Origin of the sequence: Neolewinella antarctica (assembly GCF_011927835.1) — a bacterium.
GTDB lineage: Bacteria > Bacteroidota > Bacteroidia > Chitinophagales > Saprospiraceae > Neolewinella > Neolewinella antarctica.
Genome location: NZ_JAATJH010000001.1, coordinates 963,816 through 1,328,666, shown reverse-complemented (window position 1 = coordinate 1,328,666; position 364,851 = coordinate 963,816). Strand labels below are relative to the sequence as shown.

292 protein-coding genes, 9 tRNA genes, 1 other RNA gene and 1 pseudogene (1 of these 303 cut by a window edge) are annotated in these 364,851 nt (G+C 54.8%); 178 read left to right on the top strand and 125 right to left on the bottom strand.

What is annotated here, in order from left to right; all coding sequences use genetic code 11:
• Positions 1 to 162 precede the first annotated feature (162 nt).
• Positions 163 to 1,029, bottom strand: a complete 867-nt coding sequence (locus GGR27_RS05410; protein WP_168036351.1) for a universal stress protein — start codon at positions 1,027 to 1,029, stop codon at positions 163 to 165.
• A 301-nt stretch (positions 1,030 to 1,330) separates the two neighbouring features.
• Here GGR27_RS05410 and GGR27_RS05405 point away from each other — a divergent pair, with 301 nt between their 5' ends.
• From GGR27_RS05405 to GGR27_RS05395, 3 genes are all read left to right on the top strand, one after another.
• Positions 1,331 to 2,194, top strand: a complete 864-nt coding sequence (locus GGR27_RS05405) for a universal stress protein (protein ID WP_168036350.1) — start codon at positions 1,331 to 1,333, stop codon at positions 2,192 to 2,194.
• 187 nt (positions 2,195 to 2,381) lie between these two features.
• Positions 2,382 to 3,170 carry an ROK family protein gene (locus GGR27_RS05400; RefSeq protein WP_168036349.1) on the top strand — a complete coding sequence of 263 codons (789 nt, stop codon included), beginning with the start codon at positions 2,382 to 2,384 and terminating at the stop codon, positions 3,168 to 3,170.
• A 63-nt stretch (positions 3,171 to 3,233) separates the two neighbouring features.
• Positions 3,234 to 3,440 carry a YgaP family membrane protein gene (locus tag GGR27_RS05395; RefSeq protein WP_168036348.1) on the top strand — a complete coding sequence of 69 codons (207 nt, stop codon included), beginning with the start codon at positions 3,234 to 3,236 and terminating at the stop codon, positions 3,438 to 3,440.
• 405 nt (positions 3,441 to 3,845) lie between these two features.
• Here the strand turns inward: GGR27_RS05395 and GGR27_RS05390 are convergent, their stop codons facing one another.
• The 6 genes from GGR27_RS05390 to GGR27_RS05365 form a co-directional block, all read right to left on the bottom strand.
• Positions 3,846 to 4,526, bottom strand: coding sequence for an ABC transporter ATP-binding protein (locus GGR27_RS05390; protein WP_168036347.1), 681 nt, complete (start codon positions 4,524 to 4,526; stop codon positions 3,846 to 3,848).
• 159 nt (positions 4,527 to 4,685) lie between these two features.
• Positions 4,686 to 5,945 carry an ABC transporter permease gene (locus GGR27_RS05385; protein ID WP_168036346.1) on the bottom strand — a complete coding sequence of 420 codons (1,260 nt, stop codon included), beginning with the start codon at positions 5,943 to 5,945 and terminating at the stop codon, positions 4,686 to 4,688.
• 1 nt (position 5,946) lies between these two features.
• Positions 5,947 to 7,026 carry an efflux RND transporter periplasmic adaptor subunit gene (locus GGR27_RS05380; protein ID WP_168036345.1) on the bottom strand — a complete coding sequence of 360 codons (1,080 nt, stop codon included), beginning with the start codon at positions 7,024 to 7,026 and terminating at the stop codon, positions 5,947 to 5,949.
• A 13-nt stretch (positions 7,027 to 7,039) separates the two neighbouring features.
• Complete coding sequence (locus tag GGR27_RS05375; protein ID WP_168036344.1) at positions 7,040 to 7,798, bottom strand: SDR family NAD(P)-dependent oxidoreductase; 759 nt, start codon at positions 7,796 to 7,798, stop codon at positions 7,040 to 7,042.
• A gap of 355 nt (positions 7,799 to 8,153) precedes the next feature.
• Entirely contained in the window at positions 8,154 to 9,188 is a 1,035-nt protein-coding gene (locus tag GGR27_RS05370) for a hypothetical protein (RefSeq protein WP_168036343.1), read from the bottom strand.
• Positions 9,169 to 9,687 (bottom strand): AAA family ATPase, encoded by a 519-nt coding sequence (locus tag GGR27_RS05365; protein WP_168036342.1) that lies wholly within the window; start codon positions 9,685 to 9,687, stop codon positions 9,169 to 9,171. The genes GGR27_RS05370 and GGR27_RS05365 overlap by 20 nt, the downstream gene beginning before the upstream one ends.
• A 397-nt stretch (positions 9,688 to 10,084) precedes the next feature.
• Between GGR27_RS05365 and GGR27_RS05360 the strand changes: the two genes are divergently transcribed.
• Both GGR27_RS05360 and GGR27_RS05355 read left to right on the top strand, forming a co-directional pair.
• Positions 10,085 to 10,348 (top strand): chaperone modulator CbpM, encoded by a 264-nt coding sequence (locus GGR27_RS05360; protein WP_168036341.1) that lies wholly within the window; start codon positions 10,085 to 10,087, stop codon positions 10,346 to 10,348.
• 272 nt (positions 10,349 to 10,620) lie between these two features.
• Complete coding sequence (locus tag GGR27_RS05355) at positions 10,621 to 11,256, top strand: DsbA family protein (protein WP_168036340.1); 636 nt, start codon at positions 10,621 to 10,623, stop codon at positions 11,254 to 11,256.
• Positions 11,257 to 11,429: 173 nt separating this feature from the next.
• On the opposite strand, the gene GGR27_RS05350 is transcribed toward GGR27_RS05355, so the two are convergent.
• From GGR27_RS05350 to GGR27_RS05330, 5 genes are all read right to left on the bottom strand, one after another.
• On the bottom strand, positions 11,430 to 12,314 hold the full coding sequence (locus GGR27_RS05350) for an NmrA family NAD(P)-binding protein (RefSeq protein ID WP_168036339.1): 885 nt from the start codon (positions 12,312 to 12,314) through the stop codon (positions 11,430 to 11,432).
• A 60-nt stretch (positions 12,315 to 12,374) separates the two neighbouring features.
• Positions 12,375 to 13,280 carry a universal stress protein gene (locus tag GGR27_RS05345; protein ID WP_168036338.1) on the bottom strand — a complete coding sequence of 302 codons (906 nt, stop codon included), beginning with the start codon at positions 13,278 to 13,280 and terminating at the stop codon, positions 12,375 to 12,377.
• A gap of 193 nt (positions 13,281 to 13,473) precedes the next feature.
• Entirely contained in the window at positions 13,474 to 14,322 is an 849-nt protein-coding gene (locus GGR27_RS05340; protein WP_168036337.1) for a universal stress protein, read from the bottom strand.
• 365 nt (positions 14,323 to 14,687) lie between these two features.
• Positions 14,688 to 15,599 carry a universal stress protein gene (locus GGR27_RS05335; RefSeq protein WP_168036336.1) on the bottom strand — a complete coding sequence of 304 codons (912 nt, stop codon included), beginning with the start codon at positions 15,597 to 15,599 and terminating at the stop codon, positions 14,688 to 14,690.
• A gap of 418 nt (positions 15,600 to 16,017) precedes the next feature.
• Positions 16,018 to 16,884 (bottom strand): universal stress protein, encoded by an 867-nt coding sequence (locus GGR27_RS05330; RefSeq protein WP_168036335.1) that lies wholly within the window; start codon positions 16,882 to 16,884, stop codon positions 16,018 to 16,020.
• Positions 16,885 to 17,470: 586 nt separating this feature from the next.
• On the opposite strand from GGR27_RS05330, the gene GGR27_RS05325 reads away from it, so the two are divergent.
• The 3 genes from GGR27_RS05325 to GGR27_RS05315 all read left to right on the top strand — a co-directional run bounded on the left by GGR27_RS05325 (position 17,471) and on the right by GGR27_RS05315 (position 19,975).
• Entirely contained in the window at positions 17,471 to 18,331 is an 861-nt protein-coding gene (locus GGR27_RS05325; protein WP_168036334.1) for a universal stress protein, read from the top strand.
• A 69-nt stretch (positions 18,332 to 18,400) separates the two neighbouring features.
• Positions 18,401 to 19,153, top strand: coding sequence for a hypothetical protein (locus GGR27_RS05320; protein ID WP_168036333.1), 753 nt, complete (start codon positions 18,401 to 18,403; stop codon positions 19,151 to 19,153).
• A gap of 39 nt (positions 19,154 to 19,192) precedes the next feature.
• Complete coding sequence (locus GGR27_RS05315; RefSeq protein ID WP_168036332.1) at positions 19,193 to 19,975, top strand: iron-containing alcohol dehydrogenase family protein; 783 nt, start codon at positions 19,193 to 19,195, stop codon at positions 19,973 to 19,975.
• Here GGR27_RS05315 and GGR27_RS05310 read toward each other — a convergent pair.
• The 11 genes from GGR27_RS05310 to GGR27_RS05260 form a co-directional block, all read right to left on the bottom strand.
• Positions 19,972 to 21,018, bottom strand: a complete 1,047-nt coding sequence (locus GGR27_RS05310; RefSeq protein WP_168036331.1) for a response regulator — start codon at positions 21,016 to 21,018, stop codon at positions 19,972 to 19,974. The genes GGR27_RS05315 and GGR27_RS05310 overlap by 4 nt on opposite strands.
• 78 nt (positions 21,019 to 21,096) lie before the next feature.
• Positions 21,097 to 22,341 (bottom strand): PAS domain-containing sensor histidine kinase, encoded by a 1,245-nt coding sequence (locus GGR27_RS05305; RefSeq protein WP_168036330.1) that lies wholly within the window; start codon positions 22,339 to 22,341, stop codon positions 21,097 to 21,099.
• A gap of 461 nt (positions 22,342 to 22,802) precedes the next feature.
• The gene (locus tag GGR27_RS05300) at positions 22,803 to 23,207 is read right to left on the bottom strand and encodes a CBS domain-containing protein (protein WP_245184397.1); all 405 of its coding nucleotides are present in this window, start codon (positions 23,205 to 23,207) and stop codon (positions 22,803 to 22,805) included.
• Positions 23,208 to 23,304: 97 nt separating this feature from the next.
• Positions 23,305 to 23,997, bottom strand: a complete 693-nt coding sequence (locus GGR27_RS05295; RefSeq protein ID WP_168036329.1) for a sulfite exporter TauE/SafE family protein — start codon at positions 23,995 to 23,997, stop codon at positions 23,305 to 23,307.
• Positions 23,997 to 24,434: a FixH family protein gene (locus GGR27_RS05290; RefSeq protein WP_168036328.1), complete on the bottom strand. Its 438-nt coding sequence runs from the start codon at positions 24,432 to 24,434 to the stop codon at positions 23,997 to 23,999. Before GGR27_RS05290 ends, GGR27_RS05295 begins: the two co-directional genes overlap by 1 nt.
• Positions 24,435 to 24,436: 2 nt before the next feature.
• Positions 24,437 to 26,035 carry a 4Fe-4S dicluster domain-containing protein gene (locus tag GGR27_RS05285; RefSeq protein ID WP_168036327.1) on the bottom strand — a complete coding sequence of 533 codons (1,599 nt, stop codon included), beginning with the start codon at positions 26,033 to 26,035 and terminating at the stop codon, positions 24,437 to 24,439.
• Position 26,036: 1 nt separating this feature from the next.
• Positions 26,037 to 26,927, bottom strand: coding sequence for a cbb3-type cytochrome c oxidase N-terminal domain-containing protein (locus GGR27_RS05280; protein WP_168036326.1), 891 nt, complete (start codon positions 26,925 to 26,927; stop codon positions 26,037 to 26,039).
• Entirely contained in the window at positions 26,924 to 27,112 is a 189-nt protein-coding gene (locus GGR27_RS05275; protein WP_168036325.1) for a hypothetical protein, read from the bottom strand. The genes GGR27_RS05280 and GGR27_RS05275 overlap by 4 nt, the downstream gene beginning before the upstream one ends.
• A gap of 7 nt (positions 27,113 to 27,119) precedes the next feature.
• Positions 27,120 to 29,288 (bottom strand): cytochrome-c oxidase, cbb3-type subunit I, encoded by a 2,169-nt coding sequence (gene ccoN, locus GGR27_RS05270; protein WP_168036324.1) that lies wholly within the window; start codon positions 29,286 to 29,288, stop codon positions 27,120 to 27,122.
• Entirely contained in the window at positions 29,281 to 29,439 is a 159-nt protein-coding gene (gene ccoS / locus GGR27_RS05265) for a cbb3-type cytochrome oxidase assembly protein CcoS (RefSeq protein WP_168036323.1), read from the bottom strand. The genes ccoN and ccoS overlap by 8 nt, the downstream gene beginning before the upstream one ends.
• Before the next feature lie 340 nt (positions 29,440 to 29,779).
• The gene (locus GGR27_RS05260; protein WP_168036322.1) at positions 29,780 to 32,194 is read right to left on the bottom strand and encodes a heavy metal translocating P-type ATPase; all 2,415 of its coding nucleotides are present in this window, start codon (positions 32,192 to 32,194) and stop codon (positions 29,780 to 29,782) included.
• A gap of 302 nt (positions 32,195 to 32,496) precedes the next feature.
• Here GGR27_RS05260 and GGR27_RS05255 point away from each other — a divergent pair, with 302 nt between their 5' ends.
• From GGR27_RS05255 to GGR27_RS05240, 4 genes are all read left to right on the top strand, one after another.
• A complete protein-coding gene (locus GGR27_RS05255; RefSeq protein WP_168036321.1) occupies positions 32,497 to 32,922 on the top strand; it encodes a hypothetical protein in 426 nt (141 codons plus the stop codon).
• Between the two features lie 83 nt (positions 32,923 to 33,005).
• The gene (locus GGR27_RS05250) at positions 33,006 to 34,667 is read left to right on the top strand and encodes a CotH kinase family protein (protein ID WP_168036320.1); all 1,662 of its coding nucleotides are present in this window, start codon (positions 33,006 to 33,008) and stop codon (positions 34,665 to 34,667) included.
• 560 nt (positions 34,668 to 35,227) lie between these two features.
• Positions 35,228 to 42,043 carry a T9SS type B sorting domain-containing protein gene (locus tag GGR27_RS05245; protein WP_168036319.1) on the top strand — a complete coding sequence of 2,272 codons (6,816 nt, stop codon included), beginning with the start codon at positions 35,228 to 35,230 and terminating at the stop codon, positions 42,041 to 42,043.
• A 159-nt stretch (positions 42,044 to 42,202) separates the two neighbouring features.
• Positions 42,203 to 42,835, top strand: coding sequence for a DUF4294 domain-containing protein (locus GGR27_RS05240; protein WP_168036318.1), 633 nt, complete (start codon positions 42,203 to 42,205; stop codon positions 42,833 to 42,835).
• A 179-nt stretch (positions 42,836 to 43,014) separates the two neighbouring features.
• Here GGR27_RS05240 and GGR27_RS05235 read toward each other — a convergent pair whose 3' ends face one another.
• Complete coding sequence (locus tag GGR27_RS05235) at positions 43,015 to 44,034, bottom strand: hypothetical protein (protein WP_168036317.1); 1,020 nt, start codon at positions 44,032 to 44,034, stop codon at positions 43,015 to 43,017.
• Between the two features lie 10 nt (positions 44,035 to 44,044).
• Positions 44,045 to 45,340, bottom strand: coding sequence for a metal-dependent hydrolase family protein (locus GGR27_RS05230; RefSeq protein ID WP_168036316.1), 1,296 nt, complete (start codon positions 45,338 to 45,340; stop codon positions 44,045 to 44,047).
• Between the two features lie 180 nt (positions 45,341 to 45,520).
• On the opposite strand from GGR27_RS05230, the gene GGR27_RS05225 reads away from it, so the two are divergent.
• The 3 genes from GGR27_RS05225 to GGR27_RS05215 all read left to right on the top strand — a co-directional run bounded on the left by GGR27_RS05225 (position 45,521) and on the right by GGR27_RS05215 (position 47,434).
• On the top strand, positions 45,521 to 45,883 hold the full coding sequence (locus GGR27_RS05225) for a hypothetical protein (protein WP_168036315.1): 363 nt from the start codon (positions 45,521 to 45,523) through the stop codon (positions 45,881 to 45,883).
• Positions 45,884 to 45,886: 3 nt separating this feature from the next.
• Positions 45,887 to 46,243 (top strand): MmcQ/YjbR family DNA-binding protein, encoded by a 357-nt coding sequence (locus GGR27_RS05220; RefSeq protein ID WP_168036314.1) that lies wholly within the window; start codon positions 45,887 to 45,889, stop codon positions 46,241 to 46,243.
• A gap of 135 nt (positions 46,244 to 46,378) precedes the next feature.
• Positions 46,379 to 47,434 carry an MBL fold metallo-hydrolase gene (locus tag GGR27_RS05215; RefSeq protein WP_168036313.1) on the top strand — a complete coding sequence of 352 codons (1,056 nt, stop codon included), beginning with the start codon at positions 46,379 to 46,381 and terminating at the stop codon, positions 47,432 to 47,434.
• 48 nt (positions 47,435 to 47,482) lie between these two features.
• Here the strand turns inward: GGR27_RS05215 and GGR27_RS05210 are convergent, their stop codons facing one another.
• The 6 genes from GGR27_RS05210 to GGR27_RS05185 form a co-directional block, all read right to left on the bottom strand.
• Positions 47,483 to 48,805, bottom strand: a complete 1,323-nt coding sequence (locus tag GGR27_RS05210) for a ChaN family lipoprotein (RefSeq protein ID WP_168036312.1) — start codon at positions 48,803 to 48,805, stop codon at positions 47,483 to 47,485.
• Positions 48,806 to 48,870: 65 nt separating this feature from the next.
• Positions 48,871 to 49,734: a flavin reductase family protein gene (locus GGR27_RS05205; RefSeq protein WP_168036311.1), complete on the bottom strand. Its 864-nt coding sequence runs from the start codon at positions 49,732 to 49,734 to the stop codon at positions 48,871 to 48,873.
• Between the two features lie 318 nt (positions 49,735 to 50,052).
• Positions 50,053 to 54,189: a DEAD/DEAH box helicase gene (locus GGR27_RS05200; RefSeq protein ID WP_168036310.1), complete on the bottom strand. Its 4,137-nt coding sequence runs from the start codon at positions 54,187 to 54,189 to the stop codon at positions 50,053 to 50,055.
• Positions 54,190 to 54,369: 180 nt separating this feature from the next.
• Positions 54,370 to 54,630 carry a KTSC domain-containing protein gene (locus tag GGR27_RS05195; RefSeq protein WP_168036309.1) on the bottom strand — a complete coding sequence of 87 codons (261 nt, stop codon included), beginning with the start codon at positions 54,628 to 54,630 and terminating at the stop codon, positions 54,370 to 54,372.
• A 183-nt stretch (positions 54,631 to 54,813) separates the two neighbouring features.
• Complete coding sequence (locus GGR27_RS05190; protein ID WP_168036308.1) at positions 54,814 to 55,992, bottom strand: DegT/DnrJ/EryC1/StrS family aminotransferase; 1,179 nt, start codon at positions 55,990 to 55,992, stop codon at positions 54,814 to 54,816.
• 374 nt (positions 55,993 to 56,366) lie between these two features.
• Complete coding sequence (locus GGR27_RS05185; protein WP_168036307.1) at positions 56,367 to 56,582, bottom strand: hypothetical protein; 216 nt, start codon at positions 56,580 to 56,582, stop codon at positions 56,367 to 56,369.
• 232 nt (positions 56,583 to 56,814) lie between these two features.
• On the opposite strand from GGR27_RS05185, the gene GGR27_RS05180 reads away from it, so the two are divergent.
• Positions 56,815 to 57,144: a hypothetical protein gene (locus tag GGR27_RS05180; protein WP_168036306.1), complete on the top strand. Its 330-nt coding sequence runs from the start codon at positions 56,815 to 56,817 to the stop codon at positions 57,142 to 57,144.
• 12 nt (positions 57,145 to 57,156) lie between these two features.
• A complete protein-coding gene (locus tag GGR27_RS05175; protein WP_168036305.1) occupies positions 57,157 to 58,044 on the top strand; it encodes a hypothetical protein in 888 nt (295 codons plus the stop codon).
• Between the two features lie 229 nt (positions 58,045 to 58,273).
• On the opposite strand, the gene GGR27_RS05170 is transcribed toward GGR27_RS05175, so the two are convergent.
• Both GGR27_RS05170 and GGR27_RS05165 read right to left on the bottom strand, forming a co-directional pair.
• Positions 58,274 to 58,873, bottom strand: a complete 600-nt coding sequence (locus GGR27_RS05170) for a hypothetical protein (protein ID WP_168036304.1) — start codon at positions 58,871 to 58,873, stop codon at positions 58,274 to 58,276.
• A 156-nt stretch (positions 58,874 to 59,029) separates the two neighbouring features.
• On the bottom strand, positions 59,030 to 59,503 hold the full coding sequence (locus GGR27_RS05165; protein ID WP_168036303.1) for a DUF1573 domain-containing protein: 474 nt from the start codon (positions 59,501 to 59,503) through the stop codon (positions 59,030 to 59,032).
• 263 nt (positions 59,504 to 59,766) lie between these two features.
• On the opposite strand from GGR27_RS05165, the gene GGR27_RS05160 reads away from it, so the two are divergent.
• The 3 genes from GGR27_RS05160 to GGR27_RS05150 all read left to right on the top strand — a co-directional run bounded on the left by GGR27_RS05160 (position 59,767) and on the right by GGR27_RS05150 (position 64,111).
• A tRNA-Ala gene (locus GGR27_RS05160) sits at positions 59,767 to 59,840 on the top strand.
• A 157-nt stretch (positions 59,841 to 59,997) separates the two neighbouring features.
• Positions 59,998 to 61,302, top strand: a complete 1,305-nt coding sequence (rocD, locus tag GGR27_RS05155) for an ornithine--oxo-acid transaminase (RefSeq protein ID WP_168036302.1) — start codon at positions 59,998 to 60,000, stop codon at positions 61,300 to 61,302.
• A 241-nt stretch (positions 61,303 to 61,543) separates the two neighbouring features.
• Complete coding sequence (locus tag GGR27_RS05150; protein WP_168036301.1) at positions 61,544 to 64,111, top strand: transglycosylase domain-containing protein; 2,568 nt, start codon at positions 61,544 to 61,546, stop codon at positions 64,109 to 64,111.
• A 132-nt stretch (positions 64,112 to 64,243) separates the two neighbouring features.
• Here GGR27_RS05150 and GGR27_RS05145 read toward each other — a convergent pair whose 3' ends face one another.
• Positions 64,244 to 65,101 (bottom strand): DUF6089 family protein, encoded by an 858-nt coding sequence (locus GGR27_RS05145; RefSeq protein ID WP_168036300.1) that lies wholly within the window; start codon positions 65,099 to 65,101, stop codon positions 64,244 to 64,246.
• 260 nt (positions 65,102 to 65,361) lie between these two features.
• Here GGR27_RS05145 and GGR27_RS05140 point away from each other — a divergent pair, with 260 nt between their 5' ends.
• The gene (locus GGR27_RS05140) at positions 65,362 to 67,194 is read left to right on the top strand and encodes an ABC transporter ATP-binding protein (protein ID WP_168036299.1); all 1,833 of its coding nucleotides are present in this window, start codon (positions 65,362 to 65,364) and stop codon (positions 67,192 to 67,194) included.
• The gene (gene murB / locus GGR27_RS05135) at positions 67,191 to 68,228 is read left to right on the top strand and encodes a UDP-N-acetylmuramate dehydrogenase (protein ID WP_168036298.1); all 1,038 of its coding nucleotides are present in this window, start codon (positions 67,191 to 67,193) and stop codon (positions 68,226 to 68,228) included. Before GGR27_RS05140 ends, murB begins: the two co-directional genes overlap by 4 nt.
• A 79-nt stretch (positions 68,229 to 68,307) precedes the next feature.
• On the opposite strand, the gene GGR27_RS05130 is transcribed toward murB, so the two are convergent.
• A complete protein-coding gene (locus tag GGR27_RS05130) occupies positions 68,308 to 68,931 on the bottom strand; it encodes a LysE family transporter (protein WP_168036297.1) in 624 nt (207 codons plus the stop codon).
• A 225-nt stretch (positions 68,932 to 69,156) separates the two neighbouring features.
• Between GGR27_RS05130 and GGR27_RS05125 the strand changes: the two genes are divergently transcribed.
• The 3 genes from GGR27_RS05125 to GGR27_RS05115 all read left to right on the top strand — a co-directional run bounded on the left by GGR27_RS05125 (position 69,157) and on the right by GGR27_RS05115 (position 72,215).
• Positions 69,157 to 70,566, top strand: coding sequence for a phosphohexomutase domain-containing protein (locus GGR27_RS05125; protein ID WP_168036296.1), 1,410 nt, complete (start codon positions 69,157 to 69,159; stop codon positions 70,564 to 70,566).
• Between the two features lie 132 nt (positions 70,567 to 70,698).
• Positions 70,699 to 71,556: a hypothetical protein gene (locus GGR27_RS05120; RefSeq protein WP_168036295.1), complete on the top strand. Its 858-nt coding sequence runs from the start codon at positions 70,699 to 70,701 to the stop codon at positions 71,554 to 71,556.
• Between the two features lie 2 nt (positions 71,557 to 71,558).
• Positions 71,559 to 72,215 carry a hypothetical protein gene (locus GGR27_RS05115; protein WP_168036294.1) on the top strand — a complete coding sequence of 219 codons (657 nt, stop codon included), beginning with the start codon at positions 71,559 to 71,561 and terminating at the stop codon, positions 72,213 to 72,215.
• Between the two features lie 13 nt (positions 72,216 to 72,228).
• Here the strand turns inward: GGR27_RS05115 and GGR27_RS05110 are convergent, their stop codons facing one another.
• Both GGR27_RS05110 and GGR27_RS05105 read right to left on the bottom strand, forming a co-directional pair.
• Complete coding sequence (locus GGR27_RS05110) at positions 72,229 to 72,882, bottom strand: 4'-phosphopantetheinyl transferase family protein (protein ID WP_168036293.1); 654 nt, start codon at positions 72,880 to 72,882, stop codon at positions 72,229 to 72,231.
• A gap of 105 nt (positions 72,883 to 72,987) precedes the next feature.
• On the bottom strand, positions 72,988 to 73,155 hold the full coding sequence (locus GGR27_RS05105) for a hypothetical protein (RefSeq protein ID WP_168036292.1): 168 nt from the start codon (positions 73,153 to 73,155) through the stop codon (positions 72,988 to 72,990).
• 187 nt (positions 73,156 to 73,342) lie between these two features.
• Between GGR27_RS05105 and GGR27_RS05100 the strand changes: the two genes are divergently transcribed.
• Complete coding sequence (locus GGR27_RS05100) at positions 73,343 to 74,209, top strand: WD40 repeat domain-containing protein (protein WP_168036291.1); 867 nt, start codon at positions 73,343 to 73,345, stop codon at positions 74,207 to 74,209.
• 252 nt (positions 74,210 to 74,461) lie between these two features.
• Here GGR27_RS05100 and GGR27_RS05095 read toward each other — a convergent pair whose 3' ends face one another.
• Together GGR27_RS05095 and GGR27_RS05090 are read right to left on the bottom strand one after the other, a co-directional pair.
• Complete coding sequence (locus GGR27_RS05095; protein ID WP_168036290.1) at positions 74,462 to 74,953, bottom strand: PepSY domain-containing protein; 492 nt, start codon at positions 74,951 to 74,953, stop codon at positions 74,462 to 74,464.
• Between the two features lie 147 nt (positions 74,954 to 75,100).
• The gene (locus GGR27_RS05090; protein WP_168036289.1) at positions 75,101 to 75,697 is read right to left on the bottom strand and encodes a M48 family metalloprotease; all 597 of its coding nucleotides are present in this window, start codon (positions 75,695 to 75,697) and stop codon (positions 75,101 to 75,103) included.
• Positions 75,698 to 76,286: 589 nt separating this feature from the next.
• On the opposite strand from GGR27_RS05090, the gene GGR27_RS05085 reads away from it, so the two are divergent.
• The 3 genes from GGR27_RS05085 (at position 76,287) to GGR27_RS05075 (ending at position 78,423) form a co-directional block, all read left to right on the top strand.
• Positions 76,287 to 76,526 carry a hypothetical protein gene (locus GGR27_RS05085; protein ID WP_168036288.1) on the top strand — a complete coding sequence of 80 codons (240 nt, stop codon included), beginning with the start codon at positions 76,287 to 76,289 and terminating at the stop codon, positions 76,524 to 76,526.
• A gap of 281 nt (positions 76,527 to 76,807) precedes the next feature.
• Complete coding sequence (locus tag GGR27_RS05080; protein WP_168036287.1) at positions 76,808 to 77,977, top strand: baeRF7 domain-containing protein; 1,170 nt, start codon at positions 76,808 to 76,810, stop codon at positions 77,975 to 77,977.
• Between the two features lie 104 nt (positions 77,978 to 78,081).
• On the top strand, positions 78,082 to 78,423 hold the full coding sequence (locus GGR27_RS05075) for a hypothetical protein (protein ID WP_168036286.1): 342 nt from the start codon (positions 78,082 to 78,084) through the stop codon (positions 78,421 to 78,423).
• Between the two features lie 120 nt (positions 78,424 to 78,543).
• On the opposite strand, the gene GGR27_RS05070 is transcribed toward GGR27_RS05075, so the two are convergent.
• Positions 78,544 to 78,616, bottom strand: a tRNA-Thr gene (locus tag GGR27_RS05070).
• 234 nt (positions 78,617 to 78,850) lie between these two features.
• On the opposite strand from GGR27_RS05070, the gene GGR27_RS05065 reads away from it, so the two are divergent.
• From GGR27_RS05065 to GGR27_RS05050, 4 genes are all read left to right on the top strand, one after another.
• A complete protein-coding gene (locus GGR27_RS05065) occupies positions 78,851 to 80,437 on the top strand; it encodes a peptide chain release factor 3 (RefSeq protein ID WP_168036285.1) in 1,587 nt (528 codons plus the stop codon).
• A gap of 206 nt (positions 80,438 to 80,643) precedes the next feature.
• Positions 80,644 to 81,903, top strand: coding sequence for an arginine deiminase family protein (locus GGR27_RS05060; protein ID WP_168036284.1), 1,260 nt, complete (start codon positions 80,644 to 80,646; stop codon positions 81,901 to 81,903).
• A gap of 325 nt (positions 81,904 to 82,228) precedes the next feature.
• Positions 82,229 to 83,431, top strand: coding sequence for a type IX secretion system outer membrane channel protein PorV (gene porV, locus GGR27_RS05055; RefSeq protein WP_168036283.1), 1,203 nt, complete (start codon positions 82,229 to 82,231; stop codon positions 83,429 to 83,431).
• Positions 83,432 to 83,676: 245 nt separating this feature from the next.
• A complete protein-coding gene (locus GGR27_RS05050) occupies positions 83,677 to 85,551 on the top strand; it encodes a gliding motility-associated C-terminal domain-containing protein (RefSeq protein WP_168036282.1) in 1,875 nt (624 codons plus the stop codon).
• Positions 85,552 to 85,588: 37 nt separating this feature from the next.
• Here the strand turns inward: GGR27_RS05050 and GGR27_RS05045 are convergent, their stop codons facing one another.
• The 3 genes from GGR27_RS05045 to GGR27_RS05035 form a co-directional block, all read right to left on the bottom strand.
• Positions 85,589 to 87,079, bottom strand: a complete 1,491-nt coding sequence (locus GGR27_RS05045; protein ID WP_168036281.1) for a glycosyltransferase family protein — start codon at positions 87,077 to 87,079, stop codon at positions 85,589 to 85,591.
• A gap of 138 nt (positions 87,080 to 87,217) precedes the next feature.
• A complete protein-coding gene (locus tag GGR27_RS05040; RefSeq protein WP_168036280.1) occupies positions 87,218 to 87,997 on the bottom strand; it encodes a ParA family protein in 780 nt (259 codons plus the stop codon).
• Between the two features lie 55 nt (positions 87,998 to 88,052).
• Positions 88,053 to 88,703 carry an IMPACT family protein gene (locus GGR27_RS05035; RefSeq protein ID WP_168036279.1) on the bottom strand — a complete coding sequence of 217 codons (651 nt, stop codon included), beginning with the start codon at positions 88,701 to 88,703 and terminating at the stop codon, positions 88,053 to 88,055.
• Positions 88,704 to 88,870: 167 nt separating this feature from the next.
• Here GGR27_RS05035 and GGR27_RS05030 point away from each other — a divergent pair, with 167 nt between their 5' ends.
• Together GGR27_RS05030 and GGR27_RS05025 are read left to right on the top strand one after the other, a co-directional pair.
• Positions 88,871 to 89,947 carry a trans-sulfuration enzyme family protein gene (locus GGR27_RS05030; RefSeq protein ID WP_168036278.1) on the top strand — a complete coding sequence of 359 codons (1,077 nt, stop codon included), beginning with the start codon at positions 88,871 to 88,873 and terminating at the stop codon, positions 89,945 to 89,947.
• Between the two features lie 77 nt (positions 89,948 to 90,024).
• Positions 90,025 to 90,831, top strand: coding sequence for a hypothetical protein (locus GGR27_RS05025; RefSeq protein ID WP_168036277.1), 807 nt, complete (start codon positions 90,025 to 90,027; stop codon positions 90,829 to 90,831).
• A 350-nt stretch (positions 90,832 to 91,181) separates the two neighbouring features.
• On the opposite strand, the gene GGR27_RS05020 is transcribed toward GGR27_RS05025, so the two are convergent.
• On the bottom strand, positions 91,182 to 93,461 hold the full coding sequence (locus tag GGR27_RS05020; protein ID WP_168036276.1) for a CHRD domain-containing protein: 2,280 nt from the start codon (positions 93,459 to 93,461) through the stop codon (positions 91,182 to 91,184).
• 240 nt (positions 93,462 to 93,701) lie between these two features.
• Here GGR27_RS05020 and GGR27_RS05015 point away from each other — a divergent pair, with 240 nt between their 5' ends.
• Complete coding sequence (locus GGR27_RS05015) at positions 93,702 to 93,965, top strand: YkoF family thiamine/hydroxymethylpyrimidine-binding protein (RefSeq protein ID WP_168036275.1); 264 nt, start codon at positions 93,702 to 93,704, stop codon at positions 93,963 to 93,965.
• Between the two features lie 106 nt (positions 93,966 to 94,071).
• Here GGR27_RS05015 and GGR27_RS05010 read toward each other — a convergent pair whose 3' ends face one another.
• Positions 94,072 to 95,412, bottom strand: coding sequence for an ABC transporter permease (locus GGR27_RS05010; RefSeq protein ID WP_168036274.1), 1,341 nt, complete (start codon positions 95,410 to 95,412; stop codon positions 94,072 to 94,074).
• Between the two features lie 33 nt (positions 95,413 to 95,445).
• Positions 95,446 to 96,360 (bottom strand): ABC transporter ATP-binding protein, encoded by a 915-nt coding sequence (locus tag GGR27_RS05005; protein ID WP_168036273.1) that lies wholly within the window; start codon positions 96,358 to 96,360, stop codon positions 95,446 to 95,448.
• A gap of 90 nt (positions 96,361 to 96,450) precedes the next feature.
• On the opposite strand from GGR27_RS05005, the gene GGR27_RS05000 reads away from it, so the two are divergent.
• Positions 96,451 to 97,431, top strand: a complete 981-nt coding sequence (locus tag GGR27_RS05000) for a diacylglycerol/lipid kinase family protein (RefSeq protein WP_168036272.1) — start codon at positions 96,451 to 96,453, stop codon at positions 97,429 to 97,431.
• Between the two features lie 44 nt (positions 97,432 to 97,475).
• On the opposite strand, the gene GGR27_RS04995 is transcribed toward GGR27_RS05000, so the two are convergent.
• The 4 genes from GGR27_RS04995 to GGR27_RS04980 all read right to left on the bottom strand — a co-directional run bounded on the left by GGR27_RS04995 (position 97,476) and on the right by GGR27_RS04980 (position 104,761).
• Positions 97,476 to 99,164, bottom strand: coding sequence for a DUF6909 family protein (locus GGR27_RS04995; RefSeq protein ID WP_168036271.1), 1,689 nt, complete (start codon positions 99,162 to 99,164; stop codon positions 97,476 to 97,478).
• A 396-nt stretch (positions 99,165 to 99,560) separates the two neighbouring features.
• Positions 99,561 to 101,630, bottom strand: a complete 2,070-nt coding sequence (locus tag GGR27_RS04990) for a M16 family metallopeptidase (protein ID WP_168036270.1) — start codon at positions 101,628 to 101,630, stop codon at positions 99,561 to 99,563.
• A gap of 124 nt (positions 101,631 to 101,754) precedes the next feature.
• On the bottom strand, positions 101,755 to 103,086 hold the full coding sequence (locus GGR27_RS04985; protein WP_168036269.1) for a M16 family metallopeptidase: 1,332 nt from the start codon (positions 103,084 to 103,086) through the stop codon (positions 101,755 to 101,757).
• A 931-nt stretch (positions 103,087 to 104,017) separates the two neighbouring features.
• A complete protein-coding gene (locus GGR27_RS04980; RefSeq protein WP_168036268.1) occupies positions 104,018 to 104,761 on the bottom strand; it encodes a PAS domain-containing protein in 744 nt (247 codons plus the stop codon).
• Between the two features lie 229 nt (positions 104,762 to 104,990).
• On the opposite strand from GGR27_RS04980, the gene GGR27_RS04975 reads away from it, so the two are divergent.
• Complete coding sequence (locus tag GGR27_RS04975) at positions 104,991 to 107,234, top strand: hypothetical protein (RefSeq protein ID WP_168036267.1); 2,244 nt, start codon at positions 104,991 to 104,993, stop codon at positions 107,232 to 107,234.
• Positions 107,235 to 107,450: 216 nt separating this feature from the next.
• Here the strand turns inward: GGR27_RS04975 and GGR27_RS04970 are convergent, their stop codons facing one another.
• Positions 107,451 to 112,334: a translocation/assembly module TamB domain-containing protein gene (locus tag GGR27_RS04970; protein WP_168036266.1), complete on the bottom strand. Its 4,884-nt coding sequence runs from the start codon at positions 112,332 to 112,334 to the stop codon at positions 107,451 to 107,453.
• Positions 112,335 to 112,823: 489 nt separating this feature from the next.
• Between GGR27_RS04970 and GGR27_RS04965 the strand changes: the two genes are divergently transcribed.
• From GGR27_RS04965 to GGR27_RS04940, 6 genes are all read left to right on the top strand, one after another.
• Positions 112,824 to 112,994 (top strand): DUF6435 family protein, encoded by a 171-nt coding sequence (locus GGR27_RS04965; protein WP_168036265.1) that lies wholly within the window; start codon positions 112,824 to 112,826, stop codon positions 112,992 to 112,994.
• Positions 112,995 to 113,001: 7 nt separating this feature from the next.
• Positions 113,002 to 113,154, top strand: coding sequence for a DUF2256 domain-containing protein (locus GGR27_RS04960; protein WP_168036264.1), 153 nt, complete (start codon positions 113,002 to 113,004; stop codon positions 113,152 to 113,154).
• 46 nt (positions 113,155 to 113,200) lie between these two features.
• Positions 113,201 to 113,854, top strand: coding sequence for a cytochrome c oxidase subunit 3 (locus GGR27_RS04955; protein WP_168036263.1), 654 nt, complete (start codon positions 113,201 to 113,203; stop codon positions 113,852 to 113,854).
• A gap of 131 nt (positions 113,855 to 113,985) precedes the next feature.
• Entirely contained in the window at positions 113,986 to 115,149 is a 1,164-nt protein-coding gene (locus tag GGR27_RS04950) for an MFS transporter (protein ID WP_168036262.1), read from the top strand.
• Positions 115,150 to 115,272: 123 nt separating this feature from the next.
• Entirely contained in the window at positions 115,273 to 115,758 is a 486-nt protein-coding gene (locus GGR27_RS04945) for a hypothetical protein (protein WP_168036261.1), read from the top strand.
• Between the two features lie 93 nt (positions 115,759 to 115,851).
• Positions 115,852 to 116,292: a hypothetical protein gene (locus GGR27_RS04940; RefSeq protein ID WP_168036260.1), complete on the top strand. Its 441-nt coding sequence runs from the start codon at positions 115,852 to 115,854 to the stop codon at positions 116,290 to 116,292.
• Between the two features lie 109 nt (positions 116,293 to 116,401).
• On the opposite strand, the gene GGR27_RS04935 is transcribed toward GGR27_RS04940, so the two are convergent.
• Positions 116,402 to 116,839 (bottom strand): VOC family protein, encoded by a 438-nt coding sequence (locus tag GGR27_RS04935; RefSeq protein ID WP_168036259.1) that lies wholly within the window; start codon positions 116,837 to 116,839, stop codon positions 116,402 to 116,404.
• A 196-nt stretch (positions 116,840 to 117,035) separates the two neighbouring features.
• On the opposite strand from GGR27_RS04935, the gene GGR27_RS04930 reads away from it, so the two are divergent.
• Complete coding sequence (locus GGR27_RS04930; RefSeq protein WP_168036258.1) at positions 117,036 to 117,779, top strand: protein phosphatase 2C domain-containing protein; 744 nt, start codon at positions 117,036 to 117,038, stop codon at positions 117,777 to 117,779.
• Positions 117,780 to 117,964: 185 nt separating this feature from the next.
• Here GGR27_RS04930 and GGR27_RS04925 read toward each other — a convergent pair whose 3' ends face one another.
• Together GGR27_RS04925 and GGR27_RS04920 are read right to left on the bottom strand one after the other, a co-directional pair.
• A complete protein-coding gene (locus GGR27_RS04925; RefSeq protein ID WP_168036257.1) occupies positions 117,965 to 118,492 on the bottom strand; it encodes an RNA methyltransferase in 528 nt (175 codons plus the stop codon).
• Positions 118,493 to 118,596: 104 nt separating this feature from the next.
• The gene (locus tag GGR27_RS04920; RefSeq protein WP_168036256.1) at positions 118,597 to 119,466 is read right to left on the bottom strand and encodes a sigma-70 family RNA polymerase sigma factor; all 870 of its coding nucleotides are present in this window, start codon (positions 119,464 to 119,466) and stop codon (positions 118,597 to 118,599) included.
• A 225-nt stretch (positions 119,467 to 119,691) separates the two neighbouring features.
• Between GGR27_RS04920 and GGR27_RS04915 the strand changes: the two genes are divergently transcribed.
• A complete protein-coding gene (locus GGR27_RS04915) occupies positions 119,692 to 120,072 on the top strand; it encodes an START-like domain-containing protein (protein WP_168036255.1) in 381 nt (126 codons plus the stop codon).
• Positions 120,073 to 120,314: 242 nt separating this feature from the next.
• On the top strand, positions 120,315 to 123,146 hold the full coding sequence (locus GGR27_RS04910; protein WP_168036254.1) for a PD-(D/E)XK nuclease family protein: 2,832 nt from the start codon (positions 120,315 to 120,317) through the stop codon (positions 123,144 to 123,146).
• Between the two features lie 211 nt (positions 123,147 to 123,357).
• Here the strand turns inward: GGR27_RS04910 and GGR27_RS04905 are convergent, their stop codons facing one another.
• From GGR27_RS04905 to GGR27_RS04890, 4 genes are all read right to left on the bottom strand, one after another.
• A complete protein-coding gene (locus tag GGR27_RS04905) occupies positions 123,358 to 124,527 on the bottom strand; it encodes a hypothetical protein (protein ID WP_168036253.1) in 1,170 nt (389 codons plus the stop codon).
• A gap of 252 nt (positions 124,528 to 124,779) precedes the next feature.
• Positions 124,780 to 125,766, bottom strand: coding sequence for a 6-phosphofructokinase (gene pfkA, locus GGR27_RS04900; protein ID WP_168036252.1), 987 nt, complete (start codon positions 125,764 to 125,766; stop codon positions 124,780 to 124,782).
• 61 nt (positions 125,767 to 125,827) lie between these two features.
• Positions 125,828 to 126,676, bottom strand: a complete 849-nt coding sequence (locus GGR27_RS04895) for a hypothetical protein (RefSeq protein ID WP_168036251.1) — start codon at positions 126,674 to 126,676, stop codon at positions 125,828 to 125,830.
• Between the two features lie 308 nt (positions 126,677 to 126,984).
• Positions 126,985 to 127,323 (bottom strand): DUF3140 domain-containing protein, encoded by a 339-nt coding sequence (locus tag GGR27_RS04890; RefSeq protein ID WP_168036250.1) that lies wholly within the window; start codon positions 127,321 to 127,323, stop codon positions 126,985 to 126,987.
• 250 nt (positions 127,324 to 127,573) lie between these two features.
• On the opposite strand from GGR27_RS04890, the gene GGR27_RS04885 reads away from it, so the two are divergent.
• Positions 127,574 to 128,479 (top strand): glycoside hydrolase family 73 protein, encoded by a 906-nt coding sequence (locus GGR27_RS04885; RefSeq protein ID WP_168036249.1) that lies wholly within the window; start codon positions 127,574 to 127,576, stop codon positions 128,477 to 128,479.
• 62 nt (positions 128,480 to 128,541) lie between these two features.
• On the opposite strand, the gene GGR27_RS04880 is transcribed toward GGR27_RS04885, so the two are convergent.
• Complete coding sequence (locus GGR27_RS04880) at positions 128,542 to 129,333, bottom strand: alpha/beta fold hydrolase (RefSeq protein WP_168036248.1); 792 nt, start codon at positions 129,331 to 129,333, stop codon at positions 128,542 to 128,544.
• Positions 129,334 to 129,578: 245 nt separating this feature from the next.
• On the opposite strand from GGR27_RS04880, the gene GGR27_RS04875 reads away from it, so the two are divergent.
• Positions 129,579 to 130,190, top strand: a complete 612-nt coding sequence (locus GGR27_RS04875; RefSeq protein ID WP_168036247.1) for an HAD family hydrolase — start codon at positions 129,579 to 129,581, stop codon at positions 130,188 to 130,190.
• 185 nt (positions 130,191 to 130,375) lie between these two features.
• A complete protein-coding gene (ftsY, locus tag GGR27_RS04870; protein ID WP_168036246.1) occupies positions 130,376 to 131,350 on the top strand; it encodes a signal recognition particle-docking protein FtsY in 975 nt (324 codons plus the stop codon).
• Between the two features lie 144 nt (positions 131,351 to 131,494).
• Here ftsY and GGR27_RS04865 read toward each other — a convergent pair whose 3' ends face one another.
• Positions 131,495 to 131,980 (bottom strand): hypothetical protein, encoded by a 486-nt coding sequence (locus GGR27_RS04865; protein ID WP_168036245.1) that lies wholly within the window; start codon positions 131,978 to 131,980, stop codon positions 131,495 to 131,497.
• Between the two features lie 255 nt (positions 131,981 to 132,235).
• Between GGR27_RS04865 and rpsL the strand changes: the two genes are divergently transcribed.
• The 25 genes from rpsL to secY all read left to right on the top strand — a co-directional run bounded on the left by rpsL (position 132,236) and on the right by secY (position 147,839).
• Positions 132,236 to 132,610 carry a 30S ribosomal protein S12 gene (rpsL, locus tag GGR27_RS04860; protein ID WP_168036244.1) on the top strand — a complete coding sequence of 125 codons (375 nt, stop codon included), beginning with the start codon at positions 132,236 to 132,238 and terminating at the stop codon, positions 132,608 to 132,610.
• Positions 132,611 to 132,703: 93 nt separating this feature from the next.
• Positions 132,704 to 133,180 carry a 30S ribosomal protein S7 gene (gene rpsG, locus GGR27_RS04855; RefSeq protein WP_168036243.1) on the top strand — a complete coding sequence of 159 codons (477 nt, stop codon included), beginning with the start codon at positions 132,704 to 132,706 and terminating at the stop codon, positions 133,178 to 133,180.
• A gap of 102 nt (positions 133,181 to 133,282) precedes the next feature.
• Positions 133,283 to 135,418 carry an elongation factor G gene (gene fusA / locus GGR27_RS04850; RefSeq protein WP_168036242.1) on the top strand — a complete coding sequence of 712 codons (2,136 nt, stop codon included), beginning with the start codon at positions 133,283 to 133,285 and terminating at the stop codon, positions 135,416 to 135,418.
• Positions 135,419 to 135,536: 118 nt separating this feature from the next.
• On the top strand, positions 135,537 to 135,845 hold the full coding sequence (gene rpsJ, locus GGR27_RS04845; RefSeq protein ID WP_020570893.1) for a 30S ribosomal protein S10: 309 nt from the start codon (positions 135,537 to 135,539) through the stop codon (positions 135,843 to 135,845).
• A gap of 261 nt (positions 135,846 to 136,106) precedes the next feature.
• The gene (gene rplC / locus GGR27_RS04840; RefSeq protein WP_168036241.1) at positions 136,107 to 136,727 is read left to right on the top strand and encodes a 50S ribosomal protein L3; all 621 of its coding nucleotides are present in this window, start codon (positions 136,107 to 136,109) and stop codon (positions 136,725 to 136,727) included.
• A gap of 57 nt (positions 136,728 to 136,784) precedes the next feature.
• Entirely contained in the window at positions 136,785 to 137,414 is a 630-nt protein-coding gene (gene rplD, locus GGR27_RS04835; protein ID WP_168036240.1) for a 50S ribosomal protein L4, read from the top strand.
• Positions 137,415 to 137,488: 74 nt separating this feature from the next.
• On the top strand, positions 137,489 to 137,785 hold the full coding sequence (gene rplW / locus GGR27_RS04830; RefSeq protein ID WP_168036239.1) for a 50S ribosomal protein L23: 297 nt from the start codon (positions 137,489 to 137,491) through the stop codon (positions 137,783 to 137,785).
• 139 nt (positions 137,786 to 137,924) lie between these two features.
• Positions 137,925 to 138,761 (top strand): 50S ribosomal protein L2, encoded by an 837-nt coding sequence (rplB, locus tag GGR27_RS04825; RefSeq protein WP_168036238.1) that lies wholly within the window; start codon positions 137,925 to 137,927, stop codon positions 138,759 to 138,761.
• Positions 138,762 to 138,764: 3 nt separating this feature from the next.
• Positions 138,765 to 139,034: a 30S ribosomal protein S19 gene (gene rpsS, locus GGR27_RS04820; protein ID WP_168036237.1), complete on the top strand. Its 270-nt coding sequence runs from the start codon at positions 138,765 to 138,767 to the stop codon at positions 139,032 to 139,034.
• Between the two features lie 197 nt (positions 139,035 to 139,231).
• Positions 139,232 to 139,618, top strand: a complete 387-nt coding sequence (rplV, locus tag GGR27_RS04815) for a 50S ribosomal protein L22 (protein ID WP_168036236.1) — start codon at positions 139,232 to 139,234, stop codon at positions 139,616 to 139,618.
• Between the two features lie 2 nt (positions 139,619 to 139,620).
• A complete protein-coding gene (rpsC, locus tag GGR27_RS04810; RefSeq protein ID WP_168036235.1) occupies positions 139,621 to 140,394 on the top strand; it encodes a 30S ribosomal protein S3 in 774 nt (257 codons plus the stop codon).
• 384 nt (positions 140,395 to 140,778) lie between these two features.
• Entirely contained in the window at positions 140,779 to 141,198 is a 420-nt protein-coding gene (gene rplP / locus GGR27_RS04805) for a 50S ribosomal protein L16 (protein WP_168036234.1), read from the top strand.
• A gap of 61 nt (positions 141,199 to 141,259) precedes the next feature.
• Complete coding sequence (rpmC, locus tag GGR27_RS04800; RefSeq protein WP_168036233.1) at positions 141,260 to 141,520, top strand: 50S ribosomal protein L29; 261 nt, start codon at positions 141,260 to 141,262, stop codon at positions 141,518 to 141,520.
• 144 nt (positions 141,521 to 141,664) lie between these two features.
• The gene (gene rpsQ / locus GGR27_RS19970; protein WP_320060339.1) at positions 141,665 to 141,967 is read left to right on the top strand and encodes a 30S ribosomal protein S17; all 303 of its coding nucleotides are present in this window, start codon (positions 141,665 to 141,667) and stop codon (positions 141,965 to 141,967) included.
• Between the two features lie 25 nt (positions 141,968 to 141,992).
• Positions 141,993 to 142,361 carry a 50S ribosomal protein L14 gene (gene rplN / locus GGR27_RS04790; RefSeq protein WP_168036231.1) on the top strand — a complete coding sequence of 123 codons (369 nt, stop codon included), beginning with the start codon at positions 141,993 to 141,995 and terminating at the stop codon, positions 142,359 to 142,361.
• A gap of 54 nt (positions 142,362 to 142,415) precedes the next feature.
• Positions 142,416 to 142,775, top strand: a complete 360-nt coding sequence (rplX, locus tag GGR27_RS04785; protein WP_168036230.1) for a 50S ribosomal protein L24 — start codon at positions 142,416 to 142,418, stop codon at positions 142,773 to 142,775.
• On the top strand, positions 142,775 to 143,338 hold the full coding sequence (gene rplE / locus GGR27_RS04780; protein ID WP_168036229.1) for a 50S ribosomal protein L5: 564 nt from the start codon (positions 142,775 to 142,777) through the stop codon (positions 143,336 to 143,338). The genes rplX and rplE overlap by 1 nt, the downstream gene beginning before the upstream one ends.
• Before the next feature lie 2 nt (positions 143,339 to 143,340).
• Positions 143,341 to 143,610, top strand: coding sequence for a 30S ribosomal protein S14 (rpsN, locus tag GGR27_RS04775; protein ID WP_168036228.1), 270 nt, complete (start codon positions 143,341 to 143,343; stop codon positions 143,608 to 143,610).
• Between the two features lie 83 nt (positions 143,611 to 143,693).
• A complete protein-coding gene (gene rpsH, locus GGR27_RS04770; protein WP_168036227.1) occupies positions 143,694 to 144,104 on the top strand; it encodes a 30S ribosomal protein S8 in 411 nt (136 codons plus the stop codon).
• A 64-nt stretch (positions 144,105 to 144,168) separates the two neighbouring features.
• A complete protein-coding gene (gene rplF / locus GGR27_RS04765) occupies positions 144,169 to 144,726 on the top strand; it encodes a 50S ribosomal protein L6 (RefSeq protein ID WP_168036226.1) in 558 nt (185 codons plus the stop codon).
• 37 nt (positions 144,727 to 144,763) lie between these two features.
• Positions 144,764 to 145,117 (top strand): 50S ribosomal protein L18, encoded by a 354-nt coding sequence (rplR, locus tag GGR27_RS04760; protein ID WP_168036225.1) that lies wholly within the window; start codon positions 144,764 to 144,766, stop codon positions 145,115 to 145,117.
• Positions 145,118 to 145,228: 111 nt separating this feature from the next.
• Positions 145,229 to 145,702 carry a 30S ribosomal protein S5 gene (rpsE, locus tag GGR27_RS04755; RefSeq protein ID WP_245184448.1) on the top strand — a complete coding sequence of 158 codons (474 nt, stop codon included), beginning with the start codon at positions 145,229 to 145,231 and terminating at the stop codon, positions 145,700 to 145,702.
• Positions 145,703 to 145,735: 33 nt separating this feature from the next.
• Complete coding sequence (gene rpmD, locus GGR27_RS04750) at positions 145,736 to 145,915, top strand: 50S ribosomal protein L30 (protein ID WP_168036223.1); 180 nt, start codon at positions 145,736 to 145,738, stop codon at positions 145,913 to 145,915.
• 92 nt (positions 145,916 to 146,007) lie between these two features.
• Positions 146,008 to 146,454 (top strand): 50S ribosomal protein L15, encoded by a 447-nt coding sequence (rplO, locus tag GGR27_RS04745; protein ID WP_168036222.1) that lies wholly within the window; start codon positions 146,008 to 146,010, stop codon positions 146,452 to 146,454.
• Positions 146,455 to 146,465: 11 nt separating this feature from the next.
• Entirely contained in the window at positions 146,466 to 147,839 is a 1,374-nt protein-coding gene (secY, locus tag GGR27_RS04740) for a preprotein translocase subunit SecY (protein ID WP_168036221.1), read from the top strand.
• A gap of 633 nt (positions 147,840 to 148,472) precedes the next feature.
• Here secY and GGR27_RS04735 read toward each other — a convergent pair.
• Both GGR27_RS04735 and GGR27_RS04730 read right to left on the bottom strand, forming a co-directional pair.
• Positions 148,473 to 149,753 (bottom strand): ArnT family glycosyltransferase, encoded by a 1,281-nt coding sequence (locus GGR27_RS04735; protein ID WP_320060338.1) that lies wholly within the window; start codon positions 149,751 to 149,753, stop codon positions 148,473 to 148,475.
• Positions 149,754 to 149,965: 212 nt separating this feature from the next.
• The gene (locus tag GGR27_RS04730; RefSeq protein WP_168036219.1) at positions 149,966 to 153,139 is read right to left on the bottom strand and encodes a histidine kinase; all 3,174 of its coding nucleotides are present in this window, start codon (positions 153,137 to 153,139) and stop codon (positions 149,966 to 149,968) included.
• Between the two features lie 75 nt (positions 153,140 to 153,214).
• On the opposite strand from GGR27_RS04730, the gene GGR27_RS04725 reads away from it, so the two are divergent.
• Together GGR27_RS04725 and GGR27_RS04720 are read left to right on the top strand one after the other, a co-directional pair.
• Positions 153,215 to 153,958 carry a LytR/AlgR family response regulator transcription factor gene (locus GGR27_RS04725; protein ID WP_168036218.1) on the top strand — a complete coding sequence of 248 codons (744 nt, stop codon included), beginning with the start codon at positions 153,215 to 153,217 and terminating at the stop codon, positions 153,956 to 153,958.
• Between the two features lie 593 nt (positions 153,959 to 154,551).
• The gene (locus GGR27_RS04720; protein ID WP_209037872.1) at positions 154,552 to 156,150 is read left to right on the top strand and encodes a M28 family peptidase; all 1,599 of its coding nucleotides are present in this window, start codon (positions 154,552 to 154,554) and stop codon (positions 156,148 to 156,150) included.
• Between the two features lie 119 nt (positions 156,151 to 156,269).
• On the opposite strand, the gene GGR27_RS04715 is transcribed toward GGR27_RS04720, so the two are convergent.
• The gene (locus GGR27_RS04715) at positions 156,270 to 157,577 is read right to left on the bottom strand and encodes a Pycsar system effector family protein (protein ID WP_168036217.1); all 1,308 of its coding nucleotides are present in this window, start codon (positions 157,575 to 157,577) and stop codon (positions 156,270 to 156,272) included.
• A 111-nt stretch (positions 157,578 to 157,688) separates the two neighbouring features.
• The gene (locus GGR27_RS04710; protein WP_168036216.1) at positions 157,689 to 158,072 is read right to left on the bottom strand and encodes a YkvA family protein; all 384 of its coding nucleotides are present in this window, start codon (positions 158,070 to 158,072) and stop codon (positions 157,689 to 157,691) included.
• A gap of 76 nt (positions 158,073 to 158,148) precedes the next feature.
• Between GGR27_RS04710 and GGR27_RS04705 the strand changes: the two genes are divergently transcribed.
• Positions 158,149 to 160,221, top strand: coding sequence for a peptidylprolyl isomerase (locus GGR27_RS04705; protein ID WP_168036215.1), 2,073 nt, complete (start codon positions 158,149 to 158,151; stop codon positions 160,219 to 160,221).
• 15 nt (positions 160,222 to 160,236) lie between these two features.
• Complete coding sequence (locus GGR27_RS04700; protein WP_168036214.1) at positions 160,237 to 161,427, top strand: M20 metallopeptidase family protein; 1,191 nt, start codon at positions 160,237 to 160,239, stop codon at positions 161,425 to 161,427.
• Positions 161,428 to 161,436: 9 nt separating this feature from the next.
• Here GGR27_RS04700 and GGR27_RS04695 read toward each other — a convergent pair whose 3' ends face one another.
• On the bottom strand, positions 161,437 to 162,387 hold the full coding sequence (locus tag GGR27_RS04695; RefSeq protein ID WP_168036213.1) for an SMP-30/gluconolactonase/LRE family protein: 951 nt from the start codon (positions 162,385 to 162,387) through the stop codon (positions 161,437 to 161,439).
• Between the two features lie 81 nt (positions 162,388 to 162,468).
• On the opposite strand from GGR27_RS04695, the gene rsmA reads away from it, so the two are divergent.
• Positions 162,469 to 163,230 (top strand): 16S rRNA (adenine(1518)-N(6)/adenine(1519)-N(6))-dimethyltransferase RsmA, encoded by a 762-nt coding sequence (gene rsmA / locus GGR27_RS04690; RefSeq protein ID WP_168036212.1) that lies wholly within the window; start codon positions 162,469 to 162,471, stop codon positions 163,228 to 163,230.
• Between the two features lie 113 nt (positions 163,231 to 163,343).
• On the opposite strand, the gene GGR27_RS04685 is transcribed toward rsmA, so the two are convergent.
• Positions 163,344 to 163,955 (bottom strand): FKBP-type peptidyl-prolyl cis-trans isomerase, encoded by a 612-nt coding sequence (locus GGR27_RS04685; RefSeq protein WP_168036211.1) that lies wholly within the window; start codon positions 163,953 to 163,955, stop codon positions 163,344 to 163,346.
• Positions 163,956 to 164,004: 49 nt separating this feature from the next.
• On the opposite strand from GGR27_RS04685, the gene GGR27_RS04680 reads away from it, so the two are divergent.
• Together GGR27_RS04680 and GGR27_RS04675 are read left to right on the top strand one after the other, a co-directional pair.
• Positions 164,005 to 164,643, top strand: a complete 639-nt coding sequence (locus GGR27_RS04680) for a toxin-antitoxin system YwqK family antitoxin (protein WP_168036210.1) — start codon at positions 164,005 to 164,007, stop codon at positions 164,641 to 164,643.
• 68 nt (positions 164,644 to 164,711) lie between these two features.
• A complete protein-coding gene (locus tag GGR27_RS04675; protein WP_168036209.1) occupies positions 164,712 to 166,010 on the top strand; it encodes an aminotransferase class I/II-fold pyridoxal phosphate-dependent enzyme in 1,299 nt (432 codons plus the stop codon).
• Positions 166,011 to 166,204: 194 nt separating this feature from the next.
• On the opposite strand, the gene GGR27_RS04670 is transcribed toward GGR27_RS04675, so the two are convergent.
• Both GGR27_RS04670 and metH read right to left on the bottom strand, forming a co-directional pair.
• Positions 166,205 to 167,350, bottom strand: coding sequence for a T9SS type A sorting domain-containing protein (locus tag GGR27_RS04670; RefSeq protein ID WP_168036208.1), 1,146 nt, complete (start codon positions 167,348 to 167,350; stop codon positions 166,205 to 166,207).
• A 73-nt stretch (positions 167,351 to 167,423) separates the two neighbouring features.
• Entirely contained in the window at positions 167,424 to 171,143 is a 3,720-nt protein-coding gene (metH, locus tag GGR27_RS04665; RefSeq protein ID WP_168036207.1) for a methionine synthase, read from the bottom strand.
• A 732-nt stretch (positions 171,144 to 171,875) separates the two neighbouring features.
• Here metH and GGR27_RS04660 point away from each other — a divergent pair.
• On the top strand, positions 171,876 to 174,701 hold the full coding sequence (locus GGR27_RS04660) for a sigma 54-interacting transcriptional regulator (RefSeq protein ID WP_168036206.1): 2,826 nt from the start codon (positions 171,876 to 171,878) through the stop codon (positions 174,699 to 174,701).
• 210 nt (positions 174,702 to 174,911) lie between these two features.
• Complete coding sequence (locus GGR27_RS04655) at positions 174,912 to 175,247, top strand: thioredoxin family protein (RefSeq protein WP_168036205.1); 336 nt, start codon at positions 174,912 to 174,914, stop codon at positions 175,245 to 175,247.
• 69 nt (positions 175,248 to 175,316) lie between these two features.
• Here the strand turns inward: GGR27_RS04655 and GGR27_RS04650 are convergent, their stop codons facing one another.
• Positions 175,317 to 176,330, bottom strand: a complete 1,014-nt coding sequence (locus tag GGR27_RS04650) for a helix-turn-helix transcriptional regulator (RefSeq protein ID WP_168036204.1) — start codon at positions 176,328 to 176,330, stop codon at positions 175,317 to 175,319.
• 264 nt (positions 176,331 to 176,594) lie between these two features.
• Here GGR27_RS04650 and GGR27_RS04645 point away from each other — a divergent pair, with 264 nt between their 5' ends.
• From GGR27_RS04645 to GGR27_RS20240, 5 genes are all read left to right on the top strand, one after another.
• On the top strand, positions 176,595 to 177,482 hold the full coding sequence (locus tag GGR27_RS04645) for an energy transducer TonB (protein WP_168036203.1): 888 nt from the start codon (positions 176,595 to 176,597) through the stop codon (positions 177,480 to 177,482).
• Between the two features lie 310 nt (positions 177,483 to 177,792).
• Positions 177,793 to 177,866, top strand: a tRNA-Asp gene (locus tag GGR27_RS04640).
• Positions 177,867 to 177,910: 44 nt separating this feature from the next.
• Entirely contained in the window at positions 177,911 to 178,174 is a 264-nt protein-coding gene (locus GGR27_RS04635; protein WP_168036202.1) for a GIY-YIG nuclease family protein, read from the top strand.
• Positions 178,175 to 178,275: 101 nt separating this feature from the next.
• The gene (locus GGR27_RS04630) at positions 178,276 to 178,539 is read left to right on the top strand and encodes a GIY-YIG nuclease family protein (RefSeq protein ID WP_168036201.1); all 264 of its coding nucleotides are present in this window, start codon (positions 178,276 to 178,278) and stop codon (positions 178,537 to 178,539) included.
• 110 nt (positions 178,540 to 178,649) lie between these two features.
• The gene (locus GGR27_RS20240) at positions 178,650 to 178,760 is read left to right on the top strand and encodes a GIY-YIG nuclease family protein (protein ID WP_168036200.1); all 111 of its coding nucleotides are present in this window, start codon (positions 178,650 to 178,652) and stop codon (positions 178,758 to 178,760) included.
• 202 nt (positions 178,761 to 178,962) lie between these two features.
• On the opposite strand, the gene GGR27_RS19800 is transcribed toward GGR27_RS20240, so the two are convergent.
• The 5 genes from GGR27_RS19800 to ftcD all read right to left on the bottom strand — a co-directional run bounded on the left by GGR27_RS19800 (position 178,963) and on the right by ftcD (position 182,656).
• Positions 178,963 to 179,475 (bottom strand): DUF937 domain-containing protein, encoded by a 513-nt coding sequence (locus tag GGR27_RS19800; RefSeq protein WP_209037871.1) that lies wholly within the window; start codon positions 179,473 to 179,475, stop codon positions 178,963 to 178,965.
• Positions 179,476 to 179,596: 121 nt separating this feature from the next.
• Positions 179,597 to 180,106 (bottom strand): NADPH-dependent FMN reductase, encoded by a 510-nt coding sequence (locus GGR27_RS04615; RefSeq protein WP_168036199.1) that lies wholly within the window; start codon positions 180,104 to 180,106, stop codon positions 179,597 to 179,599.
• Between the two features lie 2 nt (positions 180,107 to 180,108).
• Positions 180,109 to 180,483, bottom strand: coding sequence for a hypothetical protein (locus tag GGR27_RS04610; protein ID WP_168036198.1), 375 nt, complete (start codon positions 180,481 to 180,483; stop codon positions 180,109 to 180,111).
• 180 nt (positions 180,484 to 180,663) lie between these two features.
• Entirely contained in the window at positions 180,664 to 181,323 is a 660-nt protein-coding gene (fsa, locus tag GGR27_RS04605; protein ID WP_168036197.1) for a fructose-6-phosphate aldolase, read from the bottom strand.
• Between the two features lie 334 nt (positions 181,324 to 181,657).
• Complete coding sequence (gene ftcD / locus GGR27_RS04600) at positions 181,658 to 182,656, bottom strand: glutamate formimidoyltransferase (RefSeq protein WP_168036196.1); 999 nt, start codon at positions 182,654 to 182,656, stop codon at positions 181,658 to 181,660.
• A gap of 54 nt (positions 182,657 to 182,710) precedes the next feature.
• Here ftcD and GGR27_RS04595 point away from each other — a divergent pair, with 54 nt between their 5' ends.
• From GGR27_RS04595 to GGR27_RS04490, 22 genes and pseudogenes are all read left to right on the top strand, one after another.
• Entirely contained in the window at positions 182,711 to 183,712 is a 1,002-nt protein-coding gene (locus GGR27_RS04595; RefSeq protein ID WP_168036195.1) for a tetratricopeptide repeat protein, read from the top strand.
• 91 nt (positions 183,713 to 183,803) lie between these two features.
• Entirely contained in the window at positions 183,804 to 184,730 is a 927-nt protein-coding gene (locus tag GGR27_RS04590) for a tyrosine-type recombinase/integrase (RefSeq protein ID WP_168036194.1), read from the top strand.
• A 104-nt stretch (positions 184,731 to 184,834) separates the two neighbouring features.
• Positions 184,835 to 184,908 (top strand) — tRNA-Thr (locus GGR27_RS04585).
• Positions 184,909 to 184,959: 51 nt separating this feature from the next.
• Positions 184,960 to 185,041, top strand: a tRNA-Tyr gene (locus tag GGR27_RS04580).
• 265 nt (positions 185,042 to 185,306) lie between these two features.
• A tRNA-Gly gene (locus GGR27_RS04575) sits at positions 185,307 to 185,379 on the top strand.
• A 168-nt stretch (positions 185,380 to 185,547) separates the two neighbouring features.
• Positions 185,548 to 185,619, top strand: a tRNA-Thr gene (locus GGR27_RS04570).
• Positions 185,620 to 185,845: 226 nt separating this feature from the next.
• Entirely contained in the window at positions 185,846 to 187,039 is a 1,194-nt protein-coding gene (tuf, locus tag GGR27_RS04565) for an elongation factor Tu (protein ID WP_168036193.1), read from the top strand.
• Positions 187,040 to 187,480: 441 nt separating this feature from the next.
• Positions 187,481 to 187,553, top strand: a tRNA-Trp gene (locus GGR27_RS04560).
• A gap of 214 nt (positions 187,554 to 187,767) precedes the next feature.
• Positions 187,768 to 187,965, top strand: coding sequence for a preprotein translocase subunit SecE (gene secE, locus GGR27_RS04555; RefSeq protein ID WP_168036192.1), 198 nt, complete (start codon positions 187,768 to 187,770; stop codon positions 187,963 to 187,965).
• 15 nt (positions 187,966 to 187,980) lie between these two features.
• A complete protein-coding gene (gene nusG / locus GGR27_RS04550) occupies positions 187,981 to 188,526 on the top strand; it encodes a transcription termination/antitermination protein NusG (RefSeq protein ID WP_168036191.1) in 546 nt (181 codons plus the stop codon).
• A gap of 142 nt (positions 188,527 to 188,668) precedes the next feature.
• A complete protein-coding gene (rplK, locus tag GGR27_RS04545) occupies positions 188,669 to 189,112 on the top strand; it encodes a 50S ribosomal protein L11 (protein WP_168036190.1) in 444 nt (147 codons plus the stop codon).
• 145 nt (positions 189,113 to 189,257) lie between these two features.
• Positions 189,258 to 189,950 carry a 50S ribosomal protein L1 gene (gene rplA / locus GGR27_RS04540; RefSeq protein ID WP_168036189.1) on the top strand — a complete coding sequence of 231 codons (693 nt, stop codon included), beginning with the start codon at positions 189,258 to 189,260 and terminating at the stop codon, positions 189,948 to 189,950.
• Between the two features lie 26 nt (positions 189,951 to 189,976).
• Positions 189,977 to 190,507, top strand: coding sequence for a 50S ribosomal protein L10 (gene rplJ, locus GGR27_RS04535; protein ID WP_168036188.1), 531 nt, complete (start codon positions 189,977 to 189,979; stop codon positions 190,505 to 190,507).
• A gap of 152 nt (positions 190,508 to 190,659) precedes the next feature.
• A complete protein-coding gene (gene rplL / locus GGR27_RS04530; protein WP_168036187.1) occupies positions 190,660 to 191,040 on the top strand; it encodes a 50S ribosomal protein L7/L12 in 381 nt (126 codons plus the stop codon).
• A 396-nt stretch (positions 191,041 to 191,436) separates the two neighbouring features.
• Positions 191,437 to 195,261 carry a DNA-directed RNA polymerase subunit beta gene (gene rpoB, locus GGR27_RS04525; protein WP_168036186.1) on the top strand — a complete coding sequence of 1,275 codons (3,825 nt, stop codon included), beginning with the start codon at positions 191,437 to 191,439 and terminating at the stop codon, positions 195,259 to 195,261.
• A gap of 187 nt (positions 195,262 to 195,448) precedes the next feature.
• Positions 195,449 to 199,747: pseudogene (gene rpoC / locus GGR27_RS04520) on the top strand (DNA-directed RNA polymerase subunit beta'); the annotation flags it as partial.
• 848 nt (positions 199,748 to 200,595) lie between these two features.
• The gene (locus GGR27_RS04515) at positions 200,596 to 201,702 is read left to right on the top strand and encodes a DUF2891 domain-containing protein (RefSeq protein WP_168036185.1); all 1,107 of its coding nucleotides are present in this window, start codon (positions 200,596 to 200,598) and stop codon (positions 201,700 to 201,702) included.
• Between the two features lie 310 nt (positions 201,703 to 202,012).
• Complete coding sequence (locus tag GGR27_RS04510; RefSeq protein WP_168036184.1) at positions 202,013 to 203,653, top strand: peptidase domain-containing ABC transporter; 1,641 nt, start codon at positions 202,013 to 202,015, stop codon at positions 203,651 to 203,653.
• Between the two features lie 2 nt (positions 203,654 to 203,655).
• The gene (locus GGR27_RS04505; protein ID WP_168036183.1) at positions 203,656 to 205,035 is read left to right on the top strand and encodes an HlyD family secretion protein; all 1,380 of its coding nucleotides are present in this window, start codon (positions 203,656 to 203,658) and stop codon (positions 205,033 to 205,035) included.
• Positions 205,036 to 205,042: 7 nt separating this feature from the next.
• Positions 205,043 to 206,503, top strand: a complete 1,461-nt coding sequence (locus GGR27_RS04500; RefSeq protein WP_168036182.1) for a TolC family protein — start codon at positions 205,043 to 205,045, stop codon at positions 206,501 to 206,503.
• Between the two features lie 29 nt (positions 206,504 to 206,532).
• Complete coding sequence (locus tag GGR27_RS04495) at positions 206,533 to 206,988, top strand: acyl-CoA thioesterase (protein WP_168036181.1); 456 nt, start codon at positions 206,533 to 206,535, stop codon at positions 206,986 to 206,988.
• 65 nt (positions 206,989 to 207,053) lie between these two features.
• Entirely contained in the window at positions 207,054 to 207,908 is an 855-nt protein-coding gene (locus GGR27_RS04490; protein WP_168036180.1) for a bifunctional transcriptional activator/DNA repair enzyme AdaA, read from the top strand.
• Between the two features lie 111 nt (positions 207,909 to 208,019).
• Here GGR27_RS04490 and GGR27_RS04485 read toward each other — a convergent pair whose 3' ends face one another.
• The 4 genes from GGR27_RS04485 to GGR27_RS04470 form a co-directional block, all read right to left on the bottom strand.
• Complete coding sequence (locus tag GGR27_RS04485) at positions 208,020 to 211,283, bottom strand: S41 family peptidase (protein WP_168036179.1); 3,264 nt, start codon at positions 211,281 to 211,283, stop codon at positions 208,020 to 208,022.
• A gap of 162 nt (positions 211,284 to 211,445) precedes the next feature.
• Positions 211,446 to 212,270: a polysaccharide deacetylase family protein gene (locus tag GGR27_RS04480; RefSeq protein ID WP_168036178.1), complete on the bottom strand. Its 825-nt coding sequence runs from the start codon at positions 212,268 to 212,270 to the stop codon at positions 211,446 to 211,448.
• Positions 212,271 to 212,309: 39 nt separating this feature from the next.
• Complete coding sequence (locus tag GGR27_RS04475) at positions 212,310 to 213,518, bottom strand: BaiN/RdsA family NAD(P)/FAD-dependent oxidoreductase (protein ID WP_168036177.1); 1,209 nt, start codon at positions 213,516 to 213,518, stop codon at positions 212,310 to 212,312.
• A gap of 177 nt (positions 213,519 to 213,695) precedes the next feature.
• Positions 213,696 to 215,243, bottom strand: coding sequence for a sodium:solute symporter family protein (locus GGR27_RS04470; protein WP_168036176.1), 1,548 nt, complete (start codon positions 215,241 to 215,243; stop codon positions 213,696 to 213,698).
• Between the two features lie 316 nt (positions 215,244 to 215,559).
• Here GGR27_RS04470 and GGR27_RS04465 point away from each other — a divergent pair, with 316 nt between their 5' ends.
• On the top strand, positions 215,560 to 216,258 hold the full coding sequence (locus GGR27_RS04465; RefSeq protein WP_168036175.1) for a CDP-alcohol phosphatidyltransferase family protein: 699 nt from the start codon (positions 215,560 to 215,562) through the stop codon (positions 216,256 to 216,258).
• A gap of 57 nt (positions 216,259 to 216,315) precedes the next feature.
• Here the strand turns inward: GGR27_RS04465 and GGR27_RS04460 are convergent, their stop codons facing one another.
• Positions 216,316 to 217,542 carry a T9SS type A sorting domain-containing protein gene (locus GGR27_RS04460; RefSeq protein ID WP_168036174.1) on the bottom strand — a complete coding sequence of 409 codons (1,227 nt, stop codon included), beginning with the start codon at positions 217,540 to 217,542 and terminating at the stop codon, positions 216,316 to 216,318.
• 240 nt (positions 217,543 to 217,782) lie between these two features.
• Complete coding sequence (locus tag GGR27_RS04455) at positions 217,783 to 219,084, bottom strand: DEAD/DEAH box helicase (protein ID WP_168036173.1); 1,302 nt, start codon at positions 219,082 to 219,084, stop codon at positions 217,783 to 217,785.
• Between the two features lie 257 nt (positions 219,085 to 219,341).
• On the opposite strand from GGR27_RS04455, the gene lipA reads away from it, so the two are divergent.
• Positions 219,342 to 220,253, top strand: coding sequence for a lipoyl synthase (gene lipA / locus GGR27_RS04450; protein WP_168036172.1), 912 nt, complete (start codon positions 219,342 to 219,344; stop codon positions 220,251 to 220,253).
• Positions 220,254 to 220,340: 87 nt separating this feature from the next.
• Here lipA and GGR27_RS04445 read toward each other — a convergent pair whose 3' ends face one another.
• Positions 220,341 to 220,850, bottom strand: a complete 510-nt coding sequence (locus GGR27_RS04445; RefSeq protein WP_168036171.1) for a hypothetical protein — start codon at positions 220,848 to 220,850, stop codon at positions 220,341 to 220,343.
• 68 nt (positions 220,851 to 220,918) lie between these two features.
• Here GGR27_RS04445 and GGR27_RS04440 point away from each other — a divergent pair, with 68 nt between their 5' ends.
• The 3 genes from GGR27_RS04440 to GGR27_RS04430 all read left to right on the top strand — a co-directional run bounded on the left by GGR27_RS04440 (position 220,919) and on the right by GGR27_RS04430 (position 224,630).
• Positions 220,919 to 222,325: an HTTM domain-containing protein gene (locus GGR27_RS04440; protein WP_168036170.1), complete on the top strand. Its 1,407-nt coding sequence runs from the start codon at positions 220,919 to 220,921 to the stop codon at positions 222,323 to 222,325.
• 168 nt (positions 222,326 to 222,493) lie between these two features.
• On the top strand, positions 222,494 to 224,152 hold the full coding sequence (locus tag GGR27_RS04435; RefSeq protein ID WP_168036169.1) for an Ig-like domain-containing protein: 1,659 nt from the start codon (positions 222,494 to 222,496) through the stop codon (positions 224,150 to 224,152).
• 76 nt (positions 224,153 to 224,228) lie between these two features.
• On the top strand, positions 224,229 to 224,630 hold the full coding sequence (locus GGR27_RS04430; RefSeq protein ID WP_168036168.1) for a LysM peptidoglycan-binding domain-containing protein: 402 nt from the start codon (positions 224,229 to 224,231) through the stop codon (positions 224,628 to 224,630).
• An 83-nt stretch (positions 224,631 to 224,713) separates the two neighbouring features.
• Here GGR27_RS04430 and GGR27_RS04425 read toward each other — a convergent pair whose 3' ends face one another.
• The 3 genes from GGR27_RS04425 to GGR27_RS04415 all read right to left on the bottom strand — a co-directional run bounded on the left by GGR27_RS04425 (position 224,714) and on the right by GGR27_RS04415 (position 228,155).
• On the bottom strand, positions 224,714 to 225,796 hold the full coding sequence (locus tag GGR27_RS04425) for an AAA family ATPase (protein WP_168036167.1): 1,083 nt from the start codon (positions 225,794 to 225,796) through the stop codon (positions 224,714 to 224,716).
• A gap of 133 nt (positions 225,797 to 225,929) precedes the next feature.
• On the bottom strand, positions 225,930 to 226,808 hold the full coding sequence (gene cysM, locus GGR27_RS04420) for a cysteine synthase CysM (RefSeq protein ID WP_168036166.1): 879 nt from the start codon (positions 226,806 to 226,808) through the stop codon (positions 225,930 to 225,932).
• A 6-nt stretch (positions 226,809 to 226,814) separates the two neighbouring features.
• A complete protein-coding gene (locus tag GGR27_RS04415; RefSeq protein ID WP_168036165.1) occupies positions 226,815 to 228,155 on the bottom strand; it encodes a helix-hairpin-helix domain-containing protein in 1,341 nt (446 codons plus the stop codon).
• Between the two features lie 290 nt (positions 228,156 to 228,445).
• Here GGR27_RS04415 and GGR27_RS04410 point away from each other — a divergent pair, with 290 nt between their 5' ends.
• The 4 genes from GGR27_RS04410 (at position 228,446) to GGR27_RS04395 (ending at position 232,541) form a co-directional block, all read left to right on the top strand.
• Positions 228,446 to 229,303 (top strand): prephenate dehydratase, encoded by an 858-nt coding sequence (locus GGR27_RS04410; protein WP_168036164.1) that lies wholly within the window; start codon positions 228,446 to 228,448, stop codon positions 229,301 to 229,303.
• Positions 229,304 to 229,306: 3 nt separating this feature from the next.
• The gene (locus GGR27_RS04405; RefSeq protein WP_168036163.1) at positions 229,307 to 230,482 is read left to right on the top strand and encodes a pyridoxal phosphate-dependent aminotransferase; all 1,176 of its coding nucleotides are present in this window, start codon (positions 229,307 to 229,309) and stop codon (positions 230,480 to 230,482) included.
• Positions 230,482 to 231,324, top strand: coding sequence for a prephenate dehydrogenase (locus GGR27_RS04400; RefSeq protein WP_168036162.1), 843 nt, complete (start codon positions 230,482 to 230,484; stop codon positions 231,322 to 231,324). Before GGR27_RS04405 ends, GGR27_RS04400 begins: the two co-directional genes overlap by 1 nt.
• 149 nt (positions 231,325 to 231,473) lie before the next feature.
• Positions 231,474 to 232,541, top strand: a complete 1,068-nt coding sequence (locus GGR27_RS04395; RefSeq protein WP_168036161.1) for a chorismate mutase — start codon at positions 231,474 to 231,476, stop codon at positions 232,539 to 232,541.
• A gap of 155 nt (positions 232,542 to 232,696) precedes the next feature.
• On the opposite strand, the gene GGR27_RS04390 is transcribed toward GGR27_RS04395, so the two are convergent.
• The 3 genes from GGR27_RS04390 to GGR27_RS04380 all read right to left on the bottom strand — a co-directional run bounded on the left by GGR27_RS04390 (position 232,697) and on the right by GGR27_RS04380 (position 234,941).
• Entirely contained in the window at positions 232,697 to 232,897 is a 201-nt protein-coding gene (locus GGR27_RS04390; RefSeq protein ID WP_168036160.1) for a hypothetical protein, read from the bottom strand.
• Positions 232,898 to 233,230: 333 nt separating this feature from the next.
• Positions 233,231 to 233,977 (bottom strand): phosphatase PAP2 family protein, encoded by a 747-nt coding sequence (locus GGR27_RS04385; RefSeq protein ID WP_168036159.1) that lies wholly within the window; start codon positions 233,975 to 233,977, stop codon positions 233,231 to 233,233.
• A 58-nt stretch (positions 233,978 to 234,035) separates the two neighbouring features.
• Positions 234,036 to 234,941: a hypothetical protein gene (locus GGR27_RS04380; RefSeq protein ID WP_168036158.1), complete on the bottom strand. Its 906-nt coding sequence runs from the start codon at positions 234,939 to 234,941 to the stop codon at positions 234,036 to 234,038.
• 477 nt (positions 234,942 to 235,418) lie between these two features.
• Here GGR27_RS04380 and GGR27_RS04375 point away from each other — a divergent pair, with 477 nt between their 5' ends.
• From GGR27_RS04375 to GGR27_RS04330, 10 genes are all read left to right on the top strand, one after another.
• Positions 235,419 to 237,443, top strand: coding sequence for an OmpA family protein (locus tag GGR27_RS04375; RefSeq protein ID WP_168036157.1), 2,025 nt, complete (start codon positions 235,419 to 235,421; stop codon positions 237,441 to 237,443).
• 117 nt (positions 237,444 to 237,560) lie between these two features.
• The gene (locus tag GGR27_RS04370; protein ID WP_168036156.1) at positions 237,561 to 237,953 is read left to right on the top strand and encodes a hypothetical protein; all 393 of its coding nucleotides are present in this window, start codon (positions 237,561 to 237,563) and stop codon (positions 237,951 to 237,953) included.
• 63 nt (positions 237,954 to 238,016) lie between these two features.
• Entirely contained in the window at positions 238,017 to 238,538 is a 522-nt protein-coding gene (locus GGR27_RS04365) for a DUF4920 domain-containing protein (protein ID WP_168036155.1), read from the top strand.
• 338 nt (positions 238,539 to 238,876) lie between these two features.
• A complete protein-coding gene (locus GGR27_RS04360; RefSeq protein WP_168036154.1) occupies positions 238,877 to 239,386 on the top strand; it encodes an RNA polymerase sigma factor in 510 nt (169 codons plus the stop codon).
• Positions 239,387 to 239,662: 276 nt separating this feature from the next.
• A complete protein-coding gene (locus tag GGR27_RS04355; RefSeq protein WP_168036153.1) occupies positions 239,663 to 240,172 on the top strand; it encodes an RNA polymerase sigma factor in 510 nt (169 codons plus the stop codon).
• A gap of 336 nt (positions 240,173 to 240,508) precedes the next feature.
• Complete coding sequence (gene epsC / locus GGR27_RS04350) at positions 240,509 to 241,321, top strand: serine O-acetyltransferase EpsC (RefSeq protein ID WP_168036152.1); 813 nt, start codon at positions 240,509 to 240,511, stop codon at positions 241,319 to 241,321.
• A 98-nt stretch (positions 241,322 to 241,419) separates the two neighbouring features.
• Entirely contained in the window at positions 241,420 to 242,148 is a 729-nt protein-coding gene (locus tag GGR27_RS04345; RefSeq protein WP_168036151.1) for a pyridoxine 5'-phosphate synthase, read from the top strand.
• Positions 242,149 to 242,220: 72 nt separating this feature from the next.
• An RNA gene (gene ffs, locus GGR27_RS04340) (signal recognition particle sRNA small type) lies at positions 242,221 to 242,317 on the top strand.
• Positions 242,318 to 242,389: 72 nt separating this feature from the next.
• Positions 242,390 to 242,788 (top strand): DoxX family protein, encoded by a 399-nt coding sequence (locus tag GGR27_RS04335; RefSeq protein WP_168036150.1) that lies wholly within the window; start codon positions 242,390 to 242,392, stop codon positions 242,786 to 242,788.
• A 185-nt stretch (positions 242,789 to 242,973) separates the two neighbouring features.
• Positions 242,974 to 243,915 carry a glycosyltransferase family 2 protein gene (locus GGR27_RS04330; protein WP_168036149.1) on the top strand — a complete coding sequence of 314 codons (942 nt, stop codon included), beginning with the start codon at positions 242,974 to 242,976 and terminating at the stop codon, positions 243,913 to 243,915.
• Between the two features lie 16 nt (positions 243,916 to 243,931).
• Here the strand turns inward: GGR27_RS04330 and GGR27_RS04325 are convergent, their stop codons facing one another.
• Positions 243,932 to 244,858: a glycosyltransferase family 2 protein gene (locus GGR27_RS04325; RefSeq protein WP_168036148.1), complete on the bottom strand. Its 927-nt coding sequence runs from the start codon at positions 244,856 to 244,858 to the stop codon at positions 243,932 to 243,934.
• A 295-nt stretch (positions 244,859 to 245,153) separates the two neighbouring features.
• Between GGR27_RS04325 and GGR27_RS04320 the strand changes: the two genes are divergently transcribed.
• Positions 245,154 to 245,912 carry a hypothetical protein gene (locus GGR27_RS04320; protein ID WP_168036147.1) on the top strand — a complete coding sequence of 253 codons (759 nt, stop codon included), beginning with the start codon at positions 245,154 to 245,156 and terminating at the stop codon, positions 245,910 to 245,912.
• Here the strand turns inward: GGR27_RS04320 and porU2 are convergent.
• The 3 genes from porU2 to GGR27_RS04305 form a co-directional block, all read right to left on the bottom strand.
• On the bottom strand, positions 245,867 to 250,858 hold the full coding sequence (porU2, locus tag GGR27_RS04315; protein WP_168036146.1) for a putative type IX secretion system sortase PorU2: 4,992 nt from the start codon (positions 250,856 to 250,858) through the stop codon (positions 245,867 to 245,869). The two genes, GGR27_RS04320 and porU2, sit on opposite strands and share 46 nt — an antisense overlap.
• Positions 250,859 to 251,014: 156 nt before the next feature.
• A complete protein-coding gene (locus tag GGR27_RS04310) occupies positions 251,015 to 251,680 on the bottom strand; it encodes a cyclase family protein (protein ID WP_168036145.1) in 666 nt (221 codons plus the stop codon).
• Positions 251,681 to 251,812: 132 nt separating this feature from the next.
• Positions 251,813 to 252,919, bottom strand: a complete 1,107-nt coding sequence (locus tag GGR27_RS04305; RefSeq protein ID WP_168036144.1) for a TRAP transporter substrate-binding protein — start codon at positions 252,917 to 252,919, stop codon at positions 251,813 to 251,815.
• Positions 252,920 to 253,174: 255 nt separating this feature from the next.
• Between GGR27_RS04305 and map the strand changes: the two genes are divergently transcribed.
• From map to GGR27_RS04260, 9 genes are all read left to right on the top strand, one after another.
• Entirely contained in the window at positions 253,175 to 254,053 is an 879-nt protein-coding gene (gene map, locus GGR27_RS04300; protein ID WP_168036143.1) for a type I methionyl aminopeptidase, read from the top strand.
• Between the two features lie 350 nt (positions 254,054 to 254,403).
• A complete protein-coding gene (gene infA, locus GGR27_RS04295; protein ID WP_168036142.1) occupies positions 254,404 to 254,622 on the top strand; it encodes a translation initiation factor IF-1 in 219 nt (72 codons plus the stop codon).
• Positions 254,623 to 254,672: 50 nt separating this feature from the next.
• Entirely contained in the window at positions 254,673 to 254,789 is a 117-nt protein-coding gene (gene rpmJ / locus GGR27_RS04290; protein ID WP_168036141.1) for a 50S ribosomal protein L36, read from the top strand.
• An 18-nt stretch (positions 254,790 to 254,807) separates the two neighbouring features.
• The gene (rpsM, locus tag GGR27_RS04285) at positions 254,808 to 255,185 is read left to right on the top strand and encodes a 30S ribosomal protein S13 (protein ID WP_168036140.1); all 378 of its coding nucleotides are present in this window, start codon (positions 254,808 to 254,810) and stop codon (positions 255,183 to 255,185) included.
• Entirely contained in the window at positions 255,185 to 255,604 is a 420-nt protein-coding gene (gene rpsK / locus GGR27_RS04280; RefSeq protein ID WP_168036139.1) for a 30S ribosomal protein S11, read from the top strand. The genes rpsM and rpsK overlap by 1 nt, the downstream gene beginning before the upstream one ends.
• A gap of 79 nt (positions 255,605 to 255,683) precedes the next feature.
• Positions 255,684 to 256,298, top strand: coding sequence for a 30S ribosomal protein S4 (rpsD, locus tag GGR27_RS04275; RefSeq protein WP_168036138.1), 615 nt, complete (start codon positions 255,684 to 255,686; stop codon positions 256,296 to 256,298).
• Between the two features lie 344 nt (positions 256,299 to 256,642).
• Positions 256,643 to 257,647, top strand: coding sequence for a DNA-directed RNA polymerase subunit alpha (locus GGR27_RS04270; protein ID WP_168036137.1), 1,005 nt, complete (start codon positions 256,643 to 256,645; stop codon positions 257,645 to 257,647).
• A gap of 188 nt (positions 257,648 to 257,835) precedes the next feature.
• Positions 257,836 to 258,381 (top strand): 50S ribosomal protein L17, encoded by a 546-nt coding sequence (rplQ, locus tag GGR27_RS20520; RefSeq protein ID WP_168036136.1) that lies wholly within the window; start codon positions 257,836 to 257,838, stop codon positions 258,379 to 258,381.
• A gap of 179 nt (positions 258,382 to 258,560) precedes the next feature.
• The gene (locus GGR27_RS04260; protein WP_245184392.1) at positions 258,561 to 259,427 is read left to right on the top strand and encodes a DMT family transporter; all 867 of its coding nucleotides are present in this window, start codon (positions 258,561 to 258,563) and stop codon (positions 259,425 to 259,427) included.
• A gap of 311 nt (positions 259,428 to 259,738) precedes the next feature.
• On the opposite strand, the gene secDF is transcribed toward GGR27_RS04260, so the two are convergent.
• The 5 genes from secDF to GGR27_RS04235 form a co-directional block, all read right to left on the bottom strand.
• Positions 259,739 to 262,804, bottom strand: a complete 3,066-nt coding sequence (gene secDF / locus GGR27_RS04255; protein ID WP_168036135.1) for a protein translocase subunit SecDF — start codon at positions 262,802 to 262,804, stop codon at positions 259,739 to 259,741.
• Between the two features lie 474 nt (positions 262,805 to 263,278).
• Positions 263,279 to 263,800, bottom strand: coding sequence for an ExbD/TolR family protein (locus GGR27_RS04250; RefSeq protein WP_168036134.1), 522 nt, complete (start codon positions 263,798 to 263,800; stop codon positions 263,279 to 263,281).
• A 132-nt stretch (positions 263,801 to 263,932) separates the two neighbouring features.
• Complete coding sequence (gene dnaX / locus GGR27_RS04245; RefSeq protein ID WP_168036133.1) at positions 263,933 to 265,672, bottom strand: DNA polymerase III subunit gamma/tau; 1,740 nt, start codon at positions 265,670 to 265,672, stop codon at positions 263,933 to 263,935.
• Between the two features lie 124 nt (positions 265,673 to 265,796).
• Positions 265,797 to 266,120, bottom strand: coding sequence for a DUF4296 domain-containing protein (locus GGR27_RS04240; RefSeq protein WP_168036132.1), 324 nt, complete (start codon positions 266,118 to 266,120; stop codon positions 265,797 to 265,799).
• Positions 266,121 to 266,171: 51 nt separating this feature from the next.
• Entirely contained in the window at positions 266,172 to 266,669 is a 498-nt protein-coding gene (locus GGR27_RS04235) for a SixA phosphatase family protein (RefSeq protein WP_168036131.1), read from the bottom strand.
• A gap of 294 nt (positions 266,670 to 266,963) precedes the next feature.
• Here GGR27_RS04235 and GGR27_RS04230 point away from each other — a divergent pair, with 294 nt between their 5' ends.
• From GGR27_RS04230 to GGR27_RS04210, 5 genes are all read left to right on the top strand, one after another.
• The gene (locus GGR27_RS04230) at positions 266,964 to 267,647 is read left to right on the top strand and encodes a response regulator transcription factor (RefSeq protein WP_168036130.1); all 684 of its coding nucleotides are present in this window, start codon (positions 266,964 to 266,966) and stop codon (positions 267,645 to 267,647) included.
• Between the two features lie 3 nt (positions 267,648 to 267,650).
• A complete protein-coding gene (locus GGR27_RS04225) occupies positions 267,651 to 268,706 on the top strand; it encodes a sensor histidine kinase (protein ID WP_168036129.1) in 1,056 nt (351 codons plus the stop codon).
• A gap of 157 nt (positions 268,707 to 268,863) precedes the next feature.
• Complete coding sequence (gene rpsU, locus GGR27_RS04220; protein ID WP_168036128.1) at positions 268,864 to 269,052, top strand: 30S ribosomal protein S21; 189 nt, start codon at positions 268,864 to 268,866, stop codon at positions 269,050 to 269,052.
• A gap of 259 nt (positions 269,053 to 269,311) precedes the next feature.
• Positions 269,312 to 270,889 (top strand): AAA family ATPase, encoded by a 1,578-nt coding sequence (locus GGR27_RS04215; protein WP_168036127.1) that lies wholly within the window; start codon positions 269,312 to 269,314, stop codon positions 270,887 to 270,889.
• Positions 270,890 to 270,981: 92 nt separating this feature from the next.
• Positions 270,982 to 271,290 (top strand): DUF1801 domain-containing protein, encoded by a 309-nt coding sequence (locus GGR27_RS04210; RefSeq protein ID WP_168036126.1) that lies wholly within the window; start codon positions 270,982 to 270,984, stop codon positions 271,288 to 271,290.
• A gap of 8 nt (positions 271,291 to 271,298) precedes the next feature.
• Here the strand turns inward: GGR27_RS04210 and GGR27_RS04205 are convergent, their stop codons facing one another.
• The 3 genes from GGR27_RS04205 to GGR27_RS04195 all read right to left on the bottom strand — a co-directional run bounded on the left by GGR27_RS04205 (position 271,299) and on the right by GGR27_RS04195 (position 272,942).
• Complete coding sequence (locus GGR27_RS04205) at positions 271,299 to 271,613, bottom strand: hypothetical protein (RefSeq protein ID WP_168036125.1); 315 nt, start codon at positions 271,611 to 271,613, stop codon at positions 271,299 to 271,301.
• A gap of 5 nt (positions 271,614 to 271,618) precedes the next feature.
• Complete coding sequence (locus tag GGR27_RS04200) at positions 271,619 to 272,140, bottom strand: hypothetical protein (protein ID WP_168036124.1); 522 nt, start codon at positions 272,138 to 272,140, stop codon at positions 271,619 to 271,621.
• A 121-nt stretch (positions 272,141 to 272,261) separates the two neighbouring features.
• Positions 272,262 to 272,942, bottom strand: a complete 681-nt coding sequence (locus GGR27_RS04195; protein WP_168036123.1) for a hypothetical protein — start codon at positions 272,940 to 272,942, stop codon at positions 272,262 to 272,264.
• Positions 272,943 to 273,001: 59 nt separating this feature from the next.
• Here GGR27_RS04195 and alr point away from each other — a divergent pair, with 59 nt between their 5' ends.
• Both alr and GGR27_RS04185 read left to right on the top strand, forming a co-directional pair.
• Positions 273,002 to 275,425, top strand: a complete 2,424-nt coding sequence (gene alr / locus GGR27_RS04190; protein ID WP_168036122.1) for an alanine racemase — start codon at positions 273,002 to 273,004, stop codon at positions 275,423 to 275,425.
• 64 nt (positions 275,426 to 275,489) lie between these two features.
• Positions 275,490 to 276,182, top strand: coding sequence for a hypothetical protein (locus tag GGR27_RS04185; protein ID WP_168036121.1), 693 nt, complete (start codon positions 275,490 to 275,492; stop codon positions 276,180 to 276,182).
• Here the strand turns inward: GGR27_RS04185 and GGR27_RS04180 are convergent.
• A complete protein-coding gene (locus tag GGR27_RS04180) occupies positions 276,171 to 276,836 on the bottom strand; it encodes a uroporphyrinogen-III synthase (protein ID WP_168036120.1) in 666 nt (221 codons plus the stop codon). The two genes, GGR27_RS04185 and GGR27_RS04180, sit on opposite strands and share 12 nt — an antisense overlap.
• A gap of 142 nt (positions 276,837 to 276,978) precedes the next feature.
• On the opposite strand from GGR27_RS04180, the gene GGR27_RS04175 reads away from it, so the two are divergent.
• The 4 genes from GGR27_RS04175 (at position 276,979) to ffh (ending at position 282,161) form a co-directional block, all read left to right on the top strand.
• Positions 276,979 to 278,076 carry a vWA domain-containing protein gene (locus GGR27_RS04175; protein WP_168036119.1) on the top strand — a complete coding sequence of 366 codons (1,098 nt, stop codon included), beginning with the start codon at positions 276,979 to 276,981 and terminating at the stop codon, positions 278,074 to 278,076.
• Positions 278,076 to 278,501 (top strand): hypothetical protein, encoded by a 426-nt coding sequence (locus GGR27_RS04170; RefSeq protein WP_168036118.1) that lies wholly within the window; start codon positions 278,076 to 278,078, stop codon positions 278,499 to 278,501. Before GGR27_RS04175 ends, GGR27_RS04170 begins: the two co-directional genes overlap by 1 nt.
• Before the next feature lie 359 nt (positions 278,502 to 278,860).
• Positions 278,861 to 280,651 carry an OmpA family protein gene (locus tag GGR27_RS04165; RefSeq protein ID WP_168036117.1) on the top strand — a complete coding sequence of 597 codons (1,791 nt, stop codon included), beginning with the start codon at positions 278,861 to 278,863 and terminating at the stop codon, positions 280,649 to 280,651.
• 160 nt (positions 280,652 to 280,811) lie between these two features.
• A complete protein-coding gene (gene ffh / locus GGR27_RS04160; protein WP_168036116.1) occupies positions 280,812 to 282,161 on the top strand; it encodes a signal recognition particle protein in 1,350 nt (449 codons plus the stop codon).
• Positions 282,162 to 282,775: 614 nt separating this feature from the next.
• Here the strand turns inward: ffh and GGR27_RS04155 are convergent.
• From GGR27_RS04155 to GGR27_RS04130, 6 genes are all read right to left on the bottom strand, one after another.
• Positions 282,776 to 289,903 carry an Ig-like domain-containing protein gene (locus GGR27_RS04155; RefSeq protein WP_168036115.1) on the bottom strand — a complete coding sequence of 2,376 codons (7,128 nt, stop codon included), beginning with the start codon at positions 289,901 to 289,903 and terminating at the stop codon, positions 282,776 to 282,778.
• A 298-nt stretch (positions 289,904 to 290,201) separates the two neighbouring features.
• A complete protein-coding gene (locus GGR27_RS04150) occupies positions 290,202 to 290,927 on the bottom strand; it encodes an RluA family pseudouridine synthase (RefSeq protein WP_168036114.1) in 726 nt (241 codons plus the stop codon).
• Positions 290,928 to 291,104: 177 nt separating this feature from the next.
• A complete protein-coding gene (locus tag GGR27_RS04145; RefSeq protein WP_168036113.1) occupies positions 291,105 to 292,889 on the bottom strand; it encodes a hypothetical protein in 1,785 nt (594 codons plus the stop codon).
• A 336-nt stretch (positions 292,890 to 293,225) separates the two neighbouring features.
• A complete protein-coding gene (locus GGR27_RS04140; RefSeq protein ID WP_168036112.1) occupies positions 293,226 to 294,242 on the bottom strand; it encodes an aspartate-semialdehyde dehydrogenase in 1,017 nt (338 codons plus the stop codon).
• Positions 294,243 to 294,381: 139 nt separating this feature from the next.
• Entirely contained in the window at positions 294,382 to 295,140 is a 759-nt protein-coding gene (locus GGR27_RS04135) for an SAM-dependent methyltransferase (RefSeq protein WP_168036111.1), read from the bottom strand.
• 433 nt (positions 295,141 to 295,573) lie between these two features.
• A complete protein-coding gene (locus GGR27_RS04130) occupies positions 295,574 to 296,854 on the bottom strand; it encodes an aspartyl protease family protein (RefSeq protein ID WP_168036110.1) in 1,281 nt (426 codons plus the stop codon).
• 383 nt (positions 296,855 to 297,237) lie between these two features.
• Between GGR27_RS04130 and GGR27_RS04125 the strand changes: the two genes are divergently transcribed.
• The 6 genes from GGR27_RS04125 (at position 297,238) to lptE (ending at position 310,433) form a co-directional block, all read left to right on the top strand.
• Positions 297,238 to 300,225 (top strand): SusC/RagA family TonB-linked outer membrane protein, encoded by a 2,988-nt coding sequence (locus GGR27_RS04125; protein WP_209037870.1) that lies wholly within the window; start codon positions 297,238 to 297,240, stop codon positions 300,223 to 300,225.
• Positions 300,226 to 300,349: 124 nt separating this feature from the next.
• On the top strand, positions 300,350 to 301,855 hold the full coding sequence (locus GGR27_RS04120) for a RagB/SusD family nutrient uptake outer membrane protein (RefSeq protein ID WP_168036109.1): 1,506 nt from the start codon (positions 300,350 to 300,352) through the stop codon (positions 301,853 to 301,855).
• A 117-nt stretch (positions 301,856 to 301,972) separates the two neighbouring features.
• Positions 301,973 to 305,368 carry a VCBS repeat-containing protein gene (locus tag GGR27_RS04115; RefSeq protein WP_168036108.1) on the top strand — a complete coding sequence of 1,132 codons (3,396 nt, stop codon included), beginning with the start codon at positions 301,973 to 301,975 and terminating at the stop codon, positions 305,366 to 305,368.
• A gap of 37 nt (positions 305,369 to 305,405) precedes the next feature.
• Positions 305,406 to 308,798, top strand: coding sequence for a VCBS repeat-containing protein (locus tag GGR27_RS04110; RefSeq protein ID WP_168036107.1), 3,393 nt, complete (start codon positions 305,406 to 305,408; stop codon positions 308,796 to 308,798).
• A 214-nt stretch (positions 308,799 to 309,012) separates the two neighbouring features.
• Positions 309,013 to 309,705: a Crp/Fnr family transcriptional regulator gene (locus GGR27_RS04105; RefSeq protein WP_168036106.1), complete on the top strand. Its 693-nt coding sequence runs from the start codon at positions 309,013 to 309,015 to the stop codon at positions 309,703 to 309,705.
• 212 nt (positions 309,706 to 309,917) lie between these two features.
• The gene (gene lptE / locus GGR27_RS04100; protein ID WP_168036105.1) at positions 309,918 to 310,433 is read left to right on the top strand and encodes an LPS assembly lipoprotein LptE; all 516 of its coding nucleotides are present in this window, start codon (positions 309,918 to 309,920) and stop codon (positions 310,431 to 310,433) included.
• Positions 310,434 to 310,534: 101 nt separating this feature from the next.
• Here lptE and infC read toward each other — a convergent pair whose 3' ends face one another.
• On the bottom strand, positions 310,535 to 311,308 hold the full coding sequence (gene infC / locus GGR27_RS04095; RefSeq protein WP_209037869.1) for a translation initiation factor IF-3: 774 nt from the start codon (positions 311,306 to 311,308) through the stop codon (positions 310,535 to 310,537).
• 271 nt (positions 311,309 to 311,579) lie between these two features.
• Positions 311,580 to 314,153 (bottom strand): ATP-dependent Clp protease ATP-binding subunit, encoded by a 2,574-nt coding sequence (locus tag GGR27_RS04090; protein ID WP_168036104.1) that lies wholly within the window; start codon positions 314,151 to 314,153, stop codon positions 311,580 to 311,582.
• Positions 314,154 to 314,563: 410 nt separating this feature from the next.
• On the opposite strand from GGR27_RS04090, the gene GGR27_RS04085 reads away from it, so the two are divergent.
• The 5 genes from GGR27_RS04085 to GGR27_RS04065 all read left to right on the top strand — a co-directional run bounded on the left by GGR27_RS04085 (position 314,564) and on the right by GGR27_RS04065 (position 324,265).
• The gene (locus tag GGR27_RS04085) at positions 314,564 to 314,956 is read left to right on the top strand and encodes an STAS domain-containing protein (protein ID WP_168036103.1); all 393 of its coding nucleotides are present in this window, start codon (positions 314,564 to 314,566) and stop codon (positions 314,954 to 314,956) included.
• Between the two features lie 70 nt (positions 314,957 to 315,026).
• On the top strand, positions 315,027 to 315,959 hold the full coding sequence (locus GGR27_RS04080; RefSeq protein WP_168036102.1) for a ribonuclease Z: 933 nt from the start codon (positions 315,027 to 315,029) through the stop codon (positions 315,957 to 315,959).
• 888 nt (positions 315,960 to 316,847) lie between these two features.
• Positions 316,848 to 319,853, top strand: a complete 3,006-nt coding sequence (locus GGR27_RS04075) for a SusC/RagA family TonB-linked outer membrane protein (RefSeq protein ID WP_168036101.1) — start codon at positions 316,848 to 316,850, stop codon at positions 319,851 to 319,853.
• Between the two features lie 32 nt (positions 319,854 to 319,885).
• Positions 319,886 to 321,298 (top strand): RagB/SusD family nutrient uptake outer membrane protein, encoded by a 1,413-nt coding sequence (locus tag GGR27_RS04070; RefSeq protein WP_168036100.1) that lies wholly within the window; start codon positions 319,886 to 319,888, stop codon positions 321,296 to 321,298.
• Positions 321,299 to 321,565: 267 nt separating this feature from the next.
• Positions 321,566 to 324,265: a valine--tRNA ligase gene (locus tag GGR27_RS04065; RefSeq protein WP_168036099.1), complete on the top strand. Its 2,700-nt coding sequence runs from the start codon at positions 321,566 to 321,568 to the stop codon at positions 324,263 to 324,265.
• Between the two features lie 15 nt (positions 324,266 to 324,280).
• On the opposite strand, the gene GGR27_RS04060 is transcribed toward GGR27_RS04065, so the two are convergent.
• Positions 324,281 to 325,909, bottom strand: coding sequence for a S41 family peptidase (locus GGR27_RS04060; RefSeq protein ID WP_168036098.1), 1,629 nt, complete (start codon positions 325,907 to 325,909; stop codon positions 324,281 to 324,283).
• A gap of 89 nt (positions 325,910 to 325,998) precedes the next feature.
• On the opposite strand from GGR27_RS04060, the gene GGR27_RS20235 reads away from it, so the two are divergent.
• Positions 325,999 to 326,106 carry a hypothetical protein gene (locus GGR27_RS20235; RefSeq protein WP_168036097.1) on the top strand — a complete coding sequence of 36 codons (108 nt, stop codon included), beginning with the start codon at positions 325,999 to 326,001 and terminating at the stop codon, positions 326,104 to 326,106.
• A gap of 185 nt (positions 326,107 to 326,291) precedes the next feature.
• On the opposite strand, the gene GGR27_RS04050 is transcribed toward GGR27_RS20235, so the two are convergent.
• On the bottom strand, positions 326,292 to 327,164 hold the full coding sequence (locus GGR27_RS04050; protein WP_168036096.1) for a WD40/YVTN/BNR-like repeat-containing protein: 873 nt from the start codon (positions 327,162 to 327,164) through the stop codon (positions 326,292 to 326,294).
• A gap of 155 nt (positions 327,165 to 327,319) precedes the next feature.
• On the bottom strand, positions 327,320 to 327,703 hold the full coding sequence (locus GGR27_RS04045; RefSeq protein WP_168036095.1) for a heavy-metal-associated domain-containing protein: 384 nt from the start codon (positions 327,701 to 327,703) through the stop codon (positions 327,320 to 327,322).
• Positions 327,704 to 328,101: 398 nt separating this feature from the next.
• Here GGR27_RS04045 and GGR27_RS04040 point away from each other — a divergent pair, with 398 nt between their 5' ends.
• The gene (locus GGR27_RS04040) at positions 328,102 to 329,376 is read left to right on the top strand and encodes a M24 family metallopeptidase (RefSeq protein ID WP_209037868.1); all 1,275 of its coding nucleotides are present in this window, start codon (positions 328,102 to 328,104) and stop codon (positions 329,374 to 329,376) included.
• Between the two features lie 107 nt (positions 329,377 to 329,483).
• Here GGR27_RS04040 and GGR27_RS04035 read toward each other — a convergent pair whose 3' ends face one another.
• From GGR27_RS04035 to GGR27_RS04010, 6 genes are all read right to left on the bottom strand, one after another.
• Complete coding sequence (locus GGR27_RS04035) at positions 329,484 to 331,772, bottom strand: TonB-dependent receptor (protein WP_168036093.1); 2,289 nt, start codon at positions 331,770 to 331,772, stop codon at positions 329,484 to 329,486.
• A gap of 89 nt (positions 331,773 to 331,861) precedes the next feature.
• Complete coding sequence (locus GGR27_RS04030; RefSeq protein WP_168036092.1) at positions 331,862 to 332,329, bottom strand: hypothetical protein; 468 nt, start codon at positions 332,327 to 332,329, stop codon at positions 331,862 to 331,864.
• A 105-nt stretch (positions 332,330 to 332,434) separates the two neighbouring features.
• The gene (gene gldF, locus GGR27_RS04025) at positions 332,435 to 333,166 is read right to left on the bottom strand and encodes a gliding motility-associated ABC transporter permease subunit GldF (RefSeq protein ID WP_168036091.1); all 732 of its coding nucleotides are present in this window, start codon (positions 333,164 to 333,166) and stop codon (positions 332,435 to 332,437) included.
• A gap of 62 nt (positions 333,167 to 333,228) precedes the next feature.
• Entirely contained in the window at positions 333,229 to 333,879 is a 651-nt protein-coding gene (locus tag GGR27_RS04020) for a hypothetical protein (RefSeq protein ID WP_168036090.1), read from the bottom strand.
• Positions 333,880 to 334,421: 542 nt separating this feature from the next.
• Positions 334,422 to 335,330 carry a gliding motility-associated ABC transporter ATP-binding subunit GldA gene (gene gldA, locus GGR27_RS04015; protein ID WP_168036089.1) on the bottom strand — a complete coding sequence of 303 codons (909 nt, stop codon included), beginning with the start codon at positions 335,328 to 335,330 and terminating at the stop codon, positions 334,422 to 334,424.
• Between the two features lie 292 nt (positions 335,331 to 335,622).
• On the bottom strand, positions 335,623 to 336,897 hold the full coding sequence (locus GGR27_RS04010; protein WP_168036088.1) for a fasciclin domain-containing protein: 1,275 nt from the start codon (positions 336,895 to 336,897) through the stop codon (positions 335,623 to 335,625).
• A gap of 438 nt (positions 336,898 to 337,335) precedes the next feature.
• Here GGR27_RS04010 and pgi point away from each other — a divergent pair, with 438 nt between their 5' ends.
• The gene (gene pgi / locus GGR27_RS04005; RefSeq protein ID WP_168036087.1) at positions 337,336 to 338,985 is read left to right on the top strand and encodes a glucose-6-phosphate isomerase; all 1,650 of its coding nucleotides are present in this window, start codon (positions 337,336 to 337,338) and stop codon (positions 338,983 to 338,985) included.
• Positions 338,986 to 339,180: 195 nt separating this feature from the next.
• Entirely contained in the window at positions 339,181 to 339,972 is a 792-nt protein-coding gene (locus tag GGR27_RS04000) for a hypothetical protein (RefSeq protein ID WP_168036086.1), read from the top strand.
• Between the two features lie 39 nt (positions 339,973 to 340,011).
• Here GGR27_RS04000 and GGR27_RS03995 read toward each other — a convergent pair whose 3' ends face one another.
• The 3 genes from GGR27_RS03995 to GGR27_RS03985 all read right to left on the bottom strand — a co-directional run bounded on the left by GGR27_RS03995 (position 340,012) and on the right by GGR27_RS03985 (position 344,451).
• Positions 340,012 to 342,993, bottom strand: coding sequence for an aminotransferase class III-fold pyridoxal phosphate-dependent enzyme (locus GGR27_RS03995; RefSeq protein WP_168036085.1), 2,982 nt, complete (start codon positions 342,991 to 342,993; stop codon positions 340,012 to 340,014).
• A 63-nt stretch (positions 342,994 to 343,056) separates the two neighbouring features.
• The gene (locus tag GGR27_RS03990; RefSeq protein ID WP_168036084.1) at positions 343,057 to 343,854 is read right to left on the bottom strand and encodes a DUF481 domain-containing protein; all 798 of its coding nucleotides are present in this window, start codon (positions 343,852 to 343,854) and stop codon (positions 343,057 to 343,059) included.
• 9 nt (positions 343,855 to 343,863) lie between these two features.
• Positions 343,864 to 344,451: a DUF6580 family putative transport protein gene (locus GGR27_RS03985; RefSeq protein WP_168036083.1), complete on the bottom strand. Its 588-nt coding sequence runs from the start codon at positions 344,449 to 344,451 to the stop codon at positions 343,864 to 343,866.
• Between the two features lie 316 nt (positions 344,452 to 344,767).
• Between GGR27_RS03985 and GGR27_RS03980 the strand changes: the two genes are divergently transcribed.
• The 4 genes from GGR27_RS03980 (at position 344,768) to GGR27_RS03965 (ending at position 350,291) form a co-directional block, all read left to right on the top strand.
• A complete protein-coding gene (locus GGR27_RS03980) occupies positions 344,768 to 346,618 on the top strand; it encodes a M1 family metallopeptidase (RefSeq protein ID WP_168036082.1) in 1,851 nt (616 codons plus the stop codon).
• A gap of 192 nt (positions 346,619 to 346,810) precedes the next feature.
• On the top strand, positions 346,811 to 348,040 hold the full coding sequence (locus GGR27_RS03975) for a glycosyltransferase family 4 protein (protein ID WP_168036081.1): 1,230 nt from the start codon (positions 346,811 to 346,813) through the stop codon (positions 348,038 to 348,040).
• 147 nt (positions 348,041 to 348,187) lie between these two features.
• Positions 348,188 to 349,279, top strand: coding sequence for an endonuclease/exonuclease/phosphatase family protein (locus GGR27_RS03970; protein WP_168036080.1), 1,092 nt, complete (start codon positions 348,188 to 348,190; stop codon positions 349,277 to 349,279).
• A 184-nt stretch (positions 349,280 to 349,463) separates the two neighbouring features.
• Positions 349,464 to 350,291 (top strand): hypothetical protein, encoded by an 828-nt coding sequence (locus GGR27_RS03965; RefSeq protein ID WP_168036079.1) that lies wholly within the window; start codon positions 349,464 to 349,466, stop codon positions 350,289 to 350,291.
• Between the two features lie 64 nt (positions 350,292 to 350,355).
• On the opposite strand, the gene GGR27_RS03960 is transcribed toward GGR27_RS03965, so the two are convergent.
• On the bottom strand, positions 350,356 to 353,028 hold the full coding sequence (locus tag GGR27_RS03960; RefSeq protein WP_168036078.1) for an AAA family ATPase: 2,673 nt from the start codon (positions 353,026 to 353,028) through the stop codon (positions 350,356 to 350,358).
• Between the two features lie 814 nt (positions 353,029 to 353,842).
• Here GGR27_RS03960 and GGR27_RS03955 point away from each other — a divergent pair.
• From GGR27_RS03955 to GGR27_RS03945, 3 genes are all read left to right on the top strand, one after another.
• Positions 353,843 to 354,313, top strand: coding sequence for a ribonuclease H-like YkuK family protein (locus tag GGR27_RS03955; protein ID WP_168036398.1), 471 nt, complete (start codon positions 353,843 to 353,845; stop codon positions 354,311 to 354,313).
• Positions 354,314 to 354,562: 249 nt separating this feature from the next.
• The gene (locus tag GGR27_RS03950; protein ID WP_168036077.1) at positions 354,563 to 355,234 is read left to right on the top strand and encodes a hypothetical protein; all 672 of its coding nucleotides are present in this window, start codon (positions 354,563 to 354,565) and stop codon (positions 355,232 to 355,234) included.
• A 51-nt stretch (positions 355,235 to 355,285) separates the two neighbouring features.
• Positions 355,286 to 356,368 carry a T9SS type A sorting domain-containing protein gene (locus tag GGR27_RS03945; RefSeq protein ID WP_168036076.1) on the top strand — a complete coding sequence of 361 codons (1,083 nt, stop codon included), beginning with the start codon at positions 355,286 to 355,288 and terminating at the stop codon, positions 356,366 to 356,368.
• A 286-nt stretch (positions 356,369 to 356,654) separates the two neighbouring features.
• On the opposite strand, the gene GGR27_RS20370 is transcribed toward GGR27_RS03945, so the two are convergent.
• Together GGR27_RS20370 and proC are read right to left on the bottom strand one after the other, a co-directional pair.
• Complete coding sequence (locus GGR27_RS20370) at positions 356,655 to 358,019, bottom strand: MATE family efflux transporter (protein ID WP_168036075.1); 1,365 nt, start codon at positions 358,017 to 358,019, stop codon at positions 356,655 to 356,657.
• Between the two features lie 128 nt (positions 358,020 to 358,147).
• Positions 358,148 to 358,957 carry a pyrroline-5-carboxylate reductase gene (gene proC, locus GGR27_RS03935; RefSeq protein ID WP_168036074.1) on the bottom strand — a complete coding sequence of 270 codons (810 nt, stop codon included), beginning with the start codon at positions 358,955 to 358,957 and terminating at the stop codon, positions 358,148 to 358,150.
• A gap of 229 nt (positions 358,958 to 359,186) precedes the next feature.
• Here proC and GGR27_RS03930 point away from each other — a divergent pair, with 229 nt between their 5' ends.
• Positions 359,187 to 359,648, top strand: a complete 462-nt coding sequence (locus GGR27_RS03930) for a MarR family winged helix-turn-helix transcriptional regulator (RefSeq protein ID WP_168036073.1) — start codon at positions 359,187 to 359,189, stop codon at positions 359,646 to 359,648.
• 36 nt (positions 359,649 to 359,684) lie between these two features.
• Here GGR27_RS03930 and GGR27_RS03925 read toward each other — a convergent pair whose 3' ends face one another.
• The gene (locus GGR27_RS03925; protein WP_209037867.1) at positions 359,685 to 360,407 is read right to left on the bottom strand and encodes an SDR family oxidoreductase; all 723 of its coding nucleotides are present in this window, start codon (positions 360,405 to 360,407) and stop codon (positions 359,685 to 359,687) included.
• Positions 360,408 to 360,813: 406 nt separating this feature from the next.
• Here GGR27_RS03925 and msrB point away from each other — a divergent pair, with 406 nt between their 5' ends.
• Together msrB and GGR27_RS03915 are read left to right on the top strand one after the other, a co-directional pair.
• Complete coding sequence (gene msrB / locus GGR27_RS03920) at positions 360,814 to 361,311, top strand: peptide-methionine (R)-S-oxide reductase MsrB (protein ID WP_406603636.1); 498 nt, start codon at positions 360,814 to 360,816, stop codon at positions 361,309 to 361,311.
• 108 nt (positions 361,312 to 361,419) lie between these two features.
• Positions 361,420 to 361,491, top strand: a tRNA-Arg gene (locus GGR27_RS03915).
• A 119-nt stretch (positions 361,492 to 361,610) separates the two neighbouring features.
• Here GGR27_RS03915 and GGR27_RS03910 read toward each other — a convergent pair.
• The gene (locus GGR27_RS03910) at positions 361,611 to 362,351 is read right to left on the bottom strand and encodes a membrane or secreted protein (protein WP_168036071.1); all 741 of its coding nucleotides are present in this window, start codon (positions 362,349 to 362,351) and stop codon (positions 361,611 to 361,613) included.
• Positions 362,352 to 362,588: 237 nt separating this feature from the next.
• On the opposite strand from GGR27_RS03910, the gene GGR27_RS03905 reads away from it, so the two are divergent.
• Both GGR27_RS03905 and purL read left to right on the top strand, forming a co-directional pair.
• Positions 362,589 to 362,975, top strand: coding sequence for a hypothetical protein (locus tag GGR27_RS03905; RefSeq protein WP_168036070.1), 387 nt, complete (start codon positions 362,589 to 362,591; stop codon positions 362,973 to 362,975).
• Between the two features lie 125 nt (positions 362,976 to 363,100).
• Positions 363,101 to 364,851, top strand: partial view of a phosphoribosylformylglycinamidine synthase subunit PurL gene (gene purL / locus GGR27_RS03900; RefSeq protein WP_168036069.1) — the 5' portion only. It continues 490 nt past the right edge of the window; only the first 1,751 of its 2,241 coding nucleotides appear in the window; its start codon is at positions 363,101 to 363,103; its stop codon lies off the right edge, out of view.

The following is a 364,851-nucleotide window of genomic DNA, read 5'->3' as shown; positions in this document are numbered from 1 at the left end:
ACTCAAGGGTTACTGGTTCATACATTTGGTAAAATAACAGCCGCAATCCTTGGCAGAATGGATGAATTAGAGCTTATTTAGCCCATGATTCGCATTAATTTTTTATGTGCTTTTAATTTTTCTTTTGTGGATTTTGTGTTTCTCTCTGTTATTATCCTGCAGTCAAGCATGTGAAATAGGAATAACCAGCATCGGCGTTCCACCATTCTTCAGCACGGTACCAATCTCCGAGCGGAGGAAAAGCCGTTCGAAAAGGCTACGGTTCCGTCGGCCCATTACCAGCAGGTCGATCTTTTTATCGTGGGCGTAGGCTAGTAAGCGCGGGGCGGTGACGCCGGGTTCGGGTAAGTCGAGCTGTACGGGGTATCCCGGGAATTCGGTATTCAGGATTTTCTCCAGCAGCGCCGTCTCCTCACGGATTTTGGTTACGTGCATAAAATCCCGTACGTGGACCAGGTGCATGGCGGGGCCCAACGCAACGCGGAGAAAGTCGAAGCCAATGCTGGTCTCCCGTAGCGCGCCAATCCAATTAAAGGCAATAGCGGCGCGCTTCATTACCGGCGTGCCGTAACCTTCCGGCACCAATAACACCGGGCAGGCGGCCCGCTCGGCGATCCTGCGGGTTATGCTGCCGAACAAAGGCGTCGCGGCATCTGCCACCCCCGATCCCACGCCGCCCATCACGATCATGCAGGTGTCCGCCCGCCGGCTGGCAATCAACAGGGCTTTGGTCGGGCTACCGATGATCCCCCGGCTGCTGACGTTCACTTCGGGCTCCGTGAAACCACCGGTGGCGACCGCCGGTACGATCTTAAGGTTGAAGCGGATGAACCGATCGAGTTTCCGCTGCGCATTCACCCGCGCCTCCAGGCCGCCTTTTTTGGCGCGGCGAAATGCACTGTAGCCATAACCATCGTGAACGTGTAATACTTCCACGCCGAGCCCGGTGGCTTCCGCTAAGAAATAGGCGTAGCGCAACGCGGCACCGGCGGTAGGCGAGAAGTCAGTGGGGACGAGGATTTTTTCCATGGCATATTCATTTAACCATAAGCTGTCGATTATTCAACAATAGTTTGGTGATAAAAATCAGTGCTGGTAATGATCTTGTCTGCTGGTATCTCCTGTTTGTGCGCGGTCGCGGGTGCAGGGAAAATTTTGTTAAGCGCAAAGCTAGCCGAGCGTCCATTGCTCCTTCACCCACTTCCTTCGCACCTGCGGCCGCGCCCACCTAAGCTTCCGCAATCATGACGTTTATCAGCCCCTGCACTGATGCCCGTCAGCGAAATGTAATCGTTACCGGCCCAACTTTACTAACAATAAAATCAAAGTTATGTCCGTAATTAAATCCATTCTGGTGCCGGTTGATTTTAGCGAGATATCCGCCAATAGCTACCGCTATGCCCTGCGGCTGGCCGATAAGGTTTCTGCCTCCGTCCATCTGCTGCACTGCCTACCGTCGATCCCGACAATCGCGGGCTACGGATATAGTGCTTACGATGCGTTGCCGCAAGAGCACCAGCGGGCGGAGCAACAGATTAGCACCTTCGTCGCAGCCGGCAAACTAGCCGTGAGTAGCGAGGTGAACCGGATGCCGGAGGTCGATACGTCCATCACCGCATTCGGGTTGGGGAAGGGGATCGCTGATTACGTGGGCGCGGAAGAAATAGACCTGATCGTGATGGGCACGAAGGGTGCACGGGACGGCTGGGATCGCTTCTTTGGTACCAATTCCGCGTTCATGGTCGGCCAGGTACGACAACCGCTCCTCGTCCTTCCCGCCAGGGCGGAATTCCGGCCGATTAAGTCAGTGTGTTTCGCCACGAACCTTCGGGAGAGCGACATCGCCGGGGCGGAACGCCTGGGGGGTATGCTCTCCGCCTTCAAGCCACGGATCGACTTTCTCCACGTACACCTGCCGGACAGTAAGCAGACCGACGAATCGATCACCACCTTCCGAAAGGCTTTCGAACGGCCCCGCAACGGGGTTGGGGGAACCTTTAAAATAGTAGAACAACCAGCCGCCACCACCGGCATCTTCGCTTACCTGGAAAATCTTCCCCACGACCTGCTGGTGATGGTGAAGTCGGACCGAGAGTGGTGGGAGCGCCTACTCTACCACAGCGATACGAAGAAGTCCGCCATGATGACCAGCCTTCCCTTATTGATTTTTCGGGAGGAAACCGAGGAATTCTGAACATAACACCAGTGGTTATTACCCGCTTATCACAGACCGCTCTTCAGCCTATTACGTTGAAGCTTACCGATAATCCGTCACGGCTCCGCGTGGTACTTGCGTAGGTTAGTTCGTAACCGTATATTGTAAGTACACATAGTTATTCAGTCTGTTTAACCAAGGTAGTTTCTCATTAAACACTATTCGTATGTTCAATATACCCAACAAAAAAATTCTCTGCGTAGACATTGGCGGCTCCTTCGTCAAGGCTATTCTTCTCAAGCCTAACGGAACCCCCGCGTCCGCTTACCAGACCATAGCTACTCCAGTACCACCGTCTCCCCAAAAGATAGTGGCGACCGTACAGCAATTGGCGGATCAGCTAGAAGACTTCGCCTTGATGTCCGTGGGTTTCCCCGGTTACGTGCGTAATGGCACCATCCTTACCGCCCCGAATCTTGGGACGGAGTGTTGGGCTGGCGTGAATTTTCAACGAATCCTAGCCGATCATTTTAGCAAACCCGTCCGCGTCGTCAACGATGCGGATTTGCAGGGCCTCGGTATCGCGAGTGGTAAAGGATTGGAGTTGGTCGCAACCCTCGGCACCGGCTTTGGTACGGCGCTGCTCCTGGAAGGGAAACTGCTGCCCCACTTCGAAATTGCCCACCATCCGGTACACGGCAAGCTCGATTACGATCAGTACGTTGGCGAAGCAGCCCTGGAATCGCTGGGCGTGGCCGCCTGGAATGACCGGATATCGTGCTTGATCGATATCCTCCATCGCGTCTTTAATTACGATAGGCTCTATTTAAGTGGTGGTAATGCCCGACTCGTGGATATTCTACTGCCCGGCAACGTCCGGCTCAGTAACAATGAAACGGGCATTAGGGGCGGCGCTCGCCTCTGGAACCGCCGGGAGCAGCCGGCCCCCCGCCCGGCACCTACGCCCGCGCGCGTTGACTGTCGACGAATGATGGATATTAACGCAATGAACTAATTAATCGCTGTTTAAATAAGGTTGGTATTTGTTTTTAACCACTATTAAATAAAATCATTCGTCATGCTAATCAATATGAGTAAAATCGATCGGGGGCTCCGGATCATTGTTGCCTTTGCCATCCTCATTCTTTATTACACCGGGAGTATTTCCGGCGTTTCGGGCACGGTCGGCCTGGTGCTCTCCGCCGTTCTCCTGGGCACCGTCATGTTTGGCTACTGCCCGCTGTACACGATGCTGGGTATTAGTACTTGCCCGACGAAATCGTGATGATTGTTGAGCGGAACAGTTCTTTGGGGGCATTTTAAGAAGTTTTGGCGCGGCCGCAGGTGCCAGGGAAGTTTATTAGAAACAGGATGTATGAGATGGGGAGGACTAAGTAGATTGTCGTAGACCATGGTGGGGATTTATTCTAGTGAATCAAAGAAAACTGAATAAAGCTCCAATAAAAAAATGGTTGTTAACCTGTTTTGTAGGTAATCAACTCAAACATGCAGAGGCGATTTACCTCACTGACCAACAACCAGTAGGAAGTTGTAAAGTATCTTTTGATAAGGTTTCCTATTCAGCCGAGTGATGCTGGGTAATTGCTAATTACATACTTACACCCTCTCAACTTCTCTTTCCCTGCACCCGCGGCCGCGCCCAAAATTCCTGGGTAATAACCCCAACCCCCTAAACCAAAACCCGTCCATCCTCCATAGTGATAATCCGATCCGTCCGATCAGCAAAATCCTGATCGTGGGTAACGATAAGCAGCGTCAAATCACGAGCGGTCACTAGATCACGGAAAATAGCCAGTACGTTATCCGCATTCTTGCTATCCAAATTACCCGTCGGCTCATCACCCATAATGATGGTCGGCGAATTGATCAGGGCACGGGCGATGGCCACCCGCTGCCGTTCGCCGCCGGAGATACGGGAGGCCCGCTTATCCGCCAGCTTACTGATGTCGAGTAGTTTTAATAACTCCGTGGCAGCTGCACGAATCTCTTCCCTGGATTTCCGCGCGAGCTTCCAGGCCGGAAGACTAACGTTGTCAAGGACGGTGAACTCCTCCAGGAGGTAATGAAACTGAAAGACAAAACCGATGTGCTCGTTGCGGACGGCCGAGAGCTCCGCCGCGGGCAAGCCGGTGATTTTGCGGTCGTCCAGGAATAGTTCACCTTCGTAAACCGTGTCCATCGTGGACAGAATATAAAGCAGGGTAGACTTGCCACTACCGGATTTACCCATGATGGAAACGAACTCTCCGGCGTGCACGTCAAAGGATACATCCCGCAGCACGTGATAGTCCGTCGGCGTATAAAAATGCTTATTAATGCCGGTGGCGCGGATGACTGATTTCTTATTCATGAATAATCAAATAAATTTATTGTGATATTTCTCATACTCCAACGTTTTGCTACGTTTCCCCCCCTTCCGCTTCTGGACTTTCGTAGGCAGCAGCGCAGCTAACGGGGAAGAGGTTTTCTTAGTACGACTGGCTAATACCAATCAAACACTCAATCTAACTCATTGCCCCCGAAGCACATCCACCGGGTCCATTTTCCTCGCCTTGTTCGCCGGCAGATAACCCGCGAAGTAAGACGCAACGACCGCGAACGCAAAACCAATCACGAAGTAGATGGGGGCGATGTTGACCGGATACGTAGTGATGGTCGGTAGCGCCTCCATTTCGAAAGGCGTATGGTCGATCAGTACGGAAAGCCCCCACCCGAGTAACAACCCCATCACGCCGCCAAAAAGCCCGATCGCCAGCGCCTGAATCATAAAAATCATTTTGACTTCCCTCCCCGAAAACCCGATCGCCTTGAGAATAGCAATGTCGTTCATCTTCTCCCGGATAAACATATTGAGGATATTATAAATTCCGAACCCCGCCACCACGAGCAATGTGATGGAAACGACGTAAGTGATCAGGTTACGGATACTGGTGCCGGTTTCAAATTGCGCATTGGCCGTCCCGATATCCACCGCCTTGATGTTGTAAAGTGAGGCAAAGTGCTCGGCGAGCGGTAAGGCGTTTTCGATGTCGTACAACTTGACGTTAATGTCAGTCACGTAACCGGTGCGCTCACCGAGGAGCCTACGGGCGGTGCCAATGTTGACGTAACTCTGGGTGTCGTCTACGTCCGCCAGGCCGCTCTGGTACAGACCGACTACCTTCAGTGGAAGGCGGTTACCCTCGGTGCTGAGTAGTTGCACCCTGCCGTCAATATCCGTGCTCAATTTTCTAGCTACCCCATGGCCGAGAATGATGGCATTCTCATCCCTTTTCAGCGCGTCCGTGCTACCGGCCACGATGTAATCTTCCAACGGGAAAAGCCGTACCTCTTCCGCAACGTCGATACCCGAAACGACTCCGTTCAGGTCGACGGCCCCGGCGCTGTAGAATACCTGCGACCGAACGTGCGGGCTTACCCCCCTGACCTCGGGGTAAGACCGAATACTTTTGATCATGGAAGTGGCGGAGGCAATCCTGCTTTGCCGCCGCTTTGGTTTTATGGAATGAATGAGTAAGAGATCGTCCGCGTACGCTGCGCTGAACGCCAGTGGTTGTCGTTCCGATGGCCCGATCTCTTTGTAGAGGTGAATGTGCGGGGTGCGGTCCAGCGATAGTCCGTCGAGCAGCCCGTTCAGGCCCGTCATAAAAGTGCTGAGGGTGATGAACATACCGATGCCGATGGTGACGCCCAGCGCGGCGACCAGTGATTGCTTTAACCGACTGAACAAGTGCTTTCCCGCGATGTAAAACAGTAGTTGCAGGTCCATCTTATTCCGGTTGATAGACGAGTGCGTTGGTATCCAAACCACTGATGATCTCCGTATACCGGAGGTCGGAAATGCCGGTAACGACGCTTTGCGCGCCGTCCGCGGTGAACACTTGATTGTCGGGCCCGATGAACTCCGTTGGCAAGATTAGGGTGTTTTCCCGCCGGGAGATGATGACGTTGGCTTCACCGCTAAGCCCATCATATAATTGTTTCGGAGACTTCGTAAAACTTGCTTCCACGGTGAAAGTCTGCGAGCGATCGTCCTTGTGGGGAAGAATTCGGGTGATTACGGCTTTGTAGGGCTCATCGCGGTAAGCATCTAGGATAACTACTACGTTTTGCCCGATTAATACTTTCGGAATATCCACCTCGTCGATCAGTAATTCAAGAATGAAATCATCCGTACTACCGATGCGCGCAACCGGCGTCTGGGTGGTGACGGATTCTCCTTCCCGCACCAACACTTCGTACACGGTGCCACCCATTTTCGCGTGGGTGACGTATTCAGCGTATTGTTGCCCGCTGATTTCTAGGTCGGTTCCAGCCAGGTCAAATTGGTCCGCGAGTTCCCGCTGAGTTCGTGCGTAGGCTCGGTGGAGTTCGTCAATCTGGCTACGGGTAGTTTTGTACTTCAGCTCGGTCATTTCAAATGCCTGCTTCGAACCAATATTTTGCCGCCACAAACGTCCCTGGCGCCGGTAATTCAGGGAATCTTGTGTCAGGCTCATGGCCGCGGATTGCAGCCGATCTTCCATTTCCTTCAGTATTGCCGCGTCGCCCCGGTAGCTTTCGCGGGCGCGCGCGAGGTTTTGCGTGGCTTTCTTACGAGCGAGCTGCGCCCGGTCGGTGCTAATTCGGAAAAGCTCATCGTTCTCTTCGATCAGAGCTCCTTCCACAAGATGACTTCGCTCAATAATTCCATTTACGGAAGAAAATACCGTGTACGCTTCATTAGGTACTACCGTCGCCGTTCCGTACACCGCCTCGGTAATGGTCGTAAGGCCGGGGTGGATGCCCGGAGTTTCTTTGGCACAACCGTTGAGTAACAGGAATAATAGAAATAATTCAACGGTTTTCATGTTGCTATATTTATTACACGTGCATACCTCCGTCGATCACGTGGGTGTTGCCGGTGATGTATTTGCTTTCGTCGCAACTCAGGAAAAGCACCAAGTCGGCAATTTCTTCCGCAAGCGCGTACCGGCCAAAGGGTATTTGCGACTCGAATCCATCCTTAGCCTTATCCGGCGCATCCCCGCCGAGTTTCCCCTCGATGTGGCGCATCATCTGCGTTTCCACGGGGCCGGGGTGAATGCTGTTCACCCGGATCTTCCGGTCCGCGTTCTCCACGGCGGCCACCCGCATGATCCCCACTTCAGCGTGTTTGCTCACCGCATAAGCCCCCAGGTTGGCAAATCCCCTGAGGCCGGCGACCGATGACGTAATGATCACGCTCCCGCCCGGGCGCATTTTCGGAATAACGCACTGGCAACCTAACCAAACACCCTTGACGTTAACGGCCATCACCCGGTCGAATTCATCTTCGGGGTAAGTCGCTATCGGGCTTACCGCGCCTTCGATGCCCGCATTGTTAAAGAATACATCGATATTCCCAAAAGCGGACAGCGTAGCGTCGACGTATTTCTCTACGTCCGCCTTCTGCGACACATCCGCCCGGCAGTGTTGGAGGTGGGGCGAGGCTAATTCTTCCGTCGCCTTCTTCAACGCCGTTGTATTATTGTCTACGATCATTACTTTGGCACCTTCGCGGAGAAAGCGCTTGGCCGTAGCCAGGCCGATGCCGTTGGCCCCTCCGGTGATGATGGCTACTTTATCTTTTAATCTATTCATGGGTTTTAATTTAAATAGCTTGTGTCTGAAAATATTAACTCGATGCTCAAAAATTGAGCATAAAGCATGCTATGCGCCAGCATTGAGATCATCAACCCTATTTACGTAATTAGCTGACCTGACGCAAGGGGATTTTTCTAATCGTAAAAAAGTGGAACACAAAAGGCACAAAACAGGACATAAGCACAAAATGGTGTGAGCACGCTGATTTCGCTAGCTTTTGCTTTGTGTTTTTTCTTCCTTTTGTGCTTTCGGTGTCAAAAACCAATCTTTCGTGCTCAGTAATTATACTAGGTGCGTAAGATTAGATATCTAATGATCAATAGGGCGCGGTCGCAGGTGCAAGGGTGGTTCGTTAGACGTGCGCTAAAGGTTCGTGCGCGTACGTTTGTAGTTTACTAACGTACCTATGGTAAATTTCCCGATACCGGCGCAGTTGACACAAGAGTTTACCCGCGTGGGCCTCACCAGGCAGATGATCTAATTTAATCGCGGTGACCTTTAGGCGAACACTAGCCCGGTAGCATTTATAATAATTGAACATTTGCTCATCTTCTTCCGTCAGCAGGCTACGGTTAGCGGATTGATAGCTCGTCGCAAAACGTTCCGAAAGATCAGCTCTTCCGGCGGCTTCGAGATCGACGCACAGAAAGGCAACCTCATCCAGCACGTCTATTTTTCGGAACGCATCGTTGAACTCAATACAGTCAAAAAGGATCGGTTGGCCGTGCTCCAGGAATACGTTGCTGGCGTGTAAGTCTCCGTGGCCTTCTACCGTAAAGCCCAGGATTCGGCGACAGTGAAATCTTTGGCGGTGTTTGTGCAGGAAAGTTCTGGCGATCCTTATACTACTCATGATCCGATCCGTTTTCGCAGGACCGATTTGCGCGTTGAATAATTCAACATAGTTACCAATGTCGCTGAACGCGTCGAGCGCTTTGATGGGGTTGAAAAGCGATTTATCCATCGTAGCGTGCTGGTGGAAGGCAGCGAGCTGGTCGGCGAGTCGGTCGATGTGTGCCGTCGTTACTTCTCCCCGTTCGAGCATCCCGGCCATTTCCCACCGCTTGTCTACCCGTCGCATCCTAATGGCGTAGTCGATGGAATTATCCTGATAAGCACCAAACTCTAGACCACCACCGATTGGATTTACCGCTACAACGGCTTCGTACATATCGGGAGCGGTCCGCCGATTAAGTTTCAGCTCGCGTTCGCAATAAAATTTGCGTTTATCCAGGGTTGAAAAGTCTAAAAAAGAAAACTGTACATCTTTCTTCATTTTGTACACCTTGTGCGGCGTCAAAAGTAGCCAGGAAATATGCGTTTCTATTAGTTCCGCATTTTTCAGGTCGGGGTTTTTTCGTAAAAGGTTAAGTTGTTGTCTGTTCATAATTCATGTATTTTTTGGCTACCGTTACCATCGATTCGAGTGGGGCAAATTCGGGCCCTAAGCGAAGATGAGGTGCCGTTAAAGATTCGTAACGCGCTCTAATTTTTTGGTACACCGCCAGGTCGGCTTCACTAAAGGTTCGCTGTTTCTCTACGCGTCTTTCGATCGTTTCTTCGTTGGCGTTCAGCTCAATCCAACTGATCGGGCACGCTAGCCGGCGGGCTAATTTCTGGTAGGGGCGTCGTAGATCTTTCCGGTAGAGGGTTGCATCCACGATTACCGACGTGCCGGCGCTTAATAGGGTTTCGGTACGTTCTATCAATGCCTGGTAAACTCGTGCTTTGTCCGTCGGGGTGTATTGTCCACGCAACCCCAGTTCCGCCCGGATCACATCACTATTCAGGTGTTCCGCTCCAATCTCCACGGCCAGTTTGCGGGAAAGGGTTGATTTGCCCGTCCCGGGTAGACCGACTACCATGATCAATTTTGCACTGTTCATGTTCGGGTTTGAGGCCTAGTGAAAATCCTTCACTAGGCTGCGAGTCATCAGGAGTGGCCGTCCTGACGGAGTAGGGACGGGTACCTCATAAAGGTGCCACCTAACGGGCGGTGCTTTACTGATAAAACTCATTGTCCTTGATGATGAACATCAGGGCGCTTGCCGTTTAGTTGCCGCAAATTGTATCTCTATTGCGTTGGTGCATCCTTATCTTTAGTAATTGATGTTACGCAGATTTTTTCGCTACATAGCACGAAGTACCGCGAAGCAAAACACAAAAGCACGGAAAACTCTTTTCGGCTACGCCGAATCACGCTTTTCCAACGCTTTCGTGGTTCTGTGTTTTTGTGGCAAAATCTGGTTTCGTCAAGGCAGTTAGCAGTACAACCAGTCCATTATGTCACTATCCCACCTCACCGTCGCTCAATTCTGTGATTTTCACGGCTGTAGTACCGTCATAATCGAAGAATTCGCGGAGCAAGGTATTTTTGAAACCCATTACGAAAATGGCCTAGTGCTGATTCCCTATTCAGAAATTTCCCGGCTGGAGCGTGCGCTACGTATTCACCTTGACCTGGGGGTCAACGCCGTAGGGATCGATATCATCCTAAACTTGCTAGAACAACTGGATGCACGCCGTTTCGACCGTATTGAAGTATGAATTGATTAGTAACTGACCTTACGCAACCGGATTATGCCACATAAACACAAAAAACACACAAGAGTAAGTAAACGGTGCTACGGCGTAGCCGTACACCGATTTTTGTGCTTTCGTGTTTATGTGGCGAAATAATCTACGTAACATCAGTTAGTAACACAACAGCAAGCTATTTATCTTCCCCAACATCTTTTCACGCTTTCACGCTCCCTTTTAGCCCGGTATTCACGGTAGCCTTCGAAGAACTATTCTTCCCCGCATCACCTTCTGCTCTCATGACAAAGCTATACTACTGCTACGACGCGCTCTGCGGCTGGTGCTACGGATTCAGCTCCGTGATGACGACATTTTACGCAAAACACCGCACGGAAATCGGCCTCGAAGTCATCTCCGGAGGAATGATCACCGGCGACCGTATCGGCCCGATCGGCGAAGTGGCGGGCTACATCAAAACGGCGTACAAAGACGTTGAAAACCGCTGCCAGGTTACGTTCGGAGAATCTTTTCTCGATGGTACCCTGGCGGAAGGCTCGGCAATATTCACGAGTGTTCCTCCGGCGGTCGCGTTGAGCATCGTCAAGGATAAGTACCCGGAAAATGCGCTTGACTACGCGGCCGTACTGCAAAAGGCAATCTATTACGACGGCATTCAACCTACGGATATCGATGCATACGGTTTGCGCGCGGAAAAGTACGGTTTTGATCGGGACGAGTTTGTAAGAGACATGCAATCCGAACGTTATCAACTGCTTGCGCAAGATGATTTTAGTAAGTCAAATTCCTTTGGCGTGACGGGGTTCCCAACGCTCATCGCTGAAGCTGGCGACGGGAAACGCTATGCCATCGCGCGGGGGTACACCGATTTGGCGCAGTTGGAGAAGACTTGGGAGGCGATTCTTGGATTAAATTAGTATTAATTCAATGAGGAAATTATCGACACGGATCGGGATTTCGCATGATGGCGGTCAGCGGCGGTCGTGATATACATTAGGTGCTGTCGAATTGAACCGTCATCGCCTCTGCTCCTACATTTGATTAGCGAATGAATTTGAAATTACTACGCCGCAGCACGGCCAAAATATCGCTACTCACGCTGACTGACGAGAAATTTACGCTTCTCTCGCTGGAGAAATTCTTGGAGCGTAGTCGGATCGTTGCCCGTCAGTTCCTTGACCGCCAGTGAGATGTTGGGTTCTTCCTGAAACCGAGACACGAAATGGACCACCGTCAATACCATCGCCCGCCCGAAGCTCATTCCCCCACTTGCCTTTCCTATCATAAACGATATTGGATTCTTGTTCTTGAAAGTTATTCTCGTGCCAAGAATCGTACTCATCAACTTAGCGACTTCACGGAAGCTTCTGTTCTCACTTCCCGTTATCTCAATTACTTGATTAGCATAGACGTCAAAATCATTGATTAGCGTCGCGCAGCACTCACCGATGTTTCTGACATCAACCCAGTTAAATGTGGCCCCGCCGGCGGGTAACGTTATCGTTCGGCTCCTCTCGATCTCGGGTAGTAGCGTTGTCGTAAGATTTTGCATGAAGTAGCTTGGGCGCACGAATATGTACTCGAAGCCAAGTAACTCGATCGCCTTTTCTATTTTTTTGTGGGGAATGACGCCGCTTTTTTCAGCTCCTTGCACCGAGAGGAATACGATTTTATGAATACCAGTGTCCCGGACCGAGCGTAGAAACGGACGGATGATTTTATCAATAGCGGATATCTGGGGCGGGCGAAGTAGGAAGACGATGTCTATTTCAGCCAGCGCGCCCGGGAAGGTAAAGGGCTTCGTGAAGTCAAACTTCCTGAACGTTAAACCAGCAAACTCACGTAAATCGTCTTTTCCTCCATTAAGGTCCCTGACTGCCGCCACAACGTCGATGTCACTATCCAGCGCGCTCAGATAACGGATCACTTCCGTACCAATATTCCCGGTAGCTCCCGTAACCAGCACCTTTATCATAAGTTAGTATTTAATCGTGCGTTAGGTTCAAACACGCGCTAAATTATGAACTATCGGCGATTAAGTCGACGCTGCAGCCTCCTGAGAAGCCAGGTTGGCTACGGACCGTAAATCAGATGGTCTAATGATCAATAGCGGAAGCGTAGCCCTGAAGGCTGCTTGCTTAGTATTACTGCCATCAAACAGACGCGTTAAAAAGTCCTTTTTCGGGCGGTTCATCACGACCAGATCGTAATTATGCTCGTCGGCATACTCAAATAAAGCGTCCACTACGTCCTTGCCTTCAACACTTTCAAAGGTATGTAAGCCCGCCGCTTCCGGGCTTTCGAAGATATCGATCAACGAATCCAGGTCGAACACCGCGATTCCCTTTATCCCCGGCCGTTTTACGTGTAAGAAGTGCATCACGGGATTGAACGCCCGCAGTATCCTTTGGAGGTGGCCTGCCTGAAAAATAATGGGATCCGTTAAGTTGGTCGCGTAGCAGAGGTGTTGGATGGGGGTGTACGAAACACCGTTCGGAACGATCAAAACCGGGCAGGGTAATTTAGCGACCAGAGAACTGGTGTTCGTACCAAGCAAATCGTCCCAGGCATCCTGGCGACCGTTCGTCCCCATAATCACAAGCTGAACGTCTTTGTGCTTCACGTGGTGGTGAATCGCACTCTGTAAATAGGATACCGCAATTAAGGTATCTACGACCGGTGTGTTGCGCAGGTCGGGAGCCGCCGCCGCCAGGCCATCGAGATAGAAGTCGGTCATATCCTTTTTGGCATCATCTTCGATTCTGATCCGTAGCGAATTGACGAAGGAGCCATATCCCGGGCTCGCGGTGCTCGGCGGAATGGCGAATAGTAGATAGATACGGGCGTCGATGCGGTCGGCAAACCTGAGCGCATACTGAAAGGTGTTGGCGGAGATCGCTGAAAAGTCGACCGGTACCAAAATAGATTTAATTTTATTCATCGGGAGGTGATTTATTACTACATAAAATAGTGAACACAGGTCGATAAAAAGATGATTTAAATCATTAGATAGTATGATCTACGTGGCAAGCCAGATCGTTCTGACTTACTTTGCACCCGCGTCCACGCCAAACTTTTATCCTGAAAACAATGGGTAGTCGCAACCGCAATAAGTAGCCTAGAAATATCTCCGCCTACTCATCCGTTTCATCCGGTAAAATAAGCAGCGGCCTGGTGGTCTCCAACGCGGCATCGTGCGTCGTGCTTTTAAAGAATAAGCGACTCAGCCAGCCGTGGTGGGGGCGGTGCATGACGACCAGGTCCGAATTATTCGCTTCCGCATAAGCAAAGATTTCTTCCGCAACGTCGCTATTTTTTAATACGTGAAATCCGGTCCCGGCCGCCGAGCCCGGTCGGTCAAATAGCTGGCGTAGTAATGCGATGTCGAATTCCGCCTTGGTGTCCTTACCCTGCTTTACGTGGACAAAATCCAGCCGGGGCTCGAATACTCGCAAGGTTTTCACTAGGAAACCGGCCTTAAAAGTATTGATGTGCGTTAAATCGGTAGCGTAGCAAATGGAATGGAGTGGACGAAAGGCGAAACCCTTTGGTACGATCAGCACCGGGCAAACGGCTTTATTAACGAGGTGGGATGTATTCGTTCCGAACAGGGAACGGGCGAAGTCATCGGCTCCGTCGGTACCCATCACGATCAGGCCGGTGCCCCGGTTTTTGGCGTGGCGGAGGATGGTAGCGCGGACGTTGCCGACAACGGCGTAGGACTGAACGGCGGGGATGTGTTGCAACTGGCCGGACGTGGCGGTCACCGCCTGCGTAAAGAAATCCATCATTTTCTCCTTACTGTTTTCGACGTGTTGCGCCGTCAGGCTTACGGAAAGTAAGCTGCCGTTGTCGTCGGGGACGACGTGAAGCAAGTCGATGCCGGCGTCCAGTTGGTCGGCGAGGCGGAGCGCGTAGCGAAGTGCGTTGGCGGATACCTTTGATAGGTCGAGCGGGACAAGTATGGAATCGATCGATTGCATGAAGTGGATAATTTTGAACTAATAATTGATATTTCGCAGATTAATCAGCCACATAAACACAAAAGCACGGAAAAACTCTTTTCGGCTACGCCGAAGCATCTTTCGCCTACGCTTTTGTGGTTCTGTGTTTATGTGGCAAAATCTGGTTGCGTGTCAGCTAATAAATTAAAGTGGTGAGGTAAGTGCTTGGACAATATTAAACATACATCTTACAACCCTCTCCCCCGGCCCCTTTAGCTTCGCTGCTTCCTACGGAGGTCCAAAGGTAGAGGGGAGATGAGGCAGCTCGCTGCGCTCGTCAAAATGTTACGATAATATTGTCCTATTACTTAAAATAATCGGTTTCGTCGGGCGCTGGCCTTGGGTTAATTATATTCGACTAATTTATGGTCACGCACCAATTCGTCTTTTCCCTTAGGCTTCATGAAAGGTACGATCAGCAAAGGCACTTTTGCTTCTTTAACGATACCCATGATATTTTTAGAATCAAATAAATTACGCCAGAATCCCCGTCGCTTGCCTCCGATGACGAGTAAATCGATGCGGTGGATTAGCGAATAATCCAGCAAATCTCCCACCATGATGCCTTCCTCGATGGCATCGAAATGGAAGGTATAACTTGGAAAATCCGGCCCCCAGGCCAGGGAAAGGAACTCGTTTTCGTTATCAAACTCCCACTTCCAATCATGCTCCTTGACGTGGACGAATCGAACGTCTGGCTTCAGCGCCCGAATAACGGAACGAGCGAAACTACTGATTTTCAGTACTTCGGAAGCCTCGTCAAACGCAATGGCTAAGCGTTCAACCGTCACCGGACCATAATCGCGCGGAATTAAGATCACCGGACACTTACCGTCCAGCGCCACGGTATTCGCTACGCTTCCGTAATACCCCGGCGGGTGCGCGCCCGCCCCCGCACCGACGCCACCCAGTACGACGAGCGCTGTATTAGGCTCCTTCGTGCGTTTCAGTAAGCCACGTGCGGCGTCGCCGGTAATGGTCGATATGTTGAAGGCGGTCATCTGCCTGGCGTAGCCGGTCGCTTTTTCTACGGCTGGTTTGCAGTGTTTTCGGGCAAAGGCTTCTAGTTCGGGTTCTAATTCATTTCGTCGTAATTCGTAATCATTGGAAGTGAATAGCTTATCGCCACTCCGTAACGGATCGATGTAGTGGACAATCTCTAAAGTAAGGTTAAGGGTTTCCGCCAGGTAGCAACCAAAGGTTACGGCGGAAGCGGAGGTTTTGGAAAAGTCAACGGCTACAATTAAAGTACTCATGGTTTGGCTAGTTTTGTCAGAGTTATTGATTAAATCGATATAACTTGGCTCTTGCCAAATAAGATAGAGACAATACCGACCGAATAAGGTGATATATGACAGGGCGCGTGATGATTCTTAATGAATAACTGACCTTACGCAACCGGATTATGCCACATAAACGTAAAAACACACAAAAGTAAGTAAAAGGTGCTTCGGCATAGCCGTACACCAATTTTTGTGCTTTTGTGTTTATGTGGCGAAATAACCTACTTAACATCAGTGAATAGGGAGGGCATGCGCGGTCACAGGTGCCCTGTTTATTGGTTGAGCCAGGGGAATACGCCACAATCCACCGCTCCGGCGTATTTTCTTTGCACCCGCGGCCGCGCAAAGGAGTGATGATAATGATTTAAATAAACTTTCGAATAGCCGTGAATTATTCATCAAGGGGAACGATGAGCATGGGCAGGCCGCCCTCCCCGGCTAAAACGGATGACGCGGAGCTCACGAAGAACCGCAGAAAAGCATTGGATTTGCGCCGGCCGAGAATTAATAGGTCAACGTCTCGCTCCAGGGTATAATCGAGCAGGCGATCGCTGGGGTCACCGGCCGGGAGAATGTCTACTTCGACGTCATATTCGGGAAAGTGCCCCGCCACCATATTTGTTAATAGCTTCTTTTCGGTGGTCCGTTCCTTCGAATCGTCCCGGTGCTCAACGTGGACGAAGTGCATCCGCAGAGCAAGTGCGTTACGCAGTAGTTTAGTTTTGCTACTGAGTGCTTCCAGCCTGGTGACGGTATCGAAGGCGATGGCGGCCACGTTAATTTTTGGGGTGCCGGCATTCGCGGGAATCAATAAAACCGGGCACTTCGCCCGCTGGGTGACCGCTCTGGCCACGCTCCCGAATACCGGGGTAACCCTACTATCCCGCCCGGAGCCAACGCCGCCCATCACGATGAACGCTACGTCCTCCCGTTCACTCTGATCCAGTAGTACCCGTACGGCACTGCCGATAATGTCCCGAACTACGATGGAAGGCGATTCGTCGGTGACATCGGGAATGCCGGAGAGGGTAACGACGGACGAATTATCGGCTACGAAATCAGCAACGCGTTGGTGGATACGCTGGTGGACGTGCGCGCTCCCGCGCACGACTATGAAATCAGTGCCCTGCTCGTCGTAGCCATCGTAGGCGTGCACGGCCTCGAGGTCGTAGCAAGTGACGTCCGCGAGGTAACAAGCGTAGCGTAGGGCGTTCGCGGAGGTGTCGGAAAAATCGATGGGGACAATGATCTTTTTCATTTTGTACGATATTTTACGCCATTAATTAATACTGTCTGCCCGGTGTTTTCCAGCACGCGTTGAGCTGAGTTTTGAACACAAAAAACACGGACGATATAAGCGCACTTTTTATGTGCTTGTGCACACTACTGGACATTTTCAAATTGGACGCTTGGAGGACTCGAAACCCTTCGCTACGCTTTAGTTTCGAGACGCTCCAAGGTTCTAAAATTCTACTTGAGGACCTTGGAGCGTCCTCTGCCGTGAAGCCGAAGGCGAAATTGTTGAGGTCCTCCAAGCGTCCGGGGAAAATGTCCAGTAGTATGGTGCTTGTGTTATTTATTTTGTGTCTTTTGTGTTCCCTTATTTTGGCCACATTTGTACTAAGATAAATTCCTCTACGTCACCTTATATGCTTCGCCCACAACAAATTTGGCGCTTAGGCACGGTGAACCGAATGACCCCCGTCAATCCATAAACTGATAATAATCACCGTAGGGGTCAAGCGCTCTCCGGTCTGCACTATATCAGCGCCCCCGGTGACGACGGTCATGCATTATCGCCACGTAGCTACGGACATTTGGGGCACACCAAACACAGAAAGTCCATGAATACAATAATTGTCCCAACTGACTTTTCAACTACTTCCGCCGCCGCGCTGCGATACGCCCAGGGGATTGCGGAAGCTACTGGTATCGATATTGAGGTAGTTCACATTCACGATGGTACTAGTCACTCTCTGAATAACTCTATTCGTAAGGGCAGCGCCGAGGTGTCGTTACAAATCCACCGCCGAATTAATGAACTGATCGCTTCGGCCATTCAGCAGCCTTGCGTGGTCGACGGACCGGAAATGACGCCGGAGGACCTGACCGTGAGCAGCCGGGAAATCGTCGGGTCACCAGCCAGGGAGCTCATTGCGTTGAGTAAGCGAAAGGGGACGCAACTAATCATCATGGGTGGGGTAGGGACGGGTAATGTATCCGCCGTCACCCCGCTGTTTGGCAGTATCGCCCGGGAGGTGGCGGAACGCGCGGCTTGCCCGGTGCTCCTTATTCCCGAAGATTACGCAGGCGCGGCGCCCCGGAAGGTTGCGCTGGCTTTTGATAACGCGGATACCCTGCAGCAACTCTCGATTGGTTTTAATCATCTCCGCCTTGCCCTGAAGCCCGAAATACACTTAGCGCACGTGCAGGACGTAAGTGATGAGACGGCGTTCTGCCGGGAGGTTAAACTTATGATGGAATTTCTCGAATCTGGTTTTCCAGGGTATCCGGTGGAAGTAAATATTCTGAAGCAAAGCACTACGGCGGTGTCTTTGCTCGAGTACGTCCACAAAAATGATATTGACTTACTGGTACTCGGCAACCACCGGCGTAGTTTCCTTGGTCGCCTCTTTGGAACTTCGCGCAAGACGGTGGTCATCGATACCGCGCTCAGCCCTTTACTCATTATGCCACTGAAATAGGGCTTGGGTTGTTCGCAAAAGCTAATTAATACGTTCATTGCCGCCCGGTGCGGATAAATATCTTAGTCCATGTCCGTACGCGTGCTCTTCTCGGTACTCTTTCTTGGCTTCTACGCCAGCGCCTGCACCAACGACCAGGTGCAAGAAATGGAAACTTTTGAACGTGACCTGCTGCTCACCTGGGTTGCCTTAGAACGTGACGATCCCAAACTTGCCGAATATTACGGACAACGCACCGGTGAGGATTGGAGGTTGCTGGGAGGTCATTACGGTGCGGTACCCATGCACCTGGAGATCAAGGAATCGGTAGCTTTCGCCGGGTTTTGGGTGAATAGCCTGCAAACGTCGATCTCCAAGAAGGATCGGCCCGGGGCAACGATTGCCGTCCAGCTAATCCAGAACCAGCTGCGTACGTTGCGCCCCCGCTTTGGCTACGACCAACCTACCGACCACCTGTATGAATTCTATTATTACTGGCACAACGTCACCGAGGCCAGTAATGACGATATGCTTTGCCTGTTGGAATGGAGTGAATACGAATGGTTCATCGACATGGCCGAGCAGTCCTGGGAGGAATACTTGCGCAGCCGCCCCCGGTACGCCGAGACGCTTTTCCCCGGCTACGGAACCCAGGCGGCGCTGACCGAAGCGGAGAGTCTTGAATTAACCCGGAGTTTAGCAGACTTCAAGAAAGACCTGGATGCTTCCGATCACCTCCTGGCAGGGCCCGCCAGCCGAGTGATCAACGACCTTTTTTTTGATTACCTGGCCACGATTACGGACTATCCGCAAGCAGGTGATCTCGCCGAGAACCCACTGTAACAGTTTGCGCTCGCTGGGTTCACCTCAATCAAAACTATTATGCGACGTCAACGGCTTGTCCGATTCACCGCGGTCTTACTTACCCTGCTACCCGTCCTCGTTTCCTGCACCACGGAAGAATTGGGGCACGGCCTGACCATCGAAGCAGCTTACGTAGAACTGGCCTACGCGCTCCACCGGGGAGAAGCCACCGCCGCGGCGACAGCTATGCAACAGCTCGACCGCGAAATCAACGCCCTCCCCACCGGCAAGTTGCGCGCTTATTTCGCGACGCGGGACGACGATAATGACAACAGCGTTTATTTCTTTGAGCAATCCCGCCTCGCCCTGCGCGACGCACGCGTATCCATATTGGAGGATAACCTCGGCCAGTCATCCGTCCAGGTGGACCGCTCCGTCTACTACTTGCTCGCCGCTGAACCCATTCTCGCGGAACGGTATTACATCGCGGGCATTTATGACTTCTTAGCCGCCTGGAACGAGATCGAGGTGATTGCCCGTGAGTTTGACTTTTGTGGTATGGAGTGGCGGGACTACGAAAGCTACGCCGAGGACGTCAGCCGCGCCTGGCGGCAAATTAGCTGGCGACGACCGGATGCTCAACTTTACGGGTTCACGCCGGAACGCCTGCGGAAATTTGAAAACGCGCACGCAGCCGTAGAACACCAATTAAATATATTCCGGAACGCCGTGCGCCAGGATGATCAGTGTGAAGCGGAAAGGATCGCGTTGGAAGTGGACGGTGCCGTTCAACGGTTGATTCAGGTCTTTAGTCGTACGGATAGAATTTCACCGCAGCTAGGTCATTCGGTGAAGCCCTAGACGAGCAAACCACGTAAATTTTCTACGTCTACTACGGCTACTTCCTTGCCCCTTAATTCAATCAACTCCTCCCGCTTAAAATCGGAGAGGGCCCTGATCACGCTCTCTTTGGTTGTTCCCACCATTTGGGCCAGTTCGTCCCGGGAGAGCGCTATTCCCTCGCCGTCATATTTATCGTGGAGATCACAGAGCACCAGGGCCGTCCGCCGCCGCACGCTGTCGTAGGCTTGGTGGACGAGGCGGTCCCCGTGGCTGACGACCCGCCCCGCCATCAGGTGCATGAGGGCTTCCGTGACGGTGCGATCCGTATTCAGGAGCCGTAGCAAGTGATTGGTGGGCAGGGCCTGGAGGGTCGACCCACCGGAAGCGGCGCGGGCGGTGTAGTGGTACGGTGCGCGTTCCAGAATAGACGGTACGCCGAATACTTCTCCCGCACCTAATTCCGCGATGATGTAATTCCGGCCGTGCTCGTGGGAGCGGCTGAGGTGGACCCGGCCTTCCGTCACGCGAAAGATGAAATGTGGGAATTCTCCTTCGCGAATGATGGTCGCGCAGGCTTCGTATTTCTTTTGTTTTCCCAGTTTGTCGAAAGCGGCCTCCAGCCGGGCGTGGCCGCCCCGGGGGTCGCTCAGGTGGACCGTTTTGGTGCTGATTTCAGCGGTGGTCCGGGTGGCTGCTTTCTTCAGCCTTGTTTCAATGACGTTCAGTAGTTCGTCTTTGTAGAATGGTTTAGTGATGTAGTCGTCCGCCCCCAGGTTCATACCGCGGCGGATGTCTTCCATTTCCGTTTTGGCGGTGATGAAGACGAAGGGGATGGCTTCGGTACGGGCGTTTTCACTGAGGAGGTTGAGTACGCCGAAGCCGTCGAGTTCCGGCATCATTACGTCACACAGAATCAAATCCGGTGGCAGATCGATGGCTGATTTTGCGCCCAGTAACCCGTTGGGTTCGCTCCGCACTTCATAGCCGTGCAGTTCGAGTATTTCCGCTAGGTTTTCCCGCACGTCTTCGCTGTCTTCGATGATGAGTATGGTCGCTTTCATGCTGACAAATAGTTATGGTTGACGTGTGAACCTTGTGGTAATTCTAAAGTGCTTATGGGAGGCATCGGTATCCGATCTTTAGCTAGTGGGTGCGTGATCTAACCGGAATGGTAAGTAGATCGTGAACGTCGACCCGTGCCCTAATTTACTGGTAAACTGTACTTCACCGCCCATCAGCTGCACGTAGTGTTGAACGATGTTTAAGCCTAATCCGGTCCCTTTTACGTTCTCTACGTTGCCCGCCCGGAAAAAGCGATCGTAAATATGCGCCTGGTCGGAGGCGGGGATGCCAATGCCTTCATCCGCTACGCTTACGTACGCTCTACCGTCCAGAATCCCGCTGGAGACGATGATGGACATGCCCGGCTCGGAATATTTAGCTGCGTTACTGATCAGGTTGGCCAGGACGTGCCGGAGTAGTTTCGGGTCGGCGACCAGCCGCTCGGGCTCGTCGGCGAGGTCGATCACCACTTGCTGGCCCTGGCGTAACTGGCCCTCGCTTTCCTCCACGCTAATGGTAACAATGGCGTTAAGGTCGAGTAACCACGGGCGCACTTCTACTTCCCCTTGTTCGACCTTACTCAATGAAAGGAAGTCATTTAGTACTTCTGTCAACTGCTGGACGGAATCTTTGATCTTACCGATGTGCCTTTCCCGTTTGATGCGTTGCTCCGCTTCGCCGTACAGCTCAATTAGTTCTACGGAACTTAATACGGTGCTTAGAGGTGTTTTGAATTCGTGGCTGGCCATGCTGAGGAACCTGCTTTTTAGTTCGTTCAACTCCCTTTCTTTTCCCAGGGCCAGTTGTAGCTCCTTTTCACGTTGCCGCAGTGCCGCGGTCCGCTCGGCTACCTTGTCCTCTAGCTGATCATTCAATTCCTCGACGCGCCGTTGCGCCGCTTTGAACTCGCTCAGGTCGTGTAGCATCCCGGTGTAGATCGTTTTGTCCTCCAACTTAAGTTCACTTACCGCCAACCGTAAAGGGAACTCCGAACCATCTTTCCGCCGCCCGATTACCTCACGCCCGATCCCGATAATGTGAGGTTTGCGTGTTTCGTGGTACCGCTCCAAGTAAACATCGTGGTGGGTGCGGTCATAGCCATTCATAAGGATATTGACCTTCTGCCCGCGCATCTCGTCCGCCCGGTAACCGAATAATTTGGCCGCGGCGGAATTGACGCTTTCAATAGTGCCGGAGGTGTTCATGGTGATGACGCCATCCGTAACCATCTCAAACAGGGCGTTCAGGCGGAGGCTGTCGTCCATTTCCAGTTCTTCCTTCGGGTGCTTCACGGATTGCTTGGTTTTATCGGCGTTATTCATTCCTAAATATAAACAGCGCCCCTGGCTTGTCGCTAAGGGCGCTTGAGGTAATCCAGTTGCTGCCTGGCAATCAGTTATCGAATCAGGTTCTTGTGTCACCTTAGCCCATTGAAGTAATCTCGCTGGAGTTGGCGTCACTTAACTTATTCTCAAGACTGCTAGCCGTCAGGACTGGGAGTTTAACCCGCAAAAAAGCTATTAGAAAAATGAAGTAGGATTACGGTTGTAATTAACAGTGTGTAGTCCACAGACCTGCAATTGATGGCAGGGGAAAAGATAAAACAAAAGTCTGTCAACCATGGTCGCGATAAAATTCATAAACTCTCCTATTTAGTGATGTTGTGAATATCGCGCTCCTGCCCGCACGCAGATAATGATATCCATCATGTAGCCGAATGATCTGTGTCAGCGGCAACTTAGGTAAGGTGGGTTACGTGAGGTGAGCTTCTCTCGGGGGGGGGCTAAACATAATCCGTTAGCTTAATTTCCTCGCGGTCGATGAGCTTGACTAGATCGAACGTCGTCAGGATGCCTACTAAGTCTCCGTCGTCTTCTACCGGGAGTGCGTGGAAGCGATTCAGTAGGAACAGGTTTGCGGCCGTCCGTACGGTATCTGTTCGCTCTAGTTTTACTAAGGGTTTTGTCATGATCGCCGACACTTCAAGTCCTTCCGTGTGGCGTTCATAAACCTTTGCGAAATCCAGATAACTTACCATTCCGACTAATTTTTTAAAGTCGTTAACCACCAATAGGTGATGAATACCGTGCCCGTCAAGCTTCATCTTGGCTTGCTTAACGGAAGCCTTTTGGTTGATGGTGATCAAATTTTTAGTCATTAACGTATCTACCCTGGCAAGTAAATTCATAAAGCATTGTGTTTAGGTAATACCTTATTAATAGTTAATTAATAAGGGTGGATTTTCCAAAAATGAAAAAACCGGTTAGTAAAATTAAATAATTAATTTAGTGGCACATCGGTGGAAACGCCATATCCTGAAAATTAGAAAACTCGTCGGGCACGTGCGCCACGTAACCTCGGTACAGCAGTATCAGCCCGGTCAGGGCCATCAAAACCGGTAGCACCCGCCGGTAAGGTATTTTACTTAGTACCGCAAAACGCCGTCCGGCAACCAGCGTCAGTATCAGTAAGGGCAACGTACCCAGCCCGAATGACAGCATAAACCCGGCACCCGCCACCGGGCCACCCGCCCCCGCCGCGCCAAGGATCGCCACGTAGACGAGGCCGCAGGGCAGCAAACCGTTACAGCAGCCCAGCGCAAAACGCGCGCGCCAACCCGTTCTGGCGAATAGCGATTGGACTTTACTACGCAGCCGCACCTGAAAGCGGGTAAACGCCGGCTGTCGTGCCAGCACGTTACCGGGGTCCAACCCCACTACGGCACAGGCGATCAGCAAACTTCCCGCCACCAGCGAAAGCACGCTCTGTGCGTTCCACATGGCCATGCCCAGACCCAAACTACCGAGCAAAAAACCCATACTCGCGTAGACTGAAATCCGCCCGGTCTGGTAAGCTACGGCGGATTTCCACGCCCGCCCGGCCCCAGCGGCCAGCATCAACGGCCCGCACATGCCGACGCAGTGTAAGCTTCCCAACAGGCCCAGGGAAAACGCCGCGATGATTTCAGGTGAGCCCATTATTGGACCGTTAAATCTAATTCGTCGTAATAATCAACGCCGCCCTGCGCCCATTCCACAATGGCCTGGTAACGACCTGATTTTAAGCCCTTTGTGTTAAGCCTCATTTCGCCCCCAACCGTGTTAATGGTTATTCGGCGATCGTCGCGGCGGCTACTCGGCCGGTACAGCAAAATGGTCCCTTTCACGTTCGTGGCAAGCGCTGCTGGAAATATTAAGTAAAGTCCTTTTTCCGTTGGCGCGACGTATGGTCGCTCGGCTAATAAATAGCTATTCCTCCGCCGGTCATACTCCTGTTGGTAATTAATGTCGCGCTCGTAATAAGCTTCCGTTACCAAGCTATTGTCAAAGCCCCTGCTACCGATGACGACCACCACCAGGCAGGCAACGAAAACAATGTAAAATACTAAGATGCCGTGGCCCCAGTGAAATTTCATGGTTATTGCTTTTTCGGGTGAATGAAAGTGGTTGTTAGCTCCTCGACTTTGCGGTCGTCGGTCCAGACTTCCAGTACCAGCGTTCCGTTGAAGGAAGCCGGCACCTCCTGCGGAAGATCTACGAAAAGGGCGCCCTGAGTCACTTGATCCGGCAAAGCATTTGGTTGCCCACCGACGTAGCGAACCGCGCTTCCGGGCAGGTCCTTTACGACGAATCGTAGCGGCGTTTCTTGCCCGCCTTTGTGCATGATCTGATAATTATACAAATTATTTATGGTGCCGTCCACGCCCGTCTGATAAAGCATCCCCGGCGTCCGTAGTAGGATAATATCCATTTCGCTCCTGTTTGTCAAAAGGCCGATATTTAGGATAATTAGCGCCACCAATACGCCGGAATACGCCATTACCCGTGTTGTCCATACTTTGCGTTTGCCCCGTTTGACGCCGTTTTCGCTGTCGTAACGGATCAGCCCGCGCGGCCTGTCCACCTTGTCCATCACCTCGTCGCAGGCGTCGATGCAGGCCGTGCAGTTCACGCATTCCATTTGAATGCCGTTGCGGATGTCGATGCCGGTGGGGCAGACTTTTACGCAGAGCCCGCAGTCGATGCAGTCGCCGAGCACGTCTTCGGGAGCCCCCATGATTAGGGTTGCAGCGTCCATTTCTACTGCCTTGGGCGTGGTCGCGGGTGCCGGGGAAATAAGAGAAGAAGCAAGGTTTTTTGGACCGTTCGCTAGCGATGTTTCGATTTGCTTAGATGTTGGGTCGCCGCAATCCGCTTTTCCGTCCTGACACGTGGTGCAGTCCGTGCAACTACTCTTTTTCTTGTGTTTAGCCCTACGAATCTTCCCGCGCGGTTCCCCCCGCTCGTAATCGTAAATAACATTGATACTATTGTTGTCGAGTAATACACCTTGCAACCTGCCGTAGGGGCAAATAGCAATACAAACCTGCTCGCGTAGATTCGCAAAGACGAAGTAAAATACCCCGATAAAAACCACGATGGTCAGAAAACCGACCGGCGCGTCCAGGGGGGATTGCGAGATGGTGGCGAGCACGGCGTCCGTCCCGATGATGTAGGCGAGGAAAGTGTGGGCGATGACGGCCGAGATCAACAGAAACAAACCCTGCTTCAGCATCTTTTTTAATATCTTTTCCTGCGTCCACGGTGCCGCCGCCAGCCTGCGCTGCGCATTGTCATTCCCCTCTACCCAGTATTCGATCTTGCGGAAGACCATTTCCATAAAGATCGTCTGCGGACAGACCCACCCGCAAAAAAGCCGTCCGAATACCGCCGTAAATAATATGATAAACACCACCCCGGTAATCATCAAAATGGCGAACAAGTGAAAATCCTGCGGCGTGAACGTCAGCCCGAAAAGGATGAAGTGGCGTTCCACCACGTTCAGCAGTACGAGCGGCTCCCCGCCGACCTTAATCCAGGGTAATCCGAACAATACGAGTAACAAAACAACACTCAGGTACGTCCGCCACCGGTAGTAGCGCCCGTCCGGCTGCTTGGCGAATATCCAGTTCCGTTTACCGTCGGCGGTAACCGTCCCGATGCTGTCCCGAAAGCTTTCTTCATCGTGGTCCGTCATGTTATTTGCTTTTCTCGCCTTCGGTGTAGAGTTCCCCCTGCGCCTCCTTGGCGTTGGGTGGGTCGGTGCCCACCAGAGTGATGATGTAGCTCGATACCTCCTGCATCGCGCTGGCCGACATTTCTTTCTGCCAGGCGATCATTCCTTTTTCTGGCACGCCGTACTTGATCGTCTTAAAAACATCGGTAATACTGCCCCCGTGGATCCAGAACTCATCCGTCAGGTTAGGACCGATGCCGCCTTCCCCCAGCGTGCCGTGGCAGGGCGAGCACTTCCCCTCGAAGATTAAGCGGCCTTTTTCTAGCGCGTTGTTCTCCGCCAGCAGCGTTACGTTCGACTCATCGACGGCATTGGCCTGCGTAGAAACAAAGGCTTTCACGGCCTCCTCGGATACTTGCATCTCCGTGGCGTACTCTTCGCCCTGGGTCTGGTCGAAACCGGAAAAGTGGACGAACCAGATGTAGACGGGCGCGATGGCGATGGTGATGTAGAACAGGCCCGTCCACCAGGGCGGTAGATTGTTGTCCAGCTCACGAACGCCATCGTAGGAGTGGTCCAGCAGAATGATGGCTTCTTCCGCGATGGGCACGTCGTCGGTCAGGCGTTTGTAGAGACTTTGGTACCAGGGCTCCAGTACCTCTTCCGGGATGGGAACACCCAGTGTTTGTAATACCTCCGGATGGTATTTTTCCAGCAGTTGAATTCGCCGCAAAACCATGAAGGAATCCCCCAAATGTATGAGGTAGACCGCCGCCGCAAGGAAGACGAATAAACCCGTTGCGAGCACCACCAGCTCCGGGGGGCTGAAGCCGGGGAGGAAGGAGCCGGTCGCTACGGGTGCCGTAACGGTCGTACTCTGCAACAACAAGCCGGGTAGATCGAAATAATTCATACTAGTTCGTCTTTTTCCTCAGTCGGGTAGGAGTCGATTAAAGGTTGTTGTTCCACATCCGCATAGCTCCCGCGTCCGCGCCAGAAAACCATGATGATGACGATGCTGAAGATGATAAAAAACGTGAGTAAAGCCATGATGGCCAGCCAGTTGATGCCGGACTCGGCGAGGAGGTATTTAGCCATGATTGAATTATTTTTTAGTATTAGATTCTTTCTCGACGTTGATGTCCGTGCCGAGGCGCTGGAGGTAGGCGATCAGCGCGACGATCTGACGCTCGGCCAGCTCATCGTCTTCCACGCCCTGCTCCCGTAAAGTGGCGGCGATGCCTTCGGCCTGCCGGCGCAGATCGTCGATGGCTACTTCCGCGTAGCCTTCCGGATAAGGTGTACCGAGCGACTGCAGTACCCTGATTTTGGCCGGTAAATTATCCGTGTCGTACTTGCGGTCCAGCATCCAGGTGTAAGGCGGCATAATGCTGCCCGGGCTGGTGGAGTGGGGGTCTTCCATGTGGCGATAATGCCAGATGTCGAGGTACTTGCCACCGACGCGGTGGACGTCCGGGCCCGTCCGTTTGCTGCCCCACAAATGCGGCCGGTCGTAGATGAATTCTCCCGACATCGAGTACTGCCCGTAACGCTCCGTCTCCGACCGAAACGGACGGATCATTTGACTGTGGCAATTATTACAGCCGTTGGCGATGTAAATATCGCGGCCTTCTAATTCTAACGGCGAATAAGGTTTGACGGAGGCAATCGTGGGAACATTGTCCTCGACCATCACCATCGGAAAGATTTCCGCCATCCCACCAATCAGCACAACCACCGTGGAACCGACCAGTAGTTGGACGGGCCGGCGCTCGATCCACCGATGCCAGTATTCGCCCTTGTGGCCCCCGGGGCTCGCGGATAAGGGCGGCGCGGCGGCGGCTTCATCGGCCAGGAAATCTCCCTGGCGGACCGTCCGGATCAGGTTGTAGATCATGATGAAAACGCCCGCGACGTAGATCGTCCCACCAAATGCACGCAGCATGTATAGCGGCAGAATGGCGTCGACCGTTTCCAGAAAGTTACCGTACTGGAGCATGCCCGATGGCGTAAACTGCTTCCACATCGCGCTCTGCGTCCACCCGGCCCAGTAGAGCGGGACGGCGTAAAAGAGCGTTCCTAAAGTAGCGAGCCAGAAGTGGACGTTAGCCAGTTTGGTGCTGAACAACTTCGTGCGGAAGATGCGTGGCATGATGTAATACAGCACCCCGAAGGTGAGCATACCGTTCCAGCCGAGCGTGCCGATGTGTACGTGGCCGACCGTCCAGTCCGTGTAGTGGCTGATGGCGTTGACGGATTTGAGGGAGAGTAGGGGACCTTCCAGCGTAGCCATTCCGTATGCCGTCAGGGCAACGACGAACATCTTCAGTACCGGGTCCGTCCGGACTTTATCCCAGGCCCCCCGCAACGTAAATAAGCCGTTGAGCATACCGCCCCAACTCGGCGCGATCAGCATCAGGCTAAATACCGTCCCGAGGCTCTGCGCCCATTCCGGCAGGCTCGTATAAAGCAAGTGGTGCGGGCCGGCCCAGATATAGATGAAAATTAACGCCCAGAAGTGAATGATCGATAAACGGTAGCTGAAAACCGGCCGGTTGGCGGCTTTCGGTAGGAAATAATACATTAAACCCAGATAGGGCGTCGTCAGGAAAAAGGCGACGGCGTTGTGTCCGTACCACCATTGGATTAGCGCATCCTGAACGCCCGCAAAAACCGGGTAACTCTGCATCAACGATACCGGAACCGCCAGACTATTCCCGACGTGGAGAACCGTTACCGTCACCCACGTAGCGATGTAGAACCAGATGGCGACGTAGAGGTGGCGCTCGCGCCGCTTCATGATCGTCATGAACATATTCACGCCGAAAACAATCCAAACGACCGCGATGGCGATGTCGATCGGCCATTCCAGTTCCGCGTATTCCTTACTCGTAGTGAAGCCCAGCGGTAAGCTGATCGCCGCCGCCAGGATGATGGCTTGCCAGCCGTAGTAATGGATGTTACTCAGCACGTCCGAGTACATTCTCGTCTTCAGCAGGCGTTGCAGGGAGTAATAAACGCCCATGAAAATGCCGTTGCCCACGAAGGCAAAGATGACCGCGTTCGTGTGCAGCGGGCGGATGCGTCCGAAAGTAAGTTCGGCGGTAAAATTAAGCGCCGGCCAGACCATTTGCAGCGCGGCCAGTAAACCGACCAGCATCCCGATCAGTCCCCAAAAAGCCGTGGCGTAGGCGAATCGTTTGACGCTCGTGTTGTCGTACGAAAAGCGTTCCAGCGCCGTGGCGGCGACGTCAATAGTAGTTTCTTTACTCATCTTCGGGCGGTTTGGTGTCTTCGAACAGGATGCGCATGGCGGGCGTCACTTCATCATCGTACTGGCCCGTCCCGACCGCCCAAAAAAAGGCGATGAGGAAGCCGATGGCAATCAGTAGGCTTAAGAGAATGATGAGTAGAATGACCTGCATGGGGCGCTTGGCTCGGTTGGTTGCAAGGTCCGGCGGGGGGTAAAATCAATGAATGACGGGCGTCAGTGGATCAGGTGATTTTGGTCATTTTGGAGCTTAGCGAGAGGGGCGTACCTACACGATTCTCCCCTACGATGATGTCGCGTACTGGATTAAATTGAAAAATATGGGCGCGGTCGCGGGTACGGGGGCAACGGGAAAAGAGCAAGGAAAATACGACCCAAACCAGACCTATAACTGCGTCCCCCGCTGCACGATCAATACTACCTTCAAGGGATATCCCAACTCTCCAAGAAGCACCAAGCCTACCGCCTACCGCCTACCGCCTACCGCCTACCCGCTACCGCCTAACAACCCCCCAAGCCCCCAAACAAGCCACCACCACAATAGAAACCGAACTCAAAGGCATCAAAATAGCCGCAACAACCGGACTCAAAGTCCCCCCCACGGCATAGCTCAGGCCAATAATATTATATAAGAAGGCCAGCCCGTAAGTGAAAAATAAAACCCAACGCACCCGCCTCGCGATCTGAAGCACCGAAGGCAACTCCGCTAAACGATCCGCCCGCACGATCACGTCGCAGGCGGGATTAAAGTGCGCTTCCGATTCATTGACGGCCATACCGACCGCAGCGGCGCGAAGAGCACCCGCGTCATTTAATCCGTCGCCGATCATCAATACTTTTTTACCGGTATCCCGCAAGTGCTCGATCCGGCGAAGTTTGGCGAAAGGATTCTGGTCGAACCACTGCCGGTCGGGGTGAAAGTGAGCGGACCAGAAGTTTGAGTTTGGTTCATGATCTCCGGAGAGGAGCCAGGTTTCGCCCTGATTTGCGCAGGCATTCAGGGTGGTGGCAATTCCCTCGCGCAGTCGAACTTCTTCGTTGGTGAGTTTCAGGTAAGCCTCACCGGCGACGGATGCGTAGGTACCCGGTTCGGTATTGTTTAATCCGCAAAACGCCGCCGTTCCAATCCGGTAATTCGATCCTTGATGATCTAGCTGAATCCCACGGCCGGTTCGCTCGGTAATGGAACCCACCGGGGGGGAGGGTTTTGTAAAATTTTGCGTATTCAAAGCATCCGAGATAGCTTGGCTTTTGGGGTGGCGAGATTGTCCGGCCATTCTTTTTAATACATACTCGATTTTATTACACATCGGTCCAAAATACTGCAACCCTTCCCCGACATTTCCCTCCGTCAGCGTACCCGTTTTATCGAATACGAAAGTATCCACCTCACCCAGGTCACGGACCGCCCCCGGCCCCCGGAAGTAGTAGCCTTTTACAGCCAGTAACCTTTGCAAAGTTCCGTAAGCAAAGGGTGCGGCCAGGGCCAGGGCGCAGGGGCAAGCGATGATCAGCACCGCCGTCGCCGCTCGAAAAGCAGTAGAAACGTCAAGTTGGTACCAATACAAAAACGTCGCGCCCGCAATCAACAGGATAACCGCCGTGAACACCTGAACCAAGCGTTTCGGCGGCGCGACCTCCGTTCTGTTCTCAACCCCGTCATCCCGCAACCACAGTTGTAATAAATAACTGTGATTGGCAGGTTTGGTGACGCGGATGTGCAGCGCGGAGTCCGTGGCCCGGCCGCCGGCGAATACTTCGGCGCCGGCATTAATCCGGACGGGGTCGGCTTCGCCGGTGACGAAGCTGTAGTCGATGGCCGGGGAATTGTCGTTCAGTAGGATACCGTCGGCTGCGATCAAGCTGCCCGATCGGACTAGGATTACGTCATCTGCCGATAAATCTTCGCTAGCGACCGGGGTCGGTTCGCTTCGGTCGTTAATCCGGTAGGCGGATACGGGAAAATAATCGCGATGATCCCGCGAGAAGTTGAGCCGACTGAAAGTAAAGGACTGAAACCAGCGACCGATGAGCAGGAAAAAGATCAGGCCCGCCAGGCTATCGACGTAACCCGCACCCGTGCCCGAAAGAATCTCGTAGGCTGACCGCCCGAATAAGGCCAGCATCCCGATAGCGATTGGTACGTCGATGGTAACCTCCCCGGCGGTGATCGCGTAGTACCCGGCTTTCAGGTAGGATCGCCCGGAATAGAACAGGACCGGGAGACTCATCGCTAGTATTAGGTAACTAACTGCTTCCCCCATCGACCACGCATCCGTCCCGATCCCGATCCCGATAGCTATCGGGATCGGGATCGGGACGCCCCAGCCAAAATACTCGGGGAAACTCAGCAACATGATGTTACCGAAAAAGAAGCCGGCTACTCCGATTCGGTAGATCAGACTACGATCCACGATAGCTGTTTCCTCCGTGGTATTTCTGAAAATCGGTGGGTAGCCAATGCGGGATAGGGTAGTGGCTACCTCCCGCAGGCCGGTCTGGTCGGGATTGTAAACGATGCTCGCTTTACGGTGTGGAAAGTCGACCCGGCAGCCAATTACACCCGGTGTAAGTTTTGGTAGGCGCTCCAGCAACCACACGCAGGAAGCGCAGTGGATGGCGGGTAATTCCAGCTCGACGTGGCGGCGGCCCTCGGCGCGGAAGTTGATTAGCCGGTCGGTAAGTTTCGGGACGTCCAGCCAGGCATAATCCGCCGTGTCTACCGCTAATACGTGCCGGTCGGTTTGTTCCAGGGCGTAGAAGTCCAGCAAGCCGCCGTCGGCGAGGATGTTATAAACCACCTGACAGCCGCCGCAGCAAAACGACGCGCCCGGCTGGAGGATCGTTTCGTCGGTACAGGTTTCCCCGCAGTGGGTGCATTCAACGATGGTAGCGGCTTGGATTTGCACGGGCTGAGATTAGAAGGCCAGGTGCAAAGGTTTGGTGATTAGGCGTTTTTAGCGATGATCATAACCTCTCCGTGAGATGATAATTATCAGGCTATCCCAAATTTTACCATCAAACACTTACTGAATTATTATAGTATAAGGTCATCGTAAAAGACCCATGATCTCGAGCCCGCCGCTTTCATTGGTAAACCTTGCACTGCGGCGCGTTAGTTAGTCCCGTATTTAATCGGGACGTCCGCGCCCCAACAAAATGGCGCGTACGTGGGTACTACCTTCACTTTAGGACTAATCCCCGCCCACCGATGCGCTACCGCCACTCCTTCTTTATACTTCTCTTATTGCAGGCCGTGGTGGCTGCTCAGGGCACCCCGATCCAGAACTACACCGTCGGCCCAGAGGGTTGCGTCCAGATTACCGTCAGTGCCGCGGAGGATCGCTATTATCAGTTACAGGTCCGCGGTACGGTCACCGAAACATTTACCCGAACCGCTAGCCTCACCCCCGGCCGGGCGGGCCAACTGACGCTGACCGAACCGCTGGGTGCTTCCCCCGAATCCCACTACCGGGTAATGAGCTACCCCAACGCCAGCCCGTCGGACGCCGACGTGGCCAATGATCTATCCGAGTTATTCGACCCATCCACCCGCGCACCACTCAACGCCGTCCCGGTCGACGGCATCGTCGCGCTCGGTGATTGCGCTACCTTTCAGATCAGAGGCATCCCGTAGCCACGAATGGATGCAGCTAAAATAAGGGCGTTCAAATTTCTGCTTTCGAGCGTTACCGGAAGGCCATTAAAAGCCTGTCTTACATGAATTATTTCATCTTCAGTGCGCTACTATTTGTGGTGCCATTGACCACCGGGTCGCTCCACTGCCAGGAACTTAAGCCCCGCCCCGGGCAGTACGGGGTGGATGACGTGCTGAAAATGATCTTAGTACGGGCTGACTTAGATACCGTTGGGGAGTTCTCCTCAGTGCGGGTGGACGGGCGCGTTTTTTTGACGAGTGTAACGTTGACCGAGCCGCGCTACGATGAGCGTTACGTAGTAGCTGCGTCGGATATCCCTTACGAGCTTCACTTCACGCGGCTTCCCCTTTTGTGCGTAGTGAGCCAGGGTAGGATAGTTAACGAGCCCAAAGTGCCGGTGCGGGTTACCTACAGCGAAGACGGGCGGAACCTCAACCTGCGGGGTGGAGTAGAATACCGGGGGGCATTTTCCCAGGGCTTCCGCAAAAAGAACCTGGACTTTGAGTTTGACGAGGACGTTCGCTTTGGGCAACTTCGACGGGACGACGACTGGGTGCTGGACGCCCTATTTAACGAACCACTGCGTGTGAACTCTTTAGTGAGTAGACAACTCTGGCTCGACCAGGCTACGCCCTACTACGGTGACCGGGAACCAGCGGCGCGCGTGGGTGCCGACGTCGTGCACGTCGAGGCGTTCCTCAATGGCCGTTACCAGGGTGTACACATGCTCGGTGAGCAAGTAGATCGGAAGTTGCTTAAGCTAAAAAAACTAAAGGGTGGCGAAATCAGAGGCGAACTGTTTAAGGGTGTACTCTCCGCCCCGGGGACTCTTTTTTCCGGAGCCGCCCCGACGCCCAGTAGTACGAGCCGCTCGTGGTCAGGGTACGAACAGAAATACCCCGAGCCCCGGGATACCATTAGCTGGGACGGGCTAGCGGCGTTTCGGAGCTTCGTATCGGAATCCGAAGAAGACGCGTTCCGGACGGGAATTTCCCAACGGATAAACCGGGAGAATGCACTTGACTACCTGATTTTTATCAACGTGATCGGTGGTTGGGACAACACCGCCCGCAATGTCTACACCGCTCGCTACGCTGCTGACGAACCCTACTTCTTCGTTCCCTGGGACCTCGACTGGACTTTTGGTAACCAACCGAGATTTTTGGACAGCATCCCAACCACCAACCTCCACACCAACGGTCTTTTCTGGCGATTACTGCAACAGGACCCGGATGGCTTTTCCGACGAACTTTGCCTGCGGTACGAGACCCTACGCGCCGGACTTTACTCAGCGGACAACATCAAGGCCCGTTTCGTTAGCGCGTTAGATAACTTACGGAGCAACAACGCACTGACCCGTGAAGCGCTCCGGTGGCCGGGCACGGTGGACGATTCCGATAGTCGCATCGACTATACCTACCGGTGGATCGACGACCGGTTGGCTTACCTGGATGGGGCACTGTGCGATTTTGCTACGTCAATCGAAATGCCTGCCGAGTCCGCCGCCACGGACTTCCGCTTTTTTCCTAACCCGGCTACGGAGATGCTGACGGTGATTCCCGCGGTTGTGTACCGAGGTGACTACGAGCTGTATTCCACGTGGGGCCAGCGGTTATCTAGCGGACCGGTTCGTGGTCGCACCGAGATCGACGTGAGTAATCTGGCAAGTGGGATATATTTTTTGAAGATCGGGCGCCGGGTGAGAAGTTTCGTAGTGAGGTAGCCCGGGGCACGGCGGGGTGATAGCTGTCAATGACCTGCCAACTAACCTTAAGCAACTAGCTCTTTCCACATAGTACGGAGTACCGCGAAGCAAAACACAGCACCACAAAAGCGTGGGTGAAAGGTGCTTCAGCGTAGCTGAAAAGAGCTTTTCTGTGCTTTCGTGTCTAAAAATCTACGTAACATCAGTTACTTGGTTAGTGCTTACCGGTACCGAGTGAGTTCAGGGTGGCACCCGTCTTTTGCCGCCTCAAGATCAGGCGCACTGGGTGGCCTCATAGAAAGAGACGCGTGACCCAGTCAGGGCACGTTCGCGGGTAAACGCAGCGGCCGACCGCCAAGCATATCGGCCAGGAGACATAGACTACGTACATATTAAACTATCTTTACGCATATTGCTAGAAGCCCTCGGGGTTTTTTTTAGCCATGTTTTTTTTAGCGTTCTCTCATTTGAAATTTATTCTCTCATCCATTTACTAGGCAACGCGTAGCCACGAGTTAGCTTAATCCGCTTACCCCGGATTGGCCTCCTTTTTACGTCCGCGCCTTTCTGTCTGCTTTATGAAGTATTGGATCCTCTCGTTACTGTTCGTTTCTCTCTCCTCTCTCTCCGCTAACCCTTACGACTGGGGAGGCGACCCCGGGCAGTGGGGTGCCGCCGCTGATCACTGGGTAAATATGCGTGGTGGAAACACCGGTAATCGCGCCGGAAAATCAACCGCTACGACACGGTTACGGCGTAGCATTGGCTTGGGTGACCTGGGCGGTACCGGCGGCGTCACTCCAATTTTGGGCGCGGACGCGGGTGCAGACATTGAGGATGGGCGGTGTGGACCGGGCAATTACACCGCTGGTGACGGAGGTACCTACTACATCACTCAGGACACGGTGATCGAAGAGACGTACGTCACCGCCGCCGGCCTGGACAGTACGCAAATTTACCGGGTTCAGGTACTACCCAACGTAGCGGATTCACTCGTCATCCGTAACTACCGGGAAAGTACTTTTACTACCGAACAGGGAACGTATTTCATCTTTGGCAATACGAGGATCAAAGAATTCTACGTGGCCGCGAACGGCTGTGATAGCACCGTGGTGTACCAAATTTTTGAGCCTTCCATCGTCGTTAAAGCAACCGAAGAAACCGTGTGCGGGCCGAGCCCGTTCGACACTGGTCAGGATATTTACTACATCACCCAGGACACGACCGTGCGCGAAACCTTCTTCTCCGCTGACGGGGGAGATAGCGTGCGCGTGTTTCTCATCGTGTTGCTGGACGTGCCGAGCGAGGAAAGTTTTTATGACGTGTGTCAATTCCAAACGTTTATTACCGAAAGCGAAACCTACGTAATTACCCAGGACACCATCATTAAGCAACGTTTCCTGGCCGCAAATAACTGTGATAGCTTTCACACCTACAACGTTACGGCCCTGCTGCCCCGGCAAGATTCGTTCGGGGAGAATCTGTGCGAACCCGGGGAATTCATGACGGACCGCGATACCTTCTACATTACCCAGGATACCATCATTTCGCAGACCTACGTGGCGGACGACGGCTGTGTTGAATCCGTAAGCACCTACACGGTAACCGTTGGTGGTTTTCGATCGGTAAAAACGTTGGATAACCTCTGTGAACCGGACGTATTCACGACGGACCAGGATGCGTATTTTATCACCCAGGATACGATTTTTAGTGAAACCTATGCGTTGCCCAACGGCTGCGATAGTATCCATAATTATACCGTTACCGTGGGGGGCTTCGATACGGAGCAGCCACTCGAGAATCTTTGTGAGCCAGGCGATTTTATCACGGCGCAGGACGTTTACTTCATCACGCAGGACACCAGCTTTTCGGAGACCTACGTAGCGGCTAACGGTTGCGATAGTGTGCTGGCTTACGTGGTCACCGTTGGTGGTGAGGTGGGCCAAAGCCTAAACAATCTTTGTGACCCGAGAAATTTTATGCCGGCTGCGCAGAATTACTTCATCACGCAGGACACGAGCTTTACGGAAACTTACGTGGCGGCCAACGGCTGCGACAGCGTACACACCTACGTAGTAACCGTTGGTGGGGTAAAGAAGGAGCAGACTTCCGCTAAACTCTGCGAAGCGGAAGTTTACTCGACGAATCAGCGCGATTACTTCATTACGCAGGACACAAGCTTCACCGAGGCTTACCTGACGACCAGAGGTTGTGACAGTATTCAAACCTACAACGTAACCATCAACGCGCCCATCATAGTACCGTTATCCGACAAACTCTGCGAGCCCGAATCGTACACTACCGATCAGGCCACCTACTTCATCACGCAGGATACGAGCTTCTCAGAGACTTACGAAGCGGCCAACGGCTGTGATAGTGTGCGAACCTACGTCGTTGCCGTTGGCGGACTACAAATAGTGCAGTCAACACCCGAACTGTGCCAGCCGGAATTTTTTCTGACGGACCAAGATCTCTATTTCATTACGCAGGATACCAGCTTCACGGAGACTTACCTACTTGCCAGCGGCTGTGATAGCATTCATACTTATCTCGTTACCGTCGGTGGCTTCAAGTCGGAGCAGTCATCCGATCATCTTTGCGAGCCGGGGGAGTATACGTCGGACCAACTTACCTACTTCATTACCAAGGATACGATCTTTTCCGAGACTTACGTAGCGGCAAATGGTTGTGACAGCTTGCAAACCTACGTAGTGACCGTCGGGGCGGAGGAAGGACAAACTTTCCAAAATCTTTGCGAGCCCGCTGATTTTATGCCGAACGGGCTCACCTACTTTATTACGCAGGATACGGTCTTTGACGAGACTTTAGTAGCCGCTAACGGTTGCGATAGCGTACAGACTTATAACATTACGGTTGGTGGCCTTAAACTAACGGATTCAAAGGAAAACCTCTGCCAGCCAGAATTGTACGTGACGGACCAGGGCCCCTACTTCATCACGCAGGATACGAGTTTCAAGGAAGTATATCCGATCGAGGGCGGTTGTGACAGTATCCACACCTACAATATTACCGTCGGTGGCTTCAGGTCGGTACAATCCGAAACGCTATTGTGTGAGGCGAGTAGTTTCGTTACCGACCAGGGCCGCTACTACGTTACGCAGGATACCAGCTTCGTAGAGACTTACGTATTAGCCAGCACCTGCGACAGCGTCCATACCTACGTGATTACCATCGGTTACGTCGAAGAGGTACAACCCGCCAAAAATCTTTGCGAACCGCAGACGTACACACCGAACGAGCGCAGCTACTACATTACGCAGGATACCAGTTTCACGGAGACGTACCAAGCGGCTAATGGCTGCGATAGTGTGTTGATTCATAACGTAACCGTCGGTGGGCGCGTCGTCAAGCAGACTACGGATAACCTCTGCGAACCGGGGCAGTACGCGGTTGATGCGCGCGATTACTACGTTACGCAGGATACCAGCATCACGGAAGTTTACCTCCTACCCAACGGTTGTGATAGCATCCATACCTACTTCGTAACCGTCGGTGGCCTCCGGATTCAACAGTCAACGGACAACCTTTGCCAACCGGAAGTATTCGTTACGGACCAGGGGTCCTACTACATTACGCAGGATACGAGCTTCACGGAGGTATATCCATTGCCCAGTGGCTGCGATAGCATACACACGCACAACGTCACTGTCGGGGGATTCAGAGCGATAGCATCCGAAGAGCTACTGTGCGAAGCAAGTGATTTCATTACCGACCAGGGTACTTACTTTATTACGCAGGACACGAGCTTTACGGAGACTTATACCCTGGCTAACTCCTGCGATAGTGTGCATACCTACCTGGTCACCATTGGCCGCGTTGAAGTGACCTTACCACCCATAAATCTCTGCGAGCCCGGGCCATTCGAACCGAACGAGCTGAGTTACTTCATTACGCAGGACACTAGCTTTACCGAAACTTACGTGGCGGCCAACGGCTGTGATAGCGTGCAGTTTCATACCGTAACCGTGAGCGGACGGGTCGTCAGGCAGTCCACGGATAATCTCTGTGAGCCGGGACCGTTCACGATTGACGCGCGTGATTACTACATTACGCAGGACACCAGCGTAACGGAAGTGTACATCTTAGCCGATGGCTGTGACAGTATTCATACTTACTTCGTGACCGTCGGTGGCCTCCGGGTGAAAGAGTCGACGGAAAACCTTTGCCAACCGGAATTATTCGTTACGGGCCAGGAATCCTACTACATCACCCAGGATACGAGCTTTACGGAGGTGTACTCGTTGCCCAGTGGCTGTGACAGCATTCATACGCACAACATCACCGTTGGGGGGTACAGAGAGATAACTTCCGAAAATCTACTGTGTGAAGCAAGTGATTTCGTTACGGACCAGGGTACTTACTTCATCACGCAGGACACGAGCTTCGTTGAGACTTATACCCTGGCTAACTCCTGCGATAGTGTACACACTTACGTAGTCACCATCGGCCGCGTTGAAGTAGCACTTCCCCCCGAGAATCTCTGTGAGCCGGGAACCTTCGAACCGAACGAGCGGAGCTACTACATTACGCAGGATACTAGCTTCACGGAGACTTACCAAGCGGCGAACGGTTGTGATAGTGTGCTGACCTACCGCGTGACCGTCAGCGGCCCGGTAGCGGACGAGACTTCCGAAAACCTCTGCCAACCGGGCGTCTATACGGTCGACCAGCGCGATTACTTCATTACGCAGGATACGAGCTTTGCGATAATCTATTCGTTGGCGAACGGGTGCGACAGTACCCACACCTACGTAGTTACCGTGGGCGGACTCAAGCTGGAAGAGTCCGGACAAAACCTCTGCCAACCAGAGTCATTCGTAACGGACCAAGCAACCTACTACATCACGCAGGATACGAGTTTCACGGAGGTCTATTCCCTGGTCAATAGTTGCGATAGCATCCATACGTACAACATCACCGTTGGCGGGTTTAGAATGATCACTTCCGAGCAGTTGCTTTGCGAAGCCAGCAGTTTTGTCACGGACCAGGATGCTTACTACATTACGCAGGATACCAGCTTTACGGAGACGTACACCCTGGCTAATTCCTGTGATAGCGTGCATACTTACGTCGTCACCATTGGTAGTATCGCCGTGGCGCTTCCCCCCGAGAATCTTTGTGAGCCGGGATTATTTGAGCCGAACGAGCGGAGTTACTACATTACGCAGGATACCATTTTTACCGAGACTTACCAAGCGGCGAATGGTTGTGACAGTGTCCTCACCTACCGGGTAACCGTCAGTGGGCCAGTGGCGGACCAGTCTTCCGAAAATCTTTGCCAACCGGGCGTGTACGCGGTTAACCAGCAGGATTATTACATTACGCAGGATACGAGCCTGACGGTGATCTATCCGCTAGCGAATGGTTGTGATAGTACCCATACTTACGTCGTCACCGTCGGTGGACTTAAGCAAGAAAAGACCAGGCAAAACCTCTGTCAGCCAGAACTATACGTCACGGATCAAGACAGTTACTTCATCACGCAGGACACCAGCTTCAAGGAGACTTACTTGTTGCCGAGTGGTTGTGATAGCATCCAAACTTACAACATCACCGTCGGTGGTTTCCGAATGGTGCAGTCTTCCCCATTACTGTGCGAAGCAAGTAATTTCAGTACGGACCAGGACGATTATTACATCACGCAGGATACGAGCTTTACGGAGACTTACACCCTGGCTAATTCTTGCGATAGCGTCCACACTTACTTCGTTACCATTGGCCGCATAGAAATAGCCCTGCCTCCCCAGAATCTTTGCGAGCCGGGAGCCTACCAACCGAATTCGCTTAGTTACTACATTACCCAGGATACCAGCTTTACGGAGACTTACCAAGCGGCAAACGGTTGCGACAGCGTATTAACCTACCGCGTTACCGTAACCGCTCCCATCACGGGGCAGTCTTCGGCTAATCTCTGTGAACCGGGTTCGTACCGGCCGAACGACCGCAGTTATTTCATTACGCAGGACACGGTCTTCTCCGAGACCCTGGTCTCCGCCGTCGGCTGCGACAGCGTCCAGACGTATACCGTAACGGTAACTCCCGTAGTCCAGGTGGCGGTGAACCTCTGCGCACCGGGGCCTTTCCTGACCGATCAGCAATACTATCAGATTAACCGGGATACCCAATTCACCGAGCGGTACGTCCGGCCGGGCCAGTGTGACAGTTTAGTCGATTACACGGCTAGTCTGGCGGATAACCCAAGGGCAATTGCCGCCATCGTACTCGACTCGGTAGATTGTGGCGTACCGAACTCCGGCGGTATTCAAGTAACGGGGGTAGCCCGGACGTCTGGCGCCATCCTGACGCTTGACGGGCGACGTATCGGGTTTGGTGAAAATGTCACGGGCCTCGACGTGGGGACTTTCGAGCTCCAAATTACTTACCCTAGCGGTTGCGTGGAAACCCGTTTGGTAAACTTGACCCAGAGCGAGGCGCTAATTCGTACGATTATTCCAGTCAATAATTACGGACCGCTGGCGATTACCCTCGACGGGCGTGATTTGATAGTTGAAAGGGATACGACCATCAACGAAGAGTTCGTGAATGACGCCGGCTGCCCCGCCGTGCGGGTTTACCAAATCAACATCATTGCGATTCCCGATCTCACCTTACTACTTGACTATACCGACTTGAGTTGCTTCGGTATGAGCGACGGAACCCTAAATATTACGCAGGATGGCACGTTCACCAAGGCCACTTGTAACGGACTTCCCTTCACGACGGATAGCTTGCTCACGGACCTCCCGGCGGGAGACTACGAAGTGCGGCTCTACTACGGTGAAGCTCCGAATGAAATACTCGGTGCGCAGAGCACGGTTAAAATCAGTGAACCAGATGTACTCGCCCCTAACCTGACCCAAAGGTTGTTCGCAACCCCCATCGGAGAATGGACGACCATACCCACGAAAGGCACCGGCGGCACCGGCGAGTACAAGTACTTGTTCTGGACGGCCGATACGCTAGCCGTGGTAAACTGTCTGGACTGCCCCATCATGGAGCTACGCCCGGAAGTAAATAACATGGCTGGAGTCGTGATGACGGACGAAAATGGCTGCACGGCCAGCGATTCGACGATGGTCAATGTATTCATTGAGCGTAAATCCTTCCTACCCAATGCGTTTAGCCCGAACGGCGACGGCATCAATGACGTGCTGACCGTTTACAATGGTACCCGGAGGGGAGCCCTGGAATCGCTCCAAATCTACGACCGGTGGGGTGGCTTGGTGTTCGAGGCGGAGCCGGGCGAGGAGGTTCAGACCATCGGTTGGGACGGAGGAGATTACCCCGTCGGTGACTACGTCGTGCGGTTCTCCATTCGTTGGCAGGACGATGAAGTAACGACGGATGCCGGGCGGGTCTACTTGATCCGTTAAGCAAGTGGCGTAGTTTGACGTACGGTCAATTGGTGGACAGAAGGGTACTTTAACAGTCTTTTGTCCACCAAAAACTCACCGGAACCATTTAAAGAAGTACCTAGCTCTTTGGTTGGGCGTTTACCTTTGGTTCGTGTCTATCCTCTAAGTACCCAAAATATGCGTACCCTCTTCGCTTTGCTCCTGCTGTCATTTTTCTGCACCTGCGTCCGCGCCCAAACGGCTGGCTATACCAGGGTGGACGGAAAATACTACCCTTACGTCATTGATGATTGTGGGGACACGCTGATCGTGGCGCAACTGGCGGACATGTCCGTTACCTCCCCGGATGCGTTCGAATCGAAGGAAGATTACAAGCAGTACCGGCGCTACCGCATCTACGCCCGCCGCGCTTACCCATACGCGGTCGACGCGATCCGGATCTTTCGGGAGACGGAGTACATGACCCAGAACATGAACAGGCGCGAACGGAAGCGCTACAATAAAAAATTGCAGAAAGAGCTGGAGGAGAAGTTTGAAGGACCGCTGAAAAAGATGTCTAAGACCCAGGGCAAAGTCCTCATCGCCATGATCGAAAACGAGATCGACGTGCCGATCTACGACCTGATTAAAGGGCTGCGCGGCGGCATGACGGCTCGCTACTGGGCCACCCTCGGTGGGCTCTACGGCCATCACCTGAAGCAGAAATACACCATCGGCGAAGACCCGATCCTGGACATGGTGCTCGACGACTTCGACGTCAGCCACGTCGTCCCCGGAACGGTAGCGGACAGCACGCGGGTAACGCGATAAAAAAATCGACGCCGGTAAGTCCGGCGTCGATTAAGTCAAAGGGTTTCAGAATAAAAGAAAAAAATACGTTCGTGTTGTTTTACTAATTGTTGTTGTAGCAAGTAATTGGTGCGCCACAAAGATAGCACGCGTCGTATGTGATTTGGTTGCAATATTTGACGTGACGGCTAGAAGGAGAATTAAAATTTAATTCTGGACTGACTACTCAGTCGCTCCCGCGTATTGGCAACTTGTTGCCGCAGCCGGTTGAAGTACCAGTGTCGCTGGCGGCCCGCCGAGGCACCGAGGGGCGTTGACAGCTCGTCGATGTTGTTGAACCAATCCCTCGCCATGTCGCAAATGACCGAGTCGCTGGACTGCAAAAAGTTGGGCATGATGTACGTAGCGAAAAAAGTGGATGTGTGCTGAGAATCGATGAGGATCACGTTATCGTTATTGGCCAACTCATTCTGGGCTGGCAAGAAACGAGCACCGGTGCTGGAATCTTCCCCCGGCAAGAACTTGCGACCGGTTTTGGCCATGGCCTCCAGGTGGTTGACCAGATCGTCCACGTCGTCGAGTAGTAAAAAGGCCTGCTGATCGTCGGCCAGGCGGCCCGACATCAACATGAACTCGATCTGGTCGAGCGTAGCGTTAAGGATTCCCATCGTCCACAGCTCCCGCCCCGGCACGGTGTACGAAAACCGGCCCACTTCATAAACCTTGTCCAGTACCTGGTGGTCGATTATTTCCGGCCGGAAACGTAAATCCCGCCACCCGGGGATGTCCCAGCACGTGCTGCCGTAAATGAACAGTTTAAAGGCAAAAAGCCGGGGAAAAATCATCTCGTGAAAGAATGGTATTCCTGGGCTCGCGATGAGTAACCGCAAGCCAGCTAACTCCCTGACTTGCCGCAGCCGTCCTTCCAGCTGCTCGATGTAGTCGTCCGGCGACTTGATCTGCCGCTCGCCAAAACTGAACTGGAACGTACCGGCGCGCGCAGCGTTGCTCCCCAGCGTGTGGTCACCTGGTGTATCATTAAACCGGTAGTGCTGTTGGAGGCGGAACATCTCGTCCGCCGTCAGGGAAGTCGCCCCCCGTAAGCGGCGGTACACCGCGTCCTTACTCAGGTTGAGAACTTGGGTAATCTGTTGCACCATCTCCAGTTTGGAGGTGTGCTGGTCAAGTAATTTTTCGAAGTAGCGTCGCTGAAATTCCATGCACCTTAATTCATTTGACGCGGACGCCTTCTTTCATCACAAAATTGACGGACTCCAACAGGCGCACGTTCTCCAGAGGGTTGCCCGCCACGGCAACCAGGTCGGCAACGTAGCCAGTCTTGATCTGGCCAAGGTCCTCCCCGCGGCCCAGTACGCCGGCGGCCACCGAAGTAGCGGCCATAATCGCTTCCATTGGTTTCATGCCCGCTTGCACCATCAACGCGAATTCTTTGGCATTTTCCCCGTGGGCGCTCACGCCGCTGTCCGTCCCGAAGGCAATCTTGACGCCGTGCCGGTAAGCTTCGCCGAAAGTAGAGATGAGTGCCGGGCCGATGGCGCGGGCTTTCGGAACGATGACCGCAGGAAAATAACCCGGGATTTCCGCTTTCTCGGCCACGAACGCACCGGCCAGTAGGGTAGGGACGTAGATGGTACCGTGCTCGATCATAAGGTCCATCGTCTCGGCGTCCATGTACGTGCCGTGCTCAATGGTCGTGATGCCGCCCCGGATGGCGCGTTCCATCCCCTCCTTGCCGTGGGCGTGGGCGGCGGTATGCATCCCGTAGTCCTTGGCGGCGGCGACGATGGCGGCGATCTCCTCCGTGCGGAATTGTGGCCCCTGCCCATCCTTGGCCACGCTAAGTACGCCGCCGGTTGCGGTGATTTTGATGCAATCCGCGCCGTTTTTGTAGCGGGTACGGACGGCTTTCCAGGCCTCGTCGGCGTTGTTGATGACGCCGGCGTTGGGCCCTGCGTCGAATTCGAGTTCGCGGCTACGGCCGTTGCTGGGGTCGGCGTGGCCACCGGTGCTGGCGATGGATTTTTCGGCGGTGTAGATTCTGGGCCCGGTAATGGTACCGTTGTTGATGGCGTTGCGCAGGGAGACGTTTACGCCCGTGCCGCCGAGGTCGCGGACGGTCGTAAAGCCGGCTTCGAGGGTTCGTCGGCAGTAAAGGGTTGCGCGTAGGGCCACGTCGGCGGGGTCCATCGTGTAGCGTTCGAGGTAGCTGCCGGGGCTGGACTGGCCTTCGACGTGCACGTGCAGGTCGATGAGGCCGGGCAGGACGGTGCTTTGCTTTAAGTCCACTACCTCCGCACCTGCGTCCGCGCCCAGATACCCCTTCTCAATACGCAGTATTTTATCATTATCCACGACGATCGTCATTTCTCTCATCGTAGCACCGGCCCCATCGAGGATAGTTCCGCAGTGTAGAAAAGTAAGCCCTTCTTGCGCCCCGATAGCTACCGGGGCGGTAGCCAGGCAAAGGGAGAAGAGCAGGGTAAGGAGGGTGGTGCCGATTTTCATACCGTGAATATACTGTTTCGGGGTGACGGCAGAGAGAATTTTGCTAGAAGTAATTGCGAGTGCAACTATTATTTAATTGTTTTGTCTACAGAAATTAGATCGTACGGGTGGGTTTAAACGGCGTAGATTTATCCATCCGTTATTTATGGGTGCGTTTGTCGCGGTGAAAAATACAGGTTTATGAGCAAGCAAAAAATCGGGTTAATCCTCTTGGGCCTGGTCGGGCTCGCCCTAATAGGGTCGGGAATATTCAAAATCATCGGTGCCGCCGAGATGGGCGAATCGTTCGGTAACGCCAACGTCCCTTACATCCTGGCCGCCACTGAATTTGCCATTGTGATCGCGCTGGCCATCCCGAAGACACGGATGTTGGGTGTCATCCTGGGCGCGAGCTATTTTGGGGGCGCAATTTGTGCCGCCTGGTTGATCGAAGGCGAGTTTCCCCTGCCGGCAATGGTGCTCAACACTATACTCTACGTAGGTGCCTATCTCTACCGTCCGAGCCTCGCGGATGGGCACCCGACGGTTATCGCAATCACCTAATTGATGACGATCGACACCCTACGGGATTACCTACTCGCCAAACCAGCCGCCACCGAAAGTTTACCCTTCGGACCCACCAGCTTGGTTTTTAAGGTAGCCGGCAAAATGTTTGCGGTCACCGGCCTCGAGGATCCCGACCTCCGCGTCAACCTTAAGTGTGACCCCGACCGCGCATCGCAACTCCGCGAACATCACACTGCGATCCGGCCGGGCTGGCACATGAATAAGCGGCACTGGAATACGCTGTACATCGACGAGGGCGACCTGCGCGAATCGTTGGTTTTCGAGCTAGTCGACCACAGCTACGACCTGGTGGTGGGAAGCTTGACGCGAAAGGCCAGGGAAGAATTTGGCTTGTAGGTTGTCTCCGGGCTCATGACGGAAGGGGGAAGGTAGGTGCGTCGACCTCACGTAAAATATTGGTAGTACGTTGACATCAAATTCTTATTCCGCGAGATAATAACGAAACGCCACGTTGGGCGTTGGGGCTTTGTGATGCAGTACCTCAAGAACCCCAGCCTCCCGTTCATCGCCGCCAAAGCGGATCGTAAAGGCAATCTTTTTGCGGACCAAGAATTCAAATACGAACGGGACCCCTTCCGCCCCGAGTGGTCGAACCTGCTGAGAATGCTCGTTAGCCCCAACCCGCAGCGCCAGGAGAAAAAAGCGGATGATTTTCGGCCGCCCGTTAGTCCGGACGCAGCCTACTTAACGGACAAATCCCAAGACTGGATCGTCTGGCTCGGCCACGCCTGCTTCCTGATTCAGTTAAATGGCGTACGGATCCTGATCGACCCGCAGTTGCGCGACATGCCGTTCGTGCCCCGCCGCGTATCGCCTCCCTTCGGCCCGGAAGACATTACCGACGTCGATTTCCTGCTCCTCAGCCACGATCACCGCGACCACGTGGACGAGAAGTCCATCAAACGCTTCCTGTCCAGCACCACCGTCACGAAAATTCTTTGCCCGCTCGGACTAACGAACGTGATTCAGGGGTGGGTAGATACAGCGGATAAGCAGCGGGGAGGCCCCGCAACCGTCATCGAAGAAGCCGCCTGGTACCAGATATTCGGAACGGAACGTACGGGAGTACGGATTACCTATTTACCCAGCCGCCACTGGTGCCGCCGGGGTTTGCTGGATTTTAACCAAGTCCTCTGGGGCAGCTTCATGATCGAGCGGATCGGTGAACCGGCCGGGAATGGGTTAAACACCATCTATTTTGGTGGTGATTCCGCAAAAACCGCTTACTGGAAGGAAATCGGCACGCTTTACCCCAACATCGACGTGGCCATGCTCGGCATCGGTGCCTACGCGCCGGACTACATGATGGAAGAAAACCACGCCAACCCGGCGGAAGCTTTTCAAGGATTTAAAGACCTCGGCGCGCGGCTCTGGTGGCCGATGCATTACGGGACCTACGACCTGAGTAACGAGCCGGCGGGGGAGCCGATCCGCTGGGCGCGGCGGTTGGTGGAAGAAAACGGAATGGGGGAGCGGTTGATCGGAGAAACGATTAACCTGCCTTTCCGGGGCGAGCGGCCGGGTTGATCATCGCAAAATTGACTGACCCACCGGGAACGAGCACATTATTGCTACTCAAATTTCTACTGCAAAACTTTCGCCCGGCGCGCCGCTACTCCGTAAGGTCACTTGGTAGCGACCCGTGCAGACGTCAGCGGCGGGGAAATCGAAATTAGCGTCTCTCAGCTCCACCGCATAAACCGGTGTTGCCATTTCGTGCTCGTAGTATCTGCGTAATTCTACCATCATCGGGTAGGTGACCTGCCGCTGCGCGATGATCTCTTTCAGGTTTACCGACCCGTACGTGCAGGAGCCGCAGGCCCAGTTTTGCCAAGCACCGTAGCCGTCGCGCGTATCGAGTGGAGCCTGCACGGTAATAATGTCGAAGGGCATATCGTCGTTGGGGCCTCTGTAGAAAGCGCCCTCGTCGTCGACTAACACCATCGGCAGGTCAGCCAGTTCACGAGTCTTGACTAATTGGTCGTAGTAAGGGCTGGACGTCTGTTGTTCCGCTACTTTCTCATTCAGCGCATCCTGGTACACCGTAAGCGGATCGTCGCCGGTGAGGGTTTTGTAGTGATAAGCCATCCAGCGTGCGTCGCTATCCGGGCCTTTAGGCTGATCGGTTTCAACGGCGTGGTACCAGCCGCCGTGGAGGATGATCTTTTCTCCGGGATGTGCTTTTTGGTAGTTGATCACGTGCTCCGCCATTTGTACGTCGCGTTCGCTGTCGGAACTATCGTTGCTGTCGTAACCGAAGAGTTGGAAACCGAGATCGGTGGCTTCGCGAATCAGGTTAGCGAACTCGGGTTCCAGTGGAAAGATGTTAGATATTCGGTAGGTGATGGGATAACCGCGTTGCTGGAGCGCAGTATCCATCAGGCCGCCCGTTGGGTTTTTCCATCCGGCTATCACCCCCTCCAGACCCAGATGGCGGTACCCTCTATTGTACAGTTCTTCCAGTAGGCAGGCGGTAAAAACGCGGTGCTGGGGCCGGTTGTGGTTTTCGGCGAAAATGATGACTTGATGATCGGCCGCTCGTTCCAAAATTGCTTCGGTGGCGTCGACTAGTTTATAGTTCTCCAGATCGTTTACTGCTTTGACATCCAGGCTGTCCAGTCCCCACTCCAGTTCGAGGTCACTGGTTCCCCAGACAGTTTTGAACTGCCCGATTCTCGTCCGCTCGTTATTTGCCCAGCTGGAGCGTAATTCTCCCCGCCCCTCGCGTGCGTTAATGCTGTCTAACGGAAGTAGGGGCTGTACTGGCCCGCTCATTTTCAATGCTTCGGTACCGATTGTGTCGAGTGCGCTGGGCTGGCGAAAAGATCGTTCTTCTTCCGGTGGATTGTCCGCGCAAAAGGTGAGTAACAGACATAAGGGAAGAAGTAAATATTTCATGTAGTGTTTGTCTTAGTGCGCGGTCGCGGGTGCAAAGGAAATACGAATATAAGATTTCTACCGAGCTAAGCTAGCAGGACCCGAAAAGCGGCTTCCGCCTCACCGTCACTTAGGAGCTTTTGGGCTAACTCCACTACGGCTTCCTCCCCGTCCATCAGTGCGTACTGCATTCGCGGGTCTTCCCGCATGGTCGTAATCTCTTCCTTGGTTGGTAACTGTTTCACGCCGCCCAGTCGGCCGAGGTCATTACCGCTTAGGTGAGGATTATTTCGCACCGTATCCGGCAGGCCGTCCACCCCAATACCCACTGGGCCGCCGGGCTTTGCCACCAAAAACTTAGCTTCCTCCGTCGCGCGCACGTAGTGGTTACCGCCCATCCGCCCGACGAGGTCGAGTAATTCGCTGTCTACTTTCCCGTCAGCGCCCAGTACGCGATCGGCCAGATGAGTAGCGGTTACGCGCGCCAGCACGAGATTACCCGCAATCGGCCCGTCCCCCAGCGCAATCACTTGGTCCACGGCACATTCAAAACTGATCGCGGCTTCCCCCACGCGCGGCGGCTTCACCCCATCACTCGGCACCTGCGTCAGCGCCACCTTCTCAAACTCATTTACGCCCGGCGCGTACTGCGTGCTGGCCAGCGACATCTGCTCGACGTAACTATGCTCGACAATGTTGATCACCACCTCCGGCACCTCCAAAACATTATTCAACGTATCCTTTGAAGAATTATCCGAGCCCCGCCGCGTCACGGAAAAACCGAGAATTGGTGGATTTATGCTAACGACATTAAAGAAGCTATACGGACTGAGATTAACCTGCCCCGCCGCACTGATCGTGCTTGCGAAACAAATGGGCCGGGGCGCTACCGCCGTGGATAAGATTCGGTATAATTCTCCGGCGGTTGCTTCGCTGGTTTTAATGGTCATAATTAATAATTATGTATTTAATTAAATACTGTAAGTAATCGGACAATATTATTGTAACATTTTGACGGGCGCAGCGAGCTGCCTGATCTCCCCTCTGCCTTTGGACGCGTCGACCCCGTCGTAAGCCCGGGGGGAGAGGGTTACAAGATGTCTGTTCGATATTGTCCAAGTACTTAATTTGCTTTTGTGAGTCACAAAAAAACGGAATCACAAAGTAGTGTGACTTGGTTGATTGTTCTAGTTAGACTGCTCTGGGTACTTCTTGTGTGCTTTTGTGTTTCTGTGGCAAAAAATCTCCTGCGTATCTATTCCGGTGATTTATCCCAAAGGATCATTAATCAAAGTAAGAATCTCCGCCACCCCGAGTTTCCCGGCCTTGCCCGTTCCACTCAAAATCTGATCCGCCAAGTCCCGCTTGTCCGCGTGCAATGCAATGATCTGCTCTTCGATCGTGCCCTGGCTAACGAATCGGTAAACCGTCACCGGTCGTTGCTGGCCGATCCGGTGCGCCCGGTCGCTCGCCTGGTCTTCCGCCGCCGGGTTCCACCAGGGGTCGAGGTGCAGGACGTAATCGGCTTCCGTCAGGTTCAGCCCCGTGCCGCCGGCTTTGAGGCTGATCAGGAATACCTGTCCTTCGCCCGCCTGAAAAGCATTCACGGCCTCCTCGCGTTTTTTGCCCGGCGTGGAGCCATCGAGGTATTGGTAAGAAATGCCCTGGCCCTTCACCCAGTTTTCGACGATCTTGAGGTGCTTGACGAACTGGGAAAAAATGAGTGCCTTGTGGCCACTTTCGAGGATTTCGAGCAGCGTTTCACCGACCAGCGCGAGCTTAGCCGAACCGATCTTGCTGGTGGGCCGCACCAGGCGTGGGTGGCAGGCGGCCTGCCGAAGTTTAGTCAGTTGCGCGAGCACTTTAAATCGTTTCTCCTGCTCGCCCGCCTCCGCGATCTCTTTGAGTGCCTGCCGCCGCATGGCTTCGTACAGTGCCTTTTCTTCCTCACTCAAATCAACGGCCAGCGTGATCTCCGTTTTGGGTGGTAACTCGGTCAGTACCTGATCCTTGCGCCGCCGCAGAATGAAGGGCTTGACGAGGTTTTTGAGTGCCTCGCGCCGGTCCTCGTCCCCGTTCACCGCGATGGGCCGGTTGTACTTCCCGTTGAACGCCTGCTTGCTGCCGAGCAGGCCGGGGTTGAGAAATCGGAACAGACTCCAGAGTTCTCCGAGGTGGTTCTCGATCGGTGTCCCCGTTGTCGCTAGCTTAAAATCGGCGCGTAGGTTTTGGACGATCTTCGCCCGCTTCGTCGCCGAATTCTTGATCGCCTGCGCTTCGTCGATCACGATGGTCGCCCATTCAATTTCTTCGAGTTCTTCGCCGATAAAGGGGAGTAGGCCGTAGCTGATCAGGGCGAGGTCGCCGGTGCCGAGTTCTGACAAAAGCTGGGTGTCCTGGCTCGAAGCGATGAGGATCGGAATCAATCCCGGAGCGAATTTCTCCGTTTCTCGTAGCCAATTCCGCGTTACGGAGGCCGGGGCGATAACCAGGGCGGGTCCCCGATCCGCTCGGGCCGTCAGCATGGCGAGCGCCTGTACGGTCTTGCCCAGCCCCATATCGTCCGCTAAACAACCTCCGACGCCCCATTCCGCCAGGCGCATCATCCACCGGTATCCTTCCGTTTGGTAGTCGCGAAGCTCCGCGTTGAAGTGTTTCGGCACGCGCGGTCGGATCTTCTCCGCCCGTTCGATCCGGTCCAGCGCCGAGCGCCATTCGTCGTCGAACTCTACGTCGGCCAGGTCTTCGGCGATGGCGTCGAAGGCACCGGCAGCGAGCGTCGGGAGTTGGAGCCCCTTGGCCTTGCTGTGCAGTAAGCCTTCCATTTCCAGGACTTTGTCCCGTAGGTCATCCGTGATGGCCAGGAACTCACCGTCGGCAAGTTCGATGAAGGGGTTGTCGCGTTGGGCTTTGAGGTGCTCCAATAAAGACTGGAGGCTGGCTACCTTTTCTTCGTTCACCGTAAGCTGACCGTCCACTTCGAACCAGTCGCGGCTCTTACCAACTTTGATGGCCAGCTCATTCTGGCCTGCCTCCCCGACGATGCGGAGTTTTTCTCCCTTTGGGTGTTCGATGCTGGCTAAATCCGCAAGGACCAGTTTTCGGAGCTCCAATAAAATTCGCAAGGCCGTTTGGGTGTCCTTGATGGCCCATTCGTAGTTCTCCTGCGGCGTGCGGGCCAGGGTGGGGCAGGAGAGGATCGCCTCCGCGGCCTCGGCGGTCTCTTCGGCTAAGTTTCGTTCCAGGATGCGCCGGCCTTCTTCCAGGACAACGATGCTGCGGGGCAGCCCGTCGCCGGGTTTGAAGTAGAAACTTTGGTCGGTAACGGGCTTGACGTAGAGCTCGACCTTATAGCCCTCCCCAAAGGGAAGGAGGTGGAAGCAGGGCTTAGTGCTACCGACGGTCGTCTCCAGGTCTTCGTCGATCAGGTCGAGCGTTGACTGCACCTGGACGCGCGGGCGAATACTTTCCACGACGGCCTCCACGGCGGCGCGCTCGGTGTTGGGGATCTCGACGCCGTCGCCAACCGAAAAGGCAATCTGGGCCTGCTCTTCACTGAGGTGGTAGACTTTGTACCGCGTGGGGGTTTCTTTGCGCCAGACGAAGCCGGCCGTCTCGACGGGCGGGTCGAACCGGAGTTGGAGGCCGGTGGCGGTTTCGCTAATCTGCAGCTCGGCTTCGGCGCGTTGCAGGTCGAGCGGAATACGTTTCTTGTCGCCGAGGTAGATGCGGGGATGGTCGGCGATCTCGTACAGCATCCGGCCGAAGCTAACGAAAAGCATGTCCTCCGAGTAGTACCCACCGGCGCGGACGGCCCGGCCGTCGTTGAGGGAGATCGCCTGGACCGCGCGACCGTCGGCTTCCTCCAGTACGGCAGCGTTTTTGGGAGTGATCAACTCCGACCACTTTACCTTGCGACCCTTGCTCCAGCCGGTCTTACCCATCTTCTGCTCCTTACAGATGACCTCCGCCGCGTCAAAGTCCAGGATCCAGATCGTACGGAATTGAGGTGCTTCCTCAGCTACTTTCCCCTCACCGGTGGCGTACTGGAGCTGGCGTAAGGTGTAGGCCCAGGTTGGTTTTTGGGGGAGGACGTCCCGCAGCGCGGAAGAACCCGGCACCTGCGTCAGCGCCCCTATTTTTAGGGCGTGCTGCTCGGCGGTTTGTGGTGCCACGGAACGCAGGGCGTACAGAATTTCTCCGTGTAGCCAGGGCAGACCGTCGAAGGCGCCTTCTTCCAGTGACGCTACCAAGCTGTTTAGCTGAGAGGTCCGCAGCTTGTAGCCCATCCAGCCGGCGCACCAGAGTACCACGAGCCAGTCCAGCGGGTGTTTGAGCGCCGGGGTAAACTGGGCGGCGTAAAGTTTTTCCCCACCTTCCGCGTCGCCCGTTTCCACCATGACGAAGGCCAGGAAACAGTTGATGGACAGCGGATAATTACTCATCGTAAAGGTGCCGACGGTTCGCTTAAGCCAGTCCGCATTCCGGTCGCCCCGGCCGTACGCGTAGGCCGTTTGAATGATTTCCACAAAACCGACCGGCTCACTCTCCGCCGCTTGTATGCTTGCCCCGTCAGTCGAGTTGCCAGGTGCCGGCGTACGCCCGGAAGTTAAGTCGGCCACCAGCCGTAATCCCGCGTCTCCGGGGTAGAGGTCCGGTTGCTCCCGGTAGTAATGAAAACCGAGGAGGAGGGCGGCCCGGGCGGTTTCCGGCAGCCGCTGCGCGGTGTCGAAGAGGCTAATCAGCGCCGGCTCCAGGCGCTGCGGCGTTTCTTCGTCCCACTTCGTATACTTGCTCTGAAAGGTGAGCCAGGCGAGGTCCTTGAAAACGTCCTTGCGGGCTTCCCAGAACGGCCAGTCGATTGTCCCCAGGATATCCTGCACGGAGGCCAGTGCCGTGGACCGTTCGTAGTGGAGGTAGTGCGTAGTTTCCGTTAGTTCCCCGTAGAGTGAGCGAAACTGCCGGGCTTCGTTCTGCAGTAATTTATGCACCGCGCGAATGCTCACGTCCGCGTAGCGCCGCCCGTAGCGCGAGTGAGCGGAGTCTCCGCTGGGGTAAGATTTGAGGGTGTTGATCGTCGAGACGAGCGTACGGAGGTGGCCCGGTTGGAGTTGGTCGGACGCAAAAACCGTCGGGAGCCGGTAATCATTGGAAAGGCCGACCGTGCGCCAGGTGGAAAAAGTCATCTCCGCCTGCGCTAATTTAGCTACGATCCGCTCCGTCGTGGCCGTGCTGCGGCTGTGGGTGATGGCCTTGGTCGTCTGGTAGAGGTCGTACACCGAAACCTCGTAGCCGAAAAGCATGATCGTCACGAGGTGCAGAAATTCGTCGTACTCGAGGGAGAGGACGTCTTTCTTACGGCGTTGGTGGCTGGATAAGGGAAGCGGTGGTCGGGCTGTGAGCATTTTGGTTTTGCGGGGCGGGCTGGAGAGTTGGCGCAAGTTACGGGTTCGGCGAGCTTTCCGCACGACCGTCTGGCTACTCGATCATTCATTGACGATCAAACTCGATATCACTCCACCGACTGAAGCGGAACTCTATCGAGAAAACGCATTTGCGCCAAACACATAATATAGGTTTTTTGGTTAGGCCGCCTCACGCGTTTCCGGCTTGTCTCCTTCGCTAATTCGGGCGGCAGGGTACTGCTTAAAGATATTCTTTTGGACGTACCGCCCGACGCTGTTGACCGCCCGCATCCGCTGCCAGTGCACCGCGGGGACTTTGAAGTAAGCGTACAGCGCACCGTTGCTGCGGAAACGAACGAAGAGCGTTTCGGCGGAACGCAGGTAACCCATTTCGGACAGCATCGTAGACTTGACCTTCTGAAGAACGACTGGGAGTGCCATAACGTAGTAGTTTTCTGGAGCGTATTGCTACGGAGAAAACATCGTTTACAACAATTTGTTGAAAGTAATCAAACTTTATGTTTGCCGGATTTACCTATTCACCGCCCAAATAACCTGGCCTCACGAACTCCCGTGGCACCCGCGACCGCGCAAAATTCACCTTGCCAAAAAAAATGTTTGAAATTACCGGTCAAAGAACGTGCGCACCGAGTCAGTGATGTACGCCAGGGTATGCTCGTCCAGCTCACTGTGCATCGGCAAGGAAATCACCTCTTTAGTGAGTAAGTCCGTATTGGGGAGAAAATCGATTTTGTTGGCGGCCGTTCCCCGAAAGGCTTCCTGATCGTAGAGCGCGACGGGGTAGTAAATCATGCTGGGAATGCCGGCTTCCTTCAGGTGCTCCTGTAGGGCTTCGCGCCGCCCGCCATCAATACGTAGGGTGTACTGGTGGAAAACGTGGGTGCTGTTTTCCTGCCGTTGCGGCGTGAGTAGCCCGGTTAAACCCTGGAGGTGCGCGTCGTAAAAATCCGCCGCCCGGTTGCGCCGCTCGTTATAACCGGCCAGCCGCGGAAGCTTGCAGTTGAGCACCGCCGCCTGGATGGAATCGAGGCGTGAGTTGCACCCAACTAAGTCGTGGTAATACCGCCGCCCCTGGCCGTGGTTGGCGACTTTACGCAGCTTTTTGGACAGCTCGAGTGAATCCGTGTTAATCGCCCCGCCGTCTCCGTACGCCCCCAGGTTCTTACTGGGGTAAAAGCTCGTGCAGCCGATGTCGCCGAGCGTTCCGGTACGCTGCACCCGGCCGTCGCTGAACGTGTACTCGGCGCCGATACCCTGCGCGTTGTCCTCCACGATGTACAGGTGGTGCTTTTGTGCCAGCGCAATGATGGGCTCCATGTCACAACTCTGGCCGTAGAGGTGCACGGGAATGATGGCCCGGGTTTTGTCCGTGATGGCCCCTTCGATGTCCTCCGCCCGAACGTTAAAAGTACGTGGGTCTACGTCTACCATTACTGGGCTTAGACGCAGTAGAGCGATTACCTCCGCGGATGCTACGTAAGTGAAGGCCGGCACGATGACCTCGTCACCCGGACTTAAACCGAGCGCCATGAGGGCGATCTGGAGTGCATCCGTGCCATTGGCACAGGGAACCACGTGGTCCGTGCCCAAAAATCTTTCCAACGCGGCTTGGAAATTTTTGACCGCCGGCCCGTTAATAAATGCGCCGCTGCGCACGACCTCCATGATGGCCCCATCGACCTCCTGCTGCATGGCTTCGTACTGCGCTTTTAGGTCAACCATCTGAATGTTAGCGACGGGTGGAAGCTGGGCGCGGCCGTCGGGTGCGGTGGGGGTTGCCATGGGGAGGGAGGGGTTAGTTTGCTGGAAAGAATCTGATGTTGGGCGAAGATAGGGGTTAGGAGGACTAGGCGGTAGGTAGTAGGCTGGTAGGAAGATTAGGCGGTAGGCGGTAGGTTGGTGATTTTGACAATTAATTTAAATGAATGCCTACTTGATATTCGATGCACTAAAGATTTTTCACGAGTAGCGAAGCGCTGACCGCCCTACCGCCTACCAGCCTACCGCCTACCAGCCTACCAGCCTACCAGCCTACCGCCTAATCTGCCTACCGCCCACCAGCCTACCGCCTAATTCTCCTAATCTTCCTAAAAAAACCACCTCCCGGCAAAGCCAGAAAGTGGTCCATTTAATTTGAAGCATTCTTGAGATCAGTCTTACGTCCGGTCCGGGCTAAAGCCACTACCGCCGCCGTATCCGCCTTTGCTTTTGTCGACGTTCTGGAGATCGTCATCGGTAGCGTCGGGCGCGTCGGTGTTGTTTTTGTCCGGGTCTTGCGTCTTCTTGGTCTTGTCATCGTCCGTGCTTTCTGCGAATACTGACGAAGCGCCGTTGGGCGTGAAATAACGTTGGCTGGTTCTACGGTTGTTCATGTTTGGCGGATTTAGTACATTGATTAGCAATCGGTTGACTGCCGCGTCGATTGCAAGTATAAAGGTGATTCCCGGCGCGCGTGTTCACGCACGGGCGTGATTTACGCGCACGCCTTGTTGCTGTGCGTGCGGCGCGGCGGTTCGGTCGACTATTCCCAGACTTTAGTAGAAACGGTGTGCACCCTTTCGCCCGCTGAGCCGTTATTTGTAGCATAACTATAATACATCCCCCATGGCACGCACTAAAATGACCGGTTTCAGTCGGTTGGTTCTTTTCCTCCTGTTTTTTCTACCGCTGGCTTATTTCGGGGCGAGCTATTACAACGGTGAAGACCCGCTGGCCAAGATCCAGGGTTGGTTCGGTTCCGACGGTACCAGCGAGCAGGACTATAATAATCACCGCCCCGCCGGAGAGGCGTACGATCCGAACCGGACGACTTCCGGGCAACCGGCCACCGCCGCAAGCGTCAACAACATGCGCAGCGAGATCACCGACTTGAGAAGGCGGTTAACGGTCGCCGAGAGTGACCTCGCCCGCTGCCGGGCAACAACCGCACAGTAAACCCCCAGTTCGATGTCAACCCAGCGGTTTCTGAAAGGCGTTCACGAATTTTTCTACACGCTCCTGGCGTTTTCCCGGGCGTGGCGATTTATGTGGCGCCACAAATTGTGGGAGGGGCTGCGGCAGTACGGTTGGGTGTCCCGCGCGTTGCTTTACATCGCCATTATCGTCGGGGTTTACATGATTGGCGAGATGGTCAACATCGTGAGCGAGCATTACGACGAGGGGGTGATGCAAGCCCTGTTCATCTCTTCCGACAACGTCTTCGTCAGGTTCACGCAGGCTGCTTACGAGTCTCTTTCCGACGGGGCGCTGAAGTGGGTAATTTTGGTGCTTTTGGAAGTCGTCATCTACCACTTTATGCGCCGCAGCCTGGTCGTTATTCTTGGTAAGCAGGTAGAAAACGCGCACCTGTTTAAACCCTTTCTCAGGGCGCAGAAGCGAATGCTAATCGTGTCTTTCTGGGCGCTGGTGATTGAAAGCGCGTCCGTTGGAATAATAACGGGCAGCTTACCTTCCGTCATTGGCGTACCGCTCAGTGTACTCATTAGTTCCGCGCTGTTGGGTTTCGTCATCGCGGACAATTATAACGAGCAGTTTCACCTGAGTATCCTGCAAAGTAGCCGCAATCTGTGGCGCAGTTACGTCGGTATCTGCGTGGGTCTGGGCTTACCCTTGTTCTTCATGCTCAAAATTCCCCTCCTGGGGGCAATCGTCGGTCCGCTGGTTACTTCGGTCACCGCCGCCATCGTATTGCGCGAACTGAGTGACTTACACCTGGTCGGTTACCAAATGTCGGAGAAGGAGCAATTGAAATTCGACAGACGGGCCGCGAAGCGGAGCCGTAAGGAAGCTAGGAAAGTAGCCCGAAGAAATCGACGCGCGGGGGTTAAATCCTAGCAACGTGGATCTTTTGCGCGGTCACCCCAATTGAGAGCGGGACTAGCTCATGCGCCGCGGGTGCCAGGGTTTTAACGAGATGATTGGTCTTAGGCCCGGAGGGGCGTCTATCGTTTCGTGGTGACCACGAAGTAGCCGCGCAGCGAATTTACCCCCACGCTTATGATCTATCCGATGATCTTTTCTATTCACCCAGCTAGATAAATTTACCATACTGCACCGCCCCATCTCACTCTCCCAGTAACCCAAACACCTCCCGCCCCCGCCGGTAGAACCGCTCGATTTCCGCGCTGGGAATCAACCACCCCTTTCGGTAAAAGAGTAAATAGAAACCCAGCCCTTCTACCGACCATTCTTTATTAACGGTAAAGTAATTGAGCACCTCGTCCGTAAAGTGGTGCCGGATGTATTCCTCATCGCCCCCCGTAAGGCGGTACTGGCCGGAAAACTTCGGAAAACGTACGAAGTCGATGTCCTTGAACCCAAGCAACTCCCCGAGTTTGTGCAGTAGCGTTTCCGGTTGTAAGTACATTTCCGGGAGGCCTAATTGCTGGCTCTGGACGAAAAATACCGTCTGGTAAATCTGTTTGTCCTTATTCGACTTCGAACCCGACCACCGCGTGTAGCTGTAATCAAATATAGCGATGTCAAAATCCATCAGCCCGTGCTGGTGGCGTAGCACTCGCTTGATGCTGCGGTTGCGCCCCTCGGAAAATAACTGAAAGTCACGCAACTGCGGTAGCAAACCATAATCATCTTCCTCGCTGAACGAAAAGTTAAGTTGCTGCGCTAGCTCGGCTAGGTTGCGGGATCGGTAAGGGTGCACCATACCGGTAAAACTAGCACCCAAATCATAAACGCCCCGTTCCGGTAAGGGAACGAGGCGTTTGGGTAATACTTCGGGCTACAATCTGGCACGATGCAAGAGAAATCTTGATGGCTTCCAGGTAAGTGAAGAATACACCGGAACGGGCCAGCCTACCGCCTACTTCCGTCCACCAGCATTGAACATACCCTCCTCACTGGCGGGAACGGCAGCGGGCTCGGCTGGCTTCTCGTCGACTTTGCCCTTAATCGTAAGCACGATCGGCTCGCCGGGTACGTTGGTCGTTAGCGTCACGCGCTTGCGGAATTGGCCGATGCGATGGGTGTCGTAACGAACCTTGATTTCGCCCGTCTCACCGGGGGCGAGGGGAGCTTTGGAGTAGCTGGGAATGGTGCAACCGCAGGAGCCACGGGCGTTCATAATGAGGGCGGGCTCGGTACCGGTGTTGGTAAACTTGAACACGCGGAACGGCTCGCTGTCCTGCATGATTTCACCGTAGTCGAGTTCGGTCGTCTCAAAAGTCATTTGGGGGCCGCTGGTGACTTCGGTGGTTTCAGCTGGGGCCATCACTTGAGCCTGAACGCTGAAAGTTGTAACGCAAGAGAGTAGGAGAAGAAGAAAGAAACGTGTCATGTTGATTATTTTACTGTTGGCAAAGATAAGAACTCGCCGGATCGCCACCGGTTAACGCCTTGTTAAGCTAAGCGGTGTGAAGAGTGACCGTCGGTTCATCGATCAAAGGAACTTCGTTAAGACGCATTAGCCACGGTTGGGGTTACCGGCGGGACGTTAATACTTTGCAAAAAAAATGCTAACCCGCCCCGGCCGAAATAATGAAGAAACTTATTCGGAGTGCTTGGTTGTTAAAATTCGACCACATATCTTTGCGGCCGCCCGGGGGATTAGCTCAGTTGGCTAGAGCGCTTGCATGGCATGCAAGAGGTCACCAGTTCGACTCTGGTATTCTCCACTTCCGAAACCCTGACTCGTTTATTCGAGTTGGGGTTTTTTGATTTCGGGCCGGTAAGCGGCCAGGTAAGTTGCTTATCCAGCACATCTTCCTTGCGTGTCCCTACGTTACCTTGCACCCGCGTCCGCGCCCCTTTACCCCGCCTCAACCAACCGTTATGAACCAGACCATCGACGCTACCGCCACCACCGCCGCCGAATTTATCGACCTCGAAGACCGCCACGGCGCGCACAACTACCACCCGCTACCCGTCGTCCTCGCGAAAGGGGAAGGTTGCCACGTTTGGGACGTCGATGGCAAACATTACTACGATTTTCTGAGTGCCTACTCCGCCGTGAACCAGGGGCACTGCCACCCGCGGATCGTCGACAAAATGGTGGAGCAGAGCCGAAAACTGACGCTTACCAGCCGGGCTTTTCACAACGACCAACTGGGCGTCTACGAAAAATACGTCACGGAATATTTCGCTTTCGATAAGGTGCTCCCCATGAATACCGGCGCGGAAGGCGTCGAGACGGCCATCAAGATCTGCCGGAAATGGGGCTACGAGAAGAAGGGAATCCCCGACAACCAGGCCCGCATTATTGTCTGCGGACAGAACTTTCACGGACGGACGGTGACCATCATCTCCTTCTCCTCCGACCAGGGCGCGCGCGATAATTTCGGTCCCTACACACCCGGCTTCGAAAGTGTCCCCTACGGAGACATTGCCGCCATGGAAGCCGCCGTGGGGAACGATCCGGCCACGATCGCCGGCGTACTCGTCGAGCCGATCCAGGGGGAAGCCGGCGTCTTCGTGCCGCAGGATGGCTACATCGAGGCCGTCGCCGCCGCGTGTAAAAAACACAACGTGCTCTTCATTGCCGACGAAATTCAGACGGGCGTCGCGCGAACCGGTGCGCTGCTACGGATCTGTGGCGACTGTGCTTGCGCCGGCCACTGCGAGCGCCAGCCGGCGACCTACGTGCGGCCCGACATCCTCATTTTGGGTAAGGCCCTGAGCGGTGGCGTGTATCCTGTGTCCGCCGTTTTCGCCGACGACGAGGTCATGAACGTCATCCAGCCGGGGCAGCACGGCTCCACTTTCGGTGGCAACCCCGTTGCCTGCGCCGTCGCTATGGAAGCCCTCGAAGTAGTGCGCGACGAGCATTTAATTCAGAATGCGCGGACGCTGGGTGCCAGGTTCAGAGCCGAGATGCAAAGTTTGGTGGATCAGTACCCGGGCCTGCTAAAACTAGTCCGGGGCAAAGGCCTACTCAATGCCCTGGTCATCAACGACAGCCCGGACAGCGACACCGCCTGGAACTTTTGCCTCGCCCTCGCTGAAGGCGGTTTGCTCGCAAAGCCCACCCACGGTAACATTATTCGTTTCGCTCCGCCACTGGTTATTACGGAAGCGCAGTTGCTGGAAGCTTGCGGTATCATTGGTGGTGTCGTTAAGAAGATGGCTAAAACAAGATAATGCTGGTCTAAAGTAAGTTGGTAATTCTCATCAAGTCCCGGAGGGGCGTCTCTCGTAGCGTGGGATGCAGCCCCACGTTTTCGTTTAAAACGTATTGATAAACGAATAATAGACCAAACCCCGCGAATTCTAATTGGAGCCACGGAGCTAACCGGATTATACCGAACTTTGCGGTCAATACGTTTCCCCGGCGAGCACACCGGGCCCGGGGCAGTAGCGCCCGTTGTCTAAACCAACTTACATGTCTAAGATTACAGATTTTCTCTACGGCGACGTCAACCGTAATAGTCACCGCGCTACGTTGAAGTGGCTCTGGCTGCTGGTGATCGCGATCCCCGTCTTCGCAATTTTGTTCTTCGTCGGCCTGAGTTTTACCGACCTGCCCTCGGTCGTCGAACTGGAGAACCCGAAGAACAACGAAGCCACCCGTATCCTGGCCGCCGATGAATCCGTCCTGGGTCGCTACTACCTCGAAAACCGGGTGATGGTCGACTTCGACGAACTGAGCCCCAACCTGGAACGCGCACTGGTCGCCACGGAGGACGAACGCTACTACGAACACAGTGGCATCGACTACAAATCACTGGCCCGCGCCGTCATCATGACCGGTATTTTACAGCGCGAAAGTAGCGGCGGTGGCTCCACGATCAGCCAGCAGTTAGCCAAGCTCCTGTTCACCGGCCCGGCGGCCGCCAACATCTTCGAGCGGGGTTTTGAGAAGTTCAAGGAATGGATCATCGCCGTTCGCCTGGAACGCAAGTACACCAAACAGGAAATCATCGCTATGTACCTCAACCGGTACGATTTCATCAACGGTGCCCAGGGCATTCGCGCCGCGGCGGAAAACTATTTTGGTAAGTCTCCCGCCGAGCTCGAGACCCAGGAAGCCGCCGTCCTGATCGGGATGCTAAAAAATTCCTCCTACTTCGACCCGCTCCGCCGCCCCGAATTGGTGCTCGACCGCCGTAATACGGTAATGGCCCAGATGGTGCGTAATGAGTTCCTGGACCAGTCGGAATACGAACGGCTCAAAGAACTTCCCCTCGGGATCGTCTTCACCAACCAGCGGCACGACGACGGTATCGCACCGTTCTTCCGACAAGTACTCAAGCAAGAAGCCAAGAAGATCCTCGCGAAACCTCAGTACCACAAAGCCGGTGGCCAGGCCTACAACATCGACCGCGATGGGCTCACGTTCTACACTACCATCAATCCCCACATGCAACGTCACGCTGAGGAGCAAATGGCGATTCACATGGCCGGGCTGCAAAAAGAGTTTTTTAAGCACTGGGAAAAAGAAGACCCCTGGGATTACGCAAGCCCAAGTAGTGAGACGGAGATCCCCGTTGAGATTCGCAAGCAAAGCCTGGAACGAGCGTTGCGCATGTCCGACCGGTACCAACGCCACCGCAGCGCGATCCTGCTGCCGGCACTCCGCAAGATCAATGACAATAGCAACATCATCTTTCACGAAGACGACCGCGAAGTCAGCCGCATGATGCGGGAGTTGGAGGACAACACCACCATCAGCGACCTGGTCCGCCGCAACCTGCTCGGTAAGAAACTAGCCGCCGAGTACCGCCGCGTCATGAAAATGGACGCGTTTGCCGAAGTAAAGACGGCCTGGAAAAAGCTGCAAACGACCGTCAAGAAAGATTTCGGTACGGAAACCAAGATGCGTGTCTTTGCCTACGGCCAACCCAATATGGAGACCGACACGCTGATGACGCCCCTGGATAGCGTACGCTACCACAAAATGATCCTCCAGATCGGTAGCCTTTCCGTGGAGCCGACCACTGGGTTCGTGCGTACCTGGGTCGGCGGGGTGAATTTCAAGTGGTTCCAGTTCGACCACGTCACGGCAAAGCGACAGGTCGGCTCGACGTTCAAGCCCTTCGTTTACGCGGCCTCCGTCGACCTGCGCGGCATCAGCCCCTGCTTCGAAGTGCTCGACCAGCCCATTACGATTTCTCCGGGCGACGGTAGCTTTTACCTGACAAAGCCCTGGACACCAAGAAACGCTAACAACCGGTACTCTGGCGAATTCATGAACCTGTACAGTGGGCTGAAGAACTCGGTAAATTCCGTTTCCGCCTACCTGATGCAAGAACTCGGCTCACCCGACCCCGTGCGCAACATGGTCGCTAACATGGGTCTGCCCAAAGACGAAGTCCCTTCCGTTCCCTCCATCGCCCTGGGTTCCGTCGACCTGACCGTGCAGCAGATGACCGGCGCTTACACCACCTTCGGCAACAACGGCGTTTTTAACCGACCGATCTTTCTCACCAAGATCGTTGACCGGACGGGCCGCGTCGTCTACGAATACATTCCCGATGACCGCCGCGCCCTGAGCCCGGCGGCCAACTTCACCATGGTCAGAATGTTGCAGCAAGCTTCCGTCGGTAACCTCGGCGGCGTGAAGGGCCCGGTGGGTGGAAAAACCGGGACGACGAACGACCAGACGGACGGCTGGTACATGGGCATCACGCCGGAATTGGTGGTCGGTACCTGGGTTGGTGGTGACGACCGGTGGATTCGCTTCCGTTCCCTGCGCTACGGTGGCGGCTCGCACATGGCCAAACCTTTTTTCCGCCAGTTCGTCAAAGCGGTTCAGAACGACGAAAAAGTGCAGTGGGACACGCAGCGCGCCTTTTTCCGGCCGCGGGGTGACCTCGGCATCGAGCTTGACTGCGATGCTTACGCCGGTTCGAACGATGATGTTTTCGAAGAGGATGAACCGCGGGGGGAAGGAACGCTGCAAACCGATCCGTTCGGGGGCGGAAGAATTAACAACAACCCAGACTTCTAGCGAAGGCTATTTAGTTAGCGTCGTGAATTTTTAAGGTGTGATCGCACTACGGTAACCTACGTAAAACAAAGCCGCTGCTCTGGTACAGAGCAGCGGCTTTGTTTTACACTAACGGGGTAGCTGGCGGTATTCTTAGAAACTGTAACAACCACCCTTATTGCCACCCTCACCAATGGTGATGCCAAAAGTAAGGCTACCGATGAGGTAATAATCGTTGGCCGCGCTACCGCGTCGGTACTCGAAGTCATTCGTTTCGCCCGGGTTAACGACGGTAGGGTTTGAGAAGAAAGCGGCGGTGGTGCCTTCCGGCCCCCGCAGTACGTCCTGATAATTGATAACGCGGTCGCTGGTATCGTCTAGGTAATCCGTCCCGGGTACGCGCCCGCCGATCTCCAGGCCGACGACAAACCGGTCGGCAAACCGGACGCGCACGCCGCCACCGATGATCCCAACGATCTGGGTGAGCTCGTAGGGGGCCGCGTCGTAACGGCTGTTATCTTGACCCTGCGCTTCGGTACGTAGTGGTTGTAAATCGACGAGGTTACCTTCCCGGTCGGGTGACTGGGGGTTGAAGCTCATAAACCCAAAGCCCGCGTAGACGTAAGGAGCGACGAAGTTAGCGTCCGGGTCGCCCAGGTAGAAAAGATCGAGCTCGCCGACCAGATTGAATTCGGAAAGAGAGGTGCGAAAACTACGTTCGAAGCGTACGCGCTCGCCGGTTTCGTTGGGGAGAATCACGTCTCGCTCAGCGGAAAGGCGGCCAAAATTTCCGTTGATCCGGATACCGAAACGTTGCGTCGGGCGGTAACGGAGGTAAGCGCCTCCGGCAAAATTGAGATCATCCGCGAAGATACCGTACGTACTGGGCGAATAATCGCCGCTGTAAACGCTAAAGCCACCCTTTACGCCAATCTCGAGTTGGGCGGATAGCCCGGTGGAAAACAGGGCCAGTACGCCCAGAAGAAGTAGTTGATTCAGTTGAAGTCGCATATTTTCAGTGGGTAGCTTAAGAGTTCAGGGGGGTAAATTCGGGGGTGCCGTTCGCCCGGCATTGAAAATTCTAGCCTATAACAGTATTTTGGCGCTAAGAATTTCAAAGGTAGCGGATTATTCGCCCCGGCGGCATCACTTTCTTCCGCCACTGCCCCCGTACTCAACGGGTGGCGCGTGAAATTACAGTCATTTTAGCGCGCGAAACGGCCGGCGACTGACCCAGCCTCGGTTTAATACCGTTCCTTTGCGACCAGACTATGCAAGCAAGCACCGACAAGACCGAAGTGCCGGATTCCGGCCGCACGAAGAAGGAGAAGTTCCAGCGTTCCTACCGCATTTTTCACTACGTAGAACGATTTAAGTGGAAGTTTCTGCTGAGTTTCATCATTCTGGTACTGAGCTCCCTGGTTTTTCTCGTGCTCTTGCAATTACCCGGTGAGGCGATCAACGTCCTGCAGGACAAGGGTAGGTTCGATTTGTCAGTACAGGAGATATTCATGTTGCTCTTTGGTCTGCTCATCGTGCAGGCACCCCTTAGCTTTTTACGTGTCCGCCTTCAGGCAGAAGTCAGCGAGAAAGCAATGGGCGCGCTCCGTAAAGACCTCTACGGCCAAATTTTGCGCCTGGAGGTTCCCTTCTTTGAAAGTAACCGCGTTGGGGAATTGAGTAGCCGCATTACCAACGACATCACGCAGATCCAAAGTGTCTTCGCGTTGACGTTGGCTGAATTTCTGCGCCAGTCAATTATTTTGTTGGGTGCGATCGTCTACATCTTTTTCACGATGAGTAAGCTGGCGCTCATTAGCCTGGCCATTTTCCCCGTGGTGGTCATTGCGGCAATGTTTTTTGGTCGCTACATCCGGAAAATGACCAAGGCGCGCCAGGAGCAACTGGCGGCCTCCAACGTGATCGTGGAGGAAAGTTTGCAGTCCATCACCACCGTCAAGGCATACACGAACGAGGAATTCGAGTTGGACCGCTACGCCCGGAGTATCGACGAGACAGTACGGATCTCCCTGAAAACGGCTTCCGCCCGGGGGCTGTTCTCGGCTTTTATCGTGACGGTCATGTTCGGCGCGCTCTTCTACATCGTTTACCGGGCCACGCTGCTGGTGCAGTCGGGTGATCTGCCGGTCGGCGACCTGTTCAGCTTCGTTATTTTCGTTGCGCTGATCGGTGGGTCGATCGCGAGCCTGGGTAGTTTTTATACGGAAATCGTCTCGGCCCTCGGTGCTTCCGACCGCGTGGTGGACATCCTGGAAAGTGAAGAGGTCGAAGCCATTCCCAACCCCGCGCTTCCCAATTCCACGGCACCCGCGACCACGCATAAAAAATCTAAATTTCACGGTGACATCGTTTATCGCAACGTCCGCTTCAACTACCCCACGCGGCCGGACGTCGAGGTGCTGAAGTCGATCTCCCTGGAGGTCCGCCAGGGTCAAAAAGTAGCGCTCGTCGGCGCTAGCGGCAGCGGTAAATCGACCATCGTCAAGCTGCTCTTGCGCTTCTACCCACTGACTTCCGGCCAAATTAGCGTCGACGGCCGCGACGTAAATGAGTTCGACCTGCACGATTTCCGGGAGCAACTCGCGTTGGTTCCGCAGGAGGTCATGTTGTTCGGCGGCACCATCCGGGAAAACATTGCGTACGGTAGCCTGAACGCAAGCGAAGAATTGATCCGGGAGGCCGCCCACAAGGCCAACGCGCTGGATTTTATCGACAAGTTTCCGGAAGGCTTCGACACCGTCGTTGGTGACCGTGGTATCCAGCTTTCCGGCGGGCAGCGGCAGCGCGTGGCCATCGCGCGGGCCATCCTCAAGGACCCGGCTATTTTACTGCTCGACGAAGCCACGTCGAGCCTCGACGCCGAAAGCGAACGCGTCGTGCAGGAAGCCCTGAACCGCCTGATGGAAGGCCGCACGAGCATCATCATTGCTCACCGACTAGCGACAATTCGCGAGGTGGACTGCATCTACGTGATCGAAAACGGCCGCATCGTCGAGTCCGGCACGCACGACGAGTTGAGCGCCATCCCCGGCGGTGGCTATTCGGCGCTGGCGCGTCTTCAATTCGAGCCCATCGCCGAATGATTCGTCACGACGTCCAACTGCAGAAATTAAATACGTTCGGACTGCCTTCCGTGGCGGAATCCTACTTGCCGTTAACGGACGTGAGCCAGTTGCGTGGTGACGCTTTTAAAAGCACGCCCGCCCTGGTTTTGGGTAGTGGGAGCAATCTTTTACTGCGAGATTCAGTGCCGGGGCTCACGGTTCACGTGCTGCTCGGTGGCGTGGAAGAGTTGGGTCCTGGAGGCGCGGACGCGGGTGCCAAGAAAGTTGGTAAGGGAGACGTACTACTCCGTGTGGGTGGTGGGGTGGACTGGAACCAACTCGTTCGCTACACATTGGACCGCGGGCTCAGCGGGATGGAAAACCTGGTGCTGATCCCCGGAACGGTAGGTGCTTCTCCGGTACAAAACATTGGTGCTTACGGGGCGGAAGTGGCAAACGTGATCGCCGCCGTGCACGTATGGGAATACGGCCACGGCGCGCGGACTTTGAGCCCGGAAGCGTGTGATTTTGGGTACCGGGATAGCCGCTTCAAGCGGGAGCCGGGGCGATTTTTGATTACCGGTGTGGATTTCCGCCTGCGTAAGGAAGCGGACTCCGTAAACACCACGTACGGCGCGATCAATACCGAATTAGCCCGTCTCCAAGTCGAAAAACCGACCCCCGCCGACGTAGCGCTGGCCGTGACGAACATTCGCCGCTCCAAACTTCCCGACTGGTTCTTCCTCGGCAACAGTGGTAGCTTTTTCAAGAACCCGGTTGTGGAGCTAAGCGTGCTGGAAAAGATCAGGGAAACCCATCCGGGCGCTCCCTCCTACGCCATCGACCCCGCACACGTCAAACTCCCCGCCGGCTGGCTAATCGATCGGTCGGGACTGAAGGGCGCGCGCGAGGGGCCGGTGGGGACTTACGCCAAACAAGCGCTGGTGATGGTGAACCACGGCGGTGCTACGGGGGCGGATATTCTGGCTTTCAGCGAGCGGGTGCAGCGGGCGGTACGGGAAAAATTCGGCGTGGGGTTGGAGCGGGAAGTGCGTTTGGTGCCGGAAGAGTGACCCAGTGGCGGCTTTCTTTAGTGGTAGTTCGCTTCGTACCTGCATTAGTGCACGGTTAAACACGTCCGTAGCGTAGGCCTCAGTAAATCCGAACCGCCTCCACCACTGCCCCCACCGCCAGTAGCCCCCCCACGAAAAAATAGATATTGCGGGTGAAGAAGGCTGCGTTCCGCCGAATCCAGTCCGCCAACCGCGCGTAAGAGCAAAAAATCGCCAACGCACCACACGCTACGCCGGGGACGTATAGAATGCGCGCAGTATGTGTTGCCGGGAGGTAGTTGTTGGCCACCAGGAAGCCCGCGATGGCGAAGATGAAGGGGATATTCAACACGTTCATCGCGCTCATCATCACGCCACGCAGAAACGGATCGCCGGTGTAATGTTTTTCCACGTGCGCCTTGCGCGCCGCCCGCGCGGTAAAACCCTTCACCACGAAACCCGCCGCCAGCACGACAAGGATTTGAACCGCGTACTGTTTAATCAGGGGCACGACCTGTAAATCGCCGGTCAGTAAGTCCGCAAACAGTACCGCGAGGGCCGCCTGCAGACCGATCACCGCCGCCATCCCGAGCGAGAAAACGTACCCCTTCTGCCGTCCGATGCGAATAGACGTGGATACTACCTGCATGTTCAGCATCCCCGGAAGCAGGCAGATGAAAACGCCGGTCCCGAGACCGGAAGCAAAGCCGAGCAAGGATTCCACGCCGGCAAATGTACAAAGCGGAGGCAGGCCGGAGAACGGCGGGGATTAGTTGGGTGGAAAAACGAACCTCGGCGAGGGTCTTGAAATTGATACCTTTAGCGGTGTTTTAGTCCGTTAGTCATATAGTTCGGTAATCTGGTAGTTCTTTACCTCGGTAGACCAGCGAACCACCAGACTAAAAGAACAAACCCCCACAAAAAATAATAAATAAGCAAACCACGCACTATGAAACCAGTAAAGATCAAATTCGGCACCGACGGGTGGCGCGCCATCATCGCCCAGGAATACACCGTTGACAACGTGAAGCGCGTGGCGGAAGGCACCGCCCTCTGGCTTAAGCAGAACGGCGGCACGCGCGTCGTCATCGGCTACGATTGCCGCTTTGGTGGGGAATTGTTTACCGAGACGACCGCACGGGTGTTCGGCAAGCACGGTATCACTTCCCTCGTGGCCCCCGGTTACATCTCAACGCCGATGGTAAGCCTTGGCGTCGTGAAAACCGGTGCTGACCTCGGTGTCGTCATCACCGCCAGCCATAACCCCGCTAGCTACAACGGCTACAAACTGAAGTCGAAGCTGGGTGGCCCATCCGTCCCCGCCGACGTAACGGCCGTGGAAAACCTCATTCCCGACGCCGTCCCGGAAGACCTACCGACCTACGCGGAGTTGAAGGAGAAAGGACTGGTCGAAGAGCACGACTTCGAAAAAATCTACATCGACCACGTTCACCAGGGGTTTGACGTCGACCTGATCCGTAATTCCGGCATCGGCATTGCCTACGACGCCATGTACGGTGCCGGCCAGAGCGCGATGATGAAGTTACTCCCCGAAGCCACCCACCTCCACTGCGAGGTGAACCCCAGCTTTAACGGACAAGCCCCCGAACCCATCGGCCGTAACCTGACCGAACTCTCCGAGGTAATCAAGAACAACCCGAAACTCGACCTCGGCATCGCCAACGACGGCGACGCCGACCGGATCGGCCTGTTCGACGCCGACGGTGATTTCGTGGACAGCCACCACATCCTGTTGCTGCTGCTCATGTACCAGTACGAATACAAAGGCATCAAGAAAGGTGAGGTGATCCTGACCTTCTCCGTCACCGATAAGCTCAAACAGCTCGCCGAGCAGTACGGACTAGAATACGAAGTAACCAAGATCGGCTTTAAGTACATCGCTGAGATAATGGCCGAGCGCGACGTGATCGTCGGTGGTGAAGAATCCGGCGGCCTCGCCGTCTCCGGCCACATCCCCGAGCGGGACGGTATCTGGATCGGTCTGATGATTGCCGAATACATGGCCAAGACGGGTAAATCCCTCAAGGACCTGATCAAAGAGATTTACGCCAAGGTCGGTTCTTTCAACTGCAACCGCGATGACGTCCACGTGGACAACGACCGGAAGTGGGAGATCGTCAAGCAGGCTAAGGAAAACCCGTTCAAGACGGTCGGCCCTTACCAAGTGACCGACGTGAAACACATCGACGGCACCAAGTTCTACCTGGACGGTGACGACAAGTGGTTGATGGTACGTCCTTCCGGTACGGAGCCGGTGCTGCGGGTGTACGCGCAGGGCGCCGACGAAGCGGAGGTACGTAAGATCCTCGATGCGGGGCGGGCGGAGATGGGTATCTAAATCACCGCAAGCGTTCGTTTTTAGCCACAAAAGCACAGAAACACGGAAGGGTGCGACAGCACGTCTCTTTTTGTGCTTACGTGTTTTTGTGGCTTTTTTTTATTTAAGATATTTACCTAACGTCATTTATTTATGCGGTCCTTTACAGTTTGCTTGTGCCTCGTTCTGTTCGCCTCTTGCCAATCTTCCGATGCACCCGCCCCGGTAGCTCTCGGGGCGCCCGAAGGTGCTGTGCCCGCGGGGCCGATCACGCTGGCCGGGGGGAAGGTGAGCGTGACCATCGACCCGGCGTACGGCGCGCGCATTACCTCCTACACGTACGACGGACGGGAAATTCTGAACCAGAGCAGGGAACAAAATGGCCGCATGTTCGGGAGCACGGTGTGGACGAGCCCGCAGGAGGACTGGGACTGGCCACCGCCGCCGGCGTTCGATACTCAACCTTACGAGGTGCGCAAACTGCGCGAAAATGTGTACGTATTCACGAGTGAACGGGACTCGGCCTCGCAACTACGTTTGGAAAAAAGAATCCAACTGACGCAGGCGGGTGAGCTTGGCCTGGGGTACGAAGTGAAGAACGAATCCTACCTGCCACTCGCCGTAGCGGCCTGGGAGAACACACGGTTGCCTTACGCCGGGCGGCTGGAATTTTACGTTGGCGACACGGCCTGGACGAACGAAGGCCCACTACCGCTCGAAATGCGGGAGGAACTGGCGGTCATCCCCTTCGACGATCAGGTTGCTGAGCCACAAAAATTTTACGCGACGCTGCGGGATACGATGGTTCGTTACTACAACGACGGCCTCGTCTTCACCAAGCAGACGATGATCACCGGCCGTAACCAGGTGGCACCGGGTCAGGCACCCCTGGAGGTTTACCTCAACCCGGTGCTGGGGTTTGCCGAGTTTGAGTTGCAGGGCGGTTATTACCGGTTGGAGCCCGGGCAAAGCGCTTCGATGCGTACTAAATGGCTGGTGCAGCCCGAATAAACATGCAGACATCCTTCTCCGTGATCGTGCTAGTTTTACTGGGTGGCGTGCTGAGCGCGCAACCAACGCTCCGGGCAACCCTCGCACGTGAAATCTGTGATTGCATGGTGGACGAGCGCGGTCGAACGATGCGCAGACGAGCCAATCTCTGCTTGATTCGCATCAGCGGTAAGTACGAGGACCGGATCAGTAGTCAGTACGCACTCTCCGTCCGTGGTCGGCGCGGGCGGGAAAGTCTGGTCGATACGATTGCCGCCCCGCTTTCCGCCCAATGCCCCGAACTCGTTGCCTACTTTTACGGCACCCAGTTACAGCGCCACTGGTCGGACATGGGTGCCGGAGACCCATCATTAATCTACGTCGCGGAGGTTTTGGGCGCGGACGCCGGTGCAGAGTTGAAGGGGGAAGGGGCGATGAACGTTACTTCAGCCGTAACGGAAGGCCCGGCCGAGATGATTTATTCCGGTCTGCTGACTAAACTTGATCCGGACGGCAAAATGATCTTAAGTAGCCAGGAGGGGCAGCGGGTGATGTACCTGCCGGCCAAGTTGCGGCAAAAGCATGCGTGGGCAATTGGGATGTCGTACAACTTGCTTTGCCGCCGTACCGTCAGTAGGGGAGGGGAAAAGTTGATTTGGCGGGTGTCTGAGGTGCGGTAGCTGATCGCTTGCCCTAAACACCACTCAGGCTCTCTACGCAGGCCACGACCACGAAATCATCAAAAATGCGGTAGTCCAGGTCGAAAACCATCGTGACGTCGGGCGTTCGCAGCACCGCCGCTGCGGTAGTGTTCGAGAGTGAGAAGTTACCGAGGTCGACGTAGAGGTGCTCCTTAAAATCAATTTGCCGCCTTCCGAACGCTTTGTACATCGCTTCTTTGGCCGACCAGATCAGGTGCATCTGAACGAGGTTGTTGGTTTCCTTCAATTGCACGGTTTCGGCCGTTGACATGAACCGAGGGGCGATCCTCGCGATCTTCCCAACGATCCGCTGCACGTCGACGCCACAGGGGTTGGGGTGGGCCACCGCGGCGGCGTAGTTGACGGTATGGCTAATGGAGACGTGGAAGTGAGAATCCGCGAGGTGGGGTTTGCCGGCCGTGTCCTTACGTAATTCGCCCCGAACACTGCGGCCGCTCATTTGGTGGAGTAGTATCCGCGCGGCCAGAAACTCTTTTCGGTGGCCCTTTCCCCTTACGAGGCTTAATTGTCGGGCCTCATCGGTATACAGGTGGGCCTGGTTAAGAAGAACATCCTCCGTTTCGGTGATGTGAAATAGGCCCCACTCACCGGGGGAACGTAGGGGCTCGTGAAATTGAACGGGCATAAAGGGAGGCGACGCTTTGGCGGGGGAGGTAGGGTGGGGGAGCGCACCGAGCCCATAAGGATGGGAGCACGGGGCAACTGATCAAATGATTGCAAGTGACGGTACTTACCCTCCGTAGGGCGTGTCGTCGAGCCGGTCATCGTACAGGGTGAAAATGATTCCGACGGTAAACACCGCAAACAATACACCCAGGATCATCGTCAGGGTGGGGGATAGCACGGGAAACAAGAACCCTACGGCGAAGTAGACTAAGGCGATGAAAACATACTTCATGGGTTGCTTTTTTAGAAAAGGTGTGTTGGATGAAACCGGTAGCGTAGGGTAGCGGATCGGCGATTAGAAGGTGGACTAGTTACCTTTGGTCACCCATTTATCTAAGTGTGTACATTGTTAACCCGAGGAGAAATTGCCTTGTTCGTAGGAGCGTATGTTAAAAAGGATTAGCGAAAGAAATGGTCACATGGCCGCCATCTACGCCCTGCGCCCGGCCCCGGACGGGCTTTACTCCGCCGGCGCGGACGGCTTCATCGTGCACTGGCACCGGGAAGACGTCGACTTCGGCAGGGTGGTCGCTAAGGTGGAAAGGGGCAAATTCTTTTGCCTCGAAACCTTGCCCGACGGTGGTTTGGTGGCCGGGGCGCTGGATGGCGGCGTACACTGGCTCTACCCCGAGGAACCCACCAGGAATAAGCACGTGGCGCACCACGTCCGCCCGGTCTACGCCACGCTGCGGGTCGGTAACGAACTCTTCACGGCTGGCGGGGATGGCGCACTGACCAAATGGGACATTACGACGCAGCGCACGGTAGAAAGCGTACAGCTCAGCCCTAATTCGTTGCGCTGTATCGCACTTGCCGACCAAGGGGGCGACACCCTCCTGGTGGGGGCTAGCGACGGTAAGGTGTACCGCGTCGACGGAAGCACGATGGAAATAATGAGTTCCGCGGAGGCTAATCAGCCGTCTACCTTTACCGTCGCCACGCTCCCCGGGCGATCAGTTTACGTGAGTGGGGGCCGTGATGCGCAGCTAAGGTTTGGGGGGGCGGGGGTAACTGATTACCCTGGGTTAGTAACCATCGACGCGCATAATTCTACCGTAAACGCCCTAGCCTTCAGCCCCGATGGGAAGTACCTCACTACCGCGAGCCGCGACAAAACCGTAAAGCTGTGGCGGGCGGATGACCGTTCGTTCGATCTGCTCAAAGTTGCCGAAGTCGTGCGGGATCGGGGGCACGTGAATTCAGTCAACACCCTCCTGTGGTTAGACGACCACACGCTGATAACGGCCGGGGACGACCGTAGAATACTGGAATGGCGAGTTGGTTAGCGGTTCCGTAGATCTTAACTGATGTTACGCAGATTATTTCGCCACATAGCACGAAGTACTGCGAAGCAAAACACAAAAGCACAAAAATCGGTGTACGGCTACGCCGAAGCACCGTTTACTTATTCTTGCGTGTTTATGTAGCATAATCCGGTTGCGTAAAGTCAGATCTTAAGTACCGGTGTAAGGGCTGCAAGTACGCCAAACCAATATCGGCCGCAACGCGAACTACCCTGCACCCGCGCCAGCGCCAAATCAAACGAACAACAAGACGAGCGTTAGCACGATTCCACCAATCGTCCAGTAGATTCCCTTGCGAAACACCTCCGTTTCCGGCCGAAACATCCAGAAACTGGAAACGACGAAGAAGAACAGTGAGGCCCCGAAAAATAAATTTAGCCAGTAGAGCGGGTCGTTCGTCGTCGCCTTGTGGAGCTTAGTCATCTTACCCAGCACGTAGGGGAGCTGTTTCTTAATCGTGACGGCCTCGCCGGTCGCCACGTTGTACTCACCACCCTTGAAGTAGATAGTTTCACCCGCCCGGCGGTCGATCTCCACCTCCTTGATTTTGAGCTCCTTTCCTACCTCCTCCGCCGTCAAACTAGCCGCTAACTGTACTTCGGTACGCTTTTCCTGCTTGAGGAAATCAGTCTTCCGGTAAACAAGCACCATCCCGCTCAGGGAATAAACGGCCATGATTCCGGCCAGAAAAAAACCGAGGTAACGGTGTAAAATGCGCATCGTCATAGGGGGAGGATATTTGCGGGGGCAAATATAGGCGGTAGGCTTTTAGGTGGTAGTCTTATAGGCGGTAGGCGGTAGTACAGGCCTACCGCCTACTAGCCTACCGCCTACTAGCCTACCGCCTAATCTTCCTACCGCCTAATCCCCTCCCTACTCCACTTCCACGATCTCCGGCATCTCCCGGTCCTCGTTCCAGGCCAGGATTAATCCTTCGATCTCATCCGCCGAGAGGTAGTATTTTTCCAGGCGTTTTTTATAGTGCTCCGGGAGCGTGCTGTGGGACATGAGGTAGTTCTTCGTGGCGATAATTTCGCTGCCGAAACCGTGGTTGACGGCGATCTGGTCGGCCCGTCGTTCGGCGGCGCGCATGTAGCGGGACCACAGCGCGTAGCCGAGGCCGAAACTGATCATCCCCAACGAAGGGCGGTGGAGGTAATCGACGACGTGGCCCAGTTCGTGTGCGAACCAACCAACCACCACTTCCTTGGGCAGCTGCTGGATTTTGACGTGCTCCGTCACGTCGAGGTGGCTACTAAAATCAATGCGGTAGTCCCGCGTCGCCCGCCGGAAGAAACGTCCGTTCGCCACGGGCTGCGCGCGCATGGTCGATCTTTTCATGTTGATCTTGCGCAAAAATATTCTGCGGTCCGTCAGTTCCGGGTAGGTTTCGAGGACTTCGAGGAACCAATCCCTCAATTGCTGACTCTGCACGTTCTGGTAAAGACAAGTGTGTTTCGTTGCTGCCATGTTGCTGGCAACGTAAGTCGTCCGTGGAGGTTGGGCGGCGTACCGTATTTATTGGGAACCCCGTGCTCACACGTTTGCGCCTGTACGCAATGATCAACTTTAGTAACTGATGTTACGCAGATTATTTCGCCACATAAACACATAAACACAAAAGCACAAAAATCGGTGTACGGCTACGCCGAAGCACCGTTTACTTACTCTTGTGTGTTTTTGTGTTTGTGTGGCATAGTCCGATTGCGTAAGGTCAGTTAGTAAAGCTCAACTAATCATGCCGTAAGCTGCTGGCGTAAAGGATTTGTAATCAGTAAATTAAAATTACTCCTCACCTTTCGCCATCATCTTTCTGCTGGCGGCCCTTATCGCTGGCGTCCCCGACTTTTCCGTATTTCCCGCAGTTATGACCGGGAGGGGGGAGATTATTTTCGACCTCCATGCTTGAATTTTCTCGCCGTTTGTCTGCTGCCCAGCCTGTTCAGTAGGGCCTAATTAAGAACACCACGACATGACTACTTGTTAAATAGCACGGCGGCCGCGCACATTGTATCGGGGCGGCCCTGCTATTCATAATAAACAACCAAAATTAAACACCATGGTCGCGGCCAAAAGAACGTTTTATTTATTACTCAGCACCCTGATCCTCGGCACGGCCGAATTATTCGCTCAGGCGGATCAGGAAAGCCCGTTCCAAGTCAACGAGACGGTCACTAAGGGTGAACAGGGAATCGGATCGACCATCTGGGTCGTCCTCGGCATAATTATGCTGTTGGCTATTTTCTTTTTAATTAAGAAAGGTGGCTCCGGCGAGACGCGGGCGGGAAATCCTAAGTAGCAATTTTTGCCCCGGCTCCGTTTTTTCTTTATTGTAAAGAGGGCGAGGCCGCGGGTGCAAAGAAACTGGGTGGACGGCCGTGCGTAATCACCGTGTTAGCTACCGTAAGCTAAAGCTAAAGCGAACCTAATGGCGTTTTTCGCGGTAGTAACGTTAGATATTTCGTTTTAAACCTCCCACGATTATCTCGTGCGGAGGTTTACTTTTTTAGTCCGGTGCGGAAGATATTTCGACCCGCACCGGGTCACCTTTTGAGTGAATTCATTAGCAAATACTATTCTATGTTAACCCAACAGCAATTCGATACCCTAGCAACAACCAACGGCGATTCGCTTATCTCCATATACGTGCCGACTTCTCCCGTAGGCAGTGAAGAGAAAGATCGCATCCGGCTTAAAAACGCCATCCAGAAAGCAACGAATGACCTGGAGAGCCGGGGCATGACGAATCTGGAAGCCACGGAGTACCTCACCAAAGGAACTAATTTGGTGGAGGATTTTGACTTTTCCGAAGATTCCAGTAACGGACTCGCGGTATTTATCGGTAAGGACGTTTTTGAGACCATCACCCTGAGGAGTGAAGTAGCCGAAAGTGTGAAAATCGGGACGGCGTTCATGCTCGCTCCCCTAGTAAAGGAACTCAACGGGGCGGGAGATGAATTCTTTCTGCTCACCCTCAGTCGGGGCGGTTGTAAATTATTTCTTGCCCGGGACGGCCAACTGGACGCCATCGAGACAACTGGCATCATTCCCGTAGACATGGAGGCAGCTCTGTTACTGGATGACCCCAACCGACAGTTGCAGCGGTCAGGCCGTAGCGACCGGCCGGGAACTGTTTCCGGTCACGGTGCGGGTAAAGACACCGAAAATGCCTACGTAAAAGAATACTTCGACATTGTCGACGGCGGCGTCGCTACTTTGCTCAAAAACGAAACCCGCCCCCTTTTACTCGCTGGCGTAACCGAGCTCATTCCCATCTACCGGGAAGCGAACCAGTACACCCACCTCATCGAAGACCGCTACGTAAGTGGCAACGTGGATCAGGAAGCGACTACCGATCTACATAAGAAAGCAGCTGATGCCCTGGGTGGATTTTTCACCCAGCAGAAAGAGCGGGATCACGAACTATACGGCCTGAACCTAGCCAAGGGGGAAGCCGGTTCTAACCTGATGAACATTGTACCCGCCGCGATCAACGGCCGGATTGCCGTATTGTGGGTAGTGGAAGGTTCCGTGCAGTACGGTCACTACGAAGCAGCGACCAATGGGGTAGAATTGACGGACGACCGGGCACCCGGCGCTACGGAACTGTACAATCTCGCCATCGTCAGTGCCCGCAAGAGTGGTGCCAGGGTTTACATCACCGACGCCGAATCTTTACCCAAGGACGGTGGGCAGGTCTGCGCAATCTACCGGTACGGTATCCCTGCCGTCATTACTAATTTGGGGTGATGGAGGTAGCAAGGTCATACGTACCACTCTGCTCCACCAAAATTAACTTTGCATCCCCGCGACCGCGCCCTGATTGATGACGTGAACGCATAAATTGAAAACAGATGAAATACACTTTTTTTGCCCTGCTGCTGAGCTTCGGAACTTTTGTATCCTGCGATGCATCCACCGATAATGACAGCACCGAGACCACGACCGTGACCGAGAAGAGCACCGACGGCGTGAACGCCAAGAGTGGTGGCGAGACTTCAACCTACGAAGACCAGTCCACCAAGAGTTCGCTAACCACCGGCACGGCCGATTACGACGGCAAGAACAAAGTGCCCGACCAAATCGCCACCGATAATAGCGAGAAACTCGACACCATTAGGTACTTGCAGACGCCCGAAATCTTCTCCACCAGCCCCGTCAAAAAAGGCAACCCGAACGCAACGGAGAACAACTGATATTTTGTCATCAATCGATTCGTGCCCTTTGCGAAGTATTTCACGGGCTCGCCGCGAAAATCAAAAAGCCCTTCTCCGTTTGACGGTGGAAGGGCTTTTACGTGCTGTAAATTAGCGAAGAGCCACCCATCGGACTTGAACCGATGACCTATTCATTACGAATGAATTGCTCTACCAGCTGAGCTAGGGCGGCGTTTGGGAGCGCGAAGATAGGGATAGGAGGGGGTTGTGAAATAGTTTTTAGTAACTTTTTTTGTTTTCTCGCTTCGGAAAAATGAGGCGGTAGGCTGATAGGCTGGTAGGTGGTAGTTCCTCACGATTTAAATAGACGAAGTGGTGCCCAAAATAGCGAAGCGAAATTATTAAGCCTAATTCCCTACCGCCTACTGCCTACCGCCTCCAACCCTTCCTTACCTTCGCCCCCCGAATGACCAACCAAACCAAAGAGATCGCCCGCCGCCGCACCTTCGGCATTGTCGCCCACCCGGACGCCGGCAAGACGACCCTGACCGAGAAGCTGCTCCTTTTTGGCGGTGCCATCCAGGTTGCCGGGGCCGTGAAGAGCAACAAGATCAAGAAATCTACGACCTCGGATTTTATGGAGATCGAACGGCAGCGGGGTATTTCCGTAGCGACGTCCGTCATGGCTTTTGACTATGCGGAAAAGAAGATCAATATCCTCGACACGCCGGGGCACAAGGATTTTGCCGAGGATACTTACCGAACGTTAACGGCGGTAGACTCCGTGATTGTGGTGATCGACGTGGCGAAGGGCGTTGAGGAGCAGACGGAGAAGCTCGTCGAGGTGTGCCGGATGCGGAAGACGCCGGTAATCGTGTTCATCAATAAAATGGACCGGCCGGGTAAGGAATCTTTCGACCTGCTGGATGAAGTCGAGCAAAAACTACTCTTGCGCTGTACGCCACTGAGTTGGCCGATCGGTATGGGTGACCGCTTTCAGGGCGTCTACAATGTCTTCGAGAAACGATTAGTCCTTTTCCGCCCGGACAACAAGCAGGGCCGGCCGGAAGAAACCATCGAGTTCAATGATTTGGAGGACCCCGAGCTGGAGCAACTCGTTGGTACGGCTGCCGCCGAAGAACTGCGCGAAGAGGTCGAGATGATCAACGAAGTTTACCCGGTGTTTGACCGTGAGGAATACCTGAAGCAGGAAGTCAGCCCCGTCTTTTTCGGTTCCGCCGTAAATAACTTCGGCGTCAAGGAGTTACTGGACTGTTTCGTGCAAATCGCCCCGGAGCCGCGTCCGCGCCCGGCGGAGGAGCGCCAGGTGTTACCGAACGAGGAAACTTTTTCCGGCTTCGTCTTCAAGATCCACGCCAACATGGACCCCCGGCACCGCGACCGGATTGCCTTCTTGCGCATCTGCTCCGGTACCTTCGAGCGGAACACGAATTACCTGCACGTCCGCCAGCAACGGAAGATGAAATTCGCTAACCCAACCAGCTTCATGGCCGAGCGGAAAGAAGTGATTGACGAAGCCTTCGCCGGTGACGTGGTGGGTCTTTACGACTCCGGCAACTTCAAGATCGGCGACACGCTGACGGAAGGGGAGGAGCTGCACTTCAAGGGCATCCCGAGTTTCAGCCCCGAGCAGTTCCGCCGGGTGTACAACGGGGACCCGCTCAAGTCGAAGCAACTGGCCAAGGGCATCGACCAATTGATGGACGAGGGCGTTGCCCAGCTATTCACCCGTGGCGTCGATAACGCCCAGATTATCGGCTGCGTCGGCGCGCTCCAGTTCGACGTCATCCAGTACCGACTGGAACACGAGTACGGCGCGACGGTGCTGTACGAACCCATGAACCTACACAAAGCCCTTTGGGTGACTTGCGACGACGATGCGGCGCTCGACGAGTTTAAAGAGAGACGGCGGCAACACCTCGCTTTGGATAAAGAAGAGCGATTGGTTTATCTTGCTGACTCCGCCTGGACCTTGCAGATGGCTAAGGATAATCATCCGAAGATCCAGTTTCATGCTACCTCCGAGTTGTAACGAATCCTCAAACTTCCTCCGGCCCCGAATGAGTCGGGGGAGGAAGTTGAAGAGAAGAAGATGAAAGAAGGACACACTTTTCTAGAAGTCTTCTTTTTAAAAGTAGTGTCCAGTGCTCTCTACTATACTTCTTTTTTCTTCCCATCCTTTCCTAGTTCATCCTCCCCCGACTCAGTCGGGGCCGGAGGTAAACCCTACAGAAACTAATGTCAGTAAACGTAACCGCCGAAATAGCCAACCTGAAACGCGTAATCGTCCACCGACCCGACGCCGGCACCGCCACCATCACCCCCCGCCGCGCCGAAGAACTTCTTTTCGACGACATCGTGTACCTGCCCCAAATGCAGCGGGAGCACGACATCTTTACGCGGGTGCTCCGCAACTTCATCGGTGAGGAGGGCGTGCTCGAAATTGCCGACCTCATCGCGGAAGCCGCCGCCGCTAACCCCACCGCGACGCGCAAGGCGCTGGAATTGATCGTCAACTTTGAGGAACTCCCCGCGCGCTACGTGGATCACCTCATGAGCCTTTCTCCCCGCGAGCTTACCGACGTGCTGATCACCGGCTACGACGAGGCGGAGGGGCGGCGGCTCTTCGATCCCATCCCTAATTTCATCTTTACCCGCGATATCGCCGTAACGATCAACGATCACTTACTGATCACGAAAGCCGCGAAGGCGGCGCGTAGCCGGGAAAACTTCCTGACCCGTTTGGTGATTCTCGCCCACCCGGACTTCGAGGGGCTCTGGCGAGAAAACCGGGTGATTAACCTCAACGACGTAGAAGCTTTCCCCCCCGGAAAGGACGGCCAGAAGGTCGCGATCGAGGGCGGTGACGTAATGATTCTCAACGCCGATACGCTGCTGATCGGAGAGAGTGAACGGTCGAGCAAATACTCGCTGGAGGTGCTAGCGGCGGAACTGTTCAGACGGGGCGTGGTGAAGAACGTCGTCCGCGTTAGCGTCCCGGCCGAAAGAAGCTTTATGCATTTGGATACGATCTTCACCCAGATCGACGTCCACGACTACGTCTGTTACGAGCCCATCATTTGCAACGGTGGCCGCCTGGCGGGCGTGGAAGTCTGGCGGGCGGACGGATCGAAGAGTTCCTACACGAGCCTCAAAGATTGTATCCTCGCGGAAATAGACCCCGTAGCCCGCTTTATTCCCGCCGGTGGGGGGGAGAGCCCGTTTCAGGAAAGGGAACAGTGGACGGACGGCTGCAATCTGGTCGCCATCCGGCCGGGTATCGCCCTGACCTACGACCGCAACCCCATCACAGCGCAGACGCTCCAGTCCGCCGGCTACACCATCACCGGCGCGCTGCGCCTGATCGAACGCATTGAAAACGAAGGCTTGAACCCGGAGACGATCAGCCGGACGATCATCACCTTACCGAGCGGTGAATTAAGCCGGGGGCGGGGGGGGAGCCACTGTATGACTTGCCCGGTGGAGCGGGGAGAGTAGGCTGGTAGAAAAGTTAGGCGGTAGGAAGATTAGGCGGTAGGTCAGTTAATTCAGTGCCTGCGGGAAAGCCTTAAAGGTCTCCGTACCAAGACCAATCCCAGATTCTACCGCCTACCGCCTACCCGCCCATCGCCTAAAAACCTCCTTCCCCCCAAACGCCGTACTTTTGCCCCGCATTCGCTAAAGCCCCTGAAATAAGGTTCGCAGGGTAACCGTTAAAAAGTTCTTAACGTAAACTTCCGGCTACCGGTCTTACGCTTTCTAGCAAACTTATCAGCACTCACTCAACGCCTGGCCTTCCGGCTGGCTGTAGTATTTAACCCCAATGCAAAGAATCTTACTCGGCTCTCTGAGCACCCTGGCGCTATGCCTTTTTTCTCTTACGACGCTTTCCGCGCAGTTTTGTACCGACGATGGCAGCGGAAAGCCCGTGTCAACGAATGGTGGCCCCTGTGTTAATACCGTTGTGACGGCCGTCCCCTTCCTGCGGATCAACCCCGACGCGCGGGGTGGCGCCATGGGTGACGCCGGCGTGGCGCTTTCCGCCGACGCTAACTCCATGCACTATAATGCATCCCGTCTGGCTTTTGCGGCGGAAGACGTTGCCCTCAGCGCGACCTACACTCCCTGGCTGCAGGCGCTTGGTCTTAACGACGTTTACCTGGCTTACCTGGGCGGCTACAAAAAGCTCGATGAATTCCAGGCGATCGGCGCTTCCTTACGCTACTTCAGCCTGGGTGACATCGAATTCACCGACGCCAACTCCATGCCTCTCGGTACGGGTAAGCCCAACGAATTTGAGCTCGCCGTGGCGTACACGCGCAAGCTTTCCGAACGGTTCTCCGCCAGCCTGACCGCCAAGTACGTGAACTCCAACCTCGCCGCCGGTCAGCAAGTCGACGGCGTTACTCTGGAGGCCGGACAGGCTTTCGCTGCCGACCTGGGCTTTACCTACCGTAACGACCGGACCAGCAACGGCAACGCGCTGCAGATCGGTGCCGCCATCACGAACGTTGGCAACAAAATATCTTACTCAAACGATACCATCCGCGATTTTCTCCCCGCCAACCTCGCCGTGGGTGCTTCCTATACTTTCCGCCTGGACGAGTACAACGAAATCACCATCACGGGCGAAACGAACAAACTTCTCGTGCCGACGCCCTGTAGCATTGCCGGGGAGGAGTGCGACGTCGAGAACCGCGAACTGAACGATCAGTCGCCCGTTTCTTCGCTCTTCTCGTCACTCGCCGACGCACCCGAGGGTTTTGGCGAAGAGTTCCGTGAGTTCACCTACAGTGTGGGGGCTGAGTACTGGTACGACCAGCAGTTCGCGCTGCGCGCCGGCTACTTCAGCGAACACAACACGAAGGGCGGCCGCAAGTACCTAACCGCCGGAGTGGGCCTGAAGTACAACATCTTTGGCCTCAACTTTAGCTACCTCGTGCCGACCAGCAACCAGCGTAATCCACTGGATAATACGCTGCGGTTTAGCCTGATTTTCGACTTCGGAGCGCAGGCGAGTCGGTAGTCCCCCAAACGTTAAAGTCCGTCACCCAATTGGATAGTCTTGTCGGGTGCCTTAATATTACAGAAGAAAGCGACCTTGCACGGTGCGCGATCAAGAATTTTTTATAACTGGGGTTTAGTTCAGGAAAGGTACGTCACTCGTGATGTGCCTTTCTTTTTGTGTCCGAGCCGTCCATTTTTGCTTTAACTACCTCTCTTCCCCAGGTTCGTCTTAATTTAATCTTTTCCTAGCCCCGGTAACCACGCATGCAACACTTTATCACCGTCATCTACTTAATGCTATTTTCGGGTTCTGGCTTGGTCGGGACGGGGGCCGAGCTTAGGGGGCAGTGCGCGGGGAACCTCGGTGAGAACATTTTTCTGGACGGAGACTTTGGCTCGGGAGTGGATAACGTCCTGGCGATAAATCCGGACATTGCGCCCGGGTACACCTACGTGACCAACCCACCACCCAATGATGGTTTTTACACGATCACCAACAACACCGGCGGAGTAGCCTGGAACAGTCGGTTTAGAACCTGGGAGGCTTTCGGGGACAACAGCTCCGATCCAAACGGCTACATGATGATCGTTAACGCCAACTTTGAAAAGGGGAAGTTCTACGAGCAAAGTATAGCTGGCCTGTGCGATAATACCACGTACGAGTTCGCCGCCGACGTGCGCAACGTCGTGGGGCCGGGGAGCGCACACTTATTACCGAACGTGGCGTTCGCAATCGACGGAGTGGACCGGTTTAGCACCGGCCCCATCGCCGAGGATAGCCGGTGGAATACTTACGGATTCAGTTTTACGACCGCGCCGGGCCAGACGGACGTTCTGCTTACCCTGACAAATAGCGCACCCGGGGGAATTGGTAACGACCTGGCCCTCGACAACATTACCTTTCGCGCCTGTGGCCCGGAGGCACGCATTTTGGGTTTGGCCCAATTACTGGAAGCCTGCGAAGGAGGGGCATCTCCCGTACTGGAAGCGGAGATCATCGGCAACCAGTACCCCGACCCCGCCCTGCAGTGGCAAATCAGCCCGGATGGGGTAGACGATTGGCGGGCGATCCCCGGGGCGGTTGATCCGGTTTACGTGACGTCTACCGTAACCAGTGGTTTTTACTACTACCGATACCTACTGGCCGCTACGCCGGCAAATTTGCTCAACAGCAAGTGTCAAGTATTTTCTAACACGAAAACGGTATCCATCCAACCGAACAGCATTAATGTGCTGGATACAATCTGCGCCGGGCTCACCTACGTGACGGGGGCTAATAGCTACAACTTAAGTGGTATCTACGAGGATTCACTAATCTCATCACTCGGCTGCGACAGTATCGTTACGCTCGGGCTAACGGTCGTTCCCGACCCTGGGTTGGTGCCGGAGTTTGAGCTCACCGACCCCTCGTGTTTCGACGTCAAGGATGGTGCCGTTGTGCTCCTGACCGTAGCCGGTGCCGCCGATCCCGTGCGTTTTGATCTCGACACCCTTTCGGGCCAACGCGCCTTTATCGACCTAGCCGGCGGGGTGTACGATTACGTGGTCAGCGATCGCTACGGGTGCGCGGCCGCGGGTGCCGTGGAATTGGCAACTCCCGTTCCGTTCCAAGTAGATATTGGTCCGAATCAAACCATTAACCTTGGCCAGGAAGTCCGGGTAAGCGTGCAATCGAATTATGACATCGCTACCTATACTTACGACCCCGCCGCGGTGGACTGCGAACCGAGCTGCGCCTCACTTACCCTGCGCCCCACCGAAACCCTGCTTCTACGCCTTGGCGCCCTCTCCCCACAAAATTGCGTGGCCCGGGACAGTACCTTAATCACTGTTTTGAAGATCCGGGACGTCTATATTCCGACTTCCTTTAGCCCCAACGGCGATGGCTTCAACGACGTGTTTACGGTGCTCTCCGACGAAACGAGGGTTAGTTCCGTCGCTTCTCTTCGCGTGTTCGACCGGTGGGGTAGCCAAGTTTTTGACGGAATTAACTTAACCGTCAATGACCTCGGCAACGGCTGGGACGGATCGGTTGGCGGGCAAGCCGCGCCGGTGGGCGTGTATTCCTACGTTGCCGAAGTCCTGTACCCTGACGGCGTCATCAAACGGTTTACCGGGTCGCTAAACTTACTCCCCTGACGGCTTTCCGCCGATCGTAATAACGTTAGACCTAGCGTCAGCGACCCAGGCCGAAAACCTTGCGGCGCAAAATGACCCGGCCCTCAATTTCCAGGTCGGCCTGCCGTGTGGAGTCGCCCGCTTCCCAACTGCGCAAGTGGAAATCCGCCGCCGTACTGTCGGTTACCAGTGGAATCCCCGCCCGGCGAAAGGCTGGTCGTGCCACCGACGTGGCTTCCGTGTCGGGCACGTAGGTTGGCAGCTTGACTTCCATCTTGTTGGCCAGCCGGTCCGCCCAGTTTCGTTCCGCCTCGAAGTAAGGGTAAACCTGCACCCAGAAGAAAAGCACGCCCAGCAAACCCGAAAGCAAGGTTCCCCCGATGGCAAAATCACGTTTTTCACCGTACAGGCCGATCACGCCGAAGAGCGAAAAGATCCAGTACGCCGCGCCCATACCGAGCGCGGCCCGGAAGCCCTCCCCCGGAAAAGAAATGCCGGAGAAGAGCAGCACGACGAACGCCCCCAGAAAGGCCAGCACCACGTGAACGACGGCCCCGCCCCGCACCCAGTCGCGCCAGGGATACTGCTTAACCTCGAAATACAGTTGCATCTGTTTTCCGGCCAGCAGGGCGATGATGAGTGGGAAAACGAGTGACTGCGTCACGAAGGCGATCACCAGAGATGCCGCAAAAAGTTGCCCCGCTTGTTCGCCGCGTCTTGCTTTGTACAACACGTCTCGCAACCCAGCTAGCATCCAACCCGCAACCGGTAAAAAGCCGACCAAGCTGTAACCAAGAAATTTTAGATAAGCCAGGGGTTGGCTGCCCCAGAACCAGTAAGAGCGCTCCCCCTGGTTGCCCTGTAGCAAGAGCACCGCCAGGGGTAGGGCCAGGAGGTAGACCAGATTGAGCCACTGTTTGCCACCGCCCAGAATGGTCCGCGCCGCGAAAATAGTCGCCAAACCAAAAACGATAGTGGAGATTGGAGCGGCAAGCCCCGCCAGGAAGAGAAAGATGCCGGCGGAAAGCAGGTAGTTCCGTTCGCGGTCCGCACCGGCTAAAAATGTCGTGAACAGAAACCCAGATTGCCCCAACAGTCCCAGTGCGTCGGACGTAGCGACCTTTCCGAAGAACGGTAAAAAGATGGATGCGCCGGCGCAAAGTAATCCGAGTGCCATCCCGGACTTACCGAACAGGCGGCTACCGTACCGGTAGGCAAAAAAGCCCGTGAGCAACGTGCAAACGGCACTGATGATGCGGGGAAACAACCAAATTGCCTGGGTGCTCTCGTCGATGCTTTGTCCCCAGCCGAAAAGTTGGTAGTATAGGAATGAGAGCGGACTATCCCCCCGTAGGTTGCTCAGTGCGTGGTCGAGGGCGAGGCTCTCCGCACCCGGCCAGGGGGTAATCACGTCGAGCCGGATGAACAGGGCCGCAAAGAAAAAGAAGGAACAGATCCACAGGAAGAACTGGAAACGGGAAGAATTACCCGCGACTGCCGTGGGTTCGGGAGTGGGGGCGGGTTTGCGGGGTTTCTTTTTCTTCGGCACGTACGGAATGATTAGTTGAGGTACCGGTTAAGCGAATTAGCGCGGTCAAGGTTGTTGCGGAAGCGTCACGGGATCATTAATTTGCCCCGGCCTCCTATTAGATGATGGAGCCGTGTTGCAGCTTCGGTAGCGACTGGCTTACTGGCTAAGCTGTTCGTTATTGGCGAGGAACTCCCGGGCCAAGTTCAAAAAGTTAGTCGCCCCCCGGCTGCCGGCGTTGATCATTACGACCGGTCGGTGCATGTTGGGCGCCTCACTGATGCGGGCGTTGCGGTGGATGATCGTCTCGAAAACCTGATCGCCGTACATCTCCCGAACTTTCCCAACCACCATGTTGGCTAGTCGCAGCCGCTGATCGTACATACTCAGGAGGATACCTTCGATCTCAAGTTTTGGGTTCAGTTGCTTTTTTACTAGCATGATGGTGCTCTCCAGTTTCGTCAGTCCTTCGAGCGCGAAGTACTCGCACTGGACGGGCACGAGCACCGTGTCGGCGGCCGTCAGTGCGTTGACCGTGATGAGGCCGAGTGAGGGGAGGCAGTCGATGAAAACGTAGTCGTAATCGTCCCGCACCTTGTCGATGATGCTGTTCTTCATCACGTCTTCCCGCCGGAAACGGTTGATCAGTTCAACTTCCGCGCCGACCAGATTGATGCCCGCCGGAATGAGGTGCAGATTAGGCGTTTCCGTCTCGTAAATAACCTCCTCTACGTCCAGGTCATTAACCAGCACGTCGTAGATCGTCTCTTCAAGATCATCGCTCGGGATGCCGACGCCGCTACTGGAGTTTCCCTGCGGATCGGCGTCGATGAGCAGCACCTTCCGTTCCAGAATGGCGAGGCTGGCGGCGAGGTTGATGGCGGTCGTGGTTTTCCCAACGCCGCCTTTCTGGTTAGCAATGGCGATTACTTTTCCCATGGTCGGCGAAGGTAGGGATTAGTCCGTTAGTCTCTTAGTGCGTTAGCGCAACAGACTAACAGACTACTAACCCTTCCACCAAGAAATCATCATCTACCTCTCCCAGATACACGCCGGCGATTCTTGCCTTTAATTCCCTTACCGTTGTCGCCGCTTCGCTGCGTGGCAAGTCGAGTTGTATTTCGGCCTGCGTTCCGAAGTTTTGCGCCGTCATTTCCAGATTGAGTTGGCTCAACGCGGACATAACCGGCGTCATCAGTTCGTAGCCGAAACGGAGGTGGACCGTCTCGGTCAGCGCCTGCCAGTCGGTCCCCACGGAAGTGACGGCCAGCGCGGCAGCTTCCCGGTAGGCGTTGATGAGGCCCGAGGCACCAAGTTTCGTTCCGCCAAAATAGCGGGACACCACGATGACCACGTCGCTCAGGCCCGCTTTGTCAATTTGGCCGAGGATGGGCCTGCCCGCGGTACCGCTCGGTTCGCCGTCGTCATTAGCGCGCCAGCGGTCCTCACCTTCGCCGATGCGGTAGGCGTAGCAGTGGTGATTGCACTTGTGGTGGTGGATGGCTTCCTCTTCCACGATGGCCAGCGCGGCTACTTCGTCGCGGACGTGCGCCAGGCGGGCCACGAATTTGCTGCCCCGGTCTTTAAATTCTCCGCCGCCCGGTCCGGCGGGGATGAGGTAGCGGTCTGGGTTGTGGTCGGGCATGTGACGAAGGTAGGGAGGGCAACCACTATTTCCAGTCGGCTTTGTCCGCTTTGACGTAGTACACCAAAATAATTCCTTAGTCAGGGGCGCGGCCGCGGGTGCCAGCTAGCAAACCTGAAGAGCAGAGTAAACCGAACGGCCTACCTTGTGCGATCAATCCACGCTCCATGCCGAAACCCGTAGCCCAGCCCGTTTACCTATCCACCACCTACCACCGCGAGCCGGACGGTAGCTACGCCGATGGCTACGTCTACTCCCGGGCGGATAACCCCAATCGACGGCAACTGGAGGGTGAACTGGCCGCCCTGGAGGGTGGGGAAGCAGCCCTCGCTTTCGCTTCCGGAATGGCCGCCATCCACGCGCTGTTTCTCTCGCTGAAGACGGGCGATCACCTCTTGCTCCCCGATGACGTTTATTACAACGTCCGCTTATTGCTCGACGAAGTGATGCACGACTGGGGACTGACCTACACGGCCGTTGACATGACTGACCAGGAAGCGGTGCGGGCGGCCATCCGGCCCAGTACCCGCCTCATTTGGCTGGAGACGCCGTCTAATCCGCAGTTGAAGGTTACCGACATCCGCGCGGTCGTTGAGCTAGCCATGTCAGTTGGCGCGAAAGTCGCCGTCGACAATACCTGGCCTACGCCCATCCACCAACGTCCCTTTGATCTTGGAGCCGATTACGTGGTTCACTCCACGACTAAATACTTCGGCGGCCACAGTGACGTACTCGGTGGGTGTTTGATCGTAAAGTCCGTCGACGATTCCTGGGCAAAAATTAAGCGTATTCAACACGTGGGGGGTGCCGTCCCCAGTCCGCTCGATTGCTACCTGGTTTCGCGTGGGTTACGGACGCTTCGCTTGCGGGTGTTGACCCAGTCCGCCAGTGCCCTGGCCCTCGCGCGGTACTTGGAAGCGCACGAACAAATCGAGCGCGTTATCTACCCCGGTTTGGCTTCCCACCCGCAACGAGCAGTGGCCGCTAGCCAGATGGAAAATGGATACGGAGCCATGCTGTCCGTGCTGGTTGCGGGCGACGCCGCGCGTGCGAATGCCGTTAGCCACCGGCTAGAGCACTTTTCGGTGGCGACTAGTCTCGGTGGCGTCGAAAGTCTCGTAGAGCACCGTAAATCGGTTGAAGGCCCCGCTTCCGAGACGCCGGAAAATCTTTTACGCCTGTCCGTCGGTGTGGAGCCGGTAGCGGAACTGATTGCCGACTGGGAACACGCGCTGGCGCGGTAAGGTATCGTTTCAGTGACGTGGCGCAGCTACACCAACGTATAAGCCCCTACCACCTACCCTAGCACCCCACCTGCTTCATGAAGTACTTGACTCTCTTCCTCACGATCTTCTTAATTTCCTCCTGCTACGAAGACCGCATTGCTTGTCTCGACCCCGACGCCAGTAATTACGACCTACGCGCGGACGAGGCTTGCCCGGATGACTGTTGCGAATTCCCGGAGGTTGGCATCCAGGTGACCCGCGTTTACGGTGGAGAAATTTTTTCCCGGGATTCTACCTACCAAGATGCTGCCGATAATGATTTCCAAGTAGTTCGACTACGATTTTACCTCGGTGGGCTTGAACTTGTTGTTGGCAACCGACTGACCATCACGCCCGCTAAAGTGATCGAGATTGAGGAGGCCCGCGGGGGTGATACGCTCACGACGGAGGTAAACGCAAACCTGGTGCTCGTCGGCACGACGGGAGGGGCCACCGCTAACTTTGGCACCATCCGGATTGGTACGGAGGCTATCTCGGGACTGAGCGGTACTTTAGGGCTGCCCGATAATTTTGCTCCGTTCGTAGCCGCTACGGCACCCGCGGCCTCGCCCCTGCTTACCCAGCCTGGCCTCCTAAAATTCAGAAATGGCCGCAATTACCTGCAGGCTAGTCTGGAATACCGGTTAAATGCGGACACGGTAGTGACGCGGATTGATGCCTACGGCACCGAAGCGTTTGAGTTTAACCTCGCCGCACCCAGCGTGACCGCCCGGGGCAGTAACGTACGGCTACTACTGGAGGTGGATTATGAGAAGATCTTTAAAGATCTGGACCTTAGCCAGGAACAAGTTCCCTTTGCTCCCGGCATTACCAACGCCCTGAAACTGACCGGCGTAGACTAAGAGCATGTTAGGACTTTAGCTTCCGGCCTTGTTTTGGCCACTTTTGCGGTGGTTAGTCAGTAGTCTAGGACCCTTTACCCAGACTACTGAAGAGCAACATCCTCATTCCCCGATAGCTATCGGGGCGGCTAAACTCCGGTTTACCTTCGGTGCTACTTCGTGGTTGCTGCCTTAATCATCACAAAACTGTCTCACCACGCAGTAGCAGCGTAGCTAAAACCGACCAGGAACCCACCCCGAAGAAGCAGCGTAGCTAAAGTCCCAACATGCTCTAACGTAAAAAGCCCGCATTTCTCGGAAGAGAAACGCGGGCTTATTTATGCGGTGAGATTGAATCACCCGGTTACGAATTAACGCTTGACGACGCGCTGCGTGGAAACGCCCGCCTCGTTAGTTAATCGAATGAGGTAGGTGCCGGAGCTCAGTAACGGGGCGGGTACGGTGACCCGGCCATCCCGGAAGTTTACCAACTGTCTGCCAACTTCGCGTCCATTGATGTCCAAAAGAGTTAAAGTCGATACGTTAGCTTTCAATCCTTCGACCTCCACCGTGAAGTGGGTCTGGAAAGGGTTGGGGTAGGCTACCATACGCTCGGCGGCGCTTTGGTTTGCGGTACTAATCGTCTGGTCCAGCACGACCGTGATGGCGCTGAATTCACCCCTAGTACTTACGCTACCGTCGCTGGCAACAACGCGGTATTCCAGCGGAATGCTGGTGCCGTCGCTGGCACCGACGGCGATGAGGGTATCGTAGATTAGGCCCAGCGTCTCGGCGACGGTTGTGTCGGTGCCGATTGTGTAGGTGAACGAGGTGTCGATAATGAAACCAGCCGCCGTTCTGAATTCAACGGCGTACACAACCAGGTCACCGTCCGGGTCCTGGGCAGCCGTGAACGTGCCACCGCCGACATCACTGTTACTGGGGCTCACCGTGATGGTGGTGCCGGGCTGAATTGATTCAACCGTAACCTGGCTCGGAAATGCGTTATCGTCACGGAGCAGCTGACCACGGATTTCTCCGGAAGGATTATCCACGGTGTGTAAGTTAAAGTAGTACTCACCTTCCGCTAAAGCCTCCCGGCCCTCAGCAGATAACGTGAATTTGTTACTGGCCGCCTGGTAAACACCGGAGCGTAGATTGTCGGCTACGTCAACGTCCAACTCGAAAGCGATACCGCCCGAATTAGCGGCGTCGGCTACGTGGATGTGTGAGCCACCCGCGACATTAGCGTCAAAGTCGCTAATGAGATCCTGAAAAGAGCCCGTGGCGATTAAGTTATCACCCATGAGTTCGTACATCAGAAAACCATTTCCCGTAGTGGTTTTTGCCTGGGGTTTGGCGTTGATGCCCGCGAGGTTGGAGCCGTAGTAACCTTTCGCCAGGTTCATTACCTGACCGCGCACTTCGCCGGACTGGAAAGTGGTGGTGTGCACATTGACGTAATATTCGCGAGCCAGAAAAGCGGCGCGCTGCTCTTCGGTTATCGTAAAGGTGTTGTTCGCCGGCGTCCAAACGCCACCGTTACCGTTTGCATCGTTTTGGTCAATAGTGAGTTCGAAGACGATGCCTCCGGACCGGCCGGCCAGGGCGAGGTGAAGGTGCGCACCACCCCGTAGGCTAGTAAGCACGGTGTCGGAAAGGTTACCAACGCTGCCAAAAACAGTTACTTCATTCCCGGTCATGTTAACCTGTACCCGGCCGTCACCGTCGGTGTTGATTGGGGCAGGGCGTGCTTGGTGTCCGCTTAAGTCAGCGTACAGGCTCGCAGTACTAACGTCGGTGATCTGGCCACGAATCTCTCCACTAAGGAAGGTGGAGGAATGGACGTTGACGTAAAGACCGTTAGCTAGCATAGCCTCGAGCTGTACGTCAGTCAGGGTGTAACGGTTAGAATCAGCGGGGAAGGTGGCTGACTTCATATCGTCGCTAATGTCCATCTTCAGTGGAATGATAACGCCGCCATTACGACCGAGTACACCGGTGTGAATGTGGGCGCCACCAGCGATTTGGGTAGCGATCGTTCCGGTGAGGGCGGAAAAGCCACCGGAAAGGACGATTTCGTTACCGTTGCGTTCGATGATCACACCGCCACGGGCGGGGCTGACAATAGAAGGCACTTGGTTGACCCCGAGCAGAAAAGCGCGGGCGTAGCCTTCGGATTGTGGAACCAACTGGCCGCGAATCTCACCGGCGGGGTAGTCCAGCGTGTGGATATTAAGGTAGAGGCCACGGGCACGGAGGGCGGTAACTTGCTCATCCGTCAGGTCGTAAGTGTTCTGGGCGGCATCGAAACTACCGCCACGAAGATCGTCGTCTACCGTAGTGTTGAGCGCTTGCGTAATGCCGCCGCCCTGGCCGGCCAGCCCGAGGTGGAGGTGTGCACCACCCGCTACGTTGGCGTCGAAGTCGGAGGTGAGGTCGGAGAAAGTACCACTAACGACCAGAGAGTTACCATCGAGGGTAGCGGTGACCGAACCGACGCCGGTTGAGGTAACGGGGTTAGGTACCTCGCTGACGCCATTGATCTGCGCGACGAAGGTTTCGGTGGCCTGTGCCGAGAGATTTAGGAAGGATAGGCTGGCGAGCAAGACTAAAAAAAGCCTTGAGAAGGAGTAAAAACTAGTTTTCATATTTGTGCGATTAATGATTAAAATAGGTTGCTTATAGGTTTTTCGATCCACCCGGAGTGAATCGACGTGAGAGAAACGTAACCGTAGGGTAACGGAACAGTTATCGGATTAGTGATAAAATAATGTACGTATAGGTTTTAGCGGCTAATACATGCCCGATGTTTGTCCGCACGACAAAATTAGTAGCCGTGCAGTACATTGCGGCGGCACCCAAATTCCTAACCAGCATCCCAACTACGTATGGTTTCCGCAGAACTTTCCCTCTACCCGCTCACGCCGGACTACAACAAACCGATTATCGATTTCATCAAGCGACTGAGGAGCCAGCCCAGCGTAACGGTTGCTACGAACGGACTTTCCACGCAGCTAACCGGCGACTACGGGGCCGTCATGAGCGCCCTCACCATCGCCATGCAACCTACGTTGATGGGGGAGGTGACTTGCTCGTTCGTCATTAAAATCCTAAACGTCGGAATCGTACCGGGGGCGGAGGTTAAGGTCTAGAGTCTGGGGTCTATAATCTATAGTCCGTGGTAACCTCGCTAGACTCAAGACCACAGACCCTAGACTCTAGACCACAGACCACAGACCACAGACCACAAACCCCTTCCTAGTACTTACTAAACAACCACCGCCCCATCTCCGCAAGGCTACTCTTCTTGCCGTAGTTCAAAATCCCTACCCGATAGATCCGCGCCGCCAGCCAAACCATCGCCAGGGCAAAGGCCAGCACGACAACCAGGCTACCGATGATTTGCCATGCCGGCGGGTCGAACGCCAGACGTGCGGGCATTACGATTGGCGCGAACAGCGGGATGAAACTGGAGATAACCGCCAGGCTGGAATTCGGTGCCTGAATGGCCGCCATCATAATGTACAGCGCCAGGATGACGGGGATCGTGATCGGAATCGTCAACGACTGGCTCTCGCCCATGTCGTCGCCCATCGCCGAGCCCACGGCGGCGAAAAGGGCTGCGTACATAAAGTAGCCGCCGATAAAGTACAGAATGAAACAGGGGATAATCACCCACCAGTTGAGCGTCCCCAGCCCACCGATCACCTTTTCGACCATGCTCTGCATTTCTTCCGGGTCCATTTCCGAGCCAGCCTGCATTTGCTGCATCTGCTGCGCGGAGTCCGCATCGAAACCAAAGAAGATGCTAACCAGGAAAATAACGCCGGGAATAAGCACCATCCACGCCAGTACCTGCGTGAGCCCCACCGCGCCGACACCGATAATCTTACCCAACAGCAGCGTAGTCGGCTTTACCGAAGAGATAATTACCTCCACAATCCGGTTCGTTTTCTCTTCCATCACCGAGCGCATTACCATCGTGCCGTAGATGAAGATGGATAGGTACATCAGAAAGCCCATCACCGTGCCCAGGCCCGCCCCGACGACGCCGGCCATGGTTGTATCGGCCTTTTCACCTTCTTCCAGGGTGATCTTTTTCGTGCGGATTTCTACGTTGGTCTCCAGCGCCGCCAGGGCCGCGCGGTCCAGGCCGAGGGTTTTTACTTTGTACTCCCGCAGGGCTTTTTCCAGCCGCCGGTCAATGGCCAGCCGGGTGTCGATGGCGAGCGGGTCGTCGCTGAAGTACTCCACGCGGACGTCTTTAACTCGGGGGTTTTTGATTGCGGGGATTAACACTAGCGCGTTCAAACCACCCTCCTTTTCTTCCTGAATTTCCGCCATAACGGTTGCAATATCATCGTTGGTCTTTACGAAGTACAGACCGTTCTCATCCGGAATTGCCGTACCCTCGAAGATGCCCGCCTCGTCGATGATGGCAACGCGCGTGCTCTCGTCGTTGCCGTAGCTAAAGATGAACTGGGCAACGATGAAGAAAACCGCGAGGCCCAACGGTGTCAGTAGGGTAGCGAGGATAAAGGATTTGCGGCGGACGCGGGTGACGTATTCGCGTTTGATGACTAGCCAGAGATTGTCCATGGTGTGTTGTTGCGGGTTAAGGTAACGGCGAGGTTAGGCTTCGACTTTTGTCGACACCTGTTTGATGAACACCTCGTTGAGGCTGGGCAGCAACTCCCGAAAGGTGACGATGTGGACGTGCTGATCGAGGAGGTACCGCAGCAAGTCGTTGCCCGTTTGCCCCGCAACTAACTGGATGTCCACGCCGGAGGGCGTATGATTGATCAACCGGAAGCGTTCATTTATACCCGGGGGCAAGTCGCCACCGAACTCCAGGTGAAATTTATTATCCTGAAAGCGCCGACGGATTTCGGCCACCTTGCCTTCGAGGATGTTTTTCCCCTGGTTGATCAGCACGATAAACTCACACAATTCTTCCACTTGTTCCATCCGGTGAGTAGAAAAGATAACGCCGGTGCCGTTGGCGTGGAGGCGCAAAATCTCCTGCCGCATCCGCGTGGCGTTCACGGGGTCGAGGCCGCTGAAGGGCTCGTCGAGAATGAGTAATTTAGGGTTGTGGATGACCGTGGCGATGAACTGCACCTGCTGCTGCATGCCCTTGCTCAGTTCCTCGACCGGTTTGGTCCACTGGCCGTCGAGGTCGAATTTTGCCAGCCACTCGTGGGCCTGCGCGGTCGCGTCGGCTTTGCTCAGCCCCTTCAGGCGGGCGAGGTAGACGAGGTGCTCGCCGACGTACATCTGCTTGTACAGCCCTCGCTCTTCGGGCAGGTAGCCGATTTGCGTGGGGTGGTAGCCGGAAAGTGGCTCGCCGTTGAAGTAGATCGTACCCGAGTCCGGCGCGGTGATTGTGGTGATCATCCGAATAAGGGAGGTTTTACCGGCACCGTTTGGTCCGAGCAGGCCCAGGATCGCGTCGGGTGGCATGGAAAAGGAGACGTCGTCGACGGCTACTTTCTCGCCGTAAGTTTTGCGGGCTTTGTCTACGCGAATAATCGGGGGTGGGGTCATACTGGGCACTTATTTTGGCAAGTTGCGGAATTATTGATTAATGCGGCCGAAATTCCGACGAATAACCTGACTTGTTCGACCTTTGCCGCCGTGCAGCCCATTTCTACGCCCTGGCATTTTATTCTCAACCCCGCCGCCGCTGGGGGCAAGGGCCGTTTGCGTTGGCGTAAACTCCTGCCCCGGTTGCGGGCGGCCATTCCCAACATGACCTTTGCCATCAGTACGGACCATACGGCTCTGGGGGCGCTGGCGCGGGATGCCGTGTCTTTGGGTAAAACGCACCTCGTCGGTGTTGGCGGGGACGGTACGCATCATCACATCCTGAACGGCCTGGTGGCGTCCGGGAAACTAAGTTCCGTGGTGTACGCCCCGCTGGCCCTGGGTTCGGGCAACGACTGGGCGCGCTCACTGGGTACTCCGACAGATTTTACCGCCTGGTTGGCTTACCTAGGTAATGGCAGGGAAAGAACCCAGCTCGTCGGGCACATCGAATTTGTAAAAACTGGTGCGGTGCACTACTTCCTCAACGTAGCCGGGTTCGCCTACGACGCCGAGATCGTCCGCATTGCCCGAGAAGAAAGAATCCGCCACCAGTGGATGTACCCGATTTTAGCCCTGAGTTACCTTTCTGAGTACGTAGCTCCCACCGTGCTTGTCTCTCCCCAACCAGGCACTGGTGGCGCATCAGATAGTCCTGAACTCAGTCGGGACGACCGCGCAATACCCGTTCACACCATCAACGTTGGCGTCGGCCGCTACTCCGGTGGCGGCATGCAGTTCGTCCCCCACGCTGATCTTTTCGGGGACCGCCTCGCCCTGACCGTTGCGGAGAAAATGCCCCGGTGGAAAGTCATGGCGAATAGTTGGCGGTTTTATGCCGGTTCGATTGGGGTGGTCAGTGGTGTGACGATCAGCCACGTTGATGCCGTAGAGCTAATCCCTACGGCCGGCACGCTCGAATGTGAAGCGGATGGGGAATGGTTGGGTAAGGGTCCCGTGGTTATTAGCCGGTGCGCTGAACGATTAAGAGTGCTGACCAAGGTTGAGGGCATCCTGCCCGAATTGCCGTGAGGTGGTGCTGCCGCTGTTTCTTTTAGGCAGGATGCCCTCAACCTTTAGCTGAGGATAGCCGACAGCGTCCGCAGGGTACAGAGATACACCGGTTTGACTCCGGAAACCCCCAGAGAACCCGAAGCCAGCGTGTGCCCGGTGACTAACGGATTATCCGACGCATAGTATGCATAACGCACCTTCAGGGCGGGGTTTACGGATTTACGGATGTGCGTCGCCGCCTGGATCGCCTTTTGGTAGTGCGCGCCCTCCATTTCCAGGCCCGCCGCCCGCCAGGAGCTGGTGAGGAAGTAGTCAAGGATCGGAATATTCTGTAAGCTCGTACCCAGCACGGTAATCATGGGCCCGGTGTAAACCCCGAGCCCATGGCCCTCAAAGTCTTCTGTGGTAAAACAGTTATCAATCGGGTAATTGTCCGCCGTGCCTTCAAAAATGTGTGCATCCGGCACCATAATGTCGCCTTTCTTGCCTTCAAGGATGCCCGCCTTGCCCATGATGTTGATGCTCTCCACCGCCATGTCGTAGACGCGCCCGGTTTCCGGGTCGTGGTAGGGCCGTAGCAACTCATCCATACTCTCGTAAGCCTGCTCCCCGAAAGCGTAATCCATCACGAGAATGACCGGTGCCTGGTCCGGTACCTGGGTCGGTCGGAGACCAATCTCTTCCGAGATAACCTTGGGGTCGAACTGTGCCGTATCCAAGATTTGTACGCCGAGATTAGTCCCGCTCATGTCAGCGATCTCAGTCAAGCCGTTTTTGAGCGCCAGCGTAAATACCTCCGGCCGCAGGTGTTTGAATTCCGCCAGGCTCATCGCCCGGGCGAATTCAAACATCCCCTTCATGTTCTTGATCTTTTTACCCAACGCTGCGGGGGCAAAGAGCGCATTGATGACGCTGTGTAAATTGGCGCTAACAATGTGCAGCGGGCGCTCGATCAGTTTTTTCTCCAGCAGGACGGCCTTGACGTTCTCCGCCCACAACTCCCCGTGATAGTGGTGGCCGGTGTTTTGCCGCAGGGTGTTGCTGAAAGTGATTTCCCGGTCGGCGTTCTTTTCTTCCTCCCGTTTGGCCAATGACCCCATCCAGTAAGTCAGGTGAAATAGGCTGTTGACCTTTTCCTCCGCCGCAAAGCGCTTACAGCTGATGACCACCTCTTCGTAAGTCCGCCCGAGCAAGGTACTCAGGTAGGTGTAGGCAGTTTCCAGCTTGAAATCACGCCCGAGCCGCTCGTCCTCCACGATCTGTTCCAGCAGCGCCCACTCCCGTTTTTGGCGTCCCTTGCTGTCCAGGCTGTTTCGGTAAATTTTCGTGGCCTCGGCGTAGAGAAACGTCAGGTGGGTAAGGATGTCGTAAATGTCCGAGCGGCCCCGGGTCATCTCGATGTACATCTCGTTCTGGTCAATGCGGTAAGCGTTGCGGCGGCGGGCCGGGGCAACGATGGGCTCGAAGTGGCTGTTCTCGTAGCCCTCCCGGCTGATGAGTTTAATGAACTGACACTCTTCGATGCCCTTCGGCAGACGCGTAAAAACGTAGTGCAGACCGTTTAATTCAACCTTCTCCTCGTCGGCAATCGTCCCGTAAATCTCTGGCTGCAAAATCATCAGATTATCCATCAGCGTCTTACCACTCATTCCGCCGGGTTTGTAGCTACCACGAATCAGCAGGTGTCGCATGGCAATGTAAAGGCGTTGGACGGCGGTGCGGGATTCTTGGGCGCGGGTTCTTGTGGGCATAGGCTGTCTGGGGTATTGAGTCTGGGGTCTTTGGTCCGGTAATCAAGACTTTGGTGACCCGGTAATTTACTCCAGGTCACTTTTATGTGGTCAAAAGCGGCCCGGGTGATTGCCTTTTCGTGGCGAGGGAATACAAAGTCAGTGGCCCGTTTGTTTCCGTAAGCCCGTGACGGGGGCAGCGAATGTAGTCGGTGCTAGGGTGCCGTACTTACGAATACAGGTATGCCACGATAGGAGAGGGGCTGGGTTCTGGTACGGTTTAAAACGTACGTTGATGAATCCGCCGCTGGTGAACGTGGGGCTTTGTACGCAAGCGACGGATCTGGGGTTGACCAAAGCAAAAAAGCCCGTCGGAACGGATGTTCTGACGGGCTCACTACTTTCGGCTGCTAAAAATTAATCTACGTCGAAAAGCGTCTGGTCGATTTCGGTGTTGACTTTCAGGTCAGTCGTCTTCATGTCGAGCGGGAAGGGCATCACACCCGAGATGCTCGTTGAGTAAGGGAACATCACCCCGTCAATCGTCTTGTAGTCGCCGTAGTCGATCGTAGCGGTGACACCGCCCTGGTCCTGCACCTGGCGAACGAGCAGCTTGCTAGTTTGATCGAAAAAGTACTGCGCGCCGGATTCGGTTTCTTTCAGGACAACAACTTTCTTGCCGTCAATCATTTCGGTTCCGGTCACGGTCACCTCATCGATGCGGTTAGCGAGGTCGGCGACCGGAAAGAGTGCTGCTTGTGCGGCCATCCCTTTAGTCATCTCATCGTTGGCCGCCATCGTTTGACCCATCTGCGTCATTTTTACCTGGCCATCGTTGTAGCGCTGGTCAGCCATGACGCTACCCATTGCCGTGGTCTGGCTGCTGAACTTCTTACCACCGTCTTTGATCATGGTCTGTTGCATCGTTTGGCCCTGAATGGTGGCTTCCATTACCTGGCTGTAATTCCGGACGGCTTGCAGTGCGGTCAACCCACCAATCGCGTCGATGTAGTCGGTGATGACTTGCTGCGGTGTCAGGTCCGCTGGTGCCTCCATCGCGGCCATGTCGATCTCCAGACCGTTCTCGTCGAGGTAATTGATCTTACCGTTCGTAGCGAAGCGGGCGAGTTTCTCGGCAACGGCCTTATCACCCACGACGATGATGTTGATGTTGTCCGGAGTAATCAGGTCCTCCGCCACTTCCCTTAGGTCGTTCGCGCTAGATTTCTGCACGCGCTGTAAGTAAGTGGGATAGAAGTCCCGGTCCAAATCGTACCGCAGCGTATTCAGGGCGTAGCTGGCAATGCGTTGCGGATTTTCCAGCGCGCGGCCGAAGGAACCGTAGACGGAAGTTTTGGCGCGGGCGAGCTCGTCGTCCGATACGTCTTCCGTACTGATCTTTTTGAGCTCGTACATGAATTCGGTTACGGCGGAATCCGTTACCTCGCTGCGTACATTGGAACGGGCGGTAAAAGTACCAACGAGCTTATCGTCGTTAGCGCTGGAGTAGGCACCGTAGGTGTAGGCTTTATCTTCACGTAGGTTCTTGAACAAACGGCCCTCGAAACCACTGCCGAGAATGCTGTTCACGAGGTCGGCACGGATGGCTTCCTTGGTACCCGGCTCGAGCTTTACCGGTGAAGTGATGATGATGTTACTCTGTACCGCCCCGGAGCGGGGCACGAAGTTTACCGTCACACCCTCCGGAGAAACCGGCATGGTGAATTCCGGCTCGGCTACGAGCTTCTGCTCCCAGTCACCAAAGTGCTGGTTAGCCATTTTTTCGGCGTCGGCGCGCGTCAGGTCACCCACCATAACGAGGTAACTACGATTAGGAACGAAGTAAGTATTGTAGTACTCCTCCACGATCGGCAGCGTGATTGCGTTGAGTGACTTCTCGGTCGTCAACTCTCCGTACGGGTGATTAGGGCCAAAGGTTACGACGCGGCGCGCGCGGTCGGCGATGGCGTCGGGGTTAGAAAGCGCGGACTTCAGGTTAGCCAGTGCGTCATCCTTGACTTTGTCGAAATCTTCCTGGGGGAACTGAGCGTCTAGCACCACGTCGGCCATCATTTTGATCACTTCGTCTTTGTACTTGGTGATCGTTGAGGCATAAGCGCCACGGCCGCTGGTGCTCAAATTGGCACCGATGAAATCGACGGCTTCGTCGATTTCTTGCTTAGTCATGGTCGAAGTAGCGCGGCGTAGCATGTCGCCCATCATGTCGGAAGCTCCGGCGTAGTCGGACTCGAGGTGGGCCGGCACGTCGACGTAAAGCTGGTAACTAACGCGGGGCAATTTGTGGTTTTCCACGAGCACGACTTGCAAGCCATTGTCGAGGGTGAAATCCTGAAAATCACCGATTTGAATTTCCGGCACCGGCCCCGGTTCGGGAGCCATCTTTCGGAAGTCTTCCTGCGCGGTAATTTGGGCGCTGACGCAGGTGCAGAGTAAAAGGGCGAGGAGCCCGTTGAATATGGTCTTCATTAGTTGTTGTCTTAGTTGTTATTATATAATGAGAAGGAGGGGATTAGGCGGTAGGCGGTAGGTTGGTAGCGCTTGTATTGTAGCGCTACCGCCTACCAGCCTACTTTCCTACCGCCTACTATTCCTACTTACTCCCTTCACCCGGCAACCAGTAAAGTACTACCCGGTTCTCCGGCATGTAATACTTCTTAGCTACCCGCTGGATGTCCTCGCGCGTGACGGCCATGTACCGATCGGTCTCCGTATTGATCAGGTTAGCGTCGCCCTGGTACATCTTGTACTCGGCCAGGTTTTCGGCGATGCCGGCCATGGAGCCGTAGCCCGAGATGGCGTCCACTTCGACGTTGTTTTTTAGTTTCTGGAATTCCCGCTCGCTGATGAGGTCATCCTGTAACTTTTTGACTTCGTCGTTGATGATGCCTTCGATCTTCATTAAATCGGAGTCGGGCTTAACAATCGCGTAGGCAACGGCTAAACCGGGGGCCTGCGTGAAGGAGGGGAAAGAGCCGGCGTTCACGGCAACCCCCATCTCGTCAACCAAAATCTTGTTGAGGCGGGAGCTCTGACCGGAACTGAGCACCTGGTTCATGAGGCTGATCGCGTAGTAATCGGGGTTGGTACGCTCGGGCGTACGGTAGCCCATCACGATGGCGGGAAGTGGGGCCTTAGCGTCGTACACGGTATCGCGTACTTCCTTGGTAAGGGCAGGCTCTACGATCGTGACGCGGGGCGGGTCTTCTCCCCGGGGGATGGTGGCGAAGTACTTCTCGACCATTTCCTTGGCGTCGTCGAGGTCAATGTCGCCAGCAATGGAAAGAACGGCGTTGTTCGGTACGTAGTAGCGCTTGTAGAATTGCTTGTAGTCTTTTTCCTCGGCACTGTTGAGGTCCTCCATGTAGCCAATGTTGGGGTCCTTATAAGGGTGCTCGGTAAAGCCGTGCGCGAAGAGCTCGTTGAGGAGGTTGCCGTAAGGCTGGTTATCGATTCGCTCGCGGCGCTCTTCCTTCACGACACCGCGCTGGGTGTCGACACCCGCCTGGGTAACCTTGGCGTGGAGCAGACGCTCGGATTCCAACCACAAGCCAAGCTCTAGTTGGTTGCTCGGGAGGATTTCGTAGTAGTAAGTCCGGTCCTGACTGGTGTTGGCGTTTAACTGGCCGCCAGCGTCCTGAACGTACTTAGCGTACTGACCGCGTTCCTTGATGTTTTCCGTGCCTTCGAAAAGGAGGTGCTCGAAAAAGTGAGCGAAGCCGGTGCGGCCTTCGAAAGAGTCTTTACCACCCACTTCGTACATCACCGAAACGGCGACGATGGGGGTAGACCGGTCCTGGTGCAGAATGACCCGCAGGCCATTGTCGAGTTCGTACTCGGTAAACTCGATGTTAGTTTTCTGCGCGGTTAAACCGGCGGCCGTGAGGCACACCAGCAGGAGGGCGCAGCAGTTGCGTAAAATCATGGGTAGAGGTGTTGAATTAGTATTTTATTAAGGAGGTATTGACGGACCCACCACGAGTGTGTGCGGTGAAATGTGTTTGAATTGTTGTTAAAAAACGGCACGTGCCGGGGTACTAACTAAGGCTGCAATATCTATCCCAACGCAACAATTCGACTGGGGTTTTCGACCGATAACCTTCTTTCATCGCCCAACGTAAGTGGGGTTACCCTGGCCCGGGCGAACCCGGCCCGGAGATTTCCCCCCGGAGGACAGCCACCGTCACTCAGCCCTTTACCAATTTGCTTTGCACCCGCGTCCGCGCCAGCTTATCCGCGTACGGAAACTTTCCGCCTCCCCGCCGACCGACCAAAACATCAACTCGTCACCGGTGCTCAACCCTGCCGGGCGCCAAAGCAAAAGCCCCCAACGCAGGGTTGCGTGGAGGACTTTGAAAAGGGATTTAGGCGGAAAATGGATCAGAGGATGTTAAATTTAGCAGCTACGGGGTTTACGTAAAGTGTTTATTGCCGGACCTTTGGGTGGGAATGCCACCGCAACGATCCAAAAGTAGCGGACGCGAAGAAGTTGTCATAATCACGACGTTAAACGTGCGTTGCTTCAGCCCGGGGTACACGAGAGTCTTAAAAAGTGTTAACGAAAACGGTGAGGGTAGCTTCACTCGACTGCACAAGACCGGGATAAGCTTTGAATACGGACCTTTCTGCAGAAACTAAACTCGCCAAAATAACCGGTGTCCGTACGGTTAAGGCAGGCAAATCTATCGGTAAGCCGCCCGATTAGCTCCGTTAAGCGCCCATAATTATAGATTTGTTAAGGTTAGCGCTTCGCCGTATCGCGCTACTTAAGCGGATCGATTATCCCCCGCGGCCGCAGCAACAAAGGGCCTTCACCGCAAGCCGAACTGTTCTCGTCGCTACCTTCCCTGAGAGCATCAAGCCTTGGCGTGCGCACTTTCCGCGAAGGCTTTGGGCGTCAACCCCGTACTGTCGCGAAACACCTTATAAAAAGTACTCTTGTTTTTGAAACCACAGCGCTGGGCGATGCCGTAGAAGGTGTGCTGGTAGAATTCGCCGTTGGTAATCTGTCTTTTTACCGCTTCGATTCGGTAGGCGTTGATGAACGTGAGAAAATTGGCGTTCCCCTGGTGGTTGATCACCTGGCTGAGGTACTTCGTGTTGGTGTCGAGGCGTACGGAAAGTTTGCGTAGGGTCAGGTTGGCGTCGAGGTAGAGTTGCTCCGTCTCGATCGTTCTTTTGATGTTCTCGAACAGCCTGACTTCGTTGAGGCCGCGCAGGCTGCTCGTCCGGTACCGGTGGTCAAGGTTGAGTAACGATACTTCCTGAGTAGCAACGCCCAGTTCGTTTTCTATTTCGAAGGCAATGTAGTTGATGAGACTACCGGCCTGGTCGAAGATGGGGTGAATCACCAGGGTGCAGGAATAAGGCTCACCGTTCTTGCGGTGGTTGGTAATGGTTTCTTTAATTGGCACGTCTTGTTTGAGCCCCTGGCGAATGCGGGCGGCTATGTCAGGTTCCGTAGCCGGGCCCTGCAGCACGGTACCGGGGTTCTCACCCAGTACGTCGTGCATGGAATACCCCGTAATGTGCTCAAAATCCTTGTTGACCCAAATAATGTGCCTTTCGGCGTCGGTGAGAATAACGGCTACGTGGCTCATGGATACGAAATTGACAGATTTCTGCGGAAGGTGAAGACAGTGACTAACTTCACGAAAACAGTGGTAAATTGCTATAAATGCACACTTGCTACCGTCAGGAGGCCGGCGATGTCAAGCGAGCTCGTGCGGGTGGGTGATAATAAACTAACCCAAACGAGCGTGGTCAAAAAAATCATCATCGGAACACCGGGCGGGTATGATAAGTTGCCCTATTAACCATACCAGCCAGATGACCAGCAGAGTCTTGTACCAATACCCCACGGGGTTGCCTTACCCCGTCGCGACCAACCCCGACCCGAACAACGTTACGTCCTCAAGGGGGCCCGGAAGCCTGGGCCATGCTTTGCGGGAAGCAGCCAGGGCGCTTAATCGGGGGGAGCGCGTGGCCATCCGGGGGGCTGATGACAGTAGCTACGTCACGCTTGCGGAGACCATCAACCACTTTGCTGCCGGGTACCGTCAACTATCTGAACTGCCAAACGCGACGAAACACGGCCCATGGGTAGGGCGGGCACTCTTCGGTCAGTACACTTTTTCCGAGACCGTCGGGTTCTGGTTGGAGACGGCCGTCGACCCCACGACGAATCTCCTCAGCTCTTTTCTTTCCGTGGACGGCTTCGAATTCACCCCCGCGGAGTACCTCGATCTTCGCGACCGTTTACTCCGGTCGCTGCGCAAGTTTGAGCGTCTCCCCACCGTCTCCAAAGCCCTGGAAGACCTCAACTCCGGCATTTTTCGCCACCACGACCTCACCGAAAGCCGGGATTTTGTCACCAGGACCGTTTTGGCGTATCTGGAAAGGGGTAGTAAGCTACAAGTCGCCTACCGCGCCGCCGTAAACCACTACGCGCACCGGGCTTACTTCAACGCACGTGCGGAACAAACCGTGGCCAGTCAGGAAATTACCCGGATGGAAGCCGAACTTACCCGCATCGAGCCACTCTCCTTTCGCAAGCGCAGGGCTCCCCTGAACGAACTACTCCAGCGACTAAACACCCTCCGGTCAGTACACCACCACGCCCCCATTTCGAAATTAACCAAACCCGTAATACCCTACTTCGCCAACCTGCTCGTCGAGGCCCGTACGGATATTTTGAGCACCCCGTCCGCACTAAAAATAATGCTCCGGGAAGCCGCCATCAGTCTCAGCCCGGCTACCGTTGGCGGTGGGGCCGAAGACAGGAACCGGCTCGCAGGACTCTCCCGCGACCTGGATGATTATGTCCGCGACCTCGACGAGGCGGGCGCCTACCAACTCCCCCTTGGCCAGGCGCAGGCGGCCACCACGCCCCGGCAGTTGTACCTGTTGGAGAATATTCTCGACCGGCTCAGAAACACGAAGCGTCATTTTCCGGAGTTCACGAATTTTTATAACCGCCGCCAGTTCTGGTACACGCAACCCGTCCGCCTGCGCCGCCTGATGGCCGCGCTGATCGACCTGCCGCCGGATACGTGGCGGCCTGCTTTCAGCACCTGGTATTTCGACCGCTGCCTGGAGCGATACTTGCCGCCCGTCTCAATACCAATTGTGAAGCCCGGGGCAGTCGGCCGGCTGTCCTCATACGAAGTCGAGCCATCTGACACCCATGACTTGGTGATTGATTTGGCGCCCGATCCGGAAGTAAAACTCCCGCCCGGTACGCTGGCGCTGGCTTCGTTTACCGACGTGCGGGCTGCGCACTTTGCGGTGGCTGATTTGCCCGACCCCACGTTATTTTTCACGCAAAGCTTTCACTGTGCCACCGCTCCCGACTGGCGGCTAGTAACCACCGACGTCGCAATCGAGCGGCTCGGGTTTGCGAGTAGCGACCGGGCGGTACCGACCGATTTCGGTGCGTTTGCCTCAACCGTCGCGGGCGAATTGTACATCTACTTACCGGATGAATTTTGTGCGGAAGATCAGGAAATACTCCTTCAGTACTGGCCGGAAATTTTCGCCGGTCGAACGCGCATCCGCGTGTACAACCGTTGGACGGACGCCCGGGTCACGGAGGCGCTGTTACGGGATGGTGTGACGGCTGAATTTCTTGCGGCTATCTTGATCCGCGCGGCGGAAGCGGCCGGTAATCCCATTTATGATGCGGTCGAGTTGGCCGCCGTCGGTCGGGAGTTGTCTCAACGACTGGGAATACCACTGCCCGATGCGCACCCACTGATGCAGCAAATTGCTTCGCTGCTTGCGGCGCGCCTGCCCGGGTTCCGGTTTGGCGTTCACGAGCCCTGGCGGGATACTTTTTTGCCGCTACTCGCAACGTCGACGGAGTATGGTAAGAAAATAGTGTTACTGCCGGACGGGTATTTGCCGGGGGGCGCGGACGCGGGTGCGGAGTTGATTAGGCAAGAAGCCTTACGCACGGCCGGCTTTCTGCTGGTCAACGTGGACGCTTACGCAATCTGGGGGGACCCGGACTCGGCCCTGGAACAGCTAGGCGAGCAACTGTCGGAATTAGCCCGGGGCTCGTTAGAGAATTAATTCCGTATCCCCCCGGAGGGGTAGTTTTCTAACCTTGAAGCGCCCGTGGGTCTATTACTACCTGACCTTACGCAACCGGATTATGCCACAAAACACAAAAACACACAAGAGTGAGTAAACGGTACTTCGGCGTAGCCGTACACCGATTTTTGTGCTTTTGTGTTTATATGGCTAAATAATCTGCGTAACATCAGTTATTAATCTCCTAACGAGTCATTAGCGACCACCGACCACTTCCGCATCCCGCCGGAAGCCCCGGAAAAATTCCGCGAGGGAGTCAAACTCCCGCCGCCAGGATAGCCCCGTACCGACCTGCAAACGTCGTGAGCTCAAAATATCGGGCTCCAGCCGCTCGTAAAAACGGAGCCGCAACGTCCGCGCGTCGTTAAGCACGTACTCGATGGCCAGGTCGTTGCCCACGAAGGTGCCACCGGCTACGGCGCCTAGTTGATTATTGCTGAACACGTTCAGATCATTGCTGAATCGTAGGCGATTGTTGAAATCCCGGCTGATCGAAAACCCGACGGCGGAACTGCGGCCGTCGGCGACGGTATTTAGCGAAGTATTTCGGTAGGAATTGTAAGCGAAATCAAAGTCGAAGGAGGAAATAAAAGCTTCTTCCCCGAAAGTATCTTTCACCAAGTCATTAATCAGCAAACTGAAGTAGTTGGAGAACCACTCGCTCAGGGTGTTGATCGCCGCGTCCGAAACACCGAACGACAAATCGGAAGGTAAGAACTGTCCGGCTACGATTAGCCCGAATACCTGGCGGTTAAGCTCGTTCTGATCGAGCAAAAGCTGGCGGCGCTTGTTGTTGGCGTAGTTCTCGAGCTGTGGGTCCAAATTGGGGAAGCTGAGGTCGAAATTAATGTCCGGTTTCGTGAGTAGGCCCTTTAACTGGAGGGTGAGGTCCACTTCGGTGGCGCGGTTGGCGTTGGACTCAAGTCCTTCGTTCGGCCCGATGATGTACTCCCGAATGAAGGGAAGAATGGGCGTGCGGAGATTTTCGTAGTCCGCCTCAATGTCGAGCGTGGCCTCCATGGGGTTGCCCGTCCAGGTAACCTTGCCACCGTTACGGACGGAAAACTCCTTGTTGACGATCCGCTGGAAGGTAAACAGGTAGCTACCCCGGGTGATGTTGTAATCACCGTACATCTCCAGGGCACCGTCGCGGGGGATGTTGAGGGAAAGGTTGCCGTTGCCCTGGCCACGCAGGATGTCGCCGACCTCCTCGTCGAAAATGATCTCGCCAATGGCCCCTTCGTTGATGGCCAGATCGAGATTGAGGCTGACGCCGGTGGGCTCGATGGCGGACTGGCGGTCTTCCTCTTCCGCATAAACGCTGCGGTTAACGAAGCGCACGTTGTCGAGTGGCCCAGCCGCGCTGCTGTAATTCACTGGGATGGAAAGCCGGGAGCCGGCACCGACGCTGGCGGCGGCGTAGATGTCAGTCTGGCGAAAGTTACCGGTGAACCGAATGAGTCCTTTCCCGAGCACGGTCCCGAAGAAGAGTGGATTATCGCCCGGCTCCAGCTCCAGGGCGAGAAAGCGGTCGGTGTTGATGGTGGCGTTCAGGCCCAGGTTCTTCAGCCGGTCGTGGGTGACGCCGCCGGAAAGCGTGGCGACGTTCCCGAAGCGGTCGTACAGTTTTCCGCCCGCAAGGTCGAAGAGCGTGTTGTTGACGCTAACCCGGTTGCGGGGGAAAGTGTAACGAGTCTGTAGGTAGTTGATCGTCATGCCGCCGTTACGGGCTTCGATGTAGCCGCCGACGTCCAGCCGCTTAACCGGTCCCTTGACCCCCAGTTGCGCGTCAAAAACCCCCACGATATTGGAGACCGACCCCCCCACCCAGTACCGGGCAAGCTCCAACGGGTACCCGGCAATACTGACGTCCATGTCCAAAAAACCCTGCACCTGTGACGCGTTAGCTAGTCCCGCACTTAGTCGGGGCGACCGCGCCGGATCCTCCGCCAAATCAGCCAAATTGTAGATCCCCTCCGCGATCAGTTGCGAAGTGTCACGGTTCAGGGAGGCGTACGCCCTGAGCTGGCTCTTCGGGTTGTCGGCCAACAGGTCGACCCGCAGGTGGCCGTAATCATCGCCGTTCATGCGGAAGGTATCCGAACGCAACTCCGCGCGGATGCCCTGCTGGCGGAAGACGTCGGCCACCGAGACGTTGATGTCGATGTCGCCACTGAAGTCGAGTTGATCGTACTTCCAGAGGGAGTCGATCAGGGCCAGATCCATGTTCAGAAGGTCCAGGTTGAGCCCGTCTTCGCCAAAATTGTTGAGGCGAATACTGCGGCGGCCACTGCGCAGGGAGAAATTACGGGTGTCGATGTATTTAGGTCCGAAAACGAGGTAGTTGCCTTCCTTGATTGTCCAGACCTGTTGGAAAATATCAATGTTGGACTGTTCGAACCGTAACTCGAAATTCTGATTGTCCGGAAGGGTGAGGCTACCGTCCAGATTAATTCTGTTGAGCAAAATGTTCGCCTCGTCGCCTCCGTAAGTGATGCCGAAATCGATCGCCTGGTCGTCCACCAGGCTGAGCAGCGTCACCCGATTAGCCAGGTGGCGACCGTTCACGAAAGTAGAATCGACGGCAAAATCGAGGTCGCCTTCGTCACGCACGCCACTGAGTTTTACGACCAAATCTACCAAACGAATGTCTCCCAGCGAAGCATTCGGGGCGATCAGTTCCACGTTCAGCTCGTCCTCAAAGCCGTCGTAGCGCCCGGTCAGGCTGAAGTCGATGAGCGGACCGAGGTTGGGGGCGATCAACCGGTTTAAACCCTTGGAATCCGCGATGTCGAACTCAAAACTGAACCGGTTAGGCTCTGGCTCCCGCGTGGGGGGCTTGATGTTGAGCCGGCGCGTCCAGGAAGGATAGTACTCGACCAGGTAGCTCGTAAGGCTCGTCGAAACCTCCTCGATGTCGAAACGACCGACGATGCGCCCGGTCAAGATGTCGCTGTCGACCTGGATGACTTTTTCTCCCTCCAGGTTGAAGTTAGAAAAGGCCGTCAGGCTGTCGATCGGGATGGAAAGCGTATCGAGCAGCACGTTGAAACTGTCCATCTCGATGCGCCCTTCCATCTGACTGAAGTTCGTCCCAATGAGGTTCAGGTCGATGTTGCCACTCACGGCGATCGGTTTCTTGCTGAGGTTGAGTGCGAACAAGTCCAGCTCACCGATGGCGGCGTCGAAATCGAAGGTGGGGATGCTGTCGCGAAAATCGATTTCCCCCTGGAAGTTGAAGTCAATATTATCGTCCGAAATGTCGAAATTTCCGTCGAAGAACCGTTCTTCCAGCCGGCCGTCGATTGTTGCATTTTCGTAACGGTAGCCCCGGTACGTAAAATTGGCGATCGTAGCTGCAAGGTCGGCGCTCGCCGTCGAGGGGTCGAACCCGACTCCGTTGCTGACGCCCCCGGCGAAAGTGACGTTGCCGAACTGCGAATTCCCCGTCCAAGCGCCCATGTTGAACTCACTGAGCGCTAACTCTCCGCTGTAGCGGGCGGGCAGGTTGTCGTCCAGCACGAGCGCCATGTTGAAATTAGCCGCGCCAATCTCGGAGCGTAGCGCGCCCGTCGCCACGAAGTCGGTAAAGAAGCCATCGAAGCGGCCGGAGAGACTCAGGTTACCGAGTTCGTCGACGTTTGGGGGCAGCTTGAGGGTGGGAATGAGCCGGCGGATGGTCCGGACGTTAGTGGTCAGCCGTTGCAGATCGAGGTTAAGGGATTCCGAGCCCGGGCGGGAGAGATTACGCGAGCCAAAGCTGCCGACGAGGGTGGTCGTGCGGTCGAGCGCCAAGTTGACGTTGCGCCCCCGCAGGTTATTGACCTGCCCGCTGAAGTTGCCGGCGATGGAGATCTGCGAGCGGCGATTGTCGCGGAAGAAAGGGTTGAAGCGCAGCCGTCGCGCGAAGTAAAGAATGTCCCGCACGGCAACGCTGCTCTGCTTGACCTTGATGTCCATCCGTACGTCGTCGTTGAACGTTAACCAGGCGCCCCAGCTCGGAAAGGTGAAGCGGAGAGAATCGGAGAGCATGGACTCAGCCGTGACCAGCTCCAGGTCGTAGAGTTGAAGTTCCGTCGGCGTAACCTTAAGGTCCTGAACGCTCAGGCGGTCGAGGACGAAGCCCGACTTTTCCGAAAGCGATAGGTGCCTGAGGGAACCGAGAAACTCACCGTTGTAAAAATTTACGTCCGCCAACTCCAGGTCGATGTTTTCCATACCCAGCCGCGCGAAATCAACGGCGGTAATGTCGGACGCTTCGATGGGGTCTTTTCGGTAATTGTTGAGCGTGAAGGCTCCGTCGATCACTTCGATGTTGCCAACGAGAAGCCGGAGCGTGCTGGAATCCCGGGCCTGTACCAGGCTATCCATCCGTTGCACCGCATCGGAGAGCGGGGTAGGGTCGATGGTCGTCTGGATAACCCGCGGTGCACGTAGCTCAACGTCGGAAATGCGAATCTCCTGGTTAGGGAGGTCGAGCTCGTCGAACCGGATGACGCCGGACGTCAGGTCCACGTCAAGGCGCTGCCCCTTGACGCTGTCGTTCTGTACGAACGAAATGTTGAACAGGTCGAGGTGGTCGAGCTGTAGGTTGAGGGGGTTGCTTTCTTTGTTGGGGTCGGTAGGGAAAAGCTTGTTGATGGCCGTGGTCAGGTTCGTCTCGGGGTCGCCCAAATCGCGACGAATTTGAAAGCGGGTGTCACTAATCACGATCGTCTCGACGCTGAGGCCGGAGAGGAAATCGAAGTTGGCCTCCAACCGGCCGCCGTAGAGGAGCGTATCACCGTACTTATCCTCGACGAAAAGATCTTCAATCGTCAGCTCGTCCAGCCACGAAAGACGCACCTTACCCACGGTCACCCGGGCGTCCAGGGTTTTGCTGACCCGTTGGGTGAATTGGTCGGCCAAGAAGTCCTGCACCACGGGCAGTTGGAGGGCGAGAAAAAGCAGGATGGGAAGAATGATGATCCACACCAGTGCCTTACGCACGCGCTGCCAGCCCCGCCGTTTCTGGCGCGCTTTTCCTTGTCCTTGCGGATCGGGGCTCGGGGGGGCTTGGTTGGTGGGCTGTTCGCTCATTCCGGGTGGGGGCGAAGGTAAGTTGACGTTCGGGCTTTAAGAACGTAGGGGTGGGGGATTAGTTATTTGGGTGGTTTTTCTTTGGCAGGGCCTTAACTGAATGTATCTCTAGTGTTGGTTGTTAGGATACCTTTCCGCTTACGATTAAAACTAAAATCCATAAACGCTTCAAGAGCCCTCTTCCCCAGCCCCTTTTGCTTTGCAGTACTTCGCGCTGACATCGTGGCTGCTTTGCGGAAGCTGCGCTGCTTCCTTTGGAGGTCAAGAAAAGGAGAGGGGGAAAGTGATGAGTATTATAGGTTTTGGAGCATAAAGCTAGGTTAATAAAGTAATGGGATTATGGAAAATGCGACAGTGCTCCCGTCACGTTAGAATGGCCATCCTCCTTCCTCTCCTTATCCCTCTTCCACTTCCTCCGGCAAACCCAGCGGAGCGGCCCCACCAAAACCAAATCCACCCGATCACGTTATCCAATTAAAGTCAAGACTTATGTTTAACTTCCTGAAAAAGAATCCCACCAAGCAACTCGAGAAAGACCACGCCAAACTCCTCGAGGAAGCCATGGAGCTCCAGCGCAAGGGTGATATCAAAGGCTACGCCGCCAAGACGGCCGAAGCGGAGAAAATGATGGACCGCATCGTTGAACTCAACAAAAAGTAGCACCGCCGTGGCCCACAAGAAACCGAACCTTCCGGAAAAGATGTGCCCGGTCTGCAATCGCCCCTTCGCCTGGCGCAAGAAATGGGAGAAAGTATGGGACGAAGTCAAGTACTGCTCCGAAAAGTGCAAGAGAAACAAATCCAAAGTCACGAGTAGCTAAGCCTGCCTGAGACTTACGACTACAGACCAAAGACCACAGACCAAAAATGGACGACCGCCCCTACGAAGTAGCCCACCTCCAGGACGAAGACGACCCCACCGCCGACAACTTCGCCTTCCACCCGAAGAACGTCTACCTGACGCTGTTGCTGTTCAGCCTGACGATGCTTTTCCTGACGATGACGGCCGCCTTCGTCTACACGCGCGTGCAGTCCGATCTGCCACCGATCCAACTTCCCCTGCTCTTCCTGATCAACACCGGCATCCTGCTGGCGAGCAGCTACACGATGATCCGTGCCAAACGCGCTTACCTGGCGGACAATACGAAGGGCTACACGAAAATGCTGTGGTACACGATGGGCCTGAGTTTTTTCTTTCTTATCATGCAGTGCATCGCCTGGTACCAACTCTTTAGTCAGCAGATCTACATCACCAGCGACAACTCGGCTGGTTACCTTTACGTTATTTCCGGGCTCCACTTTGCCCACGTTATCGGCGGTATTCCTTTCCTCGGGGTATTCCTTTATAAGGCGCGCAAGTACATGCGCGAGCCCGTCAGCGTACTGGTTTATTTCTCCGACCCGGACAAGCGTCTCAACCTGCGATTACTCACCGTTTACTGGCACTTTCTGGACGGGCTGTGGATCTACCTCATTTTGTTTTTCTTCATCAACCAGTTGGTCTGGGCGTATTTTCCGTAGCACATTTGTTGTAGCTAACTCGCTAAGACCTGGGCGCGGTCGCGGGTGCAAGCGGGTTTGGTGAAAGAGCCGTGGAGAAACCATCACCCTAGCGGTTACCTTGCGCGAAATAGTGATCACTTTCGCCCCGCATGACCTCCCTCGAACGCATTCTCACCACCCCGCGCTACCTGGCCCCGGCCTGGATTTTCACCAGCCTCAACATCGTCGTGGCTACCTGGGTGCTGTACGTGCCAGCGGTAAAGGAGCGATTGGAACTCGACGACGGGCAACTCGGCCTGGCGCTCTTTGCGTTCTCCGCGGGACTACTGACGGCGATTGCGCCTTCCTCCAGCTTATTTGAAAAATTCGGCCTGGGGCGGCTCAGTTTCATTGCTACCTGCTGCTTCGGTTTGCTGATGTGCATCCCCGTGATGGCAACGACCTACCCGATGCTCGTCGTCGGTATCTTCTGCACGGGGCTCGCTGCCTCGATCATGGACATTGGGATGAACGCGTTGATCTCGGAACTGGAATACGAAGACGGGGTCAACATCATGTCGGCGGCGCACGGGTTTTTTAGCCTCGGTGGCGTGATTGGTGCGGGCCTGGGGTCTTTGCTGCTGGGGGTTTTTGTGGAGCCGGTCTATCATATGCTGTCGGTGGCGGCTTTCCTCATCGTCACCAATGGCTTTGCCGTGCGCCACTACTTACACCGCCGCAGCCGTAAGGCCGATCGGGGAGGGGAGGGGAAGTTTAAATTTGCGCTGATCAAACCACTGCTCGGGTTTACCGTGCTGGCGGTATTGATCATGGGCAGCGAGGGGGCAATTGAGCACTGGAGTAAGCTGTACTTACTGGACGTCGTCAAGATTTCCTCCGACAGGGTGGCCGGTTTTGGTTTCGTCGCTTTTTCGGCGACCATGACGATCGGTCGGTTTATGGGGGACAACGTGTCGTCCCGGTTCGGGCCGTACAACATTATCATCGGCGGCACGCTGATTGCGGCGGCTGGGTTTGGCTTGGTGTTGAGCACCTTGTTCTGGCCGGCGATGATTGGGTTTGCCCTGGTGGGGTTGGGGTTCTCGGTTATCATCCCGGAGTTGTTCCGGTTGGCGGGGCGGGCGGAGGGTGTTTCTTCGGCGGAAGGCATTTCGGTGGTGGCCGGAATGGGGTACGTAGGTTTTCTGGCGAGCCCGGCCATTCTTGGGTTGCTGTCGGACTGGTCGTCGTTGCGGTTGAGTTTTGCGGCCTTGCTGGGGGCGGCGTTGGTGTCCGCTTTAATTGCCTACGTATTAAAGTTACGCAGAACGTAACCTGCCGCCGTGATTCACATCCGGCGGCCGCCCCGATAGCTACCGGGGTCGGGGCGCAAAGAAAGTCCGGCCGTGGGCAACCGATGAGTGGTTAATACTCGTCTCGGCAACAAACACCAAGCTATGAGACCCTTGCAACTTACCCTTTTTGTACTCCTGGTCGGCTTCGTAAGTGGTTGTGCCGTCGAAGAAAATACCCTCCCGGGTGAACCCGGCGAATTCACCGTAATAGGTGAGACTATACCCCGGGACGCCAGCGAATGTGGCCGGCGAACGATTATCGGGGCCCGGGGTACCTGGGAAGATCGCGTAGCGATAACGGACTTTACCATCAACGAAATAATTGACCGTTCCTGCCTCGATATTAGTTACGGTGGTTTTGGTTGTAGCTCCGAGGAAATTCTTGCCTTCATGGTGTCGAACGGATGGCGCGGGGGAGACAACTCGCTCCTCGTAGTTGAGGCTACGCTGCGAACCAAACAGCTTTCCAGCCAGCCCACCTGCGAGACTTATCTTGAGCGGCGCGACACCTTTGACATGAATCAACTGATTGGCCGAGAGAATACGCAACTTACGATCGGGGATACAACGGTAATCATTAAACAGTGAGTTCTTTTTGGGGCTTACGGTGAACATCACGGTGTTTTCACCAACGAATAGCGAGCGGCTGTCGTCTTCCGGGTAGAACAAAATACTCATATCGTGAATAACCTGCTCGTTGCCATCCTCCTAGTTTGTGCATTATCCGCTTGTGATGACGCAGAATCTGAATTCGTGCTGGACCCCACGTATGAATTTTGTGGCCAACCCGTCACGGTTGCCCCCGCGAATACTTATGAAGCACGCGCCGAGGTCGCTATCCTGACCATTCACGCCGTCAACGGTACTTGCCTGGACATAAGTTACGGTGGTAGTGGCTGCAGTGCTACTGACGTGATCGCCGAGCTATTTGCGGACGGGGCAGTCGCGGAGAGTAACCCTACCCAGAGCCGAGCTACGTTGCGATTTTATCGGGACGCTGACCAGCCCATTTGCCAAGCCGTGTTCGAACGCCGGGATACTTTTGACTTGGCGCCTTACTTAGGCAACACGCTTCCGTCCCTGTTAGAGATCGGGGACACGACGGTCCTCATTAGTAAATAATTTTGGGGTACGTGAAACTGAATCCTGAGCCAGTTGCGCGCAGCATTTTTCGGGAATTCGCCTCGCCCCGATGCACGTTGGCGTTCACGCGCAAGCGCGTGTGAGAAAATTACCCATTTAGGCTCTTAGCGAACAACCGCGAGACATCCCGAAAAGCCTTAAACTCCAACGCATTACCCGCCGGGTCGTAGAAGAACATCGTATTCTGCTCCCCCGGCAAGCCCACAAAACGCACGTAGGGCTCAATCTCGAACTTCACCCCGTGGCGCCGCAGCCGCTCGGCAAATTTGTTGAATTGTTCCCACTCCAGGACCACCCCGAAGTGTGGAACCGGCACGTGCTTACCGTCTACTTCGTTGCGGTGGTCGGGCGCTTCCTTTTTCGGCGCTAAGTGCGCAACCAACTGGTGGCCGAAGAGGTTAAAGTCAATCCATTCCGTATCCGTCCGCCCCTCGGGGCAACCCAGTACGGTACCGTAAAAATGGCGCGCCGCCGCTAAATCATCAACGGGGGCGGCGAGGTGGAAAGGTTGGATGGTGTTGCTCATGTGGTTGGTTAACTTTGCGTAAGAGTCGGCGTGTTTTGCTCATGCAATCACACCACAATGTAGGCCCGTTTGCCGAATTACGGGGCGGGCCACGCGATCTCAATCTCTACCGGACCCCAGACCAAAGACTACAGACCCTAGACTACAGACCCTAGACCAGCGACTCCGGACCTAGACCTCAGACCAAAGACCTAAGATGCGCATCCTTACCTACACCCAGATCGGTACCCAACACAGCAACCACAACGAAGATGCTTTCGCCAAAGTAGAACTAACCGATCACCACCACCTTATCGCCGTCATCAACGGTACGGCAGCTGGCAAAAAAGGCTACTTCACCGCCGCCCTCGTGGCCCAGGTGCTGGAGAAGGTCGGTAACGAGATGGCATTACGCCTTTTCGCCGAAAAGGAATCAGCCGGGGCTGCCGAACTTCTTCGCGCCTGCACGGAAGAACTGTTCCGCGAGCTAGCGAAGCTAAGGAGCCGTCTGAACCTCAAAAAACAGGACCTCCGGCTGACCATGACACTCGGTGTCACCGATCTGGAGGACAGGACGGCGGAAGTCGTAGTAATTGGTTCCGGTATCGTCTCCTGCGACGGCGAAACGATCGAACTCAGCCAGTACACCGAACCGGACTATCTCGTTAATCACCTCGACAAGAAAGATTTTGGGACCTGGTGGACCAGCCACGATAAGCGCATCAGGTGCGAAAATTGTCTCGACCTGGCCATCGCCACCCCGGGCATCCTCACCTTCGAGCCCTTCAGCCACGACTCCTACCAACCGGTCACCGACGATGAGATTCTGACCTTTCTTCTCAGCGAGCGTAACGACGGGCCGGTGGAGCACATGTTCCGACGTAAGGTCATCTACATTGAAGATAAATTTGGCCTGTTGGCTACGGATGACGTTACTATTGTGCGGGTATTCTTTGTGTAATCTCCTTGGTCACTGGTAGCGCTTGTATTGGTTTTTCCGGAAGAAGGGGAAGAGGTAAAGGAAGAAGGAAGAAGTGCTGCCGCGCGGCTAAGGTTGTTTCCTCTCAAATTTCTGCATACGCGCTACCACGTCCTCCTCTACCTCTTTTTCTTCCTCCCCTTCTTCCGGAAGCTGCTGGAGGCAACCTAAAACCGCCCCCGCAACTCAAAAACAACCAAAGCCGCCGCCACCGCCACGTTCAAACTATGCTTAGTCCCGAACTGCTCGATTTCAATAGCCCCGTCGCAGGCATCGATCACCGCCTGATTCACCCCGTTTACTTCATTCCCCACCACGACGGCCACCGCTTTGTAGCCGTCCACCGAAAAACCCCGTAGCGGTACGGAGTCATGCGTTTGCTCCAACGCAAACACGGCCGTTCCCCCTTCACTCAGCTCCCGCGTCAGCGCCACCGCATCCTCGTGGTAGCTCCAGCTGACGCATTCCGTGGCTCCCAGAGCAGTCTTCAAAATATCGCGGTGCGGCGGCTGCGCGGTGATGCCGCAGAGGTAGACGTGGGTGATGGCAAAGCAGTCGGCCGTCCGAAAAATGCTGCCGACGTTGTTGGCCGAGCGGATGTCGTCCAGGACGAGCGACAATGGAATCTTGTCGGCACTCTTGAACTCCGTCATGGTCGGCCGCCGCAGCTCCGCCATTGTTTTCTTCGTCCGCATGATTGAGATTTAAAGAAACGGGACCGCCGCCGCAGTGGCCGTGGTCCCGTTATTCTTAGTGGTAATAATACTATTGTACCATCCGGTAAAACCGGGCGGCTATTTTAGTGTCCTAAATAGTTCTTCAACAACTTCGAGCGGTTCGCGCCGCGCAGTTTGTTGATGGCCTTGTCCTTGATCTGGCGGACCCGCTCGCGCGTGAGGCCGAATTTCTCGCCGATGTCTTCGAGCGACATGGGGTGCTCGACGCCAATGCCGTAGTATAGCTTGATCACGTCGCACTGACGCTCCGTCAGGGTACCGAGGCTGCGGTCGATTTCGCGGCGGAGGGATTCTTTGTACTCCAGGTTAGTGTCCGTGCCGGGGGTGGCCTTGTTGGCCAGTACGTCGAGGAGGCTGTTGTCTTCCCCTTCTACGAATGGGGCGTCCATGGACACGTGGCGGGCGGCAACGCCGAGGGTCGTCTCGACTTCGGAGGCGCTGATTTCGAGTTCACCGGCTAGTTCTTCGCTGCTGGGCTCGCGTTCGAAGGCTTGCTCCAGGCGGGAAAAGGCCTTATTGATTTTATTAAGGGAGCCGACCTTGTTGAGGGGTAGGCGGACGATCCGGCTCTGCTCAGCTAGGGCCTGAAGGATGGACTGGCGAATCCACCAGACGGCGTAGGAGATAAATTTGAATCCACGGGTTTCGTCGAAACGCTGGGCGGCTTTGATGAGGCCGAGGTTGCCTTCGTTGATGAGGTCACTGAGGGAAAGACCTTGATTCTGATACTGCTTGGCGACGGACACGACGAAACGTAGGTTTGCCTTGGTCAGCTTTTCCAGCGCGATCTGGTCGCCCTGCTTAATCCGCTTCGCCAAATCGACTTCCTCTTCGGGCGTCAGCAGGTCGACTTTGCCGATTTCCTGGAGGTATTTTTCCAGAGACTGACTCTCGCGATTCGTGATCGACTTGGTAATCTTTAACTGTCTCATATTGGCGGTACGTTTTTATAAGGGGCGGTTACATTCGGGGGCCGTGCGCCAGCGGGGCGCAAAATTAGGGGTAAAAAATATAGTAATCAAGGTTTGGCCCGGGTCCCTCGGCGAATATCTGTTTAACAACACGATAACGCACGGATAAGTTGGACGAGAAAAGATTTTTGGTAGTCTCAGTATTTTAACTTTAATTGCCGACCACAATAATCCCTAAAACACAACATGGAACGAGTAAAATTTACTTCCGAATTCATCTGCCGCGCCTCCCCAAATATGGTTTACCAGTTCCTCACCGACCCCGCCTGCATCACGCGCTGGTTCTGCGATGAGGTCGACATCATGGACCAGACCTACACCTTCGTCTGGGACGGCTCGGCCGAAGTCGCCGAACTAATCGACAGCAAAGAGGGCGACATCGTCCGCTTCGCCTGGGAAGATGCCGACGATGACGACGAGTACCTGGAGTTCAACATCAACAAGAGCCCCGTTACCGGCGAAACCATCGTCAACATTACCGACTTTGCCGACGACGACGAAGTCGAAGACCAACGCGAACTCTGGATGACGCAGCTCGGCCGGATGAAGGCGGAAATGGGCGGATAATTAGCCAATGGAAAGTTACAAAGGTCTCTTCGGCAATAGCTGAGGAGGGCTTTTTTGTTACGTCCCAGCCATTATTATGCGCGGCCGCCCCGACTGAGTGCGGGATTAGCTGGCGCGTCCGCGGGTGCCCGGTAAGTACGAAAGCAGCGTAGTTGAACCGGAGGGAAGCCCACAGTATCACCCCCAGACTAAAGACTAAAGACTAAAGACTGTAGACCAAATACCTTAGACCCCACACCCTAATGACCAGAAAAACCATCCTACTAGGTCTAAGCCTGAACGAGCCCCGTCTGCTTACCGGCCGCGCGCCAATCCCCACCCACAGCCCGGCCAGCCTGCTGCGCTACCTGGAAACGTTCTACGCCCTCGGCGCCCCGGCAATTAACCGAGCGGCCCTACGCACGGAGCAGTACCGACAAATCATCGCGCTGCACCAGGAGCAAGCCACGCAGCTACCTTTTTACGCGAAGACCTTTGCGGCAGACCCACTGGCTACCGCCGAAGAGCTGTTGTCACGCCGCGACGAACTCCTCGAAGGCGGCTGGAAGATTAGCCGTACCCCTAGCGAAACGATCCCAGTCCGCCTCCGCGTCACCCTGGAATTGGAGCAACTCGTCCTGGCCGATACCAACGAGCTCGATCTTTTACCGGGCACCGCCGACCGCCTGAACGCTCTACTTGCCGCCCTCCCCGAAGACCGCCACCCGCGGCTGCAAATTCTGCTCAACGAGCCCCGCACTTTTCTCCCGCCCGGAACCCAGCGCCTCCTAACGGGATTAGAAACCCTCGGTGATACCGTAGAGCAACTCCCACAACCCCACGCGGGCGATGCAAGCACTGACTTAGGCAAGTGGCAAGCCGCCCTCAGCGGAGCGGAACTAACCGATAACAATTTAACTGGCGACGGCTCCCTGATGATCCTCCGCGCGCAGCGGGAAACACACCTGGCGGCGTACGTCGCACGGACGCTCCGGGACAACCCGGACTGGCGCCCGAGTGCACTGCTGACCATTCGTAATCAAACGTTAGACAACGCCATCGTGACCGAGGGCTTACCCAGTATGGGGGTGCCATCAAATTCCTTAGCCAGACCGAGCCTGCAGGTACTGAAGCTCGTAACGGCCTTCCTGTGGGCCCCGATCGAAGTGGAGCGCATCATGGAGTTCGTCAGCTTGGTCAATAAGCCACTACATTGGCGGCTGGCCAATAAGATCGCTATTTTCCTGGCCGACACGCCGGGTATGTTCGGGCCGCGGTGGCGGGGGATGATTGCAGGGTTTTTCCGCGACATGAAGTCCGAACGCAACTGGCCGGACAAAAAGATAAAGCAGGTACGTGACCAGTACGAAATCTGGTTCGAGCGCAAGCGCTACCAGCGGGACGAGCTCGTTCCCAAACTACAGCTACGTTTCCTGTTCCTACAGCTACGGGAATGGGCGCTGGAAGAGCGCACGGAGATGCGCAAGGAGGATGTCCGTAAGGGCCGGGCGCAGGGGGAGTACGGCGGCTTACTCGTGCTGTACAGCCAGGCCCAACGCGCCGTGGAATTACTCGATGCCCAACCGGAACAGGGGCTCGGCTATTTGGCCGTCGAGCGTTTGGTACGCACCGTCTACGAACCCGCTCCGGCCCAGTTTCAACCCGAAGAGCAGGGGGCTTTACCCGCCATCTTTGCACCCGCGTCCGCGCTACAACTCCCCGGGCAGGAACCCGTTGCGCGTTTGCTCTGGTGGGACTTTATCGAGAACGAGCCGGACTACTTTTTCAGCCGCTATTACCCACCGGAACTAGCTTACCTAGAAGCACAGGGCGTGAGCGTGAGTACGCCCGTGCAGAAAAATACGCTCTCCATCTGGCAGCAGGCCCGGCCGGTGATGCACGCGGGCAAACAACTGATTCTCTGCCTACCGGACCGGGTCGATGGCACCGAAGTCGAACCCCACCCGCTCCTGGGCGACCTGGAAGCTGCCTTCGCCGAAGGAACGCTCGCCAACATTACGATTGACGTGGACCACGCCGGCGCGGCCACCGCAATACCCGGCCTGACCAAACCGAATTTCACCGGCGTACCGATCGCGCCGCTGGCCCGTCCCGTCCCCCAAATCAACATCCAGCGCCTGCGGGACATGGGTGAGCGGGAATTCGAAAGCCCCACCTCCATCGAGGATTTGCTTTTTTACCCGCACAAGTACGTTTTCCGCCACTCGCTACGGCTCAAGAAAACCCCGATTTTGTCCATCGCCTCCGAAGGTCGCCTGCGCGGTAACCTCGCCCACCGCCTGATCGAGCAACTGCTCAGGGAGATTGGTGGCCAACCCGCGAGAATGAACCGCGCGGAGGTCGATACGTGGATCGATGAGAACAACCTACGGTTATTCCAAAACCAGGGCGCGGTCTTACTGCAGTACGGTCAGGAGCCGGAGCGGATTCAGTTTATCCGCACGATGAAAAAAGCGGCCTGGGCGCTCGTCTACGCCATCAAGGAGAACGGCTGGACCGTCCGTGGCTCGGAGGAACTCGTAATCGGCGACCTGGAAGCGATGGGCCAGGCCATGAAGGGGCGGGCGGATTTGGTCCTGACGCGAGAAAAAAATGGCGCGGTCGAGGTTGCCGTCGTTGATCTCAAGTGGCAGGGAAAGGGAACGTTCGAGAACTTACTTAAGAACGCCCGCGACGTACAACTAGCGCTGTACGGAGATTTTGTCAGCCAGAACAAGATGGCGGATGAGGACGGCAAAATACTTCACCCGACGCCGGACAACATTCACACCGCCTACTTCCTGATTCGGTTCGGAAAAATATTGGGACGTAACCAGCTGGCTTTCCGCCAAACGGAAACGCACGGGGAATCAGAAGCGAAAGTCGTCCAGCGGGAAACGCTGCGTCGCGTCCGGAATACTTACAACTGGCGCTGGGCTCAATTCCGCGAGGGTGATTTAGAAATCCGCTGCGAAGAAACATCAGGCTTCCTGGACGATGCGTACGTCGGCACGAACTGGGACGAACTGTTCGAGATGGAGACCAGTGACGCTCGTTTCGACGATTATCAGACGCTGATCGGCTTGGTACGTTGATGGAGGAGGGTGAATTCTTCTTACGGAATGAGCTGAACCAGCGCTGCACTTTCGGTAAATTCCTTGCACCCGCGACGCGCTAGCTAGTCCCCGCACTCAGTCGGGACGACCGCGCAAAACGGAGGCGGTAGGCGAGTAGGCGGTAGTGATCAAAAGGGCTATATCCCTACTCACCTACCGCCTACTCGCCTACCGCCTAATCTCCTACTCCCTAAAAGCCTCCCGCAAAACTTCCCGTGATGAGGAACCGCATCACGAACACTAGCGCAATACTAACCGCCAGGCCAAACGATACTTTACCGAGGTCACGACCAATGTCTTTAAACGCTGCTTTGATGTTGGACCGGCCGGGAATGGTCTCGAAGTAAGCAACCGCCGCACGGGCGATCATCACGCTAGCCATCACTAGGATGATCCAGTCGGGGACTAAATCACGGAGGTAAACAACGTAGCCGATGAGTACCAGGATGAGTACGTTTAACGCAAGACCAACGTAATGAGTAAGCGGCCTCTTGGTCAGGTCGCTAGGCTCTTTATCCAATTCCAAACGGTAGCGAATGGCAATTTCCCGACCCGCCAACAGGCCCAGAAAAACCCAGGTCGTGGACATGGGGACGTTGGAGAATTCCTTGAAGAATAATAGGATCAAGCCGTAGTTGAAGTCAATAATCGTCGCCGACCGAATGTCGGTTGTATTGGTCTTTTCCTTAACAATTTTCTGAATGTTACCCCCCTTGGTGTAAAAGATCACGGCGAGCATGGAGAGTAGAATGCCGAGCGACACCAATATTTCCGTCAGGGTAAGCGAGCGGGGGAGGTAGACGTAGATGTTGGCGAAGTCCTGAATCAGCCACTGGCCCCAGAGGAAACCGGTGGAGGCCCACTGTAGCGCAGTCCAGACCTGTCGCTCCCGCGCGGTAATGGGGTTGTTGATGAATTTCTTGTCCAGCACCCGGGTAATTAACTGCCACACGAGAATCGCCACGCAGAAAGCAAGCGCGTAACCCAGGATCGACTTCATCGTCATGTCGTACAGGCCCTTGGGCTTAAAAAAGGTCAGCACCAAAAAGGAAGTACTCACCGGGATGCCCGTCCGCGTCAGAATCATCAGGACCAGCGGCGGCAACAAGTAGGGCCACTTCATATCCTCCACGAAATCGTACTTGGCCAGCCTGCCGTAACTCACGTCGCCCCCGTAACTGTACCACCCCCACAGTAAAGTGAAGGACAAGATCCCGCCGGCAAAAAGCCACAGCACCCACCACGCCTTATCCTCATTGGAAGACAAGAAAGTACCCAGCGTCTGAATGGAATCATTTCCCACCACGGCGTAGCCGGCCAGGATGAAGCCGAGCCACATGATGATCAAAGAGGGGTCCATACGGTAGGAAGTTTAACGGAATATTGCCGAGAAATCGGGCCCGCGTCATTGCGCATAAGGTCACGCACCTTGGCGATGTTTGTTTGCCAGGGTTAAGTCTGGGTTAATTCAGGCGCTGCGCTGGTTTGAACGCTGCGCATTGAGCCGGCTTCGCCCAGTAGGTGGTGTTCGGCGGAGCCATGTGGCAGCACTAAAAGCGCAGCGTCTAAAAGCACGAAGTGCAGCTGAAGGGGCGAAGTCGATCTAACACATTTAAATTGCCAAAATACTCGCCATCGTAATGAGCGCCGACTCGGGCTTCTTTTCCCGGTGGATCGCGTCATCAAAAGAGTAGGTAGTAATTAAACTATTAACGATGCCGACCGCTACGTTCTCTTCCCCGTCCATTAACTTATTGACCGCCGCGTGGCCGAGTCTGCTGGCCAGTAGGCGATCCAGTGCCGTGGGCGCGCCACCGCGCTGTAAGTGGCCGATGACGGTAACTTTCGGCTCCATGCTCGCCAGCTCGTCCTGAATTCGCTCCGCAATGCCGGCCGCACCGCCCATGGGGTGGCCTTCGGCGACGATGACGACGCTGAAGAGTTTGCCGCGGGCCTTGTTTTTCTTCAGGACGTTCTTTAGGTCCTCTAAATTAGTTTCCGCTTCGGGGATCAGGACGCTACTCGCGCCCGATCCGATGGCCGTGTGCAGGGCGATGAAGCCGGAATTACGGCCCATCACCTCGACGAGGAACAGCCGGTTGTGACTGTCCGCCGTGTCCCTAATCTTGTCAACCGCGTCGATGGCGGTGTTGACGGCCGTATCGAAACCGATCGTGTAATCCGTGCCGAACAAGTCGTTGTCGATCGTGCCAGGGATACCGATGAAGGGGATGTTGTGCTCCTCGCTGAAGACCTTCGCCCCGGTGAAGGTGCCGTTACCGCCGATGGCGATACAGGCGTCGATGTCGTAGGACCGCAAGTGCTCGGCGGCCTGGGCGCGGCCCTCGGGCGTCATGAAGCGCTTGGACCGGGCGGTACGCAGCACGGTGCCGCCGCGCTGAATGATGTTGGCCACGTCGCGCCGCTCCATCCGTTTGAAGTGCCCGTCGATCATGCCCTCGAAGCCGCGTTCGATGCCGTACACGTGCAGCTTATTCCACGCGGCGGTCCGGACGACGGCTCGTAGCGCCGCGTTCATGCCGGGCGCATCCCCGCCGGAGGTGAAAACGGCGATGCGGCGTATGTCTTTTCTGTCCATGAGGGGGCTCGTTTGGGGCGGTGCAAAACTAAGTCGGCGGGCTTTAAAAAGTGGACGGAGTTTACTTCAAATCCCGACGGTGAAAATTAGCCAGCGCTTCGATGGGTTTGTGGACGAACGTACCCATCCGGAGGTTCCGCTCCGCCATGGCCGCGCGCAGGATGTCCTTAAAGTGGTACGCAACGGAGCCGATGTAGTGGACGGGTACGTCGAGGTGGCCCTTGTATTTCCTGACGTGCCGGTCGAGAAATTCTCCGAAGCTCGCGAAGACGATTTTTTGGATGATCGGGTTGTCGAGGTGCTCGCCCATAAAGCGGGTGAAGCTGGCCAGGTAGGTATTCGCAATGTCCGAGCCGTAGACGTTGTCGAGAATGGTGGATTTGTCCAGTTGCGTGTGTTCCTCGAAGGCATCGTGCATGTCGGTGTCGAGCTCCCGGTAGAAGTAGGCGCGCAGGAACGCTTTGCCCAGGTGGGAGCCACTGCCTTCGTCGCCCAGCATGTAACCCAGGTTGGTTACGTTGTCGACGACGTCTTCCCCGTCGTAGAGGCAGGTGTTACTTCCGGTGCCCAGGATGCAGGCGATGCCGGGTTGCGTACCGCACGAGGCGCGGGCGGCACCGAGCAAGTCGTGCATGACTTTGACTTCCGCGTTCGGGTAATGTGCCTGGATCGCTTCACGGATCGGGATTTTGCGCTTGTAGTCCCAGCATCCGGCGCCGTAGTAGTGGACCTCCTTCGGTTGTAACCCGGGCAACAGGTCGCCAACCAGCAAGTCGAGCTCGCCGTGCAATAATTCTTTGGGGTGGACGACGGGGTTGTACCCCTTCGTGTGCGCGAAGGAAGTCTCGCCATCCTTCGCTAACCAGGCCCAGTCCGCCTTCGTTGAGCCGGCATCCGCAATCAGTAGCATAGTGGTGATTTTGAAGGTGCCGAAGGTAACGTAATTTTTGTATTGCGCGTGTTCTCGCTTGTGCGCTTTCCGGGCGCGGCCGTGGGTGCGGTGAGAAGGGTAGTGGAGCCGGGGTAATGGGGCGTAGCGACGGAGCTGAAACCACCTGGCCAGTTCCAATTACTAAGTGACCTTACGCAACCGGGTCATGCCACACAAACACAGAAACACACAAATACAATTAGCCGGTGCTTCGGCGTAGCCGTACATCGCTTCTTTGTGCTTCTGTGTTTATGTGGCGGAATAATCTGCGTAATGTCAGTTGCTAATTACTTCTTACCCGGGTCGTAGCCCCAGTTCTTCAAACTATAAGTCCAATCCGTTTCACTAACGTCCCCATCCGGCCGCTGCGCGGTGTGCCTATTGATGTAGCCGATAACCTTGTTCATGTGATCGTAGTCACCGTCCGTTAAATCAGCCTTCTTCTTGCGCTTGATCTTAATGATCTTTTCGCCGGACTGGTAACCGACGGACTCACTTGCCCCGTCTTTGGTCTGCCCGACGGATTTGGCTTCATCCGTATCCAACCAGTCCTCGATCTCCTGGGGTTGCATATTGACGGCGTCGTAAAATTTAGTGTAGATATCGTCGTGGGTCTTGTCGGCCATGGTTTTATCAGTGTTATTGTTTGAAAGAACTATTTGTTCGGTTTTGTCGTGGTGGATTGGATTACGGGCCTGGCGGTACCGCCAAGCCTACGGTGTGACGGACAAGTCACGAGTGCTGTTGGAGAAGGGGAAGAAACTTTACGCTACATTTATAAACATTTTGTTTTTTAAAACAACATTTTGTTTTATGTTTGTGGCGCCAGCAATGGTGCCCTTTACGTTTTCTTATTCGGTTGCAAAACACAAATTAATGTTCTCCTTCACTACCCCCAACTCGATGGCGACGAGCCGTCGGATCATTACGCTACGCAAATTCGTTTTTCAGTATGCTTTCGAGCTATTGCTGGTTGCGTTCATCATTTATATGTGCGCAGCACGGGGAATAAGCTTCAGCGTAGATCTCTACGATCCGATCACCACGGAAGACTACCGCGAACGAACCGGTATGGGTTGGAATACGGAAAGCCTCTTTACCAGCACGAGCCAATCGGCGGCAAGTTTGTTTGCATTACTTCCCAGCATTCTCCCACAAGCCGCTCCCGCAAGCACGGTTGCCGTAGCGCGTACCGTGGCGATCGACGCCAAGCACGAAGGGTTTAACGACGTTGCCCCGACGGACGACCCCGCTCCGCACATCTCCAACCTCACGCTGGTGCTGAGCCCCGACTACGGCGAGCGGAAAGGATTACCCAAGCACGTCATCGCCGCCAAACGCGCCCGCGTTCAAAATTACCTGGCCCGTTTCGCGCCCGCCGCCCGCGCCGAGATGAGACAACACGGCATCCCCGCCAGCATCACGCTCGCCCAGGGGCTGCTGGAGAGTAACGCCGGCGACAGCCGCCTGGCCCGCGAGTCCAGCAATCACTTCGGAATAAAATGCCGCGCGAAGTGCCTGGGCTGCACCTGCCGCAATTACGGCGACGATACCCGCTACGACATGTTTCGCGTCTTCACCTCCGCCGCCGAATCTTTCCAGGAGCACAGCAAACTACTCAACTCCGCCCGCTACCGCAAACTCAAGAAGCACGGCAACGACTACGTAAAGTGGGCGCACGGCCTAAAGTCCTGCGGGTACGCGACCGACAAAAAGTACGGCCACAAACTCGTAACGATCATCGAAAATTTAAACCTAGAGAAGTACGACACGGGTTTGTAAACTGGTAACGTACCTACCGCCTACCGCCTACCGCCTACCGCCTACCGCCTACCGCCTACCGCCTAAATTTCCAACTCCCCCAACCAACTCAGAACAATTTTATTAAACGCCTTCCGGTCCTCCAAATTACAAAGATGCCCCCGGTCCTCCATCACCGCAATCTCCGCGAGTGGTTGGTGCTTCTTAGCGTAGCTCTCGGCGGCGTCGAGGAAAACGTGGTCCTGACCACCCATCACGAGCAAAGCCGGCCGGGTAAGCTGGCGATCGTAGAAGGCGCGGACGACGCTGAAAAAGTCCTGATAAAGCCCCAACCATTTCAAAAACTCTCCGGGCGCTAACTTCTTAGACTGCCGTCGGTACATTTTCCGACTAAAGGCGTGGTTCTTACGCGGCATAACGATGATGATGAACCCGTCGTAAATCCATCGGAAGGGCACGAAATAACTCAGGAATTTTCCACTGTGCGCAAAAGTGTTGATGCGCCAGTCCGCCTTAAAAACCCCACCGACCATGATCATGGAGATGATCATCTCCGGGCGGCGCGCGTCGAGCCGTTGCAGGATAATGCTCCCCAGGGAAAGCGACATGAAGTGCGCCTTGGCGATGCCGGCGTGGTCGAGTGCCTTCAGCACGTCATCCGTAACAATGTCGAAGGAATAGCTGCCGTACGCCGGCTGTATGTCCTTACTCAGGCCGTGGTCTCTCAGGTCCAGCAGCATCAAATTGTAGTGCGCCTGAAAAGCTTTGGTCTGGTGCTTCCAGGTGACGGAGGAGCCGCCCGCGCCGTGGATGAAGACAATCCAGTCCCGGTCGGGGCCGGCGTGCTCTAAGTGATAATGTAGCGTATCGGACAAGGGAGCTTGGTTTTACGGCGCTTCGGTCAAAGCCGCGGGACTACTCGGTCGGTGCGGGCGGATGAGAAACGTGCCACAAGGTTAAGTGTTTGTGACCTAATTACGGCAGGGCGCGCGAAATATTAAGCCAGGATTAATTTCTCCACACTTTGCGACCAAGTGTATTGTACGCGCTTGTGCTAGTGAAATCACGGGGCGACCTTCACGGCCAACGCAATTGTTCAACCTTTCGATCCCCCCATTTCGTGCTAATCAACGATCTTTCTCCGGATAATATTCATGACGGAGCGCGCGCACCCTTGGAGGTAGCCGTGTTTCACCTGCAGGACGTTTGTGTCCGAGTGCAAAAGGGTATGCGCCACCGACTGAGGACCGCCGCCCTGCAACGCGCGCCGCAGATCGAGGCTACTTTTCGTTGGTTGCAAAGAAGGGGAGTGGCTATTTATTTGCTTAGTGACTACGGACGAGCGGATACCAACATTATCCTGCAACGGATGAAGTGGCCGGTAGGCAGCGACGAACTCATTCGGGGCGTAGTGTTGAAGGCTAAATCTTGCGCGAACCCCGTCGAGAAAGTACTCCAGTGCGTCGATGCCCCCGATGCGAAGCGTACCGTAGTGGTAAGTGATACGCCCGGGCTGATCAAAGCGGCGGCGCGGGTCGGGGTCACGTTTAATCTGGCCGTGACCAGTGGTAAGCATACGCGCCAGGACTTACAGGATACCAGCTGCCGGGTGTTGCTCGAAGACACCGTCGAACTCATTCGTTACCTGCTCGAGTGCCTACCGCGGCTCTCCGAAGTAGCGCTCACGGCTGACTCCACGCACGCACCTCCTTTTCGTGACCTCGGCGCCTGAAATTGGTGACCGGTCAGCTGGCGGCGGCTCCAACCACAAAACGCCCGCCGGTGTTACCTTTGCTCCTAACCGAAATTAGCCTTGCACCCGCCCCGACTGAGTCGGGGGCCGCGAATCCAGAGCCTTCTGGGTAAGCCGCCGGCCAGGAAAACGCACCAGGTAATTCAGCACAAGCAGCACCGCCCATGAGTTTCTTCGATAAGTTTTTTAGTAACGACAAGAAAGAGGACCTGGACAAAGGCCTCGAAAAGACAAAAACCGGCTTTTTCGACAACATTAGTCGCGTCATCGCCGGCAAAGATTCAGTCGACGAAGAAGTGCTGGATGAACTAGAAAACGTCCTCATCACGAGCGACGTCGGCCTCGACACCACGGTTAAGATCATCGAGAGCATCGAAAGCCGCGTCGCCCGCGACAAATACGTCGGCACGAGCGAACTCCACCAGATCCTGCGCGATGAGATCGTCGGTCTGCTCGCCGAAAACAATAATAAGGACTACGACGACTACGTCCTGCCGCCCGTGCCCGGGAACGGTCCGGCCATCATTCTTGTCGTGGGCGTCAACGGGGTGGGAAAGACCACAACCATCGGAAAACTTGCTCACCAGTACAAGCAAAAGGGTCACAAGGTCGTCCTGGGTGCCGCCGATACTTTCCGGGCCGCCGCCGTTGCGCAACTTGAGATCTGGGCCAACCGCGTTGGTTGCGACTTCTACTCCAAGGGTATGTACACCGACCCCGCCGCCGTCGCTTTCGAAACGACCAAATACGCCATTGATAATGGAATGGACGTCGCCATCATCGACACCGCCGGCCGCCTCCATACGAAGTTCAATCTAATGAAGGAGCTCTCGAAGATCAAGCGCAGCGTCACCAAAGCGCTGCCTTCAGCGCCGCACCAAGTTTTGTTAGTGCTTGACGCTACTACGGGGCAAAATGCCATCGAACAGGCCAAAGCTTTCACGGAAGCTACCGACGTGACGGCCCTCGCCCTCACTAAACTCGACGGCACGGCCAAGGGTGGCGTCGCCATCGGCATTACCGACACCTTTAAAGTGCCGATCCGCTACATTGGTGTCGGGGAAGGGATCGAACACCTCCAGATTTTCAACAAGCGCGCTTTCGTCAACAGCCTCTTTGGTGACGAGATGAAAGTCTGAGTAGCTGTTCCGCCATAATTTCGTGGCAAGCCGCTTGCTCTGCGTCAAATTTTTCGAGTACCACAACAGACGTCAGTTTTGGCGCGGTCGCGGGTGCCAGGGAAATTAGTAAAGCAGCAGTGGGGTAGGGGCGAACTAGACGCTCTACTCGGTTACCCGTAAGGTAGTCAAGCGGTAAAAGGATTCTCCTACTAGACGATCATCCTTATAGCCAAGTACTTGCGGGGCGCCATCTTCGTCCATGATGCGGACACTCACAACGTACTCGCCGGCGGGGAAATCGCTCGGTATGACAAAATCGTACTGGAGCCAGTTGGTCAAGTGGTATTCACCGATCGTATTGGCTGCGGAGTTTACGAAGTATGTCTTTGTCTCCGGGCCGGATAACCGGACCTCCATATCGTACTGCTGCGCTTGCGGGACGGCCGGCCCCACCGTCCGCCACTCCATTGCGAGCGGAAGTTTTTCTCCGCGCTGGATGCTCGGTGGCATGGTGAGGGCGTAGACGTAGTGACCAATGCCGTCGGCTGGTTTCTTGACGGTGTACTGGCTTAAGTCGACTAGTTCGGATTTATCGCAAGAAAATGCACTAACGAAGAGCGCGAGGAGGACGAGAGAACGTAGAAACATTTGCTGGGAATTTGCAACCCAACTCCGATATCACCCGGTATGTTTTCAATCATTTTTGCTCAACCGAGCCACTTTGCACCTGCGTCCGCGCAACTTTAGCTACTTAATTCCGGGTTGCCCCAGCGTCAGCGCAAAGAATATTTGTATAAGCTCCAGACCGTTAGGAAATAAAGGGAGATGTTCTTACCTTTGCGCTCGCTTTTCAAGGAGGTAGGCCTCTGGTAATAAAAAAGCACCACTAAAGTAAAATAACGTATGCCTACGATTAACCAACTTGTGCGTAAAGGGCGCAAGAAAATCACGGAAACCAGTAATTCACGCGCTCTGGACGCTTGTCCTCAGAAGCGTGGTGTTTGCACCCGTGTCTACACAACCACCCCGAAGAAGCCGAACTCGGCCCTGCGTAAGGTGGCAAAAGTTCGTTTGACCAACGGGATCGAGGTGATCGCCTACATTCCGGGAGAAGGTCACAACCTCCAGGAACACAGCATCGTGCTGATTCGTGGCGGTCGTGTGAAAGACCTTCCCGGTGTTCGCTACACCATCGTCCGTGGCGCGCTCGACACAGCCGGCGTTGCCGACCGTCGTCAGGCTCGCTCCAAGTACGGTGCCAAGCGTCCCAAGAAGTAATTTATTCATTTTAAGTAAGATGAGCTTCCCATAAATGGGAAGCCATTTGGTGAACTCCGATAAAATCGGGCAAGCCATCTGAAGCTAACAGCTATGCGTAAAAGAAAACCAAAAGTTCGGGTCATTGCACCCGACCCCCGCTACGGAGACCCCGTCGTAACCCAATTCGTCAACATGCTCATGTTGTCGGGTAAGAAAAGTACCGCCTTCCGTGTCTTCTACGAAGCCATGGATAAGATCAAGGGACGGATCGAAGCCGAAGAGTTCGACGAGCACGAAGTGTGGAAACGCGCCCTCAGCAATGCCATGCCCCAGGTCGAAGTACGCTCCAAGCGTATCGGTGGTGCTACGTTCCAAATTCCTACCGAAATCCGCGCCAAGCGCAAGATGAGTATCGGTATGAAGTGGTTGATCAAATTCTCCCGCGCCCGTTCCGGTAAAGGAATGGCTGAAAAGCTATCCGCCGAACTACTCGCCGCAAGCCGCAACGAAGGCATGGCGGTGAAGCGTAAGGAAGAGACGCACAAGATGGCCGAGTCTAACCGGGCCTTCGCGCATTACGGACGGTAGAAAAATTACGAGTACCGAGTTGTGAGTAGATACTTACAATTCGGTACTCGCAACTTAACTACTATCCACCCCCAATTAATAAAAAGCTAAATCCAACCAACCATGGCTACGGATCTTAAATACACCAGAAACATCGGTATTGCCGCGCACATTGACGCTGGCAAGACTACCACGACCGAGCGTATTCTATACTACACCGGTATCAGCCACAAGATTGGCGAAGTACACGATGGTGCCGCCACCATGGACTGGATGGAGCAAGAGCAGGAACGTGGCATCACGATCACCTCCGCCGCTACTCACACCAACTGGACGTGGAAAGATCAGAGTTACGTATTCAACATCATTGACACCCCCGGGCACGTCGACTTTACCGTTGAGGTAAACCGTTCCCTCCGTGTTCTCGATGGTCTCGTATTCTTGTTCTGCGCCGTATCCGGTGTCGAGCCCCAGTCGGAAACGAACTGGCGCCTCGCTGACAACTACAAAGTCCCCCGTATTGGATTCGTCAACAAGATGGACCGTTCCGGTGCTGACTTCCTCAACGTCGTTAAAGATGTTGAAGAGAAGCTCGGTTCCAAGTCTATCCCACTGCAGATTCCGATCGGCGCTGAAGAGACTTTCCGTGGCGTAGTCGACCTCATCACCATGCAGGCTATCGTCTGGAATGAGGAAGACCAAGGCATGACGTTCGAAGTTATCGAAACGCCAGCCGAGCTTTTACCCGTGGTCAACACGTGGCGTGAGAAGCTGCTCGAAGCAGTAGCCGAATACGACGAGAGCCTTTTGGAGAAGTACTTCGAAGATCCTGAGTCAATTACGGTTCAAGAAGTGCGCAATGCCGTACGTGACGCCGTTACTGACGCTGCCTTCGTTCCAATGATGTGTGGTTCTGCTTTCAAGAACAAAGGTGTACAAGCCGTACTCGATGCAGTATGTGCTTACTTACCCAGCCCAGTGGACATTCCACCGGTCCGTGGTACGCACCCTGATGATCCCGAGCAGGAGTTATTCCGCGCACCGAACGTCGACGAGCCATTTGCCGCGCTTGCCTTTAAGATCGCTACGGACCCATTCGTTGGCCGCTTGGCCTTCATGCGGGTCTACTCAGGTCGTCTCGACGCTGGTTCTTACGTGAAGAACACACGTTCCGGTAACAAGGAACGTATCTCGCGTCTCTACCAGATGCACGCCAACAAGCAGGAGAAGATCGACAAAGTAGAAGCTGGTGACATCGCCGCTGCCGTTGGTTTCAAAGACATCCGTACGGGTGACACGCTTTGTGACGAAGCCAATCCGATCGTACTCGAATCAATGGTCTTCCCCGATCCCGTTATCGCGGTAGCCGTCGAGCCAAAGACACAGAAAGACCTCGATAAGCTGGGTATGGCACTTGCCAAACTAGCGGAAGAGGATCCAACCTTCACCGTTCGTTACGACGAAGACACGAACCAAACGGTTATCGCCGGTATGGGTGAGCTTCACCTGGAGATCATCGTCGACCGCCTCAGAAGAGAGTTCGGCGTTGAAGCTAACGTAGGTGCACCACAGGTTTCTTACAAAGAAGCCCTGTTTAACACCGTTGATCACCGTGAGCGTCTCAAGAAGCAGTCCGGTGGTTCTGGTCTCTTTGCAGACATGAGCTTCACCCTCGGCCCCGCCGATGAGGAGTTCCTGGAAAGCGAAGACTTCAAGAGCGGCAAGGAAAACATGCAGTTCGAGTGGGCCATCGTCGGTGGTTCGATCGACAAGAACTACCAGAAGCCCATTAAGGACGGATTCCAGTCCATGATGAAGAACGGTATTCTCGCCGGCTACAACATCGACAGCATGAAGGTCCGGGTTTACGATGGTGGTATGCACTCCGTTGACTCTAAGCCGCTTGCTTTCGAACTTTGTGCAAAGGAAGGCTTCCGGGCCGCTGCCAAGCAGTGTAACCCTAAGTTGCTCGAACCTATCATGGAAGTTGTCGTTGTTTCTCCTGAAGAATATACGGGTAACGTCATCGGTGACCTGAACCGTCGTCGTGGTCTGCCGAAAGGACAGGAAGCAATGAACGGTGGCGCATCACGCATCACCGCCGACGTGCCGCTTAGCCAAATGTTCGGCTACGTAACCGACCTTCGTACGATCACTTCCGGTCGCGCTAATTCTAGCATGACTTTCTCTCACTTCGCCGAAGCTCCTAAAGGAATCGCCGAAGAGATCATTAAGGAGGCGAAAGGCGAAACTGCATAACGCAATAATTTCTTCCAGCTTCGTTGCGGCAATCGTCGCTCCGAAGCTGGAAGTGTTTTAACAATAACGCCGGCGGAAAGCCGCCCGGCTTCTTTTCTTTGAAAAATTACAAACTGGCATGAATCAGAAAATTCGCATCAAACTGCGTTCTTACGATCACAACCTCGTTGACAAATCCACCGAGAAGATCGTCAAGACCGTCAAGAACAGTGGGGCTATCGTTACCGGCCCGATTCCGCTGCCCACCGAAAGAGATATCTATACCGTCCTGCGCTCGCCGCACGTCAATAAGAAATCTCGGGAGCAGTTTCAGTTGCGCACGCACAAGCGCTTGATTGAAATCTACACACCCAACCAGAAAACGGTGGACGCGCTATCTAAGCTCGAACTCCCTAGTGGTGTAGATATTCAGGTAAAGCTGACTTGATGAGTGCTATTTTATGAATCCCGTGTTTACGTCGTCCAAAGAGTAGGTTAACGCTCCTTAGGGTCGCTTATAGCCTACTCTTCGGACGACCACGGAATTCATAAAATATCACATGTCAACTATGCTTAAGGCAACCGCTCATTCGCAAACAGTGAATGAGCTTATTTTTAAACTGTTCCCCATCCCGACTAGCTCGGGACGAGGAATGCTATCGCCCGCTGCCAAATCTTTCGGCACGGCGGTATTATCAACTCAAGACCGATGAACGGTATTATTGGTAAAAAAGTCGGGATGACCTCCATCTTCGACCCAGCAGGCAAAAACGTAGCCTGTACCGTAATCGAGGCTGGCCCCTGCGTAGTAACGCAAGTCAAGACCAACGATTCGGATACATATAACTCCATCCAGCTTGCCTACGGCGAGCGCAAGGCAAAGAATACTACCAAGCAACTTGCTGGTCATTTCTCCGCCGCCAACACCACCCCAAAATCAGAGGTAGTCGAGTTCCGCGATATGGATCTCGAAAAAGCCCTCGGCGAGACGGTAACCGTTGACGAAGTATTCGTCGAAGGTGACATGTGCGCTGCGGTCGGTACCTCAAAGGGTAAAGGTTTCCAGGGTGTAGTCAAGCGTCACAACTTCAAGGGTGTGAACGATGCGACGCACGGTCAGCACAACCGCCAACGGGCTCCCGGTTCGATTGGTGCGGCTTCCTACCCGGCGCGGGTATTCAAAGGAATGCGCATGGGTGGACGTGATGGTGGCACGCGCGTAACGATCAAGGGACTTAAGGTCCTCCGTATCTTCGCCGACAAGAACCTCATCCTCGTCAAAGGGGCTATCCCCGGCCCTAAGGGCGGCACCATAATCCTCCACAAGTAATCATCCCCCCTAGCTTCCTCCTTCCGAGGCACTAGGTAGATCATAAATATCTACAACATGAAACTCCAAGTTCAAAGCACACAGGGCGGTGATGCAGGCCGTGAGGTGGAACTACCCGATAGCATCTTCGGTGTAGAGCCAAATGAGCATGCCGTATACCTGGCCGTAAAGGCTTACCTGGCCGCACAGCGCCAGGGCACGCACAAAGCGAAAGAGCGCGGCGAGATCGCCGGTTCTACCAAGAAACTGCACCGCCAGAAAGGTACTGGTGGTAGTCGTAAAGGTGACATCAAGAACCCGCTCTTCCGTAGTGGTGGTCGTGTCTTCGGTCCCCGCCCACGTAAGTACAACATTAAGCTGAATAAGAAGGTCAAGCAATTGGCTCGCGCTTCCGCACTGACTACTAAGGCCCAAGCCGGTAGTATCACGGTAGTAGAAGACCTCAAGTTTGACGCACCAAAAACAAAGGACTACGTTTCTTTCCTCAGCGCAATGAAAGTTACCGGCAAGGTACTTCTCATTACGGCTGACAAAGAGAACCACGTCTACCGCAGCGGTCGTAATATACAGGGAAGCGCAGTTGTCGCTGCCGCCGAGCTTAATACCTACGACGTAATGAAGGCCGGTACTATCCTTCTCGCCGAAGGAGCCATCGAAAAACTAAAAGAGCAGTTCAACCAGGCATAGTAGGTAAGTGAAACGGTCGCATCGTTAAACAGCGATTACCTTTCACCGCCGAACGCTACTCAAACTACAACAACATGACTAAGCAAATCTTAATCAAGCCAGTGGTTTCCGAGAAAGCTGAACTGCTTTCCGAAGATCACGGTCACTACACTTTCGTAGTCGCCAAGACGGCCAACAAGATCGAGATCCGTAACGCCATCCAGGCGCACTACGGCGTCACGGTCAACCGGGTCAATACGGCCATCATGCCGGGTAAAGTAAAAAACAGATCGACCAAGTCGGGCGTTCTCAAAGGCCGCGTTGCCGCTTACAAGAAAGCAATCGTAACGTTAGCCGAAGGAGAATCAATCGACTTGTATAACGAAGCTTAGGAATCACTTCGGTAGCGTTTGAAAATTCGTTACCGAGATTTCCTATTCTATAACCCACGGTGAGTGGGGAGCCACGGACTGGCGTCGATTCCGGTCCCTGTTTTTGCTCCGAGATTCATCGTAATAATTTTGTGCAATTATGCCAATCAAGAAGTTTAAGCCCGTCTCCCCGGGGTCGCGTTTCCACGTTGGAAACAAGTTCGACGAACTGACGGGAGACAAGCCAGAAAAGTCGTTACTGGCGCCCATCAAGAGAAGTGGCGGTCGTAACGGTACTGGTAAGATGACCGTCCGCCAACGCGGTGGTGGTCACAAACGTCGTTACCGTATTATCGATTTCCGTCGGAACCACGATGGTGTGATGGCTACGGTCAAGACGATCGAATACGATCCAAACCGTACCGCTTTCATCGCACTGTTGGAATACACGGATGGTAAGAAGACCTATATTATCGCACCACGCGGTTTGAAGGTCGGTGATACTATCTCTTCCGGAGCAAACGCAGAGCCTACTACTGGCAACACGATGTTCCTCGCCGACGTGCCCCTGGGTTCTCCCATTCACGCCATTGAGTTGCAGCCCGGTAAAGGTGCCGCTCTCGCCCGTTCCGCCGGTACTAACGGTACTCTGATGGGTAAGGAAGGCAAGTTTGTCTCCGTCAAGTTGCCTTCCGGTGAAGTTCGCCGTATCTTAAAGACGTGTCGTGCTACCATCGGTACGACTTCCAACCCCGACCATAGTCTTACGGTAGCCGGTAAAGCCGGTCGTAACCGCTGGGCCGGTCGTCGTCCACGCGTTCGTGGTGTTGCCATGAACCCGGTCGATCACCCTATGGGTGGTGGCGAAGGTCGCGCTTCGGGTGGTCACCCACGCTCCCGCACGGGCATCATGGCCAAGGGCCAGAAGACGCGCAACGTCAACAAGGCTAGTAATAAATTGATCATCACCCGTCGCAAGACGAAGAATAAGAAATAACCAATGGCACGTTCGCTAAAGAAAGGCCCTTACGTTTACCACCGCCTCTACGAAAAAGTCGTCAAGACCCAAGAAGGAAGTGGCCGTAAAGGCATGATCAAAACCTGGTCACGCCCCTCTATGATCATTCCCGACATGGTAGGTTTGACCATCGCCGTCCACAATGGCAAAACCCACGTTCCCGTCTACGTTACGGAGAACATGGTTGGCCATAAGCTCGGTGAGTTTGCCCCGACCCGCTCTTTCCGCGGCCATGGTGGTAAGAAGAAGTAAATTAATTGGCGCTGACGCAGGTGCAATGATGGGGTGGGGGAGCAAAATGTTTTGGGTATAACCTAATACATCCTCTCATCTCAAATTATCTTTGCACCCGCGACAGCGCCCCCTTATAACCGAGTGAAGGCAGAGTACGGCCTCGTGGGTTTCGACCCGCCCGCTCTACTAACCCGTTCCCTCGAAATTATCCAATAATGGAAGCAGTATCAAGTTTAAATAGTATCCCGATGTCGGTCCGCAAGATGCGGCTGGTCGTGGATCTTATTCGCGGTAAAAAAATCAACGAGGCCATCGGCATCCTTGATTACTCCAAGCAGGAGGCCGCCCTTTGGTTGAAGAAAAACCTTCTGACCGCAGTTGCCAACTGGGAAGTGAAAGTAGGTGGCTCCGAAGACGCAGGCGACTACGATCTCGTGATCTCAGAAGCATTTGCTGACGCAGGTGCGCAGATCAAGCGTTTTCGCCCAGCTCCCCACGGCCGTGCTCACCGTATTCGGAAGCACAGCTGCCACATCACCATCAAAGTAACCAATACCACGCCACTACCCGTAGTCGCCGAAGTAGAAACCGAAGAAGCATAACCATGGGACAGAAGACAAATCCAATCGGTAACCGCCTCGGTTACATTCGTGGCTGGGACAGCAACTGGTTTGCTGACAAAGACTACGCCGCAAACGTCATTGAAGACGCGAAACTGCGCGAGTACCTCGGTACCCGTATCGAGAAAGGAGGCATTGCCCGCATCATCATAGAGCGTACGCTTAAGCGGATCACGCTGACGATTCACACCAGCCGCCCCGGTATTATTATCGGTAAGGGTGGTAGCGAGATCGACCTGATTCGCGAAGAGCTTCGTCGCCTGACGAAGAAGGACATTCAGATCAACATCATCGAGATTCGTAAGCCGGAACTCGATGCTACCATCGTAGCTGAGTCCATCGCCAAGCAGATCGAGGCACGTATTAATTACCGTCGCGCAATCAAGACGAGCATTCAGTCTACCATGCGTGCATCTGCGGAAGGCATCAAGGTTCGTATATCCGGACGTTTGAATGGTTCCGACATGAGCCGTACGGAAGAGTTCAAAGAAGGTCGTACGCCTTTGCACACTTTCCGTGCTGACATCGACTACGCTAATAAAGAGGCCCACACCGTATACGGACGTATCGGTATCAAGGTCTGGATCTGTAAGGGCGAAGTCCTTGGTAAGCGTGACCTCAACCCGAACGCTGGTCTTTCCACCAAGGGTGGAGATCGTGGCGGACGTGGCCGTGGAGGTGATCGCGGTGACCGCCGCGGTGGTGGCGGAGGCCGTGGCGATCGCCGCGGTGGCGGAGGCGGTGGTGGCCGTCGGTAGTAGTTGATTCCAAGATTAAACAGCGAGCAATTAGCTTTAGCTGAATAACCGGACTCACTTTGTTGCCAAAATTCACCCAATACTAGCGTGACCAGTTCACGTACCGACCGACTCAACCGCCGTAGGCGAGAGCATAAATGAAATGGAAGACCATCAAGCGCCCCGCTTGCGCTGGCTTCCGACCCAGAGAAGCAAGGGAGTGCTTTCCGGATAGCCGGGGACACTGCCTTGCTTTCCTAATGTGAGTAAAATTTGAAAGAAAGCTTCGGTTATCTTTTCCACTCCAAATAAATATCCTACCTTTGCCCCGCTCTACGGAGGTCCTGAGGGAATCCTGGATATAAGTGGCCGGTTTTCAGCCATTTATCCGCAAAATTTATTAGAATGTTACAGCCTAAAAGAACGAAATACCGGAAGCAGCAGAAGGGTCGCAACCGTGGCCTGGCGCAGCGTGGTAATACAGTGGACTTCGGTTCCTTCGGCCTCAAAAGCCTGGACCTCGGTCGTATCACCAGCCGCCAAATTGAGGCTGCCCGTATTGCGATGACCCGGAATATGAAGCGAGAAGGTAAAGTGTGGATTCGCATTTTTCCGGACAAGCCAATCACCAGCAAGCCACTCGAAGTTCGAATGGGTAAGGGTAAAGGCGCGCTCGACTATTACGTTGCCAACGTGCAACCCGGACGCATCATGTTCGAGATCGACGGCGTAACCCGCGAAGTCGCAGAAGAATCACTTCGCCTGGCCGCTCAGAAGCTGCCCGTTCAGACTCGCACCGTCACCCGTCTTGACTACCAAGACTAAGCATAACCAAAAGTAAAGTCACTCCCGATTCGATTGGCACGTGACCCAATTAATACTAACCATGGCTAGTAACAAATCAGTTGAGCTTCTCAGCGCTTCCGACGCCGATCTTCAGGATCAGTTGAATGAAACAAGCGGCAGCCTCAATAAAATGCAGTTCGACCATACCGTAAGCGGTATCGAGAACCCCCTGCAACTGCGGGAAGTCCGACGCGACGTTGCGCGGATTAAAACTGAAATTCGTCGCCGCGAGCTGGAAAAACTTTCTCCCGAGGAAGCCGCCAAGCGGAACCACATCCAAAGACGTCGTCGTAAAAAGTAAGCAAGCATGAGCAACGAGGAAAACAAAAAAGAAGAAGGCGGTCTGATCGAAAGCATCGCCGAGACGGTTGGTGAAGCCGTCGCTGTCGCCGTCGACACGGTAGAAAGCGTCGCCGGAACCGTAACTGAAACCGTTACGGATGTGGTGGATACCGCCGCTAACTACTTCGCCCCCGAAGAAGAGAAAGTTTATGACGGTCGTAACGAACGCAAAACGCGGGTTGGACTCGTAGCTAGCAACAAGATGGATAAGACCATCACCGTTGTGATCGAGCGTAGACTCCAGCACCCCATTTACGGCAAGTACGTAAAGAAATCTAAGAAGCTTGTCGCCCACGATGAGAACAATGAGTGCCAAATCGGTGACCTTGTCCGCATCATGGAGACCCGCCCCCTGAGCCGTCGTAAGCGTTGGCGTTTGGTGACGGTAATCGAGAAGGCCAAGTAAATAACCACCCAAAATTTAGCTACTCATGATCCAACAGGAATCACGTTTACGCGTAGCCGACAACAGCGGCGCCAAAGAGGTACTCTGTATTCGCGTACTTGGCGGCTCTAAGCGCCGTTACGCCAGCATTGGCGATCAAATTGTCATCTCCGTTAAGGAGTCTGCCCCGGGTGGAGCCGTAAAGAAAGGTTCGGTATCTCGCGCCGTCGTCGTCCGAACCCGTAAGGAGATCCGTCGTAAGGATGGATCGTACATTCGTTTCGATGACAACGCCGTCGTTTTGCTGAACGCCAATGAGGAGCCACGTGGAACCCGTATTTTTGGCCCCGTGGCACGTGAACTTCGCGACCGGGACTACATGAAGATCGTATCCCTCGCTCCCGAGGTCATTTAAACCTCCCCCCAATCCGCCCGGCATTATTATCGTCTGGCATAATTAACAATAACAATGGCTAACAAGACCTATAAAGACAAGCAGAAGCGCCACGCGCCGAAGCTGAAGATCAAGAAAGGTGACCGGGTGGTAGTAATCGCCGGGGCCAATCGTGATCTTGCTCTTCCCCGGGAAGTACTGCAAGTATTACCAACCGAAAACCGGGCCATCGTCGAAGGTGTAAATCTTCGTAAGAAGCACCAACGCGCTACGGAGACCGATCAGGGTGGTATCGTCGAAAAGGCGGCCTCAATTCATATTAGTAACCTGATGCTGCTGAATGCCGATGATCAGCCTACCCGCGTGGGCCGCAAAGCAGATGAGAACGGTAAACTTGTACGCTTCGGTAAGCGTGACGGAAATATCCTTAAGTAATGAGCTACACCCCCCGACTCAAAAAGAAGTACGACGAAGAAATTCGTAACCAACTCCAGGAGCAATTCAACTACGACAGCCCCATGGAGGTGCCGCGTTTGTTGAAAATTTGCATCAATCAGGGTGTTGGTAAAGCAACCCAAGACCGGAAGCTGGTTGAGAATGCCATGAAGGAAATGTCCCTCGTAGCTGGTCAGCAGGCCGTTATTACGATGTCCAAGAAATCTGTCTCTAACTTCCGTCTTCGCGACGGGATGGGAATCGGTGCTAAGGTGACCATTCGTAGAGGCAAGATGTATGATTTTCTCGATCGCTTGATTGCAACTGCTCTCCCGCGCGTTCGTGACTTTCGTGGCATCAACGACAAGAGCTTTGATGGCCGTGGTAATTACACCTTTGGTGTAACCGAACAAATCATTTTCCCTGAAATCAGTCTTGACGACGTCGCTAACCTTACCGGTTATGACATCACTTTCGTCACGAGCGCAAAAACGGACGCCGAAGGTATGGCACTCCTAAAAGCACTCGGCCTGCCTTTCAAGAACCAAACTAAAGAAGCGTAAACATGGCACGTAAATCACTGATCGCCCGCGAACGCAAGCGCGAACGCATGGTTGCCCAGTACGCTGAGAAGCGTGCGCAGTTGAAAGCTGAAGGTAACTGGGACGAGCTCGATAAGCTCCCCCGTAATTCTAACCCGATCCGGCTACACAACCGTTGTGGTCTGACTGGTCGCCCAAAAGGGTACATGCGTAAATTCGGCCTCTGCCGCGTCAAGTTCCGTGAGATGGCACTCGATGGCAAGATTCCCGGAGTACGCAAAGCTTCTTGGTAGGCCTGGAGCCGACTACACAAATCAATTTTTAACAGCCCTGGAAGTTCCGATGACGGAAAACCACGGGGCGCAATATCAATGGCATGGCCGTTACTGATCCAATTGCCGACTACCTGACCCGCCTGCGCAACGCGCAAATCGCCGGTCACCGTGTCGTCATCATTCCTTCTTCAAAATTGAAGAAGAACATGACCGAAATCCTTTATGATCAAGGTTATATTCTGAAGTACAAATTCGAAGACGAGGCGGGCAAGGGCAACCAGGGAGAAATCTCTATCGCTCTTAAGTACGAGAAAGATACCCGTACCCCCGTCATTCGCAAACTCATTCGTGTTTCTAAGCCAGGCCTGCGTCGCTACGTCAAGGCCGATTCACTGCCCCGCGTCATTAATGGCCTTGGTATTGCAATCGTATCGACCTCAAAGGGGTTGATGACCGACAAGGCAGCACGCAAAGAGAATATTGGCGGCGAGGTTCTCTGCTACGTATATTAATAGATTTATAGACTCATGTCTGCAGGCGGTGCGAGTCCGACCGTAAGACTAAAATAATTTGGATATGTCCAGAATTGGCAAAAATCCCGTTACCATTCCGACTGGCGTCTCAATTGACGTCAGCAAAGGAAATGTGGTAACCGTTAAGGGCCCCAAAGGGCAATTAACACAGCAAGTTAGCCCCGAGTTGGGTGTGAAGGTGGAGGATGGTGAAGCCGTAGTTTCCCGCCCCAGTAACTCCAAACGCCACCGCAGCTATCACGGACTCTACCGCAGTCTTATCGCTAACATGGTCACGGGCGTTACCGAAGGGTACACCATCGACATGGAAGTAATCGGTGTAGGTTACCGCGCTGAGAACAGTGGCAATACGCTTACCCTAACCCTTGGCTACTCACACCCGATCATTTTCATGATCCCCAGTGAGGTGACCGTCGAGACAGTTAGCGCGAAAGGTAAAGCACCCGTCATCAAGTTGGCCAGTATGGACAAACAGCTTGTCGGACAAGTAGCCGCTAAGATCCGGTCGCTGCGTAAGCCAGAGCCTTACAAAGGAAAAGGTATCAAGTTTGTTGGTGAGGAACTACGTCGCAAGGCAGGTAAGACCGCCGCTAAGAAATAAGATCTGTAACCCCCGCAAGGGAACTCAAAAAGTAGCAATGCAACTAACAAAACTAAAGCGGAGGAAGCGGATCCACAGCCGTGTACGGAAAAGAATTTCCGGCACGCCCAGCTTACCTCGCCTGAACGTATTCCGTTCCAATAAATTTATCTACGCCCAGCTGATCGATGATGTGAATGGCGTAACTCTTGCCTCAGCCTCTAGCTTCGAAGCTTCGGTGGGTCAGGAAGATAACAAGTCAGCACAAGCGACCGCAGTAGGCAAGATGATTGCCGAACGTGCCGTCGCCGCTGGTATCGACAAAGTCCTTTTCGATCGGGGGGGATATCTTTTTCACGGGCGTGTTAAGTCACTCGCCGATGGTGCTCGTGAGGGTGGCCTTAAATTCTAAATAAACTCAACTATGGCTGAGCAAAGAAATTCAGGCGGCAAAGAAGGTGGCCGCAACCGTCGCGACGGACGCAAAGGTGGTCGTAAAGACGGCAAGAAGCAGGAAAGCGACATGCGCGAAAAGATGGTTGCCCTCAACCGGGTAACCAAAGTAAACAAAGGTGGTCGTACGTTCACTTTCGCTGCCATTGTGGTAGTAGGTGATGGTAAAGGTAAAGTTGGTTACGGTATGGGTAAGGCTAGGGATATTTCCGAGGCTATCCAGAAAGCGACCGACAACGCCCGCAAGAGCATCATTACCGTACCGTTGCACAAGGGAACCATTCCCCACGAGCAACTTGGCAAATACGGTGCTGGTAAGATTCTTTTGAAGCCCGCTTCCGAAGGTACCGGTGTAATTGCCGGTGGTGCCATGCGTGCCGTTCTCGACATCGCCGGTGTACATAACGTACTCGCCAAATCACAGGGGTCTTCCAATCCTCACAACGTGATCAAGGCCACCATCGATGCACTTACAAAACTACGCAGCCCGATGGCAATCGCTAAGCAGCGTGGTATCTCAATGGAGAAACTCTTCGAAGGGTAAACTTCCGAAGTACTCACAAACAATATACCAGCTATGGCAAAGGTTAAAATCACCCAGGTCAAGAGTGTTATCGACCGCCCGAAGAAGCAGAAAGCTACAATGATGGCCCTCGGCTTCAAGCGTATGCACCAGACCATTGAGCGCGAGGATACCCCCGTCGTCATGGGAATGGTTAAGGCAGTTAGCCACCTTGTTAAAGTAGAGGAAGCGTAAGCGTTGGTTGCTTTAGGTGCTTCGTGAAATGTACTTTCAGTCGACTATCGTAGCTAATCGATCTTTCCGTCTCCCAAAAAATAAATTCCGTCATGGAACTCAATAATCTAAAACCAGCAGCCGGCGCTACTAAGTCCGGTAAACGCATTGCACGCGGTCAGGGCTCCGGCCGTGGCGGCACGTCAACGCGTGGTCACAACGGTGCTAAGTCACGTAGTGGCTATAAAAGCAAGCGTGGTTTTGAAGGTGGCCAGATGCCCCTTCAGATGCGTTTGCCAAAGCGTGGCTTCAACAGCCCGAACCGTGTTGAATACGTTGCCCTGAACCTCAGTCGTTTACAGGAGATCAGCGAGAAACAAGGACTTACGGAGATTACTCCGGCAGCACTTTATGCCGCAGGTATCATCAAAAAGAACGACCTTGTGAAGGTTCTCGGCAATGGTGAGCTGACCGCCAAGTTGACCGTCAACGTACACGCTGCTTCCGCTTCCGCTCAGGACGCAATTGAAAAAGCTGGTGGTTCCGTAACCACCGCCTAAAAATCCCCCCCATGAAGTTTTTTGAGACACTCAAAAACATCTGGTCCATTGAGGAGCTCCGTAAGCGCATTCTGTTTACGCTCCTGCTAATTGCCATTTACCGCCTGGGTTCCTACATCGTTTTGCCCGGTGCGGACGTAGTTGCTCTGAAAGCACAGTTGGATAACTCAGGTGATCCAAATGACTTGATGGGGCTAATCAATATGTTCACGGGTGGGGCGTTCAACAACGCTTCCATCATGGCACTGGGTATCATGCCCTACATCACGGCGAGTATTATCGTCCAGTTGTTAGGCTTTGCCGTTCCGTACTTTCAGAAACTTCAGACTACCGAAGGAGAATCTGGAAGAAAGAAACTCAACCAAATCACACGTGCGCTAACGGTGGCCATTACGCTCGTCCAGGGCGCCGGTTATCTCACTTACATTAGCTCCAATGGCGGCCAGTCCGCCGCTGTTTCTGATTCAGTGTTCTGGCTTAGTGGCATCGTTATTCTATCGACAGGTACCATTTTTGCCATGTGGTTGGGTGAACGAATTACCGACCGTGGCATCGGTAACGGTGTATCCTTACTGATTACCGTTGGTATCATCGTTGGTCTTCCCGCAGCGCTTGGGTTTGAATTGCAGGATAAATTTGGCAACGGTGGTTTGCTGGTCTTCGTGATCGAAATGCTTGCCTTCTTTATGGTGACGTTATTGACCGTAATGATCGTGACGGGCGTCCGTAGAATTCCCCTACAGTTCGCTCAGCGGGCGGTAGGACGCGGCGATCGCTCTGCACCGACGGCAACGGCTCGTGACTACATTCCCCTCAAAGTCAATGCCTCCGGTGTAATGCCGATCATCTTCGCTCAGGCACTTATGATCCTTCCCGTCAGTCTCGCTGGCTGGGGTGGTGGACAAAACGTAGAGTCCAGCTGGTTCGTACAGCAATTCAATGACTTTACGTCTCCGCTCTACAATCTGGTCTATTTCATACTAGTCGTCGTTTTCACTTATGTCTACACTGCCCTGGTAGTGAACCCCGGGCAGTATACGGAATACCTTAGCCGCCAAAACGCCTTTATTCCCGGTGTGCGTGGTGGTCAGGAAACGGAAAACTACATCGACTCAATTACTAGTCGCATCACGTTACCCGGTTCCATTATTCTTGGCCTGATCGCTATTCTGCCAGGACTAGTCGCAACATTGGGCGTTAATCCCGGCTTCGCACTGTTCTTCGGTGGTACTTCATTGATTATTATGGTAGGCGTAGTACTCGACACGCTCGACCAGATCAACAGTTACCTTCTCATGCGGAAGTACGATGGACTGGTTAAAGAAGGAACCGTGGTGGGACGTAATGGCGGTAGCCGAATGCAAAGCATCGGTGCTGACTTCTAAAACTCAACACCCCGCCCAAGGACTTGAAAAGCCCCCACCGATTCATTCGGCGGGGGCTTTTTGATTTGCGATCCGAAAGTCAAAGGATAGATGAGAAAGGTGACACGGAGCATTGTCACGTAGGGAACAAGTCACTTATTCTAATAACCGAAGTATGGTAGAAGTAGCGTCATACCAGTGCTGGAAGTGGACTTGACTACACGCACTATCCCGCATAACGGGGCTACCTTTTGACGCATGCTGCGGTCACCATGAGGTTGGCATTGAATTATCATCATTGGTTGATTAATCTTGCTCCACGGTGATGTCTCGAATATCGCTTCAGGTAAGTAATCGAGGCAACAGAATTATTTACCAGTAGCTATATTATTTGATGAACTAGCTAGTTGCTCATCAGGCTTCTGATGACGGGTTACGTATCAGAATCCTAACCGTGATCAAAACTGTTTTCTTTTGGCTGCTCGAAATTTGGTCGGGCGATTGCCCCGTGGACAGTTTGTGCTGACGAACTGCTGGTATCGTTAGGTAGGTGACAGGACTCGAATGACCGTGACGGCAGTAACCCCGAGCTTATTTCAGCGGGATCAGTGGAAAGAGATCAAGTGTGAATCTAGAACTGTCTCGTTTCCCGCTCTAATCGCGTCGGTAGATTACGATCCCTCCCGCCAGCGTATCCACCGGACTAAAATAATCCAGGAGGAGTCGACGTACTACGGCAGGCCTATCTTCCGTAGTAGCATTACCGAATAAGTAGGTCAGGTTAGGGTTGTCAAGCAGTCGCTGCGCTTCTTTACGCTCATCGATCTGGAAAGCCCGGATGTGCTGATCCAAGAAGAGTAGCGAAGAATGGACGTAGGGCGTAGGTACGTTCCGCTCCAACAGGTGGTAAGTGATTTGCCCCCCGCTCAGGCCAAAAAAAGTTTCTTCCGGCGGCAGCCTCTCCCGCAGGTAACTGGCAACGCGAACGGGTTGATCGTCCTTACCGGAATAGCGAACGAAATGCAGCACGCCAATTAGCACGGATAGGATAATGAGTAGGGTGGGGACGTAATTCTTTATCCCCGCCCCTCGTCGCCAGATAGTACCATCATTACTCACGGCCCAGTAGGCACCGGCCAGGGAAGCCAGCGCTGGAAACAACTGTACTTGGTAGTGACCAAACCGTTTGCCGGTGATCAGCACGACAATAGTTACGAACACAAATTGTAGTAGCAGGTAACGGGTCCAGACCCAACCCTCCCTGCGCTCTTGGTGATTACTCCGCACCAGCGACAGCGCCCCCAAAATCACGAAGGGCGAAAACCGCAACGCGAAATCCCCCATGTACTTTAACCGCAGGTACCACGCAAGCTCTACCGGGTAGGCACCGTTCACGTCGAAGAGGTAGAACCGGAGTGTATCCAGCAGACCGAGCTGCTGGTAGTACAGAAAGACCCCCACCAGGGGTAAAGAAAAGCCCAGTACCAACAATAGCCCGGTGCCAAATAACCGGCCGTAGTCCTTAAGGCTGAAATAGAACCAGACCAAAAATAAACCAACCGCCCCGGCTTCCGCCGCCGCGAAGGGTTTGATGATCATTGCTAACCCGAGGAGTAACCCCGCTACCGGCCAGTGCCACACTGGGTCCGTCTTACCACCAGCAACCCGGGGCGCTACGGCCAGCGCTACCGCGAAAATCGTTAAACAGTTAAAAAAGATCTCTGTGTTGGGCGACAGCCCGTAGTAACTGAAAAGACTACACATCAAGCAGTAGGCAAGCGCCGCCGCAACGCCGGCGGCCGTGCCTAATGTAGCCCGCCGCGTCGCCAGGAATAAACCCCAGCCACCAAGCGCGACCACCAGCGCCGCCGCTAACCTCAGCAACGGTATGCTTCCCCCCGTCAGCTTTATCAAGCCCGCGTAGATCCAGAAGATTCCGATGGGTTTGGTGTCGACTACGTCGCGTAAGTAAACCTCGCCACGGAGTAATTCGTCGGCAATAACGATGTAAGTGCTCTCGTCGTGATCGATTACCGAGATAAAGAAAGAGCCCCACCGCAGCAGAATGGCAAAGACTGAAAAAATAGCCAGCCACTGCCAGGGGTGGAGTTTACGGTAATTGGGAAGGGCGAAGATGAGCGCTGAGTTTACGCAGCCGGGGCGGCGGCGATCGTGATGGTGACAACCGTGCCCGGTTGAGCCTGGCCCGGATACTGATCGGTAGTGGTAAAGGTAAAGTTGACGTCCTTATTTCCGGCAAGAACGGCTTGGCGGTCCTGAAGAATTTGCGTGGAGCGGGAAGCATTGGTTTTCGGGCCCGCCCGTCGGCCCGCCACTTCGCGGCCGACACCATTATCCGCCACGCGGCAAACGAGTGTGTCTTCGTCATCCGCGGCTAATAGAAAACTTACCGTGAGCAGCCCTCCTTTTTTAAGCGGTAGTAAACCGTGATTGATGGCATTTTCCACGAGCGGCTGCAACAGGAACGATGGTAATTCGTCCATGGCGGGGTCGAGGTCCGCTCCTACCTCAATCCGGTAGGCAAATTTGTCCGGAAACCGCAGTCGTTCCAGCCTTATGTAATGGTCGAGTAACTCTACTTCATCGGCGATCGTGCTGGAAGGTTTCCGGGACGCTTCCATGTACAAACGCATCAGTCGGCTAAAATCCGTCAGGTAACGCGCCGCACTTTTCGGGTCCTCCTTGTAAACGAACTCCCGAATGGCGTTCATCGCGTTAGAAATAAAGTGTGGGTTCATTTGCTGACGCAAGGATCTTAATTCCAACATCTGTACGCGTTGTTGGGCCAGATAACGCTCGCGCAGCCGCAGGAACCGCAGCCGGATGAATCCGCCAACTAAAGAGACGACGATGGTGGCCGCCAGGAGGTAAAACCAGCTTTGTTGGTACCACGGTCGCAAAACAACGATGGATAGTGGCGGTATGGCCCTGGTCGATCGCCCGGAACCATCGGTCGCCCGGAGGTTAAATTCGTACCGGCCGGGTGGTAGTCTGGAATATCGAACTGACGGTGTAGTGGTGGGCACACGCCAGTCGGGATCGAGGCCGGTAAGCATGGTCTCATACGTAGGCGTGCCCGCCCCCGTGTAATCCGGCAGGGCAAACTCCAGCGAGAAATAGGCAACGCTTGGTTCCACGACCAGCGGGCCAGCGGGGGTAGGAAGGAGGTCGCTGGATTTTTCGAACCCGATGTTCTCGTCGAGGTCACGGTAGCGTAGCAGCACGGGTTTATACGGGCTCGGGGGAGGCACCAAATCCGTCGCCGCAAAGCTAACGAAGCCATTTATGCCCCCGGCGAGCCAGCGGTCGCCGTGCGCATCGTAATGCAGGGAGGAGGTGTTGAATTCATTGTTTCCCAGCCCTTCCGCGGTCGTGTAGTGGTAATCCTTACCCGCGTCGTGTAATGCCAGGCCGTTGAAGGTCGTAACAATTATTTGGCTGTCTTTCGTCATGGCCATGCCGGCAACGCTGTTGCTGGGAAGGGATATGAAGCCGTCGACTTCGGGCACTTTTCCGTGGGCAAGTATTCCACCACGGTGCTCGAAGGTTTCCGCAGCGATGTCGAAGCGCTGAATCCCCTCGCTGAGCGTTCCGAGTAGGATCGATTTATTCCGGGGGGGCATGACCGCGGTGATTTGGGTTGGCCGACCGCCGGGGAGCGCGTACTGACGTAACGACCCGTCGGCGGGGGAGAACCGGTAAAATCCCCTGATCGTGCCGATCCAGAACAGGTCTGTTTCAGGGTCGTGCGCAACTCCCCTCGGGTATCCGAACATGCCGCCGGTAGGGGACCGCAGTGCGACCTCGCTGATGGTGCCGGTACGAATATCAAACTGGAAGACAGCCCCCGGCCTATTTTGCCGCCAGTATTCCGTAAATAACCAGATAACTTCCCGCCCCTCGTCGTGGATCAGGTACCTGATGATCTGATTCTTTACGGGCAGATAGAAAATGCGCCAAGTGTCTTTGGCGGGTTCGTAACGACTTAAAAAGCTGACGCTACTGGGTGGGGCGATGTTGCAACTGTGGCCGTAGACGTAAGGCCCGACCGACAGCAGGTTAGTCCCGCAGCCCATTTGCTCGACTTCCCGACCGAGTTCGTCCCGGATGGTAATCGTATCGACGCGGCCCGTAGCTGCGGATAGCCGGAACCAGGCGTTGGTGCCGGTGTCCTTATTCGCGATGACGTCACCGTTCGCGGTGGTCGTAAAACCGCGCATTACGTGGCCGAATTGAGACTTCGTTATGTTGGAGGTGTACATGTGGCGCAAAAAAGGGGCCGACGTGTTGTGTTTAAAGACAACTGTTTGCAGCCCCCCGTAAGTAGCCAGCGTAATGCCTTTTGTAAAGTCGTCGCCCCGGGCGCTGATGATTCGGTCTTCGTCGGCTAACAACCACGCCAGGTCGTGTATGCGGTCGTCAACGACCAAATAAAAGCGCTCCCAACGCAGGGAGAATATGTTCAAACGCGCCAAGATAGCATTACCCGCTTCGTCTTCTGCGTAATAATTCAACTCCTCATCCGCAAGCTCCGTGCTCGCCGCCTTCTCAAAAATATCGATACCCGCTGGCTTATAAAAAACGCCCTCATTCGTAAGGCAGACCAGGCGGTTCCGGCGGTCCATTTGCAGGTCATAAACCTTGCCGTTGCTCCCCAGGGTGGGCAGGTCGTAGATAGCCACGTCCCGACCCTTCACCTCCGTCACGCTGCCGCTGTGGGCGAAATAGGTAACGAAATGGTCATCTTCGGCGTAGATCAGTTGCTCAGTAATGTCCGTGATGCGCGGCCGCGGGTGCAGGGCATTATGCGTAGGAGCGGAGTGGCCGGGCGTGATTCTTAAGCTCCGTAAGCTATCCCGGCAGAGGAAGTATAATTCTTGACCACTACGCTGATACACACCAAGGGCGCCGGGAAGGTGAAACCCCGTGCTGCGGAGGGTGTACGGGTTAAAAACTTCCGTGGAGTCGACTTCACCGGATGGGGTTGAATAAATCAGCCCGTCATGCCCCAGCGTCAGTGCGCCCGAAAACTGCTGCGGCACCCGTCCGAAAGACGTAAACCCCCGCCCGTTGTAACGGACCAAACCGGCCGCCGTGCTCAGCCACATTACCCCGTTGGTGTCCAGCACGGTGCTGCGTACCTCCCGGTGGGGAAGGCCGTCTTCCAGCGAGAGCTTAACGGAGGTCGTCATTTGCGGACCGAAAGACTGTGCATCCAGCGACCGCGCACTACCGGCCAGACCAAAGAACACGAGCGGAAGCCAAACAAAGATCGACGAAACTGAAAGGGGGTTTTTCATGAACTGTAACGAAAGTACGCAATTGACGGTGTAACAAGGAACTACCTTGCCGGCCGAACCCGTTACCTTACGGATATGATCAAAGCATTACTGATTGATGATGAACCGGCGGCCAGTCGGGCGCTTGGCGTAATGCTCCGAACCGCGCACCCCGAGATACATATTAGTGGCGTCGCAACCACCGTCAGGGAGGGCCTGTCGAGCACCATCACCCACCAGCCCGATCTGCTTTTCCTGGACATCAACCTTCCCGATGGCCGCGGCTTCGATCTCATTCGCCAACTCCGCCCTGAGTCCCGCCCGGAGATCATCTTCGTGACGAGTGCGGAGGAATACGCGATGCAAGCCATCAAGGTGGCCGCCCTCGGTTATCTCGTCAAGCCAATCGACCCCGTTGAACTCACTCAGTCGATTGCCGTGGCTAAAATTCGTATCCGACAACGTAACGGCGAACGCCGGCTACGGGCCCTCCTGAGTAACCTCGACCGGGCCGATAATGCCACCAAGCAAATCAGTATCCCCTCGGAAAAGGGAGTTGAATTTGTCGAGGCCGGTAACATACTCTGTTGCCAGGGGGTAGACGGATACACCAGCATTGAACTTAGCGACGGTAGTAAGCGACTGTCTTCCTACAGCATCGGTGAATACCGCAAGATGCTCGCGCCGTACGGTTTTTTCGCCGTCCACCGGTCTTATCTCGTCAACCGCGTTCACGTCACCGGTTGGGCGGATACCTCGACGTTGCGGCTCAAAAATAGCCGCCTGATCGACGTGAGCCGGCGAAAAAAAGCTGCCGTCAAAGCCTGGCTAGCTTCCTGACTAATGAGCCCGACCGCAATAATCTACCACTAATCGAACGAACCGTACCGCTCGTAAAATGGGTCGCTGCACAACCTAACCTTGGCCCCCCTACGAACCTTACATTTACGTACAGACTCGGGAAATACAGCAGGCACTAACACATTTGGACTTTTTTTTGGAACACACACTGATTTATCTAGATAGCCAGCAAGCATTCGGACAACACACTACACACTTTCGTATTCAAGGCCACCCGGCCCGCCTTCACCGGTGGCCGGGTGTTTCTTATTGAGGCCTAAAGAATACAGTTTACCGGCCCTAATACCGAAGCTTGATTAGTTATTGGAAATCGAGGGCCATCGTAGCTTATTCGCGCCGGGTGAGTATGACGAAGCCTAACCCCCATACACAAGTAACAATATCATTTTCCCGGTGCCGTTTTGTGTTACCTTGCGCGCGCAAGCATCGTCCCATAAAAACAGGCTTGTATCACCAGATTGATCATCGCTGATATCATGTGCCGTACACGCATTACGGAACCTGGCGTGAGCCGATTATTATTTAGTTATCCAGCAAAAGGTCGGTACGTCCGGCCGCTCACAAAAATAAATATGCTCCGTTACATAGCTCTTTTGGCCTGCCTTACGTCTAGTTTAATCGCTCAGGCGCAACGCGCAGCGCAAACCTTACCTACCTCCAACGATCAGGCTCGCGAGTTCGCCGCCACCATCACCGCGGATGATCTTCGCGACCACCTCACCATCATTTCTGATGATGACATGGAAGGCCGCGAGACGGGCCAGCCCGGTCAGAAGAAAGCAGCGGCGTACCTGAAGGGGGAGTTCGTGAAACTAGGCTTGCCCCCGATCGGTGAAGACAAAGGTTACTTTCAAACCATCATCTTCAAGCGCCAGAAATGGGATACGGTAGCGATGTCGCTAAACGGGAAGCCGCTTCGCCACCTCTTCGAATACGCCACGGCCCCGAGCCAGAACACCAGCCGTGCTGCGGTCGACATTGACGAAATTACCTTTGTCGGCTACGGCGTCGACAGCCCGACCTACAGCGACTACGACAACGTGGACGTGAACGGCAAGCACATCATCATGCTCGCCGGTGAACCCACGGACCGGAAAGGAAACTACTACGTTTCCGGCAGCGCCAGGCAGTCCGAATGGAGCACCGACGTGGAAGCTAAACTCCGCGTGGCAAAAGAAAAGGGTGCCGAAACCGTTTTCGTTATCGATCCCGATTTTGCGGACAATATTCGCGACATCCGCCAGGAAACACTCGACGGTCGGATGAGAATGGCCGAAGGAATGGAAACGGATCGAACCACCGCCAACGTGGTGTACCTAACGCCACAATTGAGCCGCAAAATCTTGGGTAAAAAGGAGAGAAGGGTCATTAAGGCGCGTAAAAAGCTTACGAAGTCGGGTAAGTTAAAGCCAGTGGTAATTCCCACCAATTTGCGCCTCACTCAGCAGAAGCAAGTCGACGAACTGATCGGGGAAAACATCTACGGTTTCGTGGAAGGGAGCGACCCTCAGCTGAAAGAGGAAGTGTTGGTGATCAGCGCCCACTACGACCACATCGGAAAGCGGGGCGACGACGTGTTTAACGGCGCGGATGATAACGGCTCCGGTACGAGCACCATTCTCGAAATTGCGGAAGCTTTCACCACCGCCAAGAAAGCTGGTGCCGGTCCGCGGCGCAGCGTTCTCTTTTTACTCGTCAGCGGCGAGGAAAAGGGCTTGCTCGGTTCGGAGTACTACGCCGCCCACCCGCTGTTCCCCCTGGAAAATACGATCGCCGACATCAACGTCGACATGGTTGGCCGCGTCGACGACGAGCACGCCGATAACCCCGAATATATTTACGTCATCGGGTCCGATCGCTTGAGCACGGAACTGCACGAAATCAATGAGCGCATGAACGCCACGTTCACCAACATCGAGCTCGATTATACGTACAACGCGGAGGATGACCCCAACCGGTACTACTACCGCTCCGACCACTACAACTTCGCCGTCAAGGGCATCCCGAGCGTGTTCTTCTTCAACGGTACCCACGCCGACTACCACCAGGCGACGGATACGGTCGATAAGATCAACTTCGACAAAATGGCCAAGATCGGCCAGCTCGTCTTTCACACGGCGTGGCAGCTGTCCAATCAGGATCGGCGGATCGAAGTCGACGTACAGAAGTAAGGTTCGGTTATTTTACTACGGGCAACGCCCCGTCATCATTAGGTGGCGGGGCGTCGTTCGTAGTGAGGTAGCGCTTTATTAGGGAGGCTTTAATCCGGGCGAAAGCTAAGAAGGGATTTTCAAGAATTGGGGATGAGTAAGTTAGTCGTGTTCGCCGGGATCGGGGAATTGGCGTTGTGGTAGATAATCGCGATCAAAAAAGCCACCACGGCTACGATCATCCCGAACAGAAAGATATTGTAGCAGATGCGCAAAAAGGTGTACTTCTTGGCCAGCACGATACCTAGGTAGTAAAGATCTCGCGTCATGGAGCTGTACAGGAAATCCTCATCCCTGATCATCTCCATCATCCCGTAGTGAAAATCATCGATGGGCATTTTATAAAAGTTACCGAAGAAGAGTAGATTACTGCGGCGCGCCTTGATGTCTTCCATGCTGCTTTTTCCCTCCGTCACTTTCGGTCGCGTTGCCTGGATCGCGTAGAAAAGGGAGGCTAGGCAAACGCCCACCAGAATCACCGTGGGCACGACGAGGTGCGTGTTGGTGTCTAGCTTAGTGGCCAGGTTAGCGACCACGACGGAGAGCACGATGGCGTTTACCGACAGCATGATGTTTGCCTTGGAATCGGCCATGCTGCTCAGGTTGACGTGGGTGCGGTAAGTCGCGCGGTACATAGTTTCCACCCCGCGGCCGGGTTTAAATCCGGGGTCTTTTCCCGTTTTCTTCACCTCCGCTCGTTTTAGCTTCTTGAGCTGTTTCTTCTGTTTCTTAGCGATCTCCAGTTCCTGAAGGTTGGTGGGTGTTTGGTCCGGGAAAAGCGCTTTCTTACGTTTGTAGAGTTGCTTGACGTGCTTACTTTTTCGTTCGCCAAAAAGCTCACGGGCGGCTTCGGTGTGGTATTCGTGGTTGAGCATAAAGCCGAGTTCGAAATCGATCCACTCCTGGTCGGACATCACCAGATCACGGGTCAGCGCGAATTCTTGCCGGACGCGGCCGCAACGATCCCAGTAACTAAGGTCGCCGAGGTGGCTCAGGTCGGCATCGGCAACGATCTGCTCGATGAAATTAGTGGGCTGCTGTGGCATACGCGTTGCGCGGATCGCTCCGGCAATTGACGCAAAGAGGCTCGTATCGTCCACACCGTTGTCACGGAGGTAGCCATGGGCGTTCGTAATGCTTCTTTCTTCGTGATCCTCCCAACCTTCGGCGTAGCCGGTGTCGTGAAACCAGGCCGCTAGTACGATGATGAATTTCTCTTCCGACGTTACTTCGTAGTGGTCGGCTAATTCGCGCGCTGCATCGACTACGGCGCAGGTGTGCTGGAAGTTGTGGTAGACAAATTCACTCGCCACGTTTTCGTGGATGTACTTTTCCACGTAGGCTTCTGCGTCCGCCAGCAGTTGTTTACGGTCCACGATAATCTCCATAGGTGGCAATATACGGATCATAGTACCGTAGAATCGGCACCCCGGTAATTATCGGGGTGGGTGCGGGGAAGTGGGGTAGGGGAGTCGATCCCACCATCATCGCCGGCCCGGTTACAGTTTCTCATCGACCTCAGCCAAAGCGTCCTCGTCCACCGGACCGAACCAAGTCGCCATTTGTCCGCGCGCGTTGCCTTTTACCTCATCGTTTACGTAAGCCGCAATCGTCACTAACGCAAAACTCAGGACGCCGAGATCGTCCGTGTAGCCCAGCAAAAAACTGAAATCGGGGATGGCGTCAATGGGCACGATGAGGTAGCCCAGGCCACCCATGGCTAATCGCTTAGCCCACGTGGGCGTCTCGGGGCGCTTGTAGGCGAAGTAGAGCAGTAGTGCCGTATATACTACCTTGGCACCCGCGGCCACGCCAACTCGCCTGAGCTTTTCCCACAGCTTCAATTCACTGAAACGGTCGCGGTATTTTTTCAATCCCTGCATCTTGGATAGTTTGAGTACGGCAAGATAACGCTAGCTTCCCCGATTTGGGTTTCGCCCGCTACTTAATTCTCGACGTATGCCCCGCCCCCGGCCCGTACTGTACCTTAGCCGGAGAATTTACCGCCGTGCCATGCTGACCACCCCCTCCGTCCCCCTTCTCATTCGCCTGGTCCTGCTGCTCGGCGTCTGCGTGCTGGCGGTAGCCTGCGTTCCGCCCACTGAAGAGAAATTTGAAGGCATCGTCGTTGACCTGAACGACCTGACCACCCGCCGCATCTACGAGCACCAGAACGGACGCCACGTTGATAGCCTGCTGACCTACCTCTCCCACCCAAACCCCAGTTACCGTTACCAGGCAACGCGTGCCCTCGGATCGTTCCCAGAACTACCCGCCACGGGCCACGCTATGCTAATTGAGCAACTAGCGGATCGCTACGAACTCGTCCGCTCGGCGGCCGCCTACGCACTTGGGCAGACCGGAGAAGAGACACTCGCCCGGTCACTGGCCGCCGCCTTCGATACCCTCGGTCAACTGCAAGAATACAACGCCGCCATCCTCACCGCAATTGGTAAGACGGGCGGGGCGAGCGTGCTCGATCAGGTGACGGCCATCACCACCTACCGGCCTGCGGATACCCTGTTGCGCTCGGCACAGGTACGAAGCCTACTATATTTCGGCCGCCGTGGTATTCGCTCCGACGCGGCGGATAGCTTGGTGCTGGACCGGCTGCTGGACCCAACCGTCGCCCCCCAAACGAAGCAGGAAGCTAGCTTCTACGCCCAACGCTTCCCGTTGCGTGCCACGACGGGTCAGGACGAAAAGTTGCGTCAGGCCCTACGGACCGAAATCGACCCCGACCTACTGATGGGTGTTGTCCGCACCCTGGGCGGGGTGAATTCGGCCGCCGCGCGGATCGCCTTGCTGCGTGCTCTGGAAGAACAGTCGGACTGGCGCGTACGGGTGGAAGCCCTGAAGGGGTTAGCTGATTACGATTATGCCCTCGTGCGCCCCGCCGTGCTGCAACGACTGTCGGATGAGCACCCGCTCGTCCGCAGGCAGGCCGCCGCCTACTTACGGGAGCACGGTGATGCCTCCGACGCGACTTACTACCACCGCTTCGCAAAAGATTCTACCCGCACGGACATCCGCTACCAACTCTTCGGCGCCGCCAATAAATACCTCCCGCTTTACCTAACCGACTACCGGGGTAGAATCAACTACGACCTGCGCCAGGCTTACGCCACCACGCAAAGTGATTACCACCGGGCGGAAATACTACAGGCCCTCGCCGAGTTCCCCTGGAATTACCGGACAATCCACGACCTGTACAAGGAAAGCGGCTCTCCCGTGGTGCGCAGTGCCGCCGCCGAGGCATTGTACTCCATCAGCGAGCGGGAGGATTTCGCGGCTTTTTTTCGGGGTAGTTCGAGCCGTGTCCGACTTGACCTGGCCGGGTTTTTTCAGGAGATGGTAACGAGCCTTGCCGTCGGGCCAGCTTATCACGCCGCCAACGCCATTGCGGCGCAGCCTACCGTTTACGGGCCACTCTATCCCGATCAAGTCTGGCTCCGGTCCGCACTCAAGTCCTTCAAGCTGCCCCGGGAGCTAGAGGCATATTACGCCGTTGACGCAGCCCGCGCCGCGCTGGCCGGGGAGCCCAAGCCGACTCCACAACAGCCTACATCAGTGGCGCAAGCCATTGACTGGGAAGTGTTGGGAGCGGGAGGAAAAGACGTACTGGTCCGCACCAGTGTCGGCCGCTTCAGCCTTAAAATGTTGCCGGACATTGCTCCCGCGACGGTGACTAACTTTTTGCAGCGGGTGGGGGAAGCTTACTACGACGGCAAGTCGTTCCACCGCGTTGTACCCAATTTTGTCGCCCAGGGTGGTGGCCCTTTGGGGGATGGCTTCGGGGCGGAAAGTTCGTTCGTGCGCACCGAGACGCCGGGTATTCGGTTCGACCGGCCGGGCCTCGTGGGGATGGCGAGCGCGGGTAAGGACACGGAAGGTGTTCAGTTTTTTATTACTCACCGCGCCGCGCCGCATCTAGATGGTAATTACACCATTTTTGCCGAGGTGACCAGTGGGCAGGAGGTCGTCGATCGCATCACGGTCGGCACGATCATCGAAAGTATCGAAGCGCAGTAACCAATACCGTACAGCATGTCATTACGCAACAAGATTCAGGACGCGGCGGACCTATCATTGGCCAATACCAGTGAGCTCCGCCGGCACCTCCACCAGTACCCGGAGTTGAGTTTTGCGGAGTACGAAACCCAGCAATTTATTGCCGATCGACTCCGGCAGTTGGGTATTGCGCACCAGGAGATTGCCGGCACGGGCTTGATCGCGGAAGTAGCGGGGGGCGCTGGCGCGGGTGCCGTGGTTGCCCTGAGGGCCGACATCGACGCGCTTCCGATCACGGAGGTAAATGAGGCTCCATACGCATCCAAAAATCCGGGCGTGATGCACGCCTGCGGGCACGACGTGCACACGGCGAGTTTGCTGGGGGTGGCGGAGATTTTGCAGTCCGTACGGCAAGATTTTAGGGGAAAAGTGCGCTTCCTCTTTCAACCGGGGGAGGAAAAACTTCCCGGCGGCGCAACGCTGATGATCAAGGACGGTGCCCTGAAAAACCCCGTGCCCGCGGCCATTTTCGGCCAGCACGTCCACCCGCCCCTGGCGGCCGGCAAGGTCGGCTTCCGCCCCGGCGTGTACATGGCCAGCACCGATGAGTTGTACCTCACCATCAGGGGAAAAGGAGGGCACGGGGCCATGCCCCACAACGCCGTCGATCCCATCGTGATTTCGGCCCACATCATCACCGCCGTGCAGCAACTCATTAGCCGCAATACCGACCCGACCCTACCGGCCGTGATCACCTTTGGCCGTATCGAGTCCGACGGAGGGGCGACGAACGTCATCCCCAACTCAGTAAGTTTGCTGGGTACCCTACGGACCCTCGACGAAGACTGGCGCAAAGAACTACACGTGCGGCTAGAAAAGCTCGTCACCGGAATGGCGAAATCAATGGGGGGCGAGGCGGAATTACGCATTGGCCACGGTTACCCGTTCCTCAAAAACGATGAACAACTAACGCGCTGGGCTTTTGCGGAGGCCCAACAGTTTCTGGGCGAAGACAATGTAGTCGAACTGCCAATCCGCATGACGGGCGAAGACTTTGCCTTCTACACGCACCACCTACCCGCCTGTTTCTACCGGTTGGGCGTAAGGAACGAAGCACGCGGTATCACGAGCTCGGTCCACACCGATACTTTTGACGTCGACGAAGCCTGTCTGCGTACCGGGCCGGGCCTGATGGCCTGGCTCGCGGTACAGAAGCTGAATGGTTAAGGTCTTATCCTAGACGTCCCGCACGAAGGAGCGCCAGTCGATGAAGAGCAAGATGCCCACGTCAATGGTTACAAAAAGATGCTTTCCTCCGCCGGCCAGGGCTACGTTGACCGCGTTGTTGGGAGTGGGGATTTTGCCGATTAGTTTTCCTTCCAGGTCCGCCACGTAAACCGCATCGCCGCCGCCAACGAGTAGTCGGTCCTCAGTGGTAACCGCGCCGTCGGGCACGCCTTTCGCAACCTGAAAGCAGCAAGCGCCTTCACCACTAATTTTACCGGTCTTCGGATCGAAGTCAAACTTCCAGACGGATTTCCTGCGGCCCAGCTCGATGTCGTCGCCGTGCGCACCGTCGTTGCTGGTATCGGTGATGAAAAGTGTCCGCTCGTCCGGGCTCAACGCTAAACCGTGGGGCATTTCCAGCGCACAGCGGAAACTAGTCATCGTTCCGTCCGCCGTCCTCACGTAGATCGCCGGCTCCAATTGCGGGGCGGGGCGGAAGTCCTGGCGGAAACCGTAGTCCGGATCGGAAAAGACCAGGTGGCCGGCTTTTGTCAAGATAACTTTGTTGAGCGAGTTAAACTCATGCCCCTCAAAATTGTCGACCAGCACCTTGCGGGTATGGTCGGCAACGTTGACGCTGCTAATTAGTGATGGTCGACTTTTATCGCCCTGCTCGGCCACCAGGAGGTCACGGCCCTTTTGGCTCAGGCACATGCCGTTCGCCATGCCGGCGTCGTGGTGAAACAGACGGGGGGAAATTTGCATGGCGGCATCCTCGGGTAGGCCCTTCCACAACTCATCCTCGTCGCACAGATCGAAGTGGCTAAAATCAAGGAATTCGATGTCCACCCGGCGGCGTCCGTCCAGGTGCGTTTTGGTGGTGTAGTAGAGCCGGCACTGATCGGCGACCCAGACGGGGCCTTCATGGGCGTCGGCAACGAAGAAATGAGGCTTTTGCATACTAATTCCAACGGAGCTTGTTTCGCCGGGGTTCGCGCCCCGCCGTACCTTTGCCGGTCGCCCACCAAACCAGCTTCCCGCATGCGCGCTAAAAAGTCCTACGGTCAACACTTTCTCAACAACGAACACTACGCGCTACAGATCGCCCAGTCGCTTCAGCTCACGGATCAGTACGATCACGTGCTGGAAGTAGGGCCGGGGCAGGGCATGCTGACCAAGCACCTGCTGGAGCGGGAAAAAGATTTTTCGCTAACGGTGAGTGAGGCGGACAAAGACATGATCGCCTACCTCGGTGAGCACTTCCCCCAGCTCGACGGACGGGTGCAACCGGGCGATTTTTTGAAACTGGACGTGGCGGAGTTGTTCGGCGGCAAGGCTTTCGGGCTCATCGGTAATTATCCCTACAACATCAGTAGCCAGATCCTTTTCAAAATGCTGGATAACTACGAGCAGATTCCGGAGATGACCGGGATGTTCCAGAAGGAAGTAGCCGACCGGGTAGTCGCCGGCTCGGGTTCCAAAATCTACGGCGTGGTCGGCGTGCTGGTGCAGGCCCGTTACGAAGGCAAAGTGATTCTCAACGTCGGACCGGGGAACTTCAACCCGCCGCCCCGGGTGGATAGCGCGGTCATCCGCCTGACGCGGCGGGCCGAACCGTTGGTCGCGGACGAACGGTGGGGAGATTTCAAACACATCGTCAAGTCGGCCTTCGGGATGCGGCGCAAGATGTTGCGGAATAGCCTCAAAGCCGTCTTCGATCAGGATGTCCTGCGGGATGATTTCTTTCAGCGACGCCCGGAACAAGTTTCGCTGGAGGAATTTGCGGAACTGGCGCGGCGGTAAACTTTTGCGTTTTTGCCAAACGTTCCTGGCACTCGTCCCGACTTAGTCGGGAATAACGTGCACTCCCTTATTTTGTCGGGGTGGCCGCGCTTTAATGTCGTTCGGGAACGGTGCTAGAAGCCATCCGGCGGCTCCACCGATTCTACTTCTTCGATCAGAAATTCCAGTACGGTGTGGGCCGGCACGAGGGTGTCACCCCGCGGCGTCACGAGCCCCTCCGGTCCGTAGGCCAGATTGCTCGGCGCCAGGATTCGGATGCTTCCTCCGTTTTTTATCCGTTGCACGCCTAAGTTCCAAGCGGGAATCAAGTCACCCAGGCGGAAACCAAGTTTCTCGCCCCGGCTCCGGCTGTCGTCAAAAGCTTTCCCGTCGAGAAAACTGCCCCGGTAGTGGGCCGCTACGTAGTCGCCCGTAACGAAACCAACCGTTGCCCCCGGCGCGATGATCTCGTAGAAATACCCTTCCGGTGCCGCGTACACGTCGTAATTCTGGTCGATTGCCCGGTTGATGATGGCATTGCGCTGCCGCCCCGCCCGGTCGTCGGTCGGAGCTAATTCCGTGATGAGCCGTTCTTCGATGGCCGACCTAGTTGCCTCGTCTTTTTCGGGCGCCCCGATAGATAGCGGGGCGGGTTTCGGGTTTCCACAGAAGGCGAGGCTTAGGGCTAGTAGGAATGGAGCGTACAACCGGGCCCAAAGCTTAAGAGAATTGAAGACAAATAACATTCGCACAAATTTTATCGTTAGCCGGGAGACCCCGTAAATTTAAACACCCATGCACCGAATCGCCGGCCTTCTGCTATTTTCTACGTTCCTTTTTGTCTCCTGCGATGGCCTCGAGCCCGTCGTTGAAACTGATGAAGACGGAACCCGCCACGAGTTTACCGTCGACCCAAAAACGAAGCTCCGGCAGGGTGAACTCCGCGAGTACTTCCCCGACGGTGAGCTGATGGCGGAAGCAAATTACCGCGACGGCGAGCTTCAGGGCCAGCGCAAACTCTACGACGAAGCGGGTAACCCGGTCGTTCTGGAAAATTACGATCAAGGAATACTAAGCGGCGCGTACACGAGCTATGTGGGAGACGGGAAACCAAGTCTGCGCGGTACGTACGTCGACGGTGCCATGAACGGAATCTGGACGGGCTACTACCCCGACGGGAAAATCCGGGAAGTCGTGAATTTTAACGACAATCATGAAAACGGACCCTTCCGCGAGTGGTACCCCGACGGTCAGCCAAAGGCCAGCGGTAACTACCGCGATGGTGACAACGAGGATGGTATTCTCCACCTCTACGCGGAAGACGGTGCCCTCGAAAAAGTGATGTCCTGTGACCTCGGGGCCTGCCGGACAATCTGGACCGCCGACAGCACGACGGCAGCCCCCCCGGGCGTCGATATGCAACTACCCGAATAAAGCCCGTAATGGTAAGTGGTAGTACGATCACCGTCAACCTTCGCCCCCCGCGTGCAGTTCCCACGAACATGAACCCAGCTAGCCTCAGCAAACGCGGGCGAACCGCCGCCACGAGCCCCCTCCGTGCCGACTTCGAACTCTTCGAAGCGGTGATGCAAAACCACTACCACCCGGAGGACAACCCGACCGGTGCCATTCCCCTCTGCATCGCGGAAAATATCCTTGGCTGGGCGCCTTTACGCGATAAGTTTCGAGAAATCGTAGCCGCCAAGACTACGCCGGACTGGGTAGCTAGCTACACGAGTACGCTCGGCCACCCGGAATTTCGCGCCGCGCTGGCTCAGTTCCTGAGTAAGCACCTCGGTGGCGACAGTCTTAACCCAGAAACGATGGCCATCATGGCCGGTGCCACGGCGACCATCGAGATGACGGCCTTTATGCTCGGTGACCCGGGTGACGTAGCCGTCATTCCCGCCCCCGCCTACACCGTCTACACCGGCGATATTGGCAACCGCGCCGGCATGGAGCGTTACGACCTCCACCTAGCGGACTCCGAAGAACATCCCGGATTGTTCAACCTGCGGACCCAGGACCTCGACGCGTCTTACGCCGAGCTCGGGGAGCGTTTCAAACTGCTCATCCTCACCCAACCCAACAACCCCACCGGGCAGGTTTTTACCGAGGACCAGATATTCGACGCCGTCACCTGGTGCGAAGAACGCCAAATTCACTGCGTCGTCAACGAGCTCTACGCACTGTCGCTCATCGATCAAAGTCACCCCGTTATCGCCGACGACTACGGCGACCGCCAGTGGTTCGTGTCCTGCCTTTCCCAACTCGAGCAGCGCCGGTCGGATTATTTCCACTGGTGGTATTCGTTCAGTAAGGATTTTGGCGTTTCTGGGTTACGCATCGGTGCGATGTACACCAAAAACGAAGCGCTCATCAAAGCGTGGGCCAACTACTCCGCGCCCGGGACAAGCTCAAATTACGTCCAGTGGCTACTTACCGAGTTGCTCAACGATGGAGACTGGGCGATCAACTGGATCCGGGAAGAGAACAGGCTCACGGAGAGTTACGTGGAAGTCATCAAAACCCTGCGGGCCTTAGCGATTCCTTATACTCCCGCGGTCGGAAGCCTTTTCGTGTGGTTCGATCTTTCGGGCCGACTTACGGCGGATACGGATGAAGCCTGGGTAGCGCTGTGGGAAGAAGTGTACGACCGTACGGGCCTCTTACTGACGCACCCGCTCGGCATGGGGGCGCGGAAGCGGGGGTGGATGCGGCTGGTTTTTTCCGGGGTGCCCCGCGCCACGATTCGGGTGGCGATGAGGCGGTTTTCAGAGTACTGGCGCAGTGCGGACTAGTTAGGCATGCATTTAGTTGTGGGCGCTGGCGCTGGTGCCGGGGATCTACCGAGATGCAAGGAAGTACGGATTAAGTAGGCTGATTTCGTGCGGTAGTACGATCCGATTGCGACAACCACTATTGCGGAAAACAGTAAAACTATGGCCGCTATTTCAAAAAAAACTCGGCACCCGCCTCCGGGCAAAATCCATCCTTAGTTTACGATAATGCGTCGGGAAGCTAACGTGAGCCCCCGGACGTTCCGCAAATTAGCGACGTAGAGGCCACCGGGGAAATCGCTGACGTTAATTGCGATTTTCGCTTGGTTACCCCGCGCGGAAAACGTTCGCGTAAGCATTTTGCGCCCCGCCGCATTTATCAGCGTCAGGACGTACTGATCGCGTGGCAAATTCGCCACCTCGAACGTTACGGACGCACTAGCGGGATTAGGATAAATCTTGACGAGTGCCTGGCCGGCACCCAGGCCACGAGTAGAGGTAGCCGCAAGCGCCCGTTTGTACGTCATTTCTTCGAACGCACCGGCGTCGTTAGTACGAACCTCCGCAACAGCCTCTTTGCTGTCGTTGTTCCACCAGTAGTACGTGGTAACGGGGGCTTGTGTACCAACATCACCGGCGAGTTCAGGAGCGCTATCCGCGATGATTTGCGTGATGTCGACGTATGGAAATATACTCGATTTTGCCTCGATCTTGAGGTCAATTGTTTCCGTTCTTTTCTCCCGAATCGTGGAGTAAAAGTTATCGCCCAACCTGACCGTTCCGAATGCGTCCACGGAGTCCGTACGTAAGATGGTGGTGGTCAAGCGCAAGAAATCGATTCTTAGGGGCAGATCCGGAAGTAACGCTCGTGCCGCGGCGGGGATGCTGTCGAAGGGGATGACCGTCACGTTGCTCGTCGAGTTTGTCAATACATCGCCCGGTTGCAGGTCCGTGTGCCGTTCGGGCCGGGCGGGGTCAACCGGTGCGCTGATCTCGAATCCGGGGAATAAGTCCAGACTAATTTTTGCGCCAACTATCTTGAACGTGCTTTCCTCAACGACGTAGTAAACACGATTGAATGGATCAATCGTGATGACCAGTGCTGCGTTCGGAAAATCTACATCGTCCGCCACGTCGACGGGGGCGGAGCGCTGGCGGTCGCTCACGGGGTTACTGAAGTCCCACGATAAATCATCGCCACCGGCGAATTGAAAATCGAGCGTAGTTGCCCAGGTGCTATCCGCGACGTTAGTGCGCAGCGTATCCCCGGGAGTTGGGAAATACGCTGACGTCAGTACTTCCTGCGCGGTCAGGGGCAGCGCAAACAGAAGCGAGAGGACGGCAAATGAGCGTACGGACATGCCAGTATTTTAAAGTTCGGAGCGATGGCTAAGGTACGTAAGCGGGCGCGGGCGGACGTTAAGGACCGATTATTTAACGAATCGGGTCCAACCAGCGCTGGGCCGTGGCGTCGTCCCAGCCTTTTTTCTCCTGGTATTCGGTCGCCTGATCATCCTGAATACCGCGCACGGTGAAGTAGGCAGCATCGGGGTGGCTCAAGTACCAGCCACTGACGCTGGAGGCGGGGTACATGGCCATGCTTTCGGTCAGCTTGATGCCGGTCGCGTTATCCGCGTCGAGTAGCTCCCACAGTTTAATTTTTTCGGTGTGCTCGGGGCAGGCGGGGTAACCCGGTGCGGGGCGGATGCCCCGGTAAGTTTCCGCAATGAGCTGGTCGTTGGAGACCGTTTCGTCGGGTGCGTAACCCCAAAATTCCTGGCGTACCCGCTGGTGCATTCGTTCGGCGAACGCCTCGGCGAAGCGGTCCGCGAGGGCCTTGAGCATGATGGCATTGTAATCGTCTCCCGCCGCTTCGAAAGCTTTGATGTGGGGTTCGATCCCGATGCCGGCGGTAACGGCGAAAGCACCGATGTAGTCCTTGTGGCCGCTTGTTTGCGTAGCTACGTAATCCGTCAAGGACTGGTTGGGTCGGCCCGGGGCCTTCTTACTCTGCTGGCGGATGTGGTACAATTCACTCTGCACCTGCGTCCGCGCCTCATCCCGCCAAACGGTGATGGTGTCCGTCAAAGGATCGGCGGTGGCGGGGAAGAACCCGATGACGCCCCGGGCACCGATCCACTTTTCTTTGACCACCCGGTCGAGTAGTTCTTTTGCCTCCTCGAAAAGCGTGGTGGCTTCAACGCCAACGACCACGTCCGTCAGAATAGCCGGAAACTTGCCTGCTAGCCCCCAGCTACTAAAAAAGGGCGTCCAGTCAATGTAGTCGACGAGCTCCGCCAGGTCGTAGCTTTCGAAGACTTTGGTGCCGGTAAACGTAGGCTTGGGTGGGGTGTAACTGGACCAATCCATTTGCAGGTGGTTCGCGCGGGCGGTAGCGATAGGGATGGCTTTTTTACCCCGCTGCTGTTTGGCCCGGTGCACCCGGACGCGCTCGTACTCTGCCGTTATCCCGTCGCGGTAAACTTTGCGATCGGCCTCCTCCCCGTCGAGCAGACTACCCGCGACCGTGACCGCGCGGCTGGCGTCGAGCACGTGAACGGTCGCGCCGCCGGTGTAGGACGGCTCTACTTTCAGTGCCGTGTGCGTCTTACTCGTCGTCGCGCCACCGATGAGAAGTGGCGTGGTCATCCCGCGGCGTTCCATTTCGGCGGCTACGTTGACCATTTCGTCGAGCGAGGGGGTAATGAGGCCGCTCAGGCCAATGACGTCGACGCCGTGTTTCTGGGCTTCATCGAGAATTTTGTTGGCCGGGACCATTACCCCCAGGTCGATGATCTCGTAATTATTACAGGCAAGCACGACGCCGACGATATTCTTGCCAATGTCGTGCACGTCACCCTTAACGGTCGCCAGAAGGATGGTACCCTTGTACTGGCGTCCGGTGGCTACTTCGTGCTCCTCCCCGGCTTCCGCGGCCAGGTCGATCTTCTCTTGCTCGATGAATGGATTGAGGTAGGCGACGGCCTGCTTCATGACCCGCGCCGATTTAACGACCTGCGGCAGAAACATTTTACCCGATCCAAATAGGTCGCCGACAACGTTCATCCCGTCCATCAGCGGGCCTTCGATCACGTGGAGGGGGCGGGGGTATTTGACGCGAGCTTCTTCGGTATCCTCCGTGATGAAATCGGTAATCCCCCGTACGAGACTGTGCTGTAGTCTTTGCTCGACGGTGCTTTCCCGCCAAGCCAGGTCTTTGACGACGGAGCGGCCCCCAACGTTTTTGAGGCCCTCCGCCAGGTCGACCAGCCGCTCGGTCGCGTCGGACCGGCGGTTCAGGATAACGTCCTCTACGGAAACGAGCAGTTCCTCGGGAATATCCTGGTACACTTCGATCAATCCCGCGTTCACGATGCCCATGTCCATGCCCGCGCGAATGGCGTGGTAAAGAAAGGCGGAGTGCATGGCTTCCCGCACGACGTTATTACCCCGGAAGGAAAAGCTTACGTTGGACACACCGCCGCTGATCTTGGCCCCGGGGCAGTTCTGCTTGATGCGGCGGGTGGCTTCGATGAAGTCCACGCCGTAGTTGTTGTGTTCTTCGATGCCGGTGGCGATGGCGAAGATGTTGGGGTCGAAGATGATGTCCTGCGGCGCGAACTTGGCTTCTTTGATCAGCAGGTTGTATGCTCGGGTACAGATCTCCACTTTGCGCGCTTCCGTATCCGCCTGCCCCGTCTCGTCGAAGGCCATCACGATGGCCGCGGCGCCGTAAGCTTTGACGAGCTTGGCCTGCCGCAGAAATTCCGCTTCCCCTTCCTTCATGGAGATGGAGTTGACGATACACTTGCCCTGCACGCACTGCAAACCTGCCTCGATGACGTCCCACTTAGAAGAGTCGATCATGATGGGGAGCTTCGCGATGTCGGGCTCGGCCATGACGAGATTTAGAAAGGTGACCATGGCGGCTTTTGAATCCAGGAGACCCTCGTCCATGTTTACGTCAATCACCTGAGCGCCACCCTCAACCTGATCGCGGGCCACGGCAAGTGCCTCGTCGTAGAGACCGTTCATGACCAAGCGGCTGAATTTTCGCGAGCCGGTGACGTTGGTGCGCTCACCCACGTTGATAAAATTGGTTTCTGGCCGTACGACGAGTGGCTCCAATCCGGAGTAAGTAGAGTACTGGGGTAGGGTAGGGATCTTGCGGACGGGCAGCCCCTCGACGGCACGCGCCATGGCGGCAATGTGGGTCGGGGTCGTGCCACAGCAACCACCGATGAGGTTGACGAACCCGCTCGCCGCAAAGTCGCGGATGTAGGTCTGCATTTCCTCGGCGTCCTGATCGTACTCACCCATTTCGTTGGGCAGGCCGGCGTTGGGGTAAGCGTGTACGTTGCACTCCGCTACTTTGCTGAGGGCGGCCAGGTGAACGCGCATTTCCTGGGCACCGAGGGCGCAGTTAAGCCCAACGCACAGGGGCTTGGCGTGGGCGACGGAAATATAGAAGGCTTCGACGGTTTGTCCGGAAAGCGTGCGGCCGGAAGCGTCCGTGATGGTGCCGGAGATAACTACGGGTAGCTCTCGGTCAATTCGTTGGCGGACGGTATCGAGAGCGAAAAGGGCTGCCTTAGCGTTGAGGGTGTCGAAGATGGTCTCGATCAGGATGAGATCGGCACCGCCATCGGCTAAGCCCTGCATCTGAACGGTATAAGCGTCGGCCAGCTCGGTGAACGTGATGGCGCGGTAGCCCGGGTCATTTACGTCCGGGCTGATGCTCAACGTCCGGTTGGTTGGACCGACCGCGCCGGCCACAAAGCGGGGTTTGGCTGGGTTCTGAGCGGTGTATTTATCGGCCGCTTCCCGGGCAACGCGGGCGGCGGCAACGTTCATTTCGTAGACGATGGCTTCCGTTCCGTAATCTGCCTGGGCAATGGTGGTGCCGGAAAAAGTATTTGTCTCTAAAATGTCCGCACCAGCCGCTAAGTACAGTTCGTGGATCTCCCGAATAACGTCCGGCCGCGTGAGCACGAGGAGATCATGGTTTCCCTTCAAATCGCTCGGGTGGTCTTCAAAAAAACCGCGGCGGTAATCCGCCTCCTTTAGCCCGTAGCCCTGAATAAGGCTACCCATGGCGCCGTCCAGTACCAGAATTCTCTGTTCAAAAATCTGGGCGAGCGTTTGTGCGGACATGGGAGTTGATTGTGGGAGCAAAGATAATCGGTAAGTGAGTAGAGGGTTCTAACTGGTTGCGCGCGATGTGGTTTAGGTGCTGGGTATATACGGAGCGTAACGACGGAATAAATGCCTGACTACCATTAGTATAAGCCCGATGATGGTCGCAGTGGTAGAGGGCGACCCCCTAATGATTCGTGGGAAAAGGGTACCCGTCGGGTGGTGGTTGCGGCGCGAAAACACGGCGGGGGTTAATTGCCGGGCGTTTCCGATTGTACCATTTTGGTTTCCATTTCAGCAATCGAGTATGAAAATTCGCCCGCATATTTGCACTGCCTGGCTTACGTACAGGTATGGGTCTCCTCGGTAGCATCCACTTTTGTGGTTGCCACCGGGAGTTTTATCCGCCGCCCCGTCCACCTTTTGCTGGACTCAAAAAGGGCAACTTTTTCAAGTGGAGCCTCGCTGATAACCAACTTTTTTAGGTCGGTTCAGTGTGGGCTCCTTTTTTGTCGGTAACTTTTTGAGATCACTGCCTCGGGCTTACGCGTTAGGAGAGCTGTTGATGTTGTGAATTTGTGTGATGGTTGAGCACGGTCAAAGTATGAATTCAGGCCTAAGGGCACTTCGCGGTTCAGCATACTGTGCACGTTGTATCTTTGTTGTCGTTCGCCCGCAACAATATTGGGTACGTTGCGCCCGCCTAGTTTCTGATGTGTTTCTACTATTTGCTTTCATTAACCGAGTTCTTTGAGTTCCAGCATTTCGCCGCTTCCGCTTTTCGAGGCCATGTTTGCCGGCCTGTCCCTCCCCGCGATGATCGTGGCGGAGAACAGTAAAGTCGTAGCTACCAACGAAGGAGCCGCAGCACTTTTTGTGATGCCAGTGGAGGAACTCATCGGTCAGCGCTGGGCCGGACTGGACGCCAACTCCACGCTGATCCGGTGGAAAGGCTACTGGAGGCGCATGGGTGAAGGCGAAAAGCTTACCTACGTCACCGACATCGAAACCAGCCGGCAGTACATGCGGCCCATCACGGTTGAAGCCAGGCGGGTGACGGGTGATTACGCCCTGATAACCCTGGCCGATCGGATTGAGCCCGACATTACCGATAACGAAATCGTCATGCTGGCGAAGGAACTACGCGTCGGGCGGTGGTCCTACAACCGGGTCGACGGGCACCTGGAGATTTCATCGGTGTGCCGGGAGCTCATTGGCATCCCCGACGGCCCCGTGAGTAAACTGGAGATCGGTCAACTCATCAGCGCGAAGATGGCGGAAACCGATTTCGTGAAAATGGCTAACGCCGCCACCAAGTTACTGGCCGCTCCGGGAGAAGCCTCCCTCGATTTCGTTATCGAATCCACCGAGCGGACGTCCCTCCTGAATTTTGTTTGCCACTCCATTGGTAACGAGTTGCACGTTACCCACCTCTACGGAATCGTGCGCCGCCGCACCCGCTCCGACGGGCCGGGAAGCGATGAACTCGATAAGTACGCTCAGTTAGCTGCCTTTAGCGTTGATCAGGCCGACGACATTATTTTGTGGACGCAGCCGGACGACTCAGTCGTCTACGCCAATATCGCCGCCTCCCGCCAGCTAGGATACGGACACCTCGAACTACAAGAAGTAGGTTTTTCGGCCCTCGTCGCTGAACGGGACCAGGCTAGCACTGACGACAGCTGGCGGGAGCTACGGCAGCACAAAAACTTGCGGCGGGAGTACTACTTACGCGCAAAAGACGGGTCGGTGTGCTGCGTCGAGGCCAGCGTTAATTACGTGCGCCTGGGTGAGGAGGAATTCGCCTGCATCATCGGGCACGACGCAACCTCCGATAAACTTGCGGCGGAACGCAACCGATTAATGGAATTTTCGCTCGAACGGGCGGACGGTTTCATCGTGTGGGTACGTAACAATGGCGACGTTCATTCCGTAAATAATAACTACCTGGAGCATACCGGATTCACGCCACGCCAGGTCGAAGACATGCAGATCGGCCAGGTTTGTCTTGACGCAAACGTGCTCGACGAATCGACGTGGGATCAACTGCGAACCGGTCAGTCGGTCGCGATGGAAACCAAGATTCATACCGCCAGTGGGGGACAGGTACCCGTTCGGGCAAAAATGAATTACTTCCACCACGACGGTGAAGAGCTTTGCTGTTTGTACTTCACTGACATTAGCACCGAAAGGGACAGGGAACAACAATTGCACTTGGCCCAGACTGCCCTTAATAAAACAGCGGAATGTGTTTTGTGGCTCGACGATACTTACCGAATCAAGTATGCTAACGAAACGCTCCGCCAGTTCCTGCCCTCCGAGATGAATCGTTACCTGATCGGACGCGACGTACTCAGCATACTTCCTGGCCTTGACCGTAGTAAAATCGAAGCGGGCGAAAAACAAGAATTCAGCCTAACGGATAAAGCCGGTGACGTCCACCAAATGCAACTGGGTAGTTCGCTTTTAAATCATAATGAGAATCGTTACTACGTACTCAGCGCTAAAGATCTAACCGCTGGCCAACAGGAGCGAGACGAGTTGGAGTCCGCCTTCACGGAAGTCGAGGTTATGCGCGATCGTCTGCGTGACGAAAACGTTAGTCTGCGGGAGGACAACGATACAAAGTACAACGTCAATAACATTATCACCGTCAGCCGTAAGTACCAGAAGATCCTTACGCAAGTCGGGCAGGTAGCCGACGTGGACACGACGGTACTGATCACCGGCGAGACCGGAACCGGAAAAGAGCTCCTCGCCCGCGCCGTTCACCAGCTCAGCGCCCGTGAAGATTTTCCCCTCATCAAGGTGAACTGCGCCGCGCTGCCGGAAAGCCTCATCGAAAGCGAACTCTTCGGCCACGAAAAAGGCGCCTTTACCGGCGCGATCAACCGTAAGAAAGGACGGTTTGAAATGGCCGACCGGGGCACGATCTTTCTGGATGAGATCGGTGAGCTTCCACTCGACCTGCAGGCTAAACTGCTGCGCGTTTTGCAGGAGGATGAATTTGAACGACTCGGTGGCGAGACGACCATTAAGGTGGACGTGCGTATGATCGCGGCAACCAACCGAGATCTGGAGGATATGGTACGTAAGGGCAAGTTCCGGGAAGATCTGTACTACCGACTCAACGTCTTCCCGATTCACAACCTACCGCTTCGTGACCGACCCGAAGATATTCCCGTACTCATCGAATACTTCACCAAGAAGTACGCGAAACGGCAGGGAAAAAAGATCAGCAAGATCAGCTCGGCGGACATTAAACGCATCTCCACTTATCCCTTTCCCGGCAACATTCGGGAACTAGAAAACATCATTGAACGGTCCGTCGTGCTGTGTCAATCCGATACACTGTCGATAGATTTTGTTCGTAGCTCCCAGTCCGTGACGGCAGGCGGCGAGGCATTTTTATCCTTCGAGGAAATGCAACGTCGTCACATCTTAGACGCGCTGCGCATGACGCGCGGGCGGATGACCGGGCCCACCGGGGCTGGCATCTTGTTGGAAATGAACGATCGGACGCTGGTGAGCAAGATTAGGAAATTAGGTATCGAGAAGCACGAATACTTGCTTTAGGAACGTACGGGGGCTCACGTAGAAAATCCCCGGTCCCGAAGTGTATTTTTAGTAATGTAGCGACACAATAAAGGGGGCAAAATTGCCTCCATCTATTTCGATTGATCGTTAACAACATATACGCCGAACTCGCTGAACATATATAAACGGGTCGCGTATTATCCCCACTAGCCGCTATCGTGCCGCTAACGACCCCTATCGAAACACAAAGTGACAAAAGAGAGAAACCCCATTGAGCAAAATGAAGACTACCTGTCGGATTGGCTGGAAAATAGCGACCGACGCGTCGTCATTCTGGCTTTTACCGCAGCGTGGGTGGGCAGTTTCTTTTTATTTCGGGGCTATCTAGAGGATCTTAAAGAGAAGCACGGCGAGAACGTGGGCTTGCAAATCATTGACGTAGAGAAGTACGGCAGCATTGCCCGTAAACTCGGTGTTTCCCAGGTGCCCACCACAATTTTGCTCCGTAATCACGAAATCGTCGATATGCTCATCGGCACTACCAGCAGAAACAAGCTCTTGGCGAGTGTTAAGCCCTACTTGTAAAGATCGGCCAGCGTGATCAATCGCCGCTAAATTGCTTTTCTAAACCTTTGTCGCAAGAATCAAGTCGGTTTACCCGCTACCGAATTTACTCGGAGGTACGCCGTACTTCTGTTTGAATTTTCGGGAGAAATATCCTCCATTACTGTAACCCACGGCATCCGCCACTTCCGCAATCGACATATTCCCACCGTTGATTAGCAAACTTGCCTGGTTGAGTCGGTGGTCATTCAGGTATCCGTTGATGGTCGTTCCGTAAAGCTGTCGGAATCCTTTTTTCAAAGTTTGCTGGTTTACCCCAACCATTCTGGCCAAATTGGGAATCGTAGGACAGTCGTGCAGGTTGGCGATCAATACCTTTTCCGCAGCGCGAATCAGATTAATCTTATTGACTTCCTTTACCAGGCGGCCGTTCGTGGACTTATGAATGCGCTTGTATTCGTTGAGGAGTAAGAACAGGTTCTCGAAAATCATCGCCGAAGCGTGCGCGCTGTGCAGGAGGCCAACTTCCTGGTGGTCGATGATGCTGTACACCGCGTCTACGGCGGGCAGGTGATAGATATCCTGAAATAAAAAATGATCCTGGTCCGGTTCGTCACCCTTGACCACCCGTAGTAGCTGCGGGGGGATTTGCAGGATCTCACATTCTACCTTCTCGAAAAATACTTTGCGGTGCACCAGGCTCACCATCAGCAGAATTTCTTCACCCGCCGGTAGCCGAATTGAGTATTCATCACCGCCGTACGCTCCGTGGACGGTTGCCTGCAGGTCTTTGACGGTAAAATCTCCGCGTTGGCAGCTTACGTCGACCGCCCCCCGCGCCGCCGTGTAGAAAAAAATGGGCTGCGAGAAATTTCCCCGTAATTTTAGTTCGATCGGTACGCGGAGTTCGCAGTTGAAGATGATCGTATCAAGCCCTTTATCCGTGTGGTAGCACATGACTTTGCCCGTGCCCACGGGGTCACGCAATTCCATGAAGCCCTTCTGACAGTCCAATTGCAGGGGGAGCTGGAGGAGCCGCGCCATTTCCGCTACCATCTCGGTTGCGTCGCTTCTTTTTAGTTCTAGTACCCGGGCGTCTTCCATATCAGTCTTCAAGCTTGCGGTTTAATTCAATGATGCGGTCACGCCAGGGCGTGTATCGTTCCCGTGTTGCGACTAAATATAGGCAATCGGTAACTGCTTTCGACCATTTGGCGCGGCCGCGGGTGCAAGGGTAACGACGCAAAGCAGTGGGGTGGGGCTTTCAGCTACCCGCCAAAAGTCAGGCGTCCCGCATCTCTTACCGTAAGTGATCGAAGCCGCGCGGCTACTCAACTTACCGTAAACCGCTACCTAAATTATCCAAGTATGTTACTCACTACTTTCAGTGGCACCGCCGTGCTGCTGGGCCTATCCGCGCTCGGTATACTCGTGATTGCGTCCATTTTCCTCCTCAAATTCGTTGTTCGACGCCAACGGGCGACGGAGTCCACTCAATCCGTGGACCACAAGCAAGTCTACCGTTACCGCGAGTCCATTCACGGTTTTGCGCTTTGCGTGGCCATCGCCGGCAGCGCACTGGCCATCAACTGGACGAGCCCCGCCCAGGACCAAACCTTTTCCGCAATCACATTTGACGTAGATGAAATTCTGGAATTGACCATCCCCCCAACCGGCACGCCCCCGCCTCCGCCACCCCCGCCACCACCTCCCGTCATTGAGCCAGTCGCCACGGAATTAGTGGAAGAGCCCGAGCCGTTCCAGTCGCTTGATATCGACCCGTTGGAACTGGTTGCGCCTCCGGGGCCACCACTCCACAAAAACCTTGCACCCGCGTCCGCGCCCACACCAGCAGCGCTGCCCCCACCGCCCGAAGACTACGGTAATGGTGACCCGATACTCTTCGTCGAGCACATGCCTACCTTCGGTACCTCGTGCGTCGAGTTAAGCGGCCCCGCCCGCCGCGCGTGCTCCGATAAAGCGCTCTTATCATTCATCTACGAGCACATCAAGTACCCCGCGCTGGCCCGGGAAAACGGCATCCAGGGAAACGTCGTGCTGAGCTTCGTCGTCGAACGCGATGGATCGGTGAGCTCCATCGAGGCACTCCGGGAAGTGGCCGGCGGGTGTACCAACGAAGCCATTTCAGCCCTAAAAGCGATTAATGAGGAGGGCCAACGCTTCACCCCCGGTATTCAAAACATGCAACCGGTCAGGGTAAAATTCACCATGCCGATACAATTCAAGCTCCAGTGACAAACTATTAAAATTTCCTTTTCACTGATAGCCAATAAGATAGGGCCGGCCCGCAAAGAATTATTCCTTTCCCGGAGGGCAAAGACTTGTCTATGTGAATCTGCCGGCCCTATATTTGCGCAGCATTTGAAAAATGGCAACGGTAAATGATCGCTGCTTTCGGTGTAAATAAGTTTTGGTCTGGTAGTTCAGTTGGTTAGAATGCTGCCCTGTCACGGTCCCGACTTAGTCGGGACGGGTTCGAGGCTCCTTCAAATTAACACAGACACATACGGTGACGATGGTCACCGATTCAAGAATTTAAGCTACCGGTCTGGTAGTTCAGTTGGTTAGAATGCCGCCCTGTCACGGCGGAGGTCGCGGGTTCGAGTCCCGTCCAGACCGCACAAGAGCCACTCCTTCGGGGGTGGCTTTTTGCGTTTTAGTAAATGAGCTTCGTGTACATTCTTTACAGCACTGGAATTGAAAAATACTACGTCGGCTACACGAAAGACTTGGACGGAAGAGTACTAAATCACCAGACAGACGAAGGTGGCTGGACAAGTGGCAAAGGTCCGTGGGAACTAAAGTATTCCGAAGCCTACGAAAGTGATACAGCAGCCAGGAAGCGGGAGATCAAGCTAAAGAAGTCAAAGAATCAGCGCTACTTGAAGTGGCTCACGGAGAACGGGCCGGGTAGTTCAGTTGGTTAGAATGCCGTCCGGTCACGGTCCCGACTTAGTCGGGACGGGCACGAGTCCCGTCCAGACTGCTAAAGCCGCTCCCTTGGGAGCGGCTTTTTGCGTTTTAGTAAATGAGCTTCGTGTACATTCTTTACAGCACTGCAATCGACAAATACTACGTCGGCTACACCAAAGACTTGGATAAACGAGTACTGACCCACCAGACGGACGAAGGTGGCTGGACGAGCGGCAAAGGTCCGTGGGAATTGATGTATTATGAGTGTTACGAAAGTGATACGGTAGCCAGGAAGCGGGAGATCAAGCTAAAGAAGTCAAAGAATCAGCGCTACTTGAAGTGGCTCACGGAGAACGGGCCGGGTAGTTCAGTTGGTTAGAATGCCGTCCGGTCACGGTCCCGACTTAGTCGGGACGGGCACGAGTCCCGTCCAGACTGCTAAAGCCGCTCCCTTGGGAGCGGCTTTTTGCATTTTAGTAAACGAGCTTCGTGTACATTCTTTACAGCACTGGAATTGAAAAATACTACGTCGGCTACACGAAAGACCTGGACGGAAGAGTACTGACCTACCAGACGGACGAAGGTGGTAAAACAAAGTAGCCTCACAAAGCATGTTTGCGGGGCTACTTCCACGTTGCCTTTTCTTTCAATTGATGTTACGGCAATTTTTTACCACATCGTAAGAAGCACAAACAAGCAAAGCGCAACGGTGGTATAGAGCTACGTCGAATTCCCGTCTGCTGCTCTTTTGTGATTTCGTGTTTGTGTGGCCTAATCCGGTTGGGTTAAGATTGGTCAGTAGCTATTTAAGCAACCCACCAAGTCCACCAAGCAGGCCACCGCCACCGCCTTTATCGCCACCACCCAGGAGTTTTCCCGCCTGCCCCAGTAGGCCACCCGTGTCCATACCGAGTACTCCCATCAATGAGCCGGCATCAAGTCCGTCAGAGTCGCCCGCCTGTTGGGTGGCTCCACCGAGCTTACTCATGATCATTGGTAGGGCCACGCCCGCGATGGTGCTGGCAATTCCACTGCTGAGACCCAGTGAGGAGGTGAGTTTAGAAACGAAAGAGCCCGCGATGCCCTTGTAAACAAGATTGTTGACGAGGTCGCCACCACCGCCACCGGTTGCGGATTTCAACATTCCCAAAATGCCGTCGACGTTACCGCTAGTTACGGCGCCCGTGAGCCCTTCGGTCACGGAATCTTGCGCCAGCGGAATTGCTTGCTGAGCCTGGCCCAAGTCAAGACCGGTCTTTTCGGTGATGGCGGAAGTGATTTGGCCCTTAACGGCACCCATAATGGAGTCTAACATTCGTATGCTTTTTGTGAGGGCGGGAGCCCCCGATTTGGTGTAATTTTATCGTCTCCGCTCAAGTTATCGAATAATGAGCATTCGTGCAACGGGTAGTTTGTGCGGGGCAACGTCAGGAGACTTACTCGTCCAGAAGGGAAGCTAACGCAGCGATCATCTCACTGAGGTCACTTTCCGCCAGTTCACCGTTGTCGGCCCAGATCGCATCTGATTGGTAGAGCTCGGCGGAAGTCAGCACACGAGCGTTCAACGCGGTTAGCGACCACAGCAACGACTGCATTGCTCGCGCCCCACGTGGTGGACCGGGCGTGAACGTCATGGCGATGGTGGGCACGGCATTCAATTCGCCACTGGAGGCTAACCAGTCCAGCGCGTTCTTGAGTACACCCGGGATGTTGTGAAGGTAGGCTGGCGTGCAGACGATGACCGCCTCGGCTACCCCGACTTCTCGCCGCCATCGCGTCACAATTTCTGGAATCGGACTTTTGTCTAACGCCGGCTGGAATACGGGCAAGTCCGCCAAGTAATCAGCACTTTTGTAAGCACTTGCGGGGTCAAGTGCCGCGAAGGCATCCAGTAATCTGCTGTTGGCGCTGGCGGGGTGGGGGCTGCCCGAAACGAGTAATCGCATGGCTAGTCATTGTCGTCGTCATTATCGGAAGTCCCCTCCTCCTCCAGCTCACTGGGGTCAATGTCCGCTTCTTCGATTTCCTCATCGTCGTCGTACTTATCCTCGTACGATTCCCGCGCCTCGTCGTAGAGGTTACCGTCTTCGTCGTAATCTTCGTCGTCGTCGATGATCAGCAAGGCCTCCGTTTTGGTCATCCGGACGAGGTAGTATTTTTCTTCCGTTTCGAAGGGTAGGGCGGAAGCAAGGCTACCGTTGATGTCCGTAAAGCGGATCAGGTTTCCGGCGAACCCCTCGGGGTAGGCTAGCTTTATTTGCTCCACAATGGAGTCATCGAGTTTTTCGTAGCTCTTGATGACGCGTGGTTTCGAGGTTGACATTTGTGGTCTGTTTGTTGGTATTTACGCAGCTTTGCCGCTCACGTAATTCGCAAAGTTCGTTGCTTGCAACCGCAATGTAGTAAAGCTGATTTGAATTTAAAGTCGACCCCAGCCCCGAAATTAAAATACCCCCGCCACGTTCAACGCGGCGGGGGTATTTGGTGGTGAAGACGACGGAAATTATAATCCAGCGGCCTTCTTGTGGTCAGCCAGAAATTTGGCTAAGCCATTATCGGTCAGTGGGTGGTTCAGGAGGCTTTCGATGGCGCTAAGTCCACAGGTAACTACGTCGGCGCCGGCTTTTGCGGCATCGACGATGTGTTTACCGGAACGAATGGATGCGGCGAGAATCTCCGTATCGAAACCCTGCACGGCGTAAATCTCGGCGATGTCACTAATGAGCGTCATACCGTCCCAACCAATATCGTCGATGCGGCCGATGAAGGGGCTGACGTAGGTGGCGCCGGCTTTTGCGGCGAGAATAGCCTGACCGGCGCTGAAGACGAGCGTACAATTCGTCCGGATGCCCTGGCTACTCGCCCACGCGAGTGCTTTGACGCCGTCCTTGATCATCGGAATCTTTACGACGATGTTGTCGGCAATCTTTACCAATTCTTCCGCCTCCTTGCGCATCCCCTCGAAATCGGTGCTAATTACCTCCGCGCTGACGTCACCGTCGGTGATGTCACAGATTTTCTTGTAGTGCTCTCTGACGTTTTTGTCGCCACTGATCTTTTCCTTAGCCATCAGGCTGGGGTTAGTCGTTACGCCGTCGAGGATACCGAGAGCTTCGGCTTCTTTAATGTCATTGAGGTTGGCCGTGTCGATGAAGAACTTCATTCTTGGAATATTTATGGGTGGTTTCGCGGCGGTCTAATTCAGTCCGCTGTAACTGCAAACGTAGGAGTTGCACCGATGTTTCCTGGCCTTAAAGGTAGTGGAAACAAACTTTGCTTTAAATTTACCATAAGCAAGGGGGCGCGGTCCCGATAGCTATCGGGGGTGCCGGGTAGATCAGGAAGAAGAAGCGAAATTCATAGGATTATCTACCGCGCCATCACGTATAAGGGTCAGTAGTGTTACTGTGGTTCCCCTCCCGGAAAGACCAAAACTGTCCCCGACAAATTCTTGAGGGTGAGAGCCGATCGCCAGCGTGAATCGACGTGACGCACGCCTAAAGTACGTTCTTAGCTATTGTACTGATAACTTCTTCCAGAAAGCGTTCTTCCCAGACGAAGGGAGCCAAATCCTCCAGGCCCAATACCGCCACCGCCGCCTCCAGCTCTCCGCTGCGGGAACCGTCGAAGCAGAAACTTTTGCCTGCTTTCCGCAAGTACTTCTCCGGGATCAACCCGATCAGTTCCGAGCCAGTGACGCGCGCGCCAATACTGGCGGCTAAGTTGACGGCCGTCAGGTAAACCCGGGCGAGATCCGTCTTATCGGCGTCCACGATATTGCAGCTGATCTGGCAAATGCCAAAATTTTCTAACCGCCAACCAATTGCTTTGAGCCCCGGGAACAATCCCGGCGTACCCATGACCCCACTGCCCCGGAGTCGGCCGGCAAGCTGTTTGGCGACTGCGAGCGGTACTTCCGGAGCGAGGTTAATGTTCCAGGCAATGAGGTATAGCCTGGCCCCGAGCACGGTAGCACCGAAGCGGTCGTTGCGAGGCGGTCCGAAATCCGGTGCCCACCCGGGTAATTGAGCCTTGCGGCCAATCCCTTCGTACTCCCCCCGGCGGATATCGGCCAGGTTCGTGCGGTGTTTCGCCGAAGCACTGTTTTCGTAGAGGTAGACGGGTATCCCTAGCGCTGCTCCTACCCGTTCCCCCAGCACCCGCGTCCGCGCAACCAAATCCTCCGGCGTAACGCCCCGAATGGCCACGAAGGGGCAAACATCTACCGCCCCGACGCGCGGGTGTGCACCTTGGTGAACCCGCATGTCGATCCGCGCGGCCGCCACCCCATAAAGCAAAAACGCCGCCTCGAACACCGCGTCCGGCGTGCCCGCAAATGTGAAGACCGTCCGGTGAGCACTGGGGCCGACGTCGCGATGAAGCAAGTGACAGCCCGCTACGGAAGAAATAGCTGCGCTCATCGCCGCGAGCACCCCCGCATCACGTCCTTCCGACACATTAGCGATGCATTCAATCAGTTGTTCGGGCGGTGCCATATTTAGGGGGCGCGGGGCGTTAAGTAACTTCGCGCCAAAATTAGCCCGCCCGCCATGAAAGCTTCCTGTTTATTCGTCTTTTTGATCCTTCTTTGTGCCGCTTGTGGCGAAGCTGAGCAAGCGGTTGCACCCAATACTTCCGGCGGTGACCCCGTAATCGCCAAGCTCGACGCCGCCATCCTGGCCGACCCCACTCGGGCAGCCCTCCACGCACGGCGGGCGTCGCTGTGGTACGAGAAGGATAATTACGACGCTGCCATCACCGACCTCCGGGCGGCCCTTTCGATCGACAGCACCAACATTGAATACCACTGGACGCTCAGCGACGTCTATCTCGACTATTATCGCAGCCGCCTCGCCCTGCGCATGCTGGAGCGCGCGGCCGCGCTGGATCCGAATAACGTCGAGACCCAACTGCGGCTGGCGGAGACACAAATCATTCTGAAGCAGTACGAAGAAGCGCTTCGTTCCCTCAATGAGGTCACCCGTCTTGACCCCCGTAACCCCGATGCTTACTTGCTCCTGAGTGAAGCTTTTTTGGAGACCGGTGATACCGCCCGCGCCATTAAATCCGCCGAAGAAGCCACGGAGATCGACCCCGACCTGACCGATGGCTTCATCCGGGTCGGTCAACTCCTTTTTTCTCGGGGCCAGCCCCGCGCCGGCACCTATTTTGACGCCGCGGTCGCCATCGACCCCACCGACCCGGTCGCCATTCACGCTAAGGCGGATTACTTGCGGGACACGGAAAACATCCCCGAGGCCATCCAGACGTACCGTGCCGCGAGCCGCGCCGATCATCAGTACGTTGCCGGTTACTTCAACGCGGGCTTGTTGCTGATGGAGCTGGATAGCGTCCCGCGCGCTAAGGCGGAATTCGATCTCGTAATCAAGAACGACCCCTTTCACATCCGCGCTTACTTTTTCCGGGGTTACGCGCGGGAGTTGCTGGGTGATGTAGCTGGGGCCCGGAAGGATTACCGGACCGCCCTTCGCTTCGCTCCGGAATATACCCTGGCGCTAGAAGGTATGGCGCGAGTGGGGGAAGCGGAGTAGGGCGCGGTCGCGGGTGCAAAGTTATTTGGGCAAGCAAAGAGCGTTACGTAAGTGAGGGCTGGGGGAAGCGATTAACTACCTTTGGTCCACCATGGTATTCCACGAATTCTTATCCTACCTAGCTCACCAACGCCGGCTCAGCGTCCACACCATCACGGCCTACCGGGGTGACTTGGACCAATTTGCTAAGTACTGTGCACTGCACCACGGGGTAACTAACGAAAAGGCAATCGAGCGGACCCACGTCAAGTGGTGGATGACTGACTTAGTGAGTCACAAAAAGCTGTCATCCGCATCCGTGCGGCGTAAACTCAGTTCCCTCAAGGCGTTCTACAAATGGCGTCTGCAACGTGGCCTCCAGGTAGATGATCCCACCCGTAAAATCCCCGTTCCTAAGTTAGGCAAGCGACTACCCGCCACGATTGCCGCTAAGGACCTTGGTTTTCTGTTCGCCAACTTTCCCGATCCGTTGAAGGATGAGTCGTTCACGAGCCTCCGTGACCACACCTTGCTCGCCATCCTCTACCAGACGGGCGTACGCCGCGCCGAGCTCATCAACTTGCGAACAGGTGACGTGGACCTGAATCGTGGGCGACTAACCGTAACGGGGAAGGGGAACAAACAGCGACTGATTCCCTTCGGTCACAAACTGGCGGAACTTATTAGCCGCTACGGGGAGGTCAGGGAAACCACTCATGGATCCGCACCAACTAACTTACTGCTGACTGATAAAGGGAGAGCGATGTACCCTAAGTTTGTTTACAATAAAGTATTCGCTCACCTAACGACGGTCAGTACGGAGGAAAGGAAGGGGCCCCACGTGCTCCGTCATACGTTCGCTACGCAATTACTATCGGGGGGTGCGGACCTGAATGCGGTCAAAGAGTTACTGGGTCACGCCAATTTAGCGGCCACCCAGTTGTACACCCACAGCGACGTGAAGCGCCTGCAAGAAGTCTACCGACGAGCCCACCCCGCGGGTGAGGACAAAAGGAGCTTTTCGGAAACTAAAAAATAGTTTCGTGTTGTTTTGGTAATTGTACGTAAGGTATTACCTTTGCAATCGCTTACGGAAAACGTCCTTAGGCAGTATTGAAATCAAGGTCTAAATCATCATTACAAGCCGATATAGCTCAGTCCGGTAGAGCAGCTGATTTGTAATCAGCCGGTCGGCGGTTCGAATCCGTCTATCGGCTCAAGGCGTTCTTCTTCGGAAGTAGCTTTTTGGAGAATGGTGATTTAATAAAGGGGGTACGCTACAGTTGGAGAGGTAGGTTGGACTGTAAATCCAATGTTTCGGCTGAGTAGGTTCGAATCCTACTACCCCCACCTTTTATATTTGACGTGTTCGATTGAACGTTTAGGATTTAGCATTTGCGCCAAGCTTGGAACCTTGGCGGTAAATTTTGAATGTTCAATTACAAATTACACACGTTGAATACGTGCGGAAGTAGCTCAGTTGGTAGAGCGCTTAAATCTAGGGCCCCATCCCCAGATTACGCACCAAGCTAAGGGTCGCGGGTTCAAGCCTGAGATCTGAAGGGAGGTGACTTTCCAATTTACCATAGTAATAAGTCTTGTACTTGTTGCATTTGCGGAAGTAGCTCAGTTGGTAGAGCATCAGCCTTCCAAGCTGAGGGTCGCGGGTTCGAGCCTCGTCTTCCGCTCTTTTACGATCTATAACGATAGGTCGGTTGTGTTGAAAATATTGTGTGTTTTCGATGAGTTAGCTAAGGCGCGATGTCCTTCTTACGTTAGCTGAATTGCCGTTAAGAAGCAGCGGAGCGGATGGAATGTTATCTATCGAAAATCGCACATCGTATTATCAAAAAAAGGCCGACGTAGCTCAGGGGTAGAGCACTTCCATGGTAAGGAAGGGGTCGTGAGTTCGAATCTCACCGTTGGCTCTCTGGTAACCCCGCATCAGCGGCGGTTACCGAAAATAGTTTAGTTCGTCATCCCGGCGCCCGTCAGTAACACCCTACTTTCTGGCGCTCGCTACGTTTACGTAACCGGATGGCTGGAGAACGAAAATTAAACTTTGTCCAATTCTGGACAGGGTAGGGGCGACCGGGGTGCGGTTCGTATCCCAACCAAACTAGTTTTTTTAATCCCCCTAAATACTTAAGCTCCATGGCTAAGGAAAAATTCGACAGAAGTAAACCGCACGTTAATATTGGTACCATCGGTCACGTTGACCACGGCAAGACCACTTTGACGGCCGCTATCACCTCCGTGCTTTCAGAAGCCGGTTCATCCAAAAAGATGTCCTACGATAGCATTGACTCCGCTCCCGAAGAAAAAGAGCGTGGTATCACGATCAACACGGCTCACGTTGAGTACGAAACCGCTGCACGTCACTACGCGCACGTTGACTGCCCGGGGCACGCCGATTACGTAAAGAACATGGTTACGGGTGCCGCCCAGATGGACGGAGCTATCCTCGTAGTTGCCGCCACTGATGGCCCCATGCCTCAGACGCGTGAGCACATCCTCCTGGCCCGCCAGGTTGGTGTCCCTAACATCGTAGTCTTCATGAACAAGGCTGACCTCGTCGACGACGAAGAGATGCTCGAGCTCGTAGAGATGGAAGTTCGCGAACTGCTTACGCAGTACGATTACGATGGTGACAACGCAAGTGTAATCATCGGTTCCGCACTCAAAGCACTCGACGGCGACGCCGATGGTGTAAAAGGAGTACAGGACTTAATGGACGCCGTTGACGCGGAAATCCCCGAGCCAGAGCGCTTGGTTGACCTACCTTTCTTGATGCCCGTTGAGGACGTCTTCTCCATCACGGGTCGTGGTACGGTTGCTACCGGACGGATCGAGCGTGGTGTTGTGAACGTAGGTGACTCAGTAGAGATCATCGGCATGCAGGAGCCAGGTAAGAAACTTGTTTCCACCATTACCGGTGTAGAGATGTTCCGTAAACTGCTCGACCGCGGTGAAGCTGGTGACAACGCCGGTATGTTGCTCCGTGGTATTGAGAAGACCGCCATCAAGCGTGGTATGGTTATCTGTAAGCCAGGCTCCGTAAAGCCACACACGAAGTTCAAGTGTGAGGTGTACGTACTTAGCAAAGACGAGGGTGGCCGTCACACGCCATTCTTCAACGGCTACCGCCCCCAGTTCTACTTCCGTACGACGGACGTAACCGGTGACGTGAAGCTGCCCGAGAACGTAGAAATGGTGATGCCCGGTGATAACGTGACGCTCGAAGTGTCTCTCCTCGCCGAGATCGCCATGGAGAAAGGCCTCCGCTTCGCTATCCGTGAGGGTGGTCGTACGGTTGGTGCCGGTCAGGTAACTGAAATCCTCGATTAACGATCGCCAGAAGCTTCGGCTTCGTGATGATTCTGACAAAAGCTGAAAGTTAAGTGCGCTATTTTGTGCACTTAACTTTTGCTTTGTTAGGAATTTACTTACTTTTGCAGCCGCATTGGTAAAAATCAAGCGGTAGAGTCGCACCAGTGGGTGTAACTTTTTTACGGGCGTAGCTCAATTGGTATCCCGATAGCTATCGGGATGATCCCCAAAACCGGCATCATCCACATTCTCAAAACGGGGAATGAAATTCATACGGGCGTAGCTCAACTGGTATCCCGATAGCTATCGGGATGGTTTCCAAAACTGGCTTCATCCACATTCCCAATACGGAGAATGAAAATTTATACGGGCGTAGCTCAACTGGTATCCCGATAGCTATCGGGATGGTCTCCAAAATTGGCTTCATCCACATTCCCAATACGGAGAATGAAAATTTATACGGGCGTAGCTCAACTGGTAGAGCACTGGTCTCCAAAACCAGCGGTTGGGAGTTCGATTCTCTCCGCCCGTGCATTCTCAGACTCAACGGAGTCTGTTTACAACATAGCCGCAAAGGCGGGAAAAATTACCCTTGAGCACTGAGGTCTCCTACCGCCGACAGGCAGTAGCGAAGCTAAACCAGTGGTTAAGTATGCGTTTCTCTCCGCCCGTGCACATTCGGTTCAACGGAACTGAGCAAACTTTTCAAGAAAGGCGATTTTCGTCCGTTTCTTTAATTTTCTTCCATGGATAAGATTACCCTTTACATGCGGGAAAGCTACAATGAGCTGGTGCACAACGTGACCTGGCCTTCTTACAGCACCCTGCAGACTAACACCATTCTCGTTTTAGTGGGCTCCGCGATTTTCGCGTTGCTCATTTTCGGTATGGATGTCGTATGGCAATTCATCATCGATAACGTTTACGGCATTACGACCGGATAATAACCTACAGCAGTAATGGCAGTAACTAAATGGTATTCCCTTCGCGTCATCAGCGGTAAGGAAAAGAAGATTAAGGAACGAATCGAGAAGGAAATTTCCCGCAACGGCTGGGAAGCGCACATCCTGAAGATCGTGGTGCCTACGGAAAAGGTTTACAAAATTCGTGGTGGCAAAAAGGTCATTTCAGACCGTAACATTCTACCTGGCTACATCCTCGTCGAAGCTGATCCCTACGCGCTGAATGGTAACGTGTTGGATGGAATTACGAGCCTACCCAACATTATTCATTTCCTCGGTAAGAACGAGCCGATCCCCATGCGGGATTCGGAAGCTAACCGTCTACTTGGAAAAGTTGATGAGAACCTCGAAGCAGGGGATTCACTAATCGAGCCATTCATTGAAGGTGAAACAGTGAAAATCATTGATGGACCATTCAACGAGTTCGTCGGTGATATCCAGGAAGTTAATGAGGAGAAGAAGAAGCTCAAAGTGATCGTCAAGATTTTTGGTCGTGGCACTGAAGTTGAACTCAACTTTATGCAGGTCGAAAAGCAAAGCTAAACTAAAGAGATCAGGTGCAACCGTCGAGGTAACTTATGGTTACGTGAGACGCTTCATTGAAAGAAGATACTAATTCAAATTAAAGTTAAACGTCGGAGGATGGTCTGTATCCATTCGCTAGTACGACAAAAATTAAGCTATTATGGCTAAGGAAGTAGATGTACAAATCAAACTTCAGGTAAGAGGCGGTGGTGCCAACCCCGCCCCGCCCGTCGGCCCCGCGCTCGGTGCTAAAGGTGTAAACATCATGGAATTCTGTAAGCGCTTCAACGCCGCTACGCAGGACCAGCAAGGAAAGATCCTTCCCGTAGTTATTGATGTTTACAAAGACAAGTCCTTTGACTTCGTTATTAAGACGCCACCAGCAGCGGTCCAACTTCTCGAAGCTTCAAAGCTGAAGAGTGGATCACAAGAATCTAACCGCATCAAAGTAGGTAGCGTAACCTGGGACCAGGTTCGTGCCATTGCGGAAGACAAGATGACCGATCTCAACTGCTTCGAAGTAGAAAGTGGCATGAGAATGATCGCCGGTACGGCTCGCTCCATGGGCATCACGATCTCTGGTACCGCACCCTGGAAAGCTTAAGTCCAACAAGGCAACGATCATCTCCTGTTGTGCTGGTTGACTGGTACGACAACCAACAATTAATTTAAGCCGCTCGGTTATTTTCTGGGCGGCAGTAGGGAGCACCATTTAGTTGGTGCGTCATTCACCTCAAATATATTTTATTATGGCAAAACTTAGTAAAGCGCGCAAAGCCGCGGTCGCGAAGCTCGACGCAACTAAGCAGTATGCTCTCGGCGATGCGATGAGCCTCGTCAGGGAAATCAATACCGCGAAGTTCGACGCTTCCGTTGACGTACACGTTCGCATGGGCCTCGACCCGCGCAAACCCGACCAAGCCCTGCGTGGCACGGTCACCCTTCCTCACGGGACGGGTAAGACGAAGCGCGTTCTCGCGTTCGTAACTCCGGATAAAGAAGAAGAAGCAATTGCAGCGGGTGCTGACTTTGTCGGTCTCGATGATCTGGTTGCTAAGGTAACCGGTGGTTGGACTGACTTCGACGTCGTGGTCGCGATGCCCCAAACGATGGCCAAAGTCGGTCGTCTCGGTCGCGTACTCGGCCCGCGTGGTCTTATGCCTAACCCCAAGACGGGTACGGTAACCATGGACGTAGCTCAGGCAATCACCGATGTGAAAGGCGGTAAGATTGCCTTCCGTCTCGACAAATTCGGTATCGTTCACTCCAGCATTGGCCGGGTAGGTTTTACCCCCGAGCAGCTGACGGAGAACGCTAACGAACTTCTCGGTACACTAAACCGCCTTAAGCCAGCTAGTGCCAAAGGCATATACATGAAATCCGTGACCGTTGCTTCTACCATGAGCCCCGGTATCAAAGTTGACCCCAAGACAATCGCTTAATCGTTCATCCCAAAACTTAAGTTAACATGACTAAGAATGAAAAAGGAGCAGCGATTGAGCAGCTCAAAGCAGCCTTCGAGGCAAACGAGTTCTTCTACGTTGCCGACGCCTCTACTCTCCCCGCTGATAAGACGACGGAACTCCGTCGTGCGCTTCACGCTAAGGGCATCAAAATGCAGGTGGTGAAGAATACACTGGCGCGGAAAGCGCTCGAGCAACTTCCCTCCGAAAACAACTACGCCGAGATTTTTGAAAGCCTCAAAGGTGCTACTGCTATTCTCTTTACGGAGACGGCCAATGCACCAGCCAAGGTGATCAAAGAATTCCGTGGCAAGGAGGGTGAACGTCCTATTCTAAAGGCCGCTTACATCTCGAGCTCCATTTATGTGGGGGACGATAAGCTAGAGTTGCTTTCTAAACTCAAGTCACGCGAAGAACTCGTTTCCGATGTGCTTACCCTTCTCCAAAGCCCGATGCAGAATCTGCTTTCCGGACTCAAGAGTGGTGGTGCCCAGGTTGCCGGTCTTCTCAAGACGCTGGAGGAACGCGAGGCTTAATAAGCTCGCGGCAAGTTTTCAGTCTGTAGTCTATAGTCTACAGTACTTAATTCGGCTGAAGACTAAACACCATAGACTATAGACTACCTCTTCTCATTGCTTCCAAGCTGATACGCGATTACTCGTAAATCAATTTTAAATACTTTTCTATTATGGCAGACGTAAAAACACTTGCCGAATCACTCGTTAACCTAACCATCAAGGAAGTTAGCGAGCTCGTAACCATCATGAAGGACGAATACGGCATCGAGCCCGCCGCCGCTGCTGTTGCAGCCGGAGGTGGTGGAGGTGGCGGTGACGCCGACGGTGGACCAGCCGAGAAGACTGACTTCAACATCGAACTAGAATCTGCCGGTGGCAGCAAACTAGCCGTTGTGAAGGAAGTTAAGAACCTCCTCGGTCTTGGTCTTAAGGACGCCAAAGGTCTTGTTGACAGCGCTCCAGCTATCATTAAGGAAGGCGTTCCTAAGGACGAGGCAGAAAGCATCAAAGCCGCTCTCGAAGAGGCTGGTGCTACGGTAAACCTGAAGTAATTCAGGCTTAGCCTACTGCATGATTTAGTTGGGAACGATCACTTTTGGTGGTCGTTCCCGCTACTTCTTACCGGTACTTTATACGGCTTAGCGGGAGGTATCTCCGCTAGGCCATTTGCGTATAAATAACTAGCGCACCAACGTGCTTGATTTTTCAAGTTTTGATACTTGGCTAATCTGTACTCTGATAATTGCATTTAAACGCGTTAGGGCACGTGAAAGCTAGTGTCGCCGCTAGCCAAACTGTCGCAACTAAACCTGGTGTAGAATTGTCTTCTTGATTCGCACCCCCTATCCCGCCCGGATCTATTTGTCCGGACCCCCCCTGTAACCCCCCTCGACGTCGAGCCACCGCGGACGGCTAGATATCGGGCCAAACATAAAGGAATACTGCTAATGACGTCAAACAGCCAGATCCTAAGCGCTGAAGAACAACGGGTGAGCTTCGGCAAAATTAAGTTAACTAGTCACTCTCCCGATCTTTTAGAAATTCAACTTAAATCTTTTCAAGAGTTTTTCCAACTCGAGACAACCCCTGAAAACAGGGGTTTAGAAGGTTTATACCGAGTCTTCCAGGAGAACTTCCCCATTTCCGACACTCGTAACATCTTCAACCTCGAGTTCCTCGATTACTTCGTGGACCCACCCCGCTACTCTATCCCTGAGTGTATGCAGCGTGGCCTAACCTACAGCGTCCCGCTGAAGGCAAAACTCCGTTTGTCGTGTAACGATGAGGAGCACGTCGATTTTCAAACCATCGAGCAGGATGTTTTCCTAGGAAACATCCCGTACATGACGCCTAAAGGAACCTTCGTGATTAACGGAGCCGAACGGGTCATCGTGTCTCAGCTACACCGTAGCCCGGGTGTGTTCTTCGGTCAGAACTTCCACCCCAACGGTACGGCTATTTACTCCGCCCGCGTAATTCCTTTCAAAGGAGCGTGGATGGAATTTGCTACGGACATCAACACCGTCATGTACGCATACATCGACCGGAAAAAGAAATTCCCCGTAACCACGCTACTGCGCGCGATTGGTTTCGACAGTGACAAATCAATCCTCGATCTCTTTGACCTCGCTGACGAAGTACCCAATACGCGTGAAGCACTTAACAAGACCATCGGCCGTAAGCTTGCCGCCCGCGTACTGCGTGCCTGGACGGAAGACTTTGTGGATGAAGACACCGGTGAACTCGTCACGCTGGAGCGTAACGAGATTATTCTGGAGCGCGACACCGTACTGACGGAGGAGAATATCGAAGAGATTCTGGAAGCCGAAGGCATCGAGAATGTCATCCTCCAAAGAGAGGACTTGGGCATGGACTACGGTATTATCTACAATACCCTGCAGAAAGACCCCTCAAGTTCCGAGATTGAAGCGGTACAGTATATCTACCGTCAACTTCGCGGTTCCGATCCACCGGATGAAGAAACTGCTCGCGGTATCATCGACAAGTTGTTCTTCTCCGACAAGCGCTATAATCTCGGTGAGGTAGGTCGTTACAAGATCAACCGCAAACTGAACGCCGGCACGGACGATGAGATCTTAGTCCTTACTAAGGAAGACATTATTGCCATCGTCAAGTACTTGGTGGCACTCATGAATCAGCGGGCGGAGATCGACGATATCGATCACCTGAGTAACCGACGGGTCCGTACCGTAGGCGAGCAGCTCTACGCCCAGTTCGGTGTTGGCTTGGCCCGTATGGCCCGGACGATTCGCGAACGGATGAACGTTCGTGACAACGAAGTCTTTACGCCAATTGACCTGATCAACGCACGGACGCTTTCTTCCGTCATCAACTCTTTCTTCGGTACTAGCCAGTTGAGCCAGTTTCTCGACCAGACGAACCCACTTTCCGAGATCACGCACAAGCGGCGGATTTCAGCACTCGGGCCCGGTGGTTTGAGCCGCGAGCGCGCCGGCTTTGAGGTACGTGACGTTCACTACAGTCATTATGGCCGTCTCTGTACGATTGAGACACCGGAGGGACCAAACATCGGTCTGATTTCTACCCTCTGCGTTCACGCCAAGGTCAACAAGATGGGCTTCCTCGAAACGCCCTACCGCGCGGTCGAGAATAGCAAGGTCATCATGGATGGCGAACCCATCTACCTTTCTGCTGAAGGGGAGGACTTTAAGAAGATCGCCCAGGCGAATTCCGAAATCGACGAGAAGGGAGCCTTCGTGAACGATGAGATTAAAGCTCGTGATCACGGTGATTTCCCCGTCCTGGCACCGGAAGACCTGGAGTACATGGACGTAGCTCCCAACCAAATTGTTGGTGTATCTGCCTCCATGATTCCTTTCCTCGAGAATGATGACGCTAACCGTGCCCTGATGGGTTCGAACATGCAGCGTCAGGCAGTTCCTTTGCTTCGCCCCGCAAGTCCGATCGTCGGTACTGGTCTGGAAGGCAAAGTAGCGCGCGACAGTCGTATGTTGATTAACGCCGAAGGAGCTGGTACCATCGAGTACGTAGACGCCAACGAAATTATCGTCAGCTACGAGCGTACCGACGAGGACAGATTAGTTTCCTTCGACGAAGACAAGGTCACTTACACGCTAACCAAGTTTCTACGGACCAACCAGGGTACTTGTGTTAACCTCAAGCCGATCGTTAAGCGCGGCCAGAAAGTCCAGAAGGGTCAAATCCTTTGCGACGGCTACGCTACCGAGAAGGGCGAACTCGCACTGGGGCAGAATATGAAGGTTGCCTTCATGCCCTGGAAAGGTTACAACTTTGAGGATGCCATCGTGCTGTCCGAGCGCGTTGTCCGCGAAGATGTCTTTACCTCGTTGCACATCGAGCACTTCGAAATGGACGTGCGCGATACCAAGCTGGGTGAAGAAGAATTGACCAATGACATTCCTAATGTTTCGGAAGAAGCAACCAAGGACCTCGACGAGAACGGAATCATCCGCGTCGGTGCTTGGATCAAGGAAGGTGACATCATCATCGGTAAAATCACTCCGAAGGGAGAGAGCGATCCGACACCGGAAGAGAAACTCCTTCGCGCCATCTTTGGTGATAAAGCGGGTGACGTTAAGGATGCCTCCATGAAAGCTTCCCCTTCATTGAAGGGAGTCGTCATCGGCAAAGACTTGTTCAGCAAGACCAAGAAGGACCAGGCTCAGAAAGATGCTGAAAAGCTGAAGCTACAGAAGCTTGAGGACGACCACAAAGTCAACCTCAACAAACTGAAGACTCGCCTCGTCGATAAACTCGACCAGCTCGTTCGTGGTCGCGCAAGCCAGGGTGTAAATACCATTTACAAGGAATCAGTGGTTCCCAAGGGTGAGAAATTTACGCAGTCACTCCTCCGTGATCTGGATTACACCAGCATTGACTATACGGGTTGGACAACTAGCGACGATCTCAACAAATTGATCGCGCGCCTGCTACACAATTTCAGCATCAAAGTCAACGAAGAAGTCGGTCGCTACAAGCGGGAGACCTTTAACATCAGTGTCGGTGACGAACTCCCCGCAGGTGTACTCAAGCTCGCTAAAGTCTACCTCGCTAAGAAGCGTAAGCTGAAAGTGGGTGATAAGCTTGCCGGCCGCCACGGTAACAAAGGAATCGTATCTCGTATCGTTCGCGATGAGGACATGCCCTTCCTGGAAGACGGTACACCGGTTGACATTATCCTGAACCCCCTCGGTGTTCCCTCGCGGATGAACCTCGGTCAGATTTTTGAAACCGTCCTTGGTTGGGCTGGCGAGAAACTCGGTATGAAGTTCGGTACGCCGATCTTTGACGGAGCTAGTCAGGCGGAAATCGAGGAGTACATCCAGGAGGCGAAGTTGCCATCTCTCGGTCAGACTTACCTCTTTGACGGTGAAACGGGTGACCGTTTCCACCAGCAAGCCACGGTTGGCGTGATCTACATGTTGAAACTCAGCCACATGGTTGACGACAAGATGCACGCTCGCTCGATCGGCCCCTACTCCCTCATTACCCAGCAGCCGCTCGGTGGTAAGGCGCAGTTCGGTGGCCAGCGCTTCGGCGAGATGGAAGTTTGGGCCCTCGAAGCATTCGGTGCGGCCAACATCCTTCAAGAATTGCTGACAATCAAGTCGGATGATATTCAGGGACGGGCTAAGGCGTACGAGGCTATCGTCAAGGGTGATAATCTCCCCGAGCCGAATATCCCCGAGTCGTTCAACGTACTGGTGCACGAGCTTCGCGGCTTGGCACTCGACGTGAAGTTTGACTAGGCTGAATGCTCCCCCACGCTTTCCGAAAGGGTGGGGGAGACTTACCCGGCATACGAGCCGGACTTTTCTCCAATCGAATTTTTTGCGCTGACGCGGGTGCAAAGTAGAGTGGTAAGTGCCAAAGAAGTTTGGCAGCTACTCCTCGCAAACTTCCCCCGCACCCGCGACCGCGCTAATAAATAATAATATGGCTTTCAAGAAAAATATCAGTGTCCAGAAGCAGGACTTCGACGCAATCACCATTAGCCTCAGCTCCCCGGACGACATCCTGGAGCGCAGCTACGGTGAAGTGTTGAAGCCAGAGACGATCAACTACCGTAGCTATAAGCCGGAACGTGATGGTCTTTTCTGTGAGCGGATCTTTGGCCCGGTTAAAGACTACGAATGTTACTGTGGTAAGTACAAGCGCATCCGCTACAAGGGGATCGTTTGTGACCGCTGTGGCGTCGAAGTAACCGAAAAGAAGGTGCGTCGCGAGCGTAACGGACACATCCGTTTGGTCGTGCCAGTCGTTCACATCTGGTTCTTCAAATCTCTACCTAACAAAATCGCTTACCTGCTTGGTTTCTCTTCCAAGAACCTGGAATCGATCATTTACTACGAACGCTACGTCGTCATTAATCCCGGTATTCGGGAAAGTGACGAGATCATGCACCGCACGCTGATCACGGAAGAGCAGTACCTCGATATTCTCGAGACCTTGCCCCCCGAAAACCAGCAACTGGAAGACGGACACCCCGACAAATTTGTCGCTAAAATGGGTGCCGAAGCCGTTCGTGACCTTCTCGAAGGTCTAGAATTGGACAGTCTTTCCGACCAACTGCGCCACCAGGCCAGTACGGAGACTAGCCAGCAACGTAAGAGTGAAGCACTCAAGCGTTTGCGCGTAGTGGAAGCTTTCCGCGACGCTCAGAAGAACGTCGTTAATAAGCCAGAATGGACAATTATCCAGTACCTGCCCGTCGTTCCGCCGGAACTGCGCCCGCTCGTACCCCTGGATGGTGGCCGTTTTGCCTCTTCCGACCTTAACGATCTCTACCGTCGCGTAATCATCCGTAACAACCGTCTGAAGCGTCTTTTGGAGATCAAAGCTCCCGAAGTAATTCTTCGGAATGAGAAGCGGATGTTGCAGGAAGCCGTCGATAGTCTTTTTGATAACAGCCGGAAATCCAATGCCGTAAAGGCGGAAGGTGGCCGTGCGCTGAAGTCGCTCTCCGACATCCTTAAGGGTAAGCAGGGACGTTTCCGTCAGAACCTTCTCGGTAAGCGGGTTGACTACTCTGGTCGTTCCGTTATCGTTGTAGGCCCTACGCTGAAACTGCACGAATGCGGTCTTCCTAAGGGAATGGCCGCGGAGCTCTTTAAGCCGTTCGTAATCCGTAAGCTCATCGAGCGCGGTATCGTGAAGACGGTTAAGTCCGCCAAGAAATTGGTGGACCGCAAAGAGCCCGTGATCTGGGAAATCCTCGAGAACATTCTCAAGGGACACCCCGTGATGTTGAACCGGGCACCGACGCTGCACCGTCTTTCAATTCAGGCCTTCCAGCCTAAATTGATTGAAGGAAAAGCGATTCAGCTCCACCCACTTGTCTGTTCCGCGTTTAACGCTGACTTCGACGGTGACCAGATGGCCGTCCACGTTCCACTGAGCCAAGCCGCTATTCTCGAGGCGCAGGTGTTGATGCTTTCCAGCCACAACATGCTGAACCCGCAGAACGGTACGCCGGTGACGCTTCCTTCACAGGATATGGTACTGGGCCTTTACTACATCACCAAGAACAAGAAGTCTACTGACGAAGTGAAGGTGAAGGGTGAGGGTGGTAAGTTCTACAGCCCGGAGGAAGTTATGATCGCCTACAACGAAGGTAAACTCGATCTCCACGCCACCATTCACTGCCGCGTTCCCATGGAAGTGGAAGCCGAAGACGGTACCATGAGCCTGAAGAAGAAATTGGTCGAGACCACAACCGGTCGGATCATCTTCAACAGCGCCATGCCCGCTACGGTCCCTTACCAGGACGTGCTACTTACCAAGAAGAACCTTAAGAAGGTAATCGGTGACATCATCGACCGGACGAGCTTTGCCGTGACGGCCATCTTCCTCGATAAGATCAAGGATATGGGTTTCCACTGGGCGTTCAAGGGCGGTTTGTCCTTCAACCTCGGTGACCTGATTACACCATCCGTGAAGTCGAAAGTACTGATTCAAGCCCGCGCCGAAGTGGACGACATTCAGGACAACTACAACATGGGTCTCATCACCAATAACGAGCGTTATAATAAGGTGATTGACAAGTGGACTAGTGCCGACAACGAGATCACGACTACGCTGATGCAAGAGTTGGCCGAGCACAAGCAAGGTTTTAACTCCGTGTACATGATGCTCCACTCCGGAGCCCGTGGTTCCACACAGCAGATTAAGCAGCTCTGTGGTCTTCGTGGTCTGATGGCCAAGCCGAAAAAATCGAACGATGCCGGCCCCGCCGTTATCGAGAATCCGATTCTTTCCAACTTCGTCGACGGACTTTCCGTACTGGAGTACTTTATCTCCACACACGGTGCCCGTAAGGGACTGGCCGACACGGCTCTGAAGACGGCTGATGCTGGCTACCTGACGCGTCGTTTGGTAGACGTTGCGCAGGATGTGGTCGTTATGATCCCAGACTGTGGTACTCTCCGGGGCATCGATACTTCAGCGCTGCGTGAGAATGATAAGTTGATCGAGAGCCTGGAAAGCCGCATTGCCGGCCGCTATGCCCTTGATGACATCCTCCACCCGGTTACCGATGAGGTAATTGTCGAGGCCGATGCTTACATCGACCAACGGACCGCGAAGTACATCGAAGCTGAAGGCGTCGAAGAGGTAACCATCCGTTCCGTGCTTACCTGTGAGGTCGAGCGTGGTGTTTGTGCGAAGTGTTACGGTAAAAACCTTGCATCCGGTCGTAAGGCCGAGATCGGTGACGCCGTCGGTATCATTGCCGCGCAGTCCATCGGAGAGCCCGGTACACAGCTTACGCTTCGTACGTTCCACGTAGGTGGTACGGCTTCCGTGACTAGTACCGATAATAACCTTGAATCTAAATTCAACGGTAAGGTATCTTTCGAAGATATTCGCACGGTTGACGCCGTCGACATGATGGGCGATAAGCAAACCATCGTTCTTTCCCGTTCCGGTGAAATGAAAATTTCTAACCCGGAGACTGGCAAGGTTTACACGACGCAGTACATTCCTTACGGTGGTACGCTCTTCGTTGAAGATGGCCAGACTATTAAGAAAGGGGAGCGCATCGTTGAGTGGGACCCCTACAACGCGGTGATCGTTTCCGAATTCGCCGGTATCGCGCGGTATTCCGACATCGACGAAGGTGTAACTTTCCGGACGGAACGTGACGAGCTAACGGGCTTCGAAGAGAAGGTCGTGATCGAAACACGTGACCGGAAGCGGATTCCGACCATCACAATCATCGATAAGGACGGAGCCGAATTACGTCAGTATAACCTACCCGTAGGTGCCTACATCTCGGTGAAGGACGGTGCTGATGTCGCCCTTGGCGAGAAGATCGTAAAAATCCCCCGGAAGGGTGGTAAGATCGCGGATATCACCGGTGGTCTGCCGCGGGTAACGGAGCTTTTCGAGGCACGTAATCCTAGTAACCCCGCCGTTGTATCTGAAATTGACGGTATCGTAACGTTCTCTAAAAAGATCAAACGCGGTAACCGTGAGTTGATCGTAGAAGCCAAAGACGGTCAGAAGCGCAAGTACCTGATCAACCTCAGCAAGCACATTCTCGTGCAGGATCAGGATTTCGTTCGCGCCGGTATGCCGCTGTCCGACGGTGCCATCGCGCCGCGCGATATTCTCGACATCAAAGGTCCTTTCGCCGTACAGACCTATTTGGTCAACGGTGTCCAGGAAGTTTACCGCTCGCAGGGTATTACGATCAACAACAAGCACATCGAAACGATCTGTCGTCAGATGATGCGCCGTGTTCAGATCGTAGACCAGGGTGATACGACCTTTCTCGAAGGGGAAGCCATCGAGCGCTACGAGTTCTTTAAGCAGAACGACTGGATCTACGACAAGAAAGTCATCAACGAGAAGGGCGATTCCGATCGCTTCCGTGAGGGCAAGATCGTCACGATGCGTGAAGTTCGGGAAGAGAACTCTCGTCTGAAGCGTAACGATATGAAGATCATGACGTTCCGCGACGCGCAGGCTGCAACCAGCTTCCCGCTGCTGCAGGGTATCACTAAATCTTCGCTCGGTACACCGAGTTGGATTTCTGCCGCCTCTTTCCAGGAGACGACGAAAGTACTCTCCACGGCCGCGATTGCCGCCAAGCAGGACTTCCTCGAAGGCCTCAAGGAGAACGTAATTGTCGGTAAGCGGATTCCAGCCGGTACGGGTATGCGTAAGTATGACCGCCTGTTCGTAACGACGAAAGAAGCACAGGACCAGTGGGAAGCTCGCCAGCGGGCTTTTGCTGAGGAAGAAGCTGCTGCTAAAGCTGCGGAAGAAGCTAGCGCTGCTTCAGCTTTGGCGAACGCTCAAGCTACGGCTGCCGCGGGGACCGCAACTGCATCCGACGTAATGGAAATGCCTACCGATACCGCCGTCATGGGAGCCCCGGTTGCTACTGCCGTAATGGATGGACCGGCTATTACCGAGGTTTCCGCCACACCAACCGCCCCTCGGGTGACGGAAGCAGCGATTACTGCCGAAATTGAGAAAGTACCTACCGGTCAGGAAGTGCCCGAAGCATCCGCTGATACCAATTTTCACGGAGAACCGACGACCCTCCAGACACCGGAAGAGGCTGCTATCGCTAAAGCTGAGGCAGTGCCAACTACCGATCAAGTGGTGGAAATAGCAGCTACCGCCGAAGTTCAGGAAGCATCAACTGCCGAGCAAACGCCGAAAGTCGACGCGACGACTGAAGCTAAAGAAGCGCCAGCCACCGCCGATACTTCGGAAGCAACGGCTACTACGGATGACGAAGAAGTAGTTGCAGCCACTAATCCGTTGGAGACACCAACTGCCAACGACGTTTTAGAAGCATCGGATGATGCTGACAAGATTATCGACGGCGAAGATGACGCGAAGTAGATACCGATTTGATACGAAACTTGAAACGCTCCGTTGGCTCTGGCCGGCGGGGCGTTTTCTGTTCGGTACGGATTGCCCCAGTCAGATTTGGAAATTGTTATCCTGGTCGCAACGATAGGAAAGGGGCAGTGGACCGACGAAATGACGTAGCATTGATAGCTCGGGGCCACATCAGGCTGAGGCGGGACGGCGACAAGACGCCGCCCATCAGCTACCTTCACGTCATGCGTCAACAAATTGTCTTAGTCCTATTTACCCTGCTTCTTCCCACCTGCACGGCACCGGCGCCCGCGCCCGAGAAGGAAGCGCCCCAAAATCAATCACCCGTGCAAGATCCGCTGCGCCTGACGGAAGCAATGGCTACTCGCCTACTAGAGCTGCCCCTGGCGTGCATTCAACAGGAGTACCCGAACAAGCTCAACCAAACCGTCGGCGAAAAGGCGGATTTAGCAGAGCCAAGTATTCTTCATCCGTCGTTTTACGGTTGTTTCGACTGGCACAGCGCCGTGCACGGTCACTGGTCGGTCGTTGCGCTGCTGAAAGAATTTCCAAATCTGGAGCGTGCGGAGGACGCTAAGCGAATGCTACGAGAAAACCTCAGCGCGGCCAACGTAGCGCGGGAAGTGGTCTATTTTGACGGAGTGCACAACGGGAGTTATGAGCGCACTTACGGCTGGGCGTGGCTGTTGCAATTACGTCTGGAACTTAACGATTGGGAAGACGACCTGGCGCCGGAATTAGTAGCCAATCTGGAACCGCTGGTGGCGTTAATTGTGGACAAGTACGTCGCGTTCCTGCCCAAGCTGAATTACGCCATCCGAACTGGTGAGCACCCCAACACCGCCTTCGGGATGACCATGGCGTGGGATTACGCCGACGGCGTCGGTAGCGAGCCCCTGAAGTTTGCGGTGGAAGATGCGGCCAGGCGATTTTACCTGAATGACCGCGCTTGCCCGATGTCGTGGGAGCCGGGGGGCTTCGATTTTCTGAGCCCGTGCCTGGAAGAAATCAGGATCATGGCACGCGTCCTCGAGACCGAAGATTTTCACGCGTGGTTAGCTGCGTTCTTGCCCGCTTTGGTCGAGCCGGGCTACGACCTCGAAGTCGGGCTGGTAGCGGACCGGACGGATGGTAAGTTGGTTCACCTCGACGGATTGAATTTCAGCCGTGCGTGGGTGCTCTACGGGTTGGCGAGGCAGTATCCGAATGAGTACGCCCACCTGGTCGGTATAGCTAACAAACACGTCGAGTATTCACTGCCCAACCTGGTGGGTGATGGCTACGAGGGAGGGCACTGGCTGGGGAGTTTTGCGCTTTATGCGCTACGGTAGACAAGATGCTTGGCGTCCCCTGGTGGTGCGCGGACGTAGATGCAGTGTGGTCGCAAAAGCAGTGATGACGGGGTGGGAGTCATCGAGATGAAGGAAGCATCCGAGGCCTTCACCAAGTAGTTCGGCTTTTACGACTAACTCCTTACTACCTTTGTGGCGCTAAATTTAGGATGGATACGCCCCGCGTCGCTTAAATGTCATAACGAGTACCGACCGCCCGCGTCAGTAAACTTGACTGGCCGCAAGGAGTTTCCTCATACAATACTACCCCTACCGGGCTCTAAATCCGGACTTTAACCAGCCCGCCTCCATGACCCGTACCCCACCCGTCAAAAGGTTTTGGAGTTTGTTGAGCCAGTACCGCTCCGAACTTCGCACCATCTATATTTTTGCTATTCTGAACGGAGTCGTCAACTTGACGCTGCCTCTGGGCATCCAGGCCATCATTAACTTTATTCAGGCGGGGGAGGCAACTACCTCCTGGTTGTTTTTGGTGAGTGTCGTACTGGGGGGTATTGCGATCACCGGGGTTTTACAAGTACTGCAACTACGGATTTTGGAGAACGTGCAGCAAAATCTTTTTGCCCGTTCCGCCTTCGAATTCGCTTACCGATTACCGAAAATTAGTTACGTACAACTTGACAAAGTCCACGCGCCGGAACTGGCGAACCGGTTTTTCGATACGCTGACCATCCAAAAAGGCCTACCGAAGATCGTGATCGATTTCTCACTTGCGGCCTTTCAGATCGTTTTTGGCATGCTCGTGCTGGCCATTTACAGTCCGTACTTCATTATCCTAGCTATTTCGTTGGTGCTGATACTGTACGTGATCTTCGCCGTCACGGGGCCGAAGGGACTGGAAACAAGCATCAAGGAGAGTAAGTACAAATACCGCCTCGTCCACTGGTTAGAAGAAATTGCGCGCAACACCCGGACCTTCAAACTTAACTCCGGCAGCGACTTACACCTGCGGGAGACAGACACCATCGTCAAGGGCTACCTGAAAAACCGGGAATCTCACTTCCAGGTGATTCTCAACCAGTACCGGCTCTTCATCGGGTTTAAGGTGTTCATTGCCGCGGGGTTGCTCTTCCTGGGGGGCTATCTCGTTTTCGCGCAGGAGATGAACATCGGTCAGTTCGTGGCTTCTGAGATTATCATTATCTTGATCATCGCTTCCGTCGAGAAGATCATGCGCATCATCGACACGATCTACGACGTCCTCACCGCGCTCGATAAGATTGGCTACGTAACCGATTTGGAATTAGACACCGATGCCGGTAAGGCTGCCGTGGAAGCATCCGGACCAATCTCACTGCGCGCAGCCGAAATCGAATTTGCCTTCCCCGGCGACCGACGTAACGTGATCGACAATTTGTCGTTCGAGATCGCGGCGGGGGAAAAGGTCGTGCTGGAAGGAAAGTCCGGTAGTGGCAAGACCGTGTTGTTGCAGATCCTGGCGGGCATCTATCAGATCCAGGACGGGGAGTTCTACGTAAACGGTACCCCGCTCACCACCTATAACCGCGAGATGCTCTATCAGGAAATCGGTGTGGCTTACCCCACGAACCAGATATTTGAATCCACGCTGCGGGAAAACATTACGCTTGGGCGGGAAATAACCAGCGCCCGACTCACCGAAGTGCTGAGCTTGCTACAACTGAATGATTATCTTGAACACCAGCCGGAGGGTTTGGACAGTTACGTAGACAGTGGCGGTCGCCGCTTGCCCCGCGCCGTAATTCAAAAGATCATGATCGCCCGCATCATCATTACCGAACCGAAACTGTTACTACTGGAAGATCCGCTAATTTTCGTCGGGGAAACCGAATCCAACCGGATTATCGATTACCTGATGTCGCCCGAGCGGCCCTGGACGGTACTCGTCGTCTCCCACGACCCTTACTGGAAAGAACGCAGCAGCCGTATTTTTAACCTCGATAGCTACTGATCATGCTTAACATTTCGGAAAATTCAATCGACGAACGGGTCAAGTTACACGAGTTTGACTCCTTCAAGCTCATGCGTAGCGTGCACGCCGAAAAGTGGATACTCCTCGTGTTCGGCAGTCTCGTATTTATTATACTGGGCTGTCTGTTCGTGCCCTGGACGCAGAACATCAACGCGAAAGGATACGTCAACACGCGCGACCCCAGCCAGCGGCCGCAGGGAATGCAGGCGGTCATCCCCGGTCGGATTCAGGAGTGGTACGTACAGGAAGGAGATTTTGTGTACGCCGGTGACACGATCGCGCACCTCACTGAAATAAAGAGTGAGTACTTCGATTCCTCCCTCGTAGAACGGACGCGCGAGCAGATCGATGCCAAACTAACGGGCATCCAGGCTTACGATGATAAAAGCTCGGCGCTTAGTAATCAGTACAGCCAACTGGAAAGGGGCTTACTCTTGAAGCGAGAGCAGATTAGTAACAAGGCCCAACAAGCAAGAAATAAGATCACGATCGACAGCGCCGACTTGGTCGCGTTCGAGGCGAATTTGGAGATCGCGGAGAATCAGTTAGAGCGGTTCAAAGAAATGTACGATAAGGGCGTAAAGTCACTTACCGACTTTCAGGATAAAGAACTCAAAGTTCAGGAGACACGGGCAAAGGTTACCTCGCAGCGTAACAAACTGATGAACCAACGGCGTGAACTCACCAACGCCATCATAGAACAATCATTGGTGGAGCGGGAGTACGGAGAGAAGTTGGCCAAAGCAGATTCCGACCGGCAATCAGTGCTGTCTGCCCGGTCGGAGAGCGTCGGCGCTACGGCAAAACTAGAGAACCAGTACAGCAATTACGCCTTCCGCCAACAGTTCTACTACATTACCGCGCCGCAGGACGGTTACGTAACGAAAACAATGAAGAAGGGCCTGGGGGAGCTGATCAAAGAGGGCGACGATATTGCCACCATTGCCCCGACTGAGTTTGATCTCACGGTGGAGATGTTCGTCAAACCCCAGGATCTACCCCTCGTTAACATCGGGGAGGAAGCCCGGCTGCGGTTCGATGGTTGGCCGGCAATCGTCATCAGCGGCTGGCCGGAAGCCTCCACGGGCATCTTTACCGGGGAGGTGGTGGCCGTAGACCGCTTCATTAGCGAGAATGGCCAGTACCGGATTTTGATCAGCCCGATGAGTTCTAAGCGCTCCTGGCCAAAGGAGTTGAGGGTAGGGACGGGAGCCCAGGCGTTCGTCCTGCTGAACGACGTGCCGATCTGGTACGAATTATGGCGACAGTTGAATGGCTTCCCGGCGCAGTTTTACGATGAGGATGCAAAAGACGCGCCCAAAGAGCTCAAAAGGAAAGCTCCGGGGAAATCAATAAAGTGATATAAATATGCGGATTTTCCACGAGGAGAAAAGTATTCCCAATTGGCTAACGGTGTGCACCGTATACCGTAAAGTACTGCTGGGTACCGTCTTGTTGTTACTGGGTTCTCCCGTGCTGAGCGGTCAAACGGCCGCTAACGTCTTCAGCCTCGAAGAATTTCTGACCAGCGTCCAACTCCACCACCCCATCTCCCTCCAGGCTGATCTTCAGACCGACCGCGCCCGCGCGGAAATGCTAATGGCCCGGGGTAATCTCGATCCCGTTCTGGAGGCCGACTGGGCCCAGAAGGACTTTGACGATAAACTTTATTACCAGACCTACCAGAGTAAACTGCGCGTCCCGACCGTGTACGGCGTCGACGTCGTGGCCGGGTACGAGCAGACGGACGGAGTATTCCTGAACCCGGAGGAACAGACGGATGATCTCGGGCTGTGGCACGTCGGTCTGGAAGCCGATCTTCTGCAGGGCCTGATCGTTAACGAACGGCGCATCGCACTCGACCGGGCAGGGGTGATCCAGCAATTGAACGAGAACGAGCGACAAATCGCACTGAACGATTTGCTGTACGAAGCCAGCACGACTTACGTGGACTGGCAAAAGTTTTTCTACTACGAAGGAGTGCTGGATAGTAACCTCATTCTGGCCACCACCTACTTTGAAAGCACGCGGATTTCTTACGACAACGGTGAATACACCGCGATGGACACGCTGGAGGCCTTCATTCTTTTGCAAGACGCCCTGACCGAACTCCGGAAAAACGACGCCAAGCTCATCAAAGCGCAGCAAACCATGGAGAATTATTTGTGGTTCGACGGTACGCCACTGGAACTGCAACCGGGTATTATTCCATCGCCATTCGCGCTGGGGGTGCCCCTAGTCCTGGTCGACCCCACGGTTAACCTGGTGGCTACCAACCCGCTCATTAAATATTATTTAAACAAGCAGGAGGTCTACCAGATCGAGCAACGTCTTAAACGCGTCAAGGCGCGGCCGAAACTGAAGGTGAAGTACAATGCTTTGTTAGCGACGGGGGAAGAAAGTCTGCGGCCGAATTTCTCGTCGAATGACTTTAGGTGGGGGTTCGACTTTTCGGTGCCCCTGTTATTGCGTCAGGCGCGGGCGCAGGTGCAATTGGGGGAAATCAAAATCAGGGAGAATGGGCTTGAGCTACTGGCCAAACAGAACGAGCTCAACAATAAACTGCGGGCTAGTATCGACCAGATCGACGTACTGCGTGACCAGGTAGGCATCACGGAAGCGAATACGGTACGCTACCGCACACTACTGGGGTTAGAGAATACAAAATTCATCTACGGCGAAAGCTCCGTCTTTCTGCTCAACAAGCGGCAGGAAAAATACATTGAGGCGCAACTCAAGCTCATCGAACTCAAAGCGCAAATTCGCAAAGAATTGCTCAATTACCGCTTCCTGGCCAACGACCTGATCGAAGGCCTCCCGGAGAACTAGCGACCATCACTCCATCCAAATAACACCCCATGCGGCTTAGCCTCGAAGACTTTCAAACTACCGTTGAATTCCCCACGCACTGGGGGGATATGGATAGCGCCCGCCACGTGAACAACCTCGTTTACTTGAAGTGGGCCGAGACGGCGCGGGTGATCTACTTCGAAGCGATGAACATGAACACGGCGTTTGCCGGCGAAGGGACGGGGACCATCCTGGGCTGGCAGGACTGTAAGTACATTTTCCCGATGACGCACCCGGATACGGTCGTGGTGGGCGTAAGGACGTCCGAGATTCTCGAAGACCGGTTCACTTTACAGACGGCGGTCTTTTCCAAGAACCACGAGCGTATCGTAGCCGTCAGCCACCAAGTTATGGTGCCTTACAACTATTCGGAATTGCGCAAAGTAGCCATGCCGCAGGAGTGGATAGACGGAATTGAAAAGATCGAGTCCGCGGACTGGTTCGCCAAGCTGCAAGCTAGCTAGCAAAGTCGCCCGCGATTAGCAAGAAGCGGGTTTCGTGGGTAGCGAGAACGGCGCATCTTTACGGTATGGCACAGGAAGATTTATCAGCAGCAACCGGGGCACATAATTACGAGCGGATTGCGCGGGCCATTGATTACATACGCGCGAACTGCGACCGACAGCCAAGTCTTGAGGAGGTGGCTGCGCAGGCAAACGTGAGCCCGTTTCACTTTCAGCGACTGTTCCAATCCTGGGCCGGCGTCACGCCGAAGAAGTACCTGCAGTTCATCACGCTGGAGCGTACGAAAAGCCTGTTGGTTAAAGATCAGCTCCGACTATTCGACGTTGCTGAGCGCGCGGGTCTCTCCAGCCCCAGCCGGCTACACGATCTCTACGTGCGCATGACGCCGGCGGACTATAAGCGGGGCGGGGCGGGCCTGACGATCAGGTACACGCACCAAGCTACCGCGTACGGCAAGGCAATTATCGCCGCGACGAAGCGGGGCATCTGTTTCCTTTCCTTCCACGAACACGCCAGCGATGCGTTGGCGGCGCTAAGGGGTGAATTCCCCGCTGCTGTCCTACTCGACCGCCCTACCGAACTAACCCTACTAGCGTTGCGCGTACTTAATGGCACCGAATCACCGACGAAGCCGCTGGCGCTTTATTTGAAAGGAACGCCTTTTCAACTTAAAATCTGGCAGGCACTCCTGGCCATTCCGACCGGGGAGGTGCGTACCTACGGCGACGTAGCAAAAGCCATCGATCAACCGGGTAGCGCGCGTGCGGCAGGTACGGCGATCGGGAAGAACCCGGTGGCGATCCTGATTCCCTGCCACCGGGTAATTCGGGCGGACGGTGGCCTGGGTGGCTACCGGTGGTCGGAGGAGCGGAAGGCAAATATTTTGGGCCGGGAATGGGGGATGACCGTACGTGATTAGCTGATAAGTCGGTCTTCCTTAATGGCGAGTTGAGCTAGTCAGGCGCCCGGCAAGTTAAGCTTGCACTTCTAACTTACCCCGCACTCCCGATAGCTATCGGGATAGCGCCCCTTAATATTCCTTAACCATGTATTCGATCGCTCGCTCCAACTGTTCATCCCGGCCGGTGGCGATTTCACCTGGCATATTCTTAACTCGAATATCCGGCTCCGTCTGGTTATTCTCCATCCAGTCGCCATTGATATCCTTAGCGCTGACGGGGACGACGCCCCACACGGACCCGTCGGGCAGTAACTCCCAGCCGGCGAAGGAACAGGTGCCGGGCGTTGGCATACCGAGCGTCGGGCCGATTTTGAGGTCGGAGTAGCCCGCCGCGAAACAGTGGCCGTCGGAATACTGGGCTTCGTTGATCAGCGAAAGTGTCGGCTTCGTCCAGCGTGAAGTAGGCTCGCCGCCAACGACTTTGGCCTCCGTCGCGTAGGTGATGAACGGCACGCCGGTGAAAAACATCGCCAGGTCCGCCACCAAGTCGCCACCACCGTTGAAGCGCGTGTCGATGATCATCGCCTTACGGTCGCGGTACTTGCCGAGCATGTCCTCGTAGACGTCGCGGTACGGCCCGTCGCCCATGCCGGGGATGTGGACGTAGCCCAGCGTACCGCCGGATTTAGCGTCGACCTCATCCTGGTTAATCTTTACCCAACGTTCGTAGAGCAGTTTACTTTCGTCGCTGAGACTAATGGGTTTTACCGTGATGGTCTGGCTCTTTTTTGTGGTGGGGTCGAGTATGTTAAGCAGCGTGAAGTCGCCGGCTTTCCGGTTCAAATAAGTAGCTACGTCACGGTCCGGCGTCACGGGCGTTCCATCGATGGACTCGATGATCGATCCGGCCGCAACGTTGAAAGCGGAGCGGTCCAGTGGTCCACCGTCGATGACTTCGGCGATTTTAATGCCGTCGCCGGTGTACGCGTAATCCAGGAAAATGCCGAGGGAAGCCGTGGCGTCGGGGTTGTTAAACCCTTGTGGTCGGTAACGGGCGCCGGCGTGCGATACGTTCAACTCGCCGAGCATCTCGGAAAGCATCTCCGTGAACTCAAAAGCATTACCGATGGAGGGGAGGTACTTCGTGTACTCCTCCTGCATCTTGGCCCAGTCGACGCCGTGAAAAGTAGGCTCGTAGAAGATGGCCTTCGTGCGGAGCCAGACGTGGTCGAACATCGCCCGGCGCTCCGCGGCTACGTCGTATTCCATCTCGCCTTTGATCTTAACGGCGGTTTTTTTGCTTTTGTCCAGGTCGATCTTCGAGATGGTTCCGCCCGCCAGGAGGTAGAGGTTTTTCATCTCCTTATCCCACGCCAGGCTACCGTTTTTGCCGATCTTCATTTCCATCTTGGTGGCCTTAGTCCGTAGGTTAGTTGACCACAGATTGGCTTCTTTTTCAAAGGTTGCGAGGTAGTAGAGCTTTTCCCCGTCTTTAGAAAGCACGGCGTCGCCGAGCCGCGAAGAGTGAATGGTGAGCCGCTTCGTCCGGTCTTCCATGTTTTTCCAGTCGAAAGTCAGGGAGTCGACCTGGGTAGAGTCCTTTTTGCTTTTTGTGCTCTTGTCTTCCGTTTTTCCTTTTGTCTTCTTCTTAGCGCGCTCCGTCGCGGTGGAGTCCGCTGCCGTTGGTTTGTTAGCTTCGGTGACTGCTTTGGAAAGCTTGAATTCTTCGTCCGTCAGGTTGAATTTATCCCACGCTTCCTGCGTAAAAAACATGGAGTAGACGTCCTGCTCCGACCGCCCGCTGGTGGCGTACGACTTCAGTCCGTCGCGGTTACTGAACCAGATCATCTGCGCGCCCATGTTCGCCCACTTCGGCTGAGAATCGTAGTAGCCGCTTTCGGTCAGGTTGACGCGTTTACTGCCGTCGGCCTTCATGAGCAAGACCTCGCTGTTATTCAACAGCACGTCCCACTCGACGAGTAGCCAGTCGCTATCCGGGCTCCAGGTGAAGTACTTGTCGCCGTCGCTCATGGAAAAAAGTTCTTCCGCGTCGAGCAGGGTCACCGTTGCGCCGGTGCTATCGACGTTGCGGACTTTGATTGATCGCCGGTCTTCCACCCAGGCCATTTTCTTGCCGTCGGGAGAGTACTTGACTAGATAATTGTCGCTGTCATTCTCCAGAACGGGGCTTTCTTTCGTGAGGGTCGCCGCGTAGAAAAACGGTTCTTCTTTGCGCGTCTTTACGTTCTTGTAGGTGCTCCAGGTGCCGCCCGATTCCCGGGCGTAGACGACGGATTTTCCGTCCGGCCCCCAGGTGACGAAGCGTTCCTGTTCTGGTGTGTTAGTAAGGCGCTTGGTGAAAGACTCGTCCACGGAGGTAACGAATACTTCGCCACGGGTGATGAAGGCGATTTCCTTGCCGCTGGGCGAGACTTCCATTTCGGTGATCTTGCCGCTGACGGTGACGTACTTATCGCGGTTACTGACGTCCTGGGTAATGATCTCCACGGCGACTTTTGCGGGCGTTTCTCCCTCGCGCATCGTGTACAGTTGGCCATCGTAGCCAAAACTCAGCGTGCCATTATCCGCGCGGCTCAGGAAGCGGACGGGGTGAAGGTCGAAGTCGGTGAGCTGGGTAGCTTCACCGGTTCCATCAGCAGCCATTTTCCAGACGTTGTAAGTGCCGCTGCGTTCGCTCAGGAAGTAAAGCGTGCCGTCCGCAGCGGGGATTGGCTGGCGGTCTTCCGCGATGTGGGTCGTCAGTTGCGTGTGCGTTTTCGTGGCCGCGTCGTACCGCCACAAATCGCGGGCAATAGAAGAGACGTGGTGCTTGCGGTATTCGTCTTCCCCACCTTTTTTATCGTGGTAATAAAAACTCGTTCCGTCGGGGCCGTACCGGACGTATTCCGCCGGGACCGTCAAAATCTGATCGACGCGGCCGCCACCGAACGGCACCGCATAAAGCTCGGATTGGGAGCGGTGGGGAAATTGCCGGTGCTGCACGTCGTCCTGCCGGAGCGCGCCGAAGACTACGCTTTCACCGTCGGGCGAGAAAGTATAGGGCATTTCGTCGTTGGAGTGGAAGGTCAGGCGCGTGGCCATGCCGCCGGTCGCGGGCATCGTAAAGACGTCGAAGTTGCCGTAGCGGTTGCTGGCGAAGGCGATCGTGCGGCCGTCCGCGCTGTAGATAGCGCCGTAATCGTGGGCCTCGTGGTAGGTGAGTTGGGTGGCGCGGCCGCCGGTTACCGGTACGCGGTACAGGTCGCCCTTGTGGGTGAACGCGATCTGGCTGCCGTCGGGGGAGATAGTGGAGTGGCGGAGCCAGGTGGCGTTGCTCTGGGCGCTCACACCTAGTGACATAAGCAGGCTACAGGCAAGTAGGATTAGGCGCATATCGGGGGCGTTGGATAGTGGTTGTTAGTACGGTAAGATAGGAATATTAGTGGCCTTAGCTCAATAAATTGGGCGCCCCGATAGCTATCGGGGCGGGTGCCAGAAAATAGGGTAGGCAAGTAAACTGGGCGCAACCTCAGGAATAAACTGTCTCCCTCGCTGTTACCCTGCAGAAATCGACCGCCAGTCCATTAGTTCGATACCGAGTTCGGTGATCAAGGAATGGCTGGCTGCGGAGAGTAGGAAGTCATGGTCGATTTCCCGCCACGCAGCACCAAAATTCGGGTGATCGACCGTGATGGCCCGCATTTCCGCTGAATTAATGGCGGGGTGGACGAGCAAAATATTCAGCCCATTGGGGAGATTCTTCAGCACGGATCGGTAATGAGCGACAATCCCCCTTCGCTGAAACTGAGCGAACGTGGCTAGGTGGACATGGTCGACCAGGGTTTCGGAACCTAGCGGAACTATCCTTTGGTGGTTATTCCTGACGTGCCGCAACAGTCCCTGACTCAGTTGAACGGGCAGACCAAATTCACGCCCCAAGCGGCGGTAAATATCCAAGAAATCCTGTCTAGCTCCCACGCTGTACATGTGCGAGTCGAGGTGGGTAGGCTGGAGACCTAGCTTTAGTGCATAATTAATCTGTGCCCGTAGCTCAATTTCTACTTCCTCGGAAGCGGCGTACTCTGCTAGCTGGTCCCGCGTCCTGAAGAAGTGGCCGTATTCGTCAACGAGCGAAGGTACCGACCCGGCACCCGCCACCGGGCCAAACCGATAATTGTGCCACTCACAAGTTAACGTCAGGTGGATGCCGGCGTCGTGGTGTGGGTGGGCATTGGCGATTCTCACCATATCGTAAGCCCAGGCGCAAGGCATCATGATGCTGTAGGAGGTGCAGACCCCTTCCTCGACGGCCCGGAGGGTAGCTTCGTTGTGCGCCTGACTTAGGCCGGCGTCGTCGGCGTGGATGATCAGTTTTTTCATACTACCGTAAACCTACGCGAAAGATTGCGTTACCAAGAGTTACGCTGCCCGACCAATCAAAAAGCCCCCCGTCCAGGCCGCCTGAAAATTGAATCCACCCGTAATCGCGTCGATGTCCAATACTTCCCCGGCCAGGAAGAGGGTGGGGTGGACCTTCGAGCGAAACTCCCGGAAGTCTACCTCCCGTAAGTCCACGCCACCGGCGGTAGTAAATTCTTCCTTGTTCGTGCTTTTTCCGGCGACGTTGAAGCGGGCGGCGGTTAGCTGGTCGGTGAGGGCTTGGAGCTGTTTTTTAGTTAAGTCGGCCCACTTTAGTTCGGGAGCGATGCCGGCCGCGTCGACGAGCGATTTCCAGAGGCGGGCGGGTAAGTCGAAGTAGGCGCGGGTGCTGACCTGGCGTTTAGCTTCGCTTAGCTTCAGTGCGTTGAGCTTTTCCATTACGTCGACGGGTCGTTGGGCGAGCCAGTTGACGACCAGGGTGAAGTTGTATTTACTCGGTGCTAAATCCCGCGCACCCCATGCGGAAAGGCGAAGTACTGCCGGGCCACTCAGGCCGCGGTGGGTGATCAGTAGCGGACCGTCGGCCTTCAGTTTGTCACCTTCGATGTGGAGCTGGGCCCAGGGCAGGGAGACGCCGGAGAGGTCGCGCAGCCGGGTGTCCTTCGTGTTGAAGGCGAACAGGGACGGAACGGGGTCGATCAGGTTGTGACCAATTTTGGCGAGGAGTTTCCAGACGGTCGGGTTGCTACCGGTGGTGATGATGAGCCGGTCGGCGGTTAGTTCTCCGGCACTGGTACGGATGGTCCATTTTCCGTCCGGGGAAGGCGCTTCGAGGTCGGTGAACTTCGTTTTTGTAAGGACCTTGATGCCCTTCGCCTTCGCCGTGTTCCAGAGGCAGTCGATGATACTCTGCGAGGTGTCGGACGTTGGGAAGATCCGTCCGTCTTCTTCGATTTTGAGCGGTACACCCCGGTCTTCGAACCAGCCCATCGTATCTCCGCAGGCAAAGTTGTTGAAGGGGCCAAGCAGTTCCCGGCCGCCCCGGGGGTAGAATTTCGCGAGGTCGCGCGGGTCCCAACACGCGTGGGTGACGTTGCAGCGGCCGCCGCCGGAAATACGGACTTTTTCGAGGACCCCCTTGCCACGTTCGAGGATGGTTATTTGTTCGTCCGGGTGGTACTCGGCGCGTTGGATGGCGGTGAAGAAGCCGGCGGCTCCGCCGCCGATGATTAGGGTTTGGGTTGGCATTTGGCGAAGTTACGGTAGGCTCCGTCCCGGTAGCTATCGAGATGCCGGAAGATGGGGAGAAAATGATGTGCGATATGCGAATCTCGATATGCGATATTTGAGGTAGCTACCGCACGGCTCTGCCGTCCAAACTTCCTCGGCACCTGCGGCCACGCCCAACATAACTTCATCTTCCTCCTATACCTCCTCCCCTTCCTCTGGAAACGCCGAAGGCAAAACCCGACTAACCAAAACCAAAGAAACCAACCCACAAACCATAGCAAATGTCCGAAAAGGAAAATCAACCGGATACTCCAAATAAGCCGGCAACCCGAGCGTAGCATCCCCACCCCCAAACCGCAGAAATCCAGCAACCAAGAAACCCGCCAAAGCCCCGTGCCGGTTAGCTTTAGGGTCGAACAGCGCGCAGACCAGCGCCGGAAACAACAGACAGTAAACGAAGTCCGAACAAAGAAACCAGAGCTCGTAAACACTCTGTACCTGAAACGCAATCAACGTAGCGGCGACGCCCACGATCCAGATGGTCCGCTGAATCAGTTTGGCGAGTTTAGAATCCGACAAACTCGGGTCTACCAGCGGCCGGTAAACGTTCCAAACGCCCATGCTCGAAGCACTCAGGACCGAACTATCCACGCTCGACATTACGGCCGCCGCCACCGCGCCCAAGCCAATTACCGCCACCCATTCATTCGTCAAATACCGGACCACCCAGGGTAGGGTTGCGCTGGCGTCAATCGGTGCACCAGCCTCCGTTACCGACCAGTCGACCGTCGCCGACACCATCCCGATCAGTACCGGCGCGACGGCCGCGAGCACGCACACCACACCCGCAACGAGACTCAACCACACGGCCGAATTTTCATCCCGCGCGGAAAGGACCCGTTGAAAATAGACTTGCCACGGGATGCCGCCGAAAACGAGTAACAATGCGTAATCCCACCACGTCCAGTACGAATCGCCCAGTGCTTCCCGGCTGGGCAGCAGACTGGCTGCGGCGCCAAATTTGTCCTGATAAGCCGCGTAGGTTACCGAAAGGCCGCCCGTGTATTCGAGCGCCAACGGGACGATCATGGCCAGGCCGACGAACAGAATAATCAACTGCACTACGTCCGTCATCGCCACCGCCCACAGGCCACCGATGGCGGTGTACGCAACGGCAATCGTGGCGGAGAGCAGAATGGCGGTTTCCAGGTCGATGTTGAGAACGGTGCCGAACGTTGCCCCGAGCGCCGTGAGGATGGCGGCCGTCCAGAAAAGCTCGCCGGTGAGGGCGGGGAGGAACAGCAGCGCGGTCATCCGCTTTCCGTACTTTTCCGCGAGCGGATCGAGCATCGTGCAGTAATTTCGCCGCCGCATCGTCCGGGCGAAGAACAGGCCACCGATGACCAACGACAGCGCGTAACCCCACGGCGCCTGCACCCAGATGAGGCCGGAGGTGGCCGTCATCTCCGCCGTCCCGTTGATGAACCCGCCGCCGACCCAGGTGGCCGACATAGTAAAGATGCCGATCCACACGGGCACGCCCCGGCCGGCGAGCATCATGGCGTCGGCATCATTCTTGCCCGTTTCCTTTTTCTTTCCTGCGAGGATGCCGACGTAATAGACGATGGCGTAAAAGACGGACATGCTGGCGAAAGCGGGCCAGTTGACGTCGTTATCCGTAAAAAAGGCCAGGTAGCCGGCGGTCAACCCTAGGAGGCCAAAAAGGAGAAGTAAGGGGCGCAAATTTTTGGGGGTGTATTTTGGTGGGCGAAGTTAAGGATTAGGTGGTAGGAAGAGAGGCGGTAGGCGGTAGGCAGTAGGCAGTAGGCAGTAGGCAGTAGGCGGTAGGCGGTAGGCGGTAGGCGGTAGGGCTGCCGCATGTCTCGGCGAAAACACGCGGCAGCCCTACCGCCTACCGCCTACCAGTCTACTCGCCTACCGCCTACCGCCTACCAGTCTACTCGCCTACCGCCTACCGCCTAATACCCTACCGCCTACGTACCTTCGAAGCCTAACCAGCAGTAAATCTCCCGCTACTAAATCATCAAACCCCGCCCGCATGCAAAAACTAGCCGCCTGGTCCGTCCACATCTTTACCGCCTCTGGCTTGCTCGCTGGCTTCATGGGTTTACTGGCGGCCGTCGACGGGGACTACCGAATGGCGATGTTCTGGATGCTGGCGACGCTGGTAATCGACGGGGTTGACGGTACGTTCGCGCGCATGGCCAACGTGCAGGAAGTATTGCCAGACGTGAGTGGCAAGCAGATCGATTACGTGATTGATTTTTTCACCTACGCCATCTTGCCGGCCTACCTGTTTTGGGTAGCGATCGACATGCCGGATACCCCACGCTTGCTAGGGAGTTTCGCGATGCTGCTGTCGGCGGCGATTTACTACGGGCTGGAGGGAATGGTGAGTGCGGACGGGAAGCATTTCGTGGGGTTCCCGGTGCTGTGGAACATGGTGGTGTACGTGCTTATCTTCGTGACGCCAGATTTGGCGTGGCCGCTGGTGCTGGGTTTTGTCGTGCTGCTGGCCGTGTTACACTTTGTGCCGATCCTGGTGCCTTACCCCAGCCGGGGCGGGCGGTGGTGGGTGCTGACCATTGTGAATACGGTGGCCTTCATCGTGTTGGCGGCGGTGAATGTGTGGTATTACCCGGAACCGGTGGCCTGGGCACGGTGGGCGACGCTGGTTACGGTAGTGTACTACACTGTACTAACCGTAATGGATACGGCAACCGTACGCAGAAAATAAAGTGTCCCCCCCAAAATCTCGCACGGGATGGATCGGTAGCTGCGCCGCACTTTCCCGTTAGCGAACTACCAGAGAGGAAATTCCGATCGTCCGCCCGAAACGGGCCTCGATGGTGTAGACACCCGGCGACAAGCCAGCTAACGAAACGGTCCGACTGATTGCACGAGCGGCTGCAATAACCGGGATCGTCCGGAGCGTGCGCCCCGTCACGTCTCGTACATAAAAGTGTCCGCTGGAATTCGCGGGAAGGCTGATGTCAACCGTGACCGAACCGCTGGCTGGGTTCGGAGAAAGCCCCAGGGGAGTCAACGCTCGGTCCGGTGCGAAAACTGACGTGAGCTCATCCTTAATGATGGCTACGCCCTCGACTTGGTCGGAGGCCGCATAAACCCGACCACTCGCTCCGGCGTGGAGCGGACCGATCAGGATCGCTCCCGGAAGGAGGTCTTTTGCAATAATTTCCTCGGTGACCCGACTCCCGTCGTACCCTTTCACCGTACCGTTGAATCCTTGCTCCGAGCCCCAAATGACGCCATCGTTGCTGATGTCGAAACCGAAGAAGGCAATACGTGAAGTAAACACTTCCCGCGCTACGTTGCGTTCAAATTCCTCGCCACGAAATACGTGAACACTACCGAATGCGGTGGCGACGTACATCGACCCGTCGGGGTGGTCCGCCAGGAAGATGGGCGACGTGACTTCCGTCCGCTCGGTAAAGCCACCCGCCGCCGTGTAGGAATAGAGCGTGGCCGGCTTGATGAAGTACAGGGTACCATCCGCCCGGAATTCCATCTCAGAAATTCTGGTGAGTCCTGCTGGCAGGCCGGCGGTATTTCCGGCGCTCACGACGTTGCTATCGTAAGCAAATACACCCCCTTCGTTGAGAAAGTGAAGAACGCCCGCGGGGTCAAAGGCCAAATGAAAGGCCGTGTCGGTCAGTACTTGTTCCCAGGCGTCGTCAACCCTTCGGAAAATTCCCTCCTCACGAGCAGCTACGTAGAGTAAGCCGTCCGGACCGGCTACGATGTGATCCACGCAACCCCGGCAAAGGGTATCGATCGGTGACCAGGTCATGCCGTCAAATTCGAGCATGGCGTGGTCGAGCCGTCCCGGGCCAAAGTAGCGGTAGGATAAGTAGGCGGTGCCATCTTCCAGTTCGGCAAATTCCAGGAGAGACGGACTATTTATGACCTCGCTGAGGTCATAAGTTTCGTAGGTTACGTCCTGCCCCACGAGTGATGGACAAAGGCAAAGTGAGAGTAGGGCGAGGTACAAATATTTCATGAAGTTGCATTTTGATTATTGAGTAGGTCTGCTCAAATGTAAGCGTAATGCTAAGAAGCGCCCATCACGTCCGGTCCCATAAAACTGCACGGACTAATTCGTGGGAACTCAAATTAGTGGCTGACCCAGGGTGAGGGAACCGCGGCATCCTAACGTTCAGCTAACTTCCGTAATCCCCTGGGTTAATTAGTGCGGCAAAAATTTCTCGATAACCCGGTCTCACTTTATCGCAAACCCATTTTACAGCTCACTAATCCGCACCTTCCGCTTCTTCAGCTTAGTATTATTCAACAACGCGACCAGCGCCTCCGCCTTCTTAGCGGGGACGCCTACAAAAGCACAGTCAGCCAGGAGCTCAATGACCCCGAGCTCCTTTTTCTCTAAGCCACCCTGCTTGAAAAACAGCCCGGCCAGGTCGCCCTTAGAAATTTTGTCCTTACGGCCGCCGGAAACGTAAAGCGTCGTCCATTTAGAATTCTCGACGGGGTGGGGTAGGAGGGGGAGGTCCATCTCCTCCGCGCCGACGATGAAGTCGGGGAGGTCGTGTTCGGCGTAACGAAGGACGTAGGCCGTCCCGTTGGCGTGCATCCGCGCAGTGCGGCCGTTGCGGTGGGTGAACTCCGCTTCGCGCAAAGGGATTTGGTAGTGGATGATGAAGTCGAGCTCCGGCACGTCGATGCCCCGCGCGGCGAGGTCGGTAGCCAGCAGGATGCGGTGGGTGCCATTCCGAAATTTGATCAGCGCGCGTTCCCGCTCCGTCTGTTCCAGCCCGCCCATGAATATGCCGTAGTCGATACCGCGGCTGTCGAAAAAGTCGGCGACGAAGGCGAGCGTTCCCTTGACGTTGCAGAACACAATGCCCCGGCCGTTGCCAGTTTCGCCGAGGACTTTTTCCAGGGCATCCAACTTATCTTTTTGGTCCGAAACCGCCGAGACCAGTTTCAGTTGGTTACCGCGCGTCCCCAGGTAGTCGATCGTCATTGGCGCGCGGAAGCGCATGAAGTCGGGGATGTCTACTTCGTTGGTGGCGGAGGTTAGCACCTTTTTGCGGACATTGGGCAAGTCGTTGACGATCTGCCGCATCTCCTTTTCAAAACCCGTTTCCAGAGATTTGTCGAACTCGTCCAGGACGAGGAATTTGATCCGGCGCGGGTCGAATGCTTCCCGCCGCAGGTGATCCGCCACGCGACCGGGCGTACCGATCAGGATCGCCGGCGGGTTTTTCATGTCCTGCCGCTCCTTCGAGCCGGGCCGGCCGCCGTACACCGAGAACACCCGGTAGCCGCTGCCCATCTCCCGCAGCACCTGTTCGATTTGGATCGCCAGCTCCCGACTGGGGACCAGCACGAGTGCCTGGATCATTTCCTCCTTCGAACTCAATTGGTTCAAAATTGGGAGTAAAAACGCCAGCGTCTTGCCCGTCCCGGTTGGTGACAGGAGAATTACTTCGTCTTCGTGGATGATGGCTTTCCTGGCTTCCAGTTGCATGGGGTTGAGCGCCGCGATGCCGAGTTTGGCCAGGATTTCTGATTGGGATTTCATGGGGCGAAAGTAGGCGTTTAATTGCTTGGTAAACGTATCGGGTTTGGGGCGCGGTCCCGATAGCTATCGGGAGTGCGGGGAAGATTGGTCCGCAGCAAAGTTTGGTGGTGCTCGTAAAAGCAATCGGGATCGTCAAGTAAAGCAACGTCGATTCAACCACGCCTACCGGCCCGGGTTCGTACTGGCTCGGTCAACCCACGGGTACCCCAAACAAATCCCTCCCTACCTTTGTCTTCTACCCAAACCCTTCGGCCTCCATGATCGAACTGCCCGTCGCCAACGCCCGCCCCCAAGCTGAACCCATCACCCCGCCCGCCAAGGCGAAAACAAAGCGTACTAAAAAGCCCGATTGGCTCCGCGTAAAACTCCCCATCGGCCCCGACTACAAGCGCGTCCGCGCCCTCGTCGACGAGTACAAGCTCAACACGATCTGCCAGTCCGGCAACTGCCCGAACATGGGGGAGTGCTGGGGGGCCGGCACGGCCACTTTCATGATCCTCGGCAACACCTGCACCCGCTCCTGCTCTTTCTGCGCCGTCAAAACGGGCCGCCCCACGGAGTACGACGTCGACGAGCCCCGCCGCGTCGCCGAAGCCATTGACCTCATGCAAGTCAAGCACGCCGTCCTCACCTCCGTCAACCGCGACGAACTAAAAGACCGGGGCGCGGAAGTCTGGTACCAAACCGTCGTACAAATCAAGGAACGCACGCCCAACACGACCATCGAAACCCTCATCCCCGACGTTCGCGGCAACTGGGACGCCCTCTACCGCATGATCGACGGCGGCCAGGAAGTCGTGAGCCACAACATGGAGACGGTTAGAGAATTGTACCGCAAGGTGCGCCCGCAGGGGAAGTACGACCGCAGCCTCGAAGAGCTCCGCCGCATCAAGGAATACGGCAAGCGTACGAAAACGGGTTTCATGGTCGGCCTCGGCGAGACGGAAGCGCAAGTGGAGCAAATCCTTAAGGACCTGATCGCCGTCGGCGTCGACGTAGTCACCATCGGCCAGTACCTCCAGCCCACGCAAATGCACTTGGCGGTTGATTCTTTCGTTACGCCAGACACCTTTGCGCACTACAAAGCGATGGGAATGGATATGGGCTTCGATTTCGTGGAAAGCGGCCCGTTGGTGCGGAGTTCTTACCATGCGGAGCGGCATCTGTAGTTGCAATGCTATTAGACTGCTCTAGGTCATAATTTTAGTATGGATCAATATTGGTGGGGACAAATTCGATAAATAATTTTCTATTTATTAACCTAACCATTCCGTTACCTTTTCCATAACTCGATCGACGTTATTTTTGTCCATCAAAGTGATAAGATTTGACTCTTTACCATCTTTTAGGTGAAGAGTAATTGCGTAGTATTTAGTCCTAATTTGATTAGAGGTCGTAGTAAATTCGCTCAGCTTAATATCCGCTATGTTATCTCTGCTGTAGCTTCGAGGTTGACGGGCTTTTATTGGTGTAGGCAGTGGCCCATAATTGAGTTCTATTCTCTCGGGAGACAATTCTATTTTTTGCTTGCCAGTAGCGATGAGTAACCCAAAGTATAACATCACTATACCTATTATTGCGATAATTATTTCTACAAGCCCTGTACTTCCAGGTCCCAACACCGTCAAATAAATTGCGGCTCCGCCAATTAATGCTAAAAAAAATCCTGCAACATATGGCTGTGATTTAGTAATAATATTGGTTTCTCCCACCTTGTTAAATTGAAGTTTTTCTGAACTTGCCGCAACAGTATTTTGGAGTGCCATGTGATAAATTTTTCTATACAAATATAGCTGATCTAAGATTAAGTTTTAGCTAGTACCTCTAGAGTTCTATGAAGTGGAGCCAAAGTCAACCAACCCCCATCCACACCCTGGTCTGGCTCCGCATCGCGATGGGGCTGTTAGGCGCCGGCGACATCCTCGGCAACGGAATTTATTACCACTGGCACCTCGATGCCTTTCGGGGGTTCACCTTTCGCTATTACGGTTTTGAGTGGGTGCAGCCACTGCCGGAGCCGCTGCTTTCGCTCTTTTTCGTGGTTGGTTTTTTACTCGGCATCGCCGTCGCACTGGGCTGGCGATTCAGGTGGACGGCGCCGCTGTTCGCGCTGTTCTTCAGCTACTTATTTTTTCTCGAGAAAGCACATTACCTCAACCACGCCTACCTGTTCATGGTGCTGACCTGGCTGCTCTGCCTCACGCCGGCCTGGCGCGAGTTCTCACTGGACGTGCGCAGGAATCCGGCGGATTGGTCACCGGTGGCGCCGGCGTGGAGCGTGTATCTTTTTCCGGCCCTGATGGGGGTTGTCTACTTTTTCGGGGGTGTCAACAAGATCAACCACGATTGGCTCATCGAGGCGATGCCGATGCACATGTGGCTCAGTAACCGGAGTGAGATGCCGGTTCTCGGTCCGCTATTCGCACAGAAAATTACGGCATACGTGATGTCCTGGGGTGGAATGTTACTGGACCTGACGGCGGGTTTCATGCTGATTCACAAGCGGTTACGGTGGTTAGCTTTGGCGCTGCTGTTCTTCTTCCACGCTACGAATCACCTGATCTTCAACATTGGTATTTTCCCGTATTTAAGTATGGTACTCACCAGCTTATTTTTTGCCCCCGACTGGCCAAAACGTGCCGTAGATTGGGTCGCGGACAATTCCCGTTGGGCCTGGGCGCGGACGCAGGTGCGGGGTTGGCGCAGCGAGTGGCGGAGAATATTGGCTAGCCGACCGGCTGCTAACCAAAGTACCGGTGCGAGAAAGTTCTGGCAAACGGAACCGACGTACCGGCTCCCCCTGGCCGTTGTGCTTGTGCTCTTGTTCGTAGTCCAGTTGGCCCTACCGCTGCGTAACCACTTCTTCAGCAACGACGTCAACTGGACGGAAGAAGGCCACCGCTACAGTTGGCGCATGATGCTGCGCAGCAAACAGGGGTACGGAAAATACCGCGTTACTGACTTACGGTCCGGCGAAGAATTCAGGATTAACCCCGCCGATAGCCTCAACCACAAGCAGTACCGCAAGATGGCCACTCACCCGGACATGATCCTCCAGTACGCCCACCACCTCCGCGACCAGTACGCCGAGCGGGGCCGGAACGTCGCGATCTATCCGGATTTTGTCGTCCGCCTCAACGGCCGCGACCGACAACAATTCCTCGACCCCACGGTAGACCTCGCCAGGATCGAATGGACCTGGGGCGAAAAGAACTGGATTCTCCCGGAAGAAAAGGAATAGCCACCGCTCGATTTCCGAAAGCTGGCCTGCTATTAAATCCGAACTTGCCTACCGCCTACTCGCCTACCACCTACCGCCTAAAAACCCCATCACCCGTCCCAATTCAATCAGGACAACAATACCCATCGACCAGGTATCGTACGACGACAACCTACCTTCACCCCCACAATGCCGAAATCGCTTTTCACCTTCTTTCTGTTTCTCCTGTTTTTGGCCGTCCAGACAACCGTCCTGCAGCGTTGTGCTACGCCTACCGCCCCCACCGGCGGTCCACCCGATACGATTGGCCCCCGGCTCGTACTGGAAGAATCGACCCCCAACTTTCAGACAAACTTCCGTCCGGAAGAAATCGTACTGACGTTTGACGAGTGGGTGAACATCGACAGTAAGCAACCCATCCTGATTTCTCCCCCGCTGGAACTAGGTGAGGATAACCAGCCCCAACTCCGCCGCCGCAGCTTGGTGATCAATTTGGAGGGAATGGAGTTAAGGGACAGCGTAACCTACGTCGTTAACATCGACGCGGCCATCAAAGACCTCAACGAAGGCAACCCTACGGAAAACCTGCGCTTCGTTTTCGCGACCGGCCCCGTGCTCGATAGCGCCTCGGTTTCCGGCACGTTGGCGAGCGATTATTCCGGAGAGCCGCTTGAAAACGCCACCTTCACGCTCTTTAGTAACCTCGCCGACACGGCGGTCACGACCGAGAACCCCACTTATTTTGCCCAGACGGATGAAGACGGGCGGTTTACCGTGTATAACGTGCGGCCGGGCGTGTACCGCGCCGTAGCGCTGCAACGTAATCCTTCGGCGACCAACTATTTCTTCGACTTAAAGGGTTACGCCCAACCCCAAGCGGCGGGCTTCGTCGATAGCTTGATCACCGTTACCGACGGTAGCAATCGGGTCGGTACGATCCGAATTTCACCCATCCTACGGCCCGTGCGCGTCAATGCCGTAGACACCAGCATTAACGGGGCCGTTAGACTGACGATGAACCAGAAAGCGGAACTCGTCGACGTAGGGTACGCCGGCGTGTACGAGCGCAGGAATGAAATCGATACGCTAGTACTTTTTTACCGCAACCCGGAAGCCGATACGCTTTTCATCGGTCGCAACGGCGTGAGTTCTGACACGGTCGTTCTGGACGGCCAAGCGGTCACGGGGACCCGGCCGTTCCGCGTTCGTACCGGCCCGGCAAGCCGTGTTTTTACCGGGCGGGGCGTGCAAATTCTCTTCGACCGTCCGCTCCAATTGCTGGATACCAGCCGGGTGGTTCTCTTACGGGATACCTTCCCCGAACCAGTAGCTTTCCGTTATGTCATCGACAGCGCCGATGCCGGTGTGCTAACGCTCGAATCTGGCTATCAAGTGGATTTTCGGTACGCAGTCACCTTACTCCCCGGTGCCCTTACGGATTGGAATGGCAACACCAACCAGGACACCATCCGCCAGCGATTCATCGCCGATAATCCGGAGAACTACGGAACGTTAACACTGACGATTCAAAATCTGATTCCCTCGGAAAATTACATCCTGCGTCTTCTTAAAAAGGACGAGATCATGGTGGCCACTTTCCGCTACATTGAAGCCCGGTTTGAATACCAAGCCATCTATTCCGGGCTAACCCCGGGGGAGTACACCGCGGAACTACTCTACGATTCCAACAAAAATCGTCGTTATGACTCCGGCGACTTTCTCTTCGGCCTACAACCCGAAGAAGTCCGGCGGTTTGACATCGAGCCGTTGCGCGCGAATTGGGAAGTTGAGAAAACAATCGTGGTAGATTTTGACGACCCGAATTCGCCGGAAGTTGAAGAAAACTAATCTCACTCCACGGCCGCCAATTCTGATAAATAACTATCCTGCAAAGCACGGATAACACAATCAAACAATCGTACCCATGAGCCTACAGAACAAATACCGAAGCGTACTCAAGCTGAGCGAAGATTTTGACGTCAGGGATGGCTACGCTAAGGAAGCTGACGGAAAGCTTCGACTTGGAGGCGAGGTAGAATATCTTCACCAGAAGGATCTGATTTGGGACGAAATCAAGCGCGTCGGTGGGGAGTACCCCGGTGACATTGAAGCCGACATCAAGGTTAGCAACCAAACCATCTACGCCCGGCATACGGTGGTAAGGGGCGAAAGCCTCGCTAAGCTAGCGAAGGATTACTTGGGTGACGTGATGGCCTACAAGGAAGTTTTTGCTTTCAACTCAGATAATTTGGAGGACCGTAACATGATTTTCCCCGGTCAGGAGCTCATAATACCTTTCCCGAAGGGTCGTACGGCTAATTCGTAGGCGAGAGGTGAAAGTGGCGGAGAAATATCTTGTTGGCCGGGAGAGAAATGAACTGAGTCTACTTCTTGCCTGCGCCGAATAATCTACAACAACAGGTCCATATTCACGTGCTCCTCGATCAGCTCCACGGCCCGGCGAATCTTCCACGGCGTCTTCAAATTGATCTTAACCTCCATCGCGTTGATGCGCACGGCCGCACCATAGGTATCCAGCGGGCAGGAGACGACGGGGATCTTGAATTCATTGAGAAATTCGGTGTGCGGAATGTGTGCTTTTGACATGCCCGTCACGACAATCCCCGCAATGGTGGAGCCCGGGATTTTCCGTTCTTCCAGGATGCTTTGTAGCGCGGACAACGCTTCGTCGAATCGGCGGTAACTCACGATCACCAGGAGATTTTTGAGGTTCTCCACTTCTTCCTGCGCCAGCAAACTACCGCTCGCAATGTTTTCGACGCGGTTGTCCATGCGGCTGCGGTGCATGATGGTTTTACCGTTGAGTGCACGGCGGATGGAAGCCATTATCGGGCTCGACAACTGCTTCTCAAAGGGAAGGACGCCCAGTAGTGGAATGCCCACTTTCTTTAGGTACACATCGACGTAGTGCCGCACCTTATCCATTTTTGCCGGAAGGGTCTTGTTGACGATCACCCCGCGCACGGGTACGCGCCTTTCGCGAAACATCGCTAGGTTCATGTTGAGTTTGTCGATGGTGCTACCGATGCCACCTTCTACGATCATCACGACCGGAGCGTCGAGCAGCTGAGCGACCTGGGCGTTGGATACGTCACAGACCGAACCTACGCCCGGGTGACCGGTGCCTTCGTAAATCACAAAGTCATTCTCTTTGTGCAGTCGGCGGCTCGCGCGGGTGATGTCGGCGGGAAACGTGAACGCCGACGGGTCATCAAGATAAGCCGACGTGACGCCGTGGCCGATGATGACCGGGCTGTGCAAATCCGCGCTGAGCTCAAAGTCCATGCCACGGGCAAAGAGCAGGGCATCCTTATCAACTTTGAGGTCGCCAAGTTCCACGAATTCCTGACCGACGGGCTTGCAGTAACTTACCTTGCGGTCGCGTGCGCGGATAGCAGCCATGAGGCCGAGGGTACAGGTAGTTTTGCCGACGTGCTGGGAGGTGGCGGCGATGTAGAGGCGGTCTAGCATGGTGGGGCTGGTTCGGCTATCGGGTGAAATTGAAAGGTACGCATTCGGCCGTGAGCTCCGGTAAGTGGGGATGTGTTTGCTTCTCGCCCAACCACCCGACACCAGCGGCCGCGCCCGATCTCAGTAGTCCGCGCTAATAGAGCCCACTACTCAAGTACCGGTCTCCCCGGTCACAAATGATGCAAACGATCAGCCCCTCGTCCAGCGTGGCGGCCAGTTTGAGCGCAGCGTGCGTAGAACCACCGGAGCTCATCCCCGCAAACACCCCCGCTTCCCGGGCCAATCGGCGCATCGTAGTCACCGCGTCGTCCGTGCTCACGTCAATCTTTTGGTCGACCACCGAAGCATCATAAATTTCCGGCAAAAAAGCCGGGCTCCAGCGGCGGATGCCGGGAATACGACTGCCGTCCGTGGGCTGGACGCCGACGATCCTGACGTCCGCCGACTGCTCGTGGAGGTAGCGGCCCGTGCCGGTGATGGTGCCGGTCGTGCCCATGCTGCTGACGAAGTGGGTGACTTTGCCGTCGGTGTCTCGCCAAATCTCCGGGCCGGTCGTGCGGTAGTGGGCCTTCCAGTTGTCATCGTTGGCGAACTGGTTGAGGAGGAAAAAATTCCCCGTGGCGGCAATCTCAACGGCGCGTTCGCGGCTGTACTCAATGGTTTTCTCGGCTGGCGTAAGGATGACGTTTGCGCCGTAGGCCTGCATCGTCTGGACACGTTCCTTCGTAGAATTCTCCGGCATGACGAGCGTGATCGGGATGTGTAGCTTGGCGGCGATCATTGCCATGGCAATACCGGTGTTGCCACTCGTAGCCTCCACGATGGCCTTGCCGCCGTCGAGGTCGCCGCGTTCCCGGGCGCCGAGAATCATGGACAGCGCGGCGCGGTCCTTGACGCTACCACCCGGGTTCTGACCTTCGAGTTTGCCGTATATTTTGACGGCGGGGTTGTCCTGGAGTTCGGAAAGATCGACGAGGGGTGTGTTGCCGATGAGGGAGAATAGTGCGGTCATGCTGGGTTATTCGAAACTGAGGTAGGGAACTATTTTGGCGAGCGTGTAGTCGTTAAGCGAACGGATCTGACGAAGGTCTTCCGGACTACGGAAGGCGCCGTGCTTTTCGCGGAATCTGACAACGGTATTCGCCAGCTTGGAGTTGATGTTGGGGTGCCGGCGAAGCTCCTCGACCGTGGCGCGGTTAACGCTCAACTGACGGTAGATTGGGCCGAGCGCTAGGTAAGGCAAGATAGTTTGCCAGGTAGAATCAGGAATACCCCGGGTGGTGGCTGCTTGTTCCAGGTCGTAGAATCCGCCCAGGACGTCACGGTACCGAATCAGGCGTCGCGCGCGGTAGGAACCGATGCCGGGGAGGGTTTTTAGTAGCGTGGTGTCGGCCGCGTTCAGATCTACTGAAGCTAGGGCGGGTAGGGGCGCGCGGGTATAAACGGTGGGCGCGGTCCCGATCCTTATCGGGAGTGCCGAGCCGGGTGGGGGAGGGGCAATGTCGATTAAAGGGAGTGCTAGTTCCACCAGAATGGAATCGAGGCTTTTGACGCGCCGCAGATCTTCCGGCTTGCGAAAAGTAATCGGCCGACCGGCCCGGTAGTGGAGCAGACCTTTGGCTTGGTACTCAGGAAAGCCGAGCAGTTGGAGACTGTCGAGCGAGATGGTGTTGGGGTCGAAAGGAAATTCAGCCGCGAGAGAAGGGGGCGGTAACTCCGGAAAGTCGGCGAGTGCAAGCAGGCGTGACTTTAGCGCGGGATCGAGGAAACGTAGCTTGTTAAGCTGCCGTGCCGTAGCGATGCCGCCCGGCACTTTCGTGCGGTACGTTATCCAGGCTTTAGCCTGGTACGGTCGTAGACCGAGTCTTTCCAGCTCGGTAATCGTCACTGCGTTGGGTGCGAACCGAAAACTTTGCACTCCCGATAGGGATCGGGACCGCACATAGGTATTCTTAACATTTTCTACCCGCGCCAACCCCACCAAACGGTCTTTAAGCGCATCGTCCAGCGCGTACAATTTCCGCAAGTCATTCGGCTTACGAAAAGCGTTCGTTCGTTTGCCCCGAAATTTCAGGAACGAATTCGCCTGCCGCGCGGACAGGCCGAGCCTCAGTAAATCGTCTTTACTAACCACGTTGGGGTCGAAGACAAAATCTTCCGCTTCCGGCCGAAAATCCCGCGCGTCGGCCACGGCAAACTGCGCCCGGAGCGCCACGGTTGCACTTTGATATCGATCCGAGAACGTCAGCGTCCGCGAACCGATAACTACGGTAGCCACCAGCACGAGTGAGAACAGAACCGCCCCACCCAACCGTTGCCAGCTCGCGTACCCATCCCACCTCATTTGCCACTTGCTCACGCCGCTTTTTTGAGGTTGGAAAGATAAGCCAGTTCCGCTGGCCGAAAGAAATATCCCTCCCTTGCCAGAACAACATTTTGTGGTCCGCCCCGCTCGCCGTAGGTTTGCCGCCACGGAGGGGCAACCCGCGCAACGGAAAACCATGATTAATCGCAAATTTTACTTCTGGTACGGTTTTTACTTTTACCCCACCGGGTAAGGGACGCTCACCTCTACGTACTAAACGATAGAACGAACAGTGGTCCCAGCGCGCAGCCGGGGCCACTTTTTTTTAGCCCACCCACTTCACCATGAACACGAGCACCATCACCAGCGTCGCGCAAATTCGCGTCAGCATCCAGGGCTACGCCGGGGCTTTTCACGAGGCCGCCGCGCGCCAGCATTTCGTGGGTAAAGATGTCGTAACCGTCCCGGCCCGCACGTTCGCCGACGTCGTTAAGCAAGTTGAAGACGGCACCTCCGACGTCGGACTCATGGCCATTGAGAACACCCTGGCCGGGAGCTTGATGGATAATTACGATCTACTCCAGACGGCCAACCTACGCATCACCGCCGAAACGTACCTGCGCATCCGACTCAACCTCATGGGGCTCCCCGGCACGGCATTGCGCGATCTGCGCAACGTCCATTCTCACCCCGTCGCCCTGACGCAGTGCCGTAAATTCTTTAAGAACTGGCCCCAAATCAACCTAATCAAGGACGTAGATACCGCCCTGAGCGCCCGGGAGGTCAAAGAACTTAACGACCCCACCCGCGGCGCCATCGCCAGCGCCGCCGCCGCGGAGCTCTACGGATTGGAAATCCTGGCACCGGGTATCGAAACCAACAAGCTCAACCACACGCGCTTTTTGGTCCTCGAACGCGGGCGCGACCACGCCGCCGACGACGGTGATAAAGTCTCCCTGAGCTTCGCGACCACCCACGAAGCCGGCGCGCTCTACCGCGTGCTGATGATCCTGGCCGCCTATAAGATCAACCTGACGAAAATCCAGAGTAAGCCGATCGTCGGGCGCCCGTTTCAGTACCGATTTCACGTCGATTTCCTCCTCGAAGGACACGTTACCCTTTCCCAAGCCATCGACGCCATTCGCCCGGTTTGCATGGAACTGCGCATCCTCGGTGTGTACCAAGCCGGCGTAAAGCCCTGACCCATGACCCTAACTGACACCGCCGTGCGGCCCGTAATCCCCACCTCCGAACGCCTCGGGGAGACAAAAGAATATTACTTCAGCAGCAAATTGCGGGAGCTGGCCTCCCTGCGCGCCGCCGGAAAAAACATCATCAATCTTGGCATCGGTTCGCCCGACATGCCGCCGGCGCCGGAGGTGATTGCGGCCCTCAAAAATTCAGCTTCGCAAGCGGACACGCACGGCTACCAGTCCTACGTCGGCCGGCCGGAATTGCGGGAAGCTTTTGCGGGCTGGTACGCGCGGTACTTTAATGTGGACCTCGATCCGGCGACGGAAATTCTTCCGATGATGGGTAGTAAGGAAGCGATTATGCACATCAGCATGGCTTTTTTAAATCCGGGCGACGAGGTATTGGTCCCCAACCCAGGCTATCCTACTTACCGGTACGCTACGGAACTGGCTGGTGGGGTCGTCACCGAATATCACCTAACGGAGGCTAGCGGCTGGCTGCCCGATCTAAAACACCTGGCATCCCGCGTCAGCGCCAAAACCAAGATCATGTGGATCAATTATCCGCACATGCCGACCGGTACTGCTGCTCCGGACACCTTTTTTGGCGAGTTGATCGACTTCGCACGGAAACACAATATCTTGCTCGTCAACGACAATCCTTACGCCTTTATCCTCACGAAAAAGCGCCAGAGTTTACTGTCACTACCGGGCGCAAAAGAAGTGTGCCTCGAACTTTGCTCGCTGAGTAAGGCCCAGAATATGGCGGGCTGGCGCGTGGGCGCGGTCGCGGGTGCCGGGGAATACCTGAAGAGCATCCTTCGCTTTAAATCCAACATGGATAGCGGAATGTTCCGACCCGTCCAGGAAGCCGCCGCGCAAGCTTTGTCGCTGGGGCCGGAGTGGTACGACCAACTCAACGCTCACTACCGCCGCCGCCGCGAAATCGCGTTCGACATCATGGACGCGCTGGGCTGCACGTACGAGCGCAATCAAGTCGGTCTCTTCGTCTGGGCCAAATGCCCCGCTGGCAAAACCGGCTACGAAGTGTCCGACGACGCGCTGTACAATAAGGATGTCTTCCTGACGCCCGGAGGAATCTTCGGAAGCGAAGGTGAAGCATACTTACGCATCAGCCTGTGTTCCACCGAAACCACCCTCACCGAGGCCCTAAACCGACTCCGCTAATGATCGTAGCAATTATCGGCATCGGCCTGATCGGCGGCTCGCTCGGCATTACCCTCCAGGAGAACGGCTTAGCCAGCCGCGTGCTGGGGGTAGATACTAACCCAGTGAACGTGGACAAAGCCATTCGCCGCCGCTTGGTAACCGAGGAAATGAGCCTGAGCGCTGCCCTGCAAACGGCCGACGTGATTATTCTCGCCACGCCAGTCGACGTGATGCGGAAACTACTGCCGACCCTGCTGAGTGGTATTTCCGAAAACCAGACCCTGATCGACGTGGGGTCCACTAAAGAACAGCTGCTGGATGAAGTAGCCGATCACCCCAACCGCGCCCGCTACGTAGCCTGCCACCCCATGGCCGGCACCGAGTACAGTGGTCCGGAAGCTGCCATCCCCGGACTATTCGACCGAAAAACCTGCGTGATCGTTGACCGGGAAGACAGCGCCGCCGATGCCCTCGACGTAGCTCACCGGCTCTTCCGCAGCGCGGGCATGAACGTGAGTTACCTGGACCGCAAAGCGCACGATCTGCACTGCGCCTACGTCAGTCACATCAGCCATATTGCGAGTTTCGCCCTAGCGCTGACCGTGCTGGAGAAAGAGAAGGACGAGCAACGAATTTTCGAATTAGCTAGTTCCGGTTTCGGCTCCACCGTTCGCCTGGCCAAAAGCTCCGCGGACATGTGGGTGCCTATCTTCCGCCAGAACCGCGACCACGTCCTCGACGTCCTCGACGAACACATCGAGCAACTATCGAAATTCAGAACGCAACTCATCAAGCGCGACTTCGACGGTTTTCACGAACGTATTGAAAGAGCCAATGAAATTGCAAAAATTCTTCAATAGAAAGCCACTCACAATTTTAAATAAAACTAGCTATGATTTTGTCCGTCGGCGTTTTGAGAAGCTGGAGGACCAAGTGACCAAAGGGAGCGTGTTCACCAGGTTCTCAAAACCAAGGGCCGACGGACAAAATCATAGAAAAGATCAAATTCATGAACATAGGAAAAGTCATCACCCCAACCCCCGGCCGCGGCCTCGTCATCGCCGGCCCCTGCAGCGCCGAAACCGAAGGGCAAGTCATGCAGTGCGCCCGGGATCTCGCTAAGCTCGGACAGGTCGATCTCTTTCGCTCCGGTATCTGGAAGCCGCGCACCCGCCCCGGCAGCTTCGAGGGCGTGGGCAAAGAAGGCCTGCAGTGGCTCAAGCGCGTAAAGGAAGAAACGGGCATGAATACGACGACGGAAGTCGCCAAGGCCAGCCACGTTTTCGACTGTCTCAAAGCGGGTATCGATGTCCTCTGGCTCGGTGCCCGGACCACCGTTAATCCTTTCAGCGTGCAGGAGATTGCCGATGCGCTGAACGGCACGGACATTCCCGTGCTCATCAAAAACCCCATTAACCCGGACCTCGGTTTGTGGCAGGGCGCGGTGGAGCGGATCTATAAAGCAGGAATTACCCGGATCGGCCTCATCCACCGTGGCTTCTCCTACCACGGCGAAACCACTTACCGGAACGTTCCCCGTTGGCAGATGGCCATCGAGATGAAGCGCAAGTTCCCCGACCTACAAATGTTTATCGACAACAGCCACATCTGTGGTCGGCGCGATACGCTGCACGAAGTCGCCCAGGAAGCCCTCAACCTCAACTACGATGGCCTGATGACCGAAGTCCACCCCCGCCCGGACGAAGCCTGGTCGGACGCCGCCCAACAAATCACGCCTGCGGTTTTCGGCGAAATGCTCAAGAACTTACGCCTGCGCAAGCCTACCGCCAGCGAAATGGAGATTGCCCCTCTTACCGAACTACGTCGTCAGATCGACGAAATCGATAACGACCTCATCGGGATGATCGGTCGGCGAATGAAATTATCCGATAGCATTGGTGAGTTCAAAGCCGAGCGGAACATCGCCGTGCTGCAGAGTGACCGTTGGGAAGCCATCCTGGTTAAAGCCGCACAGGACGGCGCTACGCACGGCCTCAGCTCAGAGTTCATGGAAAAGTACCTGAAGGCCATCCACCAGGAAAGCATTGACCACCAGGACGCTATTGTTAATCGGTAGCGAAACTGCCGCATCCTTAATCGCTACGGGGATGGCCCTCTGGAGGTTGTCTCGAACGTGCGGGCCGAATAATCTGATCATGAAAAAGCCCCCCGAACTTGCGTTCGGGGGGCTTTTGGGTTTTAGCTAGCAGCAGTTGATGCTCCTGGCCAAATTTACTTGTGATCGTACTGATTGCAACCAAAGTCACCGCTGGTGATGATTTCGGCGTTCTGAGCCGATTGGTTCTGCAGGACGGGGAGCATGTACTTCATGCCGCTTTCGCTGAGCACGTCACATTCTCCGAAGTTTTCGCGGTTTTGTACGGCGGGGGCTTCGTGTGCCCAGTGGTCGCATGATTTGCAGGTAGGTTCCATAATGGTAGATGTTTTAGGTGAAGAAATTAGCTTTGACAAAGCTCGCTTGCCCTAATAAAAGCGATCGTACCCAACGTTAGTTCGCTAACTGCCTGATTATAGGTTGTTTGTAGAAAGACTAAATAAGGTTTTGAGTGACAATGGCTGACCCAAACATCGACATTTTCCGTGTGTCTGGTGGATTGTACTGGCGGGGATTTGTAAGTTGAAATAGGCTGGGCGTAAGATATTGGACACCCAGTATCCGAGTATCTTCGGCGGGGGTTCATCCTCTGCTTCTCGCAAATTTTTCTTGCACCCGCGACCGCGCCTCATAACCAGTTAAGGTACCTTCTATTCCCTAATCCGACGGTGTAATGCCGGCACGGTAAGTGCTACCGCCGTGCCCGTGACGAAACCAATTAGTACGTCCGTGAAGAAGTGCTTGCCGGCCCGCATCCGACCGTAGGCAACCGTGGCGGGGATCAGCGCCGCCGCCGCCCAGACGTAGGGCGTGGCCGAACTCCCCGGGTGCAGGTCGGAGTAGAGCTGGGCGGTCGTCATCGTAAAGTAAGCCGCCGTGGCGACGTGGCCGCTGTAAAAACTGAAGCGGGAGTTCTTGCTTAATTTCAGGTCGGAAGGCACGTCGGGGTTGTAGTTGAACGGCCGCGGGCGACGCACCGTCACCTTGGTGAGGTTAACGAGCGCGGCGTTGATTAGGGCGCCTTCGAACACGAGCAGGGCCATGTCGTCGAAATTATCCCGGCCCGTTTCGTCAAGCAGCAGGAAGAAAGGGCTGGCAAAACTCGTCAGTAAAAGCTTATCCGTGAACTCATCCGTTTTCAGCGAAAAATGACGGGTGGAGTAACGATCGATCGGTGGGATCTTGTCGAAGTCCAAGCCCTTAATGTCCGCCTCGGTCAGTTTGGGAATACGCCGGTCGAGGTACATGGACGTGGCGGTGATGCCCGTACCCAAACCAAGCAAAATGGCGTTGGTCGTGTTGCTCGGGTTGTAAGGTCTAATCCCTTGCGCCGGTAACAGGGCCGACAGGCAGAACGCAAAAAGCAGAAAGAGGAACGAGAGTCTGGATTTGATCATCGGAGTAGCACTTGCGGGTGTGTTAGGCGGAACCGATGGCAATAGCGTAGGTTCAGTTTTAAAGCCCTAAGGTAGCGCGTTTGTCCGTATCGGCAAGGCTATTCTGCGACCAGTAGGGAGCCACTACCTGCTCCTTCAAGGTTGCGACCGTAGTGAGGGACTTGCCACGGCTGGGGTAGGTTTCCGTCCAGCCGCGGATTACGTAGGGTGGGGCGGCGCTAAACACGATCTCGACCGTGCGCTCGAGGCTCGGGTAACTAATAGTGTAGCTCTTGAGTGTTTCAGCGTCGGTGAAACGGTCGCCAGCGTAATCGCCAAGCGTCAGTTGCGTGGCCACGGCCGCGTAAGGTTTGTGCAGCATCACCAGGTAGCCGCTGGCGGGCACGACGCGACGCTCGCCCGTCGGTAATTCCTTCCACCCGGTGCGGATTCGGTTAAAAATTTCGTCTTCCAAGAAATCGCCGGTGACGGTGTGTTCCACGTCGCCTTCACTTTCGAAGTAGGAGCGTAGTTCCGTCTTCCAGCCTCCGTCGTTGTCGGCATTGAACTGGGTGTACGTCTGGCCGCACCAATCCTGCACGGACGTGGTCACTTTGAGTGTGTGGGGTTGCTTGGCCAAGTCCGTGGGCGTGAAAACGGAGGTCATCTGGGAATAATCGTAGATGCCCGTCGTGAAGCGGCGAATCAGGTTGGTCTTGATGATCGGCGTTGTGTTGGGGTTCGCGTAGGCATCGTTCTTTACCTGCCGGTCGGTCAAAAAATCCTCACTCACGAAAATGAGCGTGATTTGCCCGGGGTGAACCTCACCGTAGCGCACCTGCTGGAGGTCGTACGTGTTGATCTCCGCCTTGCCCTGGTACCAGTAATCACTCAGTTGACCCCGGAACTGGCCGGGCACGGTAGTGGCCACAACCGCTTGGTCGGGCGATTTGCTCGAAGACTGAGCGCCGTTGCAGGCAGTCATTAGAAGGATTAGAATGGGGAGGTAGCACGAAAATTTCATACTTCGGGGAACGCTTCGTGTTGGCCGTAGTTGTACCGCTGGCGAGCGGAGCATCGGTTCGGTGGTGCTGGTTATCCGATTTTCTAAGTTTCACGTGATCGCCGTGTTCAGGGTTAGGCGCGGTCGCGGGTGCAATGTAAATTAGAAAGAGCTACGCCAAAACCCCTGGCACCAGTGCGCTTTGCGTAAAAGTGTGTGTATTACTACACCTTCAGTGCACAGTAGCTTAAGGGAAAGGTTTACCCGTATTCCAGGAATAATCCCCTTCCTGAGATTTAGTCCTACTTTAGCGGCGATAGTTTACTAATGCACTCATTTTTTTTGTGGCCTCGCTGTAATTTATGAGGCCCAGGCTTTTTCAGTACCTTTCACTCGCGGATAATTGTTTGTCCGTCCTTCTATATTTTTACGTTTACGCCTTACCCTCAACCCAGATAAATGTTTCGCTTCCGACTCCTCTTTTTGTGTTGTGTCCTCATCGTGTCGTCGCACCTGGGGTCGCAGGACCGTCCGGCGGCAACGGTTAAGTTTTTGGCCGGGTCCGATGCTTTAACGAACAAAAACTACAAAAAGGCTGCTAAATCTTTCCGTCGGGCTACCGAGCTCGACGCTGGATTTATCCCCGCCCACCGGCTGCTCGGCCTGGCGGAAGAGCTCAGGGGCAACCTGCCGGAAGCCGCCAAACAGTACGAGTTCGTGCTGAGCCGAGATTCTATGTTCAGCCGTTTACTTTATCACCAACTGGGCAGCGTGTACTACCGGATGTCCCGCCCGAAACTGGCGGAAGAGTACTACCTCATCTTTCAGGAACTGCAATCCTTTGATCCCGTACTGTTCGGTCGCAACGGTGACGAGGAGAAGGTACAGGAACGGGCCGTGCTCAAGCGGCTTCCCGCCGATCTTCGCTCGGTACGAATCACCCAGGACAGCGCCCAGTTCGTCAACGTCAGTGAAGTAGACAACATGGGGCCGCCGATCAACACGGTCCGCGACGACTACTTCCCCTTTTTCGCCAATGACCTCAACAGTTTCTACTACACGCGGCAGGGGGAGTTCCGGGACGAAGACCTCATCGAAGGCGTCCGGGCCGAAGCCGGCATGGCGTGGACGACTTCGCGGTTCGGCAACTTCAACACGCTGCAACCGGAAGGCATGTGTACCCTCGTCCGGGACGGCGAGCGGATCTACTTCACCGTTTGCCACGAAAAGGCGACCGTGGGGGGGTGCGACCTATTCACGGGGTGGATCATTAAGGGGAAGGTAGAGCGGGTGGAGGCGCTGCCGGATTACGTCAATGCGGCCGGTTGGGAAAGCCAGCCCGCTATTTCCTGCGATGGCCAGCAGCTCTTTTTCGCCAGTATCCGCCCGGGTGGCCTCGGCGGCAGCGACATCTACGTGTGCTCAAAAAATGCGGATGGCACTTGGTCCGAGCCCAAAAACCTGGGGGATGGCGTAAATTCCCCCCAGGATGAGGAAGGACCTTTTCTCAGTAACGACGGTCAAATTCTGTACTTCGCCAGTATGGGGCACGAGGGGTTTGGCGATCAGGATATTTACATGAGCTACCGGGATAGGCGTGACGATCGGTTCGGGGCGGCGATCAACCTCGGCCCCCCGATTAACGGGCCACACCGGGAGTTAGGCTTTCACCTCGGCAGCGACGGGCGTACTGGCTTTTTCGCCAGTGACCGTCCCGGTGGGCTCGGGGGGCTCGACATCTACGAGTTTCAACTGGACCGAAAGCTCACGGGCCGCGACGTCACCTACGTTTCCGGTTACGTCACGGACAGTCTGACCGGTGAACCAATTACGGAACAGGCAGTATCGGTATTAAACGGTCCCACCTACTATACGAACTACGCTGGCAGATTTTTTATTTGTGCCTCCGCGGACGCACCACTGCCCATTAGCGTGGCGAATGATGCTTACCTACCTTATTACCGAAATTTTGCGGTCCCCACGTGGGATAACCGCGAGCCTTACCGAATCGATTTAAAGCTGACTCAGGAAAAGACGCTCGTCAGTCCCACCCACCCAGAAACCATTGCACCTAGCCCGGTAGCTATCGGGGCGCCCGAAAAATTGAAGAATGATCAGAAGCTGACCGTCAGATTTACCATCGTTAACCGCAGCCTGACCCTGCGCTTTAAGATCGATGACGCTAGTCTACCTTCCTCTCAGGTCAATAGCCTCAACGATTTCGTAGCATTGATCATCGACAAACCGGTGACATCCCTCGATGTTATCGGTTACGCCGACGATTCAGGAGCGGAAGAATACAACCTCGACCTAAGCCGGAACAGAGCGCAAACGGTCGCTAGGTTTTTGGAAACCGCCGGCATTACTGCCACGGAAACGCGCGTTGAAGGAATGGGAGAAATATCGGGGCCCGGTGCGCGGTCCCTTTACCGAAAAGTAGAAATTAAAGTTACTTACCGGCAAGCCTTACCAGCCGACGAGTAAATTCCGTGGCTTCGACTTCACCAGTAAACTTGCTCCAATCAACCACGTTCCCCTATCTTAGAAGTTCCTACCGGTGAATAATCTCACGCGGCGGTGCTTCTCAAAACCTAATTTTATATGAAATCTGTTCTCACCATGCTGTGCTGTTTGGTCGCTTTCGCGGCATCCGCGCAGACCACCAAACCAAGCTACTGCGAAGAAGGCATCAACACTTACGGCTCCGTCGTCAGCGTTGATAACGGCACTACTGCCCCGGATGCGCTCCCGGCCTTTGCTTCGACGCCAACGACCGAATACAAGATTCAGGTAGCGATTCTCCGCTACACGGACCCCACGGAATATCCTTTTCACCCCGCGCTAGTCGCCCGCTACCGTCCCTGCGAGGAGGTCTGGGTCGTTGAAAGCCGCGAGAGCTTTTCCGACCGCACGGATGCGCAGAGTCTGCAAACCGAGTTAAAAGATCTGGGCTACGGCAGCGCGTTCATTACCGAGTTGGTTGGCTACATGTAATAAGCAATTTAGCTCGACGCTCCACATCCATCTTCCTTTTTTCAAGGCGCGAAATATTTATCAATGAAGTTTCTCACCCACGGTTTTATTTGCGCGGTTTTACTAATCTGTGCGTTCGCGTGCACCCAGCCCCAGTCCGCCACCGAGGCGGAACGAACTGCCGTGGTGCCAGTCCAACTCAACGTGGAAAACGCATACGGTGCTGAATTCGAGCCACTCGAAGTTGTTGCCGCCCCGAGTTTTATCAGTCGGTACACTGAAAAGGAGATTGCGGATACTATTAATACCGTACTTCGTGGAGAGGTGACTGAAGTCTGCCAGGCGAAGGGGTGTTGGATGACCATCAACTCCGGCCAGGAAGACGAGATTATGGTTAAGTTCAAGGACTATGGTTTCTTCATGCCGAAGGACATCAGCGGCCGGGAAGTGGTCATGAATGGTATGGCCTACTACCAGATAACGCCGGTCGATGAACTACGCCACTACGCGGAAGATGCCGGTAAGGACGCCGCTGAGATTGCTGCCATCACGGAGCCGGTAAAGGAACTGCGCTTCCTGGCGGACGGAGTGAAGCTCCTCAAATAATTTTTTTCGCCTTAAAGTTGCCCACGAACGAGTAAAGATGCTCCGGTCTAGTTTCTCTACGAAGAGAAATTGGACCGGAGCATTTTTAATTGTGGTCGGCTACTGTGCGGTCATAAGGGGCATTACAACTGAACGGCTCCTTTGAACGCACAGTAATTAGTGACTAAATTTAATCAAATACTGGAATATCGCAATTTGTGGAACAGCGAGATTGGTCGTAATGTATTGAGCGTCAAAATTTTACGACTTTGGCATGAGTTTTGAAGGTAGTTGGGTGAAGTGCTGCGAAGAATTGTAATCGTAAGCAAGTATGCATTAGCCTTTAAACTACCCGAACCATGACCAACCAGGAATTCACCCAAGAGATTGGTAAACTAGACAACCTGCTGTTTTCTTTCGCCCTTCGGCTGACGCGTAGCCAGCAGGATGCGCAGGACTTGATGCAGGAAACCGCCATGCGTGCGTACCGGCACCGCGAAAAATTCGCGATCGGTACCAATTTCAAGAGTTGGGTATCCACCATCATGCGCAACACTTACATTAACCACTACCGCAAGGCTAAGAGCCGTAAGCACGTTAACCAGCCCATCGAAAGCTTTACGTTCGCGCTCGAAAACCAGAATGCCGTCGACAACGTGGGGGAGCACGACATGCGGATGAAGGAGTTGCGCAAAGTAATGAATGGCATTGGCGAAATTTACCGCATCCCTTTCCTGATGTTTTATCAGGGCTACGAGTACCAGGAAATAGCGGACCACCTGTGTATCCCGATCGGTACGGTTAAGAGTAGAATCTTCCTGGCACGCCAAAAGATGAAGGCCGTTATCGGGAGCCGCACCGCAGATTAGTAGTTGTCTACGAGTCTTTATCCATCATTCCGCGTGCATATTTGCGGACCCAAGCGGGCGTCGACAAATAATTATCTACGGGCACGAACAAATTAAGCAAAACTGAAATGACTATATTTAATCAATTTTTTAAATATAGTAAGCAGAGCTTGATTAGTGTTTAGTTAACGTTCTGTTTATCAAAGCCTTAAGGGTTTGGCACGCTATTTGTACGTGAGGTAGTAGTTATTCGGCTTGTTGCCGGGTGCTCATTTTACCTTCAGTTCAAATAATACTATGACAAACCAAGAATTCACTTCTGAAATTGCCAAACTCGAAAACCTACTATTCTCCTTCGCTCTCCGTCTAACGCGCAGCCAGCAAGACGCACAAGATTTAATGCAAGAAACCGCCATGCGTGCTTACCGCCACCGCGAGAAGTTTGCCATGGGGACCAATTTCAAAAGCTGGGTTTCAACCATCATGCGTAACACCTACATCAACCGTTACCGGAAGATGAAAAGCCGCAAGCACGTCAATCAGCCCATCGAAAGTTTCACTTTCGCGCTGGAAAGTTCTTCCGCCATCCCCAATAAAGGTGAGCATGATATGCGGATGAAAGAACTCAAAGGCATGATGGACCAAGTCGGTGACATCTACCGCATACCGTTCCTGATGTTCTACCAGGGCTACGAGTACAAAGAAATCGCCGCTCACCTCGACATTCCCATCGGAACCGTTAAGAGCCGAATCTTTCTCGCTCGCCAGAAGATGAAGTTCATGATTGGCGACCGTTACAAGAACTGATCAATCAATTTAAGGCCCGGTTGTAGATTTAGCCCCAGCAGGCATTCCCTTTTAGATATATTAGTAACCGAGTCTCAAAGATTTTCGAAGTTAACGCCAAGCTTTTCACAGTATTTTCAGCTAGCGTTCTCTCACTACTCCAAAACACTTTAACGCCGTCTAATAAATTTCGTTACGCTTTGTAACCCACCGTGCCGGCAGACATTAACCAAAAACTACATTATCGAGGGGCCGGCACCACGCCGGCCCCTTTTTTTGTTTTCGCTCGCTCGAAACTATCTCCAATTACGGTGTTTTTGGAGACAACAACTCAATTCACCGCCTCAACTTTCCGGTATGGACAGCCAGTTTTTTACCGATCGATTTGCTGCTCACCTTGCGGCGGATGAGCTCCCATCGCCGGGGCTCGTCGAGGAATGGCTGGGGGGAACAATGCAGTTCCTGTTTCCTGAATTCAGCTCCGTCCGTTTCACCACCGAAAGAGGGTTGCGCCTGCACTACCAGACGAACAATCTGAAGCTGTACACTATCCTGGATACCCTGAAGGAGCAGTTAAAGAACCCGGCGGGTGAGGTCCACACTGCATTCGAGGGGGAGTTAGTGAATATTTATGCCGCACTTTCCGAAGACGCCGACGCCATACTTTCCGGCGACCCCGCCGCGCGGAATCGTACGGAAGTGATCAGTACCTATCCCGGCTTCTACGCGCTGGCCGTCCACCGTATTGCGCACGCCTTGTGTCGGCTGGGAGTTCCGCTGTTACCGAGAATGTTGAGCGAAGTCGCCCATCAGCGCACTGGGGTAGAGATTCACCCCGGGGCCACCATCGGCCGCCGGTTCTGCATCGACCACGGGACGGGTATTGTAATTGGCGAGACGGTTATGATCGGTGACGACGTCAAAATATATCAGGGCGTCACGCTTGGTGCCCTGAGTGTGCGTAAAGACATGGCCAGGACCAAGCGGCACCCAACCATTGAAGATAAGGTGGTCATCTACGCCGGTGCGACCATTCTCGGCGGCGCCACGGTGATTGGTGAAAATTCAATCATTGGCGGCAATACCTGGATTGTCGAAAGCGTCCCCGCCCGCAGCCGCATTTATTACAAAAACACGACGGCGCGGCCGCTGGTGCCACGGGAGGACTAGGGCTGAATTGTTGAGGCTACTTCGAATCAATCAACTTTTCCTCATATCCGCCACATACGGTAGTTAATAATCTATACTTAACCCCTAAAATTAAATCCATGCGCCCCGCCCGCTTATCCGTTAACCTCAACAAAGTAGCCCTCATCCGTAACGGCCGGGGCGCTAATTACCCCGACCTGGTTAAAGTCGCGCTCGACTGCGAAAAATTTGGGGCCCAGGGGATCACCATTCACCCCCGACCCGACCAGCGCCACGCCCGCTACGACGACGTCTACGCCCTCAAAGAAGTAGTTCAAACCGAACTCAACATCGAGGGCTATCCGGAAGGTAGGTTTCTGGAAGTCGTCCTGGAAACCAAACCCCACCAGGTCACGCTCGTACCCGACGCTCCCGGCCAACTCACGAGCGACCACGGCTGGGATACCGTAGGCCGGGCGGATTTTCTGAAAGAAATCTTAGCCCCCTTCAAAGCCGCCGGCATCAGAACCTCTTTGTTCGTTGACCCGAACGAGCGAATGATCGATGGCGCCCTGGCCGTCGGTGCGGACCGAATCGAGTTCTACACCGGTCCGTTTGCGTCCCAGTTTTCTGGCGACCCCGCGCGCGCCGTAGCACCGTTCACGGCGGCTTGCCGGTACGCCGCTTCCGCCGGAATTGGTATCAACGCCGGTCACGACCTAAACCTGCACAACCTCACCTTCTTTGCCAATAATATGCCGGGCCTGCAGGAAGTCAGTATTGGCCACGCACTGGTCACGGATGCGCTGTACCTGGGGCTGAAGGAAACGATCCGTCAGTATTTGGCGTGCCTCTCGGCTACTACGTAATCGTCGATCTGGTGTAGCCTTGCTAAAAAATGTAAATACGTTAGGATGCTTCCAAAAGGCGGCGTACCTTTGTGCCGGGCAGCATACGAACAGCTCCTTTTGAACTCCCCCAGGGCGGAAACGCAGCAAGGGTAAAAGGTTGAGCGTTCGGTATGCTTGCCTATTTTTTATGCCCGGTGGGGTCGTACCGGGGGGGTGGGGTGCTTACTTTGTGGATCAAATCCACCAACATAGTTGTTACATGACTACAGGGAACATCGACGTTGGTTTGCTCGTACTGCGCCTGTGGTTCGGACTAGAAATGGCGCTGGCCCACGGATTACCCAAGCTTTTAAAACTCTTTGCTGGCGACCTGTCCTTCGCCGACCCGATCGGGGTAGGGCCAACGGTCAGCCTCGTGCTGGCGGTCTTCGGTGAATTTGTTTGTGGCTTGCTGATCGCGGCGGGCTTTTTCACCCGCCTGGCAACCATCCCCTACATTATTACGATGCTGGTGGCCGCACTCGTCGTTCACGGCGCGGATGGTTGGGGAAAAATGTCCATTCCGCTCATGTACGTCGTGGCTGCCGTTGTGCTGTTCATCACCGGCCCCGGTCGCTTGAGTCTGGACCACAAGCTATTCGTCAAGACGTTTAAATAATTGGGCGCGGACGCAGGTGCATTGGGAATGGGGCAAGCATTGATCTCGGGACCACGAACTCGCTGATCGATCAAATCGAACTTTAAAAGAATCCCTCAGTGCGTTCATCAGTGCGCTTGCAGCATACTTATTTGTTGAGATTTACCTTTACTCCGCCCGAGTGCTGACCACCAGGGTACATTCCCATGCAAGTTTCCGTCATCATTGCCGCCCATAATGTCGCCACTACGTTGTGGCGCGCGGTGAATTCGTGTCTGCTACAGGGGGAAGCAATTGGAGAAATCATCCTCGTTGACAATAACTCAACGGACGAAACCGGCATCATCATTGACCAGCTCGTCACGAACCACCCCACCATCATCACTAAGGTGGTGGAGACGCGGCAGGGGAGTTCAGCGGCGAGGAATGCGGGCCTCCGCCACCGCAAATTCGAGTGGATTCAGTTTTTAGACGCCGACGACGAACTTCTTGGCGGTAAAATAGACCGACAACGGAAACTGATCAATCCTGAAACCGACTGGATCATGGGCGTATCGGTCGTCAAAGCGCCCGGCGGAGCAACAACAACCTTGGCGTTGGGCAACGACCCCTGGAAAGAAGTTGTTTTTCAGGGAGGCTTAGGTGATATGAACGCCAATCTTTTTAGGTTTGAGAAACTAAGGGAAGTAGGTTTCTTTGACGTGTCCCTGGTCAATGGCATCGACATGGATTTATACGTACGCCTGTTGTGTGCCGGTGCCGTTTGGACGCACGATCACGTCGTGGGGGCTGTGTACTACGAGCACGACGGGCCACGTCTGAGTCGTCGCCAACCGGAAATTCTACGGGCCCAAGAAGTATTACGTAAGGTGGCGGTAGCTGACTACCTCAGGGTAAACCGGCCGGCGTACTACCAACAAAATGAAGCCTTCTTCCGCGCCGCCATCCTGCGGGGCATCCGGCAGGTATACACTTACGATCGCGGGAGGGGGCAGGCCTTGTGGGCAGAAATTTTTCCGAGTGGAATAGCTTTAGATCGATTAGACCGTTCCTTACTTCCTCGGTACCACACTTTGTACGGCGTACTGGGCTTTCACCGCACGGAGTGTCTCCGGCTGATGGCAAAGAAATGGTTGGGCGGAAGTTAACTCGCTTCCTTCTAAGCTACCGACGTGCTCCCCAAAATTTTGCCCAGGCATAAACGTACCGACGCGCAGTCATCACGGTGGCATTCTGCCAGGCAAAACTCTTTTTAAAGAGTAGCCGCGCTAAATTATAGGGAACGACCCGGAAGGTGATGTTTATTACCTCTCTCAGAAAATCCGCCAGCGTAAATCTTGGGTTTCTCGGTATTCGACCGTAAGCAATTCCATTCTGGTGGGCCATACCAATTTGCGCGCTCACGGTGTGTTTACGTGGCTGTACTAAATGACGCATCGCGATGGCCGGAGAATAGTAAATTTCCGTGCCCGCGCTCCGGAGCCGGTCCTGAATTTCATCATCTTCCCCGTACCCAATTTCGTGCCCCCGCATTCCGAGGTTAATCGCAAATCCCTGACCATCGAGGAGGAGTCTTGTCCTGAACGCAAATATTCCTCCGCTGAGGTGCTGCGTTTCGTTGAGCCGGGTAAGCTCTTCCGCCGGAGAAGCGCGGTGGCCGGTTTGGTAATGGTGCCCCAGCCAGGCGGGTGCGGAAGGGGGAAGGTAATGATCGTACCGACCGCCAAGCACCCGTACGTGCGGATTTTCAGTGATGGCTTGCAGAAACTCGGCCATCATGTCGGGGTAGGGTAGCGCATCGTCGTCGAGGTAGAAAAGCCATTCCGTTGCGACCGTGGCAATAGCTTTGTTGCGCGCGTGGCTTAGTCCCGTTTGCAATTCCACGACGTACTGCACACCGTGGTGCTCGGCAACCACCCGGCAGGCGTGCTGGTTAGCATTGTCGACGACGAGTACGTCAAAGACGGTTGCGACGGAGCGCTGGGAAAGTAGGGCTACGAGGCATTCGTCCAGTAATGCTGATCTTCGATAGGTACAAATCACCACGGTTACGCGCGCGGATACTTCGTCATTAGTTTTTGTGTTTACCATTGCCGTGGACAAAGATAAGACCACGCAGTGCACTCATCAGAGGCTCGTGGTGCTTGCGGCTACGCGTCAAATCGAACTCTCTCGGCCTCTTTCTACTGACTTCCCCGTTGTCTTCATCAGGGGTAATCAATCTCTCCGCTAGCCGAAACGGCTAGCTCTTTCCCCCACCTAGTTTTAATTCCACCGCCCTTGAGTAGATTTACGTCGCTACGAACTCATGCTCCCCGCGGAAATATTTCTCGCACGTAGCGACCCCGCGGCAAGCAGTATGCACCCGTAACCAGCAGCCGAAATTATGACCGCCGTTCAGTCGCTCAAGATAATATGGTCCGTAACCAAGCTTCTGGGTCGCTTCGCCCTTGATGGTAGGCTGATCGACCCCCTGGAAGTCTTCTACCTGCCCGGAAGCAGAGAAATATTCCCCATTAATTCCAAGGCGGGCTGTTCAACCGTGAAATTGCTGCTAATCCGGAGATTCGTACCCGTCTACACCGCTCAATTTCCTGAAATACACACCACTGATCCCGGATCAGTGACCAATGGCGCCATCCAGCGCATCTTCTTTTACCGCAGAAGTGAATACGATGAGTTTGCCCGGGGTAAGAAATTACTCTTGGTGATTCGCGAACCCGTTAGTCGCTACTTATCCTTCCGTGGTGGCATTAAAGACGGCGCCAATCAGCTCTACGGGTCGATAAAGAGTATACGGTCCAGCACTGCGAAAATTCAGTCCTGGTCGCTAGGGCGATTGTTGCTCTTCACCTTCCTCACTCCAAACGCGCTTGCGGACCGGCATTTTCGCGAGCAACGTTATTTACTACCACGTCCCGGTGGGGCGGGCTGTCAGATTACCGTGACGACACTGACGCGATTCGTGGAAATGGAAAAAGACCAGTCAGGAGATGCACCTGTACTGAATCGGGGGCAGAAGCAGCGCGGCACCGCACTTCAGCTCTACCTGAGGAATAAGCCATTGTATCGGTGGCGCTACCGCCGCGACTTAGCGCTTTACCGCAAGATCACCACTTTACCCAGGCCCCGCTCGAAGTACTGATCGGTACCGGTGTCCTGCTTTTTTAAAGTTACGTCGGCGGCATCCCCGGTGATGACCCGGTAGAGGTAGACACCATTCGCTAACGCGTCGCCGTACTCATCCGTCCCGTCCCAGGCAAATTGCGTTTGGTGCGTACCGACCTTCAAGTTTTCGGTCGCCAGGAGATCAATATCCCGGACTACCCGGCCGCTAACGCTCATGATCTGTATCCGGAAGGTTGACGGGGCCTCGTTGCCGGTGAGCGTGTAGACGAAGCGTGTCTGTGTTGTGAAGGGGTTCGGGTAGGCGAGGACGTTACCGACCCGCATCTCGTTAATCACCTCGAAACTGCGTTTGAATTGCAGACGCCCCGTACTGTTATCGCTACGGTCGCGCGCCGTCACTGCGAGTTCGTAAGTTCCGTCGGCCAGAAACTCCGGGCGGAAAAATATCTCCGCCATGTTGTCGGTAGCCGTAGCGGGTGAAAACTCTACACGTTGGTCCGTAAGTTGGAGCGTTTCGGTCGTACCGTCGGGCTCACGGAGGGAGATTTGATACTTAGTTGATGCATCCAGCTGTAGGTACTGGTTCTCGTCCCGTAGTTGAATGCGAATTTCCGGCCGCCCACTGACCATATCTCCGTCATTGATCCGCTGCCCGTCGAATAGGACGGTAAGTACGGGGTCGGTAACGTCGGGCGCGAGTTGAAAGCCGGAATTGATGATGTTATTAAAGGTGACGTCCTCCGGCTGATCCTGGTCGGGGTTTAAAACCATTTCGAACCGTACGTCACCTTCGATGGTCGCGGTCGACACTTCAAATTTCACTATTCCGGTGGTACCCGCCGCGACCGGGGCCTGCCTGGTGGTGGACGCTACCACCTGGTTCTGCTTATTGATCACTTGTAGTTGAACGAGTAGACTATCCAGGTCGACGTCCGAAATGTTCTCGTAGCCGACGGAGAGGGAAGCGGCTTGTCCCTGTTGCAAAAGCGAATCTGGCTGGGTGAACGCAAGCTGTGGGTTCACCGCAACGTCACCAAAACCATCGTAGTCGAAGTAAAGGCTAGTGATGGCGGGGACGGTACGTGCGCTGAGGTCGAGCAGGCGGATTTCGGTGAAAACCTTCCGGTACACGGTAGCGTCGATTCGGCTCAGATCAACCGTCAAGGTTCTTCGGTCGGTGAATTTGTGGATAATTCTATCCAGTTCTACGATGGCCCCGTCCGCTCTCTGGCCCATAATCTTCACGATGCTAGAGTCGGAAACTTCAAGGTTATTGGTGCCCGAAGTAATGGAGACGGACCTCCAATTTTGAGCCGGCCCGGCTGCGGCGGAGGTCCAGGTGCCCTCTTCCCAGCTTCCGAACAGGGTAATGGATAGTTCGACGGTGTCCGTTACGTCACGCGCCATTACCTCGCCAACCAGACCAAAGCCTTTCTGGAAGGCCAGGGCGTAGGGGACGGAGCCTGAAGTTGCCAGCCGGCTAATCTCAAGTGCTCCTTCGTCTTCCAACAGGTCGAAAATGGTTGTACCCAGTGCCGCTTCGTCCGTAGTCCAGTCATCGTTGTAGTAATTAAGCGTATTGCCTCGCTGCAGACTCCACACCAGCACGTACTTCCCTTCCGGGACTTCTTCACGGATGAAACGGATCATACCGTCCCGCCCCGCCTGCGTGCGGGTATCAAAATTCCAGGTTGACGTGCGGACGCCGGGCCGGGTATTGTATTCACCCGCCCCCAGGTTTGGCGACCACTGATCATTGTTGACGCTATCGATTACCAGCACCGACATGCCCGACTGAATGCGCCAGTTGAACGGGGAGTTGAGGCGTTGCGTACCGCGCATGTAGCGGGGCATTTCCCGGTCTTGATAAATGGCGTTAAATACCCGTACGCCCAGCGCATTTTTAGCAAAACTCCAGCCGGTGTTAATGGTATCCGCTCGAATATTCTCAAAGGTACCATCCACTATCTGCCCGGGGTCCTGTTGGGCCCAGTGAGGCAAAGAGCCAGCCGTACCTTCCAGCCAGGTAAACGAACTCTCGCTCCAGATGTAACCGGCTCCTTCCGTAAAGGTGCTATCGGGGCTGACCCGCCAGTAGTACGTCGTGCTGTCCGTAAAATTAATGTTGAGCTCCTCCCGGATGATGCCGCCGGGGCTCACCAAGCGGGTGTCGAGCAACGGGTCGGCGAAGTCGCGGCGGCGCGAAACTTGTAATAAGTATTCTCGCTCCGGCGCCAAAGCGTCCGTGGTGCTCGCGTAGAGCGTTACCGGTCCGTTCACCACGGCAAATCGCGGCGGGGCGGCCGTCCTGGCGGTGTTGGCGATAAACGTTACCGGCACGCCCGCTCGGCCCCCGGTAATTAGGTCGTTGTTACTCTCGGCGCCCGGGAGGGGGGCTTCCGCTAAATCAAATTCGGTATCGAGGCTAATTAAAATACGGTTCTGGCCGACCGCCTCCAAGCCTACGTTGGGAATGCGGGTCCGGACAACCTCGTCGTACCGCGGCGTGAGAATGCGTTGTGTATAGACCTCACGCACTTCACCACCCGGCAACTGCTGGCTGAACTGTACGTCAATGCTATCGCGACCACCATTTCTACCGAGGTTAACCACCCGGAAGGAGACTTCAAAATCAGGGTCCTGCGCCGGAATAACTTCGGGATCAAACCGTACGGAAGCGGCGTCCACGACCACGTCGGGGCCGGGGCGTGGGTGGATCCGGTAGGCGGGGTCGCCACTCAGGACGAACTGCTCCGTCAACAGCGCCACGGTATAGTTGGAGGTATTGCGAAAATGGGAGATCGTAGCCCGCAAAACGTCCCCAATGCCCTGTCCGTAAAGCTCGTTTCCGGTCAGGTCGTATAACTTATCGCCCCAGGTGCCCAGGGAGGAAATGAACCCGATGCCCTTACTTGCCGCAAAAGCGATGGCACCTTTGTCCTCCAGAGAAATAAAGCGCTCGCCAATACTCTTACTTGCGGTGAAGGCGTCACCGCTGTAGCAACCCAGCGAGAGCATGTACGGGTAGCGACCTTTGTTATTATAGTTAGCGGGGTCATCGATGCTAAAGTCGAAACCCTGCGAGGAAGCGTGCCCGAAAAAGGTGATGATGGCGCTTCCACGGTTGATTCTGTCGAAGATGGCGTCCTGCTGAGTGGTTTCAATGGGGTCGTCACTCGTTTTAAAAAATGAAGTAACGTTGCTACCCATATCAGAAGCTTCGATCCTACTCTTGAGCGTACGCAGTTCGCTTTTAATGGTGTTCTGCTCACCAATGACACCACCACCACCCAGGTGGATCACCTGCTTCATCCAGTCACGGTCCTCCAGCGTCTGGCCGCCCATGTTGGTCTGAGCTTCCACCTCCCGTAGTTTCTCGAGGTAATTAGCTATTTCCGCGCGGTCGGTGGCCGCCAACCGGCCCGTCGCCAGCGTCGGCACCACGTCACCGAGTTTGGCGGTGAGGAGATTATCCGAAGCCGGGTAACCGAAAGAAGGGACGAAGAAGGTAGCTTGGGCAGCTGCTAAATCCCCCGGGGTGCGAATGTCTAATCCTTCCCGGCCCTTGCCAATTACGAAAAGGTACTGTAGTTCTGGGTTCGCGGCCCGCGCGGCCGCGACGTAGTTTCTGGTGGCCATGGGGTGGCGAGCTACGCCGTAACCGTATTCGTCGTACAGATCCTCAACCCGGACGGTATGCACGCGGTAACCGCCGCCAGCGGCACTGGCCCGGTAGGCGGCCATAGCTTTTAGTTCCGGCCCGTCGAGTCGCTCGCTCGTCAGGATGAGGTAGTTCGTCCGGCTACCGGTCGGCAAGGCCGGCTGAAAGGTGTGTGATCTTAACGCCGGAGATTTAAGTACGTTGTTTCCCGTAACTAGGTAATACTCCGTCGATGAGCTGCTGGCCGGTACGGTGAATTGTACGCTACCTGCTTGCACCTTTCCAACGAGCTTCGTGCCACGGTCTGCATTCAGTAAATACACGGCACCCGCGACCGCGCCCACGTCCGTAAGCTCCAGCGTCTGGTTCTGCGCGGACGCGGGTACCAAGAAATGGGAAAGGCCGGCCGCACTGAGCGTAGCCGGGTAAGTCGCGCGTGCCCAGGCTACGTTGGCCTTGTCCCGGTCACCCCGGTTGCCCCGCAGCGCTACTTCGGCGCTTTCCCCGCTAGCCGTGAACGGTAGCGAAAATTGCTCCACACTCCAGCCGCTCGACTGGTGGGTAGTTAGTTCTTTACCGTCAAGTAAGATGGCCTGGTCGTGTTGATCGAACCCAAGCCCAAACCGAAGTTCTAGCGTAGCCGCCCCGCCCGCCGTACCCGGCAGCGGCAAACTAAAAGTCGTTTCCGTGGAACCATTCGAAGACAAAAGGTCATTTGCCGATCGCATACCGAATCCATCGGCTACGTCGTAGTGGGAATAGTAAATCGATGAGCCCGCACTGCGGAAAAACGTTTTCGTGTAATGCTCGTTAAAAACTGCCTCCGATTCCCTGAGGATGCCGCCCAACGGAGCGCCGGTGGCCGCTACTTCACTCGTGTTATACCGTAGCCCTTTATTGCCCAGGCTCAAATAGTAGACGGACGTGTCGGTGTGCATACTGTACCGGTCGTTCAGCTGCATTCGCCCCGGTGCCTCGAATAAAAACTGATCCAGCTCCCCGCGGTTACGCTCGCCCACAAAGGTCAACCCCGCTTCGTCCACCACAACGGGGACCGGCTCGCCCGCGTGTTCCAGCACCCAGGCCGCAGCGTTCGTCTCGGGGAAAGAAAAGCCAGCCGCCCGAAGTTCAGCCGGGGTCAGGCGGTAGACGCCATCCTCCGCCACCGCGATTCGCAGGTACGTTTTGTCGTAGTCGATCCACTCGTTTCCGTACCGGACCGCACCCGTGGGGCCAGTCATTTGGGCGGTAAGCGCCACGGCGCAAAAACAAAGAAATAGGGTGGTAAGAGTGCGCAGCATAGACGAGTAGGATCACTAAGTAAGAAACGGGTCGGGTCCGAGAGAGGAGTCCGCCCGCTAAAAGTGCTACGAAGTTAACGCCTTTACCCTCACGACGTTGCCCAAATGTGGAGGTTTGTCGGGAGACCCAAAGTTGCGGGTTACCACGGTGTACCGCTACCCGGCCGCGCGGAGAAGTATCCTTACCGGTGAACCGTCGCTGCCGACCAACTTAAGCGGTAAGCAGATCATCTCAAAGTCTCCCTCGCCAACCTTACGCAGATCGATGCCTTCGACGATCCACACGCCGGCCGTCATCAGGGCGCGGTGCGTTTGGGGGTTGCCGTTGTAGAACGGACCGACGGACAGGTAGTCTACCCCGACCATCTTGAGTTTCCGCTCCGCGATCCAGGCGGCTGCTTCCGGGCCGATGCCGCGGTAATCTTTGTCGAACGGGTCCTGAAGCCAAAATTTTCGATCGCTGTTGGGGGTGCGCAGCATGAGTCGCTCCCCGGCGACGAGCGGACGGGTACGCTTTTCGAACGCTTCCAGGTGCTTGGGTTTCACTTCCGCGGGGCAGTCGATCACGGCGACGCGTACGGGGCCCATTCCGAAGTCGATTGGGGCGCGGCTAACGTCGATGCCCTGGGCCAAAAAGTGGCTCGGCGCGTCCATGTGCGTGCCCGAATGGACACTCATCTTTACCACCGTTACGCGCGCCGTGTCACCGCAGTGGATGCAGCTGAGGACGTCGTAGCTGGTGCTCGGTTGGCCGGGCCAGCCGGTCATGCCTTCAAAAATGGGGTAGGTGACGTCCGTCCAGCCTTCGTACCAATTGCTCATAAGTTTGGGGTTTGGGGTGGTTGACGTTGGGCGCGGGGTTTTGTTCAGTGCGTTGGGTGCTTAAAAAGCAGGTGCGTGGTCGCGGGTGCCAAGTAGCTACGGAGCGCAACGGACGCTAAGTTGATGATTACGCTAGGTCATCTTATCGTAGTAGGTCTTTTCGGTCATTTCCGCCCACGGTTTTGCTAAGCCCTGAAACCGTTTGATGGATTCGAACACTTTTCCGGCGAAAGGGTCCGACGCCGCGTATTCGGCAATAACGTCCGCCGCCGCAACGCGTGCCGCCTCCACGACCTCGTCCGGGAACGGGAGAATAGCTAGACCGGCGACTTGCCTCAGTTTCGCCAGTGTCTCGGCATTTTTGGCCTCGAAGGCTGAGAGCGTGTACATATTTACGTAGTGCGTCGCTACCCGAAAAATCTCCCGGAGGTCATCCGGCAGGGCGGCATATTTATCCTGGTTGACGAAAAACTCGAAGGCCGTCCCCGGCTCGTGCCAACCCGGGTAATAATAATATTTCGCGATCTCATCGAAGCCCATGAAGGCGTCGTGGTAGGGGCCGACCCACTCCAGTGCGTCGATAATGCCGCGCTCCAGGCCGGTGTAGAGCTCGCCGGCGGCCAGCAGAACGGGCGTACCGCCGAGCCGCTCCAGCACCCGCCCGCCCAGCCCGGGCATCCGCATCTTCAGTCCTTTGAAATCCGCCACCGAATCGATCCGTCGGTTGTACCAGCCCCCCATTTGTACGCCCGTGTTGCCGCCTAGGAAAGGGACGAGGTTATACTGCGCGTACAGCTCCCGCCAGAGTTCCATCCCGCCGCCACTCAGTAGCCAACTGTTCATTTGCTGGGCGTTGAAGCCGAAGGGGAAGCCGGCAAAGAACTGCGCCGCCGGTGCCTTACCCGCCCAGTAATAGGCCGCGCCACTCCCCACTTCCGCCGCTCCGTTGCGCACGGCATCGAAAGCCTCCAGGGCCGGGACGAGTTCACCGCCACCGTAGACGGTGATGTCCAGCCGCCCGCCCGACATCGTCCGGCAGAGGTCCGCCAGCAGCTCGCACCCTTCGCCGAGGATGGGGAAGCCGGGTGGCCAGGTAGTGACCATCTTCCAGCGGAACTGCTCGCCGCTGACCGTTTGTTTTTCGCCCTGCGCTTCCAGTTTGCCGGCGAAAAGGCGCAGCGCTACGGGAAGGCCGATCGTGCCGGCGGCGAGGGATTTGAAGAAGGTGGATCGTTTCATTCGTGCTGGCTTGAGGTCCGTGTGCTCTGGACGGGCAAGATAAGTTCTTGGGGGTTAGTCCCGAATTCTTTGCGTTAATCTAAATCCTCCGCACCCCCGATAGCTATCGGGGCTGCGCCATATTGTGTTGCGCGGTCGCGGGTGCCAGTGTGCTTTTGAAGTAAAAGCAATGTTGCTGCCCCCACCGTACCTTTGCGCGCAATTTTCAACCCGAAGCCGTAAACGGCGTTAGGCACAGGCAAGCCCCAATTAACTATGAGCAGGAAGGACCGGAAGATGATCTTCAAAACCCCGGAAGAGATCGAGCGCAGCCGTGTCGCTTGCCAACTCGTGTGCAAAACCCTCACCGAGGTCGGTAAGATGCTCAAGCCGGGCATGACCGGGCGGGAGATCGATACGTTTGCCGAAGAATTTATTCGGGACCACGGCGCGGTACCCGGCTTTAAGGGGCTGTACGGTTGCCCCTCTACCTTACTCGTCAGCCAGAACGAAGAAGTCGTGCATGGCCTGCCGGACGAGAACCAGGTATTTAAAGATGGCGACATTCTGAGTATCGACTGTGGCACGATCGTGGATGAATTCTACGGAGATGCCGCCTACACTTTTTGCGTCGGCGACGTAGCCGAAGACGTGATGGATCTCTGCCGCCGTACCAAGCATTCACTGTATTTGGGGATCGACGCCGCCCGCTCCGGAAGAAGGGTGGGGGACATCAGCCACGCCATCCAGAGTTACACCGAGCGCGAGCATAAATACGGTGTCGTACGCGAGCTGGTCGGTCACGGTCTCGGCCGCTCGCTGCACGAAGCACCCGACGTGCCTAATTTTGGTAAACGCGGTCGCGGCCCCGTCCTCAAAGCCGGCCTCATCATCGCCATCGAGCCCATGATCACCCTCGGCCGCAAGGACGTCCACAGCCGTGAAGACGGTTGGACGATCGTTACCCGCGACGCCAAGCCTGCCGCCCACTACGAACACTCCATCGCCATCACCCGCGACGGCGCCCCCGCCGACCTGATGAGCGATCATCGCCCGATCGAGAAAGCAATCCGCAACAACGCTAACCTTAAGTACGTGGACAATCTGGATGAATCCTTGGTGGCGGTTTACCAGCCCGTTGCGCAAAGTGCCTGATGACACGCGATGCCCAGGTGAGTTCAAAAATTTATCAACGATTACATCACGCCCAGTGCGGCGGAAGGGACGTGCGTTGATGATAAATTTGTGCGGTGCCACCTACCGTGCGGTCCGGAGAAAATCACTCAAGAAATACGGCAGCTTTCTTCGTGGTGTGGGGCCTGATCTTGGCTTTCGTGAAACCGTAGCGTATCTGGTTTTCCGGATTACTGGAAGTAGGGTAGGGGATCGAATATCGGACATACAACTAAGTGAGGCTCACGGGCATTCCCTCCCAGGAAACAAATTCCACAAACACTTGGGTGCCGGGAAATAAAAGAGTACCTTTGCCCTCCGAAATTCAAAATATGTCCAAAAAAAACCTGATTAAGCAAGATGGCGTAGTCGAAGAAGCTTTGGGGAACGCCTTGTTCCGCATTCGCCTGGAAAATGACCACGAAATCAAAGCCAGTATCTCCGGAAAGATGCGGATGCACTACATCAAAATCCTCCCGGGTGATAAAGTCGCCGTAGAAATGAGCCCGTACGATTTAACGCGTGGGCGCATCACTTACCGCTACAAATAGGCCGCACTGCTACTTTAATCCGGTTTTTAGCGGATTCAACTCATTGAATTATGAAAGTTAGACCCTCAGTCAAGAAGCGCAGCGTCGATTGCAAGATCGTCCGCCGCAAGGGCAAAGTTTACATCATTAATAAGAAGACTCCTAAGTTCAAGCAACGCCAAGGATAATCTTATAATAACTTAATTATGGCACGAATTGCAGGTGTTGACCTCCCGCGGCAGAAACGCGGAATTATCAGTTTGACCTATGTGTTTGGTGTAGGGGCTAGCCGGGCCGTCGAGATTCTCGACAAAGCCGAAGTTGACCACAACACTCACGTAGCGGACTGGACCGACGAAAACATTCGTACGATCTCTAACCTCCTTCAGAACGAATACAAGGTAGAAGGTGATTTGCGTACGGAAGTATCAACGAACATCAAACGTCTTATGGACATTGGCTGCTACCGCGGCCTGCGCCACCGTAAAGGGCTTCCCCTTCGCGGCCAGCGTACCCAGACCAACGCCCGGACCCGTAAGGGCAAGCGTAAGACTGTTGCTAACAAGAAAAAAGTTACTAAATAATGGCTAAGAGACAAGGACAACCAGCGTCAAGCGGTGGTGGCCGCGCATCTTCCAAGAAGCGCAAGGTCAAGGTAGAGAGCGAAGGCCTCGCCTACATCCAGGCAAGTTTCAATAACATCATCATCACCCTCACGAATAAGAGTGGTGACGTGATCAGTTGGGGAACCGCCGGTAAGGAGAAATTCCGTGGCTCCAAGAAATCTACGCCATACGCCGCTCAGGTAGCATCCGGTAACGCCGCGCGCGATGCCTACGAAGCCGGCCTTCGCAGCGTCGAAGTTTACGTGAAGGGCCCAGGTAGTGGCCGTGAAGCAGCGATCCGCGCCCTCGATGGTGCGAACATCCGCGTAACGAAGATCAAAGACGTTACGCCGCTCCCTCACAACGGTTGCCGCCCTCCTAAGCGCCGCCGCGTATAATCCCCCCCCACCCTTCAAAATCAACTCCCCGCTCGTTCAACTTACTCTGAGCGATGGGATTTAAAGACCCCAGGTCAATATGGCTAGATATACTGGTCCCAAGGCGAAAAAAGCCCGCGCACTCGACGAACCAATCTTTGGTTACTCTCGCGCTTTCGAACGTAAGAAGTACAAGCCCGGTCAGCACGGTAACACCCGTGGTCGCCGTCGCCAACCTTCCGACTACAAACTACAACTCACGCAGAAGCAGATCGCCAAGTTCACCTACGGTGTACTCGAGCGTCAGTTCCGCAACTTATTCGAGAAGGCTCAGGCGAGCCGGGGCGTAACGGGTGAAGTGCTATTGCAGCTCCTCGAAGCTCGGTTGGATAATGTGGTTTACCGCCTCGGTCTCGCACCGACGCGCCGTGCTGCCCGTCAACTCGTCTCTCACCGCCACATTATGCTGAACGGTCGTTTGAATAACGTTCCTTCTACGCAGCTCCGTATTGGAGACACGGTCAGTGTTCGTCCGAAAAGCCAGGGGCTGGAAGTCGTTCGCGATACGGTCTCCAGCAAGAGCGACGTTCGTAACTACGGTTGGTTGTCTTTCGACCAGGGTAAAATGGAAGGTAGCTTCCTGGCCTACCCCGAGCGGGAGAACATCCCCGAGAAGATCAACACGCAGTTGATCGTTGAGCTTTACTCCAAGTAAGATACCGGGCGGGTTTTTTGACTTTCCTCCGATCGAGGAGGAAAGTTGCAAGATCCCCCCCCGGGCGGCGTCCAACCCCCCACCCCCCAGGGCGTCGTCCAGTCCCCAGCCAGGCCTTCGGGCCCGCTGGGGACAAATTAATTTATCCTACTCCGGTATGGATTTGGTGCGGTGCCAGTAGCGGACTGGTGGTTTATCCGCAGACTGAAAGAAGTTATTTCGTCTGTTTCGCAGCAAGTTTTGCCTCCAGATTTCCGGAGAACTATTGTTACATTCCAGGTGTCCCCGACCGTTTGCTCCCCCGCTGAACGGGAAAGATAACCACTCAAAGTGAAAATAAGAATATGAGCACAATGCTGAACTTCCAGAAGCCGGATAAGATTACGATGCAAAAGTCGGACGACTTTCACGGCACCTTTGAATTCAAACCCCTGGAACCGGGCTTCGGCCAAACGATCGGTAACTCACTCCGTCGGGTGCTACTCAGTAGCCTCGAAGGATTTGCTATTTCCGCCATTCGTATCGCGGGCGTAGATCACGAGTTCTCTACCATTCGTGGTGTAACGGAGGACTTGGTTGAGATCATTCTTAACATCAAGCAGGTTCGCCTGAAGCGCCTAATCCAGACGGAGGACACCTTCGAAGAAGAGAAAGTGTACCTGACCATCAGTGGTAAGGACGAATTCACAGCCAAGGACGTAGGTGATCATACTAACGTATTTAAGGTCATGAACCCCGACCTCGTGCTCTGCACGATGGAGCCCTTCGTCAACCTCGAAGTCGAACTGACGATCACCAAAGGATACGGTTACGTACCAGCCGACGAGAGCCTTTCCAAGAATGCACCGATTGGTGTCATTCCCGTAGATGCGATCTACACCCCGATCAAGAATGTCGCTTATCGCGTCGAATCTACCCGGGTTGGCCAACGTACTGACTACGAGAACCTGATTCTCGAAATCAAGACCGACGGTACTATTCACCCCGAAGATGCCGTACGGGAAGCCGCTAACATTATGATTCAGCACCTGGTGTTGATCACAAACGAAGCCATCGAATTCCAGAGCGTAGGAACACGCGAAGAAACAATCGTCGACGAGCACATCCTGCACATGCGCAAGCTGCTCAAGACCAGCCTGGAGGATCTGGACCTTTCCGTTCGCGCTTACAACTGTCTCAAGGCCGCTAAGATCAATAGCCTTGGTGAATTGGTTCGCTACGACACTCACGAGCTACTCAAATTCCGCAACTTCGGTAAGAAATCCCTCGTGGAGATCGAAGAGTTGTTGGTGGAGAAAGGACTTACCTTTGGTATGGACTTGAGCAAGTACAAGCTCGATGAAGAGTAAATAGTACGAAATTACCCAGTATGGTAGCATGATAGTAATCCTGTCGGACCTCGGTGAAGCCGGTACTGCTATACTGACCGCGGGCTTTGAATTAATCTCAACCTACGGCAATAACAACCACGAACGAGCAAGTGCCCGCCTTGCTAATGTGACTGGAAACGTGTTGTCGGCCAATCTTCCCCCCAGACATGCGTCACGGAAAGAAACACAACCACCTCGGCCGCAAGACCGCCCACCGCAAAGCAACGCTGCGTAACCTCGCCATTGCTTTATTCACCCACAAGCGGATCAATACGACGCTCGCTAAAGCTAAAGCCCTCCGGGTTTTTGCGGAGCCTTTGATCACCAAAGCTAAGTCTAACGACACGCACAACCGCCGTAATGTATTCGCTAGCCTAAATAGCAAGGAGATCATCAACGTGCTGTTCGAGGAGATCGCACCGAAAGTAGGCGACCGCCCCGGCGGTTACCTCCGCGTCATCAAAACTGGCTTTCGATTGGGAGACAGCGCTGAAATGGCGATGATCGAATTAGTTGACTACAACGACGTGTACAATAAGGAAGGTGAGATCAAGAAAGGTCGCACACGCCGTAGCCGCCGCCGTAAAGGAGGTGACGAAGGCACTACCACGCCCGGTACTGAATCCAGTTCAGCAGCGGCGACGGCGGTTGCCACCACGGCGGTTACTACCGCAGCTATCGCGGACGTCACTCCTGCCGCCGAGGAGGAGTAGATTCAGCCATAACTCATTACAAGAACCCGGAAGCATCGCACGATACTTCCGGGTTTCTTTATGCTAGTGAATGAAGTAAGCTGACTACGAAAGATGTGGCGCAGAATTGTATGCCTAATCAACCGCATATTTTCCGGATGATCGTACGCTACAAAAACCAAACACCTTAGACCGAATTTATGTCTCGCCCTTCAGTCAGTCCACTGTTGCAACTCAACGTCGCCATGGTCTTCGTGGGCACTAGCGGAGTATTGGGGCGCTTTGTGCCCGTTCCGGCACCGGTAGCCATCTGGTGGCGCGCCAGCATTGCTGCGGCGCTACTCATCGCTTTTTGTTTGTTCAAAGGGTACTCCTTCAAGCTGCGAAATAATAAGCAGACGAAGACGATTCTACTATCCGCCGTGCTCATGACGGCCCACTGGATCACTTACTTCTACGCGCTCAAACTGTCGAGCGTAGCGATCGGGATGCTGGCCATTTTTACTTACCCGGCCATGACGACCCTACTGGAGCCGCTGGTGCTGAAGAAACCTTTTGTGCCCAGGCACCTACTGTTGGGCGTCCTGGTAATCTATGGCGTTTACTTGCTCGCCCCGTCGTTCGATTTAGCGGATGGTGCAACGCTTGGTTTGGCGCTGGGCCTATTGTCCGCCCTCATCTATGCGCTGCGTAACCTCACGGTGAAAAAGGAAATCGCCGACGTGCAGGGCTCGGTCGTGATGGTCTACCAGACCGTTATCGCGTCCATTATTTTACTGCCCATCTGGTGGCTTTTCGAGGCGGTGCCCACGGCGGAGGCCATGCCCTATCTGCTCGGTTTGGGCTTATTAACAACGGCAATCGGGCACACGCTTTTCTTAGCTTGTTTTCGCTTCTTCAGCGTCAGCACGGTTAGTTTGCTGAGTTGTATTCAGCCCATCTACGGAATTTTGCTGGGCGTCATTTTCTTCGAGGAAATCCCGGAATGGTCGGCCGTCGGGGGCGGGGCACTTATTCTGGCTGCGGTTGCAATTGAATCCGTTGCGGTGGGTCGGAAAGTAAGTTAATGCGCTCCCCACTAGTGCTAGGTGTAGTTGCGCTGGCGCGGGTGCAAGGTATTGTAGAGTGCTGACGGTTTGGGCGCTTGCCGTGAGCCTTCACCGAAGCGGGGGGGGTGACTGCCTTTATTTTGTGGAACTATTTATTCGCTTTGGTGTCGTGATCAAAGTTCCGTCTGCGCCAGGATAATCTTGCTCCGTACTAATCTACCCGGCACCCGCGACCACGCAACATAACCCCCCAGGAGGCAATACAGATAAAAACGCCCCTTCCACCGTAGAGTGAAAGGGGCGCAGTAGCTAACCGGGAGGAGTTAGCCTCAAACAGTGGTCACGGTGGGTTCAGTAGTAACGACCGTCTCGCGTGCCTCCGATTCGTCCATCAAATCGTGGACGATCGGTGTGGCGACAAAGATCGAAGAGTACGTACCGACGATGATACCAACCAACAATGCGAAAGCAAAGCCTTTAATGCTGTCACCGCCAAAGAGGAGGAGTACGAGCACCACCAGCGCCGTGGTTAGGGAGGTAATCACCGTCCGGCTAACCGTGCTGTTAATGGCGTTGTTAATGACCTGCGTCTTATCCAGACTTACGTAAGTATTCAAAAACTCCCGAATCCGGTCAAACACGATAACCGTGTCGTTGATCGAGTAACCGATTACGGTAAGGATGGCGGCGATGAAGGCCTGATCGACCTCCATGTTGAAACCCAAACGGCCCCAAAACAATGCGAATACCCCCATCACGATAATGCTATCGTGGAAAAGCGCGACGACGGCTCCGACGGAGTAGCGAAAGCGACTAAAGCGAATCAGCAGGTAAAGGCCAATGAACAAAAGACCGACACCAGCCGCCCAGTAAGCGGAGTTCTTAATGTCGTCGGCGATCGTCGGGCCGACTTTGTTGATCTGCGTAACCCGTGTACCGGACAGTGCCTCAGAATTCGAAAACTGCTCGAAAGTGAGGTCGTTATTCCCGGTGGCTGCCTTGATACCGTCGTAGAGCGCGGTGAGGACAACGGTTTCAACGGCTACGCCATCGACGTCATCCCGCTGGTCCACCATGTATTTGGTGACGATGTTGTAGGTGTTGTCGCTACCCACGGATTTTACGGTTGGCAAGTTGCCACCGAAGGGAGCCGTCAGTGCGGCACTGAGGTCCTGGCCTGCGACTTCTTGGTCGAGTTCTACCACGTAGCTGTAGCCACCCTGGAAGTCGACACTAAGGTCGAACCCGCGCGTGAAAATAGCGGCGAGTGAACCGAGCACGAGAAGCGCGGAGACGCCGTAAGCAACCTTCCGCTTACCCATCCAGTCGACGTTCACGTTCGCGAACAGGTTCTTGCTGAAGCCAGTCCAGAAAGTGATATTGCCACTGCGCCCGAGCCACCACTCGATGATGAGGCGGTTGACGAGTACGGCGGTGAACATGGTGAACAAGACACCAATTGCGAGCACCACGGCAAAGCCCTTGATGGGGCCGACACCGAAGTACATCAGGACGCCCGCAACGAGCAGCGTCGTCACGTTGGCATCGATGATGGCGGAGTAAGAGTTACTGTAACCGTCCGCAATCGAGTTGACCAGCGTTTTACCGATCCGAAGTTCTTCCCGAATCCGCTCGTAGATAATCACGTTCGCATCAACGGCCATACCGATCGTCAGTAGGATACCGGCGATACCGGGTAGCGTCAGGACCGTACCGAGGCTGGCCAGCGCACCGAAGATGAACACTAGGTTGAGCAGCAGGGAAAGAATGGACACGATACCCGCGCCACCGTAGTAAACGATCATGAACAGGAGCACCAGCGCAAAACCAATGATCAAAGCGACCATGGAGCTACGGATGTTCTCGGCACCGAGGCTCGGGCCGATGATGCTTTCCTGAACGGGAATCAAGTCAGCCGGAAGACGACCTACCTGGAGGATGTTGGCCAGGTCACGCGCCTCGGCGGTGTTAAAGCCACCGGTAATAGCCGTGCTGCCACCAGTGATGGCGCCGTTTACGCGGGGCGCGGAAACGATGCGATCGTCGAGCGCGATGGCGACCTGACGGTTACCGGCATTCGCCGCGTCCGTCGTCATGCGGGCCCAGATCTGCGAACCTTCCGGGTTCATCCGGAGGTTAACGGCGATTTGACCGTTGGGGTCGGGGGAAGAGCTGGCGTCGGTGATGTACTCGCCCGAAAGCGGGGCTTCACCGCTGCGGGGCATGTTGAGTTGGTACAGTGCGTAGAGGTTCGACGGCTGATTGTCCTGGCCGGGCAGTGGCTCGGCTTCCCAACGGTAGATGGCGTTACGGGGGAATAGGCGGGAAACTTCCCGGTCTTCCAATAATTCAGTCACTTTATCCAAATTACCCTTAGTAGAGATGCCGAGAACGGCGGGGCCGAGGTTGCCATTATTGGGGCTGAAAATGCTGAAAAGCGGCCCAGCGGTTTGGTTGGCTACTTCCAACGAGTCGATACTTTCGATCTCGTCGGTCAGGTTGCCCTCGTCGGTGACGCGGTACGTCGTGTCGATCTGGTAGGTGACTTCCGCCACGTAGTTACTGTCGCGGCCGTCGGCGATCTTCTTGCGGCGGTCGAGGAGCTGGTCGGCGTTGACGAGCGCCTGGATGGTCGTGTTGTCGATCGGTAAGACATCGAAGAACTCGAGGTTGGCGGCCGTGGTCATTACCCTACGGGCAGCTTCGGGGTTCTCGATACCGGGCAGTTCGGCCAGGATGAGGTTGCGTTCGGCGTCGAGGGTAATGTTGGGCTGCACGACCCCGAGCTTGTCAATCCGGCGGCTAACGAGGCCGTAGGTGGCGACAACGGTTTCGTCGGCCTTCTCGCGGAGCACGCGGATGACTTCTGCGTCGGACGTATTCTGGTCGATGTCGTCGGTCAGGGCGTCGTTCCGGCTAAAGATCGGAGCCAGGCGAGATGTGCCTTTAACGTCGTTCCAGCTGGATTCGAACAGCGTGATGTAATCGTCCTGGGAGGTTTTTTGAGCTTGGGAGGCTGCTTCAATCGCTTTTTCTAACGCGTCATCTTGAGAGTTTCGGGCCATCTTGCGGATGAAGTCCCGGAGATCTACCTGGAGAACGATGGACATGCCACCCTTCAAGTCAAGACCGAGGGCGAGCTGCTGCTGCTTGAGGTCCTGGTAGGTATAGGATTTGAGTAAGGGTATCTTGAACACTTCCTGGTCGGTGATGCTGTCCAAGAAAAATGCGCGTTGGGTGCGAAACGCTTCGCCTTCGGTTTGTCCGGATTGTTCTTCGGCGTAGTCAGCTGCATCGTTTTCGACGGCGGACGTCGGGATGTAGAAGAAATACTGGAAGATGGTCACCAGGAGCATAACCACAAGGAAGAATTTGATAATTCCTTTGCCTTGCATAAGATAAAAATTTAGGTTTCGTGCGGACCCGCCGTACGAAAGTCGTGGCGGGACCCTCACGTGAGAAAAAGGGTGAAGATTGTTGCCGGCTAAGACGCACAAAAGCCTCCGCAGAGGCTTGGTAAGAATGTCCGGCGCTCGGCGCAACGGGGCCTCCCAGTCCCATTTTTGCTAAGCGGGGGCAAATATACGATTTTGTGGGTTGGTGGTTGGGGGTGATACTTTTGTGTGGGGCGGTCATTCGTAGCCCTCTCCCCCGGCCCCTCTCCAAAAGAGGAGAGGGGAGACACGCTATCAATAGAAAGCGACGATTGTTAGTAAATCAGAAGAGTTCTCTAAATTTAAAAAGTAGCAGCTCATCAGTCCTACGTAGTCAAATCATTATCCCCTTCGACAATAAATCATCCCTCCCCCCCGGGGAGGGACAAGAGGGAGAGGGCTACACAACGCATATTCTCTAGAAACACCACTAACCTAAATCTCAGTAGGCTCCGCCTCCGAAATAACCATCGGAATAACCCGCCGCACCGCCGTCTGCTCCGCCTTACTCAACAAGTCATACCGCATCCCGTATTCAGCGACCGCGAACTCATCCCACAGCGTGTGGTACCCCTTCTTTAGAGCGTCGTAAACCTGCAGATAAGCTGCGTAAGTCGTCCCCCGGTCGTGCGTCAAACTGACCACCCGCGTTCTCGGGTCGACGCCGACTTCCCGAACGTGCGCTTCCAGTAAACCCGGCACCTGCGCCAGCGCCACTTCGTCATCTTCTACCAAAAGCTTGTCGAACTTATTGACCATGACAAAAAGCACATCACCGTCTGGCATGTCCAGCACCACGTCATCCGGCACCCATTCCGGCAAGCGGACCAGCACACCTTTGTCTTCCACGATCGTCGTCGTGACGAGAAAGAAAATAAGCAGCAAAAAGGCGATATCGGCCATAGAACCGGCGTTCACGGCGGGGGCTTCCCGGCGCGTCTTCTTGAGGGTAGACATGGTAGTTGAATTGTTTGCCTGGCAGATGCAAACTCCCAACTTTCTGGTGCTTGATTAGCTATGACTAAACTCGTAAGTGCAGTTACCCCTTTAGTGCGAAGACCAGAGACCTTAGACCAAAGACCAACCTTTCTACTCTTCCGGCCGCAAATCAAAAATCTTCCGCAAATCATCAATCTCCGGGTTCTTCTCCCGCATCGCCAGGAATTTGTCCTTCGCCGTCAGCCGCTTCTTAATGGCGGCCGTTTTGATCTGCATCGACTTGTCAACCTCCAGCCGCATGGCCAGGGCGGGGTTACCGAATCGGTCGCGCAGGAAATTGATGAGCGAGTTATTGTCACGGAGGGAGGCCAGGACGCGTTGCGAACCGACGCGGACGACGACTTCTTCCCCCTCCAGGTCCGCTTTGGTTTGCCCCATCATTAACGCCAAAGTCGAGCCGGCGTTTTCCTTAGTGAAGTCCGTCCAAGCTTCCGTAAAGTTGGTCTCGTTGAGCTCGGGTGAGTCGTCAATTACCGGGGCGGCGAGTTCTTCCTCGATGTTGGCCTGCATGGCCATCAAATCGACGGTGGCGAAGCCAGTTGCCTTGGTCAGCTTGGGCGCGGGCGCATCCAGCGTGGGGTCGATTTCCGCATCCTCGACTGGTTCCCCACCGGCAACACCGCTGGCGGCTACCGTGCGGGTGGCTTCAGGGCTTTTTTTTTCTGGCGCGGTCGTAGAAGCAAGGTTTTCGGGAAGAGCAGCGGCGGCGGGGCCAGCCACGCCGATGGAGCGAAATGCTCTTCTAACGGAAGTCGCCTTCAGCAAACTCATCTCCACGTGCAGCCGCTTGTTCCGGGCCAGGCGGAAGCCGAGATCACACTCGTTACAGATTTGCAAAATGGTCAACAACAAATCAGCCGGGCTGATGAGGGCCTGCTGTTGGTAACGATCGCGTAACCGCTCACCCACTTCGAGTAACTTGAGCGTCTTGACTTCCTTACAGACGAGCAAGTCCCGCACGTGGGCGGCCAGTCCGTTCAAAAAGAGATCTTCATCAAAGCCCTTCTTCAGCACGTCGTCAAAGAGCAGCATCATGCCCGCCCGGTCTTCCGTAAGCACGAAATCGACGGCTCGGAAGAAGTAGTCGTAATCGAGCACGTTTAGGTTCTCGATCACCGCGTCGTAAGTGATCGACTTTCCGCTAAAGGACACGATCCGGTCGAAGATCGACAGCGCGTCCCGCAGCGCACCGTCCGCTTTCTGGGCGATGATGTGCAGCGCATCGTCTTCGGCCTCGATACCTTCCTGCTGGCAAATATCTTGCAAGTGAGTGATGATGTCCTTTGGCTGAATCCGCTTGAAGTCAAACACCTGGCACCGACTCAGGATCGTAGGGATAATTTTGTGCTTCTCCGTCGTGGCGAGGATGAAGATCGCGTAGGGCGGCGGTTCTTCCAGTGTTTTCAGAAACGCATTAAAGGCCGCCTGGCTGAGCATGTGGACCTCATCGATGATGAATACCTTGTATTCCCCTTCCTGCGGCGTGAAACGCACCTGCTCGGTGAGCGCGCGAATATGATCGACCGAGTTATTACTTGCCGCATCGAGCTCGGTAATGTTGAGGCTAGCGTTGTTGTTAAAAGCTACGCAGCTGGAGCATTCGTTGCAGGGCTCGTAGTCAGCCGAACGGTCGGTACAGTTAAGCACCTTGGCCAGGATACGGGCGGAAGTCGTCTTACCAACGCCCCGCGGCCCACAGAACAGGAAGGCGTGCGCCAAGTGATCCGTCTGCAACGCATTCTTCAGCGTCTGAGACACGTGCTGCTGCCCGACGACTTCGTCAAATTTTACGGGGCGGTATTTGCGGGCGGAGACGACGAATTTGGACATGGGGCGAAGGTAAGGAAATGGTCTGGAGTCTGGAGTCTAGGGTCTCTGGTCTGGAGTCTGCGGTCTGTGGTAATGACTTAGACCCCAGACTCTAGACCACAGACCACAGACTCCACACCACTTCCTACTCCTCCACCGCCCGAACACTAAGCATTTCGCCGACCTGCGTGTAAAGCGAATCCACCCAGACCGGTTCCTGGCGGACGATCCACATTAGGCTGTCAAACTCGGCGCGGGTAGTTTGGTGGTCACTCAGCACGTTGTCGTAGTAAACTTCCCGCATGGAATCGCGGAGCACGACGGGGACCTCGTTCGTCAGGGACTCGGCGAGTTGCAGGTCGGTCAGGATGGGTGCCAGGGCGTTTAAATCAACGGGTGGGTCACCAACGCTGGCGCTGGCGCAGGTGCAAAGTAGCACGGGGAAGAGCAGGGTAGGGAGGAACTTCATGCGTGGGGTAGATGCCCGTAGGCTAGCGATGGTGGTTTATGGCAGCAATGATTATTGCTCTTGCTTCGGATACATGAACGTGAATCTTTTTGCCTTACTTAATGAGAAATCCGCCCAGCTTTTAATAGCAATCCGGGCGCCGACGATCCCGCAAGTCGGGACGTTGTCGATGGTGCCGTCGTGGTCCAATTGGTTGGCAAGATCGGTGTAGCCCGGGTTGTGGCCGAAGACGAGTACGGTATCCCACTCGTCGGGTAGGGCGGTAATTTTCTCTTCGATACCCCGGGGCACGGCGTGGTAGAGGCTCTTCTTTTTGATTATTCGGTCGTCCGGGACGTCAAAGGCTTCCTGAAATGCCCTGGCGGTCCTCCGGGCTCGTTTGGCCGTGGAAGTCAGGATGCCATCGGGGGACGCACCGCTCTCAACCAAACGATTTGCCATCCTTGGCGCGTCCTTTTTGCCCCGTTTGTTGAGTGGCCGGTCGTGGTCGGCGAGCTGGAAGTCGGACCAACTTGATTTTGCGTGGCGGACGAAATAGATTGTTTTCATGGTCTTTATTGTTTTGCTGTCAATCCTAAGTCCTTAATCTTATTGACTGACGACCTGCAGTATTCTGTCTTCTACCACAAAGAACACGGAGAATACAAAGCAGCGCGACACTTCGTAACCTTTGTGCTCTGTGTGGTATAAAGGTTTACGCAAGGTCAATTACTATCCGGCGTTCGGCGGCCCTTAACCTACGGAAAGAAATCAGGTGCCTCACCCAAGCGCCGGCCCTTTGAGGAACGATAACGGCTACCTTTACGTTGAGTACACGTTAGCGTAAATCAAAACCCACCCCGCATGAGTGCCGCCAAGATCCTGCTAGTAGACGACGAACCCGATATTCTCGAAATCCTGGAGTACAACCTGAAACGCGAAGGCTACGAAGTATCTACCGCCGCCAACGGCGCGGAGGGGCTTAAGAAAGCCGACGAAGTCAAACCGGACCTGATTATCCTCGACATTATGATGCCCGTCATGGACGGCGTAGAAGTCTGCCGCCAACTACGGGCCAAACCAGACTTTAAGAATACCATTATCACCTTTCTAACCGCCCGCGAAGAAGATTACTCCCAAATCGCCGCGCTCGATAACGGCGGGGACGATTACATCACCAAACCGATCCGCCCCCGCGTGCTCGTCAGCCGCATCAAGGCACTGTTGCGACGCAACGAGCGGGTGGACGAGCTTGACGATACCACCGAGATCGCCGTGGGTGACCTGATCATCGACCTAGAACAAGTCCTTGTCCGGCGGGGCAAAGAAAAGATCGAGCTCGCCAAAAAAGAATTCGACCTGCTTACCCTGCTCGCCTCCAAGCCGGGAAAAGTCTTCAGCCGCGACGAGATTTTTAACCGTGTCTGGGGGACCGACGTCATCGTCGGCAACCGCACGATCGACGTCCACATCCGTAAGCTGCGGGAGAAACTGGGCGATCATTACATCAAGACCATCAAGGGCATCGGTTACAAATTCGTCTTCTAGGTTATGCTGAAGAACAGTACCCCGCGGCAAATCGCCATCCGGGCCGCGTTGATGATTGCGCTGGCTAACGGTGGTGTCTTATTATTTCTCGTTGCCGTGGCTGGCATGGAACTCGTCTGGTGGGTGATACCGCTTTACGTCGCCGCAAGTCTCGCTTGTGCTTACACCATCGTGCTTAGCTACCTCGACCGGTACATCTACCGGAAGATCAAACTGATCTATAAATCCATCCACGCCCAAAAAGTAAGCGCGGACGCCAAACGGGAAACTACTTACCTGGACCAGCCAATCATCGAGGACGTAGAGAAGGAGGTAGCGGAGTGGGCCGCCGTCAAGGAACAAGAGCAAGACCAGTACGAGAGCTTCGCGCTCTACCGCCGCCGCTACATCGGTGACATCAGCCACGAACTCAAAACGCCCATCTTCAACATTCAGGGTTACCTGGACACGATCCTCGATGACAAAGCAGTCATGAAGGACCAGAAATTCGTTCGGAAGTTTTTACGCAAGGCAGCCCGCAACGTCGAACGTCTACAAACCATCGTCGAGGACCTTAGCGCCATCTCCCGGCTGGAAAGCGGGGAACTCGTACTCGATATGGAAGTCTTCAACGTCCGTGAACTGGCAACGGAAGTGATTGAGGAAATGGACTTGAAGAGTCAGGACATGGAAGTGACGCTCGGTTTCAAGGAAGGTGCCGATACCGGTTTTCTCGTGCGGGCCGACCGGGAGAGCATTCGCCAAGTCATCATCAACCTCGTTAGCAACAGCCTCAAGTACGGCGTGCCGAATGGAGCGACCCGCATCGGCTTTTACGATATGGATAAGTACATTCTCTGCGAAGTTGCCGATGATGGCATTGGCATCCCCGAAAAGCACGTCCCGCACGTATTCGACAGGTTCTACCGGGTGGACAAGAGCCGGAGTCGGCAGAAGGGTGGCTCGGGGCTGGGCTTATCCATCGTGAAGCACATCATTGAGGCACACCAGCAAACGATCAACGTGCGGTCTTCGGTGGGGCTGGGCACCACCATCGGGATAACCCTGGCTAAGGCGTGACGCTTCTCCGCACCCGCGACGCGTAGCTAGTCCCGTACTTTATCGGGGCGACCGCGCGCCAAAAATCTGTCACCCACACAAATTATTTCATCGGGTTGGTGGCCGTTCGGAAAAACCTTACCTTTGCGCTCCAAATCATAAAAACAATGCTACCTGCATGCTAATTATCAACGTCCGAGAAGGAGAGAATATCGACCGCGCACTCAAGCGGTACAAGCGTAAATCCATCAATACCCGCGTCATTCGCGAACTGCGTAACCGCCGGGAATTCACCAAGCCGAGCGTTATGCGCCGTAAGGAAAAGCTCAAAGCAGCTTACCGCTTGGATAAGTACGGAGAACGCTAGGGCTCAACCCCCACCAATTAATTAGTAAAAATTCGGCCGGCTGTCAGGAGCAGTTGGCTACGGTCAGAAACGGCTACTCGAAGTATAATGCTTCCGGTAGCCGTTTTTGCGTTTGGTCCGATTGACGGTCCGGTAGCTATCTGCCTTCGCACTTAGCTGGCTTCACCAAACCAAAACGACGAGTGGCCACCGGCGCACTCGTAAGCGACTTTTCCGTCGGCCAGCAAACCCAATCCACCCAAACCCGTTCCACCAGTCAATGATCGAACAAGCCCCCGCCATCGAGACCCAAACCAACATTCGCCAACGCACGGAAAATCTGCTGAGCAGCCTGACCGCCGGCCTCTACGAGCGCGATAAAGCCATGGGCCTCTCCCTCCTGACCGCCGTCGCTGGAGAATCCATCTTCCTCCTCGGCCCTCCCGGGGTGGGGAAGTCGCTCATCGCGCGGCGATTGAAGTATGCGTTTCGGGACGGCGTCAGCTTCGAATACCTCATGTCGAAGTTTTCGACGCCGGATGAAGTTTTTGGCCCGATCTCCATTAAAAAATTAAAGGACGAGGATAAGTACGAGCGGCTGACGGAGCGCTACCTCCCCGGCGCCAACATCGTTTTTCTCGACGAAATCTGGAAAGCCGGCCCCGCCATTCAGAATGCCCTGCTGACCATCCTCAACGAAAAGATTTACCGCAACGGCGACGAAGACGTGAAGGTGGGCATCCGGGGGATCATCACGGCGTCCAACGAACTGCCGCCGCGTAACGCAAACCTGGCTCCGATCTGGGACCGTTTTCTCGTCCGGCTGGAACTCGGGAAAATTCGGAAGTACGAGAACTTCGTCAAGATGGTCGTCGATACGAAAGACGTCTACGAAGATGATATCGCGAACCTGACGAAACTGACCGAAGCCGAGTTGGACGACTGGTCGCGGCAAATCGACGAGATCGAAGTGCCGGCGGAGGTCCTCAATACCCTCCAGTTACTGCTCTTTAAAATCGAGCAGTACAACCAGCAGCCCAACAACGCCCCCAACCAGATCAAAATCTACGACCGGCGCTGGAAAAAGATCGTCCGCCTGCTCCGTACGTCCGCATTTCTGCACCAGCGGCCGCGCACCAATCTCATGGACTGCTTCCTCATGGAGCACTGTCTGTGGAACAATCCGGAACAGCGGGAAGTAATCCGCGAGATGATCGTGGAAGCGGTCCGGAAGCACGGCTATTCGGTGGCCGTCAACCTGCAAAGCCTCAAAAAAGAAGTGGCGGAGTTCGAAAATGACGTCCACGAAGAGACCCGCATCAAGCACGTCGTGGAGGAGAAGCAACTTGTTCCCGTTTCCGAAAGCTACTACCAACTGGAAAAAGACCTGAGCCAGTTCCGGGGCGTGCTGGTGAGCATCGACCAGTTCCGCAGCCTCGACGACGAAGAACTCAAGAGCGTCAACTTCTACGACGAAGAGCAAAATTTAGTGAACCGAATACGGGGCCGCAAGGGACCGCGCGAGAACACGATCGAAGTGAATTTCAACGGAACGAACCACGTTTTCCGCCTGAAAACCGCCCTCGTCGAAAGAACGGAAGTCATCCGGAAAAAGCCCCACCGTGTCCTCGAAAAATTTTGGGACCAGCGCTACGAACAGCTTACCGAGTACATTAGTCAGCAGCGAAATTCCATCACCGAACACGGGCCGGAAGAGCTCACGGAAATCGGGCACCACCTGTTCGTGGACGAAGCCTACGCGGAAGTAGTGACCGCTAACTTGCAGGAAGTCACGGAAGCACTCGCCGGTCTGGCCCTGCGCTTAGAAAAACTACACTTCGAATACGCGGAACGGTAAACCTTGCGCATTTTTAGCGGATGAAACTGGACCACGAGTGGCTGCTGGAAGAATTTTATGAGCGGTTGCCGGAAAATTAGCGCATCATTGCGTTGGTACTGCGCGACGTAATCCGGGAAGCGATTCCAAACGTCAAAGAGATGCTGGGGTGGGGTATCCCGGTATTTTCCGGCCGCGAGAATATCTGCTATATTCCCGAGCCACTTAAATCGAGTTCCGATTCCGGGCGGTCCGTGCGCATCTGTTTCAAGTTCGCACCCGAGATCGATCCCGCCGGTTACTTACTGATGGGCGGACGTAAGCGGTACGGTTGCCGTACGTTTAGCGCCGCGGAAGCCATCGACTTAACTGCGCTCACCAATATTTTGGCGAACGCACGGGCGCGGGAGGAAGGGTTGTAGACGCAGAATTAGCCGAAATTAAGTTTAATGTCCACCATCGTCTTTCCGTCTTCCGTCCGGTAGCGTAATTTATCTACGTTCAATTTTTGTAGCAAAGCTTTGGGGTCGACACTCGGCTCTGACGACTCCGATGGTCCCTGAACGGCAACTTTCGGCGCGGTAGTTTCCGTTGTATTCGGTTGGCCGGCTGACTTCAATTTAGCGAGGGCTTCCAGTATTCCCAGATTGATCAATTCGTCGCTGAGCGCGATCGTGCCTTCGAACCGGGTGCCTTCGAGGCCACTGAATTCGGTATCCATCAGGTGTTTCTGTACGGGGTGCATGGAGCTTAAGCTTTGAGGTGGAAGAGGAGGATGATCTGATCGTCGCCACCCCGGATTTCGAGGTGCCTGATCAACGGGACTAATTTCTGGTACCCCGCTTTCGTGAGCATGGCCGGCACATGGATACGCAAGTAGTCCGAGGAAAACTCGATGCCTTTTGGGAGTTTTTTCTCGATCGTGCTCTGGAGTAGCCTGATGACGGGCTTATCCATGAATTTGAAGCCTTCCGTGATGTCGAGGTGCAACCACGGCTGATCCGGAAAGGTAACGGCGGGGCCGGGCTTGAACGTTAACCGGCGGCGAATGCTGCCCACGACGGGTGCGGCGGCTTCGAGGTGAATGTGAATCAGGTTACCCGGGTCGGGGTCCATAAATAAGTCCTTCACTGGTGTATCCGGTGGCCGGGCGGCCAGTACTTCGTTAATCAGCGTGCGGCCGAGGGGTAGTTTGATCCACATGTCCGTGCCCGCAAGGTGATCCCGCGGAGCCTCGAGAAGGGCCTTGATCGGCGCCAGTTGTTCTGCCATGCTCCTGCAACGTAGTTACAAACCGGATGTTTGGCCCGGTAAAAAACACTCGAATCCTACTGTTAGGAAGCGGAAATAGCTTAGCCGAGCGTGGTACCGTGCCCGTACTGACGGCACTATCTTACTCCCCCAGGCTGCGAAAGAACAGGTAACTCAGCAGCGCCGACTCGCCAGCGTAGTCGCCCTCCCGCAAGAGTGCTTGGTAGTTAGCCATGACTAGCTCGTCCTTTTCTAAGAATCCTCGTACCGTTCGTAGCAGCTTCACGTAGCGCCCAAAATCCGCCGCCACCGGCACCGACTTCGCACCCAGCTTGGTGCAAACCGACTGTAACAACTCGGTGGCGTAGGGGGCGTACTTTTCCGGATAATGACCCATCAGGTAGATGGAGGCCATCGCGTAATCGTCCCGGTGGTAGTGGTCCGGCGTCCGGTCTTTCGGGTGCGCGTCGCGGTAGCGGTTCCAGAGCTCGTTGATGAAAAATTCGAAGCGACCGACGCGCCCCTCGACGTCGCGGTCCTCACTGAACAAGTCGCGAAAGGCATCGCGGGCGAAGGCGGTTTCGCTGCCGAGGATGGCAAGCATGGCCGTCTTGGGGTCATAGCCGCCGCGGCGGTAGTGGCGACGGTTGGTCTTGCTGTCGAGCGATTTGTCGTACACCTCCACGAGATTTTTGGCTTCGACGTTGAAGTTGTCCTGCCAGTTCTGCTGCGTCTCGAACAGTGGCAGGTATTTTTCGGCTTCCTCGGTAGTGAGCCACGTGCGGAAGGCTTCGACGGCGGCGTTGATTTTGGGGACTTGCATTTTAGTCTGGGGGTCTAAAGTCGGTGGTCAGCGGACGCAAATTACGGTAACTTTGCGGCGTGGACCTACACTACGACCCCTACAACATTTCCGAACTCTACGCGACCTACCGCGGGTTCGATTTAATCATTGACTCTCGCAGGGTCACCGACCCGGGGCGAAGTCTGTTCTTCGCCCTCCCGGGAAGTAAGTTGCACGGTGTTGATTTTCTGACGGAATTACTCGGCCGGGGCGTGCGCCACTTCGTCGTGCCGAGGGAGGAAGCAGATTTTGCGCTGTCGCGGGTGCAAGACTGGAGGGTAGAAGCAAGGATGATGGACCGGGGACGGGCCGACGACCACGTACTACTGCTGTGGGCGGATACCCCGGTTGTGGTGCTGCAAGATCTGGCTGCCCACCACCGCCGGCAATTCGACATCCCGGTAATCGGTATTACCGGCAGCAACGGCAAAACGATCGTCAAAGACTGGCTCGTACAGTTGCTGGAAACGCAGCACGTGGTGTGCGCTAGCCCGCGCTCGTTTAACTCTCAGATCGGCGTGCCCCTTTCAGTTTGGCAACTCACCGAAGCACACACGTTGGGCATTTTTGAAGCGGGCATCAGTCGGCTAGGGGAAATGGAAAACCTGGAGCGGATCATCCAACCTACAGTGGGCGTCTTCACGTCGTTCGGGGCCGCGCACGGGGAAAATTTTTGGAGTGATGAAAGCAAGCTTCGGGAGAAGGTCTTGTTGTTTCGAGCGGCAGACACCGTAATTGTTCCTCAGAAGCACGCCGGAGAAGTTGCCACGGTCTCTGGGCCCTGGGGGCGTATGCTGACGCACCACGGAGCAGGACGTACTCAATTGGTGACAACTTACCGGACTTATGTAATTGATCTTCCGGACCTCCCCCCTGTCTACTTACAAAATGCCTATACGGCCCTGGCAACCGCCGCGTGGGTAAGTGGCCTGGGGGAATTCGAGCTCCTCGCCGGGTCTCGCAAACTCCTCCCGTTGGAAAATCGCCTGCAACAAACCGAAGGCCTGCACGGCGGCCCCATCATTAACGACAGCTACTCGAACGACATCGACGCGCTTGCCGCCGCCATTGACTTCGCCAGCCAGCAGAGCCCGACGGGAAAAATTCAACTGATCCTGGGTACGGTACAACGTGCGGCGCCCTCCCCCCACGACGCGATACTTAGTCGGGACGACCGCGCATTACTACACCTGTTGGATGACCGGATCGACACATTAACGCTCGTTGAGGAGACGGTGACACCGAACTTAGTAGCCGGTAAGATCGAGCACTTCCCGTCGCCGGCGGCGTTATTGAGTGCCTTGCCGAGCATGATTTTCTCTTCCCTGCCCATCCTGGTAAAGGGAGCCAGCTACCAAAAGTTGGACCGCGTCGCCCGTGCCCTCAGCCGCCAGCAACACCGAACCGTCCTGCGGGTCGACCTCGGCGCGCTCCAGCATAATTTTCGCGTTTACAAAGCTCGTGCTGGCCTTGAAATGATCGTGATGGTTAAAGCCTCCGCTTACGGTGGTGGCGCCCTGCCGATTGCCCGCGCTTTGGCCGCGGCCGGTGCCGACTATCTCGCGGTCGCCTACGTCGACGAGGGTAAGGAACTGCGCCGGGGTGGGGTAGCCTTGCCCATCATGGTGCTCAACCCCGAACCTAAGGAATTCACCGATCTTGCTGAATTCAACCTGGAACCCGTCGTCGGTACCCCGGCCGGTCTGCGTCTCGCGCACGATTGCGGGCTTCCGGTCCACCTGGAACTCGACACGGGGATGGCGCGCCTGGGGTTTGCCCACGCAACCGTGCTCGAGGGGTTGAAAAAAGCGGGTCCGCTTCCCAGAGTCGCATCCGTCTTTTCCCACCTTGCCGCCAGTGGCGCGCCCGAGCACGATGACTTTACCCGCGTGCAGGGAGCACATTTCCGCCGTGCCTGTGCGGAAATAGCCGGACTGTTGGGCTACCAACCCCGATGCCATCTGCTCAACTCCAACGGGATCAGCCGCTGGCCCGATTTGAAATTTGACGCCGTTCGCCTCGGTATCGGTCTTTACGGCATTGGCGACGAAGCGTTGGCGCCCGAGCTGCGTCCGGTACTCCGCCTGAGCACCTACGTTGCGCAGATCAACGACTTGCCCGCGGGTAGCTCCGTCGGCTACGACCGCAAAGGCACCTTGACGCGAGACAGCCGAATAGCTACCATCAGTATTGGGTATGCGGACGGTCTCCCCCGGCTCGTCGGAGAAGGTCGGTTCAGCGTCGTGATCAACGGCAAACGGGCACCGATCATCGGGGCAGTTTGTATGGACATGACGATGGTCGACGTGACGGAGCTGCCGGAAAGCAGCGTGGGTGACGAAGCCGTCATTTTTGGGCCTGATGCCCCAATCGTGCGCCTGGCGGAGGCCGCCCGGACGATCCCTTACGAGATTTTGACCGGTATCGGACCGCGCGTACACCGCATTTACGTGCGGGAATAAGTGATTACGTATTCACGTCTTCCGTCAAGTTCGTTTTACCTTGGCTAACCCTAAAGTCACCCCGATGGACAAGTTATTTTTACGCGCCAAACCCTGGATGCTCTTCATTCCTTTGTTCCTCCCTTACGTCTATCAGGGCGTGGCGCGGGGCGCTTGGATGGATGGCCTAAACGCCGTGATTACCCTCGACGGTAAAGTGGGAACTACCCGGGCGGTGGAGGATATGATGGGCGGATTGGCTCGCTTCGTGTCCCTTTATGCGATTATTTATGCCGTTGCGCTACTCGTTACGCTGGGTTGGCAGTGGTCAGTAGTGAAACGGTTGCACGGTAGTCTACCGCCCGGCACGGGTCTTAAGCGGAAGAATTTTGCCGTTGCCGTCGGTCTTTATCTGGTCGCGGCCACAGTGATGACCTATTTATTTACGCAGGTATATTCTGTAGTCTATTCGCTGTACCGTTGGGGAGCGATGGAGTCGGATGAACTCAACGAGTCCTTTACCGGGTTCACGTCGTGGTTCGGCGTAGCTTTTTTGTGCGGGATACTGATGTTTGGGTTGACAATCTACCTCAACTATTTCGTTGGCAAGCTAATTCGCTCCGTCGAGTTGGGCAAGCCGGCGCGCGGTAGCGATTACCTTGGGTACTCGTTATTGAGTTACTTCCTCGTCATCGGTGTCTGGATTCTCCAGCCAAAGGTGCAGCGCTACCTAGCCAGCGGTACGACGGCGAAGCCGGGTGATGAATCAGTCTGGTAGTAAATTGGTGAGTAGTCGGACGAGAGCCACCTCGGTAGGTTCATCCGCAACGTGGTGTGCAAGCCGGTGAGCGATTAACGCCTTGGCGGTGCTCGGTCCGATCGCCAGCAAGAGCGTATTTTCTGCAATCGCGTGCTCACGCAGGTAAGCCTCGACGTTCAGTGGGCTAGTGAAAATGAATACGTCAGCACGCACCGGTGGGACCCGATCAATAACTACGTTGTCGTAGCAAATGGCGTCCAGCACGGTATAATTATCCGGTAGCATCCGTTGCACGCTGCGGCGCGACTGTGTGGCGCGGGGGAAGAAAACGGTCGTCGCGGGCACCGCTTCAATAAACTGCGTGGCAACCTCGACGGGGTCGCCGGTGCCGACGAAATCCGCCTGAAATCCGTGCGCGTCGAGCGCCGCCGCCGTCCCGGGCCCGATGGCCGCTAACTTGGGCCGCTTGGATAACCCCGCCAAGCCATCCACACTAAATTCTACCGCCCGGGGGCTGTAAAAAAACCAAACCTTTGCGTGCGACGGTGGCGTAAAGCGTACGGGCGTGAACCGCAGTAATGAATGGCTGATCACGCTACGTCCCGGTGTCCGTGCCCATTTGGTAAGGGGGCTATTCAGCTGGAGTTCTCGGGTAACGAATACGGTGGGCATGGCGGAGGGGGTAAGGAGACTGAAAGTAGCTGCGTACCTATCGGTACGGTTCAAATACCGATTTTGTCGGTCAAATGTTGATCGCTCTTCGGGCCAAAACTAAAATACGGCAAATCCCGTTTTCACGGCTCAACCCATATCTATGTTAGGCTGGCGCTTCAGAAATTACCTGCCCGGGGAGGGCGACGAGACGGATTTCGAAAAACTCCTCAAATTATTTCAGGAACTGCTCACGCATACTTCCGGCAACGTCGCCGAAGCCCTTCAGTGGCTGACGCAACTCGACCGGCAGTACGAACTCACCAAGGACGATTACTCGCTCGGTGATTTCATTCAGGAGATGATCGATAAGAACTTCATCAAGCCGGGGGACGGACCGGGGGCACCACCTTTCATTCCTACCGCTAAAATGGAGGGTGAGATTCGCCAGAAAGCGCTCAAGGATATTTTTGGTGAGATCAAGAAATCCAAACGCGGTAATCACTCCAGTCGATTCTCCGGGCGGGGCGATGAGCGGACGTCCGAACGGCGGCCCTTCGAATTCGGCGACGCGCTCGATAAACTGGCCGTTTCGGAAAGCCTCCGCAACGCGCAGATTAACCACGGCATCGGTGATTTTCAACTGACGCAGGGCGACCTCGAAGTGTACGAAACCCACTACCAGGCGCAAATGTCGACGGTGTTGATGATCGACATCAGTCACTCGATGATTCTCTACGGGGAAGACCGCATTACGCCGGCGAAAAAGGTCGCGATGGCGCTTTCGGAATACATCACGACGCGCTTCCCCAAGGATACGCTCGACATTATCGTGTTCGGTAACGACGCCTGGGAAATTGAGGTGAAGGACCTACCGTACTTGCAAGTGGGGCCTTACCACACCAACACCGTGGCCGGTTTGGAACTCGCGATGGATATCCTCCGCCGCCGCCGCAACCCCAATAAGCAGATCTTCATGATTACGGACGGGAAGCCAACGTGCATCAAGCGGGGTAATAAGTACATCAAAAACTCCGCCGGGCTTGATCGTACAATTGTCAACCGGACCCTTAACTTAGCCGGCCGCCTGCGTAAACTGTCTATCCCAGTGACGACTTTCATGATCGCTAAAGATCCTTGGCTAGTCCGTTTTGTGGAAAAATTTACGGAGACGAACGGCGGTAAGGCATACTTTTCTGGTTTGCAGGGGCTTGGCGACTTTATCTTTAAGGATTATAAGGATAATAAAAAGAAAGGATAATGCTAATTCCCGGTAAAAGATGCTTGCTTTTTGCGCTTGGATTAGCACTGTCCGGGTTGGTTTCCGCGCAGATAGCGGGAAAAAATCCCAGTATCTTTGGCCAGGAAGTTCCCGCGTTTCTGCGGGATAAACCCGCCTCCCGCACCTACGAAGTCGAAGGCAAAAGCGTCACGATTCCCACCTTTCAACTTCCCGGCGAAGCATACCAACTTACCCTACTCGATCGGGAAGATCAACACGTTGGCGTACCCAACCGCACGTCGGCGGTTCACAATTTACGGGGCGCCGCATTTCATTACAATCAGACACTGCCTCACCTGGCGTTCTTTTGCAGGTTTGAAATTAATGAGGACCGCGGCGGCGTCATCCCGATGAAGTTTCGCCTGGGGGGGCATCAGCCCTGGCAGAATGATTTGCTGCGGTAGCGAGTGATTTCCACTACACAAATTTTTAAAAGACTTGCAGGCAGATTTTGCCCAAGAAAATGTATTTTTCTTGGGCTCTTTCATGACCCATGGTCAAAAGATGTAGCTGACGGTTTAGCGGCCACAGTGTTGCGACGGAGCGGGTGGAACGACTTAGTGCGTATTCCACTTTTAAACTTATCATAATTCGGCGGACTGGCCACCAGCCGTAGGGTTCACTTAATTAAGTTTGTTCGAGACAACTGGGTCGACTGATTGAAACTGATCAGGATTGGATTGCGCTTTTATGTTCCTTGAGAATCGAACGACCAGTTGTGGTATTTGAGCAAATCTTACTTACTAGTTTAAACCATACTAATATGACCAGGATATTTACTTTGGCCCTAACACTCTGCTCCTTTCTCCTTTCCACTGCATCTACGTCCGCGCAGTGTTCGAGTATTTATATCCTGCGGCCGAATTCCGTGACCCAGTCCTCTTTTCCGGCCCTGGTGCAGGTGAATGACGTTGCTTTGTACGAGTACGCGTCCGGCGAGCGAGTAATGGCGGAGATTTGCGAGGCAGGTTCGTACGAATTTACCGTACGCGAGCATCCCGATTCCGCCGCACTTGGTCGCCGAGTTCTGTACCTAAATTCTCCCGCAGACTACTACGTAAAAATTAGCACCCTCCCAATAACCGGAACGCCAATTTTCACCTGGATGAAGCCTGGCAGGGGGCAGAAATTATTGAACAACGATAAGCGCTTTGACGGACCACTGGAATCAATTGCTTTTGTAGGTCCTAACAGTCCACCCGAAGTAATACGCAGCCCCGAAGCAGCTACTCAAAAATCTTTTACGGAGGCACGAACGCAGCAGATCGGCTTTAACCCCGTTCAGACCGTCGGCAATTTTAAGTTCGAGCTTACCGACGTGGTTCGCGTAGGGCGGACCGGCCGTTTAGAGTTTAAGGTGACGAACCTCGCGGGGCGTGATCTACTGGTGACGCTGAACAATCGCCTCGCTACCTTTTATGACGATGCGGGTACGGTTTCGATGGCGAATAAAATTTGTATCAGCCGGACTTGCCATAATTATAATGGAGCCCTTGAAGACTCGCAGGTGTCGGCGGAAAAGAATTTCAAGTACTTACACGACCACAAACCCGTGAATTTCCCGAGCGGTATACCGCTAAAGTGTACGGTCTATTTTGATAAAATAGACCAATCGGCCGAAGAATTTGCCAAGTTTTCCCTTTGGGTGGCTTCTAAGGACGCGGGCCAACAAACACCGAACGTATTCAACATACAATACCACAAAGTAGCCTTCCCCAGTCTGACTGATGAAAAGACTCCAAATCTCCGCAGCTTCGGATCGCAATCGCTTGAGGTCGTTATGGCCCAGTTAAAGGGTGGCGAGGCGGTCGTCCAAGTCCAGATTAAAAACGGGGGTACCAATTCTTACCTCTACAAATTGACGTCCGCGACCGTCTACGACGAACTGGGCAACATCACGGAAATGAACGCTATGCAGTTTGGTGGAGATACCAAGCCCCTACCTTATCAACATCAGTGGCAACAGACAATCGGAGCGGAAAGCAGTGTTAACGCAAGTCTGTTTTTCAAAGACTTCGATCCCAAAGCTCAGCTCATTAAACGTTTCACATTACGCTTTCAACAGTACGAATTTAACTGGAACGACCTTGCACTCACGGGCGGCGGCGGATCGGGCACTTTGGTGAATACTTCCTCACCTAACAAACCGCGCGCCGGTTACATCACTTACCAGGAGCTAAGGCAAAATTCCGCCACGCCAACCCGCATCGCCGGAAAAAAGGTTGTGCTGAGGAAACTGACTTTCAACAGTGGTAGCGATGAACTGCAGCCAGGATCATTCGGGCAACTGGACGAACTCGCTGACTTGCTGACCGCTAATCCCGATCTCAACGTAGAGGTATCCGGTCATACGGATAACGTGGGTACACCTACCGATAACTACTTACTTTCCCAGAAGCGTGCCGATGCCATTAAATACTACCTCATCGGTAGATCCATTAGCCCCGACCGGGTGACCAGCGCCGGGAAAGGGGAAACAGAACCGTTCGACGGTAATGATACGAAGGCTGGTCGACTGCGTAACCGGCGGGTAGAGATTAAGGTGAATGGTTGAGTTGCTCTGTGCGTTCGGAGCCCTAAACCCCGGCTTGCGCGCAGTCGCTGCGTTGGTACCGTATGAGCATTCGGGCCGGAGGCCCTCGACCTAACTTTGCACCGGCGTCCGCGCCAGAAAATCCTTATATTTGCCCCCGTTTCAAAAAATATAGCCCAGTATGTTTGATAATCTCAGCGACCGCCTCGAAGGTGCCTTCAAGACCTTTACCGGAGATAACAAGATCACGGAGATCAACGTAGCTACGAGCCTCAAAGAGATTCGCCGCGCCCTCGTTGCCGCTGACGTTAACTACAAGATTGCCAAAGAATTCACCGACAAGGTGAAGGAAAAAGCGCTAGGGTCAAAAAACGTGCTCAAGGCCGTTAAGCCCGGCCAGATGATGGTCAAGATCGTCCAGGACGAACTCACGGAACTGATGGGCGGCCAGTCCGTCGGCATCAACGTGAAGGGCGCACCGGCCGTCGTACTGATCGCGGGTCTTCAGGGTTCCGGTAAAACAACCTTTACCGGTAAGCTCGCACTTCACCTCAAGGAGAAGCGTAAAATGAAGGTGCTCGTTACTGCCTGTGACGTCTACCGCCCCGCCGCCATCGACCAGCTGACCGTGCTTTCAGAGCAAGTCGGTGCCGGCATTTACAAAGAGCCCGAGAACAAAAACCCGGTCGAAATTGCCCTCAACGCGATTGCCCACGCCCAGGATAATAAGTACGATGTCGTCATCGTCGACACTGCCGGCCGCCTGTCCGTAGACGAGGCGATGATGCAAGAAATCGCCGACGTTCGCGACGCGATCAGTCCCAACGAAACGCTTTTTGTCGTCGACTCCATGACCGGTCAGGATGCCGTTAACACGGCAAAGGTCTTCAACGACCGACTCAATTTCGATGGTGTCGTGCTCACGAAACTTGATGGAGACACGCGTGGTGGTGCCGCCCTTTCGGTCAAGTACACGGTCGACAAGCCGATCAAATTCGTCTCAACCGGCGAGAAGATGGAGCAGCTCGACGTTTTCCACCCGGACCGCATGTCGCAGCGTATCCTTGGCATGGGAGACATCATCTCCTTCGTCGAGCGCGCCCAGGATCAGTTCGACGAGGACGAAGCAAAACGCCTCGAAAAGCGAATTAAGAAGAATAAGTTTGACTTCAACGATTTTCTCGGTCAGCTGAACCAGCTGAAGAAGATGGGCGACATCAAGTCGCTGCTCAACATGATCCCCGGCATGAAAAAAGCCATGGGTGACATCGAGATTGATAATTCCGCGTTCTCCCGCGTGGAAGCGATCATCCAGTCCATGACACCGACGGAGCGCGCCCAGCCCGAGCTTATGAGCATGAGCCGCAAGAAGCGCATCGCCCGCGGTTGTGGCCAGACGATTGACGACGTTAACCGTTTCATCAAGCAGTTCGATCAGATGCGGAAGATGATGCACAAAATGTCCAACAACCCCGCCATGATGGGCATGGGCGGCGGTGGTGGCATGATGGGTAAGGGACGCCGCCGGTAGTCGTTCGTGGGCGCGAAAATCATTATCGAGAACGCTCCCAGCCGGTTAGTTCGACGTCACTAGATTATAGTGATTAGTAGCTTTTCATTCTTCGAATGTAGGAGATGCGGAATGATCAGGATGCAGTCGCGTGGCGAATGGATAAAATTCAAGTCGGAAGCTAATTTTTCAAAGAGCGCACCCGTAGTGCCTCATTTCGGAGCCGGGATTGACTTGCCAGTTGTTGATTTAAGTTAATGGTTGCCAAAATAAAAGGGCCGTCCGAAAGTGATTTCGAACGGCCCTATTTTATGCATCAGGTGGAGGTTAGAATTACCGCTGTTCAACTGAGCTCGAATAAGTGCTTTTGTCCAGTAGACCATCGAATATCCGCTAGTGCTTAGATCTGATTATCAAGTGTCAAAATAAAAGGGTCGTCCGAAAGTGATTTCGAACGGCCCTATTTTATGCATTAGGCGGAGGTTAGAATTACCGTTGTTCAACTAAGAGCTTTTGTCCAGTAGGCCATCGAATATCCGCTAGTACTTAGATCTGGTTAGCAGGTGCCAAAATAAAAGGGCCGTTCGAAAGAGATTTCGAACGGCCCTAGTCTAATGTCTAAGCGTAAGTCGGACTTACTGCTTAATCAATTTGCGGCGAGCGGTGATGTTGCCCTTGCCATCGGTGAGTATCATGATGTACGTTCCTGGAGTCAGGTTTGACATGTTGATGCTACCGGTTCCGTTCGCACTAATGTCGATGTCTAATGGACGGTAGATTACCTGACCCATTAGGCTCATTAGCGTGATTTCAGTGCTACCGATTAGATCGGCTCCTAGAGTGAAGTTAACTATATCACGAACCGGGTTCGGGAAGGTGGTAACTTCAGTATTAGCGGCAACTAGCTTGCGGACGTCAGTATTCGGCTCGCTCTTCGCTAGAACTTCGCTGTTAGCGGAGTTTCCAGAGATTACCTCAAAGGTAATAGCGAGAGGCATGCCGGCTTCTCCACGTCCTTTTTCACCAGCGTAAGGAGTAGCAACGAGCGTGTTCATTCCCAGTGGGAATACAAGCGATCTGAATCTTCCGGGGCCACGGTCTCCACCAACGGCGTAAGGCACTTTGCTTTCCGCGCGGCGCGTATTTCCGTTGAGTTCGAAGACGATGCTCCTCACGTTATCTCCTGCCGGTATAGCTACGATGTTGAAGCCTCCGGAGGGGAATTGGCTGATGTCTACAACATCACCTTCGACCAAGCTTCCGATGATTGTGTCCGCATCAGCGTCCACTAACAGGAAGTCCTCAATACGAAGGACAGCAGAGTTGTCGACAACCTCAAAGGTGATCGCCAGAGTTTCGCCAACTTCACCGCGTGCTCTGTCCCTACTGTAAGGCGTGGCGGAAATCGTGTTCGTGCCGAGTGGGAACTCGAACGAGTTAAATCTCCCGGGGCCACGGTCTCCACCGACGGCGTAAGGGATTTTACTCTCTACACGTCGCATCATTCCGTTTAGTACGAATTTGACACTTCCCACGTCAGTTCCGGCTGGTACGGCCACAATGTTGAAGCCTCTAGAGGGGAACTGGCCGATGTCTACGATGTCGCCTTCTTGTAAAGGACCTACTACGGTATCCGCGTCGGCGTCAATAAGAAGGAACTGCGCTAATGCCGGCACTCCGTTGACCGTTAGGTCGACTGGGATAACGGTTTCCGCAGCTTGCGGGTCATTGCTGAGAATAACGATCTCACCCTGGTAATTACCTGCCGCAAGATCTTCGGCGGAAATGGTTACCGTGACGTCATCACACTCACCCGGCTCTAGTGATCCGGTGGTGGGTGGCGTAAAGGTGATGGCTAACTCATCCGTCAGGTAAGGTGCATTGAAGATCACCTGTAGGCCAGACTGACCCATAGGTCCTTCCAGACCAACCGTACTAGATAGACGGGCTGGGGCATCAACGTTCTCGTATTGCATCTTAATTGAGCCATCGGGGAACAAGATTACTTGGAAAGTAACCGGTGCGGTATTGTCAGGGAAACCAAAGCTCGGTACGTTTTCGTACTGAACGATGAAGCGATCCGCATTTCCGTCGAAGAATACTCCGCCACCGTCCTGCGGCTCGAGATCATTCCACATGCCAGCAATGAGGTTGTTGGGGTTACCCGGTGATGGAATCTGCTGGTTGGAGAATGCTCCGAACAGCGCCGTAATGGGCTCGAAAGAAAGGAAGCCATTGGCGGCTACGAATACTTCACTCTGCTCCTCTCCGAAGAAAGGGAAAGAGAAGGGTAGGGTAACCAACTCAGAGCCATCGGCCCCAACGCTTGCGCTAGTGCCGGTGGTGCTAATGTCAATAAAGTCATAAGCTTCGCCGCCACTGTTGTTATCAACCCAGGTGTAACCAAAGGTTCCGGGGCCACCACTGGCGTTCACGAAACCGGGGCCCTTACGGGTGTCACCTTCTTCCTTAGTTAGGATAGCGGGAAAATCAAGCTGTGGGTAGGTTGAGCTTTGTAGCTCATCCGTCATGGGGTCCGAAAGCGTGAAGGGGGTAACAATGTAGGTGAGCGTTGCGTCGCCCGTGTTACAAATAGTTACCGTTTCGTCGGTGCTTTCTCCCTGGTCTAGTACAACCGTCAGAGATTCTGGTGTCACGTCAATAACTGGAGGAGCGATACCCGTTCCAATCAGTGTAACCGTAACGTCATCAACGCCATCGGTCGAGCTGGAAATGGTAATTTCATCCATCAAGACACCCGCTTCGGTTGGGCTGAATACTACGGTAGCGGTAACAGAACCACCCGGCTGAAGTGTAGCTGCTGCATCGTCGATCTCTACGGAGAAATTATCCGTACTTGTAGAAACTGATGAAAGGTCGAGTGCCTTGGTTCCAAGATTCTCGATCACGAAAGTAGCTTCCGATTCCAACCCAACAAAGATGGGGTCGAAGGTAATGGTGTCAGGAGTAACGCTGAGTTCCGGTGTGCCAATGACGGTCAGTTCGAATTCAACGGTGCTGTGAGAAGCATCGGGAGAGTTACTGGAGACGGTAAGGTCGTCGAAGTAAACTCCGTCCGTAAGGTCCGTTGCGTCTAGCGTAACGGTCAGCTCTCTGGAACCACCCGCGGGGATGACGCCGGAGAGGCGGCTAACGTCAGAAATGAAGTTAGTCAGTGGGCGCTCCGGTACGATGAAGCGGAGGGCCAGGCCATCCTTAATGTAGTCCGTATTAAAAGCAACCTGGGCGCCATCGGTGGCGTCGACGTTCTCAATACCTACGGTGCCTTCATCCGTTTGGGAGTAAGTTTCTACGTCTTCGTAGAAAACGTCAATCGTTCCGTCGGGGTACAAGACCACTTGGAACGTTGCGGTTGCGTCGGGAGTACCGGTGACGCTCACCTGCATGTCGGTCCACTGCACGACGAAGCGATCGGCGAAAGCTTCGTAGTAAATGTTACCACCATCCTGGGGGTTGAAGTTATCCCAGAAAGCGGCAATGATGTTGTTGACACCATCTTCTTCCGGAATCTGGCTGTTGATGAAAGCGTTACCCGTGGCTTGCTGGAAGGCAACGAAACCATCGGCGTATACGAATACGTCGGAGTACGTTTCTCCGTAGAAGAAGAAGGGGAAGGGTAATGCCGTTTCAATAGCTCCGCTGATGCCAACGTCGGGGGTGACGTCAGTTCCAGTAGCAGAGATGTCCGAGTAGTTGTATACCGGGCCACCATCTTCGTCATTGTCAATCCAGGTGTAACCGTAAAATAGGTCGGTACCAACGCTAGACTTGACTAAATGACCCTTACGGTTATCCACGAAGGTTTCTTCGGTAAGACCGGCGGGCTGTGCGAATTCGATGAATTCCGTGTTGTTCAGCACCACATCGGGCGCGCTCAATGCAGCCTGGGCTGCGAACCTTGGGAAAGAGTAAATCAAGGGAGAATTGCCCTCATTTTTCAGCGTAACGGTTACTTCGGTGGTTTCACCGGCGGCAACCGTTGCGGATACTTCCTTCGGGTCGAAAACGGCAATTGGTGGATCTACGCCAACACCGTTGACGACGATTTCCAGTGTTCCGTTTTCCCCCGCGTCCGTCTCAATGGTGATGATACCATTGATGTTTCCGGTGGAAGAAGGGGCGAAGGTTACGGTCAGTACCAGAGAGTCTCCGGCACCAATTGTAGCTGATTCAGGTGAGACGGTAAAGTCATCTTCGTCGGATGTAATACTCGTCACGTTAAGTGTGGCGAATCCTGGGTTGAAGATGGTAACGGTCTTTTCTTTCTCATTCCCGACAAATACATTGTCGAACAGAAGGAATTCATCCGAGATCGCTACTTCGGCAACTTGGCCAGACACTTCGAATACGGTAGCCACGGTGGCTACTGGGTTAACCGGGTCATTACTGCTTACGAGAATGTCGGTTTCGTAAACGCCGTTAGCAAGTTCCGATCCGTCAAAAGTCGCGGTAACTTCCACGGATTCTCCGGGTGCTACCGTACCCGTAGAGGGCTCCAGCGTAATGTAGGAGTCACCACCGTCACTAAGGGCTCTACATAAGATGATGAAGTTATCGTTTGGGTTGTCCCAAGTAACTCCACCATCGTTGCTGAACAAGTTCGCGCCGGGTCGAACGGTGCCGTCCTCGTCGATGCCCTGCGCGAAAGGAATACCAACGGGGTATTTATGTACTACCCAAAAGGTTTCTCCCGCTGAAAAGCTTTGCGCTTCCTCAAGTACTTCCAAGCGAAAAATTCCATCCGCGCTGGTTTCGCTGAAAGCCTGGGCGGTAAGTAGTTCTCCATCAGCGGGTGTATCTCCACCACGGTAAACTTCCAAGATGATGGTAGCATCATCGAGGTCCTGAGTACGGTAAAGATTGCGTATCGCCGTTAGCGTGAAATCGGTATCAACATCAAAACGGACCGCGCTACTGACTGCCGTGACCAAACTGTTAAGACCAATAAAATCGGTCGCTATTCCGGACCCTGAATCGTAAAAGATAGAGTCCGTAAAGTTAGTCGCCGCCGCGGTTGGCGACGTTTGAGCAGTGAGTGCTAAGCTTGGGCCCGTGATGCCAGCATTTTGGAATGCTCCACCGGAAGTATTGCCAAATCCATAATCACGCATGTCTAAAGAGGCAATAGTGATGCTTGGGTTTCCTGATTCAGGTGTGTTCCCAAATGCTGTAAAATCAGTGCCTCCCGTACCGGTCGTAAAAGTCAGTTCACTCGCCCCGGTATTAGTGATCGTGAACGTTTCGGTATCCGTTGCGGGGTCATCGGTTTCGACGTTGACCGCGGCGAAGAGTGAATCCGGCGCTACGGTAATGGTCGGCGGGACCGTTACCGTAAAGTTGACCGGTATGACAACCGTGGAATTATTTAGATCATTACTATTTATGGTAATCGTCGCGAAATAAGTATCGGGTATTAATGAACGCGCGTCGAAATTTACGTCCAGTACGGCGGAATCACCCGGAGATACGGTACCCGCGCTGGGGTTGACCGTTAGCCAGAAGGCATCGGGAACTCCGTCGATAATTTCTACGTTATCGATGTCCAGCGTAGAGCCGGTATTATTCATGGGAGATGCGAAGACTAACTGTTCTATTTCCGATGCGAAAGCAAGGCCTGAATAGACAAGTTCGCCGTCGATGAATAGATTAAAGTTAGAAGTTGCCCTGTCGAGGATGAGTTTAATGTTAAAGTATCCAGTGGGTATAGTTTCATTGAGCTGTACAAAGGTGCCCGAGGAAGCGTCGCCCACAACGATTGAACCATCCGGGTTAAAACGAACGATCGTAACTATTGTCTCACTAGTATTGGACTGAGGGACAAATTCCCAGGTCACGCCGGTGCCAGTAATTGCTATGTCAGCGGAAGCTACCATAAAGGGCTCATCGCCCGGGGTAACGGATGGACTCAGTGCTAAGGTTGTAAAATCTCTGGTACTGCCCAGCCCGTCCGATACGGCGCGGATGTGGCGCGAGCCATCGGATGCGTTATCCCCCGAAATGACGTAGTTATCAACGTCCTGACTTACCCAACCCATTTGGCCACTTAAGTCTCCTAAATTGAAGTCTTCAAAGTCGGTGGCGTAAAGGCTAGTTACGAGTTTTTGGAAATCACCATTCGAATGCTTCAATGCGCTTGAGAATGATGTGCCACGGTTACCGGTTGAAACGCTTTGGCTGGTGAAGCCCGTTCCCGCGATTGCCGCTCGCGTCTGTTCGACACGCGCGCTGAAATTACTAACGACTTCCGCCGGCAGAATATCAATCGAGTACGTCAGATCGGCATCGCCGGTGTTCGATATGGTCAAATCCCTGGTAATTACCGAAAACTGGTTTGCGGTTTCTACGAAGGAAAGCGGATCCACCTCGATACTAGGTGCTTCAGAACCGTCAAGAACCTGAATGACTACCGCTACGGTAACGGTATCCTCGCCATCCACGACGATAAAGTCGATACTCTCTTCGTACAGGCCTTTTGCTAGGCCCGCCGTGTTGATCTCTACGTCGAGCGAGCCGGTTTCAAGCGCACCCAGCGTAAGCGTAGCTGAATTTGGGAAGGAAATAAAGCTGCCACCGGGGCTCGCTTCCGCCATTACGATCAACACTGAATCCACGATATTCTCTACGGAGATGGTTCGGGTTATGGACGTATCTACGGAAAGAACTTCGCTGATCACACCCGGACTGACGGCAATGGGCCTCGCGTTGTCGACGCTAAACACCCAACCGAGATCACGGAAAAGACCACGGGTGATGTCACCGAGATCGAAGTTAACTTCCTGCTGTCCGATATTAGGAGTCATCAGAGAATTAGGATCTCCGGCGGGGAAGGAAGCTTCGTTCCAATGGGAAATACTGGAACCGTCGCGGTAGGGGTTAGGAGCGAATATCTGTGGTGATTCTCCGTTGAACGCGGCCTGGGTCTCGGGGCCGTCCATAAACAGATCATTACTAATAAGTTCATTCCCCAGTTCTATGGATGGACTTTGAAGATCAGTCAACCGTACGCCATCACCATTTACGATGTAGGTGTTATAGATGCCGGTAAAAGGTAGACCGAAGCCTTGAAAAGTACCGATACCACCAGCAAGGAATTCATCAAGACTAACGAAGCCGAGCCCGTGGCCCGCTTCGTGGAGGGCGACGGTCACAAAGTCAATTTGGCCGGGGCCGGGGTTGCCGTCCGTACCAAAGTACCAGTTGATGCCATTACCGATTCTAACGTTCAGATCAAATTGCGAGTTGGGGTCCAAAATCTCGCCAGCCAACGTGTTGGCCAGTGCTGAGTTGTAATAGACGTCCGGGACGGGCGCGTTCGGAAAGTTGGTAACCACCGTGGTCGGCCCTGCGGAGGCGAGCGTGCCGGGGCCGAGGTTAGCAAAGTCCGCGAAAACGCGGATGGGAACGGAGGAGACAATCTCACTCGCCCAAATGTCGAGTGCGAACCGGAATGCCGTCTGTACATCGGCGTTGCCCTGGGCTCCGGGGCCGTAGGTTATTGTAATTTCCGAGGTAGCGTTGGCTTGCAAACTTTTTTGGAAGTTCGCTGACCGTTTGGGTACGGCGTGGTAGGTCTGCATGTCCTCAAAATGCCCCGGGCAGACAACAACGGGGCCAGGCTTTTTATGCATCTGCTGCGCCTGGAGGAGCAGCGTGGAGTTAACGAGGAGGAATAGGGCAAGGCATAGCCTCGTACCCCAGTTGCGGGTGAATATTTCACCGTTAAACAGGTAGTGTCTAATCATGATTAAAAAATTGGATGAGAAAATAATGACCCTTCTATCAAGATTATGGAGGAAAGCAACCCGCGGCGAAGATTGAGGCGTACAACCACAAGGCAAAGAGCCGTGCGGGCATAAACTATAGGCGCGGGCTTTAACTACCGGATAATCAAGTAGAAAGATCTGGTTGGTTTTAATATATGATGTCTAAGCACAAATTCGATACCCGAAAATAGACAATATGACCGTATATTATAACGTTTGACCATACTTTCTCAAAAAAAACTTTTCAATCAACACCAAATACCCGAATAAACGGCGGTCATCTACCAAGTTTCCTCAGTTGATTGATCACAGCCCGCATATCCTTAGGGTAGGATGCCTCAAACGTCATGCGCTCACCGGTGCTCGGGTGGTCGAAAGAAACCTTAGTTGCGTGGAGGGGAACTCGGTTCAGCAAGGGGCGCTCTTCCTTATCACGGCCCAGGTTGTATTTCCGCCCCTTGATTTCCGAGAGCATAAATGCCTCGCGCTTTCCGTAAAATGGATCGACCATCAGCGGGAAGCCAGCGTAGGCCAAGTGCACACGTACTTGGTGCGTCCGCCCGGTAAATATCTGTACGGCAACTAGGCTGAATTGGCGACCGAACGATTCAATTTGCTTGAAAATTGAAAGAGCATACTTACCCTTATTGCTCACCATCATTTTACCCGTTTGGGCTGGGTTATTGGCGATTGGTTCGTCGACTTCGGTTTCTCCTTCGCCGGGTTGGCCCTCCACGATAGCGTGGTAAATCTTGTCCACTTCCCGCTCCTGAAACTGTCGATTCATTTCTTTGTGCGCTTCCTTGGTCCGGGCGTAAATGATGGCTCCGCTCGTCGGCTTGTCGAGGCGGTGCACGGGGATGATGGGGTCGCCGTAGCGTTGACCGAGCAGGGCGGTCAGGTTAGGTATTTCCGCATTGTAGCGATCGGGTACGGAAAGAAGGTCGGCGGGCTTGTTGACGACGATCAAAAAATCGTCTTCGAAGAGGATGTCCAGTTTCATGGGCGCAAAGGTAATCAGGGGTAGGGGAGGCTTACGGTTAGCGATAACAAAAAAGCCGAGTAACCCACGCTCGGGTACTCGGCTTCATAAGCTAGCGGCAAATCTGTTGCAACATAATCAGCGATGCAATAATCACCGGTGCATGCCTTAACAAGTAGAGGGGGATGTTAAAACCGCCTAATTTTTATCAGAAGTCCGGTCGGTAAAGTCTTCAGACGACTCCTCGTTAGTGTCATCCTCACCGGCGAGTCTCTCGCTAGCCACCTGAATAATTGCCTTCGCCGTGTCCGTGACGTCTTCCACCGCATCCGTTACTTCGTCGACAACCGAGTTCATTAAATCATCGGCTTGGTCCAGTAAACCACCTTCTTCCCGCAGTGGAGCGATGGCCTCACCCGCGGAAGTAATGGCACCCGCGATCGCGTCACCCGTTTTTTCGGCAATTGTTTGTCCAGTATCTCCGTTCGCCGAAGGGGCAGGTGCTGGATGTTCGCTCGTAGCCGTCGAAGCGTCACCAACCGCTTGCTCTACGTAAGGAGCGCCGTCCGCACCTTCGTTCTCCACGCGGGTTACTTTGTTTTCAATCGCCTGCTTACTAACCGTTGGCTTTGGCGCTTCGGCTGATTGATCTCGTGGTGTAGTTACTTCAGCGGTCGGTGCACCAATTGCCGCCTTTGTTACCGGGACGTCGGGCGTGATGATTTCACTAAAAGCAATGAAGTTTCTTACCTGCTTGGAAGGTCGGTCGGTCGCTTTATTACGGCCACCCTTCTTTTTCTTTCCTCCCGAAATAGCGTCAGCCGCGGCTTGTAGTTTTGCGGCTTCCTCTGGCGTTACCTCGCGGCTCCCGATTTCGGCGGCAATCTTAGCTTTTGCGGCGTTAGCGGCGGCGCGTTCCGCATCTTTCTTAGCGCGTCTTTCCGCTTTCCGCTCTTCCTGCTCGACCTTTTTCTCCAGGCTAGCCTTAGTTTTCTCCATGTCGTCCACCTTGGCTTGCTTGCTGGTGATGCGGGATTCGATCATGAGCACTTTCGCCTGGCGAATTTGCCGTTCGAGCTGTCCGTCCGTCCGTTCAATACGGCGGTGCTCAAACTTTAGGTCCTCCTTGTCGCGGCCGATACCACTTTTCATGCGGTCCATAGCCTTCACTAATCCTTCCAGGCGGGAGCTTATCCGGCCGGCAGCACCACCGCTCTCCTTCCCCTGGCCACGTTTTTCTTTGACGGCTTTAAAGGCTTTGTCGATGCGGGAATAAATGGCGTCGCGGTCCTGCTTGGTAAATTTGACGTTGTGAAATTTACGCTGGGTCTCCCGCAATTCATTAAACACGCGGTTGAGGTGGGTACCCTGTTCGATGGAGGCTTCCGCCTTATCGAGAATGGCGGAGAAAGCGGCGACCTGCTCGACGGATTCCTCTTTGTATTTCTCGTTGAGTTGGTCACGCATCTTCTTTAGCGTATCGAAGGTACCGTCGACGCGCTTGCGAATATCGTTGCCTTGCTCACGTAACAGCGTCTTGTCCTGAAGTTGACCCTGTACCTTCTGCCAGAATTTTTTAGCCTGGTTCCACAAGTCCGAGCTGTATTCGGTGGCCCGCTCCACGCGGTCCTCGATTTCGGCCAATTCAGACTTGTACGTCTCGGCGAGTTTGGCGCTCAGGACGTGAAAATGCCACTCGGTTTGCGCCCGAACGATCATGTCCGTCTGTTCCGCCTTAAGATCTTCGGGCAAAAGCCCTTCGGTGACGCTAAGTTCACGGGCAATGACGCGGTCGGGCTCCGGAAGCTCGGCTTCCTGCTCCTTGCGCCATTTGTCCATGAAAAGTTTGTAGATGTCGTCGCTGACTACCTTTTCGGGGTAAGTCTCGATGCGGACGATGTTGTCCTTCACTTGAAGTTCGATGGCGAGGAGGACTCGTTTTTCCTGGGCGTCACGCCCCCAGACGGCAATTCGATTTCTCATATTCAGTTTGCGTTGCGTGGCGGTGGAGGGAAATACCCTGGTCCCGTCACATAAATCAGGTTAAATGCGGTAGCCGGAAAAATCCCAGCTAGCCACGGCTTCTTGTAAAACAGCAGCATTGGCCCACCCCTTGCTGGGTTAAGCGTCACTTAGAGCATATTGGGACTTTGGGTTCCTGGCCGGTTTTAGCTACGCTGCTACTGCGTGGTGAGACAGTTTTGTGATGGTTTAGGCAGCAAAACCGGAGTTTAGCCGTAGCTAAATGAGGATTTTGCTAACGAAGACCATCGCAAAAGTGGCCAAAACAAGGCCGGAAGCTAAAGTCCCAACATGCTCTTAAGCCGTAACGCCTGGCCCGATCAATTTGTTAGCGGCAAGGTAAGTTGCGATCTGTACGGCATTCGTAGCCGCGCCTTTACGTAAATTGTCGGCTACGACCCAGAGGTTGAGACCATTTTCGATGGATTCATCGCGCCGGATGCGTCCCACGAACACTTCATCCTTGTGTTTGGCGAGCAAAGGCATGGGGTAAACGTTATTCTTCACGTCATCCTGTACCACGATTCCGGGGGTCGCGGTCAGCAGTTCGCGCACCTTCGCCACCGTAAACGGCCGGTGAAATTCCACGTTTACTGATTCGCTGTGTCCACCGTGGACGGGCACCCGCACGGCGGTAGCCGTGATGGCAATGCTGTCGTCACCCAGTATTTTACGGGTTTCGTGGACCAACTTCATTTCTTCTTTCGTGTAATCATTGTTGAGAAATACGTCGCAGTGCGGGATACAATTTTCGAATATAGGGTAGGAATAGGGGCGATCGGTTCCCGACGTGTCTTCACCACGTTTCTCCGCCTCGTACTGGTTCACGGCCGGGACGCCGGTACCGGTGAAAGATTGGTACGTTGAAATCACCAGTCGCTTAATTCCAAAGGCTTTGTGTAAAGGTGCCAGGGCGAGGACCAACTGAATGGTGGAGCAGTTCGGGTTAGCAATGATGAGGTCTCGCTCGGTTAATTCGCTTGCGTTTACCTCGGGGATGATCAATTTCTTAGTCGGGTCCATCCGCCAGGCGCTGGAATTGTCCACCACCACGGTGCCAATTTCCGCGAACTTGGGTGCCCATTCGAGGCTGATGCTACCGCCGGCGGAAAAGATGGCGACGTCGGGCCGCATTTCAACGGCCGTCCGTAACCCAACTACGGTGTACGACTTACCGCAGTACTCGATTTGCTTACCGACGGAGCGCTCGGAAGCAACGGGGATCATCTCGGTAACCGGGAAATTATGCTCCTGCAAAACTTGAAACATGACGCCTCCGACCAGACCGGTAGCGCCAACAACTGCAACTTTCATCGTGTATTTTTTTGGGGGGGACCGTGAAGTTACGCGTTCGTAAGGTTTTATGCCATTTGAGGGTCGACCTATCACAAAAAAAGCCCAGTACTAGGTTGTGATACCTAGCACTGGGCTACTTTTTCTAACGGAGTTGAGATCAGCTATTCAGCTTCTGGAACATCATAATGCCCCACCGCAGATCCCCTTCTTCCGCCAATTCGCGAAAGATTTGACAAACCCGCTTCCGTTCGTTAACGAACTTCTCGCTGGTCTGCTTGACCATTTCAGCGCGGTTTTCATCCAGTGATTCCTCAAGTTTGGCAAAGTGAGCGGCTAAATTCTTAGAAAGGTCGAGAGCATAAACTTTTTGAAAAAAGCCACGGCGTGCGTCATCCTCGTAATCGGCGGCGGTAATGAGCTCCTCAACGGGCAAGCTAGCGATACGCTCCTCACCGGCCGGGCTTACCTTTTCGGCGCGCATAATGGCACAAAAGATCAACCGTGCCTCGGGCTTCATCACGCGGTGGATGGCGCGGAACATCTGACGCTTCTGGGCGGTGATGCTGAAACTGTCCTGAGCGAATACGAAGTCAAAATAGTCCGGGTTGAACGGCATGTAGTCAACGTCTCCGAGGGTAACGTGCATCATTTTGTGCAACTCCGCTTCGTTGATCTTTTCTTGATTGAAAGTATTTTGCGCTTCATTGTCATTGAGGCACTCCACTTTACACATGTGTTCCGTTGCGATGTAACGCGCCGCGGTGCCGAAGCCAGCTTGTAAAACGAGCATCCGAGTCGACTTTTTGATGCGCGGTAAGAGCCGGAGCATCCGGTCGGTCGTGGCCTGCGCCGCTTCGGTAGGGTTGTCTACTTCGTCGGAATAAATGCCAACGTGGAGGTCGTCGCCGCCCCACATGTTGCGGTAAATTTCTTGTGCTTTCTGGTCTTCGTTGAACGTTGCGATAATTGCTGTAATTTCTTTGTTATACTATACGGGGTACGCACCATTAACAAACAAATACGCTTTTTGTGCGCTCTAATCCGCTAAGATCAACGCGGGGTACGAATGAGTTGATATTCATACGGGTTTAAACAACGGGGTGCGCGGTCGCGGGTGCCAGGTAATTGGGTAAAGGAGCAAACACTATTCCCTACGCATCGAAGTGGTGACTACCGACCGTGCTTTTGCCGGAGTAACGGCCCAGACTGAGACCTTATATAGAGGTACTTAGCCCCGCTTCCCTCGGTTCGCAAGATTTAGTTCGTTGCAAGCTACTGTTTGCTTACCGGCGTAATTTGGTAGGCGTGCATTTACCAATGGCCACCGGAAAACACGCTCAGGCAGCTGCTCATATTAATTCCTGAAGGGTAAACTCAGTCCGGATGTACTGATTGTCACGAACGTACTTCATGCGGACCCGCCTACCGATCTTACCCCGCAGGCGCTCGATGATGGCACCTAGTGACAGAAAAGTGCAGGACGTTCCGTTTACCGAAGCAATGCGGTCGCCGATGCAGAGGCCCGCCACGGCCGCCGGGCTATCCGCTACCACGCGCGCTACGTAGAATTGATTCAGCCGCCGCCCGCCCGCAACGATGGATAGACCCGACCGGTCGAACCTAAACCTTTGGCGCATCGCCCTGCCGTCCGGCCGGAAATAGACCTTACTGCGTACGAAGTCGATCGCGATGCGATATCGGCTCAGGACTTTGTTGCCAATGATGCCGCGGCGTCCGTGTAGATAGTTTTTTCCGAGGGTGTCGAGGGGCTGAAAATAGGTAATGACGTCCGCCAATGTTTTACCGCCCAGAGTGATCTGCCGGGCCCGCCCCACGTTTCCGTTTACGTTTCCACCGATGCCGTTAGCGATGTAGCCGGGTAGGGTAGGAACCGGTAGATCCTGCTCCCTGATGGTGTCACCGTACGTGTGCAACAGCATCGTGATTCCCGCTCCCGTGTCGAGTAGCAGTTTGCGCGTCGAGGCGGTGGGCTCACTAAATGCGATGGGTACCTGGATGTAGGCCCGGTGGCGATGAAAGACGGAAGGGACTTCCCGATATTTTGGCCCGGGCTTAAATTCGGTGGCTCTTTTCAACCTGATCTCCCTGGTGCGGTAGTTGATCTCCATGACGAAGCGGCTCCAAAAGTCTACCCCCAGGATGCCGTGGATTGGCGAACCGACGACCTGGTCCAGGTTTGCGTAGTCCTCTTCTAGCACCAGGATGGCCCGGCTGCGCGCCAGCAGCGCATCGTCGAGTTGCAAGTCGATGCCGGTTGCTAAGTAGGCGATCAGGTCTCGTTCCTGGTCGGCGCCCGTGATGGTGAATTTTCGGCGGTAGTCGACGTCAAGTTCATCGGAAATGCGCTTGTCGAGTAGGATCGTGTTTTCCGCCCCGGTATCGACGACGAAACGGAGGCTATACCGACCGTTCAACGTCACCCGGACGACGATAAAATTATTCTCGAACGTGAAGGGAATGATAATTTTGTCGCGCTTTCCGAGGTTGGAGATGTCGCTTGCTTGCCCATTTCCCGGCACCTGCGCCAGCGCCCAAAACACCCCCACTAGTAGCCAGATTTTGCACAAAGATTCAGCGCGAGCCAGGACGTCAGAAGTTGAATGTTGCACCACTTTAGTAAGGTAGATGTTTTACGGTAGGCAGCGTAACTACTACCCCAATCGTTGCGAAATCGTTAATCCAATCGTTTGCTATCGGACAAAAGAGAATATATTTCTTCGTACTTTGTACATTAGCGTACTGCTTAATTTGGTGACTTGACCTAAATTAGCCACCTTCGCGGCCGATCATTTAACACCCCGGCGGAATCCGTATAATTGGCAGCCGCGCTTAAGGTATCATGCAAATCCTCTTTACGTTGAACGAATGCACCCCAGGCGGGTTTCGTCGATTTTGTAAAAACACTCCGTAACTACCGCGGCCGGCCCGGCCATGCTGGGGCACAACCGGTGCGTACACCATAACCATTAATTTTTCACTTTCAAGTAGTAGTATGAAGCTTAACATCAACCAAACCATGCGCGGTTGCCTCTTGCCTCTTTTGCTCTTGCTCTTTACCGGTGCGCTCGCTGCGCAATCTCAGGTATCGGGCACGATCAAGGACGCTGAGTCTAGCGACCCCCTCATTGGTGCCAGTGTCTTCGTGACGGGTACCACTACCGGAACCGTCACCGATTTTGACGGTAATTATACCCTGAACGTGCCGGCGGGTGCCGAATCCCTTTCGGTTTCCTACACGGGATACTCAACTCAGGAGATCGCCATTAATGGGCAGACGGTCCTTAATATAGATTTGTCTGCCGGTGAGTTGCTGGACGAAGTCGTGGTCATTGGCTACGGTTCCGTTAAGAAGTCTGACCTTACCGGTGCCGTTGTGGCGCTTACGGAGGAGGACTTTAATTCTGGCGTCATTACTTCTCCCGAAGAACTCATTCAGGGCCGGGCTGCTGGCGTACAGATCACGCAAACCTCCGGTGAGCCGGGTGCTGGTGTGAATTTCCGTATTCGAGGTACCTCCTCGGTGCGGGCGAATAACAACCCCTTGTTCGTTATTGACGGGGTGCCACTTGCGAGTGAAGATGTATCCGCAAGTGCTAATGTAGGTGACTTTGGACAAGCTACCGCGCGTAACCCGCTCAACTTCCTTAACCCCAACGATATTGCCAGTATCGATATCCTCAAGGACGCCTCGGCTACGGCCATATACGGGTCCCGTGGTGCTAACGGCGTAGTCCTTATTACAACCAAAAAGGGTGATTCTGGCGGTGGCCGTTTGGATTATAACGTCTCCGTCGGCGTAGCCAACATCTCTAAACGTTTCGATCTACTGAATGCCGATGAATACCTAGGTGCGATTCGGGATTTGAACGGTCAGGATGCCGCCGACGATCTGAACATGGGGGCAAACACTGACTGGCAGGACGAAATTTTCCGTACGGGTATTACCCAGACTCATAGCCTCGGATTCGGTGCGGGCGATGATAACGGTAATTACCGGTTTTCGGCCTCCTACATGGACCAGGAGGGTATAGTTAAAGACTCCGGACTTAAGCGGACGACGGGGCGCTTTAACGGTTCCCGTCGCTTCATCAACGACCGGCTTACCATCGGTACCCAGATTACGATCTCCGACATCCGGGACGATAACGTACCCATCACGCGGAACGCCGGAGCTGGTGGGGACTTGCTCGGTGCGGTGCTAAAATCTAACCCTACTAACCCGGTCTTTAATCCGGATGGTACGCCATTTCAGCCACTGGACAATACTGAACCTAGCCCTACCGCTATTCTGGCGTACTACGAAGGTTTTACCCAAACGCTACGGGGGTTGGCTAACATTTCGGCCGAACTTGAAATTGTCGATGGGCTTAAATTCAAGACGGTTTACGGACTGGACCGTTCTAACTCTTCCCGTACCGATGCCATTTCGCCCTTGCTGAACTCGCAGGGAGTAGCTGGGAGCGGTCGTTTGAGTAACAGCGACGTCACCGTAGAAAATACGCTATGGGAAAATTACTTTACGTACGATCGGGACTTCGGAGCCATATCATTCAACGGCCTCGTTGGGTATTCCTACCAAGAATTCTCCCGTAGTGGAAGATTCAATACGCTGGGTGATTTTCAGACTGATGACCTGAGTACCATCATCAATAATCAAGCATCGGCGGAGATCGTATCCCAGGGCAACTCCTTCAACAACATCAACGAGCTGCAGTCATACTACACCCGTTTGAGCTTAGACATCAACGACAAATTCTTGGTGACGGCAACGGTTCGGGCGGATGGATCCACCCGATTTGGTTCTGAGAATCGTTACGGTTACTTCCCTTCCTTTGCCGCTAAGTGGCGCTTATTGGAGGAAGACTTCGTTCCTGATTTCTTCTCAACCCTCGGACTGCGGGTCGGCTACGGTGTTACGGGCAACCAGGAGTTTGGCAACAACCTATTCAGACGAGCTAACCGCTACTCCGACGTAAATATCGACGCAAATGGTAACATCAATGATTCTCGCTTTGAAATTGTTGGTGCTCGTAACCCTGCCCTCAAATGGGAATCTACCAGTCAGTTGAACGCCGGTATTGATTTTGGTTTCAACAACAACCGCGTAAGTGGTAGTATCGATTACTACAAGAAGAATACTAATGATTTGCTGATCCTGTCCGTATTCGCTCAGCCGGCGGACGTACCATTCATATTTCGTAATCTTGATGCCAACGTAATTAACGAAGGTGTCGAGTTAGCACTTGATTTGGTGGCGGTCGATAAGGAAAACTTTGGTTGGGACATCAACTTCAATGTTGGTTACAATAATAATGTTGTTAGGGACCTCGATGGTACCTACGACACCGGTGAGATTAACGGTCAGGGACTAACGGGGGCCTTTGCTCAGCGAATTGCCGAGGGGCAACCGCTTTATTCGTTCTACTTGCGCGAGTTTGTTGGTTTTTCCGAAGATGGCAACCGGCAACTTTACGCGAACGGTGATGTCCAGGGTTTCGTGGGGGCAAGTCCACTGCCTAATTTGACGGGTGGTCTTACCAACCGTTTCACTTTCGGTAATCTTGACCTAAGCATCTTCTTCGCCGGTCAGTTCGGTCAGTACGTGTACTCCAATACGGCTAATGCTTACTTTACTCAGGGAGCACTCAATAACGGACGTAACGTAACTCGCGACGTAGTTGGTAACGGAGAAGGTACCCTTAACTCTCCCGACGTGTCAACTAGATTCTTGGAGAAAGCCGACTTCGTCCGCTTACAGAACGCTTCCTTGGGCTACACCGTGCCCGTCGGTTCCGGTGTATTGAACAGTTTGCGATTTACGCTAACTGGTCAGAACCTCTTCGTACTTACTGGTTACAGCGGGCAGGACCCAGAAGTGAGCGTTGGAAAGTCACTCAACGGCGTACCGTCGGCGGGAATCGATTCCAATACTTACCCACGCGCCCGTACTATCATTCTGGGGCTAAATGCCTCTTTCTAACCCAATTGTCCTAGTGTTGACACTATAGAGTAGAGATGTGTAATTATTTGTAAAACCCTATTGAGCGGATTTATGTAGTTAGAGGTACACATCACTACTTTATTGTCGATTAAACATAATATTAATGAAAATCAACTATCTAAAAAAGGGGGTGGCATTCTGCCTCGCCTTCTCCATGGTGGGCCTCTTCAGTTGTACTGATTTGGAGGCTATCGAAAGCGACTCTGATTTTGATCAGGAGGTGGGCGGAATTGTAATGCCCGACAATCCAACTGAACTCGTAGAGGCGGCTTACAATAACTTGGCCATCTTCACCGAGCAGAACAACGTCTACTCGCTCTACCAGCATACTTCGGATGAGATGATTCCTCCCACCCGTGGAGTCGATTGGGGTGATAACGGCGTATGGCGAACGCTACACGCTCACACTTGGGATGCAACGCACGCTCACGTACTCACCGCGTGGAACGATATGAACCAACGCCTTTTCGCAACACAGGTAATACTTGCCGCTAATCCCTCCGTAGAGCAGCGGGCGGATGCGCTTTTCCTTCAGGGTTTTTACACGCATAAAGTGTTGGACCTTTACGGAGTAGTCCCTTTTCGGGAGTTCAACGACGGCGTAGATGATTTGCCACGGGTTATCTCCCGCGCCGAAGCTATCGACCAAGCCATTGCTAACGTTGAGGAGGCACTACCAGGCTTGCCATCGCTCGCTCCGGGTGAAAACTTTACCGGTAGCAAAGCTGCTGCAAATCTACTGCTGACGCAGTTGTACCTGAACCGCGCGGTATATAAGGCAGACAACCCTGCGGGACCATACTCCTTCAACAATGACGATCTGATGAAAGTCGTTGAATATGCTGATGCTATTGCCGAAGATGGCTATAAGGTCGACAGTAACTACTTCAGCATTTTTGAGGCTGGTACAAACAGTGAGGCCATTTTATATAGCAACAACGGTACCCCTCAGAATCGGTGGTTCATGACGCTTCACTACAACAACAATCCATCCGGTTGGAATGGCTTTGCTTCTATCGCCGAACTTTACGACAGCTTTGAAGAAGGTGACCCGCGTTTTGGCACGGAAGCCGAACCGGACGGAACTGAGTTTTCCGGAATCGGAACGGGCTTTCTACAGGGACAGCAAGTTGGCGATGACGGTCAGAATTTAACTACCCGTAATGGTGCCCCATTGGTCTTTACTGATGATGTTTCATTGGCGGGCGCAGCTGAGGGTGCCGGTGTTCGGGTGATCAAATATCACCCCGGCCGTTCCGATAAGTACATCATGATGCGTTATTCGGAAGCTATGTTGAACAAAGCCGAGGCATTGTTCCGGATGGGTAACACTGCTGATGCACTTGCGGTAATCAACGGAATGCGTACCGCACGTGGTGGCCCGCAACTGGCTAACCTTGATGAAGCAGAGATGCTTGATGAGCGTGCTCGGGAAATGTACTGGGAAATGACGCGCCGTTCGGATCAAATTCGTTTCGGTACTTTCACCGGCGAAGGCAGCACTTGGACGGGTAAGCCAGACCAATCTGATGACTCTCGCGTCCTGTTCCCAATTCCGCAGCAGGCACTCGATTCCAACCCAAACTTGACTCAGAATGAAGGATACTAAATCCTTTTGAATCATTTAACGCTGACGTCATTGGGAATTTATCCATAACAATGATTTGAATTGATTAATACGCAAGAGCGAGCAGCCCGTCTGTTCGCTCTTGCTAATTTTACCCCTATGCTCAGATCGATTTCTCCACTGCTGTTCTTTTTGGCGCTGACGCAGGTGCTGGGTGCTGGTTGTAGGGGCAAGGATACTGGGCAAGTTGATTCCGCTGGTGGCCCACCGATTTTCGAGTTGACTAAATCGGCGGAGACTGGGTTTGACTTTACAAATTCCGTCACCAACGACGATGACCTAAATATCTTTAACTACCGTAATTTCTACAACGGCGGCGGCGTCGGCTTGATCGACATCAATAATGATGGCCTTCCGGAGATATTTATGTCCGCCAATCTGGGGCCGAATAAACTCTTTTTGAATAAAGGAAACTTTGAGTTTGAAGATATTTCCGTGAAAGCAGGAATTGAACTACCCGAAAAGTGGAGCACTGGCGTAGCGGTGGTCGACATCAACGCCGATGGATTTCTCGACATCTACGTCTGTAACGCCGGCTTCCGGAAAGGCGCTGACCAGAAAAATAGCTTGTTCTTAAATAATCGGGACAATACCTTTCGCGAAGCGGCTGCCGAATACGGTCTGGATGAGTCCGGGTACACTACCCACGCCGCGTTCGTAGATTATGACCTCGACGGTGATCTTGACGTCTACCTACTCAACAACTCCTTCATCCCGGTCAACAACCTTAATTTCAGTAACGACCGGGAACGCTACGCCGAGGATTGGAACGTCAAAAACTTCCTGAAGGGTGGGGGAGATAAACTGATGCGCAATGATGGCGGAACATTTACCGATTTTTCCGAGGAAGCCGGCATCTACGGCAGCCTGATCGGCTTCGGACTCGGTATTACCGTGGGCGACGTGAACGGTGACCTGTACCCCGATTTCTATATTTCCAATGACTTCTACGAGCGCGATTATTTATACATCAACAATCAGGATGGAACTTTCACCGAGGATGTAGAAGGGCGGACCCAACACATTAGCTTGGCTTCCATGGGGGCGGATATGGCGGACCTGAATAACGACGGATCACCAGAGATCTTCGTCACCGAAATGCTGCCCGAAAGTGATTACCGGCGCAAAACCACCGTTCAGTTCGAAGATGTCAATATCAACCAACTAAAACAGCGGCGGGGATTTTACAACCAGTACATGCACAACACGCTGCAACTCAATGATGGTCGGGGCAACTTCCGCGAAGTTGCTCAGTACAGCGGCGTGGAGGCGACGGATTGGAGCTGGGGTGCCCTGCTTTTTGACGCCGATAATGATGGCCTCCGGGATATATACGTCTCTAACGGTATCTACCACAGCCTGACCAACCAAGATTTTATCGATTTTTTCTCGAATGACGTCGCGCGGCGGATGGTGCTGACGGGAAAGAAAGAAGAAGTGGACAAAGTGATCGAACGCATGCCATCGGAACCGTTGCCAAACAGGCTTTTCCGCAATGCCGGAGATATGCGGTTTGATGATGCGACCGTAGTCTGGGGCGTAGACGAACCTTCTTTTTCTAACGGAGCCGCCTACGGTGATTTAGACGATGATGGTGACTTAGACCTAGTGGTCAACAACGTTAACCAACCAGCTTTCCTTTTTCGTAACCAAGCCAGTCAATTGGGAGCTGGTAACGTACGGGTGCGGCTGCGCGGTAAGGGAGACAACACCTTCGCCGTTGGCGCTAAGGTATTTTTGGAAGGAAGTGGTACCAATCAAATGGCTGAACTCATTCCAACGCGCGGCTTCCAGTCGAGCATGGACTACGGGATTGTCTTCGGTATTCCTCCGGGAGAAGCTCCCGATAGTATTCGGGTATGTTGGCCCGACCGAACCGTATCCGTCCTCGGCATTCCGGACTCTGGTACGACGTTACTGGTGGACCAAAACACGGCTTCCAATCAACCTTACCTGGCACCCGCGACGCGCCAGCTAGTCCCGTACTCAGTCGGGGCGACCCCGCAAAGCATCAAGCAGACTTTATTAAAGGAAGAAGTTAATGTCCCCTTCGCGGCACACGAGGAAGAAAACTATTTCGACCTGCTGAATGAAGGACTCGTTATCCGCTCACTGACCCAGGAAGGCCCCTACGCGGCGGTTGGTGACGTAAATGGGGACGGTCTCGACGATGTTTTCGTCGGTGGCGCACGCAACCAAGCCGCGCAGTTATACCTGCAGGCGTCTGGTGGCGAATTGGTGCTGAAAGAGCAGCCGGTCTTCAAGCAAGTAGCCCAGACGGAAGACATCGGTGCGGCATTTTTCGATGCGGACGGAGATGGTGACCTGGACCTGTACGTTGGGTCCGGAGGTAATTTTGACCGGGTGAACGCGACGTATTTGAACGATAAACTGTACTTCAACGACGGTGAGGGAAATTTTAGCTTCCGGTCCGGAGCCCTGCCCCGCTTCGGCCTTAATACCTCAGTAGTTCTTCCGTTAGATTTTGACGAGGATGGAGACCTGGACCTCTTCATCGGCACCCGGAGTATGCCCCAGAACTACGCCGCCCCCGCCCCCAGCGCGTTGCTGGAGAATGACGGAACCGGCAAATACAGTAACGTAACGGCGAAAAAAGCCAGAATTTTCGCAACGCTGGGTATGGTGACCGACGCAAAATGGTCCGTGCTGGCGGGGAATGAACGCGCGTTAATCACTACGGCGGAGTGGGGCAGCCCCCGTATTCTTACTTTCAACGGAAGTGTTTTTGCGGAGCAAACGAGTAGTCTGAACGAACTACGCGGCTGGTGGTACGCGGTGGAAGCGGCCGATCTCGATGGGGATGGGGACCAGGACTTGATCCTGGGTAACGTGGGCGAAAATTTCTACTTCAACGTGAGCAAGGATGCACCGGCAAAATTGTGGGTCGGAGACTTCGACGGGAACGGCACGACCGAAAAAATCATCACGACGACAATTGAGGGGAGAGATATGCCCGTGCCCATGAAGCGAGACCTAACCGGGCAGGTCAATAGCCTGAAAAAAGAAAGTTTGCAACATGCGGTGTACGCTAAAAAATCCATCCAGGAGCTCTTTAAAAAGTCAGTGCTCGAGAAGGCCATCGTCTACGTGGCCGATTATTTTCCATCGGTCATTGCTTACAACGACGGCGACTACAACTTCACCGTTGAGCAACTACCCACCGACGTACAACTCTCCTGCGTTTGTGGCATTGCCTGCACGGACGTGAATGGTGACGGGCGGATCGATCTCGTCATGGCCGGAAACGAGAGTGGTTTCCGACCCCAATTTTCACGCCTGGACGCTTCGTTCGGCCACGTCTTACTGAATACCGAACAAGGGTTCGAGTACGTACCGAACGCAGAAAGTGGCCTGAGTATCCGGGGCGACGTAAAATCGATTACCGAGCTAACACTGAACGGCCGTCGCTACTTACTAGCGACGGTGAATGACGAGCGGCCCCGGCTTTTTGAGATTAGCCGGACACTTCAATAACGTGGGCAACGCAAGTTTGCGGAAAGATCAATGAATTATGCACAACAAGCTGCTGCTGTTAATTGCCCCCCTGCTGGTGACGGTGGTCTTGAGTTGCGGAAGCCCGGCAACTCAGGTCACCAGTGATGTTCCTCAGCTATTCACGTTACTCAAAGGTGACAAAACGAGACTGACCTTTAATAACCAACCGGAATTGACGGCGGAGTTTAATGTATTTAACTACATGTACTTCTACAACGGTGGTGGTCTGGCGGCGGGGGATTTTAATCAGGATGGCCTGGTCGATTTATACTTCACCTCCAACCAGGGGGCAAATAGGATGTACCTCAACGAAGGGGAATTGAAATTCCGGGAAATTACCGAACAAGCCGGCGTTGCTGGCTTGCCGGGGTGGACGACGGGGGCTTCCGTCGTTGATATTAATCAGGACGGGCTACTGGATATATACGTTAATCAAGTCAGCGGATATTTAATGCTCACGGGGCAAAATCAACTCTACGTTTGCCAGGGACTCGTGGACGGTGTGCCAACGTATAAAGACGAAGCGGCCGCCTACGGCCTCGACTTCGCCAGCCTCGGTACCCAGGCTGCCTTTTTCGACTATGACCTGGACGGCGACCTCGATATGTACCAGCTCAACCACTCCCTGCACCAGAACGGTACTTTTGGTAAGCGCACGGGCAAACTCAAGGAGGCCAACCCGCTAACGGGCGACCGACTGATGCGCAATGACGATGGTAAATTCATCAACGTCACGGAAGCCGCTGGGATTTACAGTAGCGTGATCGGGTACGGCCTGGGCTTAGCTACTGGCGACCTCAACAACGACGGCTGGCCGGATATTTACGTAGGGAATGATTTCCACGAGAATGATTACCTGTACCTGAACAACCAGGATGGCACCTTTCGGGAGGTGCTGACGGAGATGATGCAGCACACGAGCCGTTTTTCGATGGGCGTAGATATTGCCGATATTAATAATGATGGCCTACGGGAAGTGTTTTCGTTGGATATGCTGCCGGAGGATCCGCAGATTCTGAAGAGCTCACTTGGCGAAGATGGGTTTGACGTGTTTAAGTTCAAGCTCGGCTTTGGGTACAATCCCCAGTTTTCACGCAACACGCTTCAGCTAAACAACGGGGACGGAAGCTTCAGTGAAATTGGGGCTTTCGCTGGCGTAGAGGCGTCGGACTGGTCGTGGGGCTCTTTGTTTTTTGATTTTGACCACGATGGTCTGCGCGACCTGTTCATCAGTAACGGTATTCCGCGGCGGATGAACGATATCGACTACATCAACTTCAAGACCAATACGGATCTGCAATTCCGGGAAGAGTACAATGACATACGCGACTCGGAGTTAGCTTTTATCGATAAGATGCCCGAAATCAAGTTAAAAAATAAATTTTACCGGAATCAGGGCAATCTGCGCTTCGCGGACCTTAGCGAGGGAATTGCCGGCGGGGACATTTCCTACTCCAGTAGCGCCGTCTACGTTGACCTGGACAACGATGGCGACCTCGACGTGGTAACCAACAATATCGACGATACGCCTTACCTGTACCGAAATGAGTACCAGAAAAACGCGGATTCGAGTGATAAAGGAAGTGCGTGGCTGAAGATCGAGGTGCGAGGTTCCGAGAAAAATCGGGATGGCGTCGGCTCAGTGGCAATCGTTTTTGCCGGAGACGAACGGATGGTCTACGACTATTTTCCTACCCGGGGGTATCAATCTAGCGTTCAGGCCCCGTTGCTGATTAGCCTGGGCGATCCTGACTTAGTGGATTCGGTGCTTTTTGTCTTTCCGGACCGGCGGTACCGGGTGCTCGACCTAGTAGCCGTCGATACGACAATTACGGTAGCTTACAGTGCTTCATTGCCTAAGTACAAAATCCCCGTACTCCCGATAGCTATCGGGACCGCGCAAACGCCAGACCGCCCAGTCTTCGAGGACATAACGGCGCGGTCGGGTATCGACTTCATGCACGTTGAGAACGCTTTCGTCGATTTTACGCGTGAACCGCTGATGCCGAACATGGCTTCAACGGAAGGTCCCGCACTAGCCGTCGGGGACGTAAATGGGGATGGGCGCGAAGATTTTTACGTCGGCTCTTCTAAGCGTAACCGCTCTGCGCTTTACCTACAAAACCCTGACCTTACTTTCCGCCTGGCTACGCCGGAAGTAATAGTACTGGATTCCGTTTACGAAGACGTCGACGCCGCCTTCGCCGATCTGGATGGTGACGGTGATCTCGACCTGGTGGTGGCCGCCGGTGGTAACGAATATTTCGCCAATCAAGAGCCGCGCACGCAGCGCATCTACTGGAACGACGGACGGGGAGATTTTACCAAATACGTCATTCCCGAGCTATTCATGACGGCCTCGTGCGTAGTTCCCGGGGACGTGAACGGGGATGGGCTAATCGACTTATTCTTCGGCGGCCGCGTCGTTCCGCGCTTTTATGGCCAGATCCCGGACTCGTATCTATTAATCAACGTGGGTAACGGGAAGTTTGCGGACGCAACGGAGGCGTGGTCCGCGGACCTGAAAAAGGCCGGCTTCGTTAAAGATGGACGGTGGGCCGATACGGATGCGGATGGAGACCTGGATTTGATAATTGCCGCCGAATGGGCGCCCATCACCATCTACGAGAATCAGGGCGACCGGTTACAAAAGCAGACGGTTGGCCAGCTCCACGGTTGGTGGAATACGGTCGAAGCCGCCGACCTCGATGGTGACGGTGACCTCGATATACTGGCCGGTAACCTCGGTCTAAACAATAAACTAAAACCGACGGAAGCACGACCGCTGGAAATGTACGTGAACGACTTCGACGGTAATGGCCAGCCGGAGCAGGTGCTCACTTACTACGTAAAGGACCGGAAGATCCCCTTCGCAAGCCACGCCGAACTGATCAAACAACTACCGAGCTTGAAGAAGAAATACCTTTTTGCGCAAGAGATGGCGGGGGCAACGCTGGAAGACATGTTTGGTGCCGATAACCTGGCGCAAGCCGACAAGTTTTTGGTCAATACCCTGGCGAGTTACGCATTCATGAACAACGGCGACGGCATCTTTACGCCAAACTTGCTCCCGGACCGCGCGCAGTTTTCCGCGCTACAGGCTTTCTGTCCGTTGGGCGCGGACGCAGGTGCGGGGAGTAGTTGGTTGAGCGGGGGCAATTTTCTGGGGTCGAACATCGAAATGGGTTGGTACGACGCAAGCTTCGTCTCCACTCTCCATTTTGACGGGCGGGGTGGGGCGGAAGCGATGCCACTTGCTGGTCTACGGATTGGCGGAGAAGTCCGGGCAATCAAAGCCATTCGCCTGGGCCAAACCAGTGGCTACCTAGTCGCCCGTAGCGGGGGAGCGCTGAAACTTTTGACTATTCAACCACCGGGGAGTGGAGGGCTGACGGTAACGACGGATTGACTTTGCAATCGAGCGGTGTAGTGAAGCGGACGAAAAGAATTCTGCTTCCGTAATTTATCCGACAGAAAGTAATTTCAAAATTAACTAACGGTGGGGTAGGGGGTAACCGTCTTCTTGGTGTCCCATCATTACCAACGGCAGTTGATGTATCCGCCGATACCAATCTGCGCAGTAGTTAATATATTTTCAGTCCCTTCACCAAATAGCGTACACCATGTCTACCGAAGCTAAAATTACCCTGCTTAACCAGTTCTCCGTATTTGATTGTTTGAACGGTACGGAAAAAAATCAACTCGCCGACGCGATGGAATTTCGCAAGAAGCCTCGCTACTCGGTCATCTACCAGCCGGGAGACAACAGCGATTACCTCTACTTACTCTCCAAAGGGGCCATCAAGATCAGCACCCACAACAGCGAAGGTAAGGAGGTCATTAAACAACTCATTCACCCGGAAGCTATTTTCGGTGAGCTCGCCCTCGTAGGAGAATCTACCCGTAACGAGACCGCACAGTCCCTTAAGGAAGAAATTCAGTACTGTACGATCCGCATCGCGGATTTCCAGCGCATTCTCGCTCTGAATACCACGCTTAACCAGCAGCTCCTCATGCTCTTCGGGCAACGGATGATGGCGGCAGAAACGAAACTGGAGAACTTAATCTTTAAAGATGCTCGGAGCCGTATCGTCAGCTTCCTCCACGAAGTAGTTACGAAGCGTGGCCGCCGCGTGGGCTACGAGATGCTCTTGAAGCACAGCCTTACCCATCAGGACATTGCCAACATTACCTGCACCAGCCGCCAAACCGTGACCCTTGTACTCAACGAACTCCGCAAGGAGAATCTGATCTACTTCAACCGTGGTCGCATTCTCGTTCGCGACATGGACGTACTCCAGGCGAACGCAGCTTGATGCTAGCTACTCGTTGCTAATTGGTTTAGAATAAGTAAATTTTTGAATCCCCACCGTCACATTTTGGCGGTGGGGATTTTTTGAGCATAAGCTACCTATGGCATCTGTCGTGCCGTTGACGGTAAATTTGAGACCGAACGATCATAACGCGGAGCGACAGGCCACGGCTGGAGAACCTCCGGCTATCTTTGGGCTAACAACACTACGAAAATATGATGAAAAAGCTTTTTTTGCTGAGCTTAGTTGCCTTGCTGTTCGTGGCCTGCTACTCTTTTCGGGGGATATCAATCCCCGATGGAGTAGAGTCGGCTTATATACCCATTTACTTGGATAACGCCATCGGTGCTCCACCGACTTTACACCAGGACATGACCGAAGAGCTCCGTAATAAGGTGCGCGATGAAGCGCGCCTGACTATCGTAGAGTCAAACCCCGATATCCAGTTGGAAGGTACGCTGGTTGACTTTAGAGTATCTGCGGAAGGTGCCCGACCGGGTGACCAAACGAGTGCGATCGCCGCGCTCAACCGACTTACTATCGTAGTCGCTATCAGTTACACGAACCTACTTGACGAATCGGGGGAGGATAAGTGGAAGCAAAACTTCTCCCAATTTTTTGATTTCCCCGCTTCACAAACCTTAGCCTCCGTGCAGGACGAGGCAATAGAAGAGATCGTGAACGACATCAACGAAAAGATCTTTAATAAGGCATTTGCGGAAGAGTGGTGAGCAACTGCCCCCCGTAACCCAGTAGCGGTAGTATTAACAAAGCCCCGTACCAAGTGACATGGTGCGGGGCTTTGTGTAATCTTGAAACTGAACGAAGAAGCTTATTCTCCCGCCGCTTCCTTTTCGGGAGCTGAAGCTGGAGCTGCTTGCTTATCGGCTGCTGCTGCTGCTGCAATTTCCTCCTTATTTTCAGTTGCTGCGGCGGCGGCGGCTTTGCTAGCGGCTAATTCTTTTTTAGCCTTGATGTCCGCGTCCTTTTTCTTCTGAGCGTCCGTCTTCTTCCGCTTCTTGGGCTGAATCATGACGTTCATGCGGCGCTTCTCCATGGTAGGCATGGTTTCCGCCGATCCGACGTCCTCCAATTCTTTCATGAAACGAAGCAACAGCAATTCACCGCGATCTTTGAATACAATAGTACGACCGCGAAAGTGGACGTACGCCTTCACCTTCGAGCCTTCTTCAAGAAACTCGCGGGCGTGGCGCAGCTTGAATTCAAAGTCGTGTTCACCCGTGTTGGGGCCAAACCGTACTTCTTTGACGACGGTCTGTACCGTGTTCGCTTTGAGTTCTTTGTCCCGTTGCTTTTGCTGGTACAAGAATTTCTTGTAGTCAATGAGCTTGACGACGGGCGGACTCGCTTTCGGGCTAATTTCAACGAGATCAAGCTCGGCGGCGCGCGCCCACTTGTTTGCTTGGCGGGTATCGTAGACCTCACCGGCTTTGAATGTCTCACCAATGCCTGCGGCAATGGTGTCCACGTTGTCGCCCACGAGGCGAATTTCCGGAACTCGGATCATGTCGTTGATGCGGTGTTTCGGTGCCGTGTCTTCACGGACGAAGCTGCGTTTGCGGCCGCCGCCTTTTCTCCTACCCAATATTTTGGTATTTGATGAATAAATTGGAACGTTGGCTCAATTATCACCAGAGGTTCCTTGTAAAATGGTGTACAAAGTAAAGTCCTGACGGCCCGCAATGTTTGCTGTACGCCGAACACGAAGCTTAAAATTAAGACGAGCCGGGCATTTTGTTGCCCGACTCGTAATATTTTCTCGGTATCTCAGATGCACGAAGCCTGAAGTTGATGGAGGGCGGCGGCAAATTAGCCACTACCGCCGCATCGATTCGCGAGCGTATTCCTGCGCAAGCCTACTCCTCAGCACTTACCGCTTCGTTAGCCGTAATTGCCAGACCGTCCGCCTCCTCGTTCATCACGGCTACCAGTTTGGCACCCGCTTCCGGGTTATTGTTCAGAATGAATTCGGCGAGCGGGTCCTCAATGTATTTCTGGATCGCGCGGTGTAGCGGTCGGGCACCGAATTGAGGGTCGAATCCCTTTTCGGCGACAAACTTCTTGGCGGCTTCGTCCAGTTCGAGGGTGAACTCGAGTCCGGTAAGTCGCTTGTACAGATCGGCGAGTGCAATGTCGATGATCTTGAAGATCTCTTCCTGGCCGAGGCTATTGAAGATGACGATATCATCGATCCGGTTAAGGAATTCGGGAGAGAAAGTCCGCTTCAACGCGCTGTTGATGACTGACTTGCTGTTCTCCTCTTGATTCTCCTGACGCGCCTTGGTAGCGAAACCAACACCCTGACCAAAGTCTTTCAACTGGCGAACACCGATGTTGGAAGTCATGATGATCATGGTGTTCTTGAAGTCGACCTTGCGACCCATTCCGTCGGTGAGCTGCCCGTCATCCAGTACCTGGAGCAAGATGTTATATACATCCGGGTGAGCCTTCTCGATCTCGTCGAGTAGGATAACACTGTAGGGCTTTCGGCGAACTTTCTCGGTCAGCTGACCACCTTCTTCGTAGCCAACGTATCCCGGAGGCGCACCGATCAGGCGGCTGACGGAAAATTTCTCCATGTATTCGGACATATCGATACGAATCAAACTGTCCTCACTGTCGAAAATGTACTTCGTCAACACCTTGGCGAGCTCCGTCTTACCCACACCCGTGGGGCCGAGGAAGATGAAAGTACCAATCGGCTTGCTCGGGTCCTTCAGGCCAACGCGGTTACGTTGAATGGCCTTGGTAACCTTCTCAATGGCGTTGTCCTGCCCGATCACCGCACCTTTGAGGTCGTCGGCCATACCAACCAGCTTTTTGCTCTCGTTCTGAGCGACCCGGTTGACGGGGATGCCCGTCATCATGGAGACGACTTCGGCAATATCCTCTTCGTTAACGGGGTAACGGCGGGTTTTGGATTCTTCTTCCCACGCTACTTTAGCTTCTTCGAGGGAGCGCTGCAGTTTACTTTCTTGGTCGCGTAGATCGGCAGCTTTTTCGTACTGCTGATTCTTGACGGCAGCGTTCTTCTGCTCGCGGACCTCTTCGATCTTGGCTTCCGCCTCCTCGATGTTTTCGGGGACGCTAATGTTTTTGATGTGCGTCCGGGCTCCGACTTCGTCGAGCACATCGATGGCTTTGTCCGGAAGGAACCGATCGGTGATGTACCGGTCGGAAAACTTCACGCAGGCTTCGATTGCATCATCCGAATAGATCACGCTGTGGAAATCTTCGTACTTCGTTTTGATATTTTGGAGAATGTGAACTGCTTCTTCGGCGCTCGGCGGGTTAACGAGCACTTTCTGAAAACGACGGTCGAGAGCGCCGTCTTTTTCAATGTGCTGGCGGTACTCGTCGAGCGTGGAAGCACCAATGCATTGAAGTTCGCCGCGGGCTAGTGCTGGCTTGAAGATATTACTGGCGTCTAGTGAGCCCGTAGCACCTCCGGCGCCGACAATTGTGTGGATCTCGTCGATGAATAAAATCACGTCGCGGCTCTTCTCGAGCTCGGTCATGATTGCTTTCATCCGCTCTTCGAACTGCCCGCGGTACTTCGTGCCGGCCACGAGAGCGGCGAGGTCGAGCATCACGAGGCGCTTGCCAAATAGCGTCCGGCTAACGCGCTTCTCCTTGATGCGGAGTGCGAGACCTTCCACAATGGCCGTTTTACCGACACCGGGCTCACCGATCAGGATCGGATTATTCTTTTTACGTCGGCTCAGGATCTGACTGACGCGTTCGATTTCCGTTTCCCGGCCGATGATGGGGTCGAGACGGTTTTCTTCGGCGAGCGTGGTGATGTCACGGCCAAAATTGTCGAGGACGGGGGTGCGGCTCTTGTTGTTGCCGCCGCCTTTGCGCTGGCCACCGCCGCCGCTCATGCCACCACGGCCCTGGTCGTCGTCTTCGTACTGGTCGCCGTCGTCGGGCGCCTGGTTGGTGGGAAGTTCGAGTTCTTCCGAAAAGTCTTTTTCGTCTTTCACGTAGTCTAGTTCTGCTTTGTAAATGTCGTACTCCACTTCGAACTGACGCAAGATTTTCGCTGCGGGTAATTCCTTGTTGCGGAGGATCGACAGGATTAAATGCTCGGGGCTAACGGTGGTCGTTTTGAGCGCTTTAGCTTCCAGAAAGGTCACTTTGAGCACCCGGTCGGCTTTGTCGTTCAGGGGGAGTTGGGAAATGGAGTGGCCGCTTTTTTGGCCACCGTTGCGTTGCACGTTTTCGCGGATCGTATCCTTGAGCGCGTCGCTATCAACGCCGAGATTGCGCAGCACGCGGTTAGCCAGCGTATTGGGCATACTCAGTACGCCGAGCAAAAGGTGTTCCGGGCCCACGTAAGCGTGGCCCATCTTCTCAGCCTCCATTTTGCCCCGGGCCATGGCCTTTTTAATGTCGGAATTGAACTCCCGTTGACTTGGATTAGGCATACTGATAAATTTTGGGGTAATGTAGATAAAGTGGCCCCGTTTTTGGGCGCGGCCGCGGGTGCGAAGTAGGTTAGCGAGAGAGCAAAAGAGATTGGACGTAAAGACCGGCACTTCCGCAGCCCCTCCCATTCATACTGACCCCTAAAGTAAATCCTTTATTGGAATAACCATGCCACCGACCCGCCTGACAAATAATCCTGACAAAAGGCCGGCAATACTGGCTTGGACGTTACTACCGATTTCGCACGGTATTGAAAACGGGAAAACGCAAAATTAGTTGGGAGAAATCATATCGTTTAGCCGACTAACAATGTACTTACAGGCCAATCTGTGTTGGAATCTAGTCGGTGGTTGCCCGGAAGGTAATCACCTCCCGATTTGTAACTACATTTGCGCAAAATACCAGCAACATGAAATTTAGCATCGACAAGAAGGAACGGTACACCCTCATTAAGCCCGAAGAAGAAAACCTCAATTCCGCCGTTGCACCCCAGTTGAAATCTGAGTTTGTCATTCTTGCGAACGAGGGCATCAACAACCTGATCTTGGATTTGAGTTCCTGTAAGTACGTCGATAGCTCCGGACTGAGCGCGATTCTGACGGCCCGCCGGCTGTGGTCTAACCTCGGTACCTTCGTCGTCACCGGCGTCGACCACCCGGCCGTAAAGCGTTTGGTGGAGATTTCCAAGGTCGATTCCGTACTCACGATTCTTCCGACCGTTTCCGAGAGCTCCGACTTTATTATGATGGAAGAGCTACAACGCGACCTGGCTTCCGACGGTCCGGCCGAGGATAACGAATAGGTTGAAATGTTCGCTCGATACCGAGTAGGCCCGCGTTCACTCCGCGCGACGGGCACCCCGATAACTGCGTATGAAATTCGAAGTGACCATCCTGGGGACTGCGGGCGCCGTTCCCTCCCACGGGCGTTTCTGTTCGGGTGTTGTCCTGCGCACCGAGACCACCGATATTCTTATTGACTGTGGGGAAGGCACTCAGATGCAGCTGCAGAATGCGGGCATCGGAATGGGCAAATGCAAACTCATATTAATCACCCACCTCCACGGAGATCACTACTTTGGTCTGCCCGGGTTGCTCTCCAGCCTCGCCCTCAGTGGCCGGACGGAACCCTTGCTCATCATAAGCCCCCTGCACCTGCGGCCGCGCATCAATGCGCTTTTTGAACTGGACCGCTACCCGATGCCGTACGCGGTAACTTTTCAGACTTATTTAGCAACGGAATTTGCGCCCGTTGTAACGATAGACGATCTGGAGGTTTTTGCCTTCCCGTTGCAACACCGCACACCAACCAATGGCTACCTAGTCCGGGAAGCCGTTCGTCAGCCCAACATCATCAAGGACAGAGTTGCGCGGTACGCCATCCCCTGGCAAGACATCGCCGCGATCAAGGCTGGTGCCGATTATACTACGCCGGCTGGCGAGCTAATTCAAAACGACGAACTTATCGTGGCCCCCGCGCCGCCGCGCAGCTTCGCTTACTGCTCCGACACCATCTATTTTCCTGAATTAGCTGACTACGTGAAAGGCGTCGATTTACTGTATCACGAGGCCACTTTTTTAGCGGATATGGAGGCGGACGCCCGCAAAAAAGGCCACGCTACCGCCGCCCAGGCCGCCACCATTGCCCGCGACGCTGGGGCGGGGCAACTCGTGATGGGGCACTTCAGTAGCCGCTATTCGGACGTGAGTGCGCACCAGGAGGAGGCGCGTGCCATTTTTCCGAATAGTTTTGCGGCGCGCGATTTGAATCAGTTCGGGGTTTCTTTTGTGGGGCGCGGGATCTGAAAAGCTCGGATGCCGCGTGAATCGGTTAAACTTTGGCACCCGTCACAAACCGGCTGATTGTGGATGTTTACGATGACTAAATAATAGGCGTAATTCTTCCGGTACGGAAATGATGCTTCAGCAGACTAAAAATATGGTTGTGTATAATGTTTGGATGTGCTCCGGTCACCTCCGGAGGATTACTCCTAAGGTTTATCCACCTCCAGTTAAAGTATTCTATTAAACTGGCGGGATAACCTGAGTAAATTTCACGCGTGGTAGCTCACTTTCAACTGCCCTTTAAAAACCTACTAAGTCACTAGCGCAAACGTAGCGGCTTGTGCCGTACACACTGCTTTGGGCATACGGTTATTACGTATTTCACTTGCAGCCAGCACCACATCGAGATGCCTGGTCCTTCGCAGATTTTTAGCCTTACATACACAAAAGTACAGATTAGCTCTTCTCGGCTACGCTAAAGCATCCTTTTACCTACGTTTTCGTGATTTGCTTCGGAGTATTTCATGCAGTGTTTTTGTGTCGGGAAATTTAGCTGCGTAGGGTCAATTGGTAAGTATAGTATTTAGGAGTATTGCTATTATGAATTATAAATTTTGTGATTTCGCGGATCACTGAGCGGCCAAATGTTAGTGATTGACTACTAATTCAGGGTGAAGAAATCCTTCGTCGTTGGAACGCGGGAGAACCCCGCAAACTTATCCCAACAATTTCTGCGATAGATTCGACGGGTGCTTGAATAACTGGTATTCGATAATAATGTATGTGTCTGTTTCAATTTTGAATAACTATCTTGAGTAGAATATTCGACCACTGCCGCTTATTTTCGTACTTCAGTGGTCCTTCAACGGGGTCGAATCCTTCACACTATTTATCTCACAAAATCAACTTATGATGAAACAACTACACTTCAGCTATATTCTCATCTTGTTTTTGCTGATGACTGGACAAACTTTGTCCGCCCAGTTTACCGCTCAAGGAACGATCGTCGATGAAGAAGGCATAACAATCATTGGGGCGAGCGTGCTCGTTAAGGGGTCTTCCTCCGGAACGGTAACTGATTTTGATGGTAATTTTGTGGTGAACATTCCCACCAACAAAGCCACACTCATCATTAGCTATACGGGTTATTCAACACAACAGGTCCCGGTGAGTGCTGCGAAACCGACCGTCAACATTATAATTACCTCCTCTTCTCAATTACTGCAGGAAGTTGTAGTAACTGGATATGGTGAGACGGACCTAAATACTTTTTCCGGCGCGGCTACCAAGGTTAGTACCGACATTGTCGCTCCCGCAGCCCGGTCTAACTTTGCGGAGAGTCTCGAGGGCAATGTTGCGGGCCTTCAGGTCAGCCAGGGTAGTGGCCAACCCGGTGCTTTTCAAGATGTACAAATTCGTGGATTGGGCTCGATTAACGCTAGTTCTAATCCACTTTACGTGATCGACGGTATTCCAATCTTTACGGGTAATGTCGGTGACGTCAGTACGACCAGTTCACCACTTGCGGGCATCAACCCCCAGGATATCGAAGATATTCAAGTACTAAAGGATGCTTCCGCTACTTCGATATACGGGTCGAGGGGTGCTAATGGGGTCATTGTTATCACGACGAAGCGCGGCAAAGCAGGCAAGGCTAAAATTAGTGCTAACGTTCAGACGGGCTATTCCGACGTATCTCTCGACGATAAGCTAAAACCTCTTACGGGTAACGAATACGTTGAACTGTTTACCGAAGGGTTAGTTAATCGTAGCGACTTTACGGAGGCTGAGGCCATAGCTAGAATAGAACAAAGTTATGATCTCGAACAAAATACGGATTGGTTTGAGGAGGTCACGCAACGCGGCAGATTCACCAACGCTAACCTATCCGCGTCCGGTGGGTCGGATGATCTGCGTTACTTCCTTAGTGCGGGGTACCAAGACAACGAAGGAACAATTCTAGGTTCTGAATTCCAACGCTACAGCAGTCGCCTGAACCTGGGGACGGATTTATCTGACTTAATAACCATCAACTTAAATGCCAGCGCCTCGCTTACGGAGCAGAAGACCGTTCCCACCGGCGGAACCTTCGCGAACCCCGTGCGTGCCGTATTCCGGCTGGTCCCGCTACTTCCCATCCGTAATGAGGACGGCTCCTTCGATCAGAGTTACAACCTTGGCTACAACCCAGTCGCGGAGGCAGAATTAAACAAGCGTCAATCTAATATCCTCAATCTCCTAGGCACCTTAAGTGCTACCGTTAAAATACCGTTCGTGGATGGGTTGACGTTCGAACCTTTTCTGAGCTATAATAGTGTCCAGGGTACGGATGAAGTTTTCCTCCCCCCGACTTCCGGTGCTGGTAACCCGTTGGGCCAAGGCATTGCGGATAACGATACCCAGAATAATTGGCTGGTACGAAATTCTCTGAAGTACAAAACGCGCTTTAACGACGCCCACGGTGTGGACATTATTCTGGGTATGGAAGCGCAAGAGTTTACCCGGATCAACATTGAAGCTACGGCCGAAAATTTTGCTTTTGCTAACTTGACAACACTAAATAATGGTGCTGACCCTACGTTCATCGGCGGAGAACGGACGGCCAACTCCTTAGTTGGTTACTTCTTCAACGGCAACTATAACTATAAGGGGCTCGTGTACGCTAATGGTACTTATCGTCGCGATGGGTCTTCCCGTTTTGGTAGTGACAACCGATACGCAAATTTCTTTTCGTTTGGCGTCGGTATCAATCTAGATCGGTTCGATTTCTTGGCAAGTAGCAACGTCATTACGCAACTGCGCCTTCGGACCAGCTACGGGCAGAATGGCAATCAAGCTGGAATTGATGATTTTGCTTCTCGTGGACTCTATAACACGGGTAATGATTATCAGGGTAATCCTGGCACCCTGTTGACACAGCTAGAAAACCCAACCCTCAGCTGGGAAGTAAACAAGCCATTTAATATAGGTCTTGATGTAGGTCTTTTCGACCGGATCAATATGGTGGTCGATGTCTACAGCCGCCGCACGTCCTCCTTGTTGTTCGAACAGCCAATCTCCCGTACGAACGGAGTTGAGGACATTAACGCCAACATTGGCGAACTAGAGAACCGTGGAGTAGAATTCACGCTGAATACGCAGAACATAACGAGCAATACGAACGGGTTCACTTGGTCTACGAGCTTTAATTTTACGACAAACGTAAATGAGGTGATCGCACTGCCTGACGGAGACTTTGCCGACGGCCAGCGGTTCCGGCGCGTCGGTCAACCCTGGAATACCTGGTTCCTCAATGGCTATGACAACGTAAACCCCGAAAACGGAAGACCTCAGTGGTTTGTGGACGGGGACAAGACGGAAATTACGGAAACCTATAATGATTCCGAGCCTTACGAACAGGGGACGTCGGACCCTGATTTTTTCGGGGGGATGCGTAACACAATCGGCTTTCGGGGTTTTTCGCTAACGGCTCAGTTGAACTATCGATGGGGCCAGAAAATCTACCACCGTTGGCATTCCTTCACCCACACCGACGGCTCTCGCGGCTTGGGTAGTACGGGCAACGTAGCTCGGTCCGTTTATGACCGCCGTTGGCAAAACCCAGGTGACATCACCGATACTCCTGAATTTGTGGTCAGTCGTAATTTTGGCGGTCGCAATGCCTCCACTCGCTTTCTCTACGATGGAAGTTACGTGAGTCTGCGCGACGTTATCCTTGATTACACTTTTGCTTCGGATCTCCTCCGCAAGGTTAAGTTCGGTAGCGTGAGAATTTTCGCTCAAGCCAGTAATTTATATATCTACACAAAGGACGACCGGTTAGAGCGCGACCCGCGCACAGACGTCAGTGGAATTATTGACCAGGAAATTCCGATTCCTCAGACGATCACGTTTGGTCTGGACGCTACGTTTTAAACCACTATACTTACTTATTACAATTATTCAGAATGAAAACATTCTTCAACATAATTTTTTTGGGGGTAGCTACGTGTATCCTCCTACCTTCCTGCTCGGATGAATTCTTGGAGCAGACACCGGAACAATCTTTATCGGTTGACAACGCAGTGGTGGACCTCATCTCACTCACCGCCGCTGTGAACGGGGTTTATAGTAATATGCAAGACGCTAATGTGTATGGCTGGGACCTTCCATTGATTCCCGATCTGCGCGCTGACAATGTCTACGTCAGTCAGCAAAACGCCGGCCGATTTATCGATTTTGGTGATTTTGAGTTGACCGACCAGAGCGGTCGACCGGAGGATGAATGGACGGATATGTACGAAATCATCGTGAATACGTCCAACATAATTAACCGCGTGCCCGCGGCTACCTTTCTTCCTCGCGAGCAGGAAGGTGCGGATCAGTTACTTGGCGAGTCGTACGCGTTGCGGGGGCTTACCTATTGGAATCTGCTACGCATGTTTGCTCCACCATACACAAACAACGGTGGCGATAGCCCCGGCGTACCCATTACTAACGAAGGCACGACTGGTGAAATCATTGCCCCTTCCCGCGAATCCGTTGCGGTGGGCTATCAGCAGGTAATTTCAGATTTAATAACTGGAATTGATTTGATGACGACTAATGACGATGGCCGCTTGGGTAAATCCGCTGCGCAGGGTTTTCTCGCTAAGGTCTATTTGTACCAAGAAGACTGGGTGAACGCCGAAACTCAGGCCACCTTCGTGATAAGTGACGATAAATATTCGTTGTATCCGGACAGCAGCGCTTGGTTCGGCTCCTATGGTTCAAATTTTGGAACGGAGGACTTATTTGCTCTACAAAATTTACCCGCCGATAACTTCGGTGTTAATTCCATTGGTGGAATTATGGATCAGAACGGTTATGGCGATATTCTCGGGACGCAAGATCTTTATGATGTTTATAGTACTAGTGACTACCGTCGGAGCGCGATGGTGTTTGGCGACCGCGTCGATGGAGAGTCTGGTGTTTACTTTCTCTCTCCAAAATACCCCAAGGGTGAACTCGGGGAGGATTACATTAAAATTTTGAGGCTATCGGACGTTTACCTGATTCGCGCCGAGGCTCGCGCAGAAACAGGGAATGAGGATGGAGCGCGTGAGGACCTCAACGACGTTGCTAGCCGACGAGATATTGAATATGAAGATTCTGCTGATTCGGGCGATGACTTAATCGAAGCAATCATTCTCGAACGAAGGAAGGAATTAGCATTCGAGGGGGACCGCGTTTTCGACCTCATGCGTCACAAGCGGACCTGGACAAAATTCCGGTCGTTCGAAGACGAGGTGATCAGTTGGGATAATGACCAACTAATTAACCCCATTCCCCGGGCGGAAATAAATGTTAACCCTAACATCACGCAGAACCCCGGTTACTAATCCGAGTGTAATCCTTTAAACCCGGATTGATGGTACGCGCGGCGGAATCGATACAGCTAAAATCTTCAACCATGAAGGTCCGGGCGTATTGGTTCCGCTTTGCTGTACGTACCTACTTGCTACAGAACATTCGCCCTGCACCCGCGACCGCGCCACGGTGAAATATAAATGGTTGAGCTACAGTAATGTAGGAAAGTCCTGCGCCGTAGCACACTCCCATGATAGGACCTTGCACTACCTTCGCGCGAAACCACAAAGCCCCGCCCCATGCCCGCCCCCACCGCCTACTCCGCCGCCAACGTCGAAGCCAAATGGTACCAACACTGGCTGGAAAAAAACTACTTCCACTCCGAACCGGACGAGCGGGAGCCATTCACCATCGTCATCCCACCACCCAACGTGACGGGGCTGTTGCACATGGGGCACATGCTCAACAACACGATCCAGGACATTCTGATCCGCAAGGCGCGCCTCGACGGGCGCAACGCCTGCTGGGTGCCGGGGACGGACCACGCCAGCATCGCTACCGAAGCAAAAGTGGTCAAAAAACTTCGCGCCCAGGGCATCAAAAAATCAGATCTGACGCGCGATGAATTCATGACCCACGCCTTCGCCTGGAAAGAAGAATACGGCGGCATCATTCTCGAACAGCTTAAGCAACTCGGCGCCAGTTGCGACTGGGAGCGGACGCGCTTCACGATGGAGCCGGAGCTTTATAAGGCGGTCATAAAAGTATTCGTTAGTCTGCACAAAAAAGGGCAATTATACCGTGGCCTGCGGATGACCAACTGGGACCCAGCCGCCCAAACCGTGCTCAGCAACGAAGAAGTCATTCACACGGACGAGAACAAGAATCTTTACCACGTTCGCTACAAAGTCGCCGGCACCGACGATGAGTACATTGTCATCGCCACCAGTCGCCCCGAAACCATTCCGGCGGATACGGCCCTGGCCGTTCACCCGGACGACGAACGCTACCGGAAGTACCACGGCCGCAAGGTGATCGTCCCCCTCGTCAACCGGGAAATTCCCATCATCGTGGATGACTACGTCGGAATCGACTTCGGCACCGGTGCCCTCAAGGTTACCCCGGCGCACGACATGAACGACAACGCGCTCGGTGAAAAGCACGGTTTGGAAGTGATCGACCTGCTCAACCCCGACGGGACGTTGAACGCGAACGCGCAATTCTTCGTCGGCATGGACCGAGAAGAAGCTCGCGTGGCCTTCGTCAAAAAGCTAAAAGCCACTGGCGACCTACTGGAAACAAAACCGTACCGTACGAGTGTGGGCCGCAGTGAGCGGACCAACGCCGTCGTCGAGCCCCGACTGACCTTGCAGTGGTTCCTCCGCATGGACGACATGGCCGTCACTGCCCTCGGCGCCGTCGAATCCGGTGAAGTAAAATTCCACCCGGAGAACATGGTCAATATGTACCGCAGTTGGCTCAAACCCGAGAACGTTCGCGATTGGTGTGTCAGCCGCCAACTCTGGTGGGGTCAGCGTATCCCGGCCTGGTACTGGAATGACGAAGTATTCGTTGCCGAAACCGCCGAAGAAGCCCTCGCCGAGGCCAACCGGAAACACGCCACGGCCGACATCAAGATGGAAGATCTCAAACAGGACGACGACGTGCTGGATACCTGGTTCTCTAGCTGGCTCTGGCCAATCTCCGTTTTCGATGGCTTCAAAGACCCGAAGGAGCTGGAATACTATTACCCCACTTCCGACCTCGTCACGGGCTGGGACATTATGTTCTTCTGGGTCGCGCGGATGATCATGGCTGGCTACGAATTTTCCGAAGATCTACTGCCGAAAAAACTGATTGAGGAGAAGGGTAAGATGCCCTTCAAGAATGTCTACTTCACCGGCATGGTCCGGGATGAGAAACGGCGGAAGATGTCTAAATCTCTCGGAAACAGTCCCGATGCGCTGGAGTTGCTGAAAAACTACGGAGCTGACGGCGTCCGTTTCGGAATGATGCGTTCCGCCGCGGCGGGTAACGACATCGTCTTCGATGCGCCGATCGATCCGGAGACTAAGGAGGTCTTAAATACCTCGGAACTTTGCAACCAGGGCAAGAAATTCTGTAACAAGATCTTCAACGCTAACCGGTTGATTCAGGGGTTCGAGCAGGTCGACCGAGCACCCGATCCCGTCACGGTGCTGGCCGGGCGGTGGCTGGAAGCGAAACTGAATCAAACCATCACGGAAGTCGACCGTATGCTCGGCGAGTACCGCATCAGTGAAGCGTTAGCTACCCTGTACAATTTCATCTGGGGCGATTTCTGCTCCTGGTACCTCGAAGCCATCAAACCGGCGGACGGTAAGTTAAGTAGCGAAACTTACGAGCTTACAATTAGTGCCTTCGAGCGAATGATGACTTTGCTGCACCCCTTTATGCCTTTCATCACGGAGGAAGTTTGGCACCAGTTGCGCGAGCGGAAAGACGGGGAGGATTGCGTCGTCAGTACCTGGCCCACCGCCGGCTCGTTCGACAAAAAAGTGATTGAGGACTTTACGCTTTTGCAGGACATTATCTCCAGCACGCGGGATATTCGCAACCAGCGGGGCGTTACCCAGAAGGAGGAATTGAAGCTATTTGTGCAGCGGAGCGAAGCGACAGAGGCCTTAATAGGCGCGGTCGCTGGTGCCAAGGACTTTGTCGAAAAGAGCGGGGTAATGAGTTCGGTAGAATTAACGGACTCAACACCAGATAATGCTTTGCCTTTCCTCGTCGGTAACGACAAGGGTTACCTGGTTCTCAACGAAGAAATCGACCTGGAGGGAGAACGTGCTAAGATCAACGAAGAGATCGCTCGTTTAGAAAAGCAAGTTAATGGAGTCAACCGGAAACTAGCCAATGAAAAATTCGTGAGTAACGCACCAGACGCCGTCGTAGCGATGGAACGGAAGAAGTTGGCGGACTGGTCGGCTAAAATTGACTCTTTGCGGGCGATGGTATAGTTAAGACACGAGTGCTTAATCCACTTCCGCCGCATGCAGCAATTCCAGTGCTTTCTCGAATACCGCGTCTCGACCAGCGGACAGATCTTCTAAGCTGTTTTCCATCCAGAAATCGGGCTCGAAGAAGCGTCCTTTCTCCGGGGCGGGGCGAACGAAGTACTCACTGGCGACCGAGCCGGTGAACCCGGACTCCGGTAATGAGTAAGGCCTCAAGCCAGTAGCGCCGGTAGGGTTGTTGCCAACCGTTGTTCCGATTACGGTAGCAATCTCATTATCCTGCAAAAGCGTAGTAAACAATGCTGCCGCCGATCCGGTGCCCGGCCCCACGAGCACCATCACTTTGCCATCGAAAACGGTGCGGTCGGAAGGGATGAAGTAGGGGGAGTCAACGTCCTTCATCTCCGAAAATAGATCTTGGTCTTTGCGTGTTGTCTCTCTGGAATAAAGCTTATTCATTTCCGGTGGGGCACCATTAACCTCGGCATAATTCTTCACGAAACGCCTGTACTCTTTTTTGTCCGTCTGGCGAAAAGCCTCGGATAAATACAGGAATTCATCGAATCCCTTTAGATCGTCACGGTCGGTCAGGTGGTAGAGCAATTGTAAGCAAAGTAGTAGGCTGCCACCGCCATTGTTGCGCAAGTCGATAACCAAGTTCTTAGCGCCACTTGCAGTCAGTTCAGCCATACTGGTTTCTAAATAGTCCCGAAATACGGGCCGCGAATAGTCTATCTCGAAGCCCCCCGGTGCATTTTTAAATTCTTTCTCTTTTCGGGCCATGCGGTTGAGGTACACGCGGGCCAGAGGTACGACAAAAGGGCGTACGTAATCCGGTATCGTTGCTCGCGCATCCACCAGATCGTAGCATTTATTAAATTGCAGGTAACCGAGATCTTGCTCCGGATGCAGGGTGAGATCATAATTATGGTCGCGGTATTCAGTGATTACTGGTTTAGGGTATTCTATGTCCCGAAAATTGATGTCTTCGTCGCTGTTTACCGCTGGGAGTGTAACTGACCGGCCATCCGCGAAACCTATCTCCAGCGAATCGCCCTCGGCGATTAAGCCCATGAACGCTAAAATCGATGGTCGGCACACGTAACTACCAAACTGCCTGCGTCTACTGGTTGCGTTTTCCGCGGAGAAGTACGGAAAAACGCGTTTCTCCACCTGCGCCATGGATAAACCAGCCAGGGAAGTGACTTCCGAGCCGATGAGGTCGAGCGGAAAATTTGCTTGAAGGTTAGCTAAATAATAGCGCCCTCCGTAAGGGTGCAAAATGAATGGAAACAAACCGTACGCAGTTCCTCCTCGCATCCAAGTGTGCTGATTCTCAAAGTTTCCTAGATAGTACCGAGTGGTGACCGCGAACTCAAATTCCGTCATCGCGGGATCGGCTAAAACGACCAGTAAGCTATCGACGACCTTTTGGCGGCGTGCGGCGGGGAAAACCTCCTCGATTAGGGGGAAAGTATTTACGCACAGCGCATCCAAGTAAAGTAGGTCGCGCTGGTACTGATTGGCCGCCCGGTAACTGGCTTGTGACGTGATGGTCGGCTCATACTCTTTCAGGCCGTTTTTGAGAAAGAAGCTGCTACAGGAGGAAAATAGTAGACAGGTCAAGGAGAACAGAAGGAGGCGCATAGACGGGGATTAGTTGCAGTAAAATACACCTCACCTGTACGGGATAAGATCAATTAACTTGGTCTTAACAACCCTGCTGGAAAGAGTTGGTGAACGACAAATTCGTGAATAACGCACCGGACGCCGTCGTAGCGATGGAACGGAAGAAGTTGGCGGACTGGTCGGCTAAAATTGACTCTTTGCGGGCGATGGTTTAAGTAGCACCTCGCCGCTCCACTCAGGCGTATCTACTGGAATCAAGGTAGTACAGGTGCACAGGTCATTGCTAAGCGACCAACATTGCTATTCTAACTTGCCCGGCACCCGCCCCGATAGCTATCGGGGCGCAAAATGAGAGCGGAGAATCAGTTCAATTTGTTGGCCGGCAGCATCACAATGAGCCTTAGCAGCCACTCTTCCCCGTAGCGATCCAGCCACGTGAAGTACTCAAAATGTAACCAAGCGGATGCTCACCGGGTAAATCAGGAGCGTAGCCGGACCAGAGGGCAGCCGGCACGCTAGTATTGTCCACTTTAAGATGGCCTTCCGTTGCGTTCAACTTTTCCCAACTACCGCCATCTTGTGACCGGTAAATCTCCGCCACGGCGCTGGTCGCGTAGAGGTAGCCCGCGTGCGAATATAGTTGGCTTATGGCCCAGTCCGTCTTAAGGTCAGTCCAGGTGATCTCACCGGCTGCGTACACGCCGACACCATTCTGGCGAGCCACGAACAACTGCCCCTGGTGTGGTGCGATAACGTTAATAAGGGCCATTTCTCCGCTTCTACTCCAGGTGTGTGCTCCGTCGGTCGACGTGAAAATGCCCGTGTCCGTGCCCGCGTAGAGCCTGCCGTCGTAGAAACAGAGGGAGCGGACATAACCACCTTTGTCGATGTTAAACACGGGGCGGCTCCAGTGCCGCCCGCCACTTCGAGATACGTAGACGCCCTGAAAAAGCGTCCCGAGCACGAGTAGGTCACCGGCCGCGGCGATCGAACTGGTGCTTTCGAGATTAATCAACCCGCTGCTGCGTTCCTCCCAACTCGTCGCCCCGGCTGGCAAAGCATACACCTTGTTGAAAGTTGTCAGATAGATTGTCCCGTCGTGCTCGAGCACGTCGCGCGGGCTAGTCCCAGGGGGTAGGCCCGCGTCGAGATAGTACCAGGAAGAACCCGTGTCGTCACTCAAAAAGATGGTAGCCCGGGGGTTCTTCTCCGTGGGCTGAAGTGAATCAACGGCACCCGGGTCGGAGGCCAGGAGCACGAATAATAGCAGCATTAGGTAAGAAACCATGAGTAGTGGTATTTCCTTTAAGTTAAGCTTTCCTTTACTACCACGAGAGAATACTTTTGGATCGGTCCAAACAATGTCTAAAAACAAAACCGCCACCCGAACGAATTCGGATGGCGGTTTTGATGGCTTTAAAGGGTAATTTACTTGGTCCCTTCTTCATCATCACAAGTCTTGGCGCAGGACTTACTGCACGTTTTCTCCTTTAGTTCCTCCGGCTTACAGCAGTTAGCCAAGTTCGCCTGTGCCTTCGGGCGGGGTGGCACGTCATCGGCTTCGTAGCCAGTATTGGCGATGGCCTGGCGCAGGGTGGCTACGTCGACGAGTGCGTCGTCAAATTTGATCTTTACCTTTTTCGTAACGAGATCGAGCTCCGCCTTCTGGACGCCTTCAATGGCCAGCAAGTTCTTTTCGATGCTCACCTTGCACATCTCGCAGATGGCGTTCGTCTGAATTGTCACCTTTTCGGGTGGGGCGGCCATGTTGAGAAAAGCAAAGACGGCGACTAAAATGGGGAGAAAGCGCATGGGTTGTTTCGTTTGTGCTTTAAAGATACATTCCAGATGGGGCGTTGGATCACTGGGCGGCGGGGTATTAGGAATTGTTTAGGCTTTAGGGTTCGGGTTAGGGTAGTGATCGGTAGTTCCCATTTATCCGAAATTTCTCCATTAACGTTATCGTGGTCTTGTGCCGGTTCCGTGTATCTTGACCTTTCATTTAATGAACTGACCTAACGCAACCGGATTATGCCACATCAATACAGAAACATACAAGAATAAGTAGACGGTGCTTCGACGTAGCCGTACACCGATTTTTGTGCTTTTGTGTTTATGTGGCAAAATAATCTGCGTAACATCAGTAAATAACTAGCCCGCCCATGCGCCACGTTCGTACGATCCTCTTTTTGCTTTGTGTGTGCTCACAAATGGTATATAGTCAAGCCTTTCCCGCCGTCCTCTCCCTCAAAAGCCAGGGCGAAACCCAGGACCGCTGGCTCCAAATCCGTACCGCAACCATCTTACCCGAACTAATGCGCCGGGAAGGTGTCGACATGTGGGTACTCATCAGCCGGGAATACAACGAAGACCCCGTGCTGATGACCATGCTCCCCAGCAAGTGGATGGGCGCACGGCGAACGACGATGCTACTGATCTACGACCCGGGTGAAGGCAAACCGCTCGAAACCCTCGCCTGCGCCCGGTACGACGTCGGCGACGTATTCAAAAAAGCCTGGGACCCGGAGGCACAGCCCGACCAGTGGGCCGCCCTCGTCGAATTGATCGAAGCGCGTAATCCCACCAAAATTGCCGTCAACCGATCTGAACACTTCGGCCTCGCCGACGGACTCAGCGCCTTTCACCACGAAACCCTGTTAGCCAAACTTCCCCCGCACCTGCGTGCACGCATAACCACCGGCGAAAAGCTGGCCATCGGCTGGCTCGAAACGCGCATTCCGGAGGAAATGACCGCTTACCGCCAGGTCATGGGCGTCGCCCACGCGATCATCGCCGAAGCCTTCTCAAACCAGGTCATTACCCCCGGCGTGACGACAACCGACGACGTGATTTGGCACCTGCGCGAGCGCGCCAATAAGCTTGGCCTCGGCATCTGGTTCCACCCGACGGTCGACGTGCAGCGTGCCGAAAACCAGGAGCTCTACGCCTTCAGTGGCCGGCCGGACGCCACCGTGATCCAACCCGGCGACTTACTCCACTGCGACTACGGCATCATCTACCTCGGCCTCAACACCGACACCCAGCACAATGCCTACGTCCTCCGCCCGGGCGAAACTCAGGCCCCGGATTACCTCACCGAAGCCTTCCGCCAGGGCATGGAAACGATGGACGTACTAACGAATAACTTCCAAAATGGCCGTTCGGGCAATGACTTGCTGGCGCGGACGCTGGTGCAGGGGAAAGAACGGGGGCTGCGCCCGACGGTCTATTCCCACCCCATCGGCTACCACGGCCACGGCGCCGGCCCCACCATCGGGCTTTGGGACCAGCAGGGCGGCGTTCCCGTCCGCGGAGACTATCCTATTTACCCAAATACTGCTTACAGCATTGAGCTCAATACCAAAGTTTACCTGGAGGAGTGGGGCAAAGACATCCGCATGATGATGGAGGAAGACGGCTTCTGGGACGGCGAAAACTTTAACTACATCGACGGGCGGCAGCTGAAATTATACCTGATCCACTAATAGTATGTGGTGGACGCAAAAGCACAAATTCAGCTTTACCACCGTTGACTTTGTGTTTCTGTGTTTTTGTGGCAAAAAAATGCTCACGTGAAGCCTGGCGGTTTAACCTATTCCACCGTGTACCGAACGCCGATGAACGCCATCGTCCCAAAGATCGGCTTGTAAACCTGCGTAGCGTCAAAGTAGTCGCCGGTAAGTGGCGCGTCGGCTCCGATTACCGCATTGGCCTGGCGGTTATTCGTCAGGTTTTCACCCCCGAAGTAGAGCTCCGTCTTAGCGTTGGCGACGTACGTAAATTGTGCGCTCAGCAGCCCAAAACCGGGCGAGCGTTGCGGTTGGGTAACTTCGACCGTTGCGGGCAGGTTGCCAAAGTCGATCAGCCGCTGCTCACCGACGTACTGGTAATTCAGGTGCGCCTTGATCCGTGCGCCGTCGTAGCCGATCGTGGCCAAGTACCGGTGCTTGGGCGTGAGGGGTACTTCGCGCAATCCGCCTTCCCGGTAGGTCTGTTTGACGTCGTTGTATTTGTAAGCTAGTTTGACGTCGACGAGCGGGAAGATTTCATAGTTGAGGCTGGCGAGTAGGCTGTTGGCCCGGCTGACGCCGTCGAGTTGGTAGAGGCGCAGCGTGCGGAAATCCTGCTCGGCGTCAACGATGATCTGGTCGGTGAACACCGTGCGGTAAGCATCCAGCACGAACTCAAGCTCCCGGTCACCGACGTCGACGTGGCCGGTCACGTTGGTGCCGTAGTTCCACGCTTTTTCCAGACCAATGAACCCGGCACCGTCGGCGTCAATCGATTCTCTGCGATCGAGCGTGACCCGTCGGCTGGAGGGAAGCCAGTTCAAATTGTCCACCAGGAGATTAGGCGACCGCCAGCCCCGCCCGGCGGAGGCCCGCACGGCAAACTGCTCGCTGGGGTTGTACTTGAGGTTCAATCGGGGCGAAATTTGTGTGCCACCGAGATTATGCTCCTCCACCCGCAGGCCGACAATGGCGGTAAAGGCGCGGTAGGGAGCACCCGTCCGGTCTTCCTCCCAATTAAACGTGTACTCCCCAAAGGCACCGACGGTATTTTCGCCTCGCGAAAAATCCTGCTCGTTCAGGAACTCATCGAACCGGTCGGAGCGCGCGGTGATGCCCGTAGTCACCAAATGTTGATCGTTGGCGATGCGCGTTTGGTAAAGTCCGTTGAAGTAAAATGACTGCTGCTCGCCCCGGTGGCGTTTTTCACCGTACACATTTTCGAGTTGGTGGAAACTGGCGCTGTAAATCGTGCCGAGGGACTGGTGGGGCTTGTTAAACCCGAAAAAACCGGTTTTACCCCAAACTTCAAACCTACGATTATCCTGATTGATCTGGTAGCCATCCGGCCGGCCACCGGGGAGGTCGGTCTGCCCGCCTTCACGCCGGTCGTAGGCGCCCAGCGCATTCCACTGACCCTCCCAGTTACCGCCGCCATTTTTGAACAGCCGCACCATGCCTACGCCCGTTTGGCGGTTCGGCATGTCGCGGAAGCCATCGTCGTCAAAATCTTGGTTTCCGCCCGTAAAGGAGCCGTGGGCCGCCCCGCCGAGGTAGAGGTTCTCCGCGATCTGCTTATTACCCAGCACGTTGATTTCTCCCCGGCCCTGGCTGCCGGCAAAGGCGTTCAGGTAGAGTTTCGGGCCGTTGACGGGCTTAATTAACTCAGTATTGATCTCGCCGGTCATGCCCTGAGCGCCGCTTTCCAGGCTCCCGCTGCCCTTGCCGATCTGGATGCCCTGCACCCAGGGGCCGGGGATGAGGTCGAGTGCGTAGGGGCTGGCGAGCCCGTCGAGCATCGGTCGTTTTTCGAGCGTAATTTGGGTGTAGTTGCCCCGGAGGCCGAGCATCTGTATCTCGCGGCGGCCGGTGAGCGGGTCGCCGTAGGTTAGGTCGACGACGGCACTGTTCTCAAAGCTTTCGGCGAGGCTGCAGCAGGGCGCTTTTCGGAGTTCTTTAGAACTAATCGATTCGATGTTGCGCGTCTTGAGCACGGAAGCGGAGTTGCCATTGTCGCGGGCGGTGACGGTCACGTCGCCCAGGGTAGAAGCCGCTTCCAGTAGGATAACGGTTAGTGGCAGATTCAATTCGCCAACGTGGAAAGATTGGGGCGTAAAACCAAGGTAGGAAATGGTGAAATGGTGCTGGCCGGCGACTTCGGGTAACGTGAAGCTACCGTCGAGTTCAACGGTCGTGCCCGTTCCGTCGCCCCAGGTGACGGTAGCGCCGGCTAGGGGGTAATCGTCTGCGTCCACCACCTTTCCTTGCACCTGCGCCAGCGCAAAAAAAGGTAAACACAGGAGAATAAACAGGGGAAGGATGCGCGGACGCGGGTGCCAACGTAATTGGCAATTAGCAATAATTTTAAACACGGGATACAAGATTTTTCGATTAGAGAAGTACGATACTGAAGCGCCCGAGCGGCGTAGTGCCGACGGGAGAAAAGGGAAATCGTGCCGTACTAAATCAAGAAAATCTGCTGCCGCGCAAGTAAGTCACGGCCGTAGGGCGCGGGCGGCGGCGTGGGTCCGCGAATTGGTGCGTGACCACTAACCACCGCCTGAACCGGCGCGTGAAGGGTGGCGAAGAGTACCGCGGTGGCGACGTCCGCCTCACCGGACGAAAGGAACCACTCGGTCGTGAAGTCCACGTCCAGTTGCGGCAGAACGATCTGCGAATTTCCACAGTCGTGGCTGGTGCAGTCGGTTACCGCCGCATCGTCCCCGTGGTAAGTTTGCGCTAGCTCTTCGTGGTACACTACATCCGCAGCGGTATCGTGGTGGCACGCGTGTTCTTCCGGTAAAACTGACAGCCAGGACTCCCCCACGCAGGCGCAATAAACGCGGTTGAGGGGCACGCCGATACTGACCAGCAAGAGGTAAGCGGTCAGGTAAGGAGTCAGCCTTTTACTAAGTTTGCGGAGGGACATACACGCGAATCAACAACGCGTCCCCACGGGAGGTTGATGCCGCGGCGGCGGGTAAAGGAAGGTGCGTGGTCGCGGGTGCTAAGGTATTTCGTAACGAAAACGACTTCACCACTTCCGCCTCTCCAGACTAATTACGGTGAGCAAGAGAAAAAACGCCGTGAGGGAAAGAAAGTAGACGACGTCTCGGCTGTCGATCAGGCCCCGCCCGAGGCTGTGAAAGTGTTCCTGCATGCCCAGCGACTCAATCAATCCCGCCCCGCTCAGGTAGAAAAGCGGAAGCCCGGCCAGTAAGCTGAACCCAAAGTAAAGGAAGAAGGAAAGCGCGAGCGCGAGCAGGAAGCTCACAATTTGGTTGCTCGTCAGCGAACTAGCGAACAAGCCGATGGCTACGAACGCCGACGCCAGGAAAACCAGGCCCAGGTAGCTACCGATCGTACCCCCCGCGTCAATATTTCCGACGGGCGAACCCAACTGATAGAGCGTCACGTAGTACAGGACGGTCGGTAAAAAGGCGATCAATACCAGCGTCAGGCAGGCCAGAAACTTTCCGAAGACGATCTCATAATCTCGCAGCGGACGCGTTACCAGCAGCTCAATCGACCCAGTTTGCCGTTCTTCCGCGAACGCCCGCATACAAATGGCGGGGATGATGAAGGTCAGCACGTTCGGTGCCAGCGTGAAGAACGGACCCAAACTCGCGTACCCAAAATTAAGCAGACTGGTGTCCGGAAAAACAAAGAGGAACAGCCCCATAACCAGTAAGAAAACCCCGATCACGAGGTAGCCGATGAGGCTGCTGAAGAAAGAATTGATCTCTTTGCGGAAAATCGCGAGCATTTTATAGTCTTTGGTCTGGGGAGTGATGGGTTCGCAATCTCCGGTTGGTTATCGACCCAACCTCATTTACCGATCAAAAAGGGGTAGCGGTCGTCGTAAAGTTTGACCGCGCGCAGTAGAAGGTCCGGCGTTGGGTCCGGGAGATCGGTAAGGGCTTTGGTGAGCTCCTTATCGTCACCGATCAGGGCCAGGAGATTGGGGCGGGTCAGCGACGTTCGTTTACCGGAGGGGAGGTCGATGATCTTGGTCACGGGTAGCTTCTTCGTACGCTCCACCCAGGCCTCCCGGAAGGGTTGTCCGTTGGCCGGGTTGTAGGCCTTCATCAGGGTACGGACCTGGACGGTCGTATCGTAAGTGATGACGGAGAGCGTTCCCGCTACCCGCAAGCCGCTGAATTCGTAGAAGTCGCGAGGAATATTCTTACGCAGGAAAAAGTAAGGTTGGCCGTCGAGACCGATCGCGTAGGGAATCAGGTCGGGATCGAGGCTTCCGTCGCGGTAGCCATAGGAACCAATCTGAACTTTAAAGTCCTCCGGCATCTGTACCATCTCCCCGTCGATCGCTTCCCAACCCAGGTCGGGCTGCGCGGCGAGCACCGCGGCGTGGCTGAAGTAGATACCGTCCGGCAATTTGTACTCCGCGTTGAAGACAGTTTGCGCGTCGAGGCTGCAGCAAGCCAGTAACACGGTAATGGAGAATAAGAAGTTTTTCATCGGGAACAAAAGTAATGGAGAACTGGGTGGTACGTGGAGAGGGCGCCGTTATGTGAAAGGTAATGTTTGTGAAACGGCTCCCGTAGTTGCTAGGGATACCCGGCAATTATTGGATGGATGTCTTGGGTAAGGGAATACCAAAAGCAAGCGATATCCGTAAATTACCGGCTAACTGACCTTGCGCAACCGGATTATGCCACATAAACATACAAGAGTAAGTAAACGGTGCTTCGGCGTAGCCGTACACCGATGTTTGTGCTTTTGTGTGTTGCTTCGCAGTACTTCGTGCTGTGTGGCGAAATAATCTGCGTAACATCAGTGACTAATGTTACGGAGATTTTTTAGCCACAAAAGCAAGGAATAGCTCTTTTCGATTACGCTGAACCACCTTCTATTTGCGCTTTTGTGGTTCTGTACTTCGCTTCTCAGTACTTCGTGCTACGTGTCAAAATCTGTTGGGCTTAGGCCCACTACTAAAACGCGCTCGCTAAATCATCAACGGGAACCCTTTTGCCGGACCAGCCGGTACAACGGGCAACGCATTACTGCGTCAGTGCCCTAAACACCTCCTCAACGCTGAGGTCTTCTGATTGCAGCGCCAGCAAGATTCGTTGGTTAGCGACCGCAAAGTGAAAAACTTCCGCCCGCGCGTCCGCCCCGCCGGATAGGTAGAGCCGGTACTCGCCCCGCGCACCGGTAGCTACTACCTTCGTCACGCCCGTGATCTTACCCAGGCCGAGCGGGTCAACGGGCTCGTCGAACGTTACCAGAAGGCTAGCACTGCCACTCAGGCGTCGCTTCAACGTCTCAATCGGGTCATCCGCCACCAGCCGGCCGCGGTCGATAATGATCACCCGATCGCAGAGCGCCTGGACTTCCTGCATGATGTGGGTACTAAAGATGACCGTCTTTTCTTTACCCAACTCCTTAATTAAGGCACGAATCTCGGCCAGCTGGTTGGGGTCGAGACCGGACGTCGGCTCGTCAAGGATGAGCACCTTCGGATCGTGCAACATGGCCTGCGCCAGCCCGACGCGCTGGCGATAGCCTTTGGAGAGCGCACCGATCTGCTTGTGTGCTTCCCGCCCGAGGCCGGTCATTTCTACTAGTTCTCCAATTCGTTTGCCGGGCTGGCCGATCTTGTTAGCACTGGCGGCGAAGCGCAAGTATTCCCGAACGTACATGTCCTTGTAGAGCGGATTGTGCTCGGGTAAGTAGCCGACCTGGCGTCTTACTTCCAGGCTGTCCTTTGCTACGTCGTGGCCGCAGACGGTAGCCGTGCCTTCACTCTGGCTCAGGTAACAGGTGAGAATCTTCATCGTCGTTGTCTTTCCGGCACCATTCGGACCAAGAAATCCTAGGATCTGGCCGGGCTTAGCGGTGAACGATATATCGTCGACGGCACGCTGGTTGCCGTAGATTTTAGTTAGATTTTTAACGATTACGGACATAGGGTTACGGTGTTGTGATCAAGTTTGAGGGGATAGCTAGGCTACTGCCTTTGGCGGCCTTACGCCACCCCGCTGGCTACCGGGGAACAGGGGTAGCTGTCTGACGTATGCTACCGCACCCCCGATAGCTATCGTTGTCGGGCGGGACGCCCTCAACCTAAATAAAAAAGGCACTGCCCGCATCGGGTGAACGGTCGTCGTCGGTTGCGGATGCCCTTAACCTGAATAAAAAAAGGCGCCCCTCCCGGTGGGAAGAGCGCCTCGCAAAGTTACTTTATTGCCGAGGGAGTAATTACCGGGGCATCAACACGCCGTCGATGGCGTGAACAACACCGTTATCGGCCTGGACGTCGGCGGTAACAACGGTAGCCGTCTTGCCGGAATCATCCATGATCACCACTTTACCGTCGCGCACGCTGGCTACGAGGGTTTTGCCGTTGATCGTCTGGAGGAGCAAGTAGTTGCGGGCGTCGGAGATGGCGCTGGTCAACTGACTGGCAGAAATCCGGTAGGGGAGCACGTGGTACTGAAGCACGCCGGAAAGTTGGTCGTTGCTCAAACCCGCTACCGCACCACTGGGTAGCGCGTTGAAGGCGTCATCGGTGGGGGCAAAAACTGTGTAGTCACCATTTTGGCCCATCATTTCGGCTAAGCCCGTAGAGCCAAGCGCACCAACGAGGGTGGTGAAGTTACCGTTGGCGGTGGCGACCTGGGCGATACCATTATCGAGTTGGCCAGCGCTTACTGAAGAACGGTTCTGCATGCCGGTATTGGTGGTCATGTTGCCGTTGCGCATCCGATCCTCCGCGTTGTCCATGCGGTCGTTAGCGGAGTCGATCATGTCATTTTTCTCGGTCTCTAACCGGTCTTCGACGTTGTCGATACGGTCGTTGATGTCATCTACCGTGTTGTTCATTTCCATGTCAATCTTATCCTTCGAATTGTCGATACCGTCAGTGACGGCTTCGGCGGCGTTGTCCTTTTCGGTCTGCATACGCGTGCGGGCGGCGCGGGCGGTGGCCTTGAGCAGGCCAGCGGCGTCTACACCTTCCGGAAGTAGAACATTGTCGATTGTGTGGATGATGCCGTTGCCGGCCATCATGTCGGTACCGGTCACGGTAGCCATCCGACCCTGCTCGCCTTTCACCATGACGCCACCTTTATTGGTGACGGTAAGGTTACCGTTCATGGTAGGGGCGATAAAGCGGCCGCTGTTGTCGGCTTTGACACCGGCTACGACGGCTTCGGCGTTAACCTTCTTCTCCACGACGTGGAAGGTCAGGATATCGACGAGTACTTTCTTGTTGCGGGGGAGGAGGAGCGCGTCGACCAGTCCGGCGGGTAATTTCTCGAAGGCATCATTCGTGGGTGCAAAAACAGTGTAGGGGCCTTCGTCGCTCAGGGCGTTCGCCAGGTCGGCGGCCTGGACGGCGGCTACGAAAGTGCTCAGGTTAGGGTTAGACGCGGCGAGCTCGACGACCGTGCTGGGATCAGACTGCGCGTTGGCGGGGTTAGAAAAGCCGAAGAGTACGAGGACGCACAAAAGGCTGAGGGTAAAACGTTGCATATTGGTTTGGTTGTCTGTGAAAAGTTAATCCTGCAATTAGGACGTTTCAGTTGCTGCCCAAACGGCAAACGGGCGTTTATGTTCGTTTTTTTCACGCTTGCCGTAGCGTTCGGGGGGTAGGTTGCAAATCACGAATTGCTCAGAAGGACGGGACGATGCACGATGCACGACAGTCGCGAGAGTGGGGCCAACGGTACCGAACTATAGAATGTAATAAGGTATCACCAGTAGGATGAGGACCTAACAAAGCAGCTGCACCCAAATCACTTTGCCACGCCATTTACCTGGCACCCCCGATAGCTATCGGGGGACCGCGCCACCTTTGCTAGCATGCGTGGGAAAACGAAACCAGGTTGACGGGGCCGAAAATATTTTCCTAACCTTGCACAACGCCAAACGCGCCGCGTTAAACAACTTTACCACCCAACACACGACAGTATGCTCCCCAACGTAGACCCCACCTCGACCCTCGCCTGGAAAGAACTCGACCTGCACGCCCACGAGATGGAAGCGCGGCACATGAAGGATCTTTTTGCCCAGGACCCGCAGCGCTTCGAGCACTTTTCCCAAACGTTCGAGGATATTCTGTTGGACTATTCCAAAAACATCATTACCCAGGAAACCCTGGACGTGCTTTTTCGCCTTGCGGAAGACTGCGGCGTCAAGGAGGCGACCGAAAAGATGTTCTCCGGCGAGACGATCAACGGCACGGAAGGCCGCTCGGTGCTGCACGTCGCGCTCCGCAACCGCGGTAAAGGAAAAATTATGGTCGACGGTGAGGACGTCATGCCCGCCGTTCACGACACGCTCAGTCGGATGCGCCAATTTTCCGACAAGGTCATTACCGGCCGCCACGTCGGTTACACGGGTAAAAAGCTGACGCAGGTCGTCAACATCGGTATCGGCGGGTCGGACCTCGGGCCGGTGATGGTCACCGAAGCGTTGAAACCTTACTGGATCGAGGGTCGAGAAGTCTATTTCGTCTCCAACATCGACGGTACGCACCTCGCCGAGGTGCTCAAAAAAGTCGACCCCGAAACCACGCTCTTCCTCGTGGCCTCCAAGACCTTCACCACCCAGGAGACCATGACGAACGCCCGCTCGGCGCGCGACTGGTTCTACCAGCGCGGCGGGTCGGAGCAGGACGTGGCCAAGCACTTCGCGGCCCTGTCGACCAACATCGCCGGTGCGCAAGAATTCGGCATCGACGAGAACAACATCTTTGGCTTTTGGGACTGGGTCGGCGGTCGCTACTCACTTTCCAGCTCGATTGGGATGAGCATCGCGCTCACGGTCGGTTTTGAAGCCTTCGTTGAGTTGCTCGACGGCCTGTATTCGATGGACGAGCACTTCCGCCACGCGCCGCTCGCAGAAAACCTGCCGGCTAAGCTCGCTTTAATAGGACTGTGGTACACCAACTTTTTCGGTGCCGAAACGGAGGCCATCTTGCCCTACGATCAGTACCTCCATCGCTTTCCGGCCTACTTTCAGCAGGGCAACATGGAGAGCAACGGTAAATCCGTCGACCGCAACGGCAACCCGGTCACCTACGAAACCGGCCCCATCATCTGGGGCGAGCCGGGCACGAACGGGCAGCACGCCTTTTACCAGCTCATTCACCAGGGCACGCGCATCATCCCGTGTGACTTCATTGCACCCGCGTCCTCGCATAACCCGATTGGCGACCACCACGCAATCCTGCTGAGTAATTTTTTCGCCCAGACGGAAGCGCTGATGAACGGCAAGACGGCCCAGCAAGTCACGGCCGAACTCCGTAAGGACGGCAAGACAGACGCGGAAATCGCTGAGTTGGTGCCCTTCAAAGTATTCGACGGCAACCGGCCGACTAACTCCATTTTGGTCAAAAAAGTCACACCCTACGTGCTCGGTCAGTTGATTGCGATGTACGAACACAAGATTTTCGTGCAGGGAATCATCTGGAACATTTATAGTTTTGACCAGTGGGGAGTGGAACTAGGCAAGCAACTGGCCAAAGCCATTTTACCCGAGCTGAGTTCGACGGACGAAGTAAGCGGGCACGACAGCAGTACGAACGGTTTGATTAACGCTTACAAGTCCTGGCGGTAGTCCGGGTCAAGTGCGTGAAAGCTGAATTTTAGCCAGCCGGGCTCCGCAAACCAGTGGGGCCCGGCGACTTAATATTGCTAGGGCGCGGTCCCCCGGTAGCTATCGGGGTGCCAAGTAGGTACGGGTTACGCACCTTCTACCCATCTTTACTTAGCGAGCCAATTAGTACCTTGACCGCCCGGTTAACCTACGCCCATGCCAAATCCTTACGACGATCTCTTTGACGCCGACGATGATGATAAAAAACGGGATGCGCCCGCCTCCCAACAAGCCGCCGGCTTCAAGTCGTCCATCGATTTGGACGACCCCAGATTTCAGCACACCGGTCCGGAAGCGCTCGACGAGATTCTGACCGCCATTCAGCAGTTCAACGGGCGAGCGGCGGGCTTCGGCAAGCTACTCAGCGAGTTGCGAGTGCCCGACCACGAAGTCAGTAACCGGGTGGCCCGGCTCTTTTTCGTGGTGGATGACCCCCAGGATCGCGGATCGCTAGCCGGCGAACGGCAGTACCACGAACTGCAAGAACAAAAATTTCGCCTCATCGTGGAGCCTATGCGGGGCTTAGCGGAGCTACACCTAAATACCGTCAAGCAATTCAACCGTGACATCGATGAGCATTACCACTCCGTAGAAAAGTCGGAGCGGCAAGTTAAGTCGGACTTAACGCTGGCGATGGACGGTATCAACCTCCAGCGGCGCGTGCTGGGGGACGCTCACGATCACCTAAACATCCTCGCCGTCGGGCTAAAAGACACGGAACGCCGCATGAAGTACTACGTCAACGCGGGCGGTACGAACAACATCAGTGCCTCGGAATACGAGTTGATCGGTCGGAAGCGGGAAGCGTTGACCACGGGCCGGGAACACGGTTTTGATTACGAATTTTTCGACGTCAACCTGTTGGACAAGACGGCCATCGGCCTGGGCATCTACTTGAAGGAGACCAGCAGCCAGTATCTAAGTAAACTGGAACGGGCGATGGGGTAGGGCACCGGAACGAAGGTGGCTGCCGCAAATTCGATAGGGTCAGGCCAATTTCTTTAAAACACGGTCGAGGTAGTGAGCCAGTAAATCACCGTTGGCGGGCGTGAAGCACATGGGTGGTTTTACCTTCAGTACGTTTTCGTGGGGTCCGTCCGTACTCATCAGGAAGCCCAATTCCCGCATCTGGTTCTTTAGGTAAGCTGCCTGCTTGGTGGCCGGGTGGCCCGCGTCGGTTTCTAGCTCAAAGCCCAGAAAAAGACCCGCGCCGCGTACGTCCGTAATTAATGGGTGTACGTCCCGTAACTCCCTGAAGAGTTGCTTCAAGTAGTTACCGGTGGTAAGCGCTTTTTCCAGCAAACCTTCTTCCCGCACGACCGCCAGCACGGCCAGCCCCGCCGCGCAACTTACCGGGTTGCCGCCAAACGTATTGAAATACTCCATCCCGTTGGCAAAGGCCTCCGCGACGCGGGGCGTACACACCACGGCCGCGAGTGGGTGGCCGTTCCCGAAGGGTTTGCCGACCGTGACGATGTCGGGCACTACGCCCTGTAGTTCGAAACCCCACCAGTGGCTACCGACCCGCCCCAAACCGGTCTGGACTTCATCGGCAATACACAGGCCGCCCTGCTCCCGGACGTGGGCGTACACGGTCGCTAAGTAATCATCCGGCAACACGATCTGACCGCCGCAGCTCAGGATGCTCTCCGCGATGAAGCTACCGATCGATTCACCACTGGCCGACCGAGCTGCGATAAATCGCTGGGCTAGGTCACCGTATTTGCGCCCCGCCCCGGCGGGGTCTCGGTGGAGACCCGTACGTACATCGGGAAGCGGCAGGAGGTCCGTCGTCCCGGGTGCCCCCCGGCCGCCTTTGCCGTTGAACTTATAGGAACTAACGCCAATCAACCGCTCGGTATGGCCGTGGTAGCCCGTCTCGACGGCTAGCACGTTTGGCGAGCCGGACCAGGCTGCGCACATCCTCAGTGCTAAATCATTTGCTTCGCTGCCGGAGTTGACGAAGTGCACGACGGACAATTCCGGCGGCAAAGTAGCGGTCAGCTCCTCGGCGAGTTGGAGGATGTTGTCGTGCAGGTAGCGTGAGTTGGTATTGAGCACGGCCGCCTGCCGCTGAATAGCTTCCACGACTTTCGGGTGTTCGTGGCCTACGTGCGCAACGTTGTTGACCGTGTCGAGGTAGCGGCGACCGGTCTGGTCGTAGAGATACTGGCCCGCGCCCCGGACGATGTGCAGGGGTGCAGCGTAGCTTACGGACAAAGACTTACCCAAAGTTGCGGCGCGGCGCTCCGATAAATTGACTTGGTTACTGGCAATTAGGGGCGGCGGTAAGTTAAAAACAGCCAGCGGACTGGGGCAGAGGCTCAACATGGCCTCGGCTTCCTCCGGAAACGCGACCCCGGGAAAGTCTCCCCGCAGACCCAGCATATCGGTCATGACCTGGAAGTGCAGGTGAGGCGGCCAGCCACCGTTCTCTTCCGGCCGTCCGAACGTAGCTATTTGGTCACCCCTCCGCACCCGCGTCCGCGACGCGTAAGCTACTCCCGAACTTTGTCGGGGTGCCCCCTGCTGAGCTAGTGACCTAAGGTCGTTTACGTCCCGCACGGCAAGGTGCCCGTACAGGGTGTAGAGTCGGCCGCCGTCCGGTAATTCGTGTTCGAGGATAATCGTGGGGCCGTAGCTACCCGGTGCTGGGTCGACGTGGGTGCTGTGTACGTAGCCGTCGAGTGGTGCGACAATGGCCGTCCCCACCGGCCCCCAGATATCCAAGCCGAGGTGGACGGTGCGCCAGCGGGGGCCGTCGTTACCCGTCTGGGCGAAAGCATCCGTGGTGTAGACGGGGCGCGTCTCGCCGTAGCCACCGTAGGCGAAGTCCGCCCCATTGTCGGCCAGTAGATTGCTCACGTGGCGCGTGAACCGCGGCAGGTCCTCAAAATTTCGGTTCAGGCCCAGCTGTAAACTACCCACCGAGAGGTCCAACTTGAGTAGCGATTTTCCGACCAAGTTGACCGGTGAAACGGGCGCGAGCCGCTTCCAGTCGATCAGCCCCGGCGCGGCGTGGCCCGCGGCGGTACGAAACACCGCCGTAGCGAAACTTGGATGGACCTCGTCCAACCGCTCGAGCAGGGACCAGGCCGGTGCGGCACTCACCTGGTGGTACAGATTTTCCGGTTCCGTGACCGCCCGCCGCGCGGCCAGACTTACGGTGATGAGCAACCGGGCCCGCACTAAATTGAGTAGGTGCTCAGGGTGATTAATGGGCTGGTGTTCAGCGTACAGCGTGATGAGATCAGCCATCGCGCCGATGGGGTCGGGCACATCCATGGCGGCGTAGGCGCAGGCGATGGCCAGTTCGTTCAGCCGCTCGGTGAAAACCACGTCGGCGAAATCAAACACGGCCGTGATTGTTCCTTTCTCGTCGGCCAGCACGTTGGCGCCGTGCCCGTCATTGTAATTTAATCCCCTGGGCAGCGCCGCCAGGTGAGGAAGCGTATCACGCTCGAAATGATCCCAGGCGCTGTCCGCCAGGATCTTCTGCTCCGCACTAAAATATTTACTCAGTGCGCGGTGCTGCAAGGTTTCGCTGGGGTTCCACGCGTACGTGTGCAGTGCTTTGGTTATCGGAGCATCCCTAAGGGCATTATTCAGTTGAGCGACCGCCCGGCCCCAGTTTTGACGTAGTTCCTTGGTCAGGGGGCGGAGTTCGTCGAGCGTCCGCCCGGCGTGCCAGGGCAAGATGAGTACCGCGGCACCGCCAGCCAGCCGGCCTTCGTGGACGATTCGTGGGGTGGCGAAAGGCAGTTGCTTCCCCGCAAGGTGCCGGACTATCTCCGTTTCCAGCAACAAGCGCTCAGAGTCGTAATCGGCGGGGTAAACCTTGATTTTGTACGCGCTGGCACCGCCCCCGGCGTAAAAGCTGGTCGCCACCTCCCCCGCCAGCGGACGAATCTCGGTAAGGTGGTCTGGTAGGTGCTCGTTGGCGTAGCGGAGTAGTGCGGCGGGGTCCATGGTGCGCAAAATACTGCGCGGGGTGCACTCGGGTCCCTCAATCCTGCCAATTTTATAAATCGGCTAGAAGGCGAAGCGCAGACCGTTTACCCAGGTGTAGATGGTGGCGGGGACGTCCGGCAGATCGCGATTAACGCGCCTGTCGTACGTGAGGGAAAAATTACTCGTCACGGCGAGGCGGCGGGTGATGCCAACCTGTAGGGCCGTGATGGTTGAAATTCGCGGGACAGAGAAATCGGGCAGCCGGGGCTGAAAGTAGGTGGTGTTGGAAACACGCGCGTTCTTGCCCAGCGGAAAATTTAGGGTGACGTAAGTACTAAGGCGGTGGTCGCGGTAGATGATGTCAGACTTACTCAGTTCATTGTACTCGAACATGTACAGCAGGCCAAAATAAGAGCGGTACTTACCATTGTCGCTTTTGTAGAGTCGCCGCCGCACGCCAGTCCCGATCAGGTAGCGGGCCGTCAGTCGTAGTTGCTCGTTGTACTGTACCTGGGTGAAACTCTCCCAGCGCCACTTGTCCTTGGGTTCGTATCCGTAACGGAGGTGCAAAAAGCCGGCGTTCACGGCCGCGTCGTCGCCACTTACCTGCACGAGGCGGTAGTCAGCGAGCATCAGTACGTTAGCTTTCCTACCCAGCCGGTCGAGCCGCAGGCCTCCCTGCAGCGTGGTCACGGTGTTGCTGTTCTTGGTGAGCGTTCCCCCGAGGTCGATTTGCCCCTTCCAACCGATGGTGTCGATCGTGCGGCGTTTGTCCTCGATGTTCACGATTTGGGCGCGGACGCCGGTGCAAACGAAACACAGGAAGAGCAAAGTGGACCAGGCGGTCAGCCGCCGGGAAGATGTTGTAGTTGGTACCAAACCGAAAAGTTATTTACGCGTCGCCCGTTCGTAGGCCAGTGTGCCTTCCCGCTCTTCCTTAAAAATACCCACCGCCTTGCTGACGCCGAACAGCGCACCGCTGAAGACCAGGTTGGCCAGTAGGCTATTAAGCAAGAAGGGTAGCCCGGCTACGTAGGCGGAGAGGAGTCCCGCGGCCGTCTTGGGGTACATCAGTCCGCCCACCCAGACGCCGAAGTTACTGACGAGGAAAAAAACGAGCGTCGCGCCAACGGCCGCCCCGCCAATCCGCAACCAGCTAAAGGTTTGGTTCCGCAACAAGCCCGCACCGACCAGGATCATCAACCCCAAACCCAAGTAAACGAACGGTGAAATACCGAAGTACAAGCCTTCGAAATACTCCGCGTAAACGAGGTTATTCAGCGCCAGGTCGGAAACGTAAAACGCCACCAGGGGCACCAGGAACATCAACCACCGCTTCGGTAGGGCAGCCGCACCGAAAATAGCCATGGCACCCGTCGGCACGAAGTTCGGCGGGTGGGGCAGCAGACGCGCGGCGGCGGCTACGACGATGAGGACGATGACGAGGGGAAGGTGCTGGCGGGTAGCTTTGATCATGGCGATGATGGGTATTGCGCTGAAGGGGCAAAGGTACAGCTACGGCGCTTGCCATCGCAAAGCGGTAGCCGCTAAGAATTGTTTACGTCGTTTGGTTTCTCGCTACGTCAGCGATTAAACGACGGAGGCTAACGATTCGGTAACGGTGGCTAACAGAACCTTCCCGCCACCTCAGGACTTATTAACCGGGGTAGCGAGCCGACCCTGATCTCGAATACGAACCATCGGGACGGGCCGGATCGAGCATCGCTCGCATCCCGCAAATACCCCGCACCCGCGTCCGCGGCAAAAAACCAATAGACTTTACCAAAAACAAATGAAAGTACACTTCACCACCTTCGTCGCCTGCCTGCTGCTCACCAGTCTTTCCGCGCCCCTGCTGGCCCAGCCCGACCGCTGGCAGCAAGCCGTCGACTACACGATGACCGTCGATATGGACGTCAAGACCAACCAGTACGCCGGAACCCAGGACCTCGTCTACACGAACAACTCCCCCGACACGCTCAACCGCGTGTTCTACCACCTCTACTTCAACGCATTTCAGCCCGGTAGCATGATGGACGTGCGCAACCTGACCCTGCCCGACGCCGACGCCCGCGTTGCCGAGCGGATCAGCCAACTCACGCCGGAGGAAGTTGGCTACATCAAAGTAGGCAGCCTAACGCAGAACGGTAAAGAAGTGCGCCACGAAACCGTCGGCACGGTCCTCGAAGTAGAACTCGCCGAGCCGATCCTACCCAACACCAGCGCTACTTTCGCGATGACTTGGGACGCACAGGTGCCCCTCCAGGTTCGCCGCTCCGGCCGCGATAACAAAGAAGGAATCGAGTACAGCATGGCCCAGTGGTACCCGAAAATGGCGGAATACGATTACCAGGGCTGGCACGCCAATCCCTACGTCGGCCGCGAGTTCTACAGCGTCTGGGGCGACTTCGACGTGACGATCAACATTGACCGCGACTACGTAGTCGGCGGCACCGGCTACCTCCAGAACCCCGCGGAGATCGGCTACGGCTACGCACCCGACCCCAAGCGACGCCCGCGCACGATCAGCTACCACTTCAAGGCTCCCAACGTCGGCGACTTCATGTGGGCCGCCGACCCCGACTACGTACACACCTCGTTGCAGCGGGCGGACGGCATGACGATGAATTTCTTCGTCCAACCCGGCGAAAAGACCACCACTAACTGGGAAAATCTGCCCCGCGTCATGGACGAAGCTTTCGGCTTCATCAACGAACACTACGGTCAGTACCCCTACGATCAGTACAGCTTCATCCAGGGTGGCGACGGCGGTATGGAATATTCCATGGCGACCTTGATCACCGGCGAGCGCAGTTTTCCGAGCCTCGTCGGCGTCTCCGTTCACGAGTTAATGCATTCTTGGTACCAGGCGATGATGGGTACGAACGAGGCCCTCCACCCCTGGATGGACGAAGGTTTCACCAGCTGGGCGAGTAACGAAGTGATGAACCACCTAAAGACTAAAGGTCTGCTCGGTGAGCTGGAGCCAACCGACAACCCGCACGCCGGTACTTACAGCAGCCTGCGCGGTTTCCGCGGCTCCGGCATGCAGGAACCCCTCAGTACCCACTCCGACCACTACGCGACCAACGCCGCTTACGGCGTGGCCAGCTACGTTAACGGCAGCGTCTTTTTGGAGCAGCTCCGCTACATCGTCGGGGAAGAGGATTTTGAGTGCACGATGAAACGTTACTACTACGACTGGCGGTTCAAGCATCCGAACCCCAACGACTTCATCCGGGTGGCCGAAAAATGCAGCGGCCTGGAACTCGACTGGTACAAAGAGTATTGGGTAAACAGCACGAATTACCCCGACTACGTGATGAAGGACGTTGACGGCGAAGAAGGCGCGGCCATCATCCAACTGGAAAAGAAGGGCCGTATGCCGATGCCGCTCGAAATCAAGGTGACGAAGAAAGACGGTTCCGAGATGTGGTACTACACCGCACCACAAATCATGCGGGGCACCAAGAAAAAGCCCGCGTACGCAGCTAACTGGACGGTGCTGGAAGACTGGCCCTGGACGAACCCAACCTATGAATTCCGCGTGGATTACCCCAAAGGAGACATCGAACGGGTGGAGATCAACCCCACCGGTAGGATGTACGAGGACGACGTTGAGAACAATGTTTGGAACGACTAAGACGCTAACGGATAGCTAAATATGACGATCACGGGATTTGAATAAGTCTGGGCGGCGGGCTTTACCGAGGCCTGATTTGGTAGTGGCCGTTAACGTTACGGAGAAATTAAATGTACTGGGGGAGCCACGAAAAATTCGTTTTTCGTGTCTCCCCTTCGTTATTTCGCCGCACCCTATTTGCTTTTCCCACGTATGAAGATTTTACTACTCACCAAAAAATTTCCTTACCCACTGAAAGACGGCGAGAGCCAGGCAATTCACGGCCTGGGTAAGAGTCTTTCCGAATTAGGGAACGAGGTAAGCCTGCTGACGATGAACACCAGCAAGCACTTCTACGCCGGGTCGGAGCTACCGGAAGCCATGTTGCACTACCGGGAAGTACGCACGGTGGCCGTCGATAATGAAATCAGCGCGCTCGCCGCACTCGGCAACTTGCTCCGCCGTAAGTCCTACCACATCAGCCGGTTCGACAAGCCGGAATACCACGAGGCCCTGGCGGAGTGGTTGCGCGCCGAATCCTTCGACGTCATCCAGTTGGAAACGCTTTACCTCGCGCCCTACATCACGACGATCCGTCAGCACAGCGACGCGCAGGTCGTCATGCGCTCCCACAACGTCGAGCACGAAATATGGGAGCGCTGTGCGGCCAATATGTCGTTCGCGCCCAAGCGCTGGTACGTGCGCCACCTCACCGAGCAGTTGCGGCAGTACGAGTGCGAGCAGCTCAATCAGTACGATCTTTTGTTACCGATCACGAAGCGCGACGAGCAGCACTTCCGTAACCTCGGCTTCCGGGGCGAGAGCCACGTTTTGCCGATCGGTCTGGACACCATCTGTGGCGACCCGAACTACGATAGCTACCAAAGCCCACTCAGCATCCACTTCATCGGCTCGCTGGACTGGCTACCGAATCTGGAAGGCTTGCAGTGGTTTCTCAACGACGTGTGGCCCACGCTGCACCGCCGCTTTCCGGTGTTGGAGTTTCACGTAGCCGGGCGCAACATGCCGGCTTCGATCAGCCAGTTGCGGTTGCGCAACGTGATCATTCACGGTGAGGTAGAGAGTAGTTGTGACTTCGTGTCGAGCCACAGCGTGAGCGTCGTGCCCCTGCTGAGTGGCGGCGGAATGCGGGCTAAAATCCTGGAAGCCATGTCGCTGGGCCGGGTGGTGATTTCGAGCTCCATTGGCCTCGAAGGGATCGACGCCAAACACCGCCGCGACGTCTTCGTGGCCGACACCCCCGGGCAGTTCGCGGAGTGCATCGCCGACTGCCTGCGCAGGGGCCGTAAACTGGAGCGGATCGGGCGAGCCGCCGCGACGCGCTTTTATAAGAAGTACGATCGGAACACCCTGGCCGAAAAATTAGTGAGCCGTTACGAGCGGCTTGTCGTCGATCGCATCGCCGAGGGGGACTTGAAGTAAGTCGCCCGCACTTGCAGCTTTTGATGGTTGCCGCCCCGGCTTAATACGGAATTAGTTGCGCGGTCGCGGGTGCCGGGGGGATCGCGGAAGAGTGGAGTTAATCCGCCCGCACCAAATGGTAATTGCCCACCATCGTACCTTCGCCCCATGAAGAAGGCTCGTAAAATCTTGGTCTGGTTGATTGCCGCGGTGCTGCTTTACGTGGGTGGCATTCTTCTGCTCGGTACGCTCACCGATTGGCACCCGACGGAAGTAGAGCCCGCGGACGTATGGGTGGGAAAAAGTAGCGAACCGGTTATTCAGGATTCCGTGCTGCGCTTCATCACCTGGAACGTGGGCTACGGCGGGCTGGGGGACGCCGACTTTTTTTTCTACAACAAGGGAGACTTTTTTTGGACGGACCTCGGTACGGTCCGCATGAGCGAAGCGCGCGTTACCGCTAACGTTGCCGGCCAGCGGCTGGTGGTCGGGAATTCCCTCAGTGATTTTTTCTTACTTCAGGAAGTCGATACCGCCGCCCGCCGCAGCCACTACCTCAACGAATTAGACACCGTGCGGGCCGCCCGGGCCGGTTACACGACGGCCTTCGCCCCTAACTTCAAAAGTACGCGCGTACCCTTGCCGATTTTCCAGCCCTGGGACCACTACGGTGCCGTTACTGGCGGCTTAGTCAGCACGAGCCGCTTTACGCCGCGGACGTCCGAGCGGATTCCCCTCCCGGGTGAATTTCCCTGGCCGACGAAGTTGTTTCAACTCGACCGTTGCGCCCTGCGACAAGCATTTCCCACCGCCAACGGTAAGTCCGTGGTGGTCTACAACATTCACCTTTCCGCCTACGACAAGGACGGTGGCGTACGCCTGCAACAAATGAGTGCCCTCCGGCAAGCCGCCCTGGCGGATTATGAAGCTGGTAACTACGTCGTGGTCGGGGGCGACTGGAACCAGATCCCGCCCGGCTACAACTGGTTTACCCTCAACCCGGTCGTCAAAAAAGTACAACTCCCCCAGGCCGTTCCCTTCGACTTCATGCCGCCCGGCTGGAAATACGCTTACGACCCGACGACGGCTACCGTGCGGAACAGCGAAATCCCCTACGACAGCCACCGCACCCGCCGCTCGGTAATTGACTTCTACCTGCTCAGCCCGAATCTGCGCATCAAGCAGGTGAAAGGGTTGGAGATGGGCTTCAAACATAGTGACCACCAGCCGGTATACCTGGAGGTGGATCTGCTCGACTAAGCACCCACCCGCGGAAGCACGAAGAGATATTTTAGCCACAAAAACACAAAAACACAATAGCACCGAACCCACACCATCACGCGCAATTCTCGCCTACCGCCTACCGCCTACCGCCTACCGCCTACCGCCTACCAGCCTACTAGCCTACTAGCCTACCAGCAAAACCACAACCAACAATCAAGCAATGATCAAATACCTACTCCTCCCGCTCCTACCCATCCTCCTCTGCACCTGCGGCAGCGCCCCCGATAACGAAACGATCGGCCAGGACGTGGTGACTGACGTGGAAGAAGCCATCGGGTTCAGAATATACGAAGCCGAAAACCCACCCGCCCCCAATTTCGACCTAGCCGGAAGCGACGCCGAGGCCATTCGAATCGTGGATAGCCTCGTCAAGTACCACGGCGGCCGGGAGACCTACGATAACACGCGCTACTTTACCTGGAATTTCTTCGGCGCGCGCACCCTGCACTGGGACAAGCTCGACGAACGCGTCCGTATCGAGTCGGCCAAAGACAGTACGGTTTACCTAGTGAACTACGGCGAAGAACCCCTGACCGGTAAGATGAGCGTGAACGGCGTAGCGGTGACGGACCCCGAGCAACTGGCGGAGGGCCTCGCCCGGGCCAAATCGATGTTCATCAACGACAGCTACTGGCTCGTGCAGCAGTTCAAACTACTGGACGACGGCGTAACCCTCAAGTTGTTGCCCGAGGTGGCTGCTGACTCATCCGCCAACCGCCCGTCCTACGTAATCGATCAAACCTTTGCGGGGGTGGGAGATACGCCCCAGAATCGTTACCGCCTTTACGTCGATCAGGAGACGTACGCCATCAATCACTGGGCGTTCTACCGCGACACGGCCGACGAAGAACCCGCCATGCAGACGCCGTGGCAAGGGTACGAGCCCCGCGGTGGCCTCATGCTTTCCGGCGACCGGGGTGGCCGTTTCCAGTTGTCGGGCATCGATGTGCCACGGCGGATGGATGATGAGATATTTACGGAACTTTAAGGTAAATCGCCTTCTGCCGTGAGCCTCCGGGTTTGGTTAGCAAGACTTGGAGCATCCAGCAGATCTAGAACCCGATCCGCTTCCGTTGGATGGACAATTCTTTCGGATCTAGCTTCAAGTGCTCAACGTCCGCGAGCGTCACCACGATGGGCTCCGTGATAGCTGACTCTTCGACTGGTTGGTTGAGCGCCGCAACCCGTAGGTCGCGGCGGTGGAGCACGTTGCTCACCAGTTGACGCACCGTGCGGGCGTTGCCGAAGAAACTATCGCGGTACTCGTGAATGAACCGGAGGTACTTGTCGAAGTACTCCCGTGCGGGTTCGTCCAGGGTCGCCTCTTTCTTGGCGAATAATGACACGGCAATCAGGGAAAGCTCCGTGGGGCTGTAATCTTCGAAACGCAAAATTTTGTCGAAACGACTGTTGAGCCCGGGGTTGGCTTTGAGGAAATCGTCCATGTTGTCCGGGTAGCCAGCTACTGCGACGAAAAATTCACCACGCTTGTCTTCCATCTGCTTCAGCAGCGTTTGGATGGCTTCGGTACCGAAGTCACCCTGGTGCGTCCCCGGCTGCGCGAGGGCGTAAGCCTCGTCGATGAACAGGACGCCGCCGAGTGCCTCTTCGATTTTTTTACTTGTCTTTTCGGCCGTTTGCCCGACGTAGCCGGCCACCATCCCCTGACGGTCCGTTTCTACGATGTGGCCGCGTTCCAGGATGCCGAGGGCGTTGTAGAGCTTAGCCAGTAGGCGCGCGATGGTCGTTTTGCCGGTACCGGGGTTACCGATCAGGACGGTGTGCAAGTGAAAAGCGTTCAGGACGTCGCGCCCGATCGTGCGGTAGTACCGGACGAGGCTGATGAGTTCCTTGATTTGCGTCTTGACGTTCTCCATACCGACGAGGGCGTCCAGTTCGCCGATCGTTTCGGTCAGTAGAGGTTCGTTGATGGGGATGGCCGGGCGTTCCCTTTGCTGTAGGAGGTCGATGGACTCGACGTCCTCAAGCGAGATAACGCTCAGTTCTGCTGCTGGTCGGTCTTCTACCTTGATCATCTCGTCATTCATCAGCCGCAGTGCCATGCGGATTTTTGTCTTTTCCACCAAGTCGTGCACGAAGCGGGCGTTACCGAAAGTCTTGTCGCGCTCGCGGTAAGCTTTGACGATTACTTCCTCAAGGCGGGCGCGTGCGGCAATGGCGTAGTCAACCCCCTGCTGCTCGGCGGCGTAGGTTGCGATGGCGTTGAGCTCCTGTGGGATGAAGTCGCGAAAGTCATAGTGGTGTTTGAACCGAGACTTCAGGCCGGAATTGCTACCCAAAAATCGCTTCATTTCATCGGGGTAGCCCGCCACGATGACGGCTAAATCACCGTTCCCGCTCGACATCTCCTTGACCAGCATCTCGATGACCTCCCGGCCAAAGTCTTTTCCATCGTCGTTGGTGCGCGATAGGGAATAAGCTTCGTCGATGAACAGGACCCCGCCGCGGGCCCTTTCGAGTATCTCTTTCGTTTTCGGGGCCGTTTGCCCGATGTATTCACCCACCAGGTCGACGCGGTCCGCCACGACCGTATGGCCTTTACTCAGCAACCCCATCTTGTGGTACAGGTGGCCGATCATGCGCGCTACGGTGGTTTTTCCCGTCCCCGGGTTCCCACTGAATACGGCGTGAACGTCGATGCCCTTGTCCATCGTAAAGCCGCGCTGCTGCCGTAGTTGGAGAAAACGAATGTAGACGGAGTGCTCCCGAATTTTTTGCTTGACGGCCTGGAGGCCCGTCAGGGCATCGAGGCGGGCCATGATGTTTTCAAAGCTTTCTTCGACCTCCTCCGTGGGGGCCAGGACGCGCGCTTTGTCCTCGCCGGGAAGGAGAACCTCCGGGTAACCGGGCACCGCTACGTCGTCATCGACGATGAAGGGAATGCTGACGAGCAAGCGGTCGAGAAAAACGATGTTCGCCGTGTAATTATCCGACCACCACAGGTGCGGATTGGCCGCACCCCAGCCGGCGGTGATGACAACCGTCGTCTGGCCTTTCTTGATTTGTTGCAGGCGGACGATCTGACCCTTTAGCTCCCGCGCCTCGTTCTGGAAGCGGGTGAATAGTTCGAAGTGCCAGTCTTCCTGCGGTTGTAGGTTCTCGAAGGTCAGCTCGGCGTAGATGTAACGGGTTTCCTTGACGGAGAACTCCTTGAGGTACACGCGGTCGGCTTCCAGGACGTCGTCGTAAGGCCCTTCGTAGAGGCGCACGGTCTTCAGCTCGAGGTACTTGTGGGCGGCTTCGACGTTGAGCCACTCGAGTTCGCCCTCGTCGAGCGCCTGATCGTTGGGCTCGATGACGTAGAAATATTTAGTGCCGATCTTGGTGCCGTTGACGTAGGCGTCCCAGTAATAAGTTCCTTTTTTCCAGAACGTACCGGCGCGTTTATTTCCCCAACCTTCCCGCAGATAAATGAGGTGGTCGAATTTGCTGACCTCTTTTTCAATGGTGAGGCTACAAATTTCCGTCGGGTCGCCGTTTTCCACCAAATAGCACTTCAACTCCACTTTCAGCGACCAGTCCTGGAGGTCGAAGGCTTTGTTGTAAAGGGACAGTTCGGCGTAGATGTAGGCTGTTTCGAAACGATCAAAGACTTGGCGGTACTTCTTCACGTTTTCCCATAAGTACTCCGTAGAGTTGTAGGCCTTAAGTTCCTTGAACTTATAGGTGCTTTCCGGCAACCGTAATTCTTGTCCGCTGCGCATGAGTAAAGTATGAAGAGTGAAAGCAGGCCCGGACCCTGATCGTTAGGGCGTTAGGCTTGCCGAGCTATTATTTTTTTGAAGTAGATTATTCAGGCGCAATGGTGGTGGGCGCAGTTCGTCCCATTCCGTAAATACAAGGTACAAAAAAAGGCACGCCGGAAAAGTCCAGCGCACCACAAAACCACCTATCTAAACTTGGCTGCGGCGGGAGCTATGCCGCAGCCAAGTTCGACGGTCGTGGGTTTAACTAGGCCGCTTACTATTGGTTGCGGGACCACGGGTGAAATACGGCGTAGAAATGCCTCCGGCCTTAGCTAATGTCGGCAGCTACACAAATGCCTGATTTATGGAGCGTGCGCATAGCAGGATTATTACGGGCGCGGTCCCCCGATAGCTATCGGGGGTGCGGGGTCGGCTACCGGAAGAGAAGTGGTTAGATAGCCAGGATGGTCCTGCGTTGGGTTGAGGTCCGTAACTGATGTTGCGCAGATTTTTGCCACACAAACACAAAAGCACGGAAGAACTCTTTTCTGCTGTGCCTAAGCACCTTTCACCTACGTTTTTGTGATTTGCCGCGCAGTATTTCGTGCACCGTATTTATGCTGTAAAGGCTATTTTCGGTAGATGAGTCCCTAACCAACATAAGGCGGTCAAACGTTGTCCGCGTTGCACAATTCGCTTGAGTCAACATTAAATAAGGTTCGGAGCCCGCTAAGTGCAACTAAAATTGGCCACTTGAGTATTAACTTGCTCAAGTAACCACCTTACCCCGCAATAATCAACGATCATCATGAATCAAACCGCCCTCACCGAAATGCGCTGGCGCCGCCTGGATGGCCGCACCATCGAAGGAGACATCGTCGAGGCCGTCGCCAGGACGCTCGTCCGCGAGAAAGCAGCCGGCCACCGGCTCAAAGTATGTATCGGCACGGATAGCCAGGTACGCGGCAAAAGCGTCGAATTCGCAACCGTCATTGTCTTCTTGCGGGAGAAAAGTGGTGGGTTCATGTACATCGCCAATTACAAAAGCGTGCAGAAAATGAGCATTCGCGAGCGGATGATCCTCGAGGTGGGGCGCTCCGTGGAGATCGCCTACGCACTCTGCAACCTCCTGGACGAACACAAGGTGGAACTCGAAGTCCACGCCGACATCAACACCGACCCCAGCTTTGCTTCCAATACGGCGCTCAAGGAAGCCATGGGATATATCCTCGGGATGGGCTTTGTGTTCAAGGCCAAGCCGGATGCGTTTGCGTCCTCCGCCTGCGCGGACAAGGTTTGCTAGGCGATTAATCCAAAATGAAACGACTAAATATTGGGGGCAGGAGCTAATCCTGTCCCCATTTTTTATGGCCTTTGGTTTCAGTGGGCGCGGACGCGGGTGCCAGTTAAGGACGGAAGAAGCCGGGGAAGGTCCGGACCGGGCGGTAGGTTAGGAGTTGTGATATTTCTTCAACAGAATTCCTCACGGAGTGTAACGCGGCGCGGTAGCTTGGCATAAAGGCGTGAATCATTACACCCCTCAACTCCAGTTATGCGCTATTTCACCCTTCTCTTGTTCATCCTACTGTTAAGCCCCCTTTCCGCCCAAGTTGGCATAAACACCGATACCCCCACCCAGGCCCTCCACGTCGCGGGCAAACTCCGGGTGGCCGATGATAACACGGCGCCCGACCGGGGCACCATTCGGTTCAACGACGCTACGAGCGACTTCGAAGGCTACGACGGTACGGATTGGAAGGTGCTCTCCCTGGAGAAAAGTGGGGCCGCGCCCAGTAAACCGGTTGCCTACGGTGGTGTGACGGACGTTGTGATCAGTGGTGCTTTCTTCGGAGAAGAATGCGAGTTTTTCAGGGTATCCGCGGCGAACTCCACCGACACCACCAGTTTCAGGCGAGTACCGAGTGGACATTATTTTTTGGTTACGCATATTGCTGTTTGGGACTCCGATCCTGACGCCGCGAACGACGAGCGCATGGCGGTAACGGTGAGAGCGGGTAACAGTTTTTTACCGAGCCGTCGCTCTGCGATTGCGACCTACACGGGGTCAAGCTATTCCTTTCCACCCATTACCGGCGACTCGTCCAACCCTTTGCTCATTGCGCGGGAAGGAGAAAGTATCATCATTAGTAGCTCCCTTGACGGGAGTGAGACATCCCTCCAGGTAGCCTTTCGGGGCTTCTTGGTCGAGGAACTTGACTTTTAAGCATCTTTTTCACCAGCACTGCTACATCGCTAACCTCACAAATAAATTGCCGTGAAATTTCTGCACCCATTTACCCTGCTTTTCTTACTCTCCACGGCACCCGCGGCCGCGCAAGTAACCATTAGCGATGAGGGAAGCTTTGTAATCACGAATAACTCGTTTGTGCACCTCGAAGATCAAGATTTTACGGTTAAAGATGGTGGAAACCTGACCCTGCGTGACGGTGCGGGGTACCTACTCGCCGGAAACGTCACGGGGGAAGCTGGCTCGACGCTAATCGTGCGCGGCCTTATTGAATGGACGGATGAATTGGCGCTGCGCGGCGAGACGGTCTTTCAACTGGCTGGCCCGCCAGTGAATGATGGCTACGGTCGCTTCACCTTTGTCGGCGACGGTAGTGAGGGGTCCTTCTCCGGACGAGCCATTGTGGAAAATACGGTGACTACCGAACTAATAAACGGGTATGACCCAGTAGAAAATGTCAGCTTCCGTGTGGTGAGTGGCCAGAGCTACGTGGGGGCGATTACCGACCCACGGTTACCCGGACCGGGCTGGGCCTACCAAGCGGATAACGCTAGTCTGTTCGCCGAGCTCGATTTTATCAGCCTCCCCGTGGAGTGGCTAAGTTTCACCGGCCGCTGGAACGGCGAGAGCGCCCGTCTTCACTGGCAAACAGCCAACGAAGACGGTGCGGCCTTTTTTGCGGTACAGCGGCAAAATACCGCTGGCGCCTGGGCCCAGATCGGAACCGTCGTCGCCACCGGAAATTCATCGACCGTGTCTAACTACGAATTTGAGGACCAGGAGCTAGGGTCGACAAAAACAGTTTTCTACCGCCTGCGCCAGGTTGACCTGGACGGTTCGGAGAGCTATTCCGACGTCATCAGTTTAACTCGTTCCGTATCGGAAACGGCCCCCAGCGTATTTCCTAACCCCGCCCGTGATCACGTTTTCGTGGATGGACTCAACCCAGGAGCTTTCCTCATTACGGATGCCACGGGGCGGGAGGTGGTGCGTGGCGTAATCACCGACGGTGCCCGCTTCCGGCTGGACCTGCCCGCCGGAATGACGAACGGTATCTACTTTTTACGCTCCGAGATGGGGCACGCGATAAAGTTTTCCGTAAGCCGTTAGGGGCGACGTATTTACTATCTCAAAGGGCCGAGATATTTGCTTCGGGTGGGTTCCTAATAGTGGCGCTACGTTCACCGGAACTTGGGTGAAAATCGACCAACTCAGCCGAGGCGTAACCTTTTCGTTTCACGAAAGAGTTGGTCCGCAATCCAGCGGGTGTTGCTGTAAACAGACACGAAATCTCTGAAGAATCAAACGGTTAATTTGCATCAGTTTCTACAGACCAGCACCATCATAGCTCCGCCGCATCGTTGTCTCCCGAACCCGGCTTCACGTCCTGATCGACTTATTTAGGAGTCTCCTTACCAGTTCGATCGAGCGAATTATCAAACCAACCCTTGCGTTTGAAATGGTAAAGGGAAGCAATCAAAATAACTAACCAGTAGATGATCTCGACGGACCAGGCCAGTACTAGGTTGCCCCACGAACTCCGGACCACGACGAAAATCAGCACCACGTAAAGCGCCGCGGTGGCGCTCTGAATCTTGAGTGCCAGTTTCGTTTCCCCGGCTCCGATCAGTCCGTTGAAGTAGATGCTGCCAAAACTGAACGTGACTAAAATGCCCCACAAAACCCAGAAAACGGGGTAGGCTAACTCGATGAGGTAGGCCCGCTCGTCGCCGAGAATGGGGTAGAGCACCTGGTTAGGAAACGCGAGTAGGGGCAGAATCATTAGGGTAGTGAGGCCCAGGCATAGCCAGGAGGTCTTACGCAGCACGATCAGTACGTTGCCCCGCTCCCCACGGCCCATAAAGTAGCTCGCCAGGGTATTGATGCCCGTACAAAAGCCCCACGCGGGTACGGAAAGAATCAGGTAGGCAATCCGGACGATGTTCGTCACCGCCAGCGCCCGCTCGCCAAAGTTCTCGACCAAACCAAAAAACACGAACGCCGAGCCTAAACCAACCACCGACATGGCGACGATCGGCACCGACAGGCTAAAGATCTCACGAATGATGATCGGGTTGTACTTCGGTAACCGGATGATGTTGTAAATCCGGTTCTTCTTATCGAACGCCATGTAAATCAGAAAGACAAGCAGGGCCACGTACTCCGCAATCGTACTGGCCAGGCCCGCGCCCGCGATACCCATTTCGGGGAAGCCGTACAGCCCGAAGATTAGCGCCCGGTCGAAGAAGATGTTCGTAGCGGCGAGGATGAACGTATCCACCACCACGAAGACCGGGCGGGCGATACCGGTGTACAGGGCAATGCACGCCACGCCCAGGTAGCTGGCAAAGACACCCCACTTCCGCATCTCCAAATACTCCAACGCCTTGTCGAAAATCACGTTCGAGTCCACCAGACTGGCAAAAAGCCAGTAGGCGCCGTAGGTCATGAACAGGAACATAAGGACGGAAAGGAACACTTCGAAGTAAACCGTGTGGTAAAATACGGTCCCCACCTCCTTTGGTTTACGCTGCCCCGCCCGCCGCGCGATGAGTATCTGCCCCCCACGGCTGAAGCCAAAACCAATGGCCGCGATGATGATGTAGAACGTAGCGACGAAGCCAATGGCGGCAAAATCATCCTCGCTGCGGTAGTAAAGGAAGATGCTATCCGTCATCGCCACCACGTTCTGTGCGGCGCTCCCGATAATGATGGGGAGGGAAACTTTCCAGATGTCCTTGTAGGAGGTGCTTAACTTCACTGGGGGCTAAGGTAGGGAAGGGAAGGGATTGGTCTGTGGTCTGGAGTCTCTGGTCTCCAGTAGTATCGCAAGTAACCACAGACTCTAGACCTTAGACTGTCTCCCTACCGCCTAATTCTTCCTACCGCCTAATTCCCCCTACCCCCCAACTCTTCCGCCCGCGCCAAAGCCGCCCGCGCGCCGCTCTTAATGTCCTCAAAGACGCTCGTTTGCTCAAACGCCGCCATGGCCGCCTCCGTAGTACCGCCTTTACTGGAAACGCGCTTAATCCACTCGGCGCACGTGAGGTCGTTTTTCATTTGTAGCTCGACGGCCCCGCGGAAGGTTTGGGCCACTAGCAGTTCGGCCTCGCCGGGGCTAAAGCCCATTTCACTGGCCGCTTCGATCATCGCCTGCATGAAGTAGAGCACGTAGGCCGGTCCGCTGCCGGAGATGGCCGTGGTGGCGTCGATGGCGTGCTCGGTATTGACGTAGATGGCCTTCCCGGTGGTGTTGAGTAAGTTCTGAACCAGCACGAGCTCGATGCGCGTAACGGCGTCGCTCGCGGTGAAACTCGTCATGCCCAGCCCGATTTGCGCGGGGAGGTTCGGCATGGCGCGAATGATTTTCTCCACCCCCAAGCCCCGCTGGATGGTCGCGACCGTGACGCCGGCCATGATGGATAAGTAAACCTGTTGCGGATCGGTGAACGGACGGAGGGCGGCAAAGAGTTTGGCGCTGTCCTGTGGCTTGACGGCGAGGATGATGAGGTCGGCCGCTGCGAGACAGGCTTCTGCGTCGAGGTGTACGGTACCGATGTCTTCCGTGCGTAGGGTGTCGGCCTTTGCCGGGCTGCGCACGAGAATCATTAAGTCCTCCTTACGCACGAGGTGGGCACGGAGCAAACTGCGGGCGTAGGTCTTGCCCATGTTACCGCCACCGATGATGAGAATCTTCATGGATCGATCTTTAAAGGAGAAAAGTTAGTGCGCAAACTTAACGAAAGCACCGCGGTGAATTCTCCCGTCATCCTTCAGAGTACCATCAGCTTGCGTGGTTTTTCCGGTGCGGACCCAACAATGTTTTAGTTAATTGTATTTATTGTAGTGACAATTAACGTAATGGTATTGTCGGTACGCCTCCGTCCGACAAGCTTAGGGAACGTACTAACACCAGCAACCGCAAGAAATGGCCACCATCGAGAAAGTTATCCAGCAAGCAAAATTCAGTAACCCGCCCCACCGCGCCCACGTGAATATCTTATTTACCTCCAACTGGCTCAATCACCGGACGGCAACCACTTTAAAACCATTCGGGCTAAGCGCGCAGCAGTTCAACATCCTGCGCATTCTGCGGGGGCGTGCGGGCAAACCCGCCACCGTTAAGTTGCTGACGGAGCGGATGTTGGATAAGATGAGCAACACCAGCCGCCTAGTCGACAAGCTGCGCGACAAAAAATTAGTGCTGCGACAGGAGTGCCCAACCGATCGCCGCCGGGTCGACATTACGATCACGCAGGAAGGTCTGGAGCTGCTCGGGAGAGCGAGCCACGCGGTCGAGCAAGTCGTGGCCGAAAATTTCGCTACCCTGACCAGTGAAGACGCAACCCAGTTGAGTCACCTGTTGGATAAGCTGCGGGGGGAGGAATAGCGAAATAAAACAGCCTCCCCCGTTTTTGGTTATTCCTTATTTCGACTTGGGCGTGGTGGGTCGCACCTCTACCTTAGAAGGTAATGTCCGTGCCGGCATCCGCAACAGATCGACGACGATCTGCCCGATATCTTCCGGTTGGATTTTCCACGCGTCCGCTTCGCTCGGTTGGTGGTCGTTGAAGAAGGTAGCGACGCTACCGGGCATGATGGTCGTTACCTTGACTCCTTTGTCCCGAACATCCAGCATGACGGCCTGGGTGAAGCCGACCAGGCCGAATTTACTGGCGTTGTAAGCCGAGCCCTTAGGAAAGAAATTCGTGCCGGCCAGGCTCGCGATCGTGATGAGGTAGCCTTCGTTAGCGATGAGTTCGTCTAATCCAGCCTTCACCGAATTGAATACGCCGGTGAGGTTGACGTCGATGGTTTCTTGCCATTCCTCGGCGGTCAGGTCGGCGATGTTAGCGAAGTGGCCTACGCCGGCGTTGGCGACGACGACGTCAACGGAGCCAAATTCCTCCTTGCCCCGTGCAATGGCCGCGCGCTGGCTTTCCAGGCTACGAACGTCGGCTTCCATGCCGAGGGCTTTACCGGGGTGGCCGGCGGCGTTCAGTTTATCGGCGGCCGCACTGGCGCTGCTCTGGCTCCGGCTGGTGATGATGGCGTTTCCGCCGGCTTTCATGAGTTCTTCGGCTACGCTGTACCCAATCCCCTTGCTACCGCCGGTGACGTACGCGGTCTTATTTTTTATGTTGTTCATGTAGGCGCTAACGCGGGTGCGGGGTAGGGGTTCGGGGAGGCAACGTCGTCCGGAACGGCGTGAGTCGTTTCCTTTCGGCGGTAGCTACCTATACAAACGCACTGGTCTATCTTCTCCCATCTATCCAGACCTACTGATACTGCACTTGGCCGAGAGCAAGGAGGTTCTGCTCACCAATCAACCCCGCTCATTTTTGGTTAAACACGGCACCCGCGGCCGCGGCCCATTGAATAACAAACTGGCACGTCCCGACACCTAAGCCGGCAGTTAATTGAACCCGTACCGTAGGGCTTTGCGTTCCCAACACAAACTATCCTCTATGCGAAGCTTCTCGATTTTGCTTTCCCTACTTTTCCTCATCGCTGTTTCTGCCGCCTGTAACTCTCAGGGCCAAGTAGCGACCACCATGAGCGAAGAAACGGCCACCGTGGAAAACAACCCGGTTGCGTTCAAGTACGATCCACCCGCCGAGGCCGGTAAGGTGACGACCGTCGACGAGTCTGATGACTACTGGCGTGAAAATCTGAGTTCCCAGGCGTACAACGTCCTCCGCGAAGACGGCACCGAGCGCTCCTTCACCAGCCCGCTCAACGACGAAAAGCGCGCCGGCATTTTCACCTGCGCCGCCTGCGGACTGCCCTTGTTTAGCTCCGACACCAAATTTGAATCCGGCACCGGCTGGCCGAGTTTCTACGAACCCATCGACGCCGCCTACGTGACCCAGGACGAGGACGTGCGCTACGGCATGCGCCGCGTCGAAGTCAGTTGCGCCCGCTGCGGTGGCCACCAGGGGCACGTTTTCCCCGACGGCCCCAAGCCCACCGGCTTACGCTACTGCATCAACGGAGTGGCGATGAATTTTGCTCCGGCTACCGATTTAGGTATCGAATTGGAAGAGAAGTAGCGGGACTTTCTATCTTTGGGCGGAATTGTAGCGTAAAGTGTTATGGTCTGTAGTCTATGGTCTTTAGTACCACAGACTACAGACCCAGGACCAAAGACTACTCTTCCCGGCCCCATAGTTCAAGGGATAGAACGTTGGTTTCCTAAACTGAAAATGCAAGTTCGAGTCTTGCTGGGGCTACTAGTCAAGTCACAAAACCCGCTAACTACCAATGAGTTAGCGGGCTTCGTGTGTTGAGGGAGTAAGCCGCGGTGAGTAACCTAGCGCAGTCTCCGTTGAGTCGAGTAAGTGGTTGTAGGCTATTGCCGCAGCGTCCAGATCTCGTGAATGGGGTCGCCCTTGCTGCTCATACCCTTGTGTACCCATCCGGATGCGTCCACGGCATAGTTGAAGCTCAGCTGCTGACCGACACGGCTATCGTCACGACTGAAAAATTCAATTTTTTCCACGTACAGGCCATCGGCGTTCGTGGTGTACGACCCGCCGCCCGTCCCGGAAAATTGCCCGGTGTTGGTGTTGTAAGCGATCCACTGAAAACGGGTGCCGGAGAGGATTTTCATGGTTTTGCGGGGCCCGGTTCTCCGGTCGGAGAGATCCTGGAGTTTCCCGTCGACCTTGCGCCCGGTAATCTCCCAGGCACCCGCGACCGCGCCCTCTTTTCCGTCGTCGACCCGCGTCCAGAAACGGCTACCGTTGAAAACGAGGATGTCACCCGTCAGTTCGTAGTCGAAGGTGGTCGAGTTACCGACTTTGGCGGTGTCGGAGGAGTCGTACTCGTAAGTGACGCCAAAACTTTTCCAGTCCGCCCGCCAGGAGCCACCGAGTGTTGAGATGAACGCTCCGTCCGCTTCGTTGTAGGAAACCATCGACATGTGGGCGGGTGCAACGATCATAAATAATTTCGCCGGTCGGCCATCAGCGGTAAGGTAGCTGGACTGCCACGCACCGATCAGATTCGTGGGGCTGCTCACCGTCGTTTCCTGGGCGCGGACGCTGGTGCAGAGGAGAATGGGTAGGAGCAAAATAAGGAGCAAACGCATAGATTAGATACTGTGTGGTTGAGGAGGTGCAACGCCACCCAAACGTCGGGTTTGCTTCCGGGGGCGTAACTTTACGTGAACGTTTAAGTCCAGCCATCGTTACAAAAGGGTTCGCTCGTGGCGGCGAAGATTTGGATAGTTTTGATGTTGAACGGGTTCAGGGCTCGTTTTCATTGTCCAACCGCGCATTATCCTGGCCACGGTGTCGTTTGGCCCCGTCTTAAAATACCTACTTCCTTGGGACTCCGAAAAAAAGTAAACCTGATCATCTACCGCTTTCGTGAAAGAGGGCTGGAAGTATTCCTCGTTAACAAGCCCGATGAGTGGGACTTTCCCACCGGTGAGGTGCACGTCAACCCCGCTCAGGATCTAATCCAATTGGAGCCAGGTAAGGGAAGCGAAGAAGCCGTTGCGGTGGAAGGCGATTGGCACGAGATCCCCTCCCTGAAAGAGATGCTGTTCGAGGAAGGTAGTGAGATCGCCGAAAAAATCCGCGGCCTCGAAACGGGGACTTTTGTGACCATCAAGGACGCCCTCAAGAGCCACCTCCCGGAGCCACAGGTGAAGTTCCTCCGTGAACTACGCGACGTCATCACCGATCGGAATTCCGTAAGGGATCTCTAGGAAGGGAGTCTATGGTTTGTAGACTATGGTCGTGAAGACTATAGACCTCAGACCAAAACCTTTTGCCTACAGACTACAGACCATAAATTCCTACCTTTGCCGCTTACTAAAACACCCCCTCCCGGATGGCGGCAGCAACGGACATCAAAGTAGATTTAAGCGTAGCCAAAGAGCTTGGCCTCATTGAAACGGAATACGAGCGGATCGTAGAAATTATGGGCCGCGTCCCGAATTTCAACGAGCTCAGTATTTTTTCCGTGATGTGGTCCGAGCACTGCTCTTACAAGAACTCCATCATGTGGCTCAAGACGCTCCCCCGCGACGGCGAGCGACTTCTGGTAGCCGCGGGTGAAGAGAACGCCGGCCTCGTGGATATTGGCGATGGACTGGCCTGCGCCTTCAAAATAGAAAGCCACAACCACCCCAGCGCGTTGGAGCCCTACCAGGGAGCCGCCACCGGTGTTGGCGGAATTCACCGCGACATCTTTACCATGGGTGCCCGGCCCATCGCCTCCCTCAACAGTTTGCGTTTCGGCGACCCGAGCTTGCCCCACACCCGCCACCTCGTTGACGGGGTCGTGCGGGGTATCGGGGACTACGGTAATTGCTTCGGCGTGCCCGTCGTTGGTGGCGAAGTCGTCTTTCATCCGAGCTACAACCAGAATATTCTCGTCAACGCCATGTCGGTCGGAATCGTCAAGCACGGCGAAACCGTTTCCGCCTCGGCGGATGGCCCCGGAAATCCAGTTTTCATCGTTGGTTCGGCAACCGGTAAGGACGGTATTCACGGAGCAACCTTTTCTTCGGCCGACCTGACGGAGGACAGCGCCGAAGATCTGCCGGCCGTGCAGGTAGGCGACCCCTTTCAGGAGAAACTTTTGCTGGAGGCCAGCCTCGAAGTGATTACGACCGGTGCCGTCGTCGGGATGCAGGACATGGGCGCCGCGGGGATTACGTGCTCGACCTCCGAAATGTCCGCTAAGTCCGGTACAGGAATGAAAATCGACCTGGACAAAGTCCCCACCCGCCAGAAAAATATGAAGCCTTGGGAGATTCTCCTCAGCGAAAGCCAGGAGCGGATGCTCATCGTATGTAAATTGGGTATGGAGAAAGAACTCCTGGCCGTTTTTGACAAATGGGACCTGGAGTGTGAGCAAATCGGTGAAGTAACCGACACCGGTCGGCTGGAGTTTTATGCCGGCGGCGAACTCGTCGCCGACGTGCCTTCGGAGCCCCTCGTCCTGGGCGGCGGTGCACCCGTCTACGAACGCGAAACCCAGCGACCGACCTATTTGGATAAAGTGGACGCCTTCGACATAACCGACATTCCCGTGCCGGAAGACATGGTCGCTACGGCCAAGCAAACCTTCATGTCGCCCAACCTCGTCTCTAAGCACTGGGTGACGGATCAGTACGACGGGACCGTGCGGACAAACTCGATGTCCGAAAACGACCGCTCCGACGCCGCCCTCGTGCGCGTAAAGGGTTCCGAGAAAGTACTGGCCGTGACGACGGACTGCAATTCTACTTACGTCTACGCCGACCCTTACAAAGGGGCGATGATTGCCGTAGCGGAAGCCGCCCGGAACATCGTTTGCTCGGGTGGCACGCCGGTCGCTATCACCAATTGTCTGAACTTCGGCAATCCTTACAACAAAGAAGCATTCTATCAATTCGTTAACGCCATCAAGGGAATGGGCGACGCCTGCCGGGCGTTCAACACGCCAGTTACTGGCGGGAACGTCAGTTTCTACAACCAGAGCCAGTACGAAGGCGGCCGCGTGGAGCCGGTATACCCCACTCCGACGATTGGTATGTTGGGCCTGCTGGACAACGTGAAGCACCGGATGTCACTCGGATTTAAAGAGCAGAATGA

Excerpts from the sequence above, each read along its gene's own strand:
- pgi (WP_168036087.1), top strand. The coding sequence starts at position 337,336 with ATGCTCCCCAACGTAGACCCCACCTCGACCCTCGCCTGGAAAGAACTC.
- GGR27_RS04460 (WP_168036174.1), bottom strand. The coding sequence starts at position 217,542 with ATGAAATATTTGTACCTCGCCCTACTCTCACTTTGCCTTTGTCCATCA.
- GGR27_RS04020 (WP_168036090.1), bottom strand. The coding sequence starts at position 333,879 with ATGAAAAACTTCTTATTCTCCATTACCGTGTTACTGGCTTGCTGCAGC.
- rplP (WP_168036234.1), top strand. The coding sequence starts at position 140,779 with ATGTTACAGCCTAAAAGAACGAAATACCGGAAGCAGCAGAAGGGTCGC.
- GGR27_RS04040 (WP_209037868.1), top strand. The coding sequence starts at position 328,102 with ATGGTATATAGTCAAGCCTTTCCCGCCGTCCTCTCCCTCAAAAGCCAG.
- GGR27_RS05400 (WP_168036349.1), top strand. The coding sequence starts at position 2,382 with ATGTTCAATATACCCAACAAAAAAATTCTCTGCGTAGACATTGGCGGC.
- rpsS (WP_168036237.1), top strand. The coding sequence starts at position 138,765 with ATGGCACGTTCGCTAAAGAAAGGCCCTTACGTTTACCACCGCCTCTAC.
- GGR27_RS04615 (WP_168036199.1), bottom strand. The coding sequence starts at position 180,106 with ATGCGATTACTCGTTTCGGGCAGCCCCCACCCCGCCAGCGCCAACAGC.
- rplC (WP_168036241.1), top strand. The coding sequence starts at position 136,107 with ATGAACGGTATTATTGGTAAAAAAGTCGGGATGACCTCCATCTTCGAC.
- ffh (WP_168036116.1), top strand. The coding sequence starts at position 280,812 with ATGTTTGATAATCTCAGCGACCGCCTCGAAGGTGCCTTCAAGACCTTT.
- cysM (WP_168036166.1), bottom strand. The coding sequence starts at position 226,808 with ATGACCGCACTATTCTCCCTCATCGGCAACACACCCCTCGTCGATCTT.
- rplR (WP_168036225.1), top strand. The coding sequence starts at position 144,764 with ATGCAACTAACAAAACTAAAGCGGAGGAAGCGGATCCACAGCCGTGTA.
- gldA (WP_168036089.1), bottom strand. The coding sequence starts at position 335,330 with ATGTCCGTAATCGTTAAAAATCTAACTAAAATCTACGGCAACCAGCGT.
- rplE (WP_168036229.1), top strand. The coding sequence starts at position 142,775 with ATGAGCTACACCCCCCGACTCAAAAAGAAGTACGACGAAGAAATTCGT.
- ftsY (WP_168036246.1), top strand. The coding sequence starts at position 130,376 with ATGAGTTTCTTCGATAAGTTTTTTAGTAACGACAAGAAAGAGGACCTG.
- GGR27_RS05040 (WP_168036280.1), bottom strand. The coding sequence starts at position 87,997 with ATGGGAAAAGTAATCGCCATTGCTAACCAGAAAGGCGGCGTTGGGAAA.
- GGR27_RS04185 (WP_168036121.1), top strand. The coding sequence starts at position 275,490 with ATGGACAAGTTATTTTTACGCGCCAAACCCTGGATGCTCTTCATTCCT.
- GGR27_RS03950 (WP_168036077.1), top strand. The coding sequence starts at position 354,563 with ATGCGCTATTTCACCCTTCTCTTGTTCATCCTACTGTTAAGCCCCCTT.
- GGR27_RS03985 (WP_168036083.1), bottom strand. The coding sequence starts at position 344,451 with ATGATCAAAGCTACCCGCCAGCACCTTCCCCTCGTCATCGTCCTCATC.
- GGR27_RS04115 (WP_168036108.1), top strand. The coding sequence starts at position 301,973 with ATGCTCAGATCGATTTCTCCACTGCTGTTCTTTTTGGCGCTGACGCAG.
- rpsK (WP_168036139.1), top strand. The coding sequence starts at position 255,185 with ATGGCTAAGAGACAAGGACAACCAGCGTCAAGCGGTGGTGGCCGCGCA.
- GGR27_RS04215 (WP_168036127.1), top strand. The coding sequence starts at position 269,312 with ATGATCGAACAAGCCCCCGCCATCGAGACCCAAACCAACATTCGCCAA.
- GGR27_RS04125 (WP_209037870.1), top strand. The coding sequence starts at position 297,238 with ATGAAGCTTAACATCAACCAAACCATGCGCGGTTGCCTCTTGCCTCTT.
- GGR27_RS05010 (WP_168036274.1), bottom strand. The coding sequence starts at position 95,412 with ATGGACAATCTCTGGCTAGTCATCAAACGCGAATACGTCACCCGCGTC.
- GGR27_RS04235 (WP_168036131.1), bottom strand. The coding sequence starts at position 266,669 with ATGAAAACAATCTATTTCGTCCGCCACGCAAAATCAAGTTGGTCCGAC.
- ftcD (WP_168036196.1), bottom strand. The coding sequence starts at position 182,656 with ATGGCACCGCCCGAACAACTGATTGAATGCATCGCTAATGTGTCGGAA.
- GGR27_RS04710 (WP_168036216.1), bottom strand. The coding sequence starts at position 158,072 with ATGCAGGGATTGAAAAAATACCGCGACCGTTTCAGTGAATTGAAGCTG.
- GGR27_RS05280 (WP_168036326.1), bottom strand. The coding sequence starts at position 26,927 with ATGAATTATTTCGATCTACCCGGCTTGTTGTTGCAGAGTACGACCGTT.
- GGR27_RS04445 (WP_168036171.1), bottom strand. The coding sequence starts at position 220,850 with ATGGCACTCCAAAATACTGTTGCGGCAAGTTCAGAAAAACTTCAATTT.
- proC (WP_168036074.1), bottom strand. The coding sequence starts at position 358,957 with ATGAAGATTCTCATCATCGGTGGCGGTAACATGGGCAAGACCTACGCC.
- rplO (WP_168036222.1), top strand. The coding sequence starts at position 146,008 with ATGGAACTCAATAATCTAAAACCAGCAGCCGGCGCTACTAAGTCCGGT.
- GGR27_RS04895 (WP_168036251.1), bottom strand. The coding sequence starts at position 126,676 with ATGCTACTGATTGCGGATGCCGGCTCAACGAAGGCGGACTGGGCCTGG.
- GGR27_RS05100 (WP_168036291.1), top strand. The coding sequence starts at position 73,343 with ATGGCCGCCATCTACGCCCTGCGCCCGGCCCCGGACGGGCTTTACTCC.
- GGR27_RS05185 (WP_168036307.1), bottom strand. The coding sequence starts at position 56,582 with ATGAACAACCGTAGAACCAGCCAACGTTATTTCACGCCCAACGGCGCT.
- GGR27_RS05095 (WP_168036290.1), bottom strand. The coding sequence starts at position 74,953 with ATGACGATGCGCATTTTACACCGTTACCTCGGTTTTTTTCTGGCCGGA.
- GGR27_RS04930 (WP_168036258.1), top strand. The coding sequence starts at position 117,036 with ATGCGCATCCTTACCTACACCCAGATCGGTACCCAACACAGCAACCAC.
- GGR27_RS05230 (WP_168036316.1), bottom strand. The coding sequence starts at position 45,340 with ATGAAAATCGGCACCACCCTCCTTACCCTGCTCTTCTCCCTTTGCCTG.
- GGR27_RS04970 (WP_168036266.1), bottom strand. The coding sequence starts at position 112,334 with ATGAGCGAACAGCCCACCAACCAAGCCCCCCCGAGCCCCGATCCGCAA.
- lipA (WP_168036172.1), top strand. The coding sequence starts at position 219,342 with ATGATCGAACTGCCCGTCGCCAACGCCCGCCCCCAAGCTGAACCCATC.
- GGR27_RS05220 (WP_168036314.1), top strand. The coding sequence starts at position 45,887 with ATGACGATCGACACCCTACGGGATTACCTACTCGCCAAACCAGCCGCC.
- GGR27_RS04175 (WP_168036119.1), top strand. The coding sequence starts at position 276,979 with ATGTTAGGCTGGCGCTTCAGAAATTACCTGCCCGGGGAGGGCGACGAG.
- GGR27_RS04650 (WP_168036204.1), bottom strand. The coding sequence starts at position 176,330 with ATGGAAGACGCCCGGGTACTAGAACTAAAAAGAAGCGACGCAACCGAG.
- GGR27_RS05190 (WP_168036308.1), bottom strand. The coding sequence starts at position 55,992 with ATGGCAACCCCCACCGCACCCGACGGCCGCGCCCAGCTTCCACCCGTC.
- GGR27_RS04065 (WP_168036099.1), top strand. The coding sequence starts at position 321,566 with ATGCCCGCCCCCACCGCCTACTCCGCCGCCAACGTCGAAGCCAAATGG.
- GGR27_RS05125 (WP_168036296.1), top strand. The coding sequence starts at position 69,157 with ATGAAACCAGTAAAGATCAAATTCGGCACCGACGGGTGGCGCGCCATC.
- GGR27_RS04910 (WP_168036254.1), top strand. The coding sequence starts at position 120,315 with ATGACCAGAAAAACCATCCTACTAGGTCTAAGCCTGAACGAGCCCCGT.
- GGR27_RS04435 (WP_168036169.1), top strand. The coding sequence starts at position 222,494 with ATGCCGAAATCGCTTTTCACCTTCTTTCTGTTTCTCCTGTTTTTGGCC.
- GGR27_RS03975 (WP_168036081.1), top strand. The coding sequence starts at position 346,811 with ATGAAGATTTTACTACTCACCAAAAAATTTCCTTACCCACTGAAAGAC.
- rplB (WP_168036238.1), top strand. The coding sequence starts at position 137,925 with ATGCCAATCAAGAAGTTTAAGCCCGTCTCCCCGGGGTCGCGTTTCCAC.
- GGR27_RS05205 (WP_168036311.1), bottom strand. The coding sequence starts at position 49,734 with ATGACCATTAAAACCAGCGAAGCAACCGCCGGAGAATTATACCGAATC.
- gldF (WP_168036091.1), bottom strand. The coding sequence starts at position 333,166 with ATGCTCGCGATTTTCCGCAAAGAGATCAATTCTTTCTTCAGCAGCCTC.
- GGR27_RS04695 (WP_168036213.1), bottom strand. The coding sequence starts at position 162,387 with ATGCAAAAGCCTCATTTCTTCGTTGCCGACGCCCATGAAGGCCCCGTC.
- GGR27_RS05305 (WP_168036330.1), bottom strand. The coding sequence starts at position 22,341 with ATGAATAACGCCGATAAAACCAAGCAATCCGTGAAGCACCCGAAGGAA.
- secDF (WP_168036135.1), bottom strand. The coding sequence starts at position 262,804 with ATGCAAGGCAAAGGAATTATCAAATTCTTCCTTGTGGTTATGCTCCTG.
- GGR27_RS05250 (WP_168036320.1), top strand. The coding sequence starts at position 33,006 with ATGAATTATTTCATCTTCAGTGCGCTACTATTTGTGGTGCCATTGACC.
- GGR27_RS04345 (WP_168036151.1), top strand. The coding sequence starts at position 241,420 with ATGCGCCCCGCCCGCTTATCCGTTAACCTCAACAAAGTAGCCCTCATC.
- GGR27_RS04430 (WP_168036168.1), top strand. The coding sequence starts at position 224,229 with ATGAGCCTACAGAACAAATACCGAAGCGTACTCAAGCTGAGCGAAGAT.
- rplN (WP_168036231.1), top strand. The coding sequence starts at position 141,993 with ATGATCCAACAGGAATCACGTTTACGCGTAGCCGACAACAGCGGCGCC.
- rpsH (WP_168036227.1), top strand. The coding sequence starts at position 143,694 with ATGGCCGTTACTGATCCAATTGCCGACTACCTGACCCGCCTGCGCAAC.
- rpsJ (WP_020570893.1), top strand. The coding sequence starts at position 135,537 with ATGAATCAGAAAATTCGCATCAAACTGCGTTCTTACGATCACAACCTC.
- GGR27_RS05075 (WP_168036286.1), top strand. The coding sequence starts at position 78,082 with ATGAAATACACTTTTTTTGCCCTGCTGCTGAGCTTCGGAACTTTTGTA.
- GGR27_RS03955 (WP_168036398.1), top strand. The coding sequence starts at position 353,843 with ATGCGCTGGCGCCGCCTGGATGGCCGCACCATCGAAGGAGACATCGTC.
- GGR27_RS05325 (WP_168036334.1), top strand. The coding sequence starts at position 17,471 with ATGAATACAATAATTGTCCCAACTGACTTTTCAACTACTTCCGCCGCC.
- GGR27_RS04705 (WP_168036215.1), top strand. The coding sequence starts at position 158,149 with ATGCCCCGCCCCCGGCCCGTACTGTACCTTAGCCGGAGAATTTACCGC.
- nusG (WP_168036191.1), top strand. The coding sequence starts at position 187,981 with ATGGCAGTAACTAAATGGTATTCCCTTCGCGTCATCAGCGGTAAGGAA.
- GGR27_RS04440 (WP_168036170.1), top strand. The coding sequence starts at position 220,919 with ATGAAGTGGAGCCAAAGTCAACCAACCCCCATCCACACCCTGGTCTGG.
- rplK (WP_168036190.1), top strand. The coding sequence starts at position 188,669 with ATGGCTAAGGAAGTAGATGTACAAATCAAACTTCAGGTAAGAGGCGGT.
- GGR27_RS04595 (WP_168036195.1), top strand. The coding sequence starts at position 182,711 with ATGAAAGCTTCCTGTTTATTCGTCTTTTTGATCCTTCTTTGTGCCGCT.
- rpsU (WP_168036128.1), top strand. The coding sequence starts at position 268,864 with ATGCTAATTATCAACGTCCGAGAAGGAGAGAATATCGACCGCGCACTC.
- GGR27_RS04610 (WP_168036198.1), bottom strand. The coding sequence starts at position 180,483 with ATGTCAACCTCGAAACCACGCGTCATCAAGAGCTACGAAAAACTCGAT.
- rpmC (WP_168036233.1), top strand. The coding sequence starts at position 141,260 with ATGGCTAGTAACAAATCAGTTGAGCTTCTCAGCGCTTCCGACGCCGAT.
- GGR27_RS04515 (WP_168036185.1), top strand. The coding sequence starts at position 200,596 with ATGCGTCAACAAATTGTCTTAGTCCTATTTACCCTGCTTCTTCCCACC.
- GGR27_RS04375 (WP_168036157.1), top strand. The coding sequence starts at position 235,419 with ATGTTTCGCTTCCGACTCCTCTTTTTGTGTTGTGTCCTCATCGTGTCG.
- GGR27_RS03995 (WP_168036085.1), bottom strand. The coding sequence starts at position 342,993 with ATGGACCCCGCCGCACTACTCCGCTACGCCAACGAGCACCTACCAGAC.
- rocD (WP_168036302.1), top strand. The coding sequence starts at position 59,998 with ATGAACCAGACCATCGACGCTACCGCCACCACCGCCGCCGAATTTATC.
- dnaX (WP_168036133.1), bottom strand. The coding sequence starts at position 265,672 with ATGTCCAAATTCGTCGTCTCCGCCCGCAAATACCGCCCCGTAAAATTT.
- GGR27_RS05085 (WP_168036288.1), top strand. The coding sequence starts at position 76,287 with ATGGTCGCGGCCAAAAGAACGTTTTATTTATTACTCAGCACCCTGATC.
- GGR27_RS03930 (WP_168036073.1), top strand. The coding sequence starts at position 359,187 with ATGGCCACCATCGAGAAAGTTATCCAGCAAGCAAAATTCAGTAACCCG.
- GGR27_RS03960 (WP_168036078.1), bottom strand. The coding sequence starts at position 353,028 with ATGCGCAGCGGACAAGAATTACGGTTGCCGGAAAGCACCTATAAGTTC.
- GGR27_RS05235 (WP_168036317.1), bottom strand. The coding sequence starts at position 44,034 with ATGGAATTTCAGCGACGCTACTTCGAAAAATTACTTGACCAGCACACC.
- GGR27_RS04980 (WP_168036268.1), bottom strand. The coding sequence starts at position 104,761 with ATGAGCCACGTAGCCGTTATTCTCACCGACGCCGAAAGGCACATTATT.
- GGR27_RS04070 (WP_168036100.1), top strand. The coding sequence starts at position 319,886 with ATGAAAACATTCTTCAACATAATTTTTTTGGGGGTAGCTACGTGTATC.
- GGR27_RS04505 (WP_168036183.1), top strand. The coding sequence starts at position 203,656 with ATGCTTAACATTTCGGAAAATTCAATCGACGAACGGGTCAAGTTACAC.
- GGR27_RS04955 (WP_168036263.1), top strand. The coding sequence starts at position 113,201 with ATGGACGACCGCCCCTACGAAGTAGCCCACCTCCAGGACGAAGACGAC.
- GGR27_RS04050 (WP_168036096.1), bottom strand. The coding sequence starts at position 327,164 with ATGCTGCTATTATTCGTGCTCCTGGCCTCCGACCCGGGTGCCGTTGAT.
- GGR27_RS04670 (WP_168036208.1), bottom strand. The coding sequence starts at position 167,350 with ATGTCCGTACGCTCATTTGCCGTCCTCTCGCTTCTGTTTGCGCTGCCC.
- metH (WP_168036207.1), bottom strand. The coding sequence starts at position 171,143 with ATGTCCGCACAAACGCTCGCCCAGATTTTTGAACAGAGAATTCTGGTA.
- GGR27_RS04060 (WP_168036098.1), bottom strand. The coding sequence starts at position 325,909 with ATGCGCCTCCTTCTGTTCTCCTTGACCTGTCTACTATTTTCCTCCTGT.
- GGR27_RS05390 (WP_168036347.1), bottom strand. The coding sequence starts at position 4,526 with ATGAATAAGAAATCAGTCATCCGCGCCACCGGCATTAATAAGCATTTT.
- GGR27_RS05090 (WP_168036289.1), bottom strand. The coding sequence starts at position 75,697 with ATGGCAGCAACGAAACACACTTGTCTTTACCAGAACGTGCAGAGTCAG.
- GGR27_RS03910 (WP_168036071.1), bottom strand. The coding sequence starts at position 362,351 with ATGCGTTTGCTCCTTATTTTGCTCCTACCCATTCTCCTCTGCACCAGC.
- GGR27_RS04500 (WP_168036182.1), top strand. The coding sequence starts at position 205,043 with ATGCGGATTTTCCACGAGGAGAAAAGTATTCCCAATTGGCTAACGGTG.
- GGR27_RS05030 (WP_168036278.1), top strand. The coding sequence starts at position 88,871 with ATGCCGAAACCCGTAGCCCAGCCCGTTTACCTATCCACCACCTACCAC.
- GGR27_RS04380 (WP_168036158.1), bottom strand. The coding sequence starts at position 234,941 with ATGACTGCCTGCAACGGCGCTCAGTCTTCGAGCAAATCGCCCGACCAA.
- GGR27_RS05245 (WP_168036319.1), top strand. The coding sequence starts at position 35,228 with ATGAAGTATTGGATCCTCTCGTTACTGTTCGTTTCTCTCTCCTCTCTC.
- GGR27_RS04485 (WP_168036179.1), bottom strand. The coding sequence starts at position 211,283 with ATGCGCCTAATCCTACTTGCCTGTAGCCTGCTTATGTCACTAGGTGTG.
- GGR27_RS04945 (WP_168036261.1), top strand. The coding sequence starts at position 115,273 with ATGAGACCCTTGCAACTTACCCTTTTTGTACTCCTGGTCGGCTTCGTA.
- GGR27_RS05140 (WP_168036299.1), top strand. The coding sequence starts at position 65,362 with ATGCAAGCAAGCACCGACAAGACCGAAGTGCCGGATTCCGGCCGCACG.
- GGR27_RS04590 (WP_168036194.1), top strand. The coding sequence starts at position 183,804 with ATGGTATTCCACGAATTCTTATCCTACCTAGCTCACCAACGCCGGCTC.
- porU2 (WP_168036146.1), bottom strand. The coding sequence starts at position 250,858 with ATGCTGCGCACTCTTACCACCCTATTTCTTTGTTTTTGCGCCGTGGCG.
- GGR27_RS05285 (WP_168036327.1), bottom strand. The coding sequence starts at position 26,035 with ATGACGGACCACGATGAAGAAAGCTTTCGGGACAGCATCGGGACGGTT.
- GGR27_RS05145 (WP_168036300.1), bottom strand. The coding sequence starts at position 65,101 with ATGCGACTTCAACTGAATCAACTACTTCTTCTGGGCGTACTGGCCCTG.
- GGR27_RS04355 (WP_168036153.1), top strand. The coding sequence starts at position 239,663 with ATGACAAACCAAGAATTCACTTCTGAAATTGCCAAACTCGAAAACCTA.
- GGR27_RS04250 (WP_168036134.1), bottom strand. The coding sequence starts at position 263,800 with ATGTCTACCCTCAAGAAGACGCGCCGGGAAGCCCCCGCCGTGAACGCC.
- GGR27_RS05370 (WP_168036343.1), bottom strand. The coding sequence starts at position 9,188 with ATGAACAGACAACAACTTAACCTTTTACGAAAAAACCCCGACCTGAAA.
- GGR27_RS04145 (WP_168036113.1), bottom strand. The coding sequence starts at position 292,889 with ATGAGAAATCGAATTGCCGTCTGGGGGCGTGACGCCCAGGAAAAACGA.
- GGR27_RS05365 (WP_168036342.1), bottom strand. The coding sequence starts at position 9,687 with ATGAACAGTGCAAAATTGATCATGGTAGTCGGTCTACCCGGGACGGGC.
- GGR27_RS04645 (WP_168036203.1), top strand. The coding sequence starts at position 176,595 with ATGTTACTCACTACTTTCAGTGGCACCGCCGTGCTGCTGGGCCTATCC.
- GGR27_RS05375 (WP_168036344.1), bottom strand. The coding sequence starts at position 7,798 with ATGAATAGATTAAAAGATAAAGTAGCCATCATCACCGGAGGGGCCAAC.
- GGR27_RS04335 (WP_168036150.1), top strand. The coding sequence starts at position 242,390 with ATGACTACAGGGAACATCGACGTTGGTTTGCTCGTACTGCGCCTGTGG.
- rplJ (WP_168036188.1), top strand. The coding sequence starts at position 189,977 with ATGACTAAGAATGAAAAAGGAGCAGCGATTGAGCAGCTCAAAGCAGCC.
- GGR27_RS04935 (WP_168036259.1), bottom strand. The coding sequence starts at position 116,839 with ATGAGCAACACCATCCAACCTTTCCACCTCGCCGCCCCCGTTGATGAT.
- GGR27_RS04675 (WP_168036209.1), top strand. The coding sequence starts at position 164,712 with ATGAACCCAGCTAGCCTCAGCAAACGCGGGCGAACCGCCGCCACGAGC.
- GGR27_RS04325 (WP_168036148.1), bottom strand. The coding sequence starts at position 244,858 with ATGGTAAACACAAAAACTAATGACGAAGTATCCGCGCGCGTAACCGTG.
- GGR27_RS04975 (WP_168036267.1), top strand. The coding sequence starts at position 104,991 with ATGACCAGCAGAGTCTTGTACCAATACCCCACGGGGTTGCCTTACCCC.
- GGR27_RS05025 (WP_168036277.1), top strand. The coding sequence starts at position 90,025 with ATGAAGTACTTGACTCTCTTCCTCACGATCTTCTTAATTTCCTCCTGC.
- fsa (WP_168036197.1), bottom strand. The coding sequence starts at position 181,323 with ATGAAGTTCTTCATCGACACGGCCAACCTCAATGACATTAAAGAAGCC.
- rplW (WP_168036239.1), top strand. The coding sequence starts at position 137,489 with ATGACTAAGCAAATCTTAATCAAGCCAGTGGTTTCCGAGAAAGCTGAA.
- rplA (WP_168036189.1), top strand. The coding sequence starts at position 189,258 with ATGGCAAAACTTAGTAAAGCGCGCAAAGCCGCGGTCGCGAAGCTCGAC.
- GGR27_RS04925 (WP_168036257.1), bottom strand. The coding sequence starts at position 118,492 with ATGCGGACGAAGAAAACAATGGCGGAGCTGCGGCGGCCGACCATGACG.
- GGR27_RS04390 (WP_168036160.1), bottom strand. The coding sequence starts at position 232,897 with ATGGAACCTACCTGCAAATCATGCGACCACTGGGCACACGAAGCCCCC.
- GGR27_RS04310 (WP_168036145.1), bottom strand. The coding sequence starts at position 251,680 with ATGAGCAATTGGTACGAAGGCTGGACGGACGTCACCTACCCCATTTTT.
- GGR27_RS05175 (WP_168036305.1), top strand. The coding sequence starts at position 57,157 with ATGTCAACCCAGCGGTTTCTGAAAGGCGTTCACGAATTTTTCTACACG.
- GGR27_RS04990 (WP_168036270.1), bottom strand. The coding sequence starts at position 101,630 with ATGAAGACCATATTCAACGGGCTCCTCGCCCTTTTACTCTGCACCTGC.
- GGR27_RS05065 (WP_168036285.1), top strand. The coding sequence starts at position 78,851 with ATGACCAACCAAACCAAAGAGATCGCCCGCCGCCGCACCTTCGGCATT.
- GGR27_RS04965 (WP_168036265.1), top strand. The coding sequence starts at position 112,824 with ATGTTTAACTTCCTGAAAAAGAATCCCACCAAGCAACTCGAGAAAGAC.
- GGR27_RS05060 (WP_168036284.1), top strand. The coding sequence starts at position 80,644 with ATGTCAGTAAACGTAACCGCCGAAATAGCCAACCTGAAACGCGTAATC.
- rplL (WP_168036187.1), top strand. The coding sequence starts at position 190,660 with ATGGCAGACGTAAAAACACTTGCCGAATCACTCGTTAACCTAACCATC.
- rpsG (WP_168036243.1), top strand. The coding sequence starts at position 132,704 with ATGCGTAAAAGAAAACCAAAAGTTCGGGTCATTGCACCCGACCCCCGC.
- rpsM (WP_168036140.1), top strand. The coding sequence starts at position 254,808 with ATGGCACGAATTGCAGGTGTTGACCTCCCGCGGCAGAAACGCGGAATT.
- GGR27_RS04010 (WP_168036088.1), bottom strand. The coding sequence starts at position 336,897 with ATGCAACGTTTTACCCTCAGCCTTTTGTGCGTCCTCGTACTCTTCGGC.
- GGR27_RS05050 (WP_168036282.1), top strand. The coding sequence starts at position 83,677 with ATGCAACACTTTATCACCGTCATCTACTTAATGCTATTTTCGGGTTCT.
- pfkA (WP_168036252.1), bottom strand. The coding sequence starts at position 125,766 with ATGGACAGAAAAGACATACGCCGCATCGCCGTTTTCACCTCCGGCGGG.
- rpsN (WP_168036228.1), top strand. The coding sequence starts at position 143,341 with ATGGCACGTAAATCACTGATCGCCCGCGAACGCAAGCGCGAACGCATG.
- GGR27_RS04205 (WP_168036125.1), bottom strand. The coding sequence starts at position 271,613 with ATGCACCCCGTACAGAAACACCTGATGGATACCGAATTCAGTGGCCTC.
- GGR27_RS04885 (WP_168036249.1), top strand. The coding sequence starts at position 127,574 with ATGTTCTCCTTCACTACCCCCAACTCGATGGCGACGAGCCGTCGGATC.
- GGR27_RS04045 (WP_168036095.1), bottom strand. The coding sequence starts at position 327,703 with ATGCGCTTTCTCCCCATTTTAGTCGCCGTCTTTGCTTTTCTCAACATG.
- GGR27_RS04085 (WP_168036103.1), top strand. The coding sequence starts at position 314,564 with ATGAAATTTAGCATCGACAAGAAGGAACGGTACACCCTCATTAAGCCC.
- GGR27_RS04370 (WP_168036156.1), top strand. The coding sequence starts at position 237,561 with ATGAAATCTGTTCTCACCATGCTGTGCTGTTTGGTCGCTTTCGCGGCA.
- GGR27_RS05405 (WP_168036350.1), top strand. The coding sequence starts at position 1,331 with ATGTCCGTAATTAAATCCATTCTGGTGCCGGTTGATTTTAGCGAGATA.
- GGR27_RS03965 (WP_168036079.1), top strand. The coding sequence starts at position 349,464 with ATGATCAAATACCTACTCCTCCCGCTCCTACCCATCCTCCTCTGCACC.
- GGR27_RS04680 (WP_168036210.1), top strand. The coding sequence starts at position 164,005 with ATGCACCGAATCGCCGGCCTTCTGCTATTTTCTACGTTCCTTTTTGTC.
- GGR27_RS04890 (WP_168036250.1), bottom strand. The coding sequence starts at position 127,323 with ATGGCCGACAAGACCCACGACGATATCTACACTAAATTTTACGACGCC.
- GGR27_RS05290 (WP_168036328.1), bottom strand. The coding sequence starts at position 24,434 with ATGAAATTTCACTGGGGCCACGGCATCTTAGTATTTTACATTGTTTTC.
- rpoB (WP_168036186.1), top strand. The coding sequence starts at position 191,437 with ATGACGTCAAACAGCCAGATCCTAAGCGCTGAAGAACAACGGGTGAGC.
- rplQ (WP_168036136.1), top strand. The coding sequence starts at position 257,836 with ATGCGTCACGGAAAGAAACACAACCACCTCGGCCGCAAGACCGCCCAC.
- GGR27_RS04105 (WP_168036106.1), top strand. The coding sequence starts at position 309,013 with ATGTCTACCGAAGCTAAAATTACCCTGCTTAACCAGTTCTCCGTATTT.
- GGR27_RS04405 (WP_168036163.1), top strand. The coding sequence starts at position 229,307 with ATGACCCTAACTGACACCGCCGTGCGGCCCGTAATCCCCACCTCCGAA.
- map (WP_168036143.1), top strand. The coding sequence starts at position 253,175 with ATGAGCAGGAAGGACCGGAAGATGATCTTCAAAACCCCGGAAGAGATC.
- porV (WP_168036283.1), top strand. The coding sequence starts at position 82,229 with ATGCAAAGAATCTTACTCGGCTCTCTGAGCACCCTGGCGCTATGCCTT.
- GGR27_RS05395 (WP_168036348.1), top strand. The coding sequence starts at position 3,234 with ATGCTAATCAATATGAGTAAAATCGATCGGGGGCTCCGGATCATTGTT.
- GGR27_RS04720 (WP_209037872.1), top strand. The coding sequence starts at position 154,552 with ATGCTCCGTTACATAGCTCTTTTGGCCTGCCTTACGTCTAGTTTAATC.
- GGR27_RS04425 (WP_168036167.1), bottom strand. The coding sequence starts at position 225,796 with ATGCTAGACCGCCTCTACATCGCCGCCACCTCCCAGCACGTCGGCAAA.
- GGR27_RS04330 (WP_168036149.1), top strand. The coding sequence starts at position 242,974 with ATGCAAGTTTCCGTCATCATTGCCGCCCATAATGTCGCCACTACGTTG.
- GGR27_RS04155 (WP_168036115.1), bottom strand. The coding sequence starts at position 289,903 with ATGATTAGACACTACCTGTTTAACGGTGAAATATTCACCCGCAACTGG.
- rplD (WP_168036240.1), top strand. The coding sequence starts at position 136,785 with ATGAAACTCCAAGTTCAAAGCACACAGGGCGGTGATGCAGGCCGTGAG.
- GGR27_RS04090 (WP_168036104.1), bottom strand. The coding sequence starts at position 314,153 with ATGCCTAATCCAAGTCAACGGGAGTTCAATTCCGACATTAAAAAGGCC.
- GGR27_RS05150 (WP_168036301.1), top strand. The coding sequence starts at position 61,544 with ATGTCTAAGATTACAGATTTTCTCTACGGCGACGTCAACCGTAATAGT.
- GGR27_RS05345 (WP_168036338.1), bottom strand. The coding sequence starts at position 13,280 with ATGAATAAAATTAAATCTATTTTGGTACCGGTCGACTTTTCAGCGATC.
- GGR27_RS04985 (WP_168036269.1), bottom strand. The coding sequence starts at position 103,086 with ATGATTTTACGCAACTGCTGCGCCCTCCTGCTGGTGTGCCTCACGGCC.
- GGR27_RS05300 (WP_245184397.1), bottom strand. The coding sequence starts at position 23,207 with ATGAATTTACTTGCCAGGGTAGATACGTTAATGACTAAAAATTTGATC.
- GGR27_RS05110 (WP_168036293.1), bottom strand. The coding sequence starts at position 72,882 with ATGCCCGTTCAATTTCACGAGCCCCTACGTTCCCCCGGTGAGTGGGGC.
- GGR27_RS05350 (WP_168036339.1), bottom strand. The coding sequence starts at position 12,314 with ATGATAAAGGTGCTGGTTACGGGAGCTACCGGGAATATTGGTACGGAA.
- GGR27_RS05315 (WP_168036332.1), top strand. The coding sequence starts at position 19,193 with ATGCGACGTCAACGGCTTGTCCGATTCACCGCGGTCTTACTTACCCTG.
- GGR27_RS04360 (WP_168036154.1), top strand. The coding sequence starts at position 238,877 with ATGACCAACCAGGAATTCACCCAAGAGATTGGTAAACTAGACAACCTG.
- GGR27_RS04685 (WP_168036211.1), bottom strand. The coding sequence starts at position 163,955 with ATGTTATTTGTCTTCAATTCTCTTAAGCTTTGGGCCCGGTTGTACGCT.
- GGR27_RS04075 (WP_168036101.1), top strand. The coding sequence starts at position 316,848 with ATGATGAAACAACTACACTTCAGCTATATTCTCATCTTGTTTTTGCTG.
- rpmD (WP_168036223.1), top strand. The coding sequence starts at position 145,736 with ATGGCAAAGGTTAAAATCACCCAGGTCAAGAGTGTTATCGACCGCCCG.
- GGR27_RS04320 (WP_168036147.1), top strand. The coding sequence starts at position 245,154 with ATGACCGCCGTTCAGTCGCTCAAGATAATATGGTCCGTAACCAAGCTT.
- GGR27_RS05210 (WP_168036312.1), bottom strand. The coding sequence starts at position 48,805 with ATGAAATATTTACTTCTTCCCTTATGTCTGTTACTCACCTTTTGCGCG.
- GGR27_RS05180 (WP_168036306.1), top strand. The coding sequence starts at position 56,815 with ATGGCACGCACTAAAATGACCGGTTTCAGTCGGTTGGTTCTTTTCCTC.
- GGR27_RS04455 (WP_168036173.1), bottom strand. The coding sequence starts at position 219,084 with ATGAAATCCCAATCAGAAATCCTGGCCAAACTCGGCATCGCGGCGCTC.
- GGR27_RS03980 (WP_168036082.1), top strand. The coding sequence starts at position 344,768 with ATGAAAGTACACTTCACCACCTTCGTCGCCTGCCTGCTGCTCACCAGT.
- epsC (WP_168036152.1), top strand. The coding sequence starts at position 240,509 with ATGGACAGCCAGTTTTTTACCGATCGATTTGCTGCTCACCTTGCGGCG.
- GGR27_RS05195 (WP_168036309.1), bottom strand. The coding sequence starts at position 54,630 with ATGGCACTCCCAGTCGTTCTTCAGAAGGTCAAGTCTACGATGCTGTCC.
- GGR27_RS05035 (WP_168036279.1), bottom strand. The coding sequence starts at position 88,703 with ATGCCCGACCACAACCCAGACCGCTACCTCATCCCCGCCGGACCGGGC.
- ccoS (WP_168036323.1), bottom strand. The coding sequence starts at position 29,439 with ATGCAGGTCATTCTACTCATCATTCTCTTAAGCCTACTGATTGCCATC.
- GGR27_RS04230 (WP_168036130.1), top strand. The coding sequence starts at position 266,964 with ATGAGTGCCGCCAAGATCCTGCTAGTAGACGACGAACCCGATATTCTC.
- GGR27_RS04195 (WP_168036123.1), bottom strand. The coding sequence starts at position 272,942 with ATGCAAGTCCCCAAAATCAACGCCGCCGTCGAAGCCTTCCGCACGTGG.
- rpsC (WP_168036235.1), top strand. The coding sequence starts at position 139,621 with ATGGGACAGAAGACAAATCCAATCGGTAACCGCCTCGGTTACATTCGT.
- GGR27_RS05355 (WP_168036340.1), top strand. The coding sequence starts at position 10,621 with ATGACAAAGCTATACTACTGCTACGACGCGCTCTGCGGCTGGTGCTAC.
- GGR27_RS05295 (WP_168036329.1), bottom strand. The coding sequence starts at position 23,997 with ATGGGCTCACCTGAAATCATCGCGGCGTTTTCCCTGGGCCTGTTGGGA.
- GGR27_RS04120 (WP_168036109.1), top strand. The coding sequence starts at position 300,350 with ATGAAAATCAACTATCTAAAAAAGGGGGTGGCATTCTGCCTCGCCTTC.
- lptE (WP_168036105.1), top strand. The coding sequence starts at position 309,918 with ATGATGAAAAAGCTTTTTTTGCTGAGCTTAGTTGCCTTGCTGTTCGTG.
- GGR27_RS03925 (WP_209037867.1), bottom strand. The coding sequence starts at position 360,407 with ATGAACAACATAAAAAATAAGACCGCGTACGTCACCGGCGGTAGCAAG.
- GGR27_RS05105 (WP_168036292.1), bottom strand. The coding sequence starts at position 73,155 with ATGAAGTATGTTTTCATCGCCTTAGTCTACTTCGCCGTAGGGTTCTTG.
- fusA (WP_168036242.1), top strand. The coding sequence starts at position 133,283 with ATGGCTACGGATCTTAAATACACCAGAAACATCGGTATTGCCGCGCAC.
- GGR27_RS04385 (WP_168036159.1), bottom strand. The coding sequence starts at position 233,977 with ATGATCAAATCCAGACTCTCGTTCCTCTTTCTGCTTTTTGCGTTCTGC.
- GGR27_RS04905 (WP_168036253.1), bottom strand. The coding sequence starts at position 124,527 with ATGGACCCCTCTTTGATCATCATGTGGCTCGGCTTCATCCTGGCCGGC.
- GGR27_RS05120 (WP_168036295.1), top strand. The coding sequence starts at position 70,699 with ATGCGGTCCTTTACAGTTTGCTTGTGCCTCGTTCTGTTCGCCTCTTGC.
- GGR27_RS04920 (WP_168036256.1), bottom strand. The coding sequence starts at position 119,466 with ATGAGACAGTTAAAGATTACCAAGTCGATCACGAATCGCGAGAGTCAG.
- rplV (WP_168036236.1), top strand. The coding sequence starts at position 139,232 with ATGGAAGCAGTATCAAGTTTAAATAGTATCCCGATGTCGGTCCGCAAG.
- GGR27_RS04465 (WP_168036175.1), top strand. The coding sequence starts at position 215,560 with ATGCAAAAACTAGCCGCCTGGTCCGTCCACATCTTTACCGCCTCTGGC.
- GGR27_RS04200 (WP_168036124.1), bottom strand. The coding sequence starts at position 272,140 with ATGGCAGAACAACTGGCGCCGATCAAGGCCCTTCTCGAGGCTCCGCGG.
- GGR27_RS05385 (WP_168036346.1), bottom strand. The coding sequence starts at position 5,945 with ATGGACCTGCAACTACTGTTTTACATCGCGGGAAAGCACTTGTTCAGT.
- rpsD (WP_168036138.1), top strand. The coding sequence starts at position 255,684 with ATGGCTAGATATACTGGTCCCAAGGCGAAAAAAGCCCGCGCACTCGAC.
- GGR27_RS04030 (WP_168036092.1), bottom strand. The coding sequence starts at position 332,329 with ATGTCCCTCCGCAAACTTAGTAAAAGGCTGACTCCTTACCTGACCGCT.
- GGR27_RS04225 (WP_168036129.1), top strand. The coding sequence starts at position 267,651 with ATGCTGAAGAACAGTACCCCGCGGCAAATCGCCATCCGGGCCGCGTTG.
- GGR27_RS04180 (WP_168036120.1), bottom strand. The coding sequence starts at position 276,836 with ATGCCCACCGTATTCGTTACCCGAGAACTCCAGCTGAATAGCCCCCTT.
- secY (WP_168036221.1), top strand. The coding sequence starts at position 146,466 with ATGAAGTTTTTTGAGACACTCAAAAACATCTGGTCCATTGAGGAGCTC.
- GGR27_RS04365 (WP_168036155.1), top strand. The coding sequence starts at position 238,017 with ATGAAGTTTCTCACCCACGGTTTTATTTGCGCGGTTTTACTAATCTGT.
- GGR27_RS04165 (WP_168036117.1), top strand. The coding sequence starts at position 278,861 with ATGACCAGGATATTTACTTTGGCCCTAACACTCTGCTCCTTTCTCCTT.
- GGR27_RS04270 (WP_168036137.1), top strand. The coding sequence starts at position 256,643 with ATGAGCACAATGCTGAACTTCCAGAAGCCGGATAAGATTACGATGCAA.
- GGR27_RS04915 (WP_168036255.1), top strand. The coding sequence starts at position 119,692 with ATGGAACGAGTAAAATTTACTTCCGAATTCATCTGCCGCGCCTCCCCA.
- murB (WP_168036298.1), top strand. The coding sequence starts at position 67,191 with ATGATTCGTCACGACGTCCAACTGCAGAAATTAAATACGTTCGGACTG.
- GGR27_RS04135 (WP_168036111.1), bottom strand. The coding sequence starts at position 295,140 with ATGTGGGGCGGCGACGACCTCCACGTTGGCATTTATTCCGACGAAGTA.
- GGR27_RS05225 (WP_168036315.1), top strand. The coding sequence starts at position 45,521 with ATGAGCAAGCAAAAAATCGGGTTAATCCTCTTGGGCCTGGTCGGGCTC.
- GGR27_RS04490 (WP_168036180.1), top strand. The coding sequence starts at position 207,054 with ATGGCACAGGAAGATTTATCAGCAGCAACCGGGGCACATAATTACGAG.
- GGR27_RS04715 (WP_168036217.1), bottom strand. The coding sequence starts at position 157,577 with ATGGAGATTATCGTGGACCGTAAACAACTGCTGGCGGACGCAGAAGCC.
- rsmA (WP_168036212.1), top strand. The coding sequence starts at position 162,469 with ATGCGCGCTAAAAAGTCCTACGGTCAACACTTTCTCAACAACGAACAC.
- GGR27_RS04000 (WP_168036086.1), top strand. The coding sequence starts at position 339,181 with ATGCCAAATCCTTACGACGATCTCTTTGACGCCGACGATGATGATAAA.
- GGR27_RS05005 (WP_168036273.1), bottom strand. The coding sequence starts at position 96,360 with ATGACCCCACCCCCGATTATTCGCGTAGACAAAGCCCGCAAAACTTAC.
- GGR27_RS05115 (WP_168036294.1), top strand. The coding sequence starts at position 71,559 with ATGCAGACATCCTTCTCCGTGATCGTGCTAGTTTTACTGGGTGGCGTG.
- GGR27_RS19800 (WP_209037871.1), bottom strand. The coding sequence starts at position 179,475 with ATGTTAGACTCCATTATGGGTGCCGTTAAGGGCCAAATCACTTCCGCC.
- GGR27_RS03970 (WP_168036080.1), top strand. The coding sequence starts at position 348,188 with ATGAAGAAGGCTCGTAAAATCTTGGTCTGGTTGATTGCCGCGGTGCTG.
- GGR27_RS05360 (WP_168036341.1), top strand. The coding sequence starts at position 10,085 with ATGTCACTATCCCACCTCACCGTCGCTCAATTCTGTGATTTTCACGGC.
- GGR27_RS04110 (WP_168036107.1), top strand. The coding sequence starts at position 305,406 with ATGCACAACAAGCTGCTGCTGTTAATTGCCCCCCTGCTGGTGACGGTG.
- GGR27_RS05240 (WP_168036318.1), top strand. The coding sequence starts at position 42,203 with ATGCGTACCCTCTTCGCTTTGCTCCTGCTGTCATTTTTCTGCACCTGC.
- GGR27_RS04865 (WP_168036245.1), bottom strand. The coding sequence starts at position 131,980 with ATGTTTCTACGTTCTCTCGTCCTCCTCGCGCTCTTCGTTAGTGCATTT.
- GGR27_RS04950 (WP_168036262.1), top strand. The coding sequence starts at position 113,986 with ATGACCTCCCTCGAACGCATTCTCACCACCCCGCGCTACCTGGCCCCG.
- GGR27_RS05165 (WP_168036303.1), bottom strand. The coding sequence starts at position 59,503 with ATGACACGTTTCTTTCTTCTTCTCCTACTCTCTTGCGTTACAACTTTC.
- rpsL (WP_168036244.1), top strand. The coding sequence starts at position 132,236 with ATGCCTACGATTAACCAACTTGTGCGTAAAGGGCGCAAGAAAATCACG.
- tuf (WP_168036193.1), top strand. The coding sequence starts at position 185,846 with ATGGCTAAGGAAAAATTCGACAGAAGTAAACCGCACGTTAATATTGGT.
- GGR27_RS04635 (WP_168036202.1), top strand. The coding sequence starts at position 177,911 with ATGAGCTTCGTGTACATTCTTTACAGCACTGGAATTGAAAAATACTAC.
- GGR27_RS04410 (WP_168036164.1), top strand. The coding sequence starts at position 228,446 with ATGAACACGAGCACCATCACCAGCGTCGCGCAAATTCGCGTCAGCATC.
- GGR27_RS05335 (WP_168036336.1), bottom strand. The coding sequence starts at position 15,599 with ATGAGTACTTTAATTGTAGCCGTTGACTTTTCCAAAACCTCCGCTTCC.
- GGR27_RS05340 (WP_168036337.1), bottom strand. The coding sequence starts at position 14,322 with ATGCAATCGATCGATTCCATACTTGTCCCGCTCGACCTATCAAAGGTA.
- GGR27_RS04240 (WP_168036132.1), bottom strand. The coding sequence starts at position 266,120 with ATGAAGTTCCTCCCTACCCTGCTCTTCCCCGTGCTACTTTGCACCTGC.
- GGR27_RS05380 (WP_168036345.1), bottom strand. The coding sequence starts at position 7,026 with ATGAAAACCGTTGAATTATTTCTATTATTCCTGTTACTCAACGGTTGT.
- GGR27_RS05330 (WP_168036335.1), bottom strand. The coding sequence starts at position 16,884 with ATGAAAAAGATCATTGTCCCCATCGATTTTTCCGACACCTCCGCGAAC.
- GGR27_RS05020 (WP_168036276.1), bottom strand. The coding sequence starts at position 93,461 with ATGAAAACTAGTTTTTACTCCTTCTCAAGGCTTTTTTTAGTCTTGCTC.
- GGR27_RS04630 (WP_168036201.1), top strand. The coding sequence starts at position 178,276 with ATGAGCTTCGTGTACATTCTTTACAGCACTGCAATCGACAAATACTAC.
- rpsE (WP_245184448.1), top strand. The coding sequence starts at position 145,229 with ATGCGCGAAAAGATGGTTGCCCTCAACCGGGTAACCAAAGTAAACAAA.
- GGR27_RS04305 (WP_168036144.1), bottom strand. The coding sequence starts at position 252,919 with ATGAAACGATCCACCTTCTTCAAATCCCTCGCCGCCGGCACGATCGGC.
- GGR27_RS05255 (WP_168036321.1), top strand. The coding sequence starts at position 32,497 with ATGCGCTACCGCCACTCCTTCTTTATACTTCTCTTATTGCAGGCCGTG.
- GGR27_RS04995 (WP_168036271.1), bottom strand. The coding sequence starts at position 99,164 with ATGCCCACAAGAACCCGCGCCCAAGAATCCCGCACCGCCGTCCAACGC.
- msrB (WP_406603636.1), top strand. The coding sequence starts at position 360,814 with ATGAGCGAAGAAACGGCCACCGTGGAAAACAACCCGGTTGCGTTCAAG.
- GGR27_RS04480 (WP_168036178.1), bottom strand. The coding sequence starts at position 212,270 with ATGAAAAAACTGATCATCCACGCCGACGACGCCGGCCTAAGTCAGGCG.
- GGR27_RS05200 (WP_168036310.1), bottom strand. The coding sequence starts at position 54,189 with ATGCTCACAGCCCGACCACCGCTTCCCTTATCCAGCCACCAACGCCGT.
- GGR27_RS04725 (WP_168036218.1), top strand. The coding sequence starts at position 153,215 with ATGATCAAAGCATTACTGATTGATGATGAACCGGCGGCCAGTCGGGCG.
- GGR27_RS05320 (WP_168036333.1), top strand. The coding sequence starts at position 18,401 with ATGTCCGTACGCGTGCTCTTCTCGGTACTCTTTCTTGGCTTCTACGCC.
- GGR27_RS04495 (WP_168036181.1), top strand. The coding sequence starts at position 206,533 with ATGCGGCTTAGCCTCGAAGACTTTCAAACTACCGTTGAATTCCCCACG.
- GGR27_RS05080 (WP_168036287.1), top strand. The coding sequence starts at position 76,808 with ATGTTAACCCAACAGCAATTCGATACCCTAGCAACAACCAACGGCGAT.
- GGR27_RS04400 (WP_168036162.1), top strand. The coding sequence starts at position 230,482 with ATGATCGTAGCAATTATCGGCATCGGCCTGATCGGCGGCTCGCTCGGC.
- ccoN (WP_168036324.1), bottom strand. The coding sequence starts at position 29,288 with ATGAGTAAAGAAACTACTATTGACGTCGCCGCCACGGCGCTGGAACGC.
- GGR27_RS04510 (WP_168036184.1), top strand. The coding sequence starts at position 202,013 with ATGACCCGTACCCCACCCGTCAAAAGGTTTTGGAGTTTGTTGAGCCAG.
- GGR27_RS04080 (WP_168036102.1), top strand. The coding sequence starts at position 315,027 with ATGAAATTCGAAGTGACCATCCTGGGGACTGCGGGCGCCGTTCCCTCC.
- GGR27_RS05015 (WP_168036275.1), top strand. The coding sequence starts at position 93,702 with ATGGTTTCCGCAGAACTTTCCCTCTACCCGCTCACGCCGGACTACAAC.
- GGR27_RS04395 (WP_168036161.1), top strand. The coding sequence starts at position 231,474 with ATGAACATAGGAAAAGTCATCACCCCAACCCCCGGCCGCGGCCTCGTC.
- GGR27_RS04260 (WP_245184392.1), top strand. The coding sequence starts at position 258,561 with ATGTCTCGCCCTTCAGTCAGTCCACTGTTGCAACTCAACGTCGCCATG.
- GGR27_RS05410 (WP_168036351.1), bottom strand. The coding sequence starts at position 1,029 with ATGGAAAAAATCCTCGTCCCCACTGACTTCTCGCCTACCGCCGGTGCC.
- GGR27_RS04475 (WP_168036177.1), bottom strand. The coding sequence starts at position 213,518 with ATGCCAACCCAAACCCTAATCATCGGCGGCGGAGCCGCCGGCTTCTTC.
- GGR27_RS04150 (WP_168036114.1), bottom strand. The coding sequence starts at position 290,927 with ATGAAACTGGACATCCTCTTCGAAGACGATTTTTTGATCGTCGTCAAC.
- GGR27_RS04730 (WP_168036219.1), bottom strand. The coding sequence starts at position 153,139 with ATGAAAAACCCCCTTTCAGTTTCGTCGATCTTTGTTTGGCTTCCGCTC.
- infA (WP_168036142.1), top strand. The coding sequence starts at position 254,404 with ATGTCCAAAAAAAACCTGATTAAGCAAGATGGCGTAGTCGAAGAAGCT.
- GGR27_RS04140 (WP_168036112.1), bottom strand. The coding sequence starts at position 294,242 with ATGAAAGTTGCAGTTGTTGGCGCTACCGGTCTGGTCGGAGGCGTCATG.
- GGR27_RS05170 (WP_168036304.1), bottom strand. The coding sequence starts at position 58,873 with ATGGTGCACCCTTACCGATCCCGCAACCTAGCCGAGCTAGCGCAGCAA.
- secE (WP_168036192.1), top strand. The coding sequence starts at position 187,768 with ATGGATAAGATTACCCTTTACATGCGGGAAAGCTACAATGAGCTGGTG.
- rpmJ (WP_168036141.1), top strand. The coding sequence starts at position 254,673 with ATGAAAGTTAGACCCTCAGTCAAGAAGCGCAGCGTCGATTGCAAGATC.
- rplX (WP_168036230.1), top strand. The coding sequence starts at position 142,416 with ATGGCTAACAAGACCTATAAAGACAAGCAGAAGCGCCACGCGCCGAAG.
- GGR27_RS05310 (WP_168036331.1), bottom strand. The coding sequence starts at position 21,018 with ATGAAAGCGACCATACTCATCATCGAAGACAGCGAAGACGTGCGGGAA.
- GGR27_RS04170 (WP_168036118.1), top strand. The coding sequence starts at position 278,076 with ATGCTAATTCCCGGTAAAAGATGCTTGCTTTTTGCGCTTGGATTAGCA.
- GGR27_RS04700 (WP_168036214.1), top strand. The coding sequence starts at position 160,237 with ATGTCATTACGCAACAAGATTCAGGACGCGGCGGACCTATCATTGGCC.
- rplF (WP_168036226.1), top strand. The coding sequence starts at position 144,169 with ATGTCCAGAATTGGCAAAAATCCCGTTACCATTCCGACTGGCGTCTCA.
- GGR27_RS05215 (WP_168036313.1), top strand. The coding sequence starts at position 46,379 with ATGCAGTACCTCAAGAACCCCAGCCTCCCGTTCATCGCCGCCAAAGCG.
- GGR27_RS05275 (WP_168036325.1), bottom strand. The coding sequence starts at position 27,112 with ATGGCTAAATACCTCCTCGCCGAGTCCGGCATCAACTGGCTGGCCATC.